We start from the raw sequence: 458,740 nt of genomic DNA, 5'->3' as shown, positions 1-458,740 counted from the left end.
ACCATCGCCCGCAACCTCCTCAAGGGCCACGCCTCGGTCAGCGGCGTGCTCGGCTGACCGCGCGCCCGCGTGGGGTGAGATGACCGGTTCGTGCCCGGGTGGGTGGATCGGTAGCGGCGTGGCGCACCCCGGTGGCGGTACCCTGGACACGACCTGATCCAGATCGCAGGAGCCGTGATGTCGCTGTTCAAGAAGGTGGCCGACTTCGCCAAGAGCCCGCAGGGGCGCCAGGCGTTGAACCGGGCCAAGAAGTACGCCTCGGACCCGAAGAACAAGCACAAGATCGACCAGGTCAAGAACAAGTTGTTCGGCGGCGGCAAGGGCCACCACTGACCTGAGGTCGCACCCAGACGGCCGGTGGTCCCGGAGCCCAGCGTTCCGGGGCCGCCGGCCGTCACGCTTCCGGGCTACCGGTCGGGTTGCCGTGGCGGCGAAAGCGTGTGGGATGGTGCGCGGAACAACCGTCCCGACGACGTCCGGAGGCAAGTGGTGGGGGAGCAGGGCATGCAGGGCATGGCGATCCAGGGCAGCGGTGCGGCCGGGGACGGTGCGGTCGAGGTGGCGGTCGGAGCCGACGGGCGGGTCGAGCGGGTCGAGCTCGCGCCGGGCTTCTTCGCCGGTGACCACGAGACGGCGGGCGAGCTCGTGCGCGACGCGGTGAACTCGGCGCTGGACGACCTGAAGGCGAAGCTGCACGCGGCGGGCGGCAGCGCGTTCGACGCGCTCGACGCCGAGCTGGACAAGATCACCGCCGGGTTCGAGAAGGCGATCGGCGCGGTCGCCGACGACATCGCCGCCGCGCAGAAGCGCATCGACGACCTCGAGCAGTAGCGGCGGCGGGCGTCGCAGCCGGACACCAGCACTCTCCGCAGCCGCCGCCATCGCTTGATCGATGGACTGTGCGGCGCTCCCGACGTCAGTAGGCTCGCGCGCGACGACGATCACCGAGTCGCGGAGGGTGCGCATGGACACCGCCTACGTCGTCGGGACCTTCGACACCAAGGGTGCTGAGCTGGGCTACGTGGCCGGGCTCGTCGCCGCGCGCGGCGTGCCGGTGGTGACCGTCGACGTCAGCACCTCGGGCCCGGAGACCGGCACCGCCGACGCCAGGCCCGCCGACGTCGGAAACGTCGAGGTCGCCGCGCATCACCCGGACGGTGCCGCCGCGGTGTTCACCGGCGACCGCGGCACCGCCGTCACCGCGATGGCCGTCGCGCTCGAACGGTTCCTGGCAGGCCGCGCCGTCGGTGGTGTGATCGCCCTGGGCGGCTCCGGGGGCACCGCGCTGTGCACGCCGGCGATGCGAGCGCTGCCGGTGGGCGTGCCCAAGGTCATGGTCTCCACGGTCGCCTCCGGCGACGTGTCGTCCTACGTGGACGCCACCGACATCGCGATGTTCCCGTCGGTCACCGACGTAGCCGGGCTGAACCGGATCTCCCGCCGCGTTCTCGGAAACGCCGCGCACGCCCTCGCCGGTGCGATGACCGGCGACATTCCGTCCACTGAGGACAAGCCCGCGGTCGCGCTGACGATGTTCGGGGTGACCACCCCGTGCGTGACCGAGGTCGCGAGCAGACTCGGGGCGCGCTACGACCCGCTGGTGTTCCACGCGACCGGCACCGGCGGCCGGGCCATGGAGAAGCTCGTCGACGACGGCCTGATCGGCGCCGTGCTCGACCTGACCACCACCGAGGTCTGCGACCTGGTCGCGGGCGGGGTGATGAGCGCCGGGGACGGCAGGCTCGACGCCATCGCCCGCACCGGTGTGCCCTACGTCGGCTCGTGCGGCGCGCTTGACATGGTCAACTTCGGCGCGCTGGAGACCGTCCCCGAGCGCTACCGCGACCGCAACCTCTACGTGCACAACCCGCAGGTGACGCTGATGCGCACCACACCGGACGAGTGCCGCGGGATCGGCTCGTTCATCGCCGCGAAGCTCAACGCCTGCCGGGGACCGGTGCGGTTCCTGCTGCCGGAGGGCGGGGTTTCGCTGCTCGACGCGCCGGGGCAGCCGTTCCACGACCCGGACGCCGACGGCGTGCTGTTCGAGGTGCTGGAGTCCGAGCTGCGCCACGACGGCGACCGGCGCATCGTCCGGGTTCCGCACAACATCAACGACCCGGAGTTCGCCGACGCCGTGCTCGCCGCGTTCGACGAGGTGCTCGACGCCGCCGGGACGAGCCCGAAAGGACAGCAGCAGTGACACCAGTGGTGGACCGGGCCGAGCTCGTGCGGCGCCTGCGCGCGAAGGCGGCCGCCGGCGAGCCGATCATCGGTGGCGGTGCCGGGACGGGACTGTCGGCCAAGTGCGAGGAGGACGGCGGGATCGACCTGATCGTCCTGTACAACTCCGGCCGCTACCGGATGGCCGGGCGCGGTTCGCTGGCGGGGCTGCTGGCCTACGGCAACGCCAACGACATCGTGGTGGAGATGGCGCGCGAGGTGCTGCCGGTGGTCCGCCGCACCCCGGTGCTGGCCGGGGTCAACGGCACCGACCCGTTCATGCTGCGCGACCGCTTCCTGCGGGAGCTGCGCGACCTCGGGTTCGCGGGCATCCAGAACTTCCCGACCGTCGGCCTCATCGACGGGACCTTCCGGGCGAACCTGGAGGAGACCGGCATGAGCTACGCGCTGGAGGTCGAGCTGGTCGCCGCCGCGCACGAGGCCGACCTGCTCACCACGCCCTACGTCTTCTCCGCCGACGACGCGCGGGCGATGACCGGGGCGGGGGCCGACGTCATCGTCTGCCACATGGGCCTGACCACCGGCGGGTCGATCGGCGCGGAGACCGCCAAGAGCCTCGACGACTGCGTGGCGCTCATCGACGAGTGGTCGGCCGCGGCGGCGGAGGTGCGCGAGGACGTGCTGGTGCTCTGCCACGGCGGCCCGATCTCGATGCCCGAGGACGCCGAGTACGTGCTCGCGCGCACCGAGCGCTGCCACGGTTTCTACGGCGCCAGCAGCATGGAGCGGCTGCCTGCCGAGCGCGCGCTGACCGAGCAGACCCGGGCCTTCACGAACCTGAAGATCCGCGACCGCTGAGCTCTCCGGCGGGACGGTCCCGCCGGTACCGGTGAGGAGGAACGATGGCCCGGACCTACACCAGCGCCGTGATCCCGGCGTCCGCCGACGAGGTGTGGCGCCTGGTGCGCGAGTTCGACGACCTGCCGCGGTGGCACCCGGAGGTCGCGGCGAGCGAGATCGAGGGAGGCGGCCAAGCTCGGCTCGGATGCGTCCGCGCGCTGACGCTCTCCGACGGTGCGCTGGTCCGGGAGCGGCTGAGCGTGCTCGACGACATCCGGCGCTCGTGCACCTACGAGATGCTGGAGGGCCCGTTCGCGGTCCGCCGCTACGTCGCCACGATCCGGCTCGCACCGGTCACCGACAGCGGGCACACCTTCGCCGAGTGGTACTCCGAGTACGACTCGGAGGCCGCCGACGAAGCCTCGCTCGACGAGAAGTTCGGCAACGACGTCTACGGAGCCGGTTTCAGGGCGTTGCAGCAGCGCTACGGCGCGTAGCGGCGGCCCGCGCGGGCGTTGCCCACCGCTCTGAGCCGGTCAGCGGGTGCGCCACCGGCGCCCGCCGCGTTCGCCGGACGGCTTCGCGGAAGCGAAGACTCCGCCGGTTAGAGTCTGGCGCGTGCCAAGCAGCGTTAGTTCCCCCGAAGCGGACGCCGCGCAGCCGGGCGGCCGGGTCGTGGTCACCGGAGGGTCGGGCTTCGTCGGGCGGGCCGTGGTGCGCGCCTTCGTCGAACGCGGCACCCCCGTCACCGTGATCGACCAGCAGCCCCTGCCCGAGGACCTCCGCGGTGACCTGGTCACCCACGTCGCTGGCGACCTCGGCGACCCGGCGGCCCGCGAGGCCGCGGTGACCGCGGGCGCCGCCGGGATCGTCCACCTGGCCGCGATCACCTCGGTGCTGCGCTCGATCGACCGGCCCGCCGAGACCTACGCGGCCAACGTGGCGGTCACCCAGGAGCTGCTGGAACTGGCGCGGCTGCGCGGCCTGCGGCAGTTCGTGCTCGCCTCGACCAACGCCGTGGTCGGCGACATCGGGCGCGGCACGATCTCGGAGTCGCTGCCGCTGCGCCCGCTGACGCCGTACGGGTCGACCAAGGCCGCGTGCGAGATGCTGCTCTCCGGCTACGCCGGCGCCTACGGCCTCGCCACCTGCGCGCTGCGCTTCACCAACATCTACGGCCCGGGCATGGGCCACAAGGACAGCTTCATCCCGCGCCTGATGCGCGCGGCGCTGGCGGGCACCGGCGTCGAGGTCTACGGCGACGGCTCGCAGAGCCGCGACTTCGTGCACGTCGACGACGTGGTGCGGGGCGTGCTGGCGGCCTGGGACAAGCAGTACAGCGGCACCGCGATCATCGGCGCGGGCCGCTCGATCTCGGTGACGGAGCTGATCGAGGCCGTTCGTACGGCCACCGGCAGGCCGCTGCCGGTCACCCACGTCCCGGCCAAGAACGGCGAGATGCCCGCGGTGATCGTCGACGTCGCCAAGGCAGGCCGCGAGCTCGGCTACGCCCCCTCGGTCGAGCTGACCGACGGCCTGCGCACGGTGTGGGAGGACTTCCAGGCCGCCGCCGGCGCTTCCGGGACGGCATGACCGCGACGTCGGTGAGCCCGCCGCCCGCGCACTGGTCGGACACCCTGCGCCACCAGTGGCCGAGCGCGCTGCGCAGGCACTGGCTGATCGCCTCGCTGCTGTTGGCCGGGACCGCGCTGCGCGTGGTCGTGCAGCTGGCCTACCAGCCCGCGCTGCTCTACATCGACTCCTTCCGCTATCTCGACGACCTCGGGTTCTTCTTCCCCGGCGGGATCAACCCGATCGGCTACGAGGTGCTGCTGCTCGGTCCGCTGCTGGTGGTCGGCAACCTGGCCTTCGTGGCCGCCGTGCAGCACCTGCTCGGTCTCGCGCTCGGTGCCGCGGTCTACGCGCTGCTGCACCGCTTCGGCGTGCGGCGGTGGCTCGCCGCGCTCGCGGCGGCACCGGTGCTGCTGGACGCCTACCAGGTGCAGATCGAGCACAACATCATGTCCGACCTGCTGTTCCAGCTCCTGCTGCTCGCCGTGATCGTCGTGCTCACCTGGCGCGGCACCCCGGGGCCGGTGCCCGCCGCGGTCGCGGGCGGCGTGCTCGCGCTCTCGGTGCTGGTCCGCATCGTCGGGCTGACGCTGGTGGTGCCCGCCGCGGTGTTCGTGCTGCTCGCGGCCGGCCTGCGGCCTCGCGACGGCTGGAAGCGGCGGCTCGTCTCGGCGGGCGCTCTCGTCGGCGTCTTCGCGGGGGTGGTCCTCGGCTACGCGCTCTACCACCTGTCCTGGACGGGGGTGCTCGCGCTCGGCGGCCACACCGGCAGCGTCGTCTACGGTCGCGCCGCCGCCGTCGCCGACTGCGCGGCGCTGGAGCTCACGCCGGACGAGCAGGTGGTCTGCCCCGACGAGCCGCGCGAGGTCCGCGAGCGCAACGGGATCGACTACTACATCCACTTCTACAACATCCCCGCCAACGTGCAGGCCCTGCCGGAGGACTTCGACTACGTCGCCGCACAGGGATCGCTGGCCAGGAAGGTGCTGCTGCACCAGCCGATGGACATCGCGGGCGGGGTGGTGACCGACTTCCTCAAGGGCTTCGCGCCGACCCGCACCCAGAGCCCGGGGGACGTCCCGCTGGACCGCTGGCAGTTCCAGACGACCTACCCGATGTACGGGGCGGAGTGGTACGTCGCGGAATGGGCCGAGCACCACGGTGACGTGAAGCCGTCGGCTGACCCGGAGCTCGCCGGCTTCCTGCGCGCCTACCAGCTCGGCGGCGGCTACACGCCCGGCATCGTCCTCGGCGGCGCGCTCGCCGCCGCCGTGCTGGCGCTGCTCGGCGCGGGCCGGGCGCGGCGTTCCGGCCTGCGCGCCCTGTGCCTGCTGCCCACCGGACTCGCCGCCACCGTGCTGCTGACCGCGGCCGCGATGGAGTTCTCCTGGCGCTACCAGCTCCCCGGTCTCGTGCTGCTGCCCATCGCCGGTGCCCTCGGCATCACCGCCATCACCGGTCGCCGCGAGACCGACCCGGCCGGGACGTGCGGCGGCCCGGACCCGGACACGACCTCCCGCACCCCCGAAGCCACCGCCCACGCGACCTGCCGCGTACCCGAACCGAGCGCGACGACCCCCGCTAAGGAGCGCGAGATGTCCCCGACCTCCGCCAACGCCCCCGCGACCAGCGACACCGCCGCCACCACCGGTCGAGCCGAGCCCGGGGAGTTCCCGGACCGGGTCGACCGGCTCGCGCTGGAGGCGTTCGCCGACCGCTACGGCGACCACCGGTTCGCCCCTGTCGTCGTGCTGATCGCCGCCTACAACGAGGAGGAGGCGCTGGGCGGGGTCCTGGAGGCGATCCCATCGGCCAGCTGCGGGCTGGAGGTCGACACGCTGGTCGTCGTGGACGGCGCCACCGACGGCACCGCCGAGGTCGCCCTCCGCCACGGCGCCCACACCTGCGTCGCGCCGGTCAACCGCGGGCAGGGCGCCGCGCTGCGGCTGGGCTACCGGCTCGCCGCCCAGCGGGGCGCCCGCTACGTCGTCACCACCGACGCCGACGGGCAGTACGACATCACCGAGCTGCCGAAGCTGCTCCAACCGCTGGTCGACGACTCCGCCGACTTCGTCACCGGCTCGCGCCGGCTCGGCAGCAGCGAGCGCCCGCAGCTGATCCGCCGCGTCGGCACCTACGTCTTCGCGTGGATGGTCAGCGCGATGACCGGGCAGCGGATCACCGACACCTCCTTCGGCTTCCGGGGCATGCGGGTGGAGGTGCCCAACTCGGTCACGCTGCGCCAGCGCCAGTACCAGTCCTCGGAGCTGCTGGTCGGGGTGCTCACGCGCGGCTACCGGGTGCTGGAGCAGCCGATGGCGATGCTGGCCAGGACGGCGGGGGAGAGCAAGAAGGGCAACAACCTCCTCTACGGCTACCGCTACCTGAAGGTCGTCGTCGGCACGTGGCTGCGCGAGCGCCGCACCACCGCGTCCGCGCCCGTGCGCGTCGAGGAGCCGGTCACCGCCGACAGGTGACGCCGCCCCGCCCGGGCTTCTGGCCTGCCACGGCGGCCGGGAAGACGCACGGGACTCAGCGGCGGCTGGTGAACACCACTCGGTCGACCAGGAAGAACTTGACCACGAACATCACCAGGTAGGTGCCCAGGAACGCGCCCCAGACCACGGCGACCTGCGGTGTCCGGGAGCCGGGGAACGCCGACACCGCAAGGGACTCCGCCGCGCTGGTCGCGCCCGCGGCCAGCAGCGCGGTGCCCACCGAGATCACGGCGTAGCGCAGGATCTCGCCGCGCAGCGCCGCCCTGCCCCCGCCGCCCCACGTGCGCCGGTTGAGCAGGAAGTTCGGGATCGCGCCCGCCAGCCAGGCCAGCACCGTCGAGACGACCGCGACCGCACCGAGCGCGTACGACGTCACGAACACGACCTGGCTCACGCCGGTGGCCACCACCGAAGCCGCCGCGAACCGGCTCAGCAGCCGCCAGTACCGGCGCGCGGGCGCTTCCGCGCTGGTGCGTTCCTGGGCGGTCTGCGACACGAGCGTTCCCCTTCGACGTCCACCGGCCGGCACCGAACGATACCGACCGGCGGGCGGCTAGCGGCGTCGGGAAACCCTTTCAGAACGGGGAGTCGCGACGCGGACACGGAGCGCACGCGGCGCCGGACGCCGCAGCGTCGCCTCCTGCTAGGCGCAACCCTGGGGCTTCGCCGATCGAAGATTCGATGAGAGCATGCGCGGTGTTGTATTCAACGGCCGACGCCGCCGGGCGCGGTGTCGCCGAAGGACGTCTGCCTGCCGTGTGGGCTCCGCATTGACTTGGAGGAGAAGAAAGCGTGCGAATCCTCGTCCTCGGAGGGGATGGCTACCTTGGCTGGCCGACCGCTCTGCATCTTTCCGACCGCGGCCACGAGGTCGCCGTGGCCGACAACTACGCCCGCAGGGCCTACGACCACGAGATGGGTGTCCAGAGCCTTGTACCGATCGAGCCCATGCAGGTTCGCCTCGAGGCATGGCGCCAGGTTTCGGGCAAGACCATCAAGTCCTACTACGGCGACCTCGTCGACGGCGACTTCACCGTGGAGATGATCCGGGACTTCCGCCCGGACACCATCGTCCACTTCGCCGAGCAGCGCGCGGCGCCGTACTCGATGATCGACCGCAAGCACGCGGTCTACACCCAGCACAACAACGTGGTCGGCAACCTCAACGTGCTGTTCGCGATCCAGGAGGTCGACCCCGACATCCACCTGGTCAAGCTCGGCACGATGGGCGAGTACGGCACGCCCAACATCGACATCGAGGAGGGATGGCTGGAGGTCAACCACAAGGGGCGGACCGACCGGGTGCTGTACCCGAAGAAGCCGGGCTCCTTCTACCACCTGAGCAAGGTGCACGACAGCCACAACATCGAGTTCGCCTGCCGCATCTGGGGCCTGCGCGCCACCGACCTCAACCAGGGCGTGGTGTACGGGCAGGAGACCCCGCAGACGGCGCTGGACACCAGGCTCGCGACCCGCTTCGACTACGACGCGATCTTCGGCACCGTGCTCAACCGGTTCGTCATCCAGGCGGTCCTCGGCCACCCGCTCACCGTGTACGGCACCGGCGGGCAGACCCGCGGCCTGATCGACATCCGCGACACCGTCGAATGCATCCGGCTGGCCTCGGAGAACCCGGCCGAGGCCGGTGAGTTCCGGGTGTTCAACCAGATCACCGAGAGCTTCTCGGTGGAGGAGATCGCCAAGGTCGTGGCCAACAGCTTCGAGGGCGAGGTCTCGGTCGAGCACCTGGACAACCCGCGCGTCGAGCAGCAGGAGCACTACTACAACGTGGTGCACACCGGCCTGGTCGAGCTCGGTCTGGAGCCGCACCTGCTGTCCAACACGCTGATCGAGTCGCTGTTCGGCGTGGCGGACAAGTACAAGGACCGCGTCGACCACGCGGCGATGCTGCCGACCGTGAAGTGGCGTTCGGCGTCGAGCCCGATGCGCACGCAGGCCTGACGGGCCTGGTTTCCCGACGGCCCTGGCGCCCGCCTGGTTCGCGGGTCGGTTCGCCGCCCGCGAGGCTGGGCAGTCCGTTGCGTCCGGGGCCCGGTTCCGGCGGTTCCGGTGGCGGAGCGAGGCTCCGCCACCGGAATCCGTCGCGGACCCGCGCGAGCGGCTTCCGCGCTGGTCGAGCCCGCTCGCGGACGTGATCGAATGGTTTCCCGTTGTGCGGTGTTGCGGGCTGGAATATGCCAAACAGGCCGTGCACACTGGTAGCGCAAGCTCGGGTGGGCGTCGGCCACCCGATGGCGTTGCGCCGCCCGGCAGCGGGCGGCAGCGTGGCGGTCGCGCTGAACGACCGCGGTACGGGGAGCGGCGCCCCGGGCGCGGAGATCATCGATGCACCCGGGGTGCCTACCGTGTGTCGGGGGGCTTCCACACGGTCTACTGAACGGTAACCCCTTCGTGCGGAGCACCGCGATACGACACGTGGGTAATACTCACCGCCGGTGAACGGTCCGTCGCGCCCGAACGAGGCAACGAGTCCGTGTCGTACCGGCCCGCTTACAGACGAATCGCGCGGTGCGGGCCGTTGGCCCGCACCGCGCGACTGCTCGAGTACTGGTCTCTTGGCGTGTGTCCGCTTCCGCGGACCCGCCTCAGCCGGCGACCGGCTCGACCTGCTCCTCTTCCTGCTCGGCGACCGGCTGCTGGGCGCGCTCGCGCACCACGCCGCGGACCGTGTAGGCCAGCGCGGCGACCCACGCGGCCGTGATGGCCACGTAGATCAGCGTCGGCGACGGAGTCGTGATGTCCAGGCCCTTGACCAGCGTGCGGGCGTTGGTCAGCACGATCAGCCCGCCCGCGCCGACGCCGATCAGCCGCATCGGCACGATCCGCACCAGGTAGGCCGCCAGCGGCGCGGCGATCACACCGCCCAGCAGCAGCGCGGCCACCGTGGTCCAGGAGAACTTCTGGTCCGCCAGCGCGGTCAGGAAGCCGACGCTGGCCGCCAGCGCGACGAGGAACTCGCTGGTGTCCACCGACCCGATGACCTTGCGCGGCTCGATCTTGCCGGTGCTCAGCAGCGTCGGGGTGGAGACGGGTCCCCAGCCGCCACCACCGGTGGCGTCGACGAAACCGGCGACCAGGCCCAGCGGCGCCAGCAGCTTGGGGCTGACCCCGGTGAGCTGGCGGCGGCGCACCGGCCGCAGCGCGAACTTCAGCGCCACGTAGAGGCCGAGGCCGAACAGGATGGCCGCCATCCACGGCTCCGCGGCCTCGGTCGACAGGTTGCTCAGCGCCGTCGCGCCGAGGAAGGCGCCGATGGCGCCGGGCACGCCGAGCAGGAGCACCATCTTCCAGTCGACGTTGCCGAACTTCCAGTGCGAGACACCCGAGACGACGGAGGTGCCGATCTCGGCGAGGTGCACCGACGCCGAGGCGAGGGCGGGCGTCAGGCCGGCGGTGAGCAGGATCGTGGTCGAGGTCACCCCGTAGGCCATGCCCAGGGAGCCGTCCACGAGCTGTGCGACGAAGCCGCCGATGGCGAAGAGCAGGAATGCGGGCATGGGGTCTCCGTTGGATGCGTCGAATGCATGAGCCGGGAACGCACGGCGGTGCGCGCCTCTGGGCGGCTACGTCGCCGTGGTGCCGGTGCGGGATGCAGTGCTGGACAGGCGCGGAAGGCTACGGTTCGAGTCGACAGCCTGCGGAGATGACGCGCAGCAGGTCGATGTGTCGGCGCTGCGTGAGCAGGCTCCACTGATCACCGGGCGTCATGCGGGACAGTCAACCAGATACCGCGTCCGAGTGGCATTTCCTCTCAAAGTGCGGGACTGGCGCGTGGGCGCGCTTGACGGATGTCACAGAAGGCGGGCAGGAGCCCGGACTGGGTGGCGGGCGAACGGCCGGTCTGCCGCCGCGCAAGGTCCGGCGTGACACCCCGGAGACGTGGGCGATGCGGTGCCCGGAGGCGAGGGCCGCGGAGCGACGCGGGTGACGCGGTGCCCGGAGATGAGCGCCGCGGGGAAACGCGGCTGGCACGGTGCCCGGAGATGAGCGCCGCAGGGAGACGCGGGTGATGCGGTGCCGAGAGATGAGCGCCGCGGCACCCCTCCGGAAGCCAGGGCGAGCCCGCCCTCCGGAAAGGGGCGCAGGTCCTTCTTCCGGCGTTCGGCCACGCCGTGTGCGCAAGACCACTTTCGGCCTCTGATGACCACCGTCCGACCGGTCGGGCCCTGATCCACTTCGGATTCCCGGTGCGCTGCCCATGGTTGCCGTGAGCCCCGGCGCGACGTGATCGGACGGTGGAGGCGGGCGTGGTGAAGGCGGCCGTTTGACTCCGGCATTCCAGGCATGCCAACGAAAAGCCGGACCGGGCCTCCGTGCGGCCCGAGATCCTCTTTCTCCGGCGCCTCATCCCTCTTTGCCAAGTAGCCGCTTGGTTGCCGTCGTTACCTGGAGGTCATCTTCGGTAGCTACACGCCGTGTGCATTCGCGGCCTATGCGTGCATCCGAACAGGTGAAGCTTGAAGGCGTTGGTGACCCTCCGCTACCTTCGCTTCTCGTACGTCACGGTTTGGTCACGAGCTACCTCGCCCCGAAGAGGTGCCCCGCAACCCCCGAGCGGGAGTGGCCGGACCTCCCCCGAAGACGGAAAGGCGAACATGGGCAAGCACCGCAAGGAGGACGGTCATACCCCGATGGCGGCCCTCCGCGAGACCGTCCTGAACACCTTCAAGCCCCGTTCCGGCGAGTCCGGCGTCCCGGTCCGCAACAAGGTCGCCGCCGCGGTCGTCGCCGCCGGCGCCTTCGCGGCCGTCGGCCAGCCGCTGGCCGCCAACGCCGACGCCGGCCAGCCGGCCAAGCCGGCCGCCGAGGCGCAGAACCTCAGCGCCGCGGTGAAGGGCACCCCGGAGGCCCCCGCCTCGGTCAAGCTGCTCGCGGCCAAGACCGAGACCGGCTCGCACGCCGAGGCGCAGAAGCTCGACAAGAGCACCGCCATCGTGCAGGCCAGGGTCGAGCAGGCCCGCGCCGCCCAGGCCGCGGCCGAGCGCCAGGCCCAGGAGGCCGCCGCGAAGCAGCGCGCCGAGCAGGCCGCCGCCGAGCGCAGCGCGAAGGCCGCCAGCGGCTACGTCAAGCCGGCCGAGGGCAGCTTCACCTCCGGCTTCGGTGCCCGCTGGGGCAGCAGCCACAAGGGCATCGACATCGCCAACAGCATCGGCACGCCGATCAAGTCGGTGTCGGCGGGCAAGGTCATCAGCGCCGGCCCGGCCAGCGGCTTCGGCCAGTGGGTCCGGGTCCAGCACGACGACGGCACCGTGACCGTGTACGGCCACATCAACACGATCGACGTCAGCGTGGGCCAGCAGGTCGACGCCGGTGAGCAGATCGCCACGATGGGCAACAAGGGCCAGTCCACCGGCCCGCACCTGCACTTCGAGGTGATCGAGGGCGGCAGCAAGATCAACCCGCTGCCCTGGCTGCAGAAGCACGGCATCTCCGTCTGACGACGGGTGCCCCCGAGAACGGCTGCCCGGGACCTGGCCTCCCCCGACTGGTTCCGGGCAGACCTCCCCGTGAAGACGTGAGGCCCCTCCGCCCGACCTGGGCGAAGGGGCCTCACGTGCTCGTGGGCCAGGTGCCGGCGAACCGCGTCAATCCTGCCTGGTGCGGGTCTCGTGGGGCCGCTCCGGCCGCAGGTCGGGGACGTCGGTCTCCAGGCGCTCCCGCAGCCAGGCCAGGGTCCGGGACAGCAGCCGCGACACGTGCATCTGGGAGATGCCGACCTGCTCGGCGATCTGGGTCTGGGTCATCCCCCGGAAGAAGCGCATGACCAGGATGCGCCGCTCGCGCTCCTCCAGCTCCGCCAGCAGCGGGCGGATGGTCTCGCGGTTCTCGACCTCGTCCAGCTCCGCGTCGTTGGAGCCGATGGCGTCGCCGAGGGGGATCTCGTCGGTGTCGGTCAGCAGCTCGTCCAGCGACGCGCTGCGGTAGGCGTTGCCCGCCTCCAGGCCGTGGTACACGTCGTTGGTGCTGATGCCCAGGTGCTCGGCGATCTCGCTCGGCGTCGGGGCCCGGCCGAACTCCTGCGACAGCCGCGCGATGGCCGCCGACACCGACAGGTGCAGCTCCTGCAGCCTGCGGGGCATCCGCACCGCCCACCCGGTGTCGCGGAAGTGCCTGCGGACCTCGCCCATGATGGTGGGCACCGCGTAGGAGAGGAAGTCGACGCCGCGGCCGGGGTCGAAGCGGTCGACGGCGTTGATGAGACCGAGCGTGGCGACCTGGGTCAGGTCCTCCTGGGACTCCCCACGATGGCTGAACCTGCGCGCGATGTGCTCGGCAACCGGAAGGTGCTCGGTCACCAGCCTGTCGCGCAGTTGCTCGTGGCGGGGGTCCTGCCGCTCCACCTTCGCGAACTCGGCGAACAACGGAGCCAGTTCGTCGTAGCGCTGGTTCCGCGAAGCGGCGGCAGGCCCGGAGTCCGCATGCTTCACTCGTGAGCCGTCCGTCCCTTGGTCAGTTCGATACGCACCAGGTGGCTCCCGTTGGAGCCCGCGTCCGACTGAACCGAGGTTGACACACTGTCGGCGAGTGCGCTGAGCACGCGCCAGCTGAAGGTGTCTTTACGAGGGCCGAAGGCGTCGTCGCTGATCACCTCGGCGGTTACCGACAGCGCGCCCTCGTGGATGTGGAACCGGCAGACCAGGGAGGCCGACGGGGCGGCGAGCCGGACCAGCGACGAGCAGGCCTCGTCCACTGCCAGCCGCAGGTCGGCGATCGAGTCGACATCGAAATCCGCGCGCATGGCGAGGTCGCCGATGACCGCACGCATCACCGCGAGCTGGGCGGGCTCCGCGGCGACGCGGACCTCGACCAGGTTCGACGTGGGCGTGTCGGGTTCGGCGTACCCGGTGTCGCGCTCCAGGCTCATTTGCTTGCCACCTCGTCTCGGGTCGCTGCGGCGGTGGCCCCCTTACGGCTACCTGATACCCGGGGTGGCCAGGGGGCAAACGATGTTCTCCACGGCGCACGCGGCCGTGTCAGAACAGTGCGGCCGCGCCCACCGGGCGCGGCCGCGTTCTCTACAGCAGGGTCGTCCAGTAGTCCCAGAACGCCTGCAGGCACAGGACCACGATGGTGAGGTACCAGACGGTCAGCACCACGCTGTGCACCCTCGCCAGCGCCTCCCCCACGCGGCCGGGCCGCAGGTTGTGCAGCGTGGTGTACCAGAACATCGGGATCGTCACCGCCCACACGACCATGCAGTACGGGCACAGTGCGCCGATCTCGTAGAGGCTCTGGAAGATCAGCCAGTGCACGAAGACCAGGCCGAGCGTGGTGCCGAGCTGGGCACCGGCCCAGAACCAGCGCGGGGCGGTGAACCCCGCCAGCAGCGCCGCGCCGAACACCACCATGATCGGGAAGCTCGCCACGCCCAGCAGCGGGTTCGGGAAACCGAACAGCGCCGCCTGCGGGCTGTCCATCACCGAACCGCACGAGATGATCGGGTTGAGGCTGCAGGTCGGCACGTAGTCCGGGTTGCCCAGCTTGGCCAGCTTCTCCAGGACCAGCGCGAACGAGGCCGCCAGGCCGATCAGGCCGCCGACGACGTAGAGCCAGCCGAGCCCGCGCGGGGCCGGCACCGGGGCGTCGGCGCTGCCGGTGCCGGTCGTGGCGGGCATGGTCGCGGTCACCGGGCGAGCGCCTGGTCGATCTCGGCGCGGAACTTGTCGGCGACCTGCTGGTAGGTCACGCCGTCACCACTGGGCGCCTGGAACTGCTTGCCGTTGATGAACAGCGTGGGGGTGCTGTTGACCCTGGCGGCCTCGCCGTCGGCGAGGTCCCGGTCGAGCTTGGCCTTGATCTGCGGGGAGGCCATGTCCTGGTGGAGCCGGTTGACGTCCAGGCCGATCTGCTGGGCGTACTGGTCGATCAGGACCGCGGCCTTCTGGCTGTCGGAGCTGACGTTCTGGCCGTCGGGAGCGATCGCCCACGCCTGGTAGTTGTCGTACAACGCGTGGTACATCTCCTTGAACTTGCCCTGCATCCCCGCCGCCTCGGCGGCGCTGGCGGCCTGCCGGGCCAGCGGGTGCATGTCCAGCGGGAAGTTGCGGACGACGAAGTTGATGCGGCCGGCGTACTCCTGCTCGACCTGCTTGGTGATGCCGCGGTAGTACTGCTCGCACGCCGGGCACTGGTAGTCGAGGAACTCGGTGACGGTCACCTTGCCGTCCGGGGACTGGCTCAGGGTGCTGCTGTCGGGCTTGTTCAGCGTCTCGGCCGGGACCGCGCCGCTGAGCGAGCTGCCGTTGCCATCACGGTTGATCCACAGCACGCCACCGATCACGACCACCGCCATGACCACCACGATGAGGGTCAGGATGAGGTTGATCGACAGGCCGCTCTTCTGGGTGACCGGATTTGTAGTCTTCGGCATCGGCTGGCTACACCTTCGTGTGCTCGGCGGGTGTGACCCGCGTTTTGCTACCGGGGCGAATCCAGTCTGCACCGTTCACACGAAGGTGAAATCAGGCGGGGTGGAAATCTCAGCCGGTTCTCAGCCGGTTCACACCGCACGTCCCAGCCGGTTCACCCCCGTGCGCCAAACCGGTTCACCCCGACCGGCTCAGGCACCTCGGCCGGTTTGCCCCGGGCTCACGCACGGGTAGGGACTGGGGAACCACTCCGGCGTCTGGAACGACCATGAGCGACCCGCAGGCCCTGCTGGACGACGACGAACGGTCGCTGCTTCGGCGGTGGACCGGCGACTGGGCGGAGCCCCAGCTCGCGACCCTGACCGACGCGCCCTTCTCCGACCCCGCCTGGATCTACGAGCGCAAGCTCGACGGGATGCGGGTGGTCGCCGGCGCCGACGGCGGCGACCCCGTTCTGTGGTCGCGCAGTCACAGGCGGGTCAACACGGCATACCCGGAGGTGGCCGACGCGCTCGCCGAACAGGCGGCCGACCGGTTCGTCGTCGACGGCGAGGTGGTGGCCTTCGACGGCGACCAGACCAGCTTCGCGCGCCTGCAGCGCCGCATCCACCTGGGCGACGCGCGCGCCGCGCGCAACACCGGGGTGCGCGTCTTCTACTACGTCTTCGACGTCCTCGCCTTCGGCGGCGTGGACCTGCGCAGGCTGCCGCTGCGGACCAGGAAGCGGCTGCTGAAGGAGTCGTTCGACTTCACCGACCCGCTGCGCTTCAGCGCGCACCGCAGCGGCAACGGCGAGGAGTTCCTGGCGCAGGCGTGCGAGCGGGGCTGGGAGGGGCTGATCGCCAAGCGGGCCGACCGCCCCTACTGCAGCGGGCGGTCCCGCGACTGGCTGAAGTTCAAGTGCGTGTCGGACCAGGAGTTCGTCATCGGCGGCTACACCGAGCCCAGGGGATCACGCGTCGGCTTCGGAGCGTTGCTGCTCGGTTACTACGAGGGAGACCGGTTCCGCTACGCGGGCAAAGTCGGCACCGGCTACGACGAGAGGACGCTGCGCGACCTGCGGGCCAGGCTGGACCGGATCGAGCGGGACGCCTCCCCGTTCCACGACCGCGTCGCGGAACGGGAGGCGCACTGGGTGGAGCCGGAGCTGGTCGCCCAGATCGGTTTCACCGAGTGGACGAGCGACGGCAGGCTCCGGCATCCGCGGTTCTCGGGGCTGCGCAACGACAAACCCGCTCACGAGGTGGTCCGGGAGACCCCGGCCTAGGGAATGTCGCGGACGTCCTTCGCACGGGGGGTGCGGGCTGGTCCCGCACCCCGAGCGGCTGTCGCCGCTTGTGAACAGACCCTGGTCAGCGCGCGATCTGCAGGATGGTCCCGGAGGAGACCGGCGTCGGCGGCTGAGGCTGGGGCGGGGACCACGCGGCGAGTAGGACGGTCATGACCACCATCGCTACAGTTCCGACAACCGACACGAGTGTGCGGCTGTTGATTCGCATGGCGGGGCCCTCGGCTTTCTCGGGGTAGGTGTTTCGGGGGGTGTGATCTCCGCGGAGACCGACCTCGGACCCGGGGAGATCGAGGTCGGCAGCAGCGGCCTCACCTGCAGTGTCGCCGCCGAGAGGGCAAACGTTAGCGGATGCCCGGAATGTTTCCGGGTGTGATGTGAAACTCCCCGAAACCCTTGGGGGGTACCGGTTTCAGTCCTCGCCGGCCCACATTCCCGACTGCTCCAGGTGATGGATCAGTAACCGTCCGGCGTGTGTCACGTGCTTGTGCATCGCCGCGCGGGCGCCGTAGGGGTCGTGATTCCGAAGCGCCACCAGGATTTCCCGGTGGTCGGCGACCGCCATGTCGCGCCAGCCGGGCACGCCCGAGGTGAACCGGCGCGGCGTGTAGCGCAGCGCGATTCCCAGGAACCAGGCCAGTTTTCCCGAGTCCGCGACGCTGCTGAGCTCGTGGCGGAAGCGCAGCGCGAGCTCGTCGACCTCCCCGCCGCGCCGGCCTGCGCTCTCCATCTCGGCGTGCAGGCTCTCCAGGCGCGCGAGCTGTTGCGGGCCGATCTCGCGCGCGGCGCGGGCGGCGAGCTCCCCGGCGAGCGTGGCCTGCAAGCGGTGCGTGTCCTCGACGTCACGGCGGGTCAACGGAACCACGGTGAACCCGCGCCGCGGCTGCAACTCGACGAAACCCTCGCCGCGCAGCGCCAGAAGCGCCTCCCGGACCGGCGTGACGCTGACGCCCAGCTCGTCGGCGAGCCGCTCCAGGTGCAGGTGCGCGCCGCCGCGCAGCCGGCCGGTGAGGATCCGCTCGCGGATCCAGGCGGCGACCTCCTCCGGCAGCTGCGCACGCCGTCCTGCTCCGGGCATCGCACTCTCGATCTTCGCTGAGTTGGCTCGGCTGTCGGGTTGCGGCGACCCGTGCCCGCCGCCCGGGCCGGCCACCACCTGCAGGGCGTCACGTCGCCGTCGGCCGCCCTCGGTGCCGGTCACCGGAGAACTTGATACCACCCCCGTCGGACGTCGCACCCCGATGCCGAGTTCCATCCCGAGGTGATCGCAGGCGCCACGGCGTGCCGCCGACGACCACCACTTCCCCTGCACGCCCGCGCACGCGCGCTCGCGTGCGCGGGCGAGGGGGCGGGTATCGTCGAGGGGCGTGGTAGCCGATCCTGCCGATGCCTCCGAAGAGATCACCCATTCCCTCGCCGAGGCGCGCCTCAACGACGTCCCGGCGCTCGCCGAGCGGCTGATGTCGGCCATCTTCACCGACAACCCGGAGTGGACCGACTACAGCCCGGTGCCCCGCGAGGACCTGTGGGAGGGCTGCCACCGCTACCTCGAACGGATCCTGCAGATCCTCAGCGGCGCGGTCTCCGGGCCCGATGACGACGACGTCGCCGCGGCGATCGGGCGCAGGCGCGCCGAGCAGGGCGTGCCGCTGGAGGTCATGCTGCGCACCTTCCGGCTCGGCGGCCGGATCGTCTGGGAGGCGCTGGTCGAGCAGGCCCACGCCGACCGCGCCGACCCCGACGTGGTGCTCGGTGCGGCCACCTCGATGTGGACCGTGATCGACGGCCTGTCCTCGACCCTGTCGACCTCCTACCGCAACACCGAGCTGGAGAAGCTGCGCCGCGACGACCAGCGCCGCCACGCGCTGGTCGAGGACCTGCTCAGCGGGCGGGCCAGGGACACCGCCTTCGCCCAGCGCACAGCCAAGGAGCTCGACCTGCCCACCGGCGGGCGCTACCTGGTGGTCGTCGCGGAGATGCGCGCCGACGGCAGCTTCGCGCTGCGCGGCCAGCAGGCCGCGCTGAGCGCGCTCAACGTCCGGTCGGTGTGGCAGGTGCGCGCCGACACCCTGGTCGGCCTGGTGGCGCTGGAGCAGCGCGACGAGCACCCGGTGCTGGAGGTGCTGCGGCCGCTGGCGCGCGGCCGGGTGGCGGTCTCGCCGACGGTGCGCGGGCTGGCCGAGATCGGCCTGGCGCACCAGCTCGCGCTGACCACGCTGGGGACCTCCTCGCACGGGGCGAGCGAGCTGGTGTCGCTGGAGGAGCGCTATCCGGAGGCGCTGCTGGTGCAGTCGCCCGACCTGGCGCAGCGGCTGCTGGAGTCCCAGCTCGGTGCGGTGCTGGAGCTGCCGGTGCGGGAGCGGGACATGCTGCTGGACACCCTGACGGCGTGGCTGGAGGAGAACTGCTCGACCGCCAACGCGGCGGTCCGGCTGCACTGCCACCGCAACACGGTGCTCAACCGGCTGCACCGGATCACGACGCTGATCGGCCAGCCGCTGTACGGGCGCAGCGCCTACGTCGCGCTGTCGCTGGCGCTGTCGGCCCTGCGGCTGCGCGACGGCCTGCGCGGCTGAGCGTGGGGCGGGCCTGAGAGGGCTGTCCGAACTCGAAGACGTTGCGCGGCTGACGGCGCCATTCGGTTGACGTCGCTCCGCGTCTGAACCGCGATCGCCGCCGTCAAAAAAGTCGCGGGACCACACCGCGCCCGTCCTGCTGTCCAAAGAGCCGAGCCTGCACGGTGACGGCCTCGTACGTCCCCGTCCCTGCATCTTGCTGACCGTTGTGGGCATCTTGTTGCAGTTCCCCGGGTTCGCCGGGCATCTGCCGCCACCCTTCCGTGGCAGTGCGCCGTGCGGGAGCGAGGTGGGAAGTGACCCGGACCGACGTGGTACGTCCCGGAAGTGCAACCAGGGCACGCGGCGGAGGACGTCGCGAGCTGCTGGCAGGCGCGGTCGGCGCGGCCGTGGAGTCGTTCGACTGGACGATCTACGCCGTCATGGCGCCCTACTTCGCCTCGCAGATGTTCGCGGGCGACGACGAGCTGACCAAGCTGCTGTCCGCCTACGCGGGCTTCGCGGTGAGCTTCGTGGTGCGCCCGCTGGGCAGCTACCTGTTCGGCAGGCTCGCCGACTCGCGCGGCAGGCGGTTCGCGCTCGTGGTGAGCATGGGCACGATCTGCCTCGGCAGCCTGCTCATCGCGGCGCTGCCCACGGCCGCGAGCATCGGGGTCGCCGCTCCCGTGCTGCTCGTGCTGCTGCGCGCCGTGCAGGGCGTGGCGATGGGCGGGGAACCGCCGAGCGTCGCCGCCTACATCACCGAGACCGCGCCGGCAGACCGCCGGTTCCTCCACAGCGGTCTGTCGCACGGCGGCGTGATCGTGGGCAACGTGCTGTGCTTCGCCGTAGTGGGATTCCTGCTGCTGTGGATGGGGGAGCGGGGCGTGGCCGAGGGCGGCTGGCGCCTCGGGTTCGTCGTCGCGGCGCTGTTCGGGTTGCTGGCGTTCTGGGTCCGCCGGACCGCCGCCGAGAGCGGGGCCTTCGAGCGCGCCGCGACCAGTGGCACAACGCAGCCGGTCCGGGTTCTCGCGCACGTCCGCAACATGTTCGCGGTCTTCCTCATGACCACCGGTACGACGGTCGGCTACTACTTCGGCACGACATACCTGCCCGCCTACGCCGCGCAGGTCGGCGTTGCGCACGCGGCGTCCAACAACCTGAGCATGATCCCGAGCCTTCTCGTGCTGCTGGTGGCGATGGGCGTCAGCGGGCTGCTGGCCGACCGCTTCGGCGGCATGCGGGTCTTCCGCGTGGGAGTGGGGATGCTGGTGGTGATCACGGTGCCGGTGATGTCGGCCCTGGCCGACGGGGTGCTGCCGCTGTGGGCGGCGACGGTGACCTACCTGGTGCTCGGTGTCGGGCCGACGGTCGCGCTGGTCAACGTCCTCTTCACGCGGATGTTCCCGGTCGAGGTGCGGGTGGTGTGCATGGGGCTGCCCTACACGCTCGGCGTCGCGCTGTTCGGCGGCACGTTCCCGATGCTGGCGCAGGCGCTCGGCGCGGTGGGCCTGCTGCACGCGGTGCCCTGGGTGGCGGCCTCGCTCGCCGCGGTGTCGCTCGCCGGCACGGCGGTGCTCAAGCGCGAGGCGCGTGAGTCCCTCGACCTGCGATAGTGCCCCGCGGGTCCTTGCAGGGGACGGCGCAGCCGTGCACGCTGCGCAACGACTGGCTCAGCACCGCGGGGCGTAGCGCACAATCCGACAGCAGGGGACGGCGCGGGTTGCGGTCGTCCCCTCCGGCTCTCTCCGGAAGGGTCCCAATACGGGCACGGTGCCGGACTGTCGAGCGCTCCCGGCGCGCAATTTTCCGAGAAGTTTCGGGCGCCAAAAAACCGATGCGCCCCCGCTGCTCCAAACGGACGCATGCGTGTGGTTTCGGGCACACTGCGTGCTCGGATGTAACCCTGTGGTGCCCGTCACCTCGCTGCGATGTGCAGTGTGCACATTCGCTCCCCCGCAAGTCTGGGCGGCCGGGCATGGCGCGGAAGTGGTCGTGCTCACGACACTCAGAGTGAGATTCGCCCGGATATCCCGGGCCCCTCGCAACCAGCGCGTGCAGCACCAAAGGAGCACAGCGAAGTGCAGGAATTCGACGTCCTCGTGATCGGTGGCGGCCCGGGCGGCTACGTCGCGGCGATCCGGGCAGCGCAGCGCGGCCTCTCGGTCGGCGTGGTGGAGAAGGAGCGGACCGGCGGCGTCTGCCTGAACTGGGGCTGCATCCCGACCAAGGCGATGCTGCGCTCCGCCGAGGTGTACGAGACGGTGCTGCACGCGGCCGACTACGGCGTGCACGCCGAGAACGTCTCCCTCGACTACGACTCGGTCTCGCGGCGCAAGGACGGCATCGTCAAGGGCCTCACCGACGGTGTCGCGTCGCTGCTGAAGGCCAACGGCGTCACCGTCATCTACGGCCACGCCCGCTTCACCGGCCCGACGACGCTTGACGTCTACGCGGTCGGCGAGTCCGCGCTCGGCGCAAACGGCCCCAAGTACGCCGCCGCCCCTACCGGTGACCAGCCGGTCGAGCAGGTCAAGGCGCGCGACGTCATCATCGCCACCGGCTCGGTGCCCGTGCAGCTGCCGCTGCCCGGCGCGGACCTGCCCGGCGTGATCACCTCCGACGGCGCGTTCGGCCTGACCGAGGTGCCCAAGCGGATCGCCGTCATCGGCGGCAGCGCCGTCGGCGCCGAGTGGGCCAGCCTGTTCAACACCTTCGGCGCCGAGGTCACCCTCATCGAGATGCAGCCGACCCTGGTGCCCGCCGAGGACGCCGAGATCGGCAAGGCGCTGGGCCGCTCCTTCAGCAAGGCGGGCATCAACGTCCTCACCGGCTCGACGGTGTCGAAGATCGAGAGCGCCGGCCGCGGCAAGAACGCCGGCCTGAAGGTCCTCGTCGACGGCCCCAAGGCGCAGGAGATCGACGCCGACGTGGTGCTGGTCGGAGTCGGGCGCAAGCCCAACACCGCCGCGCTGGACCTGGAGCAGGCCGGGGTCGCCACCGACGCTCGCGGCTTCGTGCCGGTCGACGAGCAGCTGCGCACCAACGTCGAGCACGTCTACGCCATCGGCGACGTCACCGGCCGGGTGCTGCTGGCCCACGTCGCCTCGCACCAGGGCGTCACCGCCGCCGAGGTCATCGCGGGCAGCGACCACGCGCGCATGGACTACGACGTCATCCCCGCGGCCACCTTCACCCACCCCGAGATCGCCAGCGTGGGCCTCACCGAGGCGCAGGCGGTCGAGGCCGGGCACGAGGTGGTCACCGGCAAGTTCCCGTTCGCCGCCATCGGCCGCACGAAGACCTACGGCAACTCCGACGGCTTCATGAAGATCGTCGCGGGCAAGCAGTACGGCGAGGTCCTCGGCGTCCACATCATCGGCCAGTCCGCCAGCGACCTGATCACCGAAGGCGCCCTGGCGATCAACCTCGAAGCAACGCTGGACGAGCTCGCCGAGACCGTCCACGCCCACCCGACGCTGGGCGAGATCGGGATGGAGGCGGCGATGTCCGCGCTCGGTCTCCCGATCCACGTAGCACCGCCGAAGAAGCGCTGACCGAAAGGACCTTCCGAGATGGCAGAGACGGCTACCCGCAGCAAGCCTGCCTCGCGAGGCGGGGCGAAGACCCGGCGTTCGACCGCTCCGGTGCGCGACAGCGCGGCGAACCCGTTCGCCGGTGAGTCGCCGGAGCTCCTGCGCGACTACTTCCAGCAGATGACGCTGATCCGCCGGTTCGAGGAGCGCGCCGCCCAGGGCTACACCCAGGCCAAGATCGGCGGCTACTGCCACCTCAACCTCGGTGAGGAGGCCACCGTCGTCGGCCTGATGACGGCGCTGCGCAAGACCGACATCCTGTTCACCAACTACCGCGAGCACGGCTACGCGATCGCCAAGGGCATCGAGCCGGGCCGCGTGATGGCCGAGCTCTACGGCCGCACCACCGGCACCTCCAGGGGCTGGGGCGGCTCGATGCACATGTTCGACGTGGAGGCCGGGCTGCTCGGCGGCTACGGCATCGTCGGCGGCCAGATCCCGCTGGCCACCGGTGCCGCGCTGGCCATCGACTACCGCAGCGGCGACCAGGTCGTGATGTGCCAGATGGGCGACGGCACGACCAACATCGGCGCCTTCCACGAGTCGCTGAACATCGCGGCGCTGTGGAACCTGCCGGTGATCTTCGTGGTCATCAACAACTACCTCGGCATGGGCACCACGGTCGAGCGCTCCTCGGCCGAGTCCGAGCTGTACAAGCGCGCGGTCGCCTACAACATGCACGGCGAGCGGGTGGACGGCAACGACGTCCTGGCGGTGCGCGACGTGGCGACCCGGCTGGTCGAGCGGGCCCGCGAGACCGGTGCGCCCGCGCTGCTGGAGGCCACCAGCCAGCGGCTCAAGGGCCACTCGGTGGTCGACCCGGCCAAGTACCGCAGCGAGGAGGACAACGCCAAGGCCCGCGCCGCGGACCCGGTGTTCAACTTCCGCGCCCAGCTGATCGAGGCGGGTGTCCTCGACGAGGACGGTGCCGCCGAGATCGAGCAGAAGGCCCAGGCCGACGCCGACGCCGCGGTCGCCTTCGCCGACGACAGCCCGCACCCGGACGTCTCGACGCTGTTCGACTACACCTACGCCACCCCGGTGGCCAACGACTCGCGCCGCCTGCCCGCCGACCCGGTCTTCTGACCCGGTCACCGGACCAGGTCCGCAGCCCCGGGTCCGCCGGCCCGGTCCGCCGCTGAGCGCTCCCGACACCCCGCCACAGGACCCGTGAGTCTTCCGCGCCGCCACCGCGGCCGGAAGGCTCACGGCCCCCTTTCTTGGAGAAACACCCTTGGCCGTCATGACCTATCGCCAAGCGCTGCACGACACGCTTCGCGAAGAGATGCTGCGCGATGAGGACGTCTTGCTCATCGGCGAGGAAATCGGAGTCTTCGAGGGCTCCTACAAGATCACCGCCGGGCTGCTCAAGGAGTTCGGCGAGAAGCGGGTGCGCGACACCCCGATCGCCGAGGAGGGCTTCGTCGGCGCCGCCATCGGCGCGGCCATGCTCGGGCTGCGCCCGGTCGTGGAGCTCATGACGATCAACTTCTCGCTGATCGCGCTGGACCAGATCGTCAACCACGCGGCCAAGATCTACGGCATGTTCGGCGGGCAGACCAGCGTGCCGATGGTCATGCGCACCCCGGGCGGCGGCGGGCAGCAGCTCGGCGCCACGCACTCGCAGAACATCGAGCTGTACTACGCCTTCGTGCCGGGCCTGAAGGTCGTCGCGCCGAGCACGCCCGCCGACGCCAAGGCGCTGCTGCTGGCCTCCATCCGCGACAACGACCCGGTGCTGTTCCTGGAGAACCTCTCCCTCTACAACACCAAGGGCGAGGTTCCCGACGTCGTCGAGCCCGCCGAGATCGGCAAGGCGAAGGTGACCCGCGAGGGCAGCGACATCACCATCATCGGCTACTCGCGGATGGCGATGGTCGCCCAGCAGGTCGCCGACAAGCTGCACGCCGACGAGGGCATCAACGCCGAGGTCATCGACCTGCGCAGCCTGCGCCCGCTGGACCGCGCCACGCTCGTGGAGTCGGTTCGCAAGACCGGCTGCGCGGTGATCGCCGAGGACGACTGGCTGACCTACGGCATCGGCGCCGAGATCGCGGCCTCGATCTCCGACGGGGCGTTCGACTACCTCGACGCCCCGGTCCGCCGGGTCGCCGCCGCCGAGGTGCCGCTGCCCTACGCCAAGCCGCTGGAGCGCGCCGCGCTGCCGTCGGCGGAGTCCCTGACCACCGCGGTCCACCAGACGCTGGACGCGGTCGGGCGCCGAACCGCCTGACTTTGAAGCCCCCGAAGGGGCTTCGAGCGGCGCGACGCGCCATCCGCGCTTGCGCGGATGTCCTGGAATCGCGCTGGTTCCCCCGCCTGCTCCGTACCCGACCCGAGCTTTCGCCGAGAGGCACTCCGAGGAAGACCATGACTGACATTCAGATGCCGAGGCTCTCCGACACCATGGAGGAGGGCGTCATCGCCAACTGGCGCAAGCAGGTCGGCGACAAGGTGAACCGCGGCGACGTGGTGGCCGAGATCGAGACCGACAAGGCCCTCATGGAGCTGGAGGCCTACGACGACGGCGTGCTGGAGAAGGTGCTCGTCGGCGAGGGCGAGACGGTGCCGATCGGCACCCCGATCGCCGTCCTCGGCGACGGTTCCGGCGCGGCCGCCGCCCAGGCCTCGGCTCCGGCCCCGGCCGCCGCTCCGGCGGAGCCGGCCCCGGCCGAGCCCGCGGAGTCCGCGCCTGCCGCGTCGGCCGCGCCTGCCCAGGCCCCGGCGCAGCCGGCCGCCGCGCCCGCCGAGCCGGGTGCGAAGCCGAAGGCCTCGCCGCTGGCCAAGGCGGTCGCCAAGGACCTCGGCGTGGACATCTCCACGGTGACCGGCAGCGGCCCCGGCGGCCGCATCATCCGGGCCGACATCGAGGCCGCCGCATCGGCCGCGCCCGCCCCTGCCGCGTCCGACGCCGCGCAGGCGCCGGCCGCACCGGCGGCCCCCGCCGTCGCGCAGGCCGGCGAGGACGTCGAGGAGATCCCGCTCAGCAACATCCGCAAGGTCACCGCGAAGCGGCTCACCGAGAGCAAGCAGACCGCGCCGCACTTCTACCTGACCAGCGCGGTCGACGTCACCGACCTGGTGGCGTTCCGGGCCGACCTCAACGAGCGGCTGCAGGCGGCAGGCGGGCCGAAGGTCAGCATCAACGACCTGATCGTCAAGGCGGTGGCCACCGCGCTGAAGGCCAACCCGACGCTGAACGTCTCCTTCGGCGGGGACAAGATCCTCCAGCACAAGCGGATCAACCTCGGTGTCGCGGTCGCGATCGAGTCCGGCCTGGTCGTGCCGGTGATCCCCGACGCCGACCGCAAGAGCGTGTCGGAGATCGCCGCCGAGGGCCGCGAGAAGGCGGGCCGGGCGCGCGAGGGCAAGCTCAAGCTCGACGAGATGACCGGCGGCACCTTCACCATCTCGAACCTGGGCATGTTCGGCATCGAGCACTTCTCGGCCGTGATCAACCCGCCGGAGGCGGGCATCCTCGCGGTCGGTGCCACCAAGGACGAGGTGCAGGTGCGCGACGGCGAGTTCGTGGCCCGCAAGATCATGCGGATGACCCTGTCGGCCGACCACCGCGCCGTCGACGGCGCGGTCGGCGCGGTCTTCATGCAGCAGCTCACCGCGCTGCTGGAGGACCCGATCCGCATCATCGCCTGACGCACGGCGTCCGCGTCACACAGGCCAAGCCCCTTCCGCGAGAACCCCCGACTCTCGCGGAAGGGGCTTTTCCACGTCGTGGAGCGGGTTTCAGAACTGCGACCCGGATGTGCGAATGCTTCGCGTTATCGTCCACAGTGAATTGGCGGTGACTTTCTGCTCTGGTCCCCGCAGGGCCGCACCTGGACACTCGTGCCTGCGGGAGCAGGAGGACCGCCGAGGCCGCGCACGGGTCCGAAGCAGCGCTCGGCGGATCGCGTCCGTTGAAGGGGGACGGGATCCGCGATCGGCTCACCCAGCGCCTCTGGCTCTGCTCGCGACTCCGGCGGGCTCCCCGCGACTCAGACCTGGTTGTGCTGGGAGGCGATCATGGTCCGCACGGAGTTCAGCATCTACGCGATGACGCCGGAGAAGGACGGCGTCTTCCACTTCCACGACGGGGGCTGGGTCCAGGTGGGTGGCCCGGCGGCCCGGCTCTTCGGCGGGAACAGGGGACTGGTGGCCACCACTCCCGACACCGGGGACTTGTTCATGTACCTCGGTACGCCGTTCCAATGGGCCCACATCGGAGGTCCGGGTACTTCGTTCGCGGTGACGGGGGATTCGGTGTACGGGCTGAGCAGGTTCCCGGGAGGGGGTGGTGTTTTCCGCTATGACGGCAATGGCATGTCCTGGACGGAGATCGGCAGTGATGCGGGGGAGATCTACGGCGGTCCGTGGGGACTGGTCGCCACCAACCCCGCGAACGGAAACCTGTTCCGATATCTCGGTACGCCGTTCCAATGGGCGCAGATCGGAGGTCCGGGTACTTCGTTCGCGGTGACGGGGGATTCGGTGTACGGGCTGAGCAGGTTCCCGGGAGGGGGTGGTGTTTTCCGCTATGACGGCAATGGCATGTCCTGGACGGAGATCGGCAGTGATGCGGGGGAGATCTACGGCGGTCCGTGGGGACTGGTCGCCACCAACCCCGCGAACGGAAACCTGTTCCGATATCTCGGTACGCCGTTCCAATGGGCGCAGATCGGAGGTCCGGGTACTTCGTTCGCGGTGACGGGGGATTCGGTGTACGGGCTGAGCAGGTTCCCGGGAGGGGGTGGTGTTTTCCGGTACGACGGCAATGGCATGTCCTGGACGGAGATCGGCAGTGATGCGGGGGAGATCTACGGCGGTCCGTGGGGACTGGTCGCCACCAACCCCCAGAACGGAGAGTTGTTCGGGTTCCAGTTCCACAGCCCGGAGGACAACCCGGACAACCCGCCGCAGTGGCGTCACCTCGGGGGTCCTGGCGCATCGTTCGCGGTCAGCCTCGAAAACATCTTCGGACTGAGCCTCAACCCCGACGGAGGTGGTGTCTTCCGCTTCGACGGCGACCCGGACAACTGGACTCGGATCGGTGGTCCGGCGAACTCGATCGTCGCCGCCCTTTGGGCCATGTAGCAGCGGGAAGGTCTGTCTTGACGCCCGTCCTGCTGATGCGCCCCGCGCCGGGGTAGTCGGTGCTGACCCACAGCAGGTCGGGGTTGCCCCCGGTCGCCGGTGAACTCGCCCATCCCGTTGGCCTGCGTGGGTTTCCACGCCCACAGGAACCTGGGCGCGTCCCAGGCTGCCGGGTCGTCCCCTCCCACCTCGACCGCCTCGCGGCCGAAGACCGCCGAGAGGCGGTCGAACCGGGAATCGGCGACGAGCGGAAATGCCGACGGCGAACCGGAGACGACAACGACACGACGAGTCCGTCAGACGGCGCCGGTCTCCTCCCGGTAGACCCGCACCAACTCCGGCGAGTAGGCCAGCAGCAGCTCCAGGATGCTGACCGGTGCTCCGACGGGGTTCGGCAGCGCGATGTCGTAGGCGGCGTGTGCACCGCGGTAGACGGGGACCGGCGTGGTCACGTCGGTCAGCCAGCGCAGGAAGTCGGCCGGGACGAACGGGATGCCGAGCGCTCCCGCGACGTGCTCGTCCAGGAGCAGCAGGGCGGTCTGCGGATTGCGCATCATCCACCGGTACAGCTCGGAGAACTGGAAGATGTTCCATTCCAGCCTGTTCGGACGCGTCCCGGTGCTCTCGGCCAGCCGCAGCCCGTGGTCGGTCGATGCCTGTTCGGCCTCGCTCCACGCCCTGTCGTGCTCCCGCCTGTCGGTCAGCTCACCCCGCCGCATCCGGTTGAGGTAGTCCGCCCACAGCGGTGCACCTGGATTGCCGAAGTCGTCGCCGGACACGCCGAGGGCGATGGCCGCTCCGCGTTCCATCGCCTCCAGGTCCACGGAGTCCACATGGGACACCCAGCTTCCCCGTGTGCCCATTCCCTTCTCGATGAAGAAGCTGAGCAGGCCCTCGATGTTGCGCCAGTGCCGGAAACCCGGGACGTGTTCGGCCGCGATCCGGTCCTGCAACGCCCGGACGAAGGACAGCCGTTCCCGCAACGGCAACGTCTCCAGCTCGCGCGCGGTGCAGTCAAGTGTGGACGCGCAGTTCCGGCCGCCGCCGTCCTGCGCGAGCGCGGGTGCGGCGGGCGCGGTGAGCAGCATCGCGAGTAGCAGGGCGCTCAAGGATCGGATGGTCCCCACGGTGTCCTCCTCGGTCCGGCCAACGCGAGAAGGCAACCAGAAGGGCCGGGGACGGGCTCACGCCGACATCCGTTGGGGAGCCGTTTCACCGGATATCTCACCCGACCGGACCAGTGTCGTATCGTGACGACCATCGGACTCGGCCCGCGCCGGTTGAAGTCCGCCGAACCGGGGAGGCCACCACGGACCGGTGGCCTCCCCTGCCCTCACAGCCGCGTCCACGCCTCCGACAGCACCGCGCGCAGGATCTGCTCGACCTCGTCGAAGTGCTCCTGGGTGCAGATCAGCGGCGGCGCGAGCTGGATCACCGGTTCGGCGCGGTCGTCGGCGCGGCAGTAGAGCCCGGCGTCGAACAGCGCGTCGGAGACGTAGCCGCGCAGCACGCGCTCTGCGTCGTCCGGGGTGAAGGTCGCCTTGGTCGCCTTGTCCTTCACCAGCTCGATGCCGTAGAAGTAGCCCTGCCCGCGCACGTCCCCGACGATCGGCAGGTCGAGCAGCTTCCCCAGCGTGGCGCGGAAGTTCGCCTCGTTCGCCAGGACCTGGCCGTAGAGGTCCTCGGACTCCATGACGTCGAGGTTGGCCATCGCCACCGCGCACGAGACGGGATGTCCGCCGTAGGTCGAGCCGTGCGCGAAGCTGCTGCCGCCGGACAGGAACGGCCGCATCAGCCGCTCGTCGGCGATCATCGCGCCCAGCGGCGCGTAGCCGGACGTGAGCCCCTTGGCGGTGGTGATGATGTCGGGCTGGTAGCCGTAGCGGTTGGCGCCGAAGTCGTGCCCGAGACGGCCGAAGGCGCAGATCACCTCGTCGGAGACCAGCAGGACGTCGTAGGCGTCGCAGATCTCGCGGACCCGCTGCCAGTAGCCGGGCGGCGGCGGGAAGCAGCCGCCGGTGTTCTGCAGCGGTTCGAGGAACACCGCCGCCACGGTGTCCGGGCCCTCCATCTCGATGGCGAGCGCGACCTGGTCGGCGGCCCAGCGGCCGAACGCTTCGTAGTCGTCGGCGTGCTCGGGCGCGCGGTAGAAGTTGGTGTTGGGCACCTTGATGGCGCTGGGCACCAGCGGCTCGAAGTCCTGCTTCGCGCCCGGGATGCCGGTGATCGACAGCGCGCCCTGCGAGGTGCCGTGGTAGGCCAGCGAGCGGCTGATCACCTTGTGCTTGGTCGGCTTGCCGGTCTTCTTGAAGTACTGCTTGGCCAGCTTCCACGCGGTCTCGACGGCCTCGCCGCCACCTCCGGTGAAGAAGACCCGGTTCAGCTTGCCCGGCGCCTGCGCGGCGATCCGCTCGGCGAGCTCGATGGCGCTGGGGTGGGCGTGCGACCAGAGCGGGAAGTAGGCGAGCTTGCGGGTCTGCTCCGCCGCGGCCCGCGCCAGCTCCTCGCGGCCGTGGCCGACCTGGACCGCGAACAGCCCGGCCAGGCCGTCGAAGTAGCGCTTGCCGCGCTCGTCGTAGACGTAGGCGCCCTCGCCGCGGGTGATCACCGGGATCTCCCGGTCGGCGTAGCCGGCGTGCTGGGCGAAGTGCAGCCACAGGTGGTCGCGTGCCCGGTCGCCGAGCGTCCTGGTGGCGGCGGGGTTCTCCGTCGCGGTCATGATCAACCTCGCGTTCTGGACGACATTGCGGTTTCCATCGTATATGAGCGCTTGAACAACTGAAAGCGTCGCATGGCGTGTTATCTACGACTGTTTCGAGATGATCCAGTGCGTCTCGCGACGGGTCCGGAGGTGGCAGGCGTAGTACAGCCCGGCCAGGACGACGACCCCGCCGGTCAGCAGCAGGTCGGAGGTCTCCTGGTTCGCCAGCGCCAGGCAGATGGCCGCGATGGTCACCACCGCCGGGACCGGCCACAGCGGCATCCGCCACCCGTGCTCGGCCCGCTGCCGCCGCGACCGCAGCGCGGCGACCGCCAGCAGCAGGTAGAGCGCCGCGACGACCACGCCGGTGACCCCGATGAGCGCCTCGATGTCGGCCAGCCCGGCCAGGACCGCGCCCGGCAGGCCCACCGCGAGGGTCGCGACCCACGGCGAGCGCCAGCGCGGGTGCAGCCGGGTCAGCGCGCCGTTGATCGCCGACGGCCACGCCCGGTCGCGTGCGGAGGCGTAGAGGACCCGGGCGTTCTGCAGGACCATGACGATCACCGCGTTGAGGATCGCCGCGGCCACGGTCAGGCTCACGAACGCCGCCAGCACCGGTCCGCCCCACGACTCGACGATGGCGGTGAAGTCGGCGCCGGCCAGGTCGGTCCCGGTGGGTGCGCCGAGGACGACCGCGGCCGTCGGCACCACGATGATCACCACCGACGCCAGCAGCGACCAGATCACCGTCCGCGCCACGCTGCGGCGCGGGTCGCGCAGCTCCTCCGAGAGGTAGACCGCGCTGCCGAAGCCCTGGAAGGTGAAGATGCCGACGGTGAGGCCGGTCAGCAGCACGCCGACGGTGAACGGCGCGGACCCGCCCGCGGTGTCCGGGACGACCGGCGCGACCAGCGTGCTCACCGGCCGTTCGGCGTTGGCGAAGCCGAAGATCGCCACCAGCGCGGCGGCCAGCACCTCGATGCCGAGGAAGATCCCGGTCACCAGCGCGTTGGAGCGGACGTCCAGCAGCGCGGTCGCGGTGGCCAGTGCCATCACGGCCGCGCCGGTGAGCGACGGGTCCAGGCCGGCGAACGCGCTCAGGTAGTCGGCCGTGCCCAGGGCGATCACCGGCGGCACGACCACGATCATCACCAGGCTCATGACGAAGGTGACCCAGCCGGCGCCGCGGCCGAGCACCCGCGCCACGATCGAGTACTCGCCGCCCGCGTGCGGGAAGCGGGTGCCCAGCTCGCTGTAGCAGCAGGCGACGCCGAGCGAGACCAACGCGCTGAGCACGAGGGTGAGCACCACGCCCGTGCCCTGGGTCTGCACCAGCGGCGGCACGACGATGAACAGCGACGAAGCCGGGGTCACGCAGGACAGCGTCAGCAGGACGCCGCCGAACACGGTCAGCACTCTGGGCAGGTTCTCGGTCCGGGTCGGTGACGCCTGGGCGTCATCGATTCGCGACATGTGGATGCCTCGCAGGGGAATCGAGGGGCAGGGCAGCGCGCGCGTGGCGTCCCATTGAAAGGAGCGGGCCTGGCCGCGTCAATACTCCGACAACGAAAAACGTGGTTCAGGAGGACGTATTGCCATCGAAAGCGTTGCAAGAGAGCATGTTCGCGACGAACTCCGTCGCTTCGATCGATCTTGAGCTTTGAGGGAAGAGGTGTGCCGATGGCGGGCAGCCGGGTGCTCGACAACTTCATCGACGGCCGCTGGGTTCCGGCGGCCGACGGGCGTGCGCTGGAGGTGCTCGACCCGGTCACCGGCGAGGTCCAGGCCGAGCAGGCGTTGTCCGGGCCTGCCGACGTCGAGGCCGCGATGTCGGCCGCGGACAAGGCGTTCCGCGACTGGCGGCGCACCACGCCCGCGCAGCGCCAGCTCGCGATGACCCGCATCGCCGACGCCGTCGAGGCGCGCGCCGAGGAGGTCATCGCGGTCGAGTGCGCCGACACCGGCAAGCCCCTGGCGATGACCCGCGCCGAGGAGATGCCGATGGTGCTGGACCACCTCCGGTTCTTCGCCGGTGCGGCGCGGGTGCTGGAGGGCAAGGCCGCGGGCGAGTACATGGCCGGGCACACCTCGTTCGTGCGCCGCGAGCCGGTCGGCGTCTGCGCGCAGGTGACGCCGTGGAACTACCCGCTGCTGATGGCGATCTGGAAGATCGCGCCCGCGCTGGCCGCGGGCAACACCGTCGTGCTCAAGCCGTCGGAGACGACCCCGGCGAGCACGCTGCTGCTCGCCGGGATCGCCTCGGAGTTCCTGCCCGCTGGCGTGTTCAACGTCGTCACCGGCGACCGCGACACCGGGCGGCTGCTCGTGGAACACCCGGTGCCGCGGATGGCCTCGATCACCGGATCGGTGCGGGCGGGCATGGAGGTCGCCGGGTCGGCCGCCCAAGACCTCAAGCGCGTCCACCTGGAGCTCGGCGGCAAGGCCCCGGTGCTGGTGTTCGACGACGCCGACATCGCCGCCGCGGCCGAGGGCATCGCCACCGCCGGGTACTTCAACGCGGGGCAGGACTGCACCGCGGCGACCCGGGTGCTCGTCCACGACGCGGTGCACGACGACTTCCTCGCCGCGCTGACCGAGCAGGCGCGTGCGACGAAGACCGGCGCGGCCGATGACCCCGACGTCCTCTACGGGCCGCTCAACAGCGCGGCGCAACTGGAGAAGGTCGCGGGCTTCGTGGACCGGCTGCCCGCCCACGCGACCGTCCACTGTGGCGGGGAGCGGGTCGGCGACCGCGGGTACTTCTACGCGCCGACCGTCGTCTCCGGCCTGCGCCAGGACGACGAGATCGTGCAGGAGGAGGTCTTCGGCCCGGTGCTGACCGTGCAGCGGTTCAGCGATGAACAGGACGCCTACGACAAGGCCAACGCCGTGCGCTACGGGCTGGCCTCATCGGTGTGGACCGCCGACCACGGGCGGGCGATGCGGGCGAGCGCGGAGCTGGAGTTCGGCACGGTGTGGATCAACACCCACATCCCGCTGGTCGCCGAGATGCCGCACGGCGGCTTCCGGCATTCCGGCTACGGCAAGGACCTGTCGATGTACGGCCTGGAGGACTACACCCGCGTCAAGCACGTGATGTCGAGCCTGGGCGAGTAGACGCTCCGGGAGCGGGTCGGGTGGCCGAACCGGACGCATGTGACACAGCCCCTGGCCGCGGCGGCTCAGCGCAGCGTGCCCCAGGCGTAGGTCTGCTTGCGGAGCTTGAGGTAGACGAAGGTCTCGGTGCCCGTGACGGCGTCCAGGCTGCGGATGCGCCGGTTGATCACTTCCAGCAGCTGGTCGTCGTCGCGGCACACCACCTCGACGAGGACGTCGAAGGACCCGGCGGTGACCACGACGTACTCGATCTCCTCGATCTCGGCGAGCTCGTCGGCGACCCGTTGCGCGTCACCGGAGACCTTGACCCCGATCATCGCCTGGCGCAGGAAGCCGAGCTGGAGCGGATCGGTCACCGCGACGATCTGCACCATCCCGGAGTCGAGCAGCCGCTGGACCCGCTGGCGCACCGCGGCCTCGGACAGGCCCACGGCCTTGCCGATGGCCGCGTACGAGCGGCGGCCGTCCTCCTGCAGCTGTTCGATGATCAGCTTGGACAGCTCGTCGACGGCGACGGTGTTCCGCGCGGGGACGGTGTTCTTCGAGGTGCTGTCCGGGTTGTCCTGTTCCCGGTCCACCGGCTTGCGTGCCACAGCGACGTATCGTCGTGGTTGATCCAACCGGTTGCAAGCTCGCCACGTGGCGGCGGCCCGCAACCGGTCGCAAAGACTCCCCGGAGGGCGTCAGCTGAGCGCGTCGACGAGCTTGGGCGTGAGCCGGTCGAGCGCGAACGGGATGCTGGAGACCGTCGCCGAGCCCAGCGCCATGGTCAGGTCGTAGTCGTCGAGCACGACCAGCGCGCCCCGCCTGGCCGCGCCGAGGTTGTTCAGCAGCGGGTCGTTGCGCACCGCCTCCACGTCGGTCGGCTTGGCCGTGGTGACGATCACCACGTCGGCGTCGAGCAGCGAGACCTGTTCCTTGCTGACCTTGACGTTGAACCTGCCCTTGCTGTCCATCGCCTCGATGGCGGGCGAGAGCCGCAGGCCGAGCTGCTCCAGCAGGTGCGTGCGCGCGTCGGCCTTGGTGTAGGCGGCGTAGGTGCCCGCCGAGTCGGTGCGCACGGTGACGTGCGTGCGGCCGGCGAACAGCGGGTTCTCGGCGCGGGCGCGGTCGATGCGCGCCTGGGTCTCGGAGACCAGCCGCTGCACGTCGGCCTGCCTGCCGACGGCCTGCCCGATCGTCTCGGCCTGCGTCCGCCAGCCGACCCCGTAGTCGATGGAGCCCGGCGGCTGCGCGAGCACCGGGTTGAAGCTGCTGAGGCGGTTGTACTGGTCCTGGGTGAGCGCGCTCTGCAGCGCGATCATCAGGTCCGGGGTCTGGGCGATGACGCCTTCGACGTCGACGTCGCTGCCGAACACCTTCGGCCGCTGACCGCCGAGCATCGGCTCCGCCCACGGCCCGACGCCGCTGGCCCACGGGCCCCATGCGGTCAGTCCGGCCGGCACCACGCCCAGCGGCAGCAGCACGTCGTGGTCGGTGATGCCGAGCGTGACGATCCGCCGCGGGGCGGAGGCGATCTGCGCGGTGCCGTAGCGGTTGGGGATGCCGACCGGAAAGCCCGCGCTCGGCGCCTGCCCTTCGGCGGGGGCCTGCGAGGAGCCGCTCCCGCAGGCGGTGAGCCCGGCGGCGAGCCCGGCGGCGACGACGCCGGAGACGCCTGCCAGGAACCCGCGCCTGCCGAGTCGCGGCAGGCCGGTGCTGGGTGCTGGTGGAGGAGCCATCGGCGTTCCTTTCGCTGGTCCGGACGCATGTGCCGCCGGGACGAATATAAGGAAGGCTAACCTAAGTCGTCCGGGGGTGTGGTTGCGGGTTGGGAGCGGTGATCGCCGACCGGCCGGAACAGCTCTTCGGTGGGTTATCGTGGAAATCGAGCAGTCGCGTGGTCGCGCACCAACCGGTGTCAGGAGTCGCGATGAAGGACGATGACGTTTTCGGCCGCCGCTGGGTCCTGACCGAGGACGAGTTGCTGAGGATGCTCTGGCGCTGCCACGCGGGGGAGAACCCGGACGTGGTGCTCGTCGAGCTGCACGCCAACCACCGCGAACCGCAACCGCACCCGCGGCATCGCGGCGCTTTCGGCGGACGGCTCACGTCGGCCGCCCGCCACGCCGCCCACCGCTACCGCAGGCACCACGTCGCGGAGTGAGGCGGAGCCGCGCGGGTCGGCATCTCGCTTCGCGCGGGACGGCGGCTGGTGTCTTCTGGCGGATGTCGGTGGTGGGTGCGGTTTCGGGTGTCGCTCGGGGCTTGACGCGGTGGCGCGGGGTGCTGGTGGCCGGGGAGGTCCGCGGCCCGCGATCGTCCACAGTGAACAGTGTGATTCGTCCCAATCGCCCGCGCGGGAGGGTGTCCGGCCGATACGGTTCGGTCGACACCGACACCGCCCGGGAGAGACATGAACAGCTTCGTCGCCGGAGTCCGCACGCTGGGCGCCGGATTCGGCATGATCCTGCGCTCGCCGAAGCTCCTGCTGCTGGGAGCCATTCCCGCGCTGATCAGCGCACTGCTGCTGCTCGGATCGCTGGGCGCGCTGGTCTACTTCAGCGGCGACCTGGCGACCGCGATGACCCCGTTCGCCGACGGCTGGGCGGAGTCTCTGCGAGGTGCGCTGCGCCTGCTGCTCGCACTGGCGATGATCGGTGCCGGAGCCCTGCTTGGGTCGGTCACGTTCATCGCGCTGACGCTGCTCATCGGCGGCCCGTTCTACGAGCACATCGCCGAGAAGACCGAGGAGCGCCTCGGGCTGGACACCTCCGGTGACGGCGCCGGGCTCGTCCGCGAGCTCGGTCGGGGCGTCCGCGACTCGCTCAAGCTGCTGCTGATAGCCCTGGTGGGCGCCATCGTGCTGTTCGTGCTCGGCTTCATCCCGGTCGTCGGCCAGATCGCCGCCCCGGTGCTGGGCGGCCTGTTCGGGGCGTGGGTGGTGACGATGGAGATGGTCGGCCTGGTCTTCCAGCGGCGCGGGCTCTCGCTGGCCGACCGCCGCCGGACGCTGGGCCGCAACCGCGCCGCGGTCCTCGGCTTCGGGCTGCCGACCTACCTGCTGTGCCTGGTCCCGATCGCCCAGCTCGTCGTCATCCCGTCGGCGGTCGTCGGCGGGACGATGCTGGCGCACCGGTTCCTCGGGCCGGCGAGCCCGCCGCGGGCCTGACGGAGGAACCCCCGGGGCACGCATGGGCGTTGCCCTTCGCCGGTAGCGGGTGCGGCGCGAAGCGGACACGGGCGGTAGTGGCGTGTTTCCGATGTGCGAGGAGCTTCGCTCAACCGGAGTTTGCTCCTAAGGTCGGGGTGTGAATCGCTCTCAGCCCTTGCAGCCCGACGACTCCTACCTGCGTTCCGTGGCCGAGTCGACCGCGAGAGCGGTGGCGGCGGCCGAACCCGTCGGCTCCGGCTTCGACGGCGCGGACCCGGCACTGCACGGCCGGGTCGAGTCGTGGCTGGACGCGCACGGCGCCGACCTGGTGGCACTCAGCCGCGACCTGCACGCCCACCCGGAGGAGGGCTTCGCCGAGCACCGGTCGGTCCGGCAGGTCGCCGAACTGCTGCGCCGGCACGGCTTCGACGCCGAGGTCGGCGTCGGAGGGCTGGAGACGGCCCTGCGGGTGGATGCCGGGTACGGGGACGAGGCGAGCGGCGCGGCGAGCGGCGGGGACGGCGCGGAGGCTCGGGCCGGCGTGCCGCACGTGGCGTTCCTGGCGGAGTACGACGCGCTGCCGGGCATCGGGCACGGTTGCGGGCACAACATCATCTGCTGCTCGGCGGTCGGCGGATTCCTCGCGGCCGCGAGCGCGCTGGCTGCCGAGAGCGGAGGCGTCCCGGGCCGGGTCAGCCTGGTCGGCACCCCGGCCGAGGAGGGCGGAGGCGGCAAGGAACACCTCGCCAGGGCCGGTGTGTTCGACGACGTCGACGCGGTGGTGATGCTGCACCCGTTCTCCCACGACATCGCCGCGCACCCGTTCCTCGGCCGCCGCCAGGTCGAGGTGATCTTCCACGGCATCGCCGCGCACGCCTCGGCGCAGCCGTTCATGGGCCGCAACGCCCTCGACGCCGTCGTGGCGACCTACCAGGGCGTGGCCGCGCTGCGGCAGCACATGCCGTCGACGGACCGGGTGCACGGCATCATCACCGACGGCGGCCAGCGGCCCAACATCGTGCCGGAACGGGCCGCGGCGCTGTTCTACCTGCGTTCGTCCGACCCCGGCACGCTGCGCGAGCTGGCCGGTCGCGTCGAGGCCATCGCGCACGGCGCGGCGGAGATGACCGGATGCGGGCTCGAACTGCGTTGGGACCAGCAACCCGCCTACATGCCGATCAGGCACAACGACGCGCTCGCCGGACGCTGGGCGCGGCACCAGGCCAAGCGCGGGCGGACGGCGTTGCCGCGCGGGGTGGTTCCCGAACACCTCACCGGCTCGACGGACCTGGGGAACCTCAGCTACCGCATGCCGGCCATCCACGCCATGATCGGCCTGGAAGGCGACAGTCTTTCCCTGCACACGGCGGAGTTCGCGGCCGCGGCCGGATCGGAGACGGGGGACAGGGCGGTGCTCGACGGAGCGTACGGGCTCGCGTCCACGGCCCTGGACTACCTCGCCGACGCGGAGCTGCGAGAGGCCGCGCACGTGGAGTTCGAGCGCGCGGGCGGCGCGGTGGACGTGGCGGCCTACTTCGAGTGAATCGCGGTCGGGGCGGCTTCGCGAGTGAAGTGCGCGACGACGTGGCTGACGTGGAGTGCTCGGCGCGGGATTCGGAGTGCCTGGCCGAGGTTTTGGAGTGCCTGGCGGAGGACTTGGAGTGCCTGGCCGAGGCATTTGGAATGCCTGGCCAAGGGGGCGGTGGGAAACGGAGGAACCACCAGCGAGCGCCCCTTGGCCAGGCACGGCCCGGTGCTCGGGGGAAGGGCGTTCAAAACACCAGACCGGGTCCGCGGGGAGGGCTTTCGCCCACCGACTACCAAGCTAGTGGCCGCAGACAGCGCGGAGTGACAGCGGAGTGACAGCAAGTGATGGGAAGTTTGAGTCGCGGCTGGTCACTTTGGCGGTGGGAACGCCGCTTTTTGACGGACTGGGGTGGGGTGCGGGGCGTTTTGGGGGCGGGCGCCTTGGTGTTTCGGGTGGCTTTGGGGTGGGGCGCGGGGGTTTTGAGGTAGCGGCTGACGCTGGCGGGTGGCTTTGAGAGCGGCGGCGCGGGGGTTTTCGACGTACTCACCCTGGCTTTGCGGCGTGCGGTGGGTGGGTGGTTTCTGGGGCGCTCGCCGCCCCCAGGCCCCCGGCAGGTCTCCGGGATGAGCGGGTTTTCGGGGCATCCTGCGGTGGGGCGGTTGGTGGTTCTCATCCCGTCGACCTCCACGAGGGCTAAGGGCTGGCGCCAGGTCGACGGGATGAGAACCGGGCCCCGCCCTGTGGGTTGGGTGGGGCCCGGTTCGTGTCACTGGTTGCGCAGGAACTGCTCCACGGTTTCCCTCGTGACGACCTGGACCGGGATGCTGGTTGCCGGGCCGGGGCCCTGGTTGTGGTCGCGGGCGGCGCGGACGGCCTGCTCGACGGCTGCCTTGCCGAGGAGCTTCGGCTGCTGGGCGACGTCGGCGCTTTCGGTGCCCGCGCGGACGGCGTCGAGGCCCTCCGGGGTGCCGTCGAACCCGACCACCTTCACGTCCGTGCCCGCCCTGGCGCCGAGTGCCTTGACCGCGCCGAGGGCCATCTCGTCGTTGGCGGCGAAGACGCCCTTGACCTCCGGGTGCGACTGCATGATGTTCTGCATGACGTCGAGGGCCTTGGTGCGGTCGAAGTCGGCAGGCTGCGAGGCGACGACCTGGATCTGCGGGTGGTTGCGGATCTCGTTGGTGAAGCCCTCCCCGCGTTCCCTCGCCGCAGAGGTGCCCGGCTTGCCCTCGAGCACCGCCACCGGGCCCGAACCGACAAGCCGCACGAGTTCCCGTGCCGCGAGCTGACCGCCGGTGACGTTGTCGGAGGCCACGGTGGTGACCACGGTGCCCGCGCTGGGCGCGCGGTCGACGCCGACCACCGGGATTCCGGCGTCGTTGGCCGCCTTGACGGAGGGGACCACCGCGTCGGAGTCGACGGGGTTGACGATGATCGCGTCGGCGTTGCGCGCGATGGCGTTCTGCACCGCGTTGGCCTGCTGCGAGGCGTCCTCGCCGGCGTCGGTCACCGACAGCTCCACGCCGAGCCGGTCGGCCTCGGCCTGCGCGCCCGCGCGGACGTCGACGAAGAACGGGTTGTTCAAAGTGGACACCGAGAGCGCGATGCGCAGCTTCGCGTCGGCGGGTCCCTGCTGCCGCTCGTAGACGGCCCAGCCCGCGGCGACGACGATCAGCGCCGTGACGGCCGCGATGGCGCGCCGCACCGCAGGGGTCCGCAGCGCGCCGCGGCGCCCGGTCCGCCTGCGCTGGCGCAGCGTGTCGAACAGCACCGCGACCGCGATGACCGCACCGATGGCGACCTGCTGCCAGAACGCCGAGACGTCCAGCAGGTTGAGCCCGTTGCGCAGCACCGCCAGCACCAGGGCGCCCACGAAGGTGCCCAGCGCCGAGCCGACCCCGCCCGCGAGGCTCGCGCCGCCGATGACCACGGCCGCGATGGCGTCCAGCTCGTAGCCGGTGCCCGCCTCGGGCTGGGCCGACGCCAGCCGCGCGGCGAGCAGGATGCCCGCCACCGCCGCGAAAAGCCCGGACAGAGCGTAGATCAGCAGCTTCTGCCTGCTGACCTTGATGCCGGAGAGGCGGGCGGCCTCGGCGTTGCCGCCGATCGCGTACATCGCGCGCCCGGCGTAGGTGCGGCGCAACACGAACGCCGTCAGCAGCCCGATCACCAGCATCACCAGCACCGGGTAGGGCAGGAACCCGAACAGCTCACCGCTGCCGAGCTCGGCGAGCCAGCCGTCCAGGCTGATCGGCCGCCCGTCGGCGAGCACCAGCGCCAGACCGCGCGCGACGCTGAGCATCGCCAGGGTCGCGATGAACGGCGGCACCCGCCCCGCGGTGATCAGCACACCGCTGAGCAGACCGGCCGCCGCGCCCGCGGCCAGCCCGACCGGGATCGCCAGCCACAACGGCAGTCCCGCCCCGGCGACGGCCCAGCCGGTGACGATCCCGGACAGCCCCGCGACGCTGCCCACCGACAGGTCGATGCCGCCGCTGACGATCACGAACGTCATGCCGAAGGCCAGCACCGCCACGACCGACGCCTGCACGCCCACGTTGAGCAGGTTGTTGGCGGTCAGGAAGTCCGGCGACAGCACCGCCAGCAGCACCGCCAGCACCAGCAGCCCGGTCAGCGGACCGGCGGTGCGGCCCAGCGCGCTCAGCGGGCGAGGTCGCTGCTTGACCTCGTTGTCAGGCATCGGAATCTCCTTGCGTGTTGTTCGAGACCGCCAGCGCCATCACGCGCTCCTGGGTCGCCTCGGCGCCGTCGAGCTCCCCGCGCAGCCTTCCGTCGGCCATGACCAGCACCCGGTCGCTGATTCCCAGCAGCTCGGGCAGGTCGCTGGACACCACGACCACGGTCGTGCCGTCAGCTGTGAGCTCGTTGATCAGCTCGTAGATCTCGGCGCGGGCGCCGACGTCGATGCCGCGGGTCGGCTCGTCGAGGATCAGGACCCGCGGTTTCGCCAGCAGCCACTTGCCGATCACGATCTTCTGCTGGTTTCCGCCGGAGAGGGTGACCACGTGCTGGTCGAGCCCCGAAACGCGGATTCGCAGGTCCCGCACCGACTTCTCGGCCGCGCGGCGCTGCCCCGCGCGGTCCACCAGACCGCCGCGGGTGCGCTCGCCCAGCGTCGCAAGCCCCAGGTTCTCCTCCACCGACGCGCCGAGCACCAGACCCTGCCCGGCGCGGTCCTCCGGCACCAGCGCGAGCCCCGCGGCGCGGGCCGCGGCGATGTCACCGCGCGGGATCGGGTGCCCGCCGACCCGCACCTCGCCCCGGTCGTAGCGGTCGGCGCCGAAGATCGCGCGCACCAGCTCGGTCCGCCCGGCACCGACGAGCCCGCCGATGCCGACGACCTCCCCGGCCCTGGCGCTGAACGTGATGTCGTCGAGCACGCCGTCGGTGCCGAGCCCGCGGACCTCGAGCCGCGTCTCACCGATCCGCGACTCGCGAGACGGGTACTGCTGGTCGATGGCGCGACCGACCATGAGCCGCACCAGCTCGTCGGGGTCGGTGGCGGCGGGCACCTCGCCGACCTTCGCGCCGTCGCGCAGCACCGTGACGCGGTCGCCGATCTCACCCACCTCGTCGAGCAGGTGCGAGATGAACACGACGCCGACTCCGTCGCGGGTGAGGTCGCCGACGAGCTCGAAGAGCCTGCCCGCCTCGGTCCGGCTGAGCACGGCGGTCGGTTCGTCCATGATCAGGAAGCGGGTGTCCAGGCTGAGCGCCTTGGCGATCTCCACCAGCTGGCGCTGGGCGACGCCGAGCTCGCCGACCACCGCGTCCACGTCCAGGTCCAGGCCGATGCGGTCGAGCAGTTCGCGCGCCTGGCGGCGCATGCGGGCGTGGTCGACCACGCCGAACCGGCGGGGCGGGCGGCCCAGGTAGATGTTCTCGGCGACCGTCAGCTGACCGACCAGCGCCATCTCCTGGTGGATGGTGGCGATCCCGAGCCGCTCGGCGTGGTCGGGGCCGCTCAGGCGCACCTGCTCGCCGTCGACGCGCACGACTCCGCCGTCGGGCCGGTGCACCCCGGCCATGATCTTGATCAGGGTGCTCTTGCCCGCACCGTTCTCGCCGAGCAGGACGTGCACCTCGCCGGCGCGCAGGTCGAAGTCGACCGAGTCCAGCGCCCGCACGCCCGGGTAGGACTTCGAGACTCCGGCCAGCTCCAGGTGCCCCCGGGGCGGTTCGGCCATGGTCGTGCCTTTCTGCCGCGTTACTCCTCGTCGAGCCGGCAGGGAAAACGGATGGAAACCGATTTCCGTGCTCGGCGTACCTTGTAGCAGCGCGGCAGCGCTGTCAAGAGAGGACTTACGGAGGAAACCGATTACAGTAGGGTGGCGGTCACATCCGCGAAGGGGGCTGGGAGTTGGGCATCAGGATCCACGACGTGGCGGCACGGGCCGGGGTCTCGGTCGCCACCGCCTCGCGCGCCCTGTCCGGGCAGCGCGGGGTGCGGGCGGAGAACCGGGAGAAGGTGCTGGCCGCCGCCCGCGATCTCGACTACGAGCCCAACTCGGTCGCCGCGGCGCTGCGCAGCCGCACCACCCACACCGTCGGCATGCTCGTGCCGCGCATCTCCAACCCGTTCTTCGCCACCCTCGTCGAGGCAGTGGAGCGCCGTCTCCAGCTCGGCCAGCGCAGCCTGCTGCTCACCAGCTCCCACTACGACCCGCAAGCCGAGCAGGTCCAGGTCCGGTCGCTGCTCGACCGCCGGGTCGACGCGCTGGTGATGATCCCCTGCCACCGCGAACGCAGCATCGGCGTCATGGAGACCGCCGCCGCCCGGGTGCCGGTGGTGCAGCTGGACCTGCGCGTCAACGGCTTCGCCGGGACGTGGGTCGGGGTCGACAGCGAGGCCGGCATCGCCGAGGTGGTCCGCCACCTGGGCGCGCGGGGCGCGGGGAGGCTGGCCTTCGTCGGAGCCGAACCGACCGACTCCTCATCGCAGGAGCGGCTGGACGCCTACCGCAGGCTGGCGGGTGATGCGGTCCTGCTCGGTGACTTCAGCCGGGACTGGGGCAAGGAGGCGGCCGGACGGCTGCTCGCCGCGGGCACGCTGCCGGAGGGGATCGTCTGCGGCAACGACACCATCGCGCTCGGGATGCTGGCGGAGTTCGCGCGCCGCGGCGTCCGCGTCCCCGACGACGTGCGGGTGACCGGCTTCGACGACATCCCGTACGCGGAGCTGGGGCAGCCGCCGCTGACGACGGTCCGCCAGCCGCAGGAGCAGATGGCCGCCGAGGCGGTGCGGCTGCTCGCGGCCGAGGACGCCCCGGTGCAGCGCATCGCGATCGCGCCGGAACTCGTCGTGCGCGCGTCGGGTTGAGGCGGGCGGACGCATCGATGTGCCGGTCGGCTTGACTTCCACCATTGTCGAGGTTGAAGGCTGTCGGCATGACGACACCGACCGATCAGCTTCGAACCCTGACGGACCACACCGAGATCACCGGCCTCATCGACCGCTTCTTCCGCGCTCTCGACGAACGCGGCCTGGATCTGCCCTGGGGCCGGTCGATGTTCACCGACGACGTCCGCGCCACCTTCCCCATCGGGAAGCACCAGGGACTCGAAGCGGTCGTGACAGCCCTCGCCGACGGCATGAGCCGATTCGGGCCGACCCAGCACTCGGGGTCGAACTACCTCATCGACGTCGACGGCGATCGGGCCACGGTCCGCTGGAACGCGATCCAGACACACCTGCCACCGGGCGAAACCCCGGTCGCGGAACCATTTGTCTCCGGCGGCTACTACGACGGCGAACTCATCCGCACCGAAGATGGCTGGCGCTTCCGCCGGCAGACCTACCACCTGGTGTGGACGACCGGACGGCTGCCACAAGGCACCTGAGCCCGTGGGCGTGGTCGAGGACGGATTGGATGCAGACCTGTGGCCGCCCGCCGGTGCACCTCCGACTCGTAGAGCCCAGTTCGGCGACCGGCTCGAAGGGCTCACCCGTAGGTTGGGTACTGCGGCCAGCCTTCGGGGCTGTCCTCCCAGTCCTGCTGGCGACCGTAGACGGTGCGGTCCATGATCTGCGCCACCGGCAGGATCGCCTCGGTGCCACGGCCGGTGGTCATGTAGGTCAGGTAGGGCTTGCCGTCCTTGAGCAGGTAATAGGAGTAGCCGGGCAGCGGCCCCTCCTCGCCTCGCTCGTCTTTCCGGGTCCAACCCCAGTCGTAGTGGTAGCTGGTATCAGTCGAAGAGACCCAGACGTGGTCCCAGCCACGCTTGGCGCGCCAGTCCTCGAGCTTGTCGATCGGCGCTTGCGAGACCATCGCGAACGCGATTTCCTCGTCGGACAACCGCTGCATGTTGGCGGGCAGGTTGTCGACCGCCCACGTGCAGCTCGGGCACCCCTCGTCCCAATCGGGGTTGAACATCACGTTCTGCACCACGAGCAGATACTTGTTCCCGAACAGCTCGGTCAGCCTGACCGGGCCGTTCGGCCCGGTGAAGGTGTAGTCCTGCACTTCCACCATTGGAAGGCGACGGCGACTCGCCGAGACCTGGTCGTTGTGCCGGGTGACGTCCTTCTCGGCCGCGACCTGCTCGGCGAGCGCTGCGTCAAACCGGGCGCGGTCGACGATCGCGGGTGCGGCCTGTGGTTGCTGATGCTTGGACACGGTGCTCTCCCTCTGCGATGTTGCGCTCTGCGTCCTAGTTCCCGACGTGGTTCTCCGGGCCCGCGGCGCGGGAGGCGGTTCTGGCGGCGGGGCCGGTCCACTCCGCGCTGCGGTCGTCCGACGTCAGGTTCGTGTAGAAGGCGGTTGCCAGGACCAGATACCTGTGGTCGGCCGCGCGGTACTGCGAAATCTTGGCGTTCGGGTAGGCCGGGCTACCGCAGGCGTCGCTTCCGACGCCGTTGTTCGGGCAGAAGATTCCGTAGTTGACGGTCTCCGTGCGTCCGATGGCGTCGGACAACCGTTGCGCGGTCGAAGCGTCGTCGAATGCCTGGACCCGGACGGAGACCAGGATGCTGTCGTCACCGGGCCGGTAGTTGCCGGTGACGCTCCTGGAGCAGTCGTACTCGCTGAGCAGCTCCCGCATGTTGCTGCTCATGCGCGCCGCGGAGGTGCAGTCGTGGGTGCCCGAGGCCACCAGCGAGTACTCGACTCCCAAGCTGTCGGTGAAAGTTTCGGGTAACAGGGCGTCCCGCGTGAACGGGGTCTCGTCGGTCGAGATGTCGTCCAGCGTGCTCGAGTCGAATTCGGCGGAGGTCGGCCCGGCGGCCTCGTAGGTGCTGTCCGGCTCGGTGGTTTCCGGCTCCGTCGTCTCCGACTCCGCGAACTCGGCCGACGTGCTCGTGGGCTCGGTGGTCGACGACGGCGACGCGGATTCGCCGGCGAACAGGTTCGTCACCTGTTCGACGTTGGAGAACCCGAAGAAACCGAGAACCGCGACGATGGACGCGGCCGCGCCGGTGATCAGAACCCACGGCGGATCTCCGGAGCTGCCCTGCTTTTCCGGGGGTTGCTTCTTGTCCTCCGGCAACGTCACCAACCCCCCGCTCGCCGGCCGGCACCAAGAGCAGAACTCTAACAAGCGAGGCGTCGCCAGAACGGTGATTCGCCGGTATCGCCTGGAATGTTGATGGGTCGCCGTAGCGGCCCAAAAGACTCACGGGTGGCGCTCGGCCGCCCCGCGCTCCACGCAGAACTCGTTGCCTTCAGGGTCGAGCAGCGTCGCCCAGCCGCGGCCGTCGGGCGTGCGGTGGTCCTCGTGCAGCGTCGCGCCGAGGCCGATGACGCGCTCGACCTCCTCGTCGCGGGTGCGGTCGGCCGGCATCCAGTCGAAGTGGATGCGGTTCTTGCCCGCCTTGGGCTCCGGCACCCGGATGAACAGCAGTCCGGGCAGCGGCGCAGGTGCCTCGACCAGCACCTCGGGGTCGCCCGGCGCGTCCTCTCCGGAGACCGGCCAGCCGGTCACCTCGCTCCAGAAGGCGGCCAGCCGGTACGGGTCGGCGCAGTCGACGGTCACGTGGCGCAGGATCACGAGTGCCCAACGTAGTCGCGCGAGCGAGGCGGAGGTGGGGATTTCCGGGTGTGGCATCCTTGCCGGGCAATCCGACCCCGAACCGTGAGTGTCTGCGTGGACGAGATCGTACGGAGCTGGACCTCGGAGCTGCTGGACTCCGGCAACCTGCTCGCCCTGGCCGTCGGCGTGGTCGCGCTGGCGCTGGTGGCCTCGCGCGGGACCTGGGGGCTGCTGCGCAACGTCGTCACCATCGCCCACGAGGGCGGCCACGCCGTGGTCGCGCTGCTCAGCGGCCGCACGCTCAACGGCATCCGGCTGCACTCCGACACCTCCGGGCTCACCGTCTCCACCGGGAAGCCGACCGGCCCCGGCATGGTGTTCACGCTCTTCGCGGGCTATCCGGCGGTTTCGCTGCTGGGGCTGGGCGGCGCGTGGCTGGTGTCCTCCGACGGCGCCCGGCTCATGCTGTGGATCAGCGTCGGCCTGCTGGTCGTGATGCTCCTGGCGATCCGCAACGCCTACGGCGTGCTCTCGGTGGTGCTGACCGGTGGCGTGGTGTTCGCGGTGTCGTGGTTCGCCACCCCGGCCTGGCAGGCCCTGTGCTGCGTGCTGTTCAGCTGGTTCCTGCTCTTCGGAGCCATCCGGCCGGTCGCCGAGCTGCGCCGCAAGCGGGCGGGCGGTCGCGCGCCCAATTCCGACGCCGACCAGCTCGCCCGGCTCACCGGCGTGCCTCCCGCGATGTGGCTGGGGCTGTGGACGCTGATCGGGCTCGGCGCCCTGCTCGTCGGCGGCCGCTGGCTGCTGCTGATCCCGCAGGTGTGAGCCGTCGCTCGTTGCCGACCGGGCCGGGATGCAGCAACATCGCGGCGTGACGAGTTCATCGACGGCACTGGGCGGCACGTTCGACCTGGCCGACGGCCTGGCGGTACACCGCGTCGGGTTCGGCGCCATGCAGCTCTCCGGTCCCGGTGTGTTCGGCCCTCCCGCCGACCGCGAGGCCGCCGTCGCGGTGCTGCGCCGCGCGGTGGAGCTGGGTGTCGACCACATCGACACCAGCGACTTCTACGGCCCGTGGGTCGTCAACGAGCTGATCGCCGAGGCGCTGCGCCCCTACGGTGACGACCTGGTGCTGGCCACCAAGGTCGGCGCCTACCGCGACCACCAGGGCGGGTGGCTCCCGCTCGGCCACCCCGACGCCCTGAAGGCGCAGGTGCACGACAACCTGCGGCGCCTCGGCACCGACTCGATCGGCCTGGTGAACCTGCGCCACCTCACCGAGCAGCCCGGCATCTCGCTGGCCGACCAGCTCGGCGCGCTCGCCGAGCTGCGCGAACAGGGCCTGGTGCGGGCCGTCGGACTGTCCAACGTGTCGCTGGAGCAGTTCGAGCAGGCCCGCGAGATCACCGAGATCGCCTCGGTGCAGAACCTCTACAACGTCGTCAACCGCACCTCGGCCGACCTGCTGGACCGCACCGCCGAACACGGTGTCGCCTTCGTCCCGTTCTTCCCGCTCGGTTCCGGTTTCCACGGCAGCCGGGCGCGCGAGGACGCCGCGCTGCGGGCGGTCGCCGAACGCATCGGCGCGACGCAGGCGCAGGTTTCGCTGGCGTGGCTGCTGCGGCGCTCACCGAACGTCCTGCTGATCCCCGGCACCTCGTCGGTGGCGCACCTGGAGGAGAACACCGCCTGCGCCGGCATCGAGCTCACCGACGCCGAAACGGCCGAACTGGACGCCGTCGTGGCAGAGGGCGACACGCTCGAAGAAGCGCACTGAGCGGCTGCCCGCCTCGCCACGGCCCTTGCGGGTCCGGAAGATCTCGATCGATACGGATGACCCGCGCGGTGATCGGCGCGGGCTGCGGCCCCGGGGGTATGGCATCACCCAGTAGTCTGGCCGACACGTAGTGATGCGACATCCGAGGTGCGGCCTTGAGGGAACAGGCAACGCGGGCAGTGGGGGAGATCGACGAGGAGCTCCCCAGCGCCGCGCGCGTCTACGACTACCTGCTCGGCGGCGCGCACAACTTCGCCGCCGACCGAGAGCTCGCCGAACGCCTGCTGCTGGTGCTGCCCTGCGCCCGCGACCTCGCCCGGCTCAACCGGGCGTTCCTGCGCCGGGCGGTGGTGTACCTGGTGGGAAGGGGTGTGCGCCAGTTCCTCGACATCGGCTCGGGCATCCCCACGGTCGGCAACGCGCACGAGATCGCCCATGAGGCCGTGCCGGGGTCCCACGTGGTCTACGTGGACCGGGACCCGGTCGCGGTCGCCCACAGCCAGCTCCTGCTGGAGGGTGACGAGCACGCCACGATCGTGCAAGCCGACATGCTCCATCCGGAGACCATCCTCGGCCACGCCTCGACCCGGCGGCTGCTGGACTTCTCGCAACCGGTGGGGTTGCTGATGACCGGGGTCTTCCACTTCGTCCTGCCCGACGCGGACGCGCGCAGCGTGCTCGCCCGGTACCGGGACGCGTTGGCTCCCGGCAGCTTCCTGGCGTTGTCGCACCTGACCGCGGACACCGGTGCCGAGCAGATGGCCGCTGCAGTCGAGGTGATGTCGCACAGCTCGGACCCGGTGCAGCCGCGCAGCCACGCCGAGATCCGCGAGCTGTTCGCCGGCTTCGACCTCGTCGAGCCCGGACTGGTGGGCACCGCGGTGTGGCGGCCGGACCGGCCGGAGCAGGCCGAGCAGGAGCCCGGCGGCTCGCGGATCTACGCGGGGGTGGGGCGCAAGCCGTGATGCCGGGAAGGGGATTGCCACGACAGCAGCGGCGGGGGCCCGCGGCGGGGGTGCGGGTGCCGCTGGCACGGGTGCCGGAACGCGGCGCGCCCGCCGGACCGGGGCTGGTGTGAGGCGTGGGACGGATGTCGAACAGCTCTGTGGAGCGGGAGATGAGCGTGCGAGAGCCGGGTGATCCGGCGGAGGACCGGGTTCCGGGAGTGCTGACGCCGCAACGGCACAGCAGCGGGTGGCGCACCGCGGTGGCCAGGAAGTGGGCGAGCCGGCTCAGCTCGGCCTCCTACATCCCGATGTCGCGCGATGCCATCGAGCTGTGCATGCTGGAGCTGGTCGAGCTCATCATCGACGCCCTCGAGGACCCGGAGCGCACCGACCACTCCGGCCGGGCGGTCGGCACCCGGCTCGTGGAGATCCACGCGACCGGCGAGGACAGCCTGACGCTGAGCCTGGACCTGATCCGCGACGTGATGGTCGCCGACGCCGCCGACGAGAGCGTGCACCGGATGCTGGGGCTGCTCACCGCGATCGCCGCGGGCTACGCCGCCGCCGACCGGGAGAGCACCTTCGTCCAGCAGGAGACGCTCAAACGCGCCTTGCTGCGCTCGAAGCTGCAGGCCGACCGCGATCTGGCGGCCAGCGAGGCGAGGTTCGGCGAGGTCTTCACCACGACCCCCATCGGCGTCGCGATCTGCGACCTCACCGGCAAGTTCGTGCAGGTGAACCCGGCGCTCGGGGAGACGCTGGGCTACCGGTCGCAGGACTTCGGGTCGATGACGGTGCACGACCTGTTCCACCCCGAGGACGCCAAGTACCTGACCGCCGCCTACGCCGAGCTGGCCGAGGGCGGACGAACGCAGCGGCTGCGGGAGCGGCGCAGGCTGCTGCGTGCCGACGGCGAGACGGCCTGGGCCTACCTCGCGGTGTCGGTCCTCAAGGGAGCCGACGGGGCTCCCGCGCACTTCGTCACGATGGTCGAGGACATCAGCGAGCTGCACCTGCTGCAGGAGCGGTTCCAGTACCAGGCGCTGCACGACGCGATGACCGGGCTGCCCAACCGGCAGTTCTTCCGCACCCGGCTGGAGGCGGCGCTGGGCAACCTGCCCAAGGACGCCAAGCTGACGCTCTACCACCTGGGCCTGGACGGCTTCGAGCTGATCAACGACGGGCTCGGCCACGAGGTCGGCGACGGCATCATCAAGGCCGTCGCGCGCAGGCTGGAGCAGCTCATCCAGCGCGAGGAGGCGATCCTGGCCCGCTTCGGCGGCACCGAGTTCGCCGTGCTGGTGCTGGAGTCGCCGCGCACCCCGCCGGTGCACGAGTTCGCGCCGATGATCAACGAGGAGCTGGCCGAACCCATCTACGTCGGCGAGCACGGCATCGCCACCTCGGCCAGCATCGGCGTCGTGCAGCGCTGCGCGGGAGACGGCGACGCGGCCAACATGCTGTGGGCGGCCGACGTGGCGCTGCGGCGCGCGGAGGCCGCGGGCAAGCGGCAGTGGGCGCTGTTCGACCCCGACCGCGCGCCCGACGAGCGGACCCAGGCCAAGCTGGCGGCGGTGATGCCCGGCGGTCTGGAGCTCGGCGAGTTCGACGTGGTCTACCGGCCGGTGGTGCAGCTCGGCGACAGCAAGCTGATCGCCATCGAAGCGGAACTGAGCTGGGAGACAGGGGAGTTCGGCAGGCTCGACCACGCCGACTGCCTGCGGCTGGCCGAGCGCTCGGGTGTGACGCTGTCCCTGCGGGACTGGATCCTCGGCAGCGCCTGGGAGCAGCTCGCCCGCTGGCACCGGGCGGGACACCGGCCGCCGCTGGTGGTCGGGCTCAGCCCGAACCAGGCGGCGGACCCCGACCTGGTCGGCACCATCCGCCGGGTGCTCGACGACGGTTCGCTCGAGGCGAGCTGGCTGCGGGTGTCGATGCCGATGCGCGTGATGCTCGGCGACAACGACGAGGCCAGGGACAACGTCAGGTTCCTGGACCGGCTCGGCGTGCGCACCGCCCTGCACGGCTTCCACGCCTCACCGGGCGAGCTGCGCTACCTGCGCGACCTGCCGGTGGACATCATCCAGTTCGCCGACGACGTGGTCCGGCTGGTCCGCGACTCCGCCGAGGACTCGCCGGAGGTGGAGGCGGTGAAGCGGTTCGTGCCGTTGGTGCGGTCGTGCGGGCGGCTGCTGGCGGTCGGCGACGTCGACAGCGTCGAGCAGGCGCGGCGCTGGCACGAGATGGGCTGCGAGGTCGGCGCCGGCGCGCTCTACGGCGGTCCGGTGCCCAGCATCGAGGTACCCAACCTGCTCGCGCAGCTGGCCTCGGAGAACTAGGACGGGTTTCAGGGCCTTGCGTAGGTGGGCGCTTGGCGGAACCTCAGCCGCCTTCTCGCTCCGGGATCTCCGACTGGGTCGGCGCGAGGCCGCTGACGAGCGGACCGGCCTGTGCGCGGGGAATTCAGTCGTCGCCGCGTGCGTGGTGATCTAGGGTCGCGTCGTGCTTGCCGTCGTGTGGCTGTTGGGGACGTCGGGCGTGGGGAAGTCGACCGTCGGCTACCGGTTGCGGGCCGAACTGGCCGAGTACGGCGTGGTCGCCGCGTTCGTCGACGCCGACCAGCTCCGCCTCGCGGCCGGCGTGCGGGCGTCGGAGACGCAGCTGGTCGCCGCCGGACTGCGCGCGCTCGTGCCCGGCTACCGGGAATCCGGCGCCCGGATGCTGATCGTCGCCGGCCTGGCCGACGATCCGGCTCACCTCGCCCGGCTGTTGCCCGACGTGCCGCGCGAGCGCGTTCTCGCCTGCCCCCTCCACGCCGATGCCGACGCGGTCCGTGCTCGCATCCGGCAGCGGGCCTGGTTGACCGAGCAGGCCGAACAGGCCGTCGGCTACGCCGCGACGATCGACCCGGCCGTCGCCGACCTGCGCGTCGACACCAGCGCGCTGACTCCCGATGAGGTGTCGCGACGCCTGGCGGCGGCCGCGCTCGCGCACGTCGAACGAGCGGGCACCGCGGCGGACCACGAACCTTTCGGCCCTGCCGCGACCGATCCGGCCGCCGGCGTCGTACTCGTGACCGGGCCGGGCGGAGTGGGCTCGTCGACGGCCGGGTTCCAGACCTTCCTCCGGTTGGCCGACGCGGGTAGCAGCGTCGCCTACCTGGACGCGCACCAGCTGGGTTTCGTCGGCGCCGACCCGCGCGGGCGTCACCTCGCGCGGCTGCGGGCGCGGAACGCGCGAGCCATGATCGGCGCACTTGCCGCGCATGGTGCCCGAACCGTCGTCGTCACCGCCGACATCGCCACGGCGCGCGAATTCGCGAATTCGGTGGGGGACGAGCTCGACACAGCCACCTTCGTCCTGCGGGCCGCGCCGCGCACGTTGGACGCGCGGATCAGGCGGCGTGCCCGGGGAGACGGGCCGCCGATCGCCGGTGACCACCGGCGGGGGCTCGCCGGACGTGCTCTGGACGAGTCGATCGCCGCGAGCATCGACGAGGCCGCTCGCATCGACGAAGACCTCCCGGGCGCGCACCCGCTCTCGACCGATGACACCGACCCGGCCGGCGTCGCGGCGTGGATCGCGGAGAGGGCCGGCCGCGCTTCCACGTGACGCCGGACCGGATCGACTCCACTACCGTCACGCGCCCCGATCGCTCAGGCGGCGCCGCGCAGCCGCGCGTCGAGGGCGTCGAGGTCGGGGACGAACCACACCTGCTCGCCACGGTTCGACTCGTGCACCAGCGCGCGCAGCGCCGAGCTCGCCGCCAGGTGGCGCGAAATGTCGCCGACGACGGCCAGGCGCAGCCGGTAGTTGCCGAACTTCTGCATGACCTCGCCCGCGAAGCGGGTGCTCAGCGTGAAGAAGCGCTCGTCGAGCCTGCTCACGGGTACGGCCACGACCTCGGCGCCGAAGTAGGTCGCGCCGATCAGGTCGAGCACGTCCTGCTCGGTGGCCACCGGCGGTCCGTCCGGGGCGCACACCAGCACCGGCACCCCGGCCCGCTCCTGCGTCAGGTCAGGCATCGCCCGCCTCCCGGGAGAACAGGCCGTTGTCGCCGTCCAGGACGGCTTCGAGCAGTTGCAGCACCTCGGCGGTGTCGCCGGGACTGCCCAGGATCACGATCTTCATCCGGTTGCGCTCCTCGTCGTGCACGGTCTGGATGCGCAGCGGGTGCGCGGAGCCGCGGGAGGTGTTGGCCCCGGCCAGCACGAGAGTGCCCAGCCGGTCGGCCGCCGCCCGGTCGACGCCGTCCACCTGCACGATGCTCGACACCTCCGCGGAACCGCCGGGCCCCGAGCTCGCCGGCGGCGTCCGCCCGGTCAGCTCCGCGAGGTCGGAGCGCGCGATCCGGTACTGCTTGCCGATCCGCACCGCCTTGAGGCGCCCGGAGCGGATGTAGCCGCGGACCGTGCGCACATGCAGGCCGAGCTGTTCGGCAACCTGCTCGACCGAGTACATTTCTTCCGTCATCGCTCCCCAAGATAGCGCACACGGGGAATGATGCGTCACTGACTTTCGCATGAGTAGGCCCCGCCGGGATCGCCCGGCGGGGCCCACTGGTCAGGACGTCAGTCCGCGTACACGGGCTGGGTCTGCGGGTTGAACTCCTCGAAGCGCACCCGCTTGGCGGGGTCGGTCCGCGGGTCCCTGATGTCCAGCACGTCCAGGCCCTCCTGGATACCGCTGGAGAAGACGCGGCCGTTGTAGTAGTACGCCGACCACGACCCGGCCGTCTGCAGCTTGCCCGGGTCGAACGGGGTGCGGTCGAAGAAGGCGATCTCCTTCGGCCGCGCCGAGTCGGTGAACTCCCACACCGAGACGCCGCCCTGGTACCAGGCCTGCACCATGATGTCCTCGCCCGGGACCGGGATCAGGGAGCCGTTGTGCGCCACGCAGTTCTCCGTGCCGGCCTGGTGGCGCGGGATCTTGTAGTAGCTGCGGAACTCCAGCTTGGACTCCGCGCCCGAGCCGACGATGTCGTAGATGCCGTTGGCGCCGCGCTTCGGGCCGGTCGGGGCGTCGCAGGTCGCCGCGCTGCCACCGCCGAGCTCGTCGGTGAACACGACCTTGGTGCCGTCGTTGTTGAACGTCGCCGAGTGCCAGAACGCGAAGTTCTGGTCGTCGCGGACCTGGTTGATGACGCGGGGCTTCTCCCGGTCGGAGATGTCGAACAGCACGCCGTCGCCCATGCACGCGCCCGCCGCGAGGTCCTTGGACGGGAACACGGTGATGTCGTGGCAGCCCGAGGTCTCCCGGATGCCGCCCGGCTGACCGGGGTTGCCGCCGTCCGGGAACACCACCGGAGCGTCGAGCAGCACCGGTTCGGCCGGGTGGTCCAGCGGCACCTTGACGATCGAGATCTTGTCGTGCGGAGGCTGGCAGTTCGGGAACTCCGGCTTGGGCGCGTAGGAGGAGATGTAGAGGTACACCGCCTTGTTCGCCTTGTCGGGCACCAGGGTGTGGGTGTGCGAACCGCAGTCGGTGGCGATGGCCGAGACGTAGCGCGGCCTGGCCGGGTTGCTCACATCGAAGACCTTCATGCCCTCCCACCCGTTGGGGTCGGCGGCGGTGGTCTCCTCGCTCTGGCAGGTGTTGTTGGTGCGCGGGTAGTCGGTCGAGACGAACAGCAGGTTCCCGCTGATCGAGACGTCGCCCTGGCCGCCGGGGCAGACGACCTGCGCGACGATCTTCGGCTTGTCCGGCTTGGCGATGTCGTAGACGACGAGCCCGTCGTAGTTGCCGACGAAGGCGTGCCTGCCCTTGAAGGCGATGTCGGTGCCGACGGCGTCGACGTTGTCGAACGGCGCCTGCTTGGGCAGGTGCGCGGTGTGCTTGATGTTCTTGCTCTTGATCACGTCGCGTGCCACGGCCTGCGCCGCGACCACGCCCGCGCCGTGGTCCTCCGGATGCTCGCTACCGGGGGTGTCGGCCAGCGACGGTGTCGCGAGCAGACCGAGGACCAGGGGAACCACACCGGCGAGAACACCCGCCACCCGCAACCGTGCCCCGCCGCGACCAGGCCTGCGCCTGGAACTCGGATTCAACAGAACCCACCCCACATTCGATTCGGTTATCGAGCTGCCTGCGCCTGCGCGCGCTCGCCAAACAGCGGTACCGGAGTACCAACCCGAATCAGTATGTTTGTCGCGTTCAGCGGCCCCAATAGTCCGTGTGGTCGCATTTGGGTCGGTATAAGGAGGATCAATGCAGCTCGGCGCAACCGCGAGGAGGCTCGGCACCGGGGCGGCGGCGGTGTTCGCGGTGGTTCTCGCAGCGGGGCTGCTCGGCGCGTGCTCGACCCCGGAACCGCCGCAGGCACCGGTGGTGCTGCCGGGCGCGCCCGGCGACGAGCCGAAGGTCGCGACCGGCGAGGAGGTCCAGGGGCTCGGCCGGTCGGCTCCTCCTGGCGAGGCCGAGGCGACCTACGTCGCGATGATGATCCCGCACCACGAGCAGGCGCTGGAGATGACGGCCCTCGCCCCGGAGCGGGCGCAGCACCCGCAGGTGCGGGCGCTGGCCGAACGCATCGGGGGAGCGCAGAAGCCCGAGATCGACATGATGCGCGGCTGGCAGGCGAGCCACGGAGCCCAGGAGCACGCCGGACACGGCGGGCAGCCCGGCCAGGCCGGGCACGGCGGTCACGTCGGCGGCCCGGAGACCGGGCACGCCGCGATGCCGGGCATGGCAACGCCCGCGCAGCTCGCCGAGCTGGCCGCCGCGCGCGGCGACGACTTCGACCGGCTCTTCCTGCGGCTGATGACCGCCCACCACGAGGGCGCGGTCACCATGGCGACCGACCTGCTCACCCGGGGCCTCGACGAACAGGTCCACGCGATGGCCCAGGACGTGCTGGTCACCCAGTCCGACGAGATCGCCACCATGCGCGCCCTGTCCGCCGAGGTCGGCTGAGCGCGTCACCGGCGCCGGCGGCCCTCGTCGCCGAAGACGCGGTCCAGCTGCCGGTCCACCAGCTCCACGGCCTGCTGCGGTGTCCGCTCACCGATGAGCACGCTGCCGATGAGGCCGCGCACGAGCGAGGTGAGGATTCCCGCCTCCTGCTCGGCATCGGCGTCCGGATCGACCGCGCGCACCTGCTCGGTGACCGCCTCCTCGATGATCGGTGAGTACTTGGAGGTCATGCCGGGAGAAGGGCACGACTTCGCGGTGGAGCGTCCGAAGCTGGTCAACGACCGGATCGTCGAGTTCATCTCGCGGGCCGGAGGCTGATTCACGCGGCTCCGGCGCGCAGCAGCGCGGTCTTCCTGCTGGTGCCGGGGAACTTCCGGCAACGCGCGTTCGTCCTTTCGGCCAGGTCCGCCACCGGCCCGCTACGCGCGCAGCGCCGCTCGCACGATCGCCAGCGCCTGCTCGCGCTGGATGCCGAGGGCGTGGGTGACCTCGGCGTAGGTCGCCGCCGCTTCGGCGGCCCGGGCGGCCGCCTGGTCGCCCGAGCCGCTGACGAAGGTCCCTGCCCGGCCGCGGGTCTCCAGCAGTCCGGCCTGCTCCAGCTCGCGGTAGGCCCGGGCCGCGGTGTTCGCCGCGATGCCCAAATCGGCCGCCAGCGCGCGGACCGTCGGCAGCTTCGCTCCCACCGCCAGCGCGCCGCTGTTGATCTGCTCCGCGATGGCCTCCCGCACCTGCTCGTAGGGCGCGACGTCCGAGGCGCTGTCAACGCTGATCCGCATGGTTCACCGGTTCCGTGTGGGGGCTGTTCGCCCGCCAGTATCGACCTGACCGGACCCGGCCCGCTGGTGCGGGAGGGCGAACGCGCCCGGAGGCTCAACGCTCCCGGAAGGCTTCGAGCAGCCGCTCGGCGGCGATGCCCGCGGTCAGTTCCCCGGCTCGCACGTCGGATTCGACCTCGCCGACGATGCGGCGCACCGCCGGGTGCCGGGTCAGGTCGGACATGAGCTGGTCGCGCACCAGCGCCCAGGTCCAGTCGACCTGTTGGCGGCTGCGCTTCTCGGCCAGCTCGCCGGTCTCGGTGAGGGTGGCGCGGTGCTGCTCGATCTGCTCCCAGAGGGTGTCCAGGCCCGCTCCGGTCAGGCCGCTGCAAGTCACCACCGGGGGTCTCCACGACGCGCTGACCGGGGTGAGCAGCCGCAGCGCGCCGCGCAGCTCGCGGGCCGCCTTGCGGGCCTCGCCTTCGTGCGGTCCGTCGGCCTTGTTCACCGCGACCAGGTCGGCCAGCTCCAGCACGCCTTTCTTGATGCCCTGCAACTGGTCGCCGGTGCGGGCCAGGGTGAGCAGCAGGAAGCAGTCGACCATGCCCGCCACGGTGACCTCGGACTGGCCGACGCCCACCGTTTCCACGAGCACGACGTCGAATCCGGCCGCTTCCATCAGCACGATCGTCTCGCGGGTCGCGCGCGCGACGCCGCCGAGCGTGCCCGCGGAGGGGGAGGGCCGCACGAACGCGGCGGAGTCGGCGGCGAGCTTGGGCATCCGCGTCTTGTCGCCCAGGATGCTGCCGCCGCTGCGCGTGGACGACGGGTCGACCGCCAGCACCGCGACCCGGTGCCCCTGCGCGGTCAGCATCGTTCCCAACGACTCGATGAACGTCGATTTCCCGACGCCGGGTACGCCGGTGATGCCCACCCGGTGCGCTCCGCCGCTGTGCGGCAGCAGCTCGACGAGCAGTTCCTGGGCTTTCGCGCGGTGCTGGGCCCTGGTCGACTCCACCAGCGTGATCGCCTGCGCCAGCTTGGCGCGTGAGCCGCCGAGCACGCCCTTGGCGTAGTCCTGGACGTCGATCTCGCGCGGCATGGTCAGCCCGCGCTCGACGTCTCGCCCGGCTCGGCGGGCGCGGGGTGGTCGAGCACCGCCCGGAGCTGGTCGAGCAGTCCGAGCGCGGCGTCGGCGATCACGGTTCCGGGTGGGAAGATCGCGCTGGCGCCGCCTTGGCGCAGGGCGTCGAAGTCGGCGGGTGGGATGACGCCGCCGACGACGATCATGATGTCGTCGCGGCCGAGTTCGGACAGCTCGTCGCGCAGCGCGGGCACCAGCGTCAGGTGTCCTGCGGCCAGTGAGGACACGCCGACGACGTGTACGTCGGATTCGACTGCTTGGCGGGCGACTTCGGCGGGGGTCTGGAACAGCGGGCCGACGTCGACGTCGAAGCCGATGTCGGCGAAGGCGGTGGCGATGACTTTTTGGCCGCGGTCGTGGCCGTCCTGGCCCATCTTGGCGACCAGGATGCGGGGCCGGCGGCCTTCGGCTTCGTCGAAGTCCTCGACCTTGCGGCGGGCGCGTTCCAGCGATTCCGAGGTCCCCGATTCCTCCCGGTACACGCCGGAGATCGTACGGATCTGGCCGGAGTGGCGGCCGAAGACCTTTTCCAGGGCGTCGGAGATCTCGCCGACGGTGGCTTTGTGCCGGGCGGCGTCCACGGCCAGCGTGAGCAGGTTGTGGGCGAGGTCGTCGGGCCGGTTGTCCTCGAGGGCGGCTTCGGCGGCGCCGGTGAGCCTGCGCAGCGCGGTCTCGCACGCTTCGGAGTCGCGTTCCTCGCGCAGCCGCCGCAGTTTCTCGAGCTGCTGGGCTCGCACGCCGGCGTTGTCGACCTTGAGGACCTCGATCTGTTCGTCGCCGTCGTAGCGGTACTTGTTGACGCCGATGAGGGGCTGGCGGCCGGAGTCGATGCGCGCCTGGGTGCGCGCTGCGGCCTCCTCGATGCGCATCTTCGGGATACCGGCGTCGATGGCCTGGGCCATGCCGCCGGCGTCTTCGACTTCGGTGATGTGGGCCCAGGCGCGTTCGGCGAGGTCCTGGGTGAGGCGTTCGACGTAGTGCGAGCCGCCCCAGGGGTCGATGACGCGGGTGGTACCGGATTCCTGCTGGAGCAGGAGCTGGGTGTTGCGGGCGATGCGCGCGGAGAAGTCGGTCGGCAGGGCGAGTGCTTCGTCGAGGGCGTTGGTGTGCAGTGACTGGGTGTGGCCCTGGGTGGCGGCCATGGCTTCCACGCAGGTGCGCACGACGTTGTTGTAGACGTCCTGGGCGGTCAGCGACCAGCCGGAGGTCTGTGAGTGGGTGCGCAGCGACAGCGACTTCGGGTTGTCCGGCTCGAAGCGTTTGACCAGCTTGGCCCACAGCAGCCGGGCGGCGCGGAGTTTGGCGACCTCCATCGCGAAGTTCATCCCGATGCCCCAGAAGAACGACAACCGGGGGGCGAAGGAGTCGATGTCCAGGCCCGCTTGGCGTCCGGCGCGCAGGTATTCCACGCCGTCGGCCAGGGTGTAGGCGAGTTCGAGGTCGGCGGTGGCTCCGGCTTCCTGGATGTGGTAGCCGGAGATGGAGATCGAGTTGAACTTCGGCATCCGCCGCGAGGCGTAGGCGAAGATGTCGGAGATGATCCGCATCGACGGCTGCGGCGGGTAGATGTAGGTGTTGCGGACCATGAACTCCTTGAGGATGTCGTTCTGGATGGTCCCGGCGAGCTTTTCCGGTTCGACGCCTTGTTCTTCGGCGGCGACGATGTAGAGCGCCATCACCGGCAGCACGGCGCCGTTCATCGTCATGGACACGCTCATCTTGTCCAGCGGGATGCCGTCGAAGAGCTGGCGCATGTCGTAGATGGAGTCGATCGCCACGCCGGCCATGCCGACGTCACCGCCGACGCGGGGGTGGTCGGAGTCGTAGCCGCGGTGGGTGGCCAGGTCGAAGGCCACCGACAGGCCCTTCTGGCCTGCGGCGAGGTTGCGGCGGTAGAAGGCGTTGGACTGCTCGGCGGTGGAAAAGCCCGCGTACTGGCGCACCGTCCACGGCTGGTTGACATACATCGTCGGGTACGGGCCGCGCAGGAACGGCGCGATTCCCGGGTAGGTGCGCAGGAAGTCCAGCCCGCGGGTGTCGGCCTCGGTGTAGAGCGGCTTGACGCCGATGCCCTCCGGCGCCTCCCACACCAGCGCGTCAGCCTCCTTGCCCGTCTCGGCCAGCAGCGCGTCGTTCCACCGCCCGGCCGACGCGGGGGCGGGCTCGCCCAGCTCCACGCCGGCGAAGCTGGGGATCGGTTCGTGCTCGTGGGCGGTCACTGCTGCACTCCCAACCTGCGGTGGACGTCCTGCAAGACTTCGAGGGCGTTGCACCCGGCGAACACCCGGCCGTCGACTCCGGGCACCTCGAGCGAGCCGGCCAGCAGCACCTGGTCGGCCCCGGCTTCCCGGAGCGCACGCGCGGTTTCCTCCGCGCGCTCACCGTAGATCCGGTCACCCGAGCACAGGCAGGCCACCGACGTGCCCGAGCCCGCGAAAGCCTTCACCACGTCCTCTGCGGACTCCGTGGGCCCGGCGTCCGGGGTTTCCAGCCCGCCCGCGCCGAAGAGGTTGCTGGCGAACGACGCGCGGGCGTTGTGCTCGGCGAGCGAACCGAGCGTGGCGAGGAAAACCGCCGGCCGGGAACCGGTTTCGGCGAGGTGGGCGTCGGAGGCGTCGCGCAGCCGCTCGAAGTCCTCGGCGTAGCGGTGCCGGGGCAGACCGCCCGACAGCGGCTCCGGCGCGCGGTCGCGTCGCAGCGCGGGTTCTTCGAGGTTGGGGAACTCGGTGACGCCGGTGATCGGGTCGGTGCGGTGGGCGATGGCGTCCCGGCGCCGCTGCCAGGTCTCGGCGAGCCGGTCGGCCACCAGACCCGAGCGCAGCGCGGCGGGCAGCCCGCCCTCGGCCTCGATGCGCTGGAACCACTCCCACGCCTTGCGCGCCAGTTCGTCGGTCAGCGTCTCGACGTACCAGGAACCGCCCGCCGGGTCGATCACCTGCGCCAGGTGCGACTCCTCCAGCAGCAGCGACTGGGTGTTGCGGGCGATGCGCCGGGAGAAGGAGTCCGGCAGCCCGATCGCGGCGTCGAACGGCCGCACGGTGACCGACCGCGCGCCGCCCACGCCCGCGGCGAACGTGGCGATCGTGGTGCGCAGCATGTTCACCCACGGGTCGCGGCGCGTCAGCATCGCCGAGGAGGTGACCGAGTGCTGGAGCTGCGCGCGCTCGGCGACGCCGATCTCCCGCGTCACCCGCTCCCACAGCCTGCGGGCCGCGCGCAGCTTGGCGATGGTCAGGAACTGGTCGGCGGTGGCGGCGTAGCGGAACTCCAGCAGCCCGCTCGCGGTCTCGGCACCCAGCTCACCGGCCAGCACCCGCAGGTAGGTGACGCCCGCGGCGATCGAGCAGCCGAGCTCCTCGGCGTCCGAGCCGCCCGCGTCGTGGTACGGCAGGCCGTCGACGGTCACGGCACGCAGGCCCGGGTGCGACGAGCAGTGCGCGGCCACCTCGGCGGCGAGGCCCAGATCGCGTTCTTGCCCTGTGCGCGCCCAGGCGCTCAGCGGGTCGGCGCCGAGGTTGCCGCGCAGGGCGCTGGGCCGCACCCCCTGCTCACGCGCGAGCTCCAGCAACGCCGACGCCGCCTCCGCCGCCTCGTCGCCCGCGTCGAGGACGACGCCGATCATGTCCAGGTGGACGCCTTCGAGGGCGTCGGCGAGCGAGTCCACCGCCAGCCCGGTCGGCCCGAGCTCCAGCCACAGCGAGGTCGTGCCGTTGTAGAGGTCGGCCAGGATCTCGCGGTTGGTCTCCGAGGCGTCGGGGTGCGCGTGGTGCTGCCGGACGTCCCACCCCTCGCTGACACAGCCCTGCGCCCGGCTGCCGCGCACGTAGGGCGCCAGGCCGGGTAGACCGCTGGAGGCGGGGGCCTCGGTGTAGAGCGGGTGCACGGTGATGCCGTCGTAGGTGGCGCTGGCGAGCACGTCCTCGACCGGCTCCGGCACGGGCCGGCCCTCGGACACCAGGCCCGACCTGAGCAGGACCTTCTCCACCTGTTGCCGCCACTGCTGCTGGGCGGGCTCGGGGAACTCGGCCGCCAGGGGCAGCTCCGGCCCGTCGCTCGTCGTCGAGTGCGCCACCATGAACAGGATGGTAGGCCGGTGCGGCCTTGCCCGGGGATCGTGTGACACTTGTCGCAGCCGGACAGAGCAGGGGGCGTCCTCCTGCGTCTCAGTCCCAGTCCCAGTCCCAGGCGATCCCGAGCACGCCGCGCGGGACGTCCCGCACCGCGAGGTGCACCGAACGACCACCCACCAGTGTCAGCTCGTCGGTCCCCCGTCCGGACGCGGGCGCGCCCTGCCGCAGCCGCCTGCACCGCACCGGGACCGCCGACTCCGAGAAGCGCACCGACGCGACGTAGCTGCCGGCCGGGTACCGGAACGTGCGGCGGTGGTCGACGCTGCGCACCGGGCGCTCGACGCGGAACTCGTACTCCAGCAGGTGGATCTCCCCGGCGCGCAGCCTGCGGTCGAACAACAGCTCGGCGACCACGATCGGGGCGGCCGGGTGCCTGCTCGTGCGGCCCAGCCGGCAGTTCTCGATGGCGACCGGGGCGAGCGCGCCCGAGTCGGAGCCTGGCTCGCCACGGTAGACGGCGAGGTGCCGGTCCGGCCCGTCGGCCAGTGCGCGCAGCACCGTGCGGGTGCGCACCAGGTGGATCGCCCGGTCCGGGCCGACGGAGGCGATGTCCTCCTGGGAGAAGACGCGCAGGTCGCGGTCGGACGGGCCCAGCACCGGCCCGATCACCTCCGCGAGCTGCCCCGCGGGGTCGTCGATGCCGTCGATGCGGCGGCCGGGCTCGTGGTTGAGCCACCGGCCCCGCGGGCGCGGTGGTCCCAGGAGCGCCCGCAGCGAATGCGAGGGCAGCCGCAGGATGTTCTCGATCGCGCGCAGCGCCAGCATCGAGCCGGTCCGCTCGGGGCGGCTGCGCCCGTGCTGCCAGTAGCTCAGGGTCGCCAGGCTGAGCCGGATGCCGCGCGCGGCCAGTTCGCCGCGCAGGGCCTCCAGGGTGAGCCCGCTGTGCGCGATGGCCGCGCGCAGCGCCTCGTGGAAGGGGCCGGACCGCAGCAGGGCCTCCACCTCGCCGCGGGAGTCCTCGCGCGGCCGGCTCGCCGCGGTGCCGTCCGATTGGCCGTGGCCGGACATGGCGACCTCCGTAGCGCGCGGTTTCCCCTGGTGCGCAGCGGATTCTGCGCCCGCGGCCAGGCTATGGCCGCCGCCGGTCCGCGCGACACAGCCGCTCGGCTGGTGAATTCACCGTTGCACGGCGGTGTTTCCCACGCGCGCGGGGGTGCGAACATGCCGGATTCGGCTTCGCCGCGCGGTGTCGCGACTGGTCGGGGCCGGTGCGCGGCAGCCGCGCCCAACGGTCGGCACGACGGCTTTCCGTTGCCGGAATGGGAAAAACCCACGCCGGCGGGCGGTTGCGGGTGCTTGATGAGCGGCCGTCCGGCGCTCGGGTCGCACACCGGGGCTCCGGCACTCGCACCGCTGTGCGAACCACTTCCGCAACGTTCCTACGGGCTCTTGCCGTGGGCGCGCAGGTGGTACTCCCAGCCGTTGCCCGGCGTGTAGTGCAGCTCGTAATGGGTCTCGATCTTCGGCCCGTCGTGCAGGTGGATGTGGCGGAGCAGACGCCCGGCGACCGCCTCGGAGTCGCGGAGGTCCTGGACCCGGCCGTCCAGCGGCCCGCCCACGAAACGAACGCTGCGTTCCTCCATCGGCTTCCTCCCGGGCGGTCGTCGGCTCGGCGCCCATTGTCCCGAACGGGGAGGTCCAGGGCGATGACCGAAACGGACCTGGTACCGGGATAGGCAGAGGTTCGCGGCCACTCAGCGCGACCAGCGCAGCGCGAACCACAGCTCCATCCGGACCTGCGGGTCGGAGAGGTCGGCCTCCAGCGCGCGCTCGACCTGCCCGATGCGGTGGCGCACGCTGTTGCGGTGCACGCCGAGCGCGGCGGCGGTCCGGTCCCAGCTGCCGTGGTGGGCCAGCCAGCACTGCAGCGTGTCGGCGAGCTTGTCCCCGGAGCGCGTCCGGTCGATCGCGCGCAGCGGCGCCAGGGCCCGCTCGGCGAAGCCCGCGGCGGCCTCCGGTGCGACGGCGGCGGAAAGGCCGAGTCCGGCGCTGTCGTCGGCGCGCACCGGGCGGTCCAGCGCCCGCGCCCGCTGCGCGAGCGCGTCGACCTCGGCCGCGGTCTCACCCAGGCGGTCGGCGGGCCGGGCGGAGCTGACCACCGCGAGCCAGCCCTGGGAACGCATCTCCTCCAGCACCTCGTCGCTCGGCGCGGTCGCCACGACAGCGGTGAAGCCGCCGTCGTCGTCGAGCCTGACCAGCGGGTTGCCGAGCCGGCTGCTCAGCCAGTCGAAGGCCGAGACCCCGCCGTTGCGGCGGCGCCCCCTCGGCACGCCCGCGACGACCCGGTACCGGCCCTTCTCCAGCAGGCCGGCCAGCACGTCTGCGGCCGGCCGGTCGAGCAGCAGCGCGGTGACCGCCGACCCGAGCGCCGCGTTGTCGGCGCCCGCGCGACCGGTCAGGCCCAGCAGCGCCGCGCCCACCGCGATGACGGCGCGCTCGGTGGCGTCGAACCGCTGCCTGCGCCCGACCACGAGCAGCTGCGAGGCGGTGGCCTGCGGGTACACCGGCTGCGCGACGGCGAAGGAGCCGTCGGCCAGCTCGCCGGTCGCGCTGCGCACCCCCGAGCCCGCCCGCAGCCGCGCGAGCAGCGGAGCCAGCTCTGGCGGCAGCGGCGTGCGCGGGGGAGACGTGGCGACGGGCGCGTCGTCGGCGCCCACCAGCGCCACCCAGCAGCGGAGCCTGCGCGCCAGCTCGGCCACCAGCGCACCCAGCCCCTCGGCCGCCGACCGGGTCAGCGCCTCCCTGGCCTCGGCGACCCGGCTGCGTTCCCGCTGGGCGGCATCGCTGATCGCGACGGCGACCGCGCGGCTGATCGCCAGGAACGGGGTCCGCGGCGGGATCACCAGCAGCGGCAGCCCGTGCCGCACGCACGCCTCGCGCAGCGGGTCCGGCAGGGCCTCGTGCATCGGCGGCGTGACGCCGAAGCCGAGCGCGCTCACCCCCGCCGCGAGCAGCCGCTGCACGTAGCGGTCGACCTGCTGCTGCTCGGACGGCAGGTTCACCCCGGCGGTGAGCAGCAGCTCCTCGCCGAGCAGGTACGGCGCGGGGTCCTGCAGCTCGCTGACGTGCGCCCAGCGCACGGGCAGCTCCAGCGCGCCGGGCCGCAGCGTCTCGGCCACCACCTCCACGGCCAGCGCGGCGTCGCCGGTGACCGCGTGCAGCGGCACGGAGGGTTGCTCGGACGGCTTGGTCATTCGAACCACGGATCAATCGAATCTGGGATGGATCGTCCCATTCTTCCTTGGCCCGGCGAACCCTACGGTTGCCGGAACAGCGTGTCGACGCGGACAGGAGGACCCGATGGTCGCCGACTACTTGGTGATCGCGCTCTACATCGCCGGGATGGTCGGTGTGGGCTGGTACGGCATGCGGCTGGCCAGGACCAAGAGCGACTACCTGGTCGCAGGCCGCCGCCTCGGCTGGTTCATGTACTCCGGGACGATGTCGGCCATCGTGCTCGGCGGCGCCTCCACCATCGGCGGCGTCGGGCTCGGCTACACCCACGGCATCTCCGGCGCCTGGCTGGTGCTCACCATCGGCCTGGGCATCCTGCTGCTGCACGCGCTGTTCGCGCGCAGGCTGGTCAAGCTGCGCGTCTACACCGTCTCGGAGATGCTCGATCTGCGCTACGGCGGCTCCTCGACGGTGATCGCCGGGGTGGTGATGTGGGGCTACACCCTGATGCTCACGGTGACCTCCACGCTGTCGTTCGCCACCATCTTCAACGTCCTGTTCCAGCTCCCGAGCGCGCTGGGCATCGCCGTGGGCGGCTCGATCGTGGTGCTGTACTCGGTGCTGGGCGGCATGTGGTCGATCACGCTGACCGACATCGCGCAGTTCGTGATCAAGACCATCGGCATCATGTTCCTGCTGCTGCCGGTCGCGGTGACCGCGGCGGGCGGGTTCGGCGAGATGAGCAGCAGGCTCGACCCGAGCTTCTTCCGGCTCGACAGCATCGGCGGCGCGACGATCCTGACCTACGTGCTCACCTACGGCTTCGGCCTGCTCATCGGGCAGGACATCTGGCAGCGGGTGTTCACCGCGCGCAGCCCGAAGGTGGCCACCGGCGGCGGCATCCTCTCCGGCGTCTACTGCCTGGCCTACGGCTTCACCGGTGCGCTGATCGGCACCGCCGCGCGCGTCCTCTACCCGAACCTGGGAGACGCCGACGACGCCTTCGCCACCGTCGTCGAGCAGTTGCTGCCCTCCGGTGTGCGCGGGCTGGTGCTCGCCGCCGCGCTCTCGGCTCTGATGTCGACCTCCAGCGGCGCGCTCATCGCCTGCTCGGCGGTCAGCACCACCGACATCCTGGCCAAGCTGCGCCGCAGGCCCGCCGAGGGCTCCGACGTCAGCGCCAGCAGGCTGACGACGCTGGTGCTGGGCATCGTCGCGATCGGCATCGCGATGCTGGTCGACGACGTGGTCAACGCGCTCACCGTCGCCTACAACGTGCTGGTCGGCGGGCTGCTGGTGGCGATCCTCGGCGGGCTGGTGTGGAAGCGCGGCACCCGCGTGGGCGCGGTCGCCTCGATGGTCGTCGGCTCGGTGGTGGTGATCGCGTCGATGGTCGTCTTCGGCCTGTCGGCCAACGAACCGATCTACTACGGTCTCGGCGCCGCGCTGGTCAGCTACGTCGTGGTCAGCCTGCTGACGCCACCGACGGACCCGGCGGTGCTGCGGGCCTGGACCCGGCGGCTCGCCGGGGCGCCGGCCGCCGTCGAGCCGGCGGAAGCGTCCGCGGGAAGGGCCGAGCCCGCCGAGCAGACCGGAGCCGACAAGTGAGCGCCCCCGCGGGCGGCCGGGAAGTGACCGAGGAGATCCACATGACCGAAGCCCGCATCGGCGGCGACCTGGTGGTCGAGACGCTGCGCGCCCTGGGCGCGCGGACCGTGTTCGGACTGCCCGGCCAGCACGCGCTCGGCCTGTTCGAGGCCCTGCGGCGGGCCCCCGACCTGCGGCTGGTCAGCTCCCGGGTGGAGAACAACCTCGCCTTCGCCGCCGACGGCCACGCGCGGGCGAAGCTGGCCGAGGGCGGCCCGGTGCCGGTGACGCCGATGATCGTCTCGACCGGTCCCGGAGCGCTGCTGACCCTCGCGTCGTTGCAGGAGTCCCGCGCGTCCGCGGTGCCCGTCCTGGGCATCTCCAGCCAGGTCCCCGCGGCGGGGCTGGGCGGCGGACGCCGCGGCTACCTGCACGAGCTGCCCGACCAGCAGGCCAGCTTCCGCGACGTCGTGAAGTCGGTGCACGTCGCGCGCACCGCCAGCCAGATCCCGGGTGCGCTGCGCGCGGCGTGGGAGAGCGCGGCGACCGCGCCCTATGGTCCGACGTGGGTGGAGATCCCGCAGGACGTGCTGCTCGGCGCCGCCGGGCTGCCGCCGATCACCACGGTCAGCGCCTCGCCACCGCCGCTGGCCCCGCAGCCCGAGCTGATCGCAGAGGCCGCCGACCTGCTCGCGGCCGCGGAGAACCCGGTCATCCTCGCCGGTGGCGGCGTCGCCCGCGCCGGGGCGGGGGAGCAGCTGCGGGAGCTGGCCGAGGCGCTGCGCGCCCCGGTGCTGAGCACCTTCGGCGGCAAGGGCGTCTTCGGCTGGGACCACCCGCTGTCCGGGCAGTCGTGGATGGAGGACTGGCACAGCACCGAGTTCCTCGCCGACGCCGACGTTCTGCTCGTGCTCGGCTCCGGGCTCGGGGAGCTGTCCAGCAACTACCACCGGTTCGCCCCGCGCGGCAGGATCGTCCAGGTCGAGGCAGACGCCGGCAAGCTGGAGTCCAACCACCCGGCGCTGGGCATCCAAGCCGACGCCGGGCTCGCCCTCTCCGCGCTGCTGGAGCGGGTGCCGCGGCGCAGGCCCGACGGGCGGGCCGAGCGGGCGGTGGCCGAGCTGCTGGCGAAGGTCCGCGACCGGCTGGCCGGTCAGGAGCTGGAGCGCGAGCAGCACGTGCTGGCCGACGTCCGGGCCGCGCTGCCGGAGGGCACGCCGACGTTCTGGGACATGACGATCCTCGGCTACTGGGCCTGGTCGGCGTGGAACGCCGACGGCGCGCCGATGCACTCGGCGCAGGGCGCGGGCGGCCTCGGCTTCGGCTTCCCGGCGGCGCTGGGCGCCGCGGCGGCGACCGGCGGGGGGGTGCTGGCGGTCTCCGGCGACGGCGGCGCGATGTACGGCATCGCCGAGCTGGCCACCGCCGTCGAGCACGGCCTGGACGTCACGTGGCTCATCGTCGACGACGGCGGCTACGGCATCCTGCGCGAGTACCTGACCGGGGAGTTCGGCCAGACCACCGCCACCGAGCTGTCGCGGCCCGACTTCGTCGCGCTGGCAGGCGCCTTCGGCGTCCCCGCCGTGCGCAGCAGCCTCGGGACGCTGCGGGCCGACCTCGCCGACGCGCTGCGCTCCCCGGGGCCGAGCGTGGTGGTCCTGCCGACCCTGCTGCGCATGTTCGCGCCGACCCACGAGTGAGCCGGCCGGGCGGGCGGCGGTCGCGGGCGGTGACCGCCGCCCGCGCCGGAGCCGCTTCGGGGCCCCGACTGCGTGCGCCAGAAGCTGACCAGGGACGATCGGGGGCACGATGATGCTCACCGACCAGCTCCCAGCGACCCCCGAACCCGATGCGCTGCTCGACGCGTTCGTGACGTGGACCACGCACCAGGGCATCGACCTCTACCCCGCGCAGGAAGAGGCGCTGATGGAGGTCGTCACCGGGGCCAACGTCATCCTCAGCACGCCCACCGGCTCCGGCAAGAGCCTGGTCGCCACCGGGGCGCACTTCGCCGCGCTGGCCGCCGGGCGGCGGACCTTCTACACCGCGCCCATCAAGGCGCTGGTGTCGGAGAAGTTCTTCGCGCTGGTCGACGTCTTCGGCGCGGCCAACGTCGGGATGATGACCGGCGACAGCAGCGTCAACGCCGACGCCCCGATCATCTGCTGCACCGCCGAGATCCTGGCCAACATCGCACTGCGCGACGGTGACCGCGCCGACGTCGGCCAGGTCGTGATGGACGAGTTCCACTTCTACGCCGAGCCCGACCGCGGCTGGGCGTGGCAGGTGCCGCTGCTGGAGCTGCCGCAGGCGCAGTTCGTGCTGATGTCGGCGACGCTGGGCGATGTCACCCGCTTCCGCGACGACCTGACCCGCCGCACCGGCCGGGGCACCGCGGTGGTCTCCTCGGCCGAGCGGCCGATCCCGCTGACCTTCCGCTACGCGATGACGCCGCTGCACGAGACGATCGAGGAGCTGCTGGCGGGCCAGCAGGCGCCGGTCTACGTCGTGTACTTCAACCAGGCCTCGGCACTGGAGCAGGCGCAGGCGCTGATGAGCGTCAACGTCGCCAGCCGCGAGCAGCGCGACCGCATCGCCGAGGCCATCGGCGACTTCCGCTTCACCGCCGGCTTCGGCAAGACGCTGTCCAGGCTGGTGCGCCACGGCATCGGCGTGCACCACGCCGGGATGCTGCCCAAGTACCGGCGGCTGGTCGAGCAGCTCGCGCAGGCCGGTCTGCTCAAGGTCATCTGCGGCACCGACACGCTGGGCGTGGGCATCAACGTCCCCATCCGCACGGTGCTGCTGACTGGGCTGACCAAGTACGACGGGGTCCGCACCCGGCATCTGAAGGCGCGCGAGTTCCACCAGATCTCCGGCCGGGCCGGGCGCGCGGGCTACGACACCGCGGGCTACGTCGTGGTGCAGGCGCCCGAGCACGTCATCGAGAACGAGCGCGCGGTGGCCAAGGCCGGTGACGATCCGAAGAAGAAGCGCAAGCTCGTGCGCAAGAAGGCGCCCGAGGGCTTCGTCTCCTGGAGCGAGAAGACCTTCGAAAAGCTCGTCGAGGCCGAGCCGGAGCCGCTGACGTCGAGCTTCGTGGTCAGCCACTCGATGCTGCTCAACGTCATCAACCGCCCCGGCGACGCGTTCGCGGCGATGCGGCACCTGCTCACCGAGAACCACGAGGACCGCCCCGCGCAGCGCAGGCACATCCTGCGGGCCATCGCGATCTACCGGGCGCTGCTGGCGGCGGGCGTGGTGGAGCAGCTCGACGAGCCCGACGAGCAGGGCCGCCGGGCGCGCCTGACGGTGGACCTGCAGTTCGACTTCGCGCTCAACCAGCCGCTCTCGCCGTTCGCGCTGGCCGCCATCGAGCTGCTCGACGTGGACTCGCCGTCGTATCCGCTGGACGTGCTCTCGGTCATCGAGTCCACTCTGGACGACCCGAGGCAGGTGCTCTCGGCCCAGCAGTTCAAGGCGCGCGGCGAGGCCGTGGCGCAGATGAAGGCCGACGGCATCGAGTACGACGAGCGCATGGAGCTGCTGGAGGACATCACCCACCCCAAGCCGCTCGAGGAGCTGCTGGAGGCGGCCTACGAGATGTACCGCAAGGGGCATCCGTGGGTCGGCGAGCACGAGCTGTCGCCGAAGTCGGTGGCCCGCGACATGTACGAGCGGGCGATGAACTTCGTCGAGTTCGTCAACCACTACGGGCTGGCCCGCTCGGAAGGGCTGGTGCTGCGCTACCTCGCCGACGTCTACAAGGCGTTGCGCCACACGGTGCCCGCCGACGCCAAGACCGAGGAGCTGGGCGACATCGTCGAGTGGCTGGGCGAGCTGGTCCGCCAGGTCGACTCCAGCCTGCTCGACGAGTGGGAGCGGCTGCGCAACCCGGAGGCGGAGGCCGCCTCCGCGGGGGCGTCTCCGGTCGAGGAGGGACCGGCGCGGGTCACGACGAACAAGCGCGCCTTCCGCGTGCAGGTCCGCAACGCGCTGTTCCGCCGCGTCGAGCTGGCGGCGCGCCGCGAGCACGAGCAGCTCGGCGCGCTGGACCCGGAGCTGGGCGCCGACGGCTGGGCCGACGCGCTGGACGACTACTTCGAGCAGCACGACGAGATCGGCACCGGCCCCGACGCGCGCGGCCCGGCGCTGCTGATGATCACCGAGGAGGAGGCCCGCTGGGTCGTGCGCCAGATCTTCGACGATCCGGCGGGCGACCACGACTGGGGTTTCAGCGCCGAGGTCGACCTCGCCGAGTCCGACGAGGCGGGCGAGGCCGTGGTGCGGGTGACCTCGGTCGACCAGCTCTGAGCGGCTGTCTTCGGGCTCACCTCGCTTGGCGGTTCCGAGCGCTGCCCGTTCCGGGTTCGGCCGTGGCGGCCCGGAAGGTCATCCGGCCAGTGGTGGCCGCGGCGCGCGACCGGTGATGGCCACGATCCGGTCGATCAGCGGGGCGACGGCGGGGACGTCCACGGCCGTCCCCCACAGCTCCGGGAGGGGCGCGCGGGGAACGAACTCGGACACGTGATCGAGGCAGGCGCGCAGCGCGTCCTCGGGCAGCTCGAAGCGCTGGCCGGTCGCGTGCGCGAGGTCCCAGCCGTGCACGACCACCTCGGTGAGCGCGATCTTGCCCCACACTTCGTTGGGCAGCTCCACATCGCCCGTGTCGGTGCTGCCGTGCCAGGCAGTCGGGGCGTCCCACGCTTCGCCGAGCGCTCGCACGTGCCTGGCGGCGTCCCGCCGGTCGCCGACGACGTCCGGCGCGTTCGTCCCGGTCGCGCTCGCGCCGTTGCCGGTCGCCGGAACATCTGCCCCGGCGAACACCGCGAAGCCCTGAGCAACGTCGTCGATGTGGGCGATCAGGTCGGCGACGGTGTACTCGCTGCACGGGGTGGCGTCGGCGAGCTGCTCCGCTCTCACGCCCGCCAACAGGCCGATCATCTCCCGGCAGGCCGGCTTCAGGTCGATCATCGAGTCTCCTCGGGGTAGCGCACGGGTCCTCGAGGCTAGAGCGCCCTACCGACACGCGTGCTCGCCGAAGGAGTGCCGCGGCGTGCGTCTGCCGTGGCCGGGATGGGGCACGCCGCCGCGCATGCCCCGCGGCCCGGCGTCTCACGCCCACACGAGGTGCAGCGGCTGCTCGCGCGACAGGAGCAAGTGGGCGCGCTCGGGGGACTGGAAGCTGCCGGTCATCTCCCCGAACGGGCTGACGACCCGCGTGCTGTCGTCGAACTCCATCCCCCAGTAGCGGACGTACCCGTCGTCCCGGTCGCCGACTTCCTCGCACAGCGCGAACACCTTCGGCGCCTCGTCGCGCACCAGCTCGCGCAGCTCCGCCATGAACTCCTCGGGCTCCATCACTTCGGCCTCCAGGTTGTGTGCCGTGAACACCGAAGATGATGATGTAAATGTTGATGAATGGCGATAACTCGGCCGGGTGGTTGTGCACGCACCGCGCCTGATCGGATACACACTGTTGCGAACGGACTGGTGTGCTCGGAGGCGGACTGTGGTGCAACGACGTGATCCCTCGGCCCTGCGTTGGCTCATCGGGGTCGAACTTCGCAACTACCGGGTCCGGGCCGGTCGTACCAGCGCGGCGGCCGCCAAGGAGATCGGCTGCTCTCCCGGCAAGATCACCCACCTGGAGAACGGGCGGTACTTCCCGCAGCCGCAGGAGATCGCCGGATTGCTGGAGTTCTACGGCGCACCGCACTGGGACGTCGAACGGCTCTCGTCGCTGGCCGCGCGAGCCGACCACAAGACCTGGTGGGCGCCGTGGGTGGACGTCCTGCCGGACTGGCTGCGGACCTTCGTCGGGCTGGAGGGCATCGCCGAGTCGGAGTTCATCTACATCCCGCTGGTGCTGCCGGGTCTGCTGCAGACCGAGGACTACGCGGCGGCGCTGACCGCCACCAGCGAGCGCGTTCGACCCGACCACAACGAGCGGGTCGTCAGCTTCCGGATGGCCAGGCAGCGCCGGCTCTCATCGGACGCGCCCCTGGGGTTGACCGCGGTGGTGGAGGAGTCGGCCCTGGACCGGCCCATCGGCGGACCGGAGGTGATGCGCCGCCAGATGGAGCACCTCGTGGAACTGTCCAGCATGGACAACGTCGACATCCGAGTGCTCCCGACCTCAGTCGGTCCGCATGTCGCGTTGGGCGGTCGGTTCACGGTCCTGCACTTCTCGGACGCGCAGTCAATCGGCTACGTCGAAATCCAGGACGGGGCAGTTTACGTGCAGGACCAGGACCAAGTGGCCGGTTACATCCGATCAAGTGAACGGCTACTCTCGGTCGCGTTGTCGCCCGAAGACTCGGTGGCGGCGATCAAGGCTCGTACCGTCACCTGACACGGAAGGCGCACCGAGATGTTCGAGCAGGTGGAGTGGCGCAAATCGAGCTACAGCGACAACGGTGCCGACTGCGTCGAGGTGGCGTTCGCCGAATCCCGCGTCGCGGCACGGGATTCCAAGGACCCGCACGGTCCGGTCCTGGTCTTCGACCGCGACCGGTGGTCGGCGTTCCTCGCTGCGCTGGACAGCTAGCCGCGCCGCGGGCCCGTCGCCCCGCTCCGCTGACTGTGGCGTCCCTCCACCGGGTGCCATACGATCAAGGCAGTTCGTCCGGAACGTCCGATAGGTGGTGCGCCGGAGCGGGTTCCTCCCGCGTCACGCGCGCGCACCCGGAGGGAGTTCGACCATGGCGGGTAAGCCGCAGACAGTCGTAGCGGGAATCGACGGGTCCGAGGAGTCGGGGAACGCCCTGCGCTGGGCCGCCGACTACGTCCAGCGCGTGGGCGGCATCGTGCACGCGGTCACCGTCTGGAGCCAGCCCGTCCAGTTCGGATACCGGCTGCCCACGTCGGACGCCGAGCTGGAGACACGCGCCCGCAACTCGCTCGAGACGATCACCGATCCGGTGAAGGCGGCCTACCCCGACGTCGACATCCGGCCGCGACTGGTGCGCGGGCAGATCGTCGACGAGTTCGTGGGCCTGTCCGAGCAGGCCGACCTGCTCGTGCTGGGCAACAAGGGCCACGGCGCGTTCACCGGCATGATGGTCGGTTCGGTCGCGCTCAAGCTGGTGCACCACGCCAGGTGCCCGGTGCTGGTCGTCCGCTGAGCGCCGTCCGCTCCGGCGTTGCTGGCAGGCGCTGAGCGCGGTCCGCTGAACGCCGTCCGGCCGGTGTCGACCGCTCGGCGGTGTTCGCTGAGCGCCCGGCGGTTCCACTAGGCTGAAGTCGTCGGATCGGCGGGCCAACGGGATCGGTGGGCATGGAGCGGGTCGAGGACCAGACGCTGTTCGGGTTCGATGGCTGGCGGTGGCTCAACCCACCGGAGAACTGGCTCTCCTACGCGGGGCTGACCGCCACCGCCGACGGCGGCACCGACTTCTGGCGCACCACGCACTACGGTTTCGTCCGCGACACCGGGCACGCGCTGCTGCGTCCGGTCGGTGCCGAGTTCCGGCTCACCACCCGGTTCTTCGGCGACTACCGCGAGCAGTACGACCAGGCGGGCCTGCTGCTGCGGCTCGACGAGGCGAACTGGATCAAGACCGGCATCGAGTACGTCGACGGCGAACAACTGCTCAGCGCGGTGGTGACCCGCGACGTCTCGGACTGGAACGTCGTGCCGCTGCAGGCCGTGCACGGCGACGTCGAGTCGGTGACGATCGAGATGCACCGCAGCGGTGACACCGTCACGATCCGCTACGCCCCCGAGGGCGAGGAGCCGCGGACCGTGCTGCGTCTGGCGTACTTCCCGCCGGGCGTGGAGGCCGAGGCGGGGCCGATGTGCGCCTCGCCGGATGGCAGCGGTTTCCCGGTCCGCTTCTCCGGCCTCACCTACGCCGAAGGCTGAGGAGCTGGCTTTTCCCGCCGGAGGCGGGGAATCCACGCTCTGCCGCCCAGCGTCCGGAAGACCGCCGTCTCTGCCGGCGTCGGAGCGCGGGCGGCCTCGTCACCGCCGGACGCGCCAGGCGCCGCGATGCAGCAGCCGCAGACCGTTGAGGCCGACGATTACCGTCGAGCCCTCGTGGCCGGCCACGCCGAGCGGGAGCGGGAGGTGCCCGGCGAGGTCCCAGACGACCAGCACGGTGATGAAGGTGCCCGCGATGACCAGGTTCTGCTTCACCAGCCGCCGGGCCCGCCGTGAGAGGTCGATGACCGCAGGCACCGCCGAGAGCTCGTCGCGCACCACGACGACGTCGGCGGTCTCCAGCGTCAGGTCCGCGCCCGCGCGGCCCATCGCCACGCCGCTGTGCGCGGCGGCGAGGGCGGGCGCGTCGTTGACGCCGTCGCCGACCGCCATCGTCGGTTCGCCGCTGGAGCGCACGGCGGCGACCTTGTCCTGCGGCAGCAGGCGGGCGCGGACGTCGCTGATGCCGACCTCGTCCGCCACGCGGGCGGCCGCGCGCTCACCGTCACCGGTGAGCAGCACCGGATCGGTGCCGGTGACCTCGCGCAGGGCCCGCACCGCCGCCGCGGCGTCGGGGCGCAGCCGGTCGGAGATCTCCAGTTCCGCCGCCGCCATGCCGTCCACGGTGACCACGACGATGGTGCCGGCGGATCCGCCGTCGGACGCCGGCCGGGTCACCTCGACCCGCCTGCCACCGACCGCGGCCGAGACGCCATGTCCCGCGACGGCCTGGAAGTCGTCGGCCGGCGGCACGTCGAGCCCGCGTTCCCGGGCCGCTGCGACGATCGCGCGCGCCAGGGGGTGCTCGCTCAGGTGCTCGGCACCGGCCGCCAGCGCCAGGACCTCGTCGGCGTCGTGTCCGGGTTCGCCCCGCACCTCGGTGACCCGCGGCCTGCCCTCGGTCAGGGTGCCGGTCTTGTCCAGCGCCACCCGCCGGACCTCGGCGAGCCGTTCCATCGCCACCGCCGACTTCACCAGCACGCCGTGCCGTCCGGCGTTGGCGATCGCCGACAGCAGCGGCGGCATCGTCGCCAGCACCACCGCGCAGGGCGAGGCGACGATCATGAAGGTCATCGCGCGCAGCAGTGCGGACTCCAGGCTGTCGCCGAACAGCATCGGCACCGCGAACACCGCCAGCGTCGCGACCACGACGCCGACCGAGTAGCGCTGCTCGACCTTCTCGATGAACAGCTGCGTCGGAGCCTGCGTCCGGCTCGCCTCGGAGACCATCTCGACGATGCGGGCGATGACCGTCTCCGACGCGTCGCGGCCGACCCGCACCCGCAGCGCCCCCGAGCCGTTGAGCGTGCCGGCGAAGACCTCGTGGCCGGTCGTGCGAGTCACCGGCAGCGACTCGCCGGTGATGGTGGACTGGTCGACGTCGCTGGCGCCCTCGACGACCACGCCGTCGGCGCCGAGCCGCTCGCCGGGGCGCACCACGATCACGTCGCCGACGCGCAGTTCCGCCGCCGGGACCGTCTCCTCCACGCCGTCGGTGACGCGGACGGCGGTGTCGGGGGCGAGGTCGAGCAGACCGCGCACGGAGTCCTCGGTTCGGGCGGTGGCGTAGGCCTCCAGCGCCCCGGAGGTGGCGAAGATGACGATCAGCAGCCCGCCGTCGGTCACCTGGCCGATCGAGGCCGCGCCGATCGCCGCGACGATCATGAGCAGGTCCACGTCGAGCGTCCGCTCGCGCAGCGCGCGCAGCCCTTCGAGGGCCGGTTCCCAGCCGCCGGTCGCGTAGCAGGCGAGGTAGAGCGCCCAGGCCAGCCAGGCGGGGCCGCCCGCCAGTTCGGTGCCGAGGCCGAGCAGGAAGGCCAGCAGAGACCCGGCCGCCCAGCGCGCTTCGGGCAGCGCGAGCAGGGAGCGGCGCGTCGGGGACGGCGTGCCGGTCGTCGGTGCCGAGGTGGGCTCGGTGAGTGCGCGCATCGAGGCTTCCTCAAGCGGTCGGGGGCGGTACGACCGCGCACGATACATGAACAACTGATCAGGTGTTCATATGTGGGTGGTGGCTAGACTGCGCACATGGGGCACGGAGTCGACAGCGAGGCCACTCCCGCCGCGAGGCTGGACGCGGCGTCGGCGGCCTCGGTGGCCGAGACGCTGCAGGCGCTGGCGACGCCGTCGCGGCTCCTGATCCTCAGCGAGCTGCGGCAGGGCGAGCTGTCTGTCACCGACCTCGCCGAGGCGGTCGGCATGGAGCAGTCGGCGGTGTCGCACCAGCTGCGACTGCTGCGCTCACTCGGCCTCGTCACCGGGAACCGGTCCGGGCGCAGCGTCGTGTACTCGCTCTACGACAACCACGTCGCGCAGCTGCTCGACGAGGCCGTGTACCACATCGAGCACCTGCGGTTGGGCGTCTCCGACTGAGCTGCCGCAGTGGGCGTCCTGGTCGGTCGCCACGTCCTGGCATCGTCAAGCACGCCATCTGCCTTTCGGGTTGCCATTACAGCCCAGAAGACTCACGGGTCGATCTGCGTTGCCGGGCTACATCGCGAGTACCGCCCGCGAGGTGGTTCGCTCGGCGGGCGGGCGATAGGCGTGCCATGCCCGCGCCAGACGGCGGACGGCTTGGCTGAGATCGTCCGGGGTGTGGAGGAAGTGGATGCGCACGTACTCCTCGCTGCCTCCTGCGGCGTCCAGGCCGCCTCCCGGCAGCACTGCGACGCCGTGGCGCAGCGCGGTTTGCGCGAACGAGTCGCCGTCGCCGCGCGGCAGCCGGACCCAAAGCGTCTGCCCGCCCTGGACGGGCGGCACCTCCCAGTCGGGCAACTGCCGGGTCAGTTCGGCCCGCAGGTGGTCGTGGCAGGCTTGCCGTTGCGCAGCCCACCGCCGCAGCAGCGGTTCAAGGCGCGGCAGCAGATCGGCGGCAGCGAGCTGCGCGGGAATGTTGCCGCCGAGGTCGTGCACCGCCCGCAGCCGCGCGAGCCGGGCGATGACCGGCGCGGGCGCCCGTACCCAGCCGACGCGCAACCCTGCCCAGACGATCTTGCTCAACGAGCCGACCGTGATCACGGTATCCGCATAGGCGGCCAGCGGAGGAGGCGTCTCCTCGCCGGGAAAACCCAGTTCTGCCAGGACTTCGTCTTCGATCAGCGGGACGGCCGCGTCGCCTGCCGCCTCGGCCAGCCTCCGGCACGACAGTGGCGGGAGCACTGCGCCGGTCGGGTTCTGGAAGGTCGGGATCACGTAGGCGAGGGACGGGCGGTGGTCGCGCGCCGCCGCCTCGAATCCACCCAGCCCTGGCGGCAGCGCGCGAAGCACGGCCGCCTCCTCGCGGAATGCCTCCAGCGCGCCAGGGTAGGTAGGCGCCTCGACCAGCACCTGATCGCCTGGCCGGACGAAGGCGCGAGCAAGCAGGGACAACGCCTGCTGGCCGCCAGTGGTGACCAGGACCTGATCCGGCTCCGTCGGTACCCCGCGCTGCGCGTAGCGCTCCGCGATCGCCTGGCGCAGGGCGATGTGACCACCTGGGTGGTAACCGATGTCCCCGGTGGTCGCCGCTAGTTCGGGCAACACCCGCTCGTACGCCTCCACCAACTCCGGCGGTGGGGAGTCGGGTGCGGCGCACGCGAGCGCGATCACGTCGTCACTCGGCTCCAGCAGGTGCAGGAAGACCGGGGCGCCGGTCGTGTCGGGTGCCGCTGTGGACGGGGAGCCGGACACACGTGTGCCACTACCTTGCCGCCGCACGATCCGGCCTTCGCCGTGCAGCAGGTCGTAGGCGGCGACCACAGTGCTGCGACCGACTGCGAGAGCTGACGCGAGGACGCGGTCAGGTGGCAGCAGGGCCCCCGGGGGCAGCTCACCGTCGTCGATCAATTGGCGCAGACGTGCCGCGAGCAGCACGTACAGCGGTCCGCGGCCTGACGACCAGCGGCCAAGGCGTTCGGTCAGATGAATTGGCATCATATGCAAACCAATTCTGCTGCATTGGCTCTGGGGATGCGACCTGCCTGCGCCGAGGATGGATCGCATGACACGAGAAGCGATCAACGAGCCCGCCGGGGCAACTTCGATCACGGAGGCCATCGCGGCCCTGCCCGGACCCTTCCAGCAGCGGGAGCTGGCGATGGTCAACGACACCGTGGTCCGCGTCGCTCGACTGGAGGGCGAGTTCCCTTGGCACCACCACGACGAGGACGAGCTCTTCCTCTGCTGGGACGGCAGTTTCCGCATCGAGCTGGAGGGGCGGGAACCCGTCACGCTCAACGCGGGCGAGATCTTCGTCGTGCCCAGAGGCATTCGGCATCGCCCTGTGGCCGAGCAGTCCGCTCACACGCTTCTGGTCGAGCGCCCCGAGACGATGCAGTACGGAAACTAGGCGACGGCCCGAGGACCGGACCCCTGCGGCACTCAAAGCCCCGACCGCACGGCCTTGGAACTAGCGCGGCGCATACATGATGACCGCGACACCGGCCAGGCAGATCGAAGCGCCGATCAGGTCCCAGCGATCCGGCCGGAAGCCGTCCATGACCACACCCCACAGCAGCGAACCGGCGACGAAGACGCCGCCGTAGGCGGCCAGGATGCGGCCGAAGTTCGGGTCCGGCTGGAAGGTCGCGACGAAGCCGTAGAGGCCGAGTGCGATCACCCCGGCACCGATCCACAGCAGCCCGCGCTGCTCCCGCACGCCCTGCCAGACCAGCCACGCACCGCCGATCTCGGCGACGGCGGCGATCACGAACAGGACCACGGAGCGCAGGATGACCAGCATGGCCAAAGGCTATGCGGGGCCGGAACGCCGACAGTGCAGGGGACCTGCTCACCGCGAGATGCCGACGATGCCCGTCACGGTTCCCTCGTGCAGCACGCCGTCCGGGGTGATCGTGCCGACCAATCAGGATCCGGATCCCGGACCCGCCACCGCTAGAGGTACCGGACCGGGCCGGTTCGCGTGGTGTGCACGAGGACGTCGAACAACTCCGCCAGCGGGCCGCCGGTCATGTGGCTCGGGTCGTCCACGGGGTCGGGAGAGGGGCCGAACAACCGCAGCTTCGCGGGCGAGGTGAGCCAGTCCCGCACGGCAGGCGGACCGCCGGTGCGCAGATCGAGCGCGTACTGCGCCAGGTCGACGCGGCTGAGGACCGCCTCGGTGAAGCCCTGCGGTGGCGACGGGACGGGTTGCGGGGTGCCCCCGGGCTGGACGGTTCCGCGGCCGAAGGTCATGCCGACGGAGACGTAGCCGGTGCCGAAGCGCTCCCGCAGCCGGCTGCCCGCGTTGCGGTGCGAGCCCGATGCGCCGGTCGAGAACCTGACCTGGCGGGAGTGGCCGACGCACGTGTGGGTGCAGCCTCCCCAGTAGACGATCTTGTGGCCGGTGTGCTCGTGCCACTGGACGAGGTTGTCGGCCATGCGGGGTTCGAGCTCCTCGATGTGGTCGTCGGCCGCCGCGGTCGCGTGATGGCCGACGATCGCCCGCGCGTGCTGGAGCGCGAGCGCCCGGCCAGGGGCGCTCGGCAGTTCCGCGACGAGGTCGTGGGCCCGTTCGGCCACCTCGACGGCGTCCTCGGCGCCGACCCCGCCGCGCAGAGCGTCGTGGTGGGCGGCCAGTTCCGCGAGGCGCTCGGGTGCGTTGCGGCGCACGTGGTCGGCCACGGCGTCGTAGGCGAGGCCCTGCGCGCCGCTGACGTCCACGCCGACGAAGCGCACGGGATCATCGGGATGCCGCTGGTTGCGGGCGCGCATCCAGCCGATGACCGCGAGCAGCTCCTCGGTCCTGTAGTGCGGCCAGGCGTCGGTGAGCAGCTCACGCGGATCTCCCGCGCCGGTGCGCACGTGCTCGTCCAGTTCGACGCCCTTGGCCCAGTCGTCCTCGACGGCGAGCGAGCGGAAACCCAGCCGCTCGACCAGGAAGCGCAGGATGCGGTGCGTGTGCTCGGTCAGCTCGCGGGAGCCGTGGGTGGGGCGACCGAGCCCGACGACCTCGGCACTGCGCAGCATGTCGCCGAGCGGCGCGAGGTCGGCTGCCGGTGCGTCCGGGGCGGAGGTGGTCAACGGGTGGGCGCGCTGCCTGATCCAGTCCGCGACCACGTCGTCAGCCGGTCTTCCCATGAGGTCTCCATCGTCGAAGGGCAGGTTCGATGGCGACCATAGGAGTTCGAGCAAGGTGGAGATCAAGCCCGCGCGGCGGCGCCCAGGGCTCGCCCCGCGCATGCGGGGCCGCGCGCGACGGGGCCTCCCGCTGCCGGGAGGCCCCGCGCCACCACGCGCGCTCAGCTCAGGCCGACGATCTGGCCGTGCTCGTCGATGTCGATGCGCTCGGCGGCCGGATGCGAACCGAGTCCCGGCATGGTCCGCATCTCCCCGCAGATCGCGTAGATGAACCCGGCACCGATCGACGCCCGCACCTCGCGCACCGGCAGCGTCCAGCCGGTCGGCGCCCCGAGCAGCGACGGGTCCGACGACAGCGAGAGGTGCGTCTTGGCGATGCACACCGGCAGGTTCCCGAACCCGAGGGCCTCGTAGTCGGCGAGCGCCCGCGCGGCCGCGGGCTGGTAGCTCACGCCGTCGGCGCCGTAGACGCGGGTCGCGATCGTCTCGATCTTGGTGCGCAGGTCCGCGGAGTCCGGGTACAGCAACCGGAACTGGTTCGGCTCCTCGGCCGCCTCGACGACCACCTCCGCCAGCTCCAGCGCGCCCTTGCCGCCCTCGGAGTAGTGGTTGCTGACCGCGACCCGCGCGCCCGCTTCCTCGGCGACGCGGCGGATGGCGTCGTGCTCGCTGCCGTGGTCGGCCGGGAAGGCGTTGACCGCGACCACCGGTGACACGCCGTGCAGCCGGATGTTCTCGATCTGCTTGCGCAGGTTCTCGGCGCCGGCGAGCACGTCGTCGGGATTCTCGGCCAGCATCTCCTGCGGCAGGGGCCTTCCCGCCACGACCTTGTAGCGCCCGGAGTGCGCCTTCAGCGCCCGCACGGTGGCCACCAGCACGGCGGCGTCCGGGCGCATCCCGGAGGTCCGGCACTTGATGTTGAAGAAGCGCTCGGCGCCCATGTCGGCGCCGAACCCGGCCTCGGTCACCAGGTAGTCCGCGCAGCGGCCCGCGATGCGGTCGGCCACGACCGAGGAGTTGCCGTGGGCGATGTTGCCGAACGGCCCGGCGTGCACCAGGACCGGCGTGTTCTCCGTGGTCTGCATGAGGTTCGGCTTGATGGCCTCGCGCATGATCGCGGTCATCGCCCCGGCCGCCCGCAGGTCCTCGGCGGTGACGGGCGAACCGTCGCGGGTGTAGCCGACCACGATGCGACCCAGCCTGCGCCGCATGTCGCGCAGCGACGTCGACAGCGCGAGCACGGCCATCACCTCGCTGGCCGCGGTGATGTCGAAGCCGGTCTGCCGTGGCGTGCCGTCGGCCCGGCCTCCCAGGCCGGTCACGATGTTGCGCAGGTCGCGGTCGTTGACGTCGAGGACGCGGCGCCAGGTGATCCGATGTGGATCGATGCCGAGCCGGTTTCCCTTGTGCAGGTGGTTGTCCAGCATCGCCGACAGCAGGTTGTGCGCCGCGGTGACCGCGTGCATGTCGCCGGTCAGGTGCAGGTTCAGCGCCTCCATCGGCACCACCTGGCTGTAGCCGCCACCCGCCGCGCCGCCCTTGATGCCGAACGTCGGACCCATCGAGGGCTGCCGGACGGCCACCGCCGACACCTTGCCCAGGTGCCGCAGCGCCTGGCCGAGCCCGACCGTCGTGGTTGTCTTGCCCTCGCCGAGCGGCGTCGGGGTGATCGCCGATACCACGACGTAGCGCGCCTGCGGCCGGTCCGACATCTCCTCGATGGCGTCGAGCGAGATCTTGGCGACGTTGTGGCCGTACGGCTCGAGCAGGTGCGGGCCGAGGCCGAGCTGCGCCGCGATGTCCTCCAGCGGCCTGAGGGCGGTCGCCCGGGAGATGTCCAGATCGGACGGGACGGTCATCGGAACTCCTTCGCGGATACCACGGCTTCGGTCGGGGAGAGCAGGGAACGAACCTCTGACGAGCTGGGGCGGGCGACGGCGGTCCGCAGCCCGCCGGCGGGCGTTCCGGGGGCGGAGCGGGGAGTCCCCGCCCCCTCCGATCCCGGCACCGGCGCCGTCGCCCGCCTGCTCAAGCGGGGACCTCCCCGATGCGGGCGAGCAGGTCCTGTCGCCACCGGGCGGTCCGGTCGACCTCGTTGAACGTGAAGAAGTGCCACCCCGCGATGCCGTAGGCCGGGTCGGCGAGGTGGGGGGACAGCTCGCCGAACAGCTCCTCCGGCGTGTAGCGGGTGAGCAGCTTGGTGACCACGCCGTGCTGCTTGCGCAGGAAGCGCATGGACTCGCCGAGACCGATCTTCAGCGAGATCCGCAGCAGCCGGTGCACGTCGACGACTCCCGGAACGCCGATGTGGATCGGCAGCTCCACTCCGCGCGCCCGGACGTCCTTCACCCACGAGGCGAGGGCGTGCGGGTCGTAGCAGATCTGGGAGACGACGTAGTCGGCGTGGGCGGCCTTCTCCGACATGGCCGAGATCGTCGTGGCGTCGGGGATGAACGCGTGCCGTTCCGGATACCCCGTGATGCCGACGCGGGAGGGCCGCCTGCCCAGCTCCTCCATCGCCCGCAACAGGGACAGCGCGTCCGGGTACGGCCCGGCGGGCTCGGCGGAGTCGCCTGCCACCGCGAACACCTCGGTCATCCCCAGGTCCTCGATCCGGTCGAGCACCTCCGCCAGCTGCGCGGGACCGGTCAGCAGCCGTGCCGCCAGGTGCGGCACCACGTGGTGGCCGAGCCCGCGGACCCGGGCGGCGACGTCGAGGGTGGCCTCGACGCCCTTCTTCGGCGAGGACGTGACGGTGACCGTCGTGCCCTGCGGGAGTTTCCCGACCTGCTCGACGACGCCACGCAGGGGCAGCACCTCGAAGCGCGCGTTCTCCAGGTGCCGCTGGAGGGTCCGGGTGGTTTCGCTCATCGCCACTGCCACCTCCCGCTACGCCGACGCGCGCTCGAGGCGCTTGGGGATGCTCTTGGTCGGGTCCAGGAAGGGCTTCTCCACCACCACCGCCTCCTGCGGACCGTGCTGGGTGTGCACGACGAGCTCGGTGCCGTACTCCTGGTAGGCCACCGGGACCATCGCGTAGCCGATGTTGCGTTCCAGGCGGGGGGAGTAGCAGGCCGAGGTGACCTCGCCGATGCGCAGCCCGCGCGGGTCGTGCACGTCGAACACGTCGATCATGTTGCCGTCGTTGAACGAGCCGACACCCGGACCGCCGATCTCCACGCCGACCAGCTTGCGGCTGACGCCCTCGTCGCGGATCCGGGTAAGCGCCCGCTTGCCGACGAAGTCGGCCTCCTGCTCGAGGTCGACCATCCAGGTCGTCTCGAAGCCGTAGCCGACCTCGAACGGGTTGGTGTCGTAGGTGATGTCGCAGCCCCAGGACAGGATTCCGGCCTCGATGCGGCGGATGTGGCACGGGCCGATGACCCGCAGGTCGTGCGGCTCGCCCGCCTGCCAGATGGCGTCCCAGAGCCGGACCCCGTCGCGGCTGGCGTTGTGCAGGTAGATCTCGTAGCCCAGCTCGGCGGTGTAGCCGGTGCGCGAGACCACGACCCGCATGCCGTCCAGTTCCCGGTCCACCGCGTAGTAGTAGGGAACGTCCAGGATGGACTCGCCGAACACGTCGACCATCACGTCCCGGGACTTCGGGCCCTGGACCTGGACGGGTCCCACGTCGGGCTCGTGGATGTGGACGTCCATGCCGAGGCTGTGCGCGAGTCCCTTCGCCCACAGCAGGACGTCGCTGTCGGCCAGCGACAGCCAGAAGTGGTTCTCACCCAGCCGCAGCAGCACCGGGTCGTTGATGATGCCGCCGTCCTCGGCGGTGACGAAGACGTACTTGCACTGCCCGACCTTGCACTTGTTGAGGTCGCGGGGCACGAGCATGTTGGTGAACTCGAACGCGTCCGGTCCGGTGATCTCGACCTGCCGCTCGACCCCGACGTCCCACAGCGTCACGCCTTCCAGCAGGTGCCAGTACTCGGCGACCGGGTCGCCGTAGTGGCGCGGGTGGTAGGTGTGGTTGTAGACGCTGTAGAGCGCGACCCCGTGCCGCCGCGATGCGTAGTAGAACGGGGACTTGCGCAGCCTCGGGTACTGCAGGACACCCGGGTTCGGGTTGATCGTCATGGGGGTTCTCCCTGGGGTCGTGGGTGTACGGGACTCCGGCGGGTCCCGCGCGCGGGGTCCGCCTGGCTTGGTGCGACTGGTGGTTCTGCGCCGGCTAGCAGCGCATCCTTCTCATCTCGGGGTCGAACACCGGATCGGCGACGACCGTGACCGGATGTCGCCGGTCGAAGTAGGACACCTGAAGGGAGGTGCCCGGCGGGGACAGCTCGGCGGGCAGCCACGCGTAGGCGAGGCTCTGCCCGACGCTGTACCCGTATCCGGCGCTGGTGGTGAAACCGACGGTCTCGGGGCCGTCCAGCACCGGTTCGGAACCCATCAGCACCGTGCCGTCGTCGACGGTGACGCAGCACAGCTTCCGCCGCGGCGGGTTCTCCCGGCGCCGCAGCAGGGCGTCGCGACCGACGAAGTCGCCCTTGTCGGTCCTGACGGCGAAGGCGAGCCCGGCTTCGTCGGGGTCGTGCACGCTCCACATGTCGGTCCCCCACGCGCGGTAGCCCTTCTCCAGGCGCAGGCCGTTGAAGGCGCCGCGCCCGGCGGGGACCGCACCGTGCCCGGCTCCCTCGGTGGCGAGCAGGTCCCAGAGCCGCAGGCCGAACTCCGCCGAGGTGTAGAGCTCCCAGCCGAGCTCGCCCACGTAGGACAGCCGCAGCGCGGTCACCGGCACCTCGCGCACGTGCAGCCGCCTGGCCCGGAAGAACCGGAACGCCTCGTGGGAGACGTCCTCGCCCGCCAGCGGCGCGAGGATGTCGCGGGCGCGCGGTCCCCACAGCCCGATGCAGCACGTGCCGCCGGTGATGTCGCGGACCGACACCGTCTCGTCGGCGTGCCCGCGCAGCCAGGCGATGTCGCGCGGGCCGTTGCAGCCGACCTGGAAGACGTCCCGCGAGAGCCTGGCCACGGTGATGTCGGCCCGGATGCCGCCGGTGGGCTCCAGCATCAGCGTGTAGGTGACGTAGCCGGGCGGGCGGTCGAGCTGGTTGGTGGTGAGCCGCTGGAGCAGTTCCAGCGAGCCGGGTCCGCTGACCTCGGCCCGCGCCAGCGAGGTCATGTCGTACATGGCCGCCCGCTCGCGCGTCACCTGGTGCTCGGCGCCGACGATCGGGGACCAGTAGCTGCCCGCCCACGGCCCGGGCTCGGCGATGGCGCGGCCGTCGACCAGCGAGCCGTTGGACTCGAACCAGTGCGGCCGCTCCCAGCCGTTGGCTTCCAGGAAAACGCCGCCGAGTTCCTGTTGCCGCGGGTAGAACGGGCTGGTGCGCAAGGGCCGCGGGCGCTCGGGCGGCTGCTGCGGGTGGATGATGTCGTAGACCTCGCGGAAGCTCTGCGCGCTGCGCTCGCCCACGTAGGACGGGCTGTGCGCGAACCCCTCGAAGCGCCGGATGTCGGCGGCCCGCAGGTCGATCTCGGGGACCCCGCTGGTCATCCACTCCGCCATCGCCTTGCCGACCCCGGCGGCGTGGGTGATCCACACCGCCTCGGCGGCCCAGAAGTTGCCGACCTCGTTGGACGGTCCCAGCACCGGCATGCCGTCGGCGGTGAACAGGAACAGCCCGTTCATGCCCTCGGTGACGTCGGTGCCGCCGAGCACCGGCAGCAGGTCGCAGGCGTCCGACCACGGCTTCTTGAAGTCCTGCGGGGTGAACGGGTGCACCGAGGCCATGCCCTTCCAGCCGCCGCCCCCCGACGGTGCCTCGGCACCGCTTCCGGGCGCGGCGGTCGGGGCCAGCTCGTCGGTGCTCACCGGGATCGCCCGGTGCTGGTAGGACCCGACGCCGTAGCGGTCGTGGATCTGCCGGAAGTACATCGAGCTGTCCTGGTGGCGCAGGATCGGCTGCGCCACCTCGCGGCCGGCGTCCAGGCCGGGAACCGGGCCGGTGACCGCGTACTGGTGCGCCAGCGGCTGGACCGGGATCGACACGCCGGCCAGCGCGCCGACCTTCGGGCCCCAGATCCCGGCGCAGCAGAGCACGGTCTCCACCGGCACGTCGCCGCGCGAGGTGCGCACGGTCCGGATGCGTCCGTTGTGGACGTCGAAGCCGGTGATCTCGGTGTCGCCGACGAACCGGACGCCGCGCCGCCGGGCCTCGCGGGCCATGAACTCGGCGGCCCGCACCGGTTTGGCGATCCCGTCGCTGGGCACGTGCAGCCCGCCGAAGACGCGGTCGGCCGCCACCTGCGGGATCAGCTCGGCCACCTCGGCGGGGCCGAGCAGCTCGGCCTCCACCCCCCACGCGGTGGCCAGGCCGAGCTTGCGGTGCAGGTCGTCCCACCGCTGCGGGGTGGTGGCGACCTCGATGCCGCCGACCTGGTGGAAGCAGGGCCTGCCGTCGACCTCGGCGCCGGCCCAGGTCCGCACGGTGTGCCGCGCGAGCTGGGTCATCGTCTGCGACGCGTTGGTCTGGAAGACCAGGCCGGGCGCGTGGGAGCTGGACCCGCCGGTGGCGGGCAGGGGGCCCTGCTCGACGACCAGCACATCGGTCACACCCAGCAGGGAGAGGTGGTACGCGGCGCTGCACCCGACGATGCCCGCACCGACGACCAAGATCTGCGCACCCGAATCCATCGCCGCCGCCTTGTTGCGTCTACGACAACATCCTGCGTCAGACGCAACAGTGCGCTTCCATCCGGGTGTGAGTCAAGGCACATTGGCCCTGATTTTTCGGATCTCCCCCGAAGGGGTCAGAGCAGCACTCCAGGGGCTTGATCGACAAGGTCTGGATGATCGGCGCCGTGCGGCGACCGGGTGGGTTTGCTTGACGCGGCAAGGCGTTCCGGGCTATCGCGCGCGGAGCGCTGCGCTGCGGATTCGACGTCGGGTGGGGCCCCGCGTGATCCGTCCGGCGGGTGCACGGGCGGGAGGCAGAGGGCCGTCGGGGCGGTCTGGGGTGCACGGCTGGCGTCGGGCATTCCGGCGCGGGACCACGGCCTGGGCCGAGCCGGCCGCGCGACGGGGTCGGGGTCAGATCACGTCGCGGATGGCGTGCTCGAAGTGGTCGACGTGGGCCACCGCGATCCGCTCGGCGCGCTCGGAGTCGCCGGCGATGACGGCCTTGAGCAGCTCGGCGTGCTCGCCGACGTGGTCGGTGACGTCGGGCAGCCGGTCGAAGAACAGGCACCAGATCCGCAGCGCCAGGTTGTAGTACTGGCCGAGGGTGTTCTCCAGGTACCGGTTGTGGGTGCAGCGGTGGATCGTGCGGTGCACCCGGGTGTCGACGGCCATGATCGGCGCCTGCTCGTTGGAGACGTCGGCGACCAGCTCGCACAGCTGCTCCAGCTCGGCGCGGTCGGCGTCGGTCGCGCGCTCGGCGGCCCGCCACGCCGCGTGTCCCTCCAGCCTGCGGCGGACGTCGGCGATCAGCGCGTGGTCGGTGATGTTGACCTCGGTGACGAAGCTGCCCCGGCGCGGGTAGATCGCGATCAGCGACTCCGACTCCAGGCGTTTCACCGCCTCCCGGAACGGGGTCCGGCCGATGCCGAGCTCCTTGGTCAGCGGCTCCTCCTGGACGGGGGAGCCTGGCCGCAGCCGCAGGGTCAGGATCAGGTCGCGCAGCGTCAGGTAGGCGCGATCAGCCTGGGACTGGCCTGCGTTGCTGCCCCCGGACGGGGAATTGACCACGGCGGACATGGCTCCTACCCTACCCGACATACTGATATATCAGTTGTTGATGAGTCGTATCGCGAGGTCTCGCGGACCCCAGCCGGCTCCACAGGAGGCCGCATGGCCACGACCCGACCGCACCCGGCCGAGCCGCCGGCCCGGCTGTGGCGCAACCCGGAACCCAAGCGCGCCTACGACGTGGTGATCGTCGGCTCCGGCGGGCACGGCCTGGCCACCGCCTACTACCTCGCCCGCAACCACGGCATCACCGACGTCGCGGTGCTGGAGCGGGGCTGGCTGGCGGGCGGGAACATGGCCCGCAACACCACGATCATCAGGTCCAACTACCTGCTCGACCAGAGCGCCGCGCTCTACGAGCTCGCGCTGCGCCTCTGGGAGGGCCTGGAATCCGAGCTGGACTACGACTTCCTGCTCAGCCAGCGCGGCGTGCTCAACCTCGCCCACACCGAGCAGGAGGTCCGCGACTCGCGGCGCCGGGTCTTCGCCAACGCGCTCAACGGGATCGACGCGCAGTGGGTGAGCCCGCCGGAGATCGCGGAGCTGTGCCCGATCCTCGACGTCTCGCCGGACGTGCGCTATCCGGTGCTCGGCGCGACCTGGCAGCCCCGCGCGGGAATCGCCAAGCACGACTACGTGGCGTGGGCCTTCGCCCGCCGGGCCGACCAGCTCGGCGTGGACCTCATCCAGAACTGCGAGGTCACCGGGTTCACCACCGACGGCGACCGGGTCACCGGGGTGGAGACCTCGCGCGGCACCATCGCCGCGGGCAGGGTCGGCCTCGCCGCGGCCGGGCGCACCAGCCTGCTGACCGACACCCTGGGGCTGCGGCTTCCGCTGCAGAGCCACCCGTTGCAGGCGCTGGTCTCCGAGCTGCTGGAACCGGTGCACCCGTGCGTGGTGATGTCCAACCACGTGCACGTCTACTGCAGCCAGGCGCACAAGGGTGAGCTGGTCCTGGGTGCCGGCATCGACAGCTACAACGGCTACGGCCAGCGCGGTTCGGTGCACGTGGTCGAGCACCAGATGGCCGCGGCGCTGGAGCTGTTCCCGGTTTTCGCGCGGGCGCACGTGATCCGCACCTGGGCGGGCACGGTCGACGTGACACCGGACGCCTCGCCGATCATCGGCCCGGCACCGGTGGAGAACCTGTTCCTCAACTGCGGCTGGGGGACCGGCGGGTTCAAGGCCACGCCCGGTGCGGGCTGGGTGTTCGCGCACACGATCGCCACCGGCGGGCCGCACCCGGTCAACGAGCCCTACGGGCTGGAGCGCTTCGCCACCGGCGCACTCATCGACGAGCACGGCGCGGCAGCCGTGGCGCACTGACGACGGAGAGGAGGTCGCCGGATGCTTTCCATCGAGTGCCCGTGGTGCGGGCCGCGGGACGAGGCGGAGTTCCGCTACGGCGGTCAGGCGCACGTGACGCACCCCGACGACCCGGACGCCCTCGACGACGCCGCCTGGGGCGAGTACCTGTTCTTCCGCGACAACCCGCGCGGTCCGTTCGCCGAGCGCTGGTGCCACTCGGCGGGCTGCCGCCGCTGGTTCGACGTCGTCCGCGACACCGCGACCAACAAGATGCGCCCCGGGACACCCGCGGCGCGGAAGCCGGTGAGCCCATGACCCGCCTGCCCACCGGAGGCCGCGTCGACCGCGGCCGGACCCTGCGTTTCACGTTCGACGGCGAGCAGTACACCGGCCATCCCGGTGACACGCTGGCGTCGGCCCTTCTGGCGGCCGGGCGGATCGAGGCCGGGCGGTCGGTCTACCGCGGCAGGCCCAGGGGTGTGCTCACCGCCGACACCACCGAGCCGAACGCGGTGGTGCAGCTGCTCGGCGACTGCCCGGAACCCATGCTGCCCGCCACGGCGGTGGAGCTGGTCGACGGGCTCGCCGCCGAGAGCCTCTCCGGCATCGGATGGCTCGGCAGCGCGCCCGACACCGCCGTGCACGACAAGAAGTACGTGCACGCCGACGTCGTCGTGGTCGGCGCCGGGCCGGCGGGCATCGCCGCCGCGCTCGCGGCGGGCCGAAGCGGCGCGCGGGTGGTGCTGGTGGAGCAGGATGGCGCTTTGGGCGGGGCGTTGCTCGACGGTGGCGAACGCGTCGACGGCAGGCCCGCGTCGGAGTGGATCAACCGCGCGGTGCGGGAGTTCGTCGAGATGCCCGAGGTACGGGTGCTCACCCGCGCCACCGCCGTCGGCCTCTACGACCAGAACTACCTGCTGGTCGCCGAACGCCGCGAGCGCGACTCGGTCCGCGCCCGGCTCTGGCACATCCGCGCGCGGCGCGTGGTGCTCGCGACCGGCGCCCACGAGCGTCCGATGGTCTTCGCCGACAACGACCGGCCGGGAACCATGCTCGCCTCGGCGGTGCGCACCTACCTCAACCGCTTCGCGGTGCTGCCCGGCACCGAGGCCGTGGTGTGCACGACCTCCGACAGCGCGTACCTGACGGCGCTGGACCTCGTCGCGGCAGGTGCGCAGGTGCACGCGCTGGTCGACACCCGGCAGGATCCGCCGCCGCGGCTGGCCGCGCAGGTGCGGGAGGCCGGTGTCGACGTCCACCCGGGCTCGGCGGTCGTGGGCACGACCGGCGACCGGCGGCTGACCTCCGCGCGGGTCGCGGGCATCGACGAGTCCGGCGCGATCACCGGCGGCGTCCGGGAGATCGCCTGCGACCTGCTCGCGGTGTGCGGGGGCTGGAGCCCGGCGGTGCACCTGCACGGCCAGGCGGGCGGGAAGCTGCGATGGGACCGGATCGTGGCGGGGTTCGTGCCGGACGGCGGAGTCGCGGGGTCCAAGGTGATCGGCGCGGCCAGGGGCACCTACGACCTCGCGGGCTGCCTGGCGCAGGGCTTCGCCGCCGGCGCCGAGGCGGCCACCGCAGGCGGCTTCCGCGTCGCGGCCCCTCCGGTGCCGCCGGTCGACGGCGACCGGCCCGCCACCGCGACGCGTCCACTGTGGATCGTTCCGGGCGAGACCGGCGACCCGTCGACCTGGCGGACCCACTTCGTCGACCTGCAACGCGATTCCACGGTCGCCGACGTGTGGCGCTCGGTCGGCGCGGGCATGCGCTCGGTCGAGCACGTCAAGCGCTACACCACGATCGGCACCGGCAGCGACCAGGGCGCGACGTCGTCGGTCAACGCCATCGGCGTCCTGGCCGAAGCGCTGAGGTCGGGTTCGCCCGGTGAGGTCGGCACCACGACCTTCCGCCCGCCGGCGAACCCGGTGTCGTTCGCGATGCTGGCCGGCCGCGACCGCGGCGCGCTGCACGACCCGGCGCGCACCACGCCGATGCACTCCTGGCACGTGCGGGCCGGTGCGGTGTTCGAGGACGTCGGCCAGTGGAAGCGCGCCCGCTACTACCCGCTCGACGGCGAGGACATGGACACCGCCGTCGAGCGGGAGTGCCGCGCCGCGCGCGAGGGGGTGGCGATGATGGACGCCACCACGCTCGGCAAGATCGAGGTCGCCGGACCGGACGCCGCGACCTTCCTCAACCGCGTCTACACCAACGCCTTCGCCAAGCTCCCGGTCGGGAAGGCCCGCTACGGGATGATGTGCGGGGCCGACGGCATGGTCCTCGACGACGGCGTCTCGCTGCGGCTGGCCGAGGACCGCTACCTGATGACCACCACGACCGGCAACGCGGCGAAGGTCCTGGACTGGCTCGAGGAGTGGCTGCAGACCGAGTGGCCGCACCTGGCGGTGCACTGCACGTCGGTCACCGAGCAGTGGGCCACGATCGCCGTCGCCGGCCCCGACTCGCGCGCCGTGGTCGGGCGGATGGCGCCCGCGCTGGACGTGTCGGCCGAGGCGTTCGGGTTCATGGAGTTCCGGGATACCGTGCTGCACAACGGGATTCCGGCCCGCATCTGCCGCATCTCGTTCTCCGGTGAGCTGGCCTACGAGATCAACGTCGCGTCCTGGTACGGGCTCGCGGTGTGGGAGGCGGTGGCCGAGGCGGGCGCCGGCCACGGCATCACCCCGTACGGCACCGAGACGATGCACGTGCTGCGCGCGGAGAAGGGGTTCGTGATCGTCGGCCAGGACACCGACGGCACGGTGACCCCGCACGACCTCGGCATGGACTGGGTGGTGTCCAAGCGCAAGGACTTCGTCGGGCGCCGGTCCTTCGCCCGCCCCGACACCGCGCGGGAGGACCGCAAGCAGCTCGTCGGGCTGCTGCCGGTCGACCCTGCCGAACGCCTGCCCGAAGGGGCGCAGCTCGTCGCCCCCGACGCGCCCGCCGAACCGCCGGTGCCGATGCTCGGGCACGTCACCTCCAGCTACCGCAGCGCCGCGCTCGGCCGGACCTTCGCGCTCGCGCTGGTCGCCGACGGCCGCCGCCGCGTCGGCGAGGTGGTGCACGCCCCGGTCGGCGACCGGACCATCGCGGCCGTTGTGACCCGGCCGGTGTTCTACGACGAGGAAGGAGCACGCCGTGACGGTCGTCAGCCAGGTTGATCCCGGTACCGCGGTGCTGGCGCTGCGGCGCAGCCCGCTCGCGGCCAGGGCCGCCGAGCTCGCGGCGCGGAGCGCGGACGGCCCGCGCGGGGTCGCGCTCGCCGAGGAGCCGTTCCACGCGCAGGTGGATCTGCGCGTGCATCCCGGCAGCCCGGCCGTGGCGCGCGTCGAGCACGCGTTGGAGGTCGCGCTGCCGCACCGGACGCCCAACCGCGTCGCGGGCGACGAGCGGACCGCCGTGCTGTGGCTCGGACCCGACGAGTGGCTGATCCACGCACCCGACGGGCAGGCCGACCGCATCGTCGAGACCCTGCGCGGGGCGCTCGCCGACTCTCTCGGGTCCGCCGTGGACGTCTCGGCGAACCGGACGACGCTGAGGCTGTCGGGTCCGATGGCGCGCGAGGTGCTGGAGAAGGTGTGCTCGCTGGACCTGCACCCGCGCGCCTTCGGCCCCGGCCAGTGCGCGCAGACGCTGCTCGGCCGCACCCAGGCGGTGCTGTGGCAGGTCGGCGCCGAGCCCGCCTACCGCCTGCTTGTGCGGTGCTCGTTCGCGGACTACCTGGCGGACCTGCTGCTCGACGCGATGGCCGAGTACACCGGCAGGTAGGGCCGGCCGGCCGGAGGCCGGGCTGGGCGCCCGGCCTCCGCCCTGCGCCGCCGCCCGGTCTTTGTCCGGCGCTGCCCGGCTTCCCCTGGCCGCCGGCCGGCTTCGCCGGTGCAGACGCCCCGGCACTTCCCCTCATGCCTTGGTGATCGGCTGCTGGATCTCGGTCACCCACTGGTCGGGTCCGCCCTCGCAGGACAGGTAGTGCTCGCGGCCGAGACCGACCGCGCGGAAGCCGTTGGCGTCGATCCAGTGCGCCAGCTGCTGCACGGTCGGCATGACGCCGTCCATGTCGCCGCGGTGGACGATGGTGGCCGCCTGCTGGACCGCGGGCAGGTCGACCACGTCGAAGCCGCGGCCCGCCCGCGGGCCCACCGCCACCGTGACCCCGGCGTGCACGACGACCTTGTCGTCGCCTTCGGGCGACTCCTCGTAGTAGGCGATGTTCGGGCCGGAGCCGGAGACCCCGGCCGCGGCCATCCGCCGGCACAGCTCGCCGTAGAGCGGCCGGATGACAGGCCCGATGTCCTCGGGTCCGAAGCTGCCGGCGATGGCGGTCAGCTCCGCCACCCGGACCGCCGGGATGCTCTTGACCACGACGTCTTCGCTGGGCATGCGCCCCTCGCTCTCGATCGTCCGGAGCCTCGCCTCGACCTGGCGCAGCCGGGCGGTGTCGGCGGCGACGGCGGCCTCCAGCTCGCTGCGGCGCAGCCGCAGCATCCCGCGCATCTGCTCGGCGCTCACGTCGGCTTCCAGGAGCTCCCGCACCTGCTGGAGCGTGAAGCCGAGGTCCTTCAGCGCGATGATCCGGTTGAGCCGGCACAGCTGCGCCGCCTCGTACCGCCGGTAGCCGCTGGCCGCGTCCACGTGCGCGGGCCGCAGCAGCCCGATCGCGTCGTAGTGCCGCAGCATCCGCACCGAAACCCGGCCGTGCTTGGCGAAATCTCCGATGTTCAACATGACGCCTCCCAGTCCAGGCCCTGACACGGTGTCACGGTCAAGCCCCGACCGGCACGCGTCCGCGAACGGCTGCGGAGAGTCAGCAGTGGTTCGCGTAGCCGGCCGGGTGGCGGAACCTCAGGCGTCCTCTGGCTCCGGGATCTTTTTCTCACGTGTCACCCGTCGCGAGCTGGCGCACACCCCGGAGGCCGACGCCGCGTGCGACCTCCTATCCCTTCGCCAGGGCGGGGGTGAGGGCCGCGGTGAGGCGGCGGCGGTGGACGGCGAACTGGCGCGGGCTGTTCATCGCGAACACCGCCACCATCCGGCCGCCCCGCTGGTAGGTGGCGACGAACCGGCGTGCGGCGGGTGAGCCGTCGACGACGTCGATGCGGTCCTTCGGACCGGCGTAGCCGGCGAACTGGAACGTCGAGCCGTGCTGCCGGGACCACAGGTGCGGAACGCCGCTGTAATGCTCGACGGTCCGCCCCGCCAGCAGGTTGCGCACCGCCACCGGCGGCTGGTTCGCCGCCGTCGACCAGTGGCCGCCGCGGACGGTGTGGTTGCGGTGCACCGACTGGTAGCGCGCGACGTCGCCGACGGCGACCACGTTCGGCACCCTGGTCACGCACCCGGAGTCGGTGAGCACGCCGTCGCGCAGCCTGACCCCCGAGCCGCGGAGCCATTCCGCCGCCGGCCTGCTGCCGACGTCGGTGACCACCGCCTCCGCCGGGATCACCCTGCCGTCGGCCAGCTCGACGCCGGTGACCCGGTCCTCGCCGAGCACCCGCGTCGCAGGCGTTCCGAACCGCAGCCGCACCCCGTGGTCCTCGTGCAGCGCCGCGCACAGCGGTGCGATCTCGATGCCGAAGGTCCGGGCCATCGGCAGGTGCTGGGCGTCGACCACCGTCACCTGCGCCCCGAGCGACCGGCAGCTGGCCGCGACCTCCGAGCCGACCAGCCCGCCGCCGACGACCACCACCCGCGCGCCGGCGCGGATGTCGGCCTTCAGCGCGATCGCGTCGTCGAGGGTGTGCAGGCGGTGCGCAGCCGCCCCGGGCAGCGTCGCCCGCTCCGCGCCGGTCGCCAGCACTACGCCATCGGTATGAATTCGTGACCCGTCGGCGAGGACGACCTCAGCGGACCGGCTGTCCAGTCCGATGGCTGGGACACCGAGCCTCCACTCGGCGTCGAGCGCGGCTTCCTCGTCCGCACCGTCCAGCGCCAGCTCGCCCGAGTCCAGGTTGCCGGTCAGGAACTCCTTGGACAGCGGCTGCCGGTCGTACGGCCTGCGCTCCTCGGCCCCCACCAGCACCAGCCGTCCCGTGAAGCCCTGCTCCCGCAGCTCCTGCGCCGCCCGCCAGCCCGCCAGGGCGGCGCCGACGACGACAACGGTTCTCACGCCATGACCCCAGCGTCCGTGGGAACGATCGCCAACAGGACCTCCGTTGCGCATTAGGGAACAGGGAGTATCATGTGCAACGAATCTGCCTTCGCATCGAACCAACGTCAAGGGGGCGTGCGGATGGTTGACGAAATGTCCCGCCGGAACCGATACGGTTGACGCGTGAGTAACGCAGACGCCGCCCACGGGAGGAGTTCCGGTGCCCTGGTGCAGTCCGTAGACAGGGCTGTGACCGTCCTGGAGCTGCTTGCGCGCAACGGGGAAGCCGGCATCACCGAGATCGCCGGTGAGCTCGGCGTGCACAAGTCGACCGCTTCGCGGCTGGTCAGCGTGCTGGAGGCGCGTGGGCTGGTCGAACAGCTCGGCGAACGCGGCAAGTACGCGATCGGCTTCGGGATCGTCCGGCTGGCGGGCGCCGCCACCGAGCGGATGGACCTGCCCCGCCTCGGGCGTCCGTTCTGCGACTCCCTCGCCGCCGAGCTCGGCGAGACGGTCAACATCGCGATCCGGGACAACGACGTCGCGATCAACATCAGCCAGGCCAGGGGCACCGCCTCGGTCACCGCGCACAACTGGGTCGGGCAGCGCACGCCGCTGCACGCGACCTCCAGCGGCAAGGTCCTGCTGGCCCACGCCCCGCCGGAGGACCAGGACGACCTGCTCGGCGAGCCGCTGGAGCGCTACACCACCCGGACCGTCACCGACGCCGCCGAGCTGCGCAAGGACTTCGAGGCGATCGTGCGCGACGGCTACGCGACCAGTTACGAGGAGCTGGAGCTGGGACTCAACGCCGCGGCCGTCGCCGTCTACAGCTACGACGGCGCGGTGATCGCCGCGATGAGTGCGTCGGGGCCGTCGTACCGCTTCTCGCGCCGCCGCATGCGGGAGGTCGTCGGCGCGATGCGCGTCGCGGCCAAGGAACTCTCCTCGCAGCTCGGCTACCTCGACGTCTGAGCACGACGCCCGTTCCCACCAACCGCCGACCGCCGACCGCCGCCGGTCACTCCCGCCGGAGCATCAGCTCCTCCAGGTCCAGCTCGTGCAGCACCCGCCGCAGGACCTCGTCGTCGATGCGGTGCTCGTCGCGGAAGCGCACGAACACGTCCCGCTCCGCGGCCAGCATCTCGCCCCGCAGCCTCCGGTACGCCTCGCTCGGGCTCTCGCCGACCTCGTCGGACGACCGCCCCAGCCGCTCCCACGCCTGGTTGCTGCGGTGCTGGGCCGCCTGCCGGAGCCGGTCGGCGACCCTGCCCGGCGGCTGGGACTCCCGCGTCAGGTCGTCGAGCCGGTCCCGCGCCGCGCGGGCGGCGTTGTGCTGCGCCTCGGCTTCGGCGAGCGCGTCGGTGTAGCTGTCCCGCCCCCGCACGCCCAGCCGCCGGATGAGCCACGGCAGCGTCGACCCGTACAGGAGCAGCGTGGCGAGGGTGACGAAGAAGGCCAGGAACACCACCTCGGAGCGGTTCGGGAACGGCGCGCCGGAGAGCGTCGCGACCGGTACGGCCGACGCGGCGGCCAGTGACACGACACCGCGCATTCCCGCCCACGACACGACGACGGCGTGCTGCCACGGCGGCGCGTCCCGCTTCCTCGACAACCACAGCGGCGCGTACATGGTGGTGAACACCCACGCCACGCGTGCCACGACGACCGCGGCGGTCACCGCGAGCCCGGCGGCGGTCAGCGGCAGCAGGTCGGCGGAGACGCCGTCGACGACGGTGCGCAGCTGGAGCCCGATGAGGGCGAAGACCAGCGCTTCGAGCAGGGTGTCGGCGGCGTCCCACACCGCCCGGTCCTGCAGGCGGGTCGCCGCGTCGGACGCGGGGGCGCGGTGCCCCAGGTAGAGCCCGGCCACCACCACCGCCAGCACGCCCGAGGCGTGGATCTCCTCGGCCAGCAGGTAGGTGGCGAACGGGACCAGCAGCCCGACGGCGCTTTCCAGGTTGCCGTCGTCGAGGCGGGCGCGGACCTGGTGCACCAGCCACCCCACGACGTAGCCGACGACGAGTCCGCCCGCGGAGGCGAGCAGGAACATCCCGACACCGCCCAGCAGCGACAGCCCGGACCCGATCACCACCGCGATGGCGGCCCGGTAGGCGGTCAGCGCGGTCGCGTCGTTGACCAGGCTCTCGCCGCCGAGCACGGTCATGAGCCGGCGAGGCAGCCCCAGCCTGCGGCCGATCGCGATCGCGGCCACCGCGTCGGGCGGGGCGACGACCGCGCCGAGCACCAGTGCCACGCCCAGCGACATGCCCGGCACCAGCCACCACGCGACGAGCCCGGCGGCCAGCGTGCTGAACAGCACGAGCCCGAACGCCAGCAGCCCGATGGGACGCAGGTTGGCCTTGATGCCGATCGACGAGCTGCGCAGCGCCGCCGAGTACAGCAGCGGCGGGATGATCAGCACCAGCACGATCTCCGGGTCGAGCTGGTAGTCGGGCAGCCCCGGCAGGTACGACATCGCCAGACCCACCACTACCAGTGCCAGCGGGGCGGAGACGCCCCACCGCCTGGCCAGCGCCGTCACCGCCAGGGCGCCCGCGAGCAGGGCCATCAGCTCCGGCAGCTCGTGCATGCTTCCTCCCGCTCCGCTGCGCTGCCCGCGACCGCGGGCTAGGTTCGGGGACGTCGTTTCCTCGAGGGAAGGATTCGGCACGGCACGCCGAGCCGCACGCCCGCGACGCCGTGCCACTAGCCGCGCGAGGAGGTCACCCGATGGCCGCGAGTTGTGAGCACCTGGTGGCGGCCGATGGACGCGACCCGGTGCCGAGCAGCCCCGACGGCTGCGAGGAATGCCTGGCCGAGGGCCGCGACGACTGGACGCACCTGCGGATCTGCACCGAGTGCGGGCACGTGGGGTGCTGCGACTCCAGTCCGATGCGCCACGCCACCGTGCACTACCACCACACCAGCCACCCCGTCGTCCGCTCTTTCGAGCCGGGGGAGTCATGGCAGTGGTGCTTCATGGACGAACAGATCGGCTAGGCAGCGTCTAGGCAGCGGCGGGGTGGCCCCGCGGCGGCGGGACCACCCCGGTTCGAGCCGCCCGAGGGTCACAACCCGCCGGCCGCCTCTTCGATCGACTGCGCCTTGGCGAGCCTGCTGTGGCGTGAGCTGTAGGCGAAGTAGACCACCAGCCCGATCAGCATCCAGATGCCGAACCGGATCCACGTCCACCCGTCCAGGTTGAGCATCAGGTACAGGCAGGACAGCACCGCCAGGATCGGGAGCACCGGCACCCACGGGACCTTGAACGCGCGCGGCAGGTCCGGCCGCGTGCGCCGCAGCACCAGCACACCCGCCGAGACCAGCACGAACGCGAAGAGGGTGCCGATGTTGGTCATCTCGGCCAGCAGGTCGATCGGTGTCAGGGACGCGATGATCGCCACGAGGATGCCGGTGATGAGCGTGATCCGGTAGGGCGTCCGGAACTTCGGGTGCACCTTGGCGAACCACACCGGCAGCAGCCCGTCGCGGCTCATGGCGAACCCGACCCGTGCCTGCCCCAGCATCAGGATGAGGATCACCGTGGTGAGGCCGGCGATCGCGCCCAGCGACACCAGCCCGACCGCCCACGGCGCGCCGATGGCCTGGAACGCGGTGGCCATCGGAGCCGCGGTGTCGAGCTGGGTGTACTTGACGATGCCGGTCATCACCAGCGACACCAGCACGTACAGCACCGAGCAGACCGCCAGCGAGCCCAGGATGCCGATCGGCATGTCGCGCTGCGGCTTGCGGGTCTCCTCGGCACCGCTGGCGACGATGTCGAAGCCGATGTAGGCGAAGAACACCAGCGCGGCACCGGCGACCAGGCCGCTGAGGCCGTAGGACCCGGTGGCCCCGAAGATCGCGTTGATCAGCGGCTCGTCCAGCGCCGAGCCCGCGGCTGCCGGGTCCGGCGGCTGGTGCGGCGGGATGAACGGGCTCCAGTTCGCGGCCTTGATGAAGAACGCGCCGAAGATGATGAAGAACAGCACCACGGCGAGCTTGATGGCCACGACGACGTTGGTCACCGCGGAGCTGAGCCGGATGCCCACGACCAGCACGACGGTGAGCAGCAGCGCGATGACCGCCGCGGGCACGTTGACCACCCCGCCGGCCCCGGGAGCGGCCGTCAGCGTGGGCGGCAGTCCCAGGCCGATGGCGCTGAGCGCCTCGACGAAGTACTGCGACCAGCCGACCGACACCGTCGAGGCGCCGATGATGAACTCGAGCACGAGGTCCCAGCCGATGATCCAGGCGAGGAACTCGCCCAGCGAGGCGTAGGAGAACGTGTATGCCGACCCCGCGACGGGCACGACCGAGGCGAACTCGGCGTAGCAGAGCGCGGCCAGCCCGCACGCTATGCCCGAGAGCACGAACGAGATCGCGATTCCGGGTCCGGCGTCGGTGGCCGCGGCCACCCCGGTCAGCACGAAGATGCCCGTGCCGATGATCGCGCCGATACCGATGCCCAGCAGGTCCCACGCGGACAGCACCCGGCGAAGCCGGAACTCCGGGGCTTCGGCGTCGCGTATCGACTGCTCCGCTGACTTGACACGCATGATCGTCATGGAATGCCTCCTCGCCGGAGGGCCCCGCTAGCCGGGTGTCACGTGTCCCGGCGAGCTTGGCGACGGACCGTCACGACAAGAATTGTGCGTCAAGTCACACCTGACAACTCGTCGGCTGGTTCAGCGCGTGGCCGCCACCAGCGCGTGAGCGACCGAGCGGGCGGCGAGCGCCGTGCGGGGCGAGCCGCCGATCGCGGCGCCGGTGATGGCCCCGTCGATCAGCACGAGCAGTTGGTCGGCGAGTTCTTCCTGGTCAGGGGCGTCCAGCAGGTCCAGCAGGTAGGCGCGCAGCGCGTCCTTGTGATCCCGTGCGGCGCGTGCCACCGCGGGGGAGGTCGCCCCCAGCTCGCCGAAGGAGTTGATGAAGGCGCATCCGCGGAAGCCGGGCTCGGCGAACCACTCGTGGAGCCAGTCGAAGACGGCCAGGACTCCGCCGTCCGGGTGGGTGGCGACGTAGCGGTCGAGTGACGCCCGCCAGCGTTCGTCGCGGCGGCGCAGGTAGGCCTCGACGAGCCGGTCCTTGGACTCGAAGCACTGGTAGAGCCGCTTGAGCGAGACGCCGGAGGCGGTGCGGACCTCGGCCATCCCGACCGCCTGCACCCCGCGCTCGTAGAACAGCGCTTCGGCGGTGTCGAGCAGCCGCTCCTCGGCTTCGCGGCGTTGCACGCTGCCTCCCGGTGGCGAAGGAGAACGGTCGTTCTCTACTGTAGCGGGCGAGAGGAGAACGAACGTTCTCCACCGGACCTGGAGCCGCCGGATGACACCCCGACCGCCTTTCCCGCCGTTCGACGAGGACACCGCGCTGCAGAAGGTGCAGGCCGCCGAGGACGCCTGGAACACCCGGGACCCGGAGCGCGTCGCGCTCGCCTACACCGAGGACTCGGTCTGGCGCAACCGGGACCGCTTCATCACCGGGCGCGCCGAGATCATCGGCTTCCTGCGCGAGAAGTGGCAGCGGGAGCTCGACTACGCGTTGCGCAAGGAGCTGTGGGGGTTCCGCGGCAACCGCATCGCGGTGCGCTTCCAGTACGAGTGCCACGACCCGGAAGGCGTTTTCTGGCGCAGCTACGGAAACGAGCTGTGGGAGTTCGCAGAGGACGGTCTGATGCGCCGCCGGGAGGCCAGCATCAACGACGTCCGGATCGAGGAGTCGCAACGACGGATCACCGGTCCGCGCCCGGCTTCCGAGCGCGGTGTGCTGCTGCCGGTGCACTGAGTTCCTGGTTCCTGCTCGTCCTCCTGGCCTGATTGGACGGTCGCCGGAGTCAGACCCCGAGCAGGTCCGGCACGTCGGCGAACGAGTCGAGCACGTGGTCGGGCACGCCGGAAGCCGCCTCGGTGGTCTCCGGCGTGTACTTGCCGGTGCGCACCAGCACGCCGGTGATCCCCAGGCGCTGCGCGGCCAGCACGTCGGACTCGACGTCGTCGCCGACCATCAGCGCGGCCCCGGGCTCGACCTCCAGGGAGTGCAGTGCCGAGGTGAAGAACTCCCCGCTGGGCTTGCCGACCACCACCGCCTCGCGGTCGGCCGCCCGCTCGATGCCGAGCAGGAACGCGCCGCTGTCCAGGACAAGCCCCTCGCTCGTGCGCCACCGCAGGCTGTTGTGCATCGCGACGAAGGACGCGCCGCGCTGGACGTGGCCGAACACGCGGTTGATCGCCCCGTAGCCGAACTCCGGGCCCGCGCCGCCGAGCACGACCACGTCGGGATCGTCGTCGACGAGCGTGACGCCTTCCAGGTCGTCGGTGACGTCACCGCTGTTGAGCAGCAGGCACCGGGCACCTGGGTGGTGGTGGCGCAGGTACTCCGCCGTGGCCACCACACCGGTCATGACCTCGTCGGTCGCGATGTCGAAGCCGCCGGTGCGCAGCGCGCGGACGATGGAGGAGCGGGTCCGCGAGGTGGTGTTGGTGACCAGCCGGACGCCCACGCCCGCCGCGCGCAACCGCGCCAGCGCATCGACGGCGCCCGGCAGCGGCCGCCACGACACGGTCAGCACGCCGTCGATGTCGATCAGCAGAGCCCGGAAGTCCACCATGCCGGCACCGTACGGCCGAATCCGCGCACCGGCCGGACGTCGGCCCGTCAGCCTCCCACGGGGGTGGGCAGCAGCCCCGCCACGGACGCGAGCCTGCGGTAGGAGTCCAGCATCCGCCCGCGGTCGTAGGTGCTCGTGGTGACCAGGATTTCGTCCGCGCCGGTGCGCTCGCCCAGCCGGGTCAGCGCCGCGCGGACCTCGTCCTCGGTCCCGTGGACGTCGGCGCGCATGGCCTCCTGGAACAGCCGCCGCTCGCGGTCGGTCATCTCCAGCGACAACACCTCGCCGACCGGGGCGAGCGCGGGGAACACGCCGCGCGTGCGGGAGAAGGCCATCGCCCACGCCTCCGGCACCAGCAGCTCGTACGCGCGTTCGGTCGTCTCCGCCACGGCCACCGTGCGCGAGAGGACCACGTACGGCGCCGGTGTCGAGGCCGACGGCCGGAACCGGTCGCGGTACCGCTCGATCGCGCGCAGCATCGCGTCCTCCCCGCGCACGGCGGCGATCACCAGCGGCAGCCCGAGCTCGGCCGCGTGGTCGGCGCCGGCGCCGGTGGCGAGCACGAACGCGGGGACGCGCAGCCCTTCGCTCGGGCTCACCCGCACCCCGGGCCGGTCTCCGGTGAAGTACCCGAGCAGCTCCGCGACCTGCTCCCGGAACCGCTCGGCGTCTGCCCTGTCCGCGCCGAGCGCGCGCCGTACCGGAGCGGTGAAGCCCAGCGAGCGGCCCAGACCCATGTCGATCCGGCCGGGGAACAGCGACTCCAGCACGCCGAACTGCTCTGCCACCACCAGCGGCCGGTGGTTCGGCAGCATCACGCCACCGGTCCCGACGCGGATGCTTGAGGTGGCCGACGCGACGGCGGCGGCCAGCACGGTGGGGGCGGAGCCTGCCACGCCCGGGACGCCATGGTGCTCGGAGAGCCAGAACCGGTGGTAGCCCAGCGACTCGATCTCGCGGGCGAACGCGACGGTGTCCCGCAGCGCTTCGGGGTGGCCCTGCCCCTGGCGGGTGCGCGAGCGGTCGAGCACGGAGAAACGCGGTGGCATCACGTTCACAATCAACGCACGCACCACGGCGGGATTCCCGCCGCCCCTGCTTCCGGCGTGGCGCGCGACTGCCCCGGGGCCCACAGCCCGCGTCGGCTTGGTCGCCAGCGTCTGCGTCGGCTCGAACGCAACAGCCCGCTTCCTGGTGGCCGCCTCACCGCCGCCTCTCCCCGAGTGGCCCGCTACGCCCGCCGTGGCCGTGCGGAAGCTGCCTCGTCGCCCGCCCGCGTCCTACGGGCGCCCCGGTTGCCAATTGCGCCCGCTGTGGCCGCCCATGCCCACCCCTGCTGCCGGTGCCCACTTCTTGGCTCCGCTCGTCCAACCTTGCCACCCGCGTCCACCCTTGCCGCCCTCGTCCGTCACGGCCCCCACGGCACCTCGTGCTCGAACTCCGCGGAATATTCCGTCCCTTCGGATTCCTCGCTACCTACTCGGGCCCTTCCACCGCCACGCGTTTCTCGTTGTCGGATTTCCCGGATGCGTGGCCGTCACCCGGATGGCCGCCGCCATGGAGGTGGAGCGGTGCGACTCACATCGGACGATCCTGCCCTCGGTCTCGCACACTCCTACGTGCGGCTTTGCGTGCACCGGACTCCAGGCAGGCGACCTCGGTTGTCCCGCCGGCGGGACAACCGAGGTCGAGGCGTGTTGACAGCCGCTCGTGGCATGCAGCACGGTTGACGATCGGCCGACCTGGTGTGCGGCGCCCCGGAGCAAAGCGAGCGGTACTCGTCGTCGCGCGCCGAAAACCCGGCACGTCCAGGCAACGCATGTCGAACACTTTCCGCAGAAGTGGTGTGTGGCGGTGATTGCTGAAACCCGTACCGAATTCCTGGTCGCATCCAGTCTGGACAATGCTTTGGTGGCGGCCGGGACGGGCGTAACGAAGCGCACGCGGCGTGCGATAACCCGGTTGTGTTCCGGCGGAGGACGATTCGTGCTCGTCACCACCCGCCCGCTTCGATCGGCGCTGGAATTGGCGCGACAGGCGGGTGCTCAGACGTTGGTCTGTTCCGGTGGCGGAGTCGTGTTCGACCCTTGGCGGGAGCGGCTGCTGGCGGCGAAAATGTTCTCCGTGCAGGAATCGCGTCGGCTCGCGGCAATCCTGCGGGGCAGGCTCGACGGCGTCCGGCTCGCGTTCGACTCGCTGGGCGGGTGCGAGCTCGACGAGGATTTCCGGATCGGCTGGGCGGACTCGCCCGGGCTGACCTGGTCCGAAAGGGTCGAGGTTTCCGGTCCTGTGACAAAGATCATGGTCCAGTCCGATTCCGTTCCCGTGGCGATCCTGGCGGAGAAAGTCCGGCGTGAAATCGCTTCCATGGGGGCGGTGGCGATTCCCGCGCCCGGTTTCGTCGACGTGCTGCCGGTGGGAGTGGACCACGCCAGTCACCTGAGATCGTTGTGCCGTCAGAACAAAGCGCCGGCCGCGACCACGGTTGCCTTCGGTGCGGTGCCCGCGGACCTGCCGCTGCTGGATTGGTCGGACATCCCGGTGGCGATGGCCGATGCCGATCTGGAATCGATGGACGTTGCGGGTTATCTCGCCGGACCGCATGACGAAGAAGGGGTTGCCGAGTTCATCGAACGGCTGCTGGGCAAGCAATCATTGTGATTTCGTCACCCGGTTGGATGTATGCCGGGGGTGGTTTTGCCCGTATGGTGGGATTGAATGCCTGGGGGCAACGATGCGTCTTCGATGTCGCGAGGGCATGCGCGTTATTCGTGGGCATGCCGTCGCGCGTGCGCCAGAAAGGGATCAGTGGTACAGGACATGCGCGATCGCGATCATGGCTCCCGGCTGACCAATGGCGATTCCCGGTCCCTGGACAGTGGCAGGGAAAAGCGGGTGGAACGCTCCGGTGAGGTGCTGGCGACCCAGGTGGGGTTGCAGTTTCCGCATTCGCTGCCATTCGAGGACTGGGAGCGGGCGGGAAAGAAGATTACCCGAATCGTGAATTCGTCGGCCTGGTTCCTGGGTGACTGGGTGGTCTACGGGCAGGCGCGGTATTCGGATCGTTACCGGCGGGCGATCGAGACGGCCCGGCTCGATTACCAGACGATCCGCAACTACGCCTGGGTTGCCCGTCGCTTCGAGCTGTCGCGGCGGCGCGACAAGCTCAGCTTCCAGCACCACGCCGAGGTCGCCGCGCTGCCGGTCGACCAGCAGGACCGCTGGCTCGACCGCGCCGAGGAGGCCGGCTGGTCGCGCAACCAGCTCCGGCAGCACATCCGCAACAGCAGGCTGGCCGTGCAGGGCGCGAGCAGCGTCGAGCGGGCGATGCCCGCCATCCAGGTGACGGGTGAGCGCCTGGACCGCTGGCAGCGTGCCGCCGAACGGGCGGGCAGCACCATCGAGAGCTGGATCGTGGCCAACCTCGACTCGGCCGCGGGCCGCGTGCTCGAGGAAGCCGACCAGCCGCCCCTGCAGGTCGAGGCACCCCGGCAGGTCGAGCAGCCTCACCGCCAGGTCGAGCAGCACCGGCAACTGGTCGCCCGGGCATAACCCGGGACTCCGACCGCCGCGCGGGCATTCTTACGGCGTGTGCCCGCACGGCGGTCACTGCCGCGTCCGGTGCGGCCACCCGGCGGCCGCACCGGACGCGCCACCCCTTCGGGCTTCGGGGGCCATCCGGAGCGCTGACCACATAGGACGAAGAGCGCTACCGTCTCTCAAGCGTTCCGCATTCGGCTTGCGCGCATGTTGCCGACATGGAACGACGAACTGCCGGTGTGACCGCTAAACCTTCTTGGGGAAGCGGTGCTCGTTGCGTTCGATCTTGGCCTCGGCCGCGGCCATGAGGTCGACTCCGAGCACGTCGGCGAGGCGGACCAGGTAGATGGTGACGTCGGCCAGCTCGTCGAGCACGTCCGGCGAGAGTTCCGGGTCGCGGGCGGCACCGGCGGACTCCTCAGGGGTCAGCCACTGGAAAAGCGCTGCCAGCTCGCCGACTTCACCGCCCAACGCCATGACGAGGTTCTTCGGCGTGTGGTACTGCTCCCAGTCGCGGTCGGCGGCGAACCCGCGCAGGCGGTCCCGCAGTTCTGCCAGATCCATACCGCATGCCTACCAGACCCGGCCTCGCCGCCACTGCCGTGCTCGGCGGGCCAGGACTGCGACTGCTGCACGCGGGCGTAGGCCGGCTGCAGGAAGTCGGCGCCGGTCATGGTGGTGAAGGTGGTGGCGACGAGGCGGGTGAGGCGCGGGGCGAAGACCATGCCGACGGCGAACCGGTGGCGATCCACAGGTCCAGGCAGAAGGGGCAGGTGATGAGCTCACCGATGGCGTGCCTGGTCTGGCTGCTCCGGCGGTGGTGGCGGCCAGACCCGCCGCGGCCGCGACCAGGGCGCTGAACAACGCCATCGTCAGCACGCAGCCGCGCACGGGCCTGGGCGCTCCGGCGCGGTAGGTCTCGGCCTACTCGCGGACCTCTTCGGCCGCCTCGCGGACTTCTTCGCCATGCCCTCGGCCTCCCGGCGATCGGGCGGCGCCGGACCCGGTGAACAGGGCCCGAAAGCGGTCAGAGCGACACAGCGGCGGTGTCGGTCCCGGGCACTAAGGCCGTATCTCATTTGGGTGTGTTGTTGGGTAGGCGATATTGTTGATCAACGATGGACGATGTGGAGAAGTGGTGTCCGGAGTCGTTGTGGCTGCTGGCGCGAGGGCTGTTGCCGGATGTGCCGCAACGTCACCAGGGCGGAGGTCGGCGTCGGTTGGACGACCGCACGGTGCTGGCCGCGATCCTGTATGTGCTGCAAACCGGGTGCGCGTGGTCAGCACTTCCCACGTCGTTCGGGGTCAGTGCTCCTACCGCCCATCGCCGGTTCACCGAGTGGAGTGCCGCGCAGGTGTTCACCCGGCTGCACCAGGAACTGCTGGACCTGCTGGGCACCGCTGGAGCGATCGACTGGTCCCGGGCGTCGGTGGACAGCATGTACATCCGGGCGGTCAAAAGGGGGACCTGACCGGCCCCAGCCCGGTGGATCGGGGCAAGCCAGGCTCGAAGATCCACGCGATGAGCGACCGCAGTGGCATCCCGCTGACCGTGGTCATCTCCGCGGCCAACCGCAACGATCACCGGGAATTTCAGACGGTGATCGATGCTGTTGCGCCGGTCAGAGGGCCTGTCGGACGGCCTCGGCGTCGGCCGCGCAAGCTGCACGCGGACAAGGGCTACGACTATCCGGTCTGCCGACACGCGTTGCGTCGGCGAGGAATCATCGCCCGGATCGCTCGCCGGGGTATCGAGTCGACCACCCGGCTGGGGCGCCACCGCTACGTCATCGAACGCACCCTGGAGTGGGTTTCCCGGTTCCGTCGGCTGGCTCGCCGCTACGAGCGCAAGGCCGCCCACTACGCGGCATTCGCCAGCCTGGGGTGCGCGGTGATCTGCTACCGCCGCGCGGTCAAGCTCGATCTGCTCACCCACAACAACCCCAAATGAGATCCGGTCTAAGGTCGCAGGACTCGCAGGAGATGGGCCGGGGAGGTCTAGGTGAACCGGGATGTCCGCACGTCGGAAGACGTCATGCGCATGCTCGACCGACTGCTCGCCGGCGACGCGGACCGCAGGCGGGCCGGTGCCTCGGGCTGGTGGGACGGCTTCTACGCCGACCGCGAGTCGCCGATCCCGTTCTTCGCCGCCAAACCGGACGAGAGCCTGGTTTCGTGGCTCGAGCGGGGACTGATCGCTCCGGGCCGCGCCCTCGACCTGGGCTGCGGACCGGGTCGCAACGCGCTCCACCTGGCGTCGCTCGGCTTCGAGGTCGATGCCGTCGACCTCTCGCCCCGCGCGGTGGCCTGGGGGAGGGAACGGGCGCGCGAGGCGGGCGTCACGGTGCGGTTCCAATGCGCCGACGTCTTCGCCGCCGATCTGCCGTCCCGCCGTTACGACCTGGTCTACGACTCCGGCTGCCTGCACCACCTGCCGCCGCACCGCCGGGTGAGCTACCTGGAGCTGCTGGACCGCCTGCTGGTCCCGGGAGGCCACTTCGGCCTCGCCTGCTTCGCGTCCGGAGCCATGGGTTCCGAACTCCCGGACGAGGAGTTCTACCGCCGTGGCAGCCTCGAAGGAGGACTGGCGTACACGCCCGACGCGTTGCGCTGGATCTTCGCCGACTACGCGGAGATCGAGTTGCGCACGATGGCGGAACAACCGCCGAACTCAACGTTGTTCGGGGCCCCCTTCGTGCTGGCCGGCCTCTTTCGCAGGGAGGTGACACTCGACGGCTGACCCTCGCGGCGAGGGGAACAGCAAACCGGGTGCACGGAACAAGCGGCGGGCAGCGGGGCCGGCCTACGCTTGAGGACGATCGCGGCACCAGACCGCTGTGAGCACCTGACAGTTCATAGTGGACGGACACGGCTACCCGTGTGGCAGCACGCCGGCACCTGGCCGGCTACCAGTGCGCGGACGGCGCCACCATCGAAGGCCGGTGCCGATGGAGGAACACGACGCGCCAGTAGTACTGGCGGTCCACCCACCACCTAGCGCGATCATCCGCGCGGGTCGAATGCCTGAGCGACGGCGAGACTGTCCTCGTAGACGTGGTGGCGGGTGACGAGGCCGTCCTCGACCGTGAGGTGCAAGGCAAAACGCGCCCGGTATGGGCGCCCGGTGGACCGGGCTGTCTGACGGATTTCGCCGAGCACGACCGCTTCGCTGCCGTCCACTAGAACGCGCTCGATCTCGGTGGCCACCCGCTCGGGCAAGTGGTGCTCGGCGAGCTCGCGGTAGTGGGCAGCGGCGTCGCCGCGGGTGGAGCGGTGGCGGATCCACGGCGTGGCTGTGCGGCCGTGTTCGGATTCCGGCCAGTCCAGTTTCCAATCGCATTGCTCCGCATACAGTTCGGCGATGCCGTCGGGATCGCTCTCGCCGATCCGGCGCAGAAGTTCTTCAACCACAGTGCGTGTGGCCATGGACATGGGCGATCCCTCCTGGAACTTCGTTCTGCCACGAAGAGATCGCAGTCTTGCACGGTCGGCACGCCATGACGATTACCTCCGAGGTAATCGGGCCCAAGACGTCAGCCGAGCAGCGGGATGAGGGCGGTGCAGGCGTCCTCGCAGCGGCGGCACGCGTTGGCGCAGGCCGCGCAGTGGGCGTGGGCGGTGGCGTGGCGCTCGCATTCCTCGGCGCACTGCTGGCACGCCTTGCGGCAGGCTTCGAGCAGCGCCCTGCTCACCGCGCCGTTGTCACCGGTGTGCCTGGAGAGCAGGGCCGTCGCCGACTGGCACAGGTCGGCGCAGTCCAGGCACTTGCGCACGCAGGCTCGCAGCGCCGCCACGTCGTCCTCGGCCAGGCAGGCGTCGGCGCACGCGGCGCAGGCCTGGCCGCAGACCATGCACTCCTCGATGCACACCGTCAGCGCTTCGAGGTCGGGCGCGTCGACCCGCGTCGGGTAGGTCTCGATCATGCGCATCGCCTGGGACATCGCCGTTCACCTCGAATCGCGGGGAAGTGCCGAGCGGGTACGGCCATCGGCTGCCCGGACCGCCGCGGACCCAATCCTCGCCGAGGGGCGATGCCCGCGACCGGGTGACGGCAGCGGCACCGCAAACGGGCCGAAAGTCCCGGCGGTGCGCGAAGTCAGCGGGCGCCGAGGCCCGGCGAAACCCGGCGAAACACCGATACCGCACCGGCTTTCCGGGGAGGCGCGCTCGGCCACCCCGAACGCGGGCGAACCGGTGGATCGGCTCCAGAGGTCCGAACAGGATTGGCGACGGATTCGTGCGGGCACTCCGGGGGCGGAACGGGGGCGACGATCTTGGTGGGGTTCGTGGAGGGATCAATGGGAGTGTGGCGGGTCCGTCAACATCCGGAAGGCCGGTGGCAGGTCCTGACACCGGGGGACACCCAGGCTTGCAAGCGCATGGAATCGCAGGCCGACGCGGTCGCGGCCGCGTACCGCTTCGCCGCGGACGAAGGCGGCGGAGCCGTCATCGTGCACGCGTCCGGCGGCGAGGTGGAGTGGCGGCGGATCGTGCCGCCCACCGCCGAGCCCTACCGGTGGGAGTGGGGATCGGTGGAGACCTCCGGCTGACGCAGCCGAGCGCGGCGGGGCGAATGCACGTCAGAGGAAGGCCGGCAGGCCGAGCCCGACCTGCGTGCCCGGCGAGTAGAGCACGTGCGTGATCTCGTCCGGTGGTTCCACCCCGGCGTCGGCGAGCAGACCGCCGTCGGCGAAGTCGACCAGTTCGCCGGTGCGCAGCGACCACGGTTCGTGCCTGACCGGAACCCGCATCGTGGTTCCGTACCAGCGGTTGTGCAGGCGCCAGCGGGCGGTCAGGAAGTGGTCGAGCGGACCCGGTTCGACCACGTCCCCCAGCCTGACGCGGAATCTCATGCAGATCGGCGGCGGGAAACTCCCCGAAGCGGTGCGAGCGGAAGCACCGAGACGGAAGCGGCGACCTCTACGGCGGGCGCTGTACTGGACCTCGGCGTCCGAGGACCGCACCGCTACCTCCGCCGAGTGGTAGGGGAGCCGTCCGGTGAGCCCCGCCGCCAGCCCGAACGACGGCCGGGACGCCTCCATCGACAGGAACACCAGTCCCCGGCGCCCGCGGGAGTCGACGCAGTACGTCCGGACGTTGAGCTGGGTGATCCGGGTGGCGCGGCGGACGCGCGGCGGCACCGGAAGGCCGAGCGCGCGCACTGACTCCATCCCGAGTCCCACGACGCCGATCCAGGCCCGGCCGTCGAAGACGTCGGGTTCGGTGCCCGCGGGCAGCCGCGGCCGGATGCGCTCGGCCGCGCACGGCCAGTGCAGGAAAGTCACGTCGCGCAACCTCTGGTGCAGCAGAGGCCGAAGTGACGGGTGAGGGGCGTGCGGCGTGACGGGTTCGGTCTCCGGCAATGCTCTCCCCGTCCCGCACGGCACCTGCGCCCGCCCGCGGGCTCAGATCGGTGACTCGTTGGGCTCCAGCGCGGCTTGCACGCTGGGGTAGCAGTCGATCGACTCGTCGAGCCAGGCCTTGTGCAACGCGTGCTTGATCTCGCGGTCGCGGACGACCACCCGCACCGCGAACTCGCCCGCCCGCGCGCGGTGGCAGGTGTAGTCCAGCAGCGCCAACCCCGCCACGCCGAGGAAGCCGACCGCCACGAGGTCGACCACGATCAGCCGCACCCCGGCCGACAGGCGTGGCAGGAGGGCGTCCTCGAAGCGTTCGACGGTTGCGCCGTCGACCTCGCCCACCAGGGTCACAACGATCGCGTCCGGGCGCGGGTGGGATATCCGCACTCGCAGGGCGTGGGGGAGTGCGGCCGGCTCTCCGAGATCGGGGCCGGACGCGCCGTGCGGTGCTTTCGGTTCGACGGTCACGGCAGTGCTCCTCTCGCTGGGGCCGAGAGGGCGCAGCTTCCGCTGCTCGGCGGCTGACGCAGCCCGCGGCACGCCGCCGAGACGGATCGCCGGCACCTCGTCGGCCTGGTGCAGTCGATCCACCGGCTGGCTGCTCAACCACCTGGGAGCATACCCTTCGCGGCCGGTCGCGAGCACAGTCGAGAGACCAGGAGGCGGCGGTGGAAGCGGGGCACGCCGCCACCGCCGGACGGGCCACCGGGCCGATGACTCGCCGGCGGAAGCGGCGAGAACCGGTGCCAACGCATCCCTACCCGGCCCCTGCGCGGTGTGAAACCCCAGAGTTCCGGCGCACCCGGCCGTGACGGGGGCCACGGTGCGCCGCGGGCGGGTTTAGCGCCGTGGCGCACAGGTCAATCGGGGTGGATGGCTCGTCCGACGATCGGCGCCGTGCGCGCGGAAAACGGCCGTGGACCCTCCGAGGAAACCTGGATGCCGCGCGGGCTCAGCGGTGCGGCCGCCGTGAGCTGGCGGGTGCTCGTCGTCGCGGCCGCGGTGGGCCTGGCGGGCTACGTGCTGACCTACCTGGCGGCGGTGGCGATGCCGGTGGTCATCGCGCTGCTGCTCGCCGCGCTGCTCGGTCCCTTCTCGAAGTGGCTGACGGGCAGGGGCGCGCCCCGCGCGCTGGCGACCACACTCGTGGTCTGCGTCGGGCTGATCTCGGTCAGCGCGGTGCTCGCGCTGGTGATCGGCACCGTGGTCGCCGACCTGCCGCGCCTGCAGGCGCAGGTGTCCAACACGCTGGAGAGCGGGGAGACGTGGCTGCGGCTCGGACCGCTTCGGCTCGACCAGCGCCAGCTCGACGAACTGGTCAACGACGCCACCGCGACCCTGCAGACGCACCAGGGCGGCATCGTCTCCGGCGTGCTGAGCACGGCCGTGACCTCTGGTGAGGTCCTCGGCGGCGCGCTGCTGGTGCTGTTCACCCTGATCTTCTTCCTCTACGACGGGGACCGGATCTGGAACTTCCTGCTGCGCGGTTTCCCCGTGGGGCGCAGGCACCGCGTGGACCTGGCTGGGCGCAACGGATTCGACGCGCTCACCGGTTACGTCCGCGCGACCGCGGCCGTGGCGTGCATGGACGCCATCGGAGTCGGGGTCAGCGCGGCGCTCATCGGTGTGCCGCTGGCCCCGGCGCTGGCGGCGCTGGTCTTCCTCGGGGCCTTCGTCCCGTACCTCGGCATCCTGATCACCGGCACGCTGGCGGTGCTGGTCTGCCTGGTCACCGTCGGCTTCTGGCCCGCCGTGCTGATGGCGGCGATCGTCATCGTGGTCACGCAGCTGGAGGGCCACGTGCTCCAGCCGCTGCTGCTCGGCAGGGCGTCACGCCTGCACCCGCTCGCGGTGGTGCTGTCGATCTCGGTCGGTTTCGTGTTCGCGGGCGTTGCGGGCGCGGTCGTCGCGGTGCCGGTGCTCGCGGTGTCGGCCGCGGCTGTCCGCTCGCTGAGCGGTGATGAGGGGCAGCGGGATCGTGGGGCGAACGACGAGAAGGGGCACGACGGCGAGGCCCCCGGCACGGCTGACGGCGGGCTCGACCGCGCCGGGGCGCAGGCCGACTCGCCCAAGCCGCCGCCACCCGGCGACTGACCGCCAAGCCCCTACCGACCGGCGACTGACCCGGCCAAGCCGCTACCGCCGGGTCTGCCGCCCGCCGGTGACGGACCCGGCCGAGCCGCCACGCGGCGGCCGACGGCCGGGGCAGTCAGCGCGCGGACCAGGCTCGAAGCAGGTCCTAATGATCTTTCGGTATTTGGGTGATCTTGGTTCATAGGCGGAGGCCGGTGTGTTCGAGGAAGGAGTAGCACAGTTGGTAGCTGTTGCCGATGCGTTCCAGTCCGGTCTCCGCAGCGGCATGAGCTTCATCGATGACGTTGGGGCAGAGGTTGGCCAGTTCGGTGGCTTTGAGGTTGCCCCAGACCTGTTCGACCGGGTTGAGGTCGGGTGCGTATCCGGGAAGTCGTTCGACGACAAGCCAATGCCGCTGTGTGGCCAGCCAGGCTTTCATGGCTTTGGACCGGTGGGCGGGCAGCCCGTCCCAGATCAGCGTGACCGGCTCTCCGTCGAGGTGGGTGTGCAGGTCGGTGAGGAACTCGATCAGGGAGGTGGTGTTGTAGCTGTCCTCCTTGATCTGAAACACAAACACCGCTGCACTGCGATCCTGTCGGTAGGCCAGCGCGCCGGACATCGACATGCGCTTCCAGGAGAACCGGTGCCGCAGCACCGGGGTCTGGCCTCGTGGCGCCCAGGTGGCCCTCACCGCGGGCAGCAGAGAGAAACCGCTTTCGTCTTGGAAGCAGATCCAGGCTCCTCGGCGCCGGGCCCCCTTTTTATCCGCGGCCACTCGGCCTTGACCCATTCCTCGATCGCCTCGTCATCGCGCTCGGCGGCTTTGCGCGCCGGACGCTGGCGACTCCAGCCCAACCGCTCGCGCAGGATCGTCCAGGTCTGCGTGAGCGAATACCGGACACCGGTGAGGCGTTCAATCACCTCAGCCACCCGGGCCAACGTCCACATCTCAGTAGAAAACCCGTTGGCACGTGGGCCTCTGAGCAACTCCGCCTCCACCTCGGCCAGCTGTTCATCGGACAGCCTGGGCACCCGCCCGGCACGACCGGCACCGGCCAGCCCTTCACGACCACCGGCCGACCACGCCCGGTACCACTTCGACACGGTCTGCGCCGACACCCCCAACGTCGAAGCCACATCGACCTGCCGCTCGCCGCGATCGAACATCTCCGCCGCTCGCATCCGCCGCTGGCGCAACGCCTCGAAATCCCGTCTAGCAGCAACAGGTTTGCTCTCACGGGCCTGCTTGCCCGTCGATCGTGAAGACTTCGGCACACCACGATCATCTCACCGCACAACACAAACCACGCACAGCGACTCGCCCTATTACCGAAAGATCATTAATGCTGCCGCGGGTGGACGACCCGCTTCTCCTGCACCGCGCCGTCGAGGCCGTGGACGAGGACCTCGCCGCCGTCGTGCGCCAGCTCCGCGATCGCCTGCTCGACCGCTTCGGCCTGGCTGCCGGCCTGCTGCTCGGTGGCACCCGTGCTCGATCCGATGACCTTCCAGCCGCCGTGTCCCCGGTTCGGGACCACGTGTCGCTCACCCATGGCGTCCTCTCCTGACGATGTCTTCGACGACCACCCGCCTACCCGCATCCACTCCGCGCCTACACCCGCGGACGTTTGCCCGAGTCGCGGAACGGGGTAGCACCTGATCACCCGGTTCCAAGCGCCGGCCGCCGCCGCACGAGGCGAGCAGCGGGCGGGGAAGACCGCGCTTGGAACCGGCTTCAGCCGGAACCGAGACGTGCGGGGTGCGGAAGTGAGAGCGCTGACCTGGCAGGGACCGCGGGACGTGCGTGTGGAGGACGTGCCGGACCCGCGGCTGGAGACCGACACCGACGCCGTCGTACGCATCACCAGCACCGCGATCTGCGGTTCGGACCTGCACCTGTACGAGGTGCTCGCGCCGTTCCTCAGCCCCGGCGACGTCCTCGGCCACGAACCGATGGGCATCGTGGAGGAGGTCGGCTCCGCCGTGGAGCACATCAGGCCGGGCGACCGCGTCGTCGTGCCCTTCAACATCGCCTGCGGCGACTGCTGGATGTGCCGTCGCGGCCTGCACGCCCAGTGCGAGACGACGCAGAACACCGACCAGGGCTGCGGCGCGTCCCTGTTCGGCTACACCAAGCTCTACGGGCAGGTGCCCGGCGGCCAGGCGGAGTACCTGCGCGTGCCGCAGGCGCAGTTCGGGCCGATCAAGGTGCCCGAGGGCCCGCCGGACGAGCAGTTCCTGTACCTCTCCGACGTGCTGCCGACCGCGTGGCAGGCCGTCGAGTACGCGGCCGTGCCGGAGGGCGGTTCGGTCGCGGTGTTCGGGCTCGGCCCGATCGGGCAGATGTCCGCGCGGATCGCACGGCACCGCGGTTTCCGTCCCATCGCGGTGGATCTCGTCGACGAGCGGCTGAAGATGGCCGAGCGCAACGGGATCGAGGTCGTCGACGCCCGCCACACCGAAGACGTGCCTGCGGCGCTGCGCGAAATGACCGACCGCCGGGGGCCCGACTCGGTGATCGATGCCGTCGGGATGGAGGCACACGGCTCGCCCGGCGCCGAGCTCGCGCAGAAGATGGTCGGCATGCTGCCGGACGCGGTCGCCGAGCCGCTGATGAACAAGGCGGGTGTGGACCGGCTGGCCGTGCTGCACCAATGCATCGACTCGGTGCGCAGGGCGGGCACGATCTCGCTGAGCGGCGTCTACGGCGGGATGGTCGACCCGCTGCCGATGCTCACGATGTTCGACAAGGGCCTGCGGATCGCCATGGGCCAGGCCCACGTGCGGCGCTGGATCGGTGACCTGCTGCCGTTGGTGGAGGACGAGTCCGACCCGCTCGGCGTACGTGACCTGGCGACGCACCACCTGCCGCTGGAGGAAGCGCCCAACGGCTACGACATCTTCCAGCGCAAGGTCGACGGCTCGATCAAGGTTCTCCTGCACCCGCAGGGATGATCGGGCGTACTGAGCGGGGAGGGATGCTCGTTTCCGTCATCCTTCGAGGTCCGCGACCCGGTCCTCGGCGCGGGAGCGCTGGCGCTCCGCCCGGTCGCGCCGTCGTTCCGCCTGCTCCACGGTGCGCCGCGCCTTCTCGAGCTCGCGCTCGGCTCTGCGGGTCTCCTCGCGCAGTTCGTCGACCCGGCGTTCGGCCGCGCGGTGCTCCTGACGGGCTTGCGCGAACTCGTCGTCGGCTCGTTGCAGCGCGGCGGCGGCTTCGTCCCGCTCGCCGCGCGCGGCGGCGAGCCGCTTGTCCCGCAGGCTGGGCCGTTTCTCCTCCTTGGCGGGAGGTTTCTCCTCCGCCTTGCGCACGGACTTCTTCGCCGGGGCCGGCTCCGGCTTCTTCTTCGGGGTGGGCTCCGGCTTCTTCTTCGGGGTGGGCTCCGGCTCCGGTTTCTTCTTCGTCTTCCCCGGCTTCGCGGCGCGCTCCGAGGTTTTCGCGGAGGTTTCCCGCTCCTTCCGGGGCGAGCGTTCGGCAGCACGACGCACAGCCTCGGCGGAAAGCTCGTCGAGTCCGAAACCGCTGTAGTCCAGGGGTTTCGCGAGAGTCCCAGCGCACACCTCGCCGGCGCTGTCCGGGTCCGACAGCGCAGCGTTGAGGGTCTGCTCGACCTGTTGGCGGGCCTGGTTTCCCAGTTCCTGCCCGGCTTCCCCGGCGAGTGCCGCGGCGCGTTCGACCAGGTCGCGGTGCAGCCGCGACCGCTGGCGGTCCAGCTCGCGCAGGTCGTCGGCGCGCAGCGACCGCTGCGCCGAACGGAGCCGGTCACCGACGTCGACGAGTTGTTCCAGCCGCTCGCGGTCGGCCACCGCGACGCGGTTGAGCGCCCACGCGGCGAGCGTGGGCTTGCGCAACTTGCCGATGGCCCTCGCGAGTTCGCGGTCACCGCGCTCGCGCGCCTGCGCGACCCGCTCACCTCGCGCGCCGGTGAACTCGTTCGGCGGGAGCTGGTAGAGCTCCCGCGCCACCTCGTCGAGTTCACCGCTCACGTGTTCTCCCGAGGGCGTGCGCTACCGGAGACGACGGCGCTGCTGATGTCCACAGTGGCACGCCGGGAGTGGTTCCGGGCCCGTGAGCCCCGGCCGGGGTCAGCAGCCGACGCTGGTTCCGCGCCACGGCACGATTTCCCCGCGCCTCAAGCGACATTCCCGCTGGAGACCAGGGTCCGGCGCTCGTGCTCGCTCAGACCGCCCCAGACGCCGTACGGCTCCCTCGTCGCCAGTGCGTGAGCGCGGCACTCCCGGATGACCGGGCAGGTGTGGCACACCTTCTTGGCGTTGCGCTCGCGCTCGTCGCGCGAGTTGCCGCGCTCGTGGTCGGGGTGGAAGAACCGGCTGGAAGCCAGGTCCCGGCAGGCAGCCTTGAGTTGCCACTGCCAGGAGTCGGTGACAGGCTTGGGAAGTCGCGCCGTCGTCGTCAACTCGATCACCTCCGCGCCGATGGGGTGTCCGTCCCTCTGGCAGTCGATTACCCACCGGACCCCACGCGGACACATGCAATCGGGTGAAGATCTTCAGTGATCGCGCACACGTCGGCTCGTGCGCAGCGCCGACTGCGCTCCGCTCCGCTCGCGAAGTGCTACGTCCCCTGCCCGCCGCCGGGCGGGATGTCGGCGGGCAGGTGCCGCAGGTGCGACGGTTCCGGCGGCTCCGGTTCGTCCTCCGGCGCGGGTTGCCGACCGGGGGTGACCCGGTCGCCGGCCGCTTCGTCGTATCCGGTGTCCTCGGGCACGTCGCTGCGCGGCTGTTCGGCCGCGGCCCCGGGCGCGCGGTCGGGGCGTTCACCGCGTTCGCTGTCGGCCATGACGACCTCCGCGATGTCGAACTCCTCGTGCACGCGATGGGTTGCCGCGAAGGTGGGCCGGGCAAACTCCGGTGGGCTCAGCCGACGTTCGCGTGCCCGGCGCCGTGCAGGTTGCGCTGGAACCACGTGATCGTGCGCAGCAGACCTTGCCTGGTGCCGGTGGCGGGCCGCCAGTCCAGTTCCCGCTCGGCGAGGCCGATGTCCGGGCAGCGGCGTTTCGGGTCGTCGACCACGGCGGGGACGTGGGCGATCTCAGAAGCCGACCCGGCGAGCTCGCGGACCAGCTCGGCGAGCTCGCGGACGGTCAGCTCGTCGGGGTTGCCGATGTTCACCGGCCCCGGCCAGTCGCCCCCGGCGACGCCGAGGAGTCCGCGGACGGTGTCGCCGACGTAGCACAGCGACCGCGTCTGTGTTCCGTCGCCCGCGACGGTGATCGGTTCGCCGGACAGCGCCTGGCGGACGAACGTCGGCACCATCCGGCCGTCGTCCGGGCGCATCCGCGGCCCGTAGGTGTTGAACACCCGGGCTATGCGGGTGTCGGTGCCCCGGCACGAGCGGTGCGCGGAGGTCAGCGCCTCGGCGTAGCGCTTGGCCTCGTCGTAGACGGCGCGCGGGCCGACCGGGTTGACGTTGCCCCAGTACTCCTCGGTCTGCGGGTGCTCCAGCGGGTCGCCGTAGACCTCGCTGGTCGACACCAGCAGGAACCGGGCGCCGTTGTGCTCGGCCAGCTCGAGGGCGTGTTCGGTGCCCGCGCTACCGGCCCGCAGCGTTTCCAGGGGCAGCCGCAGGTAGTGCTCGGGTGAGGCCGGTGAGGCCATGTGCACCACGAGGTCGATGCCGTCGGCGTGCACCGGCGACCGCGCGATGTCGTGGTCGGCCAGCTCGAAGCGCGGATCACCGCGCAGCGCCTCGACGTTGTCCGCCGAACCGGTCACCAGGTTGTCCAGGCACAGCACCTCGGTGCCCGCGGCGACGAGCTGCTCGCAAAGGTGCGATCCGAGGAAGCCCGCTCCGCCCGTGACGGCCGCGCGTTCGAATCCGTTGCCCACCGCAGAACCGCCTTCCTGCCGGACCCGCATCAACTACCCGCTGCTGGTACCGGACAAACGCCCGGGCGTGGGGCCGCGACCGGCGGGGTGGTTCAACGTCGTCGACCGCGACGGCGATGAGATTTCCGGTGCACCAGAGCGGGAAAGCGCGTTCGACGGTGGTGATCATCACCCGCGACCGCCGCGACGAGCTGCTGAACACGCCAGGGACGCCCGGCGGCGCAGGCAGCTCGGAATCCGCAACGCGCTGTGGACCACGTGGCTGCGCTGGCGGCTGCCCAGCGCTGCGGCGCGGTCGGGCTCACCGCCCAGCGACCGGCACACGGTGTCGGCCGTCGCCGTGGCGCTGAGTGCTGCGCGAGCGCTGCGTCGTGTCCGACCACGTCGAACGGCTCCCGCGGCTGCTGGACGAGCCCCCGCGCAACTCCGCCACGCGCCGCTACGTCGACTCAGGCCCGGGGCGGAGGAAACCCTGTGGCGCCGAGCAGCGGAGCGCTGAGGACGGGGTCTCCGAGTTCCGGGCCTGGCTGAGGCCCCGTCCCGCTGAACCCTGATGCCGCCGCGTCGCCCGTGCGCACCGTACGGGCGGTTTCACAGCGTTGGCACGAACCTGTTTGAGGGTCGCCCGACGGGGGCAAGCTAGGCACAAGCACCTCACCGAGGAGGGTTTCCGACCCGTCCGACCCGTCCGAACCGCCGGTGCGCCTCCGGTCGCCGACGGACCCGCCGGAGAGGAGGAGCCGTGATGGACGTGAGCGGTTCAGCGCTGGACGGCTTGGTCAACTACGTCGAAGCGGTGGTCGGCCGCCTCGGCGGTGATGTCGAGGGCGCGGAGGTCGACGTCGACGGCGGGTTCGCCACGGCGATCATCGCGGTGCGGTCGAGGGTTCCCACCCTGCCCGGCTGCCGGGTTCTGCTGACCTGGGACGAGATCAACGGCTGGGCGCTGCGGGTCGTCACCAGCGAGGACGATGACACGGTCGTGGTCAGCTACCTGGGTGAGGACATCCTGCCCAAGCCGCACACCGTCGACCGCTACCTGCGGGAGGCCGAGGACGGCGAGAGCCCGGGTGCGCTCGTGCCGCCGGACTTCCGGCGCCCGAACGCCGACGACGGCCTGGAGCGCCGTCTGGTCCGGTTCGGCGGGTAGCAGCCGGGAAGGAGCGCGCAGCAGTGACGATCCCCGAGCGTCGCGACGACCGGAAGGCAACGAGGAGGTCCACCGCCGAGCGGGCGGGCGACCCCGGCTCGCCGCACCCGGGCACGCCGGAAGTACCGGATCCGGACTGGCCGGGCACGCCTGAGGTCCCGGACCCGCCCAACACCCCGCGTCCGGTGCAGCCGCGCAAGCCGAGCGCCCCGGGAACGCCCGAGGTGCCGGACCCGGACCGACCTGACGCGCCGGAGACACCAGAGGTGCCGGAACCGCCGTCGTAGCGCGGGCACCCGGTCGCGGAACTCAGTTCTTGGGCGGGTTCACGCCCGCAGCACACCGAGGTTGCGCGCGACCGCGCCGAGGTTGCTGGGCGAGCGCACGACTTCCACATCGGGGAACTCCCTCCACGAGCTGGCCCAACTCATTGCTGGAGCCGTTGTCGACCACGACGTGCCACCTCCTGTCAGCCCTGCCGCTCGCCGGTCCCGGAACCGGCGACCGCGCACCCGTGGAGTTCGGCGAGCATCCGTTCGGTCAGCCCCCGGCTGGTGTCGACGTCGGTGCGCGCTCGCATCCGGGCCAGGGCCCGCGCGATGGGCGACGTGCACCAGGACCACCAGCTGTCCAGCACCTCCCACGGCCTTCCCGCTCGCAGGACCTCCCCGACACCGACGACCGCGGGCCAGTTCCAGGCCTCGGCCTGCGCGGAGACCTTGCCGCCGCCGTCGACCGGGTCGACCGCGAGCGCGGGAACTCCGCCGCTCAACGCGAAAACCAGTCCGTGCAGGCGCGAGGTGAGCACCACGTCGGTGCGTCCCACGAGCACGGCGAACTGCTCCGGTGTGCAGCAGTGCCGCCAGTCGCCGGTGTCGAGCCGGGTGTCCAGTTCGAGGGGTGCGCAGTCGAGTGCGTTGATCCACCCCTGCAACACCCGGTGCAGCTCGTCGTGGCGGCGCCGGTCGCCGTACTCCGGCTGTCCCGGTGCGAGCGCGACCCCGGCGACCGGCAGCGCACGGGATCGTTGGTGTGAAGCCAGATCTTGCACCGGTGTGGTTCCCGGGCCGTCGCGTGCCAGCACGACGTCGAAGTCGGTCAGCGCGGGATCGTCCGGGTCCACGACGGAAACACCCACGGCGATCCGCCGGCAGCGGGCGTAGCGCTGGTGCAGCTCGCGCAGTTGCCATCCCCGTGCGGGGCCGCAGGCGAAGACCACATCGGTGTAATTCCTCGGCTCCGCGTCGGAGATGCTCAGCGCGCCGGGTTCGAAACCCGGGCTCCAGGCGCAGTCGCAGGGCACATCGGCAGCGCGCAGTGCGGTGGCCACGCGCCTCATGGCGGCAACGTCACCGGCGGTGGTCTCCCGTGGAGGAAGCTCGCCCAGCCGACGACCAGCACACGCACGTCATCACCTCTCGTCGTCGACGCATCCTCCGCGTCACCAGAATACGGAAGGGGGGGACAACCACACGCGCTGTAGCGGATCACGCGGACCGAGCGTCCACGTTGGAGTGTTGCGCGACAGTTTTCCTGCCTGCGGAGGTCAACTTCCTGCGCTGAAACGTTTCGAGAGCCGCTTCGCAGGGTAGCGGTATGAGCAGTGGCGCGTGACGCCGGCGCGCGGTGCCACGGCAGGTCTTTCCTTCGCATCGTGGGGGCACTCGTGCGAATCCTCGGCATCAACTCGGTCTTCCACGACCCGGCGGCGGTGCTGGTCGTCGATGGTGACGTGGTCGCCGCGGCGGAGGAGGAGCGCTTCAGCAGGCGCAAGCACGGCAAGCAGCCGGTGCCGTTCGCGGCCTGGGAGCAGCCCGATCGCGCGGCGGGGTGGTGCCTTCGCGAGGCTGGGATCTCCGCGGCCGATGTGGACGTCGTCGCCTTCTCCTACGAACCCGCGCTGGTCGACAACGGGTTGGAAGGGCTGGACCCGGGCTGGGAGGACCTGCGCACCGCCTACGCCGAACGCGCGCCGCGCTTCCTGCGCACCGCGTTACCCGGTATCGAACACGCGCGAAGCAGGTTCGTCCCGCACCACTACGCGCACGCCGCATCCGCCGGGCTCGCGGCGCCGTTCGGCGACTGCGCCGTGCTCACCGCCGACGGGCGGGGTGAGAGCACGTCGATGCTGGCGGGGGAGTACCGCTACGGCAAGCTCGAAGTGCATGCGCGGCAACGGCTGCCGCACTCCCTCGGGCTGATGTACGAGGAGCTGACCGAGCACCTGGGTTTCCACCGCTCCGGCGACGAGTACGAGGTGATGGCGCTGGCCGCCTACGCGAAACCGGCTCAACTCTCCGGCTTCGCCGAGCACGTGCGCGTGACCGACGGCGGATTCACCATCGCCCCGATCGACTGGGAGCAGTGGGCACCGCGACGCCGCCCCGGCGACGAGATGCTCCCCGCGCACGCCGAACTGGCCGCCAGCGTGCAGGTGCGGCTGGAAGAGGTCCTGCTCGAGCTGACTAGGTGGCTGCACGACCGCACCGGCCAGCGGCACCTGACGATGGCCGGCGGCATCGCGCTGAACTGCGTGGCCAACACGCGCATCGCCGACGAGGGGCCGTTCGACGAGGTGTGGGTGCAGCCCGCGGCCGGGGATGCCGGTACCGCGCTCGGTGCCGCGCTGCACGTGGCGGCCGAGAGCGGGGAGGCCATCCGCCCGATGAGCGGAGCCGACCTCGGGCGCGGATTCGGCGAGGCCGAGCTTGCGGCCCGGCTCGACGCCGCGCGCATCCCCTACGAGCGTCCGGACGATCTGGCGGAGGAAGTGGCCGAATCCCTGGCGCGCAACGAGATCGTCGGCTGGTTTGAGGGCCGCAGCGAGTTCGGGCCGCGCGCGCTCGGGCACCGCTCGCTGCTGGCCCACCCCGGGCACGCGGGCAACGTCGAACGTCTCAACGACGTCAAGGGCCGCGAGCGGTTCCGGCCGATCGCACCGATGGTGCTCACCGAGCGAGCCCCGGAGCTTTTCGGCAGGGGCCCGATTCCCAGTCCCTACATGCTCTTCGTGCACGACGTGGCGGAAGAGTGGCGCGACCGCATACCGGCGGTGGTGCACGTCGACGGCACGGCGCGCATCCAGACCGTCGACCGGCACCGCGAACCACTCCTGGCGCGCGTGCTCGACGCCTTCGCCGCGCGAACCGGTCTGCCCACTGTGGTCAACACCAGCTTCAACCCGCCCGGCAGGCCGATGGTCGACACCCCTGTGGACGCCCTGGAGTGCTTCGGTTCCGCTCCAATCGACCTGCTGGTGCTCGGGCCCTTCGCGGTGCGGCGCGCGGGGGTTCGGCGGTGAGCGCGGGCCTCATCGACTACACCGTCGTGGTGCCCACTACCGGGCGCGAGAGCCTCGGGGTGCTGCTCGCCGCACTGGAGGACCTGCCCGGACCGCAACCGGCGGAAGTGCTCGTCGTCGACGACCGCCGCTGTCCGCCCGCACCGCTGGAGATTCCGCGCACGTCGTTGCTGACCCGGGTTGTCCGCTCGGGTGGGCACGGGCCGGCAGCGGCGCGCAACGCCGGGTGGCAGGAGACGCGCACGGAGTGGGTCGTCTTCCTCGACGACGACGTGGCGCCGGGACCGGACTGGAAACGCGCTCTGCGACGGGACATCGGCGCGCTGCCCGACGACGTCGGCGCGAGCCAGGGTCGCATCGAGGTGCCGCTGCCACGGCACCGCCGGGCGACGGACTGGGAGCGCGGCACCGCGGGGCGCTCCCGCGCGCGGTGGATCACCGCCGACATGGCCTACCGCCGTGGCGCGTTGACCATCGCCGGGGGATTCGACGAGGAGTTCCCGCGCGCCTTCCGGGAGGATGCCGACCTCGCGCTGCGCGTGCAGGCCATGGGCTACCGCATCGTCTCCGGGACCCGGGCCACGGTCCACCCGGTGCGCCCGGCCGGATTCCTGGCCGGCGTCCGGGCCCAGGTGGGCAACCAGGACAACGCGATCATGCGCCGCAAGCACGGCCGCACGTGGCGCGCCGCGATCGGGGAGGGCCCGGGACGGCCCCGCAAGCACCTGCTCGTCACCGCATCCCTGGTGGCGACCGGGGTGCTGGCGCTCGCGGGCCGCGGTAGACCGAAGTGGACGAAGGTTTCCGCGGTCACCGCCGGCGTCTGGTTCGGGATGACCGCGGAGTTCGCCGCGCTGCGCATCGCGCCCGGGCCGCGCGACCCCGCCGAGGTCGCGCGGATGCTGTTCACCAGCGCGCTGATCCCGCCCGTGGCGACCTGGCACCGGCTGCGCGGGGAGCTGCGGCAAGCCCGCCGGCGACGCCGGCACCGGAAACGGCCCGCGGTTGTGCTGTTCGACCGGGACGACACGCTGATCCACGACGTCCCCCACAACGGAGACCCTGCTTGCGTGCGCCCGGTCGCCGGGGTGCGCGCGGCGTTGGACCTGCTGCGCACCAACGGAATCCGCGTCGGCGTGGTCAGCGACCAGTCGGGTGTCGCAAGAGGACTGGTCGACGAGTCCGAAGTCGCCGCGGTCAACCGGGAGGTGGAGCGCCACCTCGGCCCGTTCGGCACCTGGCAGGTCTGCGTCCACGGCGACGCCGACGGCTGCGACTGCCGGAAGCCCGCGCCTGGCCTCATCGAGCGGGCGGCTGCCGAGTTGCACGTGCCCACGAGCGCCTGCGTGGTCATCGGCGACACCGGCGCCGACGTCGACGCCGCGAGCGCGGCAGGCGCCAGGGCGATCCTGGTGCCCACCGAACGCACCCTCGCACCGGAGATCCAGTGGGCGTGGCAGAACGCCGAGGTCGCGCGGACGGTGCCGGAGGCGGTCACCCGGATCCTGGCGGAGGCGGCGCGGTGACCGGCCGGGGCCTGACCGTCCGGATCGACGACGCGGGCGACGTGCTGCTCGCGGGCCCGGCCATCCGGGCGGCGTCCGCGGGCGCGACCGAGGTGGTGCTGCTCGCGGGCCCGCGCGGGAGTGCCGCGGGCGAGCTGCTGTCCGGCGTGGACCGGGTCGTCGAGTGGTGCGCGCCGTGGATCGACCCGGAACCCGGGTCGGCCACCGACGACTTCTGCAGGAGGTGACCGGATGAGGATCGAGCTGATCTCCGAGCACGCGAGCCCGCTCGCCCCGCTCGGGGGAGCCGACGCGGGCGGTCAGAACGTGCACGTCGCGGAGCTGGCCACCGGGCTGGCCCGGCTCGGGCACGAGGTCGTCGTGCACACCAGGCGGGACTCGCCGGAGCTGCCGCCCAGCGTGCGCGTGGCGCCGGGCGTGACCGTCGAGCACGTGCCCGCCGGGCCCGCCGAGCCGATCCCCAAGGACCACCTGCTGCCCCACATGACCGAGTTCGGCGACCGGCTGGCGGTGCGCTGGGCGCTGGAGCGGCCGGACGTGGTGCACGCGCACTTCTGGATGAGCGGGGTCGCCGCCCGGCGCGGGCTGCGCGACCTGGACGTCCCGCTGCTGCAGACCTTCCACGCGCTCGGCCGGGTCAAGCGCCGCCACCAGGGCGTCGAGGACACCAGCCCGCCGCAGCGGGAACGCGTCGAGAGCGAGCTCGCCTGCGGGGCGGACGTGGTCGTGGCGACCTGCTCCGACGAGGTGCGCGAGCTCGAGGAGATCGGGCTGCCGCCGCAGCGGGCGGCGATCGTGCCCTGCGGCACGGACCTGGGCAAGTTCACCCCGGAGGGACCGGTCGCCCGCCGCGGCGACGCGCCGCGCATCCTCAGCATCGGCCGCCTGGTCGAGCGCAAGGGCGTCGACACGGCCATCAGGGCTCTCGCCGAGGTGCCCGGCGCGGAGCTGGTCGTGGCGGGCGGCCCCGCGCACCGCGAGTGGGACGGCGATCCCGAGGTCGCCAGGCTGCGCGCGGCCGCCGCCGGGGCCGGGGTCGCCGACCGGGTGCGCTTCGCCGGGCAGGTGCCGCACGAGACCGCCGCCGCCCTGTACCGGTCGGCCGACGTGGTGGTCTGCGTGCCCTGGTACGAGCCGTTCGGCACCGTCCCGCTGGAGGCGATGGCCTGCGGCGTGCCGCTGGTGGTCTCGGCGGTCGGCGGGCACCTCGACTCGGTGGCCGACGGCGGGACGGGGCTGTTCGTGCCGCCGAAGGACAGCTCCGCGCTCGCCTGCGCGCTGCGGGACCTGCTGTCGGACCCGCGCCGGCGGGCCGAGATGGGCCGGGCCGGGGTCCGCCGGGTGCGCGAGCGCTACGGCTGGGACCGGCTGGCCGCCCAGACCGAGGCCGTGTACCAGCGGGCCCGCACCCTGCACCGGCCCCTGGCGTCGACAGGGGGCAGGCCGTGATCGAGGAGCACTTCGCCGCGCTGGCCGACTCCGCCTCGCGGGCCGGCCGCTACGCGCGCTCGATCGACTCCTGGGGCAGGCGGCCGGCGACCGTGCTCGAGTCCGGTGGCAGGCTGCCGGCGTGCGGCGACGACGGCCGCGCCGCCGAGGTGCAGCACCCGACCGGTGAGCTGGCCGGGCGGTTCCTGTACGACCGCAGGCCCTGCGCGGCGATCCCGCTGCACGCCGACCACTCGGCCTGCACCGCGATCCTCAACGACTACGGCGAGCAGGAGGTCTTCGCCAGGGGCGTGCGCGCCCACGGCAGGCCCGGTGACGTCCCCATCGCCCTGTCGACCAGCGAGCGCGGCCAGAACGTCATCACCGCGGAGAAGACGGCCCACGAGATCGGGATGAGCACCTGGGCGCTGACCGGCCCCGCCATGCTTGCCGCCGTCTGCGACGAGGCGGTGGCGGTGCAGGCGCCGAGCCCGGCCACCGTCCAGGAGATGCACCTCGCGCTGATCCACGCCCTGTGCGCGGTCTTCGACGTGGCCGGCTCCCGGCGGGAAGAGGGGAGCGCGGTGCGATGATGCGCGGTCCGCTGGTGGTGGTCGGGGACGCCCTGCTCGACATCGACCTCGAAGGCACGTCGGAGCGGCTGTGCCCGGACGCACCGGTGCCGGTCGTCGACGTCGCCGCGCGCAGGCGCCGCCCCGGCGGCGCGGGAATGGCCGCGCTGATCGCCGCCCGCCAGGGCGTGGAGGTCGTGCTCGTCGCCGGTGTCGGCACCGACGACCACGGCCGCGAGCTGAGCGGGCTGCTGGCCGAGCAGGTCCGCCTGGTGGACCTGCCGTTCCAGGGCGCCACACCGTGCAAGACGCGGGTGCGGGTCGCGGGCCAGTCGCTGCTGCGGGTCGACTCCGGCGAGGGCCTGGTGCTGGACGGGGCGCTCGGCGCGCACCTGCCGCCGGTGCTGAACAACGCGGGCGCGGTGCTGGTCGCCGACTACGGAAGGGGCACGACGCGCAACTCGTCCCTGCGCCGGGCCCTGCGCGGGCTGCCCTCCGACGTGCCCCTGGTCTGGGAGCCGCACGTCAGGGGCGCGGAACCGGTGGATCGCGCCGACCTGGTCGTACCGAACCGGGCGGAGGCCGCGCATTTCACCGGAACGCAGCACCTCGACTCGGCCGCCGAGGCGGGCCGGGAGCTGCTGCGGCGCTGGGGGTGCCGAGCGGTCGCGGTGACGCTGGGAGGCGAGGGGGCGATGCTCGTCCCCCCGCACCGGGGACAACCCTTCCCAGTGCCCCGCGCCCGCTCGGTCAGGCCCAGCGCCGACGTCTGCGGCGCGGGCGACAGCTTCGCGGTCGCCGTCGCGCTGGCGCTGGCCGAGGGCTCCGAACGCCCGGACGCGGTCTCGGCGGCGGTCGACACCGCCAGCCGCTTCGTCGCCGACGGCGGCGCCTCGCACCTGGCCACCAGGCAGGAGGACGAAGTCGCCGGCGCCGCGACCGCGGGCAGGAACGCCCCGGAGGCCGGCGGTGGGTGCAACGCGCTGGACGTCGCCGCCGACGTGCGTCGCGGCGGTGGACGGCTGGTGGCCACCGGCGGCTGCTTCGACCTGCTGCACCCCGGCCACGTGCGACTCCTGCAACGCGCCCGCGAACTGGGCGACGCGCTGGTGGTGTGCATGAACTCCGACGACTCGGTGCGCAGGCTCAAGGGCCCGGCCCGCCCGGTCGTCGGCGAGGCCGACCGCAGGCACCTGCTGGAGACGCTCGAACCGGTCGACGCCGTCGCGGTCTTCGACGAGAGCTCACCGTCGGCGCTGCTCGACGAGCTGCGGCCCGACGTGTGGGTCACGGGCGGCGACTGCGACCTCGACTCGCTGCCCGAGGCCGGCGTGGTCCACCGCCACGGCGGTCGCACCGTGTTCGTCCCGCTGGTCGAGGGCTACTCGACGACCCGGCTGCTCAGCGGGCTGACCGCGGCCGTGTAGCGCAGGCACCGACCTGAGGAGGGAGAACGATGAAGCCGCTCGGCAACGTACTCATCACCGGAGGCGCGTCGGGCCGGGCGACCGCGACGGCCCGGGCCGTGGCCGACGAGGGCGGGACCCCGCTCGTGCTCGACATCGCCGACCCCGGGATCGACGCACCGCACGTCCGAGCGGACCTCGCCGACCGGCCCGACCCCGGGCTGCTGCGGCTGACCACCGACGAGGTGATCGAGGCGGCCGCGGTGCAGCTCGACCGGTGCGCCGCCGTTTCGGGCGGGGGAGCGCCGTGACGGGCCCGCGCCGCCGGGTCCTCGTCGTCGGAGCCGAGGGGCCGTGCCGGGTCGCGGCCGAGGGCCTTGCCGTGCTGGGACACGAGGTTCTTCGGTCGAGCGAGGCCGCCCGTCGCGCGCAGAGCGTCTTCGTGTGCGGCGCCCACGACGGCGAAGCGGTGCTGGCACCGGTGCGCGACCACCTGAGGCCGGGTGCCCTCGTGGTCAATTCCTGTTGTCCACCATGGGAATCGACCGATGCGCTGCGCACCGAGCTTCGACGAGGCGACTTGGCATTGGTCAGCAACCCGCGGCGGTCCGAAGTCTCCACCGCGCAGTGGCTCACACCGGACGTGGTCGTCATCGGGTCTGATGTGGACGATGCAGGCGATGCGGCCCACGCGCTCTACGAAGGGATCGCGGCGCCCGTGGTTCGCACGGACGTGCGGAGCGCGGACCTGGTGCCACATGCGGTGAACGGCTGCGCGGCGGTCAAGCAGTCGTTCTTCAACGACCTCGCTGAGCTTTGCGACCGCCTCGGCGCCGACATCACCAGCCTCGTCCGGGCACTGTCCTACGACAGCCGGGTCGGAACTTCCTGTACGAGACCCGCCCCGCTGTCGCCCGCGCAGCGGCGCAGCATCGAGGTGCTCCGGGCGGCGGGTGCCGAACCGGGCCTGCTGCACGCCGTCGCGACCCTCGCGGAGGAGTCCGCATGTCCGGGATGAGCCGGGCGTGGCGGAGTTGGTGACGTTTGAGGACCCCTGCGCACCTGGAGCGCCGAGTGGGAAACGCAACGGGGGAGGTGGTTGCGGGAGCACCGCGGCGGGCGCGGGGCCCGCCGCGGGCACCAGGCAACATCGGCACCGGAAACCGAGACGCGAACACCCTTTGTGCTCGTCCTCTCAGGATTCCACGTGCGTCACCCACGCTGGAAACCAGAACTGACTACGCGGAGTCAGTGCATTGCCGTGCCGTTCGGTTCGGGCCGCAAGCGCGGTGTTCGCAGGGTTCGCTCGCGGCGCTCACGGGTCCGCGCCGCACTCACGCCCGGCTCACGGCCTCAGCGGCGGGACCGCGAGTGAGCACCACCGGGCGGGTCCGGCGGGGTTCGCGGACCGGTGTGCAGCAACGGGTCGTGGCCTCCGCTGCCTGCGACACCGCTCGTCTGCGCCGCCGACGTCCAACGGCGAACCGCGCTCGCCGTCTTCGCGCATGCCTGCCTGAAGGTCATCTTCACATCCTCCATCTGTCCGGTCTTCCCGTTGCGGGGCCGTGGCCAGGCCGAACCGGCCCACTCGCCTGATTCCCTTGCGCCTCAGCGGCAAAACGCCCCGCCGGTTCCGCTGCGATGTGCGCTGGGAGGCATACCCTCGAAACGTGCGCGAGGAGTTCCACGGGCAGTTGGAGCGGCTGGGCGACGAGCTGATCGGCATGTGCGAGCTCGCCGCGGAAGCCATGCGCGGGGCCACCCGGGCGCTGCTGGAGGCCGACCTGGAGCTCGCCGAGCGCGTCATGGCCGACGACGTCGAGCTCGACGAGGCGGGCGAGCGGTGCGAGGAGCACGCGAGCACGCTGCTCGCGTTGCAGGCACCCGTGGCCACCGAGCTGCGCATCGTCCTGGCCACGATCTACTGCGCGGTAAAGGTCGAACGCATGGGCGACCTGGCCGCGCACGTCGCCGAGATCGCCCGCCGCGCCCACCCCGCGCCTGCCGTCCCGCCCGAGCTCCTGGACCAGGTGCGGGAGATGGCCTGGCTCGACATCGACATGGCCGCCCGGCTGGCGGCACTGGTGTCCGGTGAGAGCGCCGAAGGCGGATTCGGCGAGCTCCGGCGAACCGACGACGTGGTCGACGCGCTGCACGCCGAGCTGCTCGACGCCGCGACCGGCAGCGAGTGGACTCACGGCGTCGCGGCGGCGATCAACCTCGCCCTGCTCGCACGCTTCTACGAGCGCTACGCCGACCAGGCGGTGTCGGTCGCCCGGCGCCTGGAGTTCGCCGTGACCGGCACCCTGCCCGGCTGACCGCCCGTCCCGCACCACGACCCGCGGCTACTTCTGAAGAGGCGGCCATGCGGAGTTCACTGAGGAATCGGGTTGGCCGCCCACTTGGCCGGTCGGGATTAGACAGCCGGACCCGCGGGTAACCGACCGCCAGAGTTTGGGTGGTGAGATTTCGGTGGTTGTTCAACGGCAGCCCGAATCGGGTTCCCTCTTCGAACAGGACTGGGAGGGACTCGTGGCGGCCGCGGAAGACGCCGGTCGGCGCGCCGCGCGCGAACTGGCGGGCAGCCGGGACGCGCGCGATTTGGCGGCGGCAGGCGAAGTGGAACTGCGAGTGGGGCCGAGTGAGAGCCCGATAGCGGCGTGGCTGCTGCGCACCGGACGAGCGTGCCCCGGCGACAGTGGAAGCGAAGTCCTCGTCGACTTCGCGGTGGAGGCAGAAGAGCTCGGGCCGGTGTCGTCGGCGGAACAGAAGGCGCGGTCCCCGCTGGTGCGTGAAGCCTACGCGCGGGCATATTGCGCCGTTCTCGCCGAGGAAGCCGGAGCGGTGGCGGAAACGCGCCTCGTACCAGGCGGCGGCGACCGCCAACCGCCGGTCCGGGCGACCGCCGGATGACATCCCCGACGCGCTCGTGGAAGGAGACGCGCACGATGCCGCAGCAAGCGTGGAACCGAAAGCAGGAACGCCAGTACAAGCACATCAAGGAGTCGGCCGAGGAGCGCGGCTCCAGCGAGGCGCGGGCCGAGGAGATCGCCGCCCGCACGGTGAACAAGGACCGCGCGCAGCAGGGGCAGTCGCGCCGGCAGAGCAAGACCTCGACGCAGGACATCCCGCCGCAGCGCAGGGGCGGCATCCGATCGGGCAACCGCGTCGGCCCCGGCGGGCGGACCAAGCAGCAGCTCTACGAGGACGCCAGGCGCCAGAACGTCAAGGGCCGCTCCAAGATGACGAAGCAGGAGCTGGAGAAGGCGGTCAGCAACCGCTAGGGACTGTCGCCGCAGTGGTATTCGCAGCGGTGCGGGCTGGGGCCCGCACCGCTGTCACATGAGCAGTTCCTGCCGCTGTCGCGAGCGGAACAGCCGGAATGCACCGCGATTCGCGCAAATCCAAGGCAGTACGACAAACCAGGCCAGCACAACGGGGTGGGGTCGACACTGCCGTGCCGACCCCACCCCGCGATCACGCTGCGAGAGCAGCTATTCCTTGTCCTTCTTCATACCGGTGACCGTGTCCTTCAACTTCTCACCGGCCTGCTTGAGGCTCCCCTTTGCCTGCTCGGCCTTGCCCTCGGCCTGGAGCTGCTCGGTGTCGGTGACGTCTCCGAGCTTCTCCTTGGCCCGGCCCTTGAGTTCTTCGGCCTTGTGGCCGGCCTTGTCCTCGTTGGCCATCAGCTGTGCCTCCTCGAATCGGCTCAGCCATGGGATACCCTTTTCGGTTCATCCTCATGCACCGGCGGGCGGCGAATTCGTGTGCATCGGCTTCGGATCGGGTAGTACAGGTTTCGCCGACCGGCGGGATGCCGGAAGTCGCGACGGAAAGGGGCGCAGTTGAACCAGGACCGGGAAAGCTCGCAGAACTCCGGTGGAACCGACCAGGTCCTCGGACTGGTCACGGACCCGGACATGCCGACCCAGGTCGGTTCCCGGCTGAAGGACCGGCTCGCCGAGTGGCTGGGGGAGCGCACCGGCGGCAAGTGGGTGGTCGAGGTCGTGTCGCACCCGGTGACCGCGGGCGAGTTCGACAGCGAACGCATCCTCCAGGACCTGGAGCGCTTCCGCGACCGGTACGGGTGGGGCTACGCGATCTGCCTGACCGACCTGCCGCTGCTGCTGGGGAAGGGACCGCTGCTGGCCGACGCGAGCATCCGGCGCCGCGCGGCCCTGGTCTCGCTGCCCGCGCTCGGCGCCCTGGGCCCCTACCGGCGCATGCTGCGCATCCTGACGCGGCTGCTCGACGACCTCGTGGAGGCCGAGGGCACCGGGAGGACCATCGGCAGGCTGGCGCCCGTGCGCCGCACGGTGCCGGAGGACCAGCGCGTGGACGCCCGCTACGTGACCTCGCGCGTTCGCGGCTGGCTGCGGCTGGTGGCGGGCATGGTGCGCGGCAACCGCCCGTGGCAGCTGCTGTGGGGGCTGTCCAGCGCGCTGGCCGCGGCCCTGGCCGCCACCGGCTTCGGTCTGTTCACCTCCACGGTCTGGCAGATCGGCGACGTCCTGAGCCCCTGGCGGGCGGCGGGAGCCATGCTGTTCTCCCTGACCCTGATGACCGTGTGGCTGATCGCCGCGCACGGGCTCTGGGAGCGCGTCGGCGACGGCGTGCGCGACCGGCGCGTGGCGCTGCTCTACAACACCTCGACGGTGGTGACCCTGACGCTGGGCGTGGCTTGCCTCTACGGCCTGGTGTACGTGGTCAGCTTCGTCGCGGCCATCAGCCTGATAGACCCGAGCGTGCTGGCGAACATGGTCGGGCACCCTGCCGGCCCGGCCACCTACGCCCGGCTGGCCTGGATGGTGGCGACGATGGCGATCATCGCCGGGTCGCTCGGTTCGAGCCTGGAGACCGACGCCGCGGTGCGCCAGGCCGCCTACGGCTACCGGGAGGAGCAGCGCCGCGCGCGGCACGCCGAGGAGTCCGAGCGTGCCGACGAGTCCGGGCGGACCGAGCGCGCCGAGACGTGAACCGCCGTCACTGCCTCCGGATGCGCAGGGGCACCAGGAACCACAGCGCCAGGAACAGGCAGCCGACGCCGGCACCGACCGCCGCCGTACCCCAGCCCGGGCCGAGGACGACGATCCCGATCAGCAGCACCGTGCCGGTCATCGACGCGGCCAGCAGGGCCAGGCCGCCCAGCGCGCACCAGTTGGCCGCGCGGATGATCTCCTCGCGCCGCCGCTTGCGGAACAGCACCCGGTGCCACGCCGCCGGTGCGATGAGCAGCGCGGCCGAAGTGGTGGCGAGCAGGACCGTCGTGATGTGCAGGCCGTGGGCGAAGCTCCCCGCGCTTGCGAAGCGGTCCATGAACGCCACCGTGAGCAGGAACGCGAAGAGGATCTGGACGCCGGCCTGGGCGACGCGCAACTCCTGCAGCAGCTCGCTGAGGTTGCGGGTGAGCCGCGTGTGCCTGGATTCGTCCGGCCGAGTCACGTTGACCTCCCACCGCCTGCCCGGTCCACGCGGGACGCGCGGAACCGCCCGCCGCGGCGCGCGGTCCCTGCCCATGGTCGATTTCCCCGGCGTGGTGCGGAAATCCGATCATCGCACTCCAACGGGCGCTGTCAACCCCGCTCGTGGGCCATCCGGTTCGGCCGGAGGACCACCGCACTCGGGCGCGGCCACCGCGGTCCAGGGCCGTTTGCGGCTCAGGGGGTGGGGTACTTCTGTAGGCAGAGGGGGCAACGGGGGTAGTTCGCAGACGCGGCCAGCGACAGGCCGGCACCGGCCCGCGGCACACGCGGGCGCGATGACGCGTCGGCGCTGCGGGCCCGCCTGCGGGGTCAGGGGGTCGACATGAGCACAGCCAGCCTGGTCACCATCGTCATTCTGGTCCTCGTCGTGCTGCTGGTGCTGCTGGTTCTGGCGATCGGCTACGTGCTGTGGCAACGGCGCACGACGCGGCTCCGGGAGCGGTTCGGACCCGAATACTCCTACGCCGTCGAGGAATCCGGCGGACGCCGTAAGGCGGAGGCGGACCTGCGCGAGCGGGAGAAGCGGCACGACAGGCTCGAACTGCGCCCGGTGTCCGACGAGGCCGCGCGGCGCTACCGCGCGGACTGGGACGCGATCCAGCACAGGTTCGTCGACGAGCCCGGTGGTGCGGTCGAGGAAGCCGACGTGCTCGTGGTGCGCATCATGCGCGACCGCGGCTACCCGGTTGACGACTTCGACCAGCGCGCCGACGACGTGTCGGTGGACCACCCGGAGGTGGCGCAGCATTACCGGGCCGCTCACGGGGTGGCGGTCGAACACCAACGGGGGCAGGCCGACACCGAACAGCTCCGAGGGGCCGTCACGTCGTACCGCTCGTTGGTCGACGCGCTGCTGGAGGAAGACGCGGGAGGACAGCGGCGGCAGTGAGCGGCAAGGCCGGAATTCGCATCCGAAGGAGCAGGTCATGACCAGCAACGAAGAGAACGCGCGGCGGCCCGAGCAGATGCGGCGGGACTCCGGCCAGGAGGAGCCGACGATGGCAACGCGGGAGCAGGACCGCGGTTCCGAGCCCGCGGGCAACGCCGGCTGGACGACCACCGGGCCCGGCGGCACCGGGGCGGAGGGCTCGTCGCAGCAGGAGAGCGACGGCATGCAGAGCAACGCAATGCCCGCAGGCCAGGCGGACGGTGGACCTCAGGCGGGCGGTGGCGCGGAATCCGCGTCCTCGTCCGGCGAGTCGCGGGAAGGCGGCGACGCCCACCTGATGCCCACCGAGGTCGCACAGGACATGCGTGTGCGGTGGGACGCGGTGCAAGGTGCCTTCGTGGATGATCCCCGCCGCGCCGTCACCGACGCGGACAACCTGGTTTCCGATGTGCTGCAACGGCTTTCGGCCACCTTCGAGAGGCAGCACAAGGAGCTCGAGGGCCAGTGGAAGAACGGCGAACCCTCCACCGACGACCTCCGGATGGCGTTCCACCGGTACCGGAGCTTCTTCAACCGGTTGCTGGAGGTGTGAACCGGCCGCGGGTCCGGGCGGTGCCGGGTTCGCACCGCCCGGACCCGCGGAATTCAGTGTTCGGCGCCCTTTCGCTCCATGCCGGTCCCGACGAAGCGCTCCGAACACCGCTTGCGGTACCAGGGCACCGCGCCCACGCCGACCGCGACGCCGAAGCCCGCGAGCGCCAGGCCCACCGCGGCCGGCACCAGCCGCCAGGACATCGACGCTCGGTACGGGGACCTGCATCGACTTCTGTCCACAGCGGATTATCACGCCTGGCTCAACTGCGGTCGTCGCGCGAGGGCAGGAACTCCTGCACCTTCGACTTCACGCCCTCCCGCACGACCGACCAGGCCGCCGGGTCGCCCTTGACCAGCGAGGCCGCCACGTTGTTCATCTGCTCCAGGTCGGCGTGCGGCGGGATCGGCGGCACCGACGGGTCGGTCACGAACTCCAGCACGCACGGCCGGTCCGAGCTCAGCGCCTGCTCCCACGCCGAACGCGTCCGGCCCGGGTCGTCGACGCGGATGCCGCGCAGGCCGGTCAGCTCGGCGAACTCGGCGTAGCCGAAGTCGGGGAGCTGCTGCGAGGGCAGGAACTGCGGCGCCCCGCCCATCGCCCTCAGTTCCCAGGTGACCTGGTTCAGGTCGCGGTTGTTGAGCACCGCGACGACGATCCGCGGGTCCGACCACTCCCGCCAGTGCGCGGCGATCGTGATCAGCTCGTTGATCCCGTTCATCTGCATCGCGCCGTCACCGACGAGCGCGAACACCGGCCGGTCGGGATGCGCGAACTTCGCGCCGGTCGCGTACGGCACGCCCGGGCCCATCGTCGCCAGGGTGCCCGACAGCGAGCCGCGCATGTTCCCGCGCATCTTCAGGTGCCGCGCGTACCAGTTGGCCGCCGATCCCGAGTCCGCGGTGATGATCGCGTTGTCGGGCAGCAGCGGGGAGAGGTCGGCGAAAACCTTCTCGGGGTTGATCGGGTCGGCCTCGACCTCCGCGCGCCGGTCCATCACCTCCCACCAGTCGCGCACGTTCTTCTCGACCGTCTCCCGCCAACCGCGGTCCTCGTTGTACCGCAGCATCGGCAGGAGCTCGCGCAGCGTGTCCTTCGCGTCGCCGAGCAGGTTGACGTCGAAGGGGTAGCGCATGCCGATCAACGTCGGGTCGATGTCGATCTGCACCGCCCGCGCGTCGCCGAACTCCGGCAGGAACTGGCTGTAGGGGAAGCTCGACCCGATCATCAGCAGCGTGTCGCAGTCGCGCATCAGCTCGTAGGACGGCCGCGTTCCCAGCAGGCCGGCGGAGCCGGTGACGTAGGACAGCTCGTCGGACAGGACATCCTTGCCCAGCAGGGCCTTCGCGACTCCGGCGCCAAGCTTGTCGGCGACGCCGGTGACCTCCTCGGCGGCGTCGTGCGCGCCCTGGCCGACCATGATCGCCACCTTGCGCCCGGCGTTGAGCACCTCCGCCGCGCGCTCCAGATCCTCGCGCGGCGGCACCGACACCGTCCGCGGCGAGCCGAGGCTCGAGGGCACCATCTTGAACTCGTGCTTCGGCGGCGTGTACTCCAGCTCCTGCACGTCGCCGGGGATGATCACGGCGGTGACCGTTCGGCGCGCCTCGGCCGTCCGGATGGCGCGGTCGAGCACGTTGGGCAGCTGCTCGGGGACGGTCACCATCTGCACGTAGTCGCCCGCCACGTCCTTGTAGAGCGACATCAGGTCGATTTCCTGCTGGTAGGCGCCGCCGAGGGACGAGCGGCCCTGCTGCCCGATGATCGCGACCACCGGCACGTGGTCGAGCTTGGCGTCGTAGAGGCCGTTGAGCAGGTGGATCGCGCCGGGACCCGACGTCGCGGCGCAGACCCCCAGCCGTCCGGAGAACTTCGCGTACCCGACGGCTTCGAACGCGGCCAGCTCCTCGTGCCGCGCCTGCACGAACCGCGGCTGGTCGTCCGCCCGCTCCCAGGCGGCGAGCAGCCCGTTGATCCCGTCACCGGCGTAGGAGAAGACGGTGTCCACACCCCACTCGCGCAGTCGCGCCAGGACGTAGTCCGCCACCAGCTGGGCCATCAGCACACCTCAATCGGGTCGACACCCACGTACATCCACAAGCCAACTACCCCTCGGGCGCCGCCCGGCAAACGTCAAGTTCGCGCTCGCACGGCAGGGGCGGCCCGTGGGTGGACGGCGGTGTGCGCGAACGCTCAGCGCTGCGCGCGAGACTGCTGTGGCGCGGTGTTCTCGGGCCATTCCCCGCCATCGGCGTCGGCCGGGGTCGTCCTCGGTGAGCTGCCGCGCCTGTTCCAGCGTCAGGTCGTCACGGAGTCCAGCTGCTTGTACATGCGCTCTTCGAGTCCGGTGTCCTTGCACCAGGCGGGGTGTCGGAGCCTGTTTGCGGCCATCGCGATCACTCGACCCTCCGCGTGCTGGCCGAGCTGCTCCGGTTACGCGTCACGCGAGACCTCTTCACGTCTGCTCGCGCCTGGAGCCATCCCGCGCGGCCGCCCGCGGGTTTGCGTACTCGAAAGCCGATTCGAATGGCTAGGCAGCCGTTCCTGCGGGGGCTGGTGGTTCGTGCGGCCACTGCTTTCGTGCCTGCACCGGTGGTTCCTGCGGGAACTTCTGCCCCTAACTGCCCTGCCAGTCGTCCCAGTCGTCGCGGTCCTCGTCCTCGTCGTTCGGAACTGCGTTCGACTGGTGATTCTCATCGGTCCGGCCGTCGCGGCCCGTCGCGGGCTGCTCGGCGCTCGCGCTGTCCGCCCGGTCCCGCTCGCGCGGCTCGGAGCCGCCGACGTCCGTGGGGCCTTCGGCCGGTTCTGAGGGGTGCTCCCGAAGTGGATCCTGTTCGCGCATCGCCACGCCCTCTGCTCAGTGGCGCGCGGCCGAGGCGGCCTCGCACGCCGGGACAGCGACCGGTTCCTGCGCACGACGATACGCCGAGAACGCCTGCTCGCGCCCTGCGACGGGTACCCCGAACGCGCGCTGACCCTCGCCGGTCCGTGGGAGCCCGGTACGGGAGAGCGCGGCCGTCGACGCCGACGGGCTCCCGCGCCCGCCGGCGCCGACGACCGCCGCCACTGGACGGCCCCTCGGGTGGCGGCCTCGCCGCCTGGGACGCCGCCTCAGGACCGCGTCAGCTGGTCCGGCACCACGGGCTCGCCGGGAGCGACCTGCCCGCCGGTTGCCGCCTGCGCGCCTGCTTCCGCCTGCTCCGCTCCGCCTCGCCGCTGCTCGGTTTCGCCTTCTGCCTGCTCCGCTCCGCCGTCGCGCGGCGTCGGGATGTGTTCGGGCATGGCCCGCATGTGCGAGCAGTAGTCAGCGCTGCTGGCCGAGCCCTGCCACCACGCGAGTGAGGCCCAGAACTCGGTGGCCTGCGCCGCCATCTCCGCCGAGCCGGTCCACCGGTAGCCCGGGAGCCGGTCCACCAGCAGCCGGAGCGCCTGGGTGAGCAGCCCGCGGTGCTCGCGGGCGGCCGGATCGACCCGGATGCCTTCCACCGTGGCCAGCTCGCAGTGCGCGCAGGTCCACAGGTCGATCGTGCCGATGTGCTGGCCGTCGAGGCCGATCTCGACGGTGCGCGGACCGGAGGTCCGCAGGTCGGGGAGACGCAGTTCGAGGTAGGCCATGGGTTCCTCTGCTCCAGACGTTCATTGCCGGGGTTGTACGTGGCCGGCGGACCAGTTCCCGGAAGTTCTTCGCACCGCACTCCCCAGAGATCCCGGTGGATCTTCCGCAGAGTCGCGGCGAACCAGGTTCGCGCGGTCCCGGCCGGCGAAACCAAGCCTCGCCGAGCCTCCGCGGACTCGCCCGGGCCGAAAGGCCCACGGCGCCGGTGAGACGGACCACCGCCAATCCGGCCCCGTGGCGCCTCAGCAAGCCTGCCCGCCGGACACCAGCCCTGCCCGCCGGGCACGAGCCCTGCTCGCCGGACACCAGTCCTGCCCGCCGAACCCCGAGCACCGCCACCGCACTCAGGTACAACCCGGCCCACCAGGCCACTCCAGCTCCGCGCACCGGAAGTCAAGCCTCCCCAACGGCCTTCCGGCCTTTCCCGGTTCCACAATTCCGGCGGAAAGTTTCAATCCACCCTTTCGAGTGAAAGCAAGAACCGTGGGTGAGCGGCGCGCCGAAAGTCCGGCGCTGCGGCCGCGCGTGGCACGGCCGCGGCCGTTCGTCCGGTTGCAGTGCGTTGAAGATTCGCGGTCAGGCGCTGACAAGCGCCGTTTATGTCCTCTTCGGCCCGGGAATTCCGCCGCTGAGCCGACCGGAAGGAGAGCACCATGTTCCTCGCGCAAGGCGATATCGGCAGGTCGCTGCTCGGTGGCCTCGAAGCCGTGATCGCCTACATCCCCACGATCATCGGCGCCTTGGTGATCCTGCTGATCGGCTACATCGTGGCCAAAGTGGTGCAGAAGCTCGTGGAGAAGGGCCTGCACAAGCTGGGCGTCGACCGCAGGCTCAAGGACACGCCGATGGGCGGCTACATGGACCGCGCCACGCCGGGTGCCTCTCCCTCGCGAGTGGTCGGCAAGGTCGCCTTCTGGCTGATCTTCCTCATCGGCCTGGTCTCCGCCCTCGGCGCGCTCGGGATCGCGGCGATCACGAACTTCATGAACCAGGTGCTGGCCTACGTGCCCAACATCATCGCCGCCATCGCGATCTTCATCGTCGCCGGGCTCGTCGCCGGTGCCGTCAGCGGACTCGCGCGGCGGACGATGGGCGAGACCGCAACCGGCAGGGTCGTCACGACCGCCGGGCCGACGCTGGTGATGGGCATCGCGGTGTTCATGATCCTCACCCAGCTCGGCATCGCGCCCGCCATCGTGCAGATCACATACACCGCAATGATGGGCGCCATCGCGCTCGGCCTGGCCCTGGCCTTCGGCCTCGGCGGCCGCGACATCGCGGCCGACATGCTGCGCTCGGGATACGACCGCGCCCAGCGGGAGCAGGCCCAGACACGGCAGGAGGCCACGGTCGGGCGCGGCGCGGCGGAGGACACGGGCTGGAGCACCACCTCGCCCAGCGGTACAACCGCACCTTCAGGCACCACGTCACCGGGCCAGACGACCGGCGCGCCGCAGACCGGCGGCCAGATGCCGAACCGCCCGCCGACGACCTGATAGGCCACCGCCCACGAGAAACCACAACCATCGCTCACGAGAAGTTCCCGGGACACCGCACAAGTCCCGGGAACTTCTCGTGTCCGCAGTGGACATCGAACGCTTCAGAGCACCAACCCGAGCGCCAGGAACCCGAAGAAACCGGCGACCAGGACGACGATGATCGCCGTGACGAGCAGCCACACCCACTTCGCCGACCGCGCCGCGGCCTCCTGCCGGTGCGAGACGCCCTCCGTCGCCGACCCCGACTCCGGCGGCGTCTCCCCGGGCGGAACCGACCCACCCGGCTCCAACCCGGGCGTCCGCTCCGGCTCCGGATCCGGCGGCCCACCGGGCTCTCTGGTAGCCATGCCCGCCGGGTAACCACCCACAGCCCAGGGGAAACGTCACCACTCCCGACAGCACTCGTCGACTCACGGCCATGGGAACCGTGACCGTTCCCGCACCGGGAAACGACGTTGCCCTTTCCCGCCCGTCCGCTTGCCTCGGATTGGTACGGTTTCGACCCGTGACACGTGCTTCGGGGGGCGAAGAACCAGATGTTGTGGTTGTCGCACGGGAGGTCTCCGCAGGTCAGCGCCAGCTCAGGGCGTTTCATGCCGCGTTCGCGCAGGCGGTGGTCTTCGCTCAGCGACCCGAACGTCCCGGTGTGTTCGTGACCGATGCCGGGCGGCGGGGCCGCTGGACGCCGGCCTTCTCGACGCTGGACCGCCTGGCCGCTCATGCCGGCGAGTGCGACTACGTCTCGATGACGGGTGCGGACTTCCTGGAGCTCGTGCCGGCCGGGGTGGGTGTGATGTTCGACCCCGCCGACGACCACCGGATGCCGCTGTTGACGCGTGTCGAGGGCATGGACGTGCTCGAGCGGGAATGGAAGAAGACGGCGTGGAAACGCGCGGCGCAACGCTCTTCCGGTGATGAACAGCGCACTCGGCAGGGGCGGGGATCGCGATGAGCTTGGACGGCAACGGTTTTCACGTCGAGATCGAGGTTCTGGAGCGCGCGTCCAAGCGCATGGAGGAACTCGTTGCGGGGCAGGACAATTCCGAGCTGAGCGAGTTACCAGGCCAAGGCAGTGCTTACGGGCATGCCGACCTCGAAGCGGCGTTGAACGAGTTCTGCGACCGCTGGTCGGTCGGCCTGGACGCGCTTTGCGACCGCGCGACGCGCATGGGCTACTCCCTCGGTGAGGCGGCCAAGGCCTACCGCGAAGCCGACCAGGCCGGCGCGGACGCACTGGCGGTCGACCCGGCGATCGAGGTCGTGCAGCCTCCGGCGGAGATCCCGGGAATGTCCCGGTGAGCGCTGAACTCGGCCAGACCACCGACCCGAAGGCGCTGATCCCCGGCGAACCGGCGGTGGTCGAGGCGAACGCGCGCGTCATCCGGGAACGCGCCGCCAAGGCGTACGAGACCGGGGAGGCGCTGCAGCGGATCGACGCCGGAGGGTGGCGTGGCGAGGCCGCCGACCAGTGGCACGAGCAGCACCAGACCGATGTTCCGCGCTGGCTCGACGGCGGTGACTCGCTGGACTCCGGCGGTGCGGCGCTCGACGAGTACGCGGGCATCCTGCGGTGGGCGCAGGGTGAGGCGGCCGAAGCCATCCGCCTTTGGCAGGAAGGGGAAGCCGCCACCCAGCAGGCGAAAGCCGACCACGAGCGAGCCGTGGCGGAGGCGCCGGGCGGTGCGGTCGTGCCCTTCTCGGACCCGGGGGAGCACAAACGCCAGGCGGCCCGGGACATGCTCCACCTGGCCCGCCAGGAGCTGCTCGAGGTCGGCGACCGCGCGGCTTCGGTGCTGCGCGACGAGGCGGCGATCGCGCCCCAGGACTCCCAGGCGCAGATCGACGCGAACTTCTACGGCGCCATCTGGGAAGGCTTCTCCGGGACCTTCACAGGAATCGTCGACGCCTTCGCCGACCCCGCGGCCACCGTGTCGGCGATGTACCACAACCTCACCCATCCCGTGGAGACCCTGAAGGACATCGTCTCGTGGGACGACTTCGCCAACGGGCGAGGCGAGGTGGGCCTGGGACGGATCACCGGTGAGTTCCTTGGCGGTCTCGCGACCGGCGGCATCGGCAAGGTCCTGAAAACACTCACGAAACGGCCCGACGCTCCCGAACACCGGGTACCGGAGCCGGAGAGGAACACGACGGGGGACCCGGTCGACGTCGCGACCGGAGACATGGTGCTCGTCCAGACCGATGTCGAGCTCCCGGCCGCGCTTCCGCTGGTGCTCAAACGCCTGCACGTCTCGTCCTACCGGGCGGGGAACCGGTTCGGTCCGACCTGGTCGTCGACACTGGACCAGCGGTTGGAGGTCGACGGGACGAACGTCTGCTTCGTCGCCGACGACGGCACCCTCTCGCTCTACCCGCAGCCGGCTCCGGGCTCGTCGGTGCTGGCGGTGACGGGGCCCAGGCGGCGTCTGAGCAGGTCCGAGGACGGCAGCTACACGATCACGGAACCCGACGAGGCCAGAACGCTGCATTTCGCTTCTGCCGGCGAGGTTCTGCCGCTGACCGCGATCACCGATCGCAATGGAAACCGGATCGACTTCGACCACGCTGCGGACGGTGCGCTGCAAGAGGTCCGGCACAGCGGCGGTTACCGGATCCGGGTCGAGACGGACCAGGGGCTCGTGTCCGCGCTGTACCTGCGAGGGGCCGATGGCGGGAACGACGTCCTGCTCATGCGCTACGGCTACGAGGACGGGCGACTCACAGCCGTGGTGAACTCCTCCGGTGCACCGTTGGCCTTCACCTACGACCCCGTGGGCCGGATCACGGGCTGGACCGACCGCAACGGCGCCTGGTACCGCTACGCCTACGATCACCTCGGTCGCGTAACTCGGGCAGAGGGATCGGGTGGCTTCTTCAACGGTTCGTTCGAGTACGACACCGAGAACCGGGTCACCTACTGGACCAACTCGCTGGGTCAACGAACCGCCTACCACCTCAACGAGCGAGGCCAGACGCTTCGCGAAGTCGATCCCCTGAGCGGGGAAACCCACTTCGAGTGGGATTCCGCGGACCGGCTGCTGGCGCGGACCGATCCGCTGGGCCGCCGAGTACGGAACGACTACGACGCGGACGGCAACCTGGTGGCGGTGACCCGGCCCGACCGGAGCCAGACCCTCGTCGAGCACAACGAGCTGCGGCTGCCCGTGACGATCACCGCGCCCGACGGAACGGTCGCCCGGCGCGAGTACGACGGCAGGGGGAACCTCACCCGGAGCACCGACCCGGCCGGTGCCGCGACCTCCTTCTCCTACGACGAACGCGGGCACCTGTCGCAGATCACCGATCCGGCGGGCGGCACCCGCCGCATCACGAACAACGCAGCCGGACTTCCGGTGGCGATCACCGATGGACTGGGCGCGACCACGACGTATGAGCGCGACGGGTTCGGGCGCGTAACCGCGATCAACGACCCGGCCGGCGGTGTGACGTGCCTGGGCTGGACCGTCGACGGCTTGCCCGCGTGGCGCACCTTCCCCGACGGCGCCACGGAGAGGTGGCGCTACGACGGTGAGGGCAACCTGCGCGAGTACGTGGATCAGCTGGGGCAGAGCACGCACGTGGAGGTGACACCTTTCGACCAGCCTTCCGCCGAGATCCGGCCGGACGGCACACGACTGGCATTCGGCTACGACACCGAACTTCGGCTGACCAGCGTCACCAACGAGCTCGGCCAGGTGTGGCGCTACGACTACGACCCGGTCGGGAACCTGATCCAGGAGACGGATTTCAACGGCCGCCGAGTGGTCTACCGGTATGACGCCGCCGGCGAGTTGCAGGAGCGCACCAACGGCGCGGGCGAGACGACGCACTTCATCCGCGACGCCCTGGGCAACGTCATCGAGAAGCGCAGCGGCGAGGTCACCACTACCTTCGTCTACGACGAGGTGGGGAGGCTGCTGGAGGCCATGGACGGCGACACCCAGGTGACCTTCCGCCGCGACCAGGTCGGGCGGGTGCTGGCCGAGACGATCAACGGCAGAACCGTCACGTCGACCTACGACGTGGCCGGACGCCGCATCCGGCGACGGACCCCGTCGGGAGCGGAAAGCGTCTGGGAGTACGACGCGAACCACCAGCCCGCGGCTCTGCACGTCGCAGGCCGCTCGCTGCTGTTCAGCTACGACAGCGCGGGCAACGAAGTGCAGCGTTCCCTGGGCATGCACGCCGTTCTGGAACAAGCCTGGAACTCCGACAACCGCCTCCGCTCCCAGACGATCACCGGCAACGACGGCCGGCGGGTCCAGGACCGCACGTACGACTACCGCGCCGACGGCGTCGTCAGCGGGGTGAGCGACCAGCTCACCGGCTCCCGCACCTTCGACCTCGACCGTCTCGGCAGGGTGACCGCCGTGCGCGCGCAGGGTTGGACCGAGAGCTACGCCTACGACGCGGCGGGCAACCTCTCCCAAGCGACCTGGCCCGCGCCGGCTGCCAGCGTCGACGCGGACTCGACCGGAAGCCGCACCTACAACGGAACGCTGCTGCGCAATGCGGGCAAGGTCCGCTACGAGCACGACGCCCAGGGCCGCTTGGTGCTCCGGCAGCGGAAGCGGCAGTCCCGCAAGCCCGACACGTGGCGCTACTTCTGGGATGCCGACGACCGCCTGACGGGGGTGCTCACCCCGGACGGCACCCGCTGGTACTACCGCTACGACCCGCTGGGCCGCCGTGTGGCCAAACAGCGACTCGACGCGCACAACCGCGTGGTCGAACAGATCGACTTCGTGTGGGACGGCGAAGTACTCGCCGAACAGGCGGAATCCGACGGCCAGCCCAACGGCCCATGGCTGGGCGACGTGCGGGTCACCGTCTGGGACCACGAGCCGGGCACGTTCCGCCCAGTCGTGCAGAACCAGCGCTCGCCGCTTCGCGACGCACCCCAGCAATGGGTCGACGAGCAGTTCTTCGCGATCGTCACCGACGTCGTGGGCACCCCGTCAGAGCTGATCGATGACGACGGCCACCTCGCCTGGCAGCGCCGCACATCCCTGTGGGGCAACACCCTCGGCCAAACGGGCACGGGCGCGTCCACACCCTTCCGGTTCCCGGGGCAGTACCACGACCCCGAAACCGGGTTCGACTACAACTACTACCGCCACTACGACTCGCTCACCGGTAGGTACGCGAGCAGCGACCCCCTCGGCCTCGACGGCGGCACCACGCCGCACAACTACGTGGCCAACCCTTGGATCTTCACCGACCCGCTGGGGCTGAAGTCCGAAGGCTGCCCGAAGAACCGCGAGCGGAGTCCTGAGGAGCTCAACAAACTCGCACGACAGGCGGAGAAACTGATTCGAACCAGAAAGGCCCCAGCCTTCGTTCTTCGCGAGATCGGTAGGATCGACCGCCCGGTGGACAGTGTCACCGACAGCAAGTGGCATGCGCAAAGACCAGCTCAAGGTGACCCCGCGGTGAATCAGGATGGGACCTTCCGGCACGGCGACCCGCAGTTCTCCAGGAGGACACTGAAATGGCTTCGCCAGTACGGGTGGGATGTATGATACGAGACATTCAGTTCAAAGCAGAGTTTAAGCGGCTTGTCGAGCAGGAGTATCTAGCTGACCTCGATGGCTTGATGATCGTGGATGACTACTTCGAAGAGATGCCGCTGTGGTCGAGGATCGACCGGATCGACTTCCTTGGCTCACTGCCGGTCGCAGAGAAGAATCGTACTCTAATCCGAGCTGCAGTATGGTACCTAGAGATCATCCTCGAACACGCCCGGCAGTACTACGCGGGGCGAGAGTTCGACTTCTACGGCATGGTTTCCGTTTTCGACGAGCAAGAGTTCGAAGACGGAGAGATCCTGCCTATCAGCTTTTGGCTCTCCAACCCTAGTCGCGGTGTGTATGATCAATTGGAGTCCTCGCCGCCGAGGAGCGGCTTCGCCAGATTCGTCGCCGAGTGTCTCGATCACGACCCCGACTACCAGCTCAACGAGACCTACGCGAGCTATCTTCCCGGCGTCGATCGCGTGCTCATCCAGCGCGCTGACATGACCGGAACGCCGGACAGGGCGGGGCCGCCGCGCAAGGCGTGACGGTGCCATGGCGTTGACCTGCGGTGATGAGTGCCCCCGGTGCGATTCGAACGCACACTGGACGGATTTTGAGTCCGCTGCCTCTGCCGTTGGGCTACGGGGGCCTACCTGGTCCGAGCATACGCGAGGGTTGATCAACCGGTGCGGGGAGGGTGTCCGCGGCCTGGGCGGCGCGGTGTCGGGTATGCCCTGGTTCGGGACTCTGGTGCGGAGATCGTCGCGGGGTTAGGTTCGCAGCCTTCTGTCGGGATTGGATCTACCTTTCGGGGGCTGGGATGGTCGATGGCGCAGGCAGTGGGCGACCGGGGGACGAAGGCTCCGCCGCTGGGGCGGCGGACCCGGCAGGGGAGGCGCCCGGGGCGCGGTCATCAGGGGGAGCGGCCGTAGAAGCCGACGACTCCGGGCTGCGGCGGAGTCTGAAGAGCCGGCACCTGCAGATGATCGCGCTGGGCGGGATCATCGGGGCGAGCCTGTTCATCGGCAGCGGGGCGGTCATCGAGACCGTCGGGCCCGCGGCGGTGCTCTCCTACGCGCTCGGCGGCGCGATCGTCGTCCTCGTCATGCGGATGCTGGGGGAGATGGCCACCGCCGCGCCCGCGCTGGGGTCGTTCATGGAGTACGCCAGGGCATCGCTGGGCAACTGGGCGGGCTTCACCGTCGGCTGGTTGTACTGGTACTTCTGGGTCGGCGTGGTGGCGTTCGAGGCGGTCGCCGGCGCGAAGCTGCTCCAGCCGCTGCTGCCGTCGGTGCCGCAGTGGGTGTTCTCGCTGCTGCTGATGGTGCTGCTGACCGGTACGAACCTGGTGTCGGTGCGCTCGTTCGGCGAGACGGAGTTCTGGCTGGCCTCGGTCAAGGTCGTCACGATCGTGGTGTTCCTGGCGCTGGGCTCGTTGTTCGTGCTCGGGTTGTGGCCCGGCGCGGAGTTCTCGGTCGGCAACATCGCCCTGGACGGCTTCTTCGCCACCGGTGGCTTCTCCGTGGTGCACGGCGTGGTGATCGTGATCTTCTCCTACTTCGGCACCGAGATCGTGACGATCGTCTCCGCCGAGTCCGACGAACCCGAGCGCGCCGTCGCCAAGGCCACCAGGGCGGTGGTGTGGCGGGTGCTGCTGTTCTACGTCGGGTCGGTGGCGCTGCTGATCATGATCACGCCGTGGGGCGACATCCCGTCCGAGACGAGCCCCTTCGCCGCCGCCTTCGCCCGCTTCGGCATCCCCGCCGCCGGGACCGTGGTCAACGTCGTGGTGTTCACCGCCGTGCTGTCGGTGCTCAACTCCGGTCTCTACACGGCGTCGCGCATGCTGTTCGCCCTGCGCAGGCACGGCTTCGCCCCGCGCTGGATCCAGGACGTCAACGCGCGCGGCGTGCCGTGGAAGGCGATCGTGCTGTCGACGCTCGTGGGATACGTGGCGGTGGCCATGAGCTACGTCGCGCCGGACACGATCTTCTACTTCATCATCAACTCCGCGGGCGCGGTGGCGCTGTTCGTCTACGCCATCATCGCGATGTCGCAGCTGCGGATGCGCCGTCGCCTGGAGCGGGAGGCACCGGAGTTGCTGAAGTTGCGGATGTGGCTGTTCCCATACCTCACCTGGGCGACGCTGGCGCTGATCGCCGCCGTGGTGCTGACGATGGGCTTCATCGGAGAGACCCGCTCCCAGCTCGGGCTGAGCCTGGTCAGCCTGGCCGCCATCCTGCTCGTCTACGTCGCGTTCGTGCGCCGTAGGACCGCTGTTTCCTGATCTTCACCTATTGGAAACCGATGTCGGAAGGCTCACCCCTCCTGCACGGCTCGCCCCGGTGGCAGGGCGGGTAGGCTGCACTTTCCGGTGCGACCGCACCGGGCGGACCCTAGATTGATCCAGGAGGATCCGGTGACAACGCCGGCTGCCGAGGACCCACGCGAGGCCAAGCCCGTCGAACGGCGCGTACTCGTGGCCGAGGACGAGGCGTTGATCAGGCTCGACCTGGTCGAGATGCTTCGCGAGGAGGGCTACCAGGTCGTGGGCGAGGCCGCCGACGGCCAGGAGGCCGTCCGGCTCGCTGACGAGCTGCGCCCCGATCTGGTGATCCTGGACATCAAGATGCCGAAGATGGACGGCATCGAGGCGGCGTCCAACATCGCGGGCGAGCGGATCGCCCCGGTGGTCATCCTTACCGCGTTCAGCCAGCGCGACCTGGTCGAGCGGGCGCGCGACGCCGGGGCGATGGCGTACCTGGTCAAGCCGTTCGCCAAGCGCGACCTGGTGCCCGCGATCGAGCTGGCGGTGTCCCGGTTCACCGAGGTCCAGGCCCTGGAGGCCGAGGTCGCCGACCTGAACGAGCGCCTCGAGGCGCGCAAGACCATCGAGCGGGCCAAGGGCCTGCTGATGAGCAAGCACAGCCTTTCCGAGCCGGAGTCGTTCCGCTGGTTGCAGCGCACCGCGATGGACCGCCGGACGACGATGAAGGCCGTGGCGCAGGCGGTGCTCGACAACCTGTCCTGAGGGGCAGGGGCGAACGGGTCCTGACGGCGACTCGACGACATGCCTTGAGGGCGGAACCCCGGCGGCGCCTGGAGGGCAGGGCTCCCGACGGCGGATCTGGCGACGCACCTCGACCGACACCGGATCGCTGACGGCGGAACTCGCGACGATCCTGCGCGGACGGCGGCGGCCCTGAAGGCGCACTCCGACGGCCGCCCCCCTGACGCAAACAGCGGCCGGGCAGCCCCGAGGCGCCCGGCCGCCGTCCGGCGGCTCAGCTATCCGCGGGCCGGTCCCGCAGCACGCAGGTGAGGCGGGCCGTGCAGGTGCGGCGCCCCTCCTCATCGGTGATCACGATCTCGTAGGTGGCGGTGCCGCGCCCCTGGTGCACGGGCGTCGCGACGCCGGTGACGATGCCCTCGGTCGCCGACCGGTGGTGCGTGCACGACAGCTCCAGGCCGACGGCGATCCGCTCCGGTCCGGCGTGGATTGCGGCGGCGACCGAGCCGATCGTCTCGGCGAGCACCGCGTTGGCGCCGCCGTGCAGGAGCCCGTAGGGCTGGCGGTTGCCCTTCACCGGCAGCGTCCCGACCACCCGATCGGGGCCGTGTTCGGTGATCTCCATGCCCATCCGGTCGACGAGCTGCTCGTCGGCGGCGAGGATGTTCCGCACCAAGTCGTCGTTCGCGCTGTTCACGGGGCTGTTCCCATCGGTCGCAGTCACCGTCGTCCGCTCCTTCGCCTCCACGTACCCCCTGTCAGGGGTTCAGCCTAGACTCGCCTGCCGTGATGGATTCCGAAGACCGCCGCCTGCTGCTGATCGACGGCCACTCGATGGCCTACCGCGCCTTCTACGCCCTGCCGAAGGAGAAGTTCCAGACCGGCACGGGCCAGCACACCAACGCGGTCTACGGGTTCACGTCCATGCTGATCAACCTGCTCCGCGACGAGCAGCCGACGCACCTCGCGGTCGCCTTCGACGTCTCGCGCAAGACCTTCCGGTCCGAGACGTTCTCCGACTACAAGGCCACCCGCGGCTCCACGCCCGACGAGTTCAAGGGCCAGGTCAGCCTGATCCAGGACGTGCTGGCCGCGCTGAGCATCCCGACCCTGAGCAAGGACCACTACGAGGCCGACGACGTCATCGCCACGCTGACCACGCAGGCCACCGGCGAGGGCTTCAAGGTCTCCATCTGCACCGGCGACCGCGACGCGCTCCAGCTGGTCACCGACGCGGTCACCGTTCTCTACCCGACCAAGGGCGTTTCGGAACTGACCCGGTTCACCCCGCAGGTTGTGACCGACAAGTACGGCCTCTCGCCCGAGCAGTACCCCGACTTCGCCGCGCTGCGCGGCGACCCGTCGGACAACCTGCCCAAGATCCCCGGCGTGGGGGAGAAGACCGTCAGCAAGTGGATCCAGCAGTTCGGCTCGCTGGCCGGGCTGGTCGACCGCGTCGACGAGGTCAAGGGCAAGGCGGGCGACGCGCTGCGCGCGAACCTGTCGGCGGTGCTGCTCAACCGCCAGCTCACCGAGCTGGTCAGGGACGTGCAGCTCGAGCTGGCCCCCGCCGAGCTGGCGGTGCGCCAGTGGGACCGCGACGCCGTCCACCAGCTCTTCGACGACCTGGAGTTCCGGGTGCTGCGGGAGCGGCTGTTCTCGACGCTGTCGGCCGCCGAGCCGGAGGTCGAGGAGGGCTTCGAAGTCAGCGGCGGCGTCCTCGACCCCGGCGCGGTGGCCGCCTGGCTGGACGAGCACGCCCGCGACGGCCGCAGGGTCGGTATGTCCTTCACCTGCACCTGGTCGCGCGGCAGCGGCGACCTGGACGGCCTGGCGCTGGTCACCGCCGACGGCGCGGGTGCCTTCGTCGACGCCCGCACGCTGACCGACGACGACGAGCGCGCCCTGTCGGCCTGGCTGTCCGACGCGGCCTTCCCCAAGGCCGCCCACGACGTCAAGGGACCGCTGCACGCCGTCCGCGACCGTGGGTGGACGCTGGCGGGCCTGAGCAGCGACACGGCGCTGGCGGCCTACCTGGTGCGCCCGGGGCAGCGCTCCTTCGACCTGCCCGACCTGGTGGTGCGCTACCTGCAGCGGGAGCTGCGGGCCGAGCAGGGCGAGGACGACGGCCAGCTCTCGCTGCTGGAGGACGAGGAGCAGACCAAGGCCAGCGCCGCGGCCTCGGAGCTGGTGCGCGCCCGCGCGGTCGCCGAGCTGGCCGACACCCTCGACGCCGAGCTGGCCCGCATCGACAGCACCCGGCTGCTGACCGAGCTGGAGCTGCCGCTGCTGCAGGTGCTGTCGGAGCTGGAGGCCGCCGGAATCGCCGTCGACGCCGACCAGCTCGCCGGGCTCGGCGCGCACTTCGCGGCGCGCGTCAAGCAGGCCGCCCAGGACGCCTACGGCGTCATCGGCAAGGAGATCAACCTCGGTTCGCCGAAGCAGCTGCAGGTGGTGCTCTTCGACGAGCTGGGCATGCCCAAGACCAAGCGCACCAAGACCGGCTACACCACCGACGCCGAGGCGCTGCAGAGCCTGTACGAGAAGACCGAGCACCCGTTCCTGCAGCACATGCTCGAGCACCGCGACGCCACCCGGCTCAAGACCACTGTGGACGGACTGGTCAAGTCGATCGCCGACGACGGCCGCATCCACACCACGCTGAACCAGACCATCGCCGCCACCGGCAGGCTGTCCTCGACCGAGCCGAACCTGCAGAACATCCCGATCCGCACCGAGGAGGGCCGCCGGATCCGGGAGGTCTTCGTCGTCGGCGAGGGCTACTCCGAGCTGATGACGGCTGACTACAGCCAGATCGAGATGCGCATCATGGCGCACCTGTCCGGTGACGAAGGGCTCATCGAGGCTTTCCGCACCGGTGAGGATCTGCACAACTACGTCGCCTCCCGGGCTTTCGGGGTGCCGATCGACGAGGTCGGCCACGAGCTGCGCAGGCGGGTCAAGGCGATGTCCTACGGCCTGGCCTACGGCCTGTCCGCCTTCGGGCTGGCCCAGCAGCTGCGGATCTCCACCGAGGACGCCCGCGAGCAGATGGAGGCTTACTTCGCCCGCTTCGGCTCGGTCCGCGACTACCTGCGCGACGTCGTCGACCAGGCGCGCAAGGACGGCTACACCTCGACCATCCTGGGCAGGCGCCGCTACCTGCCCGACCTGACCAGCGACAACCGGCAGCGGCGCGAGATGGCCGAGCGGATGGCGCTCAACGCGCCGATCCAGGGCAGCGCGGCCGACATCATCAAGGTCGCGATGCTGGACGTGCACGAAGCGCTGCGGCCGCTGCGGTCGCGGATGCTGCTGCAGGTGCACGACGAGCTGATCATCGAGGTCGCCGACGGCGAGCGCGAGGAGGTCGAGCGGCTCGTGCGGGAGCGCATGGGCGCCGCCTACGCGCTGGACGTGCCGCTGGAGGTCTCGGTGGGCGTCGGCGGGTCGTGGGACGCCGCGGCGCACTGAGCGCCGCGAACGACTGTCCGCTGTCGACTCGTGACGCAATGTTGCGTCCTGGTCACGAAATCGCCGTTGCGGAGCGCCGGATCGGCGGCATCCCCTTGGATGGTCGCGCACCGGCGGACCGCGCTAGAGCGCGGTTTGCCGGTCCCGATAGCCTTCGTACTTCGCGAACCGTCCCCATACAGGAGCAGCATGATCAGCATCGACAGAGTGGACCACCTGGTCCTCACCGTGGCCGATGTCGATCGGGCAGTGGATTTCTACGAGCGGATTCTGGGCATGCGCGCGGTGACCTTCGCCGGTGACCGGCGCGCGGTGAGCTTCGGCCGGCAGACGATCAAGCTGCACGCGGCGAGCGAGCTGGTGGAGCCCACGGCTACGCACCCGGTGCCCGGTTCGGCCAACCTGTGCTTCGTCACGAGCAGCGCCATCAGCGAGGTGCAGGACCAGCTGCGGGCCTGCGACGTCCGCATCGAGGAGGGCCCGGTCAGCCGGATCGGCGCGCTCGGCCCGATCACCTCGCTGTACCTGCGGGACCCGGACGGCAACCTCATCGAGATCGCCCGCTACGACGAGCCCGTCGACGAGCCGGCAGCCGAACCCGCCGGGGAGCCCGCGCTGTAACGAGCGCAGGTCGGCGTCGAACGCGCGAAGGGGTGGGCGAATCCGATCCGCCCACCCCTTGGTGCTGTTTGGAGAAAACGCCTTTACAGCGACAGCTCCGGCTTGAGCCGTGCCGGGGTCCAGACCCGCTGTCGCCATGCGGCGATGGTGCTCAGCAGCAACCCCGCGATCAGGTAGCACAGCAGCACGCCCGCTGCGTTCGTCGCAGCGGCCATGCCGGGCCCGCCGTAGAGCAGGTGCCGCAGGCCGCTGACGACGTAGCTCAGCGGCAGCACCTGGTGCAGTGGGTGCAGCGGCTCGGGGATGGTCTGCCACGGGAACGTGCCGCCCGCGGTGACCAGCTGCAGCACCAGGATGATCAGCGCGATGAACTTGCCCTTCGGCCCGAAGGCGGCGTTGAGGGCGTGCACGACCGCGGTGAACGCGAACGAGGTCAGCACCAGGAACGCCAGCGTCCACCAGGCGTGGGCGGGGTGGACACCGACGGCGAACACCACCACCGCGTAGAGCAGCACCGCCTGCACCAGCCCGACGATCGCGGCCGGAAGCCAGCCGCCCAGCGCGATCCGCCACGGCGCGACCCCGGCGGCCAGCGCCCGGCTCGACAGCGGCCGCATCAGCAGGAACAGCACGAACCCGCCGATCCACAGCGCCAGGCCCATGAAGAACGGGGCTAGCCCGGCGCCGTAGGTGGAGGCGCTGACCTGGGCGTGGGTGTCGACGGTGACCGGGTCGCCGATGGTCGAGGCGGTGGCCTCCCGCGTCGGGTCGTCCGGGTGCGGGATGTCGTTGGCTCCCTTGCCGAGCTCGTCGGCCAGCGTGTTGGAACCGTCGGCGAGCTGCCCGGAGCCGTCGGCGAGCTGCTGTGCCCCGCCGTGCAGGCGGTCGGCGCCGTCGGTGAGCTTGCTCGTGCCGTTGAGCGCTTGGCGCTCGCCGTCCCGCAGCTGCACGGCGCCGTCGTTGAGCTGCCCTGCACCGTCGGAGAGCTGGCCCGCGCCGTCGGTGAGCTGCCCGATGGCGCCGGTCATCGCGGGGGTGGCGTCGGCGAGCTTGCGGTTGCCGTCGGCGACCTGCCGGGAGCCGTCGGCCAGCGCGCGCAACTGCCCGACCTGGTCCTGAACCTTGCCGTTGGCGTCGGTGATGGGACTGTTGAGCTGGTCCAGCCCCGCGGTGACGCGGTCGATGGTGGCCTTGTCGACACCCGCCTGGCGGAGCTGGTCGGTGATGCGGGCCTTGGACTGATCGAGGTTGTCGACGACGTCCTGCGAGACGCCGCCGAGCACGTCGGCCTTGTCGGCCAGCTTCTCGTTGCCGTCGGCGACCTTGTCGGCACCGTCGGCGAGCTTGGCGGTCTGCTCGGGCAGCGCCGCCGTCGCCTGGCGCAGCTGGGTGAGCCCGCCGTGAAGGCGGTCGGCGCCGTTGGTGAGCCGACCGGTGCCGTCGGCGAGCTGCTCGGAGCCGTCGGCGAGCCGGTGCTGGCCGTCGAGCAGCTGGTGGGCGCCGGAGGAGAGCTGCGCGGTGCCGTCCTCGGCCTGCCCGATGCCGTCGCGCAGCCGGTCGGCGCCGTCGGCGATCTTGCCCGCGCCGTCGGCGGCCTGCACGGTCTTGTCGTGGACCGTGCTGAAGCCGAGCAGGAACTGCTCGGCGGCCTCGGTGCCCGCGTTCTCGGCGACCGCCTTGCGCACCTCGGAGACGACCTTGTCGGCGATGGTGCCGACCAGGTAGTTGTTGGCGTCGTTGGTGATCAGCCGCAGCCGGGCCTGGCGCGGCTCGAACTCGCCGGGGGAAAGCAGCGCGCCGGAGAAGTCCTTCGGCACCACCAGGGCGAAGGTGTAGCGGCCGTCGGAGACGCCCTGCTGCGCCTGGGCTTCGCTGACGCGCTGCCAGTCGAAGGTGCCGGAGCCTGCCAGCTCGTCGAAGACGTCCTGACCGGCCTGCAGCCGGGTGCCGTCGTCGCGCGCGGCGCCCTCGTCGTCGATCACCACGGCGGCGGGCACCGAGCTCAGCCTGCCGTAGGGGTCCCAGTTCGCGTACAGGTACATCGCGCCGTAGAGCAGCGGCACCAGGGTGACCGCCAGGAGCGCGAGCTTCGGGAGCTTGCCCGAGGTCAGCCTGCGCAGCTCGGTGCGGGCGAGGCGGAACGTGGTCATCGGGGGGAACCTTCACTGTGAGCGGGGGTGAGATCCACTGTGGTGTCCTCGGGCCGGTTGTCCTCGCCGATCAGCGCGTGCGGGGCTTGCAACCGGAGGGCCGAGTGCGTCGAGCAGGCCACGACCACGGCGATGCCGCGCTCGGCCTGGCGACGGGCCAGCGAGTACCAGCCGGCGGGGTCGCCGCCGTGGCGGTCGGGGGAGTCCAGGACCAGTGCGCGCGGGCCGGCGGCGCGGGAGAGGTCGACCAGCAGGCGGGTGCGCACCAGCGCGGGCAGGTTCTCGAACCGCTCGCGCTCGTGCTGGTCGGCGTCGTGGGCGGCCAGCCAGGTGCGCACCCGCGACCGGCGCGACCCCAGTCCCGCGAAGCTGAGCCCCTCGGCGACGACCGTGCGCACCGACACCGTCGGCTCGGGCTCGGTGACATCCGGTGCGTCCACGACCGCGACCGCCTCGCGCAGACCCGACGGGGTGATCGCGCCGTCCAGCCGGACCGTGCCCGCGGTCGGGGCGAGCCGGCCGGCCACGGTCAGCGCCAGCGCGGTCCGCGCGATCTCCGAGTCGCCCGCGACCAGCAGCAGCTGGCCGCCGTGCACGCGCAGCGACGTGCGTTGCAGCAGCGGTCCGTGCGCGCCGGTGACCTCGACGCCCTCCGCGACGATTTCCACGCCGTTCCCTCGACTTCTCGCTCCGGTGGCGGTGCGCGGCCACCGGCGAGCGTCAGCGCAGCGCGGTGGCGGGGCGCACCTCCCACATCGTCCACAGTGGCCGGTAACCCTGGCGGGGCCAGAACACCGAGGACAGTGGGTTCGGTGGGTTGTAGTACAGGAAGCTGCCGACCGTTCCGGCGCGGGCGAACTCCTCGTGCGCCACGGCCATCAGCTCCCGGCCGATGCCGGTGCCGCGCGCTTCGTCGCGCACGGACACGCAGTTGACGTAGGCCCAGCGGCCGGGCCTGAGCCGGTGCCCGCCTTCGTGGCGTTCGGTGTCGAACCAGCCGCACTCGGCGACCGCGACCGGCCGTCCGTCCAGCTCCGCGAGCCAGACCGGGTCCCCGGCGTGCAGGCGCACCCCGGCGGAGCCCCGCTTGAGCTCGCGGGCGTTCGGGCGCCGGGTCGAGGCGCCGACCAGGGCGGCGTAGTCCAGCTCCGCCAGCGTGAGCTCGACGACGGCGTCCAGATCGGCCGGTCCGGCCCGACGAATTTTTACGGTACCAGAGAGTTTCGTATTGGGTGCCTCGGGTTCGGGTGACGGCGGTCGCACCGCGAGCACCGACAGCGGCGCGAAACCGTGGTCCAGCAGCGTCCTGGTGGCCTCCACGTCCCGGCTCGGCCACATCACCACGCAGGAGGAGTCCGTCGACGGCGCGCCGTGCTGGGCGAGCTGCGCGCGCCAGGCGGTCAGCAGCGCGTCCATCCCGGTGCGCGGTCGCTCGCCGACGACCGGGAACAGCTCGAAGGTGTCCAGCGCCTGCCACAGGCTCTGCTGCGAGCCCGGCTCGTGCCGGGTGTGCGCGACGAGGCCGGCGACCGCCTCCCCGCCGGGTATCCGCGCCATGATCGGCTCACCGCGGGGCAGCAGGTAGCGGCCCGGCAGCCACGGATCCAGCGCCGCGAACCGGGCGCCCTGCGCGTCCAGGAGTTCCTGCGCCCTGCTCACGCCTTGCCCGCCCCCTCGCCGCCGTCGTCAGCCCAGCACGCAGCGGAAGATCGAGGTTCCGGGGAACAGTCTGCCGCGCAGCGGGCTCCACTGGCCCCAGACCTGCGTGTGGCCCTCCGGCCACTCCGGCTCCACCAGCTCCACCAGCCGCAGCCCGGCCGCGGCGAGCTGGCCGACGTAGTCGCCGAGCGTGCGGTGGTGCTCGACGTAGGTGGCCCGGCCGTTGCCGTCGACCTCCACGTAGGGAGTGCGGTCGAAGTAGGACTGGACGACGGTGAGCCCGCCGGGGCCGGGGTCGTCGGAGAACATCCACCGCATCGGATGGGTCACCGCGAAGACCCAGCGGCCACCGGGGCGCAGCACCCGCGCCACCTCCCGCATCACCGCGCCGGAGTCGGCGACGAACGGCACCCCGCCGAAGGCCGAGCATGCGATGTCGAAGGAGTCGTCGGCGAAGGGCAGGGCGTCGGCGCTGGCCTGCACCAGCGGGACGTCGATACCGCTGCGCTCGGCGCCCTCGGCGGCGTGGCGCAGCATCCCGGCCGAGATGTCCAGGCCCACCGGGCGGGCGCCCTGGGCGGCGAGCCAGCGCGCGCACGGAGCCGAACCGCAGCCCACCTCCAGCACGTCGGCACCGCGAACCTCGCCGAGCAGCCCCGCCTCGGACTCGCGCAGGCCCTCCGGGCACCAGACGAAGTCGCTGACGCCGAGGAAGTCGCCGTGCTCGTGGTGGTAGTCGTCGGCGTCGGCGTCCCACCACAGGCGGCTGGCCAGGCGCGACTCGACCACGCCCGCCGTGCGTTTGCTCACACCGACCGTGCCCAGCGTGGCTTCCGCCGCGGCGTGGCCGCCCGCGGTCTGCTGGTCGGGACGCTCCGGACTGCTGGGGCCGGCCAAGGGTGTGCCTCCGACTATCCTGGGTACTGCTCGTTCATGGAGCATTCTCCTCGCGGGGCGGCCGGGGGTGCCCAGGCACACCGCGGTTTGCCCAGCGATCGAGAAAGCGCGTACGATACCGGCCGCGCCGTGGGTCTCTTTGTTGTCCGGACGTCCACGCCGGGTTCACGCCCGGACACCGACGACCGGAGGGCACCATTCCCCGTCGGATCACCTCGCCGGAGCCGCCTCGTGCGGAGCCGGGGCCGGTGGCCGCCGGGGCGAGGAACCCAGGGTGCGCCCACAATGCAGATCCAGCGACCACTATCCGTACCGGAGCAACCCACCTGATGTCCACCGACACCACCACCGTCCCGACTGCAGCCGCCACCAAGCCGCAGGTCGCAGTGAACGACGTCGGGACGGAGGAGGACTTCCTCGCCGCCGTCGACCAGACCATCAAGTACTTCAACGATGGCGACATTGTTGAGGGCACCATCGTCAAGGTCGACCGTGACGAGGTGCTGCTCGACATCGGTTACAAGACCGAGGGAGTCATCCCCTCCCGCGAGCTGTCGATCAAGCACGACGTCGACCCGGCAGAGGTCGTCACCGTCGGCGACTTCGTCGAGGCGCTTGTCCTCCAGAAGGAGGACAAGGAAGGCCGGCTGATCCTCTCCAAGAAGCGTGCGCAGTACGAGCGCGCCTGGGGCACCATCGAGGAGCTCAAGGAGAAGGACGAGCCCGTGCGCGGCACCGTCATCGAGGTCGTCAAGGGCGGCCTCATCCTCGACATCGGCCTGCGCGGCTTCCTGCCCGCGTCGCTGGTCGAGATGCGCCGCGTCCGCGACCTGCAGCCCTACGTCGGCCGCGAGCTCGAGGCCAAGATCATCGAGCTGGACAAGAACCGCAACAACGTGGTCCTGTCCCGCCGCGCCTGGCTGGAGCAGACCCAGTCCGAGGTCCGCAGCGAGTTCCTCAACCAGCTGCAGAAGGGCCAGGTCCGCAAGGGCGTCGTGTCCTCCATCGTCAACTTCGGTGCGTTCGTGGACCTCGGTGGTGTCGACGGTCTGGTGCACGTCTCGGAGCTGTCCTGGAAGCACATCGACCACCCGAGCGAGGTCGTCGAGGTCGGCCAGGAGGTCACCGTCGAGGTGCTCGACGTGGACATGGACCGCGAGCGCGTCTCGCTGTCGCTGAAGGCCACCCAGGAAGACCCGTGGCGCCAGTTCGCCCGCACCCACGCGATCGGCCAGATCGTGCCGGGCAAGGTCACCAAGCTGGTGCCGTTCGGTGCGTTCGTCCGCGTCGACGAGGGCATCGAGGGCCTGGTCCACATCTCCGAGCTGGCCGAGCGCCACGTGGAGATCCCGGAGCAGGTCGTGCAGGTCGGCGACGACGTCATGATCAAGGTCATCGACATCGACCTGGAGCGCCGCCGCATCTCGCTGTCGCTCAAGCAGGCCAACGAGGGCTTCACGCCGGACTCGGAGTTCGACCCCACCCAGTACGGGATGGCCGCCGAGTACGACAACGAGGGCAACTACATCTACCCCGAGGGCTTCGACGTCGAGACCCAGGAGTGGCAGGAGGGCTTCGAGACCCAGCGCGAGGAGTGGGAGCGCCAGTACGCCGAGGCGCACTCCCGCTACGAGGCGCACATGAAGCAGGTCGCCAAGGCCGCCGAGGCCGACGCGGAGGCCGCGGCCCAGGCCGCGACCGGCGGTGGCGGCGGTGCCGAGGAGCAGGGCGGCGGGAACTACTCGTCGTCGGCTCCGGCCGAGCAGCAGGAGGACGCCGGCTCCCTGGCCAGCGACGCCCAGCTCGCCGCGCTTCGGGAGAAGCTCTCCGGCGGTGCGTGATCCGGTAACGGCATAGCGAGGCGGCCCCGCAGCTCGAAGAGCTGCGGGGCCGCTTGCTGTCCGGGGGCGGCGGGGGCGTCTTGCGTGGCGGTTCCGGTGGCGGAACCTCAGGCGCCCTCTGGCTCCGGGATCTTTTTCTGACGTATCACGCATACGCGGCGAAAAAGCTGTCCTCGCCAGAGGACGCCTGAGAACCCGCGGCGGTGCCGGTTGCTGGGGTGGGCCAAGCGGCTGCGCCGCTTCGAAGACCAAAAGACAGGTGCTGAGGGCGCGAAGGCGAGTGCTGAGGGCGCGGGCAGTTGTGCCTCCACGCGCGGAGGCGATGCGCGGCCGACCGCGGGGCTACCGCCGCGGCGGACCGCGGCTGGCAGGATGGGCTGCGTGTTGCGCGTGGGACTCAGCGGCGGGATCGGATCGGGCAAGTCCACGGTGGCGAAGCGGCTGGCCGATCTCGGCGCCGTCGTCATCGACGCCGACGTGCTCGCCCGGGAGGTGGTGGCGCCGGGCAGCGACGGGCTGGCCGCGGTGGTGGAGCGGTTCGGCACCGAGGTCCTGGACGCCGAGGGAGCGCTGGACCGGCCCGCGATGGCCCGCCGGATCTTCGGCGACGACGAGGCCCGCGCCGCGCTGAACGCGATCGTGCACCCGAGGGTGGGTGCCCGGACCGCCGAGCTGATGGCGCAGGCCGCCGAGGACGCGCTCGTCGTGCACGACGTGCCGCTGCTGGTGGAGCTCGGCTACGCCCCGAACTACCACCTGGTCGTCATCGTCGACGCGCCGGTCGAGGACCGGGTCGGCAGGCTGGTCGACCGCGGCCTCGAGGAGTCCGACGCCAGGGCCCGCATCCGCGCGCAGGCCACCGAGGACCAGCGCCGCGAGGCGGCCGACGTGTGGCTGGACAACAGCGGATCTGTCGGCGACGTGCACGCCGCGGTCGACGCGCTGTGGGCGGACCGGCTGGTCCCCTTCGAGGCGAACGTGCGGTTGCGGACCCGGCCGCCCAAGCGGTCTCCGGTCCTGGTCGAGCCGGACCCGGAGTGGCCGCGCACCGCGCGGCGGCTGCTCGCCCGCCTGGAGCGCGCGGCAGGGGACGCCGTGGTGCGGGCCGACCACATCGGCTCGACGGCGGTGCCGGGCCTGCCCGCCGAGGACGTCGTCGACCTCCAGCTCACCGTCCGCTCGATGGCCGCCGCCGACGGGCTCGCCGAGCCGCTGGCGCAGGCCGGTTTCCCGGTGGTGCCCGAGATCCGCGGCGACGACCCGCACCCGGTGGCACCCGATCCCGGGCGGTGGGCCAAGCGCGTGCACGTCTCCGCCGACCCCGGTCGCTACGCCAACGTGCACGTGCGCGTCGCGGGCAGCCCCGGCTGGCGCTACGCGCTGCTGTACCGCGACTGGCTGCGCGCCGACGACGATGCCCGCGAGGAGTACCTGCGGATCAAGCGCGAGGCCGCGCAACGGCACGCGTCCGATCCTGACCACGACGCCTGCACCGACGCGAAGGAACCGTGGTTCGCCGACGCGTTGCCGCGGGCGGAGGAGTGGGCGTCGCGCACCGGGTGGGAACCGCCCGCGGTGTGATCACCGGCGGGGCGGCTCCGGGCGTTCGAGGGCGTACTCGGTGGCGATCTTGAGCAGCATGTCCCGCTCGACCCGCAGCAGCCGGTTCTCCCGGCGCAGCCAGTCCAGTTCCTCCCGCTCGTCCACCGAGATCTCGTCGGTGCTCATCGCAGCGGGTCGAGCGGCCGCAGCGCGGCGGGCTGCTTGCCGCACACGATCTGCTCCGACAGCAGCTGCCCCGTGATGGGCCCCAGCGTCAGACCCCACATGCCGTGCCCGCCCGCGACGTAGACACCGGGCATGCGGGAGGCGCCGACGAGCGGGAGCCCGTCGGCGGTCACCGGACGCGGCCCGACCCACTCGTCCCGGCGAGCGCTCCAGTCGACGCCGCGCAGCAGCGGACGGGCCGAGCGCACGATCGCATCGAGGCGCGCCGGGTCCAGAGGTGCGTCGGGGTCGCGGAACTCCATGGTCCCGGCGACCCGCATCGCGCCCTGGTAGGGCGTGCAGGCGACGCGCACGGCGGGCAGGTAGACCGGCCCGGGAACGGGTTGTTCGGTCGGGACGGTGAAGGAGTAGCCGCGACCTGCGCGCACCTGCCTGCGGACGCCGAACGCGCGGGCCAGCGGTGAGAGCCACGCGCCCGTCGCCAGCACCACGGCGTCGGCGGTGATCCCGTCGTGCTGTTCGCTCCTGACCACCAGCCGCGAGCCGCTGCGGAGCACGTCGCGCACGGCGAAACCGGTGCGGATGCTCGCTCCGCGCGCTTCGACGCCGCGAGCGAGGGCGCGCGTGAACTCGCCGGGGTCGACGAAGCGCTGCCCTTCCAGCCGCAGCACCGCCCCGATGCGCGAGGACAGCTGGGGAACGTCGACCTCGCCGATGTCCGGCTCGCTGAACTCCACGTCCTGCCCGGCCTGCCGGATCCGCTCGAACTCGTGGCGCAGCTCGGCGACCTGCTCGCGCCGCTCGAACGCGGCGGTGACCGCGGCAGGCACCGCGGAAGCCCGCACCCCGCCCCGGGCCAGCTCGTCGAAGGCTTCGAGGCACCCGGCGTTGAGCGGTGCGAAAGCGGCCATCGACCGGCGCCATGCGCGTGCCGTGCAGTGGCGGGCGAACCTGGCGAGGAACGACCAGAGCCCCGTGTCGGCCGATGCGGGCACGTAGAGCGGCGCGTCGCGGTCGCTCAGCGACCGCAGCCCGTAGCGCAGGACACCGGGTTCGGGCAGCGGGACCGCGAACCCGGGGGTGACGTATCCGGCGTTGCCCCAGGAAGCACCCGCGGCGACCGCGCGCCGGTCCACGACCGACACCTCGACGCCGTGCTCCCGCAGGAACCACGCGGTCGACAGCCCGACCACACCGGCACCGACCACGACGACCTTCTCCGGGGCCCGGTCCATCCCGTCCTCCCGCATGTCCGCCACCTCTTCCGCTCCGACAGCGACGAGCATGGACCCGGCAGGTGGCGAAGGCGCTGTGGATTCCGCACAAATCGAGCGGAACCGATTGGCCGAACCGCACCGTCACCGGCTACGTGCTTGACCTTCACATCGGTGTGAATGTTTCACCGTGGGTGCCATGGACAACGAACTCTTCGACTACAGCCCGATCGTCGAGCGGGAGCCGATCCACTGGCCGGGCGGTGCGCGGGTCGCCTTCTACGTCGGTGTGAACATCGAGCACTACCGGGTCGACCGCCCGGCCACGAGCATCTTCGAGGGCACCGCGCGGCTGGCGCCGGACCCGCTGAACTACGGCTGGCGCGACTACGGGCCCCGCGTGGGCCTGTGGCGCCTGATCGAGAGCCTCGACCGGCACGGGATGCGCGCGAGCGCGCTGCTCAACTCCGACGTGGTCGAGCGGTATCCGCGGATCGTCGAGGAGGGGCTGGCCCGCGACTGGGCGTGGCTGGCGCACGGCAAGAACAACTCCACGTTCCAGGCCGACGTGCCCGCCGAGGAAGAACGCGCCTACCTGAGCGAGGTCGTCGCCAGCATCGAGAAGGCGACCGGTCGCCGGCCGCGCGGCTGGATGGGACCGGGACTCACCGAGAGCTTCCAGACGCCGTCGCTGCTGGCCGAACTCGGCCTGAGCTACGTCCTGGACTGGACCAACGACGACCAGCCGTACCGGCTGAACGTACCGGGGATGCTCAGCGTCCCCTACGCCATCGAGCTGAACGACATCAGCCTCTTCGTGGGCAAGAGCCTCAGCGGGCCGGACTTCGTGCGGATCGTGAAGGACCAGCTCGAGCGGCTCCACGCCGATTCGGCGGGCAGCGGCCGGGTGATGGCGCTGGCCCTGCACCCCTTCGTCATCGGCCAGCCGTTCCGGGCCAAGTACCTGGACCAGGCGTTGGAGCACGTCGCGAACCACCCTGGCGTGTGGCTCACCACCAGCGACGAGATCGCCGAGCACTACCTGCGCTCGGCGTAGCCGGAGCGGACTACGTCAGTCGGAGATCCCGGAGTGAGAAGGCGGCTGAGGTTCCGCCAGGCACCCCACTCCGCAAGCCACATCTGAAACACGTCCTGTCCTAGACGGCCAGGGCGATGATCATGGCGAGGCGGGCTTCGGGGTCGTCCAGTTCGAGCGGGACGATCTCGGCCATCCTCCGCATCCGGTTGCGGACGGTGTTCGGGTGGATGCCCAGGCGCGCCGCTGCCGCGGCCAGGTCGGACTGGCACTCCAGCCACGCGCGCAGCGTCTCGGCGTAGTGGGTCCCGTGGACCTCGTCGTGCCGGCGCAGCCGGGCGACGGGGCCCCGGGCGGGCTGCCGGCCTGCGCCCGCGGCCCGGCGCAGCCGCTGGAGCAGGATCTCGTGCCAGTCGTCGTCGTAGACCACGGCGACATCGGCGCCGCCGCGCGCCGCGTGCAGTGCAAGGCTCTCGTCGGCCTCCTGCCTGCTGCTCACCAGCTCTCCCGGGCCCGCCGCGCCGCCGATCCCGGCGAGCACGGTGATCCCGGAAGGGATGTCGCGCGCCAGCGCCCGTACCCACTCGCGGGCGCGGGCGCGGGCGGGCTCGTCGTCGGGGAGGACGGTGTAGACGGTGTTGGCGAACAGCGCGCTTCGGCCCGGCCGCGTCCAGCCGAACCCGGTCGTCGCGCGTTCGAAGGCCAGCAGCGCCGCCGCGGCGTGGTCGCCGCCGTCGTGGGCCTGCACGGCAACGACCCGGAAGCTCGATCCCCGGAACCCCAGCCTGCTCAGTTCGGCGGCGGGGTCCCCGTCGCCCTCGACGAGCCCGATCACCAGGTCGGACTCGATCTGGCGTTCCAGGTCCGCGCTCGCGCGGCTGCGCAGCATGTGCAGCGCGGCCGTGCGCGCCCCGTTGACCAGCGCGGTCTCGCCGGCGTGGCCCAGCGGAGCGGGCGTCTCCACCCAGATCGACCCGAGCAGCTCGCGACCCGCCCGCACGGCGACAACCGCCCGGCCGCGTCCCGCACCCGTCTCCAGCGGCTGCACGAAGAGCGGCTGGTCCGACGCCGCGAGGTGCTCGAAAACGCCTCGGGCGTCCAGCTCCCGCCGCACCGCCTCGGGCACCCTGCGCCCGAGGATCGTCTCCAGCCGGGCCGGGTCGGCACCGGTCTGCTCGCTGGAGTAGGCCAGCACACCGCAGTGGTGGTCCTCGATGGTCACCGGCCCGCCCACCGACCCGGCGAGGGTGTCGGCGAGCGCGAACAGGTCGGTCGGCCCGCGCCCGGCCTCGGTCTCGCGTCCCTCCAGCACCAGGCCGTAGACGACGCCGGCGAGCTGGCCCCACGACACCTCCGGCGCCGCGACCACGACCGCCACACCGCGCTCACCGGCGGTCGCCAGCGCTCGCTCGTCGAGCTCGGAAGCCCGGAAGACGACGACGGCCGCGCGCGTGGAGGCGAGCAGCTCCGCCGCCGCCGACGCGTCGACCCCGACCGCCAGCAGCACGTCGTCGGATCGCTCGGCCGGCTCCGCCGGGTCGTGCAGCGCCACCGAGCGCAGCTCGGTCCGCCTGCTGCGCGGCGCGCACACGAGCCTGGCGCCCAGTCCACCGAGGACGTTGATCAACCGGTCCAGCTTGACCATCTGGTGCTCCGCTACCCGGCGGCCCCGCCGCTGCGGAGGCCGCGCTCACCCTTCGGTATCGAAGCTAACCGCCGCCGCGCGCGGGCCGCGGGCGGGCCAGGCATGAGCCGGGGACACCACCGATGGGCTGTGGGCACCCGGGGCTCGCGGCGAGGGTCAGCAGCTCACCAGATGTCGAAGATGCCGCGGTGGGCCAGCCACTGGTTCAGGTCGCGGTGCATGCTGATCTCCTCCAGCGTGCGGTGCACGGTCCGCAGCGCGTAATCGGCTTCGCTGAGCCGGATCAGCCCACCGGAGACCGCGTCGGCGAACTCCTCGTACTGGGCGATGCGCGCCGGCCTCTGGTCGGGCACCTCCAAGCCGAGCAGCAGGTCGGTGGTGGTCCAGGAGCGGGTGTCGCGCTCGATGTGCACCGCGGTCAGCAGGCTCGGCCCGCGGCGGGAGTGCCTGCGGCGCGGGCGGTGGCGGGTGAGCTTGAGGCCGAGGTCGGCCAGCAGCCAGGTGACCTCGCTGTCGGCGGCCGGGTCCTCGGGAGTGGAGCACTCCAGCGACAGTCCCCAGGGTTCGACGCGGCACACGTCCAGTCCCATCACGGCGCCCGAGGAATGGGACCGCCGCGCGCTGAACAGGTCGATAACGTCCACCAGCCGAGGAGAAGAAGCCACCATGCCCACGGGGCAGAGGTTAATGGCAAAAACCGTGGCGGAGATCAACAGTAGCGACTTTTAACATAACTTTTCAGAAGTCGTCGGATATCGATTCCGCGGGTGCTGCCTTCGTCACCGGGATGGCGGTAGCGGGCGTGCTCACAGCTTCGGCAGACTCAGGAATGGTGCCTGGGCCAGGAAAGCTCGATTCCGTTGTGCCGCAACCACTTCGCCAGGTCGTAGTCGTGCCGGGCAAGTCCCTCGACGGCGGCGCAGGCGGTCTCCAGCGCCCGTCGCGCGGTGGGCTCGTCGAGCAGATCCGCTTTGGTGGCAACCAGGAACTCGTCGATGTCGAGCAGTCGCGCCTCGCGGCCGGTGCGGACTTCGATGTCCAGGTAGTGGTCCACGGTGCGCCAGCGGTCCTCACCGCGCTCGATGCCGACCACGTCGAGGTAGAAGTCGAGATCCCGGCTGTGGCCCGGCTGCCAGTCGAAGCGGCTGATCCGCAGCCCGAGTCCGGGCAGCAGCCACGACCACAAGTAGCGCAGCCTCGGGTGGCCCGGCATCGGGCGCGCGAGGTAGAGGCCGAACGGCTCCACGCGGTAGAGGTCGACGTCCCGGACGATCTGCTTCGGGTCGGTGTTCGTGCGCGCGGCGAGGTCGAAGATCTCGGTCTTCGGCGGGTGGACCGGCAGCCCCAGCCGGTCGGCGATCTCGCGCTGGGTCGTCACGACCTCACCCTATGCAGGGGCGCGGCGTCGCGTCCAACGCCGCGCCCGGTTTCCTGCGCCAATACTCGCCACCTCCGATCGGGTCGGGGTCAGGCTCTCCTTCCCCCACGCTGCGGCATCATCGACGGGGCCATGGTGGCAAGGCCCGCCAGCAGCACGACCGCGCCGCCGATGACGTTGCAGAGCACGGTGGTGGCCGTGATCGCGGTCCCGCTGATGATGAATACCGACAGGATCGCCCAGAGACCCAGCACCGGGCAGACCCACGCGATCCCGTGCGTGCGGTGGAAAGCCGCCGCGAAGCACAGACCCAGGACCGCCGTGGCCATGCCGGTGACGAAGTTGTTCATCGCCAGCGAGCCCACCCCGCTGAACCCCGCGATCCAGGGGGAGAGGGCGACGAACAGCCCGCCGAGGACGATCGCCCCGTCCGCGGCCTGCGCGGTGGGGGTCTCGGCGGCCCGGTCGTAGCGGGCGCGCAGTTCGGCAAGGTCAGGATGCCCGGTGATCGGTGTACTGGTGGACATCACACCACCTCCAGAAGCGGCTGCGACCGTCCCGGTGGCGGACCTGCCGGAGCGGTCGACCCCAGTATCAGCCCGCGGCAGCCGTTCGGCATCGGCTCACCGGCAACCAGGGACGCCAGTGCCAACTGGGTTGCGGGAGGCACAGCGGCGGTCTGTGGCGGCGGTGACTCGTGTGGCGCGTGTGGCGCCTCGGAGGCGACATCGGTGCGTTGTCGGTGCCTGGGGGTAGCGTGGATGACCGACGGCGGCGACGCCGGAAGTGTCCACCCCCCAAGATCTGGTTCGGCAGGCTATGGCTTTCGCGACTGAGCACCCCGTCCTGGCCCACTCCGAGTTCCGCCCCGTGAGCGACATCCCGCGCACGGGCGGGCGGTTCCGGATGGTCAGCGACTACCAGCCCGCGGGCGACCAGCCGCAGGCGATCGACGACCTGGAACGCCGCATCAACTCGGGCGAGACCAACGTGGTGCTGCTCGGCGCCACCGGTACCGGCAAGTCGGCGACCACCGCGTGGCTGATCGAACGGGTCCAGCGGCCCACGCTGGTGCTGGAGCCGAACAAGACGCTGGCCGCCCAGTTCGCCAACGAGCTGCGCGGGTTCTTCCCGGACAACGCCGTCGAGTACTTCGTCAGCTACTACGACTACTACCAGCCCGAGGCTTACGTCCCGCAGACCGACACCTACATCGAGAAGGACTCCTCGATCAACGAGGACGTCGAGCGGCTGCGCCACTCGGCGACGTCGAACCTGCTCAGCCGCCGCGACTGCGTGGTGGTCTCGTCGGTGTCGTGCATCTACGGCCTGGGCACCCCGCAGTCGTACCTGGACCGCTCGATCCAGCTGCAGGTGGGCGGCGAGACCGACCGCGACGTGCTGCTGCGGGCGCTGGTCGACGTGCAGTACACGCGCAACGACATCGCGTTCGCCCGCGGCACCTTCCGGGTGCGCGGCGACACCGTCGAGGTCATCCCCGCCTACGAGGAGCTGGCGGTGCGCATCGAGATGTTCGGCGACGAGATCGACCGGCTGTACTACCTGCACCCGCTGACCGGTGAGGTGGTCCGCGAGGTCGACGAGGTGCGCATCTTCCCGGCGACGCACTACGTGGCGGGCCCGGAGCGGATGGAGAAGGCGATCCGCAGCATCGAGGCCGAGCTGGACGAGCAGCTGGCCAAGCTGGAGAAGCAGAACAAGCTGCTGGAGGCCCAGCGGCTGCGGATGCGCACCCAGTACGACATCGAGATGATGCGCCAGGTCGGGTTCTGCTCCGGCATCGAGAACTACTCCCGCCACGTCGACGACCGGCCCGCCGGTTCGGCCCCGGCGACCCTGATCGACTACTTCCCGGACGACTTCCTGCTGATCATCGACGAGTCGCACGTGACCGTCCCGCAGGTCGGCGGCATGTACGAGGGCGACGCCTCCCGCAAGCGCACCCTGGTCGAACACGGCTTCCGGCTGCCCAGCGCGCTGGACAACCGTCCGCTGACCTGGGAGGAGTTCGCCGACCGGATCGGGCAGACGGTGTACCTGTCGGCGACGCCCGGCCCGTACGAGATGGGCCAGGCCGGCGGCGAGTTCGTCGAGCAGGTCATCCGCCCCACCGGGCTGGTCGACCCGGAGGTCGTGGTCAAGCCGACCGAGGGCCAGATCGACGACCTGGTGCACGAGATCCGCGAGCGCGCCGAGCGCGACGAGCGGGTGCTGGTGACCACGCTGACCAAGAAGATGGCCGAGGACCTCACCGACTACTTCCTCGAGCTCGGCATCCGCGTGCGCTACCTGCACTCCGAGGTCGACACGCTGCGCCGGGTCGAGCTGCTGCGCCAGCTGCGGCTGGGCGAGTTCGACGTGCTGGTCGGCATCAACCTGCTGCGCGAGGGCCTGGACCTGCCCGAGGTGTCGCTGGTGTCCATCCTGGACGCCGACAAGGAGGGTTTCCTGCGCTCGGGCACGAGTCTGGTGCAGACGATCGGCCGCGCCGCGCGAAACGTCTCCGGGCAGGTGCACATGTACGCCGACCGGATCACCGACTCGATGCGCCACGCGATCGACGAGACGAACCGGCGGCGCGAGAAGCAGATCGCCTACAACGAGGAACGCGGCATCGACCCGCAGCCGCTGCGCAAGAAGATCGCCGACATCCTCGACCGGGTCTACAGCGAGTCGGAGGACACCGAGGAGGTGGCCGTCGGCGGTTCGGGCCGCAACGTCTCGCGCGGCAAGAAGCCCAGCGGCGAAGCCGTGGGCAGCGCCGGTCTGCTGGAGGACCGCGACATCAAGTCGATGCCGCGCGCCGAGCTGGCCGACCTGGTCCAGCAGCTCAACGACCAGATGATGAGCGCGGCCCGGGACCTGCAGTTCGAGCTGGCGGCCCGCCTGCGCGACGAGATCCAGGACCTGAAGAAGGAACTGCGGGGGATGGACGCCGCCGGCATCGAGTGAGACTCGCGGCTGGCGCCCGGTGAGACCGGACGCGACCGCACCCGGCGAGCCGGGCGACGCGTCGGCTTTTCGCGTGGCTCTCGTCCTTTTCACCGCGACCCCCGGACAATGAACGCGTCCGGGTGTCGCGGATGGGAGGGGTGTCAGGCGTGCGGATCGTCATCGCCGGTGGTGGGCTCGCGGGGTCGGCGGCCGCTTTGGCCTTGCACAAGGCGGGATTCGACGTCAGCGTCCACGAGGCGTACCGGGACGACGGCGGCGACATCGGTGCTTTCCTCACGCTGGCGAGCGGCGGAATGCTGGCCCTGGACCAGATCGGCGCCGCGGTCCCGGTGGCGCAAGCCGGTTTCGAGCTGACCTCGTTGCGCGTCACCGGCAGTGACGGGCAGCAGATCGCCGTCTCGGCCATGGGAGAGCAGGAGAATCCGCTGCGGCGCTACCGCTGCATCCGCCGCGCGGAGCTGTGCGCGGTGCTGCGCGCGGAGGTCCGGCGGCGCGGTATCCCGATCGAGTACGGCGTCCGGTTCGAGTCGTGCGCCGCTGACGGCGACGGCGTGGTCGCGCGTTTCGCCGATGGCACCAGCACGAAGGCGGATCTCGTCGTCGGCGCTGACGGCCTGCACTCGGTTGTCCGCGCAGTGGTCGACCCCGCCGCCGCTCCGAAGCGCTATGCGGGACAACAGGTCTACTACGGCTACTCCGGTCACGCCACACCGCCGCACGAGCCCGGGAGAATCGAGATGGTGCGGGGCAGCGCAAGCGCGTTCGGTTACGCGGTTTCCCCGGAGGGAAGGACTTTCTGGTTCGCGCGCCTTCCCGGACCGCTGCTGGACAGCACCGAGTCCACCGAGATGCTGCGCGAAAAGCTCGTGGCGGCCCTGAGACCGGACGCGACGCCCGCAGCGGGCATAGTCGAGGCGACCAACGAAGTACTGGCCACGAACGCGCACGACCTCGCGGCTTCGCCGCGGTGGCGCGGTCGCGGCGCGCTGCTCGTCGGGGACGCCGCGCACGCGGCATCGCCCGCGACCGGTCAGGGCGCCTCGATGGCCTTCGAGGACGCGGTGGTGCTGGCCAAGTCGCTCCGCGACTCGCCCGGCCTCGAACCCGCCCTGGACGCCTACGAGCGGCTGCGGCGTCCGAGGGTCGAGCGCAACATCGTAAACAGCGGGCAGATGAGTGCCGGGATCGACGCGAGCCACGCCGAACGCGCCGAGGATCTCGGGCGGCTGAGCCGCCGCTACGCCGACACGCCGGCTCCCGAAGCCGAGGCGGTCCGCGAGCAACTGGAGTGGGACACCCCGATTTCCCGCTGATCCCGCGATGTCGCACCGAGATGGAACCCGACCCGCGCGGCCGACGTCATACGCCACGACCGGGAGCGCGCGGAAGTGCGCTGGAGGCGGCGGGTTCGCGGAAGGTTGACGACATGGGGTACGGCCCGGTTGAGCTCAGCGACTACGAGCTCCGGTACGTCGCGATGCTCGACGAGCTCCGCGGCGCCGCGGAAGTGGACCTGGTGCATGAGGAACTGGGGCCGGTCGCCGATATCGCGAACTCACAGAACGCCTTCGCCCTGATCGCCGACGAGCACGGAGTGGTGCTGGATCCCGCGCTGAGGCGGCACTTCCTGAGCTTCGAGGTCGTCGGCTGCAAGTGGCGTGCGGGCGACCTGGTCGGCGAGTTCTCGGTGTGCCACCTGGCCGGAGCGATGGCGCAGACGGGTGCCTACCTGGAGACCGAGTACGCCACCGAGGCGGAGTCGCAGGTGTACCGGCACATGCACCCCTTCGACGAACACCCGGTGTCGGGCGACGGCGCGCTCTCGGGGCTGCGCTTCCCGGCGGGTGCCACCTCTCCGGAGGTGTGGTACTTCGACGGCACCAGCGAGCTGTACCTGCTCGACTTGGACTACGGCGGGTACCTGGACGCGCTGCTGGTGACCAAGGGCGCCTTGGGCTGGCAGTATCTGTTCGCGGACGTAGACCGCGGATGCGACGAGTTCGACGTGTTGGCCGACGAGCTGCGGAACATGCTGGAGATCTTCCCGCGGATCTTCCCCGGCCACGACTACGAGCCGTTGCGGGAACGGCTGGACGAGCGGCTCTGAGGGGCTTTCGTGAACTTGCTTTTGGACTCACCTTGCGTGGCGGTGTGGGTGGCGGAACCTCAGGCGTCCTCTGGCTCCGGGATCTTTGATCGAAGACAAGCTGTGTGCCGGTACGGCCCCGCGGCCGACGCCGTACGCGCACCGGCGTAGGCGAGCTACGTCGCGGCGACGATGTCGCGGGCCGGTGATCGGCCTATCGTCATCGCATGCGCTTCGCCGTCAAGCCCGACCCGCGCGTGCTGGGCACCGACGCGGCCTTCGCCGCCCTGCTCGGCGCGGTGGTCGTGATGGGGTCGCGGTTCGCCTCGGTGTGGCAGGTGCCGCCGCACCGGCCGCTCGACGCCCTCGCCTACGTGCTGCTCGGACTGGCCGCCGCCGCGCTGGCGTTGCGCCGGGTGTGGCCGGTCGCGGCGCTGACGGGCGCCGCGACGGTGACGGCCGGCTACCTCGCGTCGGACTACCCCTACGGGCCGGTGTTCCTGACGGTTGCCTTCGCCGCGTACTCCGCAGCCGCGCGCCTTCCGCTGCGGCGCAGCGCGATCCTGTGCGGTGGCGCCCTGGTCGTCGTGATGGCCGGGCACGTGCCGCGGCTGGTCGGCCCGCGGTTCTGGGTGGAGCTGCCTTCGGCGCTGCTCGGTGCGACCGCGCTGCTGGTGGTGCCGTGGGCGATCGGCACGATCGCGCGCATGTACCGGGAGTCGGCGCGGCGCGGACGGGAGGAGCAGGCCCGGCGCCGTGCCTACGAGGAGCGGATCCGGGTCGTGCAGGAGGTGCACGACGTCGTCGGGCACGGGCTGTCGGCGATCAACTTCCAGTCCGCGGTGGCCCTGCACGTCCTCGACCAGCGTCCGGAGCAGGCCCGGCCCGCGCTGGAGGCGATCCGGCGCACCAGCAAGGAGGCGCTGGACGAACTGCGCGGCACGCTCGCCGTCTTCCGCCGCCCCGAGAGCGGCGACCGCGGCCCGACCCCGGGCCTGGGCCAGCTCGACGCGCTGGCCGGGCGCATCACCGCCGCCGGGCTCCCGGTGCGGACCAGCACCACCGGCGAGCGCGGTGAGCTGCCCGCCGCCGTGGACCTCGCCGCCTACCGCATCGTGCAGGAGTCGCTGACCAACGTGCTGCGCCACGCGGGCCCGGCCACGGCGACGGTGGTGATCGGCTACCTCCCCGGCGCGGTCGAGGTGCGGGTCAGCGACGACGGACGGGCCCGGCTCACCGACGATATCGGCTCCGGCGGTCACGGGATCGTGGGAATGCGGGAACGCGCGGCGGCCGTGGGCGGCACTCTCGATGCGGGACCGCGCCCGGAGGGCGGGTTCCTGGTCCACGCCCACCTGCCGTTCGGAGGAAGCCGATGATCCGGGTCGCGGTCGCCGACGACCAGGTGCTCATCCGGCTCGGGCTGCGCGTGCTGCTCGACGCCGAGCCCGACATGGAGCTGGTGGGCGAGGCCGCCGACGGCGGCGAGGCGGTCGAGCTCGTCCGGCGGGAACACCCCGACGTCGTGCTGATGGACGTGCGGATGCCGGTGCTCGACGGCATCGAGGCGTTGCGCACGCTCACCGCCGACGAGCGGCTGGCCGGTACCCGGGTCGTCATGCTCACCACTTTCGAACTGGACGAGTACGTGTTCGAGTCTCTGCGCGCTGGGGCCAGCGGATTCCTGATCAAGGACACCGACCCTGCCGAGCTGCTGCGGGCGGTCCGCGTGGTGGCGGCGGGGGAGTCGCTGCTGTCACCGGCGGTCACGCGCAGGCTGATCGACGAGTTCACTGCGAAGCCGGCCTCCGGCGGGCGCCCGCACCCGGCGCTGGGCAGCCTGACCCAGCGGGAGCGCGAGATCGTGTCGCTGGTCGCGGAGGGACTGTCCAACGAGGAGATCGCGGACCGGCTCGTGGTGAGCCCGGCGACCGCCCGCACTCACGTCAGCCGCGCGATGATCAAGCTGCACGCCCGCGACCGCGCACAGCTGGTCGTCATCGCATACCAGTCCGGTCTGGCCGGCGGCGCCCGCTGAGGCGGGGTCGCGCCCTCCGCATGCCGCGCAGGCCGTCTACGTCGAGGTGCGCAGCCCAACAGCCGCTCCCGGGCTGACGACGAAAACGCCTGGCCGGCGGCAATCTGGATCCGCAAACCACGCAGTGCGCCGGCACCCGGCCGGCCTCGCGACAGCGGAGGGGACGACGATGGCGACCCAGATCATCACGCAACTGCTCGGACACCCCGGAGGCTGGGGACCGCCGCACGGCGGCCCTGGCTGGATCATCGGCCTGTTCTTCCTGCTGCTGCTCGCGGGCCTGATCACCGCTGTGGTCTGGCTGGCCGTCCGCGGCTCGCGGCAGCGCGACCGCTCCGGTGCCCAGCGCGCCAAGGACGTTCTCGCCGACCGCTATGCCAGAGGTGAGATCAGCACCGAGGAGTACCGGGAACGGCTCGACCAACTGGGCTGACGCCGTCCGGGCGCGGCCGCACCGAGCAGCCGCGCCCGGCGGCACCGAGCAGCCGCACCGGGTGGAACCGGTTGGGGTCGGTTCCACCCGGTAGCTTGGGGCGCGGACGTGATGTCCGCATGGGCCTCAAGTTCCAAGTGACGTTCGACGCGCGCGATCCGGCGGCACAGGCCCGCTTCTGGGGGCCGCGCGAGCGGTGGGACGACTTCGCAGCCGTGCGGGACCCCGACGGAAAAGGGCCCGCGTGATGTTCCAGAAGGTCCCGGAGGGCAACGAGTTCTGCGTACAGTAGCCGCGAGCGGGGGCCTCGTCGCCGGAGCTGAGCGACGGGATCGCGATCGCGCACGTGCTTTCGGGTGGAGGCGGCGGGTGTATCCAGAGATCGAGCCTTACGAGTCCGGGATGATCGATGTGGGCGACGGGCATCGGGTGTACTGGGAGGTCTGCGGCAACCCGCGGGGCAAGCCGGCGGTGGTGGTGCACGGTGGGCCGGGTTCGGGTTGCTCGGTCGGCATGCGCCGGTTCTTCGACCCCGCCGCCTACCGAACCGTGCTGTTCGACCAGCGGATGTCCGGCCGCAGCACGCCGCATGCGAGTGAGCCCGGCGCTGATTTCACCGCCAACACCACGGAGCACCTGCTCGCCGACATGGAGCAGCTGCGTGAGTACCTGGGTATCGACCGCTGGCTGGTGCATGGCGGCTCCTGGGGCTCGGTACTGGGCCTGCTCTACGCCGAGCGGCATCCGCACCGGGTCACGGAGATGGTGCTGTGCGGACTGGCCACCGGTCGACGGGCGGAAACCGACCTGCTCACCCGTGGGCTGGGCGAGGTCTTCCCGGAGGCATGGGCGCGGTTCCGGGCCGGAATACCTGAGGCCGACCGGGACGGGGACTTCGCCGATGCCTATCACCGCCTGCTGATGCACCCCGATCCGGCTGTGCGCAACAAGGCAGCCCGCGACTGGTGCGAGTGGGAGGACGCCATCGTGCCGACCTCGCCGAGCCCGAGTCCACGGTTCCAGGACCCGGCCTTCGCCCTCGGTTTCGCCCGGATCGTCACGCACTTCTGGCGGCGCGGCTCCTGGCTGGAGGAGGGGGTCGTGCTGGCGGAGGCGGGGCGGCTGGCCGGCATTCCCGGGGTGCTCGTCCAGGGCAACCTCGACTTGGGCAACCTGATCGGCACCCCGTGGCAGCTGGCCGCTGCTTGGCCTGGAAGTGAGTTGGTGCTAGTGGATGCCGGGCACCACGCCACAGGGGCGCTGGGCGCGGCGATTGTTGGGGCCACCGACCGGTTCCGCGGTTAGTCGGACCGGTGCTCGAGCAGGCAGGCCGACGGGTCGGTGGGGTCGGCGCGCGGGCCAGGTGCCAATGCGCCCAACCACCGGTTGAACATCTGGCCGAAGCCCTGGGGGACAGCGCATTTCGACCGATCAGTTGTCACCGGAACAAAGATGTCACATGTGAGGCACTGTCGAGGCAACGAGTTCTGCGTGCAGTGACCAGGCCCAGTCCTACGAGCGAACGAATCCCGAAAGCCTGTGTCCATTGTGGTCGCTGTTTGCCTTGCCGGGTTCACGCGGCAGGCCGTACCGCTGTCCAGGGCCGTGGGCGCCGCTGCCGGCCTCCTGGCGCTGCGCCCTGACCGGCGACGGCGGACCTCCGGTCACTCAGCGGTGGAATCGGCCGCAGTGCCGATCGGGGTCAGCATCCGGTGGGGTTTCTCGAGGACGCGGGCGACGCGGTCGCTGCGACGCATCGCGTTGCTGCCGGGGCCGGGGCGGACGACGAGGTCATCGGGGGCCGGGGTCCGGCCGCACGCGTGGCACAGCCCGAAGTCGTCGACGTCGGTGTCGCATGCCGCGTGGCTGAAGATCCGGGCCGGGTGTGGGCCGTGCGTGTACCGCTCGCCCCACTTGGACAGGGAGAAGATCGCGGGCCACAGCGCCCGGCCGGCCTCGGTGAGCAGGTACTCCGGATGGCCGCCCGAGTCCTCCCGGGTCAGCACGCCGGCCTCGACCAGGGTGTCGAGCCGGTCGGTGAGCACGGCTCGGGAGATGTCGAGGTGCTCGCGCAGGTCTGTGAAGCGGCGCACCCCGTAGAAGCAGTCGCGCAGGATCAGCAGGGTCCAGCGCTCGCCAACCACTTCGAGCGCGCGGGCGAGGTGGCAGCCCTGCTGGTCATATCCGGTTCCCAGTGCCACGCCACCACCCTACCGGCCTCGTGGTCTGTTCACCAGACCACCTCTGTGCGATTATGGTCTGGTGAACAGACTAAGGCTTCGCGATTCCGTGCCCCGGCACGCCGAAGGTGCACGTGGATCGTTCGTGGCGGCGCTCGCGCTGACGTCGCTGAGCACGTTCGGGGCCATGCTGGCCTACTCGGGTCCGTTGGGGAACGCGGCGACGGTCACCGCCGCGCTGGCCGCCACGCCGGGAGCCACCATGTGGATCCTCAGCTCGATGAGCACCGGCCTCGCGGTGAGCCTGCTGACGGCGGGAGCGCTGGCCGACCAGTCCGGCCGCCGGAGGGTCTTCGAGCTCGGTGCATGGGTCTTCACGGCAGGTTCCGCGGTGTGCGCCACCGCGGCCACGGCGACGCAGTTCGTCATCGGGCGACTCGTCGAAGGTGTTGGGGCGGCGGGTCTGATCGCCACCGGGCTGGGACTCGTGGCCGGGGTGGCCGGCGATGCCGGAGCCAGATCGGTCTCGGCCAGTTGGTGGGGAGCCAGCATGGGGCTGGGCATCGCGCTCGGCCCGCTGCTGACGGGATTGCTCGATCTCGCCGACCTGTGGCGCGCGCCCTACTGGCTGCTCGCCGCGTTCGGGGTGGGCATCGCCATCGCCGCGCGGCGGTGCTTTCCCAAGACGGCGGTGATTCCGGGCAGGCGCCTGGATCTGCTCGGTGCCGCGTTGATGACCAGCGGGCTGGGGCTGTTGCTGGTCGCACTGGTCGAAGGGCGCCAAGGTGGCCTCACCCCGGCCCTGATCTGCGCCGGTGGCGCGGCGGTCGCGTTGGTGGCTTTCGCCGTCAGCCAGCTCCGGAGCCGGTCGCCCATGGTGGAACTCGCGCTGTTCCGCCGAGGTGACTTCGTGGCCGCCACGGTGGCGGCCACGGCCACCGGCGCCGGTGTGATCGCGCTGATGTCCTACGCCTGCACGTTCCTCGTCACCAGCATGGGAATGAGCACCCTTTGGGCCAGCGCGACGCTCGCGCTCTGGTCCGGCGCGAGCGCAGTCTCGGCAGTGCTCAGCCGTCGGCTGGCCGCGCGGCTGACGGGGACGGCGCAGCTGGCGATCGGCCTTGCGGTCACGGGTGTCGGCCTGCTGCTGCTCACCGGACTCGAAACCGGTTCGACCGCCGGGCAGTTGGTGCCCGGCCTGCTCCTCGCAGGCGTCGCCACCGGCGTGCTCAACTCCGGGCTCGGACGGCAGGCGACCGCCACCGTCCCGCCCGACCGCGCCGCCGTGGGGGTCGGGATGAACAACACCACCCGTTACGTCGGTGCTTCCATCGGGGTCACCGTCGTCGCTGTTCTCGCTTCTTCCCCAGGCGACGACATCGCCGGCCGGCTTTCCGGCTGGAACCACGTCGCCGTGCTCACCGGCATCCTCTCCCTCGCCGGGGCCGCGATCGTGCTGACGCTGTCTCGACTCGCACCCGGGCGCAACCGGGGATGAGACGTGACTGGTGGCGATACTGCGACGATTTCTATCGCCGCCGGAGGGCCGCTCGTTGCGCGGCGGGCCGGGATTGCTCTTCGCCGGAGGGGAAACAACTCGTTCGTCCGCATCTCCGTGCCGTCACGCGCACCGACCGTCATCGCCGATCCCGCGTGGTGGAGCCGAGCTGCTCCATCAAGGCGCTGGCGCGCTACGTTCGGGTGTTCCTGCCGTTGGTCGCTATTCCTTTTCCTGGAATTGAGTAATCTCATCCCTGCCCTGGGGGTCAGGGCGAAAAAGGATGGATCACCTTTCGCGGTGGTCCCGTGCAACACGGGGGTTTTTGAATGAGGAGAACAATCACGGTGTGCGCTGCCGCCTTCGGTCTGGTGCTGGGGTGGACGGGGCTCGCGCACGCGACTCCGACCACCCCAGAACTGCTGGCAGCCGCGCCGTCCGCCACCGTGTCGGTGCTGTCCGGCGACGGTGGGGCCGTCACGGCGGCGGAGTGCTACTACCCCGTCTATTCCGGGGACGGCGGCGCGATGGTGTGCTTCAACCCCACCGGGGAACACCTCTACATCTGCGACAACGCCAAGGACGGGCACCACCCGGTCGCCCGCTACTACCGCAGCGACAGCTCCGGGCTGAAGACCAAGCACGCCGACGTCGGATACGGCACCTGTCTGGACCACAATCTCTCAATTCCCGACAGTGGCTGGATCAATTACCGGGCGTGCAATTACGAAGGCAGCACCCAGCTCAGTTGCGGTTCGTTCTCCGGCCGTATTTCAGCGAACGGCTGATTCGGTCACGATTCCCGAGAATGTTCCCGGGGCGGTGTGCGCCGTCCCGGGAACACCCGGCTGTTGACTTCGAGTCCGCTGGAACTCCTACCGTCGCCGCAGCGGCAGAAGAGGAGGAACCCCGTGACCGACAACTCCAGCCCACTCGAGCACTCCAGCCCACTCGACCGCGCCGCGGTCGCGCGCTGGGTCAGCGAGCGCGCCCATCCCATCGCCACCGGCGCTCCGGGCGGCGACCCGCTCAGCGACCTGGAGTCGCTGCGCGACATCGTCGGCGATGCCCAGGTCGTCGGCATCGGCGAGGCGACGCGGTTCGCCCACGAGCTGTTCGCGGTCAAGTTCCGCCTGCTGCGTTTCCTGGTCGAGCGAATGGGTTTCCGCGCGCTGATGATCGAGGAGGACTGGACGAAGGCCCAGCAGCTCGACCACCACATCCGCACCGGCGAAGGCGATGTTCGAGCCCTGCTCGACGACGTTTGGGGCGTGTGGCGCACCGAGGAGTTCGTATCCGCGCTGGCGTGGCTGCGTGCCTACAACCGCGACCACCCCGGCGATCCCGTCCGCCTCGTCGGCATCGACTACGCGCGTGTCCGCGCCGACGCCTACGACGTGGTGCTCGACCACGTGCGCCGGCACAGTCCGGACCCCGCCGAAGCGGAGCGGCACTACGCCGAGCTGCGTCCGAAAGGCGCTGTCGCCGACCACATCGACTGGTTCCAGGCCCATCACGACAAGGCGGGGTTGCTGACGCGGGCGCGCCGGGTCCACCAGATCGTCAGCGCGCTGCCCGCGCACGAAGGGCAGGCCGATGCGGAGTGGAACGCACGCATCGTCGCCGGATTCTTCGCCTACCACGCCGGAGAGCACGACAGCACGCTGATGGCCGACGGCATCATCCGCTGGCACGAGGTGACCGGTGCGCGCATCGTCTACTGGGGAGGGACGGGGCACTCCGCGGTGCACCGCCCGCACGGGGACACGCGCACCGCGGTGACGGACGGCACCTACCTCGGCGACCACTTCGGCACGGAGTACGTCTCGGTCGGGCTGACCTTCGACCACGGCAGCCTGCTGTGGGAGGTCGTGCCGTCTTCGCCGCTGCTGGCCGAGTCGGTCTTCGCCGAGGTGGACCAGGACGCCTTCGTGCTCGACCTGCGCGGCCCCGCGCCGAATGAGGTCCGGCGCTGGCGCGACCTCCCGAGCCGCACGCGCGTCATCGGCCCGCGCTACGACGCCGCCACCGACGCCGACCACAGCCTGTCCGGCTGTGCGTTCGGCACCTGGTTCGACGCCGTGGTCCACATCCGGGAGGTCACGGCGGTGCGGTTCCTCGAACCCGCGCGTGCGGCATAGCGGGACGGCCGAGCCGGGTCACGGGCGCAGCTCCGCGGGGAACCCGGTCCACCGCAGGGCCTCCGGAAGGTGGCTCAGGTCGTTGAAGCACAACAGGGAAAGGGGCCGGCCGGGCTGGCAGCGGATGATGGTGAGCGAGCAGTTCGCCGCGTTCAGGCCCATCCAACGCCAGTCCGGCGCGTCGAGGGCGTGCCGGACGAACCAGCCGATGACGAAGGCGTGCGTGACCAGCAGCTCGTGGATGTCGGACTCGGTCTCACCGGTGAAGAGGCTGATCGCGGATTCGGCGAGCGATGCGCCCCGCTCCAGTTCGGCCGTCGGTTGGGCGTTGATGAACTCCCGATATGCGGCCGGAAGCTCGGCACGGTCCGGGACCGGGGGCAGGTGGTCGCCGAGCGAGTCCGACACCGTGACCGCAATGCCCGGCAACTTCTCCGCGACCAGCTTCGCGGTCTCGACCGCACGAGGCCAAGGGCTGTGGTGGACCGCGTCGAGAGGGACGTTGTGCAGCCGCTCGCCGAGCAGCGCCGCCTGCGCGCGGCCGACTTCGCTCAGCGAGTCGCCGGACGGGGCGTCGCCATGTCGTGCGAGGTAGAGCGTGCGAGACGCCATCGAAGACCGTCCTGGTTCAGAGCCGACGCAGGAAGGCGGTGAAGGCGGTCGAGGTGAAGACGAGGGCGGGGCCTTCGGGGTCCTTGGAGTCGCGGACGGCAACCGCCTCGGGCACTCTGGCGATTTCGACGCAGTTGAGGTTGTTGCCGCTCCGGCTGCTCCGGCGCCAGATCAGCTCGTGTGGGTTGATGCGAGTCATGTGCCGCTCTCCTCCGAGTCCAGCCGTCGAGCCAGGTCTGCCATCAATGCTATCGACCCGCGCTGGTCGAGGGCACGCTCTGAAAGAGTTCGAAGTACGTACTCGTAGGTTTCTATCTCGGCCTTGTCCTCCAGGAACAGGCACGAGGTCAGCGTCTCGGCGAAGATCACCGCCGACATGCCGGAGCGCCGCAGCACTGTGAAGGCGCCGTCGACCCCGGCGTGAGCCCGCCCGTCGTTGGGCACGATCCGGATGGTCACGTTGGGCATCGTGCACGCCTCCAGCAGGTATTCGATCTGGCGGCGCAGCACCTCGGGTCCGCCGATGGGCCGTTTCAGCACGAGTTCGTCCATCACGGCCAACAGCTTGGGAGGGTGCTCGCGCCTGAGCACGGCGTGCCGGTGCAGGCGCGTGACCATCCGTGCTTCGATCTGAGGCTCCGGCACCACACCCGAATCGCGCATGATCGCCCGGGTGTACTCACCTGTCTGGAGCAGCCCCGGCACCACGATCGGCTCGAAGTTGACGATGCTGTCGGCTTTCGCCTCCAGCGACACGAGTGTTCGTTGCCGTTCGGCGAAGCCCGGGTGGTTGCGCTGCCACCAGCCTCGGCGTTCGGACTCCCTGGCCAGGGCGAGGAGTTCCCGGCGCTTCTCGCCGTTCACGCCGTAGAGCACCAGCAGGCCGGAGACGTCTTCGGCGGACGGGGCGCTGATGCCGGTTTCGATGCGGCTGAGCTTGCTGCCGGAGGCGTCGATGCGCCGGGCGGCGTCGACGAGGCTGAGGGCGTTGGCCTCGCGCAGGGTTCGGAGTTCGTCGCCGAGTTCCTGGCTGCGGACCGTTGGGTCGGACTGCGTCATGGCGTTCCCCCGGGGGTTCGAGTGGAGGCGCCATGATCCCGACGCTCAGGTGTGCGAAACACCCTGGCGCGCCGGTGTTCGCGCACAACCACCCCAACGCTCGACGTTTTGCCCTGGCTGCAACGCGAAAGGCGGTGTTAGCGCTTCCAGCGCCGATGCCGAGCACCACCGGCCCGTGGACGGCGGGCCGCCGGCACTGCCGACGGCCCGAACGGTCCGCGTCCGGATCAGGCGAAGGCGCTGATGCCGGTGATGGACTTGCCGACGATGAGGGTGTTCATCTCCCGCGAGCCCTCGAAGGAGTACACCGCCTCGGCGTCGGAGAAGAACTTCGCGATCTCGTAGTCGAGCACGATCCCGTTGCCGCCGAACAGCTCCCGCGCCCAGGACACCACCTCGCGCATGCGGGTCGTGGTGAACGCCTTGGCCAGCGCGGCCTGGTCGGCGCCCGCGGTGCCCTGCTCGGTGAGCTGCGCGAGGCGGACCACCACGCCGAACATGGCCGTGACGTTGCCGAGCATCTTCACCAGCAGGTCCTGGATCATCTGGAACGACGCGATGGGCTTGCCGAACTGCACCCGCTCGACCGCGTACTCGCGCGCCAGCTCGTAGGCGCGGATCGCCACGCCGAGGGCCTGCCAGGCCACGCCACCCCGGGTCTTGGCCAGCACCCGCGCGGTGTCGCGGAAAGTGTTGATGTTCTGCAGCCGGTTGGCCTCCGGGACACGCACACCGTCGAGGACGATGTCGGCGTTCTGCACGGTCCGCAGCGCGATCTTGCCTTCGATCTTGGTGGCGGTGAAGCCGGGCGTGCCCTTCTCGACCACGAAGCCCTTGACGTTGCCGTCCGCCTCGTCACGCGCCCACACCACGACCAGGTCGGCGAAGGTGCCGTTGCCGATCCAGCGCTTGGCGCCGTTGAGCACCCACTCGTCGCCCTCCCGCCGTGCAGTGGTGCGCATGCCGCCCGCGACGTCGGAGCCGCCTTCGGGTTCGGTGAGGGCGAACGCGCCGATCTTGTTCATCGCGACCATGTCCGGCATCCAGCGGTCCCGCTGCTCCTGGTCGCCACCGCCGTGGATGCTGCCCATCGCCAGTCCGCTGTGGACACCTGAGAACACCGCGAGGGAGGGGTCGATCCGGTTCAGCTCGACGCTGAGGAACCCGGTGAACAGGGCGCCGCGCGGATTTCCGTCGCCGTACTCGGGATACTGGACGCCCGCGATGCCGAGCTTGGCGAACTTCTCGATCGCCTCGGCGGGAAACTCGGCCTTCGCCCACGCCTCGTTGGCGATCGGCTTGATCTCGCGCTCCAGGTACTCGCGGATCTCGGCCAGCTCGGCGCGCTCGGAGTCCGAGAGCAGCTCGGCGAAGCCGAAGAAGTCGGGGTTGGGGTTCACCTTGGCCATTCGTTATCAGTCACCTTCGGTCTGGGAAATGCTGTTGATGGCGGTCTGCTTGCGGTCGCGGGTGCGTGCCCGCGTGCGATAGGCGTCGGGACCGGCGCCATAGGCGTCCTCGGTCTGCTCGACCACCAGCGCGATGTCCGACTGGGTCGGCTCGGGCTGCCCGAGCTCCTTCCAGCGCTCGGCCATCCCGGCGCCGAGGTGGCGCATCATGTGCCGGATGCCGCCGGGACCGCCGCCGAGGTGGAAGCTCTCGAACGGCCCGATCGCGGCGTAGCGTCCGCCGAGCGACGACTTCATGACGGTGTCGAGCTCGTCGGCGCGCACCACGCCTTCAAGCACCAGGTGCGTCGCCTCGCGCATCACGGCGCTCTGCAGGCGGTTGGCGACGAAGCCCGGGATCTCCTTGCGCAGCCGCACAGGCGTCTTGCCCAGGGCGGTGTAGAAGGCGGTAGCCGCCTCAGTCACCCGCTCCTCGGTGCGCTCGCCGGGAACGATCTCCACCAGCGGCACCACCTGCGGCGGGTTGAAGGGGTGGGCGATGAGCAGCCGCCGCGCCACCTCGTCGGGCAGGTGGTCGGCGATGGCGGTGGCGACGATGCCGGAGCTGGACGAGGCCAGCACCGCATGCGGGGGCGCGTGGCGGGCGATGTCGGCGAAGAGATGCTGCTTGAACTCCAGGCGTTCAGGTCCGTTCTCCTGCACCAGGTCGGCGTCGGCGACCGCGTCGGCGAGGTTGTCCGCGATCTCGATCCCGGCGAGCAACTCGTCGGTTTCGCGCCCCATGCTCTCGGCCAGCAGTGGCATCGAGTCGGCGACGACGGAGGCGAGGTCGTCGCGGGGGTCGGTGATGCGGACCTTCAGTCCGTGCGCGGAGAAAAGCGCCGCCCAGCCCAGCCCGATGGTGCCCGCGCCGACCACGGCAACGGTGTTCCAGCCGCCGGGACTCCACTCAGGACTCATGACGCCTCCAGGTAGTCGTGAACCGGGACCGCACCGCCGAGGGTGAGGTCGGTGACGATGTGGCTGGCCGAGACGACCTCGCGCACCGGGAGGTCGGCCAGCGGAGCCAGCACGTGCTCGAAGAGCTGCAACCGGGCCGGGCCGGTGTGGGCCTCCTTGACCACGATGTCGGTGATCTGGCTGCGAACCAGCTCGCAGACCCGCGGCTCGCCGCGGTAGCCCGGCACGATCTTGAGCATGAACGCGGGCGCCGTGATCTGCGCCTCGGCCTCGCCGAGGTCGAGCGGGTGGTGCTTGTAGCCCATGGTCGCGTTGGCCACGCGCAGGTTTCCGATGTCGAGGGTGCCGACCAGCGCGGCGCCGTCGGCGTACAGCGACGGCTTTCCCATCACCTTGGGGTAGGCGCTGATTTCGCGCCCTGCGGCCGTGGCCGGGAAGTTGTCGAGGTACATGGCGTGCACGTACTCGCCGCGCTCGTCGCCCAGCCGCACCGGGATCGCCTGCCCCGCCTCGACGTAGGGCCCGAACGAGGTGACATCACCCATCTTCATGACCTCGAACCGGACCAGCGGCTCGTCGATCTCCAGCGGTTCGGGCACCACGGCCCGCAGCGCGTCGGCATCGGTGCGGTAGACGATGTTGAGGTATTCGCGGTCGGTGAACCGGGCCGCCACCGGCGCGTAGGCGGGGCTGGTCAGCGGCGTGTTGACGCTGCGCAGGATCTGCTCGGGGTCCATCAGCGCCCCGTCCATTCCGGACTCCGCTTCTCACCGAACGCGCGGACGCCCTCGGCGAAGTCCTCCGAACGCACCAGTGCCGCGATCTCCTTGTGCTGCTTGGCGAACGCCTCCTGCTCGGGCGCGGCCCCGGCCTCGCGGACGATTCGCTTGACCGCCGACAGCGCCAGCGGCGCGTTGCGGCTCAGCTCGTCGGCCACCGCGAGTGCGGCGTCCAGCGCGGTGCCCTCCGGTACCACGTCGTTGGCCAGCCCCAGCGCGTGGGCGCGCTCGGCGGTGATCGTGCGCCCGGTCAGCAGCAGTTCCATCGCGACGTGGTGCGGAATCCGCTTCGGCAGCCGGATCACTCCGCCACCGCCCGCGATCAGGCCCCGCTTGACCTCCGGCAGCGCGAAGCGCGCGGTGTCGGCGGCGACGACGAGGTCGCAGGCAAGCGCCAGCTCGAAACCGCCGCCGAAGGCGAAGCCCTCCACCGCCGCGATCAGCGGCTTGGCCGTTTCGGCCTCGGTGATCCCGGCGAAGCCCTTGCCCGCGACGCTGACCGACTCGCCGCGCGCTGCCGCCTTGAGGTCCATGCCCGCGCTGAATGTGCCTTCGGCGCCGGTGAGCACGCCCACCCGCAGCGCCGGGTCGGCGTCCAGCTCGTCGATCGCCGCGGCGATGCCCTCGGCCACCTCGGCGTTGACGGCGTTGCGCGCCTTCGGGCGGTTGATGGTGATCACGAGTGCGCCGCCGACGGTCTCGGTGCGCACCGCCGTGTCGGGAAGTGCGGTCGTCATCACTGCTCCTGGTGGACGTCGGGCTCGGCGCGCCTGGCCAGCTCGGCCAGGACCTCTTCGGTGTGCTGGCCGGGCAGCGGGGCGTGCCTGCGGACCGAGGCCGGGGTGGCGGAGAAGGACATCGGCACGCCGATCACGCGGTAGGTGCCCTCGCTGGGGTGCTCGGCGACGTCGAGCAGCCCGCCCTCGCGCACGTAGGGATCGGTCGCGGCCTCGTCGAGCCGCAGCACCGGGCCGACCGGGATGCTGTGCTTGGCGCACACCTCGATCCACTCCGCGGTGGTCAGCTCGGGTGTGACCGACTCGATCATCTCCGTGATGGCCTCGCCGTCGCCGCGAGCGTCCAGGAACTCGCCGTTGACCCGCGGGTCCTCGGCCAGGTCCGGGCGGCCGGCCGCGTGGAAGAGGTCGCGGCAGTTCTGCGGGGTGTAGGGGATGATCATCGCCAGGCCGTCCTTGGTCGGCCGGGCCCGGTGGCCCTTCATCAGCGACTGCGGGAAACCGGTCGGGCCCATCGCGGGCTCGAAGGTCTGGCCCTGCAGGTGCTCGACGAGGTTGAACGACAGCAGCGTGTCGGCCATCGGGACCTCGACGAGCTGGCCCTGCCCGGTCGCGCGCTGGTGCACCAGCGCGGCCATCGCGGAGTAGACGATGGTCAGGGCGGCCACCTTGTCGGCGAAGATGCTCGGCAGCACCGCGGGCGTGCCGATGTCCCCGGCGCGCTGGGCGAGGTCGAGCAGCCCGGAGGCGGCCTGCACGGTCTCGTCGTAGGCGGCCAGCTCGGCCCGGTCGGAGTCGGGGCGGAAGCCCTGCGCGTGGGCGTAGACCAGGCGCGGGTTCGCCTCGGCGAGACTGGCGTAGTCCATGCCCAGGCGCTGGAGGGCGCCGATGCGCATGTTGGTGATGAGGATGTCGGCCCCGCCGATGAGCTCCAGCGCCCGCGCGCGGCCATCGTCGTCCTTGAGGTCGAGGCTGACGCTGCGCTTGTTGCGGTTGACGGCGAGGTTCAGCGGGGTCATGCCGGGCGTGCGGTGCAGCGTGCCGTTGCGCACGGTGTCCCTCGGCGACTCGATCTTGATCACGTCGGCGCCGAGGTCGCCCAGGATCTGGGCCGCGTACGGCCCCATCACCACGGTCGCCATGTCGATGACGCGAACACCCGAAAGCGGGCCCGTCTTGTTCCCGGTGGCCCTCGTCACGGAATTCGTGGGCGCGGTCATCACCACTCCTGATTCGAAGAGAAAGGCGCGTCGTCTGCATTCGCGGCGCTTGTTTTGCTCGCTAACGACGTTAGTGGTGACTTCCCGGGGGTCGCAATCGATCAGTGACACCAATGCGCGAAAGGCGGCGTGACCGCAGCGGTCACGCCGCGTCCGGCACGACCTCCGCGGCCCGTTCCACCAGCGTGCGCAGGTCGGACTCGGCCCGGTCGGCCCGCCACACCAGGCCGGTGGCCAGCGCGGGATCGAAGTCGTCGAAGGGCAGCACCACGTTCGACTCGGTCCGGTAGCGATGCATGCTGCTGCCCGGATCGAGCATCGAGATGGAGAAGGCCGAGCCGTTGGAAATGATTTCCGCGGTGGCGCCGTAGTCGCCGGAATTGAGCGTTATGGTGTTGCGGATACCGGCGTCGGCCAGCCGCACCTTGAGCTGTTCGAAATAGGTCGGCACCATTCTCGGCGCGGGGCTGACGTAGGTGTGGTCGACCAGCTCCGACAGCGACACCGATTCCCGCCCGGCGAACTCGGCGGCGGGCACCACTGCGCCCAGCGGCTCGCGCATCACCTCGAGCACGCTGACACCCTCGGCGTGCACCGGCAGGTGCACCAGCGCCATGCCCAGCTCGCCGCGCTGCACCGCGGCCAGCAGGTCGGCGCTGCCGCCGGGCCACCGCTTGAGCACGTACTCCTCGGCGCAGGCGCGCTCGAGTTCCTTGATGCGCTCGCGCATCCGCTGGTGCAGTCCCGGCGGGATTCCGATGTAGACAGTCGGGCGCGCGGAGCTCGTCTTCTCCCGCAGCCGCCAGGGGATGTCGTCGAAGCGGCCCAGCACGTCCTTGGCGATCGGCAGCAAGGCCGAGCCGGCCTGCGTCAGCCGCACGTGGTGGGAGTCGCGTTCGAACAGCCGGGTGCCCAGCTCGTGCTCGAGGTCGCGGACCCGCCTGCTGAGCGGAGACGTCGCCATGTGCAGCCGTCGTGCGGCCCGCGAGAAACTCAGGTTCTCGGCGACCGCCACGAAATACCGCAGGTGGAACATCTCCATGGCGCGCTCTTGACCTCGGTGGCACTCGACTGGCGGGGCGCGCGGCGGGGATGCGGTGCGGTGGCGCTCGTTCGTCCCCCCGGCACGGGCCCCGGCGCGGCCCTCATCGTACGCCGGGCGATGGGCGGTGGCCGTGCGCGACGACAGCGCCGCTGTCGGTGGCGGTCAGGAACGGACCTCGGCGAGGTAGTCGGCGGCTACGGTCGGATCCATGAACCAGAGGAAGAAATCGCGCGGTTCGTCGAAACCGTTGACGAAGCGCCGCGCGACCCGCGGGTTTTCCTGTGCGGCGGCGAGGAGTTCGAGCACGTGCGGCGGGGGAGGGGCCAGCAGCGCGTTGGTCCAGCCGGTGGGGAAGCGCGCGTAGTCCCAGTACAGCTCGAAGGCGCCGCGCATGAACTCCGCGTCGAACGGCCGGTCGCCGTGCGCGGTGATGCTCGCCAGGTACGAGGCCGCGCACTTGCTCGCGTTGTTCGAACCCTGCCCGGTGATCGGGTCGTTGAGCACCACGACGTCGGCCATGCCCAGCACGACCGCTCCGGAGGGCAGGACTCCTACGGGGTGCCGCACGGTGGGTGCGAAGCGTCCCGCGAGGACTCCGCCGTCATCGGTCAGCGACACGTCCCGCGAGCGCTCGCCCTCCCACGGCGCGAACGTGTCGAGCACCCACTTCGACCTGGCCAGGTGCTCGGCCGGGGTCCGCACGTCGCCCCAGCAGTCCATGGGCCCGCCGGGCACGCCCTCGAAGACCATGATGTCGCAGGGGCCGCTCGTGGTCAGAGCGGGCATCGCGAAGTACTCGCCGACGCCGGGTATCACGTTGAAGGAGACCGCCGAGTGCTCCGGCACGGGACGCATGCCGCGGACGTAGGTCAGCGCCAGCGCGCGCTGGGGTGTGGCGTGGGCGGACCTGCGCTCGTCGCGCGGGAACAGCCCGGAGATCTCGCCCTTGCCCGCCGCGACCACGACCAGGTCGGCCTCCCGCGCGTACTCCTCCAGGTCCGCCACGGTCGCCTCGGCGTGCTCGACCTCGCCGCCCCGGCGCCGGAACTCCCGCAGCCAGGCCGGAACCTTCACGCGCTGGTCGACCGACTGCGCGGGCAGGTCCAGCCGCGCGATCCAGTCGACCGACCGGCCGCCGGCACCGTCGGCGATGCTGAAGCCCATCCCTTCGACCGGCGGGCACGACTCGTCCCAGAACCCCAGGCCCAGCGCGCGTTCGCGGGCGAGCGCACCGCCGAACATGCACTGGCTGGACATCACCCGCCCGTCGCGGATCTGCTCGGCGGTGCGGTCGGACACGACGGTGACGCGGTGACCGGCGTCCAGCAGGCCGACGCCGAGCTGGAGCCCGGCCTGGCCGGCACCGACGATGACGATGTTGCGCATCGGGAGGGACCTCCCCGGTGGGCTGCGATCATTCGACGATGTGTTGATCGGTCCGCTGCGCGGACCCGTTGCACCCCCGATGCGGTGACGGTCTTGTGCGTTCGGGGGCGCTTCTCGGGTTTCAGCAGGTGCCGAGGGCGGTGTTGAGGGCGCCCTTCTCGGCGTCGGTGATGGTGAGCTTGTACTTGTGCTTGGAGGCCACCCACATCGAGGCGTAGGTGCAGTGGTAGTCGGTCTTGGACGGCATCCACTGGTCGGGCGTCTGGTCGCCCTTCTCCTGGTTGATGTTGTCGGTGACGGCGATGAGCTGCGGGCTTTCGAGGTCGTTGGCGAAGGCTTCGCGCTGCTGCTGGGTCCACTGGGCGGCGCCGGAGCGCCAGGCGGCGGCCAGCGGGACGACGTGGTCGATGTCGACGTCGCTGGGTTTGGTCCAGCTGCCGCCGTCGTAGGGGCTGTTCCAGGTGCCGGAGGTGGGGTAGCAGTCGGAGCCGGTCTGGACGTTCTCGCCGTCGCGCTTGAGCACGGCCTCGCGGGTGTCGCAGTTCTCGGCGCCCTCGCTCCAGTGCGGGAACTTCTCGCGGTCGTAGCCGTCCATGGAGCCCTCGGGGGCCACGGTCAGTTCGGCGAGCCAGCTCTTGGCGGTGGAGGCATCGGGGATTCCGGGCGGGGAGGCATCGGACGGCGGGGAGTCGGTCTGGGACGGCGGACCGCCGGCCTCGGGCGGAACGGCGACCTGGGGCGGCGAGGTGTCCTGCGCCGCGACGGTGCATCCGGCCAACACCACGACGGGCAGGCACAGAACGCCCGCGAGGAGACAACGGAAGTGCATGGCCGCCCCACCTCTCGATCGATCACCGACCCTACTGAACGACGCCCCGGTCGATCGCCGGTCGTCCGAGTGAACGTTCGGCGAACCGTGTGGCGGGCAGAGCCCGAACGGGTGCAGGGGCGACGAGGCGGCCGCGGTGAGCACCAAGACCGAGCGGCCCGCGCTAGCTGCTGATGTCCTTCTTGGCGAAGCGGCCGAAGGCAAGCAGCAGGAAGACGGTCGCGTACACCAGGCCCGAGAAGGCGCCGTTGGCCATGCCGGTCCAGTCGACGTCGGCCGAGAGCAGGTCCGACCACGCCCGCGAGTGGTATGTCGGCAGGTAGGCGCGCATGTCGCCCAGCGCGGTGATCTGGTCGAGCATCTGCGACACGATCGAGACCAGCACCGCGCCGCCGACCGCGCCGAGGGGGGAGTCGGTGCTCACGCTCAACCACAGCGCCAGGCCGGCGATCCACGTCAGGTGCACCGCCAGGTAGGCGCACGCCACCGCGACCCGGACGACGCTGCCCGAGAACGGGACCGCTTCGCCGGTGGTGCCCATCATCTCCGCGGCGCCGAACCACGCCACGCCGACCGCGACCGCCACCGCCGCCAGCAGCAGCAGCCCGACGGCCGACAGGATCGCCGCGGCCACCGCCTTCTGCCGCAGCAGCCTGCCGCGCGGGACCGGCGCGGCCAGCAGGTACTTCAGGCTCGCCCACGACGCCTCGCTGGCCACGGTGTCGCCGAAGAACAGCGCCACCATCACCACCAGCAGGAAGTTCGTCGACACGTACAGCGTGAACATCGCGAAGTTCGGCCCGCTGGAGGTGGCGAGCTCGGCGAGGTTGCGCGACCGCCCCCGGCCGCCGTCGCCGAGCTCGAACGCGAGCAGGAGCAGCAGGGGCAGCACCGCCAGGAACCCCAGCGCGAGCAGGGTGCGGCGGCGGCGCAGCTGGCGCGCCAGCTCCACCCGCAGCGGCAGCGTGCGGGTCGCCCGGTAGCCCTCGATCCCACCGTCGGGCTGGCAGGGTCGGCGCGGGCCGGCCTTGACGACCCTGGTCTCCGGCTCCGAGTCGGTCATCCGCGCGCGTCCTCTCCGACCAGTTGCAGGAAGGCGTCCTCGAGCCTGCGGCGCGGCCCGACCTGGCTGACCATCACCCCGGCGGCCACCAGCGCGTTCACCGCGATCCCGGCGCTGTGCCCGCCGAGATCGGCGTGCACCACCTCGCCGTCGGCGGTCACCTCGCCCAGCCCCTCGATCGACCGCAGCGTGCGCACCGCCGTCTCCGGCGCGTCGACCCGGAAGCTCACCTCGCCGTCGACGGCGATGATCTCCTCCACCGGGCCCGCGCTGACCAGCTCGCCGCGCTGCATCAGCACCACGTGCGTGCAGGTCCGCTCGACCTCCGAGAGCAGGTGGCTGGACAGCAGCACCGAACGCCCGGTCGCGGCGTAGCGCCGCAGGATCTCGCGCATCTGGTGGATCTGCGGCGGGTCCAGGCCGTTGGTCGGCTCGTCGAGGATCAGCAGCTCCGGCAGGCCGAGCATGGCCTGCGCGATCGCCAGCCGCTGCTTCATGCCCTGGCTGTAGGTGCGCACCGCCCGGTCCGCGGTAGGCCCCAGGCTGGCGATCCGCAGCACCTCGTCGAAGCGCGCCTGCAGCATCGGCCGCCCGGTCGCCGCCCAGTAGTACTTGAGGTTCTCGGTGCCGGACAGGTGCGGCAGGAAGCCCGGCGTCTCCACCAGCGACCCGACCCGCGACAGCACCGGAGCGCCCGGCACCAGCCGGTGCCCGAACAGCCGGACCTCGCCCGCGGTGGGCCGCAGCAGCCCCAGCAGCATCCGCAGCGTGGTGCTCTTGCCCGCGCCGTTGGCTCCCAGCAGACCGACGATCTGCCCGCTCTCGACCCGCATCGACAGGTCGCTGACCGCGGTCACCTTGTCCGAGTACTGCTTGGTCAGGCCGCCGATCACCAGCGGTGTCCCGGCCAGCCCCGGGTCGACGTCGGGCACGTGCCTGCGGCGCACGCGGGTGACCACCCACGCCAGCAGGCCCACGACCACGATCCCGGCGATGCCGATCAGCGGCAGCACCGGCACCCCGGCCTCGTTGATCGTCGTGCCCCGCACCGACGGCACCGACAGCTGCTTCGCGCCGGCCAGCGCGATGCGGTGCACCGCGGGCTCGGCGGGCGTGGCGTAGGCCCAGTCGGTGGTGGCGACGGCGAGCTCGAGGTGATGGCCCGGCTCCAGCGACCGGACCACGCCGGGCAGAGCCACGTCGACCTCGCGCTCGGTGCCGTCGGGTGAGAGGCCCGTGACGCGCATCGGCGACACCCCGTTGCCGAGCAGCGTGCGCTCGCCTTCCGGGTTGATGTCGTAGAGCTTGGCGAACAGCACGGCCTCGCCGGTGCTGGGCTGCCCGGGGACCGCCGCCACCGAGATCCGCGTCTGCGGCACCCCGGAGATCATCGTGCGCGTCCGGGCGGGGTCGGTGCGGAACACCGCTGCCTGGCCCGGCAGGTCCGCGGCCAGCGTCCGGCCGAGCGCGCTCGCGGCGTCCTCGACGTCCCCGGCCCCCGGCAGCGAACTGGTCGACGACGGGCTGCCGCCGGGCGGGTTGATCACCGGCTGCGCCTCACCGCGCAGCGGCAGCGCGAAACGCGGACTGCGCTCCGACCGCACGCCCGGGTACTCGGGCGCGGCGACCGTGCGCACCGGGACCTCGCCGTTGCGGCGGGGGTTGCCGGTGATGTCGTACTCGAACACGGTGCCCGGGTCGGGGACCGTCTCCGGCGGCATGCCCGGCTCCCCCGGGCTGCTCACCCCGAGGTGGAAGGCGAACCAGTCGGCGATCCGGGCGCGCACGGCCGGACCCGGCGGCTCGCCGTCGTGGCCACCGGCGTACCAGACGACCTTGACCTTGGTGCCCGCTTCGGCGATCTCGCGGGCGTTGGCATCGGCCTGGTCCAGACCGAACAGGGTGTCGCGCTCGCCCTGCACCAGCATCGTCGGAGCCTTGATGTCGCGGGTGACGCTCTTGGGCGAGACGGCGTCGAGCAGGGCCAGCGTCTGCGGACCGGCCCGGCCGGTCTGCGAGACCTCGTTGTAGGCGGCGCAGACCTCCGGCGTGAAGTTCCCGCACGTCAGCGGAGACGGACCGGCGGACCCTTCGGTCGGCCCGGAAACCGGGGGGTGGCCCGTCCGGGTCGGCTCGGCGGGACCGCCGGGCTTGCCCGCGGGCGCCGTCCGGCTGCCTGCCGAGAACAGCAGTCCGGCCCACCCCTCCTTGAACACGCCGTGCTCGCCGTAGGAGCCGCGGGCGGGCGTGTCGTCGGGGATCGGGGCGGCCGAGGCGGTGTTGGGCATCAGCGCCTGGCCGAGGTCGTTGTAGGTCATCACCGGTGCGGTGACGTCCACCCGGGGATCTGACCCGGCCAGCAGCAGGCTCAGCGCACCGCCGTAGGACGAGCCGGTGACCCCGACACGCGGGTCGCCCTCTTGGTCGCGCAGCACCTCGGGCTGGCGGGCGAGCCAGTCCAGCAGTTGCCGGGCGTCGGCGACCTCGTACTCCGGTGCGTTCAGCGCGATGCGGCCGGTGCTGGCGCCGAAACCGCGCGACGAGTAGGTCAGCACGGTGAACCCGCGCGCCGCGAGCTCCCTCGCCTCCTGCGCGACGCTGTTCTTGTCCCCTCCGAAGCCGTGCGAGAGCAGCACCGCCGGCGCCGGCGTCTCGGCAGGCGCGTAGAGCGTGAGATCGATCTGGACCCTCTCGCCGCCCCCGGGTCCGTCGACGACGTCGAGCAGGGCCTCGCGCGGCGGCGCGGGCTCGGACGCCGCCGTCCGCCGCTCGCCGCCGGAGAGCAGGAAGACGCCGAGCCCGAGAAGGGCGATAAGGGTCACTGCCGCAAGGACGAGGCCCTTGCGGCGCCGGGGGGTGGGGGACACGAAGCCGACACTAGGTGAAGACAGCGGCACCAGTTCCATCCAGACGCGGGCGAAGACGAAGACGCTATGAACCAGAGACCAAACAGCAACCGGACGAGTCGTTTCTCGCCCGAGTGGGTGAGGTCGTCGCCGCATCCCCGCGTGCGGGCCGGGCGGCCTCGGCCGACCGGCGGGCGTGATCATAACCAGTCAACCACGCGTTCGATCAATGCCGGAACCGAGACGATCAAGGAAAAATCCCAGCGGTGTCCGGCGTCGGAAATTTTCCCGTCCGCCGGCGCTGCGGTTTCCCGCCGATTCCCGCGGAGTGGGCACGATGCTCCGGCTCGGCGTGACGTTCACCTCTCCTCGCGGACCCGGGCGCGGAGACGCGTCGAGCGTCCACCGGGCGCCATCGGTGCGTTCCAGGCCGGCCGACGCCCTGCCGCCTGTCGCTCGGTCTTCCCGGGAAGCCAACGCTCCGCGCCGAGTGGCCAGCCGGCCCCCTGTCCCTCGCGGACCAGCCGCGCCGGGACCTGCCGATCGGCCGGTGTTCGCTCCCTCCCGGCGCCCTGCGCATCGGCCGTCTCGTCAACGCTGCGTGTTCGCCCGCCGACGGTGTGAACCGCTGGGCACGGCATTGCCAGCCCGGGCGGCGCCTCGTACGGTCGCCGGGTGCTGACATTCGGTGCCGATGGTCACCCCGGGTGGTGTGCGAGCCGGTACATAAGTGACAATCTTGGCAAGGTTGTGGAGGGGAGTATTCCTTCGCGACGGCATCGTCATCACGGTTTCGCCCGCAGCTCACGCCGGGGCGCGCCCGGTGCCGCCGACCGGCCGCGGCTGGTGGAAGAGACCTCCGGTCCCCGGCGCATGCCCTGAACCGGAGGTGATCCATGGGCGCCGACGTGGTGTTGGCCCAGAACGTGAAGCCCGTCGCGGTCGACACGATGCACGTGCATTGGTGGGTGTGGGCGGCGACGTTGGGCGGCTTGGCCGTCCTGCTGATTCTCGACCTGGTCATCGTCGACCGCAAACCGCACGAGGTGACCACCAAGGAAGCCGCCAAGTGGGTCTGCTTCTACGTGGGATGCGCGATCCTGTTCGGCATCGGGGTCTGGATCTTCGGTGACGCGCACTTCGCCATAGAGTATTTCACCGGATACATAACCGAGTATTCGCTGAGCGTGGACAACCTGTTCATCTTCATGGTGATCATGTCCAGCTTCGCGGTCCCCTCGATCCACCAGCACCGCGTCCTGCTGATCGGCATCCTGCTCGCGCTGGTGATGCGCGGTGTCTTCATCGCCGTGGGCGCGGCGCTGATCGCCAAGTTCGTGTGGATCTTCTTCCTCTTCGGCGGCTTCCTGCTGTGGACGGCCATCGGCATGGTCCGCAAGAAGGACGAGGAAGAGGAGTACAAGGAGAACGCGGTCGTCCGCTGGGTCCGCAAGATCTACCCGGTTACCGAGGACTACGACGGCACCAAGATGTCGAAGAAGATCGACGGCAAGCGCTACCTGACGCCGATGTTCGTGGTCATCGTCGCCATCGGCAGCGCCGACCTGCTGTTCGCCGTGGACTCCATCCCGGCGATCTTCGGCATCACCCAGGACCCGTTCCTGGTCTTCGCGGCCAACGCCTTCGCGCTGATGGGTCTGCGCCAGCTGTACTTCCTGCTCGGCGGCCTGGTCGACAAGCTGGTCTACCTGTCGATCGGGCTCGCGGTGATCCTCGGCTTCATCGGCTTCAAGCTGATCCTGCACGCCCTGCACGAGTACCACCTGGTGCCGGAGTGGCTGGAGATCAACAACTGGATGTCGCTTGGCGTCATCGTGGTGGTCCTGGCGATCACGACCTGGGCCAGCCTGGCCAAGTCGAAGAAGGACGAGGTCGAGGCGCAGCAGTCGGAGAGCGGCCGCGCCTGACCCCCGCACGATCCGGCGGCGCCGCGGAACTGTTTCCGCGGCGCCGCCGTCGTGTTCGGCACCGTCCCTCCAGGAGGGATGCCGGTCGGAGCAGGGCGGGCTGCCGCCGGGACTCGGCCTCAGTCGAGCAGCGTGTAGCTCAGTTCCTTGCAGACCCGGCCCAGCGGGACGTCGAGGCCCGGGTGGTTGAGCGGCAGCAGCACGTCCGGCGACTCCGGCAGCGCGCTGGCCGACGGCGGGTCCCACAGGCAGATCGACGGGTTGCCCGCGTCCATCGAGGACCGGTACCAGAGCCCGTCCAGCTCGGGGTAGGCGGCGCGGATGCTGCGCGCCCACGCCTGGGTGCGCTCCTTGGGGCCGCTGCTGATGGCCTGCGACGCGCCGGCGCGGGTCGGCCACAGCCCGGACAGGTCCAGCAGCCGCAGCGTGCGGCGCGGCCGGAACAGCACCAGGTGCGGGCTGCGCGTCCGCCGGTCCACAGTGGAGGTGGCCTGGAAGACCTCGGCGATGCAGGTGCGCACCGACAGCGAGAAGTAGAGCACGCCGTGCTCGCGGGTGACCGTCGGACCGCCCTGCTGGTTGGGGACGTGCGGGTCGAAGCGCGCGTGCGGCAGCGGGCCCGCGTAGCGGAAGGTGTCCCACTGCTGGGGATGGTTGCCACCTGAGGTGAACACGCGAACCAGCCTGGTCCCGGCGGGTACCGCTATGACGTCCTCGGTTCGCCGGAGCATGGCCTGCAGCACTGCGGGCGCGGGCGGCTGGGGGAGCCGTGCCAATTGGGGGTTCCTGGAGTCGTCTCGTCGGCGTCGGGCGTCGGACTAGGCGGGCATGCCGATGGTCGTGGCGAGGTCCGCCACCTGGCGCGGGCTGCCGCCTGCCAGCAGCCACTCGCGCGGGCTGACTGCCCGTTCGCCGATCTCGAGGTCCTCCTGCGGGGTCGCCATGAAGTTGGCCAGCACCAGCGCGGGCTGGTCGATGGGCATCGCTGCCAGCACGGTCTCCAGTCCCGGCAGCACGTCGCTGTCGCTGAACTGCCACGCGGGCAGCCGCCAGCCGCCGCGGTCCTTCCAGCCGATCAGCCTGCGGTCGCCGATGCGGTGGCGGATGCGGCTGCTGTCCACCCCGATCCGCTCGGCGGCCTGGTTGACCGACAGCGCGGTGTCGCGCAGCACGGCCTGCTCGGCGACGGTCCGGGCGCGCGGGTCCACTTCGGTGTCCGCCAGCGGCGCGAGGTCCAGACCAGCGTCGGTGAGCGCGAGGCGTTCGGCGGCGGAGAAGTGCGCCGCGGGGTCGGTCGGGGGCGAAGTCAGCTTCTTGGCTGCGTCCTCGACAAGGGAGAGGAATTGGCTGGCCGTCACCTTCAATCCGGCGCGGGCCAGCACTGTCTCCAACGCGGCTGTCATGGCCCCAGGATACCGCGATTCCCGCGAAAGGTGTGCGCCATCGTGCGCCTGGTGCGAAAAATCACTACTAGTAGCAAGAAGAATGCACGCGGTGACAGCGTCGACGAGTTACAACGGGGTGACCTTTCCACGTATCGGTTGTCGATCACCCCGTTGTGATCGCCACTTGTTACGGGAGTGAATCAAGGTGCGCACGAACGGGGTTGGAGAACGCGCCCCCGCTGGTGGCGTCCCAGTTGATCGACCACGTCATCACCCCGCTGAGTCCGGGGTGGCCCTGAGCTGGGCGGAAGCTGCCGCAGTCGGTCATCGCGGTCAGGCAGTCGAGGGCGTTGCCGATCACCGACGGGTCGACGTAGCCGCTGCCGGCCGCCGAGGGCGAGGCGGGCAGGCCGAGGGAAACCTGCTCGGGCCGAAGGATTTCGAGGAGTATGCACGCCTGTGCGGTGATGAAGTCCACTGAGCCCTGACTGTGGACACCGCCGTCGCAGCCGTTCATCGAACCGGAGTTGTAGTACTGCGTGTGCACGACCGTCACAAGATCCTTGACCTGCTCGATGAGCTGCAGGTATGAGCCGCCGGGCTGCACGTCGAGAGTCTGCGGAGCCATCGTCAGGTGAAAGTCCGGGCCCATCTTTTCGCGAAGTTGCCGGATTGCACTTGCTGTGTTGGGCACGTTCAGCCCGTGTTCCAGGTCAATGTCCAACCCGTCTATGCCGTAGTCGGTAAGTATTTTTCCTACCGAATCCACGAAGTTCGACGCGTTTGCCGGGCTGCTCAGGTCCACATTGCCCCGCTCGCCGCCGACGGAGAGGACGAATGCCTTGCCCGCCGCTTTCTTGGCCGCGATGTCGGCTTTGAGGTCGGCGTCGGTGTAGCCGCCGAGCGCGCCGGCGAGTTGCGGGTCGACGCCGAAGGTGACCGCGCCGGGCCGGGCGGGGTCGGCGTTGGCGAACGCCAGCGCGATGAGGTCGTAATCGTCCGAGATGTCACTCACGCGCAGCGGCTTGGCGTTGTTGACGAAGTTCTGCCAGTAGCCGGTGAGCTGGTGCTTGGGCAGTGCCGGCGCGGCGCTCGCGGCTGTCGCGGGTGCGGCGTCGGGGGTGGTGGCCGCCTGGGCGGCGGCCGGCGTGATCGCCAGGGCGCAGGCCAGTGCGGCGACGGTCAAGGGCTTTCGGTTGGGCATGGTGCCTCCGGGGCTAGGGCGAGACCTGAATCACAAAAATGGACTAGACCACTTTCCTCGTCAAGGTTCGAGAGCATCGGGAAGCCGAGGTTGCGCCGGTCGGAGCACGGTCGCCGCGTCAGGGTTGACGCGAGCCGCCGAGCGTCGTTGACTGGCCCGTACCGACTGGTCGGTCTCGAATGGAGGTGGCGCGTTGGTCAGCGCGTACGACGAACGGCCCTGGCTGGCTCTCTACGGGGACCTGCCGTCCGAGCTGGTTCCCGAGCACGACACCCTGCTCGCGATGTTCGCCGCGAGCGTCGCGCGGCACCCGGACCGGGTCGCCACGACCTACTTCGACGGGCGGCTGACCTACCGCGAGCTCGACGAGCTCAGCGACGGACTCGCGGGCCACCTGGCCCGTCGCGGCCTGGCCGCGGGCGACCGGATGGCGGTCTACCTGCAGAACGTCCCGCAGTTCGTGATCGCCGTGCTCGCGGGCTGGAAGGCCGGCGCGATCGTGGTGCCGCTGAACCCGATGTACCGCTCGCACGAGCTGACCCGGATCCTCGCCGACGCCCGCCCCGCCGCGGTGGTCTCCTCCGAGCGCGGCTGGCACGACGTGCTGGGCGAGGTGGCCCGCGACGCCGGCACCGGCATCGCCGTGACCACCAGCGACCTCGACCTGCAGACCCGCGACGACGAACGGCTGTTCGCCGGTCACCGCCGCAGCCCCGCCGCGGACGCCGCCGACCTGCTCGAGGCGGCGCGCGAGGGCGGTCCGCGACCGGAGGTGGCGGTCTCCGGGGACGACGTCGCGCTGCTGGTCTACACCTCGGGCACCAGCGGCGTGCCCAAGGGCGCCACCAACACCCACGGCAACCTGGCTTTCAACTGCGCCGGGTTCAAGGCCCGCGCGGGCCGGGAGGCGCCGGGCTTCTTCGCGCTGGCGCCGCTGTTCCACATCACCGGCATGGTCTGCCAGCTCGGCGCGGCGATCGCCCTGGGCGGCAGGCTGGACCTGGCCTACCGGTTCGAGGCCGGTGTCGTGCTCGACGCGCTCGAAGAGCACCGGCCCGACTACATGATCGGACCGTCCACCGCCTACATGGCGCTGATGAACCACCCCGATGTCAGCGCAGGCCACTTCTCCTCGCTCGAACACGTCTTCTCCGGAGGCGCGCCGCTGCCGTCGGCGGTGGTCGAGCGGTTCCGCGAGCTCTTCGGTCACTACATCCACAACGGCTACGGCCTGACCGAGACCACCGCCACCGCGACCTCGGTGCCGAGCCACCTGGAAGCGCCGGTTCACGAGGAGTCCGGCACGCTCAGCGTCGGCCTGCCCACCTTCAACACCGTTCTGCGCATCGTCGACGACGACGGCCGGGACCTGCCGGTCGGCGAGGTCGGCGAGATCGTCATCGAGGGGCCGATGGTGGTGCCGGCCTACTGGAACAAGCCGGAGGAGACCAGGGCGGGCATCCGGGACGGCCGCCTTTACACCGGTGACGTCGGGTTCATGGACCCGCAGGGCTGGTTCTACGTCGTCGACCGCAAGAAGGACATGATCAACGCCTCCGGGTTCAAGGTCTGGCCCCGGGAGGTCGAGGACGTCCTCTACTCCCACCCCGCGGTACGGGAGGCCGCGGTGGTCGGCGTGCCGGACGCCTACCGAGGAGAGACGGTCAAGGCCTTCGTCAGCCTCCGCGACGGCGCGCGGGCGACCGGCGAGGAACTGTCCGAGCACTGCAAGCAGCGGATGGCGGCCTACAAGTACCCGCGCAGCGTCGAGATCCTCGACGAGCTGCCCAAGACCGCCACCGGGAAGATCCTGCGGCGCACCCTCCGGCAGGGTGCGACCGGCAGCAGCGCAACCGGGAAGGGAACCGAATGAGCAAGCGTTTCGACGGCCGGGTCGCGATCGTGACCGGTGCCAGCAGGGGCATCGGTCTGGCCATCGCCGAGCGGCTGGTGTCCGAGGGCGCGAAGGTGTGCCTGACGGCCCGCAAGCCCGAGCCGCTGGAGGAGGCGGTGCGCGGGCTCGGCGGCCCGGAGCACGCCATCGCCGTGGCGGGCAAGGGCGACGACGCCGAGCACCAGGCCGAGGCGATCGCGCGCACCGTGGAGACCTTCGGCCGGGTCGACGCGCTGGTGAACAACGCGGGCATCAACCCCGCCTACGGGCCGATGATCGAGCTGGACCACGCGGTAGCCCGCAAGACCTTCGAGGTCAACGTGCTGGGCGCGCTGTCGTGGACGCAGCAGGTCTACGGGGCGTGGATGCGCGAACACGGCGGCTCGGTGCTCAACGTGTCCTCTGTGGCCGGTCTCAAGCCCGCGCCGGGCATCGGTTTCTACGGCGCCACCAAGGCCATGCTGGCCCACGTCACCCAGGAGCTGGCGGTGGAGCTCGGGCCGTCGATCCGGGTCAACGCCGTGGCGCCCGCGGTGGTCAAGACGAAGTTCGCGACCGCGCTCTACGAGGACAAGGAGGAGGCCGTCGCCGACGCCTATCCGTTGAAGCGGCTGGGAATCCCCTCCGACATCGGCGGTGCGGCGGCGTTCCTGCTCTCCGACGACGCGTCGTGGGTCACCGGCCAGGTCCTGGTGCTCGACGGCGGTGTCACGCTGACCGGAGGTGTGTAGTGCTCGGGGACTCGGTGGTGGTGGTCACCGGCGGCGGCAACGGCATCGGCGCCGCGATGGCCCGCAAGTTCGGCGCGCAGGGCGCGCGGGTGGTGGTGGCCGACCTCGACGCGGACGCCGCGCGGCGGGTCGCCGACGAAGCCGGCGGCCTCGCGGTCGGCGGGGACGCGGCGAGCGAGGAGGGCGTGCGGCGGCTGGTCGACGCGGCGCTCGACCGGTACGGGCGGATCGACGTCTTCTGTGCCAACGCCGGCGTCGCGCACACCGGCGGCGCCGAGGCGCCCGAGGAATCCTGGGCGCAGGCGTGGGAAGTCAACGTCATGGCCCACGTCCGGGCGGCGCGTGCGGTGCTGCCGCACTGGCTGGAGCGGAGCGGCGGGCACTTCCTGGCGACGGTGTCGGCGGCCGGGCTGCTGACGATGCTCGGCTCGGCGCCGTACGCGGTGAGCAAGCACGGCGCGCTGGCCTTCGCCGAGTGGCTGGCCGTGACCTACGGCGACCGCGGCATCACCGTGCAGGCGCTGTGCCCGCAGGGCGTGCGCACCGACATGCTGGGCAGCAGCGGCGAAACCGGCCAGAGGCTGCTCGCCGACGGAGCCCTGGAGCCGGAGCAGGTCGCCGAGGTGGTGCTGGAGTCCTTCGCGGACAAGCGCTTCCTCATCCTGCCGCACCCCGAGGTCGCCGAGTACTACGCGCTGCGCGCCGCCGATCCGGACCGCTGGCAGGGCGGGATGCGCAAGTTGCAGCGACACGTCCAGCAGCCGTGAGCGTGCGGCGGCGCACGGGTACGACCGCCCGGCGCCGCCGCGGGCGGCCGGTCCGCGCGTGGGGGATGGGGCTGGTCAGTACCCTGGGTTGCTGAGGTTAGGGAGGCAGTCATGGCGCGGGCAGGTAGCGTTGGCGCGGGGGTCCGCGGCCCGGAGGCCGAGGGCGAGCCGGTGCCGCAGAGGCTGCTTTCGGTGGCCACGAAGCTCTTCGCCGAGCAGGGCTTCGAGATGACGTCGGTGCAGCAGATCGTCGACGCGGCCGGGGTCACCAAGGGGGCGATGTACCACTACTTCGGCTCCAAGGACGACCTGCTCTACGAGATCTACGCGCGGGTGCTGCGGGTGCAGACGGCGCGGATGGAAAGCGCCGCCGACAGCTCCGAGCCGGTGGAGAAGCGGCTGCACGCGGTCGCCGCCGACGTGGTCGCCACGACCGCGGCCAACCTCGACGACACGGTGATCTTCTTCCGCTCGATGCACCTGCTGCACCCGGACAAGAAGGCCGAGGTGCGCGCGGAGCGGCGGCGCTACCACGAGCGGGTGCGCAGGCTGATCGAGGAGGGCCAGCGCAGCGGCGTGTTCCGCTCCGACAAGTCGGCCGACCTGGTGGTGGACTTCTTCTTCGGTGCCGTGCACCACCTGGGCACCTGGTTCCACCAGGACGGGGAGCTGACCGGTGAGCAGGTCGGGGAGAACTTCGCCGATCTGCTGCTGGCGTCGTTGCGCCCCTGACGGCGCCCCGGCGGCGGTCGCCGCTTCGATGGCATGGTTCGGCGGGTGTACACGTCCCGGTCGCGCCGATAACATACCGACCAGTCGGTCTCAGTTTGCGAGGTGTCTCATGGTCAAGGCGTGGCAGGTCCACGAGCTCGGGCAACCGCGGAACGCCATGCGGTTGGAGGAGGTCGCGGACCCGAAGCCCGAAGCCGGCCAGGTGTTGGTGCGCGTGAAGGCGAGCCCGGTCAACTTCCCGGACGTGCTGCTCTGCCGGGGCGAGTACCAGATGAAGCCGCCGCTGCCGTTCACCCCCGGCGTGGAGCTGTGCGGTGAGGTCGTCGAGCTCGGTCCCGGCGTCGAGGGGCCTGCCGTCGGTGACCGCGTCGTGGGCGGTGCCGTGATGCCTCGCGGTGCTTTCGCCGAGTACGCCGTGCTGGACGCCGCCCGCGCGCTGCCCGCGCCGGAGACCCTGTCGGACGCCGAAGCCTCCGCCCTCTACATCGGATACCAGACCGGCTGGTTCGGCCTGCACCGGAGGGCCGGGCTGCGGGCCGGGGAGACGCTGCTCGTGCATGCTGCCGCGGGTGGGGTCGGCAGCGCCGCGATCCAGCTCGGCAAGGCCGCGGGCGCCACGGTGGTCGGCGTGGTCGGCGGGCCGGAAAAGGCCCAGGTCGCACGTGATCTCGGCGCCGACGTCGTGGTCGACCGCCACCAGGAGGACTTCGTCCAGGTGGTCAAGGAGGTCACCGGTGGCCGGGGCGCCGACGTGGTCTACGACCCCGTCGGCGGTGAGACCTACCAGCGCTCGACCAAGTGCATCGCGTTCGAGGGCCGCATCCTGATCATCGGGTTCGCCGGCGGCACCATCCAGACCCCGGGGCTCAACCACGCCCTGATCAAGAACTACTCGATCGTCGGCCTGCACTGGGGCCTCTACGTGCAGCGCGACCCGGAGACGGCGCGGCAGGCGCACGCCGAGCTGACCAAGCTGGCCGAGTCCGGCGCGGTGCGACCGCTGATCAGCCGGCGGGTGCCCCTGGAGGGGCTGGCCGATGCGGTCCAGGAGGTCGGCGACGGCAAGACCGTCGGCCGCGTGGCGTACGACGTCTCGGCGTAGGGATTAGTCCACTGTGGTCGGACGTCGTCGCCGGCCGTTGGCGCGCGGCTTCAGTCGAGCTGTTTGAGGGTCTTCATGGTGAAGCGCGATGTCACGCGTGCGACCTTGGGGATGGTCATGACGTGCCGGCTCAGGAAGGTCTCGTAGGCGTCGAGGTCGGCGACCGCGACGCGCACGAAGTAGTCGGGCGCGCCGAACAGCCTCCGCAGCTCCCGGACCACGGAGAACCCGGCCATGGTCGTCTCGAAGTGCTCGACGGTCCGCGCGTCCTGGGCTTCGAGCGTGACCTCGAGCAGCACCTCGAACGACCGCCCCAGGTGCGCGGGGTCGGTGACCGCGCGGTAGCCGCGGATGACCCCGTCGGACTCCAGTCGTTGCACGCGGCGCAGGCAGGGCCCCGGCGTGAGGCCGACGCGACCGGCGAGCTCGACGTTGGTGAGGCGCCCGTCACGCTCCAGCTCCGCGATGATTGCGCGATCGAGTTTGTCCATGCGTGAATGTTGCCCGGAGGCAGCGTGAACGGGCAATCTTTGCAACCAAAGAGCACGGGTGTTGCGGGAGCATGGACACGTGCAACAACCCGTACTCGACCCGCTGGGCGCGGCGGCCTCGCCCCCGCGGCGCGAGCGCATCGCCGCCGGGATCGGCGACTCCTTCTCTGCGGGGCTGGGGATCTTCCCGCTCGGCATCGCCCTGGGCCTGCTCGTCGTCCAAGCCGGGCTGCCGTGGTGGCTGGCCCCCGCGCTCTCCCTGGCGGCGTTCGCCGGCTCGCTCGAACTGCTCCTGGTCGGCATGGTCTCCGCGGCCGCTCCGCTGGCCGCGGTCGCGCTGACCGTCTTCGTCGTGAACTTCCGGCACGTCTTCTACGCCTTCTCGTTCCCGCTGCACCTGGTGCGAAACCGCTTGGCGCGGGCCTACAGCGTCTACGCGATGATCGACGAGGCTTACGCCGTCTCCGCGTCGCTGCCCGCCGCAGAGCGCTCGGCGGCCCGCCTGCTGGCGATGCAGATCGCCAGCCAGGTCTACTGGGTCGGCGGTGGCCTCGTCGGCGTCACGGTGGGGGTCGCGCTGCCCGCGCCGATCGAGGGACTGGAGTTCGCGCTGTGCGCGTTGTTCACGGTGCTCGCCCTGGACGCCTTCACCTCCCGGCGCGAGATCACTTCGGTGCTGCTTGCCGGTGCAAGTGCGGCGATCGCGTTGGTCCTCGCTCCCGGAGCGGCGCTTTTCGTCGCACTGCTGGTCTTCGTCGCGCTGCTTTTCGTCCGCTACGGCGTCGCGGTCCGGTTCGGCACCTGCCGAGAGGCCGTCGATGCCTAGCACCGGCTACCTCTTCGCGGTGCTGGCGATCGTCTTCGCGATCACGCTCGCGCTGCGCGCCGTGCCCTTCGCGGCCCTGCGGCTGCTTCGCGAGTCCCGCGTGGTGCGTGCGCTGTCGTCGTGGATGCCCGTGGGCATCCTCGCGATCCTGGCCTGCACGGCCCTGCACGGCACCGTCACCACCGCCCCGGAGACTGCCCCGTACGCGCTTCTGGCCGTGGCCGTCACCATCGGAGTCCACCTGGCCTCCGGCCGGCGCACGATCCTCAGCGTCGGCATCGGCACCGCCTGCTACGTCGTCCTCGTGAACGCGCTGTGACCATGGACCATCGAACCGAGCAACGAGCCAGGAGAGGACCTTTTTAGTTGACCGACCTGACGACCGGCGCGCCCGGCTACTTCGAGCGCGTCGGCCCGAACCGCTACCGGCCCACCGTCCACGCCGTCGGGGCGTGGAGCATCGAGGAGCAGCACTTCAGCCCGCTCGGCGGCCTCATGGTCCACGCGATCGAGGAGGAGCGGGCGCGCGAACAGCGGCCGGGGCTGGTGATGAGCCGGATCAGCTTCGACATCCTGGGCCGCCTCGCCCTCGACGAGTTCGACGTGCGGGTGGAGACGACCCGGCCCGGCCGCACCATCGAGCTGGTGGAGGCCACCGCGGTCATCGGTGGACGCCCCGCCGTGCGGGCCCGCGCGTGGCTGCTGTCGGAGCAGGACACCAGCGCCGTCGCCGGGGGTGAACCGGACCCGCTGGCGCCGCCGGAGTCGCTGGAGCCCTGGGAGCTGAGCACCCTGTGGCCCGGCGGCTACATCCGCTCCCTGGACATCCGTCCGGTCGGCACGCCCCAGCCCGGGCGCACCACGGCGTGGGTGTCGACCTCCACCGCGCTGGTGGCGGGTGAGGAGGCGAGCCCGCTGGCGTCCTACGTCGCCCTCGTCGACACCGCGAACGGCATCGCGGTGCGCCAGGAGCCGACGAAGTGGATGTTCCCCAACGTCGACCTGTCGATCCACCTCCACCGTCAGCCCGAGGGCCGGTGGACCGGCCTGGACACCAGCGTCGTCTTCGGCGACAACGGCCAGGGCCTCACCAGCACCGTCCTGCACGACGTCCGGGGCCCGGTCGGGCAAGCGCACCAGATCCTCACCGTCCGGCCGCTGGAGTCGTAGGAACCCACAGGCGAACCGTTGCGGAACCCGGACTTTTCACGCGGTTGCACCGGAGCCCCATGGCATTGCGCCGAATCGGCGCCAAGGGGTTGCGCCGAGCCCGCCGACCGGGTGAGGTGGCCCGCAAGCGCGTGGCACGCGCGCGGCGAGTCGGGCTGTCGGACGGGAGCGGTGGATGACCAGCGGCGGCGTCACGGGTGCCAGGGCCACCCGGCTCGATCGGGTGCTCAACGTCCTGGAGCGGGTGGGGAACCGGCTTCCCGAGCCGTTCCTCCTCTTCGGACTGCTGCTCGCCGTGGTCGCCGTCGTCTCGACGGTGGTCGCGGCGTTCGGCGTCACGGTCCGGATTCCCGGTGCCGCGCGGGAGATCCCGGTCCGCGGCGCGTTCAGCGGTGCGGGGCTGGAGTTCCTGTTCACCGAGATGCCCGGGAACTTCATCGGTTTCCCGCCGTTGCAGACCGTCATCACGATCATGCTCGCGGTCGGGCTGGCCGAGCGGACGGGGCTGCTGACCGCTCTGGTGCGCGCGGCGTTCGGCGGCGCGCCCAGGTGGGTGCTGCCCTACGCGGTCGGGCTGGTCGGCATCACCAGCAGCGTGATGGCGGACTCGTCGATGATCATCATTCCGCCGCTGGCGGCGCTGGTGTTCAAGGCCGCCGGACGCCACCCTGTCGCGGGCCTGCTCGGCGGATTCGCCGCCGTGGGAGCCGGTTACTCCACCGCGCCGGTCGTCACCAGCCTCGACGGCCTGTTCTCCGGCATCAGCAACAAGGTCGCCGAGACGCTGCCGCACGCGGGGACGCCCGTGACGCCGGTGTCGAACTACTTCTTCAACCTCGTCTCCTCGATCGTGCTCGGGCTGCTGGCGGGCTGGCTGATCGACAAGGTCGTCGAGCCGCGGCTGGTGCGCACGGGGGTGCCGCGCGAACACGCCGACGGTGATGGCCAGGACACCGCGCACGAACACGTCGGCGGGGAAGGGCGGGAAACCGCGCACGAAGGCATCGAGCTGCGGGGCGCGGAGCGCCGGGGGCTGGTCTGGGCGGGGTCGGCGCTGCTGGCCGCCACCGCCGCGACCGTGGTCCTGGTGCTGTGGCCGGACTCGCCGCTGCGCAACGAAAGCGGCGGCTTCCTGCCGGACTCGCCTCTGATGGACTCGGTGACGACGCTGACGTTCCTGGCGTTCCTCGTGCCCGGCATCGCCTACGGGGCGTCGGTCGGCACCATCTCCCGGGCGGCCGACGTGCCGAAGCTGATGGGCGAGGCGCTGCGCGACATGAGCGGCTTCCTGGTGCTGGCGTTCATGCTCGGGCAGTTCATCGCGCTGTTCAACTGGACGAACCTGGGGTCGTTGCTGGCGGTTTCCGGCGCCGACCTGCTGCGCGGGCTGGGACTGGACGGCTACCCGGCGTTCGTCGGGTTCATGGTGCTGGCATCGGTGCTCAACCTGTTCATCATCTCCGGCTCGAGCCTGTGGACGCTGATGGCATCGGTGTTCGTGCCGATGTTCGTCCTGCTCGGCTTCGAGCCGGGCTTCGCCCAGGCGGCGTTCCGGGTCGGTGACTCGGCAACCCAGATCATGACTCCGCTGAACCCTTACATGATCATCATCCTGGGCTACCTGCGTCGCTACGAACCCGGCGCGGGGCTGGGCACCCTGGTGGCCAGGATGACACCGTTCGTGGTGCCGTTCTGGCTCACCTGGGCGCTGATCCTGACGGTCTTCTACTACGCGGACCTCCCGCTGGGCCCGGGTATGGGAATCCACATCGGACGGTGAGGGGGGTCACCACCGGCGCCACCTGGTGACCACGGCGAGGAGGTCGCGGAAGGTGGCGTGGGCGGTCCTGCGGACCTGGTGGTCCGGGTGGAAGAAAGCGGTCAGCATGGCCAGCCGACGCAGCAGAACCAGCCGACGGCGACGAACGTCGCCAGCGTCGGCAGCCACTGCACGAGCCTGAGAAGTGCGTCCAGCAAGGCCGGCTCCCGGGGAGTTCACGCGGGGAGCGCGGCTCGCTACCCCGCAGGCGTGTATCGGACTGGTGGAACGCCTGCGTTCGAGTAGCGACCTGTTGCGAAGACAGCGGTGACCGCGTGCCCGGCAAGCATGCCGAGCATCGCGGTCACCGCTGCTGCGTCCTGCATGGGATCAAGGTAGCAGCACCCCCGGGGGTTGGGGGGTTGTCCACTACTCATTCCTCGAAAACGGTTGCCGGTTAGGCAAGTTCCGGGAATCCCGGCCTCAGAACACCAGCCGGGAGAGGCTTTCGGCGACGCAGGCGGGCTTGTCCACGCCCTCGATCTCGATGGTGACGTTGATCGTCAGCTGCAGCCCCTGGTCGTTCTCGGCGACGTCGGCCAGCTCGGTGTGCGACCGGACGCGGGCGCCGACGGGCACCGGGTGCGGGAAGCGGACCTTGTTGAGCCCGTAGTTGATCCCCATCTTCACGCCCTCGAACCGGTAGGTCTGCGCGTTGAGCGCGGGCAGCAGGCTCAGCGTCAGGAAACCGTGGGCGATGGTGCCGCCGAACGGCCCCTGGGCCGCCCGCTCGGCGTCGATGTGGATCCACTGGTGGTCCAGGGTCGCGTCGGCGAACTGGTCCACCTGCTGCTGGGTGATGGTCAGCCAGTCGCTGGTGCCGAGCTTCTCACCTTTGGCGGCCACGACCTCGTCCCGGTTGGCGAACACGCGCATTCGTTGCTCCTAGCTTTCCAGTCCTACCAGTTCGGCGATGCGGGCCCGGTGCCGTTCGGCGATGCCGAAGGCCAGCTGCGAGCTCTTGGCCCGGCCCAGGTACAGGTGCACCGGGTGCTCCCAGGTCATTCCGATCCCGCCGTGCAGTTGCAGGGCCTCCTCGGCGGCGAGCACGACGAGGTCCGAGCAGTACGCCTGCGCGACTGCCACCGCCAGCTCGGTCTCCTCGCCCGACCCGGTCAGCGCGTCGGCCGCGCCGCGGGCGGCGGCCCTGGCGGTGCTGACACCCGACCACAGGTCGGCCAGCCGGTGCTTGACGGCCTGGAACGACGCGATCTGGCGGCCGAACTGGTAGCGGGTCAGCGCGTACTCCACAGTGGAGTCCAGGCAGAGCTGGGCGAGCCCGGTCTGCTCGGAGGCCAGGGTGCCCGCCGCGACGGTCAGCGCGCGCCGCAGCACGCGCACCGCGTCACCGCCGACGCGCTGCGCGACCACCGCGCTCAGGTCGAGCGTGCCGATCCGCCGTGTGAGGTCGAGGGGAGTCGCCGGGGTGGTGGTGACGCCCGCCGCCGAGGTGTCGACCAGGTACAGAGCCGGGCCGTCCTCGTCGGTGGCGGGCACCAGCACGCGGTCGGCGACCTCCAGGTCCACCACCGACGTGATGGTCCCGGTCAACGTCGCGCCCTCGGCCTTCACCGCCGACGGGAACGGCGCGTGCGGGGCCGTCGTCAGGGGCACCGCGACCGTGCCGACCAGCGAGCCGTCCGACAGCCGCGGCAGCAGCTCCCGGACACCCTCGGCGTCAGCGCACTCGGTAAGGGCGGTCGTGGCCAGAAGGTTGCCCAGGAACGGCACGGGCGCCACCGCCCGGCCCAGCTCCTCGGCGACCACGCCGAGCTCGCGGGCACTGGCGCCCGCCCCGCCGAGCTCCTCGGGCACCAGCAGCGCCGCGAGCCCGAGCTCACCGGCCAGCGTGCGCCACAGGTCCAGGTCGTAGGGCTGGTCGCTCTCGCACCTGGCCAGCACCGACGTCCAGTCGCAGCGGTCCCGCAGCAGCCTGCGGACGCCTGCCCGCAGGTCTTCCTCCACCTCGCTGTAGAGCAGGTCCGGCGCGCTCATCGCGGCAGCTCCTTCCACGGCACGTCCTTGTCGGTGCGCGGCTCGGCGGGCAGGCCGAGGATGCGCTCGGCGATGATGTTGCGCAGCACCTCCGACGTGCCGCCCTCGATGGAGTTGCCCTTGGCCCGCAGGTACCGGTAGCCGGCGCTGCGGGAGGTGAAGTCGGTGGTGTCCGGGCGCCGGAACGTCCAGTCGTCGTAGGTCAGCCCGGCCTCGCCGAGCAGTTCCAGCTCGAAGCCGGAGATCTGCTGGTTCAGCCGCGCGAACGCCAGCTTCACCGCCGAGCCCTCCGGCCCCGGGCTGCCGACGGCGAGCTGCTGGCGCAGCCGCTGGCCGGTCAGCCGGGTCGCCTCGGCCTCCACCCACAGCCGCAGCAGCCGGTCGTGCAGACCCGGTGTGCGCAGCTCCGGGTGCTGCCGCCACTGCTCGGCGACCACGCCGATCATCCCGGACTCGCGCGCGGTGTTGCTGCCGCCGATGGCGACCCGCTCGTTCATGAGCGTGCCCATCGCGACCTGCCAGCCCTGACCGACCTCACCCAGCCGCTGGGAGTCGGGGATGCGCACGCCGGTCAGGAAGACCTCGTTGAACTCGGCCTCACCGGTGATCTGGCGCAGCGGGCGCACCTCGACGCCCGGGTCGGTCAGGTCGCACAGGAAGTAGGTCAGCCCCTTGTGCTTGGGCAGCTCGGGGTCGGTCCTGGCGACCAGGATTGCGAAGCGGGCGGTGTGCGCCAGCGACGTCCACACCTTCTGCCCGTCCACGACCCACTCGTCACCGTCGCGCACCGCGCGCGTCGACAGCGCCGCGAGGTCCGATCCGGCGCCCGGCTCGCTGAAGAGCTGGCACCAGACCTCCTCGCCGGTCCACAGGGGACGCAGGTAGCGGCGGCGCTGCTCGTCGTCGCCGAACTTCAGGATCGTCGGCGCGGCCATGCCCAGGCCGATGCCGATGCGCTGCGGGTCGTTGTCGGGTGCGCCCGCCGCCTCCAGCTCCGCATCGACGACCTGCTGGAGCTGCCTCGGCGCGGCTAGCCCGCCGAGGCCGACCGGATAGTGCACCCATGCCAGCCCCGCGTCGAAGCGGGCGCGCAGGAAGTCGAGGCGGTCCTCGACCGCGGGATCGTGCTCGGCGAGGAAGGCCCGCACCCGCTCGCGGAGCTCTTCGGCCGTCACCGCGCTCATGCCCGCGGCCCGCCCGCGACGTAGAGGACCTGGCCGGAGACGAAACCGGCCTGCTCGCCCGCGAAGAACGACACCGCGTTGGCGATGTCCTCGGGCTGCCCGGCGCGGGCGACCGGGATCTGGGCGACCGCGGCCTCGGTGAAGTCCTCGAAGGACACCCCGACGCGGTCCGCGGTGGCCCTGGTCATGTCGGTGGCGATGAAACCGGGCGCGATGGCGTTGGCGGTGACGCCGAACTTGCCCAGCTCGATGGCCAGGGTCTTGGTGAAGCCCTGCAGGCCGGCCTTCGCGGTGGAGTAGTTGGCCTGCCCGCGGTTGCCCAGCGCCGAGGTCGACGACAGGTTCACGATGCGGCCCCACCCCGCCTCGGTCATGTACTTCTGCGCCGCCCGGGTCATCAGGAACGAACCGCGCAGGTGCACGTTCATCACGGTGTCCCAGTCGTCCTCGGACATCTTGAACAGCAGGTTGTCCCGCAGCACACCGGCGTTGTTGACCAGCACCAGCGGGGCGCCGAGCTCCGTGGCGACCCGCTCGACGGCGGCGTCGACCTGCGCGGAGTCGCTGACGTCGGCGCCGACCGCCAGCGCCCGGCCGCCGTCGGCCTCGATCGCCGAGACGGTGTCGGCGCACTGCTTCTCGTCGAGGTCGATGACGGCGACGGCCAGGCCGTCGGAGGCCAGCCGCTTCGCGGTGGCCGCGCCGATGCCCCGGGCGGCGCCCGTCACGATCGCGACGCGGGTGTTGGACTCGGGCATGGGTGGTTCTCCTTCATCGGTTCGTCGGGGGGAAAGGCGTTGCGCAACGGTGGATTACCACACCGGCGCATCGCCGGGTCAGCGGTACTTCTTCAGCTCGCGGCGCGCCAGCGACCGGCGGTGGACCTCGTCGGGTCCGTCGACGATGTGCAGCGTCCGGGCGTGGGCGTAGAGGTTGGCCAGCGGGAAGTCCTGGCTGACGCCCCCGCCGCCGTGGGCCTGGATGGCGCGGTCGATGACCCAGGTGACCATCTCCGGCACCGCCACCTTGATCGCCTGGATCTCGGTGTGCGCGCCCTTGTTCCCGACGGTGTCCATCAGCCACGCGGTCTTGAGCACCAGCAGCCGGGTCGTCTCGATGCGGATACGGGCGTCGGCGATCCACTGCTGCACGACGCCCTGGTCGGCGATCGGACCGCCGAAGGCCACCCGGTCGCTCACCCGGCGGCACATCAGCTCGAGCGCCCGCTCGGCCATGCCGATCGCGCGCATGCAGTGGTGGATGCGGCCCGGGCCGAGGCGGGCCTGGGCGATGGCGAAGCCCTCGCCCTCCCCGGAGATGACGTTGGAAGCCGGCACCCGCACGTTGTCGAAGACGATCTCGGCGTGTCCGCCGTGGTCGCCGTCGCTGTAGCCGAAGACGTACATGCCGCGCTTGACGTGCACGCCGGGGGTGTCGACCGGCACGAGCACCTGGCTCTGCTGGCGGTGCCGTTCGGCGCCCGGATCGGTCTTGCCCATCACGATGAGGATCTTGCATCGCGGGCTCATCGCGCCCGACGACCACCACTTGCGGCCGTTGATGACGTAGTCGTCGCCGTCGCGCTCGATGCGGGTGCCGATGTTGGTGGCGTCGGAGGAGGCCACGTCCGGCTCGGTCATGCAGAACGCGGAGCGGATCTCGCCTTCCAGCAGCGGCTCGAGCCACTGCGCGCGCTGCTGCTCGGTGCCGAACATCGACAGCACTTCCATGTTGCCGGTGTCGGGGGCCGAGCAGTTCGTCGCCTCCGGCGCCAGCCGCGGGCTGCGGCCCATGATCTCGGCCAGCGGGGCGTACTGGAGGTTGGTCAGGCCCGCGCCGTGGTCGCCGGGCAGGAAGAGGTTCCACAGGCCCTGCGCGCGGGCCTTGGCCTTGAGCTCCTCGACGATCGGCGGGTGCGCCCACACGTCGTCGGACTCGGCGAGCTGCTGCATCAGCACCGGCTCGGCCGGGTAGACGTGCTCGTCCATGAACGCGGAGAGCTGTTCGCGCAGTTCCTCGGTCCGGGCGTCGAACGCGAAGTCCATGTCATACCTCCTTGAGGGCGGCCAGCCCCTGGGCGACCAGTGGTGCGACGAGCCCGCCGACGTGGTCGAAACCCTCGCCGACGGTCTGCTTGCGGGTGTAGCGGTAGTGGATGCCTTCCAGGATCACGGCGATCTTGAAGAAGCCGAACCCGACGTACCAGTCCAGTTCGGACAGGTCGGCGCCGCTGCGCTCGGCGTAGCGGTCGAGCAGTTCGCGCGCGGTGGGGAAGTCGTACTCGGGGCCGACGCCCTTGGCGATCGGGTTCGTCGGGATGCCGCCGAAGCCCTCCCAGTACACCGCGAGCAGCCCCAGGTCGGTGAACGGGTCGCCGAGGGTGGCCATCTCCCAGTCGAGGACCGCGGTGATGCGCAGGTCGTCGCCGACGATGACGTTGTCCAGCCGGTAGTCGCCGTGCACGATCGCAGCGCGAGAGGTGGCGGGCACGCTCGCGGCCAGCCGGTCGCGCAGCTCCTCGATGCCCTCGATGTCGCGGCTGTGCGAGGCGGCGAGCTGCTTGCTCCAGCGCCGGACCTGCCGCTCCAGGAAGCCTTCCGGGCGGCCGAAGTCGCCGAGCCCGACCGTGCCCGGGTCGATCGAGTGCAGGTCGGCGAGCACGTCCACCAGCTGCATCGACAGGTCCCCGCGCTGGGCGACGGTGAGCTGCTCGGTCAGCTCGGGCTTGCGGTAGACGGTGCCCGGGACGTAGCGCATGACGTAGAACGGCGCGCCGATGACGTCGTCGTCCTCGCACAGCAGCAGGGTCTCGGGCACCGGGACGGCGGTGCCCGCCAGCGCGCTCATCACCCGGTGCTCCCGGCTCATGTCGTGCGCGGTGGCCAGCACATGGCCGAGCGGCGGCCTGCGGACCACCCACCGGTCGGTGCCGTCGGTGACGAGGTAGGTCAGGTTCGACCGTCCACCTTGGACGATCTCGGCGCTCAGCGGTCCCCGCGCCAGCCCCGGCAGCTGGGCGTCGAGGTGCTCGCGCAGCGCGGCGAGGTCGAGTCCGGGCAGCTCGTTCATCGGCTCTCCTGGGCGTGGTCGGGCTGGAGTGCGGGCAGGAGCTCGGTCAGCTCGCCCCGGGTGCGTTCGGCGTCGACGTGCAGCACGGTGTGCATGCCCAGCTCGGCCGCGGCGTCGACGTTCGGCCGGCCGTCGTCGACGAAGACCGCCGTTGCGGGGCTCAGGCCGAGTCGGTCGAGGGTCAGCCGGTAGATCTCCGGCTGCGGCTTGCGCATCCCGGTCTGGCCGGAGATGACGCTGACCTCGAACAGCTCGTCCAGCAGCTCCCACGGGTAGTTGTTGCCCCAGCTGTTGGACAGCAGCGCGGTGCGCACGCCGCTGTCGCGCAGCTCGCGCACGAGCCCGAGCATCGCGTCGTCGTGGCTCATGTGCCCGAACAGGCGGCCGAGCAGGCCGTCGGGTGACACCGGCAGGTCGTCCTCGGTGCGCAACCGGGCGGCGAGGATCCGGTTGAACTCCTCGGCGTCGATCTCCCCGGTCTCCAGGCGGTGGATGGGGGTGCCGGGCGGGGCGCTGCGCGACAGCCACTCCTTCAGCGCCGCGGAGTAGGTCTCGGGCCTGATCCGCTCCGCCCTGGTCCACGCGGCGATCGCGGCCCGGCCGGAGGTGGTGAGCACCCCGCCGTAGTCGAAGATCACCGCACGAATGTCGTTCGAGCCCATGCTCAGGACCGTACCGACTAGACGGTATGTGCGCTAGCCCTCGAAGGGCGCAAGGTGCCGCGCGCGGCGCGACGTGCGGCGATGCGGGCGGGCGGGGCCACGACGCTGACGCGTGCGGATGCGGCCGTCGGCTCCCGAGTGGCGGTGCGCGCGGCGTGGGCCAAGCGGCCGGCGCCGCTGCAAGGATCAAGGACCGGCTGTGCGGTCGGCTCGGACTGGTGCGGTTGCGACGTCGACGCCTGCGGCGCGTCGGTCGTGCTCAGGAAGCTCAGGAAGCGAAGGTCTTGCGGAACCGGCCCGCGAGCTCGAGCAGCTCCTCGGCCGAACGGGCGCTGCCCTGGAGGTCGATGAACGCCTCCTCGACCCCGATCTCGGCGACCTGCCGCAGGTATCGGCAGACGTCCTCCACCGTGGAGGTCGCCGGATCGCCAGAGGGGCCGTCCTGGATCTGCGGGTTGATCCGCAGCGCGGTGCGCACCGGCTCCCGCCCCGCCTCCCGCGCGTGACCGCGCAGCGTCGCGAGCACCTGCTGCAACGCCTCCGGCGGCAGCGGCAGGCCGAGCCAGCCGTCGGCGCGGCGGCCGGCGCGGCGCAGCGCGGCGGGGGAGGCGCCGCCGAGGTAGAGCGGTGGGCGGTCCTGCACCGGCTTCGGCCCGAAGGTGCCGCGGCTGATCGTCCAGAACCGGCCGCGGTGCTCGACGGGGTCGGGCGACCACAGGGCTTCGAGCACGTCGATCGTCTCGTCCAGGCGCGCCCCGCGCTGCTCCCACGGCACGGAGACGGCCCGGTACTCGTCGCGCGACCAGCTCAGCCCGAACCCGGCGACCAGCCTGCCACCGCTGAGCCGGTCGATCCCGGCGAGGCTGCGCGCGAGGTGGATCGGGGAGTGCAGCGGAGCGTTGAGCGTGCTGGTGCCGAGCCGTACGCGGCTGGTGGCCGTTGCGGCGACGGTGAGGGTGAGCAGGGGGTCGAGCCCGGCCCGGAACAGTTCGGGGAACGCCCCGTTGCCGCCCGGGTACGGATCCTCCGGCTCCAGCGGGGCGTGCACCCGTTCGGCCGCCCAGAGGGAGTCGAAGCCCAGCGACTCGGCATCGGCCGCGACGCTCGCGACGGCGGACGGGTCGGCGAACGGGCCGAACTGCGGCAGTGCCAGGCCGAGGCGCATGGTCGCCATGCTGCCGTGCAGGATGGACGACCGGCAACAGTGCGGGGTCGGACGCCGATGCGAGGAGGAGGACCTTATGAGCACGCCGGTGGGTGTGATCGGCCTGGGCCCGATGGGCGCGAACCTCGCGCTGCGGATGGCCGAGGCGGGACTGGACGTGGTGGCCACCTCGCGCAGCCACAGCACCCGGGAAGCGGCCGCGCAGCAGGGAATCCGGGTCGTCGACGACGTGCGCGCGCTCGCCGGGCGGCTGCGCTCGGCGGGCCCGAAGCCGGTGGTGGTCGTGTCGCTGCCGTCGGGACCGCAGGTGCGGGCCGCGGTGGTCGACGGACTGCTCGCCGACGGCGGGGAGTTCGTCGTGATCGACACCAGCACGTGCGCGCCCGCGGACGCGCGGTCGCTGGCCGAAGACCTGCACGCGCGCGGCTGCGCCGTCGTCGACGCGCCGGTCTCCGGCGGCCCGACCGCCGCGCGGGCGGGTTCGCTGTCGGTCATGGTCGGCGGCACCGAGGCCGACGTCGCCGCGACCGACGAGGTGATCGGTGCGTTCGCGGGCCGGGTCGTGGTGTGCGGAGGGCCCGGTGCGGGCCAGATCGCCAAGGCGTGCAACCAGCTCGTCGTCACGGCGGGCATCGCGGTCGTCGCCGAGGCGCTGGTCACCGCGTCCGCGCTGGGCGCGGACCCGGCGGCGGTGCGGGAGGCCCTGCTGGGCGGCTACGCCGCCAGCCGCATCCTGGAGCTGCACGGCGACCGCATGCTGCGCCGGGACTTCACGCTCGGCGCCGCCGCCAGGACGCAGCTCAAGGACATCGGAATCATCCGCGAGCTCACCGAGGGCGTGGTGGACAACCAGGTCTTCGAGGCGGCGGCCAGGGCGATGGAGGAGCTCGTCGAGTCCGGCGGCGGCGACCTCGACCACAGCGCCGCCGTCCAGATCGTCGAGCGCCGCGCGGGCCACAGCCTCGGCTGAACCCGGGCACGGATCCGGGAGGTCTCGCCAGCGCGCAACATTCGACGAAGTTCTCACCGCGGGAAAGTCGCGTTCCCCGTGGTGTGCGGCAGCAGAGTGGCCGGGCAGAAGCACTCTTCCGGCCGATGCCCGTCACGGAGCGCCGAAGCCGTTGCGATGAACGGGTGTTGCCGGAATCTCGGCGTTGGCTTGCATCGCCCCGCCGATGGCGGTTGACCGCGGCGGGGCGGGTCACGGTCGGTACAACCGGGAAAAACCTGGCAATTCCGCGAAACCGCACTTCGTTGACGCCGTCCCTACTCGTCAGTAAATATCTCCAGCGCCGCGCGGCTCTTCGCCCATCCCCCGACCGTTTTCCGAGGTGAGGCCAATGAAGTCCGCTCTTAGCCCAAGTGGCAGACCCCTCCTTGCCGCCGCTGTCGCCGCCGTCGCGGCACTGGCGTTCACTCCCCAAGCCGCTGCGGCGTCGTTCGACGTCAACTTCGACTGCTCGGGTGACTCCCCCGTGGGTGAGCAGCTGTTCACCCTCTCCCAGGCCACCGACGTGACGGCACCCGCGACGGTCGCTCCCGGCGCGGCGCTGGACGTCGTGATCGACCCGGCGCCGAACACGATCCCCGGTGAGGTCAACGGATACACCGTCAAACACGTCGAGGGGCTGGACCTGAAGATCCCGATCCCGGCGAACTCGGCCTTCGTCTCCGCCGACCTCGCGGGCGGCTCGAACCTCGGGCCGAACCCGCCGACGATCACCCTCGACGGCAACGTCGCCGTCCTGCACCTCGACGGCCCCATCGGCGGCGGGCAGCAGTTCGAGCTGCCCACGATCACCGCGCACCTGACCGCCGCGCAGTCCGGGACCATCGAGACGAAGCTCCACGGCACCAGCCACGACGACCCGGGTCTGACCTTCACCGCCGTCGTCAGCTCGATCATCGGTGACCAGCCGGTGCCGTCGCGCTGCTTCCCGAACCCGAACCCGGTGCTGACCACGACCACCATCGGGTAGTCCGTTCCCGGGGCCACCCTCCGCGTGCGGCGGTTCCGCCTGACCGGCGCCGTGGAGCGGCACCGGGAACGCGCAACCACCCGGCGCCCGTCCGGTGTTCGAACCGGGCGGGCGCCGGTGTGCGTCAGGGGGCGGACGTGCCCTGCGTGGCGTCAGTGGCGGCGTCGCCCGTTGCGATGAGGTCGTCCCGCAGGTTGAGGCATCCGCCCATCCGCGCCTCGTGCTCGCCGTCGCCGAGCGACACGAAGCCATCGAAGAAGACGAGCCGGTGCTTCTGCATCTTGTTGACCAGCCGGTCGACTCTGAGCTGCACCGGTACCTCGGAGGCGAAGATCGGCTTGTGCAGATCCAGCCGGACCGAGGTGAGCAGGAAGCGCCGTCTGGCTTCGGCCATGGTCATGGCCGGTACCGAGTCGAAGGCGGGGTAGTGCCGGTTGGCGTAGGCGAAGATCAGGGAAACCAGGGCGTGGTACTCGGCGATCTGGTACAGCGTGGATCCGTGCAGCAAGGGCCGGTGCGGCGCGCGCTCGTCCCAGTCGTCGGCGAGCCGGACGTGGTAGGTCCCGCGGTAAGTCCCACCATCGTGACGTAGTTCTCCCGCCTGCCACGACGTGTTCGCCCACGTCTCGTCGAGAGCACTGGCCACTTCGCCGAACGTCATCTTCCCGTCGGTCATAGTCCACTCCTGATCGCCGAGCCTGCTTGCTGAATCGTTGCAGGCATGGAGGGATGGCGCGCGGTGGTCCGCGGGGATTGCCAGTCCATCGTGTGTGGCTCCACGCTTCAGTGGCCACTCGTACGAGACTTCCGTCGGAAAGTTACTCGTGTGTCCACGGTTTCCGAACATAGTCCACATTGGAATTCGGTTCGGTGGTGACTTGAAGGTGGGATGCGAACCGCGGGGAGCGCTGCCGTTTCGCTGTGGTGTACCGGACTCGTGTCGGCGAGACTGGCTCCATGCGGCTGCTGCTGATCGCCGACACGCACCTGCCGAAGCGGGCCAAGGCGCTTCCGGACGAGGTCTGGATCGCCGTCGCCGCGGCGGACGTCGTCTTCCACGCCGGTGACTGGGTCGACCTGCCGTCGCTGGAGGAGCTGGACGCGCGCAGCGCGCGGCTGGTCGGGGTGTTCGGCAACAACGACGGTCCGGAGCTGCGCACCCGGCTGCCCGAGGTCGCGCGGGTCGAGCTGGAGGGGGTCCGCTTCGCGATGATCCACGAGACCGGCGCGGCCAAGGGCCGGGAAGCGCGGTGCGACGGGTGGTTCCCGGACGCCGACGTGCTGGTGTTCGGCCACAGCCACATCCCGTGGGACAGTGTCACGCCTGGCGGTCTCCGGCTGCTCAACCCCGGCTCGCCCACCGACCGCAGACGCCAACCGCACTGCACCTACATGACGGCGGAGGTGGTGGACGGAACCCTCGGCGCGGTGGAGCTGCACCGCCTCCCGCAGCGCAAGGTGAGCTGACAGCGACGCGGAGCGGGGGCGGTCGCCGCTGACGCCGACCCCGTGCCGCGACGGCGTTCGCTGCGGGGCCGCTGAGCTTTTCGGGCTGCCACAGCGACCCGGAAAGTTCAGCGGTTTCGAAGACTCGCATCCCCGCCTGCAATCGCCGGAGTGAGTGCTCGCTCATTGACGGAGTGAGCGCTCACTCCGTACGCTGGACGGCATGGACGAACCGAAAGGCCGGCGCCGCGCTCCGGGGATGACGCCGGAGCAGCGCCGGGAGATGATCGTGGCCGCGGCGCTGCCGCTGGTGGCCGAGAACGGTGCCGCGGTCACCACGGCGCAGGTGGCGCGGGCCGCCGGGATCGGGGAGGGCACGATCTTCCGCGTCTTCGCGGGCAAGGACGAACTGCTCGACGCGTGCATGGCCGAGGCGATGCGACCCGACCACGCGGTCCGCGAGATCGCGTCCATCTCGCTCGACCAGCCGCTGGCCGCGCGGCTGCGCGAGGCCGCGGAAGCGGTGCGGGCGGGCCTGGAACGCCTCGGTGCGGTGGCGGGGGCGTTGCAGGCGTCGGGACGTCCGCGCAGCCGGGGGAGCGAGCCGCGGCGACCACTGGCGAGCCGGGAGGCGTCGATGGCCGCGATCGGCGCCGCCATCGCCGAGCTGCTCGAACCGGAGCGCGACTCACTGCGGCTGAGCTGCGAGCAGACGGCGTCGCTCTACCTCGGCCTGCTCTTCACCCGCACCGCGGTGCGGGGCCCGGCCGAGATCACCGCCGCCGACCTCGTCGAGGTCTTCCTCGGCGGAGCACTCACCATCTCGGAGGGGCGAGCATGACAGTCACCCTGGACCACACCATCGTCCCCGCGCTGGACAACGACGCCGAGGCCCGTTTCCTGGCCGGGATCATGGGGCTGGAGGTGCTACCGCCGGACGGCGTCGCGGGCCACTTCGCCCCGGTGCGGGTGAACGACGGTCTCACCCTGCAGTTCATGACGGTCGACGATCCCCAGCCGCACCACCTGGCATTCGCCGTCGGCGGCGCGGAGTTCGACGCGGTGCTCGGGCGGCTGCGGGAGATGGGGGTGCCCTTCGGCAACAGCCCGTGGGACTCCGTCAACGGCCGCGTCGACCACCCGCTGTGCGAGCGGGGCCTGTTCTTCACCGACAGGACGGGGAATCTGTACGAAGTGATGTGCTCGGACTGACCGGCAGTGAGCACGGTGCCGACCGGACCGCGCACCGGAATCGTCCACATCGGACCAAAAAGGTGCTGCGGCGCGGGAGATCCCGCGCCGCAGCACCTTTCCGGTGCTCGCGCGGGTCCCTCCGGGACGGGGGACCGGAGGGACCCGCGCGAGCGGGCGAAAGGTCAGGCGTTGTCCTCCTTGAGCATGTCGGAGCACTTCTCACCGATCGCCATGGTGGTGATGTTGGGGTTGACCGCCACCAGGAACGGCATCGCCGATGCGTCGGCCACGCGCAGGCCCTGCACGCCCTTGACCCGCAGCCGCGCGTCCAGCGGGGCGTTCTTGTCGTCGTCGGCGCCCATCGGCACCGACGCCGCCGGGTGGTAGACGGTGTTGTGGGTCTTGCGGATGTAGTCGGCGATCTCGTCGTCGGTGACCACGTCCGGTCCCGGGTGCAGCTCGGCGCCCGCCCACTCGCGCATCGCGTCCTGGGACACGATCCTGCGCGCGAGCTTGATGCCCTCGGTCATCACCCGCATGTCGTGCTCGTCGGTGAAGTAGCGCGGGTCGACCGCGGGCTTGTCCCGGTAATCCCGGGACCGCAGGCGCACCGTGCCGATCGAGCGGCTGCGGGTGACGTTCGGGGTCAGGCAGAAGCCGTTCTCGGTGGTGGGGTAGCCCTGCCGCGCGGTGTGCATGTCGAAGGGCACCGAACCGTAGTGGAACATCAGGTCCGGCCGGTCCAGGCCGGGCTCGGTGGTGGTGAAGATCCCGATCTCCCACCACTGCGTGGAGTCGCTGACCATCGGCTGCTTGGCGTCCCAGCCGATGACGCCCTCGGGGTGGTCCTGCAGGTTCGAGCCGACGCCGGGGGAGTCGACCAGGACGTCCACGCCGAACTCCCGCAGGTGCTCGGCCGGGCCGATGCCCGAGAGCATCAGCAGCTTCGGGGTGTCGATGGCGCCGGTGGACAGCACCACCTCGCGGCGGGCCCCGATCCGGCGGGTGTGGATCAGGTCGGGCGCCAGGACCTCCACGCCGGTCGCGCGCTTGCCGTCGAAGCTGACCTTCTTGGCGCGGGCGTCGGTGCGGACCTCCAGGTTCGGCCGCTTGCCCATGATCGGGTGCAGGTAGGACACCGAGGACGAGGAGCGGGTGCCGTCCTCGCGGGCGTTGATCTGGAACCAGTTCGCGCCGTGGGTGACGGTCTTGCCGGAGTTGAACTCGGTGATCGGGATGCCGGCCTGCTCGCACGCCTGGAGCAGGGCCACGCCCGACGGGTCCTTCGGCGGGACGCTGCGCAGGGTCACCGGGCCGCTGCGGCCGTGGTGGTCACCGGGGCCGTCGTTGGTCTCCAGCCGCTTGTACAGCGGGAAGACGTCCTTGGCGCCCCAGCCGGTGGCACCCATCGACTCCCACTCGTCGAGGTCCTCGGCGGGTGCCCAGAACGCGATGCAGGAGTTGTGCGAGGAACAGCCGCCGAGCACCCGGGCGCGGGCGTGGCGCATGAAGGAGTTGCCGTTGACCTGCGGCTCGATCAGGTAGTCCCAGTCGTAGCCGGACTCCAGCAGGCCCATCCAGCGGTTGAGCTCCAGGATGGCCTTGTCGCCGACGTCGGACGGGCCGGCCTCGAGCAGGCACACGGTGACGCCGGGGTCCTCCGACAGCCGCGCCGCGACCGCGGCGCCGGCGCTGCCACCGCCGACCACGACGTAGTCGAAGACATCGTCGAACTGTTCGGTCATCTTCGTAATCTCCGTTCTCTGCTCAGGAAATCGCCGGCTTGGGATCGGCGGTGGTCTCCGGGGGCTCGGACGCGGGAGCGGCGGCGTGGTCGGCCAGGACGCCGACGCGGTGGCGCTGGACGAACCAGTAGTAGAGGAACCCGCCGCCCGCGGCGATCCCGACGAACAGGACCGAGCTCCACTGCAGGTACCAGTGGAACGGCGGCTCGGCGTTGTAGACCTCCTGGCGCGGCCAGGCCAGGTTGATCGTCATGCCCAGGCCCCACAGGACGGCCAGGACGTTGACCGGCAGACCGAACTTGCCCAGGCAGAAGCGGCCCTCCTGCTTGGCCGACGACCACTTGCCGCGCAACCGCGCCACCAGCATCGGGATGGTGACCAGGAGGTAGGAGACGTAGATCAGGATGATCGCCAGGCTGGTGACGGCCGAGAAGATCTGCGGCTGGCCGATGTTGACCACCAGCAGCACCACCGCGATGACACCGATGATGATCGCGGGCGTCACCGGGGTCAGGAACCGCGGGCTGACCTTGGCCAGCTTGGAGCCGCCGGGCAGCGCGTTGTCGCGGGCCATGGCGAAGGCGATGCGGATCGCGGCGGTGTGCACGGCCAGCACGCACACGGTGATCGCGATGAACACCACCAGCAGGAACATCCGGCCGACCATCGGGCCCAGGGCGTCGGTGAGCACGAACTGCAGACCGTCGGAGGTCAGCTCGGGCGCGTTGAGGTCCCTGGCGGCCATGAGTGCCAGCAGGATGATCAGACCGCCGAGCACGAACGAGGCGACCAGCGAGCGCAGGATCGCCCGTGGCGCGTTGCGGCGCGGGTCGATGGACTCCTCGCCCAGCGAGGAGGCCGTGTCGAAGCCGTACATCACGTACGACGAGGCGATCGCGGCGACCAGGAAGGCGCCGAGGTAGCCGCTGGAGTAGGCCGAGCCGGTGTTCTGCGTCTCCATGACGACCTCGGGACCGCGGGTCGCGGCCACGGCCAGGAACAGGATCAGCAGCACCGCCGCGACCAGCTCGATGAACACGCCCGCGCTGTTGATGCGGGCCATCAGCTTGACGCCGAAGGCGTTGACCAGCGTGGTGAACACGATCAGCGCGGTCGCCAGCACCACGCCGTTGGTGGCCTCGCTGGTGCCGGTGCCGTCACCGATGAGCTGGAAGGCGCCCCAGATCTGGGGCAGGGTGTGCTGGTAGGCCAGCGCGGTGGCCGCGATCGAGACGATCGAGGCCAGCAGCATCATCCAGCCCGCCAGCCAGCCGACGTGCTGGCCGCCCAGCTTCTTCGACCAGTTGTAGACCGATCCGGCGATCGGGTAGTGCGATGCCAGCTCGGCGAAGCTCAACGCCACCATCAACTGCCCGAGGAAGACCAGCGGCCAGGACCACCAGTAGGCGGGACCGCCGGAGGACAACCCGAAGTAGGACAGTTGGAAGGTGCCGGTGAGCACCGAGATGTAGCTGACCCCGGCGGCGAAGGTGTGGAAACCGCCGAGCGATCTTTTCAGTTTGTTGGTGTAGCCGAACTCGTTCAGTTCGGCGTCGCCGGTGGGCGCGCTCATGCCCCGAACTCCTTTCCCGGTCTTCCCTCCCCGACGCCGGATGCGTCGGAGAGGGCGGACTCGGGTGGTTGCTGCGCGATTGTCGAGAAATGCCGTCGAGTCGACGGTGGTGAATTGCCGGTGCGATTCCTCCGGTTTTCGGACTGCTGCGGAAGAACGGAGGAATCAGCGAGGGGAGAACCAGTTCTGCGGCTGCGGCCGCAGGTTCTGGTAGACGTGCTTTGCTTCCTGGTACTCGCCGAGTCCGGCGCGGCCGAGTTCGCGGCCGACCCCGGACTGCTTGAAACCGCCCCATTCCGCCTGCGGGAGGTAGGGGTGGAAATCGTTGATCCAGACGGTGCCGTGGCGCAGCCTGTTGGCCACTCGCTGCGCCCTGCTGACGTCGGAGGTGAACACCGCACCGGCCAGACCGTAGTGGGTGTCGTTGGCGATGCGGACCGCGTCGTCCTCGTCGGTGAACCGCTCGACCGTCAGCACCGGGCCGAAGGACTCCTCGGTCACCGCGTAGGAACCCTGCTTGACCTCGTCGAGCACGGTCGGCAGGTAGAAGTGCCCGTTGGCGAACTCTTCGCCCTCGGGGCGACGCCCGCCGGTGCGCAGCACCGCGCCTTCCTCGACGGACTTCGCGACGTAGGACTCGACCTTGGCCAGGTGATCGGCCGAGATCAGCGGCCCGGTCTCGGCGTCTTCGTCGAACGGCCCGCCCAGCCGGATCATCCCGGCCCGGCGCACGATCTCGTCGACCAGCGCGTCGTGCACGTCGTCCTGCACGATCAGCCGCGCACCGGCCGAGCACACCTGCCCGGAGTGCAGGAAGATCGCGGTCAGCGCGTAGTCGACGGCGGTGGCGAAGTCGGCGTCGGAGAAGACGATGTTGGGATTCTTGCCGCCGAGCTCCAGCGCGACCTTCTTGACAGTGGCCGCTGCGGAGGCCGCGACCCGGCGCCCGGTGTGCAGGCCGCCGGTGAAGGAGACCAGGTCGACGTCGGGGTGCTCGGAGAGCACCGCACCGACCTCGGGCCCGGTGCCCAGCACCAGGTTGCCCACGCCCGCGGGCAGCCCGGCCTCGGCCAGCGCCTTCATCAGCAGGATCGCGGTGCCCGGGGTCAGCTCGCTGGGCTTGAGCACGAAGGTGTCGCCCGCGGCGATGGCGGGCGCGACCTTCCAGGCGACCTGCAGCAGCGGGAAGTTCCAGGGCGTGATCATCCCGCACACGCCGACCGGCTCGTAGCTGACGCGGCTGATGGCCTCCGGCGAGCCGGTGTCGACCAGCTTGCCCGCATCGGTGCCCGCGATCTTGCCGAAGTAGCGGAAGCAGGCGGCGATGTCGTCCATGTCGTAGCCGCTCTCCACCAGGCGCTTGCCGGTGTCCAGCGACTCGGTGCGGGCGAACAGGTCGCGGTCGCGGACCAGGATGTCGGCCACGCGCAGCAGCAGGTCACCGCGCTCCCAGGCCGAGGTGCTGGTCCAGGCGCCGTCGTCGAAGGCCCGCCGGGCGGCGGCGACGGCGCGCTCGGCGTCGGCCCGGCCGCCCTCGGCGACCGTGCTCACCAGGCTGCCGTCGGCCGGGCAGTGGATCTGGCGCGTGCCACCGGCCTCGGCCGGTACCCACGAGCCGTCGATGAACAGCGTGGGTTCTGCGGTATCCGACATGGATGTCCTATTCCCCGTTTTGTCGTTCTTGCTGACTTCTTCGCCAATTGCGGTTCTGCGGGCACCGCCGGTGCCGGACGCGCGGGGTCCCGACTCGCACGCGAGTTCACGTCGATGCGAGTGGTTCACCTGCGGTCGGCGGGGCGGGGACGAACAGCGGCCGGGAATCGAATGGGCCGCCGGGGCGATCTGGGCGCGGGATTCGATTGTTCTCTCATCCGCCACCAGCACATCGTGCCGTGAAACTCACCTCCTGGCGATCAGGCGGTGGCGCTGCAATTCTCGTCGGCTGCCACGGCAGGCGTGGTGCCAGATCGACTTCGTCCTCGAAGTGGGTTCGTCCTCGTGCCGCGAAAGACCCTAACACCGGTGGTGTACATCTGTACATCATCGGCTTGTGGGAATTCCGCAACGAGCCGTCTTCCTGCTGGATGAACAGGCCAAACACACGCTGGGTGACGTGGACCGCATCGCCGCGGCCGTCCGTCGTGACACGCTGTAGGTGGGACCTCGCGCCGCGGGGCGCCCCAACGCCGGCCCATCGAGGAGGACGGGAGCGCGATGTCGACCACGGAGCCAGCGGGCACCCAGTCCGCGCCGGGTGAGCCCACCTCGGGCGCGGCCGGCGGCGGCCAGACGGGCGGCGCCGGGACGGGGCACGCCCCGGCGGGCGGTGCCCCTGCCGTTCGTGCCTCGGCGGGTGAGGCCGCGTCCGGTCAGTCCGTTTCGGGCGGTTCCGCGCGGTCCACATCGACCGGTCCGGGACCCTCGCGCTCGGCGCGTTCGGCGCCGCCGCGTTCGGCGCCGTCACGTTCCGGCGCGGGCGCGTCCCGCGCGAGCGGCGCGGGACGGTCCACCACCGACCGGTCCGGCCGCGCTTCCACGGCTCGCCCGGCCGCGCGTCCGAAGGACCCCGCCAGGCGGGAACGCATCGCCCGCGCCGCGATCAGCGTCGTGGCCGAGCGCGGCATCGAGAAGCTCACCCACCGCGCCGTGGCCGCCGCCGCGGGTGTCCCGCTGGGATCGACCACCTACTACTTCGCCAACCTCGACGACCTGCTTGCCGAGGCACTGCGCCAGGCGGCGGGCGACGACGTCGCGCAGCTGCGCGAGTGGGCCCGCGGCCTGGACCCCTCGGCCGACTTCGCCGCGGCGCTGGCCGACCTGGTGCTGCACTACCTCGGGCCGGAACGCTCGCGCACGGTGGTCGAGCACGAGCTCTACGTCGCCGCGCTGCACCGCCCCGCGCTCGCGCACGTGAGCACCGAGTGGGACGCCGCGCTGGCCGAGGAGTTCACCGCGCACACCGACCCGGTCACCGGCAAGGTGCTCTCGGCGCTGTTCTGCGGGCTGCTGTTGCAGGGCGTCGTCCGCGAATCGGTTCCGACACGAGACGAAATCGAGACGCTTTTCCGGCGCGTGCTCGGCCCGGCCGAAAAGAGCTGACACGAGCAGGGATTTCGCGCCCGGTGTCGGCGAGGCCGACAACGGATGTCGCGCGGCTTTCCCTAGAACGAACAGTTGATCTTATCGCGGGCCGGGGTGAACAATGGCCCGCAGCGATCCGTTGTCCCTGCGCAGAGTGACCGCGTCGGCTCCACCGGTTCAGTCCGCCGGAGCACATCGCAAGCCGCTTCGGGGGTGTACAACGGAATTTGCCGCGTCGGGGCGTGGCTCGCTCCCAGCAACAGTATGAAGATCAACTCGAGTGGGGTGAGACCGTGGGGCACAACGATGACCGGGAACTCGTGCCGTTGAAAGCGGATTTCGACACCGTCTGGTACGGGTTCCGGCGTTCGCAGGTGAAGTTCTACCTCCAGCAGACCGAGGCCGAGGTCCGGATGCTGACCGAGGACCGCGACTCCGCGCTGAGCCAGGTCGCCGACCTGTCGGCGCAGCTGGAGCAGTCGCGGGCCGAGATCGAGTCCTTACGAGCGCAGCTCGACAGCGTCAGCCGGACGCCGATCGACGAGGAGGGTCTCTCGGACCGGATGCGCCGGATGGTGCGGCTGGCCAACGACGAGGCCGCCGAGGTCGTCGCGTCGGCGCAGGCCGCCGCCGAGCACGAATGGGCGCGGGCCGAGCAGTCGGCGGCCGAGCTGCGCACCCGCTACGAGAACCTCGTCAACGAGGCCGACCAGTGGCGGCGGCAGGCCGAGGAGCAGCGCAACGAGTCGCTGAGGCGCACTCGCGAGGACATCCAGCGGATGGCACGCGAGGCCGAGCAGCACCGCCGCAAGCTCGACACCTCCGCCGAGGAGCGGCGGACGCAGATCGAGAAGGACTTCGAGATCTCCATGGCCGCCCGGCGGGAAGAGCAGATGCGGGTGCAGGCCGAGCGCGAGCACGCCAGCAGGCAGGAGGCGCAGCGCCGCGTCCGGGAGGCGACCGCGGAGGCCGAGCGCCGCGTCCGGCGGGCCGACGAGTACGCCGAGACCATGCTGCGGATGCGCCAGGACCTGGCCGAGCGGGTTCGCGGGGCGCAGCGGGTGCTCGCCGCGGCCGAGCCGTTCCTGTCGGCCACCGAGGCCGGTGCCCCTGGTGAGCACTCCGACACCTACGTGGACACGACCGTCCACAACGGACAGGTGCCGATGGCTGACATCGAGCGGGACGAGGTCGCCGTGCCCAGGCAGCGCGACGAGGAGCCGGTCGCCGAGGCGACGGAGGTCGCGCACGCCGACGCCCGCGCGTAGCGGTAGCGAGGGCTGAGCGCACGGGGTGCCGGTACGGGGCGGGACGGCACCCCTGCGCGGGCCTTCGCATGCTCGGGCGCTGTCAGCCGACCGCGAGCGTTTCGACCAGCGGTTTCGGCGGTCGGCCGCCGGTCAGGCGGGCCTGGCCGCGCCGGGTGCTGAGCGCTGGTGGCCGCGCCGGGCGTTCTGCGCTGATGGCGTCGGCGCGCCGGGAGCTGAGCACTCGTGGCACGCCAGGAGCCGCGCACGAGCGACGGCTCGCACTGACGTGCGGGCGGGGTTCGCGTCCGACCGCAGGCGGCCGGACGCGCGGAGACCGTCGCGAACCGCGTGGACCATGCGGGTGCGTTCAGCGCGCCTGGAGCCGGTCAGCGCTCACCCATGTTCCAGCCGTGCCAGGACGACACCTGGATCCAGGCGCTGACGCGCGGCCGGTCGCGGTCCGGGTAGGGCTTGCCGAGGTAGTGCCGCGCGAGGCGGTCGATGTCGGCCAGGTCCGGGTCGTCGGCCATCCGGACAACCTTCCCGCGCAGGCTGACGTGCTGGTACCAGTCGTCGTCGTTGAGCACGGTCAGCGAGACGCGAGGGTCGCGCCGCAGGTGCTTGAGCCGCGCGCGGCCACCGTCCATGTTGACCAGCACCTGCCCGTTCTCCCACAGGTACCAGGTCGCGACCGTGACCGGGTCGCCCTCGGCGTTGACGGTGGCGATCACCGCCGGGTTCGGGCGGGCCAGGACGTCCAGCGCCTGCCGCGGCAGGTCCGATTCGGACATGTACACCTCCAGGTGAGCGGACGGGCTGCTCGCGCCCCGGTCCGGCGCCGGCCGACCCCCCCGGTTGCGGGAACACGACAGCACGATCGGTTCGCCTTCCTAGGCGCTATGCCCCAGGCTACTTTCGGTGCCGATCAACGGCCGGACGCCGCACGCGCCGCCGCCCCCAACCGGGAGCCGCACGCGGCGGACGACCTGGCACGCGGATCCCACGAGACGCTGGGAGGCGAGATGAAGTGGCGTGGTCTGGTCACCGCGACCGTCACGTGCGGGCTGCTGCTCACCGGCATGCCGGCGGCAGCGGCCCCGCAGGCCGACGACGTGCGGGAGAAGCTCGAAGCCATCCCGGGGCTCACCATCACCGGTGAGCGGCCGACCGAGCCGGGGTTCCGGCTGTTCGACCTGACGTTCACCCAGCCCGCCGACCACCGCGACCCGGCGGCCGGGGAGTTCCAGCAGCGGCTGACCCTGCTGCACCGCGGGTTCGACCGGCCGACGGTCGCCTACACCAGCGGGTACAACCTGCCGGAGAAGGCCAGCCGCGCCGAGCCGACCCAGCTGCTTGACGGCAACCAGGTGAGCCTCGAACACCGGTTCTTCGCGCCGTCGCGGCCCGAGCCGGCCGAATGGGGGCACCTTGACATCTGGCAGTCGGCCACCGACGAGCACCGGGTCATCGACGGGCTGAAGGCCGCCTACGCCCAGGAGTGGATCACCACCGGCGGCAGCAAGGGCGGGATGACTGCGGTCTACCACCGCCACTTCTATCCCGGCGACGTCGACGGCACGGTCGCCTACGTCGCGCCCAACGACGTCGACAACGACAGCGACGGCTACGACGAGTTCCTGGCCACCGTGGGCACCGACCAGGCGTGCCGGAACGCGCTGGTCACCGCGCAGCGGGAGGCGCTGCTGCGGCGCGACGAGATGCTCAAGCGCTTCGGCGACTACGCCGCGAAGGAGGGCTTCACCTTCGACAAGACCGTCGGCGGCATCGACCGGGCCCTGGAGCTGGTGGTCTCCGACACGCCGTTCACGTTCTGGCAGTACGGCGGCCAGGCGGGCTGCTCGACGATCCCGGCCGCCGGCGCGAGCACCGACGACCTCTACGCGTTCTTCGACAAGACCGTGCAGTTCTCCTCCTACACCGACCAGGGCGTGGAGAAGTACGTGCCGTACTACTACCAGGCGGGAACGCAGCTGGGGTGGCCGGGCGTGTCGAACGCGGCGCTGGCCGACCTGCTGCGCCACGACGACCTCAGCAACCCGCGCGGGCTGGTGCCCAGGGACATCCCGATGTGGTTCGAGCCCGGCGTGATGGCCGGGATCGACGACTGGGTGCGCTCGGCGGGTTCGGAACTGATGTTCGTCAACGGCGAGTACGACCCGTGGAACACCGAGCCGTTCGAGCTGGGGCCCGGCAGCGAGGACTCCTTCAAGTTCGTCGTCCCTGGCGGCAACCACGGCGCCGACATCGAGGCACTGCCCGCCTCGGAGCGCGACGCCGCGACCGCCGCGCTGCGCAGGTGGGGCGGTGTCGATGCCGGCGTGTCGGTGCGCGACACGCCGCTGGACGAGCGCCCGCTCCAGCGCCGGCCGTTCTGAGCACCTGCGCGCGCGGGCGGGTCCGGAGTCACTGGGCCCGCCCGCGCGCCGTCGTTGGCCCGGACGCGCCCGGAGCGCGTCGCTGAGCGCCTCGACGGCCGCTCAGGCGGACTTGGCGGGGGCCGGGCGAAGCCGGTCGTAGGTGCCCATCAGGAAGCGGTGCGCGGGGCGTTCCACGACGCGCGTCAGCAGCCAGCCCGCGACCACGCCCGTGCCCACCATCGCCGCGGTCTGCGCGGTCGGTCCCGCACCGGCGTCCTGGAGCTTGCGCGAGACGATGTAGCCGATGGTCTGGTGGGTGAGGAAGACGCCGTAGGAGATCCCGGCGAACCACTGGACGCGCCTGCCCAGCCAGTCCGGCACCACCCGGTTCCAGTCCGGGCCGTAGGCGGTCGCCGCCACGACCACCATCCCGGCGCAGACCGCGACCGTCGAACCCCAGTCGGCGACCAGGCCCTCCGGCGTCTCCGAATAGTTGTGCAGCGCCTGGGCGACCATGCACGAGGCCAGCAGCGCGCAGAAGTGCGGTGTGCCGATGCGGCGGGTCGACCACAGCCAGATCACCACCCCCGCCACCAGCAGGTGCCAGCGGTGCGCGCCGATGCCGTCGACGAGCATGCGGTACGGCTCCGGCGGGTTGGACACCCGCAGCGGCCACTGCGCGACCGGCAGGAGCACCGCCGCCCACAGCACCACCCGCAGCCGCGGTCCGCGTCCCCAGCTCGACCGGTACAGCAGTGCCGCGGCGGTGAAGCCCATGAGCTGCAACGGCACCGTCCAGTGCGAGCCGTCGATGAAGGGGTGGTCCTGCGGGTGCCAGTTCCACAGCATGAGCAGGTTGGCCAGCAGGTCGCCCCACCCCGGGTCGAACCAGCCGTCGACCGGGACCAGCCGCATCACCGCGTAGATGAGCAACACCGCCGCCAGGAAGGGCGGCAGCAGCCGGGCGATGCGGCCCCACCAGTAGCGCAGCACCGGCCCGCGCCCGATGGTCACGCAGGCGAAGTAGCCCGAGATCAGCAGCAGCAGGCTCGCCCCGACCTGGTAGGGGAAGACCAGCTTGCGGCTCTCCAGCTCCGGGTGCAGGAAGACGCCGAGGAACGTCGCGTGGTAGAGCATGACCAGGGTCACGCAGCCCGCGCGGACCAGGTCCCAGCTGATCTTGCGCCTGCTCCGGGTGCCCGAGGGGGCCGAGGTCGCGGTGCTGGTCTGCTCGGACACGCCGCCACGTTAGCAAGGGCGGTTCGTCCGCATTGCCGCTGAGGTCGCCACCGCCGATTTCCGCCCCCGCCAACGGTGTCCGGACGCCCGCGGGTCGTTTGGGTCGTCGTGGCGCCAGAAAGGCTCACGGGTCTCGTCGGAGGTCGTGCCCGGTGCGGTGCGGTAGGGGGTCAGGGCTTGCAGCCGACGGCGACGTAGGCCATCGAGCGTTCCACGGGGACCTCGTCGCGGTGCCCCGGGTCCGGCCGCCACTCCGGGAGGTAGACCACGCCGGGCTCCACCAGCTCGAAACCGGCCAGCAGCTCCCGCACCCGCTCCCGGCCGCGCAGGGTGTTGGGCCTGCCCTCGTGCATGGTGAGCCGGCGGACGGCCTCCATCTCCTCGGGCCGGTCGTCGCCGGTCAGGTGCGACAGCGCCAAATACGAGCCGGGCACCAGCGCGTCGCGGTACTGCTCGAGCATGGCCTCCGGATCGTCGTCGTCGGGGATGAACTGCATCAGCGCGAACAGCAGCACCGCGACGGGCTGGTCGAAGTCCAGCAGCCGCCGGGTCTGCTCGTCGTGGAGCACGGCCCGCACGTCGCGGACGTCCTTGCGCACGATGGCGGTGTTCGGGTCGCCGTTCAGCAGCAGCTCGCCGTGCGCGACCGCCATCGGCTCGCTGTCGACGTAGACGACGCGGCAGTCCGGGGCGACCTCGCGGGCGGTCTCGTGGGTGTTGCCCGCGGTGGGGATGCCGGAACCGAGGTCGAGGAACTGCCGGATGCCGCGCTCGGCGAACATGCGCACCACGCGGCGCATGCACGCGCGGTTCTCCAGCGCGGCGTGGCGCAGGTCCGGTACCAGCGCCAGCAACCTGCGCGCGTAGGTGCGGTCGCACAGCAGGTTGTTCTGGCCGCCGAGGTAGAAGTCGTAGATCCGTGCGCCGTTCGGGCGGTCGAGGTCGTGGTCTGCGGTGAGCCACGTCGGGTCGGACATCACGGCCTCCGTCGGCTATGTGTTCTCGCGCACATTAGCGCCTGAGCCGACGCCCCTGACAGGGCCGGTTCGGGTAGCGGCGACGCGGTGACGCAGAACACCCGCTCCGATCCGTTGACCTCCAGCGCGCTCGAGGTTCGAGACTCGGCGTCGTCAGGACCAAGATCGATGCGAGGAGTCCGGAATGGCTCAGTACGTGCTGCCCGAGTTGGATTACGACTACGCGGCGCTGGAGCCCGCGATCTCGGGGGAGATCAACGAGCTGCACCACAGCAAGCACCACGCGACCTACGTCAAGGGCGCCAACGACACGATCGACAAGATCGCCGAGGCCCGGGACAAGGGCGACTTCGGCTCGATCGTCGGGCTGGAGACCACGCTGGCGTTCAACCTGGCGGGCCACTCGCTGCACCTGGTGTGGTGGAAGATCCTCAGCCCCAACGGCGGGGACAGGCCCACCGGGGAGCTGGCGGCGGCCATCGACCAGGACTTCGGGTCGTTCGACAAGTTCCGCGCCCAGATGGAGGCGGTGTCGACCACGATCCAGGGCAACGGCTGGGGCGTGCTGGCCTGGGACCCGGTCGGTCAGCGGCTGATCACCCAGCAGCTGCGCGACCACCACTCCAACCTGTCGATCGCCACCACGCCGCTGCTGGTGTTCGACATCTGGGAGCACGCCTACTACCTGCAGTACCGCAACGTGAAGGCCGACTACGTCAAGCAGCTGTGGAACGTGGTCGACTGGGACGAGGTCGCCAAGCGGTTCCAGGACGCCCGCGCCGGCTACAACGGACTCCGCCTGCCCGCGGTTCTCTGACGCCTTTGCCGGCGCGCTCGAAAAGCGGGCTCCGGCCGGAGCGCGGTATCGGTGGCGACCCTTGTGCTTTACGTCGAGGCCGGCCCACTTTCCCGTCGCGTCGATTAGGCGGTTGCGCGTCGTGGGCCGCTATTCGTGTCAGGGTGGACCAAAGAAGCAGTCGCCCTTTCCGGGGTGCTCGGTGAAACCGTGGGAATCCACGTCCGCAGCAGAGCGCTTGGCCCGGAGAAGAACTCCGGGCCAAGCGCTGTTTCTGCGGCTGCCACCGTCTGATTCAGAGGTCCGGGCCTGCCTCAGCCCTGCCGCTGCGTACCGGTCTGCTCGTTGGTGTGCACGTTGACCTGGTTGTTGTGGTTGTTCAGGGCCTGCTCCTGCTTGTGGTCCCCGTGCTTCTTGTGGTCGCCATGCTTCTTGTGGTCCGCGTGCTGCTTGTGGTCCTTCTTGCAGTCCTGCTTCTCAGGCTTGTGGTCCTTCTTGCAGTCGTGCTTCACGGGCTTGCACTCGTGCTTGCAGTGCTGGACCGGCTTCTCGTGGTGGTCACCGTTGGCCAGTGCCATGCCCGGGGCGCCGAACAGCAGGGGGAGGCCGAGAGCCGTCGCGACGAGGACGCGCTTGATAAGCATTACTGCTCCTTCGAAGTGATGCGTGATGGGTCGACAAAGAATCCGTGGAGACGTTCGCTGAATGTGAGTTCGTCTCCCGGTTTTGCGGAAATGCGGAATTCAGTTGTGGTAGTGCCTTCTTGAAGATAGCCCGACCGTTTCGGTGCGCAAGTTGATCATTCACACTTGCTTCGCGCGGCGACGAGAATCGACTGGTGAAAATGTCTCGCCGCATCGCGTACGACTTGCAGCAAGACGCTGGAGAACGAGTGTCAGTCCGACCAGCGGTAGCGGCGTTCCGGCCTTCCGGTGCCGCCGTAGCGGAGGCGCACCTCCGCCCGCCCGGTCACCACGAAGTGCTCCAGGTACTTGCGGGCGCTGACCCGGGAAAGTGCCGTGGCGTCGGCGCATTCGGTCGCCGAGAGGTCACCGCCGCCTGCGGTTCGCTCGCGCAGGATGTCCTCGACGATTCGCGCGGTCTCGCTCGAGACGCCCTTGGGCGGCGCTGAGGAGCCGCGCGCGCGGGATCCGAAGAGCCGGTCGACGTCCTGCTGCACGGCCGGGGCGTCGCCCGGCATCGCGCTGAGCCTGCGGTGCAGCGACCTGAAGTTCTCGAGCTGGTCGCGCAGCGCCTCGTAGCTGAAAGGCTTGATCAGGTAGTGCAGCGCGCCGCCGCGGATGGCGCCGCGCACGGTGTCCAGGTCGCGGGCGGCGGTGATCACGATGACGTCGGGGTCGGCCGACGGGCTGCCGGTGCCCGCCCGCAGCTCCCGCAGCACGGCCAGGCCGTCCATGTCGGGCAGGTAGATGTCGAGCAGCACCAGCTCGGGCCGCAGCTCGCCGACCGCGCGCAGCGCGTCGGCGCCGGTGTGGGCGGTGCCGACGACCTCGAAGCCTGCCACCCGCGAGACGTAGCCGCTGTGGATCTTGGCCACCATGAAGTCGTCGTCGACGACCAGAACCTTGATCACGACGTCCCTCCCGGAGCGGGGCCGATCGGCAGCCGGGCGGTGAACACCGCGCCCCGGTCGTTTCGAACCTGCACCGAGCCGCCCCGGCGGCGGCAGATCTGCCTGGTCAGCGCCAGTCCCAGTCCTCGATCGCCGCCCCTGGCGGCCTTGGTGGTGAACCCGTGGCGGAACACCTCCTCGGCGATCTCCGGCGCCACGCCCGGCCCCGAGTCGCGCACCACGACCGTCACCTCGTCGTCGTGGCGCAGGTCGACCTCGACGAAGTCCCGCGTGCTGCCGGGCGAGCCCTCCAGCGCGTCCAGCGCGTTGTCGACGAGGTTGCCCAGCACGGTGACCAGGTCCGCCGAGAGCTGCTCGTCGATCTCGCCGAGCGCCGCGCCCTCGTGCAGCCGCAGGCCGACGCCGCGCTCGGCGGCCAGGCTCGCCTTGGCGATCAGCAGCGCCGCGGTCGCCGGGTCGCCGACCCGGGCACTCACCTCGGTGTGCCACTGCTCGCGGGTGTGGCTGACCCGGTCGACGTAGCGCTGCAGCTCCTCGTACTCGCCCAGCTCGATCAGGCCCGAGATGGTGTGCAGCCGGTTGGTGAACTCGTGCGCCTGCGCCCGCAGCGTGTCGGTGACGTCGCGGTGGGCGTCCAGCTCGCGGCGCAGGTCGACCAGCTCGGTGCGGTCGCGCATCGTGACCACGGCGCCGACCGAGGAGATCGGCATCCGGTTGAGCACCACGACCCGGCCCCGGCGCAGCACGATCTGGTCGACGCCGTCGGTGCGGCCGGTGAGCACGTCGGCGGCGCGCTCGTTGAGCCCGAGCCCGTCGATCGGCCTGCCCACGCAGTCGGCGGGCAGCGACAGCAGCGCGCGGGCCTGGTCGTTGACCAGCGTGATGCGGTTCTGCTGGTCCACACCGAGCACCCCCTCCCGGATACCGTGCAGCAGCGCCTCCCGGTGTTCGACCAACCGGGTGATCTCCTGCGGCTCGAGGCCGAGAGTCTGTCGCTTGACCCGCCGCGCCAGCAAGACCGAGCCCGCGATGCCCAGCACGGTGGCGAAGGTCAGCAGCGTCAGCGGGTTCTGCGGTGCCTCCCGCAGCCCCTGCAGCACGTCCGGTGTCTCCCGGCCCGCCGAGACCACGCCGATGATCCGCGCGTCGGCGGAGATCACCGGGACCTGCGCCACCAGCGAGTCGACGCCGTCGGTGTCGATCTCGCCCACCCACGCCCGGCCGGAGAGCGCGGTGCTGGCGCCCGTCGGCAGGCGCTGCCCGCGCTGGTCCGGGTCGGGCGAGGTCAGCACGATTCCGTTGCCGTCGGCGATGATCACGTGGTCGGCGCCGGAGAGGCTGCGGGCGCTCTCGGCCAGGATCGGCAGCACGTCGTGGCGGAACGGGTCGGGCAGGCTCACCCGGACCCCATCGGTGGCCGCGAGGTCCTCGGCGACCGAGAGCATGCGGCGGCCCTCGGTGGCGCGGAACGCGGCGTCGGACTGGGTCACCGAGAACACCGCGATCGAGGCGAGCAGCACGAAGATGATCAGCAGCTGCCAGACCAGGAGCTGCCGCGACAGCGAGCCTCGCACCGCCTCCACCTCCCTCGCTCGCGGAAGCCGACGTTAACCCGCCCGGTCGGCCGGCGGAGCACGCGGGTCGGAGAAACCGCAGGTCGTGGGGCCGGGTGGCGCCCGGCGCGGCGGCCGGTCCGGTTACGCAAAGAACAAAACGATCGATGCTTGCGCAAGCGAGACAGAACGCGCGGTGCGTGGTCACCATGACCCAACTCACTTTTTCCCACCACAACGGAGAGGCGGGACAACCGTGCGACTACGCAGTGCGCTGGCGGTCGTCGCGTCGCTGCTGCTGGTGCTCCTGGTGCCGCCGCTGGCGAGCACCGGCACCGACAGCGGCGCAGACGCCGAGATCCGCGGGTTGCGGATGCTGGTGCCGAACTCGCCCGGCGGCGGCTACGACATCACCGCCCGCACCGCGGTCAAGGCGATGGAGGACGCCGGGCTCAACTCGAACGTCGAGGTCTTCAACCTGCCCGGCGCGGGCGGCACCGTCGGCCTCGGCCGGGTGGTCAACGAGCGCGGCAACGGCAAGCTGGCGATGTCGATGGGCCTGGGCGTGGTCGGCAGCGTCTACACCAACCACTCGCCGGTGTCGCTGCAGGACACCACGCCGGTGGCGAAGCTGATCGAGGAGTCCAACGTCGTGGTCGTCGGCAAGGACTCGCCCTACCGCGACCTCGGCCGGCTCCTCGCCGACTGGAAGGCCCGGCCCGGCGACGTGCCGGTGGGCGGCGGCTCGTCCCCGGGCGGCCCGGACCACCTGGCTCCGATGCTGATGGCCAGGGCCGTCGGTCTGAGCCCGAAGCAGGTCAACTACGTCCCGTTCGACGGCGGCGGCGAGCTGCTGGCCTCGGTGCTCGGCGGCAAGGTCGCCTTCGGCGTCTCCGGCATCGGCGAGTACCGCGACCAGATCGAAGCAGGGGAGCTGCGCGTGCTGGCGGTGACCGGCAAGGAGCGGCTGCCGGGCGTGGACGCGCCCACCCTCACCGAGGCAGGCGTGGACGTCGAGTTCACCAACTGGCGCGGCATCGTCGCACCGCCCGGCCTCTCCGAGCCCGACCGCAAGAAGCTGGTCACCCTGTTCACCCGGCTCAACAAGAGCCCCGAATGGCAGGAGGCGCTGCAGCGCAACGGCTGGACCGAGGCGTTCGCACCGGGCGAGCAGTTCGGCGCGTTCCTGCGCCAGGAGAACGACCGGGTCGCCTCGGTCCTGAAGGAGTTGGGGCTGGCATGAGCACGACCGAACTCCAGCCGGCCGCCGAGCCCCGGCGCGCGCGGCGCGGCTGGCTGAAGGAGCACTCCGAGCTCGGCATCTGCGTGGTCCTGGCCGCGCTGGGCGTGCTGGTGCTGGTGGACGCCTGGACCATCGCCACCGACTTCACCCAGCGCGGCCCGGTCGGACCGAAGACCGTGCCCTACCTCGTGGGCGGTCTGCTGCTGCTGGTGTCGGTGCTGCTGGCGCGCGACGTGCTGCGCGGCGGCCGCGGCCAGTCCGAGAGCGGCGAGGACGTCGACCTGTCCGCGCCGAGCGACTGGCGCACGGTGCTGCTGCTGTCGGCGGCGTTCCTGGCCAACGCGGTGCTGATCAACGTCATCGGCTTCCCGCTGTCGGGGATGATCCTGTTCTGGGGCTGCGCCTACGCGCTGGGCAGCCGCAACACCGTGCGCGACCCGCTGGTGGCCGCGGTGCTGTCGGTGCTCACCTACCTCGTTTTCAACCACCTGCTCGGTGTCCCCCTGCCCGGCGGCCCGCTGATGGGGGTGCTGTGAAGTCATGGAATCGCTGAACCTGCTCCTGGAGGGCTTCTCCACCGCGCTGACACCGATGAACCTGGTGTGGGCGGCGATCGGCGTGCTGCTGGGCACCGCGATCGGAGTGCTGCCCGGCATCGGACCGGCGATGGCGGTCGCGCTGCTGCTGCCGGTGACCTACGCGCTGGAGCCGACCGGTGCGTTCATCATGTTCGCCGGCATCTACTTCGGCGGGATGTTCGGCGGCTCGACCACGTCGATCCTGCTCAACACCCCGGGTGAGAGCGCGGCGGTGGTCGCGGCGATGGAGGGCAACCCGATGGCCCGCAAGGGCCGCGGCGCGCAGGCGCTGGCGGCGGCGGCGATCGGGCACTTCATCGGCGCCATCGTCGGCATCACGCTGCTGACGCTGCTGGCGCCGACGGTGGCCTCGCTGGCGGTCAACATCGGCGCGCCGGACTACCTGGCGATCATGGTGCTGGCGTTCATCGCGGTCACCTCGGTGCTGGGCAGCTCGCGCATCCGGGGCATCGCCTCGCTGCTGATCGGCCTGACCATCGGCCTGATCGGGCTGGACGAGATGACCGGTCAGCAGCGGCTGACCTTCGGGCTGCTGCACCTGGCCGACGGCGTCGACGTGGTGATCGTGGCGGTCGGGCTGTTCGCCATCGGCGAGTCGCTGTGGGTGGCCGCGCACCTGCGCCGGACCTCCGGCCAGGCGATCCCGGTGGGCAGGCCGTGGCTGGGCGCCGAGGACGTGAAGCGCTCCTGGAGGCCGTGGCTGCGCGGCCCGCTGATCGGGTTCCCGTTCGGTGCGATCCCCGCCGGTGGCGCGGAGATTCCGACGTTCCTGTCGTACGTGACCGAGAAGCGGCTGTCCAAGCGGCGCGACGAGTTCGGCAAGGGCGCCATCGAGGGCGTGGCGGGGCCGGAGGCCACCGCCAGCGCCTCGGCGGCGGGGACCATGGTGTCGATGCTGACGCTGGGCCTGCCGACCACGGCGGTGGCCGCGGTGATGCTGGCGGCGTTCCAGCAGTACGGCATCCAGCCCGGCCCGCTGCTGTTCGAACGCGAGTCGGAGCTGGTGTGGGCGCTGATCGCCAGCATGTTCATCGGGTCGGTGCTGCTGCTGGTGCTGAACCTGCCGCTGGCGCCGCTGTGGGCGAAGCTGCTGCAGATCCCGCGGCCCTACCTGTACGCGGGCATCCTGTTCTTCGCCAGCGTCGGCGCCTACGCCGTCGGCGGGGAGTCGCTGGACCTGCTGCTGCTGTTCGTCATCGGCCTGATCGGCTTGGCGATGCGCCGCTACGGGCTGCCGGTGCTGCCCGCGATCATCGCGGTGATCCTCGGCCCGACCGCCGAGCAGCAGATGCGGCGGGCCCTGCAGATCAGCGACGGGGACCTGACCGGCCTGGTCAACACCCCGTTCTCGGTCACCGTCTACGGCGTCGTCGTGCTGATCCTGCTGTGGCCGCTGGTCGTGCGGTTCACGCCGTGGGGTCGTGCCAAGCGCGCCGCGGCGGCGCAGGAGAAGGAGAACGCTGAGGTCTGAGCATCCGCCTCGGCGCTCCGATGGCGCGGGTCGCGCGGTGCGTGGGCCGCGCGGCAGGCGGCGGCGCGTGGCGCCGCACGCGGGGTGGTGGTCCGGTTCGTTCCCCCGTCACCGGATCACCACCCCGCTCCTGCCTTCCGGCGGGGATCTCCCGGCGACCTCGCGCGGGAAGGCCAGTTGCGGGGAAACTCCGGGCCATCGCGGGGGTTTCCTCTTCCGGCCAATCGGCACCGACGCGTCGTCGCGCTCGCTACGCTGCACCGGTGGACGCCGCACAGTGCTGGTTCTGCGATTCCCCTGCGAGTCCCGCTGACCGGGTGGCCGTCGTCCTGAGCCGGGACCGCACGCAGACGTTCATCGTCATCGGGATCTACGAGACGTGGCGGCAGGCCTACCGGATCGTGCCCCGGTGCGGGCGCTGCCGGATCGGGCACAGCCTGGAACGCGGCTTGCGGCGGGTGCTGATCGGCTCGGCGGCGTTCACCGGGCTGATGCTGCTGCCGCTGGCCGCCAGCAACCTCAGCGGGGAGCCCTGGAAGGACCAGTGGCTGGCGGTGTTCCCGGTGCTGCTGACGATGGGGCTGCTGGTGCTGTGGTGGGGTGTGCTGGACAACTGGTTCGGCTGGCACCGGCTGGCGCCGCGGCCGGAGCGCTACGCGCTCGAGCATCCCGCGGTCCAGGAGATGTTCGAGGAAGGCTGGGAAGGCGGCACCCCGCTGTAGCGCTGCCCGGCCTGGCGTGCACCCCCTCCGGAGGTGGGGCAAGCCCCACCAGCGGAGTGGGGAGCCTGCCCGGCGGCTCGGGGGAACGCACCATCGACCCGGCCCCCTCGGGCTGGCATCTTCTGTTCAGAGGAACAGAGCTGCGGGGTGTGGACGTGGCCGTCCGGCCGGTGACCGGGCGGCCACGTCCGCGCCTGGACCCGGAGTCGGGGGCGCCGCCGCGTTGGCCTGCGCCTGGAAGGGCACCGCGTCCACATGCGGTCCGGCCCCACCGCGTCCGCCTGGTGACCGGGACGCCCCGCGGCCACGCCCGCTCTCCCGGGCCTGCCGCGCCCGGCCCCTCCGCCTACGAGAGCTCTGCCTCGGCGGCCTCCACCGCAGCGAACTCCTCCTCGGGCGCGTTGGCGATGAGGTGGTGGCGGCTGTAGAACCAGAAGTACGCCAGGGCCGCCACGAAGATCGCCGCCGTGATGGCCGCGGCGACCTCGTCGACGAAGAACGTCGCGACCACCGCCGCCACGGCCAGCACCAGGGCGGTGCCGGTCGTCGCGGTGCCGCCCGGGGTGCGGTAGGGGCGCTCCAGGCCGGGCTCGCGGCGGCGCAGCACGATGTGCGAGAGGTTCAGCAGCACGTACGACACGGTCGCGCCGAAGACCGCGATGTTGATCAGCTGCGCGCCGTCCTGGGTGATGGCCGCCAGCGCGAAGCCGATGGTGCCCGGCACGATCAGGGCCGCGTACGGCGTCCGGCGCCTGCCGGTCACCGACAGCCAGCGGGGCAGGTAGCCGGCGCGGGAGAGCGCGAACAGCTGCCGGGAGTAAGCGAAGATGATCGAGAAGAAGCTCGCCACCAGCCCGGCCAGCCCCACGTAGTTGATCACGTGGGCCAGCAGGCTGTCCTCGCCCTTGGCGGCGCGGGCCGCTGCGGGCAGCGGGTTGTCCGCCCCCGCGATGACCGACGAGCCGGCCCCGCCCGGTGCGACCAGCAGGATCGCCAGCCCCGAGACCAGCAGCACCAGCACCGCGGCGATGATGCCGCGCGGCATGTCGCGCCGCGGGTCGCGGGCCTCCTCGGCGGCCAGCGGCACGCCCTCCACGGCCAGGAAGAACCAGATCCCGTAGACCAGGGCCGCCAGCACCCCCGCGTAGCCGAACGGCAGGAACTCGCTCGCGCCCGCCGCGCCGGTCGGTGCGATGTCGAAGAGCTTGTCGGTGGAGAACTCCGGGATCATGCCGAGCACGAAGGCCACCAGGGCCACCACCGCCACCGCGGTGATCACGAACATCAGCCGCAGCGCCTCGCCGACGCCCCACAGGTGGATGCCGACGAAGACCGCGAAGCACACCAGGTAGACCGGCCAGCTGTTGGTGAGCCCGAACAGCCCGAGCGACTCGACGTACCCGCCGATGAACACCGCGATCGCGGCCGGGGCGATGGAGTACTCGATGAGGATTGCCGTGCCGGTGGCGAATCCGCCCAGCGGTCCCAGCGCGCGCCGGGCGAAGCCGTAGCCCGCGCCCGCGACCGGCAGGGCGGAGGCCATCTCGGCCAGGCCGAAGACCATGCAGGTGTACATGGTCGCCATCAGCGCGGTCGCGATGAGCAGGCCGCCCCAGCCGCCCTCGGCGAGCCCGAAGTTCCACCCCGCGAAATCGCCGCTGATGACGTAGGCGACGCCGAGGCCCGCGAGCAGGACCCACCCCGCGGCACCGCCCTTGAGCGACCGGTTCTCCAGGTAGTCGCGGCCGACGTGCTCGTAGTCCACTTGCTGGCGGTGTCGTCGTTGTGCGGTCACCAGACGTTCCTCCCGGCGGTGCGGCGGCGGGCTGATTTGGTATGTCTCTGGCCCTTTGGATAGTTGGGCAGAGTGCGCCGACGGCTGCCCGCTGTCAAGGCCGCGCCGGGAAACCTGGCCGGCGCAGAACGAAACCAACTCGTCTCGCCGATCGCACCCGGCCGGGTGTTGACACCTCCCCGGTCGCTCCCCATGATGTGCCGCAAAGGTCTGGTAGTGAACCAATAGTCATCCGGGAGCCCCCGGAGCGGCCGAAAGGGGAAGCCGGTGGGGCCAAGCGATCAACCGCTGGCGGTCGAGGAGCTGCGCGGACTGGTGGAGTCGGGCGCGGTGGACACCGTCGTGGTCGCCATGACCGACATGCAGGGCAGGCTCCAGGGAAAGCGGTGCTCCGGGCGCTACTTCCTGGAGCAGGTGCTCGACCACGGCACCGAGGCGTGCAACTACCTGCTGGCCGTGGACGTCGACATGACCACTGTGGACGGCTACGCGATGACCTCGTGGGAGACCGGCTACGGCGACTTCGTCCTCCGGCCGGACCTGGCCACGCTGCGGCTGGTCCCGTGGCAGGAGGCGACCGCGCTGGTGCTGTGCGACGTGCTGTGGCACTCGGGTGAACCGGTAGCCCCGTCGCCGAGGCAGGTGCTGCGCGGCCAGCTCGACCGGCTCGCCGAGCTCGGGCTCACCGCCCACGTCGGCACCGAGCTGGAGTTCCTGGTGTTCCGGGACAGCTACGAACAGGCGTGGGACAAGCGCTACCACGGCCTGACCCCGGCCAACCAGTACAACGTGGACTACTCGGTCGCGGGCACCGGCCGGATCGAGCAGCTGCTGCGGCGGATCCGCAACGACATGGGCGGCGCCGGGCTGTACGTGGAGTCGGCCAAGGGCGAGTGCAACCTCGGCCAGCACGAGATCGCGATCCGCTACTCCGACGCGCTGACGAGCTGCGACAACCACACGCTCTACAAGAACGGGGCCAAGGAGATCGCCGCCCAGGAAGGGCTGAGCCTGAGCTTCATGGCCAAGTTCGACGGCCGCGAGGGCAACTCCAGCCACATCCACGTGAGCCTGCGCGACGCCGACGGCCCGGTGCTGCCGGGAGACGACCCGGACGGCTTCTCCCCGATGATGCGGCACTTCATCGCCGGGCAGCTCGCCTGCCTGCCGGAGCTCACCTACTTCTTCGCCCCGAACATCAACTCCTACAAGCGTTTCGCGAAGGGAAGCTTCGCGCCGACGGCCGTGGCGTGGGGCCGGGACAACCGCACGTGCGCGCTGCGGGTGGTCGGCCACGGCGAGGGGCTGCGGGTGGAGAACCGCGTGCCCGGCGGCGACATCAACCCGTACCTCGCGGTCGCCGCCACCCTGGCCGCCGGACTGCACGGCATCGCCGAGCGGCTGCCGCTGGAGCCGATGCTGGAGGGCAACGCCTACGCGGCGCAGAAGGAAAGCGTGCCGACGACGCTGCGCGACGCGGCCCGGCTGCTGGCCGACAGCAAGGTCGCCACCGAGGCGTTCGGGCCGGATGTCGTCGAGCACTACGTCAACGCCGCGCGGGTCGAGCTCGACGCCTTCGACACCGCGGTGACCGACTGGGAGCGCATCCGTGGTTTCGAGCGGCTCTGACCGGCCACGCATCGGGATCAGCACCTACGTGGAGTGCGCGAGCTGGGGAGTGTGGCAGCGCGACGCGGCGTTGCTGCCGACCAGCTACGTGCACGCGGTCCACCGCGCGGGCGGGATTCCCGTGCTGTTGCCGGTGCTTCCCGACGGCGAGTCGGCCGCGCTGTCCGCAGTGGACGGACTGGTGCTGGCGGGCGGCGCCGACGTGGACCCCGCGCGCTACCGCGCCGTCCCGCACGAGGCGGTGCGGGTGACCCGGCCCGAGCGCGACGACTGGGAGACCCGGCTGCTGCGCGCCGCGCTCGACCGCGACATGCCGGTGCTCGGCGTGTGCCGGGGAGCGCAGGTGCTCAACGTCGCGCTGGGCGGGTCGCTGCACCAGCACCTGCCCGAGCGGGTCGCGCACGAGCGCCACCAGCCCGCGCCCGCGGTGTTCGGCCGCAGCCGGGTCCGCCTGCGGCCGGGCAGCCGGATCGCGCGGGCGCTGGGCGAGGAGGCGGAAGTGCCCTGCTACCACCACCAGGCGCTGGACCGGGTCGCCGACCGGCTCGAGGTCACCGGCCACGCCGAGGACGGCACCGTCGAGGCCGTCGAGCTGCCCGGTCACCGCTTCGTGGTCGGCGTGCAGTGGCACCCCGAGGAGGACACCGACGACATCCGGCTGTTCGAGGCGCTGTCGGCCTCGGCCGGAGATTCTGGAGGTATGCGGTGAGCACCGCCCACCCCGTGATCAACCCCGCCACCGAGGACGTGGTCCGCACCGTGGCGCTGTGCACCGAGGACGACACCGACCAGGCCGTCGCCCGCGCCGTGCGAGCCCAGCGGTCGTGGAGCGCCCTGGCGCCGGCCGACCGGGCGCGGCTGCTGCGGCGCTTCGCCGAGGCGGTCGACGCCGACCGCGAGCACCTGGCGTGGCTGGAGGTGCAGAACTCCGGGCACACGATCGGCAACGCCCGCGGCGAGGCGGGCAACGTCCGCGACGTGCTGCACTACTACTCCGCCGCCCCCGAGCGGCTGTTCGGCCGCCAGATCCCGGTGGCGGGCGGGGTGAACGCGACCTTCCAGGAGCCGCTGGGCGTCGTCGGCGTGATCGTGCCGTGGAACTTCCCGATGCCGATCGCGGCGTGGGGTTTCGCCCCGGCGCTGGCCGCGGGCAACGCCGTGGTGCTCAAGCCCGCCGAGCTGACCCCCCTCACCGCGATCCGCATCGGCGAGCTGGCCCTGGAGGCCGGGCTGCCGGAAGGGCTGTTGCAGGTGCTGCCCGGGCAGGGCGCGGTGGTCGGACAGCGCTTCGTGACGCACCCCGATGTCGCCAAGATCGTGTTCACCGGCTCCACGGGTGTCGGCAAGTCGATCATGGCCGGATGCTCCGAGCAGGTCAAACGCGTCACCCTGGAACTCGGCGGCAAGAGCGCGAACATCGTCTTCGCCGACGCCGACCTCGAACGCGCGGCGGCCACCGCACCCTACGGGGTGTTCGACAACGCCGGGCAGGACTGCTGCGCCCGCTCGCGCATCCTCGTGCAGCGGGCCGTGTACGAGCGGTTCATGGACCTGCTGGAACCGGCGGTGCGGGGTGTCGTGGTCGGAGACCCCTCCGACGAGAAGACCGAGATGGGACCGCTGATCTCGGCCCAGCACCGCGCCCGGGTCGCCGCCTACGTGCCCGACGGGGCGCCGGTGGCCTTCCGCGGCGAACGCCCGTCGGGCCCCGGTTTCTGGTACCCGCCAACGGTTCTGGCGCCGGTCGACCTGGACGACCCGGTGTTCGCCGAGGAGGTCTTCGGTCCGGTGGTGGCGGTGGTCCCGTTCGACGACGAGGCCGACGCGGTCCGCATCGCCAACCGCACCGACTACGGGCTGTCGGGCTCGATCTGGACCCGCGACGTGGGCCGCGCGCTGCGCGTCTCGCGGGCGGTCCAGGCGGGCAACCTTTCGGTCAACTCGCACGCCTCGGTCCGCTACAGCACGCCCTTCGGCGGGTTCAAGCAGTCCGGCCTCGGCCGCGAGCTGGGACCCGACGCGGTCGACGCCTTCACCGAGACCAAGAACGTCTTCATCGCCACCGAGCAGGACTGACCGCGGTAGCGGTCGAGCCGAGCAGCGCGGTCGCCGGGGACCCCGACCCGCCGGCGCCCGCGCACACCCGATTCCCAACCACGTACCGAGGAGTGATCCCGTTGTCCCAACGCCTTCAGGACCGCGTCGCCGTCGTCACCGGCGGTGCAGGCGGCATCGGCCTGGCCACCGCCCGCCGGTTCGCATCGGAGGGGGCGAAGGTGGTCGTCGCCGACGTCGACGCCGACGCGGGCAAGCGGGCCGCCGACGCGGTGGGCGGCCTGTTCGTCCAGGTCGACGTCACCAGCGAGGCCGACGTCGAGGAGCTGTTCGCCCGCGCGAAGCGCGAGTACGGCTCGGTCGACATCGCCTTCAACAACGCGGGCATCTCGCCGCCAGAGGACGACTCCATCCTGGACACCGGCCTGGAGGCGTGGCGCCGAGTGCAGGAGGTCAACCTGACCTCGGTGTACCTGTGCTGCAAGTACGCCATCCCGCACATGCGCGAGCAGGGCAGGGGCTCGATCATCAACACCGCCTCGTTCGTGGCGAAGATGGGCGCGGCGACCTCGCAGATCTCCTACACCGCCAGCAAGGGCGGCGTGCTGTCGATGTCGCGGGAGCTGGGCGTGCAGTTCGCGCGCGAGGGCATCCGGGTCAACGCGCTGTGCCCGGGGCCGGTGGACACCCCGCTGCTGCGCGAGCTGTTCGCCAAGGACCCCGAGCGCGCGCAGCGGCGCCTGGTGCACGTGCCGATGGGGCGCTTCGCCGAGGCCGACGAGATCGCCGCCGCGGTCGCGTTCCTGGCCAGCGACGACGCCTCCTTCATCACCGCCTCGGAGTTCCTGGTGGACGGCGGCATCTCGGGCGCGTACGTCACGCCGCTGTGACGGCGCGGCGTATCGTCGCCCCCGACGAGGTACGTGCGGGGAGAGCTGGTGACGAGCGAGGAAGAACCGCTGGTGCTGCGCAACCGCGCCAGCGACGCGTTGTTCCGAGCGGTGCGCACGGGCAACGCCTTCGAGGAGACCGTGGAGCGCCTGCTGCAGGCGATCCGCCTCGGCGTCGTCGCGCCGGGGGAGCGGCTGCCCGCCGAGCGGGAGCTGGCGACCCGGCTGGGCGTCAGCCGGGTCACCCTGCGGGAGGCGATCCGCGCGCTCCAGGAGTCCGGCTACGTCGAGTCGCGCCGCGGCCGCTACGGCGGCACGTTCGTCAACGTCGAACCGCCGCGGGCCAGCCGCAAGGGCCCGCGGCGCATCGCCAGGGAGATGGGCGTCGACCTGCACGACGCCCTCACCCACCGCCACGTCCTGGAAACCGGCTCTGCGGAGCTGGCCGCCTCCCGCGAGCTCGGCGAGGCCGAGCGCGCGCACCTGGTTTCGCGGCTCTCCAGCGCCGGGACGGCGGAGCTGCACACCTACCGCAGGCAGGACTCCCGGCTGCACCTGGCGATCGCGGAGCTGACCGGGTCGGCCTCGCTGACCTCGGCCGTCGCCGAGGTGCGGATGCGCCTCAACGAGCTGCTCGACGCGATCCCGCTGCTGGAGCGCAACATCGTGCACTCCAACGAGCAGCACGAGGAGGTCGTGCGGGCCATCCTCGACGGCGACCCGGCCGCCGCCCGCAAGGCCATGGCCGAGCACCTGGAAGGCACCGCCTCGCTGCTCCGCGGCTTCCTTTCGTGAGCCGCTCGGTGGCGCGGCCCCGGCGGAGTCGGCAACCGCCCGGCCTCGCCGTCGGGCCTGCTGCCCACCGAGCCATCGCGCCTGCTGCCCGCCGCCGACGTACTGCGCCGCCGGCCCGTATGCCGCCCTGCCTCCCGCGCCACCGGTCCGGGTGGCGGGGGCGGAGATCATCCACGGTTGTCCACACCCTGATCCCGACGGCAACTAGACTGCGTGGAGTGGCGGAGTACCGGATCGACGACTTGGCGCAGGCAGCGGGCACGACGGTGCGCAACGTGCGCGTCTACCAGGACCGCGAGCTGTTGCCGCCGCCCCGGCGGGAAGGCCGCGCCGCCATCTACTCGGACGCGCACCTGGTGCGACTGCGGCTGATCATCAACATGCTGGAGCGCGGGTACGCGTTCGCCCAGATCAGGGAGATGCTGTCGGCCTGGGAGTCCGGCCGCAGCCTGGCCGACGTCCTCGGCCTGGAAGAGGTGATGGGCGCGTCCTGGGCCGAGGAGGCGCCGCGCGCGGTCACCACCACCGACCTGCGGACCATGTTCGGCAAGCAGTTGACGCCGTCGAACCTGCGCCGCGCCCAGGACCTCGGGCTGCTGGAGCGCAGGGGCACCAAGTTCGTCGCGCCGAGCCCGCAGCTGCTCGACGCCGGCCGCGAGCTGGTGTCGCTCGGCGTGCCGCTGAAGGAGGTCCTGGACCTGGCCGAGCAGCTCCAGAGCGACGTCGACCACGTCGCGGGCCTGCTCGTCGAGGTCGTGCGCAAGCACGTCCTCGGGCCCGCGGAGTGGACGCCCAGCCGCGACGAGGTCCCGCACTACGCCGACGTCCTGCAACGGCTGCGGACGCTGGTGATGTCGGCGCTCAGCGCCGCCGCCGCGCGCTCGGCGCAACGCGTCATCCCGGAGGTACTCGGCGACAAGCTCGTCGAGCTGCTGGAGAACAAGCCCGGCGAGGCTTCCTGAGAGCTGCCCCGCCCGTTGTTCACCCGGGCTGCCGCGCCTCCTTCACCTGGGCCGCCGCGCCCACTATTCACCGGCGCTGCCGCGCCCGCGCTTCACCTCGGCTGCCGTGCCTCGTGTTCACCTGGACCGCTCCGTCCGCTGTTCACCTGGCCGTCGTCCCGAACTGATTTTGCGCGCAGTTGATCGGTGCTACCTTGTTTCGGTCATGATCGAGCATGGAGGGTGCCGCATGCGCGCTGGCAGTCGACTGATGGCGGTCCCGTTGGCCGCCGCCCTGCTCTGCACCGCGGCCGGTTCCGCCGCGGCAGGCTTACCTGGCAACGACGACGCGACCTTCGGCGTCGTCTCGCTCAACGCCTGGCACGGCGGCACCCAGGTCGACGACGGGGTGGCCAAGACCGAGGCGTTCGTCCGTTCCACCGGTGCCGATGTGTTCGGCATGCAGGAGACGGAGGGAACGCTGGCCGACGAGCTCGCAGGGCGGCTCGGCTGGCACAGCTACCAGACCGGCGACGTCGCGCTGCTGAGCCGCTATCCGATCGTCGAGCGCTTCCAGTCCCGCGTCGGGGTGGGTGCGCGGCTGCAACTCGACGACGGCAGGCAGGCGGTCGTGTGGAGCGTGCACCTGAACTACACCCCGTACGGCCCCTACGACGCGTGCTTCGACCACATGACGCCGCAGCAGATCCTCGACCGGGAGGAATCCTCCGGCCGTGTCGCAGAAATCCGCGAGACGCTGGAGAAGATGGCGCCCCAGATCGAGCAGTCGCGCGACGGCGGCGCACCCGTCTTCCTCACCGGCGACTTCAACGCACCGTCCCATTTGGACTGGACGGAAGGGGCGCGGGACAGCCACTGCGGCTACACCGTCCAGTGGCCGACCAGCGTCGCGGTCGCCGAAGCGGGGCTGGCCGACTCGTTCCGCGAAGCCAACCCGGACCCGGCGGCGACTCCCGGCAACACCTGGTCTCCGGTCTATCCCAAGCACGAGGGGTCCACCGGCGCCAACGAGCCGCAGGACCGCATCGACTTCGTGCACCACGCCGGCTCGGCGCGCACGGTGTCGTCCACCGCCGAGGTGCGCGGGGAACCCGCACCGGTTCCCGATCACGCGGGCAACGAGTGGCCCACCGACCACGCCGCCGTGGTGAGCTTCTTCGACTGGTGACTGCGGCCGCAGTCCTGCGTCCGCCTTTCGGGCTGCTCAGGCGGCCAGGCGCTCCGCTCAGGCGGCCAGGTGCTCCGCGAAGAAGTTCTGGACCCGCCGCCACGCGTCTTCCGACGTCTCGTGGTGGTAGCCGAAGCCTGCGACCCTGGCCAGGACGTTGAACGGGCCCAGGGGCAGGCGGTTGGCGAAGCTGTGCCCGGCGTCCGGGTACTCCTTGACGTCGTGGGTGACACCTCGCGCGGAAAGCTCTGACTCCAGCTTGGCCGCCGCACCCCGCAGCATCGGGTCCTTGGCGCCGAAGGACGCGACGATCGGGCAGGCACCGTCCAGGACGGACGGGTCGCTGGGGAGCTGGCCGTAGTACGGAGCCGAGGCGTCGAATCCGCGTGAAGCTCCGATGATGGCGAAACCGCCACCCATGCAGAACCCGGCGACGCCGACCTTGCCGGTGCAGTCGTCGCGGCCGGTCAGGAAGCCCCGGGCCGCGTCGACGTCGTCGAACGCCTGGCCCCGCGCCTGCTGGAGGTCACGCATCACCGAGCGCACGCACCGCGCGAAACCGCCGCGCGCGTAGAGGTCCGGCGCCACGGCGAGACAGCCGGCGGTGGCGAAGCGCTCGGTGATCGCGCGGATGTCGTCGCTGAGCCCGGCGGCGTCGTGCACGACCACGACGCCGGGCCACGGCCCGGGACCGGAGACCGAGGGGAGCGGGGTCGCGACGTAGGCGGGGATCGTGCCGTTGGGGGTGCTGATCTGTGCGGTGGCCATGGTCAGAACCTAGCGCGGAACGCACGCGTCTCGCATTGGGTGCGGCGCGACTACCGGAGCACGGCGTACAGGCCGCCGCCGAGAGCCGTGCCGAGCACCGCGCCCCCGATCGCCTGCGCCGGAGTGTGGTCGCCGGTCACGACCCGCGACCAGCCCACCAGCGTCACCACGAACGCGCCGAGCCACCACCACAGGCCGAAGGTGAGGGCCGTGATCGCGACCGTGCCCGCGGCGATGGCGCTGTGCATGGAGATCTTCCACCACTTCGTCACCACCGTCGCCGCGGTGAGGCAGATCAGCATCGTCGTCACCAGGGACACCAGCACGCCGGGCGCACCGCCCACGACCATGACCAGCAGTCCGGTCAGCACGGAACCGAGCGCGACGATCAGCGGCAAAATCCGGTCCTTCTGGTCGCGGACGTGGTGAGTGTCCCACCGGCCCGCCCGCGCGCCGCGCGCGAGGAACCAGATCGGGATACCCGAGCAGAAGCCCGCCGACACCAACGCCCACAGCAGTCCGGCCCTGAGGCCGGGGCTGCTGGCGAGCGAGATCGCGACGGTCACCGCGCAGACCAGCACGGCGGGTGCGAAGACCTCGGCAACGATCCTGGCCAGCCGGATTCCGGCGGCCTGGCCGCCTTTCTCGGTCGCGGTCACCGGGTCCGCCTCTCGCTCGAAGTGCTCTGCTCGCCCAGCACACTAATCGCGGCCACGGCTGCCCGGGCGCGTGCTGGGCAAGATCGCCCAGCGGCAGGCCGACCAGCAGCCGGATGGCAGGACACGGCCGATCGAGACGACGGGTCCGGCTTTAGGTACTGCACCGGCACTCGACCTCTGCCGTAGTTCGGTAACCGGGCAATCCCCACTTTGCGGCTCAGGACTCTTCGAGGGGCCCCAGGACCGTGTAACGCACAGGGCTCCCTCCGCGGTGAGCTGTTCGCCCGGCTCGAGCAGTTGGCCGCTCGCCGTGCGCGGGTTGAGCATGCCGTGGATACCCAGCACCGGTGCGGACAGGTCCGCGCGAAGTCGAATACCGTTCCCGGGTGCGCCAGGTTGGGCGGTTTGTTCACCACTGTTCACGCACCCCCTTCGGGGTGGTTTGACTTTCATTCAAGTGCCCGTTCAAGGCTGGCCTGCCCTGTTCGCGAGGATTGGAGCCCATGTGGGCACGCTGACCCGAACCGCTACCTGCTCGCTCGTGTTCGCCGTCATGTTCCCCACCGCATCCGCGGTGGCGGCACCCCAGGTGACCTCGTTCGACCAGATCCACCAACGCCTGCTCGACCACTCCCCGCAGGCACCACTGATGATCGCCGCGCACCGCGGCCAGTGGCGCGAGTTCCCGGAGAACTCCCTCCCCGCCATCGACGAGGCGATCCGCGACGGCGCGGAGATCGTGGAGATCGACATCCGCCGCACCGCCGACGGCCATCTGGTCCTCATGCACGACGAGACCGTCGACCGCACCACCAACGGCACCGGCAAGGTCTCCGACCTGACGCTCGCGCAGATCAAGCAGCTACGGCTCAAGGAGCGCCTCGGCGGTGCCGACACGGCGCTGACCGAGCACACGGTGCCGACCTTCGCGGAGGCGATGCTCGCGATCCGCGGTCGCGCGCTGGTCAACCTGGACAAGGCGTGGAGTGTCCGCGAGGACGTCTACCGGGTGCTCAAGGCGACGGACACGGTCGACCACGGCCTGTTCAAGGGCAGCGAGACCGTGCCGGAAGCGGCGGAGTTCATGGCCAAGGATCCCGAGATCCTCTACATGCACATCATCAACGACCACAACGCCGGTGTCGTCGGGACCTTCCCCGGTCGGCAGCCGGTGGCCTACGAGGTCGTCTTCGACCAGCCCACCGACCCGCAGGTTCAGCCCGCTCTGCTGGACCGAATCCAGCAGGACAGCCGGGTATGGATCAACACGATGTGGCACGGGCTGGCCGCGACCCACACCGACGAGGCATCGCGACGCGACCCGGCGCTGGGGTGGCAGGAGATCGTCGAGGGCTACGACGCGAGCATGATTCAGACCGACCAGGTCGAGGCACTGCACTACTGGCGTAACGGCGGTGATATGCGGTTCTGGGAGGCCCAGCGCGGCAACCGCACGGTGCGGGTACAGGCCGAGGATTACGCGCCGGGCGGCGAGGGCGTCGGCTACCACGACCTCGATCCCAACACCTGCGGTCTCCGTCCGGAGGGCGACGTCGACGTCTGCGACGTGGAGGGCGCGGTCGCGGTCGGCGACGTCCGGTCCGGCGAGTGGCTCAGGTACACAGCCGACATCAAAAAGGCCGGGCAGTACGAGGTGTCGGCCCGGCTGGCGTCCGGCAGCGCACCCGCCGGGCACGTCACCGTGGACTGGGGCAATGGCGAGGCAACCGGTTTCGACGTCATGAACACCACGCACCTCGAGCGCGCGTTCACCACGCAGCCGGTGCAGACCCGCCACTTCGAGCCGGGCACCCACGAGTTCGTGGTGCGGATCGACAAGGCGAACCGGTTCAACCTCGACTACTTGCAGTTCGACCTGAAGTGATCGCGCCGGATCCTGTCGGCCCTGCCGATGCGCGGGCCGACGGAATCCGGTCACCTCGGTCAGGATGGACCGATGGCCGATGGGGCGACGGGGCTGGACCGCCGGGATCGCATGCAGGACAACGACCTGAGCAGCTGGCATTGGTCGCCGGGGTTTACCTCGACTTCGGGTACTGGCGCGGGATCGACGTGCGCCTCGGCTCACTGCCGAGTACCGGGTGGCCGGAGAGCAGGCCGAGTGCCGTTGCAGCATCAACGCTCCCTGCCAGAGCCGCCTCCGCTTACCGCCCGCCTCCGCTACCGCTCCGGCAGCCTCCGGCCCCGGCCGCCGCGGCCTACCGGCCGCGGCGCTGGCCGCCGTTGTCGAAGCCCGCGCGGCGCAGCGCGTCCGCGAGGGCGCCTTGCGGCGCCTCGCGGCGCTGCTGGCCGTCGCGCTGCTGCCCGCGCTGCGGGCGCTTGCCGCCGTGCCGGAACGGCACTCCCGGACTGCCGCTCGTCGGAAGAGCGCGAGGACCCAATCAGGTTCTCGTTCGCAGACGCACGTGAAGGCCCAGTCGTCATGAATCACTCAATTCGAGTCGCTCATCGGACCGCAGCGGCCGGGCGGGCCCGGCGGCAACACCCGCCCCGACGGCCCGGCGGGGCAGCGCCCCGACTCACCGAGTCCGCGCCCGCACCCGTCCACCCCGGACGGCGCCTCGCCGCGTCCCCAGGGCCAGCCCGGCCAGCAACCGGACGCCCCGGGCCAGCGCCCGGATGGTGTGAGCCCACGCCCAGACACCGCAGGTCCGCGCCCCGACACGGCCAGCGCGCGCCCCGACAGCGCAGGCGCCCGTCCGGACGGCGCCAGCCCGCGTCCCGACACCGCGGCTCCGCGTCCCGACGCGACCGGCCAGCGACCGGACGGCAGCACCCCGCCACGCCAGGACGCTCCGTCCTCGCGCCCGGACGGTGCACGCCCGGACGGCACCCGCCCCGACGGCGACCGCCCGGCGAACACCCGTCCGGACGGCACGAACCCGCAGTCCCAGCACCCGGACACCACCCGGCCCGACGGGACCCGTCCGGACCAGAACCAGCCGGACTCCCGTCCCAAGGACAGCACCGACCAGCGCCAGGACTCGGACACACCTCGAGACCGCGACTCGGACGCCCCGCGCGACAAGGCCGACGCCGACCCGGGCACGCCGGAGCGCCAGCACCAGATCGAGCAGGCCGAAAGCACCCGCCAGCAGACCCCTGCGGGCTCGGCGTACCACAACGACCCGAACATGCGGGACCTCGCGAGCCGGGTCCCAGACGACGGCGTCCACCACACCGTGGACGTCCACGCCCTCCCTGACGGCCGCGTGCGCGTCGGCGACCAAACCTTCACCCCGAAGGAATTCGCCGACATGCTCCGCCGCGACCCCAACTGGGACGGCAGCAAGCCGCTGCGCCTGCTCTCCTGCGACGCAGGCACCAGCGGCCTGGCCCGCGACCTGTCCCGCGAACTGGGCATCCCGGTCACCGCCCCCCGCGGCCTGGCCTGGACCGACGGCAACGGCCGCGTCTTCGCCAGCGACATGGGCCCCGACGGCAAGCCCGGCTGGCCCCCGAACGGCGGCTGGGACACCCACAACCCCGACGGCACCACCACCCCCGCCAGCAACGACGGCTTTCACCCCTCGCGCGACGGCGCCGACCCGGGCCAGCGGCCGGAGGATGCCGAAGCACGGGGCCGCCGCCAACGGGACGACGCAGACGGCGACGGAGATGAACCACCGCGTCAGCGGCAACGCACCGACGCGGTCGACGAGACAGAACGTCAGCGGCGCAAGGACAAGCTGCCATCGACGCACCAGTTGTACGGCGCGGAAGCGGTCGAAGCGCGCACGCGGGCGGGGCAGACGAGCGACGGCCCCCTGCGCTGGGACCCGGACGCCGACAGCGGCAGCGGTGACTGGAAGCCTGCGCCCACCGGTCCGCTGCAGCCGATTGCAAGCACGCCCGCGCACATCCAGGGGCAGATGCTGAACTACGTCTACGGTTCGGACCGGCCGAGCTTCTCCGCGGAGACGAAGTACACCGTGTACGGCAGGACCGGGATGAACCCCGACGGTTCGTACGTCTGCTCCACGTCAGGAAACCGCATCCCTGTCCAAGCGGGTGACCCACCGCAGTTCTACGACTTCGACAGCAACGGCAAGCGTGTGGCGGTCGCCACGCCGGACTGGTTCACGCGCGGAGAGGATCCGCCTGCCGGCACGACGGCGCACGTCGGTCCCCAGTTCCACGAGATGCGCAACGGGCAGCGAACCGCGACCTCCCCACCAGACTGGTACATGAACGGGGAGAACCCGCCTGCGCCACCGCACAGCAAGTTCGTCCTGCCGGAGAAGGACGCGGCGCACATGGGTCACAAGCCCGATTACGAGTACTGGCGCCAGCAGCGGTTCGCGCTCTTCCACGAGATGACGGTGGATCAGTACCGAGCCATCTACGACAACCCGGACCACTACCACCTGGAGGAGAAGAGCGCCAACGAGAGCCACGGCCACGAGTCGACCACGCCCGGTTACGGCAACTACCCCGCGCTGGCTCGAAACCTGTTCCCGACGGCGAACTTCCAACCGATCCCGAGCGCACCCACCAACATGAGCGACATCTACAAGGGCTCGAAGAAGCTCGGCGATCCGCGAGGGTGACGCTCACCCCGGCGGATCGGCGAGCCCAGCGATCCGTAGACTCGGAAAACGGGACTACATGCAGGCCAAACCCGGGCGAGACGCCCGAAACGATCGGAGATTCAATGGACACGCCCGCTGAGTCCAACGACGTCCTCGCGCACCTCGAACGCCATCTGGGCCCGGTGCGCAAGGTCGAGTCGGGCAAGTCCGAGCAGGGCAACCGCGGCTACGACCTGACGTTCTTCCACCAGGACCAGCCTCCGATCAGCACGGTCGTGACCAACGGACTGCGGTTCCAGTCGATCACCTCGATGGTCCCGGAGGAGATCGCCTGCACGCTGTGGGACGGCCAGGAGCACATCGCGCACTTCCTCGCCGACACGACCGCCTCCATGCTGCTGAAGGCGGGACGCGGTCTCGATTTCGGCATGGTCATCGAGAACGACGAGCCGATCCTGCAGGGCACTGCGATCTGCGGACTCCTCGCCCACCCGAGCCCGTACTTCGAAGGTGGCTTCAGCGTGTTCCCGGACGGCCAGCAGCCGACGCTGCAGATCGTCTCGCTCATCCCGGTCACTTCCGGTGAGGCCGCTGTCGCCCAGAACGAAGGTCCGGAAGCACTGTTCGAGCGGTTCAGCGAGAACCAGGCGAACATCCTCGACGTCACCCGGCCGTCGGTCGTCTGAGACCAGTCGCTACCGCGCCGCCGATCGCCCCAGGTGGTCGGCGGTGCGTGTTGTCTCCGGCAGCCGGTACTTCGGCGCCAGCCGCAGCACCAGCTCGCAGGCGGCGTCGAGGGTGAAGCGGTGTCCTACGGACACGAACACCGGCTTCACCCCGCGCTGCGTGCGCAGCGCTCGCCCGACGACTTCGTCGTCGAGGCGGAGCGGCGTCCACGCCCCGCGCTCCTCGCCTGGCGGCTCGTAGCGGCCCAGGGACGTCTTGCCGACGCCGATGCTCGGCAGGTTCGTCAGCACTCCCAGGTGGCAGGCCAGGCCGAAGCGTCGTGGATGCGCCAGGCCCTGCCCGTCGCACACCAGGACGTCCGGGGTGACCGACAGCTTCGACAGGGCGGAAATTAGCGACGGGGCTTCGCGGAATGCGAACAGTCCTGGTACGTAAGGGAATTCCGGTACGCCTCGCACCACCGCGGAGTCCACAACGGACAATGAAGCAACGTCCAGGACGGTCACCGCTGCGATGAGTTCGTCAGCCACATAGGCCACATCCAGCCCGGCCGCTGTACGAACAGCAGCAGGCGCGCCGTCGAACCGGACGAGAGAAGCGAGCCGCGTCTGGATGGCCACCGCCTCGTCCTCGGTCGACGGCCAGGGGTGCAGGTCGCGGATCTCAACCACAAGCCGATCGTAGCCACGGACGAACACGGAGAACGCGCAGCAACAAGCGTGTGGCGACCCGGGAGCCGCCACACGCCAAGCCACGGTCACCGCTGGATGGACTTGACCTCCAGGAACTCCTCCAGTCCGAACTTGCCGAACTCGCGGCCGTTGCCGGACTGCTTGTACCCGCCGAAGGGCGCCTGTGGGTTGAACGCGCCGCCGTTGACCGCCACCTGGCCCGTCCGCATGCGCCGGGCCACCGCCAGGGCGCGCTCCTCCGTACCGAAGACCGCGCCCGCCAGGCCGTACTCGCTGTCGTTTGCGATGCGCACGGCCTCGTCCTCATCCCCATAGGACAGGATCGACAGGACGGGTCCGAAGATCTCCTCGCGGGCGATGGTCATCTCCGGCTTCACGTCGGAGAAGACGGTCGGGCGCACGTAGTAGCCGGTGTCGAGGCCGTCCGGGTGCTCGGGGCCGCCCGCGGCCAGCGTCGCGCCCTCCTCGACGCCCTTGCGGATGTACTCCACGACCCGGTCGCGCTGTACCGCCGACACCATCGGCCCGATCCGCGTCGACTCCTCGGTGGGGTCACCGACCGTGTACTTCGCCGCGGCCGCGACGGCCAGGGACACCGCCTCGTCGTAGAGGGCTTCCGGCACCAGCAGGCGGCTGAGGGCGTTGCAGCTCTGGCCGCCGTTGGGGAAGCAGCCCGCGACGCCGAGCTTGACCGCCTTGGTCAGATCGGCGTCGTCGAGCACGATGTTGGCCGACTTGCCGCCGAGCTCGAGCGCGACGCGCTTCACCGTCGCCGAGGCGACCTCCGAAACGCGACGACCGGCCCGCGTCGACCCGGTGAACGAAACCATGTCGACGTCCGGGTGCGCGGCAAGCGCCTCGCCGACCACCGGACCGGTGCCGTGCACGAGGTTGAACACTCCCGCAGGGACCCCGGCCTCGGCCACGACCTCGGCGAAGATCCCGGCGGTCAGCGGGGCCACCTCGCTCGGCTTGAGCACGATCGTGCAGCCGGCCGCCAGCGCGGCGGCCACCTTGGCGACGATCTGGTGCAGCGGGTAGTTCCACGGCGTGATGGCCGCGACCACCCCGATCGGCTCGCGCACGATCAGCGAGTTGCCGGACTCCTCGGTCCAGGCGAACCCGCTCTCCAGCACCTCGGCGATGCCCGCCGAGGTCGCCACCGGCACGCTCGCGTGCACGTGCGTGGAGAACGAGATCGGCGAGCCCATCTCGGCGGTCACCGTCGCGGCGATCTCGTCGCGACGCGCCGCCAGCCCTTCGGAGATCCGGCGGACAGCGGCGGCCCGCTCCCCCGTCGGCGTCTCGGCCCAGCCTTCGAAGGCCGCCCGCGCCGCGGCCACCGCGGCGTCGACGTCCGCTGCGGTGCCCGCCGGCACCGAGGCGATCACCTGCTCCGTGGCGGGGTTGACCACGTCGATGCGCTCGCCGGCGCCCTCGACGCGCTCGCCGCCGATGACGTGGCCGGTGCTGGTGCTGGGCGCCGCCATGGAATCCTCCACAAGACTGTGACAACGTCGGACGTCACACCGAGCCTGTCACAACCCTGATCGGAACGGAACTCGCCACGAGCACCCGGCACCGGTCGGACCAGCGGCGACCACTCGTCCCGGGAACCGGGTGGTGTCCCGGCTGACCAGGACACCGACGACACCCACCGGGCCTCAGTCGAACTGCGGGTTCTCGGTCCGGGTCCGCTTCAGCTCGAAGAAGTACGGGTAGCCCGCCAGCAGCCGGGCGCCGTCGAAGATGCGGCCGGCTTCCTCTCCGCGCGGGATGCGGGAGAGCACCGGTCCGAAGAACGCCACGCCGTCCACGTGGATGGTGGGCGTGCCGACGTCCTCCCCGACCGGCGCCATGCCGGCGTGGTGACTGGCCCGCAGCTCCTCGTCGTAGTCGGTGCTTCCCGCCGCCTCCGCCAGCGACGCGGGCAGGCCCACCTCTGCCAGCGACTCGGCGATGACCGCGTCGTAGTCGTGGTTGCCCTGGTCGTGGATCCGGGTCCCGAGAGCGGTGTAGAGCGGCGCCAGGACCTCCTCGCCATGGTGCTTGGCCGCGGCGATGGCCACCCGCACCGGACCCCACGCCTTGGCCAGCAGCTCCAGGTAGTCCTCGGGCAGGTCCCGGCCCTCGTTGAGCACCGAGAGGCTCATGACCCGGAAGTGCAGGTCGATGTCGCGGACCTTCTCGACCTCCAGGATCCAGCGGGACGTCACCCACGCGAACGGGCAGGCGGGGTCGAAGTAGAAGTCGACCCTCGGCCGGTCCTCAGCGCTCATCTGTCCAAACCTCCATGATCACGCACCCGGTGGTCTCCGGGCCTCGCCCGGTGTAACCCGGCGACGCACCCGTGTCTTCCCGGCAGCGCACCGGCATCCCCTCCCGGCGCAGGAGTCCCGCCTTCCCCAGCACAACCGACACGCCGACGGATCGGCGCCACCACCGAACGTCACAGCACCACCCGGGACGTGATTTGATGCCTGAGCCCCTGCCGGTGCGATCGCAACGCACCGGTCTCCCGACGAGCAACGAGGTGAATCCGTGGCCCCGCCGAACCTCACCCGCGAGCAGGCCGAGCAGCGTGCCGCGCTGCTGGAGGTCCAGTCCTACGCGATCGAGCTGGACCTGTCCGCAGGAGCGGGTGGTCCGGAGGTGGAGACCTTCGGTTCCACCACCACCGTGCGGTTCCGCAGCGCGACGCCGGGCGCGGAGAGCTGGATCGACCTGGTGGCGGCACGGGTGCGCAGCGCCGCGCTCAACGGTGTCGAACTCGACGTCTCCGACTACGACGAGTCGACGGGCATCCGGCTGCCGGGCCTGGCCGCCGACAACGAGCTGGTGGTGCACGCCGACTGCCAGTACACCAACACCGGTGAGGGCCTGCACCGCTTCATCGACCCCGTCGACGGCGGCGTCTACCTCTACAGCCAGTTCGAGACCGCCGACGCGAAGCGGATGTTCACCTGCTTCGACCAGCCCGACCTCAAGGCCACCTACCAGATCACCGTCACCGCGCCGCAGGACTGGAAGGTCATCTCCAACGCCGCCGGCGAGGTCACCGACACCGGCGAGGGCACCCGGCGGCACGTCTTCGAGACCACCAAGCCGATGTCGACCTACCTGGTCGCGCTGGTGGCGGGCCCCTACGCCGAGTGGCGCGACGTCTTCCCCGGCGACGACGGCCAGGGCGAGATCCCGCTGGGCATCTACTGCCGCGCCTCGCTGGCCGAGCACCTCGACGCCGAGCGGCTGTTCACCGAGACCAAGCAGGGGTTCGGGTTCTTCCACAAGGCCTTCGGCGTGCCCTACCCGTTCGGCAAGTACGACCAGTGCTTCGTGCCGGAGTTCAACGCGGGCGCCATGGAGAACGCGGGCTGCGTGACGTTCCTGGAGGACTACGTCTTCCGGTCGCGGGTCACCGGCTACCTCTACGAGCGCCGCGCCGAGACGGTGCTGCACGAGATGGCGCACATGTGGTTCGGCGACCTGGTCACCATGCGCTGGTGGGACGACCTTTGGCTCAACGAGTCCTTCGCGACGTGGGCCAGCGTGCTGGCGCAGGTCGGCGCGACCCGGTACACCAACGCCTGGACGACCTTCGCCAGCGTGGAGAAGTCCTGGGCCTACCGGCAGGACCAGCTGCCCTCCACGCACCCGGTCGCCGCCGACATCCCCGACCTGCAGGCCGTCGAGGTCAACTTCGACGGCATCACCTATGCCAAGGGCGCCTCGGTGCTCAAGCAGCTCGTGGCCTACGTGGGCCTGGAGAACTTCCTGGCCGGGCTGAAGGTCTACTTCGACCGGCACGCGTGGGGCAACGCCACGCTCGACGACCTGCTCGTCGCGCTGGAGGAGGCGTCCGGCCGCGACCTGTCCTGGTGGAGCGCGCAGTGGCTGCAGACCACCGGCCTCAACATGCTGCGCCCGAAGCTCGCCGTCGACGACGAGGGCCGCTTCACCTCGTTCTCGGTGCTGCAGAGCCCGGCCCGTCCCGGCGCCGGTGAGCACCGCACCCACCGGCTGGCGATCGGCATCTACGACGACGACCCGACCACCGGCGAGCTGGTGCGGACCCACCGCGTCGAGCTCGACGTCACCGGCGAGCGCACCGAGGTCCCGGACCTGGTCGGCGTGCACCGGGGCAAGCTGGTGCTGGTCAACGACGACGACCTGACCTACTGCACGATGCGGCTGGACCCGCAGTCGCTGGCCACGCTCATCGACCGCATCGCCGACATCCAGGAGTCGCTGCCGCGCGCGCTGTGCTGGTCGACTGCCTGGGAGATGACCCGCGAGGCCGAGCTCAAGGCACGCGACTTCGTCAGCCTCGTGCTCGGCAGCTCCCCCACCACCGGCATCGGCGCGGAGAGCGAGATCGGCGTTGTCCAGCGGGTGCTGCTGCAGACCCAGACCGCGCTGGCCTCCTACGCCGACCCGGCGTGGCAGCCGGAGGGCTGGCGCCGCTTCGCGAGCCGCCTGCTGGAGCTGGCCCGCGCCGCCGAGCCCGGCTCCGACCACCAGCTCGCGTTCGTCAACTCGCTGGCGGGCTCGGTGCTCGGCGAGGAGCAGATCTCGGCGCTGCGCGGCTGGCTGGACGGCACGGCTCCGTTGGAGGGCCTCACCGTGGACACCGACCTGCGCTGGGGCCTGCTGCAGGCGCTGGTCGCCCACGGTGCCGCGGGCGAGGCAGAGATCGACGCCGAGCTGGAGCGGGACCAGACCGCGACCGGCCGCAGGCGCGCCGAGCGGGCCCGCTCGCTGATCCCGACCCCCGAGGGCAAGGAGAAGGCCTGGCAGCGCGCGGTCCACGACGACCAGCTGCCCAACGCCATCAGCGACGCGATCATCTCCGGGTTCCAGCACCCGGGGCAGCGCGAGCTGCTGGCGCCCTACGTGCGGCGCTACTTCGACGAGATCGACGAGGTCTGGCACCGCCGGTCCAGCGAGCGGGCGCAGCCCACCGTGATCGGGCTGTTCCCGTCGTGGGCGGTCGACGAGGACACCGTCTCGGTGGCCGACCGCTGGCTGGAGGGCGAACACGCCCCGGCGCTGCGGCGCCTGGTGTCCGAGGGCCGCGCCGGCATCGTGCGGGCGCTGGCCGCACGCGAGTTCGACCGCTCCTGAGGTGGCCGTCCGTGAGCCTTGCGGGGTTGCCCCGAAAGGCTCACGGACAGCACCGGACACGGCTTCTCACCTTCCGTGTCCAGCCGTTCACCGCACGTAAGCTGGGCGGGTCGGTCCGGTCAGGCGCCCGGTGACCGCGGTGCCTCGGCGAGCAGTGGAGCCGCGATGTCCCAGTTGATCTCGTCGATCGCCCAGCTCCTGTGGCCGCTGATCACGTTGACGGCCATCTTCGTGTTCCGGCGCGCGATCGGCCGGGTGCTCAAGACCGCCGAGAAGCGGGAGCTGGAGTTCGAGGTGGGCGGTCAGAAGCTCACCATGCACGAGCTCAACGACCAGCAGAACGACATGATCCAGGACCTCCAGCGCCAGCTGAGCATCCTCAGCAACCAGCTCGACACCAAGGAGCAGCGGGTCGGCGCCGGTCCGCCGGAGCTGGAGGAGGTGCTCGCCCCGCCCCCGCCGCTGGGGTCGGAGCTGGAGCAGAGCGACCTTCCCGACGTGCACGCCCCGATCGGCCCGGAACCGTTCGCGGTGCTGTGGGTGGCCGAGCGGCCCGAGTCGCACGCCCTGCTGGTGGAGCAGCTGCGCGACAACGGCGTGCGGGTGTCGATGGTGGCGGCGACCGGGGAGGCGCTGAGCGAGCTGTCCGAGCGGCCCTACCGGCTGATCATCTCGGACATGTCGCGCACCGAGGACGGGCGCTACCGGTCCGACGCGGGTCTGGTCCTGCTGCGGGAGCTGCGGGACCTGGGCGTCGACACGCCGGTCATCATCTACTGCGGACAGCGCGGTGAGCTGCAGTACGGGGCACAGGCCAAACAGGCCGGAGCGGTCGCGGTCACCTCGTCGGCCTACGAGATGTTCAAGCACTTCCAGAGCTTCGGCCTGCTCTGACCCGCGAAAGAACACGAGGACGGCCCCAGCGGGGCCGTCCTCGATGGTTTCGCCGGAGCGTCCTCAGTGGTCGCCGAACTTGGTGCCCGCGGTGTCGGCGAGCATCCGCAGCCCGCTGATCAGGCCCTCGACCAGCTCGCCCTCGCGGAAGGAGGCGACCATGCTCATGGCCGCGAGCTGGCAGCTGCGGTCCGGGATCCGGCGGTGGGCTTCCTCGCCGGTGACGACCTCGAACTTGCGCTGGCCCGGCGACACTGCGAGCAGGACCCCGTCCTGCGCGCGGCCGCCCAGACCGGCGTGCAGCTCCTCGGCGGTGGCGCGGGTGTCCTCGCCGAGGTCGCCGATGTAGATGGCGAACTCCAGTCCGGTGGTCCGGCTGGAGAGCGTGAGGGCCTCGTCCAGCCTGGACAGCTGCGTGGTGCTGAACGGCAGCTTCGGGCGCTCGGGCTCCACCTTGCGGGCGATGGACAGCCTGCCCGTCGCCATCAGAGCCTCGCCTGCGCCGAGGTCCGGGGCCTCGGAGGAACGGGCGATCTCACCAGTTGCCACGTGCGCCTCCCCGGGCGGTGCTGGGCTGTGCGTCCTCGGATTCCAGGTCGGCCAGCGGAGCGGCGCTCACGCCCGCGGGGTTCGCGACCCAGAACACCGGAGCGAAGTCCCACTCCTGGCCCGCGCGGTAGCGGGGACGGGTGAACCGTGGCCACAGCGCGATGAGCACGATGATCCCGTAGATGGCCGCTGGGACCACCGCCAGGACGAGCAGAGTCTCCACGACAGTCACAGCGGTTACGGTATCCGATGACGTCGGGATCGTGGGTCGCGACCACCGGCTGACAGGAGCTTTCCGACCAGCGGCCACCGAGAGTTCCTGAACCGCCGCGGAGGGTGCGCGACCACGGCGTTGTCGCTGGTACATGCCCGTGCGCGGAGACGGCCGCCCCGCCCGCCGCCGGCCTTCATTGTGCTTTAGGTCACATCAAGTAACACGAATGGCCTAGCGCGCCCGTCCGAATGGAGTCCAACCAGAAGGTTGCAACCGGCGGCAACTTGGCGGCTTGTTCTTGAGGTTGCGTGCTTCTAACTTTTCACCTGTATGGGTCTTGCATATTTGATCATACGCGTTCAACGGTTGTTTTGAATGCAGGAGGCACACAATGTCGATCATCGTTACCGCCACACAGACCAACACCCTCACTCTTCCGGCGAATGGCGAGCCCTTGTTTGAACACGGTGTGCGCATTAGCGGGCACGGTCGGGCTGCCCGAATCGACAAGGACGCGCGGACGAACCGCGGGGTCCGGATCAGTGGTGCGGCGCGGGGTGTGCGGATCTCCAGTGAACAGCGCGGCGTGCGGATCAGCGGTCGCAGCGGTGTGCGGATCTCCGGTGAGCAGCGCGGCGTGCGGATCTCCGGACAGGACCGCGGCGTCCGCATCAGCGGGCGACAGGGTGTGCGGATCAGCGGTCAGGCCGGTGTGCGCATCAGCGCGTGCAGTGGAGTGCGCATCAGCGCGTGGAGCGGCGTGCGGATCTCCAGTGAACAGCGCGGCGTGCGGATCAGCGGCGAGCAGCGCGGGGTGCGGATCTCCGGACAGGACCGCGGTGTGCGGATCAGCGCACGGCAGGGCGTGCGCATCAGCGGTCAGGCAGGTGTTCGCATCAGCGGTCAGGCAGGTGTTCGCATCAGTGGCCAGGCGGGTGTGCGGATCTCCGGACACGACCGTGGCGTCCGCATCAGCGCACGGCAAGGCGTGCGCATCAGCGGCCAGGCAGGTGTGCGCATCTCAGGCTGGCACCGCGGCGTGCGGATCAGCGGTCGCAGCGGTGTTCGGATCTCCGGCGTCCACCGCGGTGTGCGCATCAGCGCCCGCGACCTCGACCAGCGCCCCGAGGTGGCCTGCGTGGCCACGGGCACCCCGGCCCTCGCCGTCTAGGCGGCCGGCTCACCCAGGTACGGCAGCCACAGCGGGTCCGTTTCGGACAGCCCCGCGAGCAACCGCCAGTGCCGCCCGCGCGGCGCGTGCGGGGCCACCGGCAGCCGCCAGCCCAGCTCACTCAGCGTCTTGTCCGCCTTGCGGTGGTTGCACTTCGTGCAACTCGCCACGCAGTTCTCCCACACGTGCGGCCCACCACGGCTCCTCGGCACCACGTGGTCGATCGTCTCGGCCCGCCCGCCGCAGTAGACGCAGCGGTGGCTGTCCCGCAGCATCAGCGCCGCCCTGGTCAGCGGCACGCGTCCGCGATAGGGCACCCGCACGAAGTTGCTCAGGCGGATCACCGACGGAACCTCGACGCTGTCGGTCGCCGAGTGCAGCACCATCCCGGCCGCATCGCCGTGCACGACCTCGGCCTTCCCGCACACGATGAGCACGATCGCCCTGCGCAGCGGCAGCGCGGTCAGGGGCTCGAACGTGGTGTTCAGCAACAGCACCCGCCGCTTGCGCCAAGCGCCTGCGTGGCCGGGCGGCCGGTCGGCCGCCAGCGGCGGTCCACTCCCGCGGGCCGCCTGTGTCGAGCACAGGGGGGCCCGAGGCGCCAGCCCCGTGGCTGCGCCTTTCGGAGTCGGTTGTCGGTCGGGCACTCGACCACCTCCACCGGGTACCGGGCATAAGTCGAACACAAATGTCCGCCCGAACGCACGTGTGATTCGACACGTGTTGCGAAGTGGTTGTCCAAAACACCCGTGAACAACGCCCCTCCGAGAGGTGAACTGATCCGCCGCGGCGCCTCGAACCGGCGATTCACGGACACCTGCGGGAAATGATCCATTGCGATCCGGCGAAAGCGGCGTGAACGCACGTATTGTCGGCGGGCGTGACCGATGTTGTGCTGACTTACCCAGACGCCGAGCGATCCGACATCTCGGAGGTGCTCCACGGCCGCCGGATCGACGACCCGTACCGGTGGCTGGAGGACGCCGCCGACCCGCGGACCAAGGAGTGGTCCGCCACCCAGGACGAGCTGGCTCGCGGTTGGCTCGACGCGCTCCCGGGCCGCGAGGCGGCCGCCGAGCGGATGCGGTCGCTGCTGTCGGCAGGCTCGGTCTCGGCCCCGGTGTGGCGGGCGGGACGGGCGTTCTTCACCCGCCGCCTGCCCGGCCAGGAGTTCGCCGTCCTGCACGTGCGCGAGGCCGACGGTTCCGAGCGGGTGCTGCTGGACGTCACCGAGATCGACCCCTCCGGCCTGACGACCCTGGACGCCTGGTCCCCCAGTCTGGAGGGCGACAAGCTGGCCTACCAGGTCTCGATCGGCGGCGACGAGGAGTCGCTGCTGCACGTCGTCGACGTGGCCACCGGCGAGCGCGTCGAGGGGCCGATCGACCGCTGCCGCTACACCTCGATCGCGTGGCTGCCCGGTGGCGAGGAGTTCTTCTACGTCCGGCGCCTGCCCGCGGAGTCGGTGCCCGAGGGCGAGGAGCAGTTCCACCGCCGGGTGTGGCGGCACCGGGTGGGCGCCGACCCGGAGCAGGACCTGCTCGTGCACGGCGAGGGCCTGCACCACACGTTCTACTTCGGCACGTCGGTGTCCCGGGACGGCCGGTGGCTGTTCGTGCACGGCAGCCCGGGCACCGCGCGCCGCGACTCGATGTGGATCGCCGACCTCTCCGACGGGGCCCCGGTGCCGGAGCTGCGCCGCGTCCTCGACACCTCCGACGGCGTGCGCGCCTCCGCCTGGGTCGAGCGCGACGGCCGGATGTACGTGCAGACCACGCTCGACGCGCCGCGCTGGCGGCTGTGCGTGACCGACCCCGAGCACCCGGAGCCGGAGAACTGGACCGAGCTGATCCCCGAGGACCCGGACTCGGTGCTGGAGGCGGTGCGCTGGTTCGACCCCGGCGACGGCGAGCCGCGCCTGGCCGTGCTGCGCACCCGGCACGCGGTGTCGGAGCTGACGCTGCACGATCCCGCCACCGGTGAGCGCACCGGCGAGGTGCCGCTGCCCGGCACCGGGCAGGTCACCGCGCTCAACACCGTCGACGTGCTGACCACGCACGACCGCGACCGGCTGTGGCTGGGCTGGACCGACTTCGCCACCCCGCCCTGCGTGCACACCTACTCGCGCACGAGTGGCGAGACCAGCCTCGAGGCGCGGGCGCCGGGCGCGGTGGACCTGCCCGACGTGCACACCCGCCAGGTCACCTACACCTCGCTGGACGGCACCGAGGTGCGGATGTTCGTGCTCAGCCCCACCGCCGAGCCCGACCGCCCCCGCCCGGTGCTGCTGACCGGCTACGGCGGTTTCTCGCTGTCGATGGAGCCCGGTTACACGCCGTCCGCGCTCGCCTGGGTCTCCGCCGGTGGGGTGTGGGCCGAGCCGTCGCTGCGCGGTGGCGGCGAGGAGGGCGAGCAGTGGCACCGCGCCGGCATGCGCGAGAGCAAGCAGAACGTCTTCGACGACTTCCACGCCGCCGCCGAGCACCTCGTCGAGCAGGGCTGGACCAGTCCCGGCCAGCTGGCGATCTCCGGCGGCTCCAACGGCGGGCTGCTCGTGGGCGCGGCGCTGACCCAGCGGCCCGACCTGTACCGGGCGGTGGTGTGTTCCGCGCCACTGCTGGACATGGTCCGTTACGAGCTGTTCCTGCTGGGCCGCACCTGGAACGAGGAGTACGGCACCGCCGACGACGCCGAGGAGCTGGGCTGGCTGCTGTCCTACTCGCCGTACCACGCGGTGCGCGAGGGGACCAGCTACCCGTCCGTGCTGTTGACGGTGTTCGAGTCCGACACGCGGGTCGACCCCAACCATGCACGCAAGATGTGCGCGGCGCTCCAGCACGCGACCGCCTCCGACCCGGTTGAACGGCCGGTGTTGCTGCGTAGGGAGACCGAGGTCGGGCATTCCGCCCGATCGGTTTCACGTACGGTGGGGCTGGCGACCGACCAGCTCGCCTTCCTGGCGGAGGCGACCGGGCTCGTACTCGGCTGAGCCGCGCGGTCGGTCCGGCACTGGAGACAACGGCAGCGGCGCGGTGGGCGTCGTGAACGGCGGGGCGTTCACGAACCCACCGGCCCCCGCTGCCATCCCCCGAAGCTCCCCAGGAAGATCGATGCAAATCCCCGAACCGATGATCCCCCCGCTGCTCGCCCAACCCAGCTGCGTCAACGAGGCGGGCAGCTGGTGCAAGACCATCCACGACCTCACCGGCGTGGAGTGGCTGGCCTCCTACTCCGAGCTGCTGATCGCCAAGCCGCTCAACATCGTCTTCATCCTGCTGGTCGCGTTCGGAATGCGGTACTTCGTGCACCGCACGATCAACGGGCTGACCCGTGGCAACGGCAAGACCCCGAAGCTGCTGCAGCCGCTGAAGGAGCGCCGCGGCGACACCCTCACCGCCGAGCTGCTCTCCGAACGGCGCAAGCAGCGCGCCCGCACGATCGGCTCGGTGCTGAAGTCAATCGCCTCGTTCCTGATCTTCGGCATCGCGGCGATGTACGTGCTGAAGGTGTTCGACGTCGAGCTCGGGCCGGTGCTGGCCTCGGCCGGTGTGCTCGGTGTCGCGGTCGCCTTCGGCGCGCAGAACCTCGTCCGGGACTTCCTGTCCGGGATGTTCATGATGGTCGAGGACCAGTACGGCGTCGGCGACGTCGTGGACCTCGGCGAGGCCACCGGTACCGTGGAGGCGGTGGGCCTGCGGGTGACCACGCTGCGCGACCTCAACGGCACCGTCTGGTACGTCCGCAACGGCGAGATCCTGCGCGTCGGCAACTCCAGCCAGGGCTTCGCGGTCGCCGTGGTGGACTTCCCGATCTCGCACAACAGCGATGTCGAGAAGGCCATCGAGGTCGCGGGCGAGGTCGCGGCCGAGGCCACCTCGCGCGAACCGCTGTCGCAGGACGTGCTGGAACCGCCGGAGATGCTGGGTGTGGACCAGATAACGTCGGACACCATAACGCTGCGGCTGACCACGAAGGTCCGGCCGGGCAAGCAGTGGGCGGTGCAGCGCAGGCTGCGAGCGGAGATCAAGCGCGCCTACGACGACTCGGACATCCAGCCGCCCTACCCCAACGGCCGTCCGGTCACGCCGACGAGCCCGGGGCAGGCGTGACACCCGCGGTCCGGGCCTAGGAGGATGGAGGGGTGACTAGCTTGGAGACCTTCTACGAACAGGTCGGCGGCGAGGAAACCTTTCACCGGATCGTGTCCCGGTTCTACGCCGAGGTGGCGAAGGACGAGCTGCTCCGGCCGCTGTACCCGGAGGAGGACCTCGGCCCGGCGGAGGAGCGGCTCCGGCTGTTCCTGATGCAGTACTGGGGCGGGCCGCACACCTACTCCGACCGCCGCGGCCACCCGCGGCTGCGGATGCGGCACGCCCCGTTCAAGATCGGCTTCGCCGAGCGCGACGCGTGGCTGCGCTGCATGCGCATCGCCGTCGACGAGGCCGACCTCACCCCCGAGCAGCGCGAACAGCTCTGGCAGTACTTCGAGATGGCGGCCCAGAGCCTGGTCAACTCGTGGTTCTGACCCCCGCGGGCCCACGCCCCGTGAGTCTCTTGGGCCGCTGCGGCGTTTTGGAAGACTCACGGGTGCGAGCAGCGGGCCCGTGGGGCTGAAACCGCCGTCCGGGACGCCGACGACGCCGCCCGGTGCGGGAGACTCCCGTACCGGGCATCGTTGTGTCTGACGGCCCGGGGACGGCCTGGAAGGTGCGTGATGGGTCCGGTGGATCGGAAGGTGCGGACGCGGTGCTGAGACGAGCGGAACCGCTGGTGGCGGAGCGGGCGGCATGACGACACCGGAGCCGGAGGACGCCGGGGCGTGGTGGCGTGGCGCGGTCTTCTACCGGATCGACGTGCGGTCGTTCGCCGACGGCGACGGCGACGGCATCGGGGACTTCGACGGCGTTCTGGCTCGGCTCGGCTACCTGGAGCTGCTCGGCGTCGACGCGATCGTGCTCGCCGGAGTCGGCGGGCTGCAGTACCCGCCGGGCTCGTTCGAGGCGCTGCTCGACGAGGCGCACCAGGCGGGCATCCGGCTGCTGATCGCGATGGATCTCGACCCCGCGCGGGAGGACCCCGAGGACGTCCTGCGGGAGTGGCTGGACCTCGGAGTCGACGGCTTCCACCTCGATCCGCGCGAGGGCGTCGCCCCCTCGATCCGCGCGGTGGTGGACCGCTACCCCGAGCGGATCGCGATCGGCAGCGGCCCGGGCTGGCAGCTCGCGTTCAACCTCGACCTGGCGGTGGCAGGCTTCGACGCCGACGCAGTGCGCAAGGCGATCATCCGGGTGCTCGACGCGCCACCGCGCCCCGCGTGGGCGATGGCTACGCGCGGCACCGCCCGCGACGAGGCGGCGCTGACACCGGTGCGCGCGATGTCGCTGGTGCAGCTCGCACTGCCGGGTGCGGCATGCCTGCGCCACGGCGAGGAGCTGGGACTTCCCGGCGCGCAACGGATTCCGATGCCGTGGGAGGGCCAGGACCCGCCGTTCGGCTTCTCCGAGCGACCCGGCGAGTGGCCGTCGATCTCCGCGGACTGGGCCTCCTTCACCGTCGAGGCGCAGCTGGAGGACCCGGAGTCGACGCTCTCGCTGTACCGGCGGGCGCTGGAGCTGCGCAGCGAGCACCCGGCCTTCGCCGGTGACGACGTGGAGTGGTTCGGCGCTCCCGAGGGCTGCTTCGCCTTCCGCCGCGTCGGCAGCGCCCTGATCTGCGCGCTGAACACCTCGGCGGAGCCGGTTCCCGTGCCACCAGGTGAGATCCTGCTGTCCAGCCGCCCGCTCGTCTCGGGTCAGCTGCCCGGAGGAACCGCCGTCTGGTTGGCATGACGGGAAGTTCGGCATGCCGCCGATGGTGTGAGTATCGCCTCTGCCCCGCCCCCTGGGGTGTGTGATCGGGTCGTCGGCTAGATACATTCCACGCGGCCCCGTGCCGCCAGGTATCCCCCGAACCCCTGGACACCATGACCTCACCCTGCCTCGCCGAGCCGACGGCCCGGAAGCCGCGGGCGCAGCGCAAGCGTCGCCTGGTCGGCGTCGACATCGCCCGTTTCTTCGCGGTGTTCGGGATGTTCAACATCCACTTCGGGGTCCCGTTCCTCGAAGGCCATCCCGAGATCGTGGTCGCCCAGTTCTCCAGCGGTCGTTCGACGGCGCTGTTCACGCTGCTGGCCGGGCTGTCGCTGGCGATGCTGTCCGGGCGGACGGTGGTGCCGCGGGGGGCGGCGCTGCGCGACGCCCGGCTGCGGGTCGCGGTGCGTGCGGTGCTGCTGCTGGTCATCGGGATCGGTCTGGCCAAGGTCACCGAGGCAACCGGGTTCCTGCTCACCGTGATCATCGCCTTCTACGGCATGTACTTCCTGCTCGCCCTGCCGTTCCTCGGGATGTCGGTGCGCGGGCTGGCGGTCTCGGCGTTCGCCGCCGCCGCGATCGGTCCGCAGCTGTCGTTCGTGCTGCGCGCCTGGATCGCCGACGGCACGCCGATGACGGCCCTGGTGGAGGCGGTGAACTCCGCCGATCCCGGCCACGTGATGGCCGATCTCGGTGTGTTCGACCTGCTGCTGATGGGTTTCTACCCGGCGGCGTCGTACCTGCCGCTGGTGCTGGCGGGCATGGCCGTCGGGCGCCTGGACCTGCGCTCCAGGAAGGTCCGGCTGTGGCTGACCGCGATCGGCGTGGCGCTGACCGCGATCGCCTACAACGTCTCGCGCTGGCTGGTGTGGGCCGTTGGCGGGCTGCCGGAGATGACCGCGCAGGGCACGGTGCCGATCCAGCACCCGGACTGGCTGCTGGGCGCGACACCGCACAGCGGCACCTCCTTCGAACTGGCCGGCTCGCTCGGGATCGCGCTCGTGGTGCTCGCCGTGTGCCTGGAACTGGCAGACCGGGCGGGGCGCTGGCTGTTGCCGCTGGCGAGGGCGGGCTCGATGGCCCTGAGCCTCTACGCGGTGCACGCGCTGGTGATGGCCTGGCAGATCATCGTCGGGGGCTGGCCGCTGAGCGGGGTGCCGGACTTCCTGGCGAAGCTGGCGAGCATGGGTCCGGCGCTGCCGCACGACATCCCCGACATGCCGGCGTTCCCCGCCGACGGGCACCGGCCGGTGGGCTTCGTGGCCTTCCTCAACACCTACATGCCGGAGTTCTTCCTCGGGTTCTCGATCCTGTTCCCGCTGCTGTGGCGCCGGTACTTCACCCGGGGACCGCTGGAGGCCGCGGTCAGCGAGAGCGTGCGCTGGATCGTCGACAAGATCCGCCAGCCCGACGACCGCGTGGTACCGGGCGACGACCGCCCGGCGCTCACCGGTGGCGGCGGGAGCGGTCCGGACGCCCGGCCGGCGGCATCGGTCCCCGACGTCCGCGGCGCAGAGCCCGCCCGCCACGACGCCCGTTCCTGACTCCGCCGACGACCGGCGCCCGGACATTCACGATGTCGGCGATGCCTTTGATCTCTGAAGCGGCGCAGCCGCTTGGCCAACCCCCGCAACCGGCACCGCCGCGGGTTCTCAGTCGCCCTCTGACGAGGACAGCTTTTTCGCAGCGTATGGGCATACGTCAGAAAAAGATCCCGGAGCCAGAGGGCCCCTGAGGTTCCGCCACCAGCACCGCGACGCAAACCACTCCAGTAAAGAGGTGTCCCGCCGGGCGGGATCACATCAGCAGTGGCAGCAGGGCGTGCCTGCGGCGCACCACGGCGCCGAACCTCGAGTCCAGGCGCAGCCACGAATCCGTCGCGCTGACCCGCACTATCTCGCCCTCCGGCGGCGAAGGCGGCAGGAAGCCCATACCGGACAGCACGAACAGGCACCGCAGCGGCACCTTGACGTCGAAGCCGGAGCCGCTGACGGTGAAGACCTCCTGGTCCAGCAGCGAAGCAGGCGGCGTCCCCTTCGGACCCACGTTGTCCTTGGCGACGTCGATGCCGCGCTCGGCGACCTCCCCCACGACCCTGGCGGGCAGGTCGTCCACGCGCTGCCAGCCGCCTGGCGGCGGCAGCTCCGAACGCCACAGCAGGTCGCGCGGCGGCCCAGGGTCCATGACCGGGCCACCGGCGACCGTCAGCGTCGCCAGCAGCTCGCTGCCCGACGCGGTCAGGTCCGACGGCTCCACCGAGCCCTCGACCGACCGGGTGCACAGCGCGTCGAACGGTGTCGCCGCCCACACGTCCAGGCGGTCCGTGCCGGGCCGGTTGCGCATCCGCACCACCGCCTGCCCGTCGAGCCGCACCGCACGCGCGACGAACGCGCCGAGATCCTCCCTCTCGACCGCCTCGGGAATCCGCAGCTCAGGCACGACCCAGCTCCGCCCCGTCGATCGCGAGCTGCCACTCGGACAGGAACGCGCGCTCGTCCTCGGTCAGCCGCCTCGGACGCCCCGCCCGCAGGTCGTAGGGCACCAGCAGCGTCTCGGCGGAGGCCGCCAGCACCGAGTCGTGGGCGTAGGCGGCGTAGTCGACCAGGAACGACGCCGCCTTCAGCTCGCGCACCGACATCCGCACCTGCAGCGAGCCCGCCGAGTACACCAGCGGCGTGTGGTAGTCGATCACGACCCTCGCGACCACCATGCCCTCGGCCATCCCGAGCAGCCCCTGCCGCCCGGCCTCGGCGAACAGCAGCTCGGCCCGCGCCTCCTCCAGGAGGGTCACCGTCCGGGCGTGGTTGACGTGCCCGAACGCGTCCATGTCGGACCAGCGCAGGGCCACCTCGGCTACGAACGCACCCACTTCGGCTTCCTCTCACGTACTCGGCGCGGGCGCCGGCCGGTGTCGGACCGGCACCCGCGCCCCGTCAGCGCACCATGCTGCGCAGCTGCCTCGTCGCCACCGACAGCGTGGCCAGGTCGAGCCTGCCGGAGTTGCGGATCTCCTCCAGCGAGGTCCTGGCCCGCTCCAGCCGGGACGCGTTGATCGACGACCAGGTCGCGATCTTGTCCTCCGGACCGTCCTCGGGGTCGCTGGTGCGCAGGACGTCGATGGTGATCGCCCGCAGCGACGCGTAGAGATCATCCCGCAGCGCCAGCCGTGCCAGCGAGTGCCACCGGTTCCCGCGTTCCAGCTCGTTGACCGCGAGCAGCATCCGCTCGATGTCGAGGTGCTCGGCCAGCGTGTAGTACAGCTCGGCGCTCTCGCGCGGGCTGCGCTCGTGGCTGACCCCGCCGTCGCGCTCGGCGAGCTCGGCGACCTCGGTGATGTCCAGCAGCGCGTAGGAGTCCAGCAGCACCGCGATCGACTCCGCCAGGTCCTTCGGCACGCCCTCGGCCAGCAGCCGCTCGGCCTTCTCGACCGCGCCCTCGGCGGCGCGGCCGTGCAGCAGCCCGCGCACCGAGCCCGACAGATCGGCGACCACCGGCCGGAACCGGGCGATCTCGGCGCCGATTGCCAGCGGCTGCGGCCGGTTCGACAGCAGCCACCGCGCGGCGCGGTCGAGCAGCCTGCGGCTCTCCAGCACCATGTCGTCGGCGACCCGGCTGGGCACCACGTTGGCCAGCTCGTCGATCCGCCGCCACAGCTCGTGCAGGCCGTAGACCTCGGTCACCACCGCGTAGGCGCGCACCGCGTCGGTGGCCGACGCGCCGATCTCCTCGGCCAGCCGGTAGGCGTACGAGATGCCCGCCCCGTCGACGACCTCGTTGACCAGCAGCGTCGTGGTGATCTCCCGGCGCAGCGGGTGCGCCTGCACCGCCTCGCCGTAGTGCTCCCGCAGCGGCTTCGGGAAGTACTCGGCCACCCGCCTGCTGAACGCGTCGGCGTCGGGCAGGTCGCTGGCCAGCACCTCCTTCTTCAGCGCCAGCTTCACGTGCGCCAGCAGCGTCGCCAGCTCCGGCGAGCTCAGGCCCTCACCGGCCTTCTCCCGCTCCCGGAACTGCTTCTGCGACGGCAGTGCCTCCAGCTCCCGGTCCAGCCCGTTGTTCTTGACCAGCGCGCCGACCTGCCTGGCGTGCACCGACACCATCGGCCCGGCGTGGGCGCGGGAGATCCCCAGCACCGCGTTCTGCCGGAAGTTGTCGGCCAGCACCAGGTCGGAGACCTCGTCGGTCATCTCGGCCAGCAGCTCGTTGCGCTGGGCCCCGTCGAGCCTGTCCTCGCTGACCAGCGAGTCGAGCAGGATCTTGATGTTGACCTCGTGGTCGGAGCAGTCCACGCCCGCGGAGTTGTCCAGAGCGTCGGTGTTGACCTTGCCGCCGGAGCGGGCGAACTCGATGCGCCCGCGCTGGGTGAGCCCGAGGTTGCCGCCCTCGCCGACGACCTTGACCCGCAGCTCACCACCGTCGACGCGGACCGGGTCGTTGGCCTTGTCCCCGACCTCGGCGTGGGTCTCGGTGGCGGCCTTGACGTAGGTGCCGATGCCGCCGTTCCACAGCAGGTCGGCCGGGGCGAGCAGGATGGCCTTGATCAGCTCGGCGGGGGCCATCGCCGTCACCGACTCGTCGATGCCCAGTGCCCGGCGAATCTTCGGGTTCAGCGGGATCGACTTCAGCGACCGGGACCACACCCCGCCGCCTTCGCTGATCTTGCTGCGGTCGTAGTCGTCCCACGTCGAGCGGGGCAGGTCGAACAGCCGCCTGCGCTCGGCGAAGGACGCCGCCGCGTCCGGCTCGGGGTCGATGAACACGTGCATGTGGTTGAACGCCGCCACCAGCCGGATGTGCTCGGACAGCAGCATGCCGTTGCCGAACACGTCACCGCCCATGTCGCCGACGCCGACCGCGGTGAAGTCCTCGGTCTGGGTGTCGACTCCGAGCTCGCGGAAGTGCCGCTTGACGCTCTCCCACGCGCCCTTGGCGGTGATGCCCATGGCCTTGTGGTCGTAGCCGACCGAGCCGCCGGAAGCGAAGGCGTCGCCCAGCCAGAACCCGTAGGACTTGGCCACCTCGTTGGCGATGTCGGAGAACGCCGCCGTCCCCTTGTCCGCGGCGACCACGAGGTAGGTGTCGTCGCCGTCGTGGCGCACCACGTCGGCCGGCGGGGCCACCTGTCCGCCGACGAGGTTGTCGGTGAGGTCCAGCAGCCCGGAGATGAACATCCGGTAGCAGGCGATGCCCTCGCCCAGCGCCGCCTCGCGGTCGGCTCCCGGGTCGCCGGTGGGCACCGGCGGGCGCTTGACGACGAAGCCGCCCTTGGCGCCGACCGGCACGATCACGGCGTTCTTGACCGCCTGCGCCTTGACCAGCCCCAGGATCTCGGTGCGGAAGTCCTCCCGCCGGTCCGACCAGCGCAGACCGCCGCGGGCGACCGGCCCGAAGCGCAGGTGCACGCCCTCCGCGCGCGGCGAGTACACGAAGATCTCGTACTGCGGCCGCGGCTCGGGCAGCCCGGGGATCGCCTGCGGCTCCAGCTTCAGCGACAGGTAGGGACGCGTTCCCCCGTCGACGAAGTAGTTGGTGCGCAGGGTCGCCGTGATCAGGCTCAGGTAGCTGCGCAGGATGCGGTCGGCGTCGAGGCTGGTGACGTCGTCGATCAGCTTGGTGACCTCGGCGATGAGGTCCTGCTCGCGGGCGGTGCGCTCCTCGGCGCCCAGGACCGGGTCGAACCGGACCTCGAACAGCCTGGTCAGCGCCACCGTGGTGGCGCGGTGGGCGAGGATGGCGTCCTCGATGTAGTCCTGGCTGTAGTTGATGCCGGTCTGGCGCAGGTACTTGGCGTAGGCGCGCAGCATGGCCGCCTGCCGCCAGTCCAGGCCCGCTCGCAGCACCAGCGAGTTGAACCGGTCGACCTCGGCCTCGCCCTGCCAGGCCGCGCGGAAGGCGTCCTCGAACCGCTCCCGCAGCGTGTCGAGCTGCTCGGCACCGCCGGTGTCGAGCAGGCCCGGCTCCAGCCGCAGGCCGAAGTCGTAGATCCAGTACTGGCCGCCGTCGTCGGGGACCACCTCGTAGGGCCGCTCGTCGACGACCTCGACGCCCATGCTCTGCAGCACCGGCAGCACGCGGGACAGGATGACCCGCTCGCCGCCGACGTAGATCTTGAAGCGGCGCTCACCGGGAGCCGCGTCGCGCGGGGTGTAGAAGGACATCCGCAGGTCCCGCGGGCCTTCCAGCGCCTCCAGGCGACGCAGGTCCACGAGGCCCTCGACGGCGCTGAAGTCCTCCTTGTATGCCTCCGGGAACGACGAGGCGTAGCGCTGGCCGATCTCGCTGACCGCCTCCGAGCCCGCCCGGGCCCGTTGTCCGTCGCGCCTGCCGGGCTGCTCGGAGTCGACCTCGTCGATCATCTGGTCGTCCCAGGTGTGGATCGCGTCGCTGAGCCGCTCCTGCAGGCGGTTCAGGTCCGGCTCCGCCTGGTGCTCGGGATCGGTGTGCACCATGAAGTGCACCCGCGCCAGCATCGACTCGCCGACCCTGGTGCTGTACTCCACGCCGGTGCCGCCGAGCTCCTCGATCAGCACCTCCTGCATCGCCAGCCGCGAGCTGGTGGTGTAGCGATCGCGTGGCAGGTAGACGAGGCAGGAGAAGAACCGGCCGTAGGGGTCGCGGCGCACGAACGGCTTGAGCTTGCGCCGCTCGGCCAGCGCCAGCACGCCGGTGACGGTCTCCGCCAGCGTCTCCTGGTCGGTCGAGAACAGCTCGGTGCGCGGGTAGTTCTGGATCTCCTCCAGCATCCGCTGCCCGGAGTAGGACTCCAGCGGGAAGCCCGCGTTGTGGATGATCTCGCGGACCCGGCGCTCGATGACCGGGATGTCCAGCACGTTCTCGTGCAGCGCGGTGGTGGTGAACAGGCCGAGGAACCGGTGCTCGCCGGTGACCTCGCCGTTGTCGTCGAATGTCTTGACGCCCACGTAGTACGGGTGCACGGCACGGTGCACTGTGGACGGTGCGCTGGCCTGGGTCAGCACCAGCAGTTCCTTCGACAGCGCGTTGGCGCGCGCGTCGGGTCCCGCGGTCAGGCCGCGAGCGGCGACGCTGTCGCTGCGCAGCACGCCCAGCCCGGAGGCCAGCACCGCGCGCAGCGCGGGTTCCTCGTCGTCGGAGACCAGCTCGTTGTGCCGGTAACCGAGGAAGGTGAAGTGGCCGTCGGCCAGCCAGCGAAGCAGCTGGGCGCCGTCGTGGGCCTGCTCGTCGGGCAGCGGCGGCGGGTCGGTGTCCAGCGAGTCGGCCAGCGCGCGGGCCGTGGCGATCATGCGCTCGGTGTCCTCGACCACCTCGCGCACGTCGTTGAGCACGTTGAACAGGCCCTGCTCCAGAGCGTGGAGCCGCTCCAGGTCGGTGATGCGGTCCACCTCGACGAACATCCAGGACTCCGCCATGGCGTCGGCGGGCGGGGAGGCGGGGTCCGCGCCCGGCAGGACCTCCAGCAGCTCGCCCGCGACGTCCCGGCGCACCACGACGATCGGGTGCACGATGCGCTGCACCTCGGCGCCGTCCCTGCCCAGCTCGGCGATGACCGAGTCGACGAGGTAGGGCATGTCGTCGGTGACGATCTGCACGACCGTCGCCGGGTTCTCCCAGCCGTCCTCGGCACGGGTGGGGTTGAAGATCTTCACCACCGGGCGTCCGGCGACTCTGGCCGCGGCCAGCTCGCGGTGCGACCGCAGGGCGCCGACCAGGTCGGCGGGCTCGTCGTCGACGAGCTCCTCGGCCGGGACGTGCCGGTAGTAGGTCCACAGCAGCTCGGCCAGTTCGGGGGCGGCCTCCACCGCGCGGTCCAGCAGGCGGTTGCGGGCCTGCTCGGGGGCCTCGGGGCGCACGCCCACCACAGGTCCACCTCCGTCGGCCTGCAGTTGTTGGCGGTTCAACTGTCCGGGATTCGAGGTCATCTTCAGGCAGCTCCATGCTTGGCGGCACCTCGTTGTGCCAACACGAGTTCCAGCGTAAGCCTGCCAGGCGCAGGCGCGGGCAGAGGGCGCGAAGGCGTCCAATGCGTTGCGGCGAGCGAAACGATCAGTTGCCCGCCCACGGCCAGGAACGCGGATTCCCAGTGCTGTTGTCGATCGCCGCGCGCCGGTGCCGCGGCGCGGCCGCCGCCGAGTCGGAGTCCGAAGTGGACAGATACGCGCCGGAGACGCCCGCCGAACCACTCGTGATTCCAGCCACATTCGCGTCACCATGGCGTCCGGCCGGGGCCGCATCGTAGTCCGAGTCGGCGGCTTCACCGGAGGTAGGGACGCCCTGGCTGCGCCGCCCGGTCTCGTAGGCCACCAACGCCTCGGCGAGCAGGTCGGCCAGCCCGATCTCACCGATCGGGACCTCCTCGGCGGGCGCCTCCGCGGCGCTGGACGACTCGGCCGCGTCGGCGGCTCGGGGCGCGGCCCTGCGCTGCCGGGTCGAGATGTCGGTGGGCGGCGTCAGGTCGGGCTCGTCCCGGACGGCGCGCAACCGCTTCGGCGCGGACACCTGCTCACGGCCGGTCACCTCGTCGCGACCGGGCGTGGCGTCGGAGCCGGCCCCCGCCACAGAACTGGAGCCCAGACCGTAGCCCGCCGTGGAGGCGTCATCCGGGCCGCTGCCCGTCGCGGGAGCCGCTTCGGGGCTCGCCGCCGGAATCCCGCTCAAGCCGGTGCTGGTCGCGAACGCATCGCTCGGACCGCTGCTGGTCGCTGCTCGGGCCCCCTGCCCGGTGTCACCTCCCGGCCAGGCGTTGGTCTCGGCGTCCTGGATGCCCCGACCGCTGAACGCCCCTGCTGCGCCTGGCCCGGCGTCGCCGCCGGCGGCTGCCGTGGCACGGGCTTCGAACCCTGAGCCCGCCTCAGTCGCTCGCCCCTGGTCAGAACCACGTTCAGGTTCAGCGTCGTCGTCGGGCTCGGCGTGCCGGGCACGACGCCTGCCCTGACGCCCCTGCGGGCGGGACTCCTCGACGAGCCGCAGGCTCGCCCGGATCTCCTCCAGTGTCCTGCCGCGGGACCGCCGCCCGCCCTCGGCCTGCGGCTCCTGCGCCCGGGGGCCGGGGTCCGTGGCGTCGTCGTCGACACCGTGGTGGTGGACGTAGGTGTCCTCGTCAGGCCAGCGGGTCGACTCCGCGGCTGCGGCCTCATCAGCCGCCACACCGGCCGCACTGGTCACGCCAGGCGTGGCCCCGCGACCGCTGTCCGCGTCTGCGCCGCGCGTGGGAAACAGGCTCGGGAACGTGTCCGAGGCGTCGGCCTCCGACTCCGTGAACGATGTCGCGCCCGGGAAAGACTCCGATTCCGGGAACGAGGCCCGCTCCGAGTACCCCGACTCCAGGTGCGAGGTCTGCTCTGGGTACGGCGTCGACTCCGGGTACGAGGAGGCGTCTGTCCGCTGCTCGCCCGCGCTCCGGTGGCGGTCGGAGCCGCCCCCGAGCGGGTCGGCGCCGGTCGCGGCCTCCCGCTCCGGCGGAAGCGCGATCACCGGCATGATCGCAGTGACGTCCGGAGCGTCGACCGGCGGCTGGTTCTGCAGGGTCGGCTCCTCCGGCTGGGAGGACTGGTCCCAGGACGGCCATCCACCTGCGGCCGCGTCGTCCGAACCGCCCGCGAAGCCGACGGACCCTGGCTCCCGCTCCCCGTGGAAGCCGGTCGAGGAAGTGTCGCTGCCCCCTGCGAAATCGGTGGACGCGGCGTCCCGGCCCCCTGCGAAACCGGTCGAGGCGGCGTCCTGACTGCCTGCGAAGCCCGAACCGCCGTAGGCGGAGAAGTCGTAGGCGGAGCAGTCGTCACCGCTCCTCCCGGACTCGCCGAGTCCCCCAACGCCCTCCCGCGGGAAGTCCCACGTGCCCGCGCCGTGCCCGGCTCGCTCGTCGTGGGTCGTCGAGTAGTCCTGCGAGACGTCTCCGTGCCGCGCCGCGTAGCCCTCGGCCGGGTCGGCGTGACGCGTCCCGTAGCTGCCGGAGTCCAGGCCGTGCTGATCGCCGAATCCGCTCCCCTGGCCGGGGAAGTCGTCCTCCCCGTGAGCGGAGCCGGGCTCCGGCTGCGAGGCCATGTCCCGCTGGGCTTGCACGAACCGCTCGGCTTCGCGCTCGTGGTTCTCCGTGACGCGACTGGTGAGTGTGGCCATGAGCCGACGTGCGGCATCGCGGATGTCGCTGTCCCCGGAGCGGTACTGCGGGGTCCCCTCATCGGACTGCCCGGCTGTCAGCGGCGAGCCTGCCGACGGTGTGCCGGTCGATTGCTCGGCGTGCGTGACCTCGCTCGCGGCCGTGCGCGAGCCACCGTCGGAACCGGCCTGCTCGGCACTCGCCTCCTGGCTTTGCCCCTCATACGGCGAGGTCTCGTGCGGCGCGTACTCCTGCGCCGATCGGTCCCCGTGTGCTTGCTGTTGCTCGTGGGACGCGGTCGCGTGCGTGGCCCCGGACTGCGGCGATGCTGCTGACTGCTGGCGGCCCCGCGCCTCCAGGAACTCGCGTGCCTTCTGGAGATCTCCCGCCTCCAGCAGCGCACGCACCTGCTGGAGTTCCAGCGACTCGTCGATTTCACGCGACGCCGCGGTCTCGCCGACGTTCCCCGTCCCGGGCGTGGTCGCCCCACCCGCTGAGACGGGCGGTTCGTGCGCCGCTGCGGAGGTCTCCTGCGCCGCGATGGAGGTTTCCTGCGCTGCGACCGCCGTCGGGTTCGGCGACTCCTGCGCCGGGCTCGACGAGCCCTGCGCCGCCGCCTGGAGTTCCTCCCGCTCCTGCGCGAGACGTCGCTCCGCACGCGAGCCGCGAGCGTGGTGCTCGTGACGCGCCTCGGATGCGGCTGCGACAAGCCACTCAGGCGTCTCACCGGCCCGTCGCGAACGCCGGGAACCCTGCGCACGCTCGGCGGGAGGTTCCGCCTGGGTGCCAGCCGCCTCTTCCTGCGAACCCTGACGCTCGGGAGCCGCCGATGGTGCGGAGCCCGACGCGTGCGCGGCCTCCCCGTGCGAAGCCCCTGTGCGCGTCGGCTCCGCGTGCGAAGCCCATGTGTGCGTCAGCGCTGTGTGCGCCGCCTCTGAGTGCGCAGCGTCCGCGGCCGCGGCGGAGGACGAAGGCGCGGTCGTCCGCTCGGTGGAGACCGGTGCCTGCTCCGCAGCGGGTGTCGTGCGCGCCGCGGGCACTCCCCCGGCCTGCGCCTGCGCCGAGGGCGCCGACTGGCGCACGGCCGAATGCGCCGCACCCGGCTTGGGCACGGCTGTGGCTGGATCCGCCGAGGCCGCCGCCGGCTCCGTCCGGCCCCCTTGGTCTCCGGCCGCCGGTAGTTGCTCCCGCCGAGGCGTCGGCACCTCCTGCGCGGCCGAACTGCGGACCGGTCCCACGCCCTGCACGAGCGCGGGGAACTCCTCCAGCAACCGCAGGCGAGCCGCGTGCACGGACGCGCGCCAGCGCCGGTCGGCGGCGTAAGCCCTGCGCAGGGCGAGCAGTGCCTCGGCCAGCTCCTCGGCGCGTTCGTGCAGGTTCGACAGCGTGCTCAGCGTCTCGGCGAGCAGCCCGTCCAGCTTGTGGCGCTCCGCGATCGCGATGGCGTCGTTGAGCACTCGCACCGCGACCATGTGCGCGCCCTCCGGCTGGTAGACCCGGGTGGCGAGGGCGAGCCGGAGCCAACCGGAAGGCCCTGCCGCGGCGGCGCGCACCGGCCTGCTCAGGACCTCCGCCGCCGCGCTGACGGCCTCGTCCCGGCGCCCGAGCTCCAGCAGCGCCTGGACGCGTTCCAGCACCAGCCGCGCGTGGATCTCACCGCTGTCGGCCGCCGGGTCGCCCAGCCGCTGCAACAGACCGAGCCCGCTGTCGGCTGCGTCCACCGCCTCCGGGAACTCGCCCTGCCTGCGGTGGTGCCCCGCCCGCGCGGCCTTGACCCGGGCCCGCATCAAGCGGTTGGCGTCGCGGTTCAGCTCGGCGGCGATGTAGAGGCGGTCGGCCTCCTCCAGCGCCTCGGCCCGCTCACCGTCGGCCTGCTGGAACGGCAGGGCCGCCGCCAGCGCGAGCAGCGCGTGCGCCCGCACCAGCGGCTCCAGCCGTTCCTGCGCGAGAACCGGTTCGAGCACGCGAACCGCGACCTCGTTGCTGCCCGCGCTGCGGGCGCAGCAGGCCAGCTCGACCCGCAGCTCCGCCGCTACGCCGGCCTCGCCCGCCGCCTCGGCGTCCCGCAACGCCGCGATGGCCCGGCCGGTCGCGGACACGCCGCGACCGAGCCGGTTGGTGGTGAACAACGCCAGCACCTCGGCGCGCAACCGCAACGCCCGGTCACCGGTGCGCCTGGCCTGCGCCACGGCCCGATCGCTGAGCACCAGAGCCAGCTCCGGCACCCGCCAGCGCATCTGCCACGCGGGGTCGAGCAGGTCCTGTGCGGCATCACCGGGCGGTAATCCGTGCACGCTGGCCAAGGCGCCTCCCAGTTCAGCCCCGAGTCAACTTGCGATGGGTCACGCGGTGCGGACGGGCCGCCTCCTGGCCCAGCCGCTCGATCTTGTTCTTCTCGTAGCCCTCGAAGTTACCCTCGAACCAGAACCACTTGGCGGGGTTCTCGTCATCTCCCTCCCACGCGAGGATGTGGGTGGCGACGCGGTCCAGGAACCACCGGTCGTGGGAGATGACCACGGCGCAGCCGGGGAACTGCTCGAGCGCGTTCTCCAGCGAGCTCAGGGTCTCGACGTCAAGGTCGTTGGTCGGCTCGTCCAGCAGGATCAGGTTGCCGCCCTCCTTGAGCGTCAACGCCAGGTTCAGCCGGTTGCGCTCACCACCGGAGAGCACGCCCGCCGGCTTCTGCTGGTCCGGGCCCTTGAAGCCGAACGCGCTGACGTACGCCCGCGACGGCATCTCGACCTGGCCGACCTGGATGTAGTCCAGCCCGTCGGAGACCACCTGCCAGACGTTCTTGTCCGGGTCGATGTTGGCGCGGTTCTGGTCGACGTAGGACAGCTTGACCGTGTCACCGACCTTGACCGAGCCATCGTCGGGCTGCTCCAGACCGACGATGGTCTTGAACAGCGTGGTCTTGCCGACACCGTTGGGGCCGATGACACCGACGATGCCGTTGCGCGGCAGGTTGAACGACAGGCCGTCGATCAGCAGGTTGTCGCCGAAGCCCTTCTTGAGCTTGTCGGCCTCGACCACGACGTTGCCCAGGCGCGGCCCCGGCGGGATCTGGATCTCCTCGAAGTCGAGCTTGCGGGTCTTCTCCGCCTCGGCGGCCATCTCCTCGTAGCGGTCCAGACGGGAACGCGACTTGGTCTGGCGGGCCTTTGCGTTGGAGCGGACCCACTCCAGCTCGTCCTTCAGGCGCTTCTGCAGCTTCTGGTCGCGCTTGCCCTGCACGGCCAGGCGCTCGGCCTTCTTCTCCAGGTAGGTCGAGTAGTTGCCCTCGTACGGGAAGGTGCGGCCGCGGTCGAGCTCCAGGATCCAGCCCGCGACGTTGTCCAGGAAGTACCGGTCGTGGGTGACGGCGAGCACGGCGCCGGCGTAGTTGGACAGGAACTGCTCCAGCCACAGCACGCTCTCGGCGTCCAGGTGGTTGGTGGGCTCGTCGAGCAGCAGCAGGTCCGGCTTGCTCAGCAGCAGCTTGCACAGCGCCACCCGGCGGCGCTCACCACCCGACAGGTACTTGACCTCGGCTTCCGGCGGCGGGCAGCGCAGCGCGTCCATCGCCTGCTCAAGCTGAGAGTCCAGCTCCCAGGCGTCGGCGTGGTCGAGCTCCTCCTGGAGCTTGCCCATCTCCTCCATCAGCTCGTCGGAGTAGTCGGTGGCGAGCTGCTCGGCGATCTCGTTGAAGCGGTTGAGCTTCTGCTTGATCTCGCCGACGCCTTCCTCGACGTTGCCGAGGACCGTCTTCTCCTCGTTCAGCGGAGGTTCCTGCTGCATGATGCCCACGGTGTAGCCGGGCGAGAGGAACGCCTCACCGTTGTTCGGCTGGTCGAGTCCCGCCATGATCCGCAGCACCGTCGACTTGCCGGCGCCGTTGGGGCCGACCACGCCGATCTTGGCACCGGGGTAGAACTGGATGGTCGCGTCATCGAGGATGACCTTGTCCCCGTGCGCTTTGCGCACCTTTTTCATGGTGTAGATGAACTCGGCCATGCCCCGAATCGTAGTTGCGCCTAGTACCGGACCCTTCACCGCGGTCGCCCATCGGGCGGTGGTCGCCCTCCGTCCCGGACAACCCCCGTCACATCACCTCCTCATGGCGGCCATCGGTACTGCTCAGGCCGGGATCCGCTTTTCATCGGCCGATACTTCACACACGGACGGTGGTCTGCCTGGCGCCCGGGCGCCAGGCAGACCCAGCGGTACCGGGCGAGCCGAACCGTCCGCTCGGTCACGGCTGGTTCTCACCGCCTGGTCGCGGCCGGCCGCAGACAGGGCCGGACCGGCTCGCTCGGAACGGTCGCGGCTCGCTTCCGCGGACACGTCCTGACCGGCCACGGACGCGCCGTGGCCGACCCCCACCAAGTCGGCCTCGCGCACCGTCGAGGGCTCGTCGTGGCGCAGTCCCCTTTCCCAGCCCGCGGGATCGTCGTGGCGCAAGCCCGGCGGATCGTCTTTCCTGCGTTGGCGCGCCAGGTCGAGGCCGACGGCGTTGGCGTCGATCTCGACAGCGCTGCGCCACTGGCCGCCGACCTCGTAGTCCCTGGTTCGCATTCGCCCGGTGAGCACCACGGGATCGCTCTTGCGCATCTCCTCGGCCACCCCGTCGGCCAGGCGGTGCCAGCAGTTCACCGTGGCGAATACCTGGTCGCCGTTGACCCACTCCTCCGAGTCCTTGTCGAAGCGGCGCGAGGTGCTCACCACGCGGAAGCTGGTGACCCGGTTGCCGCCGGGGGTTCGCCTGACCCTCGGCTCGGTGATCACGTAGCCGACCACCGTCACGATCGTCTCGAACATCGCGATGTCCTTCCCGCGTTCGTCCCATGGGCCGGCATCTCCCGGCACAAGACCAGCTTGCCGAAGGTCGAACACGGAGCGCGACGTCGATTTCACGATCTGTGGATAAACCAGGTGCCTGTGGACAACTCAGCCATGGGAACCGCAGGCGAACTCGCGCGACAGGCGAGCGACACGAGAAAACTGCCGGGGCTCAGCCCTTGCGCGGGGAGTCCTGCTCCGCCATCTGCTTGAGCATCGCGTTGTAGGCGGCCAGCTCGGCATCGCCGTCGGCGTCGGCCTTGCGGTCCATCCGGCGGGCAGCCCTGGTGTCGGCCCGCGACCACTGGATCAGCAGCGCCAGCATCACCACGATCAGCGGGACCTCCCCGGACGCCCACGCGAGGCCGCCGCCGAGCCGCTGGTCGGCGAGCAGGTCGGTCATCCAGGGCAGCTCCAGGCTGCGGTAGAAGTTCTGCCCGATGACCGTCGCGGACATCATCAGGGCGATACCGAAGAACGCGTGGAACGGCATCGAGGCGAAGACCAGGCCCACCTTGCCCAGCGACGGCAGCGGCTTCGGCGCCGGGTCCACCCCGATCACGGGCCAGTAGAAGATGTATCCGACGAGCAGGAAGTGCGCGTTCATCGCCAGGTGCGCCCAGTGCTGGGTAAGCGCCACGTCGAACAGCCCGGAGAAGTACAGCGCGTAGAACGAGCCCACGAACAGCGCGAGGGCGATGAACGGGTTGGTCAGCAGCCTGGTCAGGGGCGAGTGCAGGAACGCCAGCAGCCATTCGCGAGGCCCTGGCGGCTGCCCCTTGCCCGCCGGCTTGAGCACTCGCAGGGCCAGCGTCGTCGGTCCGCCCAGCACCAGCAGCGGCGGCGCGAGCATCGACATCAGCATGTGCTGGCCCATGTGCACGCTGAAGACGGCCGGCGCGTACTTGCCGACACCCGCCGAGGTCGCGACCAGGATCGTCGCGCACCCGCACAGCCACGCAGCGGTGCGGCCGACAGGCCACTTGTCGCCCCGGGCGCGCAGCCGCCGCACGCCCACCACGTAGAGCACGGCCAGCGCGATGGCCAGCGTGCCGTAGACCAGGTCGAACCGGACGTCGAACAGCAGCCTGAACAGCGTGGGCGGCGCCTCCAGGGGATAGCCGACCAGCAGCTCGGTCTTGCTGGGGACCGGACCGAGCTCGGCGGGCGGAGGCGTGCGCCCGAGCGCGACCGCGATGCCGATCGTCGCGAACATCACGAGCACCTCGACCGCACCGAGGCGTACGAGGGCGCCGCTACCACTCTCGATGTCGCGCACGGCCCGCTGCCGCTGGAAGTAGCCGAAACCGCCGAGCGCCACCAGAGCCAGGACCTTCAGCGTCACCAGGACGCCGTAGGTCGTGCTGAACACCTGGTCCAGCGGCACCCGGACCAGGGAGTTGATCACTCCGGAGGCCGCCATCGCGATCCAGCAGACCAGCGCGATCGCCGAGTACCTGCGCGCCACCACGCCCAGGTGCGCACCGCGCCGCACGGCGTGCGCGAGCAGCGCTACCAGCCCGCCGACCCACAGGGCAGCGCCGAACAGGTGGAACAGCAGGCTGTTGGTGGCGATGTCGTGGGCACCGCCGCTGGCGGAGTGGCCGGTCGCGATCACCGGGAACAGCCCGGCCAGCGAGCCTGCGAACAGCACCGTCGTCCAGCCCCAGGTCAGCACCACCCGGCAGGCCAGCGCGAGCACGAAGGCGATCAGCGCGGTCAGGCCCCACGCCTTGGCCTCCTCCAGCGCGTCCACCAGGCCGAAGAGGACCTCGGTGTCGAGCACCTCGTGCACCGGTCGTCCGGACGCGTCGGCCGCGGTGAACGCGACCATCAGCACGGCCCCCACGAACCACGCGGCAGCCGCCCAGCCGGCCGTCCGCACCGCGGCGTAGCCGTCGGCGGCGAGCGCGCCGGAGCGCTTGGCGGGGATGCCGAACGCGGCGAGCAGCAACGAGCCGATGCACACCACCGCCCCGGACTCGGCGAGCACCCGCACGACGGGGAGACCGAATCGGGTGACGGGCCCCGGGTCGGGCAGACCGTAGGCGGCGTAGGCGTCGCTCGCCGACAGCGCGGTCAGCGCGGCCGCGACCAGCGCCGCCAGCACCCCGGCGGTGACGACGAGCACACCTACCGCGCTGGATCGGGTACGGGCCTCCGGCGCGGTGGAGTCGCTGACGGTCTCAGATGCCACACACCGAGCGTAACCGGAACGTATAGGCAATCACCTGGGAGGTTGGTGCCTGTCACCATGGTTCGCGGGGGTCGCCGCCGCTACGGTGAACGCCGTGAAAATCACCCGCCGCAGCCGTCCGCACACGCAGCCGACACGACCGCGCAAGCGTGCGGCGCGGTGCTCGAAGCTCCGGACGCTGGCGGTGGTGACGGCGCTGGGCCTCCCGGCCATGGGCGCGTGCGCGAACCCGATCCAGGGCGACCCGATTCCCGCGGCCGGCTTCTACGGCGACGATCCGCAGCCGCCGACGGCGCCCCGCGCATCCGAGCCGCAGATCCCGCAGCCGCGCCGGGTCGACGGACTCGACCCGTGCACCCTGTTCGCCCCGGAGGACTTCGCCAGGGTCGGCGGCGCGGTCGGGCCGCCGCGACCGGGCACTCCGCTGCCGAGCACGTGCTCCCACGCCCTGGGTGGCGGACCCGAGGACGCGGTGGGCGCGGGCTTCCACCTGCCCTACGCCGAGGTCGTCACGCGCCAGCCCGCGGGCGCCCCGGTGGCCGTCGACGGACACTCGACATGGCTGTACTGCGAGCTGGTGGACGTGCACCAGACCTGCACGGCCAGCACCGCGATCAGCCAGGACCGCACGCTGCTCACACTGCTTTCGAAGCAGGGCGCCACGGCGGCCGACACCGCGGACCAGCTGTTCGCGCTGACCACGTCGGCGCTGCGAAGACTGCCGCCGGCCTGAGACCGCTGCCGGGACCCGGCCGCTGTCGATCAGCTTGCCGTTCGATACCGGCTCGGCAACGGTGCGGCGTCGGTCCCACATGGGACGACTCGGGCCGCTACCCTGCTTCGTGCGGTTCAGCAGAGCTGCGCTCCGGCCCCCATAGCTCAGCTGGATAGAGCAAAGGACTTCTAATCCTTAGGTCGCAGGTTCGAGTCCTGCTGGGGGCGCATCACTCCTGGCAACAGGAGAGTTCCGCGACGGCACGTCCGGGTGCGGTTCACGCCGGGCGGTACGTCAGCAGGACGTTGCCGGAGCGGAACGTCGTCGTCCGCCACAGTTCGAGCGGGATGCGCTTGTTCAGCGTCGAGAACAGCGAACGGCCCCCGCTCAGAATGAGCGGGTTCACGAGCACGCGGAGTTCGTCGATCAGACCGAGTTCGAGCAGGCTCGCGGTCAGCGTCACGCTGCCGAACAGCGCGATCTCCTTGCCGGGCTGCTGCTTCAGCGCTGTGACCGTCTCGGCCAGATCATCGCCATCGACGAGGGTCGTGTTGTTCCATTCCGCCTTCTCCAACGTGGAGGAGACCACGACCTTCCGCACGCTGTTCATGAACTCGACGATCTCGGGGTCTGGCCCGGTGGCGTTCGGCCAGTGCGCGGCCATGTGCTCGTAGCCCCTCCGGCCGAACAACAGCGTGTCGATGTAGGCGTCGCTCTGGTTGGCGAACTCGAAGTACTCCGCATCGACGTTCGGCCAGTCGAACTCGCCGTTCGGGCCCTCGTAGTAGCCGTCGAGGCTGATCGCCACGTAGGAGAAGAGTTTGCGCACCGGATTCCATCTCCGACCTTGTCCGCACACCTGCCGCGCAGTCCGAAGCAAGTGCTTGCGACTTGCAAGCGGACTGAGGCTAGCAAGGGGTGCTTGTAGAATGCAATTGGTCTGAGTGGGGAGATGCGATGATCGACGACCAGCGTTCGGGGTGCCCGATCAACGCCGCGATCGAAGTGCTGGGCGACCGCTGGACCATGCTCGTGCTGCGCGACGTGATGTTCGGCGACCGTCGGCACTTCCGCCGGCTGCAATCCGAGTCGGAAGAGGGCATCGCCTCGAACATCCTCGCCGACCGGCTGCGGACTCTGGTCGAGGAAGGCCTGCTCACACGGGACGATGTCAAGCGCGGCCAGCGCGCGACCTACAGCCTCACCGAGCCTGCGATCCAGCTCGTCCCCGTCATGGCACACCTCGCCGCCTGGGGCCTGCGGCACCGCCCCACCACCCGGGAACTGCGGGTGCGCGCCGAGGTCCTGGAGGCCGGAGGACCAGAACTCTGGGAGGACTTCATGGCCGAGCTCCGCGAACGGCACCTCGGCACGCCGCGCCCGGACAGCGACCGGCCCACCGCCACCGAACGGCTCGCCGCGGCCTATGAGGCGGCCATCGCCGAGACCGGCAGCTCAGGTGAGAACACGAAGTCCAAATGACCGCGTCGGTGGAGGTACGTAGGCTCCACGCACTCCCGCCCGTCGTGACCCGTGAGGACAGCCGGATGCCGCATCGCACGATCATCGACGCGCACCTGCTGCTCGTGCGCGACGGCGAGGTTCTGCTGAGCCTGCGCAGGGGCCGGTACGGCGACGGGATGTGGCACCTGCCATCCGGGAAGCTCGACGCCGGTGAGTCGGTCCTCGCGGCGGCGGTGCGGGAGGCCCGGGAGGAGGTCGGCGTGCGGATCGACCCCGCCGACCTGCGGCACGTCCACACCATCCACGCCACCGACACCGGACAGGAGCCCCGGCTGGGCATGTTCTTCGAAGCGACCCGCTGGACCGGCGAGCCCGTCAACCTCGAGCCGGAGAAGTGCCACGGCATCGAGTGGTTCGACCTGCACCGGCTGCCGGAGCCGCTCATCCCCTACCCCGCCGCGGGCATCCACGCCTACCGCGACGGGATTCCCTTCGCGACCATGGGTTGGCCGCCAACGGAGTAGGCGGCGTGGCGGCAGATCACGACCAGGCGCGAGGCTCGCGGCGGGAGCGGGAGGCTCGCCGGCCGCAGCAGAGCTCAGCGGTCGCGTCGGCGGCCGAGGAGCCAGTCGGCCACGGGGGAGGCGGGCTTGCGCGATGTCTTCTTGCTGAGCTCGCGGAGCCATTCGTGCCACACCGCGGCGTTCTCGGGGCCGTCGGCTCGCAGCAGCCGGCTGACCCTGCGGTAGTCCGCCTGGCCGTGCGCGCCGGCCCAGTCCTCCAGGGCCTTGTCGAAATCCGCGCGCATCGTCGGCGTGAGATCGTCGGCCCAGCCAATGAGGAACGCCAGCACGACCGCTCGGTCCCTGCGCTCGGTCGTGGTCGCCTCGTCGTCCCAGGCGGCCGCGAGTTCGCCGACCACGACCTGCTGGAGTTGCTCACCTGCCCGCACGACGGCGTCGACCGCCTTCGCCCGCTCGCCGTCGAGCAGGGCGTCGACGATGGCCGGTCCGCGTGCCGCGAAGACCTTCTTGGACACCGCGCGCAATTCGGCAGGGGGCGGCGTCTCGCCGGAACGCCGGAAGGCGGTCAGCCAGCGCCGCAGCGTGCCGTCTTCCTTCCACAACGCGAGCAGGGCCTCGTCCCGGACGTGTTCGACAAGTAGCCGCAGCACGTCCAGGTACAGAGCGGAGACCTCGCTGCCGGCGAGAGCGGAGAGGGCCTTCTGCGCCAGCGACTCCGAAAGCGTGGCGGTCGGCATGCCTGCGAACAACCGCTGCATCTCCTCCAGCGCCGGGCCGGAGTGCGCGAACAGCGCGTCCCACACGGCGTCGCCGACGCCTGGGCGGTCGGCTTCGCGGAGCGGGCCGAGCATCGCGGTGATGGCGTCCTGCCTGCTGCGGTCGCCGTTCTCGACCGCGGCCGCCGCGACCGCCGCGTCCAGAGGCGCGAACGGGTCGCTGATCGCCGGGGCGAAGATCCGCCACCAGCGCTCGCGGATCGCCGTCGCGGTGGGCCCGGCATCCGGACCTTCCAGCCGGGACGCGAGTTCCTTGCGCAGCAGGGCGATCAGCTCGGCCCCGCACGGCCAGCGGTCCGGGTTCATCCCGGCGGCGGGATTGTCGGCCCACCAGGCGGCGAACCTGGCCGCGGCAGCAGCGAAACGCTCCGGCCGCGGCTTGACGCCGAAACTCGCGGCGAGGCGCAACAGCGGGTCGAGGCGCTGCGGTTCGACTCCGCCCGCGGCGGCCTCGACGAGCGAGGCGGCCTTCTCCATCTCCTCTGGAGTCCACGACCGCTCGGGCAACGTTCCCGGCTGGGTTCCGTCGCCGCCGCGCACGAACTCGTCGATCTCGGCCCACAGCAAGGCGTAGCGCACCTGACCGGCCATCGCTCCGCTTCCACTGTGGACGGTTGTGGCCAGCCGCCGCAGCAGGGTGCGGTCCGGACCGGCGGCCATGACCGCCTCGGTCACCCGCTCCAGGGCGTCGGTCGTGGACGAGGACGGTGCGTGCTCGAGCCAGTTCACGAGCTCGATCGCGTCGGCCCGGTCGTCGACCGACTCGCCGCACATCAGGACTCCGCCGACGAGCCGGTCCGCCAGCGTCGCGCGGCGCCGCTTGGCGTCCCGCGCGAACAGGTGCGCCAGCTCCACCGCGTCCACCACGTCGTAGGGGTCGGCCTTGAGGAAGCGAGGCACCCAGTGCAGCCCCGACTCGGTGGGCTCGACGGCGGAGTGCCGTCCCGTGGTCAGGTCGAACACCACGTAGTTCCGGTCGGCTCCCGGTTCGGCGAACCGGCCCGCCTGCTCGGGATGCAGTGCCAGCACTCCGGGACCGCCGGGCTCCGGGCCGGTCGCATAGATGCGGAAACCGACTCGCAATGCCATCTCCTGCGGGAGCAGCAGCGTCGCCGCCGCGAGCCAGCGGACGATCTCAGCCGGATCGGCGCCGACGAACCGCACCTGCGCCGCGTCGTGACCGTGCAGCCGGTCCAGCGCGGAATGCACGGCCAGCAGCCGGGTCTCCCCGTCCGGCAACCCCCGCACCCAGTCGCGGACCTCCTCGATGCCGAACGGACCCGGCTGCGGTTCGGCGGCCACCGCGTCGCATTCCGCGCTCGGCGCGGGCTGTTCGGACCACCACGGCGCATCCCACAGCTGTGCCGGGCGGACCGCGCCGTACAGCGCGGAGTCTGCGGTCGCGACGGCGTGGGTGAAGCGGTGCTTGTCGTCGCCCGCGAGCCGGGCGCCGCGGGCGGTCACGTACACGCCGTCGAAGACGTGGCTCAGCGACGCGCCGGCACGGCCGCCGGAGTCGGAAGCGGGCGCGGTGTGCAGGACCGACCGGCGCACGAGCGCCTTGGTCTCCTCACCGGTCCCCGCCGACACCGCCTGGAACCCGCCCTCGTCGGCGGCACCGCGGTCGACGTAGTACAGCGACTCGAACGCAGGACCGCCCATCACCCACTCCGTTCCGTCGTCGTGAGAGGGGCCGAACGACCGCAGCGCGTCGTTCCGCCATCCGGACGCACGCTCCCCGCCACCTCGGCCGCGCGGGTCACCTGACCTTGATCGCAGACCTTAGCGTCGGTCCTCCTGGCAGCGGAACGGAATCGGACAGCCGGGTGATGCGGTGGTGAAAGGGCTCACCGAGCCGTTCCAGCGCCCGGTGGGACCGTGCGGTACAGGCCGAGGGTGGCGAGTTCGGGCGTGCCTCGGGACTGCTGGATCCGGACGCGGAGCCGGTCGGCCTCAACCGGCTCGGACAGCACGAGGAGCCTGCGGAGCCCGATGGTCGTGGCCGAGCCGATCTCGACCCAGCGGTCGCCCCGGCGGACGTCGACGGCGAACCGCTCCACCCGCTGCCCCGCGGTGACGTCCTCGCCCAGTTCGACCTGGTCGAACGTACGCCGCCCGCCAAGCTCCACCTCCAGCTCGCCGGTGGCCGCACCGCCCGGCGGCCGCCACCCGGTGGTCAGGTCGCCGTCGGTGAGTGCGGGCGCGCCGCAGCCGTCGGCCAGGTCGCGCTGGTACGTGCGCCGGATCGCGTCGCCGAAGGCGCGCAGCTCGGCGGCGTCGGCGTCGTCGATGCGGCCCGACCGGTCCGGCGGCACGTTGAGCAGCAGCAACGAGTTGCGGCCCGCGCTGCGCTGGTAGAGCGAGACGAGCTCGGCAGCCGGCTTCGGACGCTCGTCGTCGTGGTGGAACCAGCTCGGCCGGATCGAGACATCGGACTCGGCGGGCATCCACGACAGGTACCGCACCGACGGGTCGCTGATCTTCTCCCGTGAGCCGAGGTCGTCGGCGGTCGCGCCGTCCGGCCAGCCGCCGATGATCGCCTCCTGGCCGTAGGAGATCTCCGGGTCGGCGGTGTAGGGCGTCGGGCTCCACTCGGACTCGCGGGCGATCCCGTCCTCGTTGCCCACCCAGCGGAACCCGCGCGGACCCTCGTCGATCACCGTGTCCGGCGAGAGCCGCTCGATGAGCCGGAACCATGACGCGAAGTCGTAGTCCTCGGTGAGCCCGGCCTCCGCCCACGGGTTCGCGCCGTCGAGCCAGAACTCGTCGATCGGCCCGTACTGGGTCAGCAGCTCGTAGATCTGGTTGAGGTAGAAGGCGTTGTAGTCGTCGGCGGCGAAGGAGAACGACGGCAGCGAACCGTCGGCGACCTCGTCCGCGCGGTCGTCGCCCGGCACCAGCGTCGGGATCGCGCGCGGCACGACCGCGCTGCCGTTGCCGTAGCGGCCGTGGCCGCCGGGCGCGCGGTCGCCGTCCTCCAGGGTGACCCGCTCCTCGGTGCTCAGCGGCAGCCCGGCCTCGTGCTTGGCGCGGATGTCGCGGACGTAGCCGGCGTGCCAGTCGTGCGGATGCTCGGCGCCGTCGGAGGGCGAGAGGTAGATGCCGACCCGCAGTCCTGCCTCGCGCGCGGCGCGGACGTAGCGGCCGAGCACGTCGCGGGAGGGATCGCCGTTCCACCAGGGGCTCGCGACGATCGAGTGCCGCGTGTAGCGCGTCGGGTAGAGCACGAACCCGTCGTGGTGCTTGACGGTGAGCATCACCAGCTCCGCGCCGGAGTCGCGATAGGCGCGCATCCACTGCTCGACGTCGAGGCCGGGCGGGTCGAAGCTCGCCGGGGCCTCCGCGCCCGAACCCCATTCGCGGTCGGTGAAGGTGTTCATGCCGAAGTGCGTGAAGGCGATGACTCCCTGCTGCTGCCAGGCGATCTGCTTCGGTGCGGGCACGACGTTGGCGGCCTTGGCCACGATCCGCTCAGGTGTGTCGCACTCCTCCAGCGCCATGATCGGGGCCGGTGCGATCGGGTCGTCGCAGCCGCCCGGGCGGGCGCCGCCGGGCGCGGCGACGGCGGGAAGCAGGGCCACGGCGGCGACGACGGACAGCGGAACACGCCGGACATGCCTCATGCCCACCCTCTTCCTCCGGACGCGCTGTTCGCGCGGCACCGATTCCATTCGTACTCGCGGAACCGGGAGCGCGGAATCGGTCGTCTGGACCAATGCGGCACGACGCGCCGGGCGGTGGGTCCCGGCGCGTCGTGGGATCTGAGGTGGCTGGCGGGCTCGGCGGACGTGCGCTCGACGAAACGGCGTGGCCGAATCCGGGAATGCCTCAGCGCAGCGCGGGCGCGGTCTCGAGGTAGAGGCGGCGCGGAATCACGGCGCCTCCGGCGAAGTTCTGCTCCACCTCGGCGATCTCGTCGGGGTTCGGCTTCGCGTTGTCGCAGTCCGGTCCGGCGCTGGCACCCGACATCAGGTCGGCGCAGACGCCGGTGCGGTTGTCCGGCAGGCCGAGGATGTGGCCGATCTCGTGGGCGGCGATGCGGATGACGTCGTGGCCCTCGTTCACCGCCTGGCGGCCCATCCAGATCGTCCCCTGGCCGAGCCCCTCGACCTGGGCGCGCGGCCACCCGTCGTCGGCCAGCACGGTCAGGTCCGCGGCTCCGCCGTTGGCCGGCTCCAACCGCACGTTCTTGACGTTGTCGTTCCAGACCTGGGCACCCTGGTTCACCGCGTCGACGAACTCCTGGGCGCCGCCGGCGTCGTAGGTGACGACGTGGACGTTCTGCGGCGCGGCGGCCGACGCCGACAACGGAAAACCGAGCAGAACGGCGAAGGCCAGCAGAACGCTGGCAACGGGACGTGCTATTCGGGACAGGGACATGTCGTCCTCCTCGCGAAAGACCGGAATTGCGGCGGTTGGAAGTTAGACCGGAATCCGGTGCGCGAGCAGGAATTGGCGCATTTGTGCCAGCCCGTTTCACCACGACTACCAGCATTAATGGGAATTCGTGCCCGGTTTCGACCGTACGGCCCAGATTCCGTTGCCGATCATGGTCTAATCGAGCGTGAAGTGCTCGAAGCGGACTGGGGGTTCAGATGATCGTTGACGAACTGGAGCAGGCGTGGCGGGGATGGGCCGATCTCGGCTCCGGGCTCAGCGACGAGCAGTGGCGCGCTCCGACCCGGCTGGACGGGTGGGCGGTCCGCGACGTCTTCGCCCACTGCGCGCCGGCGATCGGGGCCGCGGGCGCGGCCTGGAACGCGCCTTCGGTCCAGGCCCCGGTCACCCATTCCGACGACGCCGCCGAACTCCTCCGGTTCTTCCAGCAGCCGGGCGGGGTCGCCCACGAGCACGCCGACCACATCCGCGACCAGGCGGTGGCGAAAGCGGCGGCGGCACCCGCCGAGGAACTGCTGGAGGCGTTCACCGTCGCCGCGCCGAAGCTCATCGCGAAGATGCGCGAGACCCCGCTCGACCACCGAATCGACTACCTCGGCGTGGCCGTGCTCAGCGCCCGGGAGGTCATGCGCATCCTGCTGATGGAGGCGGTCGTGCACTACGCCGACATGGCCACCGCACTGGACATGCCGGTGCCCGGCCCGGTCGCGGGAGCCCCGCTGTGCACCACCGCGCACCTGCTCACCGACCTGGCCGACCCGATGGCATTCGTCGACGCGGCGACAGGACGTTCGAAGACGCCGGTGCTGCCGGTCCTGCGCTAGAGGCGGCGCGGTTCCGAAGCCCTCAGGCTTGGTCCGGACTCCCGAGCTTGGCCAGCGTCAGCGTGGTGTTGCCGCCGCTCACGCGGCGGCTACGCAACGGGGTAGCACCCCGGGTAGCATCGAGGGTATGAAACTCAGTGTGAGCCTCACCGACGAAGACGTGACGTTCGTCGACGAGTACGCCCACCAGGTGGGGGCGCCGTCCAGATCCGCCGTGATCCACCAGGCCATCAGCCTGCTGCGCAGCGCCGAGCTGGAAGACGCCTACGCCAGTGCGTGGGAGGAATGGGAAAGCGGCGATGACCGGCACCTGTGGGAGACGACCGCCGCGGACGGCATCGCAGATGCGTCGAGGTGACGTCTACTGGGTCGACTTCGAACCCATCCGCGGCTCGGAGGCCAACAAGACCCGCCCGGCCGTGGTGGTCAGCAACGACGCCGCCAACCGCAGCGCGGAGCGCGCCCGGCGCGGTGTGATCACCGTCGTGCCCCTCACTTCCAACGTGACCCGCGTGCTGCCGTTCCAGGTCCGGCTGCGCGCCGCCGACTGCGGCCTGGCCGGCGACTCGAAGGCGCAGGCCGAGCAGGTGCGGGCGGTGGCGTTCCACCGCCTGGGCAAGCGCATCGGCCGGGTGCCCGAGGACACCCTCACCAAGCTCGACAACGCTCTGCGGCTGCACCTGGGGCTCTAGGGCGTGTTTCAAAGTCGGAGCCATTCGTTGATGGCTGCGATCTGGACGGTGGCTTCGTAGCGGACGGCGAGCTTGTCGTATCTGGTGGCCACGGCGCGGTGGCGCTTGAGCCGGTTGATGGCGCATTCCACGGCGTGGCGCTGCTGGTAGACCTGTTCGTCGAAGGCCGGTGGTCGTCCACCCGCACGCCCTTTGGCCTTGCGGTGACGTTCCTGGTCGGCTTTCTGCGGGATCGTGCATCGAACACCGCGTCGGCGCAGGTAGGCCCGGTTGTCCCGGGAGCCGTAGGCCTTGTCGGCCAGCACCCGATCCGGGCGGGTCCGGGGCCGACCACGCCCCGGCCGGGCCACTCGAATACGGCCCAGCACGACCCGAAACTGCGGCGAATCACCCCGCTGCCCGGCGGTGATGACCAGCGACAGCGGTTTCTGCCCCTGCTCGGCGGCCAGATGCAGCTTGGTGGTCCACCCGCCCCGCGACCGCCCGAGCGCGTGATCATCGGGCTCCGGTTCGCCGACCCCGCCCGGAGGCTCGCGCTGATCAGCCCCCTTTTCCGCGCCCCAGCGGCGTGCTGGTGCGCCCGGGCGATGGTCGCATCCACGCTGACATCCCAGGTGATCAACCCCGCGGCGTCAGCGCGGGTCTGCAGTGCGGCCACGATCTGTGCCCAGACCCCGGCGCGCTGCCAGCGACGAAACAGCCCATAGACCGCCTGCCACGACCCATACGCCGGGGGCACGTCCCGCCAGGGTGTCCCGGCCCGCACCCGCCAGCGGATCCCGTCGATGAGCTGGCGTCTGGTCCATGTCGGCGGGCGGCCCGGCTTCGTCCCGACAGGCAGCAGGGGTTCCAGCACACTCCACTGCGCGTCGGTCAGATCCGCCCGTCCCGTCACCGCTACGCTGGTCACGAGGTCTCCGGTGGTCTTGGTCTTCTTGGTCGATGATCGATCTACCGGAGACCTCACCTATTTGATCAACGACACGCCGACACAGACCCCACCCAACTCACCACTTCGAGACACGCCCTAGTCCCGCCCCGCCGCGCGAGCGGCGGCAACACTACCCAGGCTTTCGCCTGGTCCGAGGCTCAGCTTCGGCCCCACCACATAGAACTTCGAAGCGTCCCGCCGCTCAGACGAAGGACGGCAGCCCAACCGCGGAGTCCACCGCGATGGCCACGAAGAGCAGGGCCAGGTACGAGTTGGACAGGTGGAAGAGCTTCATCGGGTTGTAGGCGTGCCCTCGCCGGATTGAGTTGTGCAGCCGCTGCGCCACGATCAGGAAAGCCGCGCCCGCGAGCACCGCGAAGGCCACGTAGACCCAGCTCGTGGCGGGCACCAGCAGCAGGGTGCAGGCCACCGTCGCCCAGCTGTAGACCAGGATGCGTGCCGAGACCTGGCGGGGCGTTGCCACCACCGGCAGCATCGGGACGCCCGCCCGCGCGTAGTCCTCGCGGTACTTCATCGCCAGCGACCAGAAGTGCGGCGGCGTCCACAGGAACACCACGCCGAACATCACCAGCGCTGGCCACTCGACGCTGCCGGTCACCGCGGCCCAGCCGATGACCACCGGCATGCAGCCTGCCGCCCCGCCCCAGACGATGTTCTGCGACGTCCTGCGCTTGAGCACCAGCGTGTAGACGAAGACGTAGAACAGGATCGCCGACAGCGAAAGGACCGCCGCCAGCAGGTTCGCGCCGAGCGCGAGGACCGCGAACGACACCGCGCCCAGCACGATGCCGAAGACCAGCGCGTTGCGCCGGGGAACCTCGTAGCTGACCAGCGGCCGCTTCTTGGTCCGGTCCATGACCGCGTCGATGTCGGAGTCGGCGACGCAGTTCAACGCGTTGGCGCTGCCCGCCGACATCGCCCCGCCCACCAGCGTCACCAGCACCAGCCACGGCGATGGGATGCCGCGCTGGGCGAGGAACATCGCGGGCACGGTGGTGACCAGCAGCAGCTCGATGACACGAGGCTTGGTCAGCGCCAGGTAGGCCGCGAGCACGCCTCGGCGAGGTGGTTTGGGGGAGGGAGCCGCGTCGTTGGCGGCTGCGGGGACAGCGGTCATGACTTCGCCGATCCGGTCCCTTCGACGGGGGCGCTGTTGTTCTCACCGGGCAGCGGCTTGCCCTCGGAGCGCAACTGGTTCCACAGCGTCACCTTGCGCTCGGCGAAGAAGGCGCCGAGCGGGATGGTGCCCGCGAGCAGAACCAGGAGCATGCGGCCCAGCGGGGCCTTGAGCTGCACGGTCGCGACCAGCGCGATGAACAGGTACACGATGTAGAGGTACCCGTGGCCGATGCCGATCGTGGTCGTCCAGCTGTCGCCGAGCTGCTGGATCCGCGTTCCCTCGGGCCACGCGTACTTCAGGACCATCGTCAGGCACAGAAGGATCAGCAGCACCGCGGTCACGTAAGCCATGATCCGGTAAAAGGCCAGCACACCAGGCTTCACGACAACCCCTCAATTCCGCCTCGTGCCTACACACCGGTGTCATCAGACCGTACGCCACACGGTGCGGCCCCCCACCGCTGACCTCGTGCAAGAGTGGCGCCGCCCACCTTGCCGCGGATCAGTTCAGCCGGTACGCCTGCGAGATCAGCTCGAAGGAGCGCAGCTTGGCCTTCCGGTCGTAGACGTTCGCGGTGATCATCAGCTCGTCGACCTGCGTGCGTTCGCGCAGTTCGTCGAGCTCGGCGCGGACCGTCTCGGGCGAGCCGTGCACCGCGTCGTCGAGCCACTTCCGCACGAACGCGCTCTCCATCTCGTCGTAGGGGTAGGCGGCGGCCTCCTCCGGGCTGGGCATCCGCCCGGGGTTGCCCCGCCGCAGCCGCAGCATGCTCAGCGCGATCGGGCGGGCCAGGTGCAGCGCCTCCTCGTCGGTGTCGGCGGCGATGGCCTGCACGCCGATCAGCGAGTAGGGCTTGTCGAGCACCTCCGAGGGCTCGAAGCTCTGGCGGTAGAGCTCCAGCGCGGGCAGCGTGTTCTGCGACGCGAAGTGGTGGGCGAAGGCGAACGGCAGGCCGAGCGCGCCCGCCACCTGGGCGCTGAAGCCGCTGGAGCCGAGCAGCCAGATCGGCGGCACCGCGCCGTTGGGCACCGAGTGCACGTCGGCGTAGGGGTGGTCGATCGGGAACTCCCCGCGCATGAACGCCATCAGCTCGCCGAGCTGCTGCGGGAAGTCGTCGGCGCTCAGCGTCCCGGTGGTGCGGCGCAGCGCGCGGGCGGTGGCCTGGTCGGTGCCGGGGGCGCGGCCGATGCCCAGGTCGATGCGCCCGGAGTGCAGCGCCTCCAGCGTGCCGAACTGCTCGGCGACCACCAGCGGCGCGTGGTTGGGCAGCATCACCCCGCCCGAGCCGACCCGCAGGGTGCTGGTCGCGGCGGCGAGGTGGGCGATCACCACCGCGGGGGCGGAGCTGGCGATGCCCGGCATCCCGTGGTGCTCGGCGACCCAGAACCGGTGGTAGCCCCACCGCTCCGCGGCCCTGGCCAGCTCGGTGGTGGTGTCGAGGGCGTCGGAGGGGCTGATCTCGGCGCCGACAGGCGCGAGGTCGAGCACCGACAGCGGGACCGGGGAGTCGCCGCGGGCGACACCGCGCACGGCGTCGTCCGGGCTGGCGTCAACGTTCATCGGCCGGTGCAACCACGCGCCCGCCGCCTCTGTTCCCCGCCCCGGGTGTCGGCTCCGCCACTGCGATCACCCGTGAGTCTTCTGGCCTGTGTCGAGGACGCGGAAGACTCACGGGCGCGGCGGGTCAGCTCCCGCTGAGCGCGTAGTCGCGGAGGACCGGCGCGGCACGGCGCGCGAGCACCGAGTCGCGGATCTCGCCCGCGCGGACGGCGCCGTTGGACAGCAGCGACGAGGTGATGCCGTGGGTGTGCTCGGTCGCGCCCTGCAGGTAGATGCCGCCGGGCACGTGGTCGCCGGTGCGCAGCCGGTAGTCGCGCTCGACCCGCAGCCGGCCCTCTTCGTCGCGTTCGCAGTGGCCGCCGAGGTCGCCGAGGAGCCGCAGCGGGTCCCCGGGCCGGCAGCCGGTCGCGTAGACCAGCACGTCGGAGTCGAGGACCGTGCGCTCACCGGTCGGCAGGAACTCCACCGTCACCCGCACGCCGTCCGGGCCCGGCCGGACGTCCACGACCCGCGAAGCGTTGAGCATCCGCAGCCGGGACTCCCCGCGCACCTTCTCCTGGTAGCAGCGGGCGTAGAGCTCCTCGATGAGGTCGAGGTCGACGACCGAGTAGTTGGTGTTGCGGTGGTAGTCCATCAGCATCCGCTTGACCTCGCCGGGCGCGGCGTAGAAGTCCTCGACGGCCTGCGGGTCGAAGATGCGGTTGGCGAAGGGGCTGTCGTCGGCCGGGGTGTGCCCGTAGCGGCTGAACACCGAGCACACCTCGGCGCGGGTGAAGGTGCGGTGCAGGTAGTCGGTCACCTCGGCGGCGCTCTGCCCGGCGCCGATGACGGTGAAGCGGCGCGGCTCGGCCGGGTCGAGCTCGCCGACGCGGTGCATCAGGTCGAGGTTGTGCCACACGCGGGGTCCCAGCTCGGCGCCGTCGGGCACGCTGGCCTCCAGGCCGACGGCGATGACGACGTTGCGCGCGCGGCGCAGGACCAGCTCGCCCGAGCCGTGGCGCACCAGCACCTCGAACACGCCGTCGGCGCCGGCCTCGACGCCGACGACCTCGGAGTCGTAGCGCACCAGGTGGTCGAGGCGGGCCGCCGCCCACTCCAGGTAGTCGTGGTACTCGACCCTGCTCGGGAACATCGCCTTGTGGTTGATGAAGTCGACCAGCCGCCCGCGCTCGTGCAGGTAGGACAGGAACGTGAAGTCGCTGGCCGGGTTGCGCGTCGTGGCCAGGTCCTTGAGGAACGAGACCTGCATCGTGGTGCCCTCGATGAGCATGCCGCGGTGCCAGCCGAACCGGGACTGCCGGTCGAGGAAGACGGCGTCCAGCCGCTCGTCACCCGGCGCCGTGCGGTTGTGCTCGTCGACGGCGACGGCCAGGGCGAGGTTGGACGGCCCGAACCCGATGCCGATGATGTCGTGCACTGGGTCCATTCGATCGATCGGTGCCGCGGACACGTTGTCCCCCTCCATCACAGTGCCCACCGCGAGGCGGGCACGACGGTTCCCCGGCGGTGTGCGCCCACATCGCCGGTGGTGCTCGGACTTCGCGGCGGCGGGCGGTGTGCCGCCGGCCGCCGCGCTGGTCACGACCTCAGTCGCGGTCGTGGTTGTACTGGTCGTGGTATTCGGTCTCGGCCATGCCGCGCTTCCAGTAGCCGACGGCGAGCACCGACTGGGCGGGCAGACCGCGGTCGGCGCGCAGGTGCCTGCGGATGCCGCGGACCATCGTGGACTCGCCGGAGACCCACGCCGAGACGTCCTGGTCGTCGGGCAGCTCCAGCTCCCGCACGGCGTCGGGGAGCAGCGTGGAGCGACCGGCGGGGACGCCGTCGCGGTGCAGCCAGGTCAGCCGCAGGTCCGGCGGGCAGACGATGTCGAGCTGTTCGGCGGCGTCGGAGACCTCGATGAAGACCTGGCCGCGCGCGGTGACCGGCAGCCGCTCGACCGTCGCGCAGATGGCGGGCATCGCCGTCTCGTCGCCGACCAGCAGGTACCAGTCGGCCGCCCGGCACGTCCTGCCGCCGGGCCCCATCACGCCGAGGAAGTCGCCGGGACGGGCGTTGCGCGCCCAGCTCGAGGCGACGCCGTGCTCGCCGTGCATCACGAAGTCCACGTCGAGCTCGCAGCGCGACTCGTCGTAGCGGCGCACGGTGTAGGTCCGCATCGTGGGGCGCTCGTGCGCCTCGGGCCAGACGTAGCGACCGGTCTGGCCGTCGAGGACCGGCAGCACCGGCCGCCGCTGGTCCTGCCTGGGCACGAACACCTTGATGTTCGGGCCCTGGTGCTCGTCCAGGAAGCCGGTGAGCTCCTCACCGCCCAGCGTGACCCGCCGCATCGACGGGCTCAGCTCCGCGGTGCGCAGCACCTCCAGGTTGCGCGCCGGAGGGCGTGCGTGCCGACTGGGCCGGTTCGCTGTAGTCATCCGCCGCGCGGTCCTTCCCGTTCCGGACGATCTTCGTCGATTAAGGCTAGCCTAACCATAGATAGGCTGCCCTGTCTCCCCCGCGGTGGTCGAGATCTCTACTTCGCCGCCACCGCGGTCTTCGGCTCGGCCGCGACCTCCGGTTGTGCCGCGCGATGCCGGATTCGCAGCGCGAGAACCATCCCGGCGAGCGCGAAACCGGCCGACACGAGCATTCCCGCGTGGTAGGTGCCCAGGCCCGGTTCCCCGCCGACCGACAGCACCGACGCGGTCACCGCCACCCCGAGCGCCGATCCGACCTGGCGCTGGACGTTGAACAGCGTGGACGCGCCGCCGGTCGCCGACCGGTCGATCGTGGCGAAGGCGACGACCTGCAACTCCGCCGAGGCCGCGCCGACGAAGAAGCCCGACGCGAGCTGGACCAGCGCGGCAAGCCACATCCCGGAGCCGGCGCTGACGACGTTCATCGCGGCGAAGGAGGCGGCGGCGCCGAGCATCGCGCCCGCGACCAGCAGGCGGGGGCCTGCCCTGCGGTGCAGCCACGGCACGAGCTGGGAGGCCACCATCAGCCCGACCGCCTTCGGCAGCGTCACCAGGCCCGCCTCCCACGCCGAGGCGCCCAGGGCGGACTGGTACATGAGCGTGAAACCGTAGAGCGTGCCCAGGAACCCCGCCACGCAGAGCAGCAGCACCACGCTCGACAGCCGGAACGACGAGTCGGCGAACAGCCGCAGGTCGAGCATGGGTTGCGGCGTGCGGAGCTGGCTGCGGACCAGCGTGCCGAGGCACAGCAGTCCCGCCGAACCCGCCGCCCAGAAGTGCGGGGAGCCGAGCCCGGCCTGACCGACCGAGTCCAGCGCGTACACCACCAGGCCCAGACCAGGCGCGGCGAGCGCGAAGCCGAGCAGGTCGAACCGCTTGCCGCCGGACTCCACGTCCTCGACCAGCCGCCACGCGCCGAAGGCCAGCGCCAGCAGCCCGACCGGGACGTTGACGTAGAAACCCCAGCGCCAGTCCAGGAACTCGACGAACGCGCCGCCCAGCACCGGCCCCAGCGCAGGCGCGACGGCGGTCGGCAGCAGCAGGACCCGCGTCAGCCGGATGCGCTGCTCCGGCGGGTAGGCGCGGAACAGCATCGTCAGCGCCACCGGGCTCATCACGCCGCCACCCGCGCCCTGCAGCACCCGGGCGAGGGTGAGCTGCGGGAGGTCCTGCGCCGCCCCGCACAGCGCCGACGCGGCGACGAAGGCGCCGAAGGCGGCGAGGAAGACCCGCTTGGTGCCGAACCGGTCGCCGAGCCAGCCCGAAACCGGGATGCACACCGCGAGGCTGACCAGGTAGCCGATGTTGACCGCCGAGGTCGCGCTGGGCGCGACGGCGAAGTCGGCGCCGATGGCGGGCAGCGCCACGTTGACGATCGTGGCGTCCATCCCGTTCATGAACATCGCGGCGACGTAGACCACGCACACCGCGACCTTCGGGTCGATCCGGGTGGGACGTGCGGGCACGGTCACGACGCGGGAGCGCCCGCTGGACGCATGTCGGTCCACTGCGACTCGATGTGGGCCAGGCACGACTCCCGGTCGCCCGGCCCGTGCGCGACGGCCCACCCGGCGGGCACCCGGACCCTCTGCGGCCACAGCGAGTACTGGTCCTGGTCGTTGATCAGCGCGAAGTACGTGCCGTCGGGGTCCTCGAACGGGTTGGGCATCAGTTCTCTCCTGGCGTTGCTGCGGCCGCCGCGAGGCGGCGGTCGACGACCGCGCCGATCTCGGCGATCGGGCCGGGCTGGGTCATGTCCTTGTGCTCGCAGGCGATGCGGTGCTCGTCCACCACGCCGTCGACGTAGGGCTGCCACATCCGCGCGGTCAGCGACTCCTTGGCCGGGTTGACCGTGGCGGTGAAGAACAGGACGTCGCCGCGGAACTTGTCGTGGTCGGCCTCGTTCTCCAGCACCGCGCAGTTGGCGAAGTTGTCGATGACGGCGGTGACGGTGTGCTCCTCGAGGTTGGCCAGCGCGCTCCCCTCGGCGGAGAGCACCTCCAGCACGTACTCGCGGGTCAGCGGCTGCCCGCTCAGCGCGGACAGGTCGTAGCCGGCCATGTAGAGCAGGGCGCGCAGCGCCTCCTCCTCGGTGGGCAGCTCGTCCCACACGTCCTTCGGGTAGGAGTCGAGCATGCACAGGAAGCGCACTTCTTCGCCCTGCGCCTGCAACTGCGTGCTCATCTCGTGCGCGACGACGCCGCCGAAGGACCAGCCGAGGAAGTGGTACGGGCCGTGCGGCTGCACGGTGCGGACGTGTTCCAGGTACTCCGAGGCCATCTCGTGCAGGCTCGGCGCGACGGGGGCGGGTTCGGCCAGCCCGCGCGACTGGATCCCGTGGATCGGCCGTTCGTCGTCGATGTGCTTGAGCAGCGCGGAGAACGGCCACGCCAGGCCCGCTGCGGGGTGCACGCAGAACAGCGGCTCCTTGCTGCCCTGCGCGCGCAGCGGCAGCAGGATGTCCAGCGCGTCGCGCTTGCCGCCGCGCTGGATGCGCTCGGCCAGCCCCGCGACCGTCGGCGCGGCGAACAGGCTGCCGACGTTGAGCCGGACGCCGAGCGCGTCCCTGACGCGCGCGATCAGCCGGGCGGCGAGCAGCGAGTGCCCACCGAGGTCGAAGAAGCTGTCCGCGACGCCGACCCTGGGCAGTTCGAGTACTTCGGCGAACAGCCCGCAGAGCACTTCCTCGGTCGGGTTGCGCGGCATGTCGTTGCCCACCGCTGCGCCGAGGTCGGGCGCGGGCAGCGCGTTGCGGTCGAGTTTCCCGTTGGGCATCAGCGGAAGCGCGTCGACTGACACGACCGCCGCCGGGACCATGTAGTCGGGCAGCGCCTCGGCGACGTGGCGGCGCAGCTCGGCGGGCTCGGCGTCGCCGACGACGTAACCGACCAGCCTGCGGTCGCCCGGCCGGTCCTCGCGGACCACCGCGGCGACCTGCGCGACTCCGGGGTGGCGCGCCAGCACCGCCTCGACCTCGCCCAGCTCGATGCGAAAGCCGCGGATCTTGACCTGGTCGTCGGCGCGACCGGCGAAGTCCAGAGCGCCGTCGCGGCGCCAGCGCGCGAGGTCGCCGGTGCGGTACATCCGCGAGCCGGGCGGGCCGAACGGGTCGGCCACGAAGCGCTGCGCGGTCAGCCCCGGCTTCGCGAGGTAGCCGTGCGCGAGGCCGGTGCCCGCGACGTGGAGTTCGCCGACCACGCCCGGCGGCGTGAGCTGAAGTGCGTCGTCCAGCACGTAGAGGCGGGTGCCCGGGTCCGGGACGCCGATCGGCACCGACGCCGCGACCGCCTCCGGGTCGCAGTCCCACAGCGTGGAGTTGACCGTCGCCTCGGTCGGGCCGTAGCAGTTGACCATGCGGTAGCGGCCCGCCCAGCGCAGCACCAGCTCCGAGGGCACCTTCTCCGCGCCGCACAGCAGTGTGACGCCGGGCGGGAACTCGGTGCCGTCCGGGAACATCCCCATCACCGACGGGCCGATCGCCATGTGCGTGACGCGGTGGTCGCGCGCGTACTCCGCCAGCGGCTCGCCGGGCACGCGGCGCTCGGCGGGCACCACCACGAGCGTGCCGCCGCTGAGCAGACCCATGCACATCTCCCAGAACGCCACGTCGAAGCTCGGCGACGCGAACTGCAGAACCCTGCTGCGCGCGGTGACGCCCAGCCGTTCGGCCTGCGTGGCGAGCAGTCCGGAGATGCCGCTGTGCGGGACGACGACGCCCTTGGGGTGCCCGGTCGAGCCGGAGGTGTAGATGACGTAGGCCGGGTCGCCGGCCGCGGGCTCCGGCAGCGGGCCGGACGGGTCGGCGGGCTCGTCGTGGCAGCTCAGCGCGCGGGCGGGCAGGCCGGTGTCCCGGCCGTCGCTGATCACCACGCCCGGTTTGGCGTCCTCGACCATGTGCCGCAGCCGCTCGGCCGGGTAGTCGGGGTCCAGCGCCAGGTACGCGGCACCTGCGGTCATCGCCGCCAGGAGCCCGACGACCAGCTCCGGCGAGCGCGGCAGCATGACGCCCACGACGTCGCCGCGTCCCACGCCGTTCTCGGCGAGCAGACGGGCCATCGAACGGACGCGCCGGTGCAGTTCGCGGTAGGATAGCTCGACTTCCTCGAAGACCAGCGCGGGCTTGTCCGGGTCCGCCGCGACCCGCTCGGCCAGCAGCGCGGGGAACGTGGCGCGACGAGCGCCGGTTGCCGCGTCCACGGCGTCACCCCAGCCGAGGATCCGCTCGCGCTCTCCGGCGCGGAGGATCTCCAGTGCGGTGATCGGCCGCGCCGGGTCGGCCACCGCCGACCGGAGCAGGGTGACCAGACGGCCGGCCAGTTCGGCCACGGTCTCGCGGTCGAACAGGTCCGTACCGAAGCGCACCAGCCCGTCGACACCGCCACCGGGGCGGTCGCTGAGGCTGAACGCGAGGTCGAACTTCGCCGCACCCGCGTCGGCGAGCTCCACGGTCGTCTCGACGCCGGGCAGTGCGGCGGGCTTGTCGTCGGTGGCGCCCCAGTAGGCCAGCATCACCTGGAAAAGCGGGTGCCGGGACAGCGACCGCACCGGGTTGAGCACCTCGGCCAGCCGCTCGAACGGCAGATCCGCGTGCTCGTAGGCGGCGAGGTCGGTGCGGCGGACGCGGTCGAGCAGCTCACCGAAAGCGGGGTCGCCGGAGGTGTCGGTGCGCAGGACCAGGCTGTTGACGAAGAACCCGACGAGGTCGTCGAGCGCCTGCTCCCCGCGGCCGGCCACCGGTGTGCCGATCGGGATGTCGGTGCCCGCGCCCATCCGGGTCAGCAGCGCCGCGATCCCGGCCTGCAACACCATGAAGACGCTCGCGCCGTGCTCGCCCGCCAGCTCCCGCAGCCGCTGGTGCAACTCGGCGTCGATGTCGAAGCGGACCGCGTCGCCCCGGTGGCTGGGCACCGCCGGACGCGGCCGGTCGGTCGGCAGCTCCAGCTGGTCGGGCAGGCCGTCGAGCGCGCGGGTCCAGAACGCGAGCTGCCGCGCCCCCGGGCCCGCCGGATCTCCCTCCGCGCCGAGCAGTTCCCGTTGCCAGAGCGTGTAGTCGACGTACTGCACGGGCAGTTCACGCCACACCGGCTCGGCACCGCGCAGCCGCGCCGCGTACGCCGCCGACAGATCCCGGACCAGCGGCGCCATCGACCACTCGTCGGTGGCGATGTGGTGCAGCAGGACCAGCAGGACGTGCTCGTCGGCCCCGGTCTCGAACAGCACGGTGCGGATCGGCGGCTCATCGGCGAGTTCGAAGCAGTGGCGCGCCTCGCGCGCGAGGTCGGCGTCCAGGTCGCCGGTGCGCACCCGGTGCAGCTCCGGTGTGGTGTTGCGGACTTCCTGGCGCGGTTCGCCCAGCGTCTCGGGGAAAACCGTGCGCAGGCTCTCGTGCCGTTCGACGACATCGGTGATCGCCGCCTGCAACGCGACAGGGTCGAGCCTGCCGGAGAGCTTGAGCACGATCGGCAGGTTGTAGGTGGGGCTGGGGCCTTCCAGCCGGTGCAGGAACCACAGGCGCTGCTGGGCGAACGACGGCGGCACCTGCTCCGGCCGCTCGTAGGGCACCAGCGCGGGCCTCTGCCCGCCCCGCGGGGTGAACTGGGTGACCAGGCCCGCGACGGTCGGGTGGTCGAACAGCGCGCGGATGGTCGGCTCGACGCCGAGCTCGCCGCGGATGCGCGACAGCAGGCGGGTGGCCAGCAGCGAATGCCCGCCGAGTTCGAAGAAACCGTCGTCGATGCCCACTTCACCGACACTGAGCACCTCGGCGAACAACGCGCACAGCCGGGCTTCCACGTCGTTGCGCGGGCCGCGCCCACCGGCCTCGACCTCCGGCGCGGGCAGCGCGGCGGTGTCGAGCTTTCCGTTGCCGGTCAACGGGATCTCGTCCACGACGACCAGCGCGGAGGGAACCATGTAGTCCGGCAGCAAGGCGGTGAGGTGCTCGCGCAGCAGCGCCGGGTCGGCGTCGGTGACGGCGTAGCCGACCAGCCGCCGGTCGCCCGTGCGGTCCTCGCGCACGACCACCGCCGCCTGGCGGACGCCCGGATGCGCGGCCAGGTTGGCCTCGATCTCGCCCGGCTCGATGCGGAAACCGCGGATCTTCACCTGGTGGTCGGCGCGTCCGGCGAACTCGAGCGTGCCGTCGGCGCGCCACTTCGCGAGATCGCCGGTCCGGTACATCCGGGTGCCCGCCCGGCCGTGCGGGTCGGCGACGAACCGCTGCGCGGTGAGCCCGCGACGGCCGAGGTAGCCGCGGGCCAGGCCCTCGCCCGCCACGTACATCTCACCGACGACACCCGGCGCAACGGGCTCGAGGTCGTCGTCCAGGACGTAGACCCGCAGGTCGGGGATGCCGCGCCCGATCAGGCTCCCCTCCCGCCTGGCGGTCAGCTCGCGGTCCAGCTCCAGGTGGGAGACGTGCACCGTGGTCTCGGTGATGCCGTACATGTTGACCAGCACCGGATTCCGGGGGTGGCGCCGGTACCAGTCGTCCAACCTGGACAGTTCCAGCGCTTCGCCGCCGAAGACCACGTAGCGCAGCGCGAGCTCCGCCGGAGCTTCCCGGTCGGCCTGGACGAGCTGGTAGAACGCCGACGGCGTCTGGTTGAGCACCGTGACGCGCTCGCGCTCCAGCAACTCCAGGAAGTCCCCCGGCGAGCGGCTGACCTCGTGCGGCACGACGACGAGCCGCCCGCCGTGCAGCAGCGCGCCCCACAGCTCCCACACCGAGAAGTCGAAGGCGTAGGAGTGGAACAGCGTCCAGACGTCGGTGTCGTCGAAGGAGAACCAGGGCGCGGTGGCGCTGAACAGCCGGACCACGTTGCGGTGCGGGATCACCACGCCCTTGGGACGTCCGGTCGAACCCGAGGTGTAGATGACGTAGGCGGCGTTGTCCGGACCGATCCGCCCGCGCTCGCCGTGTCCGGGATCGCGTTGCGAGTGCTCGGAAACCGCCTCCGCGGTCGCCGGGTCGTCGAGCAGCAGCCGGGTGATGCCGGCGGGCAGCCGGGACGCGTGCTCGGTGTCGCTGACCAGCACCGCGGGCCGGGCGTCGGCGACGATGTGGGCGATGCGCTCGGCCGGGTGGCCAGGGTCCAGCGGCAGGTACGCCGCGCCCGCCTTGAGCACCGCCAGCAGCGCCACGACCAGCTCCACCGAGCGCGGCAGTGCCAGCGCGACGAGCTGCTCGGGCCCCACGCCGTGGTCGATCAGGTGGTGCGCCACCTCGTTGGCGCGCGCGTCGAGCTCGCCGTAGGTGATGTCGCTGCCCTCGAAGGTGACCGCCACCGCGTCCGGTGTGCGCCGGGCCTGCGCCTCGAACAGCTCCGGCAGCGTGGCCGATGTCCGCGGCTCCGGCCCCGGCGCGTTCCACTCGTCGAGGATTCGGCGTCGCTCGTGCGGCGCGAGCAGCTCGATCCGGCCGACCTCGGTCCCGGCTTCGGACTCGGCGAACCCGCGCAGGAACCGCAGGAAGCGGTCGCGGTGCGCGGTCAGATCGTCCTCGTCGTAGAGGTCGGGGTTCGCATCGAACTCGAACCGCAGGTCGCCTCCGTCGAGGTAGACCGAGATGTTGAGGTCCTCCACCGGACCGGCCGCCAGGTTGTGCACCTCGGCCTTCGCGCCGCCGAAGCTCAGGTCGTAGTCGAAGGACTTGATGTTGACCATCGGCCCGAACAGCGGGCGGTCCACGCCCACCCGCCGCAGATGTCTGCGCAGCTCCTCGCCGCGGTGGTTCTGGTGCTTGCGCAGGTCGCGCACGGCCTTGGCGGCCTGCGCGACCAGCTCGTCGCGGGTGGTGCGCGAGGTGACGCGCAGGCGCAGCGGCAGGACGTTTACGACCATGCCCGGCACCCGCAGGGCGGTCGAGCCGAGCCTGCCCATCACGGGCAGGCCGAGCAGCACGTCCTGCGCGCCGGTCATGCGGTGCACGTAGGCGCCGACCGCGGCGATCAGCGCGTCGGGCCAGATGGTGCGGCTGCGGCCGGCGGCGGCCGCCAGCGCGTCGGCGGTCTCGGCTCCTGCCGCGGCGGGCAGCCGCAGGAAGTGGTCGGCGCTCATCCGGACGCGGCCGGCGAGGGTGGCCGCCTCCGGCTGGTCGGCCAGCAGGTTCCGCCAGAACTCCGCGTCCTTGCCCGCCTTCCCGGACTCCCGGTAGCGCTGCTCCTCGGCGATCAGCGAGTCCAGCGGCCCGAAAGGCGACGGCCCGGGATCCTCGCCCACGACCAGCGCGCTGTAGACCTCGGCGACCCGGCGGATGACGATCGAGAAGCCGTAGCCGTCGATGGCCACGTGGTGGATCCGCTGGTACCAGAACCAGCGGTCGTCACCGATCTTCAGCAGCGCCGCGGCGAACAGCCTGCCCGCCGGGTCCACCGGTTCGGCGAGGTCGGCCCGCATCCACGCCAGCGCGCTCGCCCGCGGGTCCGCCTCGGCGCTGACGTCGAGCACCGGCAGCGGGAAGTCCACCTCCGGCTCCACTACCTGGCGCGGCTCGTCGCCGTCGACGACCACGCGGGCTCGCAGCGATTCGGCCTCCCCCACGACCCGCCGCAGGGCCCGCTCGAACACCTCCGGCGCCACCGGGCCGCTGATCTCGACGCACTCGCCGGTGTTGTAGATCGGGTTCGTCCGGTCGAGCTGCTGGGCGAACCAGATGCCCGACTGCGCTGTGGTCAGCGGCAACGACACGGCCGAGCGCTCCGGCATCGTTCTCCCCCAGGTCAGGAACAAAAGTAAGCCTAACCTTAGTTCAGTCGGGGGATCACGTCACGGTGCGCTTACTCACGCGTTCACACAGGGCCATGACCGGTCGTCAGGCCCGGGAGAAGACCATCAGCGCCGAGTTCTTGGCGGGCAGGCCGATCTCCCTCTCCCTCACGAATCCGGCCTTGACGAAGGCTCCCACCGAAGCCTCGTTGTGCACGTTCGGCTCGGCGACCACCCGCGCACACCGCGGATCGGCGTCCAGCAGCGCACTGGCGACCGCCCGCAGCAGCGACGACCCGAAACCACGCCCGATCACACCCAGCTCACCGATCGCGATGTGGACCCCGAGGTCGTGCGGCTCGTACGGGTAGCAGCCCGCCAGCTTGTCCCGGGCCACCCGGTAGAGCTCCAGGTAGGCGACCTCGCGCCCGTCGTGCCCGGCCACGCAGGGCAGGGAGTGCTCACCACCGAGCTGGTGGGCCAGTTCCTCCCGCCAGCGCTCCAGCGGCCACGCCTGGTTCCAGTTGTCCGCGACGTGCGGCGTGTTCATCCAGCGGTGCACCAGCGCGACGTCCGGCCCGCCATCCCCATGAACCGCGACCTCGACCGGACGCAGCGACCACGGCCCGCCCAGCACGGGCACAGGCGGCGGCGGAACGTCGGACTTTCCCTCATGCAACGGGTTCGGCACGTCGAACGGCACCGGCTGCACACCTGGCCGATAGCGCAGCGCCTCACCCACGAGCACGGCGCGGTCGGCGAGCGTCGGACTGTGCAGCCACGAGCGGGACAGGTCGTCATCGACCGCGCGGAGCCGCCCGGCGAGCACCTCCAGCAACCAGCACTCGTCGGCGATCCCGGCCCGCCCGAACCGCCCGATGGCCGCCAGCGGCCCGGTGACCAGCGACGACGGGTCGGCGCCCGGCGACCGCAGCAGGTCGTCGACCTGCTGCGACAGCAGGCGCACCGCCTCCTCCGCGGTCATCGTCGCGGACACCTCGTCATCCTCGTCGGCGGCGAGCGACGACAGCACCCAGTCGACGGCGGTGCCGGCATCCGGCGCGTTGATCGGCGCGCTCGGCAGCGACCGGCTCCGCGAATCCGCCGAGCAGGCGGCCGCCAGCAGCACCGGATCGGCGAGCGCCACCGGCACGCCGTCGGCGTCGAGGACCCGGATCGGGCCGAACCCGTGGGCACCGGTCGGCGAGCGGTAGGCGACCTCGGCCGACACCCGCACCGGGCCGATCCGCAGGGACAGCGGCCCGGGCTCGACGGGAGTGTGCGTCTCGGCCAGCCACCGCCTGAGCAGCCGGCCCGCGCGCCGTTGAGCCCTGTCCGCGAGTTCCACGTCGCCCGCCACGCCGTTCACTCCATCCGTCGACCCCGCTGAGCTGAGGCTAACCTAACACTTGATCACCGCGGTGCACGCCACTAGGCCGAACGAACGCACCTGCTCCAAAGTGGACACGCATGGTCACGAACCAGGATCATGGACCAGTTCAGGCGAAATCTGGCTACATGACATCGAATGAAGATCATTACCTGATCAGGTGAGGATCTCGGCGCTCCGCTGGGCGGTATCGCGCGCACAGACCTAGTCTCCGCTTAGCCAATCAGGTCGAGTCGTCCGGATAAGGAGTTCCACATGGAAGACGCCGCTGACGCCGTCATCCCACTCCGTCCCGGCTTCGACATCCAGATCCGGGGCTTCCACCGCAACCAGGTCGTCGAGCACATCGAGCTGCTCGAGGACCAGCTCAAGCTGGTCACCATCGACCGCAACGAAGCCGCCCAGCTCAACGCCGACCTGCGCAGGCTCTGCGACGACACCCGCAACGCGCTCGACGCGGCCGAGGCCCGGCTCAAGCGCATCGGGAGCTCCGACACCGGCCTGCCCGCGGCCTCGCAGCGGGTGCAGAACATGCTCACCATCGCCGAGGAAGAAGTCCAGACCCTCCGGGACCAGGCCAGGCGCCAGGCCGAGATCATCAGGGGCACCGCGGAGAACGAGGCCAGGGAGCTGATCTCCGAGGCCGAGAAGACCGCGCGGGAGCTGCGCTCGGAATGCGCGACGCTGGTCGCATCGATGGAGCACCGGCGCGACGAGCTGCGCCGGGAGCACGACCAGCGGCTCAGCGAGCTGCGCAACCGCGAGCGCCGGATGCGCCAGGCCATCCGCGACGAGTACAAGAAGACCATGGCCGCGGCCCAGGAGGAGACCGACGAGCTGATCGCCCAGACCCGCAAGCGCTGCGCCCAGTGGGACGCCGAGAGCGAGCAGCTGCGTCTGGACGCGCTCGAGGAGATCGGCTCCAAGACCGCCCAGCTAGCGCAACTGCGCAGCGCCGCGCTCGCCGCGCTCGAGCAGACCCAGGAGATGCTGACCCAGTCCACGACCGTGGTGCGGGAGGTGGAGACCGGGGACGGTGAGCTCGCCGAGGACCGGCAGACCAAGCTGGACCTGCCCGTGCAGCGCGAGGACGTCCAGACCTTCACCGTCGAGCTGGAGCCCAGCTCCAACGGCTCCGGCCCGCAGCCCAAGGCGGTAGACGCCGTTCGCCGGCACTGATCGGAGGAACCCGTGGACCTGCTCGTCCTGTCATTCGTCGCCGGGTTCGCACTGGCAACCCTGATCTTCTGGCCGATGCTGCAGCGGGCGCAACGCCAACCCGGCACGTCCGCCAAGCGCGCGACCACGTCGTGCTCGGCGACCCGGCTCGACCACGCCGGTGCCGAACCGCCCAAGCCCGACCCGGTGGTGGTCGCGGGCCCCGGCCACGAGACCGGTCTCGACCCGGAGGCCGTCGCCGAGAGCGCGGTGCCCCAGCGGCGCGAACCGGAGCCGGTCGAGATGCCGTCGCTGCCGACCGACCTGTTCGCCCAGCGCTACCAGGCGCGGTTCAACCGCTCCCGCGGCCGGCTCGAACGGCTGCGGGCCCAGTTCAACGACCAGTGATCAACGCTTGCTGCTAATAGCGGACGATCACATCGGCTGCCATCGCACGACCAGCGAGTCCCGCTGCCCGAAGCGCTCCAGGTGCCTGCCGACCACGTCGCGAACCCGGTCCAGGACCTCGGCGTCCTCGGCCTCGGCTCGCAGCTCGAGCACGCCCGGCCGGTAGGCCAGCAGGCAGCTGCCCGCGCCGCTCTCGGCGGGCAGGGTGATCCGGACGCCGCCGTCCTCGTCGGCGACACCGCAGCGCCGCCCGAGGTGCGAGGCGAGCTGCTTGCCGTAGCGCTCCGGCTTGTCGGTGGGGACCTCCGCGCGAGCGTGGACCATCACATCGCCCCTTTCGAGAGAAGTAAGGCTCACCTAATTGTTAGCCGCTCAAACGAGATCCGGCGAGCAACCCTTGGGGTGTTCCTCGTCACAGTCGGCCGACCAGCACGAACAGCCGCAGGCGGCGCTCGCGGGAAACGCCGGCGGCATCCGCGGCATCCGGTTGCTACGTTCGGTCGCGACCACCGGCGTCCCGACCGGCAGGAGCCCGCCCCTTGACCACGTTCTACCTAGTCGCCACCACCGGGCACCCGAACTACGGCGACGAGCTCATCGCCGCGACCTGGCTGCGGCACCTGGCCCGGGTCGCGCCGGACGGCGAGGTCTGGGTCGACTGCCCCAACCCCGGACCGAGCAACGTCCTGCTCGGGCACCTGCACCCGAAGGTCCGCTTCACCGACACCTTCTGGCGCCTGTGCTGGGAGGCCCCCACGGGCGAACCGTGGGAGGTCGCGTCGTTCGTCCAGCACGCGTTCGCCAACCCCGGGCTCGCACCGCGCTGGGTCGCGGGCATCGAGCTGGCCGCCCGCGCCGACCTCGTGCACGTCATCGGCGGCGGTTTCATCAACGGCGTCTGGCCCCGCCACATCGGGCTGGTCGCCGCGGCCGCCGCGGCGACCAGGCGCTCCGGCGGCCGGGCCGTCATGACCGGGCAGGGCCTGTCGCCGGTCGCCGAGGATGCCCAGCCGCTGCTGCGCAACCTCGCGTCCCGGTTCGAGCTGATCGACGTCCGCGACGAGCCCTCGGCCGCGCTGCTCACGGGCGGGACGTGCCAGGTGACCAGCACCGGCGACGACATGTTCTTCGGTGTCGAACCCGGTCTCTACCGCACCGGCGACCACCCCGAGGTCATGGTCTGCCTGCAGTCGGACTTGCTCGACGTGACCGTGCCCGCGCTGGCCGGCTTCCTGCTCGACACCCTGCGCGAGTGGGACGTCGACCCCGAACAGGTCGGCTTCGTCGAAGGCATCCCGCGGGTCGACCGCGAGGTCTTCGCCCTGGTCGAGCACGACCTGCCGGGAGCGCGGTTCTACCCGTTCTCCCAGATCATGGATGCAGGGCTGCCCGCCGCGGCCGGGCAGCGGTGGCTGTCCAGCCGGTTCCACACGCACCTGGTCGCCGCCGCGGCCGGGGCCGCCGGGGTCGCGGTGTCGATCAACTCCGGCTACTACACCAACAAGCACCGCTCGCTCATCGAGCGCGGTTCCGGGTGGGGGCTGAGCGAGGGGCTGACCGTGCCGCCCAGTCCCGGGCCCGGCGGCTTCGCGCCGGAGGTGCTGCGGAATCTGCACGCGGGCAAGGAGAAGCTGGCGGCGGTGATCTACGGCTCCTGAGCCGAGGACCGGCGGTCCGCTACGCGGTGCGGTCCGCCCCCGACGGGACGCCGAGATCCCGCTCGAACACGACGACCTCGGCGCCGATGCCACCGGCGTCCGCGACATCCGCTGCGGTGTCATCGGGGAGCACATCCTCGGCACCAGCGGCGTCACCGGCACCCGCGGCATCGTCGTCCTCTGCCTCGGCATCGTCCTCGGACTCCGGCTCCCCCATGGCCGCCAACGCCTGCTCTGCCTCCTCCCGGGCACGGCGCTGCGCCCGGTGGTCGAGGATGTAGAAGGGCGCGGCGGCCAGCACGGGCACCAGCATCCCGATGAGGATGATCAGAACGGAACCGCCCACAGCACCGAACCCTGCTCCCGGTGGGCGCACCCACGACCTGCGACTCGTCCTCGACATCGGTCCGAGCCGAGGCTTGCGTTACGCGCCCGCGGATGCTCCCACGGAGCGGCCCGCGAGCCAACGTGCGGTCGGCCACTCCTCCCGCTCCCACGCGCTGTTCCAGAACAGCCACTCGTACTCGGTGGCGCGGACGAACGCCGCCAGCATCCGCTCCCGCATCGGCTCGTCGGCCGCCGCCGCGAGCCGGTCGGTCAGCTCCCGTGCCGAGAGCACCGCCGCGGCGAACTCGTCGTCGGCGTAGGTGGAGATCCAGCGGTGGTAGGGGTGGTCCGCGGCCCCGCCGGTGGCCTCCAGGATCGTGCTGCCCACGTGCTGGTAGACCCAGAAGCACGGCAGCAGCGCGGCCACCACCACCGGGTAGGGCTCGGTCAGCGCGTTGGCCCGCAGGAACGAGGTGTAGGCCAGGCACGAAGGCGAGGTCCCGACACCGGAGACCTCCTGCTCGGTCAGGCCGAACTCCTCGACGTAACCGGCGTGCAGCCGCCGCTCCTCCACCAGGGCCCCCTGCGCGGCTCCGGCCAGGAACGCCGCGTCCTCGGCGTCGTCGGCCCGGCTGGAGGCCGCCGCGAGCGCCTGGGCGAAGCCGACCAGGTAGCGGGCGTCCTGAACGATGTAGAAGGCGAACCGGTCGCGGTCCAGCGAGCCGTCGGTGAGCGCCGCGTTGAACGGGTGCTCGACGATCGCCTGCTGGAGATCCGCGGTGCGGGCCCACGCCCGGGCGCAGAAGCCGTCGGCGGGCGGGGCGGGGAGCTTGCTCATCGCGTCCTCTCGTCGGGGTTGGGTCACCACCACTGGTGGAAGTGGTGCACCGGCCCGTGGCCGTGACCGACCTCCAGCCGGTGGGACTCGCGCAGCGCGGTGGTCAGGTACTGCTTGGCCTCGCGGACCGCGCTCGGCCAGTCCGGGCGCTGCGGGCGCAGCGCCGCGATCGCCGCCGACAGGGTGCAGCCGGTGCCGTGGTCGTTGGTGGTCGCGACCCTCGGGCTGGTCAGGTAGTCGGTGGCGCCGCCGCCGTGCAGGACGTCCACACTGGACTCGCCGTCGAGGTGGCCGCCCTTGAGCAGGACCTGCTTGGCGCCCAGCCCCGCCAGCCGCTCGGCCACCGCGGGCATGTCGTCGGCGCTGGTGGTCTCGGGCTCGCCGAGCAGGTCGGCGGCCTCCGGCAGGTTCGGCGTGATCAGGTCCACGCGCGGCAGCAGCTCGTCGCGCAGCACCGCCACCGCCTCGGCCGCCAGCAGCCGGTCGCCGCTCTTGGCCACCATCACCGGGTCCAGCACGACGTGGCGCGGCGCGTACCGGTCGATCGCGGCGACCACCGCGCGGATGATCCCGGCGTTGGCGAGCATGCCGATCTTGACCGCGTCCACCCGCACGTCGTCGAGCAGCGTGTCGAGCTGGGCGGTGACGAACTCCGGCTCGACCTCCCGCACCGCGGTGACACCGGTGGTGGTCTGCGCGACCAGCGCGGTGATCACCGACATGCCGTAGGCGCCGTTGGCGGAGAACGCCTTGAGGTCTGCCTGGATGCCGGCGCCGCCGCTGGGATCGGTCCCGGCGACGGACAGCACGTTGGGAATCATTGACGTCCCTCCGCTAGTGCGAGCTAGGTCAGGTTCAACGGGTCTGTTCTCAGCCCGGGCAGTCCGGGCACCCCGCGTCAGCAGGACCAACCTAACAACCCGCCGCCACCTCGGGCCACTGGTCGGGCGCAGATTCGCATGCAACCGATCCCCCGGTACGCCCGTCCTCAGGATGCGAAGCCAAGATCGACAGCCGCGGGGGCCGCCGACCAGGCGCCGTGATCGGAGGGGTAGCAGATGATGTTGTCCGACCGCGCCCAGGTGTGGTGGATCGTCCCGCCCGGGCAGCGCATGCGCCATGCGATCACCGAGAGCCCGGGCGCCCGCCCCGGCGGCGACCGGGTGTCCGCGCTGTGCGCGGCGGAGGTGAAGATCCCCTACGAGACCTGGCCCGCCTCCCGCGAGCCGAGGAGCCGGGCGATCACCGACCGCTGCCCGGAGTGCGAGCAGCGGGTGGACGAGCGGCTGGAGCTCGACGCCGATCTCGTCGTCCGGGTCTGGGACAGCTAGGGACCGGCGCTCGGGGTGCGGGACCCAGCCCGCACGGACGCGTTGCGGCGAGATCGCCGCGAGCGATCTCACATTCACCATCCGGTGAGGAGCACCTAACCCAGCCGATAAGGTGTGGGCAATGGACACCACGACCGACGCCACCCTGAATTCCCGCTCCCGCCGCGACCGCAGGCCGGATCCCGCGCGGGTCTGGGAACCGCTGGCGGGTCTGGCCGACGCCGCGCAGTCCGCCGCCGCGGGCTCCGGGGCCGTCGCCATCACCCGCGGGTTCGACCGCAACAGCAGGCAGCGGGCCAAGGCGCTGCGCGAACTGCTCGGTCAACGGGGCGTGGCGGCGGTCGAGGTGACGCCGGCTTCCGGCAGCGAACGGCTGCTGGCAGACACCGAGGTCGCCGCGGTGGTCAACCTGGTCGGCGCGGGTTCCTGGCAGCCATACCGGCTCGGCGCCAAGCTTCGCGCGGCGGTGTTCACCCCCGGTGTCGCCGGTGACGAGCCCGCGAGCCGGGACGTGATCGGGATGGCCGGCGACGACGGGCAGCGCGACGTCGCGCTCTCCCACATCGCGGTGCGTCCGGAGGACCCCTCCGCCGGCAGCCTCGCGGTGGTCAGCGACGGCGAGCCGCTTTCGGTCCCGGGTGGCCGCATCACCGTGACCCTGCGCGACGAGCGGCTGGAGGTTCACCTGAGCGGCCCGGACTTCGCCGGGCAGAGCTTCACCGCGACCGAGATCCGGGTGGAGACCTTCGACGGGCCGCACCGCCTGGTCCGGGACGAACTGCCGATCGCCGAGTTCGAGGGTGCGGTGACCTTCACCGCGGAGCCTCGGGGACTGCGCGTGCAGGCCGTCTGAGCCGGCCGGCGATCGGCGTCTGACCTGCGAACCGCCGGTGGACCTCCGGGTCCACCGGCGGTTTTGCGTCCGCGGTCCGAACGCTCCGGCGGCAGCGTCACATTTGCGGACCTGGTGCGTCTCACGAACGGCCTCGGCGCGGAGTCCGTTCGCGCCGGATCGCACCGGCCGACAAGGCCCGCCGTACGCCTGCGGCAGCGTGCCAAGACCACACAGCCTCCTGACCTCGACCGATCCGGCCTCGGGAGCTCGGCGCCCTTTCCCTCCCGCCACCGGAAAGGCATTATCTACTCCGAGTAGCTTCCGACCGGGAAGGTGGACGCGTGGCAACGTTGATGCGACGGCTGCGGCAGGCGGTGCGACCGGAACGGGCACGAGGGCTGCAGACCGCCTACATCCTGGCCCGCCAGGGCGTGGTGCGGCCGATGCGCCCGGACAAGCTCCTGCGGATCCTTCGGGCCTGGCTGCGCTGGGGCGTCACGCCGCCGCTGGCCTACGCGGTCGGCGCGATCCGCCATCCCGACCGGCCCGCCGTGATCGACGAACGCGGCGCGATCAGCTACGCCGAGGTGTCCCTGCGCACCACCCGGCTGGCCAACGCCCTGCGCGAACGCGGCATCGGCGACAGCAGCCGGGTCGGGATCCTGTGCCGCAACCACCACGGCGCCATCGAGACGATCGTGGCCTGCGGCAAGCTCGGCACCGACGTGGTGCTGCTCAACACCGGTCTGAGCACCTCGCAGCTCGCGGCCGTGCTCGCCGAGCAGCAGGTCGACCTGCTGGTGCTCGACGCCGAGTACGACCGGCACCTGCCGGAGCTGCCCGCCGACCTCGACGTGGTGCTGGCCTGGACCGAGGGCAGCACGCGGCACTCGACGGTGGAGCACCTGATCGCCACCTCGCAGGTCAAGGCCCTGCCCAGGCGTCCGCGCCACGCGCGGATGATCGTGCTGACCTCCGGCACGACCGGCACCCCCAAGGGCGCGCGCCGACCCGACCCGCCCGGGATCGGCCCGGCCGCGACGGTCATGTCCCGCATCCCGCTGCGCAGCGGCGAGCGGATGCTGGTGTGCGCGCCGGTCTTCCACACCTGGGGCCTGGCCGCCTTCCAGCTCGGCGCGGTGCTGGGCGCGACGCTGGTCCTGCCGCGCAGGTTCGAGCCGGGGCACGCCCTGTCGGTGGCGCAGCGCTACCAGTGCACTTCGATGTTCGCGGTGCCGGTGATGCTGCAGCGCATCCTCGACCTGCCCGCCGAGGAGCGCGTCCGCCCCGAGTCGCTGCGGGTCGTCGCCTCCAGCGGGTCGGCCATGCCCGCCGACCTGGCCACCCGGTTCCAGCGGGCCTTCGGCCCGGTGCTCTACAACCTCTACGGCTCCACCGAGGTCTCGTGGGTGAGCATCGCCACACCGAGCGAGCTGCGGGCCGCGCCGAGCACTGCGGGCCGCCCGCCGCGGGGCACCACGGTCCGCATCCTCGACGAGAACGGGAAGCCCGCCCGCACCGGCGCGACCGGCCGGATCTTCGCGGGCAACGACATGCTCTTCGAGGGCTACACCTCCGGCGGCCGCAAGGAGGTGGTGGACGGGCTGATGTCCACCGGTGATCTCGGTCGCATCGACTCGTCCGGACGGCTGTTCGTGGTGGGCCGGGAGGACGACATGATCATCTCCGGTGGCGAGAACGTCTACCCGAAGGAGACCGAGGACGCCATCGCCGCACTGCCCGAGGTCCGCGAGGTCGCGGTCGTCGGCGTCGAGGACTCCGAGTTCGGCCAGCGCCTGGCCGCCTTCGTCGTCCTCCAGGACGACACCCGACTCGACGGCGATGAGCTGCGGGAACGCATCCGGGGATCGCTGTCGCGGTTCGCGATGCCGCGCGACGTGGTCTTCCTCGGCGAGCTACCGCGCAACGCGACCGGCAAGGTCGTGCCCCGCGAACTGCACGCTCGCGGAGCGTCGGGGCGCGTGACCGAAAGGTGACCACTCGGGGCACGGCCGATCGCACGATCACCACCCGCGCCGCGTTAGGCTCACGCGGGTGAATGACCGTCTAGTGTGGATCGACTGCGAAATGACCGGTCTCGACCTCGGCAAGGACGCCCTGATCGAGATAGCCGCTCTGGTCACCGACGCCGACCTGAACATCCTCGGAGAAGGTGTGGACATCGTCATCCACGCCGACGACGAGGCGCTGGCCGGGATGCCCGACGTGGTGCGAGAGATGCACGAGCGCTCCGGGCTCACCGAAGAGGTGCGTCGCTCGACGGTGAGCCTGGCCGAGGCCGAGCAGCGGATACTCGACTACATCCGCCAGCACGTGCCCGACGGGCGGTCGGCACCACTGGCGGGCAACTCCATCGCCACCGACCGCGGCTTCATCGCCCGGGACATGCCCACCCTCGACGCCCACCTGCACTACCGGATGGTGGACGTGTCGTCGATCAAGGAGCTGTGCCGGCGCTGGTACCCGCGGATCTACTACGCCCAGCCGGAGAAGGGCCTGGCGCACCGGGCGCTTGCCGACATCAAGGAGTCGATCCGCGAGCTCGCCTACTACCGGCGGACCGCGTTCGTGCCGCAGCCAGGCCCGACCAGCGAGCAGGCCCAGGCCGTCGCGAGCGAGCTGCTGGGCGGCGACAACGTCGTGGGCGGCACGGAAAAGGCCAGGCAGAAGCAAGCCGATCAGCGTGGAACCGGCAAGTGAGGAAGCCGCGGGCCCGGCTTTTGGCGAGCCGGTGTCAAACCGCTCGACGGCACCCGCTAGGATAATTGACGTCGCTGCGGGGCGGGCCGGAAACGGCCGGAGCCGGCAGCCGTGGTGGGTGTAGCTCAGTCGGTAGAGCACTGGGTTGTGGTCCCAGGTGTCGCGGGTTCGAATCCCGTCACTCACCCCAGCGAGAAGGCCCCGTTCCTCTGGAACGGGGCCTTCTCGTTTCTCGTGGTCACCGGTTGCCGCGGGACCACTCCTCCCACGGGATCTGCCAGTCGCCGAAGCCGTCCCACGAGCGCAGGCTCGGGCCGCCTGCGTTGGTGATCTCCACGACGTCGCCCTTCTTCAGCAGGTCGTAGACCCACTTGGCGTCGGACATGCTCATGTTGATGCAGCCGTGGCTGACGTTGCGGCGTCCCTGGTCGCCCACCGACCACGGCGCGGCGTGCAGGAACTCACCGCCGTTGGAGATGCGCACCGCCCAGCTCACCGGCGTCCGGTAGCCCCCGGCCTCGACCGGCAGGCCGTAGGTCGAGGAGTCCATGATCTTGGTCTGGTGGTGCTCGGTGACCACGTGCACGCCGTTGTTCGACGGGAACTCGGGCTTGCCGAGCGACACCGGGAGGGTGCGCTGCACCGCGCCGTTGACCTCGATCGACATCCGGTGCGTGGCGCCGTCGGCGCGCAGGATCACCGCGTCGCCGATGGTGATGGTGGCCTTGCGGTCCTCCTGGCCCCACACGCCGCCGCCCAGGTCCTTGCCGTAGACGCCGACGTCGACCGAGACCTTCGTGCCCGGCTTCCAGTACTCCTTGGGCCGCCAGTGCACCTCGCGGCTGTTGAACCAGTAGAACGCGCCCTCCACCGCGGGCTCGGTCCTGATCCGGATCGCCTCCTCCGCGCGCGCCTTGTCCGGCGCGGGGGCGTCCTTGCTGAAGTAGAAGGCCAGCGGCTGCCCGACGCCCACGGTCTGCCCGTCCAGCGGGTTCATCGACACGTAGGTCTCGTCCTTCGGGTCGACCGTGCTGAACGTGGTCTGCTGGGTGATGGGCGGCCCGGCGCCCTGGACGGTGGCCACGAGCGTGTAGGTCTTGGCGTAGCCGAGGACCTCGCTCGATGTCCAGCTCAGCCCGTCCGGGGCAGGCGCGCCCGCCACCGGCTTGCCGTCCTGGTTGGTAAGCGTCGCGTTGACGATCTTGCCGTTGGCGACTTTCGCCGAGATCGGCGCGGTCGGCGACACGTCCCGCGCACCGTTCTGCGGCGTGAACTCCACCGAGGGCGCCGGCGGTGGCGCGGGAGCATCCGCGAGGTCGGAGCCGGCCCCGCTACAGCTCGCGACGAGCACGGCGACCAGGCCGAGCACCGGGAGCGAGAGCAGGCGGGACGGCAGCCCCGACTGCCTCCCGACCGGGTTACCTAACAGCTTCATGGGCGACAGTCCGTTCAATCAAGTGCACCACTTCCCGCTGAAGACAGTGTGCAGCAAGATCCCGACGGAGTGTGTCGGGACCGTCATGCACACGGAGCAAGCTCCAGCGGCAGCCTCCTCCGGAGAGGGAGACGCGATCACCCCCTCCGAGGTTGCTTCGCTGACCAGGCAAGACGTAAGTCGACCCCCCTCGAAATGGCCCGATCGGGGGTTGTGCTAATCTTTTCAACGTCGCCAGGGAGACCGGAAAGCGAAGCGGACCGGAGGAACTGGGGACCAGACCAGCGCCAATAGCTCAACTGGCAGAGCAGCTGACTCTTAATCAGCGGGTTCGGGGTTCGAGTCCCTGTTGGCGCACGCGAGTTCAGGGTCCTGATCGGTTTCCGATCAGGACCCTGAATTGTTTTCCACCCCATTCCGTCGAGCCATCCGGTTCCGGGTGCCATCCCCCTGCACAACGTCTCATGTAGACGACTCGAGTCTCAGAACCACTTGCATTCACACGCCGATTGATGCCCCCTCCGGCCCCGGGGACGAGGACGGAGGGTTCGGGTCAGGGCACGAGGACGATCCGGACCCCCGTGGTGGCGTCGGCCTTCCACGCCGAGCCGACCGCGTGCAGGGGTATGGAAACGGCGTGGACGTCGAGGTCGGCCGAAGGCATGCGGTTGATCAGTGAGGTGAGCTCGGCGGTCCGCTCGGCCTCCGGCAGCGACTCCGGGTCGACCCGGGAGATCTCCACCCCCGACTCCCGCAACCCGGCGTCGGCAGCCCCGACCGGGCGGCCGGGCCCGACGTGGACCCAGCGCAGCCGCCGCCCGCCGGCCAGGGCGTGCAGCGCGATCTCGGCGGGCCGGCCCGACAGGTAGTCCAGCACGACGTCGACGCCGGCGGCACTGGCCGCCATCTCCTTGCCGACGGTCTCGTCGTCGCCGTCGAGCGGCACGACGTCGTCGGCACCGACCTCCAGTAATCGGTCGAGCATGGCCCGGTTCCGGCCCGCCGCGACGACGCGGCCCGCCCCGAGCATCCTGGCGATCTGCACCGCCATCCGCCCCGCGTTGCCGGTGGCCCCCAGCACCAGCACCGACTCCCCCGCCTCGAGTCCGGCCTTGCCGCGCATCGCCACCCACGCCGACATCGACGGGTTCACCGTCGCGGCGACCGTGACGTCGTCGACGTCGTCGGGGATCGGGATGCAGTCGCGTTCGGCGACCACCGCCCGCTCGGCCATGCTGCCGTACGGGTGCTCCAGTCCAGCGAAGAACACGCGGCTGCCGCACGGGAGCCGGCCCACGCCGTCGAAGCCGGGGATGAACGGGGGTCGTGGTTGGCCGCCGGCCGTTGCTCCCGCGCCCGCGCGGACCGCCGGGTGCAGGCCCGCCGCGACGACCTTGAGCACCACCTGCCCTTCGGCGGCTACAGGATCGGTGAGTTCTTCGTAAGAGGGCGAATGGTCGAATGAACGGACGACTGCTGCATGCATCGGTGTTCCCCCCAGAGTGGCAACGGGTCGACAGCGCGCAATCTACGCCCGATGACCCGCCGGTACCCGCAGCCGAGGCCCCGGCCGCCGTTTCGGTCCACTGTGGTCAGAGAATCGACGCAGGCAGGGACGCCAGCCGTCACTGGTTCTACCAAAACGTCGGTGTCGGCGCGTCCGCGCGGATCGGGCCGCCACCGCCCCTTCTGGCACCCCCCGAGCCCGGAGCACGAGGCGGGACACCCCCGGCAGCCGCTTTGTGATCTGCGCAACCCCGCGAGCTGCGTCCCACGGAGCAACGACTGCCATCCGCGGAGCCCTCCGCCTACCCACCGCAGCAGGTATGCAAGGGCGTGCCCGGCGGGCACCATGGTGCTGACGAAACAGCAGGCCGAAACGCTCCTTCCGCCCGATTCACAAGGTTTTGCCCGCCCCTGTCCGCCGGACACCGCAACGCCCCGCGGCACCGCACGAGCTGGGACCGGACACCGTTCCCAGCCGCATGCGACCGCGATCCGCCCCCGACTGACGCCGATCCAGGTGGTTTGATCCACTATCGTTGCCAGCGAAACTTGCCCGCCTCGGAATAGTGAGCCCCGCATGTCGCGCGACGAGCAAGCTGCCCCGCCCGGCGTCCCGCCGGGGGTCGACACCTCGAGACCGAGCATCGCCCGGGTCTACGACGCCGGACTCGGCGGCAAGGACAACTTCGAGGCCGACCGCGAGGTGCTGCGCGCGATCCTGGAGGTCACGCCGGAGGGCATGGTCGTCGCGCGGGACAACCGCGACTGGCTCATCCGCGTCACCCGCTTCCTGGCCGAGCAGGCCGGTGTCCGGCAGTTCCTCGACCTCGGCTCCGGCCTGCCCACCACCGAGAACACCCACGAGGTCGCCCAGCGCATCGACCCCGAGAGCACGGTGGTCTACGTCGACGACGACCCGGTGGTGGAGGCCCACGGCAAGGTGCTGCTGGAGGAGAACGAGCAGACCCACTTCGTCGGCGGCGACCTCACCCGCCCCGAGGAGCTGCTGGCCGACCCGGCGCTGCACCGCAGGCTGGACTTCTCCGAGCCGGTCGCGCTCTACCTGATCGGCGTCCTGCACCACTTCCCCGATCTCGACAGACTCCGCGAGATCGTGCGGACCTACGTCGACGCGCTCGCCCCCGGCTCGTTCCTGGCGATCAGCCACTTCCACAACCCCGGTGGGGAGCACGAGGAGATCGCGAAGCGGGTCGAGCGGGCCATGCTCGACAGCGGGATGGGCAGCGGCTACTTCCGCACCCGCGAGGAGATCGCATCGTTGTTCCTCGACCTCGAACTCCTCGAACCGGGTCTCTGCCGCGCGCCGGACTGGTGGCCGGACGGCCCCCGCGTCAAGCCCCTGGTCGTACCGCAGCGGATGTTCCTGGCCGGGCTCGCGCGAAAGCCCCGCTGACCTGCGGGGACAGTCGCGGCCGGCCTCCGCGGTGATATGGGCGACATTCCGGACCTGCGACGAGACATCAGGTTAGGCTCCCCAAACCAGTCATTCCAGACGCATCCAGGGAGCACCATGTCCCGCAGCCGGAGACTCCTCGCCACCGTGGTCGCGGCCGTCGGCCTGGCCACGACCGCCGCGTGCGGCACCTCGGGCCCGGACCAGCCCGCCGCGGCGCAGCAGGGCGAGCGGGTCGTCAACCACGCCAAGGGGCAGACCAGGATCAGCGGCACGCCGCAGCGGGTCGTCGTGCTCGACACCGGCGAGCTCGACGCCCTGCTCGCGCTCGGGGTCAAGCCGGTCGGCACGGTCCAGCCTGACGCCAACATCCCGTTGCAGCCCTACCTCGCCGACAAGGCCGGCTCCCCCGAGATCGTCGGAACCATCGGCAACGCCAACATCGAGAAGATCGCCGCGCTCAAGCCGGACCTGATCCTGTCGAGCAAGGTCCGCGACGACGACAAGTACGACGCGCTGAGCAAGATCGCCCCCACGGTGTTCGCCGAGACGGTGGGCAGCACGTGGAAGGAGAACTTCCTGCTCGACGCCGACGCGCTGGGCAGGAAGCCGGAGGCCGAGCGCATCCTCGCCGACTACCAGCGGCGTGCCGCCGACATCGGCCGGGCGGCGGGCGACCCGGGCGGCATCCGCGTCGGCACGATGCGCTTCATCACCGGCGGCAACGAGATCCGCCTCTACAACCGGTCGTCGTTCATCGGCACCGTGCTGGCCGACGCCGGGTTCAACCGCCCCGACAACCAGCTGGCGCAGAACACCACCTTCACCAAGATCAGCCGGGAGCAGGTCTCGCAGGCCGACGCCGACCTGCTGTTCTACAGCGCGTACGGCGACTCCGCCCAGCAGCGCCTGAACGAGCTGGTGGCCTCCGAGCAGTGGCGCAGCCTCTCCGCGGTCCGCAACGGCAAGGCCATCGCGGTGCCCGACGACCGCTGGTTCCTCGCTCTCGGGCCGATCGGCGCCAACCTCGTGCTCGACGACCTGCAGAACCACGTCGCCAAGCGCTGAGCCCCGCCCGCACGGTGCGCCGGGTTCGATCACCGGTCAGCGGGTCCGCTGGACCCGTCGCTCGTCCCACACCGGCTCGTCCACTTCGGACACCGAGCCGTCCTCGCGGAACACCAGGTAGCGGTCGAAGGAACGGGCGAACCACCGGTCGTGGGTGACCGCCACGACGGTGCCGGTGAACTCCGCCAGCGCGTCCTGCAACGCCTCCGCCGAGGCCAGATCCAGGTTGTCGGTCGGCTCGTCGAGCAGCAGCAGGGTCGCCCCGGACAGCTCCAGCAGCAGCACCTGGAAACGCGCCTGCTGCCCGCCGGAGAGCGTCTCGAACGGCTGGTCCGCCGACGCCGCGAGCCCGTAGCGGCTCAGCGCGGGCATCGCCTCGTCGCGGCCCCGGCCCTGTCGCCCGCCGTCACCGCGGCCGAGGATCTCGGCAGGCGTGCGCCCCAGCCACTCCGGGTGGTGGTGGGTCTGGGCGAACAGCCCCGGCACGATCCGCGCGCCGAGCCGGCACGTCCCGGTATGGGCGACTGCGTCCTGATCGGCGAGCAGCCGCAGGAAGTGGCTCTTGCCGGAACCGTTGGAACCCAGCGCGCAGAGCCGGTCGCCGAAGAAGACCTCCAGGTCGAACGGACGCATGAGCCCGGTCAGCTCCAGCGACTCGCAGGTGACCGCCCGCAGCCCGGTCCGTCCGCCGCGCAGCCTGGGCCGCACTCGCTGCTCCTTCGGCGGCAGCGGCGGCGCGCCGTCGGCCTCGAACCTGCGCAGCCGGGTCTGGGCCGCCCGGTAGCGCAAGGCCATCTCGTCGCTGATCGTCGCCGCGCGCTGCAACGACCGCACCAGCTCCTTGAGCTGCTCGTGCTTGTCGTCCCACCGCCTGCGCAGCTCGGCCATCCGCTCGAGGCGCGCGGCGCGGGCCTGGTGCCACGTGCCGAAACCGCCGCCGTGCACCCAAGCCGTCCGGCCTTCCAGCGTGACGACATGGGTGGCCGCGGTGGCCAGCAGCTCGCGGTCGTGGCTGACCACCAGCACCGCCTTGCCCGACTCCGCGAGGCGCTGTTCGAGCCAGCGCTTGCCCGGCACGTCGAGGTAGTTGTCCGGCTCGTCGAGGATCAGCACCTGTTCAGCGCAGCGCAGCAGGGATTCCAGCACCAGCCGCTTCTGCTCGCCGCCGGACAGCGTCGTGACGCCGCGGTGTTTCGCGCGGTCGTAGGGCACCCCCATGGCCAGCGTCGTCACGGTGTCCCACAGAACCTCGGCCTCGTAGCCGCCTGCCTCGCCCCACGCCGCGAGCGCGTCGGCGTAGCGCAGCTGCGTCGCCTCGTCGTCGGTGTCCATCAGTTCCAGCTCGACGGCGTCCAGCTCCGACGCCGCGGCGCGCAGCGCCGGGGAGGCCACGGCCAGCAGCAGGTCGCGGACGGTGCGGTCGTCCCGGATCGAGCCGATGAACTGCGGCATCACCCCCAGCCCGCCCTGGACGTTGACCGCCCCGGTGAGCGGCTTCAGCTCACCGGCCAGGATCCGCATCAGCGTCGTCTTGCCCGCGCCGTTGTCCCCGACGACCGCGACGACGTCACCGGCGCCGACGCGGAAGGAGACACCGCCGAACAGCTCGCGTCCGTCACCGAGCCGGTAGGACAGTGCGGACGCCTCGAGGAACCCCATTCGTCCAATTGTGTCGGCCCCGGCAACCGGATTTCGCTACCCGCAGCTGACCACGTGCTCCGGCGGGCTGGTGTGGTCGAGCCGCCGCACGAAGGCATCCCCGCCTAAACCGGTTCGGCGCGCGCATGCGGTTTCCTCGTCGTCGAACGGTCCGTAGTAGACCGAGTAGATCTCGGCGCCGTCCACGTGGGTGCGCAGCGACTCGCAGCCGGTCGAGGGCGAGTGCTGGTAGCTCGAGCCGGGGAACTGGTCCAGGTACCGCTGCACCTGCTCGCCGTAGATGGCGGGGTTGACCGACGACCCGACCATCACCAAATAGCCGCCGTCGCACGGCGGCAGGCTGATCGGCACGCTCAGCCCGAGGTCCCCGGGCGCCCGCGGCGGCTGGGACTCCGGCTTCGGCGGCGGGGACGGCGGGGTCGAGGTGTCCCCGCCCTGCGCGTTCCCGCCAGGTGGCAGCGACATGAACAGCGCGGCCCCGCCCGCCACGAGCGCGACCGCCGCGACCCCCGCGGCCACCGGCCACCAGCGGCGTCCGCCCGGACCGCTCGGCGCCTTGCGCGTCGGCGCGGGCACCGCGCCCGTCAGCGCCTGCCTGGCCGCGCGGGCGAACTCGCCTGCGGTGGCGAAGCGCCTGCGCGGGTCCTTCGACATCCCGGCCTCCACGACCCGGTCGAAGGCGGGCGGCAGCGCCGGGTTGTGCGCGCTCGGGCGCGGCGGCACGCGGTTGAGGTGGGAGTTGATCAGCGACTCCGCCGTGTGCCCTGCGTACGGCTTGGCCCCGGTGAGGCACTGGTAGAACACGCACGCCAGCGAGTAGACGTCGGCGCGGTGGTCGACCGGCCCGTCGCCGAAGCGCTCCGGCGCCATGTAGTCCAGCGTCCCGACCGCGATCCCGGTCGTGGTCAGGTTGGTCCGGTTGCCCGCCCAGTGCGCGATGCCGAAGTCGACGAGGTAGGCGAAGCCGCCGCGGCCGATGATGATGTTGGACGGCTTGACGTCGCGGTGCACCAGCCCTTCCTCGTGCGCGGCGTCGAGCGCCTGCGCGATCTGGTGCACCACCTCGACCGCGTCGGCGGGTGGCATCGGACCGTGCGCGGCGAGGAGCCTGCTGACGTCCTGACCCTCGATGAGCCGCATGTCGAGGTAGAGACGGCCGTCGATCTCGCCGAAGGAGTGGATCGGGATGACGTGCGGCTCGCGCAGCCGCGCAGCCGCGAGCGCCTCGCGTTTGAAGCGCTCCCGGTACTCGGGGTCCGCCGCGACCCCGGAACCGAGGACCTTCAGCGCCACGATGCGGTCGTGGCGGGTGTCATAGGCGCGCAGGACCTCGCCCATCCCACCGCGGGCGATCAGCCCTTCCACCCGGTACGGACCGAAATGCGAGACCACGGTGTGCGACTCCCCTCCCGAACCGACAGCGCGCACTCAACCGCTGGTCATCATATTGGGTGAAGCCGACACCCTTCGCCCACTTCCGCAAGCCGCTGTGGCCGGTTGAATCCGGGGAGCCCGGCGACCTAGGCGTTCACGACGATCGTGAGCCTGATATCTCCGGATGAACGGCCGGTCAGCAACCGGTGTTCGCCGCTGTCGTCTGGAATCCGGACGGCAACGTCCACTTCGGCCTCCTGGCCGGCTTCGACGTCCACCACGCGGAACCCGGCCAGCCACGGCGGACGGCCGCGCGAGGCGGCGTACACCTGCACCACCTCGCGTCCGGCCCGCTCACCGCAGTTGCGGACCGTCACCCGCACCCCGCCCGGTACCACGATGGCGTCGACGTATTCCCAGCTCGTGTAGCCGAGTCCGTGTCCGAAGTGGAACGCCGGGCGGCTGTCACGCGCCAGGTACGCGCGGTAGCCGATCAGCGTTCCCTCGCTGTAGTGCAGCTTGCCGTCCATGGGCTGCACGCGCGGCAGCGGCACCGGCACGTCGGCCGTTGCGGCGGGCAGGGTGGTCGGCAGCCTGCCGCCCGGCTCGGCGACGCCGAGGAGGACGTCGGCGAGCGCGTGCCCGTACTCCTGGCTGCCGAACCAGGTCCACAGCACCGCGGGCACCTCGCGGACCCACGGCATCAGCACCGGAGAGCCCGCGTTGACCACGACGACCGTGCGGGGGTTGGCCGCCGCGACCGCCTCGACGAGTGCGTCCTGCGCGCCGGGCAGATCGAGGCTGTGCCGGTCACGCCCTTCGGTCTCGATCTCGGCATCGGTCCCGACCACGACAATCGCGACGTCCGCCTCGCGCGCGGCCCGCACCGCCGCGTCGAACTCCGCCGTGGCGTCGGGCGCGAGCCCGCCGTGCCCGATCCCGAGCGCGATGACGGTGTCACCCTCCGGAGCGAAATCCACTGCCACCGCAACGGTTCCGTCCTCGCTCAGGTCGGACTCGACCAGGACGACGTCGACGCGCTGCTCCGGGGGTTCGATCATCTCCGCGAGCGGGTCGTCGGTGTCGATCTCGCGTGCCACTTCACCGTCGAAGACGACGCGCCCGGCGATCTCGACCTCGAACTTTCCGCTGCCGTGCACACCGAAGACGTGCTCCCCGGGTTCGACTCGCAAGTCCCCGCGCAACCTCAAAACCGCCGTACCGCTCGGCATTTCGGATTTCCCCAGCCACAGCAACGTTTCCGTGCCACGCAGCTCGGAACCCAGCACTGCGCCGTCGGCTCCGACGAACTCCAGTCGCAGGCCGTTTCCCTCACCATCGGGGTCGCGCACGCGGTCATGCGGGACCGGGTCGAGGAGCCTGCGATGCCGGACTCCTCTGCGGAAAACCACCTCCGCGTCGGGCAACGCCGCGCGGACGCCGTCGAGCGGGGTGACCACGTGCGGCGGGCTGACGTGCGAAGAGCCACCGCCCTGAACCGCGGGCAGCACGGCGTTCTCCCCGATCACAGCGACCTTCCCGATCGGCGTGGGCAGCGGGAGCACGGGCTGGTCGTCGACGTTGGCGTTGCGCAGCAACACGAATCCCCGCGTCGCCAGCCGGCGGATCACCGGACGCGCGTCGTCGGGAGGACCCGATGCGTCCACTTCGGATTCGCCGTCCAATGCACCGGTCCGGGCCGCCAACCGCAGCAGCCGCAACACCTTGTCGTCCAGCAACTCCTCCGCGACCCGCCCCTCGCGAACCGCAGTCGCGAGTGCCCCGCCGCTCCACGGCCCGCCTGGCCCCGGCATGACGAGATCGAGCCCGCCGAGCGCGCACCGTTCGCAGTCGCGGGCGGCGAACCAATCCGAGACGTTGACGCCGTCCCACCCCCACTCGCCCTTGAGAATCCCGTTCACCAGCTCGGAGTTCTCGGTCATCGAGTACCCGTTGACCGAGTTGTAGGCGGTCATGACGGCCCACGGCCGCGCCTGCTCGACGATGCGCCGGAACGGCTCCAGGTAGACCTGCCGCAGCACCCGCGGCTCGACGACCGCGTCGTAGGTCATCCGCCCGGTCTCGCTGTCGTTGGCTACGAAGTGCTTGGGCGTCGCGGCGACACCGCGCGACTGAATGCCCGCGACCACCTGCGCACCGATCTCGCCCACCAGCAGGGGGTCCTCGGAGAAGTTCTCGAAATGCCTGCCACCGAAGGGACTCCGGTGCAGGTTCACCGTCGGCGCGAGGACCACGTGCACGCCCCTGCGCCGGGCCTCGTCGCCGAACAGCTCCCCGACCTGCCGCGCCGCGTCGACGTCCCAGGTGGCCGCCACCGCCGACGCCACCGGCAGCAGCAGCGAGGTGTCCCGCTCGTCCCACTTCGTCCCGCGCACGCCGTTCGGGCCGTCGGAGAGCACCATCCGGCGCAGCCCGATCTCGGGCATCGCGTGCAGGGTCCAGAACCCCGACCCGGTGAGCAGCCGAGCCTTCTGCTCGACGGTGAGCCCGGCGAGCAGGGAACGCAGCCTCGGCTCGTCCGGCTCCGGTCGATCAACGGCACCGCTCATGGCGAGGTCCTTTCCGTTGGGCCGCCGGCTGCGTGCGACCCAGGAGTGACCGCGACGCGACCCGCTGTCCATTCCACATCAAAGACACGCCGATATCTAGCCCGCCGCAAAGTGGACGAACCCAAGATGTAGTGTGTCCCGCGCCGATGGATCACCACGGAAGGTGAGGCAACAGGGAACCCGGTGCGAATCCGGGACTGCCCCGCAGCGGTGAACGGGAACGACCGTCGTGACCGGCTCCGGCCGGTACGGCACTGGGCGCGCACGCGCCCGGGAAGCCACGACCAGTAGGCCGCCCGTGAGTCCGAAGACCTGCCATCGGTGCGCGCACGAGGTGTGCGCGCTGTCCGGGGCCTCGAGGGCGGGTCGCGTGGACGACCGGCGACGCGTGCCGTCGCCGCGATCCCGCACGCCTCCGTGTTCCCGGGCCGGCCCTACGAGCACGTGAGGAGAAAGCGTCGTGACCGAAACGCTCACCGCACCCGCACCGAGCAGCGCACCCGACTGGGATCGGGTTTCGGCTGTGGTCCGGCAGGCGTGTGAGGGTCTGGGGGGAGTGTCGGCCGACGCCGTGCTCGACGAGGTCCGCCGCAACAGCTTCGACGGCATCAGCGCCGACGAGCTCGCGATCGCCCAGATCATGGCCGCCCGCACCATGGTGGAGGCCGAACCCAATTACTCCCAGGTCACCGCCCGGCTGCTGCTGGACCGGCTGCGCCGCGAGGCCCTGACCTACCTGGCCGGGTGGCCCGACGACGCCGACCAGGAGCAGATGCGCGAGCGCTACGCGCCCTACTTCCGCGACTACGTCGCGCGCGGCGTCGAGCTGGGCCAGCTCGACCCCGAGCTGGCGTCCTTCGACCTGGACCGGCTGGGGGCCGCGCTGCTGCCTGAGCGCGACATGTCCTTCGGCTTCCTCGGCCTGCAGACCCTCTACGACCGGTACTTCCTGCACCACGACGGGACCCGCTACGAGCTGCCGCAGGCGTTCTTCATGCGGGTGGCGATGGGTCTGGCGCTGCGGGAGGACGACCGCGAGGCGCGGGCGGTGGAGTTCTACCGGCTGCTGTCGTCGTTCGACTTCATGTGCTCGACTCCGACGCTGTTCAACTCCGGCACCACCCGGCCGCAGCTGTCGTCGTGCTTCCTGACCACCGTGGACGACGACCTGCACGGCATCTTCCACTCCATCAGCAACAACGCGATGCTGTCGAAGTACGCGGGCGGGCTGGGCAACGACTGGACCCCGGTGCGCGGCATCGGCGCGCACATCAGGGGCACCAACGGCCAGTCCCAGGGCGTCGTGCCGTTCCTCAAGATCGCCAATGACACCGCGGTGGCGGTGAACCAGGGCGGCAAGCGCAAGGGCGCGGTCTGCGCATACCTGGAGACCTGGCACATCGATGTCGAGGAGTTCCTCGACCTGCGCAAGAACACCGGCGACGACCGGCGTCGCACGCACGACATGAACACCGCGAACTGGGTGCCGGACGAGTTCATGCGCCGCGTCGAGGCCGATGAGACGTGGACGCTGTTCTCCCCGGACGAGACGCCTGACCTGCACGATCTCTACGGCACGGCGTTCGCCGAGCGCTACCGCGACTACGAGCAGGCCGCCGAGCGGGGCGAGATCAAGGTCTATCGGCAGGTCCGTGCGGTGGAGTTGTGGCGGCGGATGCTGACGATGCTGTTCGAGACCGGGCACCCGTGGATCACGTTCAAGGACCCGTGCAACCTGCGCTCGCCGCAGCAGCACGCGGGTGTTGTCCACTCGTCGAACCTGTGCACCGAGATCACGTTGAACACCAGCCGTGACGAGGTCGCGGTGTGCAACCTCGGGTCGATCAACCTCGCGCGTCACGTCACCGCCGACGGCATCGACCACGAGCGGCTCGAGCGCACGACCCGGACCGCGGTGCGGATGCTGGACAACGTGATCGACATCAACTTCTACACGATCCCCGAGGCGCGGCACTCGAACCTGCGGCACCGGCCGATCGGTCTGGGGTTGATGGGCTTTTCGGATGCGTTGTTCGTGCAGCGGATTCCGGTGTCGTCGCAGGCGGCGGTGGAGTTCGCCGACCGCAGCATGGAGGAGATCTCCTACCACGCGATCTCGGCCTCGGCCGAGTTGGCGGCCGAGCGCGGCAGGTACGAGTCGTTCGAGGGTTCGCTGTGGAGCCAGGGCGTGCTGCCGATCGACTCGCTGGCGCTGCTGGAGCAGGCCCGCGACGGCCAGGTCGAGCTGGATCGGACGACGACCCGGGACTGGAGCGCGTTGCGGGAGCGGGTGCGTGCGGTGGGCATGCGCAACTCCAACGTGATGGCGATCGCGCCGACCGCGACCATCGCCAACATCTGCGGCGTGGGGCAGTCCATCGAGCCGATCTACCGCAACCTGTACGTGAAGTCGAACATGTCCGGCGACTTCACCGTGGTCAACCCGCACCTGGTCGCCGACCTCAAGGCGGCGGGGCTGTGGGACGAGGACATGATCGCCGACCTGAAGTTCCACGACGGCTCGCTCGGCCCGATCAGCCGCATCCCCGGCGAGCTGAAGGAGCTCTACGCCACGGCGTTCGAGGTCGAGCCGCGCTGGCTGGTGGAGGCCGCCGCGCGCAGGCAGAAGTGGATCGACCAGGCGCAGTCGCTGAACCTGTATGTCGCCGCGCCCAGCGGCCGCAAGCTCGACGAGCTGTACCGGCTGGCGTGGCGCCAGGGGCTCAAGACCACCTACTACCTGCGGTCGACCAGCGCGACGCACGTGGAGAAGAGCACCCTGCGCGGCACCGACGGCAAGCTCAACGCCGTGCCCACCACCCCGGTCGCCCCGGCGGCGCAGGCCTGCTCGGTTGAGGACCCCGACTGCGAAGCCTGCCAGTGACCGATCCCGGTCGTGCCGGAACACGCGTCCGGCACGACCGGTCACCCGAACCGTTGAAAGGGGGAGTTTCCTGATGACTGCCGATTCCGTGACCGGGCCGAGTGCCACCGGGCTGGGTGAGATCGACCGCGACGCCGGCCGCGTGGACGTCGCCGAGAAGGCGATGATCAACTCGCGTGCCGACGTCAACCAGCTGCTGCCGCTGAAGTACGGCTGGGCGTGGGACAAGTACCTCGCGGGCTGCAACAACCACTGGATGCCCACCGAGGTGTCGATGCAGGCCGACATCGCGCTGTGGAAGTCCCGCGACGGCCTCACCGACGACGAGCGCATGATGCTCAAGCGCAACCTCGGCTTCTTCGCCACCGCCGAGTCGCTGGTGGCCAACAACATCGTGCTCGCGGTGTACCGGCACATCACCAACCCCGAGTGCCGCCAGTACCTGCTGCGCCAGGCGTTCGAGGAGGCCGTGCACACCCACACCTTCCAGTACATCTGCGAAAGCCTCGGCCTGGACGAGGGCGAGCTGTTCAACATGTACCGGGAGATCCCGTCGATCTCCGACAAGGACGCCTGGGCCCTGCGCTACACCCAGAACCTGGAAAACCCCGACTTCGAGACCGGCACCCCCGAAGCCGACCAGGCGTTCCTGCGCGACCTGGTCGCCTTCTACGTGATCTTCGAAGGCATGTGGTTCTACACCGGGTTCGCCCAGATCCTGTCGCTGGGCAGGCGCAACAAGATGGTCGGCATCGCCGAGCAGTACCAGTACATCCTGCGCGACGAGTCGATCCACCTGAACTTCGGCATCGACTGCATCAACCAGATCAAGATCGAGAACCCGCACCTGTGGACCGCGGAGTTCCAGCAGGAGATCCGCACGATGCTCACCGAGGCATGCGAGCTCGAGGTGGCCTACGGCCGCGACACGATGCCGCGCGGCATCCTCGGCCTCAACGCCGACCTGTGCGAGGAGTACATGCGGTTCATCACCAACCGCCGCTGCGCCCAGCTCGGCCTGGACCCGGTGTTCCCCGACATCGCCAACCCCTTCCCGTGGATGTCGGAGGCCATGGACCTGAAGAAGGAGAAGAACTTCTTCGAGACCAGGGTCATCGAGTACCAGTCCGGCGGCGCCCTCGACTGGGACTGACACCCCCACCCAGACTCCGCGGCCGGGCGCCACGGCTCCCACCAGCGCCCGGCCGCGGAACCCCGGCCCGCCTCGGATCGCGCCGCCGCAGTCGGCCTCGGGCAACATCGCCGCGGCCGGCCTTCGGGGCGAACCGCGTTTCCGAGGTGGGCCCGGGGCCACATTTTCCGATCCGTGCCGCTCGCGGATTCTCTCGCGTACGGTTTTGCGCAGGTCTTGTCCTTGCTCCACCAGGGGGAACCGTGATCATCTTCGGCACGCGGCGGACCGTGCATCGAGTGGCGAACCTGCTCCTGCACTGCCGCAACTGCAACCAGGTGTGCGCGACCACGCTGAACAAGGGCGTCACCAAGTTCACCCTGTTCTTCATCCCGCTCTTCCCCGTCCACATCAAGCACGCGCTGACCTGCACGTGGTGCGGTGCCACCACGCAGGTGCCGTGGGCCGAGGCCGACGAGCTGGTCAAGCAAGCCCAGCCGCAGCAGGCAGGCCCGGCTTCCCACGCCCCCGGCTACCCGCAGGCCGGTGGACACGCGTCCGCGCCCGGGTTCCCTTCGGCTCCAGGAGCCCCGCAGCAGCCCCCGATGGCCCCGCCGCCGCACCAGCAGTAGGCCGCGACCGGCCTACTGTCTCCGCGCCGCCCTCGCCTGCGTCGACGTAGGCGACGCGCGAGCGCACCGCACTGACAGATCGGCGGCCGAACCCTTCCGAGTTCGACCGCCGATCCGCGGTCGTCTGGACGGACGCGGCAGCGTCCCTCAGTAGCAGACCGCGCCTCTCAGTAGCAGACCGCGCCTCTCAGTAGCAGACCGCGCCCTCCGCCGCCGAGCGGACCAGCCGTGCGTACTTCCCGAGCACGCCCTGCCGGAACTTCGGCTCCCGTGGCACCCAGCCTTCCTTCCGACGCGCGATCTCGGCTTCGTCCACCAGCAGGTCGAGCGTCCGGCCCGCGAGGTCCAGCCGGATGGGGTCCCCGTCGCGCACGAACGCGATCGGCCCGCCGTCGGTCGCCTCCGGAGCGACGTGCCCGATGCACAGCCCAGTGGTACCGCCGGAGAAGCGGCCATCCGTCAGCAGCAGGACGTCCTTGCCCAGGCCCGCGCCCTTGATGGCGCCGGTGACCGCGAGCATCTCCCGCATGCCCGGACCACCGCGCGGCCCTTCGTACCGGATCACCACCACGTCACCGGGCTTCAACGAGCCGTCTTCGACGGCGTCCATCGCACCCTGCTCACCGTCGAAGACCCGCGCCGTACCCTCGAAGGTCGCCGAGTCGAAGCCGGCGCTCTTGACCACGGCACCTTCCGGCGCGAGCGATCCGCGCAGGATCGTCAGTCCGCCGGTCGGGTGCAGCGGGCTCGACAGCTTGTGCAGGACCTCGCCATCGAGTTCCGGCGGATCCAGCTCGGCGAGGTTCTCGGCCACGGTCTTCCCGGTGACCGTCATGCAGTCGCCGTGCAGCAACCCGGCGTCGAGCAGGGCCTTCATCACGACCGGCACGCCACCGATCCGGTCCACCGCGGTCATCACGTGCCGACCGAAGGGCTTCACGTCGGCCAGGTGCGGGACTCGGTCACCGATGCGGTTGAAGTCGTCGAGGGTCAGGGCGACCTCGGCTTCCCGCGCGATCGCCAAGAGGTGCAGCACGGCATTGGTGGAGCCTCCGAACGCCATGACAACGGCGATGGCGTTCTCGAACGCCTCCTTGGTCAGGATCTGCCTCGCGGTCAGTCCGCGCTCGATCATCCCGACCACCGCGCGTCCCGCTTCTCTGGCTCCCGCGTCGCGCCGCCGGTCGACTGAAGGCGGGCTCGCCGAGCCTGGAAGCGACATGCCCATCGCTTCAGCGGCGCAGGCCATGGTGTTCGCGGTGTACATGCCACCGCAGGCGCCTTCTCCCGGGCAGATGGCGCGTTCGATGCGGTCTACCTCGGCCTCGCTGATCAGGCCGCGGGCGCAGGCTCCCACCGCCTCGAAGGCGTCGATGATGGTGACCTCGCGGTCGTCGACCCGGCCGGGGAGGATCGACCCGGCGTAGACGAAGACCGCCGCGACGTCCAGGCGCGCAGCAGCCATCAGCATGCCCGGCAGGCTCTTGTCGCAGCCGGCGAGCAGCACGGAGCCGTCGAGCCGCTCCGCCTCCATCACCGTCTCGACGGAGTCGGCGATGACCTCGCGGGAGACGAGTGAGTAGTGCATGCCGACGTGACCCATCGAGATCCCGTCCGAGACCGAGATCGTCCCGAACTCCATCGGGAAGCCGCCGGCCGCGTGCACACCTTCCTTGCTCGCCTGCGCGAGCCGCTGCAACGACAGGTTGCAGGGCGTGATCTCGTTCCACGAGGACGCCACCCCGATCTGGGGCTTCGCGAAGTCGGCGTCCTGCATCCCGACCGCCCGGAGCATCCCCCGCGCCGCAGCACGTTCGAGCCCCTCGGTTACGTCAGTGCTGCGGGGCTTCAGACCACGCCCCGACGGTTCTGTGCCATCAGTCCTGGTGCTCACGCCCGCCACTGTAAACCCGGACGACTCGTCGGCTCTCGCCCACAACCACCCCAGCACCCCACAAGCCCAACAAGAAGGGGCGGCCCCGACCCGGGGCAGCCCCACACACCACAACACACAGGATCCGCCCCGTCAGACAGCTCCCCCGCCACCACACACCCCAACAAGCCCCAAAAACACGAAAATGGTGGGGTCACCCGAATACTCGGGTGACCCCACCTATGTTGATTGTCGGCGGTGTCCTACTCTCCCACACCCTGTCGAGTGCAGTACCATCGGCGCTGGCAGGCTTAGCTTCCGGGTTCGGAAAGGGACCGGGCGTTTCCCCACCGCTATCGCCACCGACAAACCCCACCCCACCACACACCCACGTGCAGGCAGGAAACCTCAAGGGTCCATCACAGACCATTCAATTATGTGTCTGATTGTTGTTTCAGACACCGTATAGTGGATGCGCAGCAACCTTTGTGAACAAGTCCTCGGCCTATTAGTACCCGTCCACTCCATCCATTACTGGACTTCCATGTCGAGCCTATCAACCCAATCATCTCTTGGGGGCCTTAACCCACAAAGGGGAGGGAGACCTCATCTAGGAACAGGCTTCCCGCTTAGATGCTTTCAGCGGTTATCCCTTCCGAACATAGCCAACCAGCCATGCCCCTGGCGGGACAACTGGCACACCAGAGGTCCGTCCGTCCCGGTCCTCTCGTACTAGGGACAGCCTTCCGCAAGTCTCCTACGCGCGCGGCGGATAGGGACCGAACTGTCTCACGACGTTCTAAACCCAGCTCGCGTGCCGCTTTAATGGGCGAACAGCCCAACCCTTGGGACCAACTCCAGCCCCAGGATGCGACGAGCCGACATCGAGGTGCCAAACCATGCCGTCGATATGGACTCTTGGGCAAGATCAGCCTGTTATCCCCGGGGTACCTTTTATCCGTTGAGCGACACCGCTTCCACCAGCCAGTGCCGGATCACTAGTCCCTGCTTTCGCACCTGCTCGACCCGTCAGTCTCACAGTCAAGCTCCCTTATACACTTACACTCAACACCTGATTGCCAACCAGGCTGAGGGAACCTTTGGGCGCCTCCGTTACCCTTTAGGAGGCAACCGCCCCAGTTAAACTACCCACCAGGCACTGTCCCTGAACCCGATCAGGGCCCGAGGTTAAGATGCCCAGAACGACCAGAGTGGTATTTCAACAACGACTCCACACCCACTAGCGTGAGCGCTTCCCAGTCTCCCACCTATCCTACACAAGCCGAACCAAACACCAATACCAAGCTATAGTAAAGGTCCCGGGGTCTTTCCGTCCTGCCGCGCGAAACGAGCATCTTTACTCGTACTGCAATTTCACCGGGCCTGTGGTCGAGACAGCGGAGAAGTCGTTACGCCATTCGTGCAGGTCGGAACTTACCCGACAAGGAATTTCGCTACCTTAGGATGGTTATAGTTACCACCGCCGTTTACTGGCGCTTAAATTCTCCGCTTCACCCCCAAAGGGGCTAACGGGTCCTCTTAACGTTCCAGCACCGGGCAGGCGTCAGTCCGTATACATCGTCTTACGACTTCGCACGGACCTGTGTTTTTAATAAACAGTCGCTTCTCCCTGGCCTCTGCGGCCACCACCAGCTCCCGCCGCACGGACGTTCACCAGCAATGGCCCCCCTTCTCCCGAAGTTACGGGGGCATTTTGCCGAATTCCTTAACCACAGTTCACCCGACCGCCTCGGTATACTCTACCTGACCACCTGTGTCGGTTTCGGGTACGGGCCATGCACACACTCGCTAGAGGCTTTTCTCGGCAGCATGGGATCACTCACTTCACCACCACGGCTACGCATCACCCCTCACCCCTATGGCATGCGGATTTACCTACACACCGGGCTACAGGCTTACACCAGTACTACCACTCACTGGCAGAGCTACCCTCCTGCGTCACCCCATCACTTGACTACCGCGGAATCAGGTCCCATGCACCAACCATGCTCGTCCGAAAACTCACACAGCCAGCGGATGGTTAGTCTCAACCGTTTCACCATGGACGCATATGCACGGGTACGGGAATATCAACCCGTTATCCATCGACTACGCCTGTCGGCCTCGCCTTAGGCCCCGACTCACCCTGGGCGGACGAACCTGCCCCAGGAACCCTTAGTCATCCGGCGGCAGAGATTCTCACTCTGCACTCGCTACTCATGCCTGCATTCTCACTCCCACACACTCCACACCAACCTTACGGCGGCACTTCACTGCATGCAGGACGCTCCCCTACCCAACACAACATCAGTCGCATTGACACGGCTTCGGCGGTGTACTTCAGCCCCGCTACATTGTCGGCGCAGGACCACTTGACCAGTGAGCTATTACGCACTCTTTCAAGGATGGCTGCTTCTAAGCCAACCTCCTGGTTGTCTCAGCGATCCCACATCCTTTCCCACTAAGCACACACTTAGGGGCCTTAGCCGGTGTTCTGGGCTGTTTCCCTCTCGACGACGAAGCTTCTCCCCCGCCGTCTCACTGCCACGCTTCACCCAAGGCGTATTCGGAGTTTGGCTGACGTCAGTAACCTGATAGGGCCCATCAGCCAACCAGTGCTCTACCCCACCCGGGAAACACGCAACGCTGCACCTAAATGCATTTCGGGGAGAACCAGCTATCACGGAGTTTGATTGGCCTTTCACCCCTACCCACAACTCATCCCCCAGGTTTTCAACCCTGGTGGGTTCGGGCCTCCACACGGTCTTACCCGCGCTTCACCCTGGCCATGGGTAGATCACCCCGCTTCGGGTCTGCACCACGCGACTCAACGCCCTCTTCAGACTCGCTTTCGCTCCGGCTACCCCACACACGGGTTAACCTCGCCACGCAGCAGCAACTCGCAGGCTCATTCTTCAAAAGGCACGCCATCACCCAAAGGCTCTGACGGATTGTAGGCACACGGTTTCAGGAACTCTTTCACTCCCCTCCCGGGGTACTTTTCACCATTCCCTCACGGTACTATCCGCTATCGGTCACCAGGAAGTATTTAGGCTTAGCGAGTGGTCCCGCCAGATTCACAGCGCCCTCCACGGAAACGCTGCTACTCGGGAACACCACCACACGCAGTGCATCGATTTTCGCCTACGGGACTCTCACCCACTCCGGCCAGGCATCCCAACCTGTTCAACTAACCAACACACACACGCTGAAGAGTCAGCAGCCTCCTCCAGCAGCGCCCCACAACACCGCACACGCAACCCCTGCCAGGTATCCCACATGCACGGTTTAGCCTCCTCCGCTTTCGCTCGCCACTACTCACGGAATCACCAGTGTTTTCTCTTCCTACGGGTACTAAGATGTTTCACTTCCCCGCGTTCCCCCCAACACCCTATACATTCAGATGCTGGTAACCCGACATCACTCGGGCTGGGTTTCCCCATTCGGACATCCTCGGATCACAGCTCGGTTGACAACTCCCCGAGGCATATCGCAGCCTCCCACGTCCTTCATCGGCTCCTGGTGCCAAGGCATCCACCATGTGCCCTTTCAAACTTGGCCACAAAGATGCTCGCATCCACTATACAGTTCTCAAACAACAACCAGAAGACAACACACAAGCGTGTTCCCTCAGGACCCAACAACGTGCCAACAACCTCCACACCAACACACACAACATTGGTGAACGGTCAGCGTTTCCACTAATCCTCCGAGCACCCACAACAGCACCACACACGGGCACTACGCTGCGGACACCCCACCGAACTCAGTTCGATGGAAGTGAATGCTGCTCCTTAGAAAGGAGGTGATCCAGCCGCACCTTCCGGTACGGCTACCTTGTTACGACTTCGTCCCAATCGCCAGTCCCACCTTCGACCACTCCCCCCCACAAAGGGTTGGGCCATGGGCTTCGGGTGTTACCGACTTTCATGACGTGACGGGCGGTGTGTACAAGGCCCGGGAACGTATTCACCGCAGCAATGCTGATCTGCGATTACTAGCGACTCCGACTTCACGGGGTCGAGTTGCAGACCCCGATCCGAACTGAGACCAGCTTTAAGGGATTCGCTCCACCTCACAGTATCGCAACCCTCTGTACCGGCCATTGTAGCATGTGTGAAGCCCTGGACATAAGGGGCATGATGACTTGACGTCATCCCCACCTTCCTCCGAGTTGACCCCGGCAGTCTCCCGCGAGTCCCCACCATTACGTGCTGGCAACACAGGATAAGGGTTGCGCTCGTTGCGGGACTTAACCCAACATCTCACGACACGAGCTGACGACAGCCATGCACCACCTGTACACCAACCACAAGGGAAACCCCATCTCTGAGGCAATCTAGTGCATGTCAAACCCAGGTAAGGTTCTTCGCGTTGCATCGAATTAATCCACATGCTCCGCCGCTTGTGCGGGCCCCCGTCAATTCCTTTGAGTTTTAGCCTTGCGGCCGTACTCCCCAGGCGGGGCGCTTAATGCGTTAGCTACGGCACAGGAACCGTGGAAACAGTCCCCACACCTAGCGCCCAACGTTTACGGCGTGGACTACCAGGGTATCTAATCCTGTTCGCTCCCCACGCTTTCGCTCCTCAGCGTCAGTATCGGCCCAGAGACCCGCCTTCGCCACCGGTGTTCCTCCTGATATCTGCGCATTTCACCGCTACACCAGGAATTCCAGTCTCCCCTACCGAACTCAAGTCTGCCCGTATCGACCGCAAGCTGAAGGTTAAGCCTCCAGTTTTCACGAACGACGCGACAAACCGCCTACGAGCTCTTTACGCCCAATAAATCCGGACAACGCTCGCACCCTACGTATTACCGCGGCTGCTGGCACGTAGTTAGCCGGTGCTTCTTCTACACCTACCGTCACCCGAAGGCTTCGTCGATGTCGAAAGAGGTTTACAACCCGAAGGCCGTCATCCCCCACGCGGCGTTGCTGCGTCAGGCTTTCGCCCATTGCGCAAGATTCCCCACTGCTGCCTCCCGTAGGAGTCTGGGCCGTGTCTCAGTCCCAGTGTGGCCGGTCACCCTCTCAGGCCGGCTACCCGTCGTCGCCTTGGTAGGCCATCACCCCACCAACAAGCTGATAGGCCGCGGGCTCATCCTGCACCGCCGGAACTTTCCACACACAGACCATGCAGCCATGTGTCCTATCCGGTATTAGACCCAGTTTCCCGGGCTTATCCCAGAGTGCAGGGCAGATTACCCACGTGTTACTCACCCGTTCGCCACTCATCCACACCCGAAGATGCTTCAGCGTTCGACTTGCATGTGTTAAGCACGCCGCCAGCGTTCGTCCTGAGCCAGGATCAAACTCTCCAACAATGACTGTCGAAAACAATCCCAGCAGACACTCAAACAACCCCACAGGGTCGGAGCGCCATACTCAAAGAAACCACCAAACCCCGACAAACAACCACAAAAACCCTGGTCATCCACGAGATTCAGGGGAATAAAATCTACACTAACCTAAATCATCGGCACGCTGTTGAGTTCTCAAAGAACACACCCACACCATCACCCCGACCCAATTTCAGGCCGCGAAGCTCCGGGGAGCATTTCCTCTCGCTTGTGTCCACCACTCTAGCAGCACTCAAATTCCGGCGTTTTCAGGGGGGTCACTTCCGCGTCCCCCGCTCGAACCCGACCAAAACCCTCGAGCCACTGCATGGAGTTGTGAACACCAGTCAAGCTAACAAAAGCTCACTTTGTGTTTCGAGGCCGCCCACTCTACCACCCCAAGGCAGGAGCTTGGTTCGCAACCCCCGTCAGTGCCCGGCCCGTTTCTGTCCGGCCCGTTCCGCTCTGACACGAAGAAATCTACAGCACCCTGAACACCTCCTGAACACCACCCCCCTCTAACAACAAAACACCAGGTCAGAGCCGATCTTGGTGGGGGCCACCCGATACGGGGTCGTAGCGGTGCGCAAGTTGCACGTTCGGGTGGTCATCTTCCGGTCGTCCGGTACGGGGGCGGCGCGCGGGTAGCCTCTTGATCCGATCCGTCGGAACGGGGGTAGCAGTGGACTCGACACCGATCTACACCGAGCTGCAGCAGACGCTGATCGATCCGGAAGCGAGCAACTGGGGCCCCAGCGCGCCCCCGGAGTTCGCGGCCGCGCTGACCGAGCGTGCTGAACGGGGCGGCGAGGAGGGAGCCAAGTCGTCCTCCAAGTCCGCGGCCGCCCGCGGAGGCGGCGGCCGCAGGCATCGCGCCGAGGACTGACCGGACTTCGCGACCGCACCGCTGCTTCCCAGGAGTCGCGGTGCGGTTGTGCTTCGCGCGCGCGTCACGCGCGGGAGGCGAGCCGGCGTTCGCGCTGGCGGACCGGGTCCGGGATCGGCGCGGCGTCTAGCAGGCGCCGGGTGTAGGGGTGCTCGGGCTCGCCGAGCACCCTCGCCGTCTCGCCCGCCTCGACGATGGTGCCTCGGTGCATCACCGCGACCCGGCTCGCCAGCAGGTTGACCACGGCCAGGTCGTGGCTGATGAACAGGCAGCCGAAGCCGAGCTTGCGCTGCAGGTCGAGGAGGAGCTCGAGGACCGCGTCCTGCACGGAGACGTCCAGGGCGCTGGTGGGTTCGTCGGCGACGAGCAGTTCGGGGTCCAACGCCAGGGCGCGGGCGATGCTCACCCGCTGCCGCTGGCCTCCGGACAGCTCGTGCGGGTGCCGGCCGCGCATGCCCGGGCTCAGTTCGACGGCTTCGAGCAGGCCGGCGACGCGGCGCTCCAGTGCCCGACCGCGGGCGGCGCGGTGCAGTCGAAGGGGTTCGGCGACGCTGTCGCCGATGCTCATGCGCGGGTCGAGCGACGACCCCGGGTCCTGGAAGACGATGCCGAGCTTGCGGCGCAGGGGACGCAGGCGGCGCGGCGGCAGGTGCGTGATGTCCTGGCCGTTCAGCACGACCCGCCCCGAGACGGGTTCGGCCAGCCTGGTCACGCAGCGTCCGACGGTCGACTTGCCCGATCCGGACTCCCCGACCAGGCCGAGGGTCTCCCCGCGCCCGATGCGCAGGGACACGCCGTCGACGACCCGGTGCCCGCCGTAGGCCATGGCGAGGTCGTGGACTTCCAGCACCGGGGCCTCGGCGGGCTCGGCAGCCGGGTCCGGCTTCTCGTCGAGGCGGGGCACGGCCGAGAGCAGCGTCCGCGTGTACTCGTGTCCGGGCTCCGCGAACAGCTCGTCGACCGGTGCCTGCTCGACGACCTCGCCGCGGTACATCACCACGACCCGGTCGGCCAGGTCGGCGACCACGCCCATGTCGTGGGTGATCAGCAGGATCGTCATGCCGAGCCGGTCGCGCAGGTCGCGCAGCAGGGCCAGGATCCCGGCCTGGACCGTGACGTCGAGTGCGGTCGTCGGTTCGTCGGCGATGAGCACCTTGGGCTCGCAGGCCAGCGCCATCGCGATCATCACCCGCTGCCGCTGCCCTCCGGAGAGCTGGTGCGGGTAGTGGCGCATGCGGCGGCGCGGTTCGGGGATGCCGACGGCCTCGAGCAGTTCGACGGCTCGGGCGCGTGCACTCGTCCGCGACAGGTCGGTGTGCATCCGGACGGCTTCGGCGATCTGCCAGCCGATGGTGAACACGGGGTTCAGCGAGGTCATCGGCTCCTGGAAGATCATCGCCAGTTCACCGCCCCGGATGCGGCGCAGCTCGCGCGGGGTGCGGCCGACGACTTCCGCGCCGTCGACCAGGATGCTGCCGGTCACCTCGGCGTTGGGTGGCAGCAGACCGAGGGCCGCCATCGCGGTCACGCTCTTGCCCGATCCGGATTCGCCCACCACCGCCAGGACCTCGCCGGGCTCGACCGCGAACTCCACGCCCCGGACGGCGTCGGTCGTACCGCTCTCGGTGCGGAAGCGCACCGAAAGGCCGGAGAACGCCAGCACCGTCATCGGTTCCCCTTCGGGTCCAGGGCGTCGCGCAGGCCGTCGCCGAGCAGGTTGAAGCCGAGTGTCGCCAGCACCACCGCCAGGCCGGGGAAGACCACCAGCCACGGCGCCTGGGCGAAGTAGGTCTGGGCCGCCGAGAGCATCACCCCGAGCGACGGCGACGGCGGCTGCACACCGAGCCCGAGGAACGACAGCAGCGCCTCGCCGATGACGGCCGCCGGGATCGCGACGGTGATCTGGATCAGCAACGCGTTCACCGCGTTCGGCAGGACGTGGCCGAACAGCACCGCACCGCCGCGGGCGCCGGCCGCGACCGCGGCGTCGACGTACGCCTCGTTGGACAGGCGCAGGGTCTCGCCGCGCACGACGCGGATGAGGTTGGGCACCTGGGACACGCCGATGGCGATGGCGGCGTTGAGCAGCGACGCGCCGAGGACCGCCGCCAGACCGACGGCGAGCACCAGGAACGGGAAGGCCAGCAGCGTGTCGGTGATCCGCGAGACGACGGAGTCGACGACGCCGCGGTAGTACCCGGCCACCAACCCGAGCGGCACGGAGACCACGAGCGCGAGCAGCACCGAGAGCACCCCGACCGTCAGCGAGGCGCGGATGCCGTGCAGGACACGGGAGAGCTGGTCGCGGCCGAGCTCGTCGGTGCCGAGCCAGGACGACGCCGAAGGCTGCTGCAACACCCGGTCGAAGTCGACCGCCGCCGGGTCGGTCGGCGCGATCAGCGGCACCGCGACCGCCGCGAGCACCAGCGCGGCGCAGAGCACCAGACCGACGACTCCGGTCCGGTGGCGGATCAGGCGTCGCAGCACCCGGCGGGAGCCGCTGACGGCGGCCGCATGCGTCACCGCGCACCTCCGCGCACCCTGATCCGCGGATCGACCACCGAGTAGAGCAGGTCTACGGCGAGGTTGACCGCGATGTAGCCGGCCGCGGTCACCAGCACGGCGGCCTGGATCACCGGGAAGTCCCTGGTGAACACCGAGTCCACCATCAGCTTGCCGAAGCCGGGCAGCACGAAGATCTGCTCGGTCACCACCGCGCCGGAGATCAGCGCGCCCAGTTGCAGGCCCAGGATCGTCATGACCGTGATCAGGCTGTTGCGCAGCCCGTGCACGCCGACGACCCGCCACTCACCCGCGCCCTTGGCCCGCGCGGTGCGCACGTAGTCCGAGCCGAGCGTGTCCAACATGGACGATCGCATCTGGCGCATCAGCACCGCGGCCAGGCCGCTGCCGAGCACGAACGCGGGCAGCACCATCCGTTCCAGGTTCTCCCACGGCGACTCGGTGAACGGCACGAAGCCCGACGCGGGCAGCACGCCCAGCCACACCGCGAAGACCAGCACGCACATCAGTCCGAGCCAGAAGTTGGGGATGGACAGGCCGAACAGCGACAGCCCGTTGCCCAGCCAGTCGAGCGGACCGCCGCGGCGCACCGCCGAGACGACGCCCGCGGCGAGCCCGACGAGCGCGGCGAAGAGCAGGCTGAGCACCGCCAGCTCCACGGTCACCGGGATGCGGCCGAGGATGATCTCGCCGATCGGCAGGCCGGTGGTGGCCGACTCGCCGAAGTCGCCCCGGACCGCGCGGCCGAGCCAGGTCGCGTACTGCACGGGCAGCGGCTGGTCCAGCCCGTAGGAGTGGCGGATCTGCTCGATCGCGGCGTCGTCGGCCTCCGGGCCGGCCAGCGCGACGGCGGGATCGCCCGGAAGCGCCCGCAGTCCGGCGAACACCACCAGCGAGACCAGCACGAGCGTCACCAGCGACTGCACGATCCGGCTGAAGGCGTAACCGCGCGGCATGTCGTCAGCTCCCGTGCGCCCGGTAGCCGGCACCGGCCATCCGCATGATCCCGTCCGGATACACCGCGATGCCGGCCAGATCCGCGGAGTGCGCGGTGTAGTACTGCTGGCGATAGAGGTAGATGACGTTGTTGCGCTCGTGCAGGTCCTCGACGACGAGCTCGTACAACTCGCGCCGGCGGTCGGGCTTCTGCTCGGCGGCGGCCTGCGCGATCAGCGCGTCGGTCTCGGGGGTGGAGTGGCCGCTGTAGTTCTGCGGGCTGCCCTCGGTGTGCATCACCGCGATGTTGCCGTCGGGGTCGGGGCGCCCGGACCAGCCGATCAGGAACGTCTCGAACCGGCCCTTCTTCGCCGCCGCGATGGCGCTGGTCGACTCGGTCGGGCGCAGCACGACGTCGAAGCCCGCCTGCGCGGCCATCGCCTGGATGACCTGGCCGGTGCGGTTCTGCGCCGAGTCGTTGGCCAGCATCAGCTCCACCCGCAGCGGGGTGCGCACGCCCGCCTCGGCGAGCAGCCGCCTGGCGCGTCCGACGTCGTGCGCCGGGCACGCCTGGGTGCGCGGGGTGGCGAACTCGCTGGTCGGCGGGATCGGCCCGCAGGCGGGCTGGTAGAGGCCGTTGAAGGAGATCTTGTTCAGCGTGGCGCGGTCGATGGACAGCGACAGCGCCTCCCTGACCCGCGGGTCGGACGCGAGCGGCCCGGGCACCGGGCCGGGCGACCCGCCGGCGTTGGCGATGTTCACCGTGATGCCCATGTACTGCACCGAGGGCGTGTTGAGCAGCACGACGTCGGAATCCCTGGCCAGGATCGGCACTTCCGGCGGTCCGGCCTCCCATACGACGTCGAACTCGCCGGAGCGCAGGTTGGCCAGGCGGATGTTGTCGTCGGGGACCGCCCGGTAGACCAGCCGGTCCAGCATCACGTGGTCGCGGCCGTAGTAGAAGTCGCTGCGCCGCAACACGATCCGGTCCTGGGCGACGCGTTCGGCGAACTCGAAGGGGCCGACGCAGACGGGGTGGTCGGAGAAGTTCTCGCCGAGCCGGTCCAACTGCGCCGGCGACATGATCATTCCGGCGCGGTCGGCCAGCACGCTGGGCAAAGGCGCCGACGGCGCGGTCAGACGCAGCCGGACGGTCGCCGGATCGGCGACCTCGACGGAGGCGACCGCGGAGAGTTCCACGCGGCGGGATGAGCCGTCGAGCTCGCGGTGGCGGTCCAGGCTCCTCTTCACCGCGGCCGCGTCGAAGGGCGTGCCGTCGTTGAACCGGACATCCGGGCGCAGCCGGATGGTGAGCTCACGTCCGTCGGCGGACACCCGGGGCAACTCGGTGGCCAGCTGCGGCACGATCCGGCCGGCCTGGTCGACGTCGTAGAGCTTCTCGCACAGACCGGCGAAGACCTGCCTGCCGGCCAGCGTCGTGGCCAGGGTCGGGTCGAGGCGGTCGGGTTCCTGGTCGAGGGCGATGACCGCCTCGCCACCGCGCACCGTCGGCGCCTGCACCGAAGTGCGCAGCTCAGCGGCGGTGCGCTCGACGTCGACCAGCGGGGCGCATCCGGTCGTCGCGCAGACGGCGGCCAGCACGGCCGCCATCGCGTACCGCCCGGACCGCTCTCGCAACACCGGCCTCCCGATTCGTTGATCGACGAAACGGTACGGCGGCGGTGCCGGCATGTCCATGCTTCGTGACCGGCCCGGAACCTTGCGGACCGGGACGGCGCGCGGCGGGCGGAACTACCGCGGGGTTCACCGGGACGGGTTCACGGGCCCGGCGGAAATCCTTCGGCGATCAGTCCACTGCGGAGGAGAACTGCGGTAGCGAAACCGCGGGAACCGGGGATTCCTGCTGCCCCGGCTCTTCCTTGGCCAGTTGCAGCGCCGACAGTTCCCCGGCTTCCTCGGCGGGTTCCTCGACAGTGGCCGCGGCCTCCTGCGCCTTCTGGTTCAGGTGCTCGCGGGTGCGCTGGGCGGCGCCGCGGATCTGCTCGGTGAGCTGGCGGTTCGCCTGCCTGGTCTCGCGCTCCTCCCGCTCCTGCGCACGGTCGCCGCGCGGGGCGGGCTGCGGCGACCTGGCGCGCTCGATGTAGCGCTCGAAGACCGCACGCAAGCGCTGCGCATTCCGCTCGCTCAGGTCGATTTCATAGGTCACGCCGTCAAGCGCGAAAGTGACGGTGTGCTGGGCTGGGGACCCGTCGATGTCGTCGACGAGTTCGACCTGAATCCGCTCGGCCATGATCACCTGTCTCGGGAACGTGCCCCGCCTCGATCCGCGACACTTGCAGGGGAGACTCCTGCGACCCTGACCACGTTGTAGCACGTGGGATCGCTGTTGTCTCGTACTTCAACGATAGAACAGCACCTCAGACGGCCGATAACCGCCGTGCGGGTCACGTGCGCGGTGCGCCACCACCTCGTGCCCCACTGCCAGCACACCGTAGCCAACGCGTTCGAAATCGAGAAAGTAATCTGAAGCACAGTGCCGGGCTTGCCGCGCGGTGCGTGGCGGACGCGAGTGGAACATTCTCGCAACAATCGTTTATTGTTCGCTCGATCTTCGCCGTAGGGTGTTGCGAAGACGACGATAAACGATCCGGAATCGAGGGTTACAGTGGCGCAGAAGGTCACCGTTCAGCTTGTCGACGATGTCGACGGTTCGGAAGCGGAGTCCACGGTCGAGTTCGGCCTGGACGGGGTCAGCTACTCAATTGACCTGTCCAAGGAGAATGCCGCCAAACTCCGCGACTCGCTGGCGTCTTACGTGGCCAGCGCGCGTCGCACCGGCGGGCGCAAGCGCTCCGGGGGCAAGGCGAACAAGCCCGCCTCCGCGCCCAGTGCCGCCGACCGCGAGCGCAACCAGGCCATTCGCGAATGGGCCAGGGAACAGGGCATGCAGGTTTCCGACCGCGGCCGTATTCCGTCCGAGGTGGTCGAGGCCTACGACAACGCTCAGTGAGTGCTCTTCGCGGGTGGCCGGCACCCGGCCCGCATTGAAACCGGCCACCCGCGCAGCCTTCACCGGACTTACTGTTCGTGATGGCTCGAGAAGCCGTCGGTAATTGCCGCGGCGCACGCCCGGGGCGGGCGCGGCGCATCAAACAGAGGCCAGAAAGTCCGCAATCTCCCGCCTGGTCGGCATCGAACTGCTGGCCCCGTTCCGCTGCACCGACAGCGCCGCCGCGGCCGAGGCCCGGCGGAGTGCTTCGCGGATACCCGCGCCCTCGCCGAGGGCCACGCTGAGCACGCCCGCGAACGTGTCACCCGCGGCGGTGGTGTCCACCGCCCGGACAGGGAAGCTCGGCATCTCCACGACCTCGCCGCCGCGGCTGCCGTAGACCGAGCCGCGGCCACCGAGCGTGATCACGACCTCCGGCACCAGCTCCAGCAGCGCCGCCAGCGCCCGCTTCGGGTCCTGCTCGCCCACCAGCGCCTCGGCCTCGTGCTCGTTGGGCACCAGCAGGTCCACGTTGGACAGGACGCCGTCGGGGAGCTCGGCGGCCGGTGCCGGGGTCAGCACCACGCGGACGCCGTTGCGGCGCCCCGCGGCGGCGGCCGCGGCCACCCCCTCGAACGGGATCTCCAGCTGCAGCAGCAGACTTCCCGACGCCGCGATCAGCTCCTCGTCGCCGGACGCCAGACCATCCACAGTGGCGTTGGCCGACGGGACCACGATGATGGAGTTGCCGCCGTCGTCGTCGACGGTGATGTGCGCGGTGCCGCTGCGGCCGTCGACGGTGCGCAGCGCACTGGTGTCCACCCCGGACCCGGCCAGGTTCGCGCGGATCTGCTCGCCGAACTCGTCGCGGCCCACCGCGCCGATCATGTTCACGGCCGCTCCTGCCTTGGCCGCGGCCAGCGCCTGGTTGGCGCCCTTGCCGCCGGGGACGGTGGTGAACTCGCGGCCGAGCACGGTCTCCCCCCGTCCGGGTGCTGTGCCCACGTAGGCCACGAGGTCCATGTTGCAGCTGCCGAATACGGTCACAGTCGTCGTCACGCCGCACATCATCGCTGATGAGGGCGCTCGCCCGGTGCCCCCGGGGCGTGGCCGCGGGGCTGGCTGATCAATTCCCGTCGCCGCGGCCGATCAGTGGGTCCGTGCCGGACACCGGACGTACGATCGCCCCAACCGCCCGAGGAAGAGAGCGAGAAGCGGTGGACTACGTGGTGACGGCGGAGCTCGAACCGCCGGTCGATGCCAGCGACCTGGACCCGTTGCAGCGGGAGGGGGTGGCCGCGCTCCTGGACCGCCAGCTGGCGCTGGTCGAGGGCGTCTCCGGGCCCGCGGAGGCCGACATCGACGTCCTGGACTACCGCATCACCGTGCACCCGAACGGAGCGAGCGTCGTGCTGGCGCTGGACGCCCCCGGGCTGCTGCCCGCCGAGGAGGCCGCCGCGATGGTGCTCAACGAGCTCATCGGGGAGAGCGAGCTGCTGGTCGGCTGGAGCGTGGCGCACTCCGAGGTCCGCATCACCGAGGACGAGTTCAACCAGAGCCTGGCCGCAGCCGAGCGGGTCGGCCAGGACGCGGGTGACACCGGGCTGGAGGCCGCCGTCGAGGAGGCGCTGGAGAGCGCGGGCGAGGAGGAGGCCTCGCTCGACACCGAGCACTGGCGGCTCAAGCTCGACGAGCTGGCCGGCGGGCTGCGGGCCTTCGACCTCGACGTGTTCGGCACCAACTCGCCGCAGACCGCGCGGCTGGCGGCGGGGGCGCTGATCCACGCCGTGCGGGTGGTCACCGACGAGATCTTCTACGACGAGCTGGCGCTGGCGGTCAACAACGCCTCCGCCGACGACGCGGTCGGGCTGCTGGTGCTGGAGGAGCTGCCGCCCTGCTACGAGCACCGCTACGACGCGTGGTTCGCACGGGCGTTCCTGCTGTCCTCGGCGGCGGTGGCGGCCCGGCTCACCGAGCCGTCGTGGACGCCGCCGCGCACCGTCGCCGAAGCGCTGGCGCTGCGGCTGTTCATCAACGAGGCGCAGGTGCTGCTGGAGGCCGCCGAGCTGATGAGCTGGGAAGACGGCGAACCGGTGTTCGCCTCCTTCGCGGGCAAGGCGTTCGCGGGCACCGACCACGAGGACCTGTACCTGGTCGACCTCATGGCGCTCGGGGACTCGCCCGACGCGATGAGCGCGCGGTTGGAGGAGCAGTTCCGCGAGCGGGGGCTGACCTTCGACCAGTGGTTCGAACCCCGGGACACCGGCACCGGCATGCACCCGTACCTGCACCGCACGTTCGACGACTCGACCGACCTCTGACGCCTCCGGGCGGCCGTAGGCGTGTGCAGCGGGGCCACGACACCAACGGGGGGTATCGCACACCGGTTCGGTCGTTCTGGTCGACGCCGCACGGCGGGTAGCCGGCGCTACCGCTCGGCGAGCGGACGGCGGCGCAGGTCCGCGGAGGTCACGTGCGGCGGGGCGTAGTCGATGTCGGCGGGGTTGAGGTCCGTGCCGGGCGCGACGGTCTCGTCGATCCGGTCGAGCACCTCGTCGTCGAGGGCCACCTCGGCCGCCCCGAGCACGTCCCGGAGCTGCTCGGCGGTGCGCGGGCCGAGGATCACCGACGTGACGGCGGCGTGCGAGGCGGCGAAGGCCAGCGCCATGTGCGTCAACGAGACGCCGACGGCACCTGCCAGGGCCAGCAGCTCCTCGACGGCGTCGAGCTTGCGCTGGTTGCCCGGCAGGCCGAGGTCGAACTTGTGCGCGATGAGCCGCCGGAACTCGTTGAGCTCGATCTCGGTGCCGCGCCGGTAGCGCCCGGTCAGCCAGCCGCTGTTGAGCGGGCTCCAGGTGAGCACGCCCATGCCGTACTTCCGCGCGGTCGGCAGCACCGACCGCTCGATGCCCCGCACGAACACCGAGTACGGCGGCTGCTCGGTGTGCAAGGCGATGTGGTTGCGCCGCTGCGCGACCCACTGCGCCTCCACGATCTGCTCGGCGGGGAAGTCCGACGAGCCGATGGCCATGATCTTGCCCGCGCGCACCAGGTCGGACAGCGCCGACAGGGTCTCGTCGATGTCGGTGGCCGGGTCGGGGCGGTGGATCTGGTAGAGGTCGATGCGGTCGGTGCTACCGCGGGTCGGGGCACCGGTATCGAGCCGGGTCTAGAGCCTGCGAAGTCCTTCGAGGACGCGGCGCTGGACATCCAACGGCGGAGCGGTGAGTGCATTCCGGTCTGGTGTGGACGCTCGTGCTTGCGCTTCCAGGAGCTGCCAGACGGTCGTGCTGCCGCGAGCATGCCGGGGACGGTGGCTTCGACGGAGGAACTGGCTCCAGATCCAGACGTGGAGCACGGCGAGGCAGACCAGAGCGGTCCAGACGGGCAGCATCACTCGGTCTCCGCTATGCGGACGATCGGCGTCATGTCGTTGCGCAACCGCATGTAGTGAAGGAGGGCGAAAAGGTCCTCCAGGGCTGAGACACCGGCGTCGAGGTCCGCGAACTCGAGTTGCCCCGCGCCGATGTGGAAGGCGAGATCGCCGAGGAGCAACTGCGCTCTGCGGAGCAGCGTCGCCGGCGTTCGGGTTTCGACGCTCATCGCGCTTCCGAACGGGCGAGTTCGGCCAGCCACCGCCCGGCCGCTTGTCCAGACTCGCGTGCCGTGCTCCAGCGGCGGGAACCCAGTGGAACGGCGGATGTCCGAACCGTGATCCGGGTGGGCAGGCGGGACGTGCTGACGAAGCGGGACGCGCCGACCTTCACCGCGATCCTTACCGAGAACGTCCTCCGCGAGCCGATCGGCGGCGCCACGGTCCATGCGGAGCAACTGCGGCACCTCGTCGCGATGGCGGAGCTTCCCAACATCGAGATCCTGGTAGTGCCGAGCAGAACCACGGAGTGGAATCCGAGCCACGCCGGTAGCTTCATCCACTTCCAGTTCGCCAAGGGCGCGCCGATCGTGTACATCGAGCACTTCAGCTCCCTGACACTGCTGCACACACCCAAAGAAGTGAGAGCGTTTCAGAACGCGATCGCTACGCTTCGGGATGTGGCGATGAGCCCCGCCGACTCCGTGAAGCTCGTGGCGGGGCTGGTAGAGGCAGCAGAAGGAGAGCGTTCCGATGACCGCACACGATCATCCGGTGAACTGGCGAAAGTCCAGCCGTAGCGCGACGGGCAATGCTTGCGTCGAGGTCGGGCGGGTTGGTGGTGGTGCGGCGGTGCGCGACACCAAGAACCGCGCCGCCGGGCACTTGACCGCTACCAACGACCAGTGGCAATCGTTTCTCGCCGCCATCAAGACCGGCCGCTACGACCACTGACGACCCCCGACGCACGAAGGCGCCTCCTCCCGCTTCGGCGGGCGGAGGCGCCTGCAGGTGCGCTCAGTCCTGGTTGCGCAGCGAGTACGGCGGCACGGTGCAGCCGATGAGGCTCGCGTCGTCGATCGTCTCCGGCCGGTAGGAGCTGTTCGGGAACGACTCCAGCATGACGTTGGTCGGGTCGTCGATCGGCTCGACGCGGCCGAACAGGAACGCCCACTCGTGCTCGTCGGCACCGAAGTACGACACGGTGTCGAAGATCGAGCGGAACCGGTTGTAGGCGCGGATCAGCGTCTTGTTCCGCCACACCGTCGGGCAGCCGGCCTGGACCGCGACGACACCGCCCGGCGACAGCACGGTCTGGCACCGCTGGATGAACTCCAGGCCGTAGAGCCGGTTGTGCTGGCCGTCGGTGTCGTCCTCGCGCTCGTCGGGCAGGTCGACCACGACGATGTCGTAGCCCTCCGGCGGCGCCTGGTCGAGGAACCCCCAGCCGTCGGCGTAGTGCAGCGCGATCGGACCGTCACCGTTCTCCACCCCGGGCAGCTCCTCGGCGGTGTAGCCGTAGGGCAGGTGCTCGGCGCAGACCTTCACGCACTCGCTGTCGATGTCGACGTGGTCGACGCGGGTCGCGCCCGCCTGCACCGACATCTTGCTCGCCACGCCCTCGCTGGAGCCGATGATCAGCACCCGCTGCACCTTCTCGGCGAGCAGGAACGCGGGGACCATCATGGCCTCGTGGTAGACGAGCTGGGAGAACTCGGTGCTCTGCCGGTCGTCGTCGCAGAACAGCGAGATCCCCTGGTCGGTGCGGCCGATCACCACGTGCTGGAACGCGGTGTCGCCCTCCCACAGCACCTCGTCGATCCGCCACAGGCGCCGCATTCCATCGCCCATCGGCTCCTGGATCCACCGGTGCCCATCGAGTTCGATCAAGGTGTGCTCCTCCTTCTTGGAGTCCGGGCGGCGATCACGACGCCGGGTAGTCGTGGCCGCGGTGAATGGTCTGAGTATTCACCGCCGTGGGACTGAGCGCCTCGGCGAGCAGTGCCACCGCCTGCTCCGGCTGCGCGGTGTGCCCGCAGGTGAAGACGTCGATGAAGATCGAGCCGTTCTCCGGGTAGGTGTGCATCGAAGCGTGGGACTCCGACAGCAGTGCCAGCACGGTGACGCCCTGCGGCTCGAACCGCTTGGCGATCATCTCGCACACCGTGGCGTGCGACCGGTCCAACGCGCTTCGCAGCGCGTCCCTCAGGAACTGCTCGTCGTCGAGCAGATCCGGATCGACGCCCTCAAGTTCAGCGAGGACGTGCTGGCCGGTGAACAGACCGACCGGCTGCAGGGTCCCGGTGTCAATCGACATCTATCGACCTCCCATCGTTTCGCAGATTCCGCTTGTGGGGAAAACTCGGCAATGCCCTGATCAGGCGAGTTCGTCGGCGTCGATGCAGTGCGTGGGCAGCGGGGCGATGCCGTTGAAGCACACCGACGAATAGCTCGCGGTGTAGGCGCCCGCGCTGAGCAGGTCGACCCGGTCGCCGCCGCGCAGCGTCAGCGGCAGGTCGTAGCGCGTGTGCTGGTACAGCACGTCGTCGCCGTCGCAGGTGGGGCCGGCCAGCACGACCGGGCCGCACTCGTCGCCGTCGCGGGAGGTCCGCAGCCGGTAGGTGATGGCTTCGCCCTCGGTCTCGGCGAGCCCGTTGTAGCGGCCCACGTCCAGGTAGACCCAGCGGCGGTCGTCGCCCGCCGACGCGGTGACGAGCACGACCTCGCTGCGCAGCACCCCGGCGTCGCCGACGACCTGCCTGCCCGGCTCGATGAGCAGTTCCGGGCGCCGCGCGCCGAAATGCCGGTCCAGCGACCGCTCGATGTGCTCGGCGTATTCGCCCAGCGGCGGCGCGGACTCGGTGTAGGAGGCGGGCAGTCCGCCCCCGAGGTTCACCATCCGCGGCGTGACGCCGTGCTCGGCCAGGCCCTCGAAAACCTCGCGGGCGGCCCGGATTCCGTGCTCCCAGGCCGACGGGTCGAGCTGCTGCGATCCGATGTGGAACGACACGCCGTAGGGGTCGAGGCCGAGCTCGGCGGCGCGGCGCAGCAACCGGACGGCGGTCTGCGGCGTGCACCCGAACTTGCGGCCGAACGGGGTGCGCGAGCCCTTGTTGTCGACCAGGACGCGGCAGAACACCTGCGAGCCGGGAGCCGACTCGGCGATGTTGAGCAGGTCGGCCTCGCTGTCGGTGACGAACAGGCGCACGCCGAGCCGGTGGGCGCGGGCGATGTCGCGGGGCTTCTTGATCGTGTTGCCGTAGGAGATCGACTCCGGGCTCGCGCCCTGGGCGAGGCAGAGGTCGATCTCACCGGGGCTGGCGACGTCGAACGAGGACCCGAGGGCGGTGAGGGTGGCGACCACCTCGGGGGCGGGATTGGCCTTGACCGCGTAGCAGATCCTGGCGTCGGGCAAAGCCGAGCGCAGCGCCTGGTAGTTGCGGCGCACCGCGGCCAGGTCCACGACCAGGCAGGGCGTCTCCGGCGCGGTGCGGTCCAGGTAGTCGCGAATCCGGTCCTGGACACCGGATTCGGCGGCGCCGCTCGGGCGGTCCGTCACATCGGTGGTGGCGGACAGATCGGTCAATCCCGTTACCTCCGTCTCGGGGGTTCGTGGGTCGTCGATGACTGCGCCGAACGGTCCCCTGGCCGTTCGCCGACCAAGCACGGTACCTGGCGTGGAAGCGGATTTCGAACTGCCGGCCGCACCGGCCAGGGACAGCTGGAACGATTGTGATGACTCCCACGCGGCGCAACGAAAACCACGGCATGCGCGACGGTCGCGCGGCTGCCGGGGAGCAGGCGCTCAGCTCGCGGGGTGGTCCAGCACCAGCGCCAGGTAGAAGTCGACGCGCGTGGGGAAGTCCGCCAGGTCGCGCCCGGAGATCTCCTCGATGCGCTGGATCCGGTACCGCAGCGTGTTCACGTGCACGTGCAGCTGCTTGGCGCTGCGCGACCACGAACCCGAGGTGTCCAGGAAGACGCGCAGCGTGTGCACCAGGTCCGAGTTGTGCACGCGGTCGTACTCGGTGAGCCGGGACAGCAGCCTGGCGCGGTACGAGCGGCGCAGCTCGTCGGGTGCCGAGGCCAGCAGCACCTCGTGCGAGGCCAGCTCCGCCCCGGTCGCCAGGCCGGCCCCGCCGCCCGCGCCCGCCCGCGCACGGCGCTGCCTCGCGAGCCGCCGGGCGTAGCCCGCCTCCTCCAGCGCTCCGCGCAGGCCCGTCACCGGGCTCACGTCGCTGAGCCCCACCGTCACCATCCGATCGCCGAGGCCCGGCTCGACCTCGGCGATGATGCCGCGCAACAACCCTTCGAGCGCGAGCAGGTGCTGCTCGTCGTCGGCGAACACCGCCGAGGCGCCTTCGCGCAGCGGGACCGCGACCGAGGCGACGCCGGTCGCGGCGGCGATCTCGCGCAGCAGGGCGGTGGAGGCCGCCCGGTCTCCCGCGTGCAGCTCGACCGCTCGCAGCGGCTCGCCCGCGGGCAGTCCGGCGGTCTCCAGGCGGACGGCGACCTCCGCCGGGGTCATCGCGCCGTCGAGCAGCCTGCCCAGCGCCGCCTCGACCGAGCGGCCTGCGATCTGGCGGGCCTCGTCCACCCGCGCGCGCAGCAGTGCGACGACGGTGCCGAGGTCCGCGGCGATGGCCTCTTCCTCGTCACCCCACATCTCGCGGTCGCCGCGCACGGCCACGAACCAGCGGGCGGCGGGGGGCTCGGTGTCGGACTCGACCGGCCACACGGCGAAGCCGTCGTCGCCGGCGCGGGCCGTCCTGGGCAGCCGACCGGACCTGAGCACGTCCTGGACCAGCGCGTGCCGCAGCTCCCCGGTCAGCTCCGCCGTGCCGCCGACGACCCATCCGGCGCAGGAGAGCACCCAGCAGTCGGCGCCGAACTCGCCCGCGGCCATCGACAGCACCCGCTCCAGCCCCGCGCCGGAAGCCGCGGCCGAGACCAGCTCGCGCCGCGGCGCGGCTCCGCGGCGCTGCACCCGCTCGGCGAGCACGTTGAAGCTGAGTGCCAGCGGTACCTCGAGCACCGGCACGCCGTGGCGCTTGCAGGCGTCGACCAGGTCGGGCGGCGCGTGGCCGAGGCGGGCGGTGCCGCTGGCGAGCCCGGCGACACCGGCGTCGGCCAGCGCCGCGACGAACTGCTCGGAGGTCTGCGGGCCGGTGTGCCACACCAGCCCGCTCAGCACGAGCTCGCCGCCCTCGAGGTAGCGGCGGGGGTCGAGCAGGTCGGTGATGTAGACGCCGCGGACGGGGCGGTCCACGTACTCCTCGCCCGCGAGCAGCACCAGTCCCAGCTCGGGGTCGGCCAGCAGATCACGCAACAGCACCGGCGCACCCAATCGAATCGCGCGAAACACGCTCGCGGCACGTTTGTAGGAACATACTAAGCACCCCGATCGGCACGCAGTGTTTTTCAGCACTTCCACCGCTAGTAATCACCCCAACGTCGGATGTGTACTGACTCACACCTTTGAACGGCCGTGACAGGGAGCAATACCGTGGATTTCCTCCGCCCGGCCTCCTGGCGTGAAGCACTCGAAGCCAAGGCCACACATCCCGACGCGACGCCAATCGCGGGCGGGACCGACGTCATGGTCGAGATCAACTTCGATCACCGGCGTCCCACCACGCTGCTGGACCTCACCGGCATCGACGAGCTCGCGAGCTGGAGCGAGCACGACGGCAGGCTGCGCATCGGCGCCGGCCTGCCCTACACCAGGCTGATCAACGAGCTCGGCGAGCGGCTGCCGGGCCTGGCCATCGCGTCGCGGACGGTGGGCTCGCCGCAGATCCGCAACCGCGGCACCCTCGGCGGCAACCTCGGGTCCGCCTCGCCCGCCGGTGACGGCCACCCGCCGCTGCTGGCCTCCGACGCCGAGATCGAGGTGGAGTCGGTGCGCGGCACGCGGATGCTGCCCGCCACCGAGTTCTTCACCGGCGTCAAGCGCAACGCGCTGGCCGAGGACGAGCTGATCGCCGCCGTGCACATCGCGCCCGCCACGGGCGCGCAGCAGTTCTCCAAGGTCGGTACCCGCAACGCGATGGTGATCGCCGTGTGCACCTTCGCGGTGGCGCTGCACCCCGAACAGCGCCGCGTGGGTACCGGGCTCGGCTCGGCGGCCCCGACGCCGCGCCGAGCTCTGGCGGCCGAGGAGTTCATCGCGGGCGAGCTCGACGGCCTGTGGGAGTCGCCGCGTCCGCTGGCCGACTCCGTGCTGGAGCGCTTCGGAAAGCTCGTCGCCGACGCCTCCTCGCCCATCGACGACGTCCGCGGCACCGCCGACTACCGCCGTCACGCGCTGTCGGTGATGGCGCGCAGGACCCTGCAATGGGTCTGGAAGGACCACTGCTCCGGGAGACAAGAATGCGCCTGAAGTTCACCGTCAACGGCCAGCCGCAGGAAGCCGACGACGTGTGGGAGGGCGAAAGCCTCCTCTACGTGCTGCGCGAGCGGCTCGGCCTGCCCGGTTCCAAGAACGCCTGCGAACAGGGCGAGTGCGGTTCGTGCACCGTCTACATGGACGGGGTGCCCGCGTGCTCGTGCCTCATCGCCGCGGGCCAGGCCCAGGGGTGCGAGGTGCGCACCGTCGAGGGCCTGCACGAAGGGGAGAAGCTCGACCCGGTGCAGGAGGCCTTCATCGAGGCGGGCGCCGTGCAGTGCGGGTTCTGCACGCCGGGCCTGCTGGTGCAGACCCACGACCTGATCGAGCGCAAGCCCAACCCCTCCGACGCCGAGATCCGCGAGTCGCTGGCGGGCAACCTCTGCCGTTGCACCGGCTACGAGAAGATCATGGACGCGGTGCGGCTCGCCGCGCAGCGGAAGGCCCAGCGGGCATGAGCCGAGTGGTCATCGAGGGTGGTGCCGTCGTCACGATGGACGGCGGCACCGCGGCAGGCGACGCCGCTGGGCTCGCAGGGTCGAGCTACGGCACCGAAGACCTGCTCGCAGGGTCGAGCTACGGCACCGAGTACGCCGAGGGTCACGTGGTCGTGGAAGACGACCGGATCCTGGCCGTCGGGCCCGGCTCCGCGCCGGAGCAGGACGTCCCGGTGCACCGCGTCGACGCCACCGGCTGCGTGGTGACGCCGGGTCTGGTCAACACCCACCACCACCTCTACCAGTGGGCGACCCGCGGCTACGCCGCGGACTCCGACCTGTTCGGCTGGCTGACCGCGCTGTACCCGGTGTGGGCGGGCATCGACGAGGAGATCACCCACGCCGCGGCGTCGTCCGGGCTGGCGTGGATGGCGCTGTCGGGCTGCACCACAGCCGCCGACCACCACTACGTCTTCCCGCGCGGCGGGGGCGACGTCTTCGGCGGCGTCGTCGCCGCCGGCGAGCGGGTCGGCGTCCGGCTGCACGCGGTGCGCGGGTCGATGGACCGCGGGCGGTCCCAGGGCGGGCTGCCGCCGGACTCGCTGGTCGAGGACCTCGACGAGGCGCTGACCGGCACCGAGGCCGCCATCGACCGCTTCCACGACCCCTCGCCCGGCTCGAGGGTGCGCGTCGCGGTCGGCCCGTGCTCGCCGTTCTCGGTCAGCTCGGAGCTGATGCGCCAGGCCGCCGAGCTGGCACGTCGCCGCGGCGTACGGCTGCACACGCACCTGGCCGAGACCGTCGACGAGGAGGAGCAGTGCCGGGCCGAGTTCGGCTGCTCCCCCGCCGAGTACGCCGAGCAGCTCGGCTGGCTCGGCGAGGACGTGTGGCTGGCCCACACCATCCACCTGTCGGACAAGGCGATCGCCCGCTTCGGCGAGACCGGCACCGGTTCGGCGCACTGCCCGAGCTCCAACGGCCGCGTCGGCGCGGGGGTCGCGCCGGTCCGCCCGCTGCTCGACGCTCGGGTCCCCGTCGGTCTGGGGGTCGACGGGGTCGCGTCGAACGAGGCGGGCGGCCTGGGGCACGAGATGCGCCAGGCGCTGCTGACCGCCCGCGCCCACTACGGCCCGACCGCGATCTCGGTTCGCGACGCGCTGTGGATGGCCACGCGCGGCGGCGCGAAGTGCCTCGGCCGCGACACCGAGCTCGGTGCGCTGACGCCGGGCAGGCTGGCCGACATCGCGGTGTGGCGGATCGACGGACTGGGGCACGCGGGCATCGAGGACCCGGTGGCCGCGCTGGTCCTCGGGCCGCTGCCGAAGCTGGAGCGGCTGCTGTGCGGCGGCGACGCCGTGGTCCACGACGGGCACCTGACCAGGACGTTCGAGTCCGATCTCACCCACGAACTGCGGCGGGCCAGTGCCCGCATCCGCCACGAGGAGGCCCTCCGATGAGCAATCCGGCTCCGGCTCGCAGCCCTCAGGACCTCAACGACGCCATCGCGGGCGGGATCGGCGAGTCCCCGCTGCGTCCCGACGGCGCGCTGAAGGTGCGCGGCGAGTTCGCCTACTCCTCCGACCTGTGGGCCGAGGACATGCTGTGGGGCGCCACGCTGCGCAGCCCGCACCCCTACGCCCGCATCCGGTCGGTCGACGTGGGTCCGGCGCTGAAGGTGCCGGGCGTGTACGCCGCGCTCACCCACGAGGACGTGCCCGGCGACAACCTCTACGGCCTCAAGCACGCCGACCAGCCGGCGCTGGCCGAGGACGTGGTCCGCTACCGGGGAGAGGCCGTCGCGCTGATCGCCGCCGACCACCCCGAGACCGCGCGGCGGGCGCTGGAGCGCATCGAGGTCGACTACGAGGTGCTCGAGCCGGTGACCGACGCCGAGCGCGCGGCCCACGACGACACGCTGCCGAAGCTGCACGCCGACGGCAACGTGGTGCGGCACCAGAAGATCCTCAAGGGCGACCCGGACGCCGAGGCCGAGGTCGTGGTGTCCGGTGTCTACACCGTCGGCATGCAGGACCAGGCGTTCCTCGGCCCGGAGTCGGGGCTCGCGATCCCCGCCGAGGACGGCGGCGTCGAGCTGTACCTGGCCACCCAGGACCTGCATTCGGACCTGCGCCAGACCGCGCGGGTGCTGGGCCTGCCGCCGGAGAAGGTCCGGATGACCATGTCCGGTGTCGGCGGCGCCTTCGGCGGCCGGGAGGACCTGTCCATCCAGGTCCACGTGTGCATGCTCGCGCTGCACACCGGCAAGCCGGTCAAGATGGTCTACAACCGCGAGGAGTCCTTCTACGGCCACGTGCACCGCCACCCGGCCAAGATGTACTACGAGCACGGCGCCACCCGCGACGGCAAGCTCGTCTACGTCAAGGCCAGGCAGTACTTCGACGGCGGCGCCTACGCCTCGAAGACGCCGGTCGTGGTCGGCAACGGCACCACGCTGGGCGCCGGTCCGTACGTGGTGCCCAACGTGGACATCGAAGGCTGGGGCCTGTACACGAACAACCCGCCGTGCGGGGCGATGCGCGGGCTGGGCGCGGTGCAGCCGACGTTCGCCTACGAGTCCCAGATGGACAAGCTCGCCGCCGCACTGGACATGGATCCGGTGGACCTGCGCATCAAGAACGCGATCAGCCGGGGCGAGACCATCCCGACCGGTCAGGTGCTGGACTACCCGGCCCCGGTGGCCGAGCTGCTGGAGCGCCTGCGCCGCATCCCGCTGCCGCCGGAGAACCGCACCGAGCCGGTCGACATCCGCGACATGCCGGGCGGGGCGTCCAACACCACCCACGGCGAGGGCGTCAAGCGCGGCATCGGCTACGGCGTGACGATCAAGAACATCTGCTACGCCGAGGGCGCCGACGACTTCTCCACCGCGCGAGTGCGGCTGCAGGTCGTCGGCGGCGAGCCGATGGCGATGGTGCACACCGCCGCCGCCGAGGTCGGGCAGGGCCTGGTCACCGTGCAGCAGCAGATCGCGCGCACCGAGCTCGGCGTGGAGCTGGTCAACATCCACCCGAACGACACCAGCGTCGGTCCGGCCGGCTCCAGCTCGGCCTCCCGCCAGACCTACGTCACCGGCGGCGCGGTCAAGGTCGCCTGCGAGGCGGTGCGCACCGCGCTGTTCGAGCTGGTCGCCCAGCGGTACCAGGAGCGCCCGGAGCACCTGTCGCTCAACGGCGGCAAGGTCGTCTCGTCGGCGACAGGGGTGCTGGCCGACATCTCCGAGGTGCTCGGCGACGACGTCATCGAGGAGACCCGGGAGTACCACCACCGGCAGACCTTCCCGATGGACGAGACCGGCCAGAGCTCGCAGGTCCAGGTGCAGCACGCGTTCTCCGCGCACCGCGCCGTGGTCGACGTCGACACCGACCTGGGGCTGGTCAAGGTCGTGCAGCTGGACTGCGTCCAGGACGTCGGCAAGGCGATCAACCCCGACGCGCTGATCGGCCAGATCCAGGGCGGTTCCGCGCAGGGCCTCGGGCTGGCGGTGATGGAGGAGATCAAGGTCGACGCGGGCAACATCCGCAACCCGTCCTTCACCGACTACCTGATCCCCACCATCCTCGACATGCCGCCGATGACGGTGGACGTGATCGAACGCGGGGACCCGAACGCGCCCTACGGCGTGCGCGGTGCCGGTGAGCCGCCGACCATCTCCACGACGCCCGCGGTGGTCTCGGCGATCCGCGCGGCGACCGGCAAGGAGCTGCCGCACACCCCGGTCGCGCCCGAACACATCATCTGACACGTGGGCGGGGTGGTGCCGCACCTTTCCGGCGGCATCACCCGCTCCCCCGATCCGGAAATGCCCCGCGGTCGTTTCCGGCAGCCCCGGGCGCGTTGCGCGCAGCGCGGAACGCGCCCCCGATTCCAGGAGTGAACAAATGACAGTGGACGTACACGTCGCGCGGGAAACCGACTGGATGGCCAAGGCCATCGAGCTGGCCACCCGCAGCGTCGCCGACGGTGGCGGACCGTTCGGCGCGGTCGTGGTCAAGGACGGCGAGATCGTCGCCACCGGCCACAACCAGGTGACCACCAACCTCGACCCGACCGCGCACGCCGAGGTGGTCGCCATCCGCAACGCCTGCCAGGCGCTGGGCACCTTCAAGCTCGACGGCTGCCTGCTGGTGACCTCGTGCGAGCCGTGCCCGATGTGCATGGCCTCGGCGCTGTGGGCGCGGATGGAAAGCGTCGTCTACGCCGCCGACCGCGACGACGCCGCGGTGGCCGGCTTCGACGACCGCGCCTTCTACCGGCTGTTCAGCGACCCCGACTCGGTGTGGCCGACCCCGGTCCGCCGCATCGAGATGCCCAACCGCAACGAGGCGTTCGACGCCTGGCGGCAGAAGGAAGACCGCGTCGACTACTGACGCCTGAAGCGGTTCAACCCCGAGCAACCCGACCACCGGGCATCGCCGAGACGACCGGGTCGACGCGATGCCGCGCGAGCGGATTCTCCCTTTCTCCGATTCCGAGCAAAACGATCCGCTCGAAGGCCGAGGCAAAACCTCTTCCGGCCCCTTTCTCACACATCACCAAACGCCCCACCAACATTCGGCGTTCACTTCCGCATGCGCGGAAACCGCCGGAAAGCAGTCCGGGTGGCCTCGGAGCCCGCATCCGCTCCGAGCTCACGCGGGGGCGCCCACCGGCATGGGAGGACTCATGACCCAGCAGCTGAGCCAGGAAAGGCCAGCCGACCCGGATTCGGCCAGATCACCGGTCGACCGGTTCTTCCAGATCACCAGGCGCGGTTCCACGATGTCCCGCGAACTCCGCGGGGGTCTGACCACGTTCGTCGCGATGGCCTACATCGTGATGCTCAACCCGCTCATCCTCGGCTCGTCCACCGACGCGACCGGCGCGGCGCTCACCAGCGAGCAGCTCACCACCGCCACCGCGGTCACCGCGGGCGTCATGACGATCCTGATGGGGATGATCGGCAACGCGCCGCTGGCGCTGGCCGCGGGCCTCGGCGTGAACGCCGTCGTCGCGTTCACCATCGCGCCCTCGATGACCTGGGCCCAGGCGTTCGGCCTGGTGGTCCTCGAAGGCGTCCTGATCGTCGTCCTGGCCGTCAGCGGGGTCCGGGAGAGGATCATCAACGCCATCCCGGCACCGCTCAAGACCGCGCTCACCGTCGGCATCGGCCTCTACATCGCCCTCATCGGCCTGGTCAGCGCCGGGTTCGTCACCCGCAAGCCGGACGCGGCCGACACGACGGTGCCGGTGCAGATGGGCGAGGGCGGCCACCTGCTCGGGCTGCCGATCGCGGTGTTCTGCTTCAGCCTGCTGCTGATGATCGTGCTGATGGCCCGGCGCATCCCCGGCGCGATCCTGATCGCCATCGGGGTCAGCACGGTCCTGGCGATCGTGCTGAACGCGGCCCTCGGGCTGCCTGCCGACGCCTGGGGCACCATCGCCCCCGAGATGCCCGAGAGCTTCGTGGCCAGCCCCGACTTCAGCCTGTTCGGGCAGGTCGACCTCTTCGGCGGGTTCGTCTCCGCGGGCGGCATCGCGGCCACGGTCTTCCTGTTCACCCTGGTGCTCTCCGGGTTCTTCGACGCGATGGGCACCATCACCAGCGTCGGGAGCGAGGCGGGGCTCTCGCGCAACGGCAAGATCGAGGGCATGGGCCGCATCCTGGCCGTCGACGGCGTCGCGGCGGCGGCGGGCGGGCTCACCGGCTCGTCGCCGAACACGGTGTTCCTGGAGTCGGCCACGGGCGTCGCCGAGGGTGCCCGCACCGGCCTGGCCAGCGTCGTCACCGGCGTCCTGTTCTGCCTGACGCTGCTGTTCACCCCGCTGGCCGCGGTCGTGCCCGCGCAGGCCGCCGCGCCCGCGCTGGTCGTGGTCGGCGGGATGATGATGGGCCAGGCCCGCCACATCCCGTGGAGCGATCCGGACTTCGTCATCCCGGCGTTCCTGACCATCGCCCTGATCCCGTTCACCTACATGATCACCAACGGCATCGGGGCCGGGCTGGTCGCCTTCACCGTCATCAAGCTCGCCAAGGGAAAGCCCAGGGAGATCGGCTGGCTGGTCGGGGTCCTCTCGCTGGTATTCGTCGTGTACTTCGGCGTAGAAGGAATAGAAGTCCTGTTCGGGGTGAAGTGACCCGGTGGCTCCGCGAGCCGCGCGCTCGCGGAGCCGCCCGGGCCGGGCCCCGCACGAACCCAGGAGGCACCATGCGTGACATCGCAGAGCAGCTGCTCGAGTGGGCCGACGCGGGCGAGCGCTTCGCGGTCGCCTCGGTCGTCGGGGTGCGGGGCAGCGCGCCCCGGGCCCCCGGCGCGGCCATGGCGGTGCGATCCGACGGTGCGGTCCTGGGCAGTCTTTCCGGTGGGTGCATCGAGGGGTCGGTGCACCACGCGGCGCTGGAGTCGCTGGCCACCGGCAACCCCGTCCAGCAAAGCTACGACTACGACCCGGACGACCCGTTCGCGGTCGGGCTGACCTGCGGCGGCCAGATCGACGTGCACATCCAGCCCGTCGACCCGCGCCGCGACGGCGCGCTGCTGGCGGCCCTGCGGGCCGCGGTGGCCGACGAGCCGGTGGCGCTGGCCCGGGTGCTGGCCACCGGCGCGACGGTCGCGGTGTGGGCCGACCGCAGCGCGGGCTCGACCGCCGACCCCGACCTCGACCAGCGGGTTCTGAGCGAGGCGCGGGCGATGCTCGCCCAGGACGTCACCGGCCGCCGCGAGGTCTGCCAGCCCACGCCGTCGGGCGGCACCCTCGACCACGACGTGTTCTTCGAGTCCTGGACCAGGCCGCCGCGGATGCTCGTCTTCGGCGCCATCGACTACGCCGGCGCGCTCGCCCGGCAGGGCAAGTTCCTCGGCTACCACGTGACGGTCTGCGACGCCCGCGCGATCTTCGCCACGCCCGTCCGGTTCCCCGACGCCGACGAGGTGGTGGTGCAGTGGCCCCACAAGTACCTGGCCGACTGCGACGTGGACGGGCGCACGGTGATCTGCGTGCTCACCCACGACGCGAAGTTCGACGTCCCGGTCCTGGAGGAGGCGCTGCGCGGCCCGGCGGGCTACATCGGCGCCCTCGGGTCGCGCCGCACCCACGCGGACCGGCTGCGCAGGCTGCGGGAGGCGGGACTGACCGAGGCGGAGCTCGCCCGGCTGCGCTCCCCCATCGGTCTCGACCTGCGCGCGAGCACCCCCGCCGAGACCGCCGTATCCATCGCGGCCGAGATCATCGCGCTGCGATCCGGGGCCAGCACTGCCCCGCTGACCAGCACCAACGGCCCCATTCACGCTCATGGGTGAAGGGGTCGCGGGCGTGGTGCTCGCCGCCGGGGCGGGCCGCCGCTTCGGCATGCCCAAGGCGCTGGTCGAACACCGCGGCGAGCTGTTCGTGGACCGCGCGGCGCGCGTGCTCGCCGAAGGCGGGTGCGCGCCGGTCGTGGTGGTCCTCGGCGCGGCCGCCGACACCGTCCGGGAACGGGCGGACCTGACCGGCGTCACGGTCGTGTTCAACCCGGACTGGTCCACCGGCATGGGGTCGTCCCTGCGCGTCGCGCTCGACGCGCTGGCCAGGACGACCTCGGCCGACACCGTCTCCGCAGCGCTGATAACGCCGGTCGACATGCCGGGAATCGGCCCGTCAGCGGTGCGGCGCGTCGCCGCCCACGCGAGTCACGCCCGTCTCGCGGCGGCGACGCACCAAGGGCGCCGGAGCCACCCCGTGCTCATCGGCCGCGACCACTGGTCCGGTGCGAGCGAGTCCGCGGTCGGTGACTCCGGCGCCCGCCAGTACCTGCGCGACCACGAGGTGACTCTCGTGACCTGCGACGACGTTTCGGAGGGCTTCGACATCGACCGCCCGGAGGACCTCGACCGGCCATAGGCCGTAAAGTCGGGTGCTCAACGCGTGTAGTTGACCGATGCACCGCCGGGATCGTCGAAGCACCGCGGCACGGGGTCCCGGCTGCGACGTCGCACGACCGCCGAGAACGCCGGACGCGGAGGCAACATGGCAACGGGACACATCACCGCCAACTACGTACCGGATGGCGACGACTGGTCCATCACGGTCAGCACGGACCAGGAACGCAAGACCGCCAGCGCGCCCGGGCTCATCGCCGCCAGGGACAAGGCCGACCAGCTCATCGAGAACCTCGCCCCCAACTCGCACGGACGGGTCGTGATCCACCTGCTCGACGGCGACGGGTTCGCCTTCAGCACCGCCTACCTGCAGGCCAGGCACGGGCTCTCGGACGAGGCGACGCGGCAGGCGGCGGCCGCCGCCGACGGCGCTCAGCGCCGCTCGCGCAGCCGCGCGGCCCGGTGAGCAGGGCCGCGCCCGCGACGCCTGCGGCCGGGGGAACCGAATGGCGCAAAACACGCCCGATCGGGGTTCTGTCTCTAAGATGTCAGCCGTGAACGCGCCCATGAGCAGTGCACGCGACGAGCAGCCGGGTGTCCCCCGGATGGGGTCGGCCCGGCAGGTCGCCGCCGGACGGGGCAGGCCGCGCGACGCCAGCCGCGACGCGGCGCTGCGGCAGGCCGCCATGGAGGTGCTGGCCCAGGTCGGCTACCGGGCGCTGACGATGGACGCGGTGGCCGCGCACGCCCGCGCAGGCAAGGCCACCATCTACCGGCGGTGGGAGTCCAAGCTCGACCTGGTCATCGACACCTGCAACCAGCTCGTGCAGCGCAACATCCCGGAGCCGGACCAGGGTTCGGTGGAGGCCGACCTCGGCGAGTTCCTCACCGCGTTCGCGACGTTCCTCACCGGCCCGGTGGGCAAGGCCGCGCAGGCGCTGGTCGGTGAGCTGCCGCACGAGCCGGAGCTGGCCCACGCGTTCCGCGAGTCGTTCCTGCTGCCGCAGCGCGACGTGCTGCGGCGCATCATCGAGCGGGGCGTCCAGCGCGGCGAGATCCGCGCGGACGCGCCGGTGGACACCGTCGTGGAACTGGCGGGCGCGGGGCTGATGTACCGCCTGATGCTCATCGAGGAGCCGCTGGACGCCCGCTTCGTCGACCGGATACTGCACGAGGCCCTGCTCCCGCTACTGCGCTGAGCCGCGTGCCTGCTGAGGGTGCGGCCGCGGACTGCGGGCCGTCGTCGGCGGGGGGCCGCGGCTGTCGTGGATCCGCTGTTCGGGCCCCGGGGCTGAGCCTTGGTTCCGCTGTGGCTCTCGGGCCGCCAGCGCCGCCCCGGACCCCGCCCTGCCGTCCGTTCGTCCTGGCGGCTGTTCGTCGTGGGACCGGGACGCGGTCGTGAGTGCGGGCGCGGTTCGACTTCGCCGCCGGCACTCACGACCGGGTTCAGCGGAAAAGCCTGCGCACCACGACGATGGTGACCAGAGCGCCGACGCCGATCAGGGCGTAGCGCACCCTCGGGTCGTTCAGCTTCTCCTGCACGCTGGCCTTGCCGGACTCGACGAAGCGCTTCGGGTTCGCCTTCGTGCCCAGCTCGTCCAGGGTGGCGGCCAGCGCGTCGCGCGCCTGCTCGATGTCACGCTGGATGGCGTCGGGATCACGTGCCACGTGTCCTCCTCAGTTTCACCGGCTGGTGACACGGTAGATCACCCCTCCGGCCGGCTCCCACCGGCCGTTGGCCGTGTCGCCGACCGCACACCTGTCGGGGCCGCGCGCGGCCACAAGCTAGGCTGTGCCGAAGCGGGGGCCGTAGCCCAATTGGCAGAGGCACTAGGTTTAGGTCCTAGCCAGTGAGGGTTCGAGTCCCTCCGGCCCCACGATGATCCTGTTCGATGCCCTTCGGGCATCTTCCCGGGATCGTGATGTCGATACGGGGCCGAGCCCCCGTAGACCCCCACGGTGCGGGGAGCGCGTTCTGCGTGCTCCCCGCTCTGCGTTTCCTCCCGGTCCTGCTCTCGGACCAGCACTTCGTCGGTGTTCGTGTTGCGAAGCGTTAGGCCCACCCAGTCACCGGTATCGGCGTCAGCCCGCCTCCAGGCCTGAGCGACGACGCGGACCGCGAGTTCGGGATCGTCGGCGCATGCGGGGTGCTCGTCCTGAGCCCTTCTCTCGAGCAGTTCCGCGATTTCGCCGAGCAGCACGCCGATCCGCGGGAGTGGCACTTCGAACCCGCTCCGGATTGGCCCTTCGCTGATGCCACTCGGCGGTGGAACCTCAAGGGCAGTCGTCGGCAGCTTCCCCGCCCCCCGAAAGGAACAGCCATGTTCACCGGCCTGAGCGCCTTCCCCCTCACGCCCACCGACGAGAGCGGTGTCGACGAGAAGGCGTTCGCCGGGCTCGTCGCCCGGCTCGCCGAGGCAGGTGTCGACTCGATCGGCGCGCTCGGCTCGACCGGTGGCTACGCCTACCTCACCCGCGAGGAACGCGCTCGGGCCGCGAGAGCCGCCGTCGACGCCGCGGGCGGCGTGCCCGTCGTGGTCGGCATCGGCGCGCTGCGCACATCGCAGGTCCGCGCCCTCGCCGAGGACGCCCAGCAGGCGGGCGCGTCCGCGCTGCTGCTCGCCCCGGTGTCCTACCAGCCCCTCACCGACGACGAGGTTTTCGGGCTGTACGAGGACATCTCACGCGAGGTGTCCGTTCCGCTGTGCGTGTACGACAACCCGGGCACGACGCACTTCACGTTCAGCGACGAGCTGCACGGCCGCATCGCCGCGCTGCCGAACGTCGGTGCGGTGAAGATCCCCGGCATCCCCGCGGACCAGGCGCCGGACCGGATCGCAGCGCTGCGCAGCACGCTGCCCGGGCACGTCGCGGTCGGCGTGAGCGGCGACGCGCTTGCCGCCGGGGGCCTCAGCGCAGGGGCCGACCTGTGGTTCAGCGTCATCGGCGGTCTGCTGCCGCAGCAGTGCCTGGCCATCACCCGCGCCGCGGCCGACGGCGACGCCGACCGGGCCGCGGCCCTGTCCGAACGCATGGAACCGCTGTGGGCGCTGTTCCGCCGCTACGGCAGCCTGCGCGTGACCTCCGCCGCCGCCGAACACCTCGGTCTGGTCTCCCATCCGAACCTTCCCCGGCCGCTGCGCGGTCTCGACGCGGCAGCCCGCCGGGAGGTGGCCGACGCGCTCGAAGCGCTGTGACCGACGCACCTTGCCCACCCCACCGCCGCTCAGTTCAATGGCGGGCATGGACGACCTGGCCGCGGGCCGGTTCCTGTGGTGGGGTGGGCCGAGCAGGTTCGGCGCTGGGCGCCCGGCCCCGGGACCGGCGATCGCATCGGCGACGCCGGAATCGAGCGTGCTGGCTCAACCGGGGTTGAGCACAAGCGCTCCGGAACGTGACGCGCGTCGCGCGCCGGACCCTCGTCGCCCCTCGTGCAAGGCCGGCTGCGGATTCGCTCAGCGGCTCCCCGACGCCGAGTGTCCATAGAGGAACGTTCGCACACCGGCCCGGACCGCGGCCTCGACTTCGTCGTCCCCGCCGGTCGACGTGCCGGTCAGCAGACCACGCGTGGCGGCCGTGCCCGTGGTCAGCAGCAGGAAGTGCTCCGCCGCCCGGTCGGGGTCGTCGACGTGCAGCAGTCCGCGTCGGCCGAGCTCGCCGATCCCACGCGCCAGCGCGCGGTGCACCCGGACGGGGCCGACCTCCTGCCAGGCGCCGGCGAGTCCGCGCGGCAGGTGCTCCTGCTCCGCCCGCATCTGGCGCACCATCGCGAAGTGCGAGGCGTTCTCGGCCTTCGCCGACACCCACGCACGGGCGAGGCCGGTGAACGCGGCCTCGACGTCGCTGACGGCGCCGAGGTGGCTGTCGACGAGCCCGGCGAGCGCTTCGGCGACCCGCGCCGCGCTGTCGCGCACGACGACGGAGAACAACTCCGCCTTGCCACCGAAGTGGTTGTAGATGGTGCGCGTGGACACCGCCGCCAGCGCGGCGATCCCGTCGATGCTCGCCCGCTGGTAGCCGTGCGCGGCGAACGTGCTCCGCGCCGCCTCGAGGATGGCTTCGCGCTTGGCCACCAGACCGCGCGGCCGGCCTCCCGCCGTCTGCGTCATACCCGACATCGTCGCACCCGGTCAGCGGGGTGCAGTATTCGTTTTACTTATTTGCAGTGATCGTTGTACTTTGCTGGCAACGGCGACTTCCACCGACTGCGAGGACGACATGCGCACGACCTCTCTGGGCACGACCGGCCCCGCTGTTCCAGTGCAGGGCCTCGGCTGCATGCGGCTGCTCCGGCCATCCTCGCCATCCGCGCCGGACGGCGAGGCGGAGGCATACGCGCTGGTGAACAGGGCTTTGGACCTGGGCGTCACGTTCCTGGACACCGCCGACCTGTACGGCGACGGCTACAACGAGGAACTCGTCGGCCGCGCGATCCGGCACCGCCGCGACGAGGTGGTGCTCGGCACGAAGTTCGGAGCCGTGCGCAATCCCGACGACTCGTTCACCACGCGCGGCGACGCCGCGTACGCGCGTGCCGCCTGCGAGGCCAGCCTGCGGCGGCTCGGCACCGACGTCATCGACGTCTACTACCTGCACCGGCGCGATCCCGCGGTGCCCATCGAGGAGTCCGTCGGCGCGATGGCGGAGCTGGTGGCCGAGGGCAAGGTGCGCCACCTCGGGCTGTCCGAGGTGACCGCCGAGGAGCTGCGCGCCGCGCACGCGGTGCACCCGATCGCCGCCCTGCAGAGCGAGTGGTCGCTGTGCCGGCGGGAGATCGAGGCCGTGGTCCCGACCTGCGTCGAACTCGGCGTCGGGGTGGTGCCGTACTGCCCGCACGGGCGCGGACTCCTGCTACCAGGCGCGGATCGCCAGGCGGAACGGCTCGGCGAGATCGCCGCGGAGCTTGCGACGTTACCGGCCGCATTGCGGGAAATCGCCGACGAGCACGGTGTCCGGCCGGGACAGGTCGCGCTGGCGTGGGTGCAGCAGCGCGCCGTCGAGTGGGGACTGCCGGTCGTCCCCATCCCAGGCACCACCCGGCAACGGCATCTGGAGGAGAACATCGCGGCCCTCGACATCGCCCTGAGCGCGCAGCAGCTCGCCAGGCTCGACATCCGCATCGGGGAGGCCGTCTGAGCAGAGACCACACGCGACCCGCGCCGCTCGCTGGGGCACCAGCACGTCCCTGACGCCGGTAACAGTGCCACCGAGATGTCGGTCCTCGATCACCTGCAGGTGCTCGAATGCCGGCCGTGCTCGAAGTTGCCGGCGGGTGCCCGAATGCCGCTTCGTCCTGGGATGTCGGGAGGTCCTGCGATGCTGCCGCCATGAGCGACTTCCCGGAAACAGGCGCCCACTTGTCGCAGACGTGGGCTGAGGACGACCGTCGCGAGCCTCCCCGCATCGCCGACGAGGTCACGACGCTGACGTCCTTCCTCGACTGGCACCGCCGGACGCTGGAGCTCAAGTGCGCGGAGCTGCCCGCACGGCAGCTCGCCGACAAGGCCGTACCGCCGTCAGCGCTGAGCCTGCACGGACTCGTCCGGCACCTGGCCGGGGTCGAGCGGTGGTGGTTCCGCATCCAGTTCCGGGGCGAGGACCTGCCGATGCTGTACTACTCCGACGACGACCCGGACCAGGACTTCGAGTCGCTGCACGGCGATTTCGCCGAGGCACTGGCGAGCTGGCGAGCCGAGTGCGACGCCTCCCGCAAGGTCGTGGCCGAGGCTGCATCACTGGACGAGACGGGCACCCGGAGGTCCACCGGTGAACCGATCTCGCTGCGGTGGGTGCTGGTGAACCTGATCGCCGAGTACGCCAGGCACAACGGTCACGCGGACCTGCTGCGCGAACGGCTCGACGGCGCGACCGGCCACTAAGCCGCCGACGAGTCGGTGTGCCGAGGCGCCAGCAACCTGTGAGGGTCGGCGCCCGACGTTCGGAGGCATTGCTGTCCCCGCTCGGCAGCGTCACCGCGTGGTCCCGCTGCTGGACCTCGCTCGGTCACTGCTCGAACAGCCTGCGCAGAACCGGACGCGCCGACGCTTCAGGATCGCCGTTGGCGCTCTCCGACAACGCTCCGGTGATCCACAACGAGGCGAAGCCGTGGACGAGCGACCACGCGGCGAGTTCCGTCGTGCGCTCGTGCTCCCCCTGCACCTGACGGACCCCCTCCTCCAGGACGTGGCCCGCCCGGTCCCGCGCGGCGGTGACCCCGGGGTCGTCGGTGCGGTAGAGATCCGGCTGGAACATGACCTCGAAGTGCGCCCGGTGGTCGACGGCGAAGCGCACGTACGCGAGGCCGACGTCGACGAAGTCGTCCCCGGCGTCGGCCAGGGCGTCAGCCAGCAGCCCGAACCCTTCGGTGGCGAGGTCGGTGAGCAGACCGGTCTTGTCGCCGAAGTGGTGCGCCGGCGCGGCGTGCGAGACGCCCGCCCTGCGGGCCAGCTCGCGCAGGCTCCAGCCGGCGGGCCCGGACTCGGCGATCGCCGCCGCAGCGGCGTCGAGGATCGTTCGACGCAGGTCGCCGTGGTGATAGCTGATGGCCGCCACCTCATCTCGCCGTTCGTGTGGCGCCAATCCTGACACCGCGAACTAGCCACCGACAAGACGTGCCATCCGGTCGGGCCAGTGGGCCGTGGGCGTCGAGCCGGCGAGCCGCAGGCAGGCGATGCCTCCGGGCGCGGCCGATCGACAGGACCCTACGCGCCCGATGCCGTCAGCCTGCCCGCGCCAGGGCAACCATCGGGATGACGCGATCGTCCCGGCGTCGGAACTCCGCGAAACCCGGCTCGATCCCCACCTCCGCCGCCACAACTCGTCGTGTTCGCCGGGAACACCTGCTCGGCCCGAGCTTCGTAGCGGTCGCCGCGAAGCTCGACAGTCACTTGTGGATGCGCGACGACGTTGTTGCACCAGGCGGGACTTTTCGGCGCACCGCTGTTCGATGCGAACACTCCCGGCGCCCGACACACCGCCGGCGAGTCCGCACCCGACACACCGGTCGCAAGTCCCCGCCCGACACACCGATCGCAAGTCCGCACCCCACACCCCCGCGTCGGGTCCGCACCTCAACACGCCCGCGGCGAGCCCGGACCCCACACGCCGGCAGCAAGTCGGGCCGCAGCCGACACACCGTCGGCGAGTCCGCATCCGACGCACCGCCGGCGCGTCCGCTCCCAACACACCAACGCTCCGACCTGCGCCCGACATACCGACGACAGGTCGCGAACGCCCACCGCCCCGCCGAGTCACAGCAAGGCCGACACGCCGACGGTGAGTCGGCAAGCCTCCGAGCGGCAAACCCCCTCCAAGCCTCCGAGTCGGCAAGCCCCCAAGCGGGTCCAGTCAGCCCCCTCGTCGGCAAACCCCTCAATCGCGTCCAGTCAGCCCCCACCCCGCCAATTCCGCCCCTCGCCGGTTCGGCCCCTTCCTCCTGGTCCGCGTCGGGACTATATTCCGAACAACTTTCACATTTGGAGGGGTCGGCATGACGGTTCCGCGCTTTCCCGATGGCTTCGTCTGGGGCGTCTCGACCTCGGCGTTCCAGATCGAGGGGGCTACCGCCGAAGGCGGCCGGGGACCGTCCATCTGGGACACCTTCACCGCCACCCCCGGCAAGGTCGCGCGCGGGGAGGACGCGCAGGTGACCGCCGACCACTACCACCGCTACGCCGAGGACGTCGCGCTGATGTCGCAGCTCGGGGTCGACGCCTACCGGATGTCCTTCGCCTGGCCGCGCATCCAGCCCACCGGTTCGGGCCCCGCCAACGCCGAGGGCCTGGCGTTCTACGACCGCCTGATCGACGCCGTCTGCGAAGCGGGCGTCGACCCGGTCGGCACGCTCTACCACTGGGACACCCCGCAAGCGCTGGAGGATGCGGGCGGCTGGCTCAGCCGCGACACCTCCGCCCGGTTCGCCGACTACGCCGCGCTCGTCGGCGAGCGCTTCGCCGACCGGGTGAAGATGTGGATCCCGCTCAACGAGCCGATGGTCATGTCGATCTTCGGCTACGGCATCGGCGAGTACGCGCCGGGCCGGGCGCTGCTGCTCGACGCGCTGCCGACCGCGCACCACCAGCTCCTGGCTCACGGTCTGGCGGTGTCCGCCCTCCGCGCCGCGGGCGCCACGAACATCGGCACCGCGAACAACCACAGCCCGATCTGGGGCGAGGGCGAGGCGGCCGGTTTCCTCGACGCGCTGATCAACCGCCTGTTCGCCGACCCCATCCTGCTCGGCAGCTACCCGGAGGTGCTGCACGACCGGCTGCCGGACGGTTTCGCCGACGACCTGCCGGTCATCTCCGCCCCGCTGGACTTCTACGGCGTCAACTACTACGAGCCGATGGCCGCGGCCGCCCCGACCGCACCTGGCCCGCTGCCCTTCGAGCTGCGGCCGGTCGAGGGCTACCCGATGACCACGAACGACTCGCCCGTGGTCCCCGACGCGCTCCGCGAGCTGCTGGTGACCATGCACGAGCGCTACGCGGGGATGCCCCCGGTGCACATCACCGAGAACGGGTGCAGCTTCGACGGCATCCACGACCAGGAGCGCATCGACTTCCTCACCGGACACCTCACCGCACTGCGGGAAGCGATGGACGCCGGAGTCGACGTCCGCGGCTACTTCGTCTGGTCGCTCATCGACAACTTCGAGTGGTCGAAGGGGTACGTGCCCCGATTCGGGCTCGTCCACATCGACTACGACACGCTCACCCGGACCCCGAAGGACTCCTTCCACTGGTACCGCGACCTGATCAAGCGATCGCGATGAGCACCGACGCGCTGGCCGAGCCCCGCAGGCCGGTGCGGGCGGGCTGGACGGCGCTGCTGTTCGTGGCGAACCTCGGTCTGTGGCTGGCGTTCTATGCGCCCATCCAGGTGTTGCTGCCGCAGCAGGCGGAGGCGCTCGCCCCTGCGGGCAAGGAAGTCGTCTTCGGTGTGGTCACCGGGATCGGCGCCGCTGTGTCGGTCGTGGCCAACCCGCTGGCGGGCATGCTCTCCGACCGCACGACCTCCCGCCTCGGCCGCAGGCACCCGTGGACGCTGGGCGGCGCGGCGGCGGGCGCGGCGGGGCTCGCGGTGCTGGCCGCCGCGACCGACGTCGTGGTCATGACGATCGGCTGGTGCCTGGTGCAGGCCGGTCTGAACGCGATGCTGGCGAGCCTGGTCTCCGCACTGCCCGACCGGGTTCCGGTGCCGCAGCGCGCCCGCATCGGCGGGCTGGTCGGGATCAGCCAGATGCTCGGCACCGTCGCCGGCACGCTGGTGGTGACGGTGCTGATCAGCGGCCTGACATCCGGCTACCTCACCTGCGCGCTCCTGGTGCTCCTCGCGGCAGCCCTGTTCGTGGCCTTCACACCCGATGCGGTGCTCCGCGCGAAGCCCGAAGGCGGAATCGGCGCGGCGCTGCGACGGCTGTGGGTGTCACCGCGCGAACACCCCGACTTCGCTTGGGGCTGGGGCTGTCACTTCATGATCAACCTGGGCAACGGCTTCGGGACCCTCTACCTGCTGTTCTTCCTCGGCGACGCGGTGCACCACCCCGCCCCGGAGACCGGGCTGCTGGTGCTGATGGGTCTATACGGCGCGGCGCTGACCGCCGGAGCCGTGCTGGCCGGCGCGGTCTCCGACCGGTCGGGCCGCCGCAAGCCCTACGTGCTGCTCTCCTGCGTGCTGATGGCCGTAGCGGCGCTGTTGCTCGCGGTGTGGCCGACGTGGGCCGCAGCGCTGCTGGCCGCGCCGCTGCTGGGCGCGGGTTTCGGCATCTACTGGGCGGTCGCGCTGGCGTTGCTGACCCAGGTGCTGCCCGCGGCGGCGAACCGGGCGAAGGACCTCGGCGTGGTCAACATCGCCAACTCGCTGCCGCAGGTCGTCGCGCCCGTGCTGGCCACCCCGATCCTGGCCCATCTCGGCGGGTACGCGGGCCTGTTCACCGCCTCCGCCCTGGCCACGGTGGCCGCGGGGGCGCTGGTGACCCGGGTCCGCGGCGTGGCGTGACCGCCCCGCGAACACCGGGCCGCCGCTACTCCTGGAGCACCGCCAGGACGTTGCCCGCCGGGTCGCGGAACCAGGCGATGTCCGGCCCCATCTGCTTGGCCTTCCCCCGGAGGACGCCCTTGTCGTCAACGCCGAAGTCCTCGTAATGCTCGAAGCGCACTCCCCGCGCGCTCAGCTCGTCGACCGCCTTGTCGATGTCGTCCACCGGGAAGTTGAGGATCGTGAACGACGCCGCGGTGTGCTGCTCGCCCTTCGGGTAGACCAGCACCGGCCGTTCCCCGGCGATGTGCAGGGTGAGCATGCCGTGCTCCTCGGTCACGCGCAGCCCGAGGACGTCGCTGTAGAACCGCTTGGCCCTGGGCACGTCATCGACGGAGAACCCGCTGAATGCCTTGGTGTCGGTGAACATCTGCGCCTCCGCGTCACTCTTCGCGCTCGGCGAGGTGGTCCTCGTCCAGCTGGATGATCTGGATGTAGTTGCCGTCCGGGTCCAGCAGCGTGCCGAACAGCCCGTGCTCGCGCTCCTCCAGTTCCACGAGCCACGACACGCCCATCCCGGTGAGGTGGTCGGCGACCGCGCGAGCGTCGTCGACGTGGAAGTCGAGGATGACCCGCCCCGGCTCCGCTGTCCTGTCGGCGACGTCGTCGCGCCGGTCGACCAGCACTCCGAAGCCGCCGAAGTCCATCCACCCGTACTCGTCGGTCTTCGGTGCGAACGCCTCGGCGTACCAGGCCCGCAGCCGTTCCGGATCGGTGGTGCCGAGCAGGATGCTGCCCAGTTGGATCGTGGTCATGGTGCACTCCTCCGGTCGGTGGTCAGATAGAAGCGCCCGCGCGTTCCGCGGCCGGGACCTGCGCTGTGACGGGTACGCGCCGCAGCACCACGGCCGCGGCCACTCCGATGCCGATGACGAGCACACCGCCGACGCCGGCGACGACGTTGAGCCCGGCGGTGAAGGCTTGCCTGGCGTGGTCGAGCACCTCGGCCGCCAGCGGTGCGGGCAGCCGAGCGGCCGCGGTCAACGCCCCGGCCGCGCCCTCGCGGACGGCGTCGGCCGTCGCCGCCGGAACGCCGTCCGGGACCGCCACCTGCGCCCGGTAGACCGCGGCGCCCAGGCTGCCCATCGCGGCCACGCCCAGCGCGATGCCCAGCTCGCCGCTGGTCTCCGACACCGAGGAGGCCGAACCGGCCTTCTCAGGCGGCGCCGAGCCCACGATCAGGTCGACGCCGAGCGCCGCCTGGGGCCCCATGCCGATCGAGGTGACGATGAACGCCGCGAGGAGGACGACCAGTCCGCCGGTCGCCTCGACGCCGGTGAGCAGCAGCAGTCCCGCCCCGGCCAGCACCAGCCCGCCCGCGATGAGGTTGCCCGGCCGGACCCGGCGGGCCAGCCGCGGTGCGAGCAGGGTCGCCGCGATCACCGCCAGGTTCTGCGGCACCAGCCACAGACCCGCCTCCAGCGGCGAGAGACCGCCCACGATCTGCAGGTACTGGGTGACGAACAGGAACACCCCGCCCATCACGACCCCGGTGACCAGGCCGATCAGCACGGCCGTGGTGAACACCGGCTGGCCGAAGAGCCGCATGTCCAGCAGCGGACTGCCCAGGCCGCGCTGGCGCAGCACGAAGACCACGCCGACGCCCGCGCCTGCCGCGATGGCCGCGGCGGGCGCAGTCGCCCAGCCATGGGTCGCCAGCTCCTTCAGGCCCCAGACGGCGGGCAGGATCGCGCCCAGCGAGAGCACCACGCTGACCAGGTCGAGCCTGCCCGCCGCCGGGTCGCGGTACTCGGGCAGCAGCACCGGACCTGCGACCAGCAGCACCAGCATCACCGGCACCCCGAGCAGGAACACCGAACCCCACCAGAAGAACTCCAGCAGCACGCCGCCGACCACCGGGCCGACCGCCATGCCGCCCATGAAGCAGCTCATCCACACCGCGACGGCCACGCCGCGCTGCCTGGGGTCGCGGAACATGTTGCTGATCAGCGCGAGGGTCGACGGCATCAGCGTCGCCCATCAGCGCGCGGGTGGCGATCAGCGCCTCGGCACTGGGTGACCACGCGGCCAGCGCGGAAGCGATGCCGAACGCGGCCGCTCCGGCGAGCAGCAGCCTGCGCCGTCCGATCCGGTCGCCGAGCGTGCCCATGGTGACCAGAAAACCGGCGATCATGAACCCGTAGCTGTCGGTGATCCACAGCTGCTGGGTGGCCGTGGCGCCGAGGTCCGCGCTCAGCTGCGGCAGCGCCAGGTACAGCACGCTCATGTCCAGCGACAGCAGCAGCGTCGGCAGGGCCAGGACCGCGAGGCCGGTCCACTCCCGCCGACCGGCCCGCACGCCGGCTCCGGCCGCCTGGTCATCGCGCACTGGTCGCCTCCTCCGATTCCACGGCGACGGCTCGCCTCACTTGCATCATTGCATCATCTACTTGTTAAAAGCAACCAGAGTCCAGCTAGTCAACCGGTGGTTAGAATGGCGGCATGGGAAGCCGGACCTACGGCCAGTTCTGCGGACTCGCACGCGCGCTGGAGATCGTCGGCGAGCGGTGGGCGCTGCTCATCGTGCGGGATCTCGCCGTGGGACCGAAGCGCTTCACCGACCTGCGCCAGGGCCTGCCCAAGATCCCGACCAACGTCCTGTCGACGCGGCTGAAGGAGCTGGAGCAGTCCGATGTGGTCCAGCGTCGCGTACTGCCGCGCCCCGCGGCAGCCGTGGTCTACGAGCTCACCGAGTACGGCCGCGGCCTCGAGGACATCGTGATCCGGCTCGGCCTCTGGGGAGCCCAGGCCCTCGGCGAGCCGCGCCAGGACGAGATCGTCACGCCCGACTCGATGATCATGGGACTGCGCGCGACCTTCCTCCCCGAAGCGGCGCGCGGGCGGCGGGCGGGCTACGAGCTGCGCCTCGGCGATGTCGTCGTCCACGCCCGGGTCGACGACGGCGAGCTGGAGCTCGGCGAGGGCGAGCTGCCCGGCGCGGACCTGGTCATCGAGACCGGCCCCGCCGTGCGCGCCCTGCTGGCCGGCGAGCTCACCGCCGACGAGGCGATCGCCAACGGCAGCGTGCACCTGACCGGCGACAGCGGCCTGCTGACGACCTTCGCCGAGATGTTCCGGATCCCGCGCTCAGCCGCCCGGCTCTCCGCCTGAAACAGGCTCCCCGAGCCGCCGCGCCACACCCCGAACGGGCGACGAAACCGCCGTATCACAAGGTCGCGGGGGCCGCCGCTCCACTGTGGTCTGATCTCGTTAATTTCCCCCTATTAGTTGGCCAGACGAGTGAAAAGCTCACTGGACTGATAAAGCACTGCGCCCGGTCGGTCGATGTCAATGGTGCGCCACTTCTCCCCGCGGAGGGAGGCCGAAGTCCCGCGTCCCGTCGTCGACCGAAGGACGACCGGTACACCAGGCAACCGGAACCGCTGCTCCACGGGATGACCACCGATCTCCGCCGCAATGCGTCAGACCGTGTTCAGCGCGCACGTACACAATGGAGGCATCGGTGGCAGTTCTATGCACCCCTGCGGTCGCGGTCCCGGAGCACGTCATCACGGTCGAGGAGACCCTCGACCTGGCCCGCCGCGTCCACGCGGACCACCCGCAGCTACCGCTCGTCCTTCGGCTGATCAGCAACACCGGCGTGCGCGAGCGCCACCTGATCAGGCCGATCGAGGAAACCCTCAAGCACCCGGGTTTCGAGGTCCGCAACCGGATCTACGAGGAGCAGGCCAAGCAGCGCGTGCCCGCCGTGGTGCGAGAGGCCCTCGACAACGCCGAGCTGGGGCCCGAGGACATCGACCTCATCGTCTACGTCTCCTGCACCGGCTTCATGATGCCGTCGCTGACCGCGTGGCTGATCAACTCGATGGGCTTTCGCATGAGCACCCGGCAGCTGCCCATCGCGCAGCTCGGCTGCGCGGCGGGCGGCGCCGCGATCAACCGCGCGCACGACTTCTGCACCGCCTACCCCGACGCCAACGCGCTCATCGTCGCCTGCGAGTTCTGCTCGCTGTGCTACCAGCCGACCGACGACGACATCGGTTCGCTGCTGTCGAACGGCCTGTTCGGCGACGCCGTCGCGGCGGCGGTGGTGCGCGGGCACGGCGGCACCGGGGTTCGCCTGGAGCGCAACGCCTCCTCGATGATCCCCGAAACCGAGGACTGGATCTCCTACGCCGTCAAGGCCACCGGCTTCCACTTCCAGCTCGACAAGCGGGTGCCCAAGACGATGGAGCCGCTGGCGCCCGCGCTGCGCGCACTGGCCGAGGACCACCGCTGGGACGTCGCGGGGCTGGACTTCTACGTCATCCACGCGGGCGGCCCGCGCATCCTCGACGACCTGACCAAGTTCCTGGGCGTGCCGTCGGAGGCGTTCCGGCACAGCAGGGCGACGCTGGCGCAGTACGGCAACATCGCCAGCGCGGTCGTCCTCGACGCGCTGCGGCGCATCATCGAGGAGGGGCAGCTGGACTCCGGGGCACGCGGCATGATCGCCGGCTTCGGTCCCGGCATCACCGCCGAGATGTCCGTCGGCACCTGGGTTCCGCACGACGTCCTGCTACGCGACGAGCGCTCGACCACGTCCGCCCCGGGAGGCAACCGATGACCGACCGCTGCCCCGCCCGCCTGTACCACCCCGAGGACCTGCCCGGGATGACCTTCGACCCGGTGTTCCTGGAACTGCTGCGCGACGAACCGGTCGCCCGCATCCGGATGCGCTACGGCGAGGGCGAGGCGTGGCTGGTGACCCGCTACGAGGACGTCAAGTTCGTGACGTCGGACCCGCGGTTCAGCCGCAAGATCATGGGCAGGCCGTTCCCGAAGATGACCAGGCACCACATCCCGATGGACCGGGCGGTCAGCTTCTCCGACCCGCCCGAGCACGCGCGGGTGCGCCGGGTGGTCGCCAGGGACTTCAGCCCCGGCTCCGTCGAGCGGCTGCGCCCGACCGCCGAGAAGATCATGCACCGCTGCCTGGACGAGCTGGTGGCCGCCGGGCCGCCCGCCGACCTGGTGCGGCACGTGACCTCGCCGTTCCCGATGGCGGTGCTCGGCGAGCTGATGGGCATCCCGGAGTCCGACCGGCCGTGGCTGATCGAGTGCTCGTCCCAGGTGCTGAGCATGGCGCCCGACCAGGCCGCCGTGGACCGCATCAACGGGATCAAGGCGGAGGTCGCCGAGTACTTCCTCGCACTGGTCGAAAGCCGGCGCGCGGACCCGCGCGACGACGTGGTCAGCACGGTGGCCGCGGCCCGCGAACGCGGCGACCTCGACGACGAGGAGGTCGCCGCGATGACCGTGCTGCTGGCGCTCAACGGCTGGCACGCGGTCCGCAACAACAGCACGAACATGGTCTACGTGCTGCTGACCGACCCGGAGCTGCGCTCCCGGCTCAAGGCCGACCTCGGGCTCGTCCCGACCGCGGTCGAGGAGCTGCTGCGCTACATCCCGCACAAGCGCGGGATCGGACAGCCGCGCATCGCCACCGAGGACGTCGAGATCCGGGGCGTGCGGATCTCCAAGGGCGACGTCGTCTACGTCTCCTACGTCGCCGCGAACTGGGACGAGGACGTCTACCCCGAGCCCGACCGGGTCGACCTCGACCGCCCGGAGGTGCCGCATCTGGCGTTCGGGCACGGCCCGCACTACTGCATGGGCCCGATGCTGGCGCGGATGGAATCGCAGGTGCTGCTGTCATCGCTGCTGACCCGGCTGCCCGACCTCGCGCTGGCGGTGCCGCCGGAGCAGGTGGCCTGGCAGCCCAACGCGTTGATCCGAGGGCCGCTCGAGCTCCCCGTGACCTGGTGACCCGAGCCGGCCCGAGTGCAGGAGGACCCGAACCCATGACCGGACTCATGCTGCCCCCGGGCAGCGGCAGGCGGCTCGTCACCGGGGCGCAGGACGTCACCTTCAAGGTCACCGGCGAGCACTCGCGGGCGGCGTCGAGCTTCGAGGTCGTCGTCCCGCCCGGCTTCGACGTCGGCGCGCACGTGCACACCCGCAGTGAGGAGCTGTTCTACGTGCTCGACGGCGAGCTCGACCTGCTGGCGTTCGAGCCGGTGACACGTGGCGGCGAAAACTGGCGGGAGTGGGAGAGCGACACGGGGCAGCGGGTGCTGCGGGCCGGGCCGGGCAGCGTCATGTTCGTCCCGCCCGGCTGCCCGCACGCCTTCGCGAACTCCAGCGGCGCACCGGCGAAGATGTTCTTCCAGTCCTCGCCGCCGACGCACCACGAGCGGTACTTCGAGGAGCTGATGGAGATCCTCGAAGCACCGGGCGGGGTGGACCACGGCGCGGTGGAAGACCTGCGGCGGCGCTACGACATCGAGCAGCTCACGCCGCTGAAGTACGCACCGCCCGTCGCTTCGCAGCCCACCTCGTGAGCAGGTGGGCCGCGCCGTGCACGCCCCCGAGCGTCAGCGGGAGCATCACGGCGCCGCTCACCCAGGTGCGGGTGTCGTCACGCCGCACGCCGGCGCGGCCGAGCCGCCGCCACGCCCACAGCGAGTACGGGAGCACGATCGTGGGCGCGGTGGCGACACCGGGCGTGTAGCCGCGGTGCAGCGCGGTGAGCGCGAGGTGGCCGACGCCGTGGACACCGAAGCCGAACAGCGCGGACTGGAAGAACGGTGACCGGCCGCCCGTGCGCGCACCACGAGCCGACGCGGCGAGGATCACCGCGCCCATCAGCACGATCGCGGTGCGGGCGTGGGCCTGCGAGACCTCCTGGCGCAGCCACACCGGCACTCCGCTCCCGGTGGTCGTGCCGCCGGGGTTCGCGGCTTCGCTTTCGTTGGCGTTACCCGCGCCGTCCACGGCGGCTTCGCCTTCCCAAACGGTCGCACTCTCCCCGCGCCGCTGCGCATTGCGCTTCGACCAGCTCGACATCGTGAACCACTCCTCGACGTCGTTGGCCAGCCAGGCCAGGAACAGCCCCCAGGACACCGGATTCCCCACCACTGCCGCCTCCAATTTCGTTACATTATGTACCGAAAATATCATCGTCCTGGTGAGCGACGAACACAAGAGCGAGGCGGGGTCCCGCCAGGGACGCGGGCGAGGTCGTCCGCGCAACGCCGAGGTGGACCGGGCCGTGCTGGCCGCCGCCGTAGACCTGCTGGCCGAGCACGGCTTCGGGCAGCTCACCGTCGAGGCCGTCGCGTCCAGAGCGGGAGTCGGCAGGCCGACGGTGTACCGGCGCTGGCCGACCAAGGAGGACCTGGCCGTCCACGCGCTCATCCACTCCGTGCCGCCGCTGTCCGCCCCGGAGACGGGCGACGCCGCCGGAGATCTCTGCGAGCTGGCGGTCGGCTTCGTGACGGAGGTGTCGAACTCCCCGCTTGGCAGCGTGGTCCTCGGCGTGCACGCCGAGTGCGGGCGCCGCCCGGAGCTCGGGAACCCGCTGCGGGAGCACTACCTCCAGCCGCGCGACGCGGTGATCACCGACATCGTCGAACGCGGGAGGCGCGAAGGCACCATCCGCGGGGACGTGCCCGCCGGCACCGTCCGAGACCTCGTCTTCGGACCTCTGGTCTACCGCTGGCTGATCACCGGCGAGCCCATCGACCGCGCGACGGCGCTGGCACTGGTGTCCACCGCCCGGCGAGCTGTCGCCCCCGACGGCCGCTAGACCTTCCCCGCCTTGACGTTGTCGATGACCGTTTCCGCCGCCCGCTGCACCATGGCGCACGCGTCTGGGGAAGTCGCCTCACCGGCACCAGCGGTCCAGTAGTCGATCTCGAACGACGAGTCCGTGGCCGTACCGACGGTGACCGTGCACGCGAACGGACTCCGCTGCTGGATCCGGGAATTCAGCACTGCCGGGTATCCACGCACCCGCACAGGATCGAAGTACAGGTAGGGCATGGTCTTGTGACTCGCGTAGAGCTCGCCGAGCGGCTTGGGGCTCACGTGGTCGCCGTCCTCGGTCATGTCGATCTCCAGGGAGCGCTCGCCGTCTCCACTGCGCACGGCGCATCCCCCAGCGGCGAAGGTGGGCCGCGGGTCCTGTAGCCCGAGCGCCGGCAACTGGTCGCCGGTCAGCAGATCGCACGCCGACGCCCGCGGCATCGTGATCTCCAGCGGCACGCCGATACGCGGACCGCTCTGGGATTCGGAGCCCCCTGCAACCCAGCCGCCACAACCGGCGACGAGGAGCACGGAAAGGACGATGCAACCGTTCTTGAGAACCTTCACGACTCGGTCCACCATCCGCATCGAACGCGTCATTTCGGATTCCGGTTCACGACGACCCAGCTGGACGTGTGCCCGACCTCGCCGCCAGGCATGCTCGTCACGTTCGAGACGAAGGACGAGAGCGCGTCGACCGCACGGATGATGATGTCGGCCACCGCGACGATGTTCACGCCTGGAACCCTCATCAGCGCGCCGACACACCGATTCCCACCAGCTCACCCGCGCATTGGCCCATGAAGGTCAACGCACTGGCGTAGCTGTTGAACACGGTGCGAATGAACCCGGCGAGCAGGGTGCCCATCTCCTTCATGACTCAGTGGTTGGTGTCGAGGATCGAGACCATGTTGCTCGCGTAGCGGTCGAACTGGGCGAACGCCGGTCCTTCCCAGAGCCCCGCGAGGTTGTTCTTGGCGTCCTGGACCGCCACACGTGAATTCTCCATCGTCGACCGCTCGGCCCACTCGTCGGCGAGGAGCCTGGCCTTCTCCGCATCCCCGAACAGCTGTTTGTTGATGATTTCGAGAACCCTGAGCGCCTCCAGGCCCACGCTACCGAAAGGCGTGAGCCGGATGACGATCTCGGCGGCCTTCCTGATCTCCCGCTCGGCCTCCTCCGGGTACGGCGCCTTGAGCCCCCATCAACCATTCCGAGCGCATGTTCTCGGCGAGGATGCCCCACTCCTGCTGCGCGTAGTCGAACGCCATCTGGGCGCGCCGGAGGGCCTCCGGTACCACCTTGAACTGCTCGCCCACGGTTCAGCTCCCCTCGCTTTCCGGCACGAGCCGTCAGGCGTAGTGCTCGGGCGGCGGTTTCGCCGCGTTGAGCTGTTCCTGCGTCGCGCTCTTGGCCCGGGCCTCCGCCTCGCGAATGGCGAGCACCACCTGGCGTCCGAGGGAAGCACCGTTGGTGCCGCCGACTCCCCGCCTGTCGATGTCCACCGAGACGAGCTGGCCGCCGCCCTGGACTGTCACCGTCCCCAAACCACCCGGGATGGGAATCCTGGTGTGCTGGCGCCCGGCGTCGCTCGCGGCATTCCTGATCTCCTCGACGTCGGAGTCGATCTGCTCGGCAAGCGCGTGCAGCGCGTTGTACATGTCCACGTTCGCGTCCCCTACTCCTGAAGACCGCCGAAGAGAGGTACCTCGTTCTCCAGGTCGTCCGGGTCGCGCCGCACCGAAACACCGCGGTGGGGGCGCAGCGACGTGCCCTCGTCCTGCGGGCGCCCGGCAGCTGCGGGGCGGGCGGCGGCGGGGTAGCGCGTCGTCGGGTGTCCAGGGGCCCCGGGTTGCGGTGCCCGCTCTTGCGGCATCGGGCCACGCGGACCTGGCTGCGCCCCAACGGCGCCGGGTCCGGCGGCCGAGCCCGGACCTGCTGCCGCGTCGCGCAACTGACCGAGGGCGGCGTCCGCCGCCTGCGCGCGAGCGGCACCGATGGCCTCGACGATCGCCGGACCGACGATCTCCGGATGCCCGCTGTGCAACGCGCGGTCATCGACCTTGACGTCGATCAGACCGCCGTTGCCGTCCACTTCGGCCTGCGCGGCGCCGTTCCGGGAGCGCATCACGAACCGCTGCTCCGCCAGTGCGGTGTCGAGTGCGTGCATCGCGTCCCGCATCCACGAGACGTCCTGGGCTTGCCGAGGAACCGCTCGAGATCGGTCTTGTCCATTCCTTCCCCAGTGCATGCACCAGCCGGTGACGCGTTGCCGCATCACACCGCCCCGCGCTCACCTTCGCTGGCGACAGCGGGGATCCAGTTCGCATGTTGATCTCCGGTCGCGGAGCCTAGCCAGCCGACCGCGCGCAGGGGGCGGATCAGGTGAGTTCGCACCCACCCCTCACCGCTGCCACCCATATGGCCCAACGCACTTCCGATCCGCGAGAACGGGCGGCGCCCCCGGCCTCCGGGGAAGCAGGGGGCGCCGCTCGGGTGCGGGTCAGCGGTGGGCGGGGAACTCCACCACCTGCTGGTAGGTCGGGCGGTTCTGCCAGCTGATCTTGTCCTGGCTGATGCCACCGATCTTGTTGTGTACGAGGGAGTCCGCGCACCACTGGTCGCCGGGCTCGCAGTCGGCGTCGCCCGGGTAGGTCTCCTCGGCCGGGACCGCCGCGGCCTGTTGCAGGGTGTCCAGCAGCACCTGCCTGCACGACGACAGGTCGCCGCCGCCGCAGAGGGGCTGCCCGAAGCCGCCCTCGACCGGGTCGCCGAGGACTCCGCGGATGTCCTTCGACACCTGGCCGAACCACCCGTGCTGGAACGCCGACCCCTGGTGGCCCTGTCCGAAGTGCAGCCCGGGCTTCCCGTTCTGCCAGCCCGAAGGTGACTCGTTGATGCCCATCACGTCGGTGAGCGCCCGGTACGCGGCCGAGCCGAGCGCCGGCTCGAACTGACCGCGCACCAGCAGCGGCCACCACGCGTCCATCAGCTCGATCGCCTCGGCGTGCGCGTACTGCCGGCTGCCCGGTTGCGTCTCGGTCCGCTTCCCGCCGTCGGCCGCCCAGCCGCGGAGCTGCTCGACGAGCGCCGCGGCCCCCGGGTCGTCGACCGGGGCGCTGTCGATCACCCTCAGCAGGTCCGGCAGCACCCGTTCGGCGCGGAGGTCGGTCACGCCCGCGTCGGCCATCGCCTGGGTGAGGTTCACCCGGTCCACCTTGCCGCCCCCGGCGATGAGGCCGCGCACCCGGCCGTCGAGCAGGTCGCCGCGCTGCACCGCGGTCATCTCCAGCTTGGCCGCGCTGGTTCCCGGGGCCTGCTTGTTGTTCCAGCTGATGTAGTAGTCCTGGTTCACCGAGTTCGGGTGCTGCTCGAAGGGCGCGTAGTCGGCGTTGTTGGTCGCCGCGTCCCAGCCCTTCCACTCGAACGCGGGGTCGGAGACGACCGGCATGCTCGGGTCCACAGTGGCCGGACGGACGAGGTTGTCACCGGAGTTGAAGTACGCCGTGTCGTCGGCGTCGGCGTAGAACCAGTTGAAGGTGTAGTTGACGTCGTGCGCGGCGCGCTGGAAGGACTCCGCGGAGCTCACCGCCGACGGGTCGTTGAACTTCTGGAAGCCGATGATCGAGTCGACCTCGTGCATGAACGTCGACCGGGCGGTGGTGTAGGCGACCGGCTTGCCGCCGATGGTCGCGCGATGCGTCACCGGCCCGTACCGGGTTCGGAACGACACCAGGCGGTAGGAACCGGCCGGGGTGTCGTCGCCGAGGTTCGGCTTCCACTCGTTCTTGCGCTCCACGGTCTGCATCGGCAGGCATTCGCCGCGGAACAGGTAGTGGTCCGACTCCTTGGTCACCGGCCCGCCGCCCGGCTCGCACAGCTCGACGGCGTAGGTGTCGATGATGTCCTGCGCCGCGGTGGTGGCGCTCCAGGAGTAGTCCTGACCGCGGCCGAGCAGCGTGTAGAAGCTCAGCCCCGCGAAGGACGCGCCCTTGGACGAGATGCCGGGCCCCTGCAGCTCCTGCAGGGTGAGCAGCTGTGGCGCGAAGTATCCGGTCTGGGGCCCGAAAACGGCCACCGGGTGGCCGCTCTCGGTGTGCGCCCCGGAGACCATCAACGCGTTGGACATACCCCGGGGACGCGAGAGGTCCGCCGGCGCCACGCCGTCGTCGAAGATGCCCCGCAGCGCCTCCGCCGGGTCGCGGATCTCGCCTGCCTGCGCGGGCGGTTTCGCGGCGGCGTCGGGCTGGGTGTCGGGCTCGTCGCGCGTCGCCGAACCGGTCTCGTCGAACACGAGCTGCTGGGCGGTCACCGAACCGGGATCGGGCATCGCCACGCCCTGCGGGTTCTCCGGCGACACCGCGTACGGGAAGCTGCGTCCATCATGGACGGTCGAGATGGCCTCCGGGTCGTTCTCCGCCCGGAACGCGCGCCACACCTCCTCGCCGCGCTGCGGGCCGAACCGCTCGTGCAGCGCCATCTTCGCCACGGCGTTCTGCACCTCGTTGCCGCCACCGCCGCCGAACTGCGCGCCGACCAGCGAGGCGAGCACGACGAGGTCGGTCGGCCGGAACGGCTCGATCTCGCCCTCGTTGGTGATCGCGTCGACGTGCCCGGTGGCCACGTACTCACCGGGGAAGTACCGGCCGTGGTAGGACTGCGCGATGTAGGCGTTGATGCCCTCCAGGTAGGCGTAGGCGTCTTCGAGCGCCTGCCTGCCGCGTTCGCCCTGCTGCGAGACGTTGATGATCTGCGCCCACAGCTCCTCCTCGGTGTAGGGAGAGGTGGCGAAGAAGCCTTGCTCCAGCGCTCGGTTCGCCTCCGCGCCACCGGCGAAGGGCGTGACCTGCCCGCGTCCCGCGCGGCGCATGACGTCCATCAGGAACAGCTTGTCCTCGGCGGTCGAAAAGCCCGCACCGAAAGCCGTGCCCGCGCGGGTGGTGCCGTAGACGTGCGGGATGCCCGCCTTCTTGTCCCGGACGATCGTGACGTCGGAGCGCGGCTGGTAGCGGCGCTCGACCTGGTCCTCGGGCACGCCGAAGGAGTTGTCGTTGAAGAACTCGCCGATGGTGCCGGTCGTCAGCTCCTGGTAGCCGGGGACCAGCGACTCGTACTTGCCGATCTGGTCGTCGGAGTGCTTCGGCCGGGTGCCGAACAGCATGTGCGCGGCCAGTTCCACCAGCGTGGCGTTGCCGTTCTGGCCCGGCGGCAGGACGTGGTGGCACTGACCGCCGCAGTAGTCCTCGACCGGCGGCGGCGCCGGTTCCGCGGTCGAGGCCGGGGCGATGAGCAGCGAACCGACGACGGCCCCCGCGCTGAGCGCGGCCACGAGTCGCTGACGTCGAGACATGCGCAGGTCCTCTCGTTGGTGACCTGGCGCACGTTAATGAACGACGGTTAAAAACGAAATGCATTCACGTTCGGGTTACTCCGAAAGTCGCACGCCTGCGCCGGGAGGCCGTGGACCTCGGCGACGCGACCGGTACGTCACGACGGCTCCATGGCCTTCCAGCGGTCGTTCTCCAGCGACAGCGCGTTCCACAGCAGGTTCAGCGGGTGGTCGTCGTCGTAACCCGGGCGCTCGCCGCGGCGGGTGAACGCGCCCACCAGGACCTCGAGCTTCGGCTCCAGGTCGTTGACCAGCTCCACGGTGCGCAGCCCCTGGCCCTCCGGCATCCTGCCGTCGTCGGCGGCCTCGCCGATGCCCTGGGTGACGAGCATGCACGCCTGCAGCAGGTCCGAGCGCAGCAGCTCGAACCCGTAGCGGACGTCGTCGATCTCGGCCGCGATGTCGAGCCTGCCGCGGTACTCGGCGCCGAACCAGCCGCCGAGGAATCCCGAGATCAGTCCGCTGGCCGGGATCACCAGCGGCAGCGTCGGCAGCTCGCTCGCCCCGACCGACGCGCCCAGCAACGGGCTCTCCGGCAGGTTGGTCACCAGCGACAGCCCACTTCGGCGCCACTCCATGACGTCGTAGGGCGCCAGGCCCTCGTCGTCGCCGGAGCGGGCCAGCGCGCTTCCGCAGACCAGGTCGACCTGCTTGTCCCGCAATGCGGTCAGCAGGTCTCGGGTCCGCAGGTGCACGATCTTCAGCTCAATTCCGCGTTCCTGGAATTCGGCACCGATGTGCTCGGCGGCATTGGCGAGGAAACCGAGCGTGAAACGAGTGGTACCGACAGTGAGCGTCTCGCCGAGAAGGCGGCGGGATTCGTCTATTCCGTCGAGCCAGTCACCCAGCGTCCTGCGCGCTGTCTCGACGAAGGCCAGCCCGCTCCCGGTGAACAGAACCTTCTTGCCGCGCCCCTGCTTGATCACCAGCGCCTCACCGCACAGCCTGCGGAAGTTGCGGTTGAGCGTGTCGAGCTGCTTCTGCACGCTGGACTGCTCCCTGCCCAGTGCGCGTGCCGCGGCCAGCGCGGTGCCCTCCTCGTACACCACGAGCAACGTCCGCAACTGGTCCATTGTGGTGTCCAGCAGCGGGGCGGAGATCTGCAGCAGCCTGCTCCTGCCGTCCCCTGACGGCAGCCTGAGGGGTCCGGATAACGGCATGGTCTTCTCGCTTTCGGGTCCAGCGGACTCGGAGTGTAGACCCCCGGACTGATCCCCACGTCAGATCAAATTATCTGGGGAATTGTTTCCCGAAGCCCTGGAAAGCGTTGCGGGACAATGCAATGATCTGCGCTGCCCGAGAGCGGTTGATGTCGAAACGATAACGGTCGCGCCGATCACGGGTCCAGGCAAGGCCGTCCCGCGTCTGGAGTGTTGTCGCGGACGGCCGCCGCGACGTTCCTTTGCCGAGGAGCACGCGAAACCGCATCGCCGCGCGCCAGTGCGCAGTGGCGCGAACCGTCGTGGGCTCCAGCGATCACTTTCCCGGTGATCGATGCTGCCTGCTGCCGTCCGGCACGCGGGCCGGCGCTGTTGTACCCACCCCCTCAAGGAGAAGTACCGAAATGACCTACGCACAGACCGCTCCCGGCTACTCCGGTGCGCCCGTCCAGCCCCCCGCGCGACCGCTTGCCCTGCTGCTGCTGAAGATCTTCGCCGGGCTGTCGGCGGTGCTGCCCGCCGTCGCCGCGATCATCGCCTTCGTCGGCGGCCGGCCGATGGCCGAGGCCCAGCTCGTCGAGAACGTCGACGAGTACGCACCGGAGATCGCCCAGCTCACCAACAGCGAGGAAGTCGCCAACGGCGCGGTGGAACTGCTCAAGAGCATGGGCGAGTGGGAGTACTACGTCAGCGCCTACGAGGCCTCGCTGTACTTCTTCTCCATCACCGAGATCGTGGGCGCCGCGGTGCTGCTGGTGTGGACGTTCCTGGCCCGCCACACCTGGGCGCGGGTGCTGATCACGCTGTCGGCGCTGGGTGGCGCGGCCTTCCACCTGATCTTCATCGGTGCGGCCATGCCGCCGAACTCGATCGCGGCCGTGCTCATGGCGACCTGGCTGTTCAACGTGCTGGCGATCGTCTTCTGCTGGCTGCCGCCGGTCACCCGCTACGCCAAGGCGATGAAGCTCGCTCGCTGACCGCACGACCAGCGACGGGTCCGGCCACATCGGACCCCGAGCGCGGCCGGTGCCCGCCGCCGGGAGTCCGGCGGGCACCGGCCCTCACCGCGCGGGGATCACGGACATGATCGCCTCCGTGCGCGTGCGGGCCATGCTCATGAAATCGCCGTTCGGCAGGGTGTGCAGGTGGTTCTGCTCCACCGCGTCGAGGATCCGCCTCGCCGCCTGCTCCGGCTCGACCGCGTTGGCCATCGCCGCGGCCCGCATCTCCTTCGCCTGCTCCGCGGTGAGGTGCGGCGGCAGGTCGACGTCCTCGACCGTCCGCTCGTCGAACAGGGCGGCGGCCATCGGGGTCCGCATCACCCCGGGGCAGGCCACCGTGACGCCGATCTCGGCTGTCGCCACGGTGTCGAGTTCTTCCCGCAGGCTCTCCGAAATCGCCACGATCGCGTGCTTGCTCGCGCCGTAGGCGCTGCCGAACGAGGGCACCGCGATCCCGGCCAGGGAAGCGATGTTGACGACGTGACCGCGTCCCGCCTCGATCAGCTTCGGCACGAACGCCCGGATCCCGTGCACCACGCCGAAGAGGTTGACGTCGACGACCTCCCGCCACTCCCGGGCACCGGTGGCCCAGATCGGCTGCGAGCCGCCGGCGATTCCGGCGTTGTTGACGACCAGGTCGATCCGTCCGAAGTGGTCGGTGGTCCGCTCGGCGAGCACGTCGAGCGCGCTCTGCTCGCGCACGTCGGTCGGCACCGCGAGCACCTTCCCGCCACCGGATGCAAGCTCCTCCGCGGTCGTTCGCAGAGCGTCGGCGTCGATGTCGGCGAGCACCACCGACACCGCCTTGTCGACGAGCTGGGCCGCGAGCGCGCGGCCGAGCCCCCGCGCGGCTCCCGTGACGACCGCGACGTGCCCGCTCTCGATGATCACGATGTCTCCTCCGGCGCCGGTTCCGATGCTTCCACCATCCGGATTTCCGCGGCGGCGCGCCAGAGCGGGCCCGGCGCCACTCGCGCGGCGACGGGCCCGCAACCGTGCGGTCAGGCGGACTTGAGCTGCTGGCGCTGCCTGCCCAGCCCGTCGATCTCCAGCTCCATCACGTCACCGGGCGCCAGGTACGGGAACCGCCCGGACATCGCCACGCCCTCCGGGGTGCCGGTGTTGACCAGGTCGCCGGGTTCCAGCGTCAGGTACTGCGACAGGTGGCGGATGATCTCGGCGACGCCGAAGATCATGTCCGCTGTGCTGGAGTCCTGCCGGACCTCCCCGTTGACCCACGTCCGCAGGCCCAGCGCCTGCGGGTCGCCGAGATCGGCCGCGGGCACCAGCCACGGCCCGACGGGGTTGAACGTCTCGTGGCACTTGCCCTTCGACCACTGCCCGCCGGACTGCTCGATCTGGTACTCGCGTTCCGAGACGTCGTTGGACAGCACGAACCCGGCGATGGTGGGCAGCGCCTCCTCCGCGCTGGCGAGGTAGCGGGCCCGGCGGCCGATCACCACACCGAGCTCGACCTCCCAGTCCGTGCGCGTGCTACCGCGCGGGATCAGCACCTCGTCGTAGGGACCGACGACGGTGTTCGGGTGCTTGAGGAACAGGATCGGCACCTGCGGCGGCGGCGATCCGGACTCCGCGGCGTGCGCGGCGTAGTTCTGGCCGATGCACAGGACCGCGCCGGGACGCGCGATCGGGGCGCCGACCCGCAGGCCGCTGCCGTCGGCGGGGTCGTGGACCTCGGGCAGCGCGCCTTCGGCCAGCGCCGCCCGCGTCCGCTCGAAGCCGTCTCCGCCGAGGAAGGCGGCGTCGATGTCGGTGGTGATCTGGCCCAGGTCGAACAGCCGGCCCTGTTCGTCGGCCACGTGGGGTCGCTCCGACCCGGACGGGCCCAACCTCAGAAACCTCATCCTTCTCCTTCGTCTCGCGATGGGCGCCGCACGGCCGGTCCTGGCACGGCCGGGAGGGAGTGCCCAGCGGCACCCCCGAGACCAGGACTGCCCGGCGGCATCCCAAGACCTTCCCCGGAGGGGCCCCGCGCTGGCAAGAGCCGACCGGACTACGGGACTCGGACCAGGCCCAGCGGAGGCTGTACCCAGCCGTTCTACCGGCGGAGCTGCTGCTCGACGCTGTCGACGACGGCCGACAGCGGGGCGCGGGTCTTCTCCGCCCAGTCCGGGCCGCAGCGCGGGGTGGGAGCCGACACCGACATCGCCGCGACGACGTCGCCCGAGTGGTCGCGGACCGGCATCGCCACGCAGCGGCAGCCGATGATGTACTCCTCGTCGTCGACGGCGTAGCCGCGCTGCCTGCTCCGCTCGATCTCGGCCAGCAGCTCCGGCAGCTCCCGGACGGTGTGCGCGGTGAACCGCTGCAGCTCCAGCCCCGCGTAGCGGCGCCGCAGGTCGTCCTCGGTCAGACCCGACAGCAGCGCCTTGCCGAGCCCCACGGCGTGCGCGGGCAACCGCATCCCCACCGCCGAAACCAGCTTCATCGGCTGCGGCGACTCGGCGATGGCGATGTAGACGTTCTCGGTCCCGTCCAGGCGGGAGAGCTGGATGGTCTCGCCGGTCTCCTGGGCCAGCCGCTCCATCAGCGGCAGGGCGATGCCCACGATGTCGCGGTGCCCGGTGTAGCCCTGGCCGACCGTCCACGCCTTGAGTCCCAGCCCGTAGGTCCGGGTGGTCGGGTCGAACTCGGCGAAACCGCGCAGGACCAGGGTGCCGAGCAGGCCGTGGACGCTGGAGAGCGGCAGGTGCAGGTTCTCGGCGATGTCGCTGAGCCGGTGCCTGCCCCTAGACAGCAGCTCCAGGATCCCCAGCGCGCGGTCGGCCGACTTCACCACGGTCTGTCCCGTGCCCGCCTGTTCGGGGGAGGTCGACTCCGCCATCACGCTGTCCTGCCTCCTGTCCCGGGCACGAACACCCGCTGGTTTCGAACCGTACAGTGCACGCCCGGATCTCACCCGTAGACCGCGATCGCCCCCACGACCAGGTCCCAGAACCGCTCGACGTCGAGTTCCAGCGCGACGTCGGCGTTGGCCTCCCGCCCGGTGCGCCCGGCGAGGTCGACCACGGTGGCACCGGCCGTCCAGTCGCCCCGGGTCTCGATCTCGACGTTGACCCGCTGGGCGCGCACCAGCGTCGGGTCGACCACCCGCGCGACGGCGACCGGATCGTGCAGCGGCGGCCCCTCGAACCCGAACAGCTCGCGGTAGGTGGCCGCGAAGAACCGCATCAGCTCCACCGACATGTCGCCGACAGCCGTGCCGAGCGCCCGCAGCCGGTCGACGATCGCCGGCGTCACCAGCGCCTGGTGCGTCACGTCGAGCCCGCACATCGTCAGCGGCAGCCCCGAGCCGAACACGATGCGCGCCGCCTCCGGATCGGTGGAGGCGTTGAACTCCACCAGCGGGGTCACGTTGCCGCGGCCCGCGCTGCCGCCCATCCACGAGATCTCCCGGATCCGGCCCGCGACCTCCGGGTGCGCCAGCAGCAGCGTCGCCACGTTGGTCAGCGGACCCGTCGCGATGAGCGCCACCGGCTCGGCCGACTCGATGATCGTGCGGCGCAACAGCTCCACCGCGCCGAGTTCCAACGGCCGCGCGGTGGGCTCGGGCCACTCCGGGCCGTCGAGCCCCGACTCGCCGTGGACGTCGGCCGCGACCCGCAGCGGGCGCGTCAGTGGCTTGGCCGCACCGGCGGCCAGCGGCACTTCGGCCAGCCCGGCCACGGTGAGGACCCGGCAGGCGTTGAGCGTGATCTTCTCCAGCGACTGGTTGCCACCTACGGTGGTCACGGCCCGCAGGTCCAGCGCGTCCGAGGCGCCCGCCAGCAGGATCGCGATCGCGTCGTCGTGGCCGGGGTCGCAGTCCAGCACCACCGGGATCGTCATCGGGTTCCTCCCGCCCCTGGCGTCGTGAGCACCTTGCGCGCGACGGCGTGCCCCTCGACGCAGGCGGCGCGCGGGTCGGCGCCGAGCAGCCAGGCGGTCAGGAATCCCGCCGCGAAAGCGTCGCCCGCTCCGGTGAGGTCGCGGACCATGGGCACCGGTGGCACGTCCACCTCGACCGCTGGCTCGTCCGGTGCGAACACGGTGGTGGGGCGACCGCCGTCCTTCACCACTACCACCACGTCACGGCAGGCGCGCTCCGGCAGATCGAGCACTTCTGCCTCGGCCCGGTTGGCGAGCAGGAAGCGCGGGCGCAGCTCGGCGACCAGTTCGCGGAAGCGGCCCGGGCCGTAGCGGCGCAGCAGCCCGGTCGACGAAGCGTCGAGCGACACCGTCGCACCCCGCCCGCGGAGCCGCCGCGCGAACTCGACGACCGCCGAGCGCATCGGCTCGGTCGTGAACGAGTACGCGGTGAGGTGCAGGTGCTCCAGGCCGGCCGCCCACGACTGGTCGATCTCGGTCAGCAGGCCGCTCGCCCCGCGGTGCGGGAGCATGGTGCGCTCACCGTGCTGGTCGATCAGGACCACGACGGTGCCGGTGGTGCCCCGCCGCTGCACGCGCACCTCGACGCCGCCGGTCGCCAGCTCGGCGACGAGCCGGTCGCCGGTCGGGTCGGCCCCCACGCAGCCCAGGAACCGGGTCGGGTACCGGTCCGCGGCGAACGCCGCCACGTTGGCCGCGCTGCCACCGCGGGTCCGGAACAGCTCCACGTCGGTGTCGGTGGTCTCCCTGATCGGCTCGTTCAGCCAGACCACGACGTCCTCGACCAGGTCGCCCAGCACTCCGAGCATCGTGGTCAGCCCGCCATCGCCCGCGCGATCGACGCCCCCAGCGCGATGTTGTTGTGGTAGACGTCGATGTTGACCTCGAGGCTGCGGTCGCCGGTGGCCCGCCGGATGTGGTCGAGCAGGAACGGCGTGGAGTCGTGCCCGCTGATGCCCTGCCGCTCCGCCTCCTCCCACGCCTCGGCCAGCACCCGCCGGTGCAGCTCCGGATCGAGCTGTCGCTCGGGAGGGATGGGGTTGGCCACCAGCAGCGCCGATCGCAGCTCCAGCGCGTCGCGCGCCTCGGCCAGCTCCGCGACCTCCTGCGGGGTGTCGACCGAGTGCTCCAGGTCGTGTCCGGAGTCGGCGACGTAGAACCCCGGGAAGCGCCGCGTCCGGTAGCCGACCACCGGGATGTTCAGCGTCTCCAGCCGTTCCAGCGTCGCGGCGAGGTCCAGGATGGACTTCGCACCCGCGCTGACCAGCACCAGCGGTGTCGATGCCAGCGTCACCAGGTCGGCGGACTCGTCGAAGGTGGTCGCCGCGCCGTGGTGCACGCCGCCCAGACCGCCGGTCGAGAACACCCGGATGCCGGCCTTGCGCGCCAGGAAAGCCGTCGCGGCGACCGTCGTGCCGCCGCTGGTGCCCCGGGCGACCGCGACCGGCAGGTCCCGCGTGCTGATCTTGACCGCTGCCTCGTCGGCGGCCAGCTCCTCGATCTGCTCCCCGGTGAGGCCGACGGTCGGGGTCCCGGCGACCACCCCGATCGTCGCCGGCACCACCCCGGAGTCCCGCAACTGCCGCTCGGCGTCGAGGGCGACCGCGAGGTTGCGCGGGCGGGGCAGGCCGTGGGTGACGATCGTCGACTCCAGCGCCACCACCGGACGTCCCGCGTCCAGCGCCTGGCGCACCTCTGTCGAGATGACCGGAAGCGAAAGGGGCATGACACCTCCTGGTTGGCTCTCCGGTCGGAGATTACGCGCCGGATCGCGTGGAGTGATGGTCCGAAAGCGCGGGGTTGTGACGACCGATCGTGATCGGTTTGCGGCGAATTTCGTGCGGGTTCCGGTGTCGTGTCGCGGGCCGCAGCGTCCGCGTGGCCGCGCTGTGGTGCGCCTGCCCGGGGCTGTGGTGCGACAACTTGAGGCTGTGGTGCGGCGGCCGAATGGGGCGGCGGCCGTGTCCTGGCGGCCGAACGGGGCAGATGCGGTGGCGTGACGGCCGAACGGGGTCAGATTCCGTGTCTTGGCGGCCGAAACGGGCCGGTGCGTTGGCGTGCTGGGCTTCTGCTGCGATGCCCGTCCGCGGCCGGCAGCCCGCGTAGGCTCGACCGCGATCCCGACCGGAGGAGGCGATGCGAGGTGCGGGGACTGTTCGCGCTGGCGGCCGCGACCGATACCGCAATGGCGCTGCTGGGCAGGTCGCGTGCGCGGCGGGTCACCAAGACCGCGCTGATGCCGGTGCTGGCCGCCGAGCAACGCCCGGGCGCGACGGGACCGCTGCTCGGACTCGCCGGGTCGTGGGCGGGTGACATCGCCCTGCTGCGCGACGACGACCGCGCCTTCCTCGTGGGCCTCGGCTCATTCCTCGGCGCCCACGTCGCGTACGCGGGCAGCTTCGCCGCCCGCGGTGGCAGGCCGAAGCTGCTGCACGTGCTCCCGGTAGCGGCGTGCACGGCGGTCACCATGCGGACCTTCGGCAGGATGGCCGGTCCGCTGCGCCGCCCGGTGCAGGCGTACGCGGTCACCATCGGCACGATGGCCGCGACGGCGACGGCGCTGCGCGGTCCCGGATCCGGCCGGGTGGTGGTCGGCGCGGCGACGTTCGTCGCGTCCGACACGCTGCTCGCGCTCGCCCGCTTCGCGCTGGCCGAGAAGTGGCACCGCGCCGCCGACGCGGGCGTGATGGCCACCTACACGCTCGGCCAGTGGCTCATCCACGACGGCCTCCGCAGGTACGACGCCGCGCAGCGGTGACTGCTGAACTGCGTTTCGCAGCAACGGGCGTTCGCGCTGCCGGGAAAATTCGCTCCGCGATCGCTGATTCCGGCCCCGGACAGCAGAAAGGGGCGGACCCCGCAAGGCCCGCCCCGCACGCGGTCCAGATCAGCGAGCGCTGACCGCACCGGCGTTGATCTGCTCCATCAGCACGTCGTAGTACGCGCCGACGCGGGCGTACACGCCGGGCTTGCCCGGACGGGCGCAGCCCTCGCCCCAGGAGGTGACGCCGATCAGCTTGTTGTCGACGACCATCGGGCCGCCCGAGTCACCCTGGCAGGTGTCCACGCCGCCTTCCGGCACACCGGCGCAGACCATGGCGTCGGGGTTGTACTCGCCGTAGGCCTGCTTGCAGGTGTCGTCCGAACTGACCGGGACGGTCGCCTTCTGCAGGTGGTCGGCCTGCTGGCCGCCCTCGCTGGTGTTGCCCCAGCCGAGGATGGTGGCCTGGGTGTCCGGCGCGTAGCCCGCGTCGTCGGCCTTGGCCAGCTCGATCGGGGCCTCCTGGACCGGGGCCTCCAGCGTCAGCACCGAGACGTCGAAGCCCTGCGCGGCGTCCTGGTACTCGGGGTGCACCCAGACGTTGGTGACCTTGGAGACGGTGCCCTCGCTGGAGCTCATCACGGTCCGGCCGCTGACGACGTTGATGTCGGCGGGCTGCGAACCGACGGTGCAGTGCGCGGCGGTGACGACCTTGTTCGGGGCCGCGAGGGTGCCGCCGCAGAACTGCTGCCCGTCCGGGGTCACCAGCGCGACGGTGAACGGGTGGTCCCCGACGTTGGCGTCCTCGCCGCCGACGATGAAGGTACCGAGGTCGTCCGAGGGCGGCGCCGGCGTCGCGTTGGCGACCGACGCCGCGGCGAACGCCGAGAGGGCGACTGCGGTAACCCCGGCCAGCCGGGCCAACCGACGTGAGCCACGGATCATGGTGCTCTCCTTGTCTGTCGTGCCCCGGAACCCATCCCGCACCGGGGCCCCAGAACCTGCGGAGGCTGCTACGCACAGCAACCGATCGACCGAACCATAATCGGCGGGACACGGCGGCCAAAAGCTCGAAAAATTGCCGTTTACCAGTAGATAAGCCATAAAAAGCGCAGTTCGCCACACTGGCCGGAGACGTCGCGCGCGAGTGTTACCAGCGGCGGGACACAACCGGAAACCTGTTGCGGGACGGCGGAAAGTAACGGTCGGGCAGGGAACGGCATCGGCCCAAGTGCGCCCATGCGGACTACTCCGGCGCCGCCACACATCTACCGCGGAGCGGCCGCGATTCCCGCCTCGCGCAGAAGCCATTCGCGCGCATCGGAAAGCGACCGCTAAGTCCAAAGTAGGAGCGTTCGGATTCGAAGCCGCGCGAAAGCACTGCTCTGCGGCAAGCACCAGCGGCACGCACGCGATGCAGCGCCCCGCTCCAGCGCAAGCACCGCCGATCCGAGGCGCAAGCGTCACCCGAGCCGAAGCAGGCGTCAACACCACCCGAGCCAGAGCGGACACGAGCACCACCCGAGCCGGAGCGGGCGCGATCGTCACCGGAGCCGAGGCGGGCATTTGCACCACCCGAGCCGGAGCAACCGCGACCAGAAGCCGGGTGGGAGCGAACGCTTTCCGCCCGCTCAGAGGTGTCTCCGGCGCGCCCCGATCGCACCGGAGACACCTCCAATCCGCTGCCGTTCGCGCCGACCGCGGGTTGGCCGCGGTCCCCGTACCGCGGCAGGCACGTTCCCGAGGCCCCGACAGCCACACGTGGGAACGTGCCACTTCCGGTCTATCTGATCCCGGATGGAATATTCCAGAGCCGTTCGGCCGAGCCGCCCGACTGGATCATTGAACTGGTCGGACTACAACCTTCGGACGGGTCATTCTTCCGCATTCCGAAATGAGCCGGACGGCCGCGGGCCGCTCATCACCGCCATCCCGATTCGCCGCGCACCGCGCGTGAGCAGGCATTTGACCATCCCTGCGGGCACCGCCCGCGAACGGCCACCTGGTCCGACCACCAGAGTCCGAAGTGGACGAGCTACTCGACCCTCAGCGCGACACGAGCCCCGCGTCGTACGCCAGCAGGCCCGCCTGCGTGCGGTTGGTGCAGCGCAGCTTCGTCATGGTCCGCGACACGTGCCCCTTCACAGTCGCCTCCGAGAGGAACAGCCGTTCGGCGATCTGCGCGTTGGAGAGCCCCTCCCCCAGGCACGCCAGCACCTCCCGCTCGCGCTCGGTGAGGTCGCTGACCAGGGCGCTCGCGCGCTGGCCGTGCTCGTCGGCCGACGCGGCCACCAGCCTGCGGGTCGCTTCGGGCGAGAGCACGGTGTGGCCGTCCGCGGCGACTCGCACCAGGCCGATCAGGTCTTCCGGCGGCGTCGACTTGACCAGGAACCCGGACGCGCCTGCCCGCAGCGCGCGGAGCACGTACTGGTCGGCGTCGAAGGTCGTCAGCGCCACCACGGCCGGTGCCTCGGGAAGCTGGGCGATCCGCTCGATCGCGGTGAGGCCGTCGACGCCGGGCATCCGCAGGTCCATGAGCACGACGCGGGGCCGCAGCCGGACCACCGCCTCGACCCCGGCGGCGCCGTCCTGCGCGTCCCCGACGACCTCGACGTCCTCCGCCGAGCCGAGGATCGTGCGCAGGTGCGCGCACACCATCGGCTCGTCGTCGACCACGACGACGCGGATCGGATCACTCATCGGCGGCCTCCGCGGTCGGCACGTACGCCGGCAGTATCACATCGACCTGGAACCCGCCGTCGGCCATCGCGCCCGCCCGCAACGTGCCACCCACCAGGTCGACCCGCTGGCGCAGCCCGAGCAGCCCAGTGCCCGAGCCGCTGCCCGCCAGATCGGCGCTGGGCTGGTGCGGCGATGCGGTGTTGCGGACTGTCAGCCGCACCCGCTCGCCGTAGACGGCGTCGACCCGAACCTGCGAGCCGGGGGCGTGCTTGTAGACGTTGGTCAGCGCTTCCTGCACGACGCGGTGCGCGGTGCGGCCGACCGCGGGGGAAACGCGGGCGTAGTCGCCCTCCTCGACCAGCTCGACGGGTACCCCGGCCGCCTCCGAGCGGCTGATCAGGTCGGCGAGGTCGGGCACCGCGGTCGTCTCCGGATCCTCGTACTCGGGCTCCTCCTCCGGCGCCCGGCGCAGCACCCCGACCAGGTCACGCAGCTCGGCGAGCGCCTCACAGCCGCTGGCGCGCAGTTGCTCGGCGGCCTCCCGGGTCTGCCCGTCCTTGGCCGCGACCCCCAGCGCCCCTGCCTGCAGCACCATCAGGCTCACCCGGTGCGTGACGACGTCGTGCATCTCCGCCGCGAGCCTCGCCCGCTCGTCGGCCCTGGCCTGCTCGGCGAGCAGGTGCTGCTCCCGTTCGGCGCGTTCGGCCCGGTCGCGCAGGGCTCCCTCCAGCCTGCGGCGGGCCCCGACGTAGAGGCCCAGTACGGCGGGGAAGGCCGTGAGCAGGAACGCGCTGGCGAGCAGCTCCACCGGCGGGTCGTTCCAGAGCCTGGCCGCCAGGAAGATCACCAGCGCGATGAGGTTCCAGCCCACCAGCCGCTTCAACCTGGTGGCCGGGTAGACGACGACGCCGTAGACCACGCACGGCAGCTCGCCCGGGATCCACGGGTCCGCGTAGTCGTTCAGCGGCAGCAGCGGCCCCGGTCCGTAGCTCACGAGCAGCACCTGCGCCAGCGTCAGAGCACTGAAGAAGGACATCAGCAGCAGCGGAAACCGGCGCCTGGCCAGCAGCAGGAGGCACGTCAGGTCCGTCAGCACGGCACTGACGTCCCGGCCGCCGATCCACTCGTAGCTCTGCGGGGGGATCTGTTCGGGGAACAGGTGCAGCAGCAGCCGCCCGACCACCTCCAGGGCGGCGACGAGGGCGATGTCGAAAACGGCCTCGCGCCTGGAGTTCCAGAGCAGCCGCCAGAGGGGGCGCTTCACATGGCACACGGTAGTCCGGCGTGGGGCGCTGACCGCCGGAAACGCTCCTTCCGGACCGCCATCTCACTACGAAAGTCGCAGTCCGTTCGCGGAATGCAGACCTTCGACGCCCCAGGTCACGACGTTGCGCCGTAGCAGAGGCATCTCCCGCGACGGTTTGATCGGAAGCGACCTTTCGACGACTGGGGGACAGATGAACCAGACGACGGTGGAGCCGGCGGCCACTCCCGGCGAGCCCGGCACCTCGCCACCGGCGCACGCGCGGCTGTGGCCGCCGGGCTGGTGGCCGGTGCTCTCGATCGCGGCGGTGGTCGCGGCCGTCCACGTGGCGATCAGCCCGTTCGGCGGCTACTGGATCGACGAGGTCTACATGCTCGCCGTGGGCAGGTACCACCCGGACTGGGGGTATGCCGACCAGCCACCGGTCGCTCCGCTGCTCGCCCGCGCGATGGACTGGATCGCGCCGGACTGGCTGCCGCTGCTGCGGCTGCCCGCCGCGCTGGCGTCCGCGGCCACGGTCGTGCTCACCGCGTTGATCGCGCGCGAGCTCGGTGCCGACCGCAGGGCGCAGGTCATCGCCGCGGCCGCCGCCGCGACCGGGCTTTGGGCCGCGTTCGTCGGGCACTGGGTGACGCCCTACACCCTCGAGCCACCGCTGTGGCTGCTGATGAGCTGGCTACTCGTCCGCTGGGTCCGGCTGCACGGCGAGGGACGCGCCGACGACCGGCTGCTGCTCGCGCTGGGTGGCGCGGCCGGAGTCGCGGCGCAGACGAAGTTCCAGGTCTTCGCCTTCGCGGCGGCCCTGCTCTGCTCGGTCCTCGTGTTCGGCCCCCGAAGCCTGCTGCGCCGGCCGATGCTGTGGGCGGGCGTCGGTATCGCGCTGCTGGTCGCGTTCCCCACCCTGCTGTGGCAGGCGGCCCACGACTGGCCGCAGTTGCGGATGGCGGGCGCCGTCGTGAGCGAGTCGCCGATGCTTTCCGGTGGCAGGATCGGCACCGCGCGCAACATGGTGCTGTTCGCCGGGGTCGCCGGTGCCTTCCTCCTGTGCTTCGGGGTGTGGCGGCTGCTCACCGCCGCCGAGCTGCGCGCGTACCGGTTCTTCGGCGTGTCGGTCGTGCTGCTGTACGTGCTGTTCCTCGCCACCGCGGCCCGCCCGTACTACCTGGTCAGCATCTACGGAGTCGCGCTCGCGGCGGGCGCGGTCGGACTCCAGCGCCGTCGGGAGCGCGGGCGCACGCGGCTGCGGTGGGTGGCGTGGCCCGCGTTCGCGCTGTCGGCCGCCGGCGCCTGCGCCATCGCCATGGTGTCGGCGTTCTCCGCGCAGGCGTGGGCCCAGTTCGGCCTGGCCGGCGACCTGACGAAGGAGACCGCCGCCGCGTACCAGTCGCTACCTGCGGAGATGCGGTCGCGCACCGCGATCCTGGGCAAGACCTACATCCAGGCCGCCATCCTCGACGTGAGCGGAACGCATGCCGGGCTGCCGAACACCTACAGCCTCCACCGCGGCTACGGCTACTTCGACCCTCCGGGTGAGGAAACCGAACACGTGCTCTACGTCGGCTCCGACCTCGGCGGTTTGCCCCGGTACTTCGCCCGGGTGGAACAGGTCGGGTCCGGCGAACAGCCCGTGTGGCTGCTCACCGGGAAGCAGGAGCGTTGGGAGGTCATCTGGCCAAGGCTGCGTCACTTGTGACTTCCGTCCCCGCTGCCGGTACCGGATGCATGCGCCGCGGGACGTGGTTCGGCGCCACACCTGTGTTCCGACGTTCCCTGGCGGGCGCTCCACTCCAGCTCCTGCTGGAGCCGGGGCGGGTCCTCAAGCGGGGGTGGGATTGGGCGGTCGGGTCGGTTCAGGGGGTGCGACCCGACCGCCTACGTCCAACGGCCGGTCGGCATATCGCTCCGGCTGTACCGGAGCTGTGGAGCCCGGTGCCACCTCCGGCGGGCACTGGCAAGTCGCCCGCGCCAGACGCTGCGGCGTCTGTCCACCCGGGCTCGTGTACGTGAACCACGGTGAACGCCCGCCTCCCGCTGCAACAATGACCTGAGAAACCACGAGAAAGTAGGCCATGGTGACCGCCGAACCGACCGGGCAAGCCGGAGAACTGCGGCTGCGCCCGCCCCGCCATCGCGTCGACCGACGTGCCGTCTCCTGCTGGACCGTGCAGGCGCTGCTGGCGGTCGCCGTGCCGGTGGTGGCCCTCGCGGTCGCTGCCTTCTTCATCACGCCTGCCCGCTTCTGGCTCCTGCTGGCGCTGGCGGTCGTCGCCGTCCTGGGCATCGCGTACGTGCTCGTGATGCCCAGGTGGCGCTACCGGGTGCATCGCTGGGAGACCACCGACGACGCCGTCTACACGGCCGCGGGCTGGATCAGCCAGGAATGGCGGGTCGCGCCGATGTCCCGCATCCAGACCGTGGACACCGTGCGCGGGCCGCTCCAGCAGATGTTCGACCTCTCCAGCGTCACCGTCACCACCGCGTCCGCGGCCGGGCCGCTCACCATCGAAGGTCTCGACCGCCAGGTCGCCGTAGACCTCGTCCAGCAGCTCACCGCCACAACCCAGGCGACGCCGGGTGATGCGACATGACACCCGCGGACCACGACCACTCTCCGCCCTCGCACCGCTCGGCCACGCCCCAGCAGCCGACGTCGTCAACGCAGTCGGGTAGCCCCGACGACCTCACCGCCGCGTGGCACCGGCTCGACGCCAGAACGGTGTTCGTCACCGTGATCCTCGTGCTGGCCCCGCTGATCCCGACCCTGGCGGTCATGCTGGTGTCCCGGGCGAGTGCGGGAGCGCTGCTGACCACCGCTGGAATCTGGGTCGCCATCGCCTTGCTGCTCTGCGGCGGCGCCGCCTACGACTGGTACGTCACCTCGTACCGGGTGACCGACGAGCGGTTCGAACTGCGCAAGGGCGTCCTGTCGCGCAGCCACCGCTGGATCCCGCGGGACCGCATCCGCGCGGTCGACCTCACCTCCGATCCCGTCCACCGCGTGTTCCGCCTCGCCGTGGTCAAGATCGGCACCGGGCAGTCCAGCGGGGAGAACGCCGAGCTGAAGCTGGACGCCATCCCGGTGCACCGCGCGGAGGCCCTGCGACGGGAACTACTGCACTCGCCGCAGCGCCAGTCGACGGCCTCGCCCACCGCGCAGGTGACCGACGGCCTGCTCGCCGCGCTCAACCCGGCGTGGCTGGGCTACGGCGCGCTGACGGTGTCGCTCGCCGCCATCGTCTGGGGTGCGATCGCCTCGGCGTTCGGGTCGTTCCGCGAAGTGCTCGTCGAGTTCGGCGTGTTCCAGACCATCCTCGAGCAGCTGGAGCGGTTCCCGCTGTGGATGACGATCAGCGGCGGTGCGCTGGTGGCGCTGGCCACCGGCATGCTCGGTGCGCTGCTGCTGTCGGTCGAGATGTGGTGGGGCTTCCGGCTGACCCGCGAGCACGACACGACGCTGCGGGTGCGTCGCGGTCTGCTCACCACCCGCTCGGTCTCGCTCGAGGAGGGCAGGCTGCGCGGTGTCGAGATCTCCGAACCGCTGGTGCTGCGCTGGGCGGGCGGTGCCCGCACGAACGCGGTCGCGACCGGCCTGAGCGCGGCGAAGGACGGCAAGGGAACCGAGAACAAGACGTTGCTGCCGCCGGCGCCGCTGGCGGAGGCGCAACGGGTCTCGGCCGTCGTGCTGCGCGAAGCCGAGCCGCCGGCGAACGGTAAGCTGCGGGCACACCCGCGCGTGGCCCGTCGTCGCCGCGTCACGTGGGCGCTGTTCGCGCTGCTGCCGCTCGTCGCAGCACTCGCGGTGTTCGCGGCGCTGGGCTGGATACCGATGTGGACAGTGCTCGCGGTCGCCGCCGCCGGGGCGGCTGTCGCCTTCGCGGTGGGCTCCGACGCATACCGCAGCCTGGGCCACCGGCTCGGCGACCGCTATCTGGTCGTGCGCCGCGGCACCGGCGTCCGCCGGACGGTGGCCCTGCAGCGCGACGGAATCATCGGCTGGCGCGTCAGGCAGTCGCTGTTCCAACGACGTTCGGATCTCGTCACCGTCGCGGCCATCACCGCCGCCGGATCGGGCGCCTACAAGATGCCCGACGTCCACACATCCGACGGTCTCGGCGTCGCCGCCGAAGCCGTACCAGGCTTGCTGGAACCGTTCCTCGAGGGGCGAACCTCTGGCAACTGAAGACCTTCCGGCGCCTGACTGCGCATTGTTGCTCCGCTCGCCGGACTCCACATTCGTGCTCCTTGCGCCGGAACCCGCATCGGCTCGGCGGCGGGTTCCGGCGTTCGCTTTCGGAGTCTGCTGCGACGTTCGTGCATCCGGCACGTGGCTTACGCCGCCGGTACGTCGTCATCGGTGGGCTCGATGGCCGACTTCCCGCCCGCATCTGGCGAATCCGGTTGCTACCAAGACAAAGCGCCGGAGCGCGTACGCCGGTGTCCGGGTAGGGCTCCGCTCCCCCGAACAGCGGAGCCACCACGGCGGTCAGGCGTCGAAGATCCCGCGCTTCACCCCGCTGACGAACTCCTGCCACCGCCGGGAAGCCACCGTGAAGTGACCTCCGGCGCGGTTCTTGGTGTCGCGGACACCGACCCGCTGGGCGCCGAATCCGACCTCGACGCACTGCCCCTGACCCTGGGTCCGGGTGCTGGTGCGCCAGTCGGTGATGTATTCCATCTACAGCTCTCCTATGCGCTCGTTGATGAGTTGAATAGACCCCTCAGGGTCTATCGCATGTGCGCGTAGATGGTCCATCATCATCACGTAGTTGGACAGCTCGATCTCCCTTTCGAGGTAGAGACCACCCACGTGGGTTTCCAAATAAACTACGTCGGGGTCCACATGATTGGAGTAGCGCAGTATCACGAATGGACCAGCCTGCGCCGGATGCGCACCGGCGTCCAGCGGCATCACCTGCAGCGTCACATTCGGCTGCTCCACCAGCTTCAGCACGTGCTCCAACTGCCTGCGCAGCACGCCCGGGCCACCGACGCAGCGCCGCAGCGCCACCTCGCCCACCACGACCCACAGCTCCAGCGGGTTGGGGCCGGTGACTCGCTGCTGCCGCTTAATCCGCAGATCGACTCTTCGGGTTATCTCCGACTCGTCCGCCCGAATGAGTGTCGCTTTTGTCAACGCGAAAGCATATTCGGGCGTCTGCAGCAGCCCCGGAATGGCCTCGGACTCGTAGGTGTGAATTGAGGAAGCTTCGGCTTCCAATCCCACGTAGGTCTCGTACCACTCCGGGAGCACATCGCTGTAGGAGTGCCACCAGCCGCGCTTTCGCGCGTCGCGGGCGAGGTTGATCAGCTGGTCCCTTTCAGCTCCCTCCACGGCGTAGAAGTCGAGGAGCGCGGACACGTCGCCGACCGACGGCGAGCGCTTCGCGGTCTCGAACCGGCCGATCTTGGCCTGGGTACATCCGAGGTGGGCGGCCGCCTGCTGCTGGGTGACCTCGGCCAGGGCCCGGAGCCTGCGCAACTCCGCGGCGAGGCGTCGACGGCGCACGGTGGGACTCACTGTCATGATCCCAGTGTCCACCCCCGCCAACCCTGCGTCACCATCGAGTCACCCTTCGCCAACTACGGCACGATAAGTGATCAACAAGCGTGCGGCGAAGCGCTACCAACCGAACGGCGCAGCCGTAATTTCCGTCACTACGGGAAATCGGGCGCCTCGACTCCGACACATCGGACCGATCCACCCCGACATCTCGGACTGGTTCACCCCCGGCACATCGGACTGGTTCAGCCGCGGCACAACGTTGTCCAGGCTCAAAGCTGCACATCGGACCTAGTCACCGCGGCACGGCACAGGATCACCGCGGGACGTTGCGCAGGTTGCTCCGAGCGAGCTGCACCATCTTCCCCACTCCGCCGGAAAGCACCGTGCGGCTGACCGCCAGCGCGAAGCCCTTCACCTGGGTTCCGGTGATGCGCGGCGGGATCGACAGTGCGTTGGGGTCGGTGACCACGTCGACCAGCGCAGGGCCCGGCCGCCGCAGCATCTCCCCCAGCGCGTCGCGCACCTCGCCCGGTTTCTCCACCCGCACCGCCGGGATTCCCGCGGCCGAGGCCAGCGCGGCGAAGTCGACCTGGTCGTGGTCGGTGCCGAAGTCGGGCAACCCGTCGACCAGCATCTCCAGCTTCACCATGCCCAGCGACGAGTTGTTGAAGACCACCACCTTCACCGGCAGCCGGTGCGTGCGCAGGCTGAGCAGGTCGCCAAGCAGCATCGACAGCCCGCCGTCGCCGGCCATCGCTATCACCTGGCGCCGCGGGTCCGCGCACTGCGCGCCGATGGCCTGCGGCAGCGCGTTGGCCATCGAGCCGTGCACGAACGACCCCAGGACGCGACGCCTGCCGTTGGGCGAGATGTAGCGCGCGGCCCACACGTTGCACATCCCGGTGTCCACTGTGAACACCGCGTCCTCGGCGGCGACGTCGTCGAGGATGTCGGCGACGTACTCGGGGTGGGTCGGCACCTGGTTCTCGACGTTGCGGGTGTAGGCGTCCACGACCCGCTCGAGCAGGTCCGCGTGCTCCTTGAGCATCCGGTCCAGGAACGAGCGGTCGGTCTTCTGCCGCACCAGCGGCAGGACCGCGCGGATCGTCTCGCCGACGTCGCCCAGCACGGCGAAGTCCAGCGCCGTGCGCCTGCCCAGGTGCGTGGGCTCGATGTCGACCTGCACCGTCCGGGCCTGTGGCAGGAAGTTGTCGTACGGGAAGTCGGTGCCCAGCAGCACGACCCTGTCGGCCTTGTGCATCGCCTCGTGGCAGGCGCCGTAGCCGAGCAGGCCGCTCATCCCGACGTCGAACGGGTTGTCGTACTGGATCCACTCCTTGCCGCGCAGGGCGTGCCCGACCGGCGCGTTGAGCTTGCCCGCCAGCCGCATGACCTCGCTGTGGGCGCCGCGCGTTCCCGCGCCGCAGAACAACATCACCCGCTCGGCCCGGTTCAGCGAGTCCGCCAGCTCCCGGATCTGGTCCTCGGGCGGTACGACGGTCGGCGGCTCGCAGTCGACGGTGCCGGTCCCGGTGGGGTTGGCCACCTGCCGCTCGGCGATGTCACCCGGCAGCACCAGTACCGACACCCCGCGCCTGCCCGCGGCGGCCTGCATCGCGCTGCGCAGCAGCCGCGGCATCTGCTCCGGCTGCGACAGCAGCTCGCAGAAGTGGCTGCACTCGCTGAAGATCTGCTCGGGATGGGTCTCCTGGAAGAACGCGGTCCCGATCTGCGGCGTGGGGATGTGCGAGGCGAGCGCGAGCACCGGCGCCCCACTGCGGTGCGCGTCGTAAAGCCCGTTGATCAGGTGCAGGTTGCCCGGCCCGCAACTGCCCGCGCACACCGCCAGGCGACCGGTGAGCTGCGCCTCGGCGCCCGCGGCGAACGCGGCGGTCTCCTCGTGGCGCACGTGCACCCACTCGATGTCGCCGCTGCGGCGCACCGCGTCGACCACCGGGTTCAGGCTGTCGCCGACGATGCCGTAGATGCGCCGGACACCCGCCTGCACGAGCACTTCGATGAACTGGTCGGCGACTGTGGGCATGGCGGTCCTCCGCGGCGTCCGACGGGCGTGGACCCCCCTGACGTCTACGCGCGGTGCCCGCGGCCCGCAAGTCGAACTCTTTCGGCGCAACGGCGTAACGCCCGGCGAGCTTGGTTCGATCTTCAAGCTGTCCGGAGGTGGCCAGGACCTCTCTAGAGACGTCACCTCCTCGCCGTTCCGTTCGATTGAAACGATTTCTCGGAAAGGGATTCAGCGGTGAGCATCCGCCTGTACACGATCTGTGCGATGTGCGTGACCGCCTCGGCCGTGGCCGGCGTCCTGGTGGGTGGGTTCCTCGCGGCGAGCAGCAGGGAGGCGTCCACACCGCTACCTCCCGTGTCGGTGTCGCACTCGGTGCCGGTGGAGTCCGCCGGCGTCGCCGTGCCGATGGAGTCGGCCGGCGGGATGGGCGTCGTCGAGCCCTGACCGGCCGGTGGGACGGGCGTCCTCAGCCCCTGACCGGTCGGTGGGACGGGCGTCTTCGGGCCCTGACCGGTCGGCTAGCGTCGGGGGCATGACCGAACAGCAACGACTTTCCGCCGGGGACACCGCGCCCGAGTTCGCCCTCCCCGACGCCGACGGCAAGACCGTCAGCCTGTCGGACTACCGCGGCCGCTCGGTGGTCGTGTACTTCTACCCCGCCGCGAGCACGCCGGGCTGCACCAAGGAAGCCTGCGACTTCCGCGACAGCCTGGCCGTGCTCAACGACGCCGGCTTCGACGTCCTGGGGATCTCCCCGGACAAGCCGGAGAAGCTGGTGGCGTTCCGCGACGCCGAGGGCCTGACCTTCCCGCTGCTCGCCGACCAGGACAAGTCGGTCATGACGGCGTGGGGCGCCTTCGGCGAGAAGCAGAACTACGGCAAGACGGTGCAGGGCGTGATCCGCTCGACCTTCGTCGTCGACCCGGAGGGCAAGATCGCCAAGGCGCTCTACAACGTCAAGGCCACCGGCCACGTCGATCGGCTGCGCAAGGACCTCGGAGTCTGACCGGACCGGCCCAGTGGGCACCTACCCGGCGGGTGCCCCGACCCGGCCCCGCGCCCAGTCGCACCGCTCCGTGCGCGCGAGCGAGCGAGTGAGACACCCTCGCGCCGGCCGGGGCACTGGCGACGCAGGCCAGGCACCGGTGGATCAGTCCAGCCAGTCCATCGCCATGTACACCGCGACGCCCGCGGCGATGACGACCACCACGTAGCGCAGGAGGGTCGCCGGGATCCGCTGCGCGAGCTTGCCGCCGACCCAGCCGCCGAGCACCGTGGTCGGCGCCAGCATCAGCACCGCCACCCAGTCCACCGGTGCGATCAGCGCGTACACCAAGAAGGTGACGGCGCTGCCGATCAGCCCGAGCCAGCTCTTGAGGGCGTTGAGCCTGCGCATCGTGTCGTTGGCCGCGAGCACCAGGATCGCGATGAAGATCACGCTGCGCGCGCCGCCGAAGTACCCGCCGTAGATCGAGGCGAAGAAGATCCCGACGGTCAGCATCGTCGTTCGGTCCGGCGCGGTGGGGTCGGGGTTGCCGAGCCATCTGCGGATCGTGTTCTGGAACGCCATCAGCAGCGCCGAGAGCCCCACGAGCACCGGCACCACGGCGTCGAACACCGAACCGGGCAGCACCATCAGCAGCACGCAGCCGAGCACTGACCCGACCGCAGCTGCGATCGAGGTCGTGACCACCCGCGGCCGGTTGCCGCCCAGGTCCTCCCGCTGGCTCAGCGCGGCCCCCACGAACCCGGGTCCCTGCGCCACGGAGTTGGTCACGTTGGCGACGAGCGGCGTCATCCCGGTCGCCAGCAGCGCCGGGAAGACCAGCAGGGACCCGCCGCCGGCGATCGCGTTGATCGCCCCCGACAGGAAGCCGACGACCACCAGCACCACGGGCTCGAACCATTCGGTCAACACGACTCGGAAAGTTAGCTTCTTGAACGAGTCGGCTTCAGCCCGGGGCGGGCATCGTCACACCCGGTCGCCGAGCGTGGTTGTCCGGACACCGCGGGCTTCGGGATGATCGGTGGTGGTTCTGCGAGGGGGTTTCACTCACCGACGTGCCCGACGAACCGCACTTGTCGCCGCTCGCCGGTTCGGGCGTGGAGATCACTCTGGACCGGGTTCGCGAGGAAGGTCCGCGAGCGGACTAGCCCGCCAGCCCCCGCAGGTGCGGCAGCAGCAGGCGGAGTGCCCGGCCCCGGTGGGAGTCGGCGTCCTTCTCCTCCGGGGACAGCTCCGCCGAAGTCCGGGTCTCGCCCTCGGGCACGAAGATCGGGTCGTAGCCGAAGCCGTTGGTGCCGCGTTCCTCGCGGATGATGGTGCCGCGCCATTCGCCGCGCACCACGACCTCCTCGCCGCCGGGGAGGACCAGGGCGGCGGCGGAGACGAAAGCGGCGCCGCGCCGCTCGTCCGGCACGTCCTTGAGCTGGCCGAGCACCAGGTCCAGGTTGGCCTGGTCGTCTCCGTGCCCGCCGGACCAGCGGGCCGACAGCACGCCGGGCATGCCGTTGAGCGCGTCGACGGCGAGACCGGAGTCGTCGGCCACCGAAGGCAGCCCGGTGGCCTCGGCCGCGTCGGCGGCCTTGGCCAGCGCGTTGTCCTCGAAGGTCGCGCCGGTCTCGGGCGCCTCGGGGAACTCCGGGACCTCGTCGAGGCCGACGACCTCGACGCCGGTCACGCCCTCGGCTTCCAGGATCCGCCGCAGCTCCACCAGTTTCTTGGCGTTGCGGGTGGCCAGCAGGACGCGGCTCATGCCGCACCGCCGGGCAGCTCGCCGGGGTAGGGAGCCGCGAGCGCCTCGGCCTGGATGCGGGACAGCTCGGAGCAGCCCGCCAGCGCGAAGTCAATCATCTTGTCCATGGTGGACCGCGTGAAGGTGGCGCCCTCACCCGTGCCCTGCACCTCGACCAGGGTCCCGTGGTCGGTGGCGACCACGTTCATGTCGACCTCGGCCCGCGAGTCCTCCTCGTAGGGCAGGTCCAGCCGCACCCGGCCGTCGACGACGCCGACGCTGACGGCCGCGATCGAGCACGACAGCGGCTTGGGGTCGGTGAGCCTGCGCGCGGCGCTGAGCCAGGTGATCGCGTCGGCCAGCGCCACGTAGGCGCCGGTGATGGCCGCCGTGCGGGTGCCGCCGTCGGCCTGGATCACGTCGCAGTCCAGGGCGATGGTGTTCTCGCCCAGCGCGGCCAGGTCGATGCATGCGCGCAGCGACCGCCCGACCAGGCGGCTGATCTCGTGGGTGCGGCCGCCGATGCGGCCCTTGACCGACTCGCGGGTGCTGCGGGTGTTGGTCGACGACGGCAGCATCGCGTACTCCGCCGTGACCCAGCCCAGGCCGGAGCCGGCCCGCCAGCGCGGGACGCCCTCCTGGACGCTGGCCGCGCACAGCACGCGCGTCCGGCCGAACTCGACCAGCACCGACCCGGCAGGCCAGTCCTGGTATCCGCGGGTGATCCGCACTTCCCGGAGCGCGTCGTCGCTCCGCCCGTCAGCTCGTGCCACGACACCCACCCTAAGAGCACCGGACGCGACGCCGTGCGCAGCCCCCTCGGCGGCGGCCCCCGGGAGCTAGAGCTCGACCTCTCGCCAGGTCACGTTCTCCGGTCGCAGGCCGGTCGCCAGGAACTCCCGCAGCGCCGCGGCGAGCTGCTCGGTCGCGACGCCGCTGCCCGCCGGGAAGTCGGCGTCCTCGGCGCGCACCTCCGGCGACGCGGGGTCACCGGCCAGCACGGCGTAGTCGTGGTCGGCGTCGATGTAGCCGAGGTAGCCGTAGCCGCCCCGGACCGCGGCGACCACGTCGTGGTCGAGCATGCCGCCGGCGGTGTCGGCCAGCTTGCGCCCCTCGTGCCAGATGGTGGCGGGTCCGGCCGCCGGTTCGGCCAGCCGCCGGATGAGCTCGTCGACCTGGTCGGGCTCGTCGATGGTGAGCCCGTCCCCGGCGTTGGCGTCCTCGGCCGAGTCGATCGTCCACACCGCAGTGATCGTCATCGCGGTCCTCCCTGTCTCGCGGTGGAGGCTACGCCGCCGGCCGTAAGGGCTCAGACGGTGTATTCGCGTCCGGCCTCGACGAGCTCGATCGGGCCGTCGAACTCGGCCCGTGCCTCCGCCAGGATCACCGCCGGATCCGTCCACGGCTGCAGGTGGGTGAGCAGCAGCCTGCCGACCCCGCATCCCTTTGCCGCCTCGGCGGCCTGCCTGCCGGACAGGTGGATGCCGGGCGGCGCGTCCGGCGAGTCCGGCCAGGACGCCTCCGACAGCAGCACGTCGGCGCCCTGCGCCAGCTCGCCCAGCCCGTCGCACGGCCCGGTGTCGCCGGTGTAGGCCAGCACCCTGTCGCCGGCGGCGATCCGCAGGCCCCACCCCTCGCAGACGTGGTCGAGCGGCACGGCGTGGATCTCGAACGGCCCGATGCGGACCGGTTCGCCGGAGTGGGCCGAGAAGTCGTAGACGTCGGTGAGGTCGGTCTCGGCCAGCTCCCGCGCGCTCGGCGCGTACAGGGCGGCCAGCCTGCTCGGCGCCTCTGCCGGGGCGAACACCGGCAGCCTGCGCTCGGCGGTGTCGTACGGCTTGGCGGGGTGGTAGCGGCGGAAGACGGTCAGCGCGGCGATGTCCGCGCAGTGGTCGGGGTGCAGGTGGCTCAGCAGCACGGCGTCGAGGTCGAACGGGTCGAGGTGGCGCTGCAACGCGCCGAACGTGCCGTTGCCGAGGTCGAGCGCGATCCGGGTGTCACCGGACTCGAGCAGGTAGCCGGAGGCGGGGTTGCCGGGTGCGGGAACGCTTCCGGAACAACCCAGGATCGTCAGCTTCACGCCGACGAGCTTGACACGGTCAGGGGGTCGATCGCATCGGCCGCGAGGCTCGGACCGAGGAACCGCCGGGCGAGCTTGGCGAAGCTCTCACCCGAGCCCGTCGCACGGAACTCGTGGGAGGGATCGCCGTCGGCCTCGGCGAGCAGGTCGTGCTCGGTGAGCACTCGCAGGACGTCCTTGGCGGTCTCCTCGGCGCTGGAGACCAGCGTCACGTGGTCGCCCATCGCCAGTTGCAGCACCCCGGTCAGCAGCGGGTAGTGGGTGCAGCCCAGGACCAGGGTGTCGACGTCGGCCCGCTGCAACGGGTCCAGGTACGCCTGTGCGAGGCCGAGGACCTGCCTGCCGCTGGTGATGCCGCGCTCGACGAAGTCGGCGAAGCGCGGGCACGCCGCGGTGCTCAGCGTCACGTCCGGGGCGGCGGTGAACGCGTCGTCGTAGGCGCGGGAGGTGATGGTGGCCTGGGTGCCGATCACCCCGACCCGGCCGTTTCGCGTGGTGACCACCGCGCGGCGCACGGCGGGAAGCACGACCTCCACGACCGGGATGTCGTAGCGCTCGCGGGCGTCGCGCAGGCAGGCCGCCGACGCCGTGTTGCACGCGATCACCAGCATCTTCACGCCCTCGGCGACCAGCGAGTCGGTGATCGCCAGCGTGCGGGCCCGGATGTCGGCCAGCGGCCTCGGCCCGTACGGCGCGTTGGCGGTGTCCCCGACGTAGCGCAGCGCTTCGCCGGGCAGCTGGTCCATGACCGCGCGGGCCACGGTCAACCCGCCTACCCCGGAGTCGAAGATCCCGATCGGCGCGTGAGTCACCCGGCCAGTGTGCCAGGCGAAGTCGCAGGCCCGGGCTCGCGCCGTCCGCGGCGGGACATCAGCCACGCCGCCAGCAGACCGCCGAGCGCGCCGAACAGGTGGCCCTCCCAGGAGATCCCGGTCTGGCCCGGCAGCACGCCCCACAGCATGCCGCCCCAGTAGAAGAAGAGCAGCAGCGCCACGAACATCTGCCCGTAGCTGCGCAGGAAGAACCCGCGCACCAGCAGGAAGACCAGCCAGCCGAACGCCACACCGGACGCACCGATGTGGGTGCCGTCCGCCCCGACCAGCCACGTGCCGAGGCCGCCGACGATCCAGACCGTCGCAGTGACGGCGACGAACAGCCGCGGTCCGCCCGACATCGCCAGCCAGCCCAGCACCAGCAGCGGCAGCGAGTTGGCGATGAGGTGGCTCCAGTCGCTGTGCAGCAGCGGGGCCCACAGGATCCCGTCGAGGCCGTCGACGCTGCGCGGCAGGATGCCGTTGGCCTCCAGGTCGGCAGGCAGCGCCAGATCGACCAGCTCGATGGCCCACAGCGCGGCCACCATCACGCACATCAGCACCGCCGCGCGGGCGGGATTCGGCGGGATCACCCGCACTCGGCGGCGATCGGGCGCAGTGTTCACACCATCGAGGCTACGGGAAGATCGGGCCCGCGGGGTCGGGGATGACCCTGACGTCCCTGGGCACCGCGATAGGGTTCGGCCGTCGTTCGGGGGATCAGTCGGAAGGTGGCAGTGTCCGCGCAAGCACAACCGGAGGTCGCCGTGCCGGCGGCGGCCCGCTACGGATACGCGCCCGTGTGGGACACCGGTACCGACAGCCTGCTGTGGGTCGACGTGCCTGCCCGCACCGTGCACCGCATGACCGTGGACCACGTGAACCACAGCATGGAGGCCCCGCAGGCGGTCAGCTCGGCGCGACCGCGCAGCCGCGGCGGTCTCGTGCTGCACCTGGCCGAGGGCGTCGCGCTGTTCGACGCCGACGGCGAGCACCGCGTCTGGCTCGTCTACTGGGCGCGCGACGGGGTGCGCGGCGGCGCGACCGCGATCGACCGCAAGGGCCGGCTGTGGGCGAGCACCGTCCGGGAGGACGAGAGCGGCGACGGCTGGCTCGCGCGGATCACCGACGACGGTGCCGCGACGATCGCGCTCGACGGGCTCGCGGCGGCCGGCGGCGTCGGCTGGAGCCCCGACGACGCGCGGATGTACTTCGCCGACAGCGCCACCGGACGCGTTGACGTGCTCGACTTCGACGTGGCGGCGGGCACCGCGGTGGGCCGCAGGCCGCTGTGCGAGGTAGGCGGCGAACCGGCCGGGCTGTGCGTCGACGCCGACGGATGCGTTTGGGTCGCGGTGCGCGACGCTGCGCAGATCCGCCGCTACACGCCCGAAGGCGAGCTGGACCGCTCCGTCGAGCTGCCGGTGCGGCGTCCGACCGACTGCTGCTTCGGGGGTTCGGACCTCACCGACCTGTACGTGACCTCGGCGCGCGACGGCGTCTCCGATCCGGGCGACACCGACGGTGCGGTGCTGGTGGTCCCCGGGATCGGCACCGGACTCCGCACTCCCGCCTTCACCGGCTGACGCCAGGAAAACCCGCCGCGAAAGCGAAACCGCCCGGCACGTACCCCGTGGGGCAACGTGCCGGGCGGCTCGATGACTGCGGATGCGGGGCGTCAGGCCCAGAGCTGGCCGTCGAGGCGGGCGGCGGCCTCGTCCAGCGTGCCACCGTAGGCCCCGGTGGACAGGTATTTCCAGCCCGCGTCTGCCACCACGAACACGATGTCGGCGGACTCCCCCGCCGTCGCGGCCTTCTCGGCGATCGTCAGCGCGGCGTGCAGCACGCCGCCGGTGGAGATGCCCGCGAAGATGCCCTCGTTCTCGAGCAACTGGCGGGTGCGGCGCAGCGCGTCGTAGGAACCGACGGAGAACCGGCGGGTCAGCACGTCCGGGTCGTAGAGCTCGGGCACGAAGCCCTCATCGAGGTTGCGCAGCCCGTAGACCAGCTCGCCGTAGCGGGGCTCGGCGGCCACCACTTGCACGCCGGGCTTCTGCTCCCGCAGGTAGCGGCCGACTCCGACGAGCGTGCCGGTGGTGCCGAGCCCGGCGACGAAGTGCGTGACGCTGGGCAGGTCGCGCAGGATCTCCGGCCCGGTCGTCCGGTAGTGCGCGTCGGCGTTGGCGGGGTTGCCGTACTGGTAGAGCATCACCCAGTCCGGGTTCTGCTCCGCCAGCTCCTTGGCCACCGCCACCGCCTGGTTCGAACCGCCCGCCGCAGGCGACGAGACGATGCGCGCACCGAACGCCTGCAGCAGCTGCCTCCGTTCCTCGGAGGTGTTCTCCGGCATCACGCAGACCAGGCCGTAGCCCTTGAGCTTGGCGGCCATGGCCAGCGAGATGCCGGTGTTGCCCGAGGTCGGCTCCAGGATCGTGCACCCGTGGGTGAGCCTGCCCTCCTTCTCGGCGGCCTCGATCATCGCCAGCGCGGGCCGGTCCTTGATCGAACCGGTCGGGTTGCGATCCTCCAGCTTCGCCCAGAGCCGGACGTCGGCCGCGGGCGACAGGTGGGGCAGCCCCACCAGCGGCGTGTCGCCGAGCGCATCCAGCAACGAGTCGTAGCGGGCCACGATCAGCTCCTTACTCGGGCCACTTCCGGCGAGGTCGTCAGCGCATCCCGCCGGCGACCGCGGGCAGGATCGTCACGCTGTCCCCATCGGCGACCTTGGCCTCCAGGCCACCCGCGAAGCGCACGTCCTCGTCGTTGACGTAGACGTTGACGAACCGGTGCAGCTTGCCCTCCTTGACCAGCCGGTCCTTGAGGCCGTCGTGCCTGCTGTCCAGGTCGCTGATGACCTCGGCGACGGTGCTGCCGCTGGCCTCGACGGCCTTCTGACCACCGGTGTGGGTGCGCAGGATGGTCGGGATGGAAACGTTGACTGCCATGGGGGCCTCCTGTCCGCTCAGGACTTCTTGAAGTTGACGGGTCACGACCGGCGCGGTCACTGTCCTGCCGCGCCGGCTCCGGTCGGCTCGTAGGCCTCGACGACCTCGACCGGCTCCTCGGTCACCACACCGTCGAGGATCCGGTACGAACGCAGCTCGTGGACCTCCGGGTCCCGGGTGGACACGAGCACGTAATGGGCGTTGGGCTCCGACGCGTAGGAGATGTCCGTCCGCGACGGGTACGCCTCGGTCGCGGTGTGGGAGTGGTAGATGACCACGGGTTCCTCGTCCGCGGCGTCCATCTCCCGCCACACCTTCAGCTGCTCGGCCGAGTCGAAGCGGTAGAAGGTCGGGGAACGCTCGGCGTTGACCATTTCGACCAACCGGAGCGGTCGGTCCGACCCTTCCGGGCCGGCAATGACACCGCACGCTTCGTCGGGGTGGTCCCGTCGGGCATGCGCGACCATCGCCTCGACGAGGTCGCGTCGGATCACCAGCACAAACACCATCCTAATGGCCGCCACACCGGGGTCCCACGATGTGAAATCCCGGTTACGCCTGTTCAACCGGCGCAACGTGCTCAGACCATGGTTCATTCCCGCGCGGAGGGATAGCGGATCGTGTAAGAGGTCACCTCGCCGACCGGCTCGGCGGCCAGCACCGCGCGCCCGATCGCGACCGCGACGACGTGCGCCGCGGCGGAGCAGATCGCGTCGAGGGCGGGCGCCCAGCTCGGTTCGCCCGCCTCGGGCAACCCGTCGCGCGCGCCCGTGGCCAGGGCGAACACGGTGTCGCCGTCGAACATGCCGTGCGCGGGCCGCACGGCGCGGGCGATGCCGTCGTGGGCGGCCACCGCCACCCGGTGGCACTCGGCCTTGGTCAGCCGCCGGTCGGCCGCGACCACACCGATCGTGGTGTTGAGCGGGCGGCCGGTTGGCCCGTGGCGCCCGCGTCTGCCGCCCGCCGGGAGGCCGCCCTCGACCTCGGCGGGGTCGGGAGCGCGCAGCCCGGGAACCGGGTACCAGGGCAGCCCGGTCGAGGGGTCGACGACCTCGCCCGCGGAGTTGACCGCCATCAGCGCCCCGACCGTCGTGCCGTCGCCGAGGACCGCGCTCGCGGTGCCGATGCCGCCCTTGAGGCTGCCCGCGACGGCCCCCGTGCCCGCCCCGACGTTGCCCTCGCGGGTGTCGGTGCGGTCGGCCGAGACCGCGGCCCGGTAGCCGAACTCGGCGTCCGGCCGGTTGCCCCAGTCACCCATCGGGAGGTCGAACAGCACGGCGGCGGGCACGATCGGCACCACTTCCTCCGGCCGCTGCCCGACCTGGAAGCCGTGACCGCACTCGGCGAGCCTGCGCATCACGCCGTCGGCGGCGGCCAGGCCGTAGGCGCTGCCGCCGGTCAGCACGATCGCGTGCGCCTGCTGGACCAGGTGGGTCGGGTGCAGGGTGTCGGTCTCGCGGGTGCCCGGCCCGCCACCGCGCACGTCGACCGCGGCGGTCGCGCCCTCCGGGACGGCGACGACGCTGACCCCGGTCGCCCAGTGCTCGTCGAGCCGCTGGTCGTGGCCGACCAGCACGCCCTCGACGTCGACGATCCCGCCGCGTTCGCCCGGTCGCAGCCCGGCCATCCCACCTCGCTCGTCCGCCGTGGTCACATGCGCGTCATCCGGCGCGTCGGTCAGGACATCACGGCATCGACCAGGCTGTCCTGCACCCAGGTCAGCCACTGGTACACGCCGAGGTGCTCGCGCCGCAGGTCGTCCTCGGGCAGGTCGTCGGGCATCTCGTCGTCGACGTCGAGCGCGGTGCCCAGCGCGAGCCGCACGTCGTTGAGCGCCGCGAGCCAGCCGTCGGCCTGCTCACCGGTCAGCTCGACGCGCCCGCCCTCGCGGGGGCAGGTCTCCAGCACCAGCTCGGCCGCGCCGGTCTTGCGGTCCAGCAGCTCCGGCTCGTGCAGCGAGCGCATCGCGCCCGCGGCGTCGGCGTCCTCGGCGTCGCTCTCACCCGTCTCCGGGTCGCTCCGGTAGAAGTCGGGGAGCAGCCGCCCGAGCACCCGGTCCTGCGGCGGGGTGGTGGGGCCGGTCCGGATGCCGGTCAGCTCGGAGAGCTCGTCCTGCGGCGCCTCGTCGGCGCGGGCGGAGAGCATGTCCTTGATCTGGCCCACCAGCCCGCGGACCACGGCGGCCTCCTGCTGGGAGAACTCGGCCACCACGTGGCCGTTCTTGCGCGTCCAGCCGTTCACGTGATCAGGAGTCCTTCTGCATCGTCGCCCAGAGGCCGGCGGCGTGCAGCTTCGCCACGTCGCCCTCGACCTTCTCCTTCGACCCGGAGGACACCGCCGCACGTCCCTTGTGGTGCACGTCCAGCATCAGCTTCGTCGCGTGGTCCTTGCTGTAGCCGAAGATCTTCTGCAGGACGTAGGTCACGTAGGACATCAGGTTGACCGGGTCGTTCCAGACCACGGTCACCCACGGCTTGTCCTCGGTTCCGAGTTCCCCCGGATCGAGTTGCGCACGCTCCAGTTCGGTGGGCGAGGTCATGCCCCCCATGTTCGCACGCGTGTGTGCGCGCGTCGGCCGGGCACGTGCAACACGAACAGCGACCGGACGTTTCCGCCGCGTCACCGTCACCACACCACGTCGAGGCGCTTCGGGCCGTCGTCGACGGGGTGCCCGGTCCACTCCACGTCGTCAGCAGGACCGGCCAGGCGCAGGCGCGGCAACCTCTCGGCGAGAGCGCCCAGCGCCGCCCGCAGCTCGAGCCGGGCGAGCGCGGCGCCGAGGCAGTGGTGCGGCCCGTACCCGAAGGCGAGGTGCCGGTTGCCGCCGCGATCGGGGTCGAAGCGCTCCGGATGCTCGAAGCGACCGGCGTCGCGGTTGGCGGCTTCCAGGCGGGGCAGCACGAGGTCGCCGGCCGCGATGTGCCTGCCGTGCGGTTCGACGTCCCGGTGCGCGAAGCGGGGCATCGCCTCGCCGGTGCGACCGGACTGCATGCGCAGCACCTCCTCCACCGTCGAGTCGAGGGGTTCGGCCGAGCCGGCCAGGCCGCCGGAAAGCCGCATGACACCCACGGAGATGGCGTTGGCCGTGGTCAGGTGGCCGGCCATCAGCAGGGTGGCCGACATCGTGACCAGCTCGTCGTCGGACAACGCGCCGTCGTCGGCGTCGTGGACCGAGATCAGCGCGCTGAGCAGGTCCGGCCCCGGGTCCGCCCGCTTGGCGGTGACCAGCTCGGCGATCTCGCCGGTCAGGCGCCCCCACACCTCGGCCGACTTCTCCAGGTCGGCCTCGCCCGCGTACGGGACGACGAGGTCGACCGCGACGTCGGCCCACGCCCGGAACCGTTCGCGGTCCCCTGGGGCCACGCCGAGCAGCTCGCAGATGACCGTCAGCGGCAGCGGGCGGGCCACGGCGGCCACGAGGTCGGCGGGCGGCCCGGCAGCGGCCATCTCCCCCACCAAGTCCGACGCCAGCTCCTCGACCCGTGGCCGCAACCGCTCGACGTGCCGCGGGGTGAACGCGCGGGCGACCAGGCGGCGCAGCCGGGTGTGGGACGGCCCGTCCTGGAACAGCGAGTCGTTGCCCTCGCCACCGGAACCCGGCGGCGCCAGCCCGAACCCCGGGTCGGACAGGACGAACAGGACGTCGTCGTAGCGGGTGACGAGCCACGCGCGGTGTCCGCCGGGCAGTTCGACCTCGCTCAGCGGCTCCTCCGTCCGCAGGCGGGCGTACTCGGCAGGCGCCTCCAGCGCGGTCGGCCGGGCGAACGGGAAGTCGTGGCTCGTGGTCGCCGACATGGTGTTCCTCTCGTCCGGGAGCGGTAAGCTACGCCGTGAACGTACTACATAGTGAACTATATACATCAATTTCCCGGATGGATGATGTCTGCGAACGAAGCGGCACTGGGACGACTGCAGGAACTCGTCGTGGTGCTGAGCGAGGACATGGAACAGGGACTGGCGGCGCTGGGGCTGACGCGCTCGCGCGCCCACGTGCTGTGGGAGCTGCACCGGTGCGGCCCGGTCACGCAGCGGACCCTCAGCGACGCGCTGCGGGTCACGCCGCGCAACGTCACCGGACTCGTCGACGCGCTGGTTGACGGCGGGTTCGTGTCCCGCGAGCCACACCCCACCGACCGCCGCGCCACCCTGATCACCCTCACCGGGAGCGGCGCCGAGACCGCCGCCGCGATGGCCGCGGGGCAGCGGGACCTGGCCGACCAGCTGTTCGGGAGCCTCCCGCCCGGTGGTGTGGAGGAGTTCACCGCGACTCTGGATCACCTGCTCGCCCAGATCCGCAGCCAGCAGGGCGCCGGCGGTGCCCAGCGCTGACCACACCAGGCCACGGCCGCCCCCGAGAGCACGGCCCGGCCCGGTGAACGCCGGAGGGCCACCGATCTCGCACCACGTAATCTCGGGCCCATGACGGCGGCAAGCACACCCGCAGCGAGCACCGCGCTGCTCACCGACCAGTACGAGCTGACCATGCTCGCCAGCGCCCTGCGCGACGGCACCGCGGACCGCCAGTGCGCCTTCGAGGTGTTCACCCGGCGGCTGCCCGACGGCAGGCGCTACGGCGTCGTTGGCGGTCTCGACCGGGTGCTGGAGGCGGTCGAGAACTTCCGGTTCGGCGAGGCCGAGCTCGAACAGCTCGCCAGTGCTGGGGTCGTGGGCGACAGCACGCTGGAGTGGCTGGCCGACTACCGGTTCCGGGGCGACGTCGACGGCTACCCCGAGGGCGAGGTGTACTTCCCCGGCTCCCCGCTGCTGAGCGTGCGCGGCACCTTCGCCGAGGCCGTGGTCCTGGAGACGGTGGTCCTGTCGATCCTCAACCACGACAGCGCGATCGCCGCCGCCGCGGCCCGCATGGTCTCGGCGGCCAACGGGCGCCGCATGATCGAGATGGGTTCGCGCCGCACGCACGAGGAGTCCGCGGTGGCCTCCGCGCGGGCCGCCTACCTGGCGGGATTCACCGCGACGTCGAACCTGGAGGCCGGCCGCCGCTACGGCATCCCGACGGCGGGAACCGCCGCGCACGCTTTCACCCTGCTGCACGACACCGAGCGCGCCGCCTTCGAGTCGCAGGTCGCGATGCTGGGCCCCGGCACGACGCTGCTGGTCGACACCTACGACATCACCAACGGCATCGCGCTGGCGATCGAGGTGGCAGGCACCGGCCTCGGGGCGGTCCGGATCGACTCCGGTGACGTCGGCGTGCTGGCCAGGCGGGCGCGCGAGCAGCTCGACTCGCTCGGCGCGTTCGAGACCAAGATCGTGGTCTCCGGCGACCTCGACGAGCACGCCATCGCCGGGCTGCGCGCCGAGCCGGTCGACGGCTACGGCGTCGGCACCTCGCTGGTCACCGGCTCCGGGGCGCCCACGTCGGAGATGGTCTACAAGCTGGTCGAGGTCGACGGCAGGCCGGTGGCCAAGCGCAGCACGCACAAGACCTCGCGCGGCGGCCGCAAGATCGCCGTGCGCAGGCACAAGCCCACCGGCACCGCCGTGGAGGAGGCCGTCTACCCGGCAACCGCCGGACCGGAGCTGGGAGCGCACGACAGGTTCCTGCAGATCCCCTTGCTCAGGGGCGGCAAGCGGGTAGATGATCTCCCCTCGCTGGAGGACAATCGGCAACGGCTGAAGGACGCGTTGGTCAGCCTGCCGTGGGAGGGACTGAAGCTGTCCCACGGCGAGCCCGCGATCCCGACGGTGTTCCCGGAGCAGTAGGAGCCGGCCATGGCCAAGGCACTGATCGTCGTCGACGTGCAGATCGACTTCTGCGAGGGCGGCGCGCTGGCGGTCCCGGGCGGGGCCGCGGTGGTCGCGGCCATCTCGAACTTCGCCGTCGGGTCCGGCCACGACCACGTCGTGGCCACCCGCGACTACCACATCGACCCGGGCGCGCACTTCAGCGACGAGCCGGACTTCGTCCGCTCGTGGCCGGTGCACTGCGTCGCCGGGACGCCGGGTGCGGCCTTCCACCCGGACCTGGAGGTCGGGCCGGTCGAGGCCGTGTTCTCCAAGGGCCAGTACAGCGACGGCTACTCCGGTTTCGAGGGCACCGACCACCAGAGCCGGGCCCTGGTGGAGTGGCTGCGCGAGCGCGGCGTCGACCAGGTCGACGTCGTCGGCATCGCCACCGACCACTGCGTGCGGGCGACGGCGCTGGACGCCGTGGAGGCCGGCATCGCCACGACCGTGCTGCTCGACCTGACCGCGGGCGTTTCGCGGCCGACGGTGGACGCCGCGCTGGAGGACCTGCGCGCCGCGGGCGTGCGGCTGGTGGGCGAGCCCGTCGTGGCCGCCTGAGCGGCCCCCATTGCGAGCTGCGCGGGAGCCCGGAACCAGCGCGGCGATCGTGATCGTTCCGTTATGCCGGACGGGTGGCCGCTGGGCATGCTGGGAAAGATGTCGAGCCCCACCACGGCCGATATGGCCGAAGCCGTGTCCCGGTCGGCGGAGCGGTTCCTGCGCCTCGTGCGCTCGGCCCCCGATCCGGACCTGCCGATCCCGGCGACTCCGGGCTGGTCGCTGACCGACGTCGTCGGCCACCTCGCGATGGAGCCGCCGCGCTACGAGGACCTGGCCCGCGGTGGCGACGACTGGGTCCGCACCGCGGCCGAGCTGCCCGAATACAACGCGCGGCAGGTCCGCGAGCTGCCGACCCGCGACCTGCAAGAACTGAGCGCGCTGCTGCGGCGGGGTGTCGGATCGCTGGTGGCCACCGTGCTGGAGTTCGGCGCCGACCAGCCGGACATGCGGTTCGACGGCGGCGCAAAGCTGCCCGCCGACCGGGCGCTGGGCACGCTCATCGCCGAGTACCTGGTGCACGGCTGGGACATCGCCGCCGCCATGGGACGCCGCTGGCCGATCGACGCGGCCGACGTGTCGCGTGTGATGGAGGCGCTGGTCCACATCGCACCCGGCTGGGTCGACCCGGGCGACACCCACACGGCGAACTACGAGCTGCGCCTGCGCGGGCAGCGGCGCTACTACTTCGAGTTCCGATCCGGCGCGCTCACCGTCACCACCACTCCACCGGATCGGGTGGATCTGCGGATCAGCGCGCATCCGGAAAGCTTCCTGCTGGTCAACTACGGCCGGCGCAGCCCGGTGCGGGAGAGCGTGTCCGGCCGCGTCGTGGCGTGGGGCCGCAAACCCTGGCTCGCGGCGGCGTTCAACCGCCGGTTCCTGAGCCCCTGACGTTCCACATCCCGCCCCGCGGTCACCCGGTCCGGTCCCGTCGTGGCGCGGACTGGCCGGTCAGGGGCGAGCGGTACCGTCTGAAGGCGTGCCAGCCTCCGTCCCGCAGCGCGGATCCGTCCCGCGCTGGTCCGACCCGAACGCCTTCGATCCCGACGAGCACGACGAGCTCCCACCCGAGATCGCCGCCGATGTCGCGGAGCCGTCCACTGAGGTCAGGAGGTCGTCCGGGCACCGCGGCGGGGGTGTTCCGAGCCTGCGCGCCCTGATGGAGATCGCCGTCGCGGCCGTCGGCGGAACCGAGCGGGCGGGTCAGTCGCAGATGGCCGAAGCGGTCGAGCACTCGATCCGCTCCGGTGAGCACCTGGCCGTGCAGGCCGGCACCGGCACCGGCAAGTCGCTGGCCTACCTGGTCCCCGCGATCCGCCACGCCGTCGCGGAGGAGACCACCGTCATCGTCTCGACCGCGACGATCGCGCTGCAACGCCAGCTCGTCGACCGCGACCTGCCGCGGCTGGCCGCCGCGCTGACCGACGCGCTGGGACGTCCGCCGAAGTTCGCGATCCTCAAGGGCCGCCGCAACTACCTGTGCCTCAACCGCATCGACGGCGGCGCCCCCGAGGAGCCCGACGAGGGCGCGCTGTTCGACCCGTTCGCGGCCTCGGCACTGGAACGCCAGGTCAAGCGGCTGCGAGAGTGGTCGTCGGAGACCGAGACCGGCGACCGCGACGAGCTCGTGCCCGGCGTCACCGACCAGGCGTGGCGGCAGGTCTCGGTGACGGCGAAGGAGTGCCTCGGCGCTCACCGCTGCCCGGTCGGCACCGACTGCTTCGCCGAGCGCGCCCGCGCCGAGGCGGGGCGGGCCGACGTCGTGGTCACCAACCACGCGCTGCTGGCCATCGACGCCCTCGACGACCGCCCGATCCTGCCCGAGCACGACGTGGTGATGGTCGACGAGGCGCACGACCTGGTCGACCGGGTGACCTCGGCGGCGACCGGGGAGCTGACCGCGGGCGCGGTGAAGCTGGCCGCGCGGCGCTGCGGGCGTGCCATCGACCAGGAGATCGCCGACCGGCTCGACGAGGCGGGCGAAGGGCTCGACGTGGTGCTCCAGGACGCCGAACCGCGCCGCCTGGAGGAGCTGCCCCGCGACCTCGGCGGCGCGCTGGCCGCGACCCGGGACGCGGCGGCGGCGTGCGTGACCGCGCTCGGGCCCGAGCGCAAGGAGGACGTCGAGGGCAGCACGGCCCGCAAGCTGGCCCTCGCACTCACCGAGGATGTGCACGACACGGCCGTCCGGGTACTGGAAGCCTTCGACGAGGAGGACGACCGGCGGCGCGACGTGGTGTGGATCTCCGCCGACCCCAACCGGCCGCCGACCGTCCGGGTCGCGCCCCTGGGCGTCGGCGGGCTGCTGCGGGAGCGGCTGTTCGGCCAGCGCACGACGGTGCTGACCTCGGCGACGCTCGCGCTCGGCGGTTCCTTCGACACGCTGGCAAGGCAGTGGGGGCTGCCGCCGGAGCAGCGGGCCCGCAAGGCTGAAGGGGCGGCCACCGACAAGGAGGTGCCGTCGGACGCAGGCGGACCGAAGTGGACCGGGCTCGACGTGGGGTCGCCCTTCGAGCACCAGCGCAGCGGCATCCTCTACATCGCGCGCCACCTGCCGCAGCCCGGCCGCGACGGGCTGCCGCCGCAGTACCTGGACGAGCTGACCGAGCTGGTGCGGGCCGCGGGAGGCCGGACGCTCGGGCTGTTCTCGTCGATGCGCGCCGCGCGGCAGGCGTCGGAGGAGCTGCGGCAGCGGCTGGACACTCCGGTGCTGTGCCAGGGCGAGGACTCCACGGCGCTGCTGGTCACCAAGTTCGCCGAGGACCCGCGGACCTCGCTGTTCGGCACGCTGTCGCTGTGGCAGGGCGTGGACGTGCCCGGGCAGTCGCTGCAACTTGTCGTGATGGACCGCATCCCGTTCCCGCGCCCGGACGACCCGCTGGCGTCGGCGCGGCAGAAGGCGGTGTCCGAACACGGCGGCAACGGGTTCCTCACTATCGCGGGCACGCACGCCGCGCTGCTGCTCGCCCAGGGTGCGGGACGGCTGCTGCGGTCGATCGACGACCGCGGCGTGATCGCGGTGCTCGACCCGCGGCTGGCGACCGCCCGCTACGGCGGCTTCCTGCGCGCGTCCCTCCCGCCGTTCTGGACCACGCACGACCCGGAGGTCGTCCGGGGCGCGCTGCGCCGCCTGGATGCCTCCGCTTCGTGACCCGCGCGCGGCGAGCGTCCGTGGCAGCGGGGCGGTAGTGGCCTGCAGAGGCGGGGGCTCTTGGCGGGGCTGGAGTGGTGTCGCGGAGTGGCCGTGGCGAGGCCGGTGGTCCCGCTGAGGCGTCGCCTCACCGCCTCGCGCCAGAAGGCCGGGTTCTCCGCGGCGCGGTCGGCGCGGTCAGACGTGGACCTTCAAGCCGCTGCCCGGAGGACCGCACCGGCTAGCCGCTTCTGGGCGGCTACCAGCGGGACGGTGGCGCGACCAGGCGGGAGCCGGTCCAGCCGTCGACGGGGCTGGTGGTCTGGTCATGGACCAGTCCAGCGACCACCGCGCTCTCCCCGATGTCGGCGGGTTCGACGTACCCGGCGCGTCCGTCCGCGGGGGTCAGCACCCAGATGACCGCGGCTTCGCCGAGCTGGGACCGGGCGTCCACCAGCGCGTCGACGAGGTCGCCGTCGTCCTCCCGGAACCACAGCACGGCGGCGTCGGCGGTGTCCTCGGTCTCGTCCAGCACCACGTCCTCACCGGTGACCTCCTCGACCGCCACGCGCAGCGCCGGGTCCGCGTCGTCGTCGAACCCGATCTCCAGCACCACCTGCCCGGGCTCGAAGCCCAACCGGACCGCCGGTTCGATCTGCTGGTCCTGCTTCGCCGTCACCGCAGTCTCCCTCCATCTCGCACACGGTGTGCTGCGGCGACATTGCCTTACCCGAGGCGGGAAATCGCGGTGGACGGATCTCGTTTCACCCGCCCGTGTCCTGCCGCCGTACCTCGGTCGGGTCCCGCGGCCCGTACCCACCGGCCGGGCGGGAGGTGACCCACGACACGGCGCGGGCGGGATCGGCCCAAAAGGCGTGGAGAGCCTTTGTAGATCTCCGACAAACCTCGCTGCGGGCTTTGGCGTTCGGCGTGGCGTGCCGGGTAGGTTGTCCTCGCTTCGCGCGAGCCGGAACCCCCTGCAACGGGCCGCGCAAGTGAATCACCAGTCGTGGCGTTCGGCGCCCGAAGACCCCGAGGGAGCAAACGTGCCCGGAACCCGGAACCCGGCGCCTGCCGCCAATCTGGCCAGGACAGTGGTGTTCGCCGCGTTCATCGCCGTGCTCGGCATCTTCCCCGGACTCTACATCGGTGGCGCGGCGGTGCCGATCGTCCTGCAGAACATGGGTCCGCTGCTCGCGGGCAGCATCCTCGGCGCCCGCCGGGGCGGCGCCGCCGTCCTGCTGTTCGTGGCGCTGGTGGCGCTCGGGCTGCCGCTGCTGTCCGGCGGCCGGGGCGGGATCGCGCCGTTCGCGGGCCCCAGCGGCGGGTTCGTGCTCGGCTGGATCGCCTCCGCGGTGGTCGTCGGCCTGATCGTGCAGCGCGCGATGCCCCGGCCGGGCCTGGTGACGCTGCTGGTCGCCAACGTCGCGGGCGTCGCGGTCGACTACCTCGTCGGCATCCCGTACTGGGGCGCGTTCACCGGCGACATCGGCTCGGCCGCGGTGCAGTCGCTGGTGTTCCTGCCCGGCGACGCCGTGAAACTCGTCGCGGTCTCGCTCGTCGCGGTCGCCGTGCACCGCGCCGTGCCGACGCTCGGCGCCCCGCGCAGCACCGCCACCACCGGGAGCTGACGTGCTGCTCGGCGGCTACGGCGGGGCGCCCCACTCCGAGCGAGCCCCCGGCGTGAGGCCGGCGGGGGTGTCGCACCCCGGCGGTGACCTGACCCGGGCCGAGCTGCGAGCCGAGGTCGGCCGCGCCGCGCACGCACTCGCCGCGTACGAGGGCCGACGCATCGCCATCGAGGCCGACGACGCGCTGAGCGGGCTCTGCTGGTTCCTCGGCGCGGAACTGGCCGGTGCCGCCGCGCTGATCGTCGAACCGACCTGGACCGCCCGCGAACGCGAGGCGGTGCTGGACGACGCGCGTCCAGCCGCCGTCGTGAGCGGGGCTGTGCCAGCCGGGCCGGTGCCCGACCTTCGTGCGGACGGTGACGCCGACACCCCCTTCTACCTGCCGACGACCTCGGGCAGCAGCGGCCGCCCGAAGGTCCTGCTCCGATCCCGGCGGTCGTGGCTGGAAAGCTTCGCCGCGCTGGACCTCGGCCTCCGCGCCGACGACGTCGTGCTCATTCCCGGTCCGCTGAGTTCGTCGCTGTTCCTGTTCGGCGCGGTGCACGCGCTGCATGGCGGCGCCGGTCTGCGGCTGCTGGAGCGGTGGTCGGTCGCGGAGGCCGCCGATGCCTGCCGCACCGCGACGGTGATCCACCTGGTCCCGTCGATGCTCGCGGCGCTGTTGCCGCACCTGGACCCGGCCGACTGCGCGCTGCGGATGGTCGTGTGCGGCGGCGCCAAGGCCGATCCGGCACTGAGGCGGCAGCTCGAAGCGACGCTTCCAGGCTGCGAGCTGGTGGCGTACTACGGCTCCGCCGAGCACTCGCTCGTCGCGGTCGACCGCGGCGACGGGCTCCGCCCGGTGGTCGAGGTCGAGATCCGCGACGGAGACCAGATCGGCGACAGCGAGCTGTGGACGCGTTCCGGGCTGGTCTTCGACGGCTACCTCGACCGCGGCGCGGTCACCTGGCCGGCGAACTGGCGTGACGGCTGGTCGAGCGTCGGCGACCGGGCCGTCCTGCACGAAGACGGGACGCTGGAGATCCTCGGGCGGTCGAGCGCGGTGCTCAACAGCGGTGGCCGGATCGTCTCGGCGGAGGAGGTCGAGGCGGTGCTTCGCGGCGCCGAAGGCGTGCTTGACGTACTGGTGGCGGCCACACCGCATCCCCGGCTCGGCGACCTGATCACGGCGGTCGTCGAGGTCGGGCCTGCGGCGCCGCCGCTGGCCGCGCTGCGCGAGCGCGCCCGCGCGGAGCTGGAACCGGCGAAGCGGCCGCGCCGATGGCTCGCCACGGCGGAGCTGCCGCGCACGGCGGCGGGCAAGCCCGCACGGGCGCTGGTCGCCGAGCGCCTCCGCGACGGCACCTTCGCGGCGGAGACCTTGGCATGAGGGCGGCGGCATGAAGGGCATGCGGCTCGGCGTGTCTGGCCGGTCCGGCGTGGCCGGTGGGCTCGATGGGCCTGGTGGGCTTGGCGGGCCGAGTGGGCTCGGTGAGGAGGAGGACCGAACGCCGGTGGTCATCGCGGCGCGGCGGAGCCCGATCGGCGAAGCCGGCGGCGTGCTGCGCAACATCCCGGTCGACCGGCTGGCCGCGGCGGTGCTGCGCGCCGTGCTGGAGGACGGTGAGGGGATCACCGCGAGCGGGAGTGGCGCGCATCCGGCGGCGGGCGAAGCTCGCGGCACTAGCGTCGGGGGTGACGCGATCCCCGTCGACGACGTCGTGTTGGGCAACGTCCTCGGGCCCGGCGGAAACACCGCCCGCGTCGCGGCGCTGCTGGCCGGGTTGGGCCACGACGTGCCCGGCATGACGGTGGACCGCCAGTGCGCGAGCGGCCTCAGCGCGATCACCACCGCCGCCGCGCTGATCCGGGCCGGCGCAGGCGACTGGTACCTCGCGGGCGGCGCCGAGAGCCCGTCGACGGCGCCGTGGCGGGCGTGGCGTCCGCGCTCGGCGGCCGAACCGCCGCGCTTCTACTCCCGCGCCCCGTTCGCTCCGCCCGAGATCGGTGACCCGGAGATGGGCCCAGCCGCCGACCTGGTGGCCGCCGAGGCCGGGATCTCCAGGCAGCGCCAGGACGCCTTCGCCGCCCGCAGCCACGCCCGCGCGGTCGCCGCCCAGGCCGACGGCCGCTTCGACGCTGAAGTCGTCGAGGTCGACGGCATCACCACCGACCAGCGCCCGCGACGGAACTTCACCTCCGAGCGCCTCGCCCGCTTCCGCCCCGCGTTCACCGCCGACGGCACCGCCACCGCCGCGAACTCCTGCGGCATCAGCGACGGCGCTGCGGCGGTGCTGATGACCACCGAGACCAACCGCCGCCGTCTCGGCGTGCCCGGTCTGCGGCTGGCCGGGTGGCAGACCTCCGGCGTCGACCCGAACCGGCTCGGTCTCGGCGCGGTGCCCGCGATGCGGGCGCTGCTCGCCCGGCACGCACCCGACGTCGTCGAGTTCAACGAGGCGTTCGCCGGGCAGGCGCTGGCCTGCCTGGACGCGGCCGGTGTCGACGACCGGATCGCGAGCCCGGACGGCGGCGCCATCGCCCTCGGCCACCCCTGGGGTGCCTCGGGTGCGGTCCTGGTGGTGCGATTGTTCAGCCGGATGGTGCGGGCCGGAGGGCCGCGCACCGGCCTGGCGGCGCTGTCCTCCGGCGGCGGGCTGGGCGTGGCAACGGTGTGGGAGAGAGCGGATTGATCGAGTTCGAGGACGTCGCGCACGCCTACGGCGAGCGGACCGTGCTGCGCGGCGTCGACCTGAAGCTGACCGAGCAGCGCGTGGCGTTCGTCGGCGCGAACGGCTCCGGCAAGTCCACGCTGGCCCGCATGATCAACGGCCTGGTGCACCCGGAACGGGGCCGGGTGCTGGTCGACGGCCTGGACCCGGTGCGGGACGGGCGCAAGGTGCGCAAGCGCGTCGGATTCGTGTTCACCCACCCCGACAGCCAGATCGTCATGCCGACGGCGGGTGAGGACGTCGCCTTCTCCCTGCGCGGCCAGGGTCTGCCGAAGGCGGAGCGGGCCCGCCGCGCGGCCGAGGTCCTCGCCCGCCACGGCCTCGGCGGTTACGACGACCACCCCGCCCACCAGCTCTCCGGCGGGCAGAAGCAGCTGCTCGCGCTGTGCTCGATGCTGGTGCTCGAACCGGACGTCCTGGTCTGCGACGAGCCGACGACACTGCTCGACCTGCGCAACAAGCGGCACTTCGTCGAGGTGCTGGCCGGACTACCGCAGCAGGTCGTGCTGGTCACCCACGACTTGGACCTGCTCGACGGCTTCGACCGGGTCGTGGTGCTCGACGACGGGCAGGTCGTGGCCGACGACCGTCCGGACGCCGCTCTCGCGCAGTACCGGGCGCTGATCGGATGAGCACGACCGCCAGCCCGCTCGGCCTGTACGAGCCCGGTCGCAGCCCGCTGCACCGGCTCGGCGCGGGCTCGAAGTTCCTCGGGCTGCTCGGCTTCGCGGTGCTGGTATTCGTGCTCGACTCACCGCTGTCGCTGGGCATCGCGGCCGCGGTGGCAGTGGCCGGGTACGCGGTCGCCCGCATCCCGCCCCGCCGCTGCTGGCAGGCGATGCGGCTCGCGGTGCCGATGCTGGTGTTCGTGTTCCTGCTGCAATGGTGGCTGCTCGGACCGGACAACGCGGCCGTCATCTGCCTGCGACTGCTCGCCGCGCTCGGTGTGGCGAACCTCTTCACGCTGACGACGCGGGTCGACGACCTGGTCACGGCGATCGAACGCGGACTCGGCCCGGCGCGTCGCATCGGCGTGCGGCCCGAGCGGGTCGGGCTGCTCGTCGGGCTGACGTTGCAGGCCGTCGCGGCCCTGTCGACGATCGCCGCCGAAACGCGCGAAGCGCAGCGAGCGCGGGGCGCCGGGCGCTCCATCACGGCGTTCGCCGTGCCGTTCCTGGTGCGCACGCTGCGGCACGCCGACCAGCTCGGCGAAGCCATGGCGGCCCGTGGCGTGGGGGACGAGGACTGAGGGGATGGCCGGCTGGGCTGGCGGCGGGAGCTGACGGCGGCGGGGCTGGGCAGCGGCGGGGCTGTGGCACCTTTGGCGGGTGGGTTTCCGCGTGCAGACCGGGACTTTTGACTCTGTACGGCGGAGCCGGAGCAGTCGCATGCTGAGCGGTACCGGGAAACCGGTGACTTGCCCGGGAACGTGAAATGGCCTTGACGACTTTCGGGCCGCCAGACCTACTGATCGAGAAGATCAGACAAACGTTCTCGGGTAAGCCATGTTCGGGGGGCGCCGCCGCAGACGCCCCCCGTTCCTCTGCCCGGGGTCCTTCTCGCTCAGTCCACGCCTTTGCCAGCGGCATGCGCCCACTGCGCGAGAACCGTCACCGTGCCCGGCTCGACCTCGGTGAACCCCGCGTCCCGCACCACCGTCACACGCCGCTCTCGCCATGCGGTCTCGGGATCGTCCTTCGGGTGCAGGCGCTGCCAAGTCTCCTCGTCGGCCTGCCGGACCGAACAGCGGAAGCTGTCGGCAGCCCAGCGCTCCAGCCCGGCCTCCAGCCCTTCGCCGCGCAGCAACGCGGCCATCATCATCGTGGCGTGCCCGACCTGTGCGGCGGTCTTGCCCGCGCTCATCGGCACCTCGGGATTGAGCCAGAGCACCGGACGACCGAGCATCGGAGCCCCCGGCTCGTCTGCCTCCAACTCGCTGCCGGAGATCTGCAGGCGGGTCAGCTCCTTCGGCATGTCGGCGACGCGAGCGGGCAGGAACGCCCGGACCTGCGCGCCATCGACCTCGACCGTGATTCCGGGCAACGACTGCACCGCCTCCCAGTGCGCTCCCCGAGCTCGCCGCGCCACTTTACGGATGCGGCCCGAGATCCACTCGCGCATCGGCTCGTGCCACTCCCCGCCCGGCTTGCACCGCTCGTCCAGGCACACGGCGATGGCCGCAGCCGCAGCGGCTTCGAGAAGAGCGGTCCGCCGCGGCGGCTCCTTGCGCTCGATGCGCAACACCATCGGCATCAGCACGACGTTGTCGGGGTCCTCATCGGAGGTGTCCGCGGTCGCCGCCCCGGGCAGCGCGAGCCACGAGGCGTAACGAGCGAGCAGCGGATCAAGCACGGCGGCGACTTCGAACACGGTTCGATTATCCGCGGCGCCACCGGCCGTTCGGGCACCTCCCCCTTGGCTGAAAGCACTACTCGGCCGAGGCCGATCTAGTGATCCACCAGCGGGCGCTCTCGCCGGATGCTGAACAGGTGACCGAAACGACCACTCTCCCAACCTCCGCACACAACGCCGCCACCGTCCGGATCGGCCCGACGACCGCGCGGCTGGTCGGGCTTGACGTGGCCCGCAGTCTCGCCGTGATCGGCATGTTCGCCGCGCACGCCGGGCCGCAGGAACCGGGCAACTGGCTTTTCGGACTGGTGTCCGGCCGGTCGGCCGCGCTCTTCGCCGTGCTGGCCGGCGTGTCGATCGCCCTGCTCAGCGGCGGCGACCGCCCGCAGAGCCGGAGCTGGGCGGCGGCGTCGGCGCGCATCGCGGTGCGCGCGGCGGTCCTGTTCCCGCTCGGCCTGGCGCTGACCTCGATGCAGGTTCCCGCGCGCGTGATCCTCGCGGTCTATGCCGTGCTGTTCCTGCTCTCGATCCCGTTGCTGCGGTTGCGCGCCGGCGTGCTGGGCGCGTTGGCGGCGGGCACCGCGATCACCGGACCGCTTGCGTCGTTCTGGATCCGGAAGTCGGTAGTCCAGACCGAGGAGATGGGCATCACGCCATCCCTGGCCGACATGACGTCCCTGGACGGACTCGGGCGCGCGCTCCAGGCGATCGTGCTCGACGGCGCGTACCCGGTGCTGACCTGGATCCCGTTCGTGCTCGCCGGGATGGCGGTCGGACGGCTCGACCTGCGCGCCGTCGCGGTGCGCCTGCGGCTCGCGGGCGTCGGGGTGGCGCTCGCGCTGCTCGGCTACGGCGGTTCCTGGCTGGGGCTGAACGTCCTCGGCGGCCGGGAACGCATCCTGTCGCTGTTCGCCGGGCAGCCACCGCAGATCATCGACCTGATCCTCACCACCACCGCGCAAGGCGCTTCGTACACGACCGACCCGGCGATGCTGCTGATGGCAGCGCCGCACAGCGGCACTCCCTTCGAGGTCGTAGGCGCGGGCGGCTTCGCCATCGCTGTGATCGGGCTGTGCCTGCTGATCTCCGACCGGCTCGGGATGCTCGTCCGCCCGCTGGCCTCGGTCGGTGCGCTCGCGCTGACGGCCTACGTCGGGCACCTCGTCGCGCTGTGGGCCTACGGCACGAAGAACCTGACCGCCACGCTCACCGAGCAGCCGTACCTGCCCTGGCTCGTGCTGGTGATCTCCGCGCTGATCGCGACCACTGCGTGGCGGTCGGTTCTCGGCCGCGGCCCGCTGGAGTGGGTCCTGCACCGGGCTTCGGCTGGCGCCGCGGCCCTGGCGCACCGGCGTTGACGAAAGCACGGTGAACCGGCCCACGGCGGCAAGGAGGATGACGGAGCGGGGCAGTGCAGCCCTGCGTCGGCGAACGGTGGCTGCGACCTCTTCCGAGGTGGCAGCCACCGGCCGTGTTCAGACTTCCAGGGTCTCCAGGGGGACGCGGCGGATTCCGCCGTCTTCGGCGTCGGCGGCTTCGACCTCGGCTCGGGTCACGCCGAGTACGAAGAGCACGGCGTCCAGGAAGGGGTGCGAGAGGGCCGTGTCGGCCACCTCGCGCAGCGCGGGTTTGGCGTTGAACGCCACGCCGAGGCCCGCCGTGGTGAGCATGTCGATGTCGTTGGCGCCGTCGCCGACCGCCACGCACTGGGCCGCGGGCACTCCGAAGGACTCCGCGAAGCGGCGCAGCGCCTTGGCCTTGCCCGGGCGGTCGACGATCTCGCCGAGCACCCGGCCGGTGAGCTTACCGTCGACGATCTCCAGCTCGTTGGCCGCCGCGAAGTCCAGGCCCAGATCGTCCACGAGCTGCTCGATGATCTGGGTGAACCCGCCCGAGACGACACCGGTGTGGTAGCCGAGCCGCCGCAGGGTGCGGACCGTGGTGCGCGCGCCGGGCGTCAGCTCCAGGTCGGCGGCCACTTCGCCGAGCACCGACTCCGGCAGGCCCTCCAGCACCGCGACGCGGCGCCGCAGCGACTCCTCGAAGTCGAGCTCGCCGCGCATCGCCTGCTCGGTGACCTCGCGGACCTCCTGCTCGCAGCCCGCCTTGGCCGCCAGCATCTCGATGACCTCGCCCTGGATCAGGGTCGAGTCGACGTCGAAGACCACCAGCCGCTTCGCCCGCCGCGAGAGCCCGGCGCGCTCCACCGCGACGTCGACGCCGATCCGGGCGGACAGGTCGGCCATCGCCGAGGTGAGCACGGTGTCGACGTCACCGTCCTCCGGCGCGCTGACCAGCAGCTCCAGGCCGGTCACCGGGTAGTCGGCGACCCGCCGGATGGAATCGATGTTGACCCCGATGTCGGCCAGCCCGCGCGCGACGGAGGAGAACTGGCGTGCGGTCACCGGCTGCCCCAGCACCACGACGACGTGGCTGGAACCGAGCTTCGTCGCGTCGCCGTCCTCGGCGCCGATCTCGATGTCCACGGTCATACCGATGGTGGCCATCGCCTGCTCGACCGCTTCCTGCAGCTCCTCCGGGTCGCGCTCGGTGGCCACCAGCACGCCCAGCACCAGCCTGCCGCGGATCACCACCTGCTCGACGTCGACGATGTCCACGCCGTGGCGGGTGAGTGCGGCGAACAGCACGGAGGTGACACCGGGCTTGTCCTTGCCGGTGACGGTGATCAGCACGGTGGTCGCATTCGGCGTGCTCACGACGGACGGCTCTCCCTCTCGGTCGGCGACGAGCTCCTGACACACGACGAGCCCCGCCAGACCAGCATCGGTCCACCGGGGCTCGTCGTCGAGCCGGGCCAGCCTCGCACAGTTGTGCGCTGCGGGGCCAGCACGTAGGTCACTTCTGCTCGGAGGCCGCTTCCTCGCTGGTGGCGACCGCCTTCTTCTTGTCGTGGTGGACGATCGTCTTGCCCGTCAGGGTCATGTGACCCTCAGCACGCATGCGCTCCACGATGTGGGGGTAGTGCAGCTCGAACGCCGGACGCTCGGAACGGATCCGCGGCAGCTCGGTGAAGTTGTGCCGCGGCGGCGGGCAGGAGGTCGCCCACTCCAGCGAGTTGCCGTAGCCCCACGGGTCGTCGACCGTGACGATCTCGCCGTAGCGGTAGCTCTTGAACACGTTCCACAGGAACGGCAGCATCGACGCGCCGAGGATGAAGGCACCCACCGTGGAGATCGTGTTCAGCAGCGTGAAGCCGTCGGACTCCAGGTAGTCGGCGTAGCGGCGCGGCATGCCCTCGTTGCCCAGCCAGTGCTGCACCAGGAACGTGCCGTGGAAGCCGATGAAGGTCAGCCAGAAGTGCAGCTTGCCCAGCCGCTCGTCCATCATCCGGCCCGTCATCTTCGGGAACCAGAAGTAGATGCCGGCGAAGGTCGCGAACACGATCGTGCCGTAGAGCACGTAGTGGAAGTGCGCGACCACGAAGTAGGTGTCGGACACGTGGAAGTCCACCGGCGGCATGGCCAGCAGGACACCGGTCAGACCGCCGAAGAGGAAGGTGACCAGGAAGCCGACGCTGAAGATCATCGGCGACTCGAAGGTCAGCTGCCCCTTCCACATGGTGCCGATCCAGTTGAAGAACTTCATGCCGGTCGGGACCGCGATCAGGAACGTCGTGAACGCGAAGAACGGCAGCAGCACGGCGCCGGTCGCGTACATGTGGTGCGCCCACACCACGACCGACAGGGCCGCGATGCCCAGGGTCGCGTAGACCAGGCCGGTGTAGCCGAACAGCGGCTTGCGGCTGAAGACCGGGAAGATCTCCGAGACGATGCCGAAGAACGGCAGCGCGACGATGTAGACCTCGGGGTGGCCGAAGAACCAGAACAGGTGCTGCCACAGGATCACGCCGCCGTTGGCCGGGTCGAACACGTGCGCGCCCAGGTGGCGGTCGGCCATCAGGCCGAACAGCGCGGCGGTCAGGATCGGGAACGCCATCAGGATCAGCACGCTGGTGACCAGGATGTTCCAGGTGAAGATCGGCATCCGCCACATCGTCATGCCCGGCGCCCGCAGGCAGACCACGGTGGTGACCATGTTGACCGCACCGAGGATGGTGCCCAGACCGGAGACGGCCAGACCGGCGATCCACATGTCGGCGCCGTGGCCAGGCGAGTGCAGCGCGTCCGACAGCGGGGTGTAGGCGAACCAGCCGAAGTCGGCGGCGCCGCCCGGCAGCAGGAAGCCGCTGACGACCATCAGGCCGCCGAACAGGTACAGCCAGTAGCCGAACGCGTTGAGCCGCGGGAACGCGACGTCGGGCGACCCGATCTGCAGCGGCAGGATGTAGTTGGCGAACCCGAACAGGATCGGGGTCGCGTACAGCAGCAGCATGATCGTGCCGTGCATGGTGAACAGCTGGTTGTACTGCTCCTGCGACAGGAACTGCATCCCAGGCGCGGCGAGCTCTCCGCGGATCAGCATCGCCATCAGGCCGCCGACCAGGAAGAACGCGATCGACGTCACCAGGTAGAGGATGCCGATCTGCTTGTGGTCCGTGGTGCGGAACATCCGCGCCAGGAAAGATCCCTTGACCGTTTTGCGCACCGGATAGGGGCGCGTGGCGATCGGCTGTGGCGCGACGGCCGTCACGGTGCCTCCTGCACTGCCTCGACATTTCCGTACCCGACCCGGGCGGGTCGGCAGGCGGCAGCACGCGGCACGAGCACACGATCGCTGCCGTCTGCGGATAGTAGTCCGGCCTCCGCGTGGGACCTCGGCCGGGCCGTAGTCACCCTATTCATCGCCCGCGGTGCCGTCACGCGCGGTGAGACCCAGGTGACACACGCGGACATGTGGGGCGTCCGGGGCGCCGCCGATCGCGACGGCACTGGCGAGCGCCCGAATGGCGAGGGTTAGCCTACGGAGCCAAGAGGGTCCGCAGCCCGGACGGCGATCGTGCCGGCCACCGAGCCGAGCGACGTACCGGTCACGATCACTGGGCCGCTCTGGCGAGGACCACAGACACCTGGAGGGGAAGCACGTGCGGAGGAGCACGATCATCGGCGCCGTGTTGGCCGGCGGTCTCGCACTCGCGGCCTGCTCGCCGGGCGAGGAGGCCGCCCCGCCCGCACCGGGCACGCCGCCTCCTGCCACCGCGCAGGAGCACGCCGACCACGGCGGCAACACCGAGCACAGCGCCACGGACCAGGAGTTCGCGCGGCAGTTCCTCGCGCACCAGGGCCAGATCCTGGACCTGGCCGAGCTGGCTTCGGAGCAGAGCACCAACGCCCAGGTCAAGGCGCTGGCGGGGCAGATCCAGCAGGCCCAGCGGCCGGAGCTCGACGCGGTCAACAACTGGCTGGAGTCCAGCTCGGGCCAGCAGTCCGGCAGCGCGCCGGAGGACAACGCCGCCGAGCAGGCCCCGGGCGGCACGCTGCTCACCGACCAGCGGATCCAGCAGATCTCCGACCTGCAGGGCCCGGAGTTCGACAAGCAGTGGGCGCAGGCGATGGTCGGCCTGCACGAGGCGGTCCTCGGACTGGCCCAGACCGAGCTCGAGGAAGGTTCCGCGGAGGAGCTGCGCGGCATCTGCGAGCGGGTCATCTCCTCCCAGCAGGCCGAGCTGCAGCAGCTTCGCAACTTCGCCTGACCCGAACACGGGCTTTCGGCCGAAGCCGGCCGACGAGACACCTGACCACCCCGGTCTGCTTCGGCGGACCGGGGTGATCATGCGTCAGGCGATGCTCGGCATCTCCTCGCGTGGCGTGCTGTCGCGGCGGATTCGTCTGGTCAGCCGCCGGGCGACTGCCTCCAGCAGGGCGAGCACGAGTGCGATGGCGAGGTAGGCGGGCCAGAGCACCAGGTGCATCGCGACCGGTGTGCCGACGTCGACGAGCCGCTCCTCCACCCCGGCTGCCACCAGCCCGATCGCCACCGCCGTCAGCGGGAGCACCAACCGCCACCTGGCCAGCAGGAACGCCGCCAGCGCGGTGGTGCACGCCTGGCCGGCCACTCCCCATGCGAGCAGCCAGCCCGGCACTGCCGTACCGACCAACAGGCACGCGGCCGTGCAGACGGCCACGCCGAACGCGGCCCGCCACTTGCGTCCCCGCGTCGTCGCGGCGAGGAACGCGGCCGCGCACAGCAGCAGTCTCGGCCACGACTCGGCGAGCGCGGCGAGCCACTGCGGGCCGACGGCGAGCCGAACGCCTTCGATGACGACCTGGCTTCCCGGTGCGAGCACCTCGGCCACCGCCACCAGCGCCGTGGCGACTCCCAGCAGCCACAGCGGAACCCGTGCCCCGCGGCGGTATGCCGACATCGCGACTGCGGCTGTGGCGGTCAGCCCGATGCCCAACGCACCGCAGGTGGCGATCTCGGCCGCATCGGCCGGCAGCGGGTGACGCACCAGCGCCAGCAGACCGATCGACACCGCATAGCCCGCGCCGAAGATCACAGCGTTCATCACCGCTGACCTCCCAGCTCGGCCTCGAACAACCCGACGACGCGCCGGAACGTGTCGGCGGTGGCCGCGGCGTCGGCCCGCGCCGTGCCGCCGCCCGCCGTCCACAGCAGCCCCGGGACCAGCGGGAACGCCGTCGTGTAGGTGGTGGGCAGGTTCGGCACGTCGAGGATGAAGTGCCCGGCGCCTGGCTCGACCACGTGCTCGGCGCGGTCGCCGAGGCGCCGGGCGGCGATGTCGAGCAGGCCCGATGACGGCCACAGCTCGTCGGTCTGCCCGGAGACGAGCAGGGCCTCGCCGTTGATGTCCTCGACCGGGATCGACGCCTGGTCGAGCGCAGGCCCGGCGTCGAGCAGCCCGGCGAAGGTGCTGTCGAAGCGCAGCGGCCGGCCGTGCGCCACCGGCAGGAGCGCTCCCAACGGGTTCGCGGTGGACTCTGAGGTCAGCGGCGGCACGTCGACACCACCGCGCGTCCACGACGACACCGGCTGGGAGGAACCGTCCTGCGCGACGATGCCGCCGAACACCACGCCGGAACCGGCGACCGAAGCCACGGCTCCCACGTGCGGGGTCGCCGAGCCGAGCAGCAGCGCGAGCTCACCGCCCTTGGAGTGCCCGACCACGCCGACCTGCCCGTCTGCCACCTCCGGGCGCGAGCGCAGCCAGTCCACCGCGCGCGTCCCGTACTCCACCGGAATCCGCCCGAGCGCGGGCGGCAGGCCCTCGACGCCGAAGTAGGCCAGGCCGAGCGTGGCGAAGCCCCGGCTGGCGAGCAGCCCGCCGAGCCGGGGGTTCGGCCTGCCGCCTTCGGAGCCGCCTAGCAGGACCACACCGGGGTGCGGGCCGTCTCCGGGCGGCAGGTAGAGGTCGCCGACAAGCCCGTCCTCGGCAACCGGCAACGAGCGCACGCCCGGTGCCCGCAACCGGCGGACCAGGGCTTCGCGGGCGAGGGTGCGGCCCGCGACATCGACCCCGATGGTGAACGCCACCTCGCCGCCGTCGAGCGCGGGACGGGGATCGGTCACCGGTGCGCCGTCCGGCAGCCGCATCGACCACAGCAGCCCCTGCGGGTCGGTGCCGCTGTAGGAGCCGCCGACCGGCGCCTGCCCGGCCAGGTCCACGCGGCCGGTGCCGTCCACGCCGAAGACAGCCCACGACGTCCACGGCTGTCCCCGGTCGTCGGTCATCCGCGCCCACACCGTCGCCCTACTCCCCGGCTCCAGCCCCGAGACCGCGACCCGCAGCGGCTCGTCGATGAGCAGGCCGTCCGGGCCGGCCTCCAGCACCGGCCGGGCGGGCGGCGGTCCGGCGCACCCACCCAGCAGAACCGCCGTCAGCAGCGCGAACACGTACCGTCGCATCGCGGGAACCTTCCACTCCGGGATCTGTGCGATGCGAGGCTCCAGCCTCCCCCGACTGGAGGGTCAACGGCTTTTCCCGCTACAGCCGGGCGACGGCGACGCGGAAACCGCTCAGCGCCGGCTCAACTGGTCTTCCACCATGACGGCTCCTGCTCCGCCGCGCTTTCGTGGTGTCCACCCGGAATTCTGGTGAACCGGCCACCGGTCACCAGTAGCCTTCGCCCGGACGCTGTCCGGCACACGAGTGGAGACCCCTTGCGGCACAACCTCATCTTCGACGGCGACGACACCCTTTGGGAGAACAACGCGCTGTTCGAGCGCGCGGTGGAGAAGTTCATCGACCACCTCGCCCACCCGACACTCACCCGCGAGCAGGTGCGGGCCCGCCTCGACGAGATCGAGACCGTCAACGTCCGGGAGCACGGCTACGGCGTCGACGTCTTCGAGCGCAGCCTCGGCGAGTGCCTGGCGTCGCTGCGCGGCGAGCCGACCGAGCACGACCGCCAGGTGTTGCGGGTGGCGTGCGCGCCGATCCGGGCGCAGCAGATCGAGCTGATCGACGGCGTGGTGGAGACGCTGGGCGAGCTCTCGCGGCGCCACCGGCTCTTCCTGCTCACCAAGGGCGACGTGGCCGAGCAGACCGGCAAGATCGAGGCGTCCGGGCTGGCGGAGTTCTTCACCGACATCGCGATCGTGCGGGAGAAGGAGACCCCGGTCTACCGCGAGTTCGTCAGCGAGCGGGACCTGTCCCCGGCAGGCACGTGGATGATCGGCAACTCGCCGAAGTCCGACATCTGGCCCGCGCTGGAGGCCGGGCTGGGCGCGGTGCTGGTTCCGCACCCGATGACCTGGTCTCTGGAGGCCCGGGAGCTGCCGACCGCGCACGCCGGCTTCCGCACGGTCAGCCGTTTCGCCGGGCTGAGCGAGCACTTCTGATCCGCGGGCTCTTCCCGAGTCAACCTACCGCGAGTAGGCTACTGTCGAGTAGGTAGCGCGAGGCGAGGAGCACACATGCCGAAGATGTCCGGCAAGGTCGTCCTGATCACCGGTGCCGCCAGGGGCATCGGTGCCGAGACCGCGCGGCACCTCGCCCGGCGCGGGGCGCAGCTCTCCCTGGTCGGCCTGGAACCCGACGAGCTCAGGGCGGTGGCCGCCGAGCTCGGCGACGGCCACACCTGGTTCGAGGCCGACGTCACCGACCCGGACTCGATCAGCGCCGCCGTCGAGCACACCGTGGCTGAGCTCGGCGGGATCGACGTGGTCATCGCCAACGCAGGCATCGCCCCCTTCGGCACCGTGCGCGACCACGACACCCGCGCGTTCACCAAGACCATCGACGTCAACCTCAACGGCGTCTTCCACACCGCCAAGGCCGCGCTGCCGCACGTCATCGACCGGCGCGGATACGTGCTGGTGGTCTCGTCACTGTCGGCGTTCGCGCCGGTGGGCGGGATGGCCGCCTACACCGCGAGCAAGGCGGGCGCCGAGGCGCTGGCCAGCGCGCTGCACTCGGAGGTCGCCCACCTCGGCGTCGCCGTCGGCAGCGCGCACCCGTCGTGGATCGACACCGACCTGGTGCGCGACGCCTCCGCCGACCTGGCCAGCTTCCGGCGGATGCGCAAGCTGCTGCCGTGGCCGATGCACGCGACCACCAGCGTCGAGAAGTGCGCGAGGGCCTTCGCCGACGGCGTCGAGCGCCGCGCCCGCCGGATCTACGTGCCGCGCGCGATCATGCTGATGCACTGGATCCGCAACGTGCCGGCCTCGCGGCTGGTGGGCAGGCTCATGCTGCCGTCGCTGCGCCGCATCGTGCCGCAGATGGAGCGGGAGGTCGCCGACCTCGGCCGCTCCTTCAGCGCGCGCAACGACCGGATCCAGTCCGGCAGGCATTGACACGACTGCCCCGCCCGAAGGGGCGCGGCAGATTCCGATTCGCATCGCCACGGCGCTGAATTCGATGCATCGATGGGATGCCTTCCACAATCCGTCTTCGGCATACGAGGGAACTGCAAGATGCCGCAAGACGTCGTCAAAGAAACCATCGGGTCGGGTTGGGTACCGGTGGCCGGGCTCGTCTGATGTGGGAGGCACCCGGCCACCGGAGTCTCTGTTCGCGGTCGGCGTCTTACGTTGGCGTTGGTCAGTTCACCCGTTCCCAGCTCCCCGGTTCCGCCATCCTCGGTTCCCAGTCCCCAGTTCCCAGGTGTCAGTTCCGCACGGGTTCCCTGCGAACCTGCGGGTGCCCGTGGCGGGTGCGTTCCTGCTCGATCTTCTCGATCAGCCGCCACACCGGCTGGCGCTGCTGGCCCGCGCTGTGCTGCGGGCTCAGCTCGGCGGCGCGCACCGAACGCCACGGGGCCCGGATCAGCAGGCCGCCGATCGTCGCGCCGACCGTGTTCAGCACGATGTCGTCGGAGGAGGCCACCCGCCCGCTGATCGCGAGGAACTGGACCAGCTCGATGGTGCACGACATCGCCAGCGCGCCGAGGGTGATCTTGCCGAGGTTGTCGAACCAGGCCAACCGCTGCGGGACGAGCATGCCCAGCGGCAGCAGCAGCACGACGTTGCCCGCGAGCTGCACCCACGGCAGCAGGTCGCCGGGGCCTGCGCTCATCGCCATCGACAGGTCGTTGCCGAGGTCCGGGCGCACCGGCAGCGGTGTCTCCTGCTGCGGCGAGAAGACCAGGTAGCCGACGAACAGCACCGAGTACGCCAGCATCCCGTCGATCACCGGGCCGCGCAGCGGAGGCGCGGTCGGCAGGGACCGGCTGCGCAGCATGCCCGACACCGTTCCCGTGAGCACCGCCGCCGGGAACAGCACCACGACAGCGGGCACGAAACCGTCGAATGCCACCAGAACTTGTTGCACGTTCGCCACACTTCCTCTGGCCGTCGTCTGCCAGGACCGCGCACGACCGCCGGGTGCCCTCCAGGCGAATTCCCGGTGACCGCGAACCGAACGGTTAGCCGTCTTTCCCGTGCGCCGCAACGAACTTCGGCACCGGGAAAGGTGTTCATCGCCGGTCGGCACTGACCGAAAACCGCAACCGAGAAACCGGATCTCCCGTACAACCGCGCCACCGGCTCACCGGCGGCGATCGGCCGCTCACACCTTGCCGCCTCGGACGGCCGGCACCGGCCGGTCGCCCTTCGCCGGACCTGGGAGCCCGCTGGTCAAGACGTCAACTACAGCGGCGACGTCTCGGGCGGAGGGGTCGAGCGCTCTGCGCACGCCGCCACCTCCGTCGCAACCCGAAGCCCGATCTGGATCCGAGATCAACTCGGTTGCGGGTGAAGATATCGGGCGGGGTTCCAGGAGCACCGGCCTTGGCGGGAACCCGCCAGAATTCCAGCGTGATGCAACTGAGATAGGTCCGCACCTCGTCCTTGATACCCGACTCCGGTCACTAGCTGCGAGTTTAACGGCGCGATGCGGTCCCCGCATTCGCGCAATAGGCGAAACGGCGGAACTCGAGCGGTGAGAATCGCCATTACCAGCATTACCGGAAGAGGTGTAACGCACAACGAATTCCGGGAATACCGTGGAAATACCCCGGCCCGGACACCACGGGTGTCCGGGCCGGAACCATGTGTGATCCACTCCGCTACAGGCGTGATCACCCGTGCGCGGTCGGTGACCTGCTCAGCGGCCTCTGCTTTCGTGGGGCCTCTCGGAGACCGCCTTCTTGGCCCGCGGCTGGCCCCTGGCTGCTTGCAGGAGTCGCGCCCGCTCTGCCAGCGGTGCCACCCGACGGGGTGCCAGCCCCGCACTGGGCCGTCGGCCCATTCACCCGGGGTGTTCTGCCGCCCACCGTCAGGTAGGGCCGCCCACTCGCCCGGGCCAGGTCATCTCGCCCACTTGGCCGCGACCGGACCGCCAGGTCGCAGCCGGGCGGTCGGCCCACAGCCAGGCCGTCAACCCGCAGCCAGGCGGTCGGCCCGCTTGGCCGCAACCAGACCGCCAGCCCACAGCCAGGCCGTCTCCCGCCAGCCAGGCCGTCGGCCGGCTTGGCCGTGACCAAGAGCGGCGGCCCAGCGACCCAGGCCGCCTGCCCGCTTCCTCTCCGGCCGCATCTCCCTCACACGCGGGCGGCGCGGAGGTTCTTGATCATCTCCTCCACCTTGGCGACGAGCTTGCGGCCGTCGGCGGGTGCGAGGGTGAACCACTCGCGGCCGTCCGGACCGGGCTTCTTCTGCGCCAGGTAGCAGCCCTCATCGGTGGCGAAGAACTGGAGGTTGACCGGCAGCTTGCGCGTCCGCCGGACTTTCTGGTCGTAGGTCCGCACGGTGATCACGCCGTCGAGCGTGCGCTTGGCGGTGAAGGCCGTGGCCAGCACCTTGGCCTCGGCGTGCTTGACGCCGCTGGCGCCGAGCGCGCCGGCCAGTCCCGGCGCGCCCGCCTGCATCCGCTTGCCCGCCTGCTCGAGCTGATCGCTGAGCAGGCTGACCGAAGCGCCGTTGCCTGGCGTGATCTTGCCGAGCAACGCGACCGCGTTGCCCGCCGGGCCGCCGTACTCGTGCCTGCTCAGGACGATGTCCTTCAGCTCGCCCGCGGTCGCCCCGTCGGCCTGGTAGGCCTGCACGGTGCTGCGCCCGTGCTCTACCAGCACCGCGTTGAAGTCCTCGCCCTGCTGGCGCTGCACCGCCAGTCCGACCGCCAGCGGCGGCCGGGCGAGCAGGTGCAGCGCGTCGTCGAGGAACGGGTGCAGGTCGTCGTACTCCAGCAGGCCGCGCTCGACCAGCTGCTGCTTGCCCGCCTCCTGCGCGCGGCGCTGGTCGTCCTCGGTCGCCTCGATCGGCAGCCAGCCCACCCGCAGCATCGGGTGGAGGTTGACGTCCATGCGCCGGCACAGGTACATCGCGGCCAGGGGTGGCAGCGAGAGCGTCCTCGCCGCCACCGGTCAGCGCCCTTCGCCGGGGTTGGCGTCGCCGAACACCGGAGGCGCGACCTTCTCCATGTCGTTGGTGAAGACGTCCTCGGTCTCGGTGAGCCAGCCCGGGCGTTCGTGCTGCTGCTCGTCGCCCTCCTGCTGGTTGCCGCGGCCCGCGCCGCCGGCGCCGCCCATCGGGGCGCCGCCACCGCGGGCACCGCCCGCCGCGCCTCCAGGCGCACCGCCGCCAGCGGCCGAGCCGCCGAATCCGCCGACGCCCGCGCGGCCGCCCGCACCGAGCTGGCCACCGGCGCCGGGACCGAACCCGCGACCACCGCCCATGCCGCCTCGGCCACCGCCGGCAGCGGGAGCGCCAGGTCCACCGGGCCCGCGGCCGCCGGGGCCGCCCTGCGGCGACGGGGCCCACCGGCCGTTGTAGGGGTTCTGCCGTTCCCAGCCGTTGGGGCCCTGGCGGTAGAGCGTGCCGTCCGGGCCGCGAACCACGCCCGGGGGCAGGCCGTTGTTCGGCGGGGTGGTCGCCCACGAGGGCGTCGACTGCGCCGGAGGCGGCGTGTGCGACGGCGTCGAAGTGGCCACGTGGCCGCCACCGCCACCGGTCGAGCCGCCCGCCCACGCCGAGGACGAGCTGGCGGGGCTGCTCATGCTGGTGCCGGCCATCTGGCTGTCGGCGCTGGGCATGCCGGTGCCCGGCGGCTGCTGCGGCGGCGGGGGCGGCTGCTCGACGGGCTTGAACTCCGGCATCCGGGCGATGACGCCCTCGGTCTGGCCCTGGTAGCGCTCCATCGCGGCGTTGGCGCGCTCGTTGGTCGAGACGAAGTCCTGCTGGCGCTCTTCGTAGTCAGAGGCCCAGCCGAGGTACCAGGTCTTGTCCCAGCCGCCGTTCTCCATCCACCCCTTCTCCGGCGGATCGAGCTGCACCCCGCGCCCGTTCTCCAGCGTGTCGCCCTGCGCGGGGATGGAGTGGAACGCTTCCTTCTGGTAGCCCACCTGCTCCTCGAGCGCACCCTTCACCCCACGCGCGGTATTCGCGGCGGCGGTGGCATGCGGCGCGATCTCGGCGATCGAGGCGTTCGCGGCATCGGCCGCGCGCCCCTCATGGGCAGCTTCAGCAGCCCGCAGCGTGTCCTGGATATCGGTGACCATCTTGTCGAAGGACTTGGATACGTTTCCCCACTTCTCGATGCCCGGATCCTTCGGAGCGGGTAGCTCGGCCGCTTCGGGCCCACCGCCCATCTGGTGCCGGTACTGCTTCGCGCTGCTCGCGTAGCAAGGAGCCATGACTGGCCCGGTCATCTGTTCCCCCAAGAATTCTTACTTAGCGGCCGGCAAAGTCGGGACCGAGGCTTCCAACGCCTTCTGGGCCAAGCCACATGGGTCGGCCATGCTCGAGTCGTGCGAGACCGCACTCAGAACTTGCCCATCTTTGGTCGCCACATAGATGTTGCAGAAGCCGTCCTGCTTCGGGTCGCCCTTGTTCACACGAACCGCAGGGTGGCCAGCGATATCCAGCTCCGCGTAGTCAACGTAGTCGGCCTTGTGGTCGTAGTATTCCTGGATCGATCGATCACTGAGCGCGGTCATGCCCACGTTGAGCGAAGTGTCCGACGACGTCCACGAGCACGAGGGGGGAGCCTCAGGATCGATTTGGTTAGTCCTGATCTTTCCAGTCGGCTCGAGGCCCATCGATGTCGCGGCACCTGACGGGAGGAGGTTGCAGATTTCTACGGCTGCAGCGTCCTTGGGATCGTTGATCTTCGGTCCGGTCACCGGTTTGACCTCCGGCGGAGCCGGGGTGCCAGTACCACCTGGCTCACCACCGCCAGAGCACGCTGCCAGCAACCCCGTGAACAGAAGTCCGGACCCGACAATCGCAGTACGCTTGAACACGCTCATCCTCACCATCACAGTCGGATCATGCCTGCCACTCGACCCGGCCCGCATCCACGGTCGCGTTCTCCTCAGCTGCCCGGTACTCCCTCAGAGTCGTCTCGTAGGCAGCGACCTTCTCCTTGAGCTTGTCGTGCAGCTGGTTGGCGACCATGCGCAACGAACCTTCGTTACCGGTCGCGCGCTCCTGGATCTTCTGCCGCGCGGTGTTCGTTGTGGCGTCACCGGCTGTCAGCTCACCTGGCTTGAGCTCCGTCGCGTTCTGGAAGAGACCCAAGGTGCGCTCCTGAAGCTCCTTGAGCCTTGCGATCGCGCCCTCAAGCGCAGCTTCATCTAGACGGAAGCCAGCCATGTGCACCATCCCCCTCGCGGACTACCCTCTGGCGTCGCTTCAACATGCTTCACCATCACGCCTGACGAGCACAGCACGTCTGCTCAAGCGACACTATGATCGCGCTCACCCTATCGCGGACGTGATGAACGCCTGCATTCGCCCAATGGCACCACCAAGATCACGGTCGGGCTACAAGACCCTAATGAAGCGGTGACCAGTCCGCCCATACTTGACTCCTCGCCACCAAAGGATGGGTCGAGCCCACACCGTGGGAACTTGGGCATTGCTGTGAACCTCGCCTCCAACCAGTGGAACCGAGCTTGCCGCTCCCTCAGCCCCGCTACGTTGCCAGCGCGAATGCGCTATGCGAGGGGGAGAGCTTGAACAACCACGGCTCCTACGGTGGTCAGCCCTACCGGGGTCAGGTGCCGGGCGGATACGGCAATCCGGCGGTTCCGCCGCAGCAGCAGGCATGGACGCCCGTCCATGGCAACGGTTTCGGCCACCCCACGGCTGGACCGCCGCAGCATCCGACTCCCCCGCCCAAGCGGAAGCTCGGGTGGCGCATCGCCATCGCGGTCGCCTTGGGAGCCGTGATCGGCCTGGGCGGTGGCTACGGTCTTCTGGCGCTGACCAGCAACGGCAGCGAGCAGGCCGCACCCGAGTCCGCGCCGCCGGCGCCGCGGCTCGACCTCCTCGCCGACAGCGTCGAGCGAGCGCCGATGCCAGCTTACGAAGGTCAGCACATCGTGGACGCATGTGCTCTTCTTCGGCCCGGGCAAGTCGAACAGCTCGGCATTCCCGTCTCCCACCCTGCCGACATCTTCCACTTCTACATCGACCCGGAAATCGCTGACGGCCCACGCGCGGTACATGGCACCGGAGAGGCACCGTCCTCGTGCAACTTCTTCGTACACGGCAGAGAGGGCGGGACTCCGAACATCGGCCTCGATTTCCTGGCCGTGCCGTTCAACAAGCAAACGTCAGTCGAGGTGTACGGCAGCAGGCCAGAGGAGAAGCGAAGTCTGGGTGAGTTCTTCATCTACACCCAGGACGTCGACGGAGACCTCGTCGCGAAAATTCCGTTCTCGAACGGAACAATGATCGAGATTCGCGGTTCCGACCTTCTCGATGAATACGGCGGGCGCCCCAAGCGCGAACTGTTCGACGAACTCGTGAACACTGTGATCAGCAACTTCAACACCGGCCGGTCGGGAGTCCAGGAGTTCCGATACAAGCAGCCCTACGGGGAGATCAAAGGCGCGTGCGACCTCTTCAGCAGCAAGGCCTTCGAGCTGGCCACCGGCCAGCCGGACTCCGGTTGGGTCGAGGAGAAGGTGCCCGCCTACGAGCAGCAGGTCCTCAACAGCTCGGTCGGGCGATACACCTACGTCGAGCAGTCGTGCCTGCGGAAGAGCCCGCAGAACATCGAGGATCCCTACAACCCGGGCTCCGAGGAGCTCAAGGTTCGCACCTACGAGAGCGAACGGCTCGCTGGTGCGCACAGCGACCTCTGCGCACCGGGCGGCGCAAGCCAGGTGTACGAAACCGGCGTCCAGGTCGGCGACGGGCGGAGTTGCGTTTCCGTGTACGACGGCAGCCCTAGCATCTACTTCCGCAGCGGCAGGACGGGATTCGAGCTGTACGGGAGCCAAGGCACCGACCCGACGGCCTTCCGCGACCGGTACGTGCCGGTGGCCCAGCAGATCCTCCAGGACATGCAACGCTGACTGAACACCCCAGCTCCTGGCCAAGACCCGACAAGCCGAAGCCCCTTCCCGCGTCCGCCGTGGGAAAGGGCTTCGGCTTTGCCGACCTCAGTCCTTGTTCTTCCGGCGGAAAAGGTTGAGCAGCGGGTCGTAGCGCCGGTCGGCGACGCGCTCCTTGAGGGGGATGAGGGCGTTGTCGGTGATCTGGATGTGCTCCGGGCAGACCTCGGTGCAGCACTTGGTGATGTTGCACAGGCCGAGGCCGTGGTCGCCGCGGGCTTCGGCGGCGCGGTCGCCGCCTGCTTCCTCGTGAGTGTCGAGCGGGTGCATGTCGAGCTCGGCGACGCGCATGAGGAAGCGCGGTCCGGAGAACGCCTCCTTGTTGTCATCGTGGTCGCGGATGACGTGGCAGGTGTTCTGGCACAGGAAGCACTCGATGCACTTGCGGAACTCCTGCGAGCGCTGCACGTCGACCTGCTGCATGCGGTACTCGCCCGGCTCCAGCCCCTCCGGCGGCCGGAACGCCGGGACCTCGCGCGCCTTGGCGTAGTTGTAGGAGACGTCGCACACGAGGTCCTTGACCACCGGGAACGTCCGCATCGGCGTCACCGTGACGGTCTCGTCCTCGCTGAAGGTCGACATCCGCTTCATGCACATCAGCGCCGGCCTGCCGTTGATCTCCGCCGAGCAGGAGCCGCACTTGCCCGCCTTGCAGTTCCACCGCACCGCCATGTCCGGTGCCTGCGTGGCCTGGATGCGGTGGATGATGTCGAGCACGACCTCACCCTCGTTGACCTCGACGGTGTAGTCGCCCAGATCGCCTCCTCCGGCATCACCGCGCCACACCCGGAAGTGCGCCTGGTAGCCCATTTCGTCTCCTCACGGCAACTCGTCTTCGGGGAAGTACTTGCGCAGTTCTTCCACTTTGAACAGGGAGAGCAGGTCCTCCCGCATCGGCGGCTGCTGCTGCTCGGCCACCTCGACGCCGCCGTCGAACAACGAGCACGACAGCACGACGCCGCGCCACCGCGGGTCCATCCCCGGGTGGTCGTCGCGGGTGTGCCCGCCGCGGCTCTCGGTGCGCAGCACCGCCGCGGCGGCCACGCACTCGCTGACCAGCAGCATGTTGCTCAGGTCCAGCGCCAGGTGCCAGCCCGGGTTGAACTGCCGGTTGCCCTCCACCGCCAGGTTCTTCGCGCGCTGCTTGAGCTCGCGCAGCTTCTCCAGCGCGGTCTGCATCTCCTCACCCTTGCGGATGATGCCGACGAGGTCGTTCATCACCTTCTGCAGTTCGGCGTGCAGGCCGTAGGGGTTCTCGGCGCCGTCACCGGGTTCGAAGGGGATCTGCGCGCGTTGCGCGGCAGCGTCCACTTCGGACTCCTGTGTCGCCGGGCGGCTTTCCAGGCCCTCCAGGTACTTCGCGGCGCCAAGCCCGGCGCGGCGGCCGAACACCAGCAGGTCCGACAGCGAGTTGCCGCCGAGCCGGTTGGAGCCGTGCATGCCGCCGGCGACCTCACCCGCCGCGAACAGGCCCGGCACCCGCGACTGCGCGGTGTCCGGTTCGACCTCCACGCCGCCCATCACGTAGTGGCAGGTCGGGCCGACCTCCATCGGCTCGGCGGTGATGTCGACGTCGGCCAGCTCCTTGAACTGGTGGTGCATCGACGGCAGCCGCCGGGTGATCTCCTCGGCGGACAGCCTGCTGGACACGTCGAGGAAGACGCCGCCGTGCTCGGAGCCCCTCCCTTCCTTGACCTCGCTGTTGATCGCGCGGGCGACCTCGTCGCGCGGCAGCAGCTCGGGCGGGCGCCGGTTGTTGTCGGGGTCGCCGTACCAGCGGTCGGCTTCCTCCTCGCTGTCGGCGTAGTTGTCCTTGAACACCTCTGGGATGTAGTCGAACATGAACCGGCGGTCCTCGGAGTTGCGCAGCACGCCGCCGTCACCGCGCACCGACTCGGTGACCAGGATGCCCTTCACGCTCGGCGGCCAGACCATGCCCGTCGGGTGGAACTGGACGAACTCCATGTTGATCAGCGACGCCCCCGCCCGCAGCGCGAGCGCGTGTCCGTCGCCGGTGTACTCCCACGAGTTCGAGGTGACCTTGAAGGACTTGCCGATGCCGCCCGTGGCCAGCACGACCGCGGGCGCCCGGAACTGCACGAACCGCCCCGACTCGCGCCAGTAGG

Annotated in this window: 421 protein-coding genes, 5 tRNA genes, 3 rRNA genes, 3 pseudogenes and 2 riboswitches (2 of these 434 cut by a window edge); of the genes and pseudogenes, 203 read left to right on the top strand and 229 right to left on the bottom strand. The window is 70.9% G+C overall.

Features of this window, described 5'->3' with window-relative positions; genetic code table 11:
- The 8 genes from HUO13_RS07920 to HUO13_RS07885 form a co-directional block, all read left to right on the top strand.
- Positions 1–57 carry the 3' portion of an acyl-CoA dehydrogenase family protein gene (locus HUO13_RS07920; RefSeq protein ID WP_211900780.1) on the top strand. It extends 1,122 nt beyond the left edge of the window, so only the last 57 of its 1,179 coding nucleotides appear in the window; the start codon falls outside the window, past its left edge; the stop codon is at positions 55–57.
- Between the two features lie 120 nt (positions 58–177).
- Positions 178–333: a hypothetical protein gene (locus HUO13_RS07915; protein WP_211900779.1), complete on the top strand. Its 156-nt coding sequence runs from the start codon at positions 178–180 to the stop codon at positions 331–333.
- 156 nt (positions 334–489) lie between these two features.
- Positions 490–831 (top strand): YbaB/EbfC family nucleoid-associated protein, encoded by a 342-nt coding sequence (locus tag HUO13_RS07910; protein ID WP_249124529.1) that lies wholly within the window; start codon positions 490–492, stop codon positions 829–831.
- Between the two features lie 133 nt (positions 832–964).
- Entirely contained in the window at positions 965–2,203 is a 1,239-nt protein-coding gene (locus tag HUO13_RS07905; protein ID WP_211900778.1) for a Tm-1-like ATP-binding domain-containing protein, read from the top strand.
- 5 nt (positions 2,204–2,208) lie between these two features.
- Positions 2,209–3,042 carry a phosphoenolpyruvate hydrolase family protein gene (locus HUO13_RS07900; RefSeq protein ID WP_211902733.1) on the top strand — a complete coding sequence of 278 codons (834 nt, stop codon included), beginning with the start codon at positions 2,209–2,211 and terminating at the stop codon, positions 3,040–3,042.
- Positions 3,043–3,086: 44 nt separating this feature from the next.
- On the top strand, positions 3,087–3,521 hold the full coding sequence (locus HUO13_RS07895; protein ID WP_211900777.1) for an SRPBCC family protein: 435 nt from the start codon (positions 3,087–3,089) through the stop codon (positions 3,519–3,521).
- A 121-nt stretch (positions 3,522–3,642) separates the two neighbouring features.
- Positions 3,643–4,617 (top strand): NAD-dependent epimerase/dehydratase family protein, encoded by a 975-nt coding sequence (locus HUO13_RS07890; RefSeq protein WP_249124528.1) that lies wholly within the window; start codon positions 3,643–3,645, stop codon positions 4,615–4,617.
- Positions 4,614–7,073 carry a glycosyltransferase family 2 protein gene (locus tag HUO13_RS07885; protein WP_211900776.1) on the top strand — a complete coding sequence of 820 codons (2,460 nt, stop codon included), beginning with the start codon at positions 4,614–4,616 and terminating at the stop codon, positions 7,071–7,073. Before HUO13_RS07890 ends, HUO13_RS07885 begins: the two co-directional genes overlap by 4 nt.
- A gap of 55 nt (positions 7,074–7,128) precedes the next feature.
- On the opposite strand, the gene HUO13_RS07880 is transcribed toward HUO13_RS07885, so the two are convergent.
- Positions 7,129–7,590 (bottom strand): GtrA family protein, encoded by a 462-nt coding sequence (locus HUO13_RS07880; RefSeq protein WP_211900775.1) that lies wholly within the window; start codon positions 7,588–7,590, stop codon positions 7,129–7,131.
- A 296-nt stretch (positions 7,591–7,886) separates the two neighbouring features.
- Here HUO13_RS07880 and HUO13_RS07875 point away from each other — a divergent pair, with 296 nt between their 5' ends.
- Positions 7,887–9,056 carry an NAD-dependent epimerase/dehydratase family protein gene (locus tag HUO13_RS07875; protein WP_211900774.1) on the top strand — a complete coding sequence of 390 codons (1,170 nt, stop codon included), beginning with the start codon at positions 7,887–7,889 and terminating at the stop codon, positions 9,054–9,056.
- 644 nt (positions 9,057–9,700) lie between these two features.
- On the opposite strand, the gene HUO13_RS07870 is transcribed toward HUO13_RS07875, so the two are convergent.
- On the bottom strand, positions 9,701–10,612 hold the full coding sequence (locus HUO13_RS07870) for a sulfite exporter TauE/SafE family protein (protein ID WP_211900773.1): 912 nt from the start codon (positions 10,610–10,612) through the stop codon (positions 9,701–9,703).
- 1,098 nt (positions 10,613–11,710) lie between these two features.
- Between HUO13_RS07870 and HUO13_RS07865 the strand changes: the two genes are divergently transcribed.
- Positions 11,711–12,553: a M23 family metallopeptidase gene (locus HUO13_RS07865; protein ID WP_211900772.1), complete on the top strand. Its 843-nt coding sequence runs from the start codon at positions 11,711–11,713 to the stop codon at positions 12,551–12,553.
- 147 nt (positions 12,554–12,700) lie between these two features.
- Here HUO13_RS07865 and HUO13_RS07860 read toward each other — a convergent pair whose 3' ends face one another.
- From HUO13_RS07860 to HUO13_RS07845, 4 genes are all read right to left on the bottom strand, one after another.
- Positions 12,701–13,543 carry an RNA polymerase sigma factor SigF gene (locus tag HUO13_RS07860; protein ID WP_211900771.1) on the bottom strand — a complete coding sequence of 281 codons (843 nt, stop codon included), beginning with the start codon at positions 13,541–13,543 and terminating at the stop codon, positions 12,701–12,703.
- Positions 13,540–13,980 carry an ATP-binding protein gene (locus HUO13_RS07855; RefSeq protein ID WP_211900770.1) on the bottom strand — a complete coding sequence of 147 codons (441 nt, stop codon included), beginning with the start codon at positions 13,978–13,980 and terminating at the stop codon, positions 13,540–13,542. Before HUO13_RS07855 ends, HUO13_RS07860 begins: the two co-directional genes overlap by 4 nt.
- 151 nt (positions 13,981–14,131) lie before the next feature.
- The gene (locus HUO13_RS07850; protein ID WP_211900769.1) at positions 14,132–14,743 is read right to left on the bottom strand and encodes a vitamin K epoxide reductase family protein; all 612 of its coding nucleotides are present in this window, start codon (positions 14,741–14,743) and stop codon (positions 14,132–14,134) included.
- Positions 14,740–15,486, bottom strand: a complete 747-nt coding sequence (locus HUO13_RS07845; RefSeq protein WP_211900768.1) for a DsbA family protein — start codon at positions 15,484–15,486, stop codon at positions 14,740–14,742. The genes HUO13_RS07850 and HUO13_RS07845 overlap by 4 nt, the downstream gene beginning before the upstream one ends.
- A gap of 266 nt (positions 15,487–15,752) precedes the next feature.
- Here HUO13_RS07845 and ligD point away from each other — a divergent pair, with 266 nt between their 5' ends.
- Positions 15,753–16,751, top strand: a complete 999-nt coding sequence (gene ligD, locus HUO13_RS07840; RefSeq protein ID WP_211900767.1) for a non-homologous end-joining DNA ligase — start codon at positions 15,753–15,755, stop codon at positions 16,749–16,751.
- A 433-nt stretch (positions 16,752–17,184) separates the two neighbouring features.
- Here the strand turns inward: ligD and HUO13_RS07835 are convergent, their stop codons facing one another.
- The gene (locus tag HUO13_RS07835; protein WP_211900766.1) at positions 17,185–17,850 is read right to left on the bottom strand and encodes a GntR family transcriptional regulator; all 666 of its coding nucleotides are present in this window, start codon (positions 17,848–17,850) and stop codon (positions 17,185–17,187) included.
- A 289-nt stretch (positions 17,851–18,139) separates the two neighbouring features.
- Between HUO13_RS07835 and HUO13_RS07830 the strand changes: the two genes are divergently transcribed.
- From HUO13_RS07830 to HUO13_RS07800, 7 genes are all read left to right on the top strand, one after another.
- Positions 18,140–19,348: a PucR family transcriptional regulator gene (locus tag HUO13_RS07830; protein WP_211900765.1), complete on the top strand. Its 1,209-nt coding sequence runs from the start codon at positions 18,140–18,142 to the stop codon at positions 19,346–19,348.
- Between the two features lie 296 nt (positions 19,349–19,644).
- Positions 19,645–20,943 (top strand): MFS transporter, encoded by a 1,299-nt coding sequence (locus tag HUO13_RS07825; RefSeq protein ID WP_211900764.1) that lies wholly within the window; start codon positions 19,645–19,647, stop codon positions 20,941–20,943.
- 465 nt (positions 20,944–21,408) lie between these two features.
- The gene (gene lpdA / locus HUO13_RS07820) at positions 21,409–22,884 is read left to right on the top strand and encodes a dihydrolipoyl dehydrogenase (RefSeq protein WP_211900763.1); all 1,476 of its coding nucleotides are present in this window, start codon (positions 21,409–21,411) and stop codon (positions 22,882–22,884) included.
- An 18-nt stretch (positions 22,885–22,902) separates the two neighbouring features.
- On the top strand, positions 22,903–24,009 hold the full coding sequence (gene pdhA / locus HUO13_RS07815; RefSeq protein WP_249124527.1) for a pyruvate dehydrogenase (acetyl-transferring) E1 component subunit alpha: 1,107 nt from the start codon (positions 22,903–22,905) through the stop codon (positions 24,007–24,009).
- Positions 24,010–24,166: 157 nt separating this feature from the next.
- The gene (locus HUO13_RS07810) at positions 24,167–25,156 is read left to right on the top strand and encodes an alpha-ketoacid dehydrogenase subunit beta (RefSeq protein ID WP_249124526.1); all 990 of its coding nucleotides are present in this window, start codon (positions 24,167–24,169) and stop codon (positions 25,154–25,156) included.
- A gap of 137 nt (positions 25,157–25,293) precedes the next feature.
- A complete protein-coding gene (locus HUO13_RS07805) occupies positions 25,294–26,577 on the top strand; it encodes a pyruvate dehydrogenase complex dihydrolipoamide acetyltransferase (protein WP_249124525.1) in 1,284 nt (427 codons plus the stop codon).
- 369 nt (positions 26,578–26,946) lie between these two features.
- Entirely contained in the window at positions 26,947–28,014 is a 1,068-nt protein-coding gene (locus HUO13_RS07800; RefSeq protein WP_249124524.1) for a hypothetical protein, read from the top strand.
- A 296-nt stretch (positions 28,015–28,310) separates the two neighbouring features.
- Here the strand turns inward: HUO13_RS07800 and HUO13_RS07795 are convergent, their stop codons facing one another.
- The 3 genes from HUO13_RS07795 to HUO13_RS07785 all read right to left on the bottom strand — a co-directional run bounded on the left by HUO13_RS07795 (position 28,311) and on the right by HUO13_RS07785 (position 32,188).
- Positions 28,311–29,123: a hypothetical protein gene (locus HUO13_RS07795; RefSeq protein WP_211900761.1), complete on the bottom strand. Its 813-nt coding sequence runs from the start codon at positions 29,121–29,123 to the stop codon at positions 28,311–28,313.
- 224 nt (positions 29,124–29,347) lie between these two features.
- Positions 29,348–30,733 carry an aspartate aminotransferase family protein gene (locus tag HUO13_RS07790; protein WP_211900760.1) on the bottom strand — a complete coding sequence of 462 codons (1,386 nt, stop codon included), beginning with the start codon at positions 30,731–30,733 and terminating at the stop codon, positions 29,348–29,350.
- Positions 30,734–30,817: 84 nt separating this feature from the next.
- Positions 30,818–32,188: an APC family permease gene (locus HUO13_RS07785; protein WP_211900759.1), complete on the bottom strand. Its 1,371-nt coding sequence runs from the start codon at positions 32,186–32,188 to the stop codon at positions 30,818–30,820.
- A 207-nt stretch (positions 32,189–32,395) separates the two neighbouring features.
- Between HUO13_RS07785 and HUO13_RS07780 the strand changes: the two genes are divergently transcribed.
- Entirely contained in the window at positions 32,396–33,832 is a 1,437-nt protein-coding gene (locus tag HUO13_RS07780) for a gamma-aminobutyraldehyde dehydrogenase (RefSeq protein WP_211900758.1), read from the top strand.
- A gap of 65 nt (positions 33,833–33,897) precedes the next feature.
- Here the strand turns inward: HUO13_RS07780 and HUO13_RS07775 are convergent, their stop codons facing one another.
- Both HUO13_RS07775 and HUO13_RS07770 read right to left on the bottom strand, forming a co-directional pair.
- Positions 33,898–34,425 carry an Lrp/AsnC family transcriptional regulator gene (locus HUO13_RS07775; protein ID WP_349253366.1) on the bottom strand — a complete coding sequence of 176 codons (528 nt, stop codon included), beginning with the start codon at positions 34,423–34,425 and terminating at the stop codon, positions 33,898–33,900.
- Between the two features lie 90 nt (positions 34,426–34,515).
- Complete coding sequence (locus HUO13_RS07770) at positions 34,516–35,553, bottom strand: ABC transporter substrate-binding protein (RefSeq protein WP_211900756.1); 1,038 nt, start codon at positions 35,551–35,553, stop codon at positions 34,516–34,518.
- Between the two features lie 191 nt (positions 35,554–35,744).
- On the opposite strand from HUO13_RS07770, the gene HUO13_RS07765 reads away from it, so the two are divergent.
- The 3 genes from HUO13_RS07765 to HUO13_RS07755 all read left to right on the top strand — a co-directional run bounded on the left by HUO13_RS07765 (position 35,745) and on the right by HUO13_RS07755 (position 38,508).
- On the top strand, positions 35,745–35,978 hold the full coding sequence (locus tag HUO13_RS07765; RefSeq protein ID WP_211900755.1) for a hypothetical protein: 234 nt from the start codon (positions 35,745–35,747) through the stop codon (positions 35,976–35,978).
- Positions 35,979–36,227: 249 nt separating this feature from the next.
- Positions 36,228–36,983, top strand: coding sequence for an EI24 domain-containing protein (locus HUO13_RS07760; RefSeq protein ID WP_211900754.1), 756 nt, complete (start codon positions 36,228–36,230; stop codon positions 36,981–36,983).
- A gap of 139 nt (positions 36,984–37,122) precedes the next feature.
- Positions 37,123–38,508, top strand: a complete 1,386-nt coding sequence (locus HUO13_RS07755) for a M20 family metallopeptidase (protein ID WP_211900753.1) — start codon at positions 37,123–37,125, stop codon at positions 38,506–38,508.
- 751 nt (positions 38,509–39,259) lie between these two features.
- Here the strand turns inward: HUO13_RS07755 and HUO13_RS38245 are convergent.
- On the bottom strand, positions 39,260–41,194 hold the full coding sequence (locus HUO13_RS38245) for an ABC transporter permease/substrate-binding protein (protein WP_211900752.1): 1,935 nt from the start codon (positions 41,192–41,194) through the stop codon (positions 39,260–39,262).
- Positions 41,187–42,701, bottom strand: coding sequence for a sugar ABC transporter ATP-binding protein (locus HUO13_RS07745; RefSeq protein ID WP_211900751.1), 1,515 nt, complete (start codon positions 42,699–42,701; stop codon positions 41,187–41,189). Before HUO13_RS07745 ends, HUO13_RS38245 begins: the two co-directional genes overlap by 8 nt.
- A gap of 173 nt (positions 42,702–42,874) precedes the next feature.
- Between HUO13_RS07745 and HUO13_RS07740 the strand changes: the two genes are divergently transcribed.
- Both HUO13_RS07740 and HUO13_RS07735 read left to right on the top strand, forming a co-directional pair.
- Positions 42,875–43,834 carry a LacI family DNA-binding transcriptional regulator gene (locus tag HUO13_RS07740; RefSeq protein ID WP_211900750.1) on the top strand — a complete coding sequence of 320 codons (960 nt, stop codon included), beginning with the start codon at positions 42,875–42,877 and terminating at the stop codon, positions 43,832–43,834.
- A gap of 68 nt (positions 43,835–43,902) precedes the next feature.
- Positions 43,903–44,355 carry a nuclear transport factor 2 family protein gene (locus tag HUO13_RS07735; RefSeq protein WP_211900749.1) on the top strand — a complete coding sequence of 151 codons (453 nt, stop codon included), beginning with the start codon at positions 43,903–43,905 and terminating at the stop codon, positions 44,353–44,355.
- A 101-nt stretch (positions 44,356–44,456) separates the two neighbouring features.
- Here HUO13_RS07735 and HUO13_RS07730 read toward each other — a convergent pair whose 3' ends face one another.
- The 3 genes from HUO13_RS07730 to HUO13_RS07720 all read right to left on the bottom strand — a co-directional run bounded on the left by HUO13_RS07730 (position 44,457) and on the right by HUO13_RS07720 (position 46,500).
- Positions 44,457–45,131, bottom strand: a complete 675-nt coding sequence (locus tag HUO13_RS07730; RefSeq protein ID WP_211900748.1) for a DUF899 family protein — start codon at positions 45,129–45,131, stop codon at positions 44,457–44,459.
- A 34-nt stretch (positions 45,132–45,165) separates the two neighbouring features.
- The gene (locus HUO13_RS07725; protein WP_249124523.1) at positions 45,166–46,005 is read right to left on the bottom strand and encodes a hypothetical protein; all 840 of its coding nucleotides are present in this window, start codon (positions 46,003–46,005) and stop codon (positions 45,166–45,168) included.
- A gap of 120 nt (positions 46,006–46,125) precedes the next feature.
- The gene (locus tag HUO13_RS07720) at positions 46,126–46,500 is read right to left on the bottom strand and encodes a VOC family protein (RefSeq protein ID WP_211900747.1); all 375 of its coding nucleotides are present in this window, start codon (positions 46,498–46,500) and stop codon (positions 46,126–46,128) included.
- A 96-nt stretch (positions 46,501–46,596) separates the two neighbouring features.
- Between HUO13_RS07720 and HUO13_RS07715 the strand changes: the two genes are divergently transcribed.
- The 5 genes from HUO13_RS07715 (at position 46,597) to HUO13_RS07695 (ending at position 52,815) form a co-directional block, all read left to right on the top strand.
- A complete protein-coding gene (locus tag HUO13_RS07715; RefSeq protein ID WP_211900746.1) occupies positions 46,597–47,304 on the top strand; it encodes a M50 family metallopeptidase in 708 nt (235 codons plus the stop codon).
- 46 nt (positions 47,305–47,350) lie between these two features.
- Positions 47,351–48,256 carry an oxidoreductase gene (locus HUO13_RS07710; protein ID WP_211900745.1) on the top strand — a complete coding sequence of 302 codons (906 nt, stop codon included), beginning with the start codon at positions 47,351–47,353 and terminating at the stop codon, positions 48,254–48,256.
- 155 nt (positions 48,257–48,411) lie between these two features.
- Positions 48,412–49,221: an SAM-dependent methyltransferase gene (locus tag HUO13_RS07705; RefSeq protein WP_211900744.1), complete on the top strand. Its 810-nt coding sequence runs from the start codon at positions 48,412–48,414 to the stop codon at positions 49,219–49,221.
- Between the two features lie 152 nt (positions 49,222–49,373).
- A complete protein-coding gene (locus tag HUO13_RS07700) occupies positions 49,374–51,542 on the top strand; it encodes a putative bifunctional diguanylate cyclase/phosphodiesterase (RefSeq protein ID WP_211900743.1) in 2,169 nt (722 codons plus the stop codon).
- 163 nt (positions 51,543–51,705) lie between these two features.
- Complete coding sequence (locus tag HUO13_RS07695; protein ID WP_211900742.1) at positions 51,706–52,815, top strand: adenylyl-sulfate kinase; 1,110 nt, start codon at positions 51,706–51,708, stop codon at positions 52,813–52,815.
- A 44-nt stretch (positions 52,816–52,859) separates the two neighbouring features.
- On the opposite strand, the gene HUO13_RS07690 is transcribed toward HUO13_RS07695, so the two are convergent.
- The 3 genes from HUO13_RS07690 to HUO13_RS07680 all read right to left on the bottom strand — a co-directional run bounded on the left by HUO13_RS07690 (position 52,860) and on the right by HUO13_RS07680 (position 55,199).
- Positions 52,860–53,228: a DUF4180 domain-containing protein gene (locus tag HUO13_RS07690; protein WP_211900741.1), complete on the bottom strand. Its 369-nt coding sequence runs from the start codon at positions 53,226–53,228 to the stop codon at positions 52,860–52,862.
- The gene (locus HUO13_RS07685; protein WP_249124522.1) at positions 53,221–53,676 is read right to left on the bottom strand and encodes a helix-turn-helix domain-containing protein; all 456 of its coding nucleotides are present in this window, start codon (positions 53,674–53,676) and stop codon (positions 53,221–53,223) included. Before HUO13_RS07685 ends, HUO13_RS07690 begins: the two co-directional genes overlap by 8 nt.
- A 98-nt stretch (positions 53,677–53,774) precedes the next feature.
- The gene (locus HUO13_RS07680; RefSeq protein WP_211900740.1) at positions 53,775–55,199 is read right to left on the bottom strand and encodes an LVIVD repeat-containing protein; all 1,425 of its coding nucleotides are present in this window, start codon (positions 55,197–55,199) and stop codon (positions 53,775–53,777) included.
- Positions 55,200–55,410: 211 nt separating this feature from the next.
- Between HUO13_RS07680 and HUO13_RS07675 the strand changes: the two genes are divergently transcribed.
- Entirely contained in the window at positions 55,411–56,115 is a 705-nt protein-coding gene (locus HUO13_RS07675) for a DUF305 domain-containing protein (protein ID WP_211900739.1), read from the top strand.
- Positions 56,116–56,120: 5 nt separating this feature from the next.
- Here HUO13_RS07675 and HUO13_RS07670 read toward each other — a convergent pair whose 3' ends face one another.
- The 8 genes from HUO13_RS07670 to HUO13_RS07635 form a co-directional block, all read right to left on the bottom strand.
- Positions 56,121–56,345 carry a TetR family transcriptional regulator C-terminal domain-containing protein gene (locus HUO13_RS07670; RefSeq protein WP_249124521.1) on the bottom strand — a complete coding sequence of 75 codons (225 nt, stop codon included), beginning with the start codon at positions 56,343–56,345 and terminating at the stop codon, positions 56,121–56,123.
- A 189-nt stretch (positions 56,346–56,534) separates the two neighbouring features.
- Positions 56,535–56,891, bottom strand: a complete 357-nt coding sequence (locus HUO13_RS07665) for a GntR family transcriptional regulator (RefSeq protein ID WP_211900738.1) — start codon at positions 56,889–56,891, stop codon at positions 56,535–56,537.
- Positions 56,892–56,985: 94 nt separating this feature from the next.
- Positions 56,986–57,972, bottom strand: coding sequence for a methylmalonyl Co-A mutase-associated GTPase MeaB (meaB, locus tag HUO13_RS07660; protein ID WP_211900737.1), 987 nt, complete (start codon positions 57,970–57,972; stop codon positions 56,986–56,988).
- 2 nt (positions 57,973–57,974) lie between these two features.
- Complete coding sequence (scpA, locus tag HUO13_RS07655; RefSeq protein WP_211900736.1) at positions 57,975–60,233, bottom strand: methylmalonyl-CoA mutase; 2,259 nt, start codon at positions 60,231–60,233, stop codon at positions 57,975–57,977.
- A complete protein-coding gene (locus HUO13_RS07650) occupies positions 60,230–62,089 on the bottom strand; it encodes a methylmalonyl-CoA mutase family protein (RefSeq protein ID WP_211900735.1) in 1,860 nt (619 codons plus the stop codon). The genes scpA and HUO13_RS07650 overlap by 4 nt, the downstream gene beginning before the upstream one ends.
- Positions 62,090–62,177: 88 nt before the next feature.
- Complete coding sequence (locus HUO13_RS07645; RefSeq protein ID WP_211900734.1) at positions 62,178–63,152, bottom strand: hypothetical protein; 975 nt, start codon at positions 63,150–63,152, stop codon at positions 62,178–62,180.
- Positions 63,153–63,523: 371 nt separating this feature from the next.
- Positions 63,524–63,727, bottom strand: coding sequence for a hypothetical protein (locus tag HUO13_RS07640; protein ID WP_211900733.1), 204 nt, complete (start codon positions 63,725–63,727; stop codon positions 63,524–63,526).
- A 111-nt stretch (positions 63,728–63,838) separates the two neighbouring features.
- On the bottom strand, positions 63,839–65,338 hold the full coding sequence (locus HUO13_RS07635; RefSeq protein ID WP_211900732.1) for a PucR family transcriptional regulator: 1,500 nt from the start codon (positions 65,336–65,338) through the stop codon (positions 63,839–63,841).
- Positions 65,339–65,444: 106 nt separating this feature from the next.
- Here HUO13_RS07635 and HUO13_RS07630 point away from each other — a divergent pair, with 106 nt between their 5' ends.
- The 3 genes from HUO13_RS07630 to HUO13_RS07620 all read left to right on the top strand — a co-directional run bounded on the left by HUO13_RS07630 (position 65,445) and on the right by HUO13_RS07620 (position 71,219).
- Positions 65,445–66,926 (top strand): sodium:solute symporter, encoded by a 1,482-nt coding sequence (locus HUO13_RS07630; protein WP_211900731.1) that lies wholly within the window; start codon positions 65,445–65,447, stop codon positions 66,924–66,926.
- A 41-nt stretch (positions 66,927–66,967) separates the two neighbouring features.
- Complete coding sequence (locus HUO13_RS07625; protein WP_211902727.1) at positions 66,968–68,605, top strand: thiamine pyrophosphate-binding protein; 1,638 nt, start codon at positions 66,968–66,970, stop codon at positions 68,603–68,605.
- A gap of 109 nt (positions 68,606–68,714) precedes the next feature.
- Positions 68,715–71,219, top strand: coding sequence for a DEAD/DEAH box helicase (locus HUO13_RS07620; RefSeq protein WP_211900730.1), 2,505 nt, complete (start codon positions 68,715–68,717; stop codon positions 71,217–71,219).
- Between the two features lie 78 nt (positions 71,220–71,297).
- Here HUO13_RS07620 and HUO13_RS07615 read toward each other — a convergent pair whose 3' ends face one another.
- Both HUO13_RS07615 and HUO13_RS07610 read right to left on the bottom strand, forming a co-directional pair.
- Positions 71,298–71,879, bottom strand: a complete 582-nt coding sequence (locus HUO13_RS07615; protein ID WP_211900729.1) for a TIGR03086 family metal-binding protein — start codon at positions 71,877–71,879, stop codon at positions 71,298–71,300.
- 141 nt (positions 71,880–72,020) lie between these two features.
- Positions 72,021–72,299 carry a hypothetical protein gene (locus HUO13_RS07610; RefSeq protein WP_249124520.1) on the bottom strand — a complete coding sequence of 93 codons (279 nt, stop codon included), beginning with the start codon at positions 72,297–72,299 and terminating at the stop codon, positions 72,021–72,023.
- A 118-nt stretch (positions 72,300–72,417) separates the two neighbouring features.
- Here HUO13_RS07610 and HUO13_RS07605 point away from each other — a divergent pair, with 118 nt between their 5' ends.
- The 4 genes from HUO13_RS07605 to HUO13_RS07590 all read left to right on the top strand — a co-directional run bounded on the left by HUO13_RS07605 (position 72,418) and on the right by HUO13_RS07590 (position 74,772).
- Positions 72,418–73,260 (top strand): helix-turn-helix domain-containing protein, encoded by an 843-nt coding sequence (locus tag HUO13_RS07605; RefSeq protein ID WP_211900728.1) that lies wholly within the window; start codon positions 72,418–72,420, stop codon positions 73,258–73,260.
- Between the two features lie 18 nt (positions 73,261–73,278).
- Entirely contained in the window at positions 73,279–73,455 is a 177-nt protein-coding gene (locus HUO13_RS07600; protein ID WP_211900727.1) for a DUF397 domain-containing protein, read from the top strand.
- Positions 73,456–73,609: 154 nt separating this feature from the next.
- Positions 73,610–74,032: a universal stress protein gene (locus HUO13_RS07595; protein WP_211900726.1), complete on the top strand. Its 423-nt coding sequence runs from the start codon at positions 73,610–73,612 to the stop codon at positions 74,030–74,032.
- Positions 74,033–74,184: 152 nt separating this feature from the next.
- On the top strand, positions 74,185–74,772 hold the full coding sequence (locus tag HUO13_RS07590; RefSeq protein ID WP_211900725.1) for a DUF1349 domain-containing protein: 588 nt from the start codon (positions 74,185–74,187) through the stop codon (positions 74,770–74,772).
- A 99-nt stretch (positions 74,773–74,871) separates the two neighbouring features.
- On the opposite strand, the gene HUO13_RS07585 is transcribed toward HUO13_RS07590, so the two are convergent.
- Positions 74,872–76,758, bottom strand: coding sequence for a heavy metal translocating P-type ATPase (locus tag HUO13_RS07585; protein WP_211900724.1), 1,887 nt, complete (start codon positions 76,756–76,758; stop codon positions 74,872–74,874).
- A gap of 96 nt (positions 76,759–76,854) precedes the next feature.
- On the opposite strand from HUO13_RS07585, the gene HUO13_RS07580 reads away from it, so the two are divergent.
- A complete protein-coding gene (locus HUO13_RS07580; RefSeq protein WP_211900723.1) occupies positions 76,855–77,199 on the top strand; it encodes an ArsR/SmtB family transcription factor in 345 nt (114 codons plus the stop codon).
- Between the two features lie 117 nt (positions 77,200–77,316).
- On the opposite strand, the gene HUO13_RS07575 is transcribed toward HUO13_RS07580, so the two are convergent.
- On the bottom strand, positions 77,317–78,807 hold the full coding sequence (locus tag HUO13_RS07575) for a PLP-dependent aminotransferase family protein (protein ID WP_249124519.1): 1,491 nt from the start codon (positions 78,805–78,807) through the stop codon (positions 77,317–77,319).
- Between HUO13_RS07575 and HUO13_RS07570 the strand changes: the two genes are divergently transcribed.
- Positions 78,806–79,153, top strand: coding sequence for a cupin domain-containing protein (locus HUO13_RS07570; RefSeq protein ID WP_211900722.1), 348 nt, complete (start codon positions 78,806–78,808; stop codon positions 79,151–79,153). The genes HUO13_RS07575 and HUO13_RS07570 overlap by 2 nt on opposite strands.
- Before the next feature lie 60 nt (positions 79,154–79,213).
- Here HUO13_RS07570 and HUO13_RS07565 read toward each other — a convergent pair whose 3' ends face one another.
- The 7 genes from HUO13_RS07565 to HUO13_RS07535 all read right to left on the bottom strand — a co-directional run bounded on the left by HUO13_RS07565 (position 79,214) and on the right by HUO13_RS07535 (position 88,594).
- Positions 79,214–79,546 (bottom strand): YnfA family protein, encoded by a 333-nt coding sequence (locus HUO13_RS07565; RefSeq protein WP_211900721.1) that lies wholly within the window; start codon positions 79,544–79,546, stop codon positions 79,214–79,216.
- 152 nt (positions 79,547–79,698) lie between these two features.
- On the bottom strand, positions 79,699–80,883 hold the full coding sequence (locus tag HUO13_RS07560) for an erythromycin esterase family protein (protein ID WP_211900720.1): 1,185 nt from the start codon (positions 80,881–80,883) through the stop codon (positions 79,699–79,701).
- A gap of 161 nt (positions 80,884–81,044) precedes the next feature.
- Entirely contained in the window at positions 81,045–82,742 is a 1,698-nt protein-coding gene (locus HUO13_RS07555) for a formate--tetrahydrofolate ligase (protein ID WP_211900719.1), read from the bottom strand.
- A 169-nt stretch (positions 82,743–82,911) separates the two neighbouring features.
- Positions 82,912–83,754, bottom strand: coding sequence for a methylenetetrahydrofolate reductase (locus HUO13_RS07550; RefSeq protein ID WP_249124518.1), 843 nt, complete (start codon positions 83,752–83,754; stop codon positions 82,912–82,914).
- Positions 83,755–83,772: 18 nt separating this feature from the next.
- Complete coding sequence (locus tag HUO13_RS07545) at positions 83,773–84,969, bottom strand: glycine cleavage T C-terminal barrel domain-containing protein (protein ID WP_211900717.1); 1,197 nt, start codon at positions 84,967–84,969, stop codon at positions 83,773–83,775.
- A gap of 94 nt (positions 84,970–85,063) precedes the next feature.
- Entirely contained in the window at positions 85,064–87,532 is a 2,469-nt protein-coding gene (locus tag HUO13_RS07540; protein WP_211900716.1) for a GcvT family protein, read from the bottom strand.
- A 396-nt stretch (positions 87,533–87,928) separates the two neighbouring features.
- Entirely contained in the window at positions 87,929–88,594 is a 666-nt protein-coding gene (locus tag HUO13_RS07535; protein WP_211900715.1) for a GntR family transcriptional regulator, read from the bottom strand.
- A gap of 93 nt (positions 88,595–88,687) precedes the next feature.
- Here HUO13_RS07535 and HUO13_RS07530 point away from each other — a divergent pair, with 93 nt between their 5' ends.
- From HUO13_RS07530 to HUO13_RS07515, 4 genes are read left to right on the top strand one after another with little or no spacing between them, the layout of a single operon-like run.
- The gene (locus tag HUO13_RS07530; RefSeq protein ID WP_211900714.1) at positions 88,688–89,914 is read left to right on the top strand and encodes a sarcosine oxidase subunit beta family protein; all 1,227 of its coding nucleotides are present in this window, start codon (positions 88,688–88,690) and stop codon (positions 89,912–89,914) included.
- Positions 89,915–89,935: 21 nt separating this feature from the next.
- Complete coding sequence (locus HUO13_RS07525) at positions 89,936–90,211, top strand: sarcosine oxidase subunit delta (RefSeq protein WP_211900713.1); 276 nt, start codon at positions 89,936–89,938, stop codon at positions 90,209–90,211.
- Positions 90,208–93,060, top strand: coding sequence for a 2Fe-2S iron-sulfur cluster-binding protein (locus HUO13_RS07520; RefSeq protein WP_211900712.1), 2,853 nt, complete (start codon positions 90,208–90,210; stop codon positions 93,058–93,060). Before HUO13_RS07525 ends, HUO13_RS07520 begins: the two co-directional genes overlap by 4 nt.
- Complete coding sequence (locus HUO13_RS07515) at positions 93,038–93,667, top strand: sarcosine oxidase subunit gamma (protein ID WP_211900711.1); 630 nt, start codon at positions 93,038–93,040, stop codon at positions 93,665–93,667. Before HUO13_RS07520 ends, HUO13_RS07515 begins: the two co-directional genes overlap by 23 nt.
- A gap of 132 nt (positions 93,668–93,799) precedes the next feature.
- On the opposite strand, the gene HUO13_RS07510 is transcribed toward HUO13_RS07515, so the two are convergent.
- Both HUO13_RS07510 and HUO13_RS07505 read right to left on the bottom strand, forming a co-directional pair.
- Entirely contained in the window at positions 93,800–94,624 is an 825-nt protein-coding gene (locus HUO13_RS07510; RefSeq protein ID WP_211900710.1) for a MerR family transcriptional regulator, read from the bottom strand.
- 208 nt (positions 94,625–94,832) lie between these two features.
- A complete protein-coding gene (locus HUO13_RS07505; protein WP_211900709.1) occupies positions 94,833–96,005 on the bottom strand; it encodes an NAD(P)/FAD-dependent oxidoreductase in 1,173 nt (390 codons plus the stop codon).
- 165 nt (positions 96,006–96,170) lie between these two features.
- On the opposite strand from HUO13_RS07505, the gene HUO13_RS07500 reads away from it, so the two are divergent.
- Complete coding sequence (locus HUO13_RS07500) at positions 96,171–96,962, top strand: IclR family transcriptional regulator (protein WP_211900708.1); 792 nt, start codon at positions 96,171–96,173, stop codon at positions 96,960–96,962.
- A 46-nt stretch (positions 96,963–97,008) separates the two neighbouring features.
- On the opposite strand, the gene HUO13_RS07495 is transcribed toward HUO13_RS07500, so the two are convergent.
- Positions 97,009–98,580 carry a Na+/H+ antiporter gene (locus HUO13_RS07495; RefSeq protein ID WP_211900707.1) on the bottom strand — a complete coding sequence of 524 codons (1,572 nt, stop codon included), beginning with the start codon at positions 98,578–98,580 and terminating at the stop codon, positions 97,009–97,011.
- Positions 98,581–98,720: 140 nt separating this feature from the next.
- On the opposite strand from HUO13_RS07495, the gene HUO13_RS07490 reads away from it, so the two are divergent.
- On the top strand, positions 98,721–98,990 hold the full coding sequence (locus HUO13_RS07490) for a UBP-type zinc finger domain-containing protein (RefSeq protein ID WP_211900706.1): 270 nt from the start codon (positions 98,721–98,723) through the stop codon (positions 98,988–98,990).
- A 68-nt stretch (positions 98,991–99,058) separates the two neighbouring features.
- Here the strand turns inward: HUO13_RS07490 and HUO13_RS07485 are convergent, their stop codons facing one another.
- Positions 99,059–100,558: an amino acid permease gene (locus HUO13_RS07485; RefSeq protein ID WP_211900705.1), complete on the bottom strand. Its 1,500-nt coding sequence runs from the start codon at positions 100,556–100,558 to the stop codon at positions 99,059–99,061.
- Between the two features lie 120 nt (positions 100,559–100,678).
- Positions 100,679–101,224 (bottom strand): TetR/AcrR family transcriptional regulator, encoded by a 546-nt coding sequence (locus HUO13_RS07480; RefSeq protein ID WP_211900704.1) that lies wholly within the window; start codon positions 101,222–101,224, stop codon positions 100,679–100,681.
- A gap of 91 nt (positions 101,225–101,315) precedes the next feature.
- Here HUO13_RS07480 and HUO13_RS07475 point away from each other — a divergent pair, with 91 nt between their 5' ends.
- Complete coding sequence (locus tag HUO13_RS07475) at positions 101,316–101,774, top strand: nuclear transport factor 2 family protein (RefSeq protein WP_211900703.1); 459 nt, start codon at positions 101,316–101,318, stop codon at positions 101,772–101,774.
- A 49-nt stretch (positions 101,775–101,823) separates the two neighbouring features.
- Here the strand turns inward: HUO13_RS07475 and HUO13_RS07470 are convergent, their stop codons facing one another.
- Complete coding sequence (locus tag HUO13_RS07470; protein WP_211900702.1) at positions 101,824–102,597, bottom strand: TIGR01458 family HAD-type hydrolase; 774 nt, start codon at positions 102,595–102,597, stop codon at positions 101,824–101,826.
- A 47-nt stretch (positions 102,598–102,644) separates the two neighbouring features.
- Complete coding sequence (locus HUO13_RS07465) at positions 102,645–103,646, bottom strand: MsnO8 family LLM class oxidoreductase (RefSeq protein WP_211900701.1); 1,002 nt, start codon at positions 103,644–103,646, stop codon at positions 102,645–102,647.
- An 805-nt stretch (positions 103,647–104,451) separates the two neighbouring features.
- Between HUO13_RS07465 and HUO13_RS07460 the strand changes: the two genes are divergently transcribed.
- Entirely contained in the window at positions 104,452–105,258 is an 807-nt protein-coding gene (locus HUO13_RS07460) for an HAD family hydrolase (RefSeq protein ID WP_249124517.1), read from the top strand.
- A gap of 159 nt (positions 105,259–105,417) precedes the next feature.
- A complete protein-coding gene (locus tag HUO13_RS07455; RefSeq protein ID WP_282976188.1) occupies positions 105,418–106,149 on the top strand; it encodes an LmbU family transcriptional regulator in 732 nt (243 codons plus the stop codon).
- A gap of 234 nt (positions 106,150–106,383) precedes the next feature.
- Here HUO13_RS07455 and HUO13_RS07450 read toward each other — a convergent pair whose 3' ends face one another.
- The gene (locus HUO13_RS07450) at positions 106,384–106,701 is read right to left on the bottom strand and encodes a nucleotide pyrophosphohydrolase (RefSeq protein WP_211900700.1); all 318 of its coding nucleotides are present in this window, start codon (positions 106,699–106,701) and stop codon (positions 106,384–106,386) included.
- 106 nt (positions 106,702–106,807) lie between these two features.
- Complete coding sequence (locus HUO13_RS37315) at positions 106,808–106,927, bottom strand: DUF1360 domain-containing protein (RefSeq protein ID WP_249125056.1); 120 nt, start codon at positions 106,925–106,927, stop codon at positions 106,808–106,810.
- Between the two features lie 328 nt (positions 106,928–107,255).
- On the opposite strand from HUO13_RS37315, the gene HUO13_RS07440 reads away from it, so the two are divergent.
- A protein-coding gene (locus tag HUO13_RS07440) for an IS5 family transposase (protein ID WP_211900699.1) occupies positions 107,256–108,088 on the top strand; the annotation gives its coding sequence in 2 pieces (ribosomal slippage) (positions 107,256–107,598 and positions 107,598–108,088; 834 coding nt in all).
- A 51-nt stretch (positions 108,089–108,139) separates the two neighbouring features.
- On the top strand, positions 108,140–108,877 hold the full coding sequence (locus HUO13_RS07435; protein ID WP_249124516.1) for a class I SAM-dependent methyltransferase: 738 nt from the start codon (positions 108,140–108,142) through the stop codon (positions 108,875–108,877).
- Positions 108,878–109,140: 263 nt separating this feature from the next.
- Here HUO13_RS07435 and HUO13_RS07430 read toward each other — a convergent pair whose 3' ends face one another.
- Both HUO13_RS07430 and HUO13_RS07425 read right to left on the bottom strand, forming a co-directional pair.
- Positions 109,141–109,569, bottom strand: a complete 429-nt coding sequence (locus HUO13_RS07430) for a nuclear transport factor 2 family protein (RefSeq protein ID WP_211900698.1) — start codon at positions 109,567–109,569, stop codon at positions 109,141–109,143.
- Between the two features lie 101 nt (positions 109,570–109,670).
- The gene (locus HUO13_RS07425; RefSeq protein WP_211900697.1) at positions 109,671–110,078 is read right to left on the bottom strand and encodes a four-helix bundle copper-binding protein; all 408 of its coding nucleotides are present in this window, start codon (positions 110,076–110,078) and stop codon (positions 109,671–109,673) included.
- A 357-nt stretch (positions 110,079–110,435) separates the two neighbouring features.
- On the opposite strand from HUO13_RS07425, the gene HUO13_RS07420 reads away from it, so the two are divergent.
- Positions 110,436–110,687, top strand: coding sequence for a DUF2188 domain-containing protein (locus HUO13_RS07420; RefSeq protein WP_211900696.1), 252 nt, complete (start codon positions 110,436–110,438; stop codon positions 110,685–110,687).
- Between the two features lie 30 nt (positions 110,688–110,717).
- On the opposite strand, the gene HUO13_RS07415 is transcribed toward HUO13_RS07420, so the two are convergent.
- Both HUO13_RS07415 and HUO13_RS07410 read right to left on the bottom strand, forming a co-directional pair.
- The gene (locus HUO13_RS07415) at positions 110,718–111,524 is read right to left on the bottom strand and encodes a YqjF family protein (protein ID WP_282976185.1); all 807 of its coding nucleotides are present in this window, start codon (positions 111,522–111,524) and stop codon (positions 110,718–110,720) included.
- A gap of 18 nt (positions 111,525–111,542) precedes the next feature.
- Positions 111,543–111,965 carry an STAS domain-containing protein gene (locus HUO13_RS07410; RefSeq protein WP_211900694.1) on the bottom strand — a complete coding sequence of 141 codons (423 nt, stop codon included), beginning with the start codon at positions 111,963–111,965 and terminating at the stop codon, positions 111,543–111,545.
- Positions 111,966–112,436: 471 nt separating this feature from the next.
- Between HUO13_RS07410 and HUO13_RS07405 the strand changes: the two genes are divergently transcribed.
- Positions 112,437–113,591 (top strand): AI-2E family transporter, encoded by a 1,155-nt coding sequence (locus HUO13_RS07405; RefSeq protein ID WP_249124514.1) that lies wholly within the window; start codon positions 112,437–112,439, stop codon positions 113,589–113,591.
- 178 nt (positions 113,592–113,769) lie between these two features.
- On the opposite strand, the gene HUO13_RS07400 is transcribed toward HUO13_RS07405, so the two are convergent.
- The 3 genes from HUO13_RS07400 to HUO13_RS07390 all read right to left on the bottom strand — a co-directional run bounded on the left by HUO13_RS07400 (position 113,770) and on the right by HUO13_RS07390 (position 115,123).
- On the bottom strand, positions 113,770–114,360 hold the full coding sequence (locus HUO13_RS07400; RefSeq protein ID WP_211897576.1) for an IS630 family transposase: 591 nt from the start codon (positions 114,358–114,360) through the stop codon (positions 113,770–113,772).
- The gene (locus tag HUO13_RS07395; protein WP_249124041.1) at positions 114,258–114,845 is read right to left on the bottom strand and encodes a winged helix-turn-helix domain-containing protein; all 588 of its coding nucleotides are present in this window, start codon (positions 114,843–114,845) and stop codon (positions 114,258–114,260) included. Before HUO13_RS07395 ends, HUO13_RS07400 begins: the two co-directional genes overlap by 103 nt.
- A gap of 65 nt (positions 114,846–114,910) precedes the next feature.
- A complete protein-coding gene (locus HUO13_RS07390) occupies positions 114,911–115,123 on the bottom strand; it encodes a DUF2188 domain-containing protein (RefSeq protein ID WP_211900692.1) in 213 nt (70 codons plus the stop codon).
- A gap of 214 nt (positions 115,124–115,337) precedes the next feature.
- Here HUO13_RS07390 and HUO13_RS07385 point away from each other — a divergent pair, with 214 nt between their 5' ends.
- Complete coding sequence (locus tag HUO13_RS07385; RefSeq protein WP_211900691.1) at positions 115,338–116,525, top strand: zinc-dependent alcohol dehydrogenase; 1,188 nt, start codon at positions 115,338–115,340, stop codon at positions 116,523–116,525.
- 36 nt (positions 116,526–116,561) lie between these two features.
- On the opposite strand, the gene HUO13_RS07380 is transcribed toward HUO13_RS07385, so the two are convergent.
- From HUO13_RS07380 to HUO13_RS07365, 4 genes are all read right to left on the bottom strand, one after another.
- The gene (locus HUO13_RS07380) at positions 116,562–117,554 is read right to left on the bottom strand and encodes a hypothetical protein (protein WP_211900690.1); all 993 of its coding nucleotides are present in this window, start codon (positions 117,552–117,554) and stop codon (positions 116,562–116,564) included.
- Between the two features lie 146 nt (positions 117,555–117,700).
- Complete coding sequence (locus HUO13_RS07375; protein WP_211900689.1) at positions 117,701–117,985, bottom strand: WhiB family transcriptional regulator; 285 nt, start codon at positions 117,983–117,985, stop codon at positions 117,701–117,703.
- Positions 117,986–118,143: 158 nt separating this feature from the next.
- Positions 118,144–118,401 carry a hypothetical protein gene (locus tag HUO13_RS07370; protein WP_249124513.1) on the bottom strand — a complete coding sequence of 86 codons (258 nt, stop codon included), beginning with the start codon at positions 118,399–118,401 and terminating at the stop codon, positions 118,144–118,146.
- Between the two features lie 44 nt (positions 118,402–118,445).
- Positions 118,446–119,447, bottom strand: coding sequence for an NAD-dependent epimerase/dehydratase family protein (locus tag HUO13_RS07365; protein WP_211900688.1), 1,002 nt, complete (start codon positions 119,445–119,447; stop codon positions 118,446–118,448).
- 715 nt (positions 119,448–120,162) lie between these two features.
- Here HUO13_RS07365 and HUO13_RS07360 point away from each other — a divergent pair.
- Together HUO13_RS07360 and HUO13_RS07355 are read left to right on the top strand one after the other, a co-directional pair.
- Positions 120,163–120,567: a DUF6292 family protein gene (locus HUO13_RS07360; protein ID WP_211900687.1), complete on the top strand. Its 405-nt coding sequence runs from the start codon at positions 120,163–120,165 to the stop codon at positions 120,565–120,567.
- Between the two features lie 23 nt (positions 120,568–120,590).
- Positions 120,591–120,854: a hypothetical protein gene (locus tag HUO13_RS07355; RefSeq protein ID WP_211900686.1), complete on the top strand. Its 264-nt coding sequence runs from the start codon at positions 120,591–120,593 to the stop codon at positions 120,852–120,854.
- Between the two features lie 182 nt (positions 120,855–121,036).
- Here HUO13_RS07355 and HUO13_RS07345 read toward each other — a convergent pair whose 3' ends face one another.
- Positions 121,037–121,906 (bottom strand): polysaccharide pyruvyl transferase family protein, encoded by an 870-nt coding sequence (locus HUO13_RS07345; RefSeq protein WP_249124512.1) that lies wholly within the window; start codon positions 121,904–121,906, stop codon positions 121,037–121,039.
- 327 nt (positions 121,907–122,233) lie between these two features.
- Here HUO13_RS07345 and HUO13_RS07340 point away from each other — a divergent pair, with 327 nt between their 5' ends.
- From HUO13_RS07340 to HUO13_RS07285, 11 genes and pseudogenes are all read left to right on the top strand, one after another.
- A complete protein-coding gene (locus HUO13_RS07340; protein WP_211902719.1) occupies positions 122,234–123,868 on the top strand; it encodes a carbamoyltransferase family protein in 1,635 nt (544 codons plus the stop codon).
- On the top strand, positions 123,865–125,394 hold the full coding sequence (locus HUO13_RS07335) for an HAD-IIIA family hydrolase (protein WP_211900685.1): 1,530 nt from the start codon (positions 123,865–123,867) through the stop codon (positions 125,392–125,394). The genes HUO13_RS07340 and HUO13_RS07335 overlap by 4 nt, the downstream gene beginning before the upstream one ends.
- Positions 125,391–125,606, top strand: a pseudogene (locus HUO13_RS07330) (glycosyltransferase family 9 protein); the annotation flags it as partial. The gene HUO13_RS07335 and the pseudogene HUO13_RS07330, both read left to right, overlap by 4 nt.
- Before the next feature lie 19 nt (positions 125,607–125,625).
- Positions 125,626–126,843 (top strand): glycosyltransferase, encoded by a 1,218-nt coding sequence (locus HUO13_RS07325; protein ID WP_211900684.1) that lies wholly within the window; start codon positions 125,626–125,628, stop codon positions 126,841–126,843.
- A complete protein-coding gene (locus HUO13_RS07320) occupies positions 126,840–127,415 on the top strand; it encodes a D-sedoheptulose-7-phosphate isomerase (protein ID WP_211900683.1) in 576 nt (191 codons plus the stop codon). The genes HUO13_RS07325 and HUO13_RS07320 overlap by 4 nt, the downstream gene beginning before the upstream one ends.
- Complete coding sequence (locus HUO13_RS07315) at positions 127,415–128,821, top strand: PfkB family carbohydrate kinase (protein ID WP_211902718.1); 1,407 nt, start codon at positions 127,415–127,417, stop codon at positions 128,819–128,821. Before HUO13_RS07320 ends, HUO13_RS07315 begins: the two co-directional genes overlap by 1 nt.
- 29 nt (positions 128,822–128,850) lie before the next feature.
- A complete protein-coding gene (locus HUO13_RS38310; RefSeq protein ID WP_432757825.1) occupies positions 128,851–129,111 on the top strand; it encodes a hypothetical protein in 261 nt (86 codons plus the stop codon).
- Entirely contained in the window at positions 129,108–129,818 is a 711-nt protein-coding gene (locus tag HUO13_RS07300; protein WP_249124511.1) for a UDP-glucose 6-dehydrogenase, read from the top strand. The genes HUO13_RS38310 and HUO13_RS07300 overlap by 4 nt, the downstream gene beginning before the upstream one ends.
- 652 nt (positions 129,819–130,470) lie before the next feature.
- On the top strand, positions 130,471–131,118 hold the full coding sequence (phoU, locus tag HUO13_RS07295; RefSeq protein WP_211900681.1) for a phosphate signaling complex protein PhoU: 648 nt from the start codon (positions 130,471–130,473) through the stop codon (positions 131,116–131,118).
- Between the two features lie 214 nt (positions 131,119–131,332).
- Positions 131,333–131,713: a hypothetical protein gene (locus tag HUO13_RS07290; RefSeq protein ID WP_211900680.1), complete on the top strand. Its 381-nt coding sequence runs from the start codon at positions 131,333–131,335 to the stop codon at positions 131,711–131,713.
- Positions 131,714–131,748: 35 nt separating this feature from the next.
- Complete coding sequence (locus HUO13_RS07285; protein ID WP_211900679.1) at positions 131,749–132,084, top strand: plasmid stabilization protein; 336 nt, start codon at positions 131,749–131,751, stop codon at positions 132,082–132,084.
- Positions 132,085–132,294: 210 nt separating this feature from the next.
- Here HUO13_RS07285 and HUO13_RS07280 read toward each other — a convergent pair whose 3' ends face one another.
- Positions 132,295–132,486 (bottom strand): CsbD family protein, encoded by a 192-nt coding sequence (locus tag HUO13_RS07280; RefSeq protein ID WP_211900678.1) that lies wholly within the window; start codon positions 132,484–132,486, stop codon positions 132,295–132,297.
- A 159-nt stretch (positions 132,487–132,645) separates the two neighbouring features.
- On the opposite strand from HUO13_RS07280, the gene HUO13_RS07275 reads away from it, so the two are divergent.
- Entirely contained in the window at positions 132,646–133,776 is a 1,131-nt protein-coding gene (locus HUO13_RS07275) for a 5,10-methylene-tetrahydrofolate dehydrogenase (protein ID WP_211900677.1), read from the top strand.
- Positions 133,777–133,783: 7 nt separating this feature from the next.
- On the opposite strand, the gene HUO13_RS07270 is transcribed toward HUO13_RS07275, so the two are convergent.
- Positions 133,784–134,242 carry a DUF6328 family protein gene (locus tag HUO13_RS07270; RefSeq protein WP_211900676.1) on the bottom strand — a complete coding sequence of 153 codons (459 nt, stop codon included), beginning with the start codon at positions 134,240–134,242 and terminating at the stop codon, positions 133,784–133,786.
- Between the two features lie 363 nt (positions 134,243–134,605).
- Here HUO13_RS07270 and HUO13_RS07265 point away from each other — a divergent pair, with 363 nt between their 5' ends.
- Complete coding sequence (locus HUO13_RS07265; RefSeq protein WP_211900675.1) at positions 134,606–135,172, top strand: hypothetical protein; 567 nt, start codon at positions 134,606–134,608, stop codon at positions 135,170–135,172.
- A gap of 37 nt (positions 135,173–135,209) precedes the next feature.
- The gene (locus tag HUO13_RS07260; RefSeq protein WP_211900674.1) at positions 135,210–135,764 is read left to right on the top strand and encodes a hypothetical protein; all 555 of its coding nucleotides are present in this window, start codon (positions 135,210–135,212) and stop codon (positions 135,762–135,764) included.
- Positions 135,765–135,817: 53 nt separating this feature from the next.
- Here the strand turns inward: HUO13_RS07260 and HUO13_RS07255 are convergent, their stop codons facing one another.
- The 4 genes from HUO13_RS07255 to HUO13_RS07240 form a co-directional block, all read right to left on the bottom strand.
- A complete protein-coding gene (locus HUO13_RS07255) occupies positions 135,818–135,967 on the bottom strand; it encodes a hypothetical protein (RefSeq protein WP_249124510.1) in 150 nt (49 codons plus the stop codon).
- A gap of 59 nt (positions 135,968–136,026) precedes the next feature.
- Positions 136,027–137,823 (bottom strand): thiamine pyrophosphate-requiring protein, encoded by a 1,797-nt coding sequence (locus HUO13_RS07250; RefSeq protein WP_211900673.1) that lies wholly within the window; start codon positions 137,821–137,823, stop codon positions 136,027–136,029.
- Positions 137,824–138,381: 558 nt separating this feature from the next.
- Positions 138,382–138,606: a hypothetical protein gene (locus tag HUO13_RS07245; protein WP_211902717.1), complete on the bottom strand. Its 225-nt coding sequence runs from the start codon at positions 138,604–138,606 to the stop codon at positions 138,382–138,384.
- Positions 138,607–138,875: 269 nt separating this feature from the next.
- Positions 138,876–139,379 carry a hypothetical protein gene (locus HUO13_RS07240; protein WP_211900672.1) on the bottom strand — a complete coding sequence of 168 codons (504 nt, stop codon included), beginning with the start codon at positions 139,377–139,379 and terminating at the stop codon, positions 138,876–138,878.
- Positions 139,380–140,033: 654 nt separating this feature from the next.
- Here HUO13_RS07240 and HUO13_RS07235 point away from each other — a divergent pair.
- A complete protein-coding gene (locus HUO13_RS07235; protein ID WP_211900671.1) occupies positions 140,034–140,876 on the top strand; it encodes a mechanosensitive ion channel in 843 nt (280 codons plus the stop codon).
- Positions 140,877–140,980: 104 nt separating this feature from the next.
- Here HUO13_RS07235 and HUO13_RS07230 read toward each other — a convergent pair whose 3' ends face one another.
- Entirely contained in the window at positions 140,981–141,226 is a 246-nt protein-coding gene (locus tag HUO13_RS07230; protein WP_211900670.1) for a DUF6480 family protein, read from the bottom strand.
- Between the two features lie 71 nt (positions 141,227–141,297).
- On the opposite strand from HUO13_RS07230, the gene HUO13_RS07225 reads away from it, so the two are divergent.
- Genes HUO13_RS07225 through HUO13_RS07210 form a run of 4 tightly spaced genes read left to right on the top strand, consistent with a single transcriptional unit; the run spans position 141,298 to position 146,940 of the window.
- Positions 141,298–141,831, top strand: coding sequence for an SseB family protein (locus tag HUO13_RS07225; protein ID WP_211900669.1), 534 nt, complete (start codon positions 141,298–141,300; stop codon positions 141,829–141,831).
- A 2-nt stretch (positions 141,832–141,833) separates the two neighbouring features.
- Positions 141,834–142,178 carry a hypothetical protein gene (locus HUO13_RS07220; protein WP_211900668.1) on the top strand — a complete coding sequence of 115 codons (345 nt, stop codon included), beginning with the start codon at positions 141,834–141,836 and terminating at the stop codon, positions 142,176–142,178.
- On the top strand, positions 142,175–146,401 hold the full coding sequence (locus HUO13_RS07215) for a putative T7SS-secreted protein (protein ID WP_249124509.1): 4,227 nt from the start codon (positions 142,175–142,177) through the stop codon (positions 146,399–146,401). Before HUO13_RS07220 ends, HUO13_RS07215 begins: the two co-directional genes overlap by 4 nt.
- Positions 146,371–146,940, top strand: a complete 570-nt coding sequence (locus tag HUO13_RS07210; RefSeq protein WP_211900667.1) for an Imm15 family immunity protein — start codon at positions 146,371–146,373, stop codon at positions 146,938–146,940. Before HUO13_RS07215 ends, HUO13_RS07210 begins: the two co-directional genes overlap by 31 nt.
- A 31-nt stretch (positions 146,941–146,971) precedes the next feature.
- Here HUO13_RS07210 and HUO13_RS07205 read toward each other — a convergent pair.
- Positions 146,972–147,044 (bottom strand) — tRNA-Leu (locus HUO13_RS07205).
- A gap of 333 nt (positions 147,045–147,377) precedes the next feature.
- On the opposite strand from HUO13_RS07205, the gene HUO13_RS07200 reads away from it, so the two are divergent.
- Positions 147,378–148,682, top strand: a complete 1,305-nt coding sequence (locus HUO13_RS07200; RefSeq protein WP_249124508.1) for an amino acid permease — start codon at positions 147,378–147,380, stop codon at positions 148,680–148,682.
- Between the two features lie 132 nt (positions 148,683–148,814).
- Positions 148,815–149,426: an ANTAR domain-containing response regulator gene (locus HUO13_RS07195; protein WP_009947502.1), complete on the top strand. Its 612-nt coding sequence runs from the start codon at positions 148,815–148,817 to the stop codon at positions 149,424–149,426.
- 253 nt (positions 149,427–149,679) lie between these two features.
- Here the strand turns inward: HUO13_RS07195 and HUO13_RS07190 are convergent, their stop codons facing one another.
- Positions 149,680–150,102 carry a PaaI family thioesterase gene (locus HUO13_RS07190; RefSeq protein WP_211902715.1) on the bottom strand — a complete coding sequence of 141 codons (423 nt, stop codon included), beginning with the start codon at positions 150,100–150,102 and terminating at the stop codon, positions 149,680–149,682.
- Positions 150,103–150,194: 92 nt separating this feature from the next.
- Between HUO13_RS07190 and polA the strand changes: the two genes are divergently transcribed.
- Positions 150,195–152,879: a DNA polymerase I gene (gene polA, locus HUO13_RS07185; RefSeq protein ID WP_211902714.1), complete on the top strand. Its 2,685-nt coding sequence runs from the start codon at positions 150,195–150,197 to the stop codon at positions 152,877–152,879.
- 189 nt (positions 152,880–153,068) lie between these two features.
- Positions 153,069–153,500, top strand: a complete 432-nt coding sequence (locus tag HUO13_RS07180; RefSeq protein WP_211900665.1) for a VOC family protein — start codon at positions 153,069–153,071, stop codon at positions 153,498–153,500.
- Positions 153,501–153,583: 83 nt separating this feature from the next.
- Here the strand turns inward: HUO13_RS07180 and HUO13_RS07175 are convergent, their stop codons facing one another.
- Genes HUO13_RS07175 through HUO13_RS07160 form a run of 4 tightly spaced genes read right to left on the bottom strand, consistent with a single transcriptional unit; the run spans position 153,584 to position 158,206 of the window.
- A complete protein-coding gene (locus HUO13_RS07175) occupies positions 153,584–155,650 on the bottom strand; it encodes a YhgE/Pip domain-containing protein (protein WP_211900664.1) in 2,067 nt (688 codons plus the stop codon).
- On the bottom strand, positions 155,647–156,318 hold the full coding sequence (locus HUO13_RS07170) for a hypothetical protein (protein ID WP_211900663.1): 672 nt from the start codon (positions 156,316–156,318) through the stop codon (positions 155,647–155,649). Before HUO13_RS07170 ends, HUO13_RS07175 begins: the two co-directional genes overlap by 4 nt.
- A 52-nt stretch (positions 156,319–156,370) precedes the next feature.
- Positions 156,371–157,309, bottom strand: coding sequence for a GNAT family N-acetyltransferase (locus HUO13_RS07165; RefSeq protein WP_211900662.1), 939 nt, complete (start codon positions 157,307–157,309; stop codon positions 156,371–156,373).
- Positions 157,310–157,336: 27 nt separating this feature from the next.
- Entirely contained in the window at positions 157,337–158,206 is an 870-nt protein-coding gene (locus HUO13_RS07160; RefSeq protein WP_211900661.1) for a class I SAM-dependent methyltransferase, read from the bottom strand.
- A 329-nt stretch (positions 158,207–158,535) separates the two neighbouring features.
- Here HUO13_RS07160 and rpsA point away from each other — a divergent pair, with 329 nt between their 5' ends.
- Together rpsA and coaE are read left to right on the top strand one after the other, a co-directional pair.
- A complete protein-coding gene (rpsA, locus tag HUO13_RS07155; RefSeq protein ID WP_211900660.1) occupies positions 158,536–160,047 on the top strand; it encodes a 30S ribosomal protein S1 in 1,512 nt (503 codons plus the stop codon).
- Between the two features lie 381 nt (positions 160,048–160,428).
- Positions 160,429–161,628, top strand: a complete 1,200-nt coding sequence (gene coaE / locus HUO13_RS07150) for a dephospho-CoA kinase (protein WP_211900659.1) — start codon at positions 160,429–160,431, stop codon at positions 161,626–161,628.
- Here coaE and HUO13_RS07145 read toward each other — a convergent pair whose 3' ends face one another.
- Positions 161,629–161,775: a hypothetical protein gene (locus HUO13_RS07145; protein ID WP_211900658.1), complete on the bottom strand. Its 147-nt coding sequence runs from the start codon at positions 161,773–161,775 to the stop codon at positions 161,629–161,631. It abuts the gene before it with no gap.
- Entirely contained in the window at positions 161,772–163,025 is a 1,254-nt protein-coding gene (locus tag HUO13_RS07140; protein WP_211900657.1) for an NAD(P)/FAD-dependent oxidoreductase, read from the bottom strand. Before HUO13_RS07140 ends, HUO13_RS07145 begins: the two co-directional genes overlap by 4 nt.
- A 163-nt stretch (positions 163,026–163,188) precedes the next feature.
- Between HUO13_RS07140 and HUO13_RS07135 the strand changes: the two genes are divergently transcribed.
- Positions 163,189–164,046, top strand: coding sequence for a polysaccharide deacetylase family protein (locus HUO13_RS07135; RefSeq protein ID WP_211900656.1), 858 nt, complete (start codon positions 163,189–163,191; stop codon positions 164,044–164,046).
- Between the two features lie 100 nt (positions 164,047–164,146).
- Here HUO13_RS07135 and HUO13_RS07130 read toward each other — a convergent pair whose 3' ends face one another.
- From HUO13_RS07130 to HUO13_RS07115, 4 genes are all read right to left on the bottom strand, one after another.
- Entirely contained in the window at positions 164,147–165,670 is a 1,524-nt protein-coding gene (locus HUO13_RS07130) for a PucR family transcriptional regulator (RefSeq protein WP_211900655.1), read from the bottom strand.
- A 164-nt stretch (positions 165,671–165,834) separates the two neighbouring features.
- Positions 165,835–166,314, bottom strand: a complete 480-nt coding sequence (locus HUO13_RS07125; RefSeq protein WP_249124507.1) for a hypothetical protein — start codon at positions 166,312–166,314, stop codon at positions 165,835–165,837.
- A 179-nt stretch (positions 166,315–166,493) separates the two neighbouring features.
- Positions 166,494–167,048: a DUF402 domain-containing protein gene (locus HUO13_RS07120; protein ID WP_211900653.1), complete on the bottom strand. Its 555-nt coding sequence runs from the start codon at positions 167,046–167,048 to the stop codon at positions 166,494–166,496.
- Between the two features lie 89 nt (positions 167,049–167,137).
- Positions 167,138–167,575, bottom strand: coding sequence for an SPW repeat protein (locus HUO13_RS07115; protein WP_211900652.1), 438 nt, complete (start codon positions 167,573–167,575; stop codon positions 167,138–167,140).
- A gap of 292 nt (positions 167,576–167,867) precedes the next feature.
- Here HUO13_RS07115 and uvrB point away from each other — a divergent pair, with 292 nt between their 5' ends.
- The 8 genes from uvrB (at position 167,868) to pip (ending at position 175,886) form a co-directional block, all read left to right on the top strand.
- Positions 167,868–170,021: an excinuclease ABC subunit UvrB gene (uvrB, locus tag HUO13_RS07110; RefSeq protein WP_211900651.1), complete on the top strand. Its 2,154-nt coding sequence runs from the start codon at positions 167,868–167,870 to the stop codon at positions 170,019–170,021.
- 131 nt (positions 170,022–170,152) lie between these two features.
- On the top strand, positions 170,153–171,337 hold the full coding sequence (locus HUO13_RS07105) for an FAD-dependent oxidoreductase (protein WP_211900650.1): 1,185 nt from the start codon (positions 170,153–170,155) through the stop codon (positions 171,335–171,337).
- A gap of 113 nt (positions 171,338–171,450) precedes the next feature.
- Positions 171,451–172,131 carry a hypothetical protein gene (locus HUO13_RS07100; RefSeq protein WP_211900649.1) on the top strand — a complete coding sequence of 227 codons (681 nt, stop codon included), beginning with the start codon at positions 171,451–171,453 and terminating at the stop codon, positions 172,129–172,131.
- Positions 172,132–172,337: 206 nt separating this feature from the next.
- The gene (locus HUO13_RS07095) at positions 172,338–173,489 is read left to right on the top strand and encodes a sensor histidine kinase (RefSeq protein WP_211900648.1); all 1,152 of its coding nucleotides are present in this window, start codon (positions 172,338–172,340) and stop codon (positions 173,487–173,489) included.
- On the top strand, positions 173,486–174,148 hold the full coding sequence (locus HUO13_RS07090; RefSeq protein ID WP_211900647.1) for a response regulator: 663 nt from the start codon (positions 173,486–173,488) through the stop codon (positions 174,146–174,148). The genes HUO13_RS07095 and HUO13_RS07090 overlap by 4 nt, the downstream gene beginning before the upstream one ends.
- Positions 174,149–174,317: 169 nt before the next feature.
- The gene (locus HUO13_RS37310; RefSeq protein ID WP_249124506.1) at positions 174,318–174,581 is read left to right on the top strand and encodes an SHOCT domain-containing protein; all 264 of its coding nucleotides are present in this window, start codon (positions 174,318–174,320) and stop codon (positions 174,579–174,581) included.
- A 119-nt stretch (positions 174,582–174,700) separates the two neighbouring features.
- Positions 174,701–174,829 (top strand): hypothetical protein, encoded by a 129-nt coding sequence (locus tag HUO13_RS38020; protein ID WP_282976158.1) that lies wholly within the window; start codon positions 174,701–174,703, stop codon positions 174,827–174,829.
- Positions 174,830–174,950: 121 nt separating this feature from the next.
- Positions 174,951–175,886, top strand: coding sequence for a prolyl aminopeptidase (gene pip / locus HUO13_RS07080; protein ID WP_211900646.1), 936 nt, complete (start codon positions 174,951–174,953; stop codon positions 175,884–175,886).
- Between the two features lie 359 nt (positions 175,887–176,245).
- Here pip and HUO13_RS07075 read toward each other — a convergent pair whose 3' ends face one another.
- Positions 176,246–176,782, bottom strand: coding sequence for a winged helix-turn-helix transcriptional regulator (locus HUO13_RS07075; RefSeq protein ID WP_211900645.1), 537 nt, complete (start codon positions 176,780–176,782; stop codon positions 176,246–176,248).
- A gap of 124 nt (positions 176,783–176,906) precedes the next feature.
- On the opposite strand from HUO13_RS07075, the gene HUO13_RS07070 reads away from it, so the two are divergent.
- The 3 genes from HUO13_RS07070 to HUO13_RS07060 all read left to right on the top strand — a co-directional run bounded on the left by HUO13_RS07070 (position 176,907) and on the right by HUO13_RS07060 (position 180,400).
- A complete protein-coding gene (locus tag HUO13_RS07070) occupies positions 176,907–178,259 on the top strand; it encodes an MFS transporter (RefSeq protein WP_249124505.1) in 1,353 nt (450 codons plus the stop codon).
- A gap of 347 nt (positions 178,260–178,606) precedes the next feature.
- Positions 178,607–179,047: a hypothetical protein gene (locus HUO13_RS07065; RefSeq protein ID WP_211900644.1), complete on the top strand. Its 441-nt coding sequence runs from the start codon at positions 178,607–178,609 to the stop codon at positions 179,045–179,047.
- Positions 179,048–179,170: 123 nt separating this feature from the next.
- A complete protein-coding gene (locus tag HUO13_RS07060) occupies positions 179,171–180,400 on the top strand; it encodes an erythromycin esterase family protein (RefSeq protein WP_249124504.1) in 1,230 nt (409 codons plus the stop codon).
- Positions 180,401–180,418: 18 nt separating this feature from the next.
- On the opposite strand, the gene HUO13_RS07055 is transcribed toward HUO13_RS07060, so the two are convergent.
- The 13 genes from HUO13_RS07055 to HUO13_RS06995 form a co-directional block, all read right to left on the bottom strand.
- Complete coding sequence (locus tag HUO13_RS07055; RefSeq protein WP_211900643.1) at positions 180,419–181,012, bottom strand: histidine phosphatase family protein; 594 nt, start codon at positions 181,010–181,012, stop codon at positions 180,419–180,421.
- Positions 181,013–181,028: 16 nt separating this feature from the next.
- Entirely contained in the window at positions 181,029–181,211 is a 183-nt protein-coding gene (locus HUO13_RS07050; RefSeq protein ID WP_211900642.1) for a DUF397 domain-containing protein, read from the bottom strand.
- On the bottom strand, positions 181,208–182,071 hold the full coding sequence (locus HUO13_RS07045) for a helix-turn-helix domain-containing protein (RefSeq protein ID WP_211900641.1): 864 nt from the start codon (positions 182,069–182,071) through the stop codon (positions 181,208–181,210). Before HUO13_RS07045 ends, HUO13_RS07050 begins: the two co-directional genes overlap by 4 nt.
- A 227-nt stretch (positions 182,072–182,298) precedes the next feature.
- Positions 182,299–183,480 carry an acyl-CoA dehydrogenase family protein gene (locus HUO13_RS07040; protein ID WP_211900640.1) on the bottom strand — a complete coding sequence of 394 codons (1,182 nt, stop codon included), beginning with the start codon at positions 183,478–183,480 and terminating at the stop codon, positions 182,299–182,301.
- Between the two features lie 6 nt (positions 183,481–183,486).
- The gene (locus tag HUO13_RS07035; protein ID WP_249124503.1) at positions 183,487–184,440 is read right to left on the bottom strand and encodes a 3-hydroxyacyl-CoA dehydrogenase NAD-binding domain-containing protein; all 954 of its coding nucleotides are present in this window, start codon (positions 184,438–184,440) and stop codon (positions 183,487–183,489) included.
- Complete coding sequence (locus tag HUO13_RS07030; RefSeq protein WP_432757824.1) at positions 184,437–185,192, bottom strand: acetoacetate decarboxylase; 756 nt, start codon at positions 185,190–185,192, stop codon at positions 184,437–184,439. The genes HUO13_RS07035 and HUO13_RS07030 overlap by 4 nt, the downstream gene beginning before the upstream one ends.
- Complete coding sequence (locus tag HUO13_RS07025; protein ID WP_211900639.1) at positions 185,177–185,956, bottom strand: crotonase/enoyl-CoA hydratase family protein; 780 nt, start codon at positions 185,954–185,956, stop codon at positions 185,177–185,179. Before HUO13_RS07025 ends, HUO13_RS07030 begins: the two co-directional genes overlap by 16 nt.
- The gene (locus tag HUO13_RS07020; RefSeq protein ID WP_211900638.1) at positions 185,956–187,176 is read right to left on the bottom strand and encodes a CaiB/BaiF CoA transferase family protein; all 1,221 of its coding nucleotides are present in this window, start codon (positions 187,174–187,176) and stop codon (positions 185,956–185,958) included. The genes HUO13_RS07025 and HUO13_RS07020 overlap by 1 nt, the downstream gene beginning before the upstream one ends.
- A 142-nt stretch (positions 187,177–187,318) precedes the next feature.
- Positions 187,319–188,218 (bottom strand): LysR family transcriptional regulator, encoded by a 900-nt coding sequence (locus HUO13_RS07015; RefSeq protein ID WP_211900637.1) that lies wholly within the window; start codon positions 188,216–188,218, stop codon positions 187,319–187,321.
- A gap of 165 nt (positions 188,219–188,383) precedes the next feature.
- The gene (locus tag HUO13_RS07010; protein ID WP_211900636.1) at positions 188,384–189,607 is read right to left on the bottom strand and encodes a styrene monooxygenase/indole monooxygenase family protein; all 1,224 of its coding nucleotides are present in this window, start codon (positions 189,605–189,607) and stop codon (positions 188,384–188,386) included.
- A 121-nt stretch (positions 189,608–189,728) separates the two neighbouring features.
- Positions 189,729–190,436 (bottom strand): HNH endonuclease family protein, encoded by a 708-nt coding sequence (locus tag HUO13_RS07005; protein WP_211900635.1) that lies wholly within the window; start codon positions 190,434–190,436, stop codon positions 189,729–189,731.
- A 163-nt stretch (positions 190,437–190,599) separates the two neighbouring features.
- Positions 190,600–191,499 carry an ABC transporter permease gene (locus tag HUO13_RS07000; protein WP_211900634.1) on the bottom strand — a complete coding sequence of 300 codons (900 nt, stop codon included), beginning with the start codon at positions 191,497–191,499 and terminating at the stop codon, positions 190,600–190,602.
- Positions 191,496–194,321 (bottom strand): alpha/beta fold hydrolase, encoded by a 2,826-nt coding sequence (locus tag HUO13_RS06995; protein ID WP_211902708.1) that lies wholly within the window; start codon positions 194,319–194,321, stop codon positions 191,496–191,498. The genes HUO13_RS07000 and HUO13_RS06995 overlap by 4 nt, the downstream gene beginning before the upstream one ends.
- A gap of 974 nt (positions 194,322–195,295) precedes the next feature.
- Between HUO13_RS06995 and HUO13_RS06990 the strand changes: the two genes are divergently transcribed.
- On the top strand, positions 195,296–196,273 hold the full coding sequence (locus tag HUO13_RS06990) for a TerC family protein (protein WP_211902707.1): 978 nt from the start codon (positions 195,296–195,298) through the stop codon (positions 196,271–196,273).
- A 119-nt stretch (positions 196,274–196,392) separates the two neighbouring features.
- Here HUO13_RS06990 and HUO13_RS06985 read toward each other — a convergent pair whose 3' ends face one another.
- The 3 genes from HUO13_RS06985 to HUO13_RS06975 all read right to left on the bottom strand — a co-directional run bounded on the left by HUO13_RS06985 (position 196,393) and on the right by HUO13_RS06975 (position 198,844).
- The gene (locus tag HUO13_RS06985) at positions 196,393–197,049 is read right to left on the bottom strand and encodes an RES family NAD+ phosphorylase (RefSeq protein ID WP_011874706.1); all 657 of its coding nucleotides are present in this window, start codon (positions 197,047–197,049) and stop codon (positions 196,393–196,395) included.
- Positions 197,050–197,091: 42 nt separating this feature from the next.
- Positions 197,092–197,676: a DNA-binding protein gene (locus tag HUO13_RS06980; RefSeq protein WP_211900633.1), complete on the bottom strand. Its 585-nt coding sequence runs from the start codon at positions 197,674–197,676 to the stop codon at positions 197,092–197,094.
- A 169-nt stretch (positions 197,677–197,845) separates the two neighbouring features.
- The gene (locus HUO13_RS06975) at positions 197,846–198,844 is read right to left on the bottom strand and encodes a chitinase (RefSeq protein WP_211900632.1); all 999 of its coding nucleotides are present in this window, start codon (positions 198,842–198,844) and stop codon (positions 197,846–197,848) included.
- A 211-nt stretch (positions 198,845–199,055) separates the two neighbouring features.
- Here HUO13_RS06975 and HUO13_RS06970 point away from each other — a divergent pair, with 211 nt between their 5' ends.
- The 5 genes from HUO13_RS06970 (at position 199,056) to HUO13_RS06950 (ending at position 204,088) form a co-directional block, all read left to right on the top strand.
- Complete coding sequence (locus HUO13_RS06970) at positions 199,056–200,735, top strand: class I adenylate-forming enzyme family protein (protein ID WP_211900631.1); 1,680 nt, start codon at positions 199,056–199,058, stop codon at positions 200,733–200,735.
- The gene (locus tag HUO13_RS06965; protein WP_211900630.1) at positions 200,732–201,487 is read left to right on the top strand and encodes an SDR family oxidoreductase; all 756 of its coding nucleotides are present in this window, start codon (positions 200,732–200,734) and stop codon (positions 201,485–201,487) included. The genes HUO13_RS06970 and HUO13_RS06965 overlap by 4 nt, the downstream gene beginning before the upstream one ends.
- Positions 201,487–202,254, top strand: a complete 768-nt coding sequence (locus HUO13_RS06960; protein ID WP_211900629.1) for an SDR family oxidoreductase — start codon at positions 201,487–201,489, stop codon at positions 202,252–202,254. The genes HUO13_RS06965 and HUO13_RS06960 overlap by 1 nt, the downstream gene beginning before the upstream one ends.
- Positions 202,255–202,365: 111 nt before the next feature.
- Positions 202,366–202,986, top strand: coding sequence for a TetR/AcrR family transcriptional regulator (locus tag HUO13_RS06955; RefSeq protein ID WP_211900628.1), 621 nt, complete (start codon positions 202,366–202,368; stop codon positions 202,984–202,986).
- A gap of 109 nt (positions 202,987–203,095) precedes the next feature.
- Positions 203,096–204,088, top strand: coding sequence for an NADPH:quinone oxidoreductase family protein (locus HUO13_RS06950; RefSeq protein WP_211900627.1), 993 nt, complete (start codon positions 203,096–203,098; stop codon positions 204,086–204,088).
- A gap of 50 nt (positions 204,089–204,138) precedes the next feature.
- On the opposite strand, the gene HUO13_RS06945 is transcribed toward HUO13_RS06950, so the two are convergent.
- A complete protein-coding gene (locus HUO13_RS06945) occupies positions 204,139–204,579 on the bottom strand; it encodes an Lrp/AsnC family transcriptional regulator (RefSeq protein WP_211900626.1) in 441 nt (146 codons plus the stop codon).
- Positions 204,580–204,658: 79 nt separating this feature from the next.
- Here HUO13_RS06945 and HUO13_RS06940 point away from each other — a divergent pair, with 79 nt between their 5' ends.
- From HUO13_RS06940 to HUO13_RS06925, 4 genes are all read left to right on the top strand, one after another.
- On the top strand, positions 204,659–205,405 hold the full coding sequence (locus HUO13_RS06940; protein WP_211900625.1) for an AzlC family ABC transporter permease: 747 nt from the start codon (positions 204,659–204,661) through the stop codon (positions 205,403–205,405).
- Positions 205,398–205,724: a branched-chain amino acid transporter permease gene (locus HUO13_RS06935; RefSeq protein ID WP_211900624.1), complete on the top strand. Its 327-nt coding sequence runs from the start codon at positions 205,398–205,400 to the stop codon at positions 205,722–205,724. Before HUO13_RS06940 ends, HUO13_RS06935 begins: the two co-directional genes overlap by 8 nt.
- 47 nt (positions 205,725–205,771) lie before the next feature.
- Complete coding sequence (locus HUO13_RS06930; protein ID WP_211900623.1) at positions 205,772–206,575, top strand: thioesterase family protein; 804 nt, start codon at positions 205,772–205,774, stop codon at positions 206,573–206,575.
- Between the two features lie 175 nt (positions 206,576–206,750).
- Positions 206,751–208,355, top strand: coding sequence for an AbgT family transporter (locus HUO13_RS06925; protein ID WP_211900622.1), 1,605 nt, complete (start codon positions 206,751–206,753; stop codon positions 208,353–208,355).
- A gap of 6 nt (positions 208,356–208,361) precedes the next feature.
- Here HUO13_RS06925 and HUO13_RS06920 read toward each other — a convergent pair whose 3' ends face one another.
- The 9 genes from HUO13_RS06920 to HUO13_RS06880 all read right to left on the bottom strand — a co-directional run bounded on the left by HUO13_RS06920 (position 208,362) and on the right by HUO13_RS06880 (position 216,478).
- On the bottom strand, positions 208,362–208,523 hold the full coding sequence (locus HUO13_RS06920; RefSeq protein WP_211900621.1) for a hypothetical protein: 162 nt from the start codon (positions 208,521–208,523) through the stop codon (positions 208,362–208,364).
- Positions 208,524–208,817: 294 nt separating this feature from the next.
- On the bottom strand, positions 208,818–209,270 hold the full coding sequence (locus tag HUO13_RS06915) for a MaoC family dehydratase (RefSeq protein WP_211900620.1): 453 nt from the start codon (positions 209,268–209,270) through the stop codon (positions 208,818–208,820).
- Positions 209,271–209,279: 9 nt separating this feature from the next.
- A complete protein-coding gene (locus tag HUO13_RS06910) occupies positions 209,280–210,389 on the bottom strand; it encodes an acyl-CoA dehydrogenase family protein (protein ID WP_211900619.1) in 1,110 nt (369 codons plus the stop codon).
- Positions 210,386–211,573, bottom strand: coding sequence for an acyl-CoA dehydrogenase family protein (locus HUO13_RS06905; RefSeq protein ID WP_211900618.1), 1,188 nt, complete (start codon positions 211,571–211,573; stop codon positions 210,386–210,388). The genes HUO13_RS06910 and HUO13_RS06905 overlap by 4 nt, the downstream gene beginning before the upstream one ends.
- Complete coding sequence (gene fabG, locus HUO13_RS06900) at positions 211,570–212,331, bottom strand: 3-oxoacyl-ACP reductase FabG (protein WP_211900617.1); 762 nt, start codon at positions 212,329–212,331, stop codon at positions 211,570–211,572. Before fabG ends, HUO13_RS06905 begins: the two co-directional genes overlap by 4 nt.
- Before the next feature lie 78 nt (positions 212,332–212,409).
- The gene (locus tag HUO13_RS06895) at positions 212,410–213,618 is read right to left on the bottom strand and encodes an acyl-CoA dehydrogenase family protein (protein WP_211900616.1); all 1,209 of its coding nucleotides are present in this window, start codon (positions 213,616–213,618) and stop codon (positions 212,410–212,412) included.
- 1 nt (position 213,619) lies between these two features.
- Positions 213,620–214,642, bottom strand: a complete 1,023-nt coding sequence (locus HUO13_RS06890; protein ID WP_211900615.1) for a phosphotransferase family protein — start codon at positions 214,640–214,642, stop codon at positions 213,620–213,622.
- The gene (locus tag HUO13_RS06885) at positions 214,639–215,304 is read right to left on the bottom strand and encodes an HAD family hydrolase (protein ID WP_211900614.1); all 666 of its coding nucleotides are present in this window, start codon (positions 215,302–215,304) and stop codon (positions 214,639–214,641) included. The genes HUO13_RS06890 and HUO13_RS06885 overlap by 4 nt, the downstream gene beginning before the upstream one ends.
- A gap of 268 nt (positions 215,305–215,572) precedes the next feature.
- The gene (locus HUO13_RS06880) at positions 215,573–216,478 is read right to left on the bottom strand and encodes a TIGR03619 family F420-dependent LLM class oxidoreductase (RefSeq protein ID WP_249124502.1); all 906 of its coding nucleotides are present in this window, start codon (positions 216,476–216,478) and stop codon (positions 215,573–215,575) included.
- Positions 216,479–216,545: 67 nt separating this feature from the next.
- Here HUO13_RS06880 and HUO13_RS06875 point away from each other — a divergent pair, with 67 nt between their 5' ends.
- Together HUO13_RS06875 and HUO13_RS06870 are read left to right on the top strand one after the other, a co-directional pair.
- Entirely contained in the window at positions 216,546–217,439 is an 894-nt protein-coding gene (locus tag HUO13_RS06875) for an NAD(P)-dependent oxidoreductase (RefSeq protein WP_211900613.1), read from the top strand.
- Between the two features lie 370 nt (positions 217,440–217,809).
- On the top strand, positions 217,810–218,448 hold the full coding sequence (locus HUO13_RS06870) for a cyclase (protein ID WP_211900612.1): 639 nt from the start codon (positions 217,810–217,812) through the stop codon (positions 218,446–218,448).
- Between the two features lie 124 nt (positions 218,449–218,572).
- Here the strand turns inward: HUO13_RS06870 and HUO13_RS06865 are convergent, their stop codons facing one another.
- Positions 218,573–219,124, bottom strand: a complete 552-nt coding sequence (locus HUO13_RS06865; RefSeq protein WP_211900611.1) for a hypothetical protein — start codon at positions 219,122–219,124, stop codon at positions 218,573–218,575.
- 281 nt (positions 219,125–219,405) lie between these two features.
- On the opposite strand from HUO13_RS06865, the gene HUO13_RS06860 reads away from it, so the two are divergent.
- The 3 genes from HUO13_RS06860 to HUO13_RS06850 all read left to right on the top strand — a co-directional run bounded on the left by HUO13_RS06860 (position 219,406) and on the right by HUO13_RS06850 (position 221,106).
- Positions 219,406–219,915 (top strand): metallophosphoesterase family protein, encoded by a 510-nt coding sequence (locus tag HUO13_RS06860; protein ID WP_211900610.1) that lies wholly within the window; start codon positions 219,406–219,408, stop codon positions 219,913–219,915.
- Between the two features lie 202 nt (positions 219,916–220,117).
- Complete coding sequence (locus HUO13_RS06855) at positions 220,118–220,735, top strand: TetR/AcrR family transcriptional regulator (RefSeq protein WP_349253365.1); 618 nt, start codon at positions 220,118–220,120, stop codon at positions 220,733–220,735.
- The gene (locus tag HUO13_RS06850) at positions 220,732–221,106 is read left to right on the top strand and encodes a VOC family protein (protein ID WP_211900609.1); all 375 of its coding nucleotides are present in this window, start codon (positions 220,732–220,734) and stop codon (positions 221,104–221,106) included. Before HUO13_RS06855 ends, HUO13_RS06850 begins: the two co-directional genes overlap by 4 nt.
- A 164-nt stretch (positions 221,107–221,270) precedes the next feature.
- On the opposite strand, the gene HUO13_RS06845 is transcribed toward HUO13_RS06850, so the two are convergent.
- The 4 genes from HUO13_RS06845 to HUO13_RS37305 all read right to left on the bottom strand — a co-directional run bounded on the left by HUO13_RS06845 (position 221,271) and on the right by HUO13_RS37305 (position 227,030).
- On the bottom strand, positions 221,271–222,833 hold the full coding sequence (locus tag HUO13_RS06845) for a GMC family oxidoreductase (RefSeq protein ID WP_211900608.1): 1,563 nt from the start codon (positions 222,831–222,833) through the stop codon (positions 221,271–221,273).
- Positions 222,834–222,855: 22 nt separating this feature from the next.
- Complete coding sequence (locus HUO13_RS06840; RefSeq protein ID WP_211900607.1) at positions 222,856–224,406, bottom strand: APC family permease; 1,551 nt, start codon at positions 224,404–224,406, stop codon at positions 222,856–222,858.
- A 165-nt stretch (positions 224,407–224,571) separates the two neighbouring features.
- Positions 224,572–226,059 carry an aldehyde dehydrogenase family protein gene (locus tag HUO13_RS06835; RefSeq protein WP_211900606.1) on the bottom strand — a complete coding sequence of 496 codons (1,488 nt, stop codon included), beginning with the start codon at positions 226,057–226,059 and terminating at the stop codon, positions 224,572–224,574.
- Between the two features lie 716 nt (positions 226,060–226,775).
- Positions 226,776–227,030, bottom strand: coding sequence for a hypothetical protein (locus tag HUO13_RS37305; protein WP_249125247.1), 255 nt, complete (start codon positions 227,028–227,030; stop codon positions 226,776–226,778).
- On the opposite strand from HUO13_RS37305, the gene HUO13_RS37300 reads away from it, so the two are divergent.
- On the top strand, positions 227,005–227,505 hold the full coding sequence (locus HUO13_RS37300; protein WP_249125053.1) for a TetR/AcrR family transcriptional regulator: 501 nt from the start codon (positions 227,005–227,007) through the stop codon (positions 227,503–227,505). The genes HUO13_RS37305 and HUO13_RS37300 overlap by 26 nt on opposite strands.
- Before the next feature lie 275 nt (positions 227,506–227,780).
- Entirely contained in the window at positions 227,781–228,755 is a 975-nt protein-coding gene (locus HUO13_RS06825) for a cellulose-binding protein (RefSeq protein WP_211900604.1), read from the top strand.
- A gap of 368 nt (positions 228,756–229,123) precedes the next feature.
- On the opposite strand, the gene HUO13_RS06820 is transcribed toward HUO13_RS06825, so the two are convergent.
- The gene (locus HUO13_RS06820; RefSeq protein ID WP_211900603.1) at positions 229,124–229,528 is read right to left on the bottom strand and encodes a PPOX class F420-dependent oxidoreductase; all 405 of its coding nucleotides are present in this window, start codon (positions 229,526–229,528) and stop codon (positions 229,124–229,126) included.
- A 108-nt stretch (positions 229,529–229,636) separates the two neighbouring features.
- On the opposite strand from HUO13_RS06820, the gene HUO13_RS06815 reads away from it, so the two are divergent.
- Positions 229,637–231,133 (top strand): S28 family serine protease, encoded by a 1,497-nt coding sequence (locus tag HUO13_RS06815; protein WP_249124501.1) that lies wholly within the window; start codon positions 229,637–229,639, stop codon positions 231,131–231,133.
- 102 nt (positions 231,134–231,235) lie between these two features.
- On the opposite strand, the gene HUO13_RS06810 is transcribed toward HUO13_RS06815, so the two are convergent.
- Together HUO13_RS06810 and HUO13_RS06805 are read right to left on the bottom strand one after the other, a co-directional pair.
- Positions 231,236–232,354, bottom strand: coding sequence for an acyltransferase family protein (locus HUO13_RS06810; RefSeq protein WP_211900602.1), 1,119 nt, complete (start codon positions 232,352–232,354; stop codon positions 231,236–231,238).
- 170 nt (positions 232,355–232,524) lie between these two features.
- Positions 232,525–233,331 carry an SAM-dependent methyltransferase gene (locus tag HUO13_RS06805; RefSeq protein WP_211900601.1) on the bottom strand — a complete coding sequence of 269 codons (807 nt, stop codon included), beginning with the start codon at positions 233,329–233,331 and terminating at the stop codon, positions 232,525–232,527.
- A 184-nt stretch (positions 233,332–233,515) separates the two neighbouring features.
- Here HUO13_RS06805 and HUO13_RS06800 point away from each other — a divergent pair, with 184 nt between their 5' ends.
- A complete protein-coding gene (locus HUO13_RS06800; protein WP_211900600.1) occupies positions 233,516–234,148 on the top strand; it encodes a superoxide dismutase in 633 nt (210 codons plus the stop codon).
- Between the two features lie 293 nt (positions 234,149–234,441).
- Here the strand turns inward: HUO13_RS06800 and HUO13_RS06795 are convergent, their stop codons facing one another.
- The 3 genes from HUO13_RS06795 to HUO13_RS06785 all read right to left on the bottom strand — a co-directional run bounded on the left by HUO13_RS06795 (position 234,442) and on the right by HUO13_RS06785 (position 237,304).
- Positions 234,442–234,771 carry a hypothetical protein gene (locus tag HUO13_RS06795; RefSeq protein WP_211900599.1) on the bottom strand — a complete coding sequence of 110 codons (330 nt, stop codon included), beginning with the start codon at positions 234,769–234,771 and terminating at the stop codon, positions 234,442–234,444.
- A 251-nt stretch (positions 234,772–235,022) separates the two neighbouring features.
- On the bottom strand, positions 235,023–235,721 hold the full coding sequence (locus HUO13_RS06790; RefSeq protein ID WP_211900598.1) for a response regulator: 699 nt from the start codon (positions 235,719–235,721) through the stop codon (positions 235,023–235,025).
- The gene (locus HUO13_RS06785; protein WP_211900597.1) at positions 235,718–237,304 is read right to left on the bottom strand and encodes a sensor histidine kinase; all 1,587 of its coding nucleotides are present in this window, start codon (positions 237,302–237,304) and stop codon (positions 235,718–235,720) included. Before HUO13_RS06785 ends, HUO13_RS06790 begins: the two co-directional genes overlap by 4 nt.
- A 226-nt stretch (positions 237,305–237,530) precedes the next feature.
- On the opposite strand from HUO13_RS06785, the gene HUO13_RS06780 reads away from it, so the two are divergent.
- From HUO13_RS06780 to HUO13_RS06765, 4 genes are all read left to right on the top strand, one after another.
- Complete coding sequence (locus HUO13_RS06780; RefSeq protein ID WP_211900596.1) at positions 237,531–238,517, top strand: Bug family tripartite tricarboxylate transporter substrate binding protein; 987 nt, start codon at positions 237,531–237,533, stop codon at positions 238,515–238,517.
- The gene (locus HUO13_RS06775; protein ID WP_211900595.1) at positions 238,514–239,053 is read left to right on the top strand and encodes a tripartite tricarboxylate transporter TctB family protein; all 540 of its coding nucleotides are present in this window, start codon (positions 238,514–238,516) and stop codon (positions 239,051–239,053) included. The genes HUO13_RS06780 and HUO13_RS06775 overlap by 4 nt, the downstream gene beginning before the upstream one ends.
- Positions 239,054–239,057: 4 nt before the next feature.
- On the top strand, positions 239,058–240,587 hold the full coding sequence (locus HUO13_RS06770; RefSeq protein WP_211900594.1) for a tripartite tricarboxylate transporter permease: 1,530 nt from the start codon (positions 239,058–239,060) through the stop codon (positions 240,585–240,587).
- Between the two features lie 263 nt (positions 240,588–240,850).
- Positions 240,851–241,309, top strand: a complete 459-nt coding sequence (locus HUO13_RS06765) for a hypothetical protein (RefSeq protein ID WP_249124500.1) — start codon at positions 240,851–240,853, stop codon at positions 241,307–241,309.
- Positions 241,310–241,655: 346 nt separating this feature from the next.
- Here the strand turns inward: HUO13_RS06765 and eat are convergent, their stop codons facing one another.
- Positions 241,656–243,104 (bottom strand): ethanolamine permease, encoded by a 1,449-nt coding sequence (gene eat, locus HUO13_RS06760; RefSeq protein WP_211900593.1) that lies wholly within the window; start codon positions 243,102–243,104, stop codon positions 241,656–241,658.
- Positions 243,105–243,371: 267 nt separating this feature from the next.
- Between eat and HUO13_RS06755 the strand changes: the two genes are divergently transcribed.
- The 7 genes from HUO13_RS06755 (at position 243,372) to HUO13_RS06725 (ending at position 250,603) form a co-directional block, all read left to right on the top strand.
- Entirely contained in the window at positions 243,372–244,733 is a 1,362-nt protein-coding gene (locus HUO13_RS06755; protein ID WP_211900592.1) for a glutamine synthetase family protein, read from the top strand.
- Positions 244,714–245,442, top strand: a complete 729-nt coding sequence (locus HUO13_RS06750; protein ID WP_211900591.1) for a gamma-glutamyl-gamma-aminobutyrate hydrolase family protein — start codon at positions 244,714–244,716, stop codon at positions 245,440–245,442. Before HUO13_RS06755 ends, HUO13_RS06750 begins: the two co-directional genes overlap by 20 nt.
- Positions 245,439–246,809 carry an aldehyde dehydrogenase family protein gene (locus tag HUO13_RS06745; RefSeq protein WP_211900590.1) on the top strand — a complete coding sequence of 457 codons (1,371 nt, stop codon included), beginning with the start codon at positions 245,439–245,441 and terminating at the stop codon, positions 246,807–246,809. Before HUO13_RS06750 ends, HUO13_RS06745 begins: the two co-directional genes overlap by 4 nt.
- Positions 246,810–246,910: 101 nt before the next feature.
- A complete protein-coding gene (locus HUO13_RS06740; RefSeq protein ID WP_211900589.1) occupies positions 246,911–247,678 on the top strand; it encodes a 3-oxoacyl-ACP reductase in 768 nt (255 codons plus the stop codon).
- Between the two features lie 48 nt (positions 247,679–247,726).
- The gene (locus tag HUO13_RS06735) at positions 247,727–248,473 is read left to right on the top strand and encodes a FadR/GntR family transcriptional regulator (protein WP_249124499.1); all 747 of its coding nucleotides are present in this window, start codon (positions 247,727–247,729) and stop codon (positions 248,471–248,473) included.
- A gap of 218 nt (positions 248,474–248,691) precedes the next feature.
- On the top strand, positions 248,692–249,435 hold the full coding sequence (locus HUO13_RS06730) for a MerR family transcriptional regulator (protein WP_211900588.1): 744 nt from the start codon (positions 248,692–248,694) through the stop codon (positions 249,433–249,435).
- A 229-nt stretch (positions 249,436–249,664) separates the two neighbouring features.
- On the top strand, positions 249,665–250,603 hold the full coding sequence (locus HUO13_RS06725; protein WP_211900587.1) for an endonuclease/exonuclease/phosphatase family protein: 939 nt from the start codon (positions 249,665–249,667) through the stop codon (positions 250,601–250,603).
- Between the two features lie 57 nt (positions 250,604–250,660).
- Here HUO13_RS06725 and HUO13_RS06720 read toward each other — a convergent pair whose 3' ends face one another.
- Together HUO13_RS06720 and HUO13_RS06715 are read right to left on the bottom strand one after the other, a co-directional pair.
- The gene (locus HUO13_RS06720; RefSeq protein ID WP_211900586.1) at positions 250,661–251,371 is read right to left on the bottom strand and encodes a dienelactone hydrolase family protein; all 711 of its coding nucleotides are present in this window, start codon (positions 251,369–251,371) and stop codon (positions 250,661–250,663) included.
- A 50-nt stretch (positions 251,372–251,421) separates the two neighbouring features.
- Positions 251,422–252,030 (bottom strand): hypothetical protein, encoded by a 609-nt coding sequence (locus HUO13_RS06715; protein WP_211900585.1) that lies wholly within the window; start codon positions 252,028–252,030, stop codon positions 251,422–251,424.
- Positions 252,031–252,535: 505 nt separating this feature from the next.
- Between HUO13_RS06715 and HUO13_RS06710 the strand changes: the two genes are divergently transcribed.
- On the top strand, positions 252,536–253,915 hold the full coding sequence (locus HUO13_RS06710) for a glycerophosphodiester phosphodiesterase family protein (protein WP_249124498.1): 1,380 nt from the start codon (positions 252,536–252,538) through the stop codon (positions 253,913–253,915).
- A gap of 334 nt (positions 253,916–254,249) precedes the next feature.
- Here the strand turns inward: HUO13_RS06710 and HUO13_RS06705 are convergent, their stop codons facing one another.
- Positions 254,250–254,393, bottom strand: coding sequence for a hypothetical protein (locus HUO13_RS06705; protein ID WP_211900584.1), 144 nt, complete (start codon positions 254,391–254,393; stop codon positions 254,250–254,252).
- Positions 254,394–254,675: 282 nt separating this feature from the next.
- On the opposite strand from HUO13_RS06705, the gene HUO13_RS06700 reads away from it, so the two are divergent.
- A complete protein-coding gene (locus HUO13_RS06700; RefSeq protein ID WP_211900583.1) occupies positions 254,676–256,601 on the top strand; it encodes a GH-E family nuclease in 1,926 nt (641 codons plus the stop codon).
- A gap of 104 nt (positions 256,602–256,705) precedes the next feature.
- A complete protein-coding gene (locus HUO13_RS06695) occupies positions 256,706–257,269 on the top strand; it encodes a suppressor of fused domain protein (protein WP_211900582.1) in 564 nt (187 codons plus the stop codon).
- Between the two features lie 9 nt (positions 257,270–257,278).
- Here HUO13_RS06695 and HUO13_RS06690 read toward each other — a convergent pair whose 3' ends face one another.
- The 3 genes from HUO13_RS06690 to HUO13_RS06680 all read right to left on the bottom strand — a co-directional run bounded on the left by HUO13_RS06690 (position 257,279) and on the right by HUO13_RS06680 (position 260,241).
- A complete protein-coding gene (locus HUO13_RS06690) occupies positions 257,279–257,941 on the bottom strand; it encodes an endonuclease V (protein WP_211900581.1) in 663 nt (220 codons plus the stop codon).
- A gap of 86 nt (positions 257,942–258,027) precedes the next feature.
- Positions 258,028–259,452, bottom strand: a complete 1,425-nt coding sequence (locus tag HUO13_RS06685; RefSeq protein ID WP_211900580.1) for an aldehyde dehydrogenase family protein — start codon at positions 259,450–259,452, stop codon at positions 258,028–258,030.
- Between the two features lie 174 nt (positions 259,453–259,626).
- Positions 259,627–260,241, bottom strand: a complete 615-nt coding sequence (locus HUO13_RS06680) for a DsbA family protein (RefSeq protein ID WP_211900579.1) — start codon at positions 260,239–260,241, stop codon at positions 259,627–259,629.
- 262 nt (positions 260,242–260,503) lie between these two features.
- Here HUO13_RS06680 and pepN point away from each other — a divergent pair, with 262 nt between their 5' ends.
- A complete protein-coding gene (pepN, locus tag HUO13_RS06675; protein ID WP_211900578.1) occupies positions 260,504–263,086 on the top strand; it encodes an aminopeptidase N in 2,583 nt (860 codons plus the stop codon).
- Positions 263,087–263,251: 165 nt separating this feature from the next.
- Entirely contained in the window at positions 263,252–263,980 is a 729-nt protein-coding gene (locus tag HUO13_RS06670; protein WP_211900577.1) for a response regulator, read from the top strand.
- 63 nt (positions 263,981–264,043) lie between these two features.
- On the opposite strand, the gene HUO13_RS06665 is transcribed toward HUO13_RS06670, so the two are convergent.
- A complete protein-coding gene (locus HUO13_RS06665; protein WP_211900576.1) occupies positions 264,044–264,529 on the bottom strand; it encodes a DUF5130 family protein in 486 nt (161 codons plus the stop codon).
- Positions 264,516–264,761 (bottom strand): aa3-type cytochrome oxidase subunit CtaJ, encoded by a 246-nt coding sequence (ctaJ, locus tag HUO13_RS06660; protein ID WP_011873329.1) that lies wholly within the window; start codon positions 264,759–264,761, stop codon positions 264,516–264,518. Before ctaJ ends, HUO13_RS06665 begins: the two co-directional genes overlap by 14 nt.
- Positions 264,762–265,302: 541 nt before the next feature.
- Between ctaJ and HUO13_RS06655 the strand changes: the two genes are divergently transcribed.
- Positions 265,303–265,914 carry a hypothetical protein gene (locus HUO13_RS06655; RefSeq protein WP_249124497.1) on the top strand — a complete coding sequence of 204 codons (612 nt, stop codon included), beginning with the start codon at positions 265,303–265,305 and terminating at the stop codon, positions 265,912–265,914.
- Here the strand turns inward: HUO13_RS06655 and HUO13_RS06650 are convergent.
- Positions 265,911–266,462, bottom strand: a complete 552-nt coding sequence (locus tag HUO13_RS06650) for an HNH endonuclease (RefSeq protein WP_432757851.1) — start codon at positions 266,460–266,462, stop codon at positions 265,911–265,913. The two genes, HUO13_RS06655 and HUO13_RS06650, sit on opposite strands and share 4 nt — an antisense overlap.
- A 332-nt stretch (positions 266,463–266,794) precedes the next feature.
- On the opposite strand from HUO13_RS06650, the gene HUO13_RS06645 reads away from it, so the two are divergent.
- From HUO13_RS06645 to HUO13_RS06625, 5 genes are all read left to right on the top strand, one after another.
- On the top strand, positions 266,795–268,903 hold the full coding sequence (locus tag HUO13_RS06645; RefSeq protein WP_211900574.1) for a prolyl oligopeptidase family serine peptidase: 2,109 nt from the start codon (positions 266,795–266,797) through the stop codon (positions 268,901–268,903).
- Positions 268,904–269,042: 139 nt separating this feature from the next.
- Complete coding sequence (locus tag HUO13_RS06640) at positions 269,043–270,023, top strand: mechanosensitive ion channel family protein (RefSeq protein ID WP_211902699.1); 981 nt, start codon at positions 269,043–269,045, stop codon at positions 270,021–270,023.
- Positions 270,024–270,055: 32 nt separating this feature from the next.
- Positions 270,056–270,439: a globin gene (locus tag HUO13_RS06635; protein WP_029622125.1), complete on the top strand. Its 384-nt coding sequence runs from the start codon at positions 270,056–270,058 to the stop codon at positions 270,437–270,439.
- Positions 270,440–270,701: 262 nt separating this feature from the next.
- Positions 270,702–271,742 (top strand): DUF3459 domain-containing protein, encoded by a 1,041-nt coding sequence (locus tag HUO13_RS06630; RefSeq protein WP_211900573.1) that lies wholly within the window; start codon positions 270,702–270,704, stop codon positions 271,740–271,742.
- A 134-nt stretch (positions 271,743–271,876) separates the two neighbouring features.
- Positions 271,877–273,307 carry a hypothetical protein gene (locus HUO13_RS06625; RefSeq protein WP_211900572.1) on the top strand — a complete coding sequence of 477 codons (1,431 nt, stop codon included), beginning with the start codon at positions 271,877–271,879 and terminating at the stop codon, positions 273,305–273,307.
- Between the two features lie 253 nt (positions 273,308–273,560).
- Here the strand turns inward: HUO13_RS06625 and HUO13_RS06620 are convergent, their stop codons facing one another.
- The 7 genes from HUO13_RS06620 to HUO13_RS06590 form a co-directional block, all read right to left on the bottom strand.
- Positions 273,561–274,202 carry a hypothetical protein gene (locus HUO13_RS06620; protein ID WP_211900571.1) on the bottom strand — a complete coding sequence of 214 codons (642 nt, stop codon included), beginning with the start codon at positions 274,200–274,202 and terminating at the stop codon, positions 273,561–273,563.
- Positions 274,195–274,632, bottom strand: a complete 438-nt coding sequence (locus HUO13_RS06615; RefSeq protein ID WP_211900570.1) for an acyl-CoA thioesterase — start codon at positions 274,630–274,632, stop codon at positions 274,195–274,197. The genes HUO13_RS06620 and HUO13_RS06615 overlap by 8 nt, the downstream gene beginning before the upstream one ends.
- A gap of 64 nt (positions 274,633–274,696) precedes the next feature.
- Positions 274,697–279,595 (bottom strand): NAD-glutamate dehydrogenase, encoded by a 4,899-nt coding sequence (locus tag HUO13_RS06610; protein WP_211900569.1) that lies wholly within the window; start codon positions 279,593–279,595, stop codon positions 274,697–274,699.
- Between the two features lie 187 nt (positions 279,596–279,782).
- Positions 279,783–284,129 (bottom strand): cell wall anchor protein, encoded by a 4,347-nt coding sequence (locus HUO13_RS06605; protein ID WP_249125051.1) that lies wholly within the window; start codon positions 284,127–284,129, stop codon positions 279,783–279,785.
- Positions 284,130–284,151: 22 nt separating this feature from the next.
- Positions 284,152–285,828 (bottom strand): energy-dependent translational throttle protein EttA, encoded by a 1,677-nt coding sequence (gene ettA, locus HUO13_RS06600; protein ID WP_211900567.1) that lies wholly within the window; start codon positions 285,826–285,828, stop codon positions 284,152–284,154.
- A gap of 123 nt (positions 285,829–285,951) precedes the next feature.
- Positions 285,952–286,632: a single-stranded DNA-binding protein gene (locus HUO13_RS06595; protein WP_211900566.1), complete on the bottom strand. Its 681-nt coding sequence runs from the start codon at positions 286,630–286,632 to the stop codon at positions 285,952–285,954.
- Between the two features lie 193 nt (positions 286,633–286,825).
- On the bottom strand, positions 286,826–288,850 hold the full coding sequence (locus HUO13_RS06590; RefSeq protein ID WP_211900565.1) for a cytochrome c oxidase assembly protein: 2,025 nt from the start codon (positions 288,848–288,850) through the stop codon (positions 286,826–286,828).
- A gap of 94 nt (positions 288,851–288,944) precedes the next feature.
- Here HUO13_RS06590 and HUO13_RS06585 point away from each other — a divergent pair, with 94 nt between their 5' ends.
- Both HUO13_RS06585 and HUO13_RS06580 read left to right on the top strand, forming a co-directional pair.
- On the top strand, positions 288,945–289,583 hold the full coding sequence (locus tag HUO13_RS06585; RefSeq protein ID WP_249124495.1) for a DUF3558 domain-containing protein: 639 nt from the start codon (positions 288,945–288,947) through the stop codon (positions 289,581–289,583).
- Positions 289,584–289,718: 135 nt separating this feature from the next.
- Positions 289,719–289,792, top strand: a tRNA-Arg gene (locus tag HUO13_RS06580).
- Between the two features lie 50 nt (positions 289,793–289,842).
- On the opposite strand, the gene HUO13_RS06575 is transcribed toward HUO13_RS06580, so the two are convergent.
- Positions 289,843–290,394: a dihydrofolate reductase family protein gene (locus HUO13_RS06575; RefSeq protein WP_211900564.1), complete on the bottom strand. Its 552-nt coding sequence runs from the start codon at positions 290,392–290,394 to the stop codon at positions 289,843–289,845.
- Between the two features lie 128 nt (positions 290,395–290,522).
- Between HUO13_RS06575 and HUO13_RS06570 the strand changes: the two genes are divergently transcribed.
- Both HUO13_RS06570 and HUO13_RS06565 read left to right on the top strand, forming a co-directional pair.
- Complete coding sequence (locus HUO13_RS06570) at positions 290,523–291,047, top strand: winged helix-turn-helix transcriptional regulator (RefSeq protein ID WP_211900563.1); 525 nt, start codon at positions 290,523–290,525, stop codon at positions 291,045–291,047.
- Positions 291,048–291,112: 65 nt separating this feature from the next.
- Positions 291,113–291,553, top strand: a complete 441-nt coding sequence (locus HUO13_RS06565; protein ID WP_211900562.1) for an NUDIX hydrolase — start codon at positions 291,113–291,115, stop codon at positions 291,551–291,553.
- Between the two features lie 74 nt (positions 291,554–291,627).
- Here HUO13_RS06565 and HUO13_RS06560 read toward each other — a convergent pair whose 3' ends face one another.
- The 3 genes from HUO13_RS06560 to HUO13_RS06550 all read right to left on the bottom strand — a co-directional run bounded on the left by HUO13_RS06560 (position 291,628) and on the right by HUO13_RS06550 (position 296,709).
- On the bottom strand, positions 291,628–293,991 hold the full coding sequence (locus HUO13_RS06560; RefSeq protein WP_211900561.1) for a GTPase-associated protein 1-related protein: 2,364 nt from the start codon (positions 293,989–293,991) through the stop codon (positions 291,628–291,630).
- A 185-nt stretch (positions 293,992–294,176) separates the two neighbouring features.
- Positions 294,177–295,952: an alpha-L-fucosidase gene (locus HUO13_RS06555; RefSeq protein ID WP_211900560.1), complete on the bottom strand. Its 1,776-nt coding sequence runs from the start codon at positions 295,950–295,952 to the stop codon at positions 294,177–294,179.
- A gap of 205 nt (positions 295,953–296,157) precedes the next feature.
- On the bottom strand, positions 296,158–296,709 hold the full coding sequence (locus HUO13_RS06550) for a snapalysin family zinc-dependent metalloprotease (RefSeq protein ID WP_211900559.1): 552 nt from the start codon (positions 296,707–296,709) through the stop codon (positions 296,158–296,160).
- Between the two features lie 215 nt (positions 296,710–296,924).
- Between HUO13_RS06550 and HUO13_RS06545 the strand changes: the two genes are divergently transcribed.
- From HUO13_RS06545 to HUO13_RS06535, 3 genes are all read left to right on the top strand, one after another.
- Complete coding sequence (locus HUO13_RS06545) at positions 296,925–297,551, top strand: maleylpyruvate isomerase N-terminal domain-containing protein (RefSeq protein WP_211900558.1); 627 nt, start codon at positions 296,925–296,927, stop codon at positions 297,549–297,551.
- 127 nt (positions 297,552–297,678) lie between these two features.
- On the top strand, positions 297,679–297,909 hold the full coding sequence (locus HUO13_RS06540; protein ID WP_211900557.1) for an antitoxin: 231 nt from the start codon (positions 297,679–297,681) through the stop codon (positions 297,907–297,909).
- On the top strand, positions 297,896–298,243 hold the full coding sequence (locus HUO13_RS06535) for a type II toxin-antitoxin system PemK/MazF family toxin (protein WP_211900556.1): 348 nt from the start codon (positions 297,896–297,898) through the stop codon (positions 298,241–298,243). Before HUO13_RS06540 ends, HUO13_RS06535 begins: the two co-directional genes overlap by 14 nt.
- A gap of 8 nt (positions 298,244–298,251) precedes the next feature.
- Here the strand turns inward: HUO13_RS06535 and HUO13_RS06530 are convergent.
- The 10 genes from HUO13_RS06530 to HUO13_RS06485 form a co-directional block, all read right to left on the bottom strand.
- Positions 298,252–299,138, bottom strand: a protein-coding gene (locus tag HUO13_RS06530) for an IS5 family transposase (RefSeq protein WP_211902697.1) whose coding sequence is annotated in 2 segments (ribosomal slippage) — positions 298,252–298,740 and positions 298,743–299,138 — 885 coding nt in all. Because the reading frame shifts where the segments join, the coding sequence is not laid out codon by codon here.
- A 238-nt stretch (positions 299,139–299,376) separates the two neighbouring features.
- Positions 299,377–300,312 (bottom strand): heme o synthase, encoded by a 936-nt coding sequence (locus tag HUO13_RS06525; protein WP_211900555.1) that lies wholly within the window; start codon positions 300,310–300,312, stop codon positions 299,377–299,379.
- Positions 300,309–300,698: a DUF3817 domain-containing protein gene (locus HUO13_RS06520; RefSeq protein ID WP_211900554.1), complete on the bottom strand. Its 390-nt coding sequence runs from the start codon at positions 300,696–300,698 to the stop codon at positions 300,309–300,311. Before HUO13_RS06520 ends, HUO13_RS06525 begins: the two co-directional genes overlap by 4 nt.
- A gap of 118 nt (positions 300,699–300,816) precedes the next feature.
- The gene (locus HUO13_RS06515; protein WP_211900553.1) at positions 300,817–301,875 is read right to left on the bottom strand and encodes an LLM class flavin-dependent oxidoreductase; all 1,059 of its coding nucleotides are present in this window, start codon (positions 301,873–301,875) and stop codon (positions 300,817–300,819) included.
- 124 nt (positions 301,876–301,999) lie between these two features.
- Complete coding sequence (locus tag HUO13_RS06510; RefSeq protein ID WP_211900552.1) at positions 302,000–303,301, bottom strand: lysine N(6)-hydroxylase/L-ornithine N(5)-oxygenase family protein; 1,302 nt, start codon at positions 303,299–303,301, stop codon at positions 302,000–302,002.
- A gap of 160 nt (positions 303,302–303,461) precedes the next feature.
- A complete protein-coding gene (locus HUO13_RS06505; RefSeq protein ID WP_211900551.1) occupies positions 303,462–304,292 on the bottom strand; it encodes a siderophore-interacting protein in 831 nt (276 codons plus the stop codon).
- A 98-nt stretch (positions 304,293–304,390) separates the two neighbouring features.
- Entirely contained in the window at positions 304,391–305,800 is a 1,410-nt protein-coding gene (locus tag HUO13_RS06500) for an MDR family MFS transporter (RefSeq protein ID WP_249124494.1), read from the bottom strand.
- Positions 305,801–305,802: 2 nt separating this feature from the next.
- Positions 305,803–306,003: an MbtH family protein gene (locus tag HUO13_RS06495; RefSeq protein WP_282976125.1), complete on the bottom strand. Its 201-nt coding sequence runs from the start codon at positions 306,001–306,003 to the stop codon at positions 305,803–305,805.
- On the bottom strand, positions 306,003–313,040 hold the full coding sequence (locus tag HUO13_RS06490) for an amino acid adenylation domain-containing protein (protein WP_211900550.1): 7,038 nt from the start codon (positions 313,038–313,040) through the stop codon (positions 306,003–306,005). Before HUO13_RS06490 ends, HUO13_RS06495 begins: the two co-directional genes overlap by 1 nt.
- A 106-nt stretch (positions 313,041–313,146) precedes the next feature.
- On the bottom strand, positions 313,147–314,400 hold the full coding sequence (locus tag HUO13_RS06485; RefSeq protein ID WP_249124493.1) for a GNAT family N-acetyltransferase: 1,254 nt from the start codon (positions 314,398–314,400) through the stop codon (positions 313,147–313,149).
- A 285-nt stretch (positions 314,401–314,685) separates the two neighbouring features.
- Between HUO13_RS06485 and HUO13_RS06480 the strand changes: the two genes are divergently transcribed.
- Positions 314,686–315,609: a hypothetical protein gene (locus HUO13_RS06480; protein WP_211900548.1), complete on the top strand. Its 924-nt coding sequence runs from the start codon at positions 314,686–314,688 to the stop codon at positions 315,607–315,609.
- Between the two features lie 12 nt (positions 315,610–315,621).
- A complete protein-coding gene (locus HUO13_RS06475; protein WP_211900547.1) occupies positions 315,622–315,996 on the top strand; it encodes a hypothetical protein in 375 nt (124 codons plus the stop codon).
- A gap of 27 nt (positions 315,997–316,023) precedes the next feature.
- Here HUO13_RS06475 and HUO13_RS06470 read toward each other — a convergent pair whose 3' ends face one another.
- Positions 316,024–316,320, bottom strand: a complete 297-nt coding sequence (locus tag HUO13_RS06470; protein WP_211900546.1) for a DUF2218 domain-containing protein — start codon at positions 316,318–316,320, stop codon at positions 316,024–316,026.
- Between the two features lie 215 nt (positions 316,321–316,535).
- Here HUO13_RS06470 and HUO13_RS06465 point away from each other — a divergent pair, with 215 nt between their 5' ends.
- On the top strand, positions 316,536–317,654 hold the full coding sequence (locus tag HUO13_RS06465) for a polysaccharide pyruvyl transferase family protein (RefSeq protein ID WP_211900545.1): 1,119 nt from the start codon (positions 316,536–316,538) through the stop codon (positions 317,652–317,654).
- 19 nt (positions 317,655–317,673) lie between these two features.
- Here HUO13_RS06465 and HUO13_RS06460 read toward each other — a convergent pair whose 3' ends face one another.
- The 3 genes from HUO13_RS06460 to thiD form a co-directional block, all read right to left on the bottom strand.
- Positions 317,674–318,000: a hypothetical protein gene (locus tag HUO13_RS06460; RefSeq protein WP_211900544.1), complete on the bottom strand. Its 327-nt coding sequence runs from the start codon at positions 317,998–318,000 to the stop codon at positions 317,674–317,676.
- Positions 318,001–318,078: 78 nt separating this feature from the next.
- On the bottom strand, positions 318,079–318,819 hold the full coding sequence (tenA, locus tag HUO13_RS06455) for a thiaminase II (RefSeq protein WP_211900543.1): 741 nt from the start codon (positions 318,817–318,819) through the stop codon (positions 318,079–318,081).
- Positions 318,820–318,842: 23 nt separating this feature from the next.
- Positions 318,843–319,640 carry a bifunctional hydroxymethylpyrimidine kinase/phosphomethylpyrimidine kinase gene (thiD, locus tag HUO13_RS06450; protein WP_211900542.1) on the bottom strand — a complete coding sequence of 266 codons (798 nt, stop codon included), beginning with the start codon at positions 319,638–319,640 and terminating at the stop codon, positions 318,843–318,845.
- Positions 319,629–319,725: riboswitch (TPP riboswitch) on the bottom strand. It overlaps the preceding gene by 12 nt.
- A gap of 152 nt (positions 319,726–319,877) precedes the next feature.
- Between thiD and HUO13_RS06445 the strand changes: the two genes are divergently transcribed.
- The 5 genes from HUO13_RS06445 (at position 319,878) to HUO13_RS06425 (ending at position 323,896) form a co-directional block, all read left to right on the top strand.
- The gene (locus HUO13_RS06445) at positions 319,878–320,150 is read left to right on the top strand and encodes a hypothetical protein (RefSeq protein ID WP_211900541.1); all 273 of its coding nucleotides are present in this window, start codon (positions 319,878–319,880) and stop codon (positions 320,148–320,150) included.
- A gap of 121 nt (positions 320,151–320,271) precedes the next feature.
- Positions 320,272–321,003: a hypothetical protein gene (locus HUO13_RS06440; protein WP_211900540.1), complete on the top strand. Its 732-nt coding sequence runs from the start codon at positions 320,272–320,274 to the stop codon at positions 321,001–321,003.
- Between the two features lie 323 nt (positions 321,004–321,326).
- Positions 321,327–322,982 carry an AMP-binding protein gene (locus HUO13_RS06435; RefSeq protein WP_249124492.1) on the top strand — a complete coding sequence of 552 codons (1,656 nt, stop codon included), beginning with the start codon at positions 321,327–321,329 and terminating at the stop codon, positions 322,980–322,982.
- 58 nt (positions 322,983–323,040) lie between these two features.
- A complete protein-coding gene (gene orn, locus HUO13_RS06430; RefSeq protein WP_211900539.1) occupies positions 323,041–323,706 on the top strand; it encodes an oligoribonuclease in 666 nt (221 codons plus the stop codon).
- 114 nt (positions 323,707–323,820) lie between these two features.
- Positions 323,821–323,896: transfer RNA gene (locus tag HUO13_RS06425), tRNA-His, on the top strand.
- Positions 323,897–323,944: 48 nt separating this feature from the next.
- Here the strand turns inward: HUO13_RS06425 and HUO13_RS06420 are convergent.
- On the bottom strand, positions 323,945–325,141 hold the full coding sequence (locus HUO13_RS06420; RefSeq protein WP_211900538.1) for a L,D-transpeptidase: 1,197 nt from the start codon (positions 325,139–325,141) through the stop codon (positions 323,945–323,947).
- Between the two features lie 284 nt (positions 325,142–325,425).
- Here HUO13_RS06420 and HUO13_RS06415 point away from each other — a divergent pair.
- Positions 325,426–325,498, top strand: a tRNA-Lys gene (locus tag HUO13_RS06415).
- A gap of 196 nt (positions 325,499–325,694) precedes the next feature.
- Here the strand turns inward: HUO13_RS06415 and HUO13_RS06410 are convergent.
- Positions 325,695–326,627: a quinone oxidoreductase family protein gene (locus HUO13_RS06410; protein WP_249124491.1), complete on the bottom strand. Its 933-nt coding sequence runs from the start codon at positions 326,625–326,627 to the stop codon at positions 325,695–325,697.
- A gap of 597 nt (positions 326,628–327,224) precedes the next feature.
- On the opposite strand from HUO13_RS06410, the gene HUO13_RS06405 reads away from it, so the two are divergent.
- Both HUO13_RS06405 and HUO13_RS06400 read left to right on the top strand, forming a co-directional pair.
- Complete coding sequence (locus tag HUO13_RS06405; RefSeq protein WP_211900537.1) at positions 327,225–328,061, top strand: SAM-dependent methyltransferase; 837 nt, start codon at positions 327,225–327,227, stop codon at positions 328,059–328,061.
- Between the two features lie 117 nt (positions 328,062–328,178).
- Entirely contained in the window at positions 328,179–329,129 is a 951-nt protein-coding gene (locus tag HUO13_RS06400) for an ABC transporter substrate-binding protein (protein WP_211900536.1), read from the top strand.
- 36 nt (positions 329,130–329,165) lie between these two features.
- Here HUO13_RS06400 and HUO13_RS06395 read toward each other — a convergent pair whose 3' ends face one another.
- The 3 genes from HUO13_RS06395 to HUO13_RS06385 all read right to left on the bottom strand — a co-directional run bounded on the left by HUO13_RS06395 (position 329,166) and on the right by HUO13_RS06385 (position 334,732).
- Positions 329,166–330,788: an ATP-binding cassette domain-containing protein gene (locus HUO13_RS06395; protein WP_211900535.1), complete on the bottom strand. Its 1,623-nt coding sequence runs from the start codon at positions 330,786–330,788 to the stop codon at positions 329,166–329,168.
- Between the two features lie 36 nt (positions 330,789–330,824).
- The gene (locus tag HUO13_RS06390) at positions 330,825–332,180 is read right to left on the bottom strand and encodes a serine/threonine-protein kinase (protein WP_211900534.1); all 1,356 of its coding nucleotides are present in this window, start codon (positions 332,178–332,180) and stop codon (positions 330,825–330,827) included.
- A gap of 128 nt (positions 332,181–332,308) precedes the next feature.
- Entirely contained in the window at positions 332,309–334,732 is a 2,424-nt protein-coding gene (locus HUO13_RS06385) for a glycoside hydrolase family 3 protein (RefSeq protein ID WP_211900533.1), read from the bottom strand.
- Positions 334,733–334,862: 130 nt separating this feature from the next.
- Positions 334,863–335,066: riboswitch (cobalamin riboswitch) on the top strand.
- A 126-nt stretch (positions 335,067–335,192) separates the two neighbouring features.
- Here HUO13_RS06385 and HUO13_RS06380 point away from each other — a divergent pair.
- The 3 genes from HUO13_RS06380 (at position 335,193) to HUO13_RS06370 (ending at position 339,380) form a co-directional block, all read left to right on the top strand.
- Complete coding sequence (locus HUO13_RS06380; RefSeq protein WP_211900532.1) at positions 335,193–337,616, top strand: ribonucleoside-diphosphate reductase subunit alpha; 2,424 nt, start codon at positions 335,193–335,195, stop codon at positions 337,614–337,616.
- 73 nt (positions 337,617–337,689) lie between these two features.
- On the top strand, positions 337,690–338,769 hold the full coding sequence (locus tag HUO13_RS06375; RefSeq protein ID WP_211900531.1) for a ribonucleotide-diphosphate reductase subunit beta: 1,080 nt from the start codon (positions 337,690–337,692) through the stop codon (positions 338,767–338,769).
- A gap of 278 nt (positions 338,770–339,047) precedes the next feature.
- Positions 339,048–339,380 carry a zinc-ribbon domain-containing protein gene (locus tag HUO13_RS06370; RefSeq protein WP_249124490.1) on the top strand — a complete coding sequence of 111 codons (333 nt, stop codon included), beginning with the start codon at positions 339,048–339,050 and terminating at the stop codon, positions 339,378–339,380.
- A gap of 187 nt (positions 339,381–339,567) precedes the next feature.
- Here HUO13_RS06370 and ilvD read toward each other — a convergent pair whose 3' ends face one another.
- The 4 genes from ilvD to HUO13_RS06350 form a co-directional block, all read right to left on the bottom strand.
- Entirely contained in the window at positions 339,568–341,274 is a 1,707-nt protein-coding gene (gene ilvD, locus HUO13_RS06365) for a dihydroxy-acid dehydratase (protein WP_211900529.1), read from the bottom strand.
- Between the two features lie 229 nt (positions 341,275–341,503).
- A 5S ribosomal RNA gene (gene rrf / locus HUO13_RS06360) occupies positions 341,504–341,620 on the bottom strand.
- 121 nt (positions 341,621–341,741) lie between these two features.
- A 23S ribosomal RNA gene (locus tag HUO13_RS06355) occupies positions 341,742–344,814 on the bottom strand.
- A 237-nt stretch (positions 344,815–345,051) separates the two neighbouring features.
- A 16S ribosomal RNA gene (locus HUO13_RS06350) occupies positions 345,052–346,576 on the bottom strand.
- The 16S, 23S and 5S rRNA genes sit together here, the layout of an rRNA operon.
- Before the next feature lie 697 nt (positions 346,577–347,273).
- On the opposite strand from HUO13_RS06350, the gene HUO13_RS06345 reads away from it, so the two are divergent.
- On the top strand, positions 347,274–347,477 hold the full coding sequence (locus HUO13_RS06345) for a hypothetical protein (RefSeq protein ID WP_211900528.1): 204 nt from the start codon (positions 347,274–347,276) through the stop codon (positions 347,475–347,477).
- A gap of 64 nt (positions 347,478–347,541) precedes the next feature.
- Here HUO13_RS06345 and HUO13_RS06340 read toward each other — a convergent pair whose 3' ends face one another.
- The 5 genes from HUO13_RS06340 to HUO13_RS06320 form a co-directional block, all read right to left on the bottom strand.
- Positions 347,542–349,146 (bottom strand): ABC transporter ATP-binding protein, encoded by a 1,605-nt coding sequence (locus tag HUO13_RS06340; protein ID WP_211900527.1) that lies wholly within the window; start codon positions 349,144–349,146, stop codon positions 347,542–347,544.
- Complete coding sequence (locus HUO13_RS06335) at positions 349,143–350,000, bottom strand: ABC transporter permease (protein WP_211900526.1); 858 nt, start codon at positions 349,998–350,000, stop codon at positions 349,143–349,145. The genes HUO13_RS06340 and HUO13_RS06335 overlap by 4 nt, the downstream gene beginning before the upstream one ends.
- On the bottom strand, positions 349,997–350,956 hold the full coding sequence (locus HUO13_RS06330) for an ABC transporter permease (protein WP_211900525.1): 960 nt from the start codon (positions 350,954–350,956) through the stop codon (positions 349,997–349,999). Before HUO13_RS06330 ends, HUO13_RS06335 begins: the two co-directional genes overlap by 4 nt.
- Positions 350,957–350,960: 4 nt before the next feature.
- Positions 350,961–352,577, bottom strand: coding sequence for an ABC transporter substrate-binding protein (locus HUO13_RS06325; RefSeq protein WP_211900524.1), 1,617 nt, complete (start codon positions 352,575–352,577; stop codon positions 350,961–350,963).
- A 166-nt stretch (positions 352,578–352,743) separates the two neighbouring features.
- Complete coding sequence (locus HUO13_RS06320) at positions 352,744–353,187, bottom strand: histone-like nucleoid-structuring protein Lsr2 (RefSeq protein ID WP_211900523.1); 444 nt, start codon at positions 353,185–353,187, stop codon at positions 352,744–352,746.
- Positions 353,188–353,562: 375 nt separating this feature from the next.
- Between HUO13_RS06320 and HUO13_RS06315 the strand changes: the two genes are divergently transcribed.
- Positions 353,563–353,907 (top strand): histone-like nucleoid-structuring protein Lsr2, encoded by a 345-nt coding sequence (locus HUO13_RS06315; protein WP_211900522.1) that lies wholly within the window; start codon positions 353,563–353,565, stop codon positions 353,905–353,907.
- A 138-nt stretch (positions 353,908–354,045) separates the two neighbouring features.
- Here HUO13_RS06315 and rbsK read toward each other — a convergent pair whose 3' ends face one another.
- Positions 354,046–354,945, bottom strand: coding sequence for a ribokinase (gene rbsK, locus HUO13_RS06310; protein ID WP_282976120.1), 900 nt, complete (start codon positions 354,943–354,945; stop codon positions 354,046–354,048).
- A 158-nt stretch (positions 354,946–355,103) separates the two neighbouring features.
- On the opposite strand from rbsK, the gene HUO13_RS06305 reads away from it, so the two are divergent.
- Positions 355,104–356,207 (top strand): hypothetical protein, encoded by a 1,104-nt coding sequence (locus HUO13_RS06305; RefSeq protein WP_211900521.1) that lies wholly within the window; start codon positions 355,104–355,106, stop codon positions 356,205–356,207.
- A 107-nt stretch (positions 356,208–356,314) separates the two neighbouring features.
- On the opposite strand, the pseudogene HUO13_RS06300 reads toward HUO13_RS06305, so the two are convergent.
- A pseudogene (locus HUO13_RS06300) lies at positions 356,315–357,028 on the bottom strand (aldo/keto reductase); the annotation flags it as partial.
- Between the two features lie 251 nt (positions 357,029–357,279).
- Positions 357,280–357,489: a hypothetical protein gene (locus HUO13_RS06295; RefSeq protein WP_211900520.1), complete on the bottom strand. Its 210-nt coding sequence runs from the start codon at positions 357,487–357,489 to the stop codon at positions 357,280–357,282.
- On the opposite strand from HUO13_RS06295, the gene HUO13_RS06290 reads away from it, so the two are divergent.
- Both HUO13_RS06290 and HUO13_RS06285 read left to right on the top strand, forming a co-directional pair.
- A complete protein-coding gene (locus tag HUO13_RS06290; protein WP_349253364.1) occupies positions 357,415–358,059 on the top strand; it encodes a DUF5753 domain-containing protein in 645 nt (214 codons plus the stop codon). The two genes, HUO13_RS06295 and HUO13_RS06290, sit on opposite strands and share 75 nt — an antisense overlap.
- Positions 358,013–358,213, top strand: coding sequence for a DUF397 domain-containing protein (locus HUO13_RS06285; RefSeq protein WP_211900518.1), 201 nt, complete (start codon positions 358,013–358,015; stop codon positions 358,211–358,213). The genes HUO13_RS06290 and HUO13_RS06285 overlap by 47 nt, the downstream gene beginning before the upstream one ends.
- A 63-nt stretch (positions 358,214–358,276) precedes the next feature.
- On the opposite strand, the gene HUO13_RS06280 is transcribed toward HUO13_RS06285, so the two are convergent.
- The 4 genes from HUO13_RS06280 to HUO13_RS06265 form a co-directional block, all read right to left on the bottom strand.
- Positions 358,277–359,149, bottom strand: a complete 873-nt coding sequence (locus HUO13_RS06280; protein WP_211900517.1) for a spermidine synthase — start codon at positions 359,147–359,149, stop codon at positions 358,277–358,279.
- 34 nt (positions 359,150–359,183) lie between these two features.
- The gene (speD, locus tag HUO13_RS06275) at positions 359,184–359,576 is read right to left on the bottom strand and encodes an adenosylmethionine decarboxylase (RefSeq protein ID WP_211900516.1); all 393 of its coding nucleotides are present in this window, start codon (positions 359,574–359,576) and stop codon (positions 359,184–359,186) included.
- A gap of 60 nt (positions 359,577–359,636) precedes the next feature.
- The gene (locus HUO13_RS06270; RefSeq protein ID WP_282976115.1) at positions 359,637–360,845 is read right to left on the bottom strand and encodes a type III PLP-dependent enzyme; all 1,209 of its coding nucleotides are present in this window, start codon (positions 360,843–360,845) and stop codon (positions 359,637–359,639) included.
- A 219-nt stretch (positions 360,846–361,064) separates the two neighbouring features.
- Positions 361,065–362,594 carry a PucR family transcriptional regulator gene (locus HUO13_RS06265; RefSeq protein ID WP_249124489.1) on the bottom strand — a complete coding sequence of 510 codons (1,530 nt, stop codon included), beginning with the start codon at positions 362,592–362,594 and terminating at the stop codon, positions 361,065–361,067.
- A 171-nt stretch (positions 362,595–362,765) separates the two neighbouring features.
- On the opposite strand from HUO13_RS06265, the gene HUO13_RS06260 reads away from it, so the two are divergent.
- From HUO13_RS06260 to HUO13_RS06215, 10 genes are all read left to right on the top strand, one after another.
- Positions 362,766–363,641 (top strand): FAD binding domain-containing protein, encoded by an 876-nt coding sequence (locus tag HUO13_RS06260; RefSeq protein ID WP_211900515.1) that lies wholly within the window; start codon positions 362,766–362,768, stop codon positions 363,639–363,641.
- Positions 363,632–364,105, top strand: coding sequence for a (2Fe-2S)-binding protein (locus tag HUO13_RS06255; protein ID WP_211900514.1), 474 nt, complete (start codon positions 363,632–363,634; stop codon positions 364,103–364,105). The genes HUO13_RS06260 and HUO13_RS06255 overlap by 10 nt, the downstream gene beginning before the upstream one ends.
- Complete coding sequence (locus HUO13_RS06250; RefSeq protein ID WP_249124488.1) at positions 364,102–365,541, top strand: 8-oxoguanine deaminase; 1,440 nt, start codon at positions 364,102–364,104, stop codon at positions 365,539–365,541. The genes HUO13_RS06255 and HUO13_RS06250 overlap by 4 nt, the downstream gene beginning before the upstream one ends.
- Positions 365,538–367,844, top strand: coding sequence for a xanthine dehydrogenase subunit D (gene pucD, locus HUO13_RS06245; protein ID WP_211900513.1), 2,307 nt, complete (start codon positions 365,538–365,540; stop codon positions 367,842–367,844). Before HUO13_RS06250 ends, pucD begins: the two co-directional genes overlap by 4 nt.
- A 139-nt stretch (positions 367,845–367,983) precedes the next feature.
- A complete protein-coding gene (locus HUO13_RS06240; RefSeq protein WP_211900512.1) occupies positions 367,984–368,472 on the top strand; it encodes a nucleoside deaminase in 489 nt (162 codons plus the stop codon).
- Between the two features lie 295 nt (positions 368,473–368,767).
- The gene (locus HUO13_RS06235) at positions 368,768–370,219 is read left to right on the top strand and encodes an NCS2 family permease (RefSeq protein WP_211900511.1); all 1,452 of its coding nucleotides are present in this window, start codon (positions 368,768–368,770) and stop codon (positions 370,217–370,219) included.
- A gap of 71 nt (positions 370,220–370,290) precedes the next feature.
- Entirely contained in the window at positions 370,291–371,382 is a 1,092-nt protein-coding gene (locus tag HUO13_RS06230; protein ID WP_211900510.1) for an XdhC family protein, read from the top strand.
- Positions 371,375–371,962 (top strand): nucleotidyltransferase family protein, encoded by a 588-nt coding sequence (locus tag HUO13_RS06225; protein WP_211900509.1) that lies wholly within the window; start codon positions 371,375–371,377, stop codon positions 371,960–371,962. The genes HUO13_RS06230 and HUO13_RS06225 overlap by 8 nt, the downstream gene beginning before the upstream one ends.
- Before the next feature lie 126 nt (positions 371,963–372,088).
- Positions 372,089–372,406 carry a hypothetical protein gene (locus tag HUO13_RS06220; protein WP_211900508.1) on the top strand — a complete coding sequence of 106 codons (318 nt, stop codon included), beginning with the start codon at positions 372,089–372,091 and terminating at the stop codon, positions 372,404–372,406.
- 79 nt (positions 372,407–372,485) lie between these two features.
- The gene (locus HUO13_RS06215) at positions 372,486–373,139 is read left to right on the top strand and encodes a TetR/AcrR family transcriptional regulator (protein WP_249124487.1); all 654 of its coding nucleotides are present in this window, start codon (positions 372,486–372,488) and stop codon (positions 373,137–373,139) included.
- A 247-nt stretch (positions 373,140–373,386) separates the two neighbouring features.
- Here HUO13_RS06215 and HUO13_RS06210 read toward each other — a convergent pair whose 3' ends face one another.
- Entirely contained in the window at positions 373,387–373,608 is a 222-nt protein-coding gene (locus HUO13_RS06210; protein WP_211900507.1) for a DUF3618 domain-containing protein, read from the bottom strand.
- 135 nt (positions 373,609–373,743) lie between these two features.
- On the opposite strand from HUO13_RS06210, the gene HUO13_RS06205 reads away from it, so the two are divergent.
- Together HUO13_RS06205 and HUO13_RS06200 are read left to right on the top strand one after the other, a co-directional pair.
- Positions 373,744–373,817, top strand: a tRNA-Leu gene (locus tag HUO13_RS06205).
- Positions 373,818–374,261: 444 nt separating this feature from the next.
- Positions 374,262–375,137: a dihydrodipicolinate synthase family protein gene (locus tag HUO13_RS06200; protein WP_211900506.1), complete on the top strand. Its 876-nt coding sequence runs from the start codon at positions 374,262–374,264 to the stop codon at positions 375,135–375,137.
- Positions 375,138–375,395: 258 nt separating this feature from the next.
- On the opposite strand, the gene HUO13_RS06195 is transcribed toward HUO13_RS06200, so the two are convergent.
- A complete protein-coding gene (locus HUO13_RS06195; protein ID WP_211900505.1) occupies positions 375,396–376,049 on the bottom strand; it encodes a TetR/AcrR family transcriptional regulator in 654 nt (217 codons plus the stop codon).
- A gap of 109 nt (positions 376,050–376,158) precedes the next feature.
- Between HUO13_RS06195 and HUO13_RS06190 the strand changes: the two genes are divergently transcribed.
- Both HUO13_RS06190 and HUO13_RS06185 read left to right on the top strand, forming a co-directional pair.
- A complete protein-coding gene (locus tag HUO13_RS06190; RefSeq protein WP_432757823.1) occupies positions 376,159–377,076 on the top strand; it encodes an aldo/keto reductase in 918 nt (305 codons plus the stop codon).
- Positions 377,077–377,267: 191 nt separating this feature from the next.
- On the top strand, positions 377,268–377,819 hold the full coding sequence (locus tag HUO13_RS06185) for a DinB family protein (protein WP_211900504.1): 552 nt from the start codon (positions 377,268–377,270) through the stop codon (positions 377,817–377,819).
- A gap of 124 nt (positions 377,820–377,943) precedes the next feature.
- On the opposite strand, the gene HUO13_RS06180 is transcribed toward HUO13_RS06185, so the two are convergent.
- Entirely contained in the window at positions 377,944–378,492 is a 549-nt protein-coding gene (locus HUO13_RS06180; RefSeq protein ID WP_211900503.1) for a TetR/AcrR family transcriptional regulator, read from the bottom strand.
- A 149-nt stretch (positions 378,493–378,641) separates the two neighbouring features.
- On the bottom strand, positions 378,642–378,896 hold the full coding sequence (locus tag HUO13_RS06175) for a nitroreductase/quinone reductase family protein (protein WP_249124486.1): 255 nt from the start codon (positions 378,894–378,896) through the stop codon (positions 378,642–378,644).
- A 533-nt stretch (positions 378,897–379,429) separates the two neighbouring features.
- On the opposite strand from HUO13_RS06175, the gene HUO13_RS06170 reads away from it, so the two are divergent.
- On the top strand, positions 379,430–380,713 hold the full coding sequence (locus tag HUO13_RS06170) for a GH1 family beta-glucosidase (RefSeq protein ID WP_211900502.1): 1,284 nt from the start codon (positions 379,430–379,432) through the stop codon (positions 380,711–380,713).
- Entirely contained in the window at positions 380,710–381,939 is a 1,230-nt protein-coding gene (locus HUO13_RS06165; protein WP_211900501.1) for an MFS transporter, read from the top strand. Before HUO13_RS06170 ends, HUO13_RS06165 begins: the two co-directional genes overlap by 4 nt.
- A gap of 25 nt (positions 381,940–381,964) precedes the next feature.
- Here HUO13_RS06165 and HUO13_RS06160 read toward each other — a convergent pair whose 3' ends face one another.
- From HUO13_RS06160 to HUO13_RS06150, 3 genes and pseudogenes are all read right to left on the bottom strand, one after another.
- Positions 381,965–382,348, bottom strand: a complete 384-nt coding sequence (locus tag HUO13_RS06160; protein ID WP_211900500.1) for a VOC family protein — start codon at positions 382,346–382,348, stop codon at positions 381,965–381,967.
- Between the two features lie 13 nt (positions 382,349–382,361).
- Complete coding sequence (locus tag HUO13_RS06155; RefSeq protein ID WP_211900499.1) at positions 382,362–382,733, bottom strand: VOC family protein; 372 nt, start codon at positions 382,731–382,733, stop codon at positions 382,362–382,364.
- A 22-nt stretch (positions 382,734–382,755) separates the two neighbouring features.
- Positions 382,756–384,307, bottom strand: a pseudogene (locus HUO13_RS06150) (MFS transporter).
- 113 nt (positions 384,308–384,420) lie between these two features.
- Between HUO13_RS06150 and HUO13_RS06145 the strand changes: the two are divergent.
- From HUO13_RS06145 to HUO13_RS06130, 4 genes are all read left to right on the top strand, one after another.
- Positions 384,421–385,089, top strand: coding sequence for a winged helix-turn-helix transcriptional regulator (locus tag HUO13_RS06145; RefSeq protein ID WP_211900498.1), 669 nt, complete (start codon positions 384,421–384,423; stop codon positions 385,087–385,089).
- A gap of 352 nt (positions 385,090–385,441) precedes the next feature.
- Positions 385,442–386,545, top strand: coding sequence for a type III polyketide synthase (locus HUO13_RS06140; protein WP_211900497.1), 1,104 nt, complete (start codon positions 385,442–385,444; stop codon positions 386,543–386,545).
- Positions 386,542–387,747 carry a cytochrome P450 gene (locus tag HUO13_RS06135; RefSeq protein ID WP_211900496.1) on the top strand — a complete coding sequence of 402 codons (1,206 nt, stop codon included), beginning with the start codon at positions 386,542–386,544 and terminating at the stop codon, positions 387,745–387,747. Before HUO13_RS06140 ends, HUO13_RS06135 begins: the two co-directional genes overlap by 4 nt.
- 35 nt (positions 387,748–387,782) lie before the next feature.
- Positions 387,783–388,322 (top strand): cupin domain-containing protein, encoded by a 540-nt coding sequence (locus HUO13_RS06130; protein WP_211900495.1) that lies wholly within the window; start codon positions 387,783–387,785, stop codon positions 388,320–388,322.
- Here HUO13_RS06130 and HUO13_RS06125 read toward each other — a convergent pair.
- Positions 388,273–388,911: an HXXEE domain-containing protein gene (locus HUO13_RS06125; protein WP_211900494.1), complete on the bottom strand. Its 639-nt coding sequence runs from the start codon at positions 388,909–388,911 to the stop codon at positions 388,273–388,275. The genes HUO13_RS06130 and HUO13_RS06125 overlap by 50 nt on opposite strands.
- Positions 388,912–388,948: 37 nt before the next feature.
- Between HUO13_RS06125 and HUO13_RS06120 the strand changes: the two genes are divergently transcribed.
- Positions 388,949–389,569, top strand: a complete 621-nt coding sequence (locus tag HUO13_RS06120) for a TetR/AcrR family transcriptional regulator (RefSeq protein WP_211900493.1) — start codon at positions 388,949–388,951, stop codon at positions 389,567–389,569.
- Here HUO13_RS06120 and HUO13_RS06115 read toward each other — a convergent pair.
- The 9 genes from HUO13_RS06115 to HUO13_RS06080 all read right to left on the bottom strand — a co-directional run bounded on the left by HUO13_RS06115 (position 389,566) and on the right by HUO13_RS06080 (position 396,117).
- Positions 389,566–390,135 (bottom strand): DUF3558 domain-containing protein, encoded by a 570-nt coding sequence (locus HUO13_RS06115; RefSeq protein WP_211900492.1) that lies wholly within the window; start codon positions 390,133–390,135, stop codon positions 389,566–389,568. The two genes, HUO13_RS06120 and HUO13_RS06115, sit on opposite strands and share 4 nt — an antisense overlap.
- A gap of 29 nt (positions 390,136–390,164) precedes the next feature.
- A complete protein-coding gene (locus HUO13_RS06110) occupies positions 390,165–390,305 on the bottom strand; it encodes a hypothetical protein (RefSeq protein WP_211900491.1) in 141 nt (46 codons plus the stop codon).
- Positions 390,306–390,319: 14 nt separating this feature from the next.
- The gene (locus tag HUO13_RS38015; RefSeq protein WP_282976107.1) at positions 390,320–390,445 is read right to left on the bottom strand and encodes a hypothetical protein; all 126 of its coding nucleotides are present in this window, start codon (positions 390,443–390,445) and stop codon (positions 390,320–390,322) included.
- 3 nt (positions 390,446–390,448) lie between these two features.
- Positions 390,449–390,682 (bottom strand): hypothetical protein, encoded by a 234-nt coding sequence (locus HUO13_RS06105; protein WP_211900490.1) that lies wholly within the window; start codon positions 390,680–390,682, stop codon positions 390,449–390,451.
- A 1-nt stretch (position 390,683) separates the two neighbouring features.
- A complete protein-coding gene (locus HUO13_RS06100) occupies positions 390,684–390,887 on the bottom strand; it encodes a hypothetical protein (RefSeq protein ID WP_211900489.1) in 204 nt (67 codons plus the stop codon).
- Positions 390,888–390,920: 33 nt separating this feature from the next.
- Positions 390,921–391,235 carry a YbaB/EbfC family nucleoid-associated protein gene (locus HUO13_RS06095; RefSeq protein ID WP_211900488.1) on the bottom strand — a complete coding sequence of 105 codons (315 nt, stop codon included), beginning with the start codon at positions 391,233–391,235 and terminating at the stop codon, positions 390,921–390,923.
- An 11-nt stretch (positions 391,236–391,246) separates the two neighbouring features.
- Positions 391,247–391,750 carry a YbaB/EbfC family nucleoid-associated protein gene (locus HUO13_RS06090; RefSeq protein WP_211900487.1) on the bottom strand — a complete coding sequence of 168 codons (504 nt, stop codon included), beginning with the start codon at positions 391,748–391,750 and terminating at the stop codon, positions 391,247–391,249.
- 321 nt (positions 391,751–392,071) lie between these two features.
- Entirely contained in the window at positions 392,072–394,918 is a 2,847-nt protein-coding gene (locus HUO13_RS06085) for a penicillin acylase family protein (protein ID WP_211900486.1), read from the bottom strand.
- A gap of 137 nt (positions 394,919–395,055) precedes the next feature.
- Entirely contained in the window at positions 395,056–396,117 is a 1,062-nt protein-coding gene (locus HUO13_RS06080; protein WP_249124485.1) for a LysR family transcriptional regulator, read from the bottom strand.
- Positions 396,118–396,521: 404 nt separating this feature from the next.
- Here HUO13_RS06080 and HUO13_RS06075 point away from each other — a divergent pair, with 404 nt between their 5' ends.
- Positions 396,522–397,094 carry a hypothetical protein gene (locus HUO13_RS06075; RefSeq protein ID WP_211900485.1) on the top strand — a complete coding sequence of 191 codons (573 nt, stop codon included), beginning with the start codon at positions 396,522–396,524 and terminating at the stop codon, positions 397,092–397,094.
- An 84-nt stretch (positions 397,095–397,178) separates the two neighbouring features.
- Here HUO13_RS06075 and HUO13_RS06070 read toward each other — a convergent pair whose 3' ends face one another.
- From HUO13_RS06070 to HUO13_RS06045, 6 genes are all read right to left on the bottom strand, one after another.
- Positions 397,179–398,009: an SDR family oxidoreductase gene (locus HUO13_RS06070; protein ID WP_211900484.1), complete on the bottom strand. Its 831-nt coding sequence runs from the start codon at positions 398,007–398,009 to the stop codon at positions 397,179–397,181.
- Between the two features lie 110 nt (positions 398,010–398,119).
- Positions 398,120–398,983, bottom strand: a complete 864-nt coding sequence (locus HUO13_RS06065; protein ID WP_211900483.1) for a fumarylacetoacetate hydrolase family protein — start codon at positions 398,981–398,983, stop codon at positions 398,120–398,122.
- A 194-nt stretch (positions 398,984–399,177) separates the two neighbouring features.
- Positions 399,178–399,963, bottom strand: a complete 786-nt coding sequence (locus HUO13_RS06060; RefSeq protein ID WP_211900482.1) for an IclR family transcriptional regulator — start codon at positions 399,961–399,963, stop codon at positions 399,178–399,180.
- Between the two features lie 71 nt (positions 399,964–400,034).
- Positions 400,035–400,967 carry a nucleoside hydrolase gene (locus tag HUO13_RS06055; RefSeq protein WP_211900481.1) on the bottom strand — a complete coding sequence of 311 codons (933 nt, stop codon included), beginning with the start codon at positions 400,965–400,967 and terminating at the stop codon, positions 400,035–400,037.
- Positions 400,964–401,815, bottom strand: a complete 852-nt coding sequence (locus HUO13_RS06050) for a carbohydrate kinase family protein (protein WP_211900480.1) — start codon at positions 401,813–401,815, stop codon at positions 400,964–400,966. Before HUO13_RS06050 ends, HUO13_RS06055 begins: the two co-directional genes overlap by 4 nt.
- Before the next feature lie 5 nt (positions 401,816–401,820).
- Positions 401,821–402,732 carry a pseudouridine-5'-phosphate glycosidase gene (locus HUO13_RS06045; RefSeq protein WP_211900479.1) on the bottom strand — a complete coding sequence of 304 codons (912 nt, stop codon included), beginning with the start codon at positions 402,730–402,732 and terminating at the stop codon, positions 401,821–401,823.
- Between the two features lie 417 nt (positions 402,733–403,149).
- On the opposite strand from HUO13_RS06045, the gene HUO13_RS06040 reads away from it, so the two are divergent.
- Entirely contained in the window at positions 403,150–403,764 is a 615-nt protein-coding gene (locus HUO13_RS06040) for a lysoplasmalogenase (RefSeq protein WP_211900478.1), read from the top strand.
- Positions 403,765–403,893: 129 nt separating this feature from the next.
- On the opposite strand, the gene HUO13_RS06035 is transcribed toward HUO13_RS06040, so the two are convergent.
- The 3 genes from HUO13_RS06035 to HUO13_RS06025 all read right to left on the bottom strand — a co-directional run bounded on the left by HUO13_RS06035 (position 403,894) and on the right by HUO13_RS06025 (position 407,713).
- Positions 403,894–404,712 carry a S1 family peptidase gene (locus HUO13_RS06035; protein ID WP_211900477.1) on the bottom strand — a complete coding sequence of 273 codons (819 nt, stop codon included), beginning with the start codon at positions 404,710–404,712 and terminating at the stop codon, positions 403,894–403,896.
- 1,101 nt (positions 404,713–405,813) lie between these two features.
- Positions 405,814–406,467 carry a response regulator gene (locus HUO13_RS06030; protein ID WP_211900476.1) on the bottom strand — a complete coding sequence of 218 codons (654 nt, stop codon included), beginning with the start codon at positions 406,465–406,467 and terminating at the stop codon, positions 405,814–405,816.
- Positions 406,460–407,713 (bottom strand): sensor histidine kinase, encoded by a 1,254-nt coding sequence (locus HUO13_RS06025; protein WP_211900475.1) that lies wholly within the window; start codon positions 407,711–407,713, stop codon positions 406,460–406,462. The genes HUO13_RS06030 and HUO13_RS06025 overlap by 8 nt, the downstream gene beginning before the upstream one ends.
- Positions 407,714–407,906: 193 nt before the next feature.
- Here HUO13_RS06025 and HUO13_RS06020 point away from each other — a divergent pair, with 193 nt between their 5' ends.
- The 3 genes from HUO13_RS06020 (at position 407,907) to HUO13_RS06010 (ending at position 411,893) form a co-directional block, all read left to right on the top strand.
- Positions 407,907–409,406 (top strand): glycosyltransferase family 39 protein, encoded by a 1,500-nt coding sequence (locus tag HUO13_RS06020; RefSeq protein ID WP_211900474.1) that lies wholly within the window; start codon positions 407,907–407,909, stop codon positions 409,404–409,406.
- Positions 409,407–409,782: 376 nt separating this feature from the next.
- Complete coding sequence (locus HUO13_RS06015; RefSeq protein WP_211900473.1) at positions 409,783–410,301, top strand: PH domain-containing protein; 519 nt, start codon at positions 409,783–409,785, stop codon at positions 410,299–410,301.
- Entirely contained in the window at positions 410,298–411,893 is a 1,596-nt protein-coding gene (locus HUO13_RS06010) for a PH domain-containing protein (protein WP_211900472.1), read from the top strand. The genes HUO13_RS06015 and HUO13_RS06010 overlap by 4 nt, the downstream gene beginning before the upstream one ends.
- Before the next feature lie 303 nt (positions 411,894–412,196).
- Here the strand turns inward: HUO13_RS06010 and HUO13_RS06005 are convergent, their stop codons facing one another.
- The 3 genes from HUO13_RS06005 to HUO13_RS05995 form a co-directional block, all read right to left on the bottom strand.
- Positions 412,197–412,388 carry a DUF397 domain-containing protein gene (locus HUO13_RS06005; RefSeq protein WP_009945448.1) on the bottom strand — a complete coding sequence of 64 codons (192 nt, stop codon included), beginning with the start codon at positions 412,386–412,388 and terminating at the stop codon, positions 412,197–412,199.
- Positions 412,389–413,237 carry a helix-turn-helix domain-containing protein gene (locus HUO13_RS06000; RefSeq protein WP_031334153.1) on the bottom strand — a complete coding sequence of 283 codons (849 nt, stop codon included), beginning with the start codon at positions 413,235–413,237 and terminating at the stop codon, positions 412,389–412,391. It lies immediately after the preceding gene.
- A 292-nt stretch (positions 413,238–413,529) separates the two neighbouring features.
- Entirely contained in the window at positions 413,530–415,260 is a 1,731-nt protein-coding gene (locus HUO13_RS05995) for a pyruvate dehydrogenase (RefSeq protein WP_211900471.1), read from the bottom strand.
- A 216-nt stretch (positions 415,261–415,476) separates the two neighbouring features.
- On the opposite strand from HUO13_RS05995, the gene HUO13_RS05990 reads away from it, so the two are divergent.
- A complete protein-coding gene (locus HUO13_RS05990; protein ID WP_211900470.1) occupies positions 415,477–415,686 on the top strand; it encodes a hypothetical protein in 210 nt (69 codons plus the stop codon).
- 88 nt (positions 415,687–415,774) lie between these two features.
- Positions 415,775–416,248, top strand: a complete 474-nt coding sequence (bcp, locus tag HUO13_RS05985; RefSeq protein WP_009945452.1) for a thioredoxin-dependent thiol peroxidase — start codon at positions 415,775–415,777, stop codon at positions 416,246–416,248.
- 144 nt (positions 416,249–416,392) lie between these two features.
- Here the strand turns inward: bcp and HUO13_RS05980 are convergent, their stop codons facing one another.
- The 7 genes from HUO13_RS05980 to HUO13_RS05950 form a co-directional block, all read right to left on the bottom strand.
- Positions 416,393–417,160 carry a sulfite exporter TauE/SafE family protein gene (locus tag HUO13_RS05980; protein ID WP_211900469.1) on the bottom strand — a complete coding sequence of 256 codons (768 nt, stop codon included), beginning with the start codon at positions 417,158–417,160 and terminating at the stop codon, positions 416,393–416,395.
- 232 nt (positions 417,161–417,392) lie between these two features.
- Entirely contained in the window at positions 417,393–417,998 is a 606-nt protein-coding gene (gene rdgB / locus HUO13_RS05975) for an RdgB/HAM1 family non-canonical purine NTP pyrophosphatase (RefSeq protein ID WP_211900468.1), read from the bottom strand.
- Positions 417,995–418,750, bottom strand: coding sequence for a ribonuclease PH (gene rph, locus HUO13_RS05970; protein WP_211900467.1), 756 nt, complete (start codon positions 418,748–418,750; stop codon positions 417,995–417,997). Before rph ends, rdgB begins: the two co-directional genes overlap by 4 nt.
- A gap of 66 nt (positions 418,751–418,816) precedes the next feature.
- On the bottom strand, positions 418,817–419,236 hold the full coding sequence (locus HUO13_RS05965) for an Imm1 family immunity protein (RefSeq protein WP_211900466.1): 420 nt from the start codon (positions 419,234–419,236) through the stop codon (positions 418,817–418,819).
- 50 nt (positions 419,237–419,286) lie between these two features.
- Positions 419,287–420,057 carry an MBL fold metallo-hydrolase gene (locus HUO13_RS05960; RefSeq protein WP_211900465.1) on the bottom strand — a complete coding sequence of 257 codons (771 nt, stop codon included), beginning with the start codon at positions 420,055–420,057 and terminating at the stop codon, positions 419,287–419,289.
- Complete coding sequence (murI, locus tag HUO13_RS05955; protein ID WP_211900464.1) at positions 420,054–420,869, bottom strand: glutamate racemase; 816 nt, start codon at positions 420,867–420,869, stop codon at positions 420,054–420,056. Before murI ends, HUO13_RS05960 begins: the two co-directional genes overlap by 4 nt.
- Entirely contained in the window at positions 420,866–421,495 is a 630-nt protein-coding gene (locus HUO13_RS05950) for a rhomboid family intramembrane serine protease (protein ID WP_349253363.1), read from the bottom strand. Before HUO13_RS05950 ends, murI begins: the two co-directional genes overlap by 4 nt.
- Before the next feature lie 111 nt (positions 421,496–421,606).
- On the opposite strand from HUO13_RS05950, the gene HUO13_RS05945 reads away from it, so the two are divergent.
- A complete protein-coding gene (locus tag HUO13_RS05945) occupies positions 421,607–422,455 on the top strand; it encodes an SMP-30/gluconolactonase/LRE family protein (protein ID WP_211900463.1) in 849 nt (282 codons plus the stop codon).
- 92 nt (positions 422,456–422,547) lie between these two features.
- Here HUO13_RS05945 and HUO13_RS05940 read toward each other — a convergent pair whose 3' ends face one another.
- From HUO13_RS05940 to HUO13_RS05910, 7 genes are all read right to left on the bottom strand, one after another.
- Entirely contained in the window at positions 422,548–423,498 is a 951-nt protein-coding gene (locus HUO13_RS05940) for a PLP-dependent cysteine synthase family protein (RefSeq protein WP_211900462.1), read from the bottom strand.
- 37 nt (positions 423,499–423,535) lie between these two features.
- Entirely contained in the window at positions 423,536–423,814 is a 279-nt protein-coding gene (locus HUO13_RS05935; protein ID WP_211900461.1) for a MoaD/ThiS family protein, read from the bottom strand.
- Positions 423,815–423,870: 56 nt separating this feature from the next.
- Positions 423,871–424,314 carry a M67 family metallopeptidase gene (locus HUO13_RS05930; RefSeq protein ID WP_349253362.1) on the bottom strand — a complete coding sequence of 148 codons (444 nt, stop codon included), beginning with the start codon at positions 424,312–424,314 and terminating at the stop codon, positions 423,871–423,873.
- Between the two features lie 92 nt (positions 424,315–424,406).
- Positions 424,407–425,441 (bottom strand): P1 family peptidase, encoded by a 1,035-nt coding sequence (locus HUO13_RS05925; protein WP_211900459.1) that lies wholly within the window; start codon positions 425,439–425,441, stop codon positions 424,407–424,409.
- A 50-nt stretch (positions 425,442–425,491) separates the two neighbouring features.
- Positions 425,492–426,055 carry a DUF2017 domain-containing protein gene (locus HUO13_RS05920; protein ID WP_211900458.1) on the bottom strand — a complete coding sequence of 188 codons (564 nt, stop codon included), beginning with the start codon at positions 426,053–426,055 and terminating at the stop codon, positions 425,492–425,494.
- A 4-nt stretch (positions 426,056–426,059) separates the two neighbouring features.
- Positions 426,060–426,353, bottom strand: a complete 294-nt coding sequence (gene clpS, locus HUO13_RS05915; RefSeq protein ID WP_009945472.1) for an ATP-dependent Clp protease adapter ClpS — start codon at positions 426,351–426,353, stop codon at positions 426,060–426,062.
- Positions 426,354–426,439: 86 nt separating this feature from the next.
- On the bottom strand, positions 426,440–427,609 hold the full coding sequence (locus HUO13_RS05910; protein ID WP_211900457.1) for a cytochrome P450: 1,170 nt from the start codon (positions 427,607–427,609) through the stop codon (positions 426,440–426,442).
- Between the two features lie 81 nt (positions 427,610–427,690).
- Here HUO13_RS05910 and HUO13_RS05905 point away from each other — a divergent pair, with 81 nt between their 5' ends.
- From HUO13_RS05905 to HUO13_RS05885, 5 genes are all read left to right on the top strand, one after another.
- Positions 427,691–428,143, top strand: coding sequence for a MarR family winged helix-turn-helix transcriptional regulator (locus HUO13_RS05905; RefSeq protein ID WP_211900456.1), 453 nt, complete (start codon positions 427,691–427,693; stop codon positions 428,141–428,143).
- A gap of 90 nt (positions 428,144–428,233) precedes the next feature.
- Positions 428,234–429,538 carry a nicotinate phosphoribosyltransferase gene (locus HUO13_RS05900; RefSeq protein ID WP_211900455.1) on the top strand — a complete coding sequence of 435 codons (1,305 nt, stop codon included), beginning with the start codon at positions 428,234–428,236 and terminating at the stop codon, positions 429,536–429,538.
- A gap of 9 nt (positions 429,539–429,547) precedes the next feature.
- Entirely contained in the window at positions 429,548–430,120 is a 573-nt protein-coding gene (locus HUO13_RS05895; RefSeq protein WP_211900454.1) for a nicotinamidase, read from the top strand.
- Between the two features lie 63 nt (positions 430,121–430,183).
- Complete coding sequence (locus HUO13_RS05890) at positions 430,184–431,014, top strand: maleylpyruvate isomerase family mycothiol-dependent enzyme (RefSeq protein WP_249124484.1); 831 nt, start codon at positions 430,184–430,186, stop codon at positions 431,012–431,014.
- Between the two features lie 268 nt (positions 431,015–431,282).
- Complete coding sequence (locus HUO13_RS05885; RefSeq protein ID WP_211902683.1) at positions 431,283–433,274, top strand: ATP-dependent DNA helicase; 1,992 nt, start codon at positions 431,283–431,285, stop codon at positions 433,272–433,274.
- Positions 433,275–433,512: 238 nt separating this feature from the next.
- Here HUO13_RS05885 and HUO13_RS05880 read toward each other — a convergent pair whose 3' ends face one another.
- Entirely contained in the window at positions 433,513–433,932 is a 420-nt protein-coding gene (locus tag HUO13_RS05880; protein ID WP_211900453.1) for a DUF3052 domain-containing protein, read from the bottom strand.
- Positions 433,933–434,299: 367 nt separating this feature from the next.
- Here HUO13_RS05880 and HUO13_RS05875 point away from each other — a divergent pair, with 367 nt between their 5' ends.
- From HUO13_RS05875 to HUO13_RS05855, 5 genes are all read left to right on the top strand, one after another.
- Positions 434,300–434,884 carry a biotin transporter BioY gene (locus HUO13_RS05875; protein ID WP_211900452.1) on the top strand — a complete coding sequence of 195 codons (585 nt, stop codon included), beginning with the start codon at positions 434,300–434,302 and terminating at the stop codon, positions 434,882–434,884.
- 52 nt (positions 434,885–434,936) lie between these two features.
- Positions 434,937–436,253 (top strand): class I adenylate-forming enzyme family protein, encoded by a 1,317-nt coding sequence (locus HUO13_RS05870; protein ID WP_249124483.1) that lies wholly within the window; start codon positions 434,937–434,939, stop codon positions 436,251–436,253.
- 124 nt (positions 436,254–436,377) lie between these two features.
- Positions 436,378–437,556, top strand: a complete 1,179-nt coding sequence (locus tag HUO13_RS05865; protein WP_211900450.1) for a thiolase family protein — start codon at positions 436,378–436,380, stop codon at positions 437,554–437,556.
- Positions 437,553–438,227: an energy-coupling factor ABC transporter ATP-binding protein gene (locus HUO13_RS05860; RefSeq protein ID WP_211900449.1), complete on the top strand. Its 675-nt coding sequence runs from the start codon at positions 437,553–437,555 to the stop codon at positions 438,225–438,227. Before HUO13_RS05865 ends, HUO13_RS05860 begins: the two co-directional genes overlap by 4 nt.
- Entirely contained in the window at positions 438,224–438,844 is a 621-nt protein-coding gene (locus HUO13_RS05855) for an energy-coupling factor transporter transmembrane component T family protein (RefSeq protein WP_211900448.1), read from the top strand. The genes HUO13_RS05860 and HUO13_RS05855 overlap by 4 nt, the downstream gene beginning before the upstream one ends.
- A gap of 314 nt (positions 438,845–439,158) precedes the next feature.
- Here HUO13_RS05855 and HUO13_RS05850 read toward each other — a convergent pair whose 3' ends face one another.
- Complete coding sequence (locus tag HUO13_RS05850) at positions 439,159–439,965, bottom strand: aminoacyl-tRNA hydrolase (RefSeq protein ID WP_211900447.1); 807 nt, start codon at positions 439,963–439,965, stop codon at positions 439,159–439,161.
- 119 nt (positions 439,966–440,084) lie between these two features.
- Here HUO13_RS05850 and HUO13_RS05845 point away from each other — a divergent pair, with 119 nt between their 5' ends.
- On the top strand, positions 440,085–441,305 hold the full coding sequence (locus tag HUO13_RS05845) for a DUF418 domain-containing protein (protein WP_249124482.1): 1,221 nt from the start codon (positions 440,085–440,087) through the stop codon (positions 441,303–441,305).
- Between the two features lie 117 nt (positions 441,306–441,422).
- Here the strand turns inward: HUO13_RS05845 and serB are convergent, their stop codons facing one another.
- Both serB and ctaD read right to left on the bottom strand, forming a co-directional pair.
- Positions 441,423–442,664: a phosphoserine phosphatase SerB gene (serB, locus tag HUO13_RS05840; RefSeq protein WP_211900446.1), complete on the bottom strand. Its 1,242-nt coding sequence runs from the start codon at positions 442,662–442,664 to the stop codon at positions 441,423–441,425.
- Between the two features lie 139 nt (positions 442,665–442,803).
- On the bottom strand, positions 442,804–444,558 hold the full coding sequence (gene ctaD / locus HUO13_RS05835; RefSeq protein ID WP_211900445.1) for an aa3-type cytochrome oxidase subunit I: 1,755 nt from the start codon (positions 444,556–444,558) through the stop codon (positions 442,804–442,806).
- Between the two features lie 391 nt (positions 444,559–444,949).
- Between ctaD and HUO13_RS05830 the strand changes: the two genes are divergently transcribed.
- Positions 444,950–445,558 carry a DUF305 domain-containing protein gene (locus tag HUO13_RS05830; RefSeq protein WP_211900444.1) on the top strand — a complete coding sequence of 203 codons (609 nt, stop codon included), beginning with the start codon at positions 444,950–444,952 and terminating at the stop codon, positions 445,556–445,558.
- Between the two features lie 84 nt (positions 445,559–445,642).
- Here the strand turns inward: HUO13_RS05830 and HUO13_RS05825 are convergent, their stop codons facing one another.
- Complete coding sequence (locus HUO13_RS05825) at positions 445,643–446,374, bottom strand: hypothetical protein (protein ID WP_249124481.1); 732 nt, start codon at positions 446,372–446,374, stop codon at positions 445,643–445,645.
- Positions 446,374–447,732: an acyl-CoA thioesterase/BAAT N-terminal domain-containing protein gene (locus HUO13_RS05820; RefSeq protein ID WP_211900443.1), complete on the bottom strand. Its 1,359-nt coding sequence runs from the start codon at positions 447,730–447,732 to the stop codon at positions 446,374–446,376. The genes HUO13_RS05825 and HUO13_RS05820 overlap by 1 nt, the downstream gene beginning before the upstream one ends.
- Positions 447,733–447,987: 255 nt before the next feature.
- Between HUO13_RS05820 and HUO13_RS05815 the strand changes: the two genes are divergently transcribed.
- Both HUO13_RS05815 and HUO13_RS05810 read left to right on the top strand, forming a co-directional pair.
- Complete coding sequence (locus HUO13_RS05815; protein WP_211900442.1) at positions 447,988–448,668, top strand: HAD family hydrolase; 681 nt, start codon at positions 447,988–447,990, stop codon at positions 448,666–448,668.
- A 75-nt stretch (positions 448,669–448,743) separates the two neighbouring features.
- Positions 448,744–449,625, top strand: a complete 882-nt coding sequence (locus tag HUO13_RS05810) for an SDR family oxidoreductase (protein WP_211900441.1) — start codon at positions 448,744–448,746, stop codon at positions 449,623–449,625.
- A gap of 313 nt (positions 449,626–449,938) precedes the next feature.
- On the opposite strand, the gene HUO13_RS05805 is transcribed toward HUO13_RS05810, so the two are convergent.
- The 5 genes from HUO13_RS05805 to HUO13_RS05785 form a co-directional block, all read right to left on the bottom strand.
- On the bottom strand, positions 449,939–450,601 hold the full coding sequence (locus tag HUO13_RS05805; protein WP_249124480.1) for a VanZ family protein: 663 nt from the start codon (positions 450,599–450,601) through the stop codon (positions 449,939–449,941).
- 1,210 nt (positions 450,602–451,811) lie between these two features.
- Complete coding sequence (locus HUO13_RS05800) at positions 451,812–452,630, bottom strand: ESX secretion-associated protein EspG (protein WP_211900439.1); 819 nt, start codon at positions 452,628–452,630, stop codon at positions 451,812–451,814.
- Positions 452,631–452,633: 3 nt separating this feature from the next.
- Positions 452,634–453,902 carry a hypothetical protein gene (locus HUO13_RS05795; RefSeq protein ID WP_211900438.1) on the bottom strand — a complete coding sequence of 423 codons (1,269 nt, stop codon included), beginning with the start codon at positions 453,900–453,902 and terminating at the stop codon, positions 452,634–452,636.
- A 33-nt stretch (positions 453,903–453,935) separates the two neighbouring features.
- Positions 453,936–454,517, bottom strand: coding sequence for a DUF3558 domain-containing protein (locus tag HUO13_RS05790; protein WP_211900437.1), 582 nt, complete (start codon positions 454,515–454,517; stop codon positions 453,936–453,938).
- Positions 454,518–454,536: 19 nt separating this feature from the next.
- On the bottom strand, positions 454,537–454,863 hold the full coding sequence (locus tag HUO13_RS05785) for a hypothetical protein (RefSeq protein ID WP_211900436.1): 327 nt from the start codon (positions 454,861–454,863) through the stop codon (positions 454,537–454,539).
- Positions 454,864–455,225: 362 nt separating this feature from the next.
- Here HUO13_RS05785 and HUO13_RS05780 point away from each other — a divergent pair, with 362 nt between their 5' ends.
- Positions 455,226–456,575 carry a hypothetical protein gene (locus HUO13_RS05780; protein WP_249124479.1) on the top strand — a complete coding sequence of 450 codons (1,350 nt, stop codon included), beginning with the start codon at positions 455,226–455,228 and terminating at the stop codon, positions 456,573–456,575.
- An 87-nt stretch (positions 456,576–456,662) separates the two neighbouring features.
- On the opposite strand, the gene HUO13_RS05775 is transcribed toward HUO13_RS05780, so the two are convergent.
- Positions 456,663–457,424 (bottom strand): succinate dehydrogenase/fumarate reductase iron-sulfur subunit, encoded by a 762-nt coding sequence (locus HUO13_RS05775; protein ID WP_211900435.1) that lies wholly within the window; start codon positions 457,422–457,424, stop codon positions 456,663–456,665.
- Positions 457,425–457,433: 9 nt separating this feature from the next.
- On the bottom strand, positions 457,434–458,740 hold the 3' portion of the coding sequence (locus HUO13_RS05770; protein ID WP_211900434.1) for a fumarate reductase/succinate dehydrogenase flavoprotein subunit. It continues 565 nt past the right edge of the window; only the last 1,307 of its 1,872 coding nucleotides appear in the window; its start codon lies beyond the right edge, outside the window; its stop codon occupies positions 457,434–457,436.

This window comes from Saccharopolyspora erythraea (assembly GCF_018141105.1).
In the GTDB taxonomy this organism is placed as follows: Bacteria; Actinomycetota; Actinomycetes; order Mycobacteriales; family Pseudonocardiaceae; genus Saccharopolyspora_D; species Saccharopolyspora_D erythraea_A.
Note: the sequence above shows the minus strand (reverse complement) of the source record. Positions and strands in the feature narration are given on the sequence as shown.

Coding starts and splice junctions, on each gene's coding strand:
- HUO13_RS07915 (WP_211900779.1), top strand. CDS start 178: ATGTCGCTGTTCAAGAAGGTGGCCGACTTCGCCAAGAGCCCGCAGGGG.
- HUO13_RS07905 (WP_211900778.1), top strand. CDS start 965: ATGGACACCGCCTACGTCGTCGGGACCTTCGACACCAAGGGTGCTGAG.
- HUO13_RS07895 (WP_211900777.1), top strand. CDS start 3,087: ATGGCCCGGACCTACACCAGCGCCGTGATCCCGGCGTCCGCCGACGAG.
- HUO13_RS07885 (WP_211900776.1), top strand. CDS start 4,614: ATGACCGCGACGTCGGTGAGCCCGCCGCCCGCGCACTGGTCGGACACC.
- HUO13_RS07870 (WP_211900773.1), bottom strand. CDS start 10,612: ATGCCCGCATTCCTGCTCTTCGCCATCGGCGGCTTCGTCGCACAGCTC.
- HUO13_RS07865 (WP_211900772.1), top strand. CDS start 11,711: ATGGGCAAGCACCGCAAGGAGGACGGTCATACCCCGATGGCGGCCCTC.
- HUO13_RS07855 (WP_211900770.1), bottom strand. CDS start 13,980: ATGAGCCTGGAGCGCGACACCGGGTACGCCGAACCCGACACGCCCACG.
- HUO13_RS07845 (WP_211900768.1), bottom strand. CDS start 15,486: ATGCCGAAGACTACAAATCCGGTCACCCAGAAGAGCGGCCTGTCGATC.
- ligD (WP_211900767.1), top strand. CDS start 15,753: ATGAGCGACCCGCAGGCCCTGCTGGACGACGACGAACGGTCGCTGCTT.
- HUO13_RS07835 (WP_211900766.1), bottom strand. CDS start 17,850: ATGCCCGGAGCAGGACGGCGTGCGCAGCTGCCGGAGGAGGTCGCCGCC.
- pdhA (WP_249124527.1), top strand. CDS start 22,903: ATGGCAGAGACGGCTACCCGCAGCAAGCCTGCCTCGCGAGGCGGGGCG.
- HUO13_RS07810 (WP_249124526.1), top strand. CDS start 24,167: ATGACCTATCGCCAAGCGCTGCACGACACGCTTCGCGAAGAGATGCTG.
- HUO13_RS07805 (WP_249124525.1), top strand. CDS start 25,294: ATGACTGACATTCAGATGCCGAGGCTCTCCGACACCATGGAGGAGGGC.
- HUO13_RS07800 (WP_249124524.1), top strand. CDS start 26,947: ATGGTCCGCACGGAGTTCAGCATCTACGCGATGACGCCGGAGAAGGAC.
- HUO13_RS07790 (WP_211900760.1), bottom strand. CDS start 30,733: ATGACCGCGACGGAGAACCCCGCCGCCACCAGGACGCTCGGCGACCGG.
- HUO13_RS07785 (WP_211900759.1), bottom strand. CDS start 32,188: ATGTCGCGAATCGATGACGCCCAGGCGTCACCGACCCGGACCGAGAAC.
- HUO13_RS07780 (WP_211900758.1), top strand. CDS start 32,396: ATGGCGGGCAGCCGGGTGCTCGACAACTTCATCGACGGCCGCTGGGTT.
- HUO13_RS07770 (WP_211900756.1), bottom strand. CDS start 35,553: ATGGCTCCTCCACCAGCACCCAGCACCGGCCTGCCGCGACTCGGCAGG.
- HUO13_RS07765 (WP_211900755.1), top strand. CDS start 35,745: ATGAAGGACGATGACGTTTTCGGCCGCCGCTGGGTCCTGACCGAGGAC.
- HUO13_RS07760 (WP_211900754.1), top strand. CDS start 36,228: ATGAACAGCTTCGTCGCCGGAGTCCGCACGCTGGGCGCCGGATTCGGC.
- HUO13_RS38245 (WP_211900752.1), bottom strand. CDS start 41,194: ATGCCTGACAACGAGGTCAAGCAGCGACCTCGCCCGCTGAGCGCGCTG.
- HUO13_RS07745 (WP_211900751.1), bottom strand. CDS start 42,701: ATGGCCGAACCGCCCCGGGGGCACCTGGAGCTGGCCGGAGTCTCGAAG.
- HUO13_RS07735 (WP_211900749.1), top strand. CDS start 43,903: ATGACGACACCGACCGATCAGCTTCGAACCCTGACGGACCACACCGAG.
- HUO13_RS07700 (WP_211900743.1), top strand. CDS start 49,374: ATGAGCGTGCGAGAGCCGGGTGATCCGGCGGAGGACCGGGTTCCGGGA.
- HUO13_RS07690 (WP_211900741.1), bottom strand. CDS start 53,228: ATGCCTGACCTGACGCAGGAGCGGGCCGGGGTGCCGGTGCTGGTGTGC.
- HUO13_RS07685 (WP_249124522.1), bottom strand. CDS start 53,676: ATGACGGAAGAAATGTACTCGGTCGAGCAGGTTGCCGAACAGCTCGGC.
- HUO13_RS07675 (WP_211900739.1), top strand. CDS start 55,411: ATGCAGCTCGGCGCAACCGCGAGGAGGCTCGGCACCGGGGCGGCGGCG.
- HUO13_RS07670 (WP_249124521.1), bottom strand. CDS start 56,345: ATGACCTCCAAGTACTCACCGATCATCGAGGAGGCGGTCACCGAGCAG.
- HUO13_RS07665 (WP_211900738.1), bottom strand. CDS start 56,891: ATGCGGATCAGCGTTGACAGCGCCTCGGACGTCGCGCCCTACGAGCAG.
- meaB (WP_211900737.1), bottom strand. CDS start 57,972: ATGCCGCGCGAGATCGACGTCCAGGACTACGCCAAGGGCGTGCTCGGC.
- HUO13_RS07650 (WP_211900735.1), bottom strand. CDS start 62,089: ATGGTGGCGCACTCGACGACGAGCGACGGGCCGGAGCTGCCCCTGGCG.
- HUO13_RS07645 (WP_211900734.1), bottom strand. CDS start 63,152: ATGTCCGGCCACGGCCAATCGGACGGCACCGCGGCGAGCCGGCCGCGC.
- HUO13_RS07640 (WP_211900733.1), bottom strand. CDS start 63,727: ATGGAGGAACGCAGCGTTCGTTTCGTGGGCGGGCCGCTGGACGGCCGG.
- HUO13_RS07635 (WP_211900732.1), bottom strand. CDS start 65,338: ATGACCAAGCCGTCCGAGCAACCCTCCGTGCCGCTGCACGCGGTCACC.
- HUO13_RS07630 (WP_211900731.1), top strand. CDS start 65,445: ATGGTCGCCGACTACTTGGTGATCGCGCTCTACATCGCCGGGATGGTC.
- HUO13_RS07625 (WP_211902727.1), top strand. CDS start 66,968: ATGACCGAAGCCCGCATCGGCGGCGACCTGGTGGTCGAGACGCTGCGC.
- HUO13_RS07620 (WP_211900730.1), top strand. CDS start 68,715: ATGATGCTCACCGACCAGCTCCCAGCGACCCCCGAACCCGATGCGCTG.
- HUO13_RS07615 (WP_211900729.1), bottom strand. CDS start 71,879: ATGATCGACCTGAAGCCGGCCTGCCGGGAGATGATCGGCCTGTTGGCG.
- HUO13_RS07600 (WP_211900727.1), top strand. CDS start 73,279: ATGTTCGAGCAGGTGGAGTGGCGCAAATCGAGCTACAGCGACAACGGT.
- HUO13_RS07595 (WP_211900726.1), top strand. CDS start 73,610: ATGGCGGGTAAGCCGCAGACAGTCGTAGCGGGAATCGACGGGTCCGAG.
- HUO13_RS07590 (WP_211900725.1), top strand. CDS start 74,185: ATGGAGCGGGTCGAGGACCAGACGCTGTTCGGGTTCGATGGCTGGCGG.
- HUO13_RS07585 (WP_211900724.1), bottom strand. CDS start 76,758: ATGCGCGCACTCACCGAGCCCACCTCGGCACCGACGACCGGCACGCCG.
- HUO13_RS07580 (WP_211900723.1), top strand. CDS start 76,855: ATGGGGCACGGAGTCGACAGCGAGGCCACTCCCGCCGCGAGGCTGGAC.
- HUO13_RS07570 (WP_211900722.1), top strand. CDS start 78,806: ATGACACGAGAAGCGATCAACGAGCCCGCCGGGGCAACTTCGATCACG.
- HUO13_RS07575 (WP_249124519.1), bottom strand. CDS start 78,807: ATGCGATCCATCCTCGGCGCAGGCAGGTCGCATCCCCAGAGCCAATGC.
- HUO13_RS07565 (WP_211900721.1), bottom strand. CDS start 79,546: ATGCTGGTCATCCTGCGCTCCGTGGTCCTGTTCGTGATCGCCGCCGTC.
- HUO13_RS07560 (WP_211900720.1), bottom strand. CDS start 80,883: ATGGGAAGACCGGCTGACGACGTGGTCGCGGACTGGATCAGGCAGCGC.
- HUO13_RS07555 (WP_211900719.1), bottom strand. CDS start 82,742: ATGACCGTCCCGTCCGATCTGGACATCTCCCGGGCGACCGCCCTCAGG.
- HUO13_RS07550 (WP_249124518.1), bottom strand. CDS start 83,754: ATGAGCGAAACCACCCGGACCCTCCAGCGGCACCTGGAGAACGCGCGC.
- HUO13_RS07545 (WP_211900717.1), bottom strand. CDS start 84,969: ATGACGATCAACCCGAACCCGGGTGTCCTGCAGTACCCGAGGCTGCGC.
- HUO13_RS07540 (WP_211900716.1), bottom strand. CDS start 87,532: ATGGATTCGGGTGCGCAGATCTTGGTCGTCGGTGCGGGCATCGTCGGG.
- HUO13_RS07535 (WP_211900715.1), bottom strand. CDS start 88,594: ATGTCCGCCGTGGTCAATTCCCCGTCCGGGGGCAGCAACGCAGGCCAG.
- HUO13_RS07530 (WP_211900714.1), top strand. CDS start 88,688: ATGGCCACGACCCGACCGCACCCGGCCGAGCCGCCGGCCCGGCTGTGG.
- HUO13_RS07525 (WP_211900713.1), top strand. CDS start 89,936: ATGCTTTCCATCGAGTGCCCGTGGTGCGGGCCGCGGGACGAGGCGGAG.
- HUO13_RS07520 (WP_211900712.1), top strand. CDS start 90,208: ATGACCCGCCTGCCCACCGGAGGCCGCGTCGACCGCGGCCGGACCCTG.
- HUO13_RS07510 (WP_211900710.1), bottom strand. CDS start 94,624: ATGTTGAACATCGGAGATTTCGCCAAGCACGGCCGGGTTTCGGTGCGG.
- HUO13_RS07495 (WP_211900707.1), bottom strand. CDS start 98,580: ATGCACGAGCTGCCGGAGCTGATGGCCCTGCTCGCGGGCGCCCTGGCG.
- HUO13_RS07490 (WP_211900706.1), top strand. CDS start 98,721: ATGGCCGCGAGTTGTGAGCACCTGGTGGCGGCCGATGGACGCGACCCG.
- HUO13_RS07485 (WP_211900705.1), bottom strand. CDS start 100,558: ATGACGATCATGCGTGTCAAGTCAGCGGAGCAGTCGATACGCGACGCC.
- HUO13_RS07475 (WP_211900703.1), top strand. CDS start 101,316: ATGACACCCCGACCGCCTTTCCCGCCGTTCGACGAGGACACCGCGCTG.
- HUO13_RS07470 (WP_211900702.1), bottom strand. CDS start 102,597: ATGGTGGACTTCCGGGCTCTGCTGATCGACATCGACGGCGTGCTGACC.
- HUO13_RS07465 (WP_211900701.1), bottom strand. CDS start 103,646: ATGCCACCGCGTTTCTCCGTGCTCGACCGCTCGCGCACCCGCCAGGGG.
- HUO13_RS07455 (WP_282976188.1), top strand. CDS start 105,418: ATGCGCGATCGCGATCATGGCTCCCGGCTGACCAATGGCGATTCCCGG.
- HUO13_RS07450 (WP_211900700.1), bottom strand. CDS start 106,701: ATGGATCTGGCAGAACTGCGGGACCGCCTGCGCGGGTTCGCCGCCGAC.
- HUO13_RS07430 (WP_211900698.1), bottom strand. CDS start 109,569: ATGTCCATGGCCACACGCACTGTGGTTGAAGAACTTCTGCGCCGGATC.
- HUO13_RS07425 (WP_211900697.1), bottom strand. CDS start 110,078: ATGTCCCAGGCGATGCGCATGATCGAGACCTACCCGACGCGGGTCGAC.
- HUO13_RS07420 (WP_211900696.1), top strand. CDS start 110,436: ATGGGAGTGTGGCGGGTCCGTCAACATCCGGAAGGCCGGTGGCAGGTC.
- HUO13_RS07405 (WP_249124514.1), top strand. CDS start 112,437: ATGCCGCGCGGGCTCAGCGGTGCGGCCGCCGTGAGCTGGCGGGTGCTC.
- HUO13_RS07400 (WP_211897576.1), bottom strand. CDS start 114,360: ATGGGTCAAGGCCGAGTGGCCGCGGATAAAAAGGGGGCCCGGCGCCGA.
- HUO13_RS07390 (WP_211900692.1), bottom strand. CDS start 115,123: ATGGGTGAGCGACACGTGGTCCCGAACCGGGGACACGGCGGCTGGAAG.
- HUO13_RS07365 (WP_211900688.1), bottom strand. CDS start 119,447: ATGCGGGTCCGGCAGGAAGGCGGTTCTGCGGTGGGCAACGGATTCGAA.
- HUO13_RS07360 (WP_211900687.1), top strand. CDS start 120,163: ATGGACGTGAGCGGTTCAGCGCTGGACGGCTTGGTCAACTACGTCGAA.
- HUO13_RS07345 (WP_249124512.1), bottom strand. CDS start 121,906: ATGAGGCGCGTGGCCACCGCACTGCGCGCTGCCGATGTGCCCTGCGAC.
- HUO13_RS07325 (WP_211900684.1), top strand. CDS start 125,626: ATGAGGATCGAGCTGATCTCCGAGCACGCGAGCCCGCTCGCCCCGCTC.
- HUO13_RS07315 (WP_211902718.1), top strand. CDS start 127,415: ATGCGCGGTCCGCTGGTGGTGGTCGGGGACGCCCTGCTCGACATCGAC.
- HUO13_RS38310 (WP_432757825.1), top strand. CDS start 128,851: ATGAAGCCGCTCGGCAACGTACTCATCACCGGAGGCGCGTCGGGCCGG.
- HUO13_RS07285 (WP_211900679.1), top strand. CDS start 131,749: ATGCCGCAGCAAGCGTGGAACCGAAAGCAGGAACGCCAGTACAAGCAC.
- HUO13_RS07280 (WP_211900678.1), bottom strand. CDS start 132,486: ATGGCCAACGAGGACAAGGCCGGCCACAAGGCCGAAGAACTCAAGGGC.
- HUO13_RS07265 (WP_211900675.1), top strand. CDS start 134,606: ATGAGCACAGCCAGCCTGGTCACCATCGTCATTCTGGTCCTCGTCGTG.
- HUO13_RS07260 (WP_211900674.1), top strand. CDS start 135,210: ATGACCAGCAACGAAGAGAACGCGCGGCGGCCCGAGCAGATGCGGCGG.
- HUO13_RS07255 (WP_249124510.1), bottom strand. CDS start 135,967: ATGTCCTGGCGGCTGGTGCCGGCCGCGGTGGGCCTGGCGCTCGCGGGC.
- HUO13_RS07250 (WP_211900673.1), bottom strand. CDS start 137,823: ATGGCCCAGCTGGTGGCGGACTACGTCCTGGCGCGACTGCGCGAGTGG.
- HUO13_RS07245 (WP_211902717.1), bottom strand. CDS start 138,606: ATGCGCGAACAGGATCCACTTCGGGAGCACCCCTCAGAACCGGCCGAA.
- HUO13_RS07240 (WP_211900672.1), bottom strand. CDS start 139,379: ATGGCCTACCTCGAACTGCGTCTCCCCGACCTGCGGACCTCCGGTCCG.
- HUO13_RS07235 (WP_211900671.1), top strand. CDS start 140,034: ATGTTCCTCGCGCAAGGCGATATCGGCAGGTCGCTGCTCGGTGGCCTC.
- HUO13_RS07230 (WP_211900670.1), bottom strand. CDS start 141,226: ATGGCTACCAGAGAGCCCGGTGGGCCGCCGGATCCGGAGCCGGAGCGG.
- HUO13_RS07225 (WP_211900669.1), top strand. CDS start 141,298: ATGGGAACCGTGACCGTTCCCGCACCGGGAAACGACGTTGCCCTTTCC.
- HUO13_RS07210 (WP_211900667.1), top strand. CDS start 146,371: ATGGCTTCGCCAGTACGGGTGGGATGTATGATACGAGACATTCAGTTC.
- HUO13_RS07200 (WP_249124508.1), top strand. CDS start 147,378: ATGATCGCGCTGGGCGGGATCATCGGGGCGAGCCTGTTCATCGGCAGC.
- polA (WP_211902714.1), top strand. CDS start 150,195: ATGGATTCCGAAGACCGCCGCCTGCTGCTGATCGACGGCCACTCGATG.
- HUO13_RS07180 (WP_211900665.1), top strand. CDS start 153,069: ATGATCAGCATCGACAGAGTGGACCACCTGGTCCTCACCGTGGCCGAT.
- HUO13_RS07175 (WP_211900664.1), bottom strand. CDS start 155,650: ATGACCACGTTCCGCCTCGCCCGCACCGAGCTGCGCAGGCTGACCTCG.
- rpsA (WP_211900660.1), top strand. CDS start 158,536: ATGTCCACCGACACCACCACCGTCCCGACTGCAGCCGCCACCAAGCCG.
- HUO13_RS07145 (WP_211900658.1), bottom strand. CDS start 161,775: ATGAGCACCGACGAGATCTCGGTGGACGAGCGGGAGGAACTGGACTGG.
- HUO13_RS07140 (WP_211900657.1), bottom strand. CDS start 163,025: ATGCGGGAGGACGGGATGGACCGGGCCCCGGAGAAGGTCGTCGTGGTC.
- HUO13_RS07135 (WP_211900656.1), top strand. CDS start 163,189: ATGGACAACGAACTCTTCGACTACAGCCCGATCGTCGAGCGGGAGCCG.
- HUO13_RS07130 (WP_211900655.1), bottom strand. CDS start 165,670: ATGGTCAAGCTGGACCGGTTGATCAACGTCCTCGGTGGACTGGGCGCC.
- HUO13_RS07115 (WP_211900652.1), bottom strand. CDS start 167,575: ATGTCCACCAGTACACCGATCACCGGGCATCCTGACCTTGCCGAACTG.
- uvrB (WP_211900651.1), top strand. CDS start 167,868: ATGGCTTTCGCGACTGAGCACCCCGTCCTGGCCCACTCCGAGTTCCGC.
- HUO13_RS07105 (WP_211900650.1), top strand. CDS start 170,153: ATGGGAGGGGTGTCAGGCGTGCGGATCGTCATCGCCGGTGGTGGGCTC.
- HUO13_RS07100 (WP_211900649.1), top strand. CDS start 171,451: ATGGGGTACGGCCCGGTTGAGCTCAGCGACTACGAGCTCCGGTACGTC.
- HUO13_RS07095 (WP_211900648.1), top strand. CDS start 172,338: ATGCGCTTCGCCGTCAAGCCCGACCCGCGCGTGCTGGGCACCGACGCG.
- HUO13_RS07090 (WP_211900647.1), top strand. CDS start 173,486: ATGATCCGGGTCGCGGTCGCCGACGACCAGGTGCTCATCCGGCTCGGG.
- HUO13_RS37310 (WP_249124506.1), top strand. CDS start 174,318: ATGGCGACCCAGATCATCACGCAACTGCTCGGACACCCCGGAGGCTGG.
- HUO13_RS38020 (WP_282976158.1), top strand. CDS start 174,701: ATGGGCCTCAAGTTCCAAGTGACGTTCGACGCGCGCGATCCGGCGGCA.
- HUO13_RS07055 (WP_211900643.1), bottom strand. CDS start 181,012: ATGGCGTCTCGCACGCTCTACCTCGCACGACATGGCGACGCCCCGTCC.
- HUO13_RS07050 (WP_211900642.1), bottom strand. CDS start 181,211: ATGACTCGCATCAACCCACACGAGCTGATCTGGCGCCGGAGCAGCCGG.
- HUO13_RS07045 (WP_211900641.1), bottom strand. CDS start 182,071: ATGACGCAGTCCGACCCAACGGTCCGCAGCCAGGAACTCGGCGACGAA.
- HUO13_RS07040 (WP_211900640.1), bottom strand. CDS start 183,480: ATGGCCAAGGTGAACCCCAACCCCGACTTCTTCGGCTTCGCCGAGCTG.
- HUO13_RS07035 (WP_249124503.1), bottom strand. CDS start 184,440: ATGAGTCCTGAGTGGAGTCCCGGCGGCTGGAACACCGTTGCCGTGGTC.
- HUO13_RS07030 (WP_432757824.1), bottom strand. CDS start 185,192: ATGGACGGGGCGCTGATGGACCCCGAGCAGATCCTGCGCAGCGTCAAC.
- HUO13_RS07025 (WP_211900639.1), bottom strand. CDS start 185,956: ATGACGACCGCACTTCCCGACACGGCGGTGCGCACCGAGACCGTCGGC.
- HUO13_RS07020 (WP_211900638.1), bottom strand. CDS start 187,176: ATGACCGCGCCCACGAATTCCGTGACGAGGGCCACCGGGAACAAGACG.
- HUO13_RS07015 (WP_211900637.1), bottom strand. CDS start 188,218: ATGGAGATGTTCCACCTGCGGTATTTCGTGGCGGTCGCCGAGAACCTG.
- HUO13_RS07010 (WP_211900636.1), bottom strand. CDS start 189,607: ATGCGCAACATCGTCATCGTCGGTGCCGGCCAGGCCGGGCTCCAGCTC.
- HUO13_RS07005 (WP_211900635.1), bottom strand. CDS start 190,436: ATGCACTTCCGTTGTCTCCTCGCGGGCGTTCTGTGCCTGCCCGTCGTG.
- HUO13_RS07000 (WP_211900634.1), bottom strand. CDS start 191,499: ATGACCGACTCGGAGCCGGAGACCAGGGTCGTCAAGGCCGGCCCGCGC.
- HUO13_RS06990 (WP_211902707.1), top strand. CDS start 195,296: ATGCACGTGCATTGGTGGGTGTGGGCGGCGACGTTGGGCGGCTTGGCC.
- HUO13_RS06980 (WP_211900633.1), bottom strand. CDS start 197,676: ATGACAGCCGCGTTGGAGACAGTGCTGGCCCGCGCCGGATTGAAGGTG.
- HUO13_RS06965 (WP_211900630.1), top strand. CDS start 200,732: ATGAGCAAGCGTTTCGACGGCCGGGTCGCGATCGTGACCGGTGCCAGC.
- HUO13_RS06955 (WP_211900628.1), top strand. CDS start 202,366: ATGGCGCGGGCAGGTAGCGTTGGCGCGGGGGTCCGCGGCCCGGAGGCC.
- HUO13_RS06950 (WP_211900627.1), top strand. CDS start 203,096: ATGGTCAAGGCGTGGCAGGTCCACGAGCTCGGGCAACCGCGGAACGCC.
- HUO13_RS06945 (WP_211900626.1), bottom strand. CDS start 204,579: ATGGACAAACTCGATCGCGCAATCATCGCGGAGCTGGAGCGTGACGGG.
- HUO13_RS06935 (WP_211900624.1), top strand. CDS start 205,398: ATGCCTAGCACCGGCTACCTCTTCGCGGTGCTGGCGATCGTCTTCGCG.
- HUO13_RS06925 (WP_211900622.1), top strand. CDS start 206,751: ATGACCAGCGGCGGCGTCACGGGTGCCAGGGCCACCCGGCTCGATCGG.
- HUO13_RS06915 (WP_211900620.1), bottom strand. CDS start 209,270: ATGCGCGTGTTCGCCAACCGGGACGAGGTCGTGGCCGCCAAAGGTGAG.
- HUO13_RS06910 (WP_211900619.1), bottom strand. CDS start 210,389: ATGAGCGCGCCGGACCTGCTCTACAGCGAGGTGGAGGAAGACCTGCGG.
- HUO13_RS06905 (WP_211900618.1), bottom strand. CDS start 211,573: ATGAGCGCGGTGACGGCCGAAGAGCTCCGCGAGCGGGTGCGGGCCTTC.
- fabG (WP_211900617.1), bottom strand. CDS start 212,331: ATGCCCGAGTCCAACACCCGCGTCGCGATCGTGACGGGCGCCGCCCGG.
- HUO13_RS06895 (WP_211900616.1), bottom strand. CDS start 213,618: ATGGACTTCGCGTTCGACGCCCGGACCGAGGAACTGCGCGAACAGCTC.
- HUO13_RS06890 (WP_211900615.1), bottom strand. CDS start 214,642: ATGAACGAGCTGCCCGGACTCGACCTCGCCGCGCTGCGCGAGCACCTC.
- HUO13_RS06885 (WP_211900614.1), bottom strand. CDS start 215,304: ATGGGCTCGAACGACATTCGTGCGGTGATCTTCGACTACGGCGGGGTG.
- HUO13_RS06880 (WP_249124502.1), bottom strand. CDS start 216,478: ATGGCGACCATGCGCCTCGGCCTGGCACTGCCGCAGTTCGGCCCGTTC.
- HUO13_RS06875 (WP_211900613.1), top strand. CDS start 216,546: ATGAGCACGCCGGTGGGTGTGATCGGCCTGGGCCCGATGGGCGCGAAC.
- HUO13_RS06870 (WP_211900612.1), top strand. CDS start 217,810: ATGAAGTCCGCTCTTAGCCCAAGTGGCAGACCCCTCCTTGCCGCCGCT.
- HUO13_RS06865 (WP_211900611.1), bottom strand. CDS start 219,124: ATGACCGACGGGAAGATGACGTTCGGCGAAGTGGCCAGTGCTCTCGAC.
- HUO13_RS06860 (WP_211900610.1), top strand. CDS start 219,406: ATGCGGCTGCTGCTGATCGCCGACACGCACCTGCCGAAGCGGGCCAAG.
- HUO13_RS06855 (WP_349253365.1), top strand. CDS start 220,118: ATGGACGAACCGAAAGGCCGGCGCCGCGCTCCGGGGATGACGCCGGAG.
- HUO13_RS06850 (WP_211900609.1), top strand. CDS start 220,732: ATGACAGTCACCCTGGACCACACCATCGTCCCCGCGCTGGACAACGAC.
- HUO13_RS06845 (WP_211900608.1), bottom strand. CDS start 222,833: ATGACCGAACAGTTCGACGATGTCTTCGACTACGTCGTGGTCGGCGGT.
- HUO13_RS06840 (WP_211900607.1), bottom strand. CDS start 224,406: ATGAGCGCGCCCACCGGCGACGCCGAACTGAACGAGTTCGGCTACACC.
- HUO13_RS06835 (WP_211900606.1), bottom strand. CDS start 226,059: ATGTCGGATACCGCAGAACCCACGCTGTTCATCGACGGCTCGTGGGTA.
- HUO13_RS37305 (WP_249125247.1), bottom strand. CDS start 227,030: ATGCCGCGCTCGGCCACGACGCTGATCGCGGCGCGGGCGATGCGTTCC.
- HUO13_RS06820 (WP_211900603.1), bottom strand. CDS start 229,528: ATGTCCGAATCGGACCTGCCGCGGCAGGCGCTGGACGTCCTGGCCCGC.
- HUO13_RS06815 (WP_249124501.1), top strand. CDS start 229,637: ATGCCCCAGGCTACTTTCGGTGCCGATCAACGGCCGGACGCCGCACGC.
- HUO13_RS06805 (WP_211900601.1), bottom strand. CDS start 233,331: ATGTCCGACCCGACGTGGCTCACCGCAGACCACGACCTCGACCGCCCG.
- HUO13_RS06800 (WP_211900600.1), top strand. CDS start 233,516: ATGGCTCAGTACGTGCTGCCCGAGTTGGATTACGACTACGCGGCGCTG.
- HUO13_RS06795 (WP_211900599.1), bottom strand. CDS start 234,771: ATGCTTATCAAGCGCGTCCTCGTCGCGACGGCTCTCGGCCTCCCCCTG.
- HUO13_RS06775 (WP_211900595.1), top strand. CDS start 238,514: ATGAGCACGACCGAACTCCAGCCGGCCGCCGAGCCCCGGCGCGCGCGG.
- HUO13_RS06770 (WP_211900594.1), top strand. CDS start 239,058: ATGGAATCGCTGAACCTGCTCCTGGAGGGCTTCTCCACCGCGCTGACA.
- HUO13_RS06725 (WP_211900587.1), top strand. CDS start 249,665: ATGCGCGCTGGCAGTCGACTGATGGCGGTCCCGTTGGCCGCCGCCCTG.
- HUO13_RS06720 (WP_211900586.1), bottom strand. CDS start 251,371: ATGGCCACCGCACAGATCAGCACCCCCAACGGCACGATCCCCGCCTAC.
- HUO13_RS06695 (WP_211900582.1), top strand. CDS start 256,706: ATGGACACGCCCGCTGAGTCCAACGACGTCCTCGCGCACCTCGAACGC.
- HUO13_RS06685 (WP_211900580.1), bottom strand. CDS start 259,452: ATGGCGGCGCCCAGCACCAGCACCGGCCACGTCATCGGCGGCGAGCGC.
- HUO13_RS06680 (WP_211900579.1), bottom strand. CDS start 260,241: ATGAGCGCTGAGGACCGGCCGAGGGTCGACTTCTACTTCGACCCCGCC.
- HUO13_RS06670 (WP_211900577.1), top strand. CDS start 263,252: ATGTCCCAGTTGATCTCGTCGATCGCCCAGCTCCTGTGGCCGCTGATC.
- HUO13_RS06640 (WP_211902699.1), top strand. CDS start 269,043: ATGATCCCCCCGCTGCTCGCCCAACCCAGCTGCGTCAACGAGGCGGGC.
- HUO13_RS06630 (WP_211900573.1), top strand. CDS start 270,702: ATGACGACACCGGAGCCGGAGGACGCCGGGGCGTGGTGGCGTGGCGCG.
- HUO13_RS06625 (WP_211900572.1), top strand. CDS start 271,877: ATGACCTCACCCTGCCTCGCCGAGCCGACGGCCCGGAAGCCGCGGGCG.
- ettA (WP_211900567.1), bottom strand. CDS start 285,828: ATGGCCGAGTTCATCTACACCATGAAAAAGGTGCGCAAAGCGCACGGG.
- HUO13_RS06595 (WP_211900566.1), bottom strand. CDS start 286,632: ATGTTCGAGACGATCGTGACGGTGGTCGGCTACGTGATCACCGAGCCG.
- HUO13_RS06570 (WP_211900563.1), top strand. CDS start 290,523: ATGATCGACGACCAGCGTTCGGGGTGCCCGATCAACGCCGCGATCGAA.
- HUO13_RS06565 (WP_211900562.1), top strand. CDS start 291,113: ATGCCGCATCGCACGATCATCGACGCGCACCTGCTGCTCGTGCGCGAC.
- HUO13_RS06560 (WP_211900561.1), bottom strand. CDS start 293,991: ATGGGCGGTCCTGCGTTCGAGTCGCTGTACTACGTCGACCGCGGTGCC.
- HUO13_RS06555 (WP_211900560.1), bottom strand. CDS start 295,952: ATGAGGCATGTCCGGCGTGTTCCGCTGTCCGTCGTCGCCGCCGTGGCC.
- HUO13_RS06550 (WP_211900559.1), bottom strand. CDS start 296,709: ATGTCCCTGTCCCGAATAGCACGTCCCGTTGCCAGCGTTCTGCTGGCC.
- HUO13_RS06545 (WP_211900558.1), top strand. CDS start 296,925: ATGATCGTTGACGAACTGGAGCAGGCGTGGCGGGGATGGGCCGATCTC.
- HUO13_RS06540 (WP_211900557.1), top strand. CDS start 297,679: ATGAAACTCAGTGTGAGCCTCACCGACGAAGACGTGACGTTCGTCGAC.
- HUO13_RS06535 (WP_211900556.1), top strand. CDS start 297,896: ATGCGTCGAGGTGACGTCTACTGGGTCGACTTCGAACCCATCCGCGGC.
- HUO13_RS06525 (WP_211900555.1), bottom strand. CDS start 300,312: ATGACCGCTGTCCCCGCAGCCGCCAACGACGCGGCTCCCTCCCCCAAA.
- HUO13_RS06515 (WP_211900553.1), bottom strand. CDS start 301,875: ATGAACGTTGACGCCAGCCCGGACGACGCCGTGCGCGGTGTCGCCCGC.
- HUO13_RS06510 (WP_211900552.1), bottom strand. CDS start 303,301: ATGGACCCAGTGCACGACATCATCGGCATCGGGTTCGGGCCGTCCAAC.
- HUO13_RS06505 (WP_211900551.1), bottom strand. CDS start 304,292: ATGACTACAGCGAACCGGCCCAGTCGGCACGCACGCCCTCCGGCGCGC.
- HUO13_RS06495 (WP_282976125.1), bottom strand. CDS start 306,003: ATGCCCAACCCGTTCGAGGACCCCGACGGCACGTACTTCGCGCTGATC.
- HUO13_RS06490 (WP_211900550.1), bottom strand. CDS start 313,040: ATGCCGGAGCGCTCGGCCGTGTCGTTGCCGCTGACCACAGCGCAGTCG.
- HUO13_RS06480 (WP_211900548.1), top strand. CDS start 314,686: ATGGAAGACGCCGCTGACGCCGTCATCCCACTCCGTCCCGGCTTCGAC.
- HUO13_RS06470 (WP_211900546.1), bottom strand. CDS start 316,320: ATGGTCCACGCTCGCGCGGAGGTCCCCACCGACAAGCCGGAGCGCTAC.
- tenA (WP_211900543.1), bottom strand. CDS start 318,819: ATGAGCAAGCTCCCCGCCCCGCCCGCCGACGGCTTCTGCGCCCGGGCG.
- thiD (WP_211900542.1), bottom strand. CDS start 319,640: ATGATTCCCAACGTGCTGTCCGTCGCCGGGACCGATCCCAGCGGCGGC.
- HUO13_RS06445 (WP_211900541.1), top strand. CDS start 319,878: ATGATGTTGTCCGACCGCGCCCAGGTGTGGTGGATCGTCCCGCCCGGG.
- HUO13_RS06440 (WP_211900540.1), top strand. CDS start 320,272: ATGGACACCACGACCGACGCCACCCTGAATTCCCGCTCCCGCCGCGAC.
- HUO13_RS06420 (WP_211900538.1), bottom strand. CDS start 325,141: ATGAAGCTGTTAGGTAACCCGGTCGGGAGGCAGTCGGGGCTGCCGTCC.
- HUO13_RS06410 (WP_249124491.1), bottom strand. CDS start 326,627: ATGCATGCAGCAGTCGTCCGTTCATTCGACCATTCGCCCTCTTACGAA.
- HUO13_RS06405 (WP_211900537.1), top strand. CDS start 327,225: ATGTCGCGCGACGAGCAAGCTGCCCCGCCCGGCGTCCCGCCGGGGGTC.
- HUO13_RS06400 (WP_211900536.1), top strand. CDS start 328,179: ATGTCCCGCAGCCGGAGACTCCTCGCCACCGTGGTCGCGGCCGTCGGC.
- HUO13_RS06395 (WP_211900535.1), bottom strand. CDS start 330,788: ATGGGGTTCCTCGAGGCGTCCGCACTGTCCTACCGGCTCGGTGACGGA.
- HUO13_RS06385 (WP_211900533.1), bottom strand. CDS start 334,732: ATGAGCGGTGCCGTTGATCGACCGGAGCCGGACGAGCCGAGGCTGCGT.
- HUO13_RS06375 (WP_211900531.1), top strand. CDS start 337,690: ATGACTGCCGATTCCGTGACCGGGCCGAGTGCCACCGGGCTGGGTGAG.
- HUO13_RS06340 (WP_211900527.1), bottom strand. CDS start 349,146: ATGACGGTGCTGGCGTTCTCCGGCCTTTCGGTGCGCTTCCGCACCGAG.
- HUO13_RS06330 (WP_211900525.1), bottom strand. CDS start 350,956: ATGCCGCGCGGTTACGCCTTCAGCCGGATCGTGCAGTCGCTGGTGACG.
- HUO13_RS06320 (WP_211900523.1), bottom strand. CDS start 353,187: ATGGCCGAGCGGATTCAGGTCGAACTCGTCGACGACATCGACGGGTCC.
- HUO13_RS06295 (WP_211900520.1), bottom strand. CDS start 357,489: ATGAGCGTCGAAACCCGAACGCCGGCGACGCTGCTCCGCAGAGCGCAG.
- HUO13_RS06285 (WP_211900518.1), top strand. CDS start 358,013: ATGACCGCACACGATCATCCGGTGAACTGGCGAAAGTCCAGCCGTAGC.
- speD (WP_211900516.1), bottom strand. CDS start 359,576: ATGTCGATTGACACCGGGACCCTGCAGCCGGTCGGTCTGTTCACCGGC.
- HUO13_RS06255 (WP_211900514.1), top strand. CDS start 363,632: ATGCGCCTGAAGTTCACCGTCAACGGCCAGCCGCAGGAAGCCGACGAC.
- HUO13_RS06250 (WP_249124488.1), top strand. CDS start 364,102: ATGAGCCGAGTGGTCATCGAGGGTGGTGCCGTCGTCACGATGGACGGC.
- pucD (WP_211900513.1), top strand. CDS start 365,538: ATGAGCAATCCGGCTCCGGCTCGCAGCCCTCAGGACCTCAACGACGCC.
- HUO13_RS06240 (WP_211900512.1), top strand. CDS start 367,984: ATGACAGTGGACGTACACGTCGCGCGGGAAACCGACTGGATGGCCAAG.
- HUO13_RS06235 (WP_211900511.1), top strand. CDS start 368,768: ATGACCCAGCAGCTGAGCCAGGAAAGGCCAGCCGACCCGGATTCGGCC.
- HUO13_RS06230 (WP_211900510.1), top strand. CDS start 370,291: ATGCGTGACATCGCAGAGCAGCTGCTCGAGTGGGCCGACGCGGGCGAG.
- HUO13_RS06225 (WP_211900509.1), top strand. CDS start 371,375: ATGGGTGAAGGGGTCGCGGGCGTGGTGCTCGCCGCCGGGGCGGGCCGC.
- HUO13_RS06220 (WP_211900508.1), top strand. CDS start 372,089: ATGGCAACGGGACACATCACCGCCAACTACGTACCGGATGGCGACGAC.
- HUO13_RS06215 (WP_249124487.1), top strand. CDS start 372,486: ATGTCAGCCGTGAACGCGCCCATGAGCAGTGCACGCGACGAGCAGCCG.
- HUO13_RS06200 (WP_211900506.1), top strand. CDS start 374,262: ATGTTCACCGGCCTGAGCGCCTTCCCCCTCACGCCCACCGACGAGAGC.
- HUO13_RS06195 (WP_211900505.1), bottom strand. CDS start 376,049: ATGACGCAGACGGCGGGAGGCCGGCCGCGCGGTCTGGTGGCCAAGCGC.
- HUO13_RS06190 (WP_432757823.1), top strand. CDS start 376,159: ATGCGCACGACCTCTCTGGGCACGACCGGCCCCGCTGTTCCAGTGCAG.
- HUO13_RS06185 (WP_211900504.1), top strand. CDS start 377,268: ATGAGCGACTTCCCGGAAACAGGCGCCCACTTGTCGCAGACGTGGGCT.
- HUO13_RS06170 (WP_211900502.1), top strand. CDS start 379,430: ATGACGGTTCCGCGCTTTCCCGATGGCTTCGTCTGGGGCGTCTCGACC.
- HUO13_RS06165 (WP_211900501.1), top strand. CDS start 380,710: ATGAGCACCGACGCGCTGGCCGAGCCCCGCAGGCCGGTGCGGGCGGGC.
- HUO13_RS06160 (WP_211900500.1), bottom strand. CDS start 382,348: ATGTTCACCGACACCAAGGCATTCAGCGGGTTCTCCGTCGATGACGTG.
- HUO13_RS06155 (WP_211900499.1), bottom strand. CDS start 382,733: ATGACCACGATCCAACTGGGCAGCATCCTGCTCGGCACCACCGATCCG.
- HUO13_RS06145 (WP_211900498.1), top strand. CDS start 384,421: ATGGGAAGCCGGACCTACGGCCAGTTCTGCGGACTCGCACGCGCGCTG.
- HUO13_RS06135 (WP_211900496.1), top strand. CDS start 386,542: ATGACCGACCGCTGCCCCGCCCGCCTGTACCACCCCGAGGACCTGCCC.
- HUO13_RS06130 (WP_211900495.1), top strand. CDS start 387,783: ATGACCGGACTCATGCTGCCCCCGGGCAGCGGCAGGCGGCTCGTCACC.
- HUO13_RS38015 (WP_282976107.1), bottom strand. CDS start 390,445: ATGAAGGAGATGGGCACCCTGCTCGCCGGGTTCATTCGCACCGTGTTC.
- HUO13_RS06090 (WP_211900487.1), bottom strand. CDS start 391,750: ATGCGGGACGCGATGCACGCACTCGACACCGCACTGGCGGAGCAGCGG.
- HUO13_RS06085 (WP_211900486.1), bottom strand. CDS start 394,918: ATGTCTCGACGTCAGCGACTCGTGGCCGCGCTCAGCGCGGGGGCCGTC.
- HUO13_RS06080 (WP_249124485.1), bottom strand. CDS start 396,117: ATGCCGTTATCCGGACCCCTCAGGCTGCCGTCAGGGGACGGCAGGAGC.
- HUO13_RS06075 (WP_211900485.1), top strand. CDS start 396,522: ATGACCTACGCACAGACCGCTCCCGGCTACTCCGGTGCGCCCGTCCAG.
- HUO13_RS06065 (WP_211900483.1), bottom strand. CDS start 398,983: ATGAGGTTTCTGAGGTTGGGCCCGTCCGGGTCGGAGCGACCCCACGTG.
- HUO13_RS06060 (WP_211900482.1), bottom strand. CDS start 399,963: ATGGCGGAGTCGACCTCCCCCGAACAGGCGGGCACGGGACAGACCGTG.
- HUO13_RS06055 (WP_211900481.1), bottom strand. CDS start 400,967: ATGACGATCCCGGTGGTGCTGGACTGCGACCCCGGCCACGACGACGCG.
- HUO13_RS06050 (WP_211900480.1), bottom strand. CDS start 401,815: ATGCTCGGAGTGCTGGGCGACCTGGTCGAGGACGTCGTGGTCTGGCTG.
- HUO13_RS06045 (WP_211900479.1), bottom strand. CDS start 402,732: ATGCCCCTTTCGCTTCCGGTCATCTCGACAGAGGTGCGCCAGGCGCTG.
- HUO13_RS06035 (WP_211900477.1), bottom strand. CDS start 404,712: ATGATCCGTGGCTCACGTCGGTTGGCCCGGCTGGCCGGGGTTACCGCA.
- HUO13_RS06030 (WP_211900476.1), bottom strand. CDS start 406,467: ATGAGTGATCCGATCCGCGTCGTCGTGGTCGACGACGAGCCGATGGTG.
- HUO13_RS06020 (WP_211900474.1), top strand. CDS start 407,907: ATGAACCAGACGACGGTGGAGCCGGCGGCCACTCCCGGCGAGCCCGGC.
- HUO13_RS06015 (WP_211900473.1), top strand. CDS start 409,783: ATGGTGACCGCCGAACCGACCGGGCAAGCCGGAGAACTGCGGCTGCGC.
- HUO13_RS06010 (WP_211900472.1), top strand. CDS start 410,298: ATGACACCCGCGGACCACGACCACTCTCCGCCCTCGCACCGCTCGGCC.
- HUO13_RS06005 (WP_009945448.1), bottom strand. CDS start 412,388: ATGGAATACATCACCGACTGGCGCACCAGCACCCGGACCCAGGGTCAG.
- HUO13_RS06000 (WP_031334153.1), bottom strand. CDS start 413,237: ATGACAGTGAGTCCCACCGTGCGCCGTCGACGCCTCGCCGCGGAGTTG.
- HUO13_RS05995 (WP_211900471.1), bottom strand. CDS start 415,260: ATGCCCACAGTCGCCGACCAGTTCATCGAAGTGCTCGTGCAGGCGGGT.
- bcp (WP_009945452.1), top strand. CDS start 415,775: ATGACCGAACAGCAACGACTTTCCGCCGGGGACACCGCGCCCGAGTTC.
- rdgB (WP_211900468.1), bottom strand. CDS start 417,998: ATGAGCCGCGTCCTGCTGGCCACCCGCAACGCCAAGAAACTGGTGGAG.
- HUO13_RS05965 (WP_211900466.1), bottom strand. CDS start 419,236: ATGACGATCACTGCGGTGTGGACGATCGACTCGGCCGAGGACGCCAAC.
- HUO13_RS05935 (WP_211900461.1), bottom strand. CDS start 423,814: ATGGCAGTCAACGTTTCCATCCCGACCATCCTGCGCACCCACACCGGT.
- HUO13_RS05925 (WP_211900459.1), bottom strand. CDS start 425,441: ATGGCCGGGCTGCGACCGGGCGAACGCGGCGGGATCGTCGACGTCGAG.
- clpS (WP_009945472.1), bottom strand. CDS start 426,353: ATGACCTCGCCCACCGAACTGGAGCGTGCGCAACTCGATCCGGGGGAA.
- HUO13_RS05910 (WP_211900457.1), bottom strand. CDS start 427,609: ATGTCGGCGACCACGAGCCACGACTTCCCGTTCGCCCGGCCGACCGCG.
- HUO13_RS05905 (WP_211900456.1), top strand. CDS start 427,691: ATGATGTCTGCGAACGAAGCGGCACTGGGACGACTGCAGGAACTCGTC.
- HUO13_RS05900 (WP_211900455.1), top strand. CDS start 428,234: ATGACGGCGGCAAGCACACCCGCAGCGAGCACCGCGCTGCTCACCGAC.
- HUO13_RS05895 (WP_211900454.1), top strand. CDS start 429,548: ATGGCCAAGGCACTGATCGTCGTCGACGTGCAGATCGACTTCTGCGAG.
- HUO13_RS05890 (WP_249124484.1), top strand. CDS start 430,184: ATGCCGGACGGGTGGCCGCTGGGCATGCTGGGAAAGATGTCGAGCCCC.
- HUO13_RS05885 (WP_211902683.1), top strand. CDS start 431,283: ATGGAGATCGCCGTCGCGGCCGTCGGCGGAACCGAGCGGGCGGGTCAG.
- HUO13_RS05855 (WP_211900448.1), top strand. CDS start 438,224: ATGAGCACGACCGCCAGCCCGCTCGGCCTGTACGAGCCCGGTCGCAGC.
- HUO13_RS05825 (WP_249124481.1), bottom strand. CDS start 446,374: ATGAACGCTGTGATCTTCGGCGCGGGCTATGCGGTGTCGATCGGTCTG.
- HUO13_RS05820 (WP_211900443.1), bottom strand. CDS start 447,732: ATGCGACGGTACGTGTTCGCGCTGCTGACGGCGGTTCTGCTGGGTGGG.
- HUO13_RS05810 (WP_211900441.1), top strand. CDS start 448,744: ATGCCGAAGATGTCCGGCAAGGTCGTCCTGATCACCGGTGCCGCCAGG.
- HUO13_RS05795 (WP_211900438.1), bottom strand. CDS start 453,902: ATGGCTCCTTGCTACGCGAGCAGCGCGAAGCAGTACCGGCACCAGATG.
- HUO13_RS05790 (WP_211900437.1), bottom strand. CDS start 454,517: ATGAGCGTGTTCAAGCGTACTGCGATTGTCGGGTCCGGACTTCTGTTC.
- HUO13_RS05785 (WP_211900436.1), bottom strand. CDS start 454,863: ATGGCTGGCTTCCGTCTAGATGAAGCTGCGCTTGAGGGCGCGATCGCA.
- HUO13_RS05775 (WP_211900435.1), bottom strand. CDS start 457,424: ATGGGCTACCAGGCGCACTTCCGGGTGTGGCGCGGTGATGCCGGAGGA.